The 450,102-nt window shown below is 72.4% G+C and carries 412 protein-coding genes, 2 tRNA genes, 3 rRNA genes, 2 pseudogenes and 1 riboswitch (1 of these 420 running past the window's edge); of the genes and pseudogenes, 219 read left to right on the forward strand and 200 right to left on the reverse strand.

Going from position 1 to position 450,102, the window contains the following annotated elements; translation table 11 throughout:
- The first annotated feature begins 23 nt into the window (after positions 1-23).
- Positions 24-2,549: an ATP-dependent Clp protease ATP-binding subunit gene (locus tag AS857_RS25910; protein WP_058045641.1), complete on the forward strand. Its 2,526-nt coding sequence runs from the start codon at positions 24-26 to the stop codon at positions 2,547-2,549.
- A 75-nt stretch (positions 2,550-2,624) separates the two neighbouring features.
- On the opposite strand, the gene AS857_RS25915 is transcribed toward AS857_RS25910, so the two are convergent.
- Positions 2,625-4,892, reverse strand: a complete 2,268-nt coding sequence (locus AS857_RS25915; RefSeq protein WP_144440895.1) for a serine protease — start codon at positions 4,890-4,892, stop codon at positions 2,625-2,627.
- A 2-nt stretch (positions 4,893-4,894) separates the two neighbouring features.
- A complete protein-coding gene (locus AS857_RS25920) occupies positions 4,895-5,233 on the reverse strand; it encodes a trypco2 family protein (RefSeq protein WP_058045643.1) in 339 nt (112 codons plus the stop codon).
- A gap of 350 nt (positions 5,234-5,583) precedes the next feature.
- Here AS857_RS25920 and AS857_RS25925 point away from each other — a divergent pair, with 350 nt between their 5' ends.
- Together AS857_RS25925 and AS857_RS25930 are read left to right on the forward strand one after the other, a co-directional pair.
- Positions 5,584-6,318 carry a M23 family metallopeptidase gene (locus tag AS857_RS25925; protein ID WP_058045644.1) on the forward strand — a complete coding sequence of 245 codons (735 nt, stop codon included), beginning with the start codon at positions 5,584-5,586 and terminating at the stop codon, positions 6,316-6,318.
- Between the two features lie 111 nt (positions 6,319-6,429).
- Entirely contained in the window at positions 6,430-6,891 is a 462-nt protein-coding gene (locus AS857_RS25930; RefSeq protein WP_058045645.1) for a VOC family protein, read from the forward strand.
- A gap of 61 nt (positions 6,892-6,952) precedes the next feature.
- Here AS857_RS25930 and cseC read toward each other — a convergent pair whose 3' ends face one another.
- From cseC to AS857_RS25955, 5 genes are all read right to left on the reverse strand, one after another.
- Positions 6,953-8,254, reverse strand: a complete 1,302-nt coding sequence (gene cseC, locus AS857_RS25935; protein WP_058045646.1) for a two-component system sensor histidine kinase CseC — start codon at positions 8,252-8,254, stop codon at positions 6,953-6,955.
- Positions 8,255-8,392: 138 nt separating this feature from the next.
- Complete coding sequence (gene cseB / locus AS857_RS25940; RefSeq protein WP_058045647.1) at positions 8,393-9,100, reverse strand: two-component system response regulator CseB; 708 nt, start codon at positions 9,098-9,100, stop codon at positions 8,393-8,395.
- Between the two features lie 7 nt (positions 9,101-9,107).
- On the reverse strand, positions 9,108-9,776 hold the full coding sequence (locus tag AS857_RS25945) for an LppP/LprE family lipoprotein (protein WP_245700515.1): 669 nt from the start codon (positions 9,774-9,776) through the stop codon (positions 9,108-9,110).
- Positions 9,764-10,312 (reverse strand): SigE family RNA polymerase sigma factor, encoded by a 549-nt coding sequence (locus AS857_RS25950; RefSeq protein ID WP_058045648.1) that lies wholly within the window; start codon positions 10,310-10,312, stop codon positions 9,764-9,766. Before AS857_RS25950 ends, AS857_RS25945 begins: the two co-directional genes overlap by 13 nt.
- A 210-nt stretch (positions 10,313-10,522) precedes the next feature.
- Positions 10,523-11,449, reverse strand: a complete 927-nt coding sequence (locus tag AS857_RS25955) for an HhH-GPD family protein (protein ID WP_079110625.1) — start codon at positions 11,447-11,449, stop codon at positions 10,523-10,525.
- A gap of 121 nt (positions 11,450-11,570) precedes the next feature.
- Here AS857_RS25955 and AS857_RS25960 point away from each other — a divergent pair, with 121 nt between their 5' ends.
- Genes AS857_RS25960 through AS857_RS25970 form a run of 3 tightly spaced genes read left to right on the forward strand, consistent with a single transcriptional unit; the run spans position 11,571 to position 14,446 of the window.
- A complete protein-coding gene (locus AS857_RS25960) occupies positions 11,571-13,205 on the forward strand; it encodes a sensor histidine kinase (protein WP_063804360.1) in 1,635 nt (544 codons plus the stop codon).
- A gap of 35 nt (positions 13,206-13,240) precedes the next feature.
- A complete protein-coding gene (locus AS857_RS25965) occupies positions 13,241-13,873 on the forward strand; it encodes a response regulator (RefSeq protein ID WP_058047058.1) in 633 nt (210 codons plus the stop codon).
- Between the two features lie 48 nt (positions 13,874-13,921).
- Positions 13,922-14,446: a pyridoxamine 5'-phosphate oxidase family protein gene (locus AS857_RS25970; protein ID WP_058045649.1), complete on the forward strand. Its 525-nt coding sequence runs from the start codon at positions 13,922-13,924 to the stop codon at positions 14,444-14,446.
- 78 nt (positions 14,447-14,524) lie between these two features.
- Here the strand turns inward: AS857_RS25970 and AS857_RS25975 are convergent, their stop codons facing one another.
- Entirely contained in the window at positions 14,525-15,115 is a 591-nt protein-coding gene (locus tag AS857_RS25975) for a phosphatase PAP2 family protein (protein ID WP_058045650.1), read from the reverse strand.
- Positions 15,116-15,299: 184 nt separating this feature from the next.
- Here AS857_RS25975 and AS857_RS25980 point away from each other — a divergent pair, with 184 nt between their 5' ends.
- Complete coding sequence (locus tag AS857_RS25980; protein ID WP_058045651.1) at positions 15,300-16,124, forward strand: hypothetical protein; 825 nt, start codon at positions 15,300-15,302, stop codon at positions 16,122-16,124.
- 129 nt (positions 16,125-16,253) lie between these two features.
- On the opposite strand, the gene disA is transcribed toward AS857_RS25980, so the two are convergent.
- Positions 16,254-17,378 carry a DNA integrity scanning diadenylate cyclase DisA gene (gene disA / locus AS857_RS25985; protein ID WP_058045652.1) on the reverse strand — a complete coding sequence of 375 codons (1,125 nt, stop codon included), beginning with the start codon at positions 17,376-17,378 and terminating at the stop codon, positions 16,254-16,256.
- Between the two features lie 120 nt (positions 17,379-17,498).
- A complete protein-coding gene (gene radA, locus AS857_RS25990) occupies positions 17,499-18,956 on the reverse strand; it encodes a DNA repair protein RadA (protein WP_058045653.1) in 1,458 nt (485 codons plus the stop codon).
- A 243-nt stretch (positions 18,957-19,199) separates the two neighbouring features.
- On the opposite strand from radA, the gene AS857_RS25995 reads away from it, so the two are divergent.
- Entirely contained in the window at positions 19,200-20,954 is a 1,755-nt protein-coding gene (locus AS857_RS25995) for a BACON domain-containing protein (protein WP_144440896.1), read from the forward strand.
- Positions 20,955-21,186: 232 nt separating this feature from the next.
- On the opposite strand, the gene AS857_RS26000 is transcribed toward AS857_RS25995, so the two are convergent.
- The gene (locus tag AS857_RS26000) at positions 21,187-22,068 is read right to left on the reverse strand and encodes a DUF3109 family protein (protein ID WP_058045655.1); all 882 of its coding nucleotides are present in this window, start codon (positions 22,066-22,068) and stop codon (positions 21,187-21,189) included.
- Between the two features lie 45 nt (positions 22,069-22,113).
- Between AS857_RS26000 and AS857_RS26005 the strand changes: the two genes are divergently transcribed.
- From AS857_RS26005 to ilvD, 4 genes are all read left to right on the forward strand, one after another.
- Positions 22,114-23,055 carry a Ppx/GppA family phosphatase gene (locus AS857_RS26005; RefSeq protein WP_058045656.1) on the forward strand — a complete coding sequence of 314 codons (942 nt, stop codon included), beginning with the start codon at positions 22,114-22,116 and terminating at the stop codon, positions 23,053-23,055.
- A gap of 122 nt (positions 23,056-23,177) precedes the next feature.
- Positions 23,178-24,002 carry a sugar phosphate isomerase/epimerase family protein gene (locus AS857_RS26010; protein WP_079110629.1) on the forward strand — a complete coding sequence of 275 codons (825 nt, stop codon included), beginning with the start codon at positions 23,178-23,180 and terminating at the stop codon, positions 24,000-24,002.
- Positions 23,999-24,670 carry a TetR/AcrR family transcriptional regulator gene (locus tag AS857_RS26015; protein ID WP_058045658.1) on the forward strand — a complete coding sequence of 224 codons (672 nt, stop codon included), beginning with the start codon at positions 23,999-24,001 and terminating at the stop codon, positions 24,668-24,670. The genes AS857_RS26010 and AS857_RS26015 overlap by 4 nt, the downstream gene beginning before the upstream one ends.
- 279 nt (positions 24,671-24,949) lie before the next feature.
- On the forward strand, positions 24,950-26,803 hold the full coding sequence (ilvD, locus tag AS857_RS26020) for a dihydroxy-acid dehydratase (RefSeq protein ID WP_058045659.1): 1,854 nt from the start codon (positions 24,950-24,952) through the stop codon (positions 26,801-26,803).
- A gap of 428 nt (positions 26,804-27,231) precedes the next feature.
- Here ilvD and AS857_RS26025 read toward each other — a convergent pair whose 3' ends face one another.
- The gene (locus AS857_RS26025; RefSeq protein WP_058045660.1) at positions 27,232-29,475 is read right to left on the reverse strand and encodes a protein kinase domain-containing protein; all 2,244 of its coding nucleotides are present in this window, start codon (positions 29,473-29,475) and stop codon (positions 27,232-27,234) included.
- 197 nt (positions 29,476-29,672) lie between these two features.
- Between AS857_RS26025 and AS857_RS26030 the strand changes: the two genes are divergently transcribed.
- From AS857_RS26030 to rrf, 5 genes are all read left to right on the forward strand, one after another.
- On the forward strand, positions 29,673-30,023 hold the full coding sequence (locus AS857_RS26030; protein ID WP_058045661.1) for a hypothetical protein: 351 nt from the start codon (positions 29,673-29,675) through the stop codon (positions 30,021-30,023).
- A gap of 54 nt (positions 30,024-30,077) precedes the next feature.
- A complete protein-coding gene (locus AS857_RS26035) occupies positions 30,078-30,548 on the forward strand; it encodes a hypothetical protein (RefSeq protein WP_058045662.1) in 471 nt (156 codons plus the stop codon).
- Positions 30,549-31,144: 596 nt separating this feature from the next.
- Positions 31,145-32,668: ribosomal RNA gene (locus AS857_RS26045) — 16S ribosomal RNA — on the forward strand.
- Positions 32,669-32,944: 276 nt separating this feature from the next.
- Positions 32,945-36,067: ribosomal RNA gene (locus AS857_RS26050) — 23S ribosomal RNA — on the forward strand.
- Positions 36,068-36,141: 74 nt separating this feature from the next.
- Positions 36,142-36,258 (forward strand): 5S ribosomal RNA (rrf, locus tag AS857_RS26055).
- Together the 16S, 23S and 5S rRNA genes form the textbook arrangement of a ribosomal RNA operon.
- 74 nt (positions 36,259-36,332) lie before the next feature.
- On the opposite strand, the gene AS857_RS26060 is transcribed toward rrf, so the two are convergent.
- Positions 36,333-37,361: a hydroxyacid dehydrogenase gene (locus AS857_RS26060; RefSeq protein ID WP_245700516.1), complete on the reverse strand. Its 1,029-nt coding sequence runs from the start codon at positions 37,359-37,361 to the stop codon at positions 36,333-36,335.
- Between the two features lie 75 nt (positions 37,362-37,436).
- On the opposite strand from AS857_RS26060, the gene AS857_RS26065 reads away from it, so the two are divergent.
- From AS857_RS26065 to AS857_RS26080, 4 genes are all read left to right on the forward strand, one after another.
- The gene (locus AS857_RS26065) at positions 37,437-38,000 is read left to right on the forward strand and encodes a GNAT family N-acetyltransferase (protein WP_058045664.1); all 564 of its coding nucleotides are present in this window, start codon (positions 37,437-37,439) and stop codon (positions 37,998-38,000) included.
- Positions 38,000-39,313, forward strand: coding sequence for a sensor histidine kinase (locus tag AS857_RS26070; RefSeq protein ID WP_079110630.1), 1,314 nt, complete (start codon positions 38,000-38,002; stop codon positions 39,311-39,313). Before AS857_RS26065 ends, AS857_RS26070 begins: the two co-directional genes overlap by 1 nt.
- Positions 39,310-39,963 carry a response regulator gene (locus AS857_RS26075; protein WP_058045665.1) on the forward strand — a complete coding sequence of 218 codons (654 nt, stop codon included), beginning with the start codon at positions 39,310-39,312 and terminating at the stop codon, positions 39,961-39,963. The genes AS857_RS26070 and AS857_RS26075 overlap by 4 nt, the downstream gene beginning before the upstream one ends.
- Before the next feature lie 247 nt (positions 39,964-40,210).
- Positions 40,211-41,440, forward strand: a complete 1,230-nt coding sequence (locus AS857_RS26080; protein WP_063804361.1) for a serine hydrolase domain-containing protein — start codon at positions 40,211-40,213, stop codon at positions 41,438-41,440.
- Between the two features lie 72 nt (positions 41,441-41,512).
- Here AS857_RS26080 and AS857_RS26085 read toward each other — a convergent pair whose 3' ends face one another.
- The 7 genes from AS857_RS26085 to AS857_RS26115 form a co-directional block, all read right to left on the reverse strand.
- Positions 41,513-42,904, reverse strand: a complete 1,392-nt coding sequence (locus tag AS857_RS26085) for an amidohydrolase family protein (RefSeq protein ID WP_058045666.1) — start codon at positions 42,902-42,904, stop codon at positions 41,513-41,515.
- Between the two features lie 15 nt (positions 42,905-42,919).
- The gene (locus AS857_RS26090; RefSeq protein ID WP_079110631.1) at positions 42,920-44,506 is read right to left on the reverse strand and encodes a type VI secretion protein; all 1,587 of its coding nucleotides are present in this window, start codon (positions 44,504-44,506) and stop codon (positions 42,920-42,922) included.
- A 46-nt stretch (positions 44,507-44,552) separates the two neighbouring features.
- On the reverse strand, positions 44,553-45,971 hold the full coding sequence (locus AS857_RS26095) for an ATP-binding protein (protein ID WP_058045667.1): 1,419 nt from the start codon (positions 45,969-45,971) through the stop codon (positions 44,553-44,555).
- A gap of 10 nt (positions 45,972-45,981) precedes the next feature.
- Positions 45,982-47,535: an SCO6880 family protein gene (locus AS857_RS26100; protein WP_058047063.1), complete on the reverse strand. Its 1,554-nt coding sequence runs from the start codon at positions 47,533-47,535 to the stop codon at positions 45,982-45,984.
- 2 nt (positions 47,536-47,537) lie between these two features.
- Positions 47,538-48,884: a hypothetical protein gene (locus tag AS857_RS26105; RefSeq protein WP_058045668.1), complete on the reverse strand. Its 1,347-nt coding sequence runs from the start codon at positions 48,882-48,884 to the stop codon at positions 47,538-47,540.
- Entirely contained in the window at positions 48,874-49,719 is an 846-nt protein-coding gene (locus AS857_RS26110; RefSeq protein ID WP_058045669.1) for a DUF8175 domain-containg protein, read from the reverse strand. Before AS857_RS26110 ends, AS857_RS26105 begins: the two co-directional genes overlap by 11 nt.
- 246 nt (positions 49,720-49,965) lie before the next feature.
- Positions 49,966-50,274, reverse strand: a complete 309-nt coding sequence (locus AS857_RS26115; RefSeq protein WP_030367101.1) for a hypothetical protein — start codon at positions 50,272-50,274, stop codon at positions 49,966-49,968.
- A 375-nt stretch (positions 50,275-50,649) separates the two neighbouring features.
- Between AS857_RS26115 and AS857_RS26120 the strand changes: the two genes are divergently transcribed.
- Complete coding sequence (locus AS857_RS26120; RefSeq protein ID WP_079110632.1) at positions 50,650-52,134, forward strand: serine/threonine-protein kinase; 1,485 nt, start codon at positions 50,650-50,652, stop codon at positions 52,132-52,134.
- A 43-nt stretch (positions 52,135-52,177) separates the two neighbouring features.
- Here AS857_RS26120 and AS857_RS26125 read toward each other — a convergent pair whose 3' ends face one another.
- Entirely contained in the window at positions 52,178-52,387 is a 210-nt protein-coding gene (locus tag AS857_RS26125; RefSeq protein ID WP_058045670.1) for a DUF397 domain-containing protein, read from the reverse strand.
- Between the two features lie 142 nt (positions 52,388-52,529).
- Here AS857_RS26125 and AS857_RS26130 point away from each other — a divergent pair, with 142 nt between their 5' ends.
- On the forward strand, positions 52,530-53,540 hold the full coding sequence (locus AS857_RS26130) for a C40 family peptidase (RefSeq protein ID WP_058045671.1): 1,011 nt from the start codon (positions 52,530-52,532) through the stop codon (positions 53,538-53,540).
- 204 nt (positions 53,541-53,744) lie between these two features.
- The gene (locus tag AS857_RS26135) at positions 53,745-54,485 is read left to right on the forward strand and encodes a phosphatase PAP2 family protein (RefSeq protein WP_058045672.1); all 741 of its coding nucleotides are present in this window, start codon (positions 53,745-53,747) and stop codon (positions 54,483-54,485) included.
- 104 nt (positions 54,486-54,589) lie between these two features.
- On the opposite strand, the gene AS857_RS26140 is transcribed toward AS857_RS26135, so the two are convergent.
- Both AS857_RS26140 and AS857_RS40485 read right to left on the reverse strand, forming a co-directional pair.
- Positions 54,590-56,254, reverse strand: a complete 1,665-nt coding sequence (locus AS857_RS26140) for an FAD-binding oxidoreductase (RefSeq protein ID WP_079110633.1) — start codon at positions 56,252-56,254, stop codon at positions 54,590-54,592.
- A gap of 121 nt (positions 56,255-56,375) precedes the next feature.
- Positions 56,376-56,549 carry a hypothetical protein gene (locus tag AS857_RS40485; protein WP_173864776.1) on the reverse strand — a complete coding sequence of 58 codons (174 nt, stop codon included), beginning with the start codon at positions 56,547-56,549 and terminating at the stop codon, positions 56,376-56,378.
- Between the two features lie 93 nt (positions 56,550-56,642).
- Here AS857_RS40485 and AS857_RS26145 point away from each other — a divergent pair, with 93 nt between their 5' ends.
- A complete protein-coding gene (locus tag AS857_RS26145) occupies positions 56,643-57,599 on the forward strand; it encodes an SCO4651 family lipoprotein (RefSeq protein WP_058045673.1) in 957 nt (318 codons plus the stop codon).
- A gap of 135 nt (positions 57,600-57,734) precedes the next feature.
- Positions 57,735-57,908 carry a hypothetical protein gene (locus tag AS857_RS40490; RefSeq protein ID WP_168092826.1) on the forward strand — a complete coding sequence of 58 codons (174 nt, stop codon included), beginning with the start codon at positions 57,735-57,737 and terminating at the stop codon, positions 57,906-57,908.
- 74 nt (positions 57,909-57,982) lie between these two features.
- Here the strand turns inward: AS857_RS40490 and AS857_RS26150 are convergent, their stop codons facing one another.
- Positions 57,983-58,372, reverse strand: a complete 390-nt coding sequence (locus AS857_RS26150; protein WP_058045674.1) for a metal-sensitive transcriptional regulator — start codon at positions 58,370-58,372, stop codon at positions 57,983-57,985.
- Between the two features lie 240 nt (positions 58,373-58,612).
- Between AS857_RS26150 and AS857_RS26155 the strand changes: the two genes are divergently transcribed.
- Both AS857_RS26155 and AS857_RS26160 read left to right on the forward strand, forming a co-directional pair.
- The gene (locus tag AS857_RS26155) at positions 58,613-59,233 is read left to right on the forward strand and encodes a DUF47 domain-containing protein (RefSeq protein WP_058045675.1); all 621 of its coding nucleotides are present in this window, start codon (positions 58,613-58,615) and stop codon (positions 59,231-59,233) included.
- Between the two features lie 6 nt (positions 59,234-59,239).
- On the forward strand, positions 59,240-60,238 hold the full coding sequence (locus AS857_RS26160; protein WP_058045676.1) for an inorganic phosphate transporter: 999 nt from the start codon (positions 59,240-59,242) through the stop codon (positions 60,236-60,238).
- Between the two features lie 158 nt (positions 60,239-60,396).
- Here the strand turns inward: AS857_RS26160 and pstB are convergent, their stop codons facing one another.
- The 4 genes from pstB to pstS form a co-directional block, all read right to left on the reverse strand.
- Positions 60,397-61,176: a phosphate ABC transporter ATP-binding protein PstB gene (gene pstB, locus AS857_RS26165; RefSeq protein WP_058045677.1), complete on the reverse strand. Its 780-nt coding sequence runs from the start codon at positions 61,174-61,176 to the stop codon at positions 60,397-60,399.
- A 30-nt stretch (positions 61,177-61,206) separates the two neighbouring features.
- A complete protein-coding gene (gene pstA / locus AS857_RS26170; RefSeq protein WP_058045678.1) occupies positions 61,207-62,292 on the reverse strand; it encodes a phosphate ABC transporter permease PstA in 1,086 nt (361 codons plus the stop codon).
- Entirely contained in the window at positions 62,289-63,269 is a 981-nt protein-coding gene (gene pstC / locus AS857_RS26175; protein WP_058045679.1) for a phosphate ABC transporter permease subunit PstC, read from the reverse strand. The genes pstA and pstC overlap by 4 nt, the downstream gene beginning before the upstream one ends.
- Before the next feature lie 108 nt (positions 63,270-63,377).
- Positions 63,378-64,508, reverse strand: a complete 1,131-nt coding sequence (pstS, locus tag AS857_RS26180) for a phosphate ABC transporter substrate-binding protein PstS (RefSeq protein WP_058045680.1) — start codon at positions 64,506-64,508, stop codon at positions 63,378-63,380.
- Positions 64,509-64,917: 409 nt separating this feature from the next.
- On the opposite strand from pstS, the gene AS857_RS26185 reads away from it, so the two are divergent.
- Complete coding sequence (locus AS857_RS26185; protein WP_058045681.1) at positions 64,918-65,991, forward strand: C40 family peptidase; 1,074 nt, start codon at positions 64,918-64,920, stop codon at positions 65,989-65,991.
- Positions 65,992-66,274: 283 nt separating this feature from the next.
- Positions 66,275-67,582 carry a PP2C family protein-serine/threonine phosphatase gene (locus AS857_RS26190; protein WP_079110634.1) on the forward strand — a complete coding sequence of 436 codons (1,308 nt, stop codon included), beginning with the start codon at positions 66,275-66,277 and terminating at the stop codon, positions 67,580-67,582.
- 10 nt (positions 67,583-67,592) lie between these two features.
- Here the strand turns inward: AS857_RS26190 and AS857_RS26195 are convergent, their stop codons facing one another.
- The 4 genes from AS857_RS26195 to AS857_RS26210 form a co-directional block, all read right to left on the reverse strand.
- Positions 67,593-67,940 carry a DUF2516 family protein gene (locus AS857_RS26195; RefSeq protein ID WP_058047065.1) on the reverse strand — a complete coding sequence of 116 codons (348 nt, stop codon included), beginning with the start codon at positions 67,938-67,940 and terminating at the stop codon, positions 67,593-67,595.
- A gap of 113 nt (positions 67,941-68,053) precedes the next feature.
- The gene (locus tag AS857_RS26200) at positions 68,054-68,668 is read right to left on the reverse strand and encodes a hypothetical protein (protein WP_058045682.1); all 615 of its coding nucleotides are present in this window, start codon (positions 68,666-68,668) and stop codon (positions 68,054-68,056) included.
- 17 nt (positions 68,669-68,685) lie between these two features.
- A complete protein-coding gene (locus AS857_RS26205) occupies positions 68,686-69,063 on the reverse strand; it encodes a helix-turn-helix domain-containing protein (protein WP_058045683.1) in 378 nt (125 codons plus the stop codon).
- A 95-nt stretch (positions 69,064-69,158) separates the two neighbouring features.
- Positions 69,159-70,043: a sigma-70 family RNA polymerase sigma factor gene (locus tag AS857_RS26210; RefSeq protein ID WP_058045684.1), complete on the reverse strand. Its 885-nt coding sequence runs from the start codon at positions 70,041-70,043 to the stop codon at positions 69,159-69,161.
- 102 nt (positions 70,044-70,145) lie between these two features.
- Between AS857_RS26210 and AS857_RS26215 the strand changes: the two genes are divergently transcribed.
- Positions 70,146-70,928 (forward strand): SDR family oxidoreductase, encoded by a 783-nt coding sequence (locus tag AS857_RS26215; RefSeq protein WP_058045685.1) that lies wholly within the window; start codon positions 70,146-70,148, stop codon positions 70,926-70,928.
- A 52-nt stretch (positions 70,929-70,980) separates the two neighbouring features.
- On the opposite strand, the gene AS857_RS26220 is transcribed toward AS857_RS26215, so the two are convergent.
- The 4 genes from AS857_RS26220 to AS857_RS26235 all read right to left on the reverse strand — a co-directional run bounded on the left by AS857_RS26220 (position 70,981) and on the right by AS857_RS26235 (position 74,453).
- Positions 70,981-71,283 (reverse strand): winged helix-turn-helix transcriptional regulator, encoded by a 303-nt coding sequence (locus AS857_RS26220; protein ID WP_058047066.1) that lies wholly within the window; start codon positions 71,281-71,283, stop codon positions 70,981-70,983.
- Positions 71,284-71,590: 307 nt separating this feature from the next.
- The gene (locus AS857_RS26225) at positions 71,591-72,184 is read right to left on the reverse strand and encodes an NADPH-dependent FMN reductase (protein WP_058045686.1); all 594 of its coding nucleotides are present in this window, start codon (positions 72,182-72,184) and stop codon (positions 71,591-71,593) included.
- Positions 72,185-72,446: 262 nt separating this feature from the next.
- A complete protein-coding gene (locus tag AS857_RS26230) occupies positions 72,447-73,688 on the reverse strand; it encodes a GNAT family N-acetyltransferase (RefSeq protein WP_058045687.1) in 1,242 nt (413 codons plus the stop codon).
- A gap of 174 nt (positions 73,689-73,862) precedes the next feature.
- Entirely contained in the window at positions 73,863-74,453 is a 591-nt protein-coding gene (locus AS857_RS26235) for an RsiG family protein (protein WP_058045688.1), read from the reverse strand.
- A gap of 152 nt (positions 74,454-74,605) precedes the next feature.
- On the opposite strand from AS857_RS26235, the gene dtd reads away from it, so the two are divergent.
- A complete protein-coding gene (dtd, locus tag AS857_RS26240; RefSeq protein ID WP_058045689.1) occupies positions 74,606-75,031 on the forward strand; it encodes a D-aminoacyl-tRNA deacylase in 426 nt (141 codons plus the stop codon).
- A gap of 113 nt (positions 75,032-75,144) precedes the next feature.
- Here dtd and ygfZ read toward each other — a convergent pair whose 3' ends face one another.
- The 6 genes from ygfZ to AS857_RS26270 all read right to left on the reverse strand — a co-directional run bounded on the left by ygfZ (position 75,145) and on the right by AS857_RS26270 (position 80,414).
- Positions 75,145-76,128 carry a CAF17-like 4Fe-4S cluster assembly/insertion protein YgfZ gene (ygfZ, locus tag AS857_RS26245; RefSeq protein WP_058045690.1) on the reverse strand — a complete coding sequence of 328 codons (984 nt, stop codon included), beginning with the start codon at positions 76,126-76,128 and terminating at the stop codon, positions 75,145-75,147.
- A gap of 10 nt (positions 76,129-76,138) precedes the next feature.
- Positions 76,139-76,588, reverse strand: coding sequence for a Fur family transcriptional regulator (locus AS857_RS26250; RefSeq protein WP_058045691.1), 450 nt, complete (start codon positions 76,586-76,588; stop codon positions 76,139-76,141).
- A 42-nt stretch (positions 76,589-76,630) separates the two neighbouring features.
- The gene (locus AS857_RS26255) at positions 76,631-77,653 is read right to left on the reverse strand and encodes an ABC transporter substrate-binding protein (protein ID WP_058045692.1); all 1,023 of its coding nucleotides are present in this window, start codon (positions 77,651-77,653) and stop codon (positions 76,631-76,633) included.
- A 13-nt stretch (positions 77,654-77,666) separates the two neighbouring features.
- A complete protein-coding gene (locus AS857_RS26260) occupies positions 77,667-78,440 on the reverse strand; it encodes an ABC transporter ATP-binding protein (RefSeq protein WP_107105661.1) in 774 nt (257 codons plus the stop codon).
- Positions 78,440-79,468: a FecCD family ABC transporter permease gene (locus tag AS857_RS26265; protein WP_058047068.1), complete on the reverse strand. Its 1,029-nt coding sequence runs from the start codon at positions 79,466-79,468 to the stop codon at positions 78,440-78,442. The genes AS857_RS26260 and AS857_RS26265 overlap by 1 nt, the downstream gene beginning before the upstream one ends.
- A 349-nt stretch (positions 79,469-79,817) precedes the next feature.
- On the reverse strand, positions 79,818-80,414 hold the full coding sequence (locus tag AS857_RS26270) for a heme-binding beta-barrel domain-containing protein (protein WP_058045693.1): 597 nt from the start codon (positions 80,412-80,414) through the stop codon (positions 79,818-79,820).
- Positions 80,415-80,703: 289 nt separating this feature from the next.
- Between AS857_RS26270 and AS857_RS26275 the strand changes: the two genes are divergently transcribed.
- Positions 80,704-81,069, forward strand: coding sequence for a DsrE family protein (locus AS857_RS26275; RefSeq protein WP_058045694.1), 366 nt, complete (start codon positions 80,704-80,706; stop codon positions 81,067-81,069).
- Positions 81,070-81,092: 23 nt separating this feature from the next.
- Here the strand turns inward: AS857_RS26275 and AS857_RS26280 are convergent, their stop codons facing one another.
- The 6 genes from AS857_RS26280 to AS857_RS26305 form a co-directional block, all read right to left on the reverse strand.
- Positions 81,093-81,350 carry a DUF3099 domain-containing protein gene (locus AS857_RS26280; protein ID WP_058045695.1) on the reverse strand — a complete coding sequence of 86 codons (258 nt, stop codon included), beginning with the start codon at positions 81,348-81,350 and terminating at the stop codon, positions 81,093-81,095.
- A 125-nt stretch (positions 81,351-81,475) separates the two neighbouring features.
- A complete protein-coding gene (locus AS857_RS26285; protein ID WP_058045696.1) occupies positions 81,476-81,763 on the reverse strand; it encodes a DUF1416 domain-containing protein in 288 nt (95 codons plus the stop codon).
- Positions 81,764-81,807: 44 nt separating this feature from the next.
- Positions 81,808-82,650, reverse strand: coding sequence for a sulfurtransferase (locus AS857_RS26290; RefSeq protein WP_058045697.1), 843 nt, complete (start codon positions 82,648-82,650; stop codon positions 81,808-81,810).
- Between the two features lie 425 nt (positions 82,651-83,075).
- Positions 83,076-83,789 carry an LmeA family phospholipid-binding protein gene (locus tag AS857_RS26295; protein WP_058045698.1) on the reverse strand — a complete coding sequence of 238 codons (714 nt, stop codon included), beginning with the start codon at positions 83,787-83,789 and terminating at the stop codon, positions 83,076-83,078.
- Positions 83,790-83,887: 98 nt separating this feature from the next.
- A complete protein-coding gene (locus AS857_RS26300) occupies positions 83,888-85,225 on the reverse strand; it encodes a hypothetical protein (RefSeq protein WP_058045699.1) in 1,338 nt (445 codons plus the stop codon).
- 10 nt (positions 85,226-85,235) lie between these two features.
- A complete protein-coding gene (locus AS857_RS26305; RefSeq protein ID WP_058047069.1) occupies positions 85,236-85,481 on the reverse strand; it encodes a MoaD/ThiS family protein in 246 nt (81 codons plus the stop codon).
- A 184-nt stretch (positions 85,482-85,665) separates the two neighbouring features.
- On the opposite strand from AS857_RS26305, the gene AS857_RS26310 reads away from it, so the two are divergent.
- Together AS857_RS26310 and AS857_RS26315 are read left to right on the forward strand one after the other, a co-directional pair.
- Positions 85,666-87,399, forward strand: a complete 1,734-nt coding sequence (locus AS857_RS26310; RefSeq protein WP_058045700.1) for an ABC transporter ATP-binding protein — start codon at positions 85,666-85,668, stop codon at positions 87,397-87,399.
- 209 nt (positions 87,400-87,608) lie between these two features.
- A complete protein-coding gene (locus AS857_RS26315) occupies positions 87,609-89,510 on the forward strand; it encodes an ABC transporter ATP-binding protein (RefSeq protein ID WP_058047070.1) in 1,902 nt (633 codons plus the stop codon).
- Between the two features lie 234 nt (positions 89,511-89,744).
- Here AS857_RS26315 and AS857_RS26320 read toward each other — a convergent pair whose 3' ends face one another.
- Positions 89,745-90,608: an alpha/beta hydrolase family protein gene (locus AS857_RS26320; RefSeq protein ID WP_079110637.1), complete on the reverse strand. Its 864-nt coding sequence runs from the start codon at positions 90,606-90,608 to the stop codon at positions 89,745-89,747.
- Between the two features lie 241 nt (positions 90,609-90,849).
- Between AS857_RS26320 and AS857_RS26325 the strand changes: the two genes are divergently transcribed.
- Together AS857_RS26325 and AS857_RS26330 are read left to right on the forward strand one after the other, a co-directional pair.
- Complete coding sequence (locus tag AS857_RS26325) at positions 90,850-91,626, forward strand: response regulator transcription factor (protein ID WP_058045702.1); 777 nt, start codon at positions 90,850-90,852, stop codon at positions 91,624-91,626.
- A 24-nt stretch (positions 91,627-91,650) separates the two neighbouring features.
- Positions 91,651-92,676: a LacI family DNA-binding transcriptional regulator gene (locus AS857_RS26330; protein WP_058045703.1), complete on the forward strand. Its 1,026-nt coding sequence runs from the start codon at positions 91,651-91,653 to the stop codon at positions 92,674-92,676.
- Positions 92,677-92,707: 31 nt separating this feature from the next.
- Here AS857_RS26330 and AS857_RS26335 read toward each other — a convergent pair whose 3' ends face one another.
- Positions 92,708-92,932, reverse strand: coding sequence for a response regulator transcription factor (locus tag AS857_RS26335; RefSeq protein WP_058045704.1), 225 nt, complete (start codon positions 92,930-92,932; stop codon positions 92,708-92,710).
- Between the two features lie 63 nt (positions 92,933-92,995).
- A complete protein-coding gene (locus AS857_RS26340; protein ID WP_144440897.1) occupies positions 92,996-93,217 on the reverse strand; it encodes a hypothetical protein in 222 nt (73 codons plus the stop codon).
- A gap of 147 nt (positions 93,218-93,364) precedes the next feature.
- Here AS857_RS26340 and AS857_RS26345 point away from each other — a divergent pair, with 147 nt between their 5' ends.
- The 8 genes from AS857_RS26345 to AS857_RS26380 all read left to right on the forward strand — a co-directional run bounded on the left by AS857_RS26345 (position 93,365) and on the right by AS857_RS26380 (position 100,719).
- Positions 93,365-94,414 carry a helix-turn-helix domain-containing protein gene (locus tag AS857_RS26345; protein ID WP_058045706.1) on the forward strand — a complete coding sequence of 350 codons (1,050 nt, stop codon included), beginning with the start codon at positions 93,365-93,367 and terminating at the stop codon, positions 94,412-94,414.
- A gap of 79 nt (positions 94,415-94,493) precedes the next feature.
- On the forward strand, positions 94,494-94,982 hold the full coding sequence (locus AS857_RS26350; protein ID WP_058045707.1) for a hypothetical protein: 489 nt from the start codon (positions 94,494-94,496) through the stop codon (positions 94,980-94,982).
- Between the two features lie 199 nt (positions 94,983-95,181).
- On the forward strand, positions 95,182-95,382 hold the full coding sequence (locus AS857_RS40110; protein ID WP_058045708.1) for a hypothetical protein: 201 nt from the start codon (positions 95,182-95,184) through the stop codon (positions 95,380-95,382).
- Positions 95,383-95,505: 123 nt separating this feature from the next.
- Positions 95,506-96,375: a JmjC domain-containing protein gene (locus AS857_RS26360; RefSeq protein ID WP_058045709.1), complete on the forward strand. Its 870-nt coding sequence runs from the start codon at positions 95,506-95,508 to the stop codon at positions 96,373-96,375.
- Positions 96,376-96,407: 32 nt separating this feature from the next.
- Positions 96,408-97,295 carry a JmjC domain-containing protein gene (locus tag AS857_RS26365; RefSeq protein WP_058045710.1) on the forward strand — a complete coding sequence of 296 codons (888 nt, stop codon included), beginning with the start codon at positions 96,408-96,410 and terminating at the stop codon, positions 97,293-97,295.
- A 150-nt stretch (positions 97,296-97,445) separates the two neighbouring features.
- Positions 97,446-98,546: a S1C family serine protease gene (locus tag AS857_RS26370; RefSeq protein ID WP_058045711.1), complete on the forward strand. Its 1,101-nt coding sequence runs from the start codon at positions 97,446-97,448 to the stop codon at positions 98,544-98,546.
- A gap of 59 nt (positions 98,547-98,605) precedes the next feature.
- A complete protein-coding gene (locus AS857_RS26375) occupies positions 98,606-99,331 on the forward strand; it encodes a response regulator transcription factor (protein ID WP_058045712.1) in 726 nt (241 codons plus the stop codon).
- Positions 99,328-100,719 (forward strand): sensor histidine kinase, encoded by a 1,392-nt coding sequence (locus AS857_RS26380; RefSeq protein WP_058045713.1) that lies wholly within the window; start codon positions 99,328-99,330, stop codon positions 100,717-100,719. The genes AS857_RS26375 and AS857_RS26380 overlap by 4 nt, the downstream gene beginning before the upstream one ends.
- Positions 100,720-100,870: 151 nt before the next feature.
- Here AS857_RS26380 and AS857_RS26385 read toward each other — a convergent pair whose 3' ends face one another.
- Positions 100,871-101,341, reverse strand: a complete 471-nt coding sequence (locus AS857_RS26385) for a hypothetical protein (RefSeq protein ID WP_058045714.1) — start codon at positions 101,339-101,341, stop codon at positions 100,871-100,873.
- A 136-nt stretch (positions 101,342-101,477) separates the two neighbouring features.
- Here AS857_RS26385 and AS857_RS26390 point away from each other — a divergent pair, with 136 nt between their 5' ends.
- Positions 101,478-102,338, forward strand: a complete 861-nt coding sequence (locus AS857_RS26390; RefSeq protein ID WP_058045715.1) for a helix-turn-helix domain-containing protein — start codon at positions 101,478-101,480, stop codon at positions 102,336-102,338.
- Positions 102,339-102,423: 85 nt separating this feature from the next.
- A complete protein-coding gene (locus AS857_RS26395; RefSeq protein WP_058045716.1) occupies positions 102,424-102,831 on the forward strand; it encodes a YidB family protein in 408 nt (135 codons plus the stop codon).
- A 59-nt stretch (positions 102,832-102,890) separates the two neighbouring features.
- Here the strand turns inward: AS857_RS26395 and AS857_RS26400 are convergent, their stop codons facing one another.
- Positions 102,891-104,696 carry a bifunctional metallophosphatase/5'-nucleotidase gene (locus tag AS857_RS26400; protein ID WP_058045717.1) on the reverse strand — a complete coding sequence of 602 codons (1,806 nt, stop codon included), beginning with the start codon at positions 104,694-104,696 and terminating at the stop codon, positions 102,891-102,893.
- 132 nt (positions 104,697-104,828) lie between these two features.
- Here AS857_RS26400 and mshD point away from each other — a divergent pair, with 132 nt between their 5' ends.
- Entirely contained in the window at positions 104,829-105,752 is a 924-nt protein-coding gene (gene mshD / locus AS857_RS26405; RefSeq protein WP_058045718.1) for a mycothiol synthase, read from the forward strand.
- Here mshD and AS857_RS26410 read toward each other — a convergent pair.
- A complete protein-coding gene (locus AS857_RS26410; RefSeq protein WP_144440898.1) occupies positions 105,749-106,114 on the reverse strand; it encodes a hypothetical protein in 366 nt (121 codons plus the stop codon). The genes mshD and AS857_RS26410 overlap by 4 nt on opposite strands.
- A 137-nt stretch (positions 106,115-106,251) precedes the next feature.
- Here AS857_RS26410 and AS857_RS40115 point away from each other — a divergent pair, with 137 nt between their 5' ends.
- Entirely contained in the window at positions 106,252-106,413 is a 162-nt protein-coding gene (locus AS857_RS40115) for a hypothetical protein (protein WP_160330276.1), read from the forward strand.
- A gap of 376 nt (positions 106,414-106,789) precedes the next feature.
- Positions 106,790-107,344, forward strand: coding sequence for a flavoprotein (locus tag AS857_RS26425; protein ID WP_058045722.1), 555 nt, complete (start codon positions 106,790-106,792; stop codon positions 107,342-107,344).
- 1,269 nt (positions 107,345-108,613) lie between these two features.
- Here the strand turns inward: AS857_RS26425 and AS857_RS26435 are convergent.
- The 3 genes from AS857_RS26435 to AS857_RS26445 form a co-directional block, all read right to left on the reverse strand.
- On the reverse strand, positions 108,614-110,797 hold the full coding sequence (locus AS857_RS26435; protein ID WP_079110639.1) for an MMPL family transporter: 2,184 nt from the start codon (positions 110,795-110,797) through the stop codon (positions 108,614-108,616).
- Between the two features lie 113 nt (positions 110,798-110,910).
- A complete protein-coding gene (locus AS857_RS26440) occupies positions 110,911-111,534 on the reverse strand; it encodes a TetR/AcrR family transcriptional regulator (protein WP_058045724.1) in 624 nt (207 codons plus the stop codon).
- A 233-nt stretch (positions 111,535-111,767) separates the two neighbouring features.
- Positions 111,768-112,862, reverse strand: a complete 1,095-nt coding sequence (locus AS857_RS26445) for a Rieske 2Fe-2S domain-containing protein (RefSeq protein WP_063804362.1) — start codon at positions 112,860-112,862, stop codon at positions 111,768-111,770.
- Between the two features lie 164 nt (positions 112,863-113,026).
- On the opposite strand from AS857_RS26445, the gene AS857_RS26450 reads away from it, so the two are divergent.
- The 4 genes from AS857_RS26450 (at position 113,027) to AS857_RS26465 (ending at position 118,381) form a co-directional block, all read left to right on the forward strand.
- A complete protein-coding gene (locus tag AS857_RS26450; protein ID WP_058045725.1) occupies positions 113,027-113,464 on the forward strand; it encodes a GntR family transcriptional regulator in 438 nt (145 codons plus the stop codon).
- Positions 113,461-114,450, forward strand: a complete 990-nt coding sequence (locus AS857_RS26455; protein WP_245700519.1) for an ABC transporter ATP-binding protein — start codon at positions 113,461-113,463, stop codon at positions 114,448-114,450. Before AS857_RS26450 ends, AS857_RS26455 begins: the two co-directional genes overlap by 4 nt.
- Positions 114,451-114,864: 414 nt before the next feature.
- Positions 114,865-117,216 (forward strand): RNA degradosome polyphosphate kinase, encoded by a 2,352-nt coding sequence (locus tag AS857_RS26460; protein ID WP_245700521.1) that lies wholly within the window; start codon positions 114,865-114,867, stop codon positions 117,214-117,216.
- A 103-nt stretch (positions 117,217-117,319) separates the two neighbouring features.
- On the forward strand, positions 117,320-118,381 hold the full coding sequence (locus AS857_RS26465) for a CHAD domain-containing protein (RefSeq protein WP_058047074.1): 1,062 nt from the start codon (positions 117,320-117,322) through the stop codon (positions 118,379-118,381).
- A gap of 47 nt (positions 118,382-118,428) precedes the next feature.
- Here AS857_RS26465 and AS857_RS26470 read toward each other — a convergent pair whose 3' ends face one another.
- From AS857_RS26470 to AS857_RS26480, 3 genes are all read right to left on the reverse strand, one after another.
- On the reverse strand, positions 118,429-118,746 hold the full coding sequence (locus tag AS857_RS26470) for a peptidoglycan-binding domain-containing protein (protein ID WP_058045726.1): 318 nt from the start codon (positions 118,744-118,746) through the stop codon (positions 118,429-118,431).
- 92 nt (positions 118,747-118,838) lie between these two features.
- The gene (locus AS857_RS26475) at positions 118,839-119,270 is read right to left on the reverse strand and encodes an NUDIX hydrolase (RefSeq protein WP_058045727.1); all 432 of its coding nucleotides are present in this window, start codon (positions 119,268-119,270) and stop codon (positions 118,839-118,841) included.
- Between the two features lie 46 nt (positions 119,271-119,316).
- Positions 119,317-120,126: a class I SAM-dependent methyltransferase gene (locus AS857_RS26480; protein ID WP_058045728.1), complete on the reverse strand. Its 810-nt coding sequence runs from the start codon at positions 120,124-120,126 to the stop codon at positions 119,317-119,319.
- Between the two features lie 173 nt (positions 120,127-120,299).
- Here AS857_RS26480 and mshA point away from each other — a divergent pair, with 173 nt between their 5' ends.
- Positions 120,300-121,661 (forward strand): D-inositol-3-phosphate glycosyltransferase, encoded by a 1,362-nt coding sequence (gene mshA, locus AS857_RS26485; protein ID WP_058045729.1) that lies wholly within the window; start codon positions 120,300-120,302, stop codon positions 121,659-121,661.
- Complete coding sequence (locus tag AS857_RS26490; protein WP_058045730.1) at positions 121,654-122,181, forward strand: type III secretion system chaperone family protein; 528 nt, start codon at positions 121,654-121,656, stop codon at positions 122,179-122,181. The genes mshA and AS857_RS26490 overlap by 8 nt, the downstream gene beginning before the upstream one ends.
- A gap of 37 nt (positions 122,182-122,218) precedes the next feature.
- Here the strand turns inward: AS857_RS26490 and AS857_RS26495 are convergent, their stop codons facing one another.
- On the reverse strand, positions 122,219-123,517 hold the full coding sequence (locus AS857_RS26495; protein WP_058045731.1) for an MDR family MFS transporter: 1,299 nt from the start codon (positions 123,515-123,517) through the stop codon (positions 122,219-122,221).
- A 154-nt stretch (positions 123,518-123,671) separates the two neighbouring features.
- Between AS857_RS26495 and AS857_RS26500 the strand changes: the two genes are divergently transcribed.
- Positions 123,672-124,433 (forward strand): phosphoglyceromutase, encoded by a 762-nt coding sequence (locus tag AS857_RS26500; RefSeq protein WP_058047075.1) that lies wholly within the window; start codon positions 123,672-123,674, stop codon positions 124,431-124,433.
- 174 nt (positions 124,434-124,607) lie between these two features.
- Here AS857_RS26500 and AS857_RS26505 read toward each other — a convergent pair whose 3' ends face one another.
- Entirely contained in the window at positions 124,608-125,228 is a 621-nt protein-coding gene (locus AS857_RS26505; RefSeq protein ID WP_058045732.1) for a hypothetical protein, read from the reverse strand.
- Between the two features lie 178 nt (positions 125,229-125,406).
- Here AS857_RS26505 and AS857_RS26510 point away from each other — a divergent pair, with 178 nt between their 5' ends.
- Entirely contained in the window at positions 125,407-126,240 is an 834-nt protein-coding gene (locus AS857_RS26510; RefSeq protein ID WP_079110642.1) for a class F sortase, read from the forward strand.
- 371 nt (positions 126,241-126,611) lie between these two features.
- Here AS857_RS26510 and phoU read toward each other — a convergent pair whose 3' ends face one another.
- The gene (gene phoU, locus AS857_RS26515) at positions 126,612-127,301 is read right to left on the reverse strand and encodes a phosphate signaling complex protein PhoU (protein WP_058045733.1); all 690 of its coding nucleotides are present in this window, start codon (positions 127,299-127,301) and stop codon (positions 126,612-126,614) included.
- Positions 127,302-127,503: 202 nt separating this feature from the next.
- Between phoU and phoR the strand changes: the two genes are divergently transcribed.
- Together phoR and phoP are read left to right on the forward strand one after the other, a co-directional pair.
- A complete protein-coding gene (gene phoR, locus AS857_RS26520) occupies positions 127,504-128,724 on the forward strand; it encodes a two-component system sensor histidine kinase PhoR (protein ID WP_058045734.1) in 1,221 nt (406 codons plus the stop codon).
- Between the two features lie 55 nt (positions 128,725-128,779).
- Positions 128,780-129,451 carry a two-component system response regulator PhoP gene (phoP, locus tag AS857_RS26525; protein WP_465269372.1) on the forward strand — a complete coding sequence of 224 codons (672 nt, stop codon included), beginning with the start codon at positions 128,780-128,782 and terminating at the stop codon, positions 129,449-129,451.
- Positions 129,452-129,568: 117 nt separating this feature from the next.
- Here the strand turns inward: phoP and AS857_RS26530 are convergent, their stop codons facing one another.
- Positions 129,569-130,273, reverse strand: a complete 705-nt coding sequence (locus tag AS857_RS26530; protein ID WP_058045735.1) for a copper chaperone PCu(A)C — start codon at positions 130,271-130,273, stop codon at positions 129,569-129,571.
- A gap of 553 nt (positions 130,274-130,826) precedes the next feature.
- On the opposite strand from AS857_RS26530, the gene AS857_RS26535 reads away from it, so the two are divergent.
- The 3 genes from AS857_RS26535 (at position 130,827) to ispF (ending at position 132,877) form a co-directional block, all read left to right on the forward strand.
- A complete protein-coding gene (locus AS857_RS26535) occupies positions 130,827-131,309 on the forward strand; it encodes a CarD family transcriptional regulator (protein ID WP_003953493.1) in 483 nt (160 codons plus the stop codon).
- Between the two features lie 304 nt (positions 131,310-131,613).
- On the forward strand, positions 131,614-132,387 hold the full coding sequence (gene ispD / locus AS857_RS26540; protein ID WP_058045736.1) for a 2-C-methyl-D-erythritol 4-phosphate cytidylyltransferase: 774 nt from the start codon (positions 131,614-131,616) through the stop codon (positions 132,385-132,387).
- Entirely contained in the window at positions 132,377-132,877 is a 501-nt protein-coding gene (ispF, locus tag AS857_RS26545) for a 2-C-methyl-D-erythritol 2,4-cyclodiphosphate synthase (protein ID WP_058045737.1), read from the forward strand. The genes ispD and ispF overlap by 11 nt, the downstream gene beginning before the upstream one ends.
- Positions 132,878-132,901: 24 nt before the next feature.
- Here ispF and AS857_RS26550 read toward each other — a convergent pair whose 3' ends face one another.
- From AS857_RS26550 to AS857_RS26560, 3 genes are all read right to left on the reverse strand, one after another.
- Positions 132,902-133,309, reverse strand: a complete 408-nt coding sequence (locus AS857_RS26550) for a PPOX class F420-dependent oxidoreductase (protein WP_058045738.1) — start codon at positions 133,307-133,309, stop codon at positions 132,902-132,904.
- 227 nt (positions 133,310-133,536) lie between these two features.
- Positions 133,537-134,856, reverse strand: coding sequence for an acyltransferase family protein (locus tag AS857_RS26555; RefSeq protein WP_058045739.1), 1,320 nt, complete (start codon positions 134,854-134,856; stop codon positions 133,537-133,539).
- Positions 134,857-135,112: 256 nt separating this feature from the next.
- Positions 135,113-136,243, reverse strand: coding sequence for an acyltransferase family protein (locus AS857_RS26560; protein ID WP_063804364.1), 1,131 nt, complete (start codon positions 136,241-136,243; stop codon positions 135,113-135,115).
- 178 nt (positions 136,244-136,421) lie between these two features.
- Here AS857_RS26560 and cysS point away from each other — a divergent pair, with 178 nt between their 5' ends.
- From cysS to AS857_RS26575, 3 genes are all read left to right on the forward strand, one after another.
- The gene (gene cysS, locus AS857_RS26565) at positions 136,422-137,819 is read left to right on the forward strand and encodes a cysteine--tRNA ligase (protein ID WP_058045740.1); all 1,398 of its coding nucleotides are present in this window, start codon (positions 136,422-136,424) and stop codon (positions 137,817-137,819) included.
- 127 nt (positions 137,820-137,946) lie between these two features.
- Positions 137,947-138,900, forward strand: a complete 954-nt coding sequence (gene rlmB / locus AS857_RS26570) for a 23S rRNA (guanosine(2251)-2'-O)-methyltransferase RlmB (protein WP_058045741.1) — start codon at positions 137,947-137,949, stop codon at positions 138,898-138,900.
- Positions 138,901-139,040: 140 nt separating this feature from the next.
- Positions 139,041-140,681, forward strand: a complete 1,641-nt coding sequence (locus tag AS857_RS26575) for a DoxX family protein (protein WP_058045742.1) — start codon at positions 139,041-139,043, stop codon at positions 140,679-140,681.
- 89 nt (positions 140,682-140,770) lie between these two features.
- On the opposite strand, the gene AS857_RS26580 is transcribed toward AS857_RS26575, so the two are convergent.
- From AS857_RS26580 to AS857_RS26590, 3 genes are all read right to left on the reverse strand, one after another.
- The gene (locus AS857_RS26580) at positions 140,771-141,499 is read right to left on the reverse strand and encodes a nucleotidyltransferase family protein (RefSeq protein ID WP_058045743.1); all 729 of its coding nucleotides are present in this window, start codon (positions 141,497-141,499) and stop codon (positions 140,771-140,773) included.
- Positions 141,500-141,568: 69 nt separating this feature from the next.
- Positions 141,569-141,976 carry a hypothetical protein gene (locus AS857_RS26585; protein ID WP_058045744.1) on the reverse strand — a complete coding sequence of 136 codons (408 nt, stop codon included), beginning with the start codon at positions 141,974-141,976 and terminating at the stop codon, positions 141,569-141,571.
- Positions 141,977-142,216: 240 nt separating this feature from the next.
- Entirely contained in the window at positions 142,217-143,350 is a 1,134-nt protein-coding gene (locus AS857_RS26590) for an ABC transporter ATP-binding protein (RefSeq protein WP_058045745.1), read from the reverse strand.
- A gap of 182 nt (positions 143,351-143,532) precedes the next feature.
- Between AS857_RS26590 and AS857_RS26595 the strand changes: the two genes are divergently transcribed.
- Positions 143,533-143,605: transfer RNA gene (locus tag AS857_RS26595), tRNA-Thr, on the forward strand.
- Positions 143,606-143,678: 73 nt separating this feature from the next.
- Here the strand turns inward: AS857_RS26595 and AS857_RS26600 are convergent.
- Positions 143,679-145,850, reverse strand: a complete 2,172-nt coding sequence (locus AS857_RS26600) for an MMPL family transporter (protein ID WP_058045746.1) — start codon at positions 145,848-145,850, stop codon at positions 143,679-143,681.
- A 216-nt stretch (positions 145,851-146,066) separates the two neighbouring features.
- Here AS857_RS26600 and AS857_RS26605 point away from each other — a divergent pair, with 216 nt between their 5' ends.
- Positions 146,067-147,212, forward strand: coding sequence for an aminopeptidase P family protein (locus tag AS857_RS26605; RefSeq protein WP_058045747.1), 1,146 nt, complete (start codon positions 146,067-146,069; stop codon positions 147,210-147,212).
- Positions 147,213-147,277: 65 nt separating this feature from the next.
- Here AS857_RS26605 and AS857_RS26610 read toward each other — a convergent pair whose 3' ends face one another.
- Positions 147,278-148,936, reverse strand: coding sequence for an MFS transporter (locus tag AS857_RS26610; RefSeq protein ID WP_079110643.1), 1,659 nt, complete (start codon positions 148,934-148,936; stop codon positions 147,278-147,280).
- Positions 148,937-149,107: 171 nt separating this feature from the next.
- Positions 149,108-150,115 carry a zinc-binding dehydrogenase gene (locus tag AS857_RS26615; RefSeq protein ID WP_058045748.1) on the reverse strand — a complete coding sequence of 336 codons (1,008 nt, stop codon included), beginning with the start codon at positions 150,113-150,115 and terminating at the stop codon, positions 149,108-149,110.
- 121 nt (positions 150,116-150,236) lie between these two features.
- On the opposite strand from AS857_RS26615, the gene AS857_RS26620 reads away from it, so the two are divergent.
- Positions 150,237-150,944 carry a pentapeptide repeat-containing protein gene (locus AS857_RS26620; RefSeq protein WP_058045749.1) on the forward strand — a complete coding sequence of 236 codons (708 nt, stop codon included), beginning with the start codon at positions 150,237-150,239 and terminating at the stop codon, positions 150,942-150,944.
- 96 nt (positions 150,945-151,040) lie between these two features.
- Here the strand turns inward: AS857_RS26620 and AS857_RS26625 are convergent, their stop codons facing one another.
- The 4 genes from AS857_RS26625 to AS857_RS26640 form a co-directional block, all read right to left on the reverse strand.
- Positions 151,041-151,538 carry a hypothetical protein gene (locus AS857_RS26625; protein ID WP_058045750.1) on the reverse strand — a complete coding sequence of 166 codons (498 nt, stop codon included), beginning with the start codon at positions 151,536-151,538 and terminating at the stop codon, positions 151,041-151,043.
- A 102-nt stretch (positions 151,539-151,640) separates the two neighbouring features.
- The gene (locus AS857_RS26630; protein ID WP_058045751.1) at positions 151,641-153,263 is read right to left on the reverse strand and encodes a M4 family metallopeptidase; all 1,623 of its coding nucleotides are present in this window, start codon (positions 153,261-153,263) and stop codon (positions 151,641-151,643) included.
- A gap of 379 nt (positions 153,264-153,642) precedes the next feature.
- Complete coding sequence (locus AS857_RS26635) at positions 153,643-154,341, reverse strand: response regulator (RefSeq protein WP_058045752.1); 699 nt, start codon at positions 154,339-154,341, stop codon at positions 153,643-153,645.
- Entirely contained in the window at positions 154,338-155,492 is a 1,155-nt protein-coding gene (locus AS857_RS26640) for a sensor histidine kinase (RefSeq protein WP_058047076.1), read from the reverse strand. Before AS857_RS26640 ends, AS857_RS26635 begins: the two co-directional genes overlap by 4 nt.
- Before the next feature lie 216 nt (positions 155,493-155,708).
- On the opposite strand from AS857_RS26640, the gene AS857_RS26645 reads away from it, so the two are divergent.
- Both AS857_RS26645 and AS857_RS26650 read left to right on the forward strand, forming a co-directional pair.
- The gene (locus tag AS857_RS26645) at positions 155,709-156,266 is read left to right on the forward strand and encodes a GlcG/HbpS family heme-binding protein (RefSeq protein ID WP_058045753.1); all 558 of its coding nucleotides are present in this window, start codon (positions 155,709-155,711) and stop codon (positions 156,264-156,266) included.
- Between the two features lie 78 nt (positions 156,267-156,344).
- Positions 156,345-156,905: a GNAT family N-acetyltransferase gene (locus AS857_RS26650; protein WP_058045754.1), complete on the forward strand. Its 561-nt coding sequence runs from the start codon at positions 156,345-156,347 to the stop codon at positions 156,903-156,905.
- A 15-nt stretch (positions 156,906-156,920) separates the two neighbouring features.
- On the opposite strand, the gene AS857_RS26655 is transcribed toward AS857_RS26650, so the two are convergent.
- The 3 genes from AS857_RS26655 to AS857_RS26665 form a co-directional block, all read right to left on the reverse strand.
- Entirely contained in the window at positions 156,921-157,124 is a 204-nt protein-coding gene (locus AS857_RS26655; RefSeq protein WP_058045755.1) for an antitoxin, read from the reverse strand.
- Positions 157,125-157,400: 276 nt separating this feature from the next.
- On the reverse strand, positions 157,401-157,601 hold the full coding sequence (locus tag AS857_RS26660; protein WP_058045756.1) for a hypothetical protein: 201 nt from the start codon (positions 157,599-157,601) through the stop codon (positions 157,401-157,403).
- 332 nt (positions 157,602-157,933) lie between these two features.
- Positions 157,934-158,509, reverse strand: coding sequence for a TerD family protein (locus AS857_RS26665; RefSeq protein WP_058045757.1), 576 nt, complete (start codon positions 158,507-158,509; stop codon positions 157,934-157,936).
- Between the two features lie 197 nt (positions 158,510-158,706).
- Between AS857_RS26665 and arfB the strand changes: the two genes are divergently transcribed.
- Positions 158,707-159,144, forward strand: a complete 438-nt coding sequence (gene arfB, locus AS857_RS26670; protein WP_058045758.1) for an alternative ribosome rescue aminoacyl-tRNA hydrolase ArfB — start codon at positions 158,707-158,709, stop codon at positions 159,142-159,144.
- A 38-nt stretch (positions 159,145-159,182) separates the two neighbouring features.
- Here the strand turns inward: arfB and AS857_RS26675 are convergent, their stop codons facing one another.
- A complete protein-coding gene (locus AS857_RS26675) occupies positions 159,183-159,734 on the reverse strand; it encodes a flavin reductase family protein (RefSeq protein WP_245700524.1) in 552 nt (183 codons plus the stop codon).
- A gap of 340 nt (positions 159,735-160,074) precedes the next feature.
- Here AS857_RS26675 and cdgB point away from each other — a divergent pair, with 340 nt between their 5' ends.
- Both cdgB and AS857_RS26685 read left to right on the forward strand, forming a co-directional pair.
- Entirely contained in the window at positions 160,075-161,880 is a 1,806-nt protein-coding gene (cdgB, locus tag AS857_RS26680) for a diguanylate cyclase CdgB (RefSeq protein ID WP_058045760.1), read from the forward strand.
- 128 nt (positions 161,881-162,008) lie between these two features.
- Positions 162,009-162,962, forward strand: coding sequence for a carbohydrate-binding protein (locus AS857_RS26685; protein ID WP_058045761.1), 954 nt, complete (start codon positions 162,009-162,011; stop codon positions 162,960-162,962).
- Positions 162,963-162,964: 2 nt separating this feature from the next.
- Here AS857_RS26685 and AS857_RS26690 read toward each other — a convergent pair whose 3' ends face one another.
- The 5 genes from AS857_RS26690 to AS857_RS26710 all read right to left on the reverse strand — a co-directional run bounded on the left by AS857_RS26690 (position 162,965) and on the right by AS857_RS26710 (position 168,162).
- On the reverse strand, positions 162,965-163,792 hold the full coding sequence (locus AS857_RS26690; protein WP_058045762.1) for a class II fructose-bisphosphate aldolase: 828 nt from the start codon (positions 163,790-163,792) through the stop codon (positions 162,965-162,967).
- 42 nt (positions 163,793-163,834) lie between these two features.
- Positions 163,835-164,767 (reverse strand): 1-phosphofructokinase family hexose kinase, encoded by a 933-nt coding sequence (locus AS857_RS26695; protein ID WP_058045763.1) that lies wholly within the window; start codon positions 164,765-164,767, stop codon positions 163,835-163,837.
- Between the two features lie 148 nt (positions 164,768-164,915).
- Positions 164,916-166,061 (reverse strand): N-acetylglucosamine-6-phosphate deacetylase, encoded by a 1,146-nt coding sequence (nagA, locus tag AS857_RS26700; RefSeq protein WP_058045764.1) that lies wholly within the window; start codon positions 166,059-166,061, stop codon positions 164,916-164,918.
- Positions 166,061-167,008 carry an ROK family protein gene (locus AS857_RS26705; RefSeq protein ID WP_058045765.1) on the reverse strand — a complete coding sequence of 316 codons (948 nt, stop codon included), beginning with the start codon at positions 167,006-167,008 and terminating at the stop codon, positions 166,061-166,063. Before AS857_RS26705 ends, nagA begins: the two co-directional genes overlap by 1 nt.
- A 197-nt stretch (positions 167,009-167,205) precedes the next feature.
- Entirely contained in the window at positions 167,206-168,162 is a 957-nt protein-coding gene (locus tag AS857_RS26710; RefSeq protein WP_058045766.1) for an SIS domain-containing protein, read from the reverse strand.
- 186 nt (positions 168,163-168,348) lie between these two features.
- Between AS857_RS26710 and AS857_RS26715 the strand changes: the two genes are divergently transcribed.
- From AS857_RS26715 to otsB, 3 genes are all read left to right on the forward strand, one after another.
- The gene (locus AS857_RS26715) at positions 168,349-169,632 is read left to right on the forward strand and encodes an extracellular solute-binding protein (protein WP_058045767.1); all 1,284 of its coding nucleotides are present in this window, start codon (positions 168,349-168,351) and stop codon (positions 169,630-169,632) included.
- 100 nt (positions 169,633-169,732) lie between these two features.
- A complete protein-coding gene (locus tag AS857_RS26720; protein WP_245700666.1) occupies positions 169,733-169,930 on the forward strand; it encodes a DUF3263 domain-containing protein in 198 nt (65 codons plus the stop codon).
- A gap of 31 nt (positions 169,931-169,961) precedes the next feature.
- Positions 169,962-170,813, forward strand: coding sequence for a trehalose-phosphatase (gene otsB / locus AS857_RS26725; protein ID WP_058045769.1), 852 nt, complete (start codon positions 169,962-169,964; stop codon positions 170,811-170,813).
- Between the two features lie 24 nt (positions 170,814-170,837).
- Here otsB and AS857_RS41640 read toward each other — a convergent pair whose 3' ends face one another.
- The 3 genes from AS857_RS41640 to AS857_RS26740 form a co-directional block, all read right to left on the reverse strand.
- On the reverse strand, positions 170,838-171,758 hold the full coding sequence (locus AS857_RS41640; protein WP_058045770.1) for a hypothetical protein: 921 nt from the start codon (positions 171,756-171,758) through the stop codon (positions 170,838-170,840).
- Between the two features lie 96 nt (positions 171,759-171,854).
- Positions 171,855-173,336 (reverse strand): alpha,alpha-trehalose-phosphate synthase (UDP-forming), encoded by a 1,482-nt coding sequence (locus AS857_RS26735; protein ID WP_058045771.1) that lies wholly within the window; start codon positions 173,334-173,336, stop codon positions 171,855-171,857.
- A 41-nt stretch (positions 173,337-173,377) separates the two neighbouring features.
- Complete coding sequence (locus AS857_RS26740; protein WP_058045772.1) at positions 173,378-174,325, reverse strand: glucosyl-3-phosphoglycerate synthase; 948 nt, start codon at positions 174,323-174,325, stop codon at positions 173,378-173,380.
- A gap of 176 nt (positions 174,326-174,501) precedes the next feature.
- Positions 174,502-174,645, forward strand: a riboswitch (SAM riboswitch).
- A gap of 17 nt (positions 174,646-174,662) precedes the next feature.
- On the opposite strand from AS857_RS26740, the gene thrC reads away from it, so the two are divergent.
- The 4 genes from thrC (at position 174,663) to groL (ending at position 178,923) form a co-directional block, all read left to right on the forward strand.
- A complete protein-coding gene (thrC, locus tag AS857_RS26750; protein WP_058045774.1) occupies positions 174,663-175,946 on the forward strand; it encodes a threonine synthase in 1,284 nt (427 codons plus the stop codon).
- A gap of 103 nt (positions 175,947-176,049) precedes the next feature.
- Positions 176,050-176,325, forward strand: coding sequence for a ubiquitin-like small modifier protein 1 (locus AS857_RS26755; protein ID WP_058045775.1), 276 nt, complete (start codon positions 176,050-176,052; stop codon positions 176,323-176,325).
- 423 nt (positions 176,326-176,748) lie between these two features.
- Entirely contained in the window at positions 176,749-176,955 is a 207-nt protein-coding gene (locus AS857_RS26760) for a cold-shock protein (RefSeq protein ID WP_030367227.1), read from the forward strand.
- A gap of 345 nt (positions 176,956-177,300) precedes the next feature.
- Positions 177,301-178,923, forward strand: a complete 1,623-nt coding sequence (gene groL / locus AS857_RS26765; protein ID WP_058045776.1) for a chaperonin GroEL — start codon at positions 177,301-177,303, stop codon at positions 178,921-178,923.
- Between the two features lie 90 nt (positions 178,924-179,013).
- On the opposite strand, the gene AS857_RS26770 is transcribed toward groL, so the two are convergent.
- The 3 genes from AS857_RS26770 to AS857_RS26780 are packed head-to-tail and all read right to left on the reverse strand — an operon-like array spanning position 179,014 to position 182,769.
- On the reverse strand, positions 179,014-180,567 hold the full coding sequence (locus AS857_RS26770) for a PTS transporter subunit EIIC (protein ID WP_079110646.1): 1,554 nt from the start codon (positions 180,565-180,567) through the stop codon (positions 179,014-179,016).
- A gap of 7 nt (positions 180,568-180,574) precedes the next feature.
- On the reverse strand, positions 180,575-181,756 hold the full coding sequence (gene murQ / locus AS857_RS26775) for an N-acetylmuramic acid 6-phosphate etherase (RefSeq protein ID WP_245700526.1): 1,182 nt from the start codon (positions 181,754-181,756) through the stop codon (positions 180,575-180,577).
- 44 nt (positions 181,757-181,800) lie between these two features.
- Positions 181,801-182,769 (reverse strand): MurR/RpiR family transcriptional regulator, encoded by a 969-nt coding sequence (locus AS857_RS26780; protein WP_079110648.1) that lies wholly within the window; start codon positions 182,767-182,769, stop codon positions 181,801-181,803.
- Positions 182,770-182,823: 54 nt separating this feature from the next.
- Between AS857_RS26780 and AS857_RS26785 the strand changes: the two genes are divergently transcribed.
- Together AS857_RS26785 and AS857_RS26790 are read left to right on the forward strand one after the other, a co-directional pair.
- Positions 182,824-183,192, forward strand: coding sequence for a hypothetical protein (locus AS857_RS26785; RefSeq protein ID WP_058045777.1), 369 nt, complete (start codon positions 182,824-182,826; stop codon positions 183,190-183,192).
- Between the two features lie 10 nt (positions 183,193-183,202).
- Positions 183,203-183,469, forward strand: a complete 267-nt coding sequence (locus AS857_RS26790; protein WP_058045778.1) for a DUF4031 domain-containing protein — start codon at positions 183,203-183,205, stop codon at positions 183,467-183,469.
- A 77-nt stretch (positions 183,470-183,546) separates the two neighbouring features.
- On the opposite strand, the gene AS857_RS26795 is transcribed toward AS857_RS26790, so the two are convergent.
- Positions 183,547-184,209 carry an HD domain-containing protein gene (locus AS857_RS26795; RefSeq protein WP_058045779.1) on the reverse strand — a complete coding sequence of 221 codons (663 nt, stop codon included), beginning with the start codon at positions 184,207-184,209 and terminating at the stop codon, positions 183,547-183,549.
- 59 nt (positions 184,210-184,268) lie between these two features.
- Here AS857_RS26795 and AS857_RS26800 point away from each other — a divergent pair, with 59 nt between their 5' ends.
- Entirely contained in the window at positions 184,269-184,967 is a 699-nt protein-coding gene (locus tag AS857_RS26800; protein WP_058045780.1) for a copper homeostasis protein CutC, read from the forward strand.
- Positions 184,968-185,000: 33 nt separating this feature from the next.
- On the opposite strand, the gene AS857_RS26805 is transcribed toward AS857_RS26800, so the two are convergent.
- A complete protein-coding gene (locus tag AS857_RS26805) occupies positions 185,001-186,236 on the reverse strand; it encodes an MFS transporter (RefSeq protein WP_063804365.1) in 1,236 nt (411 codons plus the stop codon).
- 100 nt (positions 186,237-186,336) lie between these two features.
- Between AS857_RS26805 and AS857_RS26810 the strand changes: the two genes are divergently transcribed.
- Positions 186,337-186,666 carry an ArsR/SmtB family transcription factor gene (locus tag AS857_RS26810; RefSeq protein WP_058045781.1) on the forward strand — a complete coding sequence of 110 codons (330 nt, stop codon included), beginning with the start codon at positions 186,337-186,339 and terminating at the stop codon, positions 186,664-186,666.
- A 33-nt stretch (positions 186,667-186,699) separates the two neighbouring features.
- On the opposite strand, the gene AS857_RS26815 is transcribed toward AS857_RS26810, so the two are convergent.
- Positions 186,700-188,763 carry a HelD family protein gene (locus AS857_RS26815; RefSeq protein ID WP_245700528.1) on the reverse strand — a complete coding sequence of 688 codons (2,064 nt, stop codon included), beginning with the start codon at positions 188,761-188,763 and terminating at the stop codon, positions 186,700-186,702.
- A gap of 319 nt (positions 188,764-189,082) precedes the next feature.
- Here AS857_RS26815 and AS857_RS40495 point away from each other — a divergent pair, with 319 nt between their 5' ends.
- Positions 189,083-189,223: a hypothetical protein gene (locus AS857_RS40495; RefSeq protein ID WP_173864806.1), complete on the forward strand. Its 141-nt coding sequence runs from the start codon at positions 189,083-189,085 to the stop codon at positions 189,221-189,223.
- Positions 189,224-189,271: 48 nt separating this feature from the next.
- Here AS857_RS40495 and AS857_RS26820 read toward each other — a convergent pair whose 3' ends face one another.
- The 11 genes from AS857_RS26820 to AS857_RS26865 all read right to left on the reverse strand — a co-directional run bounded on the left by AS857_RS26820 (position 189,272) and on the right by AS857_RS26865 (position 200,073).
- The gene (locus AS857_RS26820; RefSeq protein ID WP_058045783.1) at positions 189,272-190,918 is read right to left on the reverse strand and encodes a DNA repair helicase XPB; all 1,647 of its coding nucleotides are present in this window, start codon (positions 190,916-190,918) and stop codon (positions 189,272-189,274) included.
- 189 nt (positions 190,919-191,107) lie between these two features.
- Positions 191,108-193,657, reverse strand: a complete 2,550-nt coding sequence (locus tag AS857_RS26825) for a helicase-associated domain-containing protein (RefSeq protein ID WP_058045784.1) — start codon at positions 193,655-193,657, stop codon at positions 191,108-191,110.
- Positions 193,658-194,192: 535 nt separating this feature from the next.
- On the reverse strand, positions 194,193-194,876 hold the full coding sequence (locus tag AS857_RS26830; RefSeq protein ID WP_058045785.1) for a pentapeptide repeat-containing protein: 684 nt from the start codon (positions 194,874-194,876) through the stop codon (positions 194,193-194,195).
- 64 nt (positions 194,877-194,940) lie between these two features.
- On the reverse strand, positions 194,941-195,120 hold the full coding sequence (gene amcA, locus AS857_RS42450; protein WP_079110650.1) for a multiple cyclophane-containing RiPP AmcA: 180 nt from the start codon (positions 195,118-195,120) through the stop codon (positions 194,941-194,943).
- Positions 195,098-196,237: a cyclophane-forming radical SAM peptide maturase AmcB gene (gene amcB / locus AS857_RS26835; protein ID WP_338058280.1), complete on the reverse strand. Its 1,140-nt coding sequence runs from the start codon at positions 196,235-196,237 to the stop codon at positions 195,098-195,100. The genes amcA and amcB overlap by 23 nt, the downstream gene beginning before the upstream one ends.
- An 83-nt stretch (positions 196,238-196,320) precedes the next feature.
- Positions 196,321-197,172 carry a helix-turn-helix domain-containing protein gene (locus AS857_RS26840; protein WP_058045786.1) on the reverse strand — a complete coding sequence of 284 codons (852 nt, stop codon included), beginning with the start codon at positions 197,170-197,172 and terminating at the stop codon, positions 196,321-196,323.
- A 22-nt stretch (positions 197,173-197,194) separates the two neighbouring features.
- Entirely contained in the window at positions 197,195-197,710 is a 516-nt protein-coding gene (locus tag AS857_RS26845; RefSeq protein ID WP_338058281.1) for a DUF6879 family protein, read from the reverse strand.
- On the reverse strand, positions 197,697-197,924 hold the full coding sequence (locus AS857_RS26850; RefSeq protein ID WP_058045788.1) for a hypothetical protein: 228 nt from the start codon (positions 197,922-197,924) through the stop codon (positions 197,697-197,699). The genes AS857_RS26845 and AS857_RS26850 overlap by 14 nt, the downstream gene beginning before the upstream one ends.
- A 190-nt stretch (positions 197,925-198,114) precedes the next feature.
- The gene (locus AS857_RS26855; protein WP_058045789.1) at positions 198,115-198,930 is read right to left on the reverse strand and encodes a class I SAM-dependent methyltransferase; all 816 of its coding nucleotides are present in this window, start codon (positions 198,928-198,930) and stop codon (positions 198,115-198,117) included.
- A gap of 41 nt (positions 198,931-198,971) precedes the next feature.
- Entirely contained in the window at positions 198,972-199,151 is a 180-nt protein-coding gene (locus AS857_RS26860) for a DUF397 domain-containing protein (RefSeq protein WP_058045790.1), read from the reverse strand.
- Complete coding sequence (locus tag AS857_RS26865) at positions 199,144-200,073, reverse strand: helix-turn-helix domain-containing protein (protein ID WP_338058282.1); 930 nt, start codon at positions 200,071-200,073, stop codon at positions 199,144-199,146. Before AS857_RS26865 ends, AS857_RS26860 begins: the two co-directional genes overlap by 8 nt.
- Before the next feature lie 224 nt (positions 200,074-200,297).
- Between AS857_RS26865 and AS857_RS26870 the strand changes: the two genes are divergently transcribed.
- Together AS857_RS26870 and AS857_RS26875 are read left to right on the forward strand one after the other, a co-directional pair.
- Entirely contained in the window at positions 200,298-200,690 is a 393-nt protein-coding gene (locus AS857_RS26870; protein WP_058045791.1) for a DUF6415 family natural product biosynthesis protein, read from the forward strand.
- A 274-nt stretch (positions 200,691-200,964) separates the two neighbouring features.
- Complete coding sequence (locus AS857_RS26875; RefSeq protein WP_058045792.1) at positions 200,965-201,234, forward strand: hypothetical protein; 270 nt, start codon at positions 200,965-200,967, stop codon at positions 201,232-201,234.
- Between the two features lie 70 nt (positions 201,235-201,304).
- Here AS857_RS26875 and AS857_RS26880 read toward each other — a convergent pair whose 3' ends face one another.
- Both AS857_RS26880 and AS857_RS26885 read right to left on the reverse strand, forming a co-directional pair.
- On the reverse strand, positions 201,305-204,601 hold the full coding sequence (locus AS857_RS26880; RefSeq protein ID WP_058045793.1) for a sacsin N-terminal ATP-binding-like domain-containing protein: 3,297 nt from the start codon (positions 204,599-204,601) through the stop codon (positions 201,305-201,307).
- A gap of 348 nt (positions 204,602-204,949) precedes the next feature.
- Complete coding sequence (locus AS857_RS26885; protein ID WP_058045794.1) at positions 204,950-205,840, reverse strand: DUF3027 domain-containing protein; 891 nt, start codon at positions 205,838-205,840, stop codon at positions 204,950-204,952.
- Positions 205,841-206,190: 350 nt separating this feature from the next.
- Here AS857_RS26885 and AS857_RS26890 point away from each other — a divergent pair, with 350 nt between their 5' ends.
- Genes AS857_RS26890 through AS857_RS26905 form a run of 4 tightly spaced genes read left to right on the forward strand, consistent with a single transcriptional unit; the run spans position 206,191 to position 209,867 of the window.
- The gene (locus AS857_RS26890) at positions 206,191-207,663 is read left to right on the forward strand and encodes an MFS transporter (protein WP_058047082.1); all 1,473 of its coding nucleotides are present in this window, start codon (positions 206,191-206,193) and stop codon (positions 207,661-207,663) included.
- A gap of 26 nt (positions 207,664-207,689) precedes the next feature.
- Positions 207,690-208,157, forward strand: a complete 468-nt coding sequence (locus tag AS857_RS26895; RefSeq protein ID WP_058045795.1) for a hypothetical protein — start codon at positions 207,690-207,692, stop codon at positions 208,155-208,157.
- 19 nt (positions 208,158-208,176) lie between these two features.
- Positions 208,177-208,989 carry a futalosine hydrolase gene (locus AS857_RS26900; protein ID WP_058045796.1) on the forward strand — a complete coding sequence of 271 codons (813 nt, stop codon included), beginning with the start codon at positions 208,177-208,179 and terminating at the stop codon, positions 208,987-208,989.
- 26 nt (positions 208,990-209,015) lie between these two features.
- On the forward strand, positions 209,016-209,867 hold the full coding sequence (locus AS857_RS26905; protein ID WP_058047083.1) for a 1,4-dihydroxy-6-naphtoate synthase: 852 nt from the start codon (positions 209,016-209,018) through the stop codon (positions 209,865-209,867).
- Positions 209,868-210,002: 135 nt separating this feature from the next.
- Here the strand turns inward: AS857_RS26905 and AS857_RS41980 are convergent, their stop codons facing one another.
- Complete coding sequence (locus AS857_RS41980; protein ID WP_058045797.1) at positions 210,003-210,386, reverse strand: cold-shock protein; 384 nt, start codon at positions 210,384-210,386, stop codon at positions 210,003-210,005.
- Between the two features lie 212 nt (positions 210,387-210,598).
- Between AS857_RS41980 and AS857_RS26915 the strand changes: the two genes are divergently transcribed.
- Positions 210,599-210,859: a hypothetical protein gene (locus tag AS857_RS26915; RefSeq protein ID WP_058045798.1), complete on the forward strand. Its 261-nt coding sequence runs from the start codon at positions 210,599-210,601 to the stop codon at positions 210,857-210,859.
- Here the strand turns inward: AS857_RS26915 and AS857_RS26920 are convergent.
- On the reverse strand, positions 210,814-211,473 hold the full coding sequence (locus AS857_RS26920; protein ID WP_058045799.1) for an HAD family hydrolase: 660 nt from the start codon (positions 211,471-211,473) through the stop codon (positions 210,814-210,816). The two genes, AS857_RS26915 and AS857_RS26920, sit on opposite strands and share 46 nt — an antisense overlap.
- Before the next feature lie 139 nt (positions 211,474-211,612).
- On the opposite strand from AS857_RS26920, the gene AS857_RS26925 reads away from it, so the two are divergent.
- The 4 genes from AS857_RS26925 (at position 211,613) to AS857_RS26940 (ending at position 215,726) form a co-directional block, all read left to right on the forward strand.
- Positions 211,613-212,647: a FecCD family ABC transporter permease gene (locus AS857_RS26925; protein ID WP_058045800.1), complete on the forward strand. Its 1,035-nt coding sequence runs from the start codon at positions 211,613-211,615 to the stop codon at positions 212,645-212,647.
- On the forward strand, positions 212,644-213,738 hold the full coding sequence (locus tag AS857_RS26930; RefSeq protein WP_058045801.1) for a FecCD family ABC transporter permease: 1,095 nt from the start codon (positions 212,644-212,646) through the stop codon (positions 213,736-213,738). Before AS857_RS26925 ends, AS857_RS26930 begins: the two co-directional genes overlap by 4 nt.
- Before the next feature lie 80 nt (positions 213,739-213,818).
- Positions 213,819-214,694: an ABC transporter ATP-binding protein gene (locus AS857_RS26935; RefSeq protein WP_058047084.1), complete on the forward strand. Its 876-nt coding sequence runs from the start codon at positions 213,819-213,821 to the stop codon at positions 214,692-214,694.
- 51 nt (positions 214,695-214,745) lie between these two features.
- Complete coding sequence (locus AS857_RS26940) at positions 214,746-215,726, forward strand: ABC transporter substrate-binding protein (RefSeq protein WP_058045802.1); 981 nt, start codon at positions 214,746-214,748, stop codon at positions 215,724-215,726.
- Between the two features lie 36 nt (positions 215,727-215,762).
- On the opposite strand, the gene AS857_RS39210 is transcribed toward AS857_RS26940, so the two are convergent.
- From AS857_RS39210 to AS857_RS26965, 5 genes are all read right to left on the reverse strand, one after another.
- The gene (locus tag AS857_RS39210; protein WP_063804368.1) at positions 215,763-216,920 is read right to left on the reverse strand and encodes a hypothetical protein; all 1,158 of its coding nucleotides are present in this window, start codon (positions 216,918-216,920) and stop codon (positions 215,763-215,765) included.
- A 125-nt stretch (positions 216,921-217,045) separates the two neighbouring features.
- The gene (locus AS857_RS26950; protein ID WP_058045804.1) at positions 217,046-217,570 is read right to left on the reverse strand and encodes a YceI family protein; all 525 of its coding nucleotides are present in this window, start codon (positions 217,568-217,570) and stop codon (positions 217,046-217,048) included.
- 101 nt (positions 217,571-217,671) lie between these two features.
- Positions 217,672-218,214 carry a UTRA domain-containing protein gene (locus AS857_RS26955; protein WP_058045805.1) on the reverse strand — a complete coding sequence of 181 codons (543 nt, stop codon included), beginning with the start codon at positions 218,212-218,214 and terminating at the stop codon, positions 217,672-217,674.
- Entirely contained in the window at positions 218,211-218,399 is a 189-nt protein-coding gene (locus AS857_RS26960) for a DUF397 domain-containing protein (protein ID WP_058045806.1), read from the reverse strand. Before AS857_RS26960 ends, AS857_RS26955 begins: the two co-directional genes overlap by 4 nt.
- Complete coding sequence (locus AS857_RS26965; RefSeq protein WP_058045807.1) at positions 218,396-219,268, reverse strand: helix-turn-helix domain-containing protein; 873 nt, start codon at positions 219,266-219,268, stop codon at positions 218,396-218,398. Before AS857_RS26965 ends, AS857_RS26960 begins: the two co-directional genes overlap by 4 nt.
- Before the next feature lie 240 nt (positions 219,269-219,508).
- Between AS857_RS26965 and AS857_RS26970 the strand changes: the two genes are divergently transcribed.
- Together AS857_RS26970 and AS857_RS42455 are read left to right on the forward strand one after the other, a co-directional pair.
- Positions 219,509-219,844 carry a hypothetical protein gene (locus tag AS857_RS26970; protein WP_058045808.1) on the forward strand — a complete coding sequence of 112 codons (336 nt, stop codon included), beginning with the start codon at positions 219,509-219,511 and terminating at the stop codon, positions 219,842-219,844.
- A gap of 8 nt (positions 219,845-219,852) precedes the next feature.
- Positions 219,853-220,095, forward strand: a complete 243-nt coding sequence (locus AS857_RS42455; protein WP_420823992.1) for a DUF6255 family natural product biosynthesis protein — start codon at positions 219,853-219,855, stop codon at positions 220,093-220,095.
- A 575-nt stretch (positions 220,096-220,670) separates the two neighbouring features.
- Here the strand turns inward: AS857_RS42455 and AS857_RS26975 are convergent.
- Complete coding sequence (locus AS857_RS26975) at positions 220,671-221,138, reverse strand: NUDIX hydrolase (RefSeq protein ID WP_058045809.1); 468 nt, start codon at positions 221,136-221,138, stop codon at positions 220,671-220,673.
- A gap of 766 nt (positions 221,139-221,904) precedes the next feature.
- On the opposite strand from AS857_RS26975, the gene AS857_RS26980 reads away from it, so the two are divergent.
- Positions 221,905-223,212, forward strand: coding sequence for a DUF418 domain-containing protein (locus AS857_RS26980; protein ID WP_079110656.1), 1,308 nt, complete (start codon positions 221,905-221,907; stop codon positions 223,210-223,212).
- Between the two features lie 115 nt (positions 223,213-223,327).
- Here AS857_RS26980 and AS857_RS26985 read toward each other — a convergent pair whose 3' ends face one another.
- Together AS857_RS26985 and AS857_RS26990 are read right to left on the reverse strand one after the other, a co-directional pair.
- Positions 223,328-224,449, reverse strand: coding sequence for a DUF5937 family protein (locus tag AS857_RS26985; RefSeq protein WP_420823993.1), 1,122 nt, complete (start codon positions 224,447-224,449; stop codon positions 223,328-223,330).
- Positions 224,450-224,563: 114 nt separating this feature from the next.
- Positions 224,564-226,033, reverse strand: coding sequence for an NCS2 family permease (locus AS857_RS26990; protein WP_058045812.1), 1,470 nt, complete (start codon positions 226,031-226,033; stop codon positions 224,564-224,566).
- Positions 226,034-226,278: 245 nt separating this feature from the next.
- Here AS857_RS26990 and AS857_RS26995 point away from each other — a divergent pair, with 245 nt between their 5' ends.
- Positions 226,279-226,563: a DUF2530 domain-containing protein gene (locus tag AS857_RS26995; RefSeq protein WP_058045813.1), complete on the forward strand. Its 285-nt coding sequence runs from the start codon at positions 226,279-226,281 to the stop codon at positions 226,561-226,563.
- A 121-nt stretch (positions 226,564-226,684) separates the two neighbouring features.
- Positions 226,685-229,129, forward strand: coding sequence for an HAD-IC family P-type ATPase (locus AS857_RS27000; protein ID WP_058045814.1), 2,445 nt, complete (start codon positions 226,685-226,687; stop codon positions 229,127-229,129).
- A 95-nt stretch (positions 229,130-229,224) separates the two neighbouring features.
- Here the strand turns inward: AS857_RS27000 and AS857_RS27005 are convergent, their stop codons facing one another.
- The 3 genes from AS857_RS27005 to AS857_RS27015 all read right to left on the reverse strand — a co-directional run bounded on the left by AS857_RS27005 (position 229,225) and on the right by AS857_RS27015 (position 231,132).
- Positions 229,225-229,416 carry a DUF1059 domain-containing protein gene (locus AS857_RS27005; protein ID WP_058045815.1) on the reverse strand — a complete coding sequence of 64 codons (192 nt, stop codon included), beginning with the start codon at positions 229,414-229,416 and terminating at the stop codon, positions 229,225-229,227.
- Positions 229,417-229,437: 21 nt separating this feature from the next.
- A complete protein-coding gene (locus tag AS857_RS27010; protein WP_338058283.1) occupies positions 229,438-230,274 on the reverse strand; it encodes a VC0807 family protein in 837 nt (278 codons plus the stop codon).
- Positions 230,275-230,400: 126 nt separating this feature from the next.
- A complete protein-coding gene (locus AS857_RS27015; RefSeq protein WP_058045816.1) occupies positions 230,401-231,132 on the reverse strand; it encodes a hypothetical protein in 732 nt (243 codons plus the stop codon).
- Between the two features lie 321 nt (positions 231,133-231,453).
- Between AS857_RS27015 and AS857_RS27020 the strand changes: the two genes are divergently transcribed.
- The 3 genes from AS857_RS27020 (at position 231,454) to thpR (ending at position 234,075) form a co-directional block, all read left to right on the forward strand.
- Positions 231,454-231,891: a MarR family winged helix-turn-helix transcriptional regulator gene (locus tag AS857_RS27020; protein WP_058045817.1), complete on the forward strand. Its 438-nt coding sequence runs from the start codon at positions 231,454-231,456 to the stop codon at positions 231,889-231,891.
- Positions 231,892-231,918: 27 nt separating this feature from the next.
- Positions 231,919-233,316, forward strand: a complete 1,398-nt coding sequence (locus AS857_RS27025) for an MFS transporter (protein WP_058045818.1) — start codon at positions 231,919-231,921, stop codon at positions 233,314-233,316.
- A gap of 195 nt (positions 233,317-233,511) precedes the next feature.
- Positions 233,512-234,075 (forward strand): RNA 2',3'-cyclic phosphodiesterase, encoded by a 564-nt coding sequence (thpR, locus tag AS857_RS27030; RefSeq protein ID WP_058045819.1) that lies wholly within the window; start codon positions 233,512-233,514, stop codon positions 234,073-234,075.
- 377 nt (positions 234,076-234,452) lie between these two features.
- On the opposite strand, the gene AS857_RS27035 is transcribed toward thpR, so the two are convergent.
- The 3 genes from AS857_RS27035 to AS857_RS27045 all read right to left on the reverse strand — a co-directional run bounded on the left by AS857_RS27035 (position 234,453) and on the right by AS857_RS27045 (position 236,842).
- Positions 234,453-235,448 (reverse strand): aldo/keto reductase, encoded by a 996-nt coding sequence (locus AS857_RS27035; RefSeq protein ID WP_058045820.1) that lies wholly within the window; start codon positions 235,446-235,448, stop codon positions 234,453-234,455.
- Positions 235,449-235,606: 158 nt separating this feature from the next.
- Positions 235,607-236,296 carry a GDSL-type esterase/lipase family protein gene (locus AS857_RS27040; RefSeq protein WP_058045821.1) on the reverse strand — a complete coding sequence of 230 codons (690 nt, stop codon included), beginning with the start codon at positions 236,294-236,296 and terminating at the stop codon, positions 235,607-235,609.
- Between the two features lie 234 nt (positions 236,297-236,530).
- A complete protein-coding gene (locus tag AS857_RS27045) occupies positions 236,531-236,842 on the reverse strand; it encodes a hypothetical protein (protein WP_245700532.1) in 312 nt (103 codons plus the stop codon).
- 328 nt (positions 236,843-237,170) lie between these two features.
- On the opposite strand from AS857_RS27045, the gene AS857_RS27050 reads away from it, so the two are divergent.
- Positions 237,171-238,202 (forward strand): hypothetical protein, encoded by a 1,032-nt coding sequence (locus AS857_RS27050; protein ID WP_058045822.1) that lies wholly within the window; start codon positions 237,171-237,173, stop codon positions 238,200-238,202.
- A 70-nt stretch (positions 238,203-238,272) separates the two neighbouring features.
- Here the strand turns inward: AS857_RS27050 and serC are convergent, their stop codons facing one another.
- Entirely contained in the window at positions 238,273-239,391 is a 1,119-nt protein-coding gene (gene serC / locus AS857_RS27055) for a phosphoserine transaminase (protein WP_058045823.1), read from the reverse strand.
- 263 nt (positions 239,392-239,654) lie between these two features.
- On the opposite strand from serC, the gene AS857_RS27060 reads away from it, so the two are divergent.
- The 7 genes from AS857_RS27060 (at position 239,655) to AS857_RS27090 (ending at position 250,868) form a co-directional block, all read left to right on the forward strand.
- Positions 239,655-242,747 (forward strand): FAD-binding and (Fe-S)-binding domain-containing protein, encoded by a 3,093-nt coding sequence (locus AS857_RS27060; protein ID WP_107105733.1) that lies wholly within the window; start codon positions 239,655-239,657, stop codon positions 242,745-242,747.
- Between the two features lie 90 nt (positions 242,748-242,837).
- Positions 242,838-244,544 (forward strand): acyclic terpene utilization AtuA family protein, encoded by a 1,707-nt coding sequence (locus AS857_RS27065; RefSeq protein WP_058045825.1) that lies wholly within the window; start codon positions 242,838-242,840, stop codon positions 244,542-244,544.
- Positions 244,541-246,139 carry an acyl-CoA carboxylase subunit beta gene (locus tag AS857_RS27070; RefSeq protein ID WP_058045826.1) on the forward strand — a complete coding sequence of 533 codons (1,599 nt, stop codon included), beginning with the start codon at positions 244,541-244,543 and terminating at the stop codon, positions 246,137-246,139. Before AS857_RS27065 ends, AS857_RS27070 begins: the two co-directional genes overlap by 4 nt.
- Before the next feature lie 37 nt (positions 246,140-246,176).
- The gene (locus tag AS857_RS27075; RefSeq protein WP_058045827.1) at positions 246,177-248,384 is read left to right on the forward strand and encodes an acetyl/propionyl/methylcrotonyl-CoA carboxylase subunit alpha; all 2,208 of its coding nucleotides are present in this window, start codon (positions 246,177-246,179) and stop codon (positions 248,382-248,384) included.
- A complete protein-coding gene (locus AS857_RS27080; RefSeq protein ID WP_058045828.1) occupies positions 248,381-249,538 on the forward strand; it encodes an acyl-CoA dehydrogenase family protein in 1,158 nt (385 codons plus the stop codon). The genes AS857_RS27075 and AS857_RS27080 overlap by 4 nt, the downstream gene beginning before the upstream one ends.
- 14 nt (positions 249,539-249,552) lie before the next feature.
- Positions 249,553-250,281 carry an enoyl-CoA hydratase family protein gene (locus AS857_RS27085; protein WP_058045829.1) on the forward strand — a complete coding sequence of 243 codons (729 nt, stop codon included), beginning with the start codon at positions 249,553-249,555 and terminating at the stop codon, positions 250,279-250,281.
- Positions 250,269-250,868 (forward strand): TetR/AcrR family transcriptional regulator, encoded by a 600-nt coding sequence (locus AS857_RS27090; protein ID WP_058045830.1) that lies wholly within the window; start codon positions 250,269-250,271, stop codon positions 250,866-250,868. The genes AS857_RS27085 and AS857_RS27090 overlap by 13 nt, the downstream gene beginning before the upstream one ends.
- 131 nt (positions 250,869-250,999) lie before the next feature.
- Here AS857_RS27090 and AS857_RS27095 read toward each other — a convergent pair whose 3' ends face one another.
- On the reverse strand, positions 251,000-252,118 hold the full coding sequence (locus AS857_RS27095; RefSeq protein ID WP_058045831.1) for a citrate synthase 2: 1,119 nt from the start codon (positions 252,116-252,118) through the stop codon (positions 251,000-251,002).
- A 363-nt stretch (positions 252,119-252,481) separates the two neighbouring features.
- Between AS857_RS27095 and pdxH the strand changes: the two genes are divergently transcribed.
- Positions 252,482-253,189: a pyridoxamine 5'-phosphate oxidase gene (gene pdxH, locus AS857_RS27100; RefSeq protein ID WP_058045832.1), complete on the forward strand. Its 708-nt coding sequence runs from the start codon at positions 252,482-252,484 to the stop codon at positions 253,187-253,189.
- Positions 253,190-253,692: 503 nt separating this feature from the next.
- A complete protein-coding gene (locus AS857_RS27105; RefSeq protein ID WP_420823966.1) occupies positions 253,693-255,069 on the forward strand; it encodes a PAS domain-containing protein in 1,377 nt (458 codons plus the stop codon).
- Positions 255,070-255,172: 103 nt separating this feature from the next.
- Here AS857_RS27105 and AS857_RS27110 read toward each other — a convergent pair whose 3' ends face one another.
- Entirely contained in the window at positions 255,173-255,928 is a 756-nt protein-coding gene (locus AS857_RS27110; protein WP_058045833.1) for an SIS domain-containing protein, read from the reverse strand.
- Positions 255,929-256,123: 195 nt separating this feature from the next.
- On the opposite strand from AS857_RS27110, the gene AS857_RS27115 reads away from it, so the two are divergent.
- From AS857_RS27115 to AS857_RS27125, 3 genes are all read left to right on the forward strand, one after another.
- Complete coding sequence (locus AS857_RS27115; protein ID WP_030369085.1) at positions 256,124-256,816, forward strand: iron-dependent transcriptional repressor DtxR; 693 nt, start codon at positions 256,124-256,126, stop codon at positions 256,814-256,816.
- A 528-nt stretch (positions 256,817-257,344) separates the two neighbouring features.
- Positions 257,345-258,214, forward strand: coding sequence for an alpha/beta fold hydrolase (locus AS857_RS27120; RefSeq protein ID WP_058045834.1), 870 nt, complete (start codon positions 257,345-257,347; stop codon positions 258,212-258,214).
- Positions 258,215-258,341: 127 nt separating this feature from the next.
- Complete coding sequence (locus AS857_RS27125) at positions 258,342-259,802, forward strand: FAD-dependent monooxygenase (protein WP_058045835.1); 1,461 nt, start codon at positions 258,342-258,344, stop codon at positions 259,800-259,802.
- Positions 259,803-259,829: 27 nt separating this feature from the next.
- Here the strand turns inward: AS857_RS27125 and AS857_RS27130 are convergent, their stop codons facing one another.
- On the reverse strand, positions 259,830-260,504 hold the full coding sequence (locus AS857_RS27130; RefSeq protein ID WP_063278435.1) for a bifunctional DNA primase/polymerase: 675 nt from the start codon (positions 260,502-260,504) through the stop codon (positions 259,830-259,832).
- Positions 260,505-260,827: 323 nt separating this feature from the next.
- Between AS857_RS27130 and AS857_RS27135 the strand changes: the two genes are divergently transcribed.
- The 4 genes from AS857_RS27135 to purU all read left to right on the forward strand — a co-directional run bounded on the left by AS857_RS27135 (position 260,828) and on the right by purU (position 265,754).
- Positions 260,828-262,219: an NsdA family TPR-like regulatory protein gene (locus tag AS857_RS27135; protein WP_058045836.1), complete on the forward strand. Its 1,392-nt coding sequence runs from the start codon at positions 260,828-260,830 to the stop codon at positions 262,217-262,219.
- A 127-nt stretch (positions 262,220-262,346) separates the two neighbouring features.
- The gene (locus AS857_RS27140; RefSeq protein WP_058045837.1) at positions 262,347-264,140 is read left to right on the forward strand and encodes a hypothetical protein; all 1,794 of its coding nucleotides are present in this window, start codon (positions 262,347-262,349) and stop codon (positions 264,138-264,140) included.
- Between the two features lie 155 nt (positions 264,141-264,295).
- Positions 264,296-264,790 (forward strand): SCO4402 family protein, encoded by a 495-nt coding sequence (locus tag AS857_RS27145; protein WP_058045838.1) that lies wholly within the window; start codon positions 264,296-264,298, stop codon positions 264,788-264,790.
- 70 nt (positions 264,791-264,860) lie between these two features.
- On the forward strand, positions 264,861-265,754 hold the full coding sequence (gene purU / locus AS857_RS27150; RefSeq protein WP_058045839.1) for a formyltetrahydrofolate deformylase: 894 nt from the start codon (positions 264,861-264,863) through the stop codon (positions 265,752-265,754).
- Between the two features lie 156 nt (positions 265,755-265,910).
- On the opposite strand, the gene AS857_RS27155 is transcribed toward purU, so the two are convergent.
- A complete protein-coding gene (locus AS857_RS27155) occupies positions 265,911-267,146 on the reverse strand; it encodes a zf-HC2 domain-containing protein (RefSeq protein ID WP_058045840.1) in 1,236 nt (411 codons plus the stop codon).
- Positions 267,143-267,727, reverse strand: a complete 585-nt coding sequence (locus tag AS857_RS27160; RefSeq protein WP_058045841.1) for a sigma-70 family RNA polymerase sigma factor — start codon at positions 267,725-267,727, stop codon at positions 267,143-267,145. Before AS857_RS27160 ends, AS857_RS27155 begins: the two co-directional genes overlap by 4 nt.
- Before the next feature lie 454 nt (positions 267,728-268,181).
- Here AS857_RS27160 and AS857_RS27165 point away from each other — a divergent pair, with 454 nt between their 5' ends.
- A complete protein-coding gene (locus tag AS857_RS27165; protein WP_058045842.1) occupies positions 268,182-268,577 on the forward strand; it encodes an STAS domain-containing protein in 396 nt (131 codons plus the stop codon).
- A gap of 34 nt (positions 268,578-268,611) precedes the next feature.
- Here the strand turns inward: AS857_RS27165 and AS857_RS27170 are convergent, their stop codons facing one another.
- The 3 genes from AS857_RS27170 to AS857_RS27180 form a co-directional block, all read right to left on the reverse strand.
- Positions 268,612-269,760 (reverse strand): sensor histidine kinase, encoded by a 1,149-nt coding sequence (locus AS857_RS27170; protein ID WP_058045843.1) that lies wholly within the window; start codon positions 269,758-269,760, stop codon positions 268,612-268,614.
- Positions 269,757-270,509: a response regulator gene (locus AS857_RS27175; protein ID WP_058045844.1), complete on the reverse strand. Its 753-nt coding sequence runs from the start codon at positions 270,507-270,509 to the stop codon at positions 269,757-269,759. The genes AS857_RS27170 and AS857_RS27175 overlap by 4 nt, the downstream gene beginning before the upstream one ends.
- A gap of 546 nt (positions 270,510-271,055) precedes the next feature.
- Positions 271,056-272,456, reverse strand: a complete 1,401-nt coding sequence (locus AS857_RS27180; protein ID WP_079110660.1) for a helix-turn-helix domain-containing protein — start codon at positions 272,454-272,456, stop codon at positions 271,056-271,058.
- Between the two features lie 138 nt (positions 272,457-272,594).
- On the opposite strand from AS857_RS27180, the gene AS857_RS42460 reads away from it, so the two are divergent.
- Positions 272,595-272,801 (forward strand): hypothetical protein, encoded by a 207-nt coding sequence (locus tag AS857_RS42460; RefSeq protein ID WP_160330277.1) that lies wholly within the window; start codon positions 272,595-272,597, stop codon positions 272,799-272,801.
- Positions 272,802-273,207: 406 nt separating this feature from the next.
- Positions 273,208-274,506, forward strand: a complete 1,299-nt coding sequence (locus tag AS857_RS27190; protein ID WP_058045846.1) for a M64 family metallopeptidase — start codon at positions 273,208-273,210, stop codon at positions 274,504-274,506.
- A 36-nt stretch (positions 274,507-274,542) separates the two neighbouring features.
- On the opposite strand, the gene AS857_RS27195 is transcribed toward AS857_RS27190, so the two are convergent.
- Positions 274,543-275,310, reverse strand: a complete 768-nt coding sequence (locus AS857_RS27195) for a TetR/AcrR family transcriptional regulator (protein ID WP_058045847.1) — start codon at positions 275,308-275,310, stop codon at positions 274,543-274,545.
- A gap of 104 nt (positions 275,311-275,414) precedes the next feature.
- Between AS857_RS27195 and AS857_RS27200 the strand changes: the two genes are divergently transcribed.
- Together AS857_RS27200 and AS857_RS27205 are read left to right on the forward strand one after the other, a co-directional pair.
- Complete coding sequence (locus AS857_RS27200) at positions 275,415-276,911, forward strand: MFS transporter (RefSeq protein WP_107105666.1); 1,497 nt, start codon at positions 275,415-275,417, stop codon at positions 276,909-276,911.
- Positions 276,912-276,952: 41 nt separating this feature from the next.
- A complete protein-coding gene (locus AS857_RS27205; RefSeq protein WP_058045848.1) occupies positions 276,953-277,366 on the forward strand; it encodes a VOC family protein in 414 nt (137 codons plus the stop codon).
- Between the two features lie 301 nt (positions 277,367-277,667).
- On the opposite strand, the gene AS857_RS27210 is transcribed toward AS857_RS27205, so the two are convergent.
- The 4 genes from AS857_RS27210 to AS857_RS27220 all read right to left on the reverse strand — a co-directional run bounded on the left by AS857_RS27210 (position 277,668) and on the right by AS857_RS27220 (position 280,616).
- On the reverse strand, positions 277,668-278,867 hold the full coding sequence (locus tag AS857_RS27210) for a winged helix DNA-binding domain-containing protein (RefSeq protein WP_058045849.1): 1,200 nt from the start codon (positions 278,865-278,867) through the stop codon (positions 277,668-277,670).
- 128 nt (positions 278,868-278,995) lie between these two features.
- A tRNA-Arg gene (locus AS857_RS27215) sits at positions 278,996-279,068 on the reverse strand.
- A 430-nt stretch (positions 279,069-279,498) separates the two neighbouring features.
- Positions 279,499-279,747 (reverse strand): DUF397 domain-containing protein, encoded by a 249-nt coding sequence (locus AS857_RS38115; RefSeq protein WP_079110661.1) that lies wholly within the window; start codon positions 279,745-279,747, stop codon positions 279,499-279,501.
- Complete coding sequence (locus AS857_RS27220; RefSeq protein WP_058045850.1) at positions 279,744-280,616, reverse strand: helix-turn-helix domain-containing protein; 873 nt, start codon at positions 280,614-280,616, stop codon at positions 279,744-279,746. The genes AS857_RS38115 and AS857_RS27220 overlap by 4 nt, the downstream gene beginning before the upstream one ends.
- Before the next feature lie 155 nt (positions 280,617-280,771).
- Here AS857_RS27220 and AS857_RS27225 point away from each other — a divergent pair, with 155 nt between their 5' ends.
- From AS857_RS27225 to AS857_RS27240, 5 genes are all read left to right on the forward strand, one after another.
- Positions 280,772-281,107 (forward strand): hypothetical protein, encoded by a 336-nt coding sequence (locus AS857_RS27225; protein ID WP_058045851.1) that lies wholly within the window; start codon positions 280,772-280,774, stop codon positions 281,105-281,107.
- Between the two features lie 2 nt (positions 281,108-281,109).
- A complete protein-coding gene (locus tag AS857_RS42465; RefSeq protein ID WP_420823994.1) occupies positions 281,110-281,307 on the forward strand; it encodes a DUF6255 family natural product biosynthesis protein in 198 nt (65 codons plus the stop codon).
- Positions 281,308-281,506: 199 nt separating this feature from the next.
- Entirely contained in the window at positions 281,507-283,039 is a 1,533-nt protein-coding gene (locus tag AS857_RS27230) for a serine/threonine-protein kinase (protein ID WP_058045852.1), read from the forward strand.
- Between the two features lie 69 nt (positions 283,040-283,108).
- Positions 283,109-284,914 carry a serine/threonine-protein kinase gene (locus AS857_RS27235; RefSeq protein ID WP_079110662.1) on the forward strand — a complete coding sequence of 602 codons (1,806 nt, stop codon included), beginning with the start codon at positions 283,109-283,111 and terminating at the stop codon, positions 284,912-284,914.
- Between the two features lie 116 nt (positions 284,915-285,030).
- Entirely contained in the window at positions 285,031-286,689 is a 1,659-nt protein-coding gene (locus tag AS857_RS27240) for a succinic semialdehyde dehydrogenase (RefSeq protein ID WP_058045853.1), read from the forward strand.
- Between the two features lie 23 nt (positions 286,690-286,712).
- On the opposite strand, the gene AS857_RS41985 is transcribed toward AS857_RS27240, so the two are convergent.
- Positions 286,713-286,841 carry a hypothetical protein gene (locus AS857_RS41985; RefSeq protein WP_275477382.1) on the reverse strand — a complete coding sequence of 43 codons (129 nt, stop codon included), beginning with the start codon at positions 286,839-286,841 and terminating at the stop codon, positions 286,713-286,715.
- Here AS857_RS41985 and AS857_RS27245 point away from each other — a divergent pair.
- Complete coding sequence (locus AS857_RS27245; protein WP_079110663.1) at positions 286,840-288,714, forward strand: GMC family oxidoreductase; 1,875 nt, start codon at positions 286,840-286,842, stop codon at positions 288,712-288,714. The genes AS857_RS41985 and AS857_RS27245 overlap by 2 nt on opposite strands.
- A 77-nt stretch (positions 288,715-288,791) precedes the next feature.
- On the opposite strand, the gene AS857_RS27250 is transcribed toward AS857_RS27245, so the two are convergent.
- Positions 288,792-289,451 (reverse strand): LAETG motif-containing sortase-dependent surface protein, encoded by a 660-nt coding sequence (locus AS857_RS27250; protein WP_058045854.1) that lies wholly within the window; start codon positions 289,449-289,451, stop codon positions 288,792-288,794.
- Between the two features lie 19 nt (positions 289,452-289,470).
- On the opposite strand from AS857_RS27250, the gene AS857_RS27255 reads away from it, so the two are divergent.
- Positions 289,471-289,821 carry a hypothetical protein gene (locus tag AS857_RS27255; protein ID WP_144440900.1) on the forward strand — a complete coding sequence of 117 codons (351 nt, stop codon included), beginning with the start codon at positions 289,471-289,473 and terminating at the stop codon, positions 289,819-289,821.
- An 826-nt stretch (positions 289,822-290,647) separates the two neighbouring features.
- Here the strand turns inward: AS857_RS27255 and AS857_RS27260 are convergent.
- Entirely contained in the window at positions 290,648-291,019 is a 372-nt protein-coding gene (locus AS857_RS27260) for a chorismate mutase (protein ID WP_058045855.1), read from the reverse strand.
- Positions 291,020-291,349: 330 nt separating this feature from the next.
- Between AS857_RS27260 and guaA the strand changes: the two genes are divergently transcribed.
- From guaA to AS857_RS38120, 6 genes and pseudogenes are all read left to right on the forward strand, one after another.
- Complete coding sequence (guaA, locus tag AS857_RS27265) at positions 291,350-292,951, forward strand: glutamine-hydrolyzing GMP synthase (RefSeq protein ID WP_058045856.1); 1,602 nt, start codon at positions 291,350-291,352, stop codon at positions 292,949-292,951.
- Positions 292,952-293,069: 118 nt separating this feature from the next.
- Positions 293,070-293,651 (forward strand): Uma2 family endonuclease, encoded by a 582-nt coding sequence (locus AS857_RS27270; protein WP_058045857.1) that lies wholly within the window; start codon positions 293,070-293,072, stop codon positions 293,649-293,651.
- A 128-nt stretch (positions 293,652-293,779) separates the two neighbouring features.
- Positions 293,780-294,691: an alpha/beta fold hydrolase gene (locus AS857_RS27275; RefSeq protein WP_058045858.1), complete on the forward strand. Its 912-nt coding sequence runs from the start codon at positions 293,780-293,782 to the stop codon at positions 294,689-294,691.
- A 70-nt stretch (positions 294,692-294,761) separates the two neighbouring features.
- Positions 294,762-295,556, forward strand: coding sequence for a class II aldolase/adducin family protein (locus AS857_RS27280; RefSeq protein WP_058045859.1), 795 nt, complete (start codon positions 294,762-294,764; stop codon positions 295,554-295,556).
- Between the two features lie 242 nt (positions 295,557-295,798).
- The gene (locus tag AS857_RS27285) at positions 295,799-296,842 is read left to right on the forward strand and encodes a L,D-transpeptidase (RefSeq protein ID WP_058045860.1); all 1,044 of its coding nucleotides are present in this window, start codon (positions 295,799-295,801) and stop codon (positions 296,840-296,842) included.
- Positions 296,843-297,018: 176 nt separating this feature from the next.
- A pseudogene (locus AS857_RS38120) lies at positions 297,019-297,468 on the forward strand (DoxX family protein); the annotation flags it as partial.
- 580 nt (positions 297,469-298,048) lie between these two features.
- Here AS857_RS38120 and AS857_RS27295 read toward each other — a convergent pair.
- The gene (locus tag AS857_RS27295) at positions 298,049-298,261 is read right to left on the reverse strand and encodes a hypothetical protein (RefSeq protein ID WP_058045861.1); all 213 of its coding nucleotides are present in this window, start codon (positions 298,259-298,261) and stop codon (positions 298,049-298,051) included.
- On the reverse strand, positions 298,248-299,552 hold the full coding sequence (locus AS857_RS27300) for a PspC domain-containing protein (RefSeq protein WP_058045862.1): 1,305 nt from the start codon (positions 299,550-299,552) through the stop codon (positions 298,248-298,250). The genes AS857_RS27295 and AS857_RS27300 overlap by 14 nt, the downstream gene beginning before the upstream one ends.
- 237 nt (positions 299,553-299,789) lie before the next feature.
- Between AS857_RS27300 and AS857_RS27305 the strand changes: the two genes are divergently transcribed.
- The 4 genes from AS857_RS27305 (at position 299,790) to AS857_RS27320 (ending at position 304,866) form a co-directional block, all read left to right on the forward strand.
- Entirely contained in the window at positions 299,790-301,502 is a 1,713-nt protein-coding gene (locus AS857_RS27305; protein WP_245700681.1) for a protein kinase domain-containing protein, read from the forward strand.
- Positions 301,503-301,595: 93 nt separating this feature from the next.
- Complete coding sequence (locus tag AS857_RS27310) at positions 301,596-302,876, forward strand: ATP-binding protein (protein ID WP_058045863.1); 1,281 nt, start codon at positions 301,596-301,598, stop codon at positions 302,874-302,876.
- Entirely contained in the window at positions 302,873-303,556 is a 684-nt protein-coding gene (locus tag AS857_RS27315) for a LuxR C-terminal-related transcriptional regulator (RefSeq protein WP_058045864.1), read from the forward strand. The genes AS857_RS27310 and AS857_RS27315 overlap by 4 nt, the downstream gene beginning before the upstream one ends.
- Before the next feature lie 194 nt (positions 303,557-303,750).
- A complete protein-coding gene (locus AS857_RS27320; protein ID WP_058045865.1) occupies positions 303,751-304,866 on the forward strand; it encodes an alpha/beta hydrolase in 1,116 nt (371 codons plus the stop codon).
- A 68-nt stretch (positions 304,867-304,934) separates the two neighbouring features.
- Here AS857_RS27320 and AS857_RS27325 read toward each other — a convergent pair whose 3' ends face one another.
- A complete protein-coding gene (locus tag AS857_RS27325; RefSeq protein ID WP_245700536.1) occupies positions 304,935-305,453 on the reverse strand; it encodes a MarR family winged helix-turn-helix transcriptional regulator in 519 nt (172 codons plus the stop codon).
- Positions 305,454-305,558: 105 nt separating this feature from the next.
- On the opposite strand from AS857_RS27325, the gene AS857_RS27330 reads away from it, so the two are divergent.
- Positions 305,559-306,302 (forward strand): hypothetical protein, encoded by a 744-nt coding sequence (locus AS857_RS27330; protein WP_058045867.1) that lies wholly within the window; start codon positions 305,559-305,561, stop codon positions 306,300-306,302.
- An 80-nt stretch (positions 306,303-306,382) separates the two neighbouring features.
- Entirely contained in the window at positions 306,383-307,627 is a 1,245-nt protein-coding gene (locus AS857_RS27335; protein WP_058045868.1) for an MFS transporter, read from the forward strand.
- A gap of 62 nt (positions 307,628-307,689) precedes the next feature.
- On the opposite strand, the gene AS857_RS27340 is transcribed toward AS857_RS27335, so the two are convergent.
- On the reverse strand, positions 307,690-308,766 hold the full coding sequence (locus AS857_RS27340) for a C40 family peptidase (protein WP_058045869.1): 1,077 nt from the start codon (positions 308,764-308,766) through the stop codon (positions 307,690-307,692).
- Between the two features lie 307 nt (positions 308,767-309,073).
- On the opposite strand from AS857_RS27340, the gene AS857_RS27345 reads away from it, so the two are divergent.
- The gene (locus AS857_RS27345; protein ID WP_058045870.1) at positions 309,074-309,427 is read left to right on the forward strand and encodes a hypothetical protein; all 354 of its coding nucleotides are present in this window, start codon (positions 309,074-309,076) and stop codon (positions 309,425-309,427) included.
- 130 nt (positions 309,428-309,557) lie between these two features.
- Positions 309,558-312,023 carry a DNA helicase PcrA gene (gene pcrA, locus AS857_RS27350; protein WP_058045871.1) on the forward strand — a complete coding sequence of 822 codons (2,466 nt, stop codon included), beginning with the start codon at positions 309,558-309,560 and terminating at the stop codon, positions 312,021-312,023.
- Between the two features lie 112 nt (positions 312,024-312,135).
- Here the strand turns inward: pcrA and AS857_RS27355 are convergent, their stop codons facing one another.
- Positions 312,136-313,788 (reverse strand): M23 family metallopeptidase, encoded by a 1,653-nt coding sequence (locus tag AS857_RS27355; RefSeq protein ID WP_063804413.1) that lies wholly within the window; start codon positions 313,786-313,788, stop codon positions 312,136-312,138.
- A gap of 205 nt (positions 313,789-313,993) precedes the next feature.
- Complete coding sequence (locus AS857_RS27360; RefSeq protein WP_058045873.1) at positions 313,994-314,860, reverse strand: esterase/lipase family protein; 867 nt, start codon at positions 314,858-314,860, stop codon at positions 313,994-313,996.
- Positions 314,861-315,213: 353 nt separating this feature from the next.
- On the opposite strand from AS857_RS27360, the gene AS857_RS27365 reads away from it, so the two are divergent.
- Positions 315,214-315,627, forward strand: a complete 414-nt coding sequence (locus AS857_RS27365; RefSeq protein ID WP_058045874.1) for a coenzyme B12-dependent isobutyryl CoA mutase small subunit — start codon at positions 315,214-315,216, stop codon at positions 315,625-315,627.
- On the opposite strand, the gene AS857_RS27370 is transcribed toward AS857_RS27365, so the two are convergent.
- Together AS857_RS27370 and AS857_RS27375 are read right to left on the reverse strand one after the other, a co-directional pair.
- The gene (locus AS857_RS27370) at positions 315,593-317,245 is read right to left on the reverse strand and encodes a DUF5691 domain-containing protein (protein WP_058045875.1); all 1,653 of its coding nucleotides are present in this window, start codon (positions 317,243-317,245) and stop codon (positions 315,593-315,595) included. The genes AS857_RS27365 and AS857_RS27370 overlap by 35 nt on opposite strands.
- 336 nt (positions 317,246-317,581) lie before the next feature.
- Positions 317,582-318,961 (reverse strand): SWIM zinc finger family protein, encoded by a 1,380-nt coding sequence (locus AS857_RS27375; RefSeq protein ID WP_058045876.1) that lies wholly within the window; start codon positions 318,959-318,961, stop codon positions 317,582-317,584.
- A gap of 127 nt (positions 318,962-319,088) precedes the next feature.
- On the opposite strand from AS857_RS27375, the gene AS857_RS27380 reads away from it, so the two are divergent.
- The 6 genes from AS857_RS27380 (at position 319,089) to AS857_RS40735 (ending at position 328,634) form a co-directional block, all read left to right on the forward strand.
- Complete coding sequence (locus AS857_RS27380) at positions 319,089-320,225, forward strand: ATP-binding protein (RefSeq protein WP_058045877.1); 1,137 nt, start codon at positions 319,089-319,091, stop codon at positions 320,223-320,225.
- The gene (locus AS857_RS27385; RefSeq protein ID WP_058045878.1) at positions 320,222-322,807 is read left to right on the forward strand and encodes a DUF5682 family protein; all 2,586 of its coding nucleotides are present in this window, start codon (positions 320,222-320,224) and stop codon (positions 322,805-322,807) included. The genes AS857_RS27380 and AS857_RS27385 overlap by 4 nt, the downstream gene beginning before the upstream one ends.
- A complete protein-coding gene (locus AS857_RS27390; protein WP_058045879.1) occupies positions 322,804-324,015 on the forward strand; it encodes a VWA domain-containing protein in 1,212 nt (403 codons plus the stop codon). Before AS857_RS27385 ends, AS857_RS27390 begins: the two co-directional genes overlap by 4 nt.
- Positions 324,016-324,298: 283 nt before the next feature.
- Positions 324,299-325,477: an ADP-forming succinate--CoA ligase subunit beta gene (sucC, locus tag AS857_RS27395; protein ID WP_058045880.1), complete on the forward strand. Its 1,179-nt coding sequence runs from the start codon at positions 324,299-324,301 to the stop codon at positions 325,475-325,477.
- A 20-nt stretch (positions 325,478-325,497) separates the two neighbouring features.
- Positions 325,498-326,382, forward strand: a complete 885-nt coding sequence (gene sucD, locus AS857_RS27400) for a succinate--CoA ligase subunit alpha (protein ID WP_058045881.1) — start codon at positions 325,498-325,500, stop codon at positions 326,380-326,382.
- 260 nt (positions 326,383-326,642) lie between these two features.
- Positions 326,643-328,634, forward strand: coding sequence for a cell division protein PerM (locus tag AS857_RS40735; RefSeq protein ID WP_420823995.1), 1,992 nt, complete (start codon positions 326,643-326,645; stop codon positions 328,632-328,634).
- 63 nt (positions 328,635-328,697) lie between these two features.
- Here the strand turns inward: AS857_RS40735 and AS857_RS39230 are convergent, their stop codons facing one another.
- On the reverse strand, positions 328,698-329,438 hold the full coding sequence (locus tag AS857_RS39230) for a hypothetical protein (RefSeq protein WP_338058284.1): 741 nt from the start codon (positions 329,436-329,438) through the stop codon (positions 328,698-328,700).
- A gap of 442 nt (positions 329,439-329,880) precedes the next feature.
- Between AS857_RS39230 and purN the strand changes: the two genes are divergently transcribed.
- Complete coding sequence (gene purN, locus AS857_RS27415) at positions 329,881-330,513, forward strand: phosphoribosylglycinamide formyltransferase (protein WP_058045884.1); 633 nt, start codon at positions 329,881-329,883, stop codon at positions 330,511-330,513.
- Between the two features lie 11 nt (positions 330,514-330,524).
- Positions 330,525-332,072: a bifunctional phosphoribosylaminoimidazolecarboxamide formyltransferase/IMP cyclohydrolase gene (purH, locus tag AS857_RS27420; RefSeq protein ID WP_058047093.1), complete on the forward strand. Its 1,548-nt coding sequence runs from the start codon at positions 330,525-330,527 to the stop codon at positions 332,070-332,072.
- 75 nt (positions 332,073-332,147) lie between these two features.
- On the opposite strand, the gene AS857_RS27425 is transcribed toward purH, so the two are convergent.
- Positions 332,148-332,855 carry a hypothetical protein gene (locus AS857_RS27425; RefSeq protein ID WP_338058285.1) on the reverse strand — a complete coding sequence of 236 codons (708 nt, stop codon included), beginning with the start codon at positions 332,853-332,855 and terminating at the stop codon, positions 332,148-332,150.
- 145 nt (positions 332,856-333,000) lie between these two features.
- On the opposite strand from AS857_RS27425, the gene AS857_RS27430 reads away from it, so the two are divergent.
- From AS857_RS27430 to AS857_RS27490, 13 genes are all read left to right on the forward strand, one after another.
- Positions 333,001-333,870: a bifunctional methylenetetrahydrofolate dehydrogenase/methenyltetrahydrofolate cyclohydrolase gene (locus AS857_RS27430; RefSeq protein ID WP_058045886.1), complete on the forward strand. Its 870-nt coding sequence runs from the start codon at positions 333,001-333,003 to the stop codon at positions 333,868-333,870.
- The gene (locus tag AS857_RS27435) at positions 333,860-334,291 is read left to right on the forward strand and encodes a DUF3017 domain-containing protein (protein WP_058045887.1); all 432 of its coding nucleotides are present in this window, start codon (positions 333,860-333,862) and stop codon (positions 334,289-334,291) included. The genes AS857_RS27430 and AS857_RS27435 overlap by 11 nt, the downstream gene beginning before the upstream one ends.
- 148 nt (positions 334,292-334,439) lie before the next feature.
- Entirely contained in the window at positions 334,440-335,666 is a 1,227-nt protein-coding gene (locus AS857_RS27440) for an NADP-dependent isocitrate dehydrogenase (RefSeq protein WP_058045888.1), read from the forward strand.
- A 389-nt stretch (positions 335,667-336,055) separates the two neighbouring features.
- Positions 336,056-337,240: an XRE family transcriptional regulator gene (locus AS857_RS27445; RefSeq protein ID WP_058045889.1), complete on the forward strand. Its 1,185-nt coding sequence runs from the start codon at positions 336,056-336,058 to the stop codon at positions 337,238-337,240.
- Between the two features lie 168 nt (positions 337,241-337,408).
- Positions 337,409-338,398 carry a malate dehydrogenase gene (locus AS857_RS27450; protein ID WP_058045890.1) on the forward strand — a complete coding sequence of 330 codons (990 nt, stop codon included), beginning with the start codon at positions 337,409-337,411 and terminating at the stop codon, positions 338,396-338,398.
- 283 nt (positions 338,399-338,681) lie between these two features.
- Complete coding sequence (locus AS857_RS27455; RefSeq protein WP_245700538.1) at positions 338,682-340,319, forward strand: hypothetical protein; 1,638 nt, start codon at positions 338,682-338,684, stop codon at positions 340,317-340,319.
- A complete protein-coding gene (locus tag AS857_RS27460; RefSeq protein ID WP_058045891.1) occupies positions 340,316-340,879 on the forward strand; it encodes a hypothetical protein in 564 nt (187 codons plus the stop codon). The genes AS857_RS27455 and AS857_RS27460 overlap by 4 nt, the downstream gene beginning before the upstream one ends.
- Before the next feature lie 13 nt (positions 340,880-340,892).
- Positions 340,893-341,939, forward strand: a complete 1,047-nt coding sequence (locus AS857_RS27465; protein WP_058045892.1) for a hypothetical protein — start codon at positions 340,893-340,895, stop codon at positions 341,937-341,939.
- Between the two features lie 126 nt (positions 341,940-342,065).
- Positions 342,066-343,574, forward strand: a complete 1,509-nt coding sequence (locus tag AS857_RS27470; protein WP_058045893.1) for an aldehyde dehydrogenase family protein — start codon at positions 342,066-342,068, stop codon at positions 343,572-343,574.
- Between the two features lie 51 nt (positions 343,575-343,625).
- A complete protein-coding gene (locus AS857_RS27475) occupies positions 343,626-345,188 on the forward strand; it encodes a GMC family oxidoreductase (protein WP_058045894.1) in 1,563 nt (520 codons plus the stop codon).
- Entirely contained in the window at positions 345,185-346,300 is a 1,116-nt protein-coding gene (locus AS857_RS27480) for a quaternary amine ABC transporter ATP-binding protein (RefSeq protein ID WP_058045895.1), read from the forward strand. Before AS857_RS27475 ends, AS857_RS27480 begins: the two co-directional genes overlap by 4 nt.
- 23 nt (positions 346,301-346,323) lie before the next feature.
- Positions 346,324-348,348 (forward strand): ABC transporter permease, encoded by a 2,025-nt coding sequence (locus tag AS857_RS27485; RefSeq protein WP_058045896.1) that lies wholly within the window; start codon positions 346,324-346,326, stop codon positions 348,346-348,348.
- Positions 348,338-349,339: an ABC transporter substrate-binding protein gene (locus AS857_RS27490; RefSeq protein ID WP_058045897.1), complete on the forward strand. Its 1,002-nt coding sequence runs from the start codon at positions 348,338-348,340 to the stop codon at positions 349,337-349,339. Before AS857_RS27485 ends, AS857_RS27490 begins: the two co-directional genes overlap by 11 nt.
- 102 nt (positions 349,340-349,441) lie before the next feature.
- Here AS857_RS27490 and AS857_RS27495 read toward each other — a convergent pair whose 3' ends face one another.
- A complete protein-coding gene (locus AS857_RS27495; RefSeq protein WP_058045898.1) occupies positions 349,442-349,924 on the reverse strand; it encodes a carboxymuconolactone decarboxylase family protein in 483 nt (160 codons plus the stop codon).
- A gap of 47 nt (positions 349,925-349,971) precedes the next feature.
- On the opposite strand from AS857_RS27495, the gene pdxR reads away from it, so the two are divergent.
- Positions 349,972-351,450: a MocR-like pyridoxine biosynthesis transcription factor PdxR gene (pdxR, locus tag AS857_RS27500; protein ID WP_079110668.1), complete on the forward strand. Its 1,479-nt coding sequence runs from the start codon at positions 349,972-349,974 to the stop codon at positions 351,448-351,450.
- Positions 351,451-351,609: 159 nt separating this feature from the next.
- Here pdxR and AS857_RS27505 read toward each other — a convergent pair whose 3' ends face one another.
- Complete coding sequence (locus AS857_RS27505) at positions 351,610-352,449, reverse strand: hypothetical protein (RefSeq protein ID WP_058045900.1); 840 nt, start codon at positions 352,447-352,449, stop codon at positions 351,610-351,612.
- Between the two features lie 149 nt (positions 352,450-352,598).
- Between AS857_RS27505 and AS857_RS27510 the strand changes: the two genes are divergently transcribed.
- Both AS857_RS27510 and AS857_RS27515 read left to right on the forward strand, forming a co-directional pair.
- Entirely contained in the window at positions 352,599-352,979 is a 381-nt protein-coding gene (locus AS857_RS27510) for a hypothetical protein (RefSeq protein ID WP_245700539.1), read from the forward strand.
- A gap of 4 nt (positions 352,980-352,983) precedes the next feature.
- Positions 352,984-354,171 (forward strand): glutathionylspermidine synthase family protein, encoded by a 1,188-nt coding sequence (locus AS857_RS27515; protein WP_058045901.1) that lies wholly within the window; start codon positions 352,984-352,986, stop codon positions 354,169-354,171.
- 34 nt (positions 354,172-354,205) lie between these two features.
- Here the strand turns inward: AS857_RS27515 and AS857_RS27520 are convergent, their stop codons facing one another.
- From AS857_RS27520 to rocD, 3 genes are all read right to left on the reverse strand, one after another.
- Complete coding sequence (locus AS857_RS27520; RefSeq protein WP_058045902.1) at positions 354,206-354,772, reverse strand: DUF4865 family protein; 567 nt, start codon at positions 354,770-354,772, stop codon at positions 354,206-354,208.
- 106 nt (positions 354,773-354,878) lie between these two features.
- Positions 354,879-355,451: a TetR/AcrR family transcriptional regulator gene (locus AS857_RS27525; RefSeq protein WP_420823967.1), complete on the reverse strand. Its 573-nt coding sequence runs from the start codon at positions 355,449-355,451 to the stop codon at positions 354,879-354,881.
- Between the two features lie 101 nt (positions 355,452-355,552).
- A complete protein-coding gene (rocD, locus tag AS857_RS27530) occupies positions 355,553-356,758 on the reverse strand; it encodes an ornithine--oxo-acid transaminase (protein ID WP_058045904.1) in 1,206 nt (401 codons plus the stop codon).
- Positions 356,759-356,882: 124 nt separating this feature from the next.
- Between rocD and trpS the strand changes: the two genes are divergently transcribed.
- The 3 genes from trpS (at position 356,883) to AS857_RS27545 (ending at position 359,539) form a co-directional block, all read left to right on the forward strand.
- Positions 356,883-357,896 (forward strand): tryptophan--tRNA ligase, encoded by a 1,014-nt coding sequence (trpS, locus tag AS857_RS27535; RefSeq protein ID WP_058045905.1) that lies wholly within the window; start codon positions 356,883-356,885, stop codon positions 357,894-357,896.
- A gap of 133 nt (positions 357,897-358,029) precedes the next feature.
- A complete protein-coding gene (locus AS857_RS27540) occupies positions 358,030-358,617 on the forward strand; it encodes a 2'-5' RNA ligase family protein (protein ID WP_058045906.1) in 588 nt (195 codons plus the stop codon).
- 49 nt (positions 358,618-358,666) lie between these two features.
- Positions 358,667-359,539, forward strand: coding sequence for a YihY/virulence factor BrkB family protein (locus tag AS857_RS27545; protein ID WP_058045907.1), 873 nt, complete (start codon positions 358,667-358,669; stop codon positions 359,537-359,539).
- Positions 359,540-359,586: 47 nt separating this feature from the next.
- Here the strand turns inward: AS857_RS27545 and AS857_RS27550 are convergent, their stop codons facing one another.
- Positions 359,587-361,041, reverse strand: coding sequence for a D-alanyl-D-alanine carboxypeptidase family protein (locus tag AS857_RS27550; RefSeq protein ID WP_476718234.1), 1,455 nt, complete (start codon positions 361,039-361,041; stop codon positions 359,587-359,589).
- Between the two features lie 94 nt (positions 361,042-361,135).
- On the opposite strand from AS857_RS27550, the gene AS857_RS27555 reads away from it, so the two are divergent.
- Entirely contained in the window at positions 361,136-361,348 is a 213-nt protein-coding gene (locus tag AS857_RS27555; protein WP_058047096.1) for an SCO4848 family membrane protein, read from the forward strand.
- Between the two features lie 23 nt (positions 361,349-361,371).
- On the opposite strand, the gene AS857_RS27560 is transcribed toward AS857_RS27555, so the two are convergent.
- Both AS857_RS27560 and AS857_RS27565 read right to left on the reverse strand, forming a co-directional pair.
- Positions 361,372-362,925: an ABC transporter substrate-binding protein gene (locus AS857_RS27560; RefSeq protein WP_058045909.1), complete on the reverse strand. Its 1,554-nt coding sequence runs from the start codon at positions 362,923-362,925 to the stop codon at positions 361,372-361,374.
- Between the two features lie 81 nt (positions 362,926-363,006).
- Positions 363,007-363,786: an alpha/beta fold hydrolase gene (locus tag AS857_RS27565; protein ID WP_058047097.1), complete on the reverse strand. Its 780-nt coding sequence runs from the start codon at positions 363,784-363,786 to the stop codon at positions 363,007-363,009.
- Between the two features lie 62 nt (positions 363,787-363,848).
- Between AS857_RS27565 and AS857_RS27570 the strand changes: the two genes are divergently transcribed.
- Positions 363,849-364,244: a MerR family transcriptional regulator gene (locus tag AS857_RS27570; RefSeq protein WP_058045910.1), complete on the forward strand. Its 396-nt coding sequence runs from the start codon at positions 363,849-363,851 to the stop codon at positions 364,242-364,244.
- 106 nt (positions 364,245-364,350) lie between these two features.
- On the opposite strand, the gene AS857_RS27575 is transcribed toward AS857_RS27570, so the two are convergent.
- The 5 genes from AS857_RS27575 to AS857_RS27595 all read right to left on the reverse strand — a co-directional run bounded on the left by AS857_RS27575 (position 364,351) and on the right by AS857_RS27595 (position 368,592).
- Positions 364,351-365,109 carry a succinate dehydrogenase iron-sulfur subunit gene (locus AS857_RS27575; RefSeq protein ID WP_058045911.1) on the reverse strand — a complete coding sequence of 253 codons (759 nt, stop codon included), beginning with the start codon at positions 365,107-365,109 and terminating at the stop codon, positions 364,351-364,353.
- Positions 365,109-366,863 carry a succinate dehydrogenase flavoprotein subunit gene (gene sdhA, locus AS857_RS27580; protein ID WP_058045912.1) on the reverse strand — a complete coding sequence of 585 codons (1,755 nt, stop codon included), beginning with the start codon at positions 366,861-366,863 and terminating at the stop codon, positions 365,109-365,111. Before sdhA ends, AS857_RS27575 begins: the two co-directional genes overlap by 1 nt.
- 20 nt (positions 366,864-366,883) lie before the next feature.
- Complete coding sequence (locus AS857_RS27585; RefSeq protein ID WP_058045913.1) at positions 366,884-367,360, reverse strand: succinate dehydrogenase hydrophobic membrane anchor subunit; 477 nt, start codon at positions 367,358-367,360, stop codon at positions 366,884-366,886.
- An 8-nt stretch (positions 367,361-367,368) separates the two neighbouring features.
- Complete coding sequence (gene sdhC, locus AS857_RS27590) at positions 367,369-367,749, reverse strand: succinate dehydrogenase, cytochrome b556 subunit (RefSeq protein WP_079110670.1); 381 nt, start codon at positions 367,747-367,749, stop codon at positions 367,369-367,371.
- Positions 367,750-367,980: 231 nt separating this feature from the next.
- A complete protein-coding gene (locus tag AS857_RS27595; RefSeq protein ID WP_245700541.1) occupies positions 367,981-368,592 on the reverse strand; it encodes a 2-oxo-4-hydroxy-4-carboxy-5-ureidoimidazoline decarboxylase in 612 nt (203 codons plus the stop codon).
- Positions 368,593-368,763: 171 nt separating this feature from the next.
- Here AS857_RS27595 and AS857_RS27600 point away from each other — a divergent pair, with 171 nt between their 5' ends.
- From AS857_RS27600 to AS857_RS27640, 9 genes are all read left to right on the forward strand, one after another.
- Positions 368,764-370,401, forward strand: a complete 1,638-nt coding sequence (locus AS857_RS27600) for a beta-N-acetylhexosaminidase (protein WP_058045915.1) — start codon at positions 368,764-368,766, stop codon at positions 370,399-370,401.
- A gap of 261 nt (positions 370,402-370,662) precedes the next feature.
- Complete coding sequence (locus AS857_RS27605) at positions 370,663-372,738, forward strand: glycosyltransferase (protein WP_058047099.1); 2,076 nt, start codon at positions 370,663-370,665, stop codon at positions 372,736-372,738.
- A gap of 321 nt (positions 372,739-373,059) precedes the next feature.
- Entirely contained in the window at positions 373,060-374,019 is a 960-nt protein-coding gene (locus AS857_RS27610) for a DUF4328 domain-containing protein (protein WP_058045916.1), read from the forward strand.
- 34 nt (positions 374,020-374,053) lie between these two features.
- Positions 374,054-374,806 carry an RNA polymerase sigma factor gene (locus AS857_RS27615; protein WP_058047100.1) on the forward strand — a complete coding sequence of 251 codons (753 nt, stop codon included), beginning with the start codon at positions 374,054-374,056 and terminating at the stop codon, positions 374,804-374,806.
- Positions 374,806-376,464: a hypothetical protein gene (locus tag AS857_RS27620; protein WP_058045917.1), complete on the forward strand. Its 1,659-nt coding sequence runs from the start codon at positions 374,806-374,808 to the stop codon at positions 376,462-376,464. Before AS857_RS27615 ends, AS857_RS27620 begins: the two co-directional genes overlap by 1 nt.
- A 205-nt stretch (positions 376,465-376,669) precedes the next feature.
- Entirely contained in the window at positions 376,670-378,406 is a 1,737-nt protein-coding gene (locus tag AS857_RS27625; RefSeq protein WP_079110671.1) for an acyl-CoA mutase large subunit family protein, read from the forward strand.
- Positions 378,407-378,441: 35 nt separating this feature from the next.
- Positions 378,442-378,660 carry a hypothetical protein gene (locus tag AS857_RS27630; protein ID WP_058045918.1) on the forward strand — a complete coding sequence of 73 codons (219 nt, stop codon included), beginning with the start codon at positions 378,442-378,444 and terminating at the stop codon, positions 378,658-378,660.
- A 158-nt stretch (positions 378,661-378,818) separates the two neighbouring features.
- Entirely contained in the window at positions 378,819-380,231 is a 1,413-nt protein-coding gene (locus tag AS857_RS27635) for a sensor histidine kinase (protein ID WP_058045919.1), read from the forward strand.
- On the forward strand, positions 380,195-380,839 hold the full coding sequence (locus AS857_RS27640) for a LuxR C-terminal-related transcriptional regulator (RefSeq protein ID WP_058045920.1): 645 nt from the start codon (positions 380,195-380,197) through the stop codon (positions 380,837-380,839). Before AS857_RS27635 ends, AS857_RS27640 begins: the two co-directional genes overlap by 37 nt.
- On the opposite strand, the gene AS857_RS27645 is transcribed toward AS857_RS27640, so the two are convergent.
- The 6 genes from AS857_RS27645 to AS857_RS27665 form a co-directional block, all read right to left on the reverse strand.
- Positions 380,824-382,338: an alpha/beta hydrolase gene (locus AS857_RS27645; RefSeq protein WP_058045921.1), complete on the reverse strand. Its 1,515-nt coding sequence runs from the start codon at positions 382,336-382,338 to the stop codon at positions 380,824-380,826. The two genes, AS857_RS27640 and AS857_RS27645, sit on opposite strands and share 16 nt — an antisense overlap.
- Positions 382,339-382,433: 95 nt before the next feature.
- Positions 382,434-383,216 carry a DUF1266 domain-containing protein gene (locus AS857_RS27650; protein ID WP_420823968.1) on the reverse strand — a complete coding sequence of 261 codons (783 nt, stop codon included), beginning with the start codon at positions 383,214-383,216 and terminating at the stop codon, positions 382,434-382,436.
- Positions 383,217-383,483: 267 nt separating this feature from the next.
- The gene (locus AS857_RS39680; RefSeq protein ID WP_144440901.1) at positions 383,484-383,759 is read right to left on the reverse strand and encodes an RNA-binding protein; all 276 of its coding nucleotides are present in this window, start codon (positions 383,757-383,759) and stop codon (positions 383,484-383,486) included.
- Positions 383,756-388,474, reverse strand: coding sequence for a putative T7SS-secreted protein (locus AS857_RS27655; protein ID WP_058045922.1), 4,719 nt, complete (start codon positions 388,472-388,474; stop codon positions 383,756-383,758). The genes AS857_RS39680 and AS857_RS27655 overlap by 4 nt, the downstream gene beginning before the upstream one ends.
- The gene (locus AS857_RS27660) at positions 388,474-389,169 is read right to left on the reverse strand and encodes a hypothetical protein (RefSeq protein ID WP_058045923.1); all 696 of its coding nucleotides are present in this window, start codon (positions 389,167-389,169) and stop codon (positions 388,474-388,476) included. Before AS857_RS27660 ends, AS857_RS27655 begins: the two co-directional genes overlap by 1 nt.
- Positions 389,166-389,651, reverse strand: a complete 486-nt coding sequence (locus AS857_RS27665) for an SseB family protein (protein WP_420823969.1) — start codon at positions 389,649-389,651, stop codon at positions 389,166-389,168. The genes AS857_RS27660 and AS857_RS27665 overlap by 4 nt, the downstream gene beginning before the upstream one ends.
- A 47-nt stretch (positions 389,652-389,698) precedes the next feature.
- Between AS857_RS27665 and AS857_RS27670 the strand changes: the two genes are divergently transcribed.
- On the forward strand, positions 389,699-391,162 hold the full coding sequence (locus AS857_RS27670) for an amidase (protein ID WP_058045925.1): 1,464 nt from the start codon (positions 389,699-389,701) through the stop codon (positions 391,160-391,162).
- Here the strand turns inward: AS857_RS27670 and AS857_RS27675 are convergent.
- A complete protein-coding gene (locus AS857_RS27675) occupies positions 391,122-391,598 on the reverse strand; it encodes an ATP-binding protein (protein ID WP_058045926.1) in 477 nt (158 codons plus the stop codon). The two genes, AS857_RS27670 and AS857_RS27675, sit on opposite strands and share 41 nt — an antisense overlap.
- A 237-nt stretch (positions 391,599-391,835) precedes the next feature.
- Between AS857_RS27675 and AS857_RS27680 the strand changes: the two genes are divergently transcribed.
- On the forward strand, positions 391,836-392,684 hold the full coding sequence (locus AS857_RS27680) for a helix-turn-helix domain-containing protein (RefSeq protein ID WP_058045927.1): 849 nt from the start codon (positions 391,836-391,838) through the stop codon (positions 392,682-392,684).
- 16 nt (positions 392,685-392,700) lie between these two features.
- The gene (locus tag AS857_RS27685) at positions 392,701-392,901 is read left to right on the forward strand and encodes a DUF397 domain-containing protein (protein ID WP_058045928.1); all 201 of its coding nucleotides are present in this window, start codon (positions 392,701-392,703) and stop codon (positions 392,899-392,901) included.
- A gap of 363 nt (positions 392,902-393,264) precedes the next feature.
- Here AS857_RS27685 and AS857_RS27690 read toward each other — a convergent pair whose 3' ends face one another.
- Both AS857_RS27690 and AS857_RS27695 read right to left on the reverse strand, forming a co-directional pair.
- Complete coding sequence (locus tag AS857_RS27690) at positions 393,265-393,465, reverse strand: hypothetical protein (RefSeq protein ID WP_058045929.1); 201 nt, start codon at positions 393,463-393,465, stop codon at positions 393,265-393,267.
- An 84-nt stretch (positions 393,466-393,549) separates the two neighbouring features.
- Complete coding sequence (locus tag AS857_RS27695; protein ID WP_058045930.1) at positions 393,550-394,251, reverse strand: FadR/GntR family transcriptional regulator; 702 nt, start codon at positions 394,249-394,251, stop codon at positions 393,550-393,552.
- A 127-nt stretch (positions 394,252-394,378) separates the two neighbouring features.
- On the opposite strand from AS857_RS27695, the gene AS857_RS27700 reads away from it, so the two are divergent.
- From AS857_RS27700 to AS857_RS27710, 3 genes are all read left to right on the forward strand, one after another.
- Complete coding sequence (locus AS857_RS27700) at positions 394,379-394,894, forward strand: gluconokinase (protein WP_058045931.1); 516 nt, start codon at positions 394,379-394,381, stop codon at positions 394,892-394,894.
- Between the two features lie 44 nt (positions 394,895-394,938).
- Positions 394,939-396,336, forward strand: coding sequence for a GntP family permease (locus AS857_RS27705; protein WP_058045932.1), 1,398 nt, complete (start codon positions 394,939-394,941; stop codon positions 396,334-396,336).
- Between the two features lie 109 nt (positions 396,337-396,445).
- Entirely contained in the window at positions 396,446-397,123 is a 678-nt protein-coding gene (locus AS857_RS27710; protein WP_058045933.1) for a hypothetical protein, read from the forward strand.
- 82 nt (positions 397,124-397,205) lie between these two features.
- Here AS857_RS27710 and AS857_RS27715 read toward each other — a convergent pair whose 3' ends face one another.
- A complete protein-coding gene (locus AS857_RS27715; RefSeq protein WP_245700543.1) occupies positions 397,206-398,948 on the reverse strand; it encodes an FAD-dependent monooxygenase in 1,743 nt (580 codons plus the stop codon).
- A 79-nt stretch (positions 398,949-399,027) separates the two neighbouring features.
- On the opposite strand from AS857_RS27715, the gene AS857_RS27720 reads away from it, so the two are divergent.
- Positions 399,028-399,780 carry a TetR/AcrR family transcriptional regulator C-terminal domain-containing protein gene (locus AS857_RS27720; RefSeq protein ID WP_079110674.1) on the forward strand — a complete coding sequence of 251 codons (753 nt, stop codon included), beginning with the start codon at positions 399,028-399,030 and terminating at the stop codon, positions 399,778-399,780.
- On the opposite strand, the gene AS857_RS27725 is transcribed toward AS857_RS27720, so the two are convergent.
- Genes AS857_RS27725 through AS857_RS27735 form a run of 3 tightly spaced genes read right to left on the reverse strand, consistent with a single transcriptional unit; the run spans position 399,727 to position 403,432 of the window.
- A complete protein-coding gene (locus AS857_RS27725) occupies positions 399,727-400,890 on the reverse strand; it encodes an acyltransferase family protein (RefSeq protein WP_079110675.1) in 1,164 nt (387 codons plus the stop codon). The genes AS857_RS27720 and AS857_RS27725 overlap by 54 nt on opposite strands.
- Entirely contained in the window at positions 400,887-402,389 is a 1,503-nt protein-coding gene (locus AS857_RS27730; RefSeq protein WP_058045934.1) for a polysialyltransferase family glycosyltransferase, read from the reverse strand. The genes AS857_RS27725 and AS857_RS27730 overlap by 4 nt, the downstream gene beginning before the upstream one ends.
- On the reverse strand, positions 402,389-403,432 hold the full coding sequence (locus AS857_RS27735; protein WP_079110676.1) for a glycosyltransferase family 2 protein: 1,044 nt from the start codon (positions 403,430-403,432) through the stop codon (positions 402,389-402,391). The genes AS857_RS27730 and AS857_RS27735 overlap by 1 nt, the downstream gene beginning before the upstream one ends.
- 187 nt (positions 403,433-403,619) lie before the next feature.
- Between AS857_RS27735 and AS857_RS27740 the strand changes: the two genes are divergently transcribed.
- The 11 genes from AS857_RS27740 to AS857_RS27790 all read left to right on the forward strand — a co-directional run bounded on the left by AS857_RS27740 (position 403,620) and on the right by AS857_RS27790 (position 417,777).
- Entirely contained in the window at positions 403,620-404,945 is a 1,326-nt protein-coding gene (locus AS857_RS27740) for a DUF6716 putative glycosyltransferase (protein WP_079110677.1), read from the forward strand.
- Between the two features lie 251 nt (positions 404,946-405,196).
- Complete coding sequence (locus tag AS857_RS27745; RefSeq protein ID WP_058045936.1) at positions 405,197-406,459, forward strand: acylneuraminate cytidylyltransferase; 1,263 nt, start codon at positions 405,197-405,199, stop codon at positions 406,457-406,459.
- Between the two features lie 56 nt (positions 406,460-406,515).
- Positions 406,516-407,457: an N-acetylneuraminate synthase family protein gene (locus AS857_RS27750; RefSeq protein WP_058045937.1), complete on the forward strand. Its 942-nt coding sequence runs from the start codon at positions 406,516-406,518 to the stop codon at positions 407,455-407,457.
- Positions 407,458-407,467: 10 nt separating this feature from the next.
- Entirely contained in the window at positions 407,468-408,940 is a 1,473-nt protein-coding gene (locus AS857_RS27755; protein ID WP_245700554.1) for a hypothetical protein, read from the forward strand.
- Positions 408,941-409,053: 113 nt separating this feature from the next.
- Complete coding sequence (locus AS857_RS27760) at positions 409,054-410,289, forward strand: amidohydrolase (RefSeq protein WP_058045938.1); 1,236 nt, start codon at positions 409,054-409,056, stop codon at positions 410,287-410,289.
- A gap of 345 nt (positions 410,290-410,634) precedes the next feature.
- Complete coding sequence (locus AS857_RS27765) at positions 410,635-411,666, forward strand: BMP family lipoprotein (protein WP_058047103.1); 1,032 nt, start codon at positions 410,635-410,637, stop codon at positions 411,664-411,666.
- Between the two features lie 265 nt (positions 411,667-411,931).
- A complete protein-coding gene (locus AS857_RS27770) occupies positions 411,932-413,614 on the forward strand; it encodes an ABC transporter ATP-binding protein (RefSeq protein ID WP_107105737.1) in 1,683 nt (560 codons plus the stop codon).
- Positions 413,611-414,717: an ABC transporter permease gene (locus AS857_RS27775; protein WP_058045940.1), complete on the forward strand. Its 1,107-nt coding sequence runs from the start codon at positions 413,611-413,613 to the stop codon at positions 414,715-414,717. Before AS857_RS27770 ends, AS857_RS27775 begins: the two co-directional genes overlap by 4 nt.
- Complete coding sequence (locus AS857_RS27780) at positions 414,714-416,006, forward strand: ABC transporter permease (protein ID WP_058045941.1); 1,293 nt, start codon at positions 414,714-414,716, stop codon at positions 416,004-416,006. The genes AS857_RS27775 and AS857_RS27780 overlap by 4 nt, the downstream gene beginning before the upstream one ends.
- Positions 416,003-416,398 carry a cytidine deaminase gene (locus AS857_RS27785; protein ID WP_079110679.1) on the forward strand — a complete coding sequence of 132 codons (396 nt, stop codon included), beginning with the start codon at positions 416,003-416,005 and terminating at the stop codon, positions 416,396-416,398. Before AS857_RS27780 ends, AS857_RS27785 begins: the two co-directional genes overlap by 4 nt.
- Before the next feature lie 95 nt (positions 416,399-416,493).
- Positions 416,494-417,777 carry a thymidine phosphorylase gene (locus tag AS857_RS27790; protein WP_058045942.1) on the forward strand — a complete coding sequence of 428 codons (1,284 nt, stop codon included), beginning with the start codon at positions 416,494-416,496 and terminating at the stop codon, positions 417,775-417,777.
- 99 nt (positions 417,778-417,876) lie between these two features.
- Here the strand turns inward: AS857_RS27790 and AS857_RS27795 are convergent, their stop codons facing one another.
- Complete coding sequence (locus tag AS857_RS27795) at positions 417,877-418,410, reverse strand: GNAT family N-acetyltransferase (protein ID WP_058045943.1); 534 nt, start codon at positions 418,408-418,410, stop codon at positions 417,877-417,879.
- 189 nt (positions 418,411-418,599) lie between these two features.
- On the opposite strand from AS857_RS27795, the gene AS857_RS27800 reads away from it, so the two are divergent.
- Entirely contained in the window at positions 418,600-419,199 is a 600-nt protein-coding gene (locus AS857_RS27800) for a Uma2 family endonuclease (RefSeq protein ID WP_058047105.1), read from the forward strand.
- A gap of 72 nt (positions 419,200-419,271) precedes the next feature.
- On the opposite strand, the gene AS857_RS27805 is transcribed toward AS857_RS27800, so the two are convergent.
- Entirely contained in the window at positions 419,272-420,570 is a 1,299-nt protein-coding gene (locus tag AS857_RS27805; protein ID WP_058045944.1) for an MFS transporter, read from the reverse strand.
- A 44-nt stretch (positions 420,571-420,614) separates the two neighbouring features.
- Here AS857_RS27805 and AS857_RS27810 point away from each other — a divergent pair, with 44 nt between their 5' ends.
- Positions 420,615-421,619: a LysR family transcriptional regulator gene (locus AS857_RS27810; RefSeq protein ID WP_420823970.1), complete on the forward strand. Its 1,005-nt coding sequence runs from the start codon at positions 420,615-420,617 to the stop codon at positions 421,617-421,619.
- Positions 421,620-421,625: 6 nt separating this feature from the next.
- Here AS857_RS27810 and AS857_RS27815 read toward each other — a convergent pair whose 3' ends face one another.
- A complete protein-coding gene (locus AS857_RS27815) occupies positions 421,626-422,432 on the reverse strand; it encodes an alpha/beta hydrolase family protein (protein ID WP_420823971.1) in 807 nt (268 codons plus the stop codon).
- A gap of 103 nt (positions 422,433-422,535) precedes the next feature.
- Between AS857_RS27815 and AS857_RS27820 the strand changes: the two genes are divergently transcribed.
- Positions 422,536-423,651: an adenosine deaminase gene (locus tag AS857_RS27820; RefSeq protein ID WP_058045945.1), complete on the forward strand. Its 1,116-nt coding sequence runs from the start codon at positions 422,536-422,538 to the stop codon at positions 423,649-423,651.
- Positions 423,652-423,837: 186 nt separating this feature from the next.
- On the forward strand, positions 423,838-424,245 hold the full coding sequence (locus AS857_RS27825) for a hypothetical protein (protein ID WP_058045946.1): 408 nt from the start codon (positions 423,838-423,840) through the stop codon (positions 424,243-424,245).
- A gap of 136 nt (positions 424,246-424,381) precedes the next feature.
- Here the strand turns inward: AS857_RS27825 and AS857_RS27830 are convergent, their stop codons facing one another.
- The 5 genes from AS857_RS27830 to afsQ1 all read right to left on the reverse strand — a co-directional run bounded on the left by AS857_RS27830 (position 424,382) and on the right by afsQ1 (position 428,194).
- A complete protein-coding gene (locus AS857_RS27830) occupies positions 424,382-424,603 on the reverse strand; it encodes a PspC domain-containing protein (protein ID WP_058045947.1) in 222 nt (73 codons plus the stop codon).
- Positions 424,604-424,720: 117 nt separating this feature from the next.
- Complete coding sequence (locus AS857_RS27835) at positions 424,721-425,275, reverse strand: VanZ family protein (protein ID WP_058047108.1); 555 nt, start codon at positions 425,273-425,275, stop codon at positions 424,721-424,723.
- Between the two features lie 119 nt (positions 425,276-425,394).
- Positions 425,395-425,976, reverse strand: a complete 582-nt coding sequence (locus AS857_RS27840) for a hypothetical protein (RefSeq protein WP_063804372.1) — start codon at positions 425,974-425,976, stop codon at positions 425,395-425,397.
- On the reverse strand, positions 425,973-427,478 hold the full coding sequence (locus AS857_RS27845) for a sensor histidine kinase (protein ID WP_058045948.1): 1,506 nt from the start codon (positions 427,476-427,478) through the stop codon (positions 425,973-425,975). Before AS857_RS27845 ends, AS857_RS27840 begins: the two co-directional genes overlap by 4 nt.
- A 38-nt stretch (positions 427,479-427,516) precedes the next feature.
- The gene (gene afsQ1 / locus AS857_RS27850; protein ID WP_173864811.1) at positions 427,517-428,194 is read right to left on the reverse strand and encodes a two-component system response regulator AfsQ1; all 678 of its coding nucleotides are present in this window, start codon (positions 428,192-428,194) and stop codon (positions 427,517-427,519) included.
- Positions 428,195-428,387: 193 nt separating this feature from the next.
- Between afsQ1 and AS857_RS27855 the strand changes: the two genes are divergently transcribed.
- Positions 428,388-429,140 carry a SigE family RNA polymerase sigma factor gene (locus tag AS857_RS27855; RefSeq protein WP_058045949.1) on the forward strand — a complete coding sequence of 251 codons (753 nt, stop codon included), beginning with the start codon at positions 428,388-428,390 and terminating at the stop codon, positions 429,138-429,140.
- A gap of 183 nt (positions 429,141-429,323) precedes the next feature.
- Here the strand turns inward: AS857_RS27855 and AS857_RS27860 are convergent, their stop codons facing one another.
- Positions 429,324-430,028, reverse strand: coding sequence for an ATP-binding protein (locus AS857_RS27860; protein WP_173864812.1), 705 nt, complete (start codon positions 430,026-430,028; stop codon positions 429,324-429,326).
- Positions 430,029-430,075: 47 nt separating this feature from the next.
- Between AS857_RS27860 and AS857_RS27865 the strand changes: the two genes are divergently transcribed.
- Positions 430,076-430,558 (forward strand): hypothetical protein, encoded by a 483-nt coding sequence (locus AS857_RS27865; protein WP_063804373.1) that lies wholly within the window; start codon positions 430,076-430,078, stop codon positions 430,556-430,558.
- Positions 430,559-430,633: 75 nt separating this feature from the next.
- On the opposite strand, the gene AS857_RS27870 is transcribed toward AS857_RS27865, so the two are convergent.
- The 3 genes from AS857_RS27870 to deoC are packed head-to-tail and all read right to left on the reverse strand — an operon-like array spanning position 430,634 to position 433,930.
- On the reverse strand, positions 430,634-431,518 hold the full coding sequence (locus AS857_RS27870; RefSeq protein ID WP_058045952.1) for an aldehyde dehydrogenase family protein: 885 nt from the start codon (positions 431,516-431,518) through the stop codon (positions 430,634-430,636).
- The gene (locus tag AS857_RS27875) at positions 431,511-432,941 is read right to left on the reverse strand and encodes an aldehyde dehydrogenase family protein (RefSeq protein WP_058045953.1); all 1,431 of its coding nucleotides are present in this window, start codon (positions 432,939-432,941) and stop codon (positions 431,511-431,513) included. Before AS857_RS27875 ends, AS857_RS27870 begins: the two co-directional genes overlap by 8 nt.
- A 5-nt stretch (positions 432,942-432,946) precedes the next feature.
- Positions 432,947-433,930: a deoxyribose-phosphate aldolase gene (gene deoC, locus AS857_RS27880; RefSeq protein WP_058047110.1), complete on the reverse strand. Its 984-nt coding sequence runs from the start codon at positions 433,928-433,930 to the stop codon at positions 432,947-432,949.
- 144 nt (positions 433,931-434,074) lie between these two features.
- Between deoC and AS857_RS27885 the strand changes: the two genes are divergently transcribed.
- Positions 434,075-434,635 carry a PH domain-containing protein gene (locus AS857_RS27885; RefSeq protein ID WP_058045954.1) on the forward strand — a complete coding sequence of 187 codons (561 nt, stop codon included), beginning with the start codon at positions 434,075-434,077 and terminating at the stop codon, positions 434,633-434,635.
- A 62-nt stretch (positions 434,636-434,697) separates the two neighbouring features.
- Here the strand turns inward: AS857_RS27885 and AS857_RS27890 are convergent, their stop codons facing one another.
- On the reverse strand, positions 434,698-436,374 hold the full coding sequence (locus tag AS857_RS27890) for a phospho-sugar mutase (RefSeq protein ID WP_058045955.1): 1,677 nt from the start codon (positions 436,372-436,374) through the stop codon (positions 434,698-434,700).
- Positions 436,375-436,663: 289 nt separating this feature from the next.
- Between AS857_RS27890 and AS857_RS41655 the strand changes: the two are divergent.
- Positions 436,664-436,828, forward strand: a pseudogene (locus AS857_RS41655) (phospho-sugar mutase); the annotation flags it as partial.
- Positions 436,829-436,879: 51 nt separating this feature from the next.
- On the opposite strand, the gene AS857_RS27895 reads toward AS857_RS41655, so the two are convergent.
- Positions 436,880-437,701, reverse strand: a complete 822-nt coding sequence (locus tag AS857_RS27895; protein WP_058045956.1) for a purine-nucleoside phosphorylase — start codon at positions 437,699-437,701, stop codon at positions 436,880-436,882.
- A gap of 115 nt (positions 437,702-437,816) precedes the next feature.
- On the reverse strand, positions 437,817-438,254 hold the full coding sequence (locus AS857_RS27900; RefSeq protein WP_058045957.1) for a gamma-glutamylcyclotransferase family protein: 438 nt from the start codon (positions 438,252-438,254) through the stop codon (positions 437,817-437,819).
- A 165-nt stretch (positions 438,255-438,419) separates the two neighbouring features.
- Between AS857_RS27900 and AS857_RS27905 the strand changes: the two genes are divergently transcribed.
- Together AS857_RS27905 and AS857_RS27910 are read left to right on the forward strand one after the other, a co-directional pair.
- Entirely contained in the window at positions 438,420-439,868 is a 1,449-nt protein-coding gene (locus tag AS857_RS27905; protein WP_058045958.1) for an NAD(P)H-quinone dehydrogenase, read from the forward strand.
- Positions 439,869-439,989: 121 nt separating this feature from the next.
- Positions 439,990-441,066 (forward strand): DeoR/GlpR family DNA-binding transcription regulator, encoded by a 1,077-nt coding sequence (locus tag AS857_RS27910; RefSeq protein ID WP_079110682.1) that lies wholly within the window; start codon positions 439,990-439,992, stop codon positions 441,064-441,066.
- Between the two features lie 255 nt (positions 441,067-441,321).
- Here the strand turns inward: AS857_RS27910 and AS857_RS27915 are convergent, their stop codons facing one another.
- Complete coding sequence (locus AS857_RS27915; protein ID WP_420823972.1) at positions 441,322-441,924, reverse strand: TetR/AcrR family transcriptional regulator; 603 nt, start codon at positions 441,922-441,924, stop codon at positions 441,322-441,324.
- A gap of 121 nt (positions 441,925-442,045) precedes the next feature.
- Between AS857_RS27915 and AS857_RS40125 the strand changes: the two genes are divergently transcribed.
- A complete protein-coding gene (locus tag AS857_RS40125; protein ID WP_160330278.1) occupies positions 442,046-442,324 on the forward strand; it encodes a type II toxin-antitoxin system Phd/YefM family antitoxin in 279 nt (92 codons plus the stop codon).
- A 94-nt stretch (positions 442,325-442,418) separates the two neighbouring features.
- Here the strand turns inward: AS857_RS40125 and AS857_RS27925 are convergent, their stop codons facing one another.
- On the reverse strand, positions 442,419-444,173 hold the full coding sequence (locus AS857_RS27925) for an acetyl/propionyl/methylcrotonyl-CoA carboxylase subunit alpha (protein WP_058045962.1): 1,755 nt from the start codon (positions 444,171-444,173) through the stop codon (positions 442,419-442,421).
- 485 nt (positions 444,174-444,658) lie between these two features.
- Here AS857_RS27925 and AS857_RS27930 point away from each other — a divergent pair, with 485 nt between their 5' ends.
- A complete protein-coding gene (locus tag AS857_RS27930) occupies positions 444,659-445,102 on the forward strand; it encodes a hypothetical protein (protein WP_058047111.1) in 444 nt (147 codons plus the stop codon).
- Between the two features lie 24 nt (positions 445,103-445,126).
- Here the strand turns inward: AS857_RS27930 and AS857_RS27935 are convergent, their stop codons facing one another.
- The 4 genes from AS857_RS27935 to AS857_RS27945 all read right to left on the reverse strand — a co-directional run bounded on the left by AS857_RS27935 (position 445,127) and on the right by AS857_RS27945 (position 447,612).
- Positions 445,127-445,897, reverse strand: a complete 771-nt coding sequence (locus tag AS857_RS27935) for an IclR family transcriptional regulator (protein ID WP_063804374.1) — start codon at positions 445,895-445,897, stop codon at positions 445,127-445,129.
- Positions 445,898-445,970: 73 nt separating this feature from the next.
- A complete protein-coding gene (locus AS857_RS27940) occupies positions 445,971-446,537 on the reverse strand; it encodes a DJ-1/PfpI family protein (RefSeq protein WP_058045963.1) in 567 nt (188 codons plus the stop codon).
- 47 nt (positions 446,538-446,584) lie between these two features.
- The gene (locus AS857_RS38135; RefSeq protein WP_079110684.1) at positions 446,585-446,782 is read right to left on the reverse strand and encodes a DUF397 domain-containing protein; all 198 of its coding nucleotides are present in this window, start codon (positions 446,780-446,782) and stop codon (positions 446,585-446,587) included.
- A complete protein-coding gene (locus AS857_RS27945; protein WP_058045964.1) occupies positions 446,779-447,612 on the reverse strand; it encodes a helix-turn-helix domain-containing protein in 834 nt (277 codons plus the stop codon). Before AS857_RS27945 ends, AS857_RS38135 begins: the two co-directional genes overlap by 4 nt.
- Positions 447,613-447,728: 116 nt before the next feature.
- On the opposite strand from AS857_RS27945, the gene AS857_RS27950 reads away from it, so the two are divergent.
- The gene (locus tag AS857_RS27950; protein WP_058045965.1) at positions 447,729-448,178 is read left to right on the forward strand and encodes a hypothetical protein; all 450 of its coding nucleotides are present in this window, start codon (positions 447,729-447,731) and stop codon (positions 448,176-448,178) included.
- Between the two features lie 16 nt (positions 448,179-448,194).
- Positions 448,195-448,500 carry a hypothetical protein gene (locus AS857_RS27955; protein ID WP_058045966.1) on the forward strand — a complete coding sequence of 102 codons (306 nt, stop codon included), beginning with the start codon at positions 448,195-448,197 and terminating at the stop codon, positions 448,498-448,500.
- On the opposite strand, the gene AS857_RS27960 is transcribed toward AS857_RS27955, so the two are convergent.
- Together AS857_RS27960 and AS857_RS27965 are read right to left on the reverse strand one after the other, a co-directional pair.
- The gene (locus AS857_RS27960; protein ID WP_058045967.1) at positions 448,497-449,114 is read right to left on the reverse strand and encodes a Maf family protein; all 618 of its coding nucleotides are present in this window, start codon (positions 449,112-449,114) and stop codon (positions 448,497-448,499) included. The genes AS857_RS27955 and AS857_RS27960 overlap by 4 nt on opposite strands.
- 31 nt (positions 449,115-449,145) lie before the next feature.
- Positions 449,146-450,102: the 3' portion of a peptidoglycan D,D-transpeptidase FtsI family protein gene (locus AS857_RS27965; protein WP_063278437.1), read on the reverse strand. It continues 507 nt past the right edge of the window; only the last 957 of its 1,464 coding nucleotides appear in the window; its start codon lies off the right edge, out of view — the gene reads right to left on this strand; its stop codon occupies positions 449,146-449,148.

A 450,102-nucleotide genomic window follows, 5' to 3' on the forward strand; every position in this document is an offset into this window, starting at 1 on the left:
ACCGCTCTGAGGAGCGATTAACGATGTTCGAGAGGTTCACCGACCGTGCGCGGCGGGTTGTCGTCCTGGCTCAGGAAGAAGCCCGGATGCTCAACCACAACTACATCGGCACCGAGCACATCCTCCTGGGCCTGATCCACGAGGGTGAGGGTGTCGCCGCTAAGGCCCTGGAGAGCCTCGGGATTTCGCTCGAGGCGGTCCGCCAGCAGGTGGAGGAGATCATCGGCCAGGGCCAGCAGGCCCCGTCCGGGCACATCCCCTTCACCCCCCGTGCGAAGAAGGTGCTGGAGCTCTCGCTCCGCGAGGCCCTTCAGCTCGGCCACAACTACATCGGCACCGAGCACATCCTGCTCGGCCTGATCCGCGAGGGCGAGGGCGTCGCCGCCCAGGTCCTCGTGAAGCTGGGCGCCGATCTCAACCGAGTCCGGCAGCAGGTCATCCAGCTGCTCTCCGGCTACCAGGGCAAGGAAGCCGCCACGGCCGGCGGCCCGGCCGAGGGCACGCCCTCGACCTCGCTCGTCCTGGACCAGTTCGGCCGCAACCTGACGCAGGCCGCCCGCGAATCCAAGCTCGACCCGGTCATCGGGCGCGAGAAGGAGATCGAGCGGGTCATGCAGGTCCTGTCCCGCCGTACGAAGAACAACCCGGTCCTCATCGGCGAGCCCGGCGTCGGCAAGACCGCCGTCGTCGAGGGCCTGGCCCAGGCCATCGTCAAGGGCGAGGTGCCCGAGACCCTCAAGGACAAGCACCTCTACACCCTCGACCTCGGCGCCCTGGTCGCCGGCTCCCGCTACCGCGGTGACTTCGAGGAGCGCCTGAAGAAGGTCCTCAAGGAGATCCGCACCCGCGGCGACATCATCCTGTTCATCGACGAGCTCCACACCCTGGTGGGTGCGGGCGCCGCCGAGGGCGCGATCGACGCCGCCAGCATCCTCAAGCCGATGCTGGCCCGCGGCGAGCTGCAGACCATCGGTGCCACCACGCTCGACGAGTACCGCAAGCACCTGGAGAAGGACGCCGCCCTCGAGCGCCGCTTCCAGCCCATCCAGGTCGCGGAGCCCTCGCTGCCGCACACGATCGAGATCCTCAAGGGTCTGCGCGACCGCTACGAGGCCCACCACCGCGTCTCCATCACGGACGAGGCGCTGGTCCAGGCCGCCACGCTCGCCGACCGCTACATCTCCGACCGCTTCCTGCCGGACAAGGCGATCGACCTGATCGACGAGGCCGGCTCCCGGATGCGCATCCGCCGGATGACCGCGCCGCCGGACCTCCGCGAGTTCGACGAGAAGATCGCCGACGTGCGCCGGGAGAAGGAGTCCGCGATCGACTCGCAGGACTTCGAGAAGGCCGCCTCCCTGCGCGACAAGGAGAAGCAGCTCCTCGCCGCGAAGACCAAGCGGGAGAAGGAGTGGAAGGCCGGCGACATGGACGTCGTCGCCGAGGTCGACGGCGAGCTGATCGCCGAGGTCCTCGCCACGGCCACCGGCATCCCGGTCTTCAAGCTGACGGAGGAGGAGTCCTCCCGCCTGCTGCGCATGGAGGACGAGCTGCACAAGCGCGTCATCGGCCAGAAGGACGCCATCAAGGCGCTCTCCCAGGCCATCCGGCGCACCCGTGCGGGCCTCAAGGACCCCAAGCGTCCGGGCGGATCGTTCATCTTCGCCGGCCCCTCGGGTGTCGGTAAGACCGAGCTGTCCAAGACCCTCGCCGAGTTCCTCTTCGGCGACGAGGACGCCCTGATCTCCCTCGACATGTCGGAGTTCAGCGAGAAGCACACCGTCTCGCGCCTCTTCGGCTCGCCCCCCGGCTACGTGGGCTACGAAGAGGGCGGCCAGCTGACGGAGAAGGTCCGCCGCAAGCCGTTCTCGGTGGTCCTGTTCGACGAGGTCGAGAAGGCCCACCCGGACATCTTCAACTCGCTCCTGCAGATCCTGGAGGACGGTCGCCTGACCGACTCCCAGGGCCGGGTCGTGGACTTCAAGAACACCGTCATCATCATGACGACGAACCTCGGCACCCGGGACATCTCCAAGGGCTTCAACCTGGGCTTCGCCGCCCAGGGCGACGTCAAGACCGGCTACGAGCGCATGAAGGCCAAGGTCAACGAGGAGCTCAAGCAGCACTTCCGGCCCGAGTTCCTCAACCGTGTCGACGACACGGTGGTCTTCCACCAGCTCACCGAGGAAGACATCATCCAGATCGTCGACCTCATGGTCGCCAAGGTGGACGAGCGGCTCAAGGACCGCGACATGGGCATCGAGCTCAGCTCCGAGGCCAAGTCGCTCCTGGCGAAGAAGGGCTACGACCCGATCCTGGGCGCCCGCCCGCTGCGCCGCACGATCCAGCGCGAGATCGAGGACATCCTCTCGGAGAAGATCCTCTTCGGCGAGCTGCGCCCCGGCCACATCGTGGTCGTCGGCACCGAGGGCGAGGGTGAGGAGAAGAAGTTCACCTTCCGCGGCGAGGAGAAGTCGGCCCTGCCGGACACCCCGCCGATCGAGTCGGCTGCGGGCGGGGCGGGTCCGAACCTGTCCAAGGACGCGTAAGCGCTCCTGCCACAGCTCATTCCGCGACAGCGGGGCGGCCCCGGAACCTCACGGTTCCGGGGCCGCCCCGCGTTTTCAGCGCGTTTTCAGTGAAAGGGCTGCCACGACGTCCCGGCCCAGGGCATGCAGCTCCCTCTCGTCGCGGGCCGGAAGGAGCCTCCTCAGGCCTTTCCACACCTGCTCGTACTGCTCGTCCTCGATGTACCGGGCATTCAGCGCGCAATGCGCCGCCAGCGCGCGCAAGGGCCACTCCGTCTCCCGGTCCGGGGCCTTGTCCGCCGTCGCCGTCAGACCCGCGACGAGCCGGTGCTCCTCGCTCCGGCTGCAGTGGCCGACGGCCAGCCGGAGAACGTCCTGCCACTGTTCCTCCGCCGCGTGGAGCAGTAATTCGTCCAGGCAGTCGCTCTCCTGGAGTTCCTTCGCCGCGAGATAGTCCTGGAAGGTGCGGTGGATGAACTGGATCGAATCCGGTGAGCGCTCCTGGAGCAGCCCGCTGCGGTTGAGCAGGTGCGTCAGAACGGCATGGGCCGTGCCCTGCGCCCGTACGCGGCGCAGGCCCCGCAGCGCCGATTCGAGCTGGCGGACGGCCTGGGCGCGCGTGAGCTCGGCGCGGCCGTTCCGCACCAGCCAGACCGCGATGCGCTGCAGCAGCTGACGGCCCTCGTCCGCCGTGAGTTCGATGCCCTCCGGCTGATGAATGCGGCGGTGGATGTCGCGGGTCGCCAGCATCAGGTTCAGCGCGGCGCTGTAGAGGTCCCAGCGGGTCTCCGGGAGGAATCCGTTGCGCTGCCGGTGCAGGGCGCAGATGACGGCGCACAGCAGCGGTGTCCGCGCCAGATCGCGGAGTACGTCGTTGCGCCGGAATTCCCGGTCGAGCTCGCGTTCGAGCGCATCGAGCCGTTTGCGCTGGCGTCTCGCCCAGTGCTCGTCCGCGTATCTGTCGCATTCCAGCCGGGCGGCCCTGTGCCACGCGCCGGTGAACGACTGGATGTCCTCGTCGCCCAGGGGGAGCAGCCGCAGCTCCTCGAAGCCCTCCTGTTCCAGCCAGTCGCTGCCGACGGCCAGGGGGCGCACGGTGACCAGGCAGCGCGTCCGCGGATACATCCGCAGGAGCCCGGCGAGCCACTTGCGGGCCAGCTCGCGGTCCGCCTGCGGGATCTCGTCCATCCCGTCCACCAGCAGCAGCCCGCGGCCCGCGTCCAGGACGCGCCCCGCCCAGCCGTCGGGCGGCCTGTCGACCGGCAGGCGGGCGATCTTGGGGAGCTGGGACGGGGTGGGAGAGGTGATGCCCCGGGCGGCGAGGCTGCGCATGGGGACCACGAAGGGGATCAGCCCGTCGAGCTCGGCCAGCTGCGCGGGCAGGGTGCGGCACACGGCGTGGGAGGCCAGCCACCACACGAGGGTCGTCTTGCCCGCGCCCGCCTCGCCCCGCAGGACGGTCCGCGGGCGCGAGCCGAGGAGGTCCTCGATCCGCCCCCGGGGCTCCGGAGGGCCCGGCCGCGCCGCGGGCGAGCACTGGGCCTCCAGGCTCAGGTAGGCCGTGTCCAGGTCCCAGTCGCCCGAGCTCAGCTCGTCCAGACCGAAGATCTCCAGCCGGCTGTACGCGGCCTTGACCGCCTTCGCGTACGCGGGCTCGTAGGCCAGGTCCTCGGGATAGGCGGAGGAGATCTCCTCGAACTCCGGCGGGTCGGGCCAGTGCTCCAGCAGGGCCTTCCGGAAGCCGGGCTCGTCGATCACGGCGGTCAGCGGCACCGACTCGATGGACGAGTGCTGCCAGCCCAGCGGGTCCCCGCTCGCGATGCCGATCAGCAGCGGGCCCGCGAACACCGGCCCGCCCGACAGGCCGGCCCAGGGCGAGCCGTCCGGGACGGGTGCCGGGGGGTGGTGGTCGGCGTGCAGGACGTACCGGCCGCGCATCCGGCCCGACAGGGGCATGAGGGTGCCGGGGATCTGTGCGGCCTCCAGCTCGCCGGGCCCGTACCGCTGGACCTGCGGAAAGCCCAGGACCTGGCAGCGCGGCATCGGCTGCCAGCCGGCGCACTTGCCCCAGCGCAGCGGCGGCGGGAGCCCGAGGGGCGCCGGGAACCTGAGGGGCAGCACGGGCCTGCGGGCCACGAGGAGCGCCACGTCGCACGCATCCGGGTCGCCCGACCAGACGACGTCACAGGGAACGGGCCCGTCGCCGTCCGGTGCGGCGACCTCGACCGCGTCCCCCGCATCGAACAAATGCGCGCTCGTCAGCACCAGCTCCGGCGTCAGCAGCACCCCGCTGCCCTGCCGCGTGCCCAGCACGGCCACCAGCCGGTCCTCGGCCGACGGGATCGGCGCTCTCGCCCGGCCCACCGCTACTGCCCGGAGGACCCGAACCGCGACACCCCGCCCGGCCGCTCGTTGCCCACGCGCCAGCTGCCGCCCGTGCGGGTGTCCCTCGGCGTCAGGGTGAAGGAGACCTTGTGGGTACGGGTCGAGCCGCGCGACGCCTCCGCGTCCGCGCTGACCACCCAGGCCTTCACCCCGCCCGAGCCCTTGGCGTCCTTGCGGATCTCGACGGTGAACTCCATGGCGATCTCGCCCACGTCGAAGGCCAGGTCCTGGCCCGCGCCCCGGGCCGCCGCCGAGGTCAGCCCCTCCCGCACCGCCTGGACGGCATCCGCCAGCTCCACCTCTTCGAACCCGCTGCTCATCGCTCCACCCCCGGCCCCGGCGGCCGCTGCGCTGCGTGCGCGACCGCTGACCGGGAGCGTACCGCTGCGGCCGGGACTTTGGTCCCGGAACCGGGGAGGCCGAATGTCCTTCGGCGGTGACACCCGCCATAGGGCGTGGGTCACGTACTAAGGGAATTAGCAGTCGGCGCGGCCCTCATTTACCCGGAAAAACAGAGGGAATCGCTGGTCAGGGCGGCATGAATTACCTCCCCGTCGCTACGGCATTCGTTAGTAGAGGCCGTCCTTGGCAGGGCGGCGAATGCGGGTTACCAAGGTATGGCGATCCCGGTCCGCAGCCGGGACCTGTTTATGCCTGGAGGTTTATCCGTATGTCGAAGCGCACCGCTTTCCGTAACCCGAGCAAGACCGTTCTCCGTACCCGCGTCGCCGTCGTGGCAGCCGGCCTGGGAGCCTCGGTCGCGCTGGGTTCCGGGGTCGCGCTCGCAGCCGACACCACCGCCTCGGTGAGCGAGTTCCCCGCGTTCGCGTCCCTCGCGACGCTGGACGACTCGCTGCACAAGCAGGCCGAGACGCAGCTGAAGGTGGCGGAGAAGGAGAAGCAGAACGCCGAGCAGGCCAAGCGGGACGCGGCCGAGCGCGCCGAGGAGGCCCGCAAGCAGGCCGAGGCCTCCCGTAACCGCGCCGACGCCTGGGTCGCGCCCCTGGCCGAGTACCAGGTCGGCCAGCCGTTCGGCAAGGCCGGCAAGATGTGGGCCGCCAAGCACAGCGGCCAGGACCTGGTCGTCGGCAGCGGCACGCCCGTCATGTCCGTCCACGGCGGCACCGTCGTCAAGGCCGGCCCGAACGGCGGCGGCGACGGCCCCGCGTACGGCAACGCCATCGTGATCAAGCACGACGACAACACGTACTCCCAGTACGCCCACCTCTCGCAGGTGAAGGTCTCGGTCGGCCAGAGCGTCAGCACCGGCCAGGTCATCGGCCTGTCGGGCTCCACCGGCAATTCGTCCGGCCCCCACCTGCACTTCGAGATCCGCACCACCCCGAACTACGGCTCCTCCATCGAGCCGGTCGGCTTCCTGAAGGCCCACGGCGGGTCCCTCTGAGCCGTCTGATCCATCGGATCCACCGGGAGCCGGTGCACCGCGACACGCGGTGCACCGGCTCCTGCTTTTACGGTGGTAATGCAGCGCAAAAGCCGGTGATCGGAGCGCGTCATGATCAAGGGAATTGCCATCACCACCGTCTGGGTCCTCGACCAGGACCGGGCGAAGGATTTCTACACGGAGAAGCTCGGTCTAGAGGTCCGGACCGATATGACCATGGGCGGCGAGAAGGGAATGCGCTGGCTCACGGTGGGCGCCAAGGACCAGCCGGACGTCCAGCTGACGCTGATGGTCCCCGGCCCGCCCGGGCTCGACCCGGAGTCGGCGGAGGCCATGAAGAAGCTGGTGTCCAAGGGCGTGCTGGGGGCCGGGGTGCTGAGCACCGACGACATCCACCGCGACTACGAGACGCTCAAGGCCAGGGGCGTGGACTTCCTGCAGGAGCCCCAGGAGCGGCCGTACGGCACGGAGGCGATCCTGCGCGACGACTCCGGCAACTGGTTCTCGCTGACGCAGCGCAACGAGCAGCTGGACCTCGACAAGAACTGGGGCGAGTGCGTCGACCCGATGTGACGCCCGTGACGCCTGTGAGGCCCGTGAGGCCCGTGAGGCCGCGGCGGGAGCGTCGGGCGCGCTAGTCCGGCACCTGGATGATCGGGAACGTCCCCGTGCTCGTCGGCGCCGACTCCGGCAGCCACAGCACCGCGATGGCCCCCGTGCCGCCCTCGACCTCCGGGTCGGCGTTGCGGAAGGTCAGGCGTGCGCCCAGCACCCGGGCCTGCCCGGCGGCGATGGTCAGGCCCAGGCCGTGGCCCTTGCCCGCCCGGTCCTTGCTGCCCGTGCGGAACCGGCTCGGCCCGTCCTGGAGCAGCTCCTCGGGGAAGCCGGGCCCGTGGTCGCGCACGCGCAGGACGCGCCCCTCGACGGTGACGTCGAACGGGGCCTTGCCGTGCTTGGCGGCATTGGCCAGGAGATTGCCGATGATGCGCTCCAGGCGGCGTGGGTCCGTGGAGACGTAGGCGTCCCGGGCGACCCGTACGCGGGCCTCGGGCTCGAACGTGCGGACCCGGCGTTCGACGAACTCGCCCAGCAGGATCTCCTGCATCTCGGCGCGCTCGGCGAAGCCGTCCAGCCGGGCGACCTCCAGGACGTCCTCGACGAGCGTGCGCATGGCCTGGGCGCGGTCGCGGACGAGCTCGGTGGGCCGGCCCGGCGGCAGCAGTTCGGCGGCGGTGAGCAGGCCGGTGACGGGGGTGCGCAGCTCGTGGGCGATGTCGGCGGTGACGCGCCGCTCGGCCTCCAGGCGGCGCTGGAGCGCCTCGGCCATGCCGTCGACGGCGCGGGCCAGGTCGTCGGTCTCGTCGCGGACGCGGCCGCCGATGGCCTCGCGCACCCGCACCTCGGAGTCGCCGTCGGCGAGCTTGCGGGCGGCCGTCGCGGCCTTGCGCAGCCGGCGGGAGAGCTGGTCGCCGATGAGGATGCCGAGCGCGCAGCCGCCGAGGACGACGGAGACCGAGCCGATGATCAGCGCCTTGTCGAGCGCGTCGATGATGGAGAACCGGTCCTTGAACCGGGTGTGGATCGAGAGGATCTTGCCGTTGCGGACCGGCACCGAGGCCCAGACCTCGGGCGAGCCCTTGCCGCCGGAGTCCTGCAGGAACGTGGCGCGCTGGCCGATGGCGGCGGCGTCGCGCAGCGGCTTGGGCAGCGTGGGGTCGTCGAGCTTGGCGTGCAGCATCAGCCGGCCGGTGTTCTCGTAGTACCGCTGGGCGATCTGTACGCGCTCGTCCATGACGTCGCGGCTGTTGTCGAGCATCGACAGGCGGGCGGCGTTGTGCACGACGAGGCTGAGCGCCACCGCGACCAGCGCGCTGACGCCCGCGATGGCGAGGCTGACCTTCCAGCGCAGACCGGAGCGGAGGGCGAGCTTCACCACGAGCCGGTCCCCGCCGGGTCGGTCGAGCCGGTCCCCGCCGGGTCGGTCGGGCCGCTCCCCGCCGGGCCGCTCCCCGCCGGGCGGATCGCCGTCGGGCGGGGCACCACGGGGCGGATCACCATGGGGTGGTCACCCTCGTCACCCTCTGAGCTTGTAGCCGAAGCCGCGGACCGTCTCGATCCGGTCCTGGCCGATCTTGCCGCGCAGCCGCTGCACGTGGACGTCGACGACCCGGGTGTCGCCGCCCCAGCCGTAGTCCCACACCCGCTCCAGCAGCCGGTCGCGGGAGAGCACCGTGCCGGGCGCGGCGGAGAACTCCAGCAGCAGCCGCATCTCGGTCGGGGTCAGCGCGACGGGCACGCCGCCCTTGCGGACCTCCATGCCGTCCGTGTCGACCTCCAGGTCGCCGAAGCGCAGCACGCCGCCCTCCAGCTCCTCGGGGGTGTCGGCCCCGGCGGCGCCGTTCGGCCCGCTGGCGTGCCCGAAGCGGCGCAGCACGGCCCTTATGCGGGCGACGAGCACGGCGCCGTCGAAGGGCTTGGTGACGTAGTCGTCGGCCCCGGCCTCCAGGCCCAGGACGACGTCGATGGAGTCCGCGCGCGCCGACAGCATGATCACGGGGACGGTCGACTCGTCACGGATCCGGCGGCAGAGGCTGACCCCGTCCAGGCCCGGGACCATGACGTCGAGCAGCGCGATGTCGGGCTTGCGGGCGCGGAACTTCTCCAGCCCCAGCAGCCCGTCCGGCACCGCGGTCACCTCGAAGCCGTCGCGCTCCAGTGCCAGCTGGGTCGCCTCACGGATGACGTCGTCGTCCTCCACGAAGAGCACATGCGTATCGGCCACGCTGCCCTCAGCCCTCCGTCCCCACGCTGGGGAGATCGCCCTTGTCGGTGTTGCCGACCTTGCTGTAGTCGGTGTGCGTGCGACCGGTCTCCCGGAACTCCGTACCCGACCAGTGGTACGTCATGACATCTTCGCCCGAGGCGCAGCAGACCGCGTCACCGGGGCCGTAGACCTGCTTGGTGACGCGGAGGTCGCGGCGGTCGATCTCGGAGTAGACGGGCGCCTGCTCGATCATGAACACGTTCTCGTAGGAGCCGTCGCTCTTCGCACGGTACACATACGAGCCCACGCCCACGGAATCGCCGCACGTGAGGATGTTGACGATGATGTCGTCGCGGCTGCCGTCGGTCAGCTTCCCGTAGATCACGTCCAGCGGGTACTGGTTCTTCACGCACGGCTTCAGGTCCTTCTTGACCTGGCTGCCGATCTTCGGATCGTTCTTGATCAGCTTTACGGCGTCGATCTTCTCGTGCGGCCGGTCCGCCGTCGCCGAGGCCGAGGGCATGCGGGTCGGCTTCGCCGCGGACTGCGTCTGCGCGGTGCCTTCCTTGCGGACGCCCTCGCTGCCCGCATCGCATCCGGCAAGCAGAAGACCGGCGGCCGCGGCCAGAGCTGTGACCGTGCCGCCGGTGATCAGAACCGGCCTGGGGGGAGCCGCCTTTTTCAGGCTGCGCACCGTTCCTGCCCCCGCTCGTTGCGCTCGAGGGCGTGGAAGTCCAGGTCGCGGCTCTCCAGCTCCTGGCGCAGCCGGGCCAGGGCCCGGTGCAGCGTGCTCTTGACCGTGCCGGTCGACATGCCGAGCGCCTCCGCGGTCTCCTCGGTGCTCATCTGCTCCCAGTGTCGCAGCACGACGACGCTGCGCTGCTTGGGCGCCAGGACCCCGAGGACGTCCATCAGCAGGGCGCGGTCGGCGTGCTGCTCCGTGCTGTCCTCGACGCTCGCGTCGGGGAGCTGCTCGGTGGGCACCTCGTCGAGCTTGCGGGCGCGCCACCACTCCGTACGAGTGTTGATCATGACACGGCGGAGGTAGGCGTCGGCCAGCGACTTGTCCGCTATGCCTTCCCAGCGGCCGTAGGTGCGCACCAGTGCGGTCTGGAGGAGGTCCTGTGCGTCGATGGGGTCCGGCACGAGACGGCGGGCGCTGCGCAGGAGGGCGTCCTGACGGTTGCGCACGTACTCCTCGAAGTCCAGAACCTTGCCGCTGCTGGCCATCTCGCAGCCTCCATTCCGCTTGCATTCCCCGCGTCACGCTGGTGGTCTCCCAGCACGGGTAGGACGCTACGGAGGAGCTGTTGCGACGTGATGTGCGGCAGCACTGCGGCAGGTGCACAGCTGTCCATAGGTTGTGTAACAGCGGTGCGGGAGCAGGGGCGGTAGGGCGTGAAAAGGGGGCTCTGTCCTGTTCGGGAGCCCCCTTCGCGGTTACGTGAGCGGCAGCCGGTACCTGCCGTCGGCCAGCGGCTCCACCAGGCCGTCCGCCACCAGCCCGTCCAGCGCACGGGCCCGCTGCACCGGCTCGTCCCACACCGCGTCCAGCGCCACCTGCGGTACGGGCTCCAGCGCCTCGCGCAGCACCGCGAGCAGCTTGCCGCGCACCTGCCGGTCCGTCCCCGCATACGTCTGGCCGCGGCGCGGCGGGCCGTCGTGCGCGGGGGATCCCGCGGCGAGCCAGGCGCACCGGCCGGCGATCGGGCAGCGCCCGCAGACCGGCGTGCGCGCCGTGCACACCAGAGCGCCGAGCTCCATGGTCGCGGCGGCCCAGCGGGCGGCCACCGGCTCGCTCTCCGGCAGCAGCGCCCGGGCCAGCTTGCGCTCGGCCGCGGTGGTCGCGTTCGGCGGGTACTGCGCGCCGCTCACGGCGCGCGCGAACACCCTGCGCACGTTGGTGTCGAGGACCGCGTGCCGCTGCCCGTAGGCGAAGGAGGCCACCGCGGCCGCCGTGTACTCGCCGACGCCCGGCAGCGCCAGCAGCCTGGCGTGGTCGCGCGGCACGTCGCCGCCGTGCAGCTCCGTGATCGCCGTAGCGGCGGCGTGCAGCCGCAGCGCCCGCCGCGGATAGCCGAGCCGGCCCCACGCGCGCACCGCCTCCCCGGGCGGCTCCGCCGCCAGGTCCGCCGGGCGCGGCCAGCGCGCGAGCCACTGCTCGTAGACGGGCAGCACCCGGCTGACCGGCGTCTGCTGCAGCATGAACTCGCTGACCATCACGCCCCAGGCGCCGGCTTCGGGGCGCCGCCAGGGCAGATCGCGGGCGTTCGCGGCGAACCAGTCGATGACCGGGCCGTGGAGCTCCACGGGAAGGGGCTCGGAGGAGGACTCGGAACGGGTGGTGGTGCGGTCTGTGACAGTCATGGCGCTTCCGATCCTGGCACGGCCGCGCACGACGGAGAAACGCGCCGGGCCCCGTTCCCCTGACTTTCGTCCGACTTTCGTCAGGGGTGCGCGGACGGGCTCGGCTTGTACCGTCGGACCGGTGAGCCGCCGCACGATCACCGCCCCGTTCAGGGCCCTGCCCGACGCCCTGCTGTGGGCGGTGCTCGCCGTGCCCGGCGCACTCGCGGACCTGACCGGCGTGAACGCGCCCCGGCCCTGGTGGCAGAGCGCGGGCGGCGCGGCCGTCCTCGCCGTCGCCGTGGCCGTCTCCCGGGCCCGTCCGGTGCTCGCCCTGGCCCTCGCCGCCGGACTCGGGCTCGCCACATCCCCCTCCCTCTTCACGCTCTCCTACGGGCCCGCGCTCTCCGTCCTCGCCTACCTGCTGGGCCGCCGCTCGGCCGCCGCCCGCCCCGCGCTGTACGCCTTCCCGGCCGTCGCGGCCGCCGGCACGCTGCTCGTCCTCGCCCGCGACGTCGACCCCGTCGTCGAATGGCTGGTTCTGACCGGCACGTTGCTCTTCGGCGCGGTCTTCCCCTGGCTGGCCGGCCGCTACCGGCGCCAGGCCCGCGAGCTCGTCGCCGCGGGCTGGAGCCGGGCGGCGCAGCTGGAGCGCGAGCAGGAGATCGTCGCGGACCGGGCCCGGCTGCGGGAACGCACCCGCATCGCCCAGGACATGCACGACTCCCTCGGCCACGAACTGAGCCTGATCGCCCTGCGCGCCGGGGCCCTGCAGGTCGCACCCGGCCTCGACGCGGCGCACCGGGCGGCCGCCGCGGAGTTGCGCGGGGCCGCGGCGTCGGCGACGGACCGGCTCCGCGACATCATCGGCGTCCTCCGCGAAGCCGGCCCGGCCGCGCCCGCGCCGCTGACCCCGCCGGACGACTCGCTCCGCGCCCTTGTGGACCGCGCGGCGGCCTCGGGCCTGCCCGTACGCGCCCGGCTGCCGCGTGAGACGGCGCTGCCGCCGCTCGTGGAGCGGGCCGCGTACCGCGTCGTCCAGGAGGCGCTGACGAACGCGGCCAAGCACGCGCCGGGGGCGGAGGTTTCGGTAACCGTGGAGAGTGGGGCGGGCGGGGCGGGGGAGACGTCGGTGACGGTCGTGACCGGCCCGGGCCCCGGCCCCACGGTTGCCTCCCCGGCACCCGGAGGCGGTACGGGCCTGCTGGGCCTGCGGGAGCGGGTGGCGCTCGCGGGAGGCGAGTTCAGGGCGGGACCTTCCGGGGACGACGGGGGGTTCGAGGTGAGCGCGCGGCTGCCGCACGACCCGGGGCTCCGCCCCGCGCCCCGGCCCTCGGCGGCCGGACGGGCCGGGCAACCGGCGGGCCTCGCACAGGCTCACCGCACGGCCCGGCGGCGGTTCGCCGTCCCCTTCGCCGTCGCGGCCGCCGCCGGCGCCGTCTTCGTCTCCGCGGCCTTCGGCTGGTACGCGTACATCAAGGGCCACTCGGTCCTGAAGCCCGCCGACTACGCCGCCTTGCCCGTCGGAGCGCCGTACGCCGACGTCGCCCCGTTCCTGCCGGACCGGCAGGTCGCCGACCCGCCGGCCGACCGGGCCCCGGGCGTCCCGCCCGCCGGCGCCGAGTGCCGCTACTACCGGGCGAGCGGCGAACTCTTCGTCAGCGTCGAACATTTCCGGCTCTGCTTCCGCGACGGGCACCTCGTCGACAAGAGCCGCATCCCGCGCGCCGGGACCTCCGGCGTCGTGCAACAGGAAGAGAAGGAGTGGCTGCGGTGAGCACCGTCAGAGTCCTCGTCGCCGACGACGAGGCGATGATCCGCGCCGGAGTCTGCGCGATTCTGTCCGCCGACCCCGGCATCGAGGTGGTCGCGGAGGCGGCGGACGGCCACGAGGCCGTCGAAGCCGCCCGCGCCCACCGCCCGGACGTGGCGCTCCTCGACATCCGCATGCCCCGCCTGGACGGCCTCGCCGCGTGCGAGGAGATCCGCCGGAGCGCGCCCGGCACGGCCGTCGCGATCCTCACCACCTTCTCCGAGGACGCCTACGTCTCCCGCGCCCTGGGCGGCGGAGCCACCGGCTTCCTCCTCAAGTCCGGCGACCCCTACGAACTGATGGCCGGTGTCCGCGCCGTCGCGGACGGCGGCGCCTACCTCTCCCCGAAGGTCGCCCTGCACGTCATCGCCGAGCTCGGCGGCGAGCGCCTGACGCGCGGGGCCGCCGCCCGCGCCCGGATCGCCGGGCTGACGGCCCGCGAGCGCGAGGTCCTCGCCCTGCTGGGCGAAGGACTCTCGAACGCGGGCATCGGCCGCCGCCTCCACCTGGTGGAGGGCACGGTCAAGGGCTACGTCAGCGCGGTCCTCGACCGGCTGGGGGTCGGCAACCGGGTGCAGGCCGCGATCGTCGCCCACGAGGCGGGGCTGGTCACCGGTTCGGCCGTGGGCTGACCGGCCCCCCGATTGGTCGGCCCCGGCCGGACGCGGTGGAATGAGGTCATGAGCGATACGGAGCAGCGGCCGCCACGCGAGATCCGGGCGGCCCTCGACGCGCACTCGACCCTCACCCTGGCCTACGCGGACGAGGACGGCCCGCAGGCGTGCGCGGTGCTCTACGCCCTCGCCGGGCCCACCGAACCGGCCGGACCGCCCGGCGACGACCCCACCGCACTGCTCTTCGTCACCTCGGCCACCACCCGGCACGGCCGCGCCCTCGTCGCCGCGAGCACGGGCGACCCGGGCGCGGGCGCCCGGGTCGCGTTCACCGCCCAGCGCGACGGCCAGGTGTGGACGGCCCTGACGGGCCTTCAAGGCCGCGGCACCTGCCGCCGCCTGGAGGACGCCGAGCGCGAGGCCGGGTGGCGCGCGTACAGCGAGCGCTTCCCGTACGTCGACCACAACGACCGGCTCCGGCAGGCGATGGAACGCACCGACCTGTGGGAGCTGCGCCCCGACTGGCTGCGCCTGATCGACAACGGCCAGGGCTTCGGCCACAAGACGGAGTGGACGCGCCCCACGGCGTGAGGCCCGCGGCCCTCGTGCCCCGGGGAGCCGTGCCCGGGCACGGCCCCTGCTTCCTGCCCTCTGCTTCCTGCCCCCTGCTTACGCCCGCACCAGCATCCGCAGCCGCCCCCGCCCCGCCCGGTCCACGAGCGAGGTGGCCCACCGCGCGAGCAGCAGCCCGCCCAGGAGCGCCACGGCGGCGCCGAGCAGGAGACCCACGGCCACGTCGTGCGGGTAGTGCACGCCGAGGAAGACCCGCGAGAAGGCGACTAGCAGGGCCATGGGCAGCACGGCCCAGGCGAGCACCCGCCGGGCGAGGACGATCCCGGTGGCCAGCGCGGCCGCGAGCGTCGCGTGGTTGCTGGGGAACGACCAGTCGCCGTGCGGCGGGCAGGGCGCGAGCGAGGCGACCGCGCCCCGGACCGCCCGGCACGGCCGCTCCTCGTCCACCAGGCTCTTGACGATCTCGCTGATCCCGTAGGCGACCGCGGTCGTGACCGGTACGAGCAGCGCGAGCGCGACGCCGCGCGCCCCCGTCCGCCTGTTGCGCCACCAAACGGCGACGGCCACGGCCATCAGCAGCAACAGCCCGGCCTCCGTGCCGATTTCCGCAAGGCTGTGCACCCACTCCGGTGTGGAGCGGGCGAATTCGGTGACGTCGCGATAGAGGTCGTTGTCCACGGTGTCCATGGTTCCGGGAGCCTACGGTCCGTCACTTCGGCGCCACACCGGGCTATCGGCAGGCAGTCCATCCGACTTTCGTCAGGCGGCGGACCGCGAAAACCGCCTGACGGCGGACCGATGATGCGAAAATCCGGCACCCACCCGGCGGGTATGGGCTGGTGCCCCCGCCGATGTCTCGTAGAGTCTTCGCGTGGGATCTCTGCGCAATCCGATCGGGCCGCTTCCCTCCTCCATCTATTGGCGGCGGAGGGCAGTTGCGCTTGGCCTGCTCGGCCTTCTCGTTCTCGTCGGGCTCTGGTTCGTCACCCTGGGGGGTGACGGTGGCTCAGGTGATGACCAGGGCAAGGGCTCGGACGGGAAGAACCCGGCCGACAACACCACCATCACGCCCGGACCGGTGCCCTCCGGCCCGCACTTCAGCCAACGCCCCGGTGGGCGCGGCGAGTCGGGCAGTGGCGGCACGGGCGGCGGCTCCGGTGACGGCCGCTCCGGCGGCGGCGCCTCCGGGACCGGCGGTTCCGGTGCGGGCGGCGGCGGGACGACGGGCACGGGCGGCGGCAGCGGAGCCCTCGGCACCGGCGACGGCAAGGCCGTCCCGGCCGGCTCCTCCCTGCCCGACTGCGGGCCCGGCTCGGTGCGGCTCGCGATCCGCAGCGTGAAGGACTCCTACGGGCCCGGCGAGAAGCCGAAGTTCGAGATCGTCGTGAAGAACTCCGGCGGAAGTGCCTGCAAGGTGAACTTCGGTTCCACCGCCGCCATTCTGAAGATTGCGCATATCGACGGCGACGACCACGTGTGGGCCTCCGACGACTGCCCCCGGGCCGCGGGCGCGGTGCTGGTCGAGCTCCCCGGTTCGGGCGAGACGAAGCGCACGGTGGAATGGGACCGCAAGCGCAGCGCCCCGCGCTGTGCGACGCCTTCCGGCGAGGGGGCGGCGGGCGCCGGTAAGTACCGGGCCGAGGTCAGGATCGCGGGTGTCACCGAAAAGGTGGAATTCACCCTGGAGAAGGCCTGACGAAAAGGGTTGACGACCGGGCGTGCGGCCGCGCCGCCCGGCCGTTCGACCCGGGTGCGGCAGGAGCCGTACGGCCGATCCGTCCTGGACGGGGCGTTCGAGGGCCCGGCCCTCGGGCGCAGGGGCCCCTCAGACGTAGCGTTCGAGGATCGAGGACTCCGCCAGCCGCGACAGCCCCTCGCGGACCGAGCGGGCGCGGGCCTCGCCGACGCCGTCGACCGTCTGCAGGTCGTCCACGCTGGCGGCCAGCAGCTTCTGCAGCCCGCCGAAGTGGTCGACCAGCCGCTCTATGATCGCGCCGGGCAGGCGCGGCACCTTCGCCAGCAGGCGGTAGCCGCGCGGCGAGACCGCCGAGTCCAGCGTCTCCGGGGAGCCGCTGTAGCCCAGGGCGCGCGCCACGATGGGCAGTTCGAGCAGCTCGGGGTGGGTGAGGGCGTCCAGCTCGGACAGGGCCTCGGGGACGGTGCGGGTGCGCTTGGCGGTCGGCTCCGGGACGTAGTCCCGAACTACCAGGTCGCGCTCGGGCTCGACGCCCGCGATCAGCTCGTCCAGCTGGAGGGAGAGCAGGCGGCCGTCGGTGCCGAGCTCCACCACGTACTCCGCGATCTCCGTGGCGATGCGGCGCACCAGCTCCAGGCGCTGGCAGACCGCGGTCACGTCGCGGACGGTGACCAGATCCTCGATCTCCAGGGCGGAGAGGGTGCCGGCGACCTCGTCCAGCCGGAGCTTGTAGCGCTCCAGGGTGGCCAGGGCCTGGTTGGCCCGGGAGAGGATCGCCCCGGACTCCTCCAGCACGCGCCGCTCACCGCCCACGTACAGCGCGATCAGGCGCATCGACTGGCTGACGGAGACCACGGGGAAGCCGCACTGGATGGAGACGCGCTGCGCCGTGCGGTGCCGGGTGCCCGTCTCCTCGGTGGGGATCGACGCGTCCGGCAGGAGCTGCACGCCCGCCCGCACGATCTTGGTGATGTCCTTGTCGAGGATCAGGGCGCCGTCCAGCTTGCAGAGCTCGCGCAGGCGGGTGGCGGTGAACTCCACGTCCAGGACGAAACCGCCCGTGCACATGGACTCCACCGTCTTGTCCATGCCCAGGACGATGAGACCGCCCGTATTGCCGCGGAGGATGCGTTCGAGGCCGTCGCGCAAGGCCGTGCCGGGCGCGACGGCGCTCAGCGAGGCGCGCATCAGACCGTCGGCACCGGAGGAACCCCCGGCCTTGCCGGGGCCCGATGCCCGGTCGTTGGCTGCCACTGCACTCCTCCGGTCGCAAGGTCAACGGTGCCGCAGGCCGCCCTGCTTTCCGTACGTACGGGCGAGACCAGGGCAAAGTCTACTGGCGTATGCGGGCGTCCAGCCTATTCGTCCAGCCTATTAAAGAGGGCCCCCACCCGCTTGGACAGGGCTCTCCCCGGCTCGGTCGTCCGACGCGGCCCTGCGCCGGTTCTCCCGGGGTACCCGCTTGGGCAGCACTCGAAGCGCCTCGCCTATGTCCGCCACCTCCACCACGCGCATGCCGGCGGGCACCTTGCCGGGGTCCCCCGGGACCAGCGCGTGGGTGAAGCCCAGCCGGGCCGCCTCCGCCAGCCGCCGCTGCACTCCGGTGACCCGGCGGACCTCGCCGGCCAGGCCCACCTCGCCGATCGCCACCAGGTTCTTCGGCAGCGGGGTGTCGCTCGCGGCGCTCGCCAGGGCCAGCGCCACGGCCAGGTCCGCGGCCGGCTCGGAGAGCTTCACGCCGCCCACCGTGGCACTGTAGATGTCCCGCTTGCCCAGCGCGCTGATCCGGCCCCGCTGCTCCAGCACCGCCAGCATCATCGACACCCGCGAGGTCTCCAGGCCCGAGGTGGTGCGGCGGGGCGAGGGGATCTGCGAATCGACCGTCAGCGCCTGCACCTCGGCCACCAGCGGGCGGCGGCCCTCCAGCGTCACCGTCAGGCACGTGCCCGGGACGGGCTCGGCGCGGCGGGTGAGGAACAGGCCGCTCGGATCGGCCAGACCGGTGATGCCCTCGTCGTGCAGCTCGAAGCAGCCGACCTCGTCCGTCGCCCCGTAGCGGTTCTTCACGCCGCGCACCAGGCGCAGCCGCGCGTGCCGGTCGCCCTCGAAGCTCAGCACCACGTCGACCAGGTGCTCCAGCAGGCGCGGGCCCGCGATCGCGCCGTCCTTGGTGACGTGACCGACCAGGAGCGTGGCCATGCCCCGCTCCTTGGAGGCCCGGATCAGCGCGCCCGCCACCTCGCGCACCTGCGCCATGCCGCCCGGGGCGCCGTCGATCTCCGGCGAGGCCACCGTCTGCACCGAATCCAGGATCAGCAGGGACGGCTTGACGGAGTCGAGGTGGCCCAGCACGGCGGCCAGATCCGTCTCGGCCGCCAGATAGAGGTGGTCGTCGATCGCACCGATGCGGTCCGCGCGCAGGCGCACCTGGCTCGCGGACTCCTCGCCCGTCACATAGAGCGTGCGGTGCTCCTCGGACGCGGCCTTCGCCGCCACGTCCAGCAGGAGCGTGGACTTGCCGACGCCCGGCTCGCCCGCGATCAGCACCACCGCACCGGGCACGAGCCCGCCGCCCAGGACGCGGTCCAGCTCGTCCACACCCGTGCTGCGCGCCGTGGCCTGGCGGCCGTCGACCTGGCCGATGGGCAGCGCGGCCGAGGAGACGCGGCCGGGCGCGGTCGTCCGCACGGCGGGCGCGCCGTACTCCTCGACCGTGCCCCACGCCTGGCACTCGGGGCACCGGCCGAGCCACTTGACGGTGGTCCAGCCGCACTCGGTGCAGCGGTAGGAGGGCCGGTCCTTGGCGGACGAGCGAGAAGTGCGGGCAGCCATGCGAGCCACCGTAGCGGGGGCCACTGACATTCCGGGGCCCCCGTCCGGCGCAGGACGCGCAGGGCTCCGTCCATTACCAGAACCGCGGAGCCGCCTGTTTCTGCGGTCCGGCGGGGCTTCCCCCGCAAACACAGGGGGGACAGCGCAGCGGTGTCCCTATTTTGTGGGAGAACGTCACCCGAATGGGTTAAACCTGCGTCGGCAGTGGCAGCAACGGCCCGTCACCCGCCTACCGTCGCCGGGATGATGACCAGGAGGCCAGAGCACCGACCGCATGCCACCGGCGCGCACCGCGCACACCGCGGTGCGCCGCGCGATGCCCGCCCGCCTCGGGACAATCAGCACGCGCAGCAGGCGTACGAGGAGCAGCCGGCCGGCGAGGATCGGCCGGGCCGCGAGGCCGCGACGTCCGCCGCGGTGGCCGGGACGGCCCGCATTCCCGTCGTACCGCCCGGCCCGCACGACACCCTCGCCCAGCAGCCGCCCCTCCGGTACGACCCCCACCTCGACGGGCTCTTCACCTACTGCCTGTCGGTGCTGTGCGAGCACGACGCCGCGACCGCCGCCCTGGGCGAAGCCCTCGCCCTCGCCGAGAAGCGGGCCGAGCGCGCCCCCGCCGACGAGGAACTGCGCCGCTCCTGGCTCTACGCACTCGCCCGCTGGGCCTGCCTGCGCCGGCTCGTCGCCCCGGAGGACCCGGACGCCCCGGGCTCCGAGCCGCCCGCCCCGCCGGATTCGTACCGCCGGGCCGAGCTCGCGCTGCTCGCCTGGCCCGAGGCCGCCGGGACCACCGCCGAGCAGCGCGAAGCGCTCGAACTGGCCGTCCGGCACGGCCTGACCGCCCCCGAGGTCGCCGCCGTCCTCGGCCTGGAGACCGACGCCGCGCGCGCCCTGATGTCCTCCGCGGCCTGCGAGGTCGAGCGCACCCGGACGGCCCTGGCCGTCGTGGAATCGGGCCGCTGCCCGGTCGTCGCCCGCTTCACGGGCGACACCCAGGTGCTGCTCGGCGCCGCCCTGCGGCGCGAGCTCGTACGGCACGTCGACGACTGCGCCGACTGCCGCCGCACCGCCGAGCGGTCCACCGCCGGCGAGCCCTGGCCCGGTACGGCCGCCTCCTCGGCCCCCCTGCCCCTCCTCCAGGCGCCCCGGGCCGCCGCGTACGCCGCCATGCTGTCCGCCGTGAGCGCGGGCCGGCAGCGCGGCGCCCAGGCGCCCGCCGCCCCCCGCTTCGACCGGCGCGGCTACCCCGTCGACCCCAAGGACCGCACGGCGCGCCGCAGCCGCCTGCGCAGCCGGGCCGTCACCACGACCGTCGTCGCCACCGTCATCGCCGCGCCCGTGCTCGCCCTGTGGGCCGCGTGGCGCAGCGCGCCGGAGACGGGGGAGACGCGCCCGGACCCCGCGGCCGTCTCCGCGAAGGAGACCGGCGCCGTCGGCGAGCGCCCCTACCGGGGACCGGGGCCCGCCCCGCGCCCCGCCGGCACGGGCACCACGCCCGGGCGTGTGGTCACCGGGGTCTCGGTGGCGGTCATCGGGCCGGACGGCAGACCCGTACCGCCCCCGCGGTCCGGCACCGCCCCGCCCTCCCCCGCGGGCGGTGCCTCCCCGGTCCCCGCGCCGCCCGCCGCCCAGGCGCCCGGCCCCGGCCGGCTGACCGTCGCGGCGCAGCCCAGCGGCACCGCCACGGTCGTCACGCTGACGGCGAGCGGCGGGCAGGCGGTGGTGTGGTCGATGACGGCAGACGCGCCGTGGCTGCGGCTGAGCCGGCCGGGCGGCGTGCTGCAGCCCGGGCAGTCCGTGACCGTGGTGATCGAAGTCGACGGCGAGCGGGAGCCGGTGGGCCCGTGGCGCGCGCGGGTCACCGTCGCACCGGGCGGCACGACGATCACGATCGAGGGCCGGGGCCGCCCGGTGGTCTCGTCCCCTGCGGCGACCCAGCCTCCGGCGACGCCGGCAGGCACGCCCCCCGCGTCGCCAGGGGCGGCGACGCCGCCGTGAGTCCGACGGCCTGGCGCTCGTACGGCACCGCCGGACTGCAACGTCGTGGTTGGGCGCCGTTGCGGCGGGGATGGATTGCCGGACCGGCACGGGCATCCGCCCCGCTCGTATCCAAGGGCGCCCGCACTCTTGAAGCCGCCGCAGCGGTGCGCAACCACGATGCCGCAGCCCGGCGGTGCCGGACCGGCCCGCAGGCCTTCGGGGCGGCGGCCCGCCGCCGGGCGCCCCGGGACTACGGGCGGGCGTCCGCCGGATGCGGAGCCATCGGCAGCAGCGCGGCCAGCCGCTCCTCGCAGAGCTCGACCAGCCGCTCGTAGGCCTCCTTGCCCATCATTTCCGTGAGCTCCGGCCGGTACGTCACGTACACCGGGTCGCCGGCGCCGTGCGCCGACGTCGCCGAGGTGCACCACCAGTGCAGGTCGTGGCCGCCCGGGCCCCAGCCGCGGCGGTCGTACTCCCCGATGGAGATCTGCAGGACGCGCGTGTCGTCCGGCCGGTCGATCCAGTCGTACGTCCGCCGTACCGGCAGCTGCCAGCACACGTCCGGTTTGGTCTCGAGCGGCTCGCGGCCCTCCTTCAGGGCCAGGATGTGCAGCGAGCACCCCGCGCCGCCGGCGAAGCCCGGCCGGTTCTGGAAGATGCACGAGCCCTTCCAGCGGCGCGTCTGGCGGTCGCCGTCCTCGTCGAGCTGGGTCCAGCCGGAGTCCGTGCCCACGTCGTGGAACTGCCAGATCTCGGGCGTGAGCCGCGCCACGTGCCCGGCGACCCGCTGCTCGTCGTCCTCGTCGGAGAAGTGCGCGCCCAGCGTGCAGCAGCCGTCGTCGGCGCGGCCGGCCTGGATGCCCTGGCAGCCGCTGCCGAAGATGCACGTCCAGCGGGAGGTCAGCCACGTCAGGTCGCAGCGGAAGACCTGCTCGTCGTCGGCCGGGTCCGGGAACTCGACCCAGGCGCGGGCGAAGTCGAGCCCGACCTCGTCGGAGACCTCCGGCCGCTCCGCCGGGGCCGCCGCGTTCTTCGAGGTCACCGAGGTGCTGGAGGAGGTGCTGGAGGCCGCGCCGGAGCGGTCGCGCTTTTTGCCCTGCTTGCCCTGCTTGGCCTTCTTCGTCTTTGCCACCCCACAAGCCTATGCGCCCCCGGCCCCCGCAGTAGCGTTCAGGCCATGAGACTCGGTGTCCTCGATGTGGGTTCGAATACGGTCCATCTGCTCGTGGTGGACGCGCACCCGGGCGCGCGCCCGCTGCCCGCCCACTCCCACAAGACCGAGCTGCGCCTCGCCCAGCTCATCGACCAGGACGGGGCGATCAGCGACAAGGGCATAGACCGCCTCGTCGCCGTCGTCCAGGACGCCCTGCAGGCGGCCGAGGACAAGGGCTGCGAGGACGTCCTGCCCTTCGCCACCTCCGCGGTCCGCGAGGCCTCCAACGCCGACACGGTCCTGGCCCGTGTGCAGAAGGAGACCGGCCTCACACTGCCCGTCCTGACCGGCGACGAGGAGGCGCGCCTGACCTTCCTGGCCGCCCGCCGCTGGTTCGGCTGGTCGGCCGGAAAGCTTCTGGTCCTCGACATCGGCGGCGGCTCCCTGGAGATCGCCCTCGGCCTCGACGAGGAACCGGACGCCGCGGCCTCCCTCCCCCTCGGCGCCGGCCGCCTCACCACCGCCTGGCTGCCCGGCGACCCGTCCGACCCCACGGACGTCCGGGCCCTGCGCCGCCACGTCCGGGCCCAGATCGCCCGCATCGTCGGCGACTTCGTGCGCCTCGGCCCGCCCGACCGCGTCGTCGCCACCTCCAAGACCTTCAAACAGCTCGCCCGCATCGCCGGCGCCGCCCGCTCCACCGAGGGCCTCTACGTCCAGCGCGCCCTCAGCCGCCGCGCCCTGGAGGACTGGGTCCCCCGGCTCGCCACCATGACCACCGCCCAGCGCGCCCAGCTGCCCGGCGTGTCGGAGGGCCGGGCGCACCAGCTGCTGGCCGGCGCGCTGGTCGCCGAGGGCGCGATGGACCTGTTCGGGGTGGACGAGCTGGAGATCTGCCCGTGGGCGCTGCGCGAGGGCGTCATCCTGCGCAGGCTGGACCACCTGCCGACGCCGAGGGAGAACTGACCCGCCACGGCTGACCCGCCACGGACCCGCCACGGCTGACCCGCCACTGACCCCGCCACGGCTGACCCGCCACATCGGAGGTACCCGCACGCCGTACGAGAGGCGGTCGTACGCTGTCCCTCGTGACAGAGCCAGTGGTGCGCATCCCGGATGCGAAGGTCGCGCTGTCCACGGCCTCGGTCTATCCCGAGTCGACGGCGACGGCCTTCGAGATCGCCGCACGCCTGGGCTACGACGGTGTCGAGGTCATGGTCTGGACCGACCCGGTCAGCCAGGACATCGAGGCGCTCCGCCGCCTCTCGGACTACCACCAGGTGCCGATCCTGGCCGTGCACGCACCCTGCCTGCTGATCACCCAGCGCGTCTGGTCGACCGACCCGTGGGTCAAGCTCCAGCGCGCCCGGGCGGCCGCCGAGAAGCTCGGCGCGAGCACCGTCGTCGTCCACCCGCCCTTCCGCTGGCAGCGCGGCTACGCCCGCGAGTTCGTCCGCGGCGTCTGGCGGATGGCCGACGAGACCGACGTCCGCTTCGCCGTCGAGAACATGTACCCCTGGCGCTACCGCGACCGCGAGATGCTCGCCTACGCGCCCGACTGGGACGTCACCAAGGACGACTACCGCCACTTCACCGTCGACCTCTCGCACACGTCCACCGCCCGGACGGACGCCATCGCAATGATCGACCGGATGGGCGACAGGCTCGCCCACGTCCACCTCGCCGACGGCAACGGCTCCGCCAAGGACGAGCACCTCGTGCCGGGCCGCGGCAAGCAGCCCTGCGCCGAGCTGCTGGAGCGCCTCGCGACCCGCGGCTTCGACGGCCACGTGGTGATCGAGGTCAACACCCGCCGCGCGATGTCCGCAGCCGAGCGCGAGGCCGACCTAGCCGAGGCCCTCGCCTTCACCCGGCTGCACCTGGCCTCGCCCAGCCGCGTGCCGCGGCCGTGAGCGCGGCAGCGGCGGGCGGTGCCGGTGCCGGAAGCGGTGCCGGTGCCGGCGGTGGTGCCGGAGCCCCCAGGCGGCGCGGCCGGCCCGCCCGGACGGACGCGGGCAGCGGCCCCGGCGCCCGCGAGCGCATCCTCGCCGCCGCCCGCGCCGAATTCGCCGAGCGCGGCTACGACAAGGCGTCCATCCGCGCCATCGCGAGGGGCGCGGACGTCGACCCGGCGCTCGTCCACCACTACTACGGCCCCAAGGAACAGATCTTCGCGGCCGCCATCGCCACCGACTTCGCACCCGCACTCGAAGCGCCGGACGTCGTCCAAGCCGGCGGCCCGGACGACCTGGGGGAGCGGCTCACCCGCTTCATCCTCGGCGTGTGGGAGAACCCGGACACCCGCGAACAGCTGCTCGCGATCGTCCGCTCGGCCGTCGCCAACGAGACCGCCGCGGCCGTCTTCCGCGACCTCGTCACCACCCGGCTGATGGCCCGCATCGCGGGCGAGCTCGACATCCCGGACCCAAAGCTGCGCTCGGAGCTGGCCGCGGCCCACCTCGTCGGCGTCGCCATGCTGCGCTACGTGATCAAGGTCGAGCCGCTGGCGTCGGCGGACCTGGAGCAGGTGATCGGGATGGTGGCGCCGGCGGTGCAGCGACACCTGGCGGGGGACGCGTAACGGCGCCCGGTGGGGCAGGGGCAACGGCGCCCGGCGGCGGACGCGTAACGGCGCCCGATGGGGCAGGGGCACGGCGCCCGGCGGGGGATGCATAAGCGCGCCCGGCCGGGCAGCGGCAACGGCTCCTGCGCCGCGGATGTGCGTCCCGGCCTGCACTGCGGACGCGCGTCTCACATGGCGGAAAAACTGTCCGCCCCCTGGAGGGCGGGCGTAGGCTCGAAGGACGCCGACACGTCGATACGCCGACGCGGCGCCACACACTGCGAGGAGTGGAGCAGGATGCCCGAGCTGAGGTCCCGCACCGTCACCCACGGCCGCAACATGGCGGGCGCCCGCGCCCTCATGCGGGCCTCGGGCGTAGCGAGCGAGGACATCGGCAAGCCGATCATCGCCGTGGCCAACTCCTTCACCGAGTTCGTCCCGGGCCACACCCACCTCGCACCGGTCGGCCGGATCGTCTCCGAGGCGATCAAGGCGGCGGGCGCGGTCCCGCGCGAGTTCAACACCATCGCCGTCGACGACGGCATCGCCATGGGCCACGCCGGCATGCTCTACTCGCTGCCCTCCCGCGACCTCATCGCCGACTCCGTCGAGTACATGGTCGAGGCCCACTGCGCCGACGCCCTGATCTGCATCTCCAACTGCGACAAGATCACCCCCGGCATGCTGATGGCCGCCATGCGCCTCAACATCCCCGTGGTCTTCGTCTCCGGCGGCCCCATGGAGGCCGGCCAGGCCACCCTCGTCGACGGCACGGTCCGCAAGCTCGACCTCATCAACGCCATCGTCGACGCGGTCAACGAGAACGTCTCCGACGAGGACGTGCTGCGCATCGAGGAGAACGCCTGCCCGACCTGCGGCTCCTGTTCCGGCATGTTCACCGCCAACTCCATGAACTGCCTCACCGAGGCCATCGGCCTCTCCCTGCCGGGCAACGGCTCCGTCCTCGCCACGCACACGGCCCGCAAGGCCCTCTACGAGAACGCCGCCCGCACGGTCGTCGAGATCACCAAGCGCTACTACGAGGACGACGACGACTCCGTCCTCCCGCGCAACATCGCCACCCGCGCCGCCTTCGACAACGCCATGGCCCTCGACATCGCCATGGGCGGCTCGACCAACACGATCCTGCACCTGCTCGCCGCCGCCCAGGAGGCCGGGCTGGACTACGACCTCGGCGACATCGACGCCGTCTCGCGCCGCGTCCCCTGCCTCGCCAAGGTCGCCCCCAACGTCGCCCCCGGCGGCACGTACTACATGGAGGACGTGCACCGCGCCGGCGGCATCCCCGCCATCCTCGGCGAGCTCTACCGCGCGGGCCTCCTCAACGAGGACGTGCACACCGTCCACTCGCGCGGCATCAAGGAATGGCTGGAGGCGTGGGACGTGCGCGGCGGCTCGCCCACCCCCGAGGCCGTCGAGCTGTGGCACGCCGCCCCCGGCTGCGTCCGCTCCGCCACCGCCTTCTCCCAGTCCGAGCGCTGGGAGTCCCTCGACGTGGACGCCGCGGGCGGCTGCATCCGCGACGCCGCCCACGCCTACTCCAAGGACGGCGGCCTGGCGGTGCTGAAGGGCAACCTCGCCGTCGACGGCTGCGTGGTGAAGACCGCCGGCGTCGACGAGTCGATCTGGACCTTCGAGGGCCCGGCCGTCGTCTGCGAATCGCAGGAGGAGGCGGTCGACAAGATCCTGACCAAGTCGGTGAAGGAGGGCGACGTCGTCGTCATCCGTTACGAGGGCCCGCGCGGCGGCCCCGGCATGCAGGAGATGCTCTACCCCACGTCCTTCCTCAAGGGCCGCGGCCTCGGCAAGGCCTGCGCGCTCGTCACCGACGGCCGCTTCTCCGGCGGCACGTCGGGCCTGTCGATCGGCCACGCCTCGCCGGAGGCGGCGTCGGGCGGCACGATCGCCCTGGTGCAGGACGGCGACCGCATCCGCATCGACATCCCGAACCGTTCGATCGAACTCCTCGTCGACGAGCCCGAGCTCGCCGCCCGCCGCGAGGCCCTCGGCGGCACGTACGCCCCGAAGAACCGCGAACGCAAGGTCTCGGCGGCGCTGCGGGCGTACGCGGCGATGGCGACGAGCGCGGACCGGGGCGCGGTGCGGGACGTCAGCCTTCTGGAAGGCTGACCGACGGGGCCTTGAGCGGGCGGCCGGACGGCTGGGTGGCCGGGCGGCCTGGCAGCCGGGGCCGGAGGAGTGGTCGGCACCGCCGGACGTGTTGTCGGCGGGTTGCTCGCCGCGGCGGCGGGAGAAAAGCGCGGCAGCTCGTAACCCCGCCGGCGCTGCCGACCGCCGGCTACGGCTACGGCGGCGGCGGTGAACGGCGCTGCCGGACCGGGAGTGCACGGATGCCGGGCACCGGCACCATCCTTCCGCCGCGATGGTGCGCGACCCCGACGGCGGTGACCGGCGGTGCCGAACCGGGCGAGCCCGGGCTGGTCTCGGTCCGGCCGGTAGCCGGCGGCGCTTCGCCGCCGCGTCTGCGCAAGGCGCGAAATGCAGGGTGCCCCCCGCAGGGGTCAACGCAGGGGTCAACGTAGGGGGCAACGCAGGGGTCAACGCCAGCGCGCCGGATCCCGGGCGCTGACCGCGAACACCGTTCCGTCCGGCGCCGCGCCGAAGACCCGGCCGCCCGCCGCGACCGGCGCCGGCAGCAGATCGAGGTAGCCGCGCCCGGCCTTGGTCAGGCGGGGGGACGTCTGCCCGAGCAGCCTCCCCTTGGCCGTGCCGACGGCCAGCAGCCGCCCGTCCGCCGCCGAGAAGTACACCCGGTCACCGTCGGCGGCGACCAGCGCGGACGCATTGGCCACGGACGTGTCCAGCCGCCACAGCTGCCCCCGGCGCTCAGCCGTGCCCACCGCCGTCAGCCCGCCGTCCGTGGACAGCAGGTACACCGCATCACCCCGGGCCGCAGCGACCGCGCTCGCAACGTTGAGCGGCGTGGCGAGCGGCACGCGCATCTCACGTCGCGTGCCCGGCTCGTACCGGACGACGGCCGTCACCCGGTTGTCCTTGTCGGGAGCCGTCAGCAACAGCGCACCGTCCGGCCCGGCCCCCGCCCCCACCGCGGTCAGATCGCCGTCGGCCGTCCGCTCCCACAGCGTCGTCCCCCGCGCCGGGTCGACCGCGAGGATCCGCGTGCGGTGGCGGCCCTGACCGGCCGGCGCCACGGCGTAGACCGGCCCCCGGCCGTAGAACGAGAAGACCGGCTTGGACCGCTCCGGCAGCCCCAGCCCGTGCCGCCAGCGCTCCTTGTTCGTACCGCCGTCGACGGCCGTCACCGTGCCGTCGGCGGCGACCAGCAGCACGGTGTCGCCCGCGTGGTACACCCGGCCGCGGTACGCGGACACGTCCCGCGTCCAGCGCGGCTCGCCATCCGCCGGATCCAGCGCCGACAGCCGCCCGCCGTCCCCCGACAGGACGTGGACGAGACCGCCGGAGACCACGGGGGCGGGGGCGGTAGAAGTAGAAGAGGAGGCGGAGGCCGACCCGGAGGCGGACCCGGAGCCTCCGTCGCGGGCGCTCCTCCGCCAGGCGACCTTGCCGTCGGCGGCGTCGATACGAGCCGCCTGCACGCCTCGCGCGGAGCAGTACAGCGCGTCCCCTCCGTACACACAGGACCCCGCCCGCACCGTGCCGTCCCCCGCCGCGCCCTCCGGCACGGACGTCTCCCAGGGCCGCCAGTCCGCCGAGGCCACGGTGGGCCGCGTCTGCAGCGGCCGGTCCGCGTCGCCGCTGCGGCTCAGCGCCCACGTCGCGCCGGCGACGAGCACGGCGGTCGCGACACCGGCGGCGACGAGCCACGGCAGACGGCGCCGCCGGGGGAGGGGAGAGGCCGGGGCAACTGGCCCGGAGAGGGAAGAGGGAGGAGAAGAGGGAGAGGTCGGGGCGTCCTCACGAGCGTGGGGGACGCGGACATGCGTCGGCACGGACGCGTCCAGCACGGCCGCCTCGACGAGACGACCCCCGTACTGCGGAACCCGCGGCAGCCGAGCCATGATCTCGTCCGGCGTCGGCCGCTGCTCCGGCTCCTTCGCCAGGCAGTCCTGGATCAGCGGTACGAGATCGGCCGGCACGCCCGTCAGGTCCGGCTCGGTGTGCACCACCTGGTACGCGACGATGTACGGGCTCTCCGACTCGAACGGCCCCCGCCCGGTCGCGGCGTGCACGAGCAGCGAGGCCAGCGCGAACACATCCGCCGCCGGCCCCACCTCGCGCGGCCGCTGGAACTGCTCCGGCGCCATGAACGGCGGCGTACCGATCAGCTTCCCGGTCTCGGTCCGCAGCTCACTGTCGTAGGGGCGCGAGATGCCGAAGTCGATGACCTTGGGCCCGTCCTCGGCGAGCAGCACATTGCTCGGCTTGAGGTCCCGGTGCACGACGCCGGCCCGGTGGATGTCCCGCAGCGCCTCCGCCAGCCCGGCCGCCAGACGCCGCACCTCCGCCGGCCCGAGAGGCCCGTTCCGCTTCACGCGCTCGGAGAGGGTGGGGCCGGGGATGTAGAGGGTGGCCATCCAGGGCCGCTCACCGTCGGGGTCGGCATCCACGAGGGGCGCGGTGAACGCACCGCTCACGCGCCGGGCGGCCGCGACCTCCTGCCGGAACCGCGCCCTGAACTCGGGATCCTCCGCGTATTCGGCGTGCACCACCTTGACCGCGAGCCGCATTCCGGAGGACGAGCGGGCCAGATGCACGACCCCCATGCCGCCGGAGCCGAGACGCCCTTCCAACCGGTACCGGCCGGCGAATTCCGGATCCTCCGCTTCCGGGCCCGTCCCGGCACTGCGCAGCGGCGGCATTCCCCCACCCCCGTTGTCTGTCGGCCGCGAAGTGCGCGGCTTCCGGAGCCTAATCGATGACATCCGGCAATCCCGGGAAGCCGTGCCGCGCCTTGCTAGCCTGCACTGCACATGACATTGCATGTCTTTGATCTACACAGCATTGATCAACACGTCATTGATCGACGGTGAACGCTCAAGCGGGGGAGGGGCCGAAAATGGCCACCAGCGAGATCAACGAGATCAACGGGACTGATGGGATCGACGGCGCCGGCAGCGCAATCGAGAACGACGCGCTGTCCGTCCAGTCGGCGGCCGGCACCATCTACTACCCGGTCGCCCCGGGTGAGCAGGTCAACGTACGCCGCGGCCCGAACACCGGCAGCCAGATCGTCCGCGTCCTCCCGGAGGACTCCCGCATCGCGATCCGCTGCCAGACCCGCGGCGAAACGATCACCGGCCCCTACGGCACCACCGACATCTGGGACAGCATCGCCCCCGGCCAGTACGTGTCCGACGCGTACGTGAAGACGGGCAGCGACGGCTTTGTGACCATCCGCTGCTCCTGATGGGGCCTCCGGCGGCTCCTGCCGGCTCCTGGCCCCGGTCGGGATAATCGAGACATGAGCGAAGAGCCGGAAGGACCTCAGCCGGAACCGATCAGGTTCTTCGGCACCACGTGGCTGAATCACGACGGCGGGTACGTCCTGCGCCGCGTCGGCGCGGGCCTCGGCGCACTGGCCGCCGCCGCGGCGGGCGCACTGGTCCTGCGCTTCGGCTACGAAGGCCTGGCCATCGCCCAGGTGGGCGGCCTGGTCAACACGATGGTGGTCGTCGCGTTCGCGGTGTGCAGCGCCCTGTCCTTCCGCCGCACCTGGGAACGCTTCGGCCGCCGCCCCGACCCCGGGGCCGACCCCCACGCCGAGCGGTCGATGCAGAGCCTGATGATGATCGGCTTCGTCGGCGCCCTGCTCGCCTACGCGCTCCGCACCCTCAAGGAAGCACCCGGCGAGCAGCTCCACCGCCGGGAGTACGAGGAGGCCGTCGCGCGGCACGAGCGACGGGGAGAGCGGAAGCGCCGTCGCAAGCGCTAGGGGGGTGGCAACACGGCCCCCAAACCTCGTGTAGTGTTCTCCGAGTTGCCGCGGGGTCCGCAAGGACGGCGGGGCAGCCACTCGAGCCGCACCGGCGGCAATCACCACTGCACGGCCCCTGAACGGGATGGATTTCGGCCTGCCGAAATTCGGACTGTGAAGGCCTCGGACTCCGATTAGGAGTCACCGGGGAAATCCGCTAAAGTAGTGATCACGCCGGAAGGCGCGAAACAAACCCCGCTCCAACAGGGGGCCGGAAACGGAATTCGGACCGACTGCTTCATTGAGAAGCGGAGAGACCGGAAAACGGATCTGGTAAGGTTGGAAACAACGAAGGGAAGCGCCCGGAGGAAAGCCCGAGAGGGTGAGTACAAAGGAAGCGTCCGTTCCTTGAGAACTCAACAGCGTGCCAAAAGTCAACGCCAGACTATAAAATACCCCGTCCTCGGTCATCTCTGACCGGGACGCGGTTCCTTTGAAAGTCCTGCCGGTCCTTCGGGAGCGAGCAGGCAACACAGCGAGGACGCTGTGAACGACCGGGATTATTCCTCCTGGTCGTTCCGCTCTCGTGGTGCTAACCGGATTACCGGTAAACATTCACGGAGAGTTTGATCCTGGCTCAGGACGAACGCTGGCGGCGTGCTTAACACATGCAAGTCGAACGATGAAGCCCTTCGGGGTGGATTAGTGGCGAACGGGTGAGTAACACGTGGGCAATCTGCCCTGCACTCTGGGACAAGCCCTGGAAACGGGGTCTAATACCGGATACGACCTGCCGAGGCATCTCGGTGGGTGGAAAGCTCCGGCGGTGCAGGATGAGCCCGCGGCCTATCAGCTTGTTGGTGGGGTAATGGCCTACCAAGGCGACGACGGGTAGCCGGCCTGAGAGGGCGACCGGCCACACTGGGACTGAGACACGGCCCAGACTCCTACGGGAGGCAGCAGTGGGGAATATTGCACAATGGGCGAAAGCCTGATGCAGCGACGCCGCGTGAGGGATGACGGCCTTCGGGTTGTAAACCTCTTTCAGCAGGGAAGAAGCGAAAGTGACGGTACCTGCAGAAGAAGCGCCGGCTAACTACGTGCCAGCAGCCGCGGTAATACGTAGGGCGCAAGCGTTGTCCGGAATTATTGGGCGTAAAGAGCTCGTAGGCGGCTTGTCACGTCGGATGTGAAAGCCCGGGGCTTAACCCCGGGTCTGCATTCGATACGGGCAGGCTAGAGTTCGGTAGGGGAGATCGGAATTCCTGGTGTAGCGGTGAAATGCGCAGATATCAGGAGGAACACCGGTGGCGAAGGCGGATCTCTGGGCCGATACTGACGCTGAGGAGCGAAAGCGTGGGGAGCGAACAGGATTAGATACCCTGGTAGTCCACGCCGTAAACGTTGGGAACTAGGTGTGGGCGACATTCCACGTCGTCCGTGCCGCAGCTAACGCATTAAGTTCCCCGCCTGGGGAGTACGGCCGCAAGGCTAAAACTCAAAGGAATTGACGGGGGCCCGCACAAGCAGCGGAGCATGTGGCTTAATTCGACGCAACGCGAAGAACCTTACCAAGGCTTGACATACACCGGAAACACCTAGAGATAGGTGCCCCCTTGTGGTCGGTGTACAGGTGGTGCATGGCTGTCGTCAGCTCGTGTCGTGAGATGTTGGGTTAAGTCCCGCAACGAGCGCAACCCTTGTCCTGTGTTGCCAGCATGCCCTTCGGGGTGATGGGGACTCACAGGAGACTGCCGGGGTCAACTCGGAGGAAGGTGGGGACGACGTCAAGTCATCATGCCCCTTATGTCTTGGGCTGCACACGTGCTACAATGGCCGGTACAATGAGCTGCGATACCGCGAGGTGGAGCGAATCTCAAAAAGCCGGTCTCAGTTCGGATTGGGGTCTGCAACTCGACCCCATGAAGTTGGAGTTGCTAGTAATCGCAGATCAGCATTGCTGCGGTGAATACGTTCCCGGGCCTTGTACACACCGCCCGTCACGTCACGAAAGTCGGTAACACCCGAAGCCGGTGGCCCAACCCTTGTGGAGGGAGCCGTCGAAGGTGGGACTGGCGATTGGGACGAAGTCGTAACAAGGTAGCCGTACCGGAAGGTGCGGCTGGATCACCTCCTTTCTAAGGAGCATATGGCCGACTGCGAGCGAATGACTCGCACGGTTGCTCATGGGTGGAACGTTGACTATTCGGCACAGTCGTGAGGGATCACTAGTACTGCTTCGGCGTGGAACGTGAATCCTGAGAGGCTGGGCCGGGCACGCTGTTGGGTATCTGAGGGTACGGACTTCGGTCCGACCTTCGCGATGCCGGCCCCAGTGAACTGCTGCGCTTGCGTGGTGGGTGATGGGTGGCTGGTCGTTGCTTGAGAACTGCACAGTGGACGCGAGCATCTGTGGCCAAGTTTTTAAGGGCGCACGGTGGATGCCTTGGCACCAGGAACCGATGAAGGACGTGGGAGGCCACGATAGGCCCCGGGGAGCTGTCAACCAAGCTTTGATCCGGGGGTGTCCGAATGGGGAAACCCGGCAGTCGTCATGGGCTGTCACCCGCTGCTGAACACATAGGCAGTGTGGAGGGAACGCGGGGAAGTGAAACATCTCAGTACCCGCAGGAAGAGAAAACAACCGTGATTCCGGGAGTAGTGGCGAGCGAAACCGGATGAGGCCAAACCGTATGCGTGTGATACCCGGCAGGGGTTGCGTATACGGGGTTGTGGGATCTCTTTTTCATAGTCTGCCGGCTGTGAGACGAGTCAGAAACCGTTGGTGTAGGCGAAGGACATGCGAAAGGTCCGGCGTAGAGGGTAAGACCCCCGTAGCTGAAACATCAACGGCTCGTTTAAGAGACACCCAAGTAGCACGGGGCCCGAGAAATCCCGTGTGAATCTGGCGGGACCACCCGTTAAGCCTAAATATTCCCTGGTGACCGATAGCGGATAGTACCGTGAGGGAATGGTGAAAAGTACCGCGGGAGCGGAGTGAAATAGTACCTGAAACCGTGTGCCTACAAGCCGTGGGAGCGTCGCGCATCGAGCTTGCTCGGTGCGTCGTGACTGCGTGCCTTTTGAAGAATGAGCCTGCGAGTTTGCGGTGTGTTGCGAGGTTAACCCGTGTGGGGAAGCCGTAGCGAAAGCGAGTCCGAATAGGGCGATTGAGTAGCGCGCCCAAGACCCGAAGCGGAGTGATCTAGCCATGGGCAGGTTGAAGCGGAGGTAAGACTTCGTGGAGGACCGAACCCACCAGGGTTGAAAACCTGGGGGATGACCTGTGGTTAGGGGTGAAAGGCCAATCAAACTCCGTGATAGCTGGTTCTCCCCGAAATGCATTTAGGTGCAGCGTCGTGTGTTTCTTGCCGGAGGTAGAGCACTGGATAGGCGATGGGCCCTACCGGGTTACTGACCTTAGCCAAACTCCGAATGCCGGTAAGTGAGAGCGCGGCAGTGAGACTGTGGGGGATAAGCTCCATGGTCGAGAGGGAAACAGCCCAGAGCATCGACTAAGGCCCCTAAGCGTACGCTAAGTGGGAAAGGATGTGGAGTCGCAGAGACAACCAGGAGGTTGGCTTAGAAGCAGCCACCCTTGAAAGAGTGCGTAATAGCTCACTGGTCAAGTGATTCCGCGCCGACAATGTAGCGGGGCTCAAGCGTACCGCCGAAGTCGTGTCATTTCAGCATGAGGGCCAACGCCCGCTGGGATGGGTAGGGGAGCGTCGTGTGCCGGGTGAAGCAGCCGCGGAAGCGAGTTGTGGACGGTTCACGAGTGAGAATGCAGGCATGAGTAGCGATACACACGTGGGAAACGTGTGCGCCGATTGACTAAGGGTTCCTGGGTCAAGCTGATCTGCCCAGGGTAAGTCGGGACCTAAGGCGAGGCCGACAGGCGTAGTCGATGGACAACCGGTTGATATTCCGGTACCCGCTTTGAAACGCCCAATATCGAATCAGGCGATGCTAAGTCCGTGAAGCCGTTCCGGATCCTTCGGGTGAGGGAAAGTGGTGGAGCCGACGACCCAGACTTGTAGTAGGTAAGCGATGGGGTGACGCAGGAAGGTAGTCCAGCCCGGGCGGTGGTTGTCCCGGGGTAAGGGTGTAGGCCGTGTGGTAGGCAAATCCGTCACACGTTAAGGCTGAGACCTGATGCCGAGCCGATTGTGGTGAAGTGGATGATCCTATGCTGTCGAGAAAAGCCTCTAGCGAGTTTCATGGCGGCCCGTACCCTAAACCGACTCAGGTGGTCAGGTAGAGAATACCGAGGCGTTCGGGTGAACTATGGTTAAGGAACTCGGCAAAATGCCCCCGTAACTTCGGGAGAAGGGGGGCCATTTCCGGTGATGGAATTTACTTCCTGAGCTGGGGGTGGCCGCAGAGACCAGCGAGAAGCGACTGTTTACTAAAAACACAGGTCCGTGCGAAGCCGTAAGGCGATGTATACGGACTGACGCCTGCCCGGTGCTGGAACGTTAAGGGGACCGGTTAGCTCCATTTCGGTGGGGCGAAGCTGAGAACTTAAGCGCCAGTAAACGGCGGTGGTAACTATAACCATCCTAAGGTAGCGAAATTCCTTGTCGGGTAAGTTCCGACCTGCACGAATGGCGTAACGACTTCTCGACTGTCTCAACCATAGGCCCGGTGAAATTGCACTACGAGTAAAGATGCTCGTTTCGCGCAGCAGGACGGAAAGACCCCGGGACCTTTACTATAGCTTGATATTGGTGTTCGGTTCGGCTTGTGTAGGATAGGTGGGAGACTGTGAAGCCGTGGCGCCAGCCATGGTGGAGTCGTCGTTGAAATACCACTCTGGTCGTGCTGGATGTCTAACCTCGGTCCGTGATCCGGATCAGGGACAGTGTCTGGTGGGTAGTTTAACTGGGGCGGTTGCCTCCTAAAGAGTAACGGAGGCGCCCAAAGGTTCCCTCAGCCTGGTTGGCAATCAGGTGTTGAGTGTAAGTGCACAAGGGAGCTTGACTGTGAGACCGACGGGTCGAGCAGGGACGAAAGTCGGGACTAGTGATCCGGCGGTGGCTTGTGGAAGCGCCGTCGCTCAACGGATAAAAGGTACCCCGGGGATAACAGGCTGATCTTCCCCAAGAGTCCATATCGACGGGATGGTTTGGCACCTCGATGTCGGCTCGTCGCATCCTGGGGCTGGAGTCGGTCCCAAGGGTTGGGCTGTTCGCCCATTAAAGCGGTACGCGAGCTGGGTTTAGAACGTCGTGAGACAGTTCGGTCCCTATCCGCTGCGCGCGTAGGAGTCTTGAGAAGGGCTGTCCCTAGTACGAGAGGACCGGGACGGACGAACCTCTGGTGTGCCAGTTGTCCTGCCAAGGGCATGGCTGGTTGGCTACGTTCGGGAGGGATAACCGCTGAAAGCATCTAAGCGGGAAGCCTGCTTCGAGATGAGGACTCCCACCCACTTGATGGGGTAAGGCTCCCAGTAGACGACTGGGTTGATAGGCCAGGTGTGGAAGACCGGTAACGGTTGGAGCTGACTGGTACTAATAGGCCGAGGGCTTGTCCTCAGTTGCTCGCGTCCACTGTGTAGGTTCTGAAGTAACGACCCGTGATTATGCCGGGTTGGTTAACTTCATAGTGTTTCGGTGGTCATAGCGTTAGGGAAACGCCCGGTTACATTTCGAACCCGGAAGCTAAGCCTTTCAGCGCCGATGGTACTGCATGGGGGACCGTGTGGGAGAGTAGGACGCCGCCGAACAAATTTTAGAAAAAGCCCTGGTGGGTTACCACCGGGGCTTTTTCGTATTTCCGGGCAGATTCACCGGATTCGCTTTATGCCAAGCGGTCCAGGCTGTCCCTCTCCACCGCCCCCAGCAGCGGCTCACCCCGCACCCACCGCCCGGCCTCCTCCACCGCATACGTCCCCAGCCGCCTCCCCTCACTTCCCTGAGCGCCGGCGATATGGGGTGTCACCAGCACATTCGGCAGGCGGAACAGCGCGTGCCCCCTTTTCAGCGGCTCCGGGTCCGTGACGTCGAGCCAGGCGTTCAACCGCCCCGACCTGCACTCGCGTTCCAGGCTTTCGGTGTCGACGATCGACCCCCGTGCCGTGTTGATGACCGTGCCGCCGTCCGGGATGAGGGCCAGATGGTCCGCGTCCAGCAAGCGATACGTGTCCGGTGTCCCGGGAGCGTGGACCGTCACGATGCCGGCGGCGCGGCAGAGGTCGGCCAGGCGGTCCATCCGCTCCGCACCCAGCCGTGCGGCTTCCTCGTCCGTCACGTACGGGTCGTAGAGCAGCACCCGGTATCCGGCAGCGGAAGCCCGTAGGCCGGCGATCACCCGTCGGCCGATACGGGAAGCACCGAGGACACCGACGGTCCGGCCGTCGGCGCCCTGCCGGTCTCGGAAGGCCGGCCAGCGGCCGCCGTCGGCGTACGCGGCGGCGGCAGGCAAGGCTCCCTTCGCCGCGAGCCCGATGGCCGCCAGGGTGAAGTCGGCGACCGGCCCCGCATTGGCGTCCGCCGCCGAGGAGACGACGAGCCGCCGTTCCCACACGGCCTCGGTCACCAGTTGCTTGACCGAGCCCGCCGCGTGGATGACGGCCCTCAGCTGCGGTGCCCCGTCGAGGACGGCCTTCGTCAGCGGCGGGCATCCCCACCCCGTGACGAGGATGTCCACGCCGCCCAGGCCGGCCGCGCGCGCGGGGAGCCCAAGCCCACCGCGCACCGGAAGCACCCGGATCTCACGTCCCGTCAATTCACTGAGCCGCTGCCGCAGATCGGGCGGCAGGACGACCGGCAGTTCATCCGCCCCCATGACCACGGCCACGCCGGCCCCACACGCCCGTTCATGCGTCATGCGCACCCCTCTGCCCACCCGTCAGAGAGCGAAAACACATTGCTCGTGCCGTCCGTCCGGGGCGACGATCAAAGGATGGAGCACATCATCAGGCCTGTGCAGGCGGGCGATTGGGAGAAGTCCAAGGAACTGCGGCTGACGGCGCTCTTGGACCCCGTGGCGTCCATCGCTTTCCTCGACACCTACGACAAGGCCGTCGTGCAGCCCGACAGTTATTGGCAGGAGCGGGCGCGGGCGAGCTCCGAGGCGTGCCGCGTCATCACGTTCGTGGCGGAGGCGCCCGACGGCAGCTGGGACGGCACGGTCACCGTCCTCGTCGAGGACCCTGAGGCGGAGGAAGGTGCCGTCTTCGGCGGTGCTCCGTCCGTACCGCAGACGCACATCGTCGGCGTCTTCGTCCGCCCCGAGCGGCGCGGGTCCGGCCTCATCCAGGCCCTCTTCGACGCCGCCGTCGAGTGGTCCTGGGCCCTCTCCGAGCCGCGCGTCGAGCGCATACGTCTCTTCGTCCACGAGGACAACGGCCGTGCCATGGCGGTCTACCGAAAGGCCGGCTTCGAGCCCACCGGCACGACCATCCCCATGCAGGGCGACCCCGATGCCAAGGAGTACGAGCTCGCGCTCGCTCGTCCCGCCGCTTGATGAGTTCCTGCACCGGCCTTCGCTCCCGCCTCCGCACCCGCACCCGCCTCGGCCTCCGCACGCGTATCCGGATCCGTAGCCCCTGGGCCGTGGACGCCCTGATCGCGGCCGTGGTGCAGGCCGCCGTGACCATCCCCTTCGTCGTGCCCCGCTCGGCGGACGTGCCGCCCGCCACCTGGGCGTTCTACGGGATGACCACGCTGTCCGTGTTGCCGCTCCTGTGGCGCAGCCGGGCGCCCCTGACGTGCCTGCTGGCGATCACCGCGGCCGGGATGGCCTATCTGCCCATGGACGGGCCCGGGCAGCCGATGCCGTACAGCCCGCTGGTGGCCATCTTCACGGTGGCCGCGCAGGCGGGGGTGCGGCAGCGGCGGGTGACGGTCGGGATCGGGCTGCCGGTCGTGGCCGTCGCGGTGGCCCTGCGGACCAATACGGCCCGCGAGTACCTCTTCGCCTTCTTCCTCTTCTCCATGGTGTACGCGCTCGGCGTGCTGGCGCGCACCCGGCAGGCGTACACCGAGGCCGTCGAGGCGCGCGCCGCGGAGCTGGAGCGGGCGCGGGTCGTGGAGGCCGAGCGGGCCGCCGAGCGGGAACGGGCGCGGATCGCCCGGGAGATGCACGACATCCTGTCGCACGCCGTCAGCCTGATGGTGGTGCAGGCGGAGGCCGGGCCCCTGGTCGTACGGTCGGATCCCGACCGGGCGGAGGCGGCGTTCGACGCGATCGCCGGGGCCGGGCGGGACGCGATGGTGCAGCTGCGGCGCATGCTCGGCGTGCTGAAGGAGGAGCCGGGGGAGTCGGGGGATCCGGGGGCCCCGAGCGGCGGCCCGAGGGAGCTGGCTCCGCAGCCCACCCTGGACGGTCTCGACTCCCTGGTCGGGGAGGTCCGGCGGGCGGGGCTGTCCGTGGTCCTGCTGACGGAGGGGGAGCCGCAGCCGCTCGCCGCCGATGCGCAGGTCACCGTCTACCGCGTGGTGCAGGAGGCGCTGACGAACGTCCTCAAGCACTCCGACGCGCGCTCGGTGTCCGTACGCCTCGCCTGGAAGCAGGGACAGGCGCAGGGACAGGGACAGGGGCAGGGGCAGCAGGGCGATCGGCATCGGCGGCTGTCCGTCACCGTGACGGACGACGGTACGGGCCTCCTCAAGCCGGGTGGCGCGGGCAGCGGAAGGGGACTGATCGGCATCCGGGAGCGGGCCGCCGCACACGGCGGGACCGCCTCGGCCGGGCCCGGTCCGGACGACCGCGGCTTCCGTGTTTGCCTGGAACTACCGGTCGTGATCTCCTCGCCTGCGGAGGTGGGGGCGGCATGACGATCCGTGTGGTGGTGGCGGACGACCAGGAGCTGGTGCGCAGCGGGTTCGCGATGATCCTGTCCGCCCAGCCGGACATCGAGGTCGTGGCGGAGGCCGGGGACGGTGCCGAGGCCGTGGCCGCCGTGCGGCGGCACGCGCCCGACGTCGTCCTCCTCGACATCCGCATGCCGCGCATGGACGGCATCGAGGCGGCCCGCACGATCTGCGCGGAGACCGGCTGCCGGGCCGTCATGCTCACGACCTTCGACCAGGACGACTACGTCTACGAGGCGTTGCACGCGGGGGCCAGCGGGTTCCTGCTCAAGGACGTGCGGCGTGACGACCTCGTGCATGCCGTGCGGGTCGTGGTCGCCGGCGACTCCTTGCTCGCGCCGTCCGTGGCCCGTCGCCTGGTCGCGGACTTCACGAGCCGCGGGCAGGCCGCCACGGCCGGGCCGGAGCTGGGGGCGCTGACCGCGCGCGAGCGCGAGACGCTGCTCCTCCTCGGGCGCGGGCTGTCGAACGCGGAGATCGCGGCCGAGCTGGTGGTCAGCGAGCACACGGTGAAGACCCACGTCAGCAACGTGCTGTCGAAGCTCGGGCTGCGGGACCGGATCCAGGCGGTGATCTGCGCGTACGAGAGCGGGCTGATCGCTCCCGGCGGCTGACCGCGCGCCGCGCACGGTTCGCTTCCCCCTTCCCCCCTTCCCCCTTTCCCTTTCCCTTTCCCTTTCCCTTCCCTTTTCCCGTCCTCTCCCTCGTGCGCCCTCCCTCGTGCGACGGAGGCGGGCAGCACCGAATACCCCTCGCTCCGGCGATCCGCCGGCTCGCGCCGCTCACGAGGATGGACTCCGTCGTAGAGATCCAGCTGCAGCCCGGCTGCAGCGATGCAGCAGTCCTCAGGGGGAAACCACCGTGCGCCGTACCCGAATCGCCGTCCTCGCCGCGACCGTCGTCGCCCTGGGGGTGACCGCGGCCGGGCCCGCCGCGGCAGTCGTCACCCGTGACGCCCGTGACGCCCGTGGCACCAGTGCCACAGCCGCTCACACAGCCGCCCACACCGCCGCGCTCGCCAAGGCCGCGGCGCTCCGGAAGGCGATCGACGGACTGCCCGCCGCCGACGCAACCGCCGCGCAGGTCCGCTACAAGGGCGAGGACCTGCGCTGGAGCGGGGCGGCGGGCCGGGCCGACCTGTGCACGCACCGGCCGGTCAAGGGCGACGAGCGCTTCCGCGCGGGCAGCATCACCAAGACGTTCACGGCGGCCGTCGCCCTCCAGCTCGTCCACGAGAAGAAGCTGGACCTCGACGGTACGGTGCAGCACTACCTGCCCGGCCTGCTGCCCGCTCACTACCCGGACGTCAAGGTCCGGCAGCTGCTCGACCACACGAGCGGCCTGCCGGGCGGGGACATCCGCGAGGCGCCGAAGAGCCCCGGCTGGGACAAGGGCCGCTACACCACCTGGGACCACCGGGCGCTCGTCCAGGCAGGCTTCGGCAAGCCCATGGAGTTCACCCCCGGCACCCGGCAGCACTACTCCAACATCGGTTACAACGTGCTGGGGCTGCTGGTCGAGAAGGTCACGGGCCGGACGTACGAGCAGGAGCTGCGGGATCGGGTGGTCGACCGCGTCGGGCTCGAGGACACCTACAGCCCCGGGGCGGACCCCCGCATCAAGGGCCGCCACACGCACGGCTACGAGGCGATCAAGGACGCCGGCGGCGGCACCCGGCTCGTCGACACCACCGAGTGGGACCAGTCCGAGACGTGGGCCTCCGGCGACCTCATCACGACGACGGCCGATCTGGAGCGCTTCGCCTCCGCCCTCTTCGCCGGGCGCGTCGTGCCGCAGCAGGAGCTGAAGCTGATGTTCACCGTGCCCGAGGTGCCCACGTACGGGAGCTCGAGGCCGGCCGCGTACTCCAGCGGCCTCACGCGCATCCAGCTCGTCAAGGACGGCCCGGTCTACTGGGGCAAGTCCGGGAGCCGTTACGGGTACCTCAGCGGCTTCGGGGCCACGCAGGACGGGACGCGGTCGCTCGTCTACTCGGTGAACTCCACCGATGCGAAGGGGGACGCCGCGACGGCCCCGGACTCGCGCATCGGCCGGATCATCATGGCGGGCCTCGGCGAGCCCTCGGCCTAGCTTGCGCCCCGGGCTCCGCCCGCTCCCCTCGCATCGCCGCTCCGCACCGGATCCGTATTGCTTGCTTACTGCTCACTCTGTGATCAGCCTGCCTCGTACGACCACCGAGGCGATCCTGCGGACGGCCGTGATGTCGCGCAGCGGGTCCGCGTCCAGGACGACGAGGTCTGCCGCCCGGCCCGGCTCGACCGTGCCGATCCCGTCCGCGAGGCCCAGCGCCCGCGCGGGCCCGGCCGTGGCCGCCCGGAGCGCCTCCGCGGCGCCGAGGCCCGCCCCGGCCAGCTGCTCGATCTCCTCGTGGAGGCCGTCCGCGTGCGCGCTGCCCGCGAGGACCGGCACCCCGCGGCGGTGCAGCTCCGCGACCAGGTGCAGGCGGTGGGCGCGGATCCCCCGGAGGTACGGGGTGTCGGTTTCCCGGTCCTCCAGGGACCGGTGTGCGGCGAGGGACGGGGCGACCCAGGTGGCATTGGCGGCCAGGCGGTCGAAGAGCCGGTCGGCACGGTCGGGGTAGTAGGACCGTACGGCCGTCCACTCCAGGCGCCGGATCTGCCGGAGCCAGTCGCGGTACCGGCCGGGGTGGCCGTCGATGCGCCCGGAGTTCCCGGCGGTCCGGGAGCCGGCGGTCCCGGTGCCGGTGCGTGCGGTGTCGATGCGCGAGGTGTCGATGCGCGCGAGGCCGTGCCGGATCTCCTCGTCCCGCGTGGAGGTGGCCAGCAGGAGCGCGTAGAGGTGCTCGACGATCCGCTGCCCGGCATCGGACGCCTCCGCGAGCGGCACCGCGTCCGGGCAGTGACCTCCGTACGGGATGTGGCGGATGCGGGCCTCTTCGGCCAGGGCGAGATACGCCGCCCGCGACAACCGCGGGTGCACGCCCACGAACGCCGCGCCGCCGGCCGCGGCCCTGCGCACGGCCCGGCGGGCCGCCGCCTCGTCGCGCGCTTCGACGGACCCCGGCCACAGGGCGGGCGAGCCGTCGACGGGCGGGCTGCCGGGCCCCGCGACGGTCGTCACCCCATTCCGTGCGGATTTCAGTGCGGACAGCCGTGCCGCAGCCTCTCCTGACGGGCCGTCCGCTGCGGCGCCACTGCCGGACACGTGCACCGCGATCAGGCCCGGGATGACGTACTTGCCGCGGAGGTCCACCACGCGGGCGTCCGGAGGCTCCGGCACCTCGGCGGTCCGGCCGACCGCCTCGATGCGGCCGTCACGGACGAGGACGGTCATGCCCGGGCGGGGCGGCTGGGCGCCGGGGGCCGCGATCAGCGTCGCGTGGGTGAGGGCGAGGGGCTGTGGCGGGCCGCCGTGCGGTGTTGCCGCGCGGGCTTGCCGGTGCTCCGTGCCGCCGAGGGCGAGTGCACCGCTGAGTGCGGCCGTACCGCCGAATGCGGCCACGCCGCCGAGGAACCGGCGCCTGCCGGGGGCCCACGCCCCTGCGTCCTCCGACGCCTCCGGTCCCTCCCGCATCCGTCCGCCTCCCGGCTAGCCGACGAGGGCGCGGTGCGGCCACCGCGCGCGGGCCTGTTCCTCGGAGCGCATGAGCGCGAACGTCGGCAGACCCTGGGCCGTGCCCTCCGCGACGAGATCCGGGAGGGCGGGCGCGGGCGCGACGGCGGCCACGTCATCCAGCACCAGGGTCAGTGGTGGGTCGAGCCGACCGGCAGATGACCGTCCGGCCATGCCCCGGCCGCGCTCGACCACGCTTGAGACGAGTGCGGTCAGCAGGGGCATCGCACCCGGGCGGGTGCGGGGATCCTCAATCGCCTCACCCACCACGTACAGGGTTCCCCCCTCGGCGACAAATGATTCCCATGCCAGGGAATCGGCCCGATTTGGATTGCATGCATCGCGGACGTGGACGGACGACAGTGCGCCGAGCGCACGCGCGGTCAGTTCCTGTGCGACTTCGCGCCGTTGGGGGTGCCCGGTGAGCGCCGACTCCAGCTCGCCGGCCGCGCCGCCCGCCGCCTTGACGTGCGTCCGCAGGATCCGTACGGGCTCGTGCGCCGCCGTGCCCTGTGCCCAGCGCAGTACCTGGCGGAACGGCCGGCCGTCCACGGCGGCGGCGTGCAGCCAGCAGCGCAGCAGCGTCTCCGCGGTGTCCGCGGTGGCCGAGTCGAGGGCGCTGAGCGGGCGTACGGGCGCGAGCAGGGCGGCCGCGCGGGCGGCGGCCGTATCCCGGGCCGTGCAGCCCGCGACGGGGGACCAGCGGAGACGGTCCGGGGTGTCGAGGAGGTGGCTCGGGTCGAAGACGTGCACGGGGCCGAGCTTGGCGCGGGCGTCCTTCGTGCCGGACCACAGCCCGGGGTCGCTGGTGGTGACCAGGACGGGCCCTGCGGCCTCCAGTACGGCCTGCGCGGCGATGTCGCCGCGGTCGGCGCCGTAGAAGACGCCGGGGGTGAGGGGACCGGAGGCGCGGGGGCCGGCCGCAGGCGCGCCGACCGGGTCCGCGGGGCGGGACGAGCGTGGGGCGGGCACAGTGACGGAAACGGGAACGGGGGAGGGGCCAGGAGCGGGAGAGGGCGCGGGGGAGGGGAGGCCGGAGGCCGCTGCGCGGTCCGCTGCGCGCTCCACTCCGCTGCCCGGTTCGGTGGCGGGAACCGGGGCCGGGCCGGGTGCCGCGGCCGGTGCCGCACCGGGTGCCTGTTCGGACACCGGGTCCGGCGCCTGGGCAGGAACCGAATGCGGCCTCTCCACCAGGGCCAAGGCATCCGCCCTCCGCCGCGCCCGTACCGCCTTCCACCGCGCGACCGTCCCCACGACGAAGACGCCGAGGACGACGAGCACGAGGAGTTCGCCGATCAGGAGGCCCCAGAAGAGGCCGTAGCCGGAGAGGCTGTCCGCCGGGGTGTCCGGCCAGGCGGCCGGGAGGTCGCGCGGCTGTGTCACCAGGTGCCGTAGCGCCAGGGGCGTACGGGTGAGGGTGACCGCCTCCGGCCAGGCGCCGTGGGCGAAGAGGGCGGCCAGGCCCGTCGTCGCCCACACCAGCAGCGTCATGGTCAGCAGCAGCACGATGACCGCCATCAGCAGCCCGTCCGGGATGCCGCGCTCCGGTCGTCCTTCGCCCATGGATCCTCCCCCCGCCCCTGCTCCCGCTTCCGCCCCCGCCGCTGTCTCAGGCCACCGTCGACTCGGACGACGAGCCGTACGGCCCGCCCGCCGACTCAGCCTCCAGGGCCGCTGCCGCGCGCTCGGCGGCCGCGGCCTCCGCCGCGAGCTCGCGCGCGAAGTCGCCGTCCTCGGTCATGGCCCGGTCGGTGTAGACGAGCGGGCGTTCGACGTCGGTGATGAGGTGCTTGACGACCTGGACGTTGCCGTTGACGTCCCAGACGGCGATGCCCGGGGTGAGCGTGGGGATGATCTCGACGGCCCAGCGGGGCAGGCCGAGCACCCGGCCCGTGGCGCGGGCCTCGTCGGCCTTCTGGGCGTAGATGGTGCGCGTGGAGGCCATCTTCAGGATCGCCGCGGCCTCGCGGGCGGCCGCGCCGTCGACGACGTCGGACAAGTGGTGGACCACCGCCACGAACGACAGGCCGAGCCGGCGGCCGAACTTCAGCAGCCGCTGGAAGAGCTGGGCCACGAACGGCGAGTTGATGATGTGCCAGGCCTCCTCGACCAGGAAGATCCGTTTCTTCCGGTCGGGCCTGATCCAGGTGTGCTCCAGCCAGACGCCCACGATCGCCATCAGGATGGGCATGGCGATGGAGTTGCGGTCGATGTGGGAGAGGTCGAAGACGATCAGCGGGGCGTCGAGGTCGATGCCGGCGGTCGTCGGCCCGTCGAACATGCCCCGCAGGTCACCGTCCACCAGCCGGTCCAGCACCAGGGCGACGTCCAGTCCCCAGGCGCGGACGTCGTCTATGTCGACGTTCATCGTCTCCGCGGACTCGGCCTCCGGGTGGCGCAGCTGCTCCACGATGTCGGTCAGCACCGGCTGCCGGTCGAGGATCGTCTCGTTGACGTGGGCGTGGGCGACCTTGAGGGCGAAGCCGGAGCGCTCGTCGAGCCCGCGGCCCATCGCGACCTCGATGATCGTGCGCAGCAGGGCGAGCTGCCCGGTCGTGGTGATCGACGGGTCGAGCGGGTTGAGCCGGATGCCGCCTTCGCGGGCCGCCATCGGGTCCAGCCGGACGGGCGTTATCCCCAGCTCCTGGGCGATCAGGTTCCACTCGCCGACGCCGTCCTCGCCCTGGGCGTCCAGGACGACGACCTGCCGGTCGCGGAACCGCAGCTGGCGCAGGACGTAGGTCTTCTCCAGCGCCGACTTGCCGTTGCCGGACTCGCCGAGGACGAGCCAGTGCGGCGCGGGCAGCTGCTGGCCGTAGAGCTGGAAGGGGTCGTAGATGTAGCCCTTGCCGGAGTAGACCTCGCGCCCGATGACCACGCCGGAGTCGCCGAGGCCCGGGGCGGCGGTCGGCAGGTAGACGGCCTGCGCCTGGCCGGTGGAGGTCCGTACGGGCAGCCGCGTGGTCTCCACCTTCCCGAAGAGGAAGCTGGTGAACGCGTCGGTCAGTGAGGCGAGCGGGTCGAGCACGGCACTGCCCCTATCGTCGGATGCCGGTTGCGAACGGCAGGGTGTTGACGAAGGCCCGGTGGTGCTCGCGGTCGCACCACTCCAGCTTCAGGTAGCTCTTGCCGGCCGAGGCTCTTATGGTCCGCTTGTCGCGCGCGAGCGCCTCCGGCGAGCGCGACGACACCGTGATGTACCCGACGAGGTTGACGCCGGCCGCGCCGCTGGCGAGGTCCTCGCCGCGCTGGTCGACGCGGGAGTGGTGGGCGACGTCGCGCGGGTCGACGACGCGGTTCATCTTGGCGGCGCGGGAGGCGTCGGCGTCGTCGTTGGTCTTCTCCGTCAGCATGCGCTCGATGGCGACGTCGGTCGGCTCCAGATCCATGCAGACCGCGACCGTGCGGATCACGTCCGGGGTGTGGACGAGCAGGGGCGCCAGGAAGTTGACTCCCACCGGCGTCATGGGCCACTCCTTCACCCAAGCGGTGGAATGACACCAGGGTGCGCGCGTTGACGACTCGCGGGTCTTGGCCTGGAGGTAGGTGGGCTCCATGGCGTCCAGCTCGGCGGGCCAGGCGTTGCGCTGGGTCATGGCCTGGATGTGGTCGATGGGGTGGTCCGGGTCGTACATGGAGTGCACCAGGGACGACAGCCGGCTCTGGCCGAGGGGCTGGCGCACCCGGATGTCGGCCTCGGCGAGCCGGGCGCAGATGTCCGTCAGCTCGCGCGCCATGACCACCGCGAGGCCGCCGTCGCGGTCCAGGCGCCGCTTGCCGCCGTCGTGGCGGGAGGCGCGCGCGATGGCATTGGCCTCGGCGGCCAGCTCGCGGGTGTAGTGCATGCAGGCGACGAGGTAGGCGCGGTGCTGCTCGGAGGAGGTCGACACCATCGACTGCAGCTGGTCGTAGGAGTCCTTGAGCCACTTCGGGGAGTTGACGTCGCCGCGGCGCTCTACGTCCTTGGCGTGGGCGTCCGGGTCGGCGGGGAGCGTGCGGGCCAGCATCTGGATGCGCGTCACGTAGCCGTCGCCGTTGGCCACGTGCTTGAGGAGCGTGCCGAACCGGTCGACCAGCGCCTCCTGGTCCTCGGAGTCGCGCAGGCCAACGCCGGGGCCCTCGATCTCGATCGCCGCGGTGACCGTGCGCCGGTCGGCGTGCAGCAGCACCGCGATCTCGTCGGGGCCGAAGGGCGCCGCGAGCCAGTTGATCCGCCCGATGCCCGGGGGCGGGCCGACCTCGATCTCGCGGCCGTCCATGCGCGTGCCCGCCTCGATGGCGGCGGACCGGTAGGCGGTGCCGCGGCGCAGGGTGCGCTTGAACGAGCGGTTGATCTCGAACCATTTGTAGAACGTGCGGCCCTTGTACGGGACGTACACGGCGGCCAGCGCCAGCATCGGGAACCCGGTGAGCGTGACGATCCGCAGCGGCAGGACGGGCACCAGCAGGCCGCACATCATGCCGAGGAACGCCCCGGCGATGATCAGCGCGATCTCCCCGGTCTCCCGGTTCTTGCCGACGACCGCGTTGGGACGCGCGCGGCCGATCAGATACGTACGGCGGGCCGCGACCGGCTGGGACTGGGCCTGGATCGTCAACTCCGCTCACCTCCTGGCGTATTGCTGCGGTTCTGCGCACGCGGCGCGCGGGCGGCGGAATTGCTGCTTCCGTTGCCCCTGTTGTCGCCGGTGCGGGCGGGGGGCCGGGTGCTGTGGGCGGCGACGCCGCCCGCCACGGAGTCGGCCGGCCGGGGCTGGTGGCCGGTGCCGCCGGAGCCGCCCGAGCCGCGGGCGCTGTGGGTCGTGATGCCCTGCTTGACCAGGGCGGCGGGCGAGGAGATCACGGCGGCGGCCCGCCGGGACGCCGCGTCGTTGCTCGCGCTGCGGGTGCTGGCGATCTCGTCGCCGAAGCCGGGCACGAAGCGGTAGATCATCGCACTGGCGAAGATGGCGAGGATGATGATCGCGAGGCCCGAGACCACGGCCGAGAAGGAGTTCGGACCCTTGCCGGACGACAGGGCTCCGGCGAGGCCCAGCACGACCACGATGATCGGCTTCACCAGGATCACCGCGATCATGATGCCCGCCCAGCGGCGGACGTGGCCCCACATGTTCTTGTCGACGAGCCCCGCGTAGACGGCGGTGCCCAGCAGCGCGCCCACGTAGAGCAGGGCGGCGCGGATCACGAGCTCCAGCCAGAGGACGCCTGCGGCGAGCACCGACACCAAGGACACCACGATCAGCATGATCGGGCCGCCGCCGATGCCCTCGCCCTTCTTCAGGGCGTCCGCGAACGTACCGAAGAAGGCGTCGTTGTTCGCGTTCGTGCCGGTGGCGATGACCTCCGTGACGCCGTCGGTGGCGGACACGAGCGTGTAGAGGATGAGCGGGGTGAACGCCGAGGCCAGCACCGTGAGCCAGAGGAAGCCGACGGCCTCCGTGAACGCCTCGGTGAAGGGCACGCCGCGCACGGCACGCTTGGCCACGGCCAGCAGCCAGAGGACGAGCGTGAGCACGGTGGAGGCGGCGAAGACCACGGCGTACTGCCGCAGGAAGGTGGCGTTGGTGAAGTCCACGTTCCCGGTGGCCTCGACGGCGCCGGACAGCTTCCGGATGATCCAGGAGGCGGCGTCGGCGCAGCCCTTCGCGAGGGAGGCGAGGGGGTCGAGGGCGGTTTGGGGGTCGGGGGCGGAGGGGGACGAACTCTTGCCGTCCTTGCCCTGGCAGATGCTCTTGGCCTGGCCCACGATGAGGTCGCAGGGGTCGCTGCCGCCCTGGCTGGGGCTCGACGAGGGGGCCGGGGCCGACGGCGGGGCCGATGGCGGCGTTGACGGCGGAGGCGTGGGGTCTGCAGCGGCCCGCGAGGCCAGCGCGGTCACTGCCAACTGGACGGACACCACTGCCGCCGTCAGGGAGAGGCTGCGGCGACGGCTACCTGGCATAAGTGAACCCTCCGTACCCGTTGACCGCGTTGGTGATCTCGTCGGCGCTCGAAGCGCGGATGTCGCCGCTGACCGGCGCGGGTCCCTGCTTCTGGTCGGACGAGCCGAGCTTCCAGTCGCCGTTCGTCCAGCGGAGCTTCTGGATGATGGTGAACCAGGTCTGGGCGACCGGCTTGGTCGAGCCCTGCCCGGCGAGACCGACCAGGCCCGTGCACCAGACCTCGACGGTGGCCTCGGATTCACTGAAGGCGGTGGTCTTCGTGCCGACGGGGACCGTGCGGGAGACGAACGTCTGGCCCTTCGGGGCGGAGCCGTCCGGGTTGAGGCCGAGGTTCTTGAAGAAGTCGGCGGTGTAGGCCTTGTCCAGCTTGCCCTGGAGGTCACGAGCGGTCTCGGGCGTGTGGATCGCATCCACGATCGCGTGCCGTGACTCCTCCTTGAACATCCCGTCCCCCCCGAGCGCCACCGCGAAGTTCGCCGCAGCCGACTGCGCCCCCTGCTCGGTCCGGGCAAAACCGGAGGCGATGCCTCCGTTCTTGCCCCCCACCGGCTTGACCCCCGACGGAGCCGTCGCCTCCGCGCTGACCTCGTCCCCGCTCTTCTCCGCGTCGTTCGAGTCGGACCCGCCGCCTCTGTTGGCGAAGGCGATGGCCGCGATGAGCAGGACCACGACGCCCACGACCGTGATCATGTTCCGGCTGGAGAACCCCGCGCGGCCGCCACGGCCCCCGCCGCGGCCCCGGCGGGGGCCGTACGGATCGCCCTCGCCCTCCGGCAGCCGGGTGCGGGTCAGGCCGTGGTCCTCGTCGTCGTAACCGTCCTCGCCGAGACTCATAGCGCGCACGTCCCCTCATACGTCGTCGCCGCAGTGGCACCCGCATATGACGGTAGCGGCGGGAGGGGAATCCCGGGGGAGGGGGACGAAGGGGTGTGAGGGGGCATCAGGTGGCAGCCTCGGGTGCGGGGGGAATCGGGGACGAGAGGGTCTGCGCGGGGACGATGCGCGAGGGGGCAGGTGGCAGGGGGCGGACCCCGGCCGGGGCGGGGGTGCCGGGCGCGTGACGCCCGTGCGCCCCCGTGCTCAGACGGCCATGCCGTAGACGATGGTGAAGAGGGTGCCGAGCGAGCCGATGATGAAGACGCCGGTCAGCCCGGCGACGATCAGACCCTTGCCCTGCTCGGCGCTGAAGGTGTCGCGCAGGGCGGTCGCGCCGATCCGCTGCTTCGCCGCGCCCCAGATCGCGATGGCGAGGCACAACAGGATCGCCACGGCCATGATGACCTCGATCATCACGCGAGCCTCGTTGCCCAGGCTACCGAACGGCCCCCAGTTCGGGGCGATTCCGCCAATAATGGTGTTGATGTCGCCCTTGCCGGCCGCCAAAAACATGTGCAACTCACCGCCCCTAATGGGTTGTTGTCATCGCCCTCACCACTGGGCAAAGGTCAGGACCTATCTTCGCCGAAGATCCCGCCCCAGCATGTCGACTTGGCGGCATTTCTTGGCGGAACTCGTACGCATGCTCCCCGTAGGCCCCTGACCTGCGGCGCAAGGCGATGTCAGTGGGTACTCCTAAGGTGACTCTGTGTATCACGGGTGTCGGCGGCGGGCAATCATCGGTGGAGCAGGGGGGCGTGGGGATGTTCGGACGACTGTGTGTTCGGTCGGTACGCTGTCCCGAGCGCCGCCCGGGTGCGGATCGCATCTCGGGGCCGTCGGGCCGGCTCGCGCGCTACGGGGGCATCGAGATCAAGGGTGGTACGGGTGCTGGTTGCCGATCGCTACCGGCTGGAGGAGCTGCTCGGCCGCGGTGGCATGGGCGAAGTCTGGCAGGCTCAGGACGAGGTGCTGGGCCGTCAGGTCGCCGTGAAGCTGCTGCTGGGCGACGACGGCGACGAATCCGCCGCCTCCCGCTTCCGGCTGGAGGCGCAGACCGCCGCGCGCCTGAACCATCCTCAGGTCGTCGCCGTCTACGACTTCGGGTCCTGGGACGGGCGCTTCTATCTCGTGATGGAGCTGGTCAGGGGCCCCAGCCTCGCCCAGGAGCTGTCCTCGCGCGGCCCGCTCGCCCCGCGCCGCGTGGCCCGCATCGCCGCGCAGTCCGCGGCGGGCCTGGCCGCGGCGCACCGCCAGGGCGTCGTCCACCGCGACATCAAGCCCGGCAATCTGATGCTCGACGCCGACGACACCCTGAAGATCGGCGATTTCGGCATCGCCCGCTTCGTGGACGAGACCTCCGCCGCGTTGACGCGGGTCGGCCAGATCGTCGGCACGAGCACCTACCTCGCCCCGGAGCGGGCCCTGGGCAAGGTCGCCGGCCCCGCCTCGGACGTCTACGCCCTGGGCTGTGTGATCTACCAGCTGCTGGCGGGCCAGCCGCCCTTCTGGGCGGACAGCCCCACCGCGCTGCTCTACCTCCACGTGGACACGCCCCCCGTGCCGCCCCGCCAGCACCGGGCGGACCTGCCGCCCGCCTTCGAGGCGTATCTGCTGCGGATGCTCGCCAAGAAGCCGGAGGACCGGCCGTCGGCGCAGGAGGTGGCCGACTGGTTCGCCGGGCCTTCGTGGGAGGAGCCGCCCCGGCCCGTACGGACGCCGATGCCGGCTCCGGTGCCTTCCTCCGTGCCCGCAGCCGGGCCCGGTGCGGTGAGTGTGCCGCCCCCGCCCTCGGTGCAGCCTGCAGTGGGGCGTGGTGCGGCCGTGCCCCCGCCCCATGCCGCCCCGCGCCACGGCGCCCCGTCTCACGGCGCCCCGTCCCACGGCTTCCCGGCACCGGCCCCGGTGCCGGCCCCTGCGCCCGCCGCTCCGGCGCCGGGCCACCGCCGGAGCACCGGCGGAGGCAGGAGGCCCCAGGGCACGGGCCCGGGCACGGGCATACGGGCGTCCCAGGGCATACGCGGCATACGCAGCCCCAAGGTGCTGCTCAGTGCCGTGGCGGGCGTCGTGGCGTTCCTGGTGGCGGCCTTGATCGGCGCGTCCGTGTTCGGCGGCTCGGGTGGCGAGACGGGCTCGCAGCGGCCCGAGGCGCAGCCGTCGGAGTCGGCGGAGCGCGCGCCGGGCGGGCATCCCGAAGCGCCGAAGGTCGTGCCGGCCGAGGCGGTTCCGCCGTCGTCCCGGCCGTCGCCGTCCGGCTCCCGCAAGCCGAAGAAGGACCGCAAGAAGTCCACGGACAGCAGGGACGGCAAGGACGGCAGGGACACCAAGGACTCCGGCAGCCGCAGCCGCGATGCCGACGAGGACGACGACTGAGGGCGGTTGCCCCACAGCCGGCGTCACCCGTCCGTGGCCTGCCTCACTCCCCGGCGACGTCCTCCACGAAGTGGTCGAACTCCCCGGCCCTGACCCCCAGGACGAAGGCGTCCCACTTGGCGGCGGTGGTGGTCACCACGGTCTCGGGTTCGGTGTTCGTCCGCAGGTGGACGTCGCCGTCGTCACCGAAGGCGATCTCCAGGTACTCGGTCTCGTCGCCCTCGGTCACCGGAATCCAGTTGAGCTCCGCCATGGGCCCTCCTCGGCACTCCCGTGTCACTCCCGTCACGCCCTCACGGTAGCGCGTCCCCCGTGACCGGGCCGGATCTGCACGCTCGTTGACGGATCGATAGAAATTGCGGATACGCATCGGGTCGTTGGGGGAGGATTGCGGGGTGCGGAAGCTCTGGGTGGGCATGGGTGTGGGCATCGCGATGTGCCTGTGTTTCATCGGGCTGCTCGTGATCGGCGTGTACACCGCGGCCTCGAATCTGCTCGGAGGCGGCGGCGGAGGCGGCTCCGTGGGCCTGGCCAAGGGCGCCGTGCCGGATCAGTACCAGAGCCTCGTGCAGAAGTGGGGCAACCTCTGCCCCGCGCTCAACCCGGCGATCCTGGCGGCGCAGATCTATTCGGAGAGCGCCTGGAACCCCAAGGCCGTGAGCCCGGCGGATGCCCGCGGGATAGCCCAGTTCATCCCGGGCACCTGGGACGCCCACGCCATCGACGCCAACGGCGACGGCAGGAAGGACATCTGGGATCCGCAGGACGCCATCCCGTCGGCGGCCGTCTACGACTGCGAGCTCTCGAAGTACGTCAAGGACGTCCCCGGCGACCTCGCGGACAACATGCTCGCGTCGTACAACGCCGGTTCGTACGCGGTGATCCAGCACCGCGGGATCCCGCCCTACCGCGAGACGCAGGGGTACGTCCGTTCCATCCGCACGCTGGAGAAGAGCTTCGCCCGGCCCGTCGGCAGGGTCGCGCCCTCGCAGCAGGCCGCCGGAGCGATCTACTACGCGCAGGAGAAGCTCGGCACGCCGTATCTGTGGGGCGGCGACGGCACCACCGAGGACAACGGGCGGTTCGACTGCTCGGGCCTGACCAAGGCGGCGTACGAATCGGTGGGCATCACCCTGCCCCGCGTCGCCAACGACCAGTGGAACGCGGGCCCGCACCCCAAGCGGAATGAGCTACTCCCGGGCGACCTCGTGTTCTTCGCCAACGACTTGAAGGACCCGCGCTCCATCCACCACGTGGGGATCTACGTGGGCGGCGGCCAGATGATCAACGCCCCTTACACGGGGGCCGTGATCCGCTTCGACAAGATCGACATGCCGGACTACATCGGGGCGACCCGGGTCACCCAGGATGGCGCGAAAGCATTGCCCGCGGCCAACGCCGCATGAACGCTCCAGGACGAACTGCGACGATGGGTCACCCTTCCATAACGTCCTGGTGATCATTGGGAGAAGAGTGGAACGCCCGGCCGGAGTGGGGCGTTCCATGGGAGTGGGAAAGCAGCGCCACTGGGCGGGGGCTACAGCGACGCACGGACCACGGGGGTCGGCAGCTGGACGTAGCGACAGGCGACAGATAAGGGGCCACGGCACATGGCTGGACTCGCGATGGGGTACCCCATGACGGAGGCCAGGGGCGGGTCGAACCCCGACACCAGCACGCTGTACGACATCAACGGCCTCGCCAAGGACGCCCCCGGCTGGCTCGACCGCACGATGGAGTTCATCGGCGAGTACGGGATCATCCTGGGCCTCGCCGTCCTCATGCTCTTCGCCTGGTGGAGCCTGCGCCGCCGGCAGGACGCGCCGGCCGCCGTCGCCGCGCTGCTGTGGGCGCCGCTCGCCGCCGGCATCGCCCTCCTCGTCAACATCCCGATCCGCGGCTTCGTGAAGCGGCCCCGGCCCTTCCTGGACCACACGGGCCTGGAAGTGCTGGTCAAGGGCAAGACCGACTACTCCTTCGTCAGCGACCACGCGACGCTGACGATGGCGATCGGCGTGGCCCTCTTCGTCGCCAACCGCAAGTACGGCCTGATCGGAATCGGCCTGGCCTTCCTCGAGGGCTTCTGCCGCGTCTACATGGGCGTGCACTACCCGACGGACGTGATCGGCGGCCTCGCCCTGGGCACGGCCGTCGCGCTCCTCCTGGCGCCGCTGGCGATGATGCTGCTGACCCCGCTCACGCGCGCGGTCGCGCGGACGCGTGCGGCCTGGCTGGTCCGCTCGGACCGCCCGCTCGCGCCGCCCCTCGCGGCGGCGGAGGCCCCGGTCGCCGGAACCGCCGACGCGGAGCGGGGCGTGCCCCGGCACCGGGACAACGACCTCGCGGCGTAGCGCCTCGCCGGCGGGTCACGGGGTTACGCACGCGGTGCGGGGCCCGGCTTCCGCCGGACCGGGCCCCCTCGCGCCGAGGGCGTTCCCGCGCCGTGGGCGCGAGCTCACAGCGCCTGCGGGAAGTCGAACAGCCGGTTCGGGTCGTATTGCCGCTTGAGCTTGGTCAAACGGCCCTCCGCGCCGCCGTAGTACGCCTTGCGCCAGTCCTTCAGGCTCGCGTCCGCGTAGTTCTGGTACGCGGCCCCCGAGGCGTGGCGGCGCATCGCGGCGTGGGTGCCGTCCAGCCATGACGTCTGGGTGCTGCCGGAACCGCCCGCGGCCCAGTGGGCCAGGTACTGGGCGAGGAAGCGCGAGCGGCGGTGGACGAAGGCCGTGGCCAGGGGCTGGACGCGGTTGACCGCGCCGCCCAGGGCCGTCAGCTGGACCGAGACGCCGCCGCTGCCGCCCCCTCGGCCGAAACGTTCCACCTGGCCGGTGAGCGCCTGTATGCCCGCCGCGTTCAGCGAGCGGTCGTAGAAGTCGGAGCGCGCGCCGTAGGTCTCGCGCTGCAGGGTGCCGGCCGTCTCGCGGCCGGGTGTGCGGCCCGGCAGGTGGCACTGCGCCTGGGACTTGTCGGAGCAGCCCGCGTAGGCGCGCACCATGTCGAGGTGGGCGCGGCGGCGCAGCCGGACGCCGTTGGACGTGCCGCCGACCTTGCTCACCAGCAGGTCGAGGGCGTTCTCCAGGTCGCCTTGGGTGCCGAGGGAGTACGCGGACACGGAGATGCGCGGGGCGCCGCCCGCGGCGGCCGACAGGTCGCAGGAGGACCAGATCTCGTCGGGCCGGCTCGGCCCCCACTCCTGCCAGGCGCGGATCACGTCGGCGGCGCGCGACCAGGGCCAGGAGACGTAGCCGGTGACGCCGTCGGCCGCCGTGCGGGTGCGGAAGCGGAGCTCGGTGACCACGCCGAAGTTGCCGTTTCCGGCGCCGCGCAGGGCCCAGAAGAGGTCGGCGTTGCGCTCGGCGCCCACGTCGAGGACCTTGCCGTCGGCGGTGACGAGGGTGGCGCCGGTGAGGCTGTCGCAGGTCAGGCCGTAGGCACGGGAGGTGACGCCGTGTCCGCCGCCGAGGGCGAGGCCGGAGATGCCGACCGTCGGGCAGGAGCCGGAGGGGAGGGTGACGCCGTGCCCGGCCAGCCCGGTCTGGACGTCGATGAGCTTGGCGCCCGCGCCGATCACGGCGGACCGGGAGTCCGGGATGCGGAGGGACTTCAGCCGGGAGACGTCGACGACGAGCCGGTCGGTGCCGCTGGACCAGCCGGCGTAGCTGTGACCGCCGTTGCGTATGGATATGAGGGTGCTGTAGCGGCGGGCGAAGGCGAGGCACTCGCGGACGTCCTGGACGTTCGCCACGTAGGCGATGCCGGCCGGGCGCAGGCTGTCGAAGCGGGTGTTGTAGAGCTGCCGGGCCGCGGCGTAGTCGGCGTCGCCGGGGCGGACGAGGCCGCCGGAGAGGCCCTTGCCGAGGGCGGCCCAGTCGGCGGCGGCCGGGTTGGGGCGCGGCGCTGCGGGGACGGCCCGGCCCGAGGTGACCATGCGGCCGGGGCGCTCCTGGCCGCTGCTGTCGGTGCAGGAGGCCGCCCAGGTGCCGGCCGCGGCCAGCCCGGTGCCGGCGGCGAGCAGCCGCCGCCTGCCCAGGACCCCGCGCGCACCGCCTGCCCGTGCGCCCGTGTCCGCGCTCGCCCCTATGCCGTGTGCGCCCGCACTCGTCCCGTTTTCGTCAACGGCCATGTCCGCCCCCGTCACCCGATGTGCTGCCGTTTTCCCCCGTCGATCAGACAGATGGCACGGGGGTGGCGGTGGTTCCGCCTACCCGGGCGGGGCGGGAGCAGGCGTGGCGCAGGGCGGCCGCTCAGACGGCGCCGGCGGTGGCCTCGTGGCCCGCGGCGTCGTCGCGGGCCAGGGAGCGGGCGCGGCGTGCGGGGCCGCGCCAGCCGCACGTACAGCGGGCGGAGCAGAAGGATCCCTGCTCGCTGGTGCTCGTGAGGTGGGCCGCGGACGGCTCCACGGATGCGCGGTCGGACACGTGACCACGCTACCGGGCCGTGACGGCGGCGCCCACGCCGTCGTTGGCAGTAACGGGTTCCACAGCGGGTCGGTGGCAGGGGGCTGGCAAGGCATGGTGGCGCGGAGAGAGAGAAGCGGCAAAGAGGGACGCGGGAGACAGGGGCGCAGCAGGGGCGCGGCCGTCGGCCGCGCGGTGGCGTCCGGCCTCGCGCTCGGCCTCCTGATGTCCGGCTGCACGCTCCACGGCCCGGCCGCCCGCGAGGCCCCCGAGCTGCACGACAGCCTGAAGAGCCTGAGCGGCCAGGCCCGGCAGGCGGGCGACGGATCCGACCCCGGGCAGGCGCGCGCCGCGGTGCGCGGCGCCGCGCGGACGCTGGCCCGGGCGGGCCGGGCGCTGGTGCGCACCTCCATGGAGACGGTCAGCGGCGGCACACGGCTGACCATCCACGGCTCGGGTGGGTACGACTTCGCGCGGCCCGCCGGGCGGCTGACGGTGCTGGTGCCCGAGGACGCGGCCGGCGCGGCCGAGCACCGTCCGATCACGGAGGTCTTCGCCCCGGGCGAGCTGTTTATGAAGAACCGCGGTGCGGGCGTCCCGGCCGACAAGTGGGTGCGGCTCGCCACCGCCTCGCTCGCCGACGGGAACCTCCTGACCAGCGGCGCCACCGACCCCCTCGCCGCGGCCGAACTGCTGGGCGGCGCCCGCGAGGTGACCTACATGCGGGACGAGCGGGTCGGCGGGGTACTGGTGAGGCACTACTGGGGCACCATCGACCTGGGCCGGGCGGCGCGCTCCGCTCCGGCGCGCGACCGGGGGCCGCTCGCCACGGCGGCCAAAGGTTTCTCCAGCGGCACGGTGGCCTTCGACGCCTATCTGGACGAGCAGGGCAGGCCGCGCCGGCTGCGTCACCGGTTCAGCGTGGAGGGAACGGGTCCGTCGGCGCCTTCGGCCGCCCCCATGACGGTGGTCTCGACGGTCGAACTGTACGACTTCGGCGCCGAAGTGGCCGTTGACCTACCCGAGGCCGCCGATATCTATGCGGGGAAGGTCGGATCGCCGCGGAATTGACGCGGCAGGGCGTAGTTGGCCATGGAAATGGTCCTTCTGTGCCATGCGCGCCGTGTGTACCGATCACTACGCTGGTAAGCCGAGGAAACCTCGAAAGTCCCAGACCCGAGCGAAAGACCCGAGGAGGTGAATCACGTGGTTTCGCGACGCGGTTCGTCGGGCGGGCCGGATCCCGTGGCCCTCATCGAGATCGATCTCTACGGTGATTTGATGATCGCCGCGTCCAGTGCGGATGAGGACCGGCTGAGCGCCGATCGTATCGACGAGGTTTTGCGGGTCGTTCCCGCAGGGGGCAAGCGCGAGGACTGACGGTCCCGGGGCGTCCGGCACCACGGCGCGGTCCTGCGGTGCCCCGCCGGGCTCCGGCGGGGCACCGGAAGCGCTCAGGTCCGCAGCAGGCGCGCGATCGCCGCGCTGGCCTCCGCGACCTTGGCGTCGATCTCGTCCCCGCCCTTGACCGCGGCCTGGGCGACGCAGTGCCGCAGGTGCTCCTGCAGGAGCTGCAGGGCGAAGGACTGCAGTGCCTTCGTCCCGGCCGACACCTGGGTGAGTATGTCGATGCAGTAGACGTCTTCCTCGACCATGCGCTGGAGGCCGCGGATCTGGCCCTCGATCCGGCGCAGGCGCTTGAGGTGCTGGTCCTTCTGATGGCTGTAGCCGTGCGGGCCGGAATGCTCTCCGGCGCCGGCGGGTGCCTCGGCGTGGCAGGCGGCCGCCGTGCCCGTCGCCGCTGCGTCGTCGCCGCCGGCCGGGGGGGCTTCCGTGGTCGTCATGGCGTCCGTCCTCCTGCCGTCCGGCGGGCCCGTGGCCCGGGGATTCGCCCGTGCTGCTGCGTATACCCCACTCGTATACCCCCAGCGGGTATATGGTACAGAATTTTGCCCGCTGCGGCGGTACCTGGCTTCATGAGCACTCTGCCCGATGGGCGACACTGAGGGAATGCCAGTTAGCTGTGGCCGGATGATGCGCCTAGCATCAACGAGACCGAATCCGTTGCACCCCGAGGATCCCACGTGCGCTTTCGTCTGACCCCCAGGGAGACGAGCTTCTACGACATGTTCGCCGCCTCCGCGGACAACATCGTCACGGGCTCCAAGCTCCTGATGGAACTGCTCGGAGCGGATACGTCCGCCCGGGTCGAGATCGCCGAGCGGATGCGCGCAGCGGAGCACGCGGGTGACGATGCGACGCACGCGATCTTCCACCAGCTGAACTCTTCGTTCATCACGCCGTTCGACCGCGAGGACATCTACGCCCTCGCCGGCTCGCTCGACGACATCATGGACTTCATGGAGGAGGCCGTCGACCTGGTCGTCCTGTACCAGGTCGAGGAGCTCCCCAAGGGCGTCGAGCAGCAGATCGAGGTCCTCGCGCGGGCCGCGGAGCTGACCGCCGAGGCCATGCCGAACCTGCGCACCATGACCAATCTCACGGAGTACTGGATCGAGGTGAACCGTCTGGAGAACCAGGCGGACCAGATCCACCGCAAGCTCCTGGCCCAGCTCTTCAACGGCAAGTACGACGCCATCGAGGTGCTGAAGCTCAAGCAGATCGTGGATGTGCTGGAAGAGGCGGCGGACGCGTTCGAGCACGTCGCCAATACGGTCGAGACCATCGCGGTCAAGGAGTCCTGACCCCCGGTGGACACCTTCGCTCTCGTCGTGACCATCGGGGTCGCGCTCGGCTTCACCTATACCAACGGCTTTCACGACTCCGCGAACGCCATCGCGACCTCGGTCTCCACGCGGGCGCTGACCCCGCGCGCGGCCCTCGCGATGGCGGCCGTGATGAACCTCGCCGGTGCCTTCCTGGGCAGCGGGGTGGCCAAGACGGTCAGCGAGGGCCTGATCGAGTCGCCGGTCGGTGACAAGGGGATGGGCATCCTCTTCGCGGCCCTGATCGGCGCGATCGCCTGGAACCTGATCACCTGGTACTTCGGCCTGCCCTCGTCCTCCTCGCACGCCCTCTTCGGCGGCATGGTGGGCGCGGCGCTCGCGGGCGGCACCGGCGTCATCTGGTCGGGCGTCGTCGAGAAGATCGTCATCCCGATGTTCGTCTCGCCCTTCGTCGGCCTGATCCTCGGCTATCTGGTGATGGTCGCGATCATGTGGATGTTCCGCCGGGCCAACCCGCACAAGGCCAAGCGCGGCTTCCGGATCGCGCAGACGGTCTCGGCGGCCGGCATGGCGCTCGGCCACGGTCTGCAGGACGCCCAGAAGACCATGGGCATCGTGATGATGGCGCTGGTCATCGGCGATGTGCAGGCCAAGGGCGACGCCATCCCGGTCTGGGTCAAGCTCTCCTGCGCGATCATGCTCTCGCTCGGCACCTACGCGGGCGGCTGGCGGATCATGCGGACGCTCGGCCGCAAGATCATCGAGCTGGACCCGCCGCAGGGCTTCGCGGCCGAGACCACCGGTGCGTCGGTCATGTTCACGACGGCCTTCATGTTCCACGCGCCGATCTCCACCACGCATGTGATCACCTCGGCGATCATGGGCGTCGGTGCGACCAAGCGGGTGAACGCGGTCCGCTGGGGCGTCGCCAAGAACATCATCCTGGGCTGGTTCATCACGATGCCGGCCGCGGCCGCCGTCGCTGCGCTCAGCTACTGGGTGGTCAACCTGGCCTTCGGTTAACCGGAGGCGCACGAACGCGGACGGGCCCGCCCCCTGGTACGAACAGGGGGCGGGCCCTTCGTCTTGCGGTGGCACCGCCATGCAGCACCGCGAGACGGCCTGCGGCCGGCTGCCCTGCGGGGCGCCGCGCCGTTGTCCTGTGCGGCCTCGGGTGGTTCTTATCCGAACCGGCCCGAGATGTAGTCCTCCGTGGCCTGGACCGACGGGTTGGAGAAGATCCTCGCCGTCTCGTCGATCTCGACCAGCTTGCCCGGCTGGCCGACGCCCGCCAGGTTGAAGAACGCGGTGCGGTCCGAGACGCGCGCGGCCTGCTGCATGTTGTGCGTGACGATCACGATCGTGAAGCGCTCCTTCAGCTCCCCGATCAGATCCTCGATCGCGAGCGTCGAGATCGGGTCGAGCGCCGAGCAGGGCTCGTCCATCAGCAGGACCTGCGGTTCCACCGCGATCGCCCGGGCTATGCACAGCCGCTGCTGCTGACCGCCGGAGAGGCCCGCTCCCGGCTTGTTCAGCCGGTCCTTGACCTCCTTCCAGAGGTTCGCGCCCTGGAGGGACTTCTCGACCACGTCGTCCAGCTCGGACTTGCGGATGCGCCCGCCGTTGAGCCGGATGCCCGCGGCCACGTTCTCGTAGATCGACATGGTCGGGAAGGGGTTCGGCCGCTGGAAGACCATGCCGACCGTGCGGCGCACGGAGACCGGGTCGACGCCGGCGCCGTAGAGGTTCTCGTCGTCCAGCATCACCTTGCCCTCGACGCGGCCGCCGGGGGTGACCTCGTGCATGCGGTTCAGGGTGCGCAGGAAGGTGGACTTGCCGCAGCCGGAGGGGCCGATGAAGGCGGTCACGGAGCGGGGTTCGACGGTCATCGAGATGTCGTCGATGGCCTTGTGGGCGCCGTAGTACGCGGAGAGGCCGCTGACGTCGATTCGCTTGGCCATGGGGATCACTTCTGCTTTCTGCTATCGCTGTCAGCGATGGGTCTTGGGGGCCTTCCAGCGGGCGATGCCGCGGGCCACCAGGTTGAGGATCATGACGAAGGCGATGAGGACGAGAGCCGCCGCCCAGGCGCGGTCGTAGCTGGCGTCGTTGCCGGCCGCCCACTGCTCGTAGATGTAGTACGGCAGGGAGGACTGGGCGCCTTCGAAGGGGTTGTTGTTGATCACCTGGGAGCCGAAGACCAGGAGGACGATCGGGGCGGACTCGCCGGCGATACGGGCGATGGCCAGGGTGACGCCGGTGGCGATGCCGCCGATCGCCGTGGGCAGCACGACCTTGAGGATCGTGCGCCACTTGGGCACGCCCAGGGCCAGCGAGGCCTCGCGCAGCTCGTTGGGGACGAGCTTGAGCATCTCCTCGGTCGAGCGGACCACGACCGGCATCATCAGGATCGCCAGGGCCATCGACCCGGCGAAGCCGGAGTAGCCGAAGTCGAGCATGAGGATCCAGAAGCTCAGGATGAACAGGCCCGCGACGATCGACGGGATGCCCGTCATGACGTCCACGAAGAACGTCACCGCCTTGGCCAGCCGGCCCCGGCCGTACTCGACCAGGTAGATCGCCGTCAGCAGGCCGACGGGGGCCGCGACGGCCGTGGCGATGCCGACCTGCTCCAGGGTGCCGATGATCGCGTGGTAGACGCCGCCGCCGGGCTGGATGGTCAGCACCCCGGCCATGGAGTGGGTGAGGAAGTTCCCGTCGAGGACCTTCGCGCCGCGGGCCACGGTCTCCCAGACCAGCGAGACCAGCGGTACGACGGCGAGCAGGAAGCAGACCCAGACGAGGCTGGTGGCGAGGCGGTCCTTGGCCTGCCGGCGGCCCTCGACGCGGGCCGCGAGCGCGTACATCACGATGACGAAGAGGCCGCCGGCTATCAGGCCCCACTGGATCCGGCTGCTCAGCGCGGCGCCCAGGCCGATGCCGCAGCCCGCGGCGATCGCGCCGGCGGCGACGGCGGCCGGGGTCCAGCGCGGCAGGCGCGGCTGGCGCAGGGTGACGGGGCGCGGCTGCGGGGCGCTGTCGGCGACCAGCGGCTGGTCGATGCTCACGTCGCTCATTCCGAGTACTCCTTGCGACGCGCGATGATCATCCGGGCCGCGCCGTTGACCAGCAGGGTCAGGACGAAGAGGACGAGGCCGGAGGCGATCAGGGCGTCCTTGCCGATCTCACCGGACTCCTTGAAGCTGCTCGCGATGTTCTGCGCGAACGTGCCGCCGCCCGGGTCCAGCAGGCTCGTGCCGATGATGAAGCTGGGGGAGAGGACGGTCGCGACGGCCATCGTCTCGCCGAGGGCGCGGCCGAGGCCGAGCATCGAGGCGCTGATGACGCCGGAGCGGCCGAAGGGGAGGACGGCCATCCGGATGACTTCCCAGCGGGTGGCGCCGAGCGCGAGCGCGGCCTCCTCGTGCATCTTCGGGGCCTGCAGGAAGACCTCGCGGCTGACGCTGGTGACGATCGGCAGGATCATGATCGCCAGCAGGATGCCGATGGTGAACAGGGAGCGGGCGGCGCCGTCGTTGTACTCGAAGATGCCGGTCCAGCCGAGGTAGTCGTTCATCCAGCTGTAGAGGCCGCCCAGGTGCGGCACCAGGAAGAGGGCGCCCCACAGGCCGTAGACGATGGACGGCACGGCGGCGAGCAGGTCGATCACGTACGCGAGCGGGGTGGCGAGCCGGCGCGGGGCGTAGTGCGAGATGAAGAGCGCGACGCCGATGGCGACGGGCACCGCGATGAGCATCGCGATCAGCGAGCTGACGATGGTGCCGAAGGCCAGGACGGCGATGCCGAAGACCGGCGGCGTGGCGTTGGCGTTCCACTCGAAGGTGGTGAAGAAGCTGCCTTCGTTGTGGGAGAGGGCATTGGTGGCCCGGACGGTGAGGAAGACCGCGATGGCGGCCATGATCACCAGAAGCAGGAGGCCGGAGCCGCGGGAGAGGGCGAGGAAGATCCGGTCGCCCGGGCGGGTGGCGGCCGACGACCGCTGCTTGCCGGGAGGAGCCGGCGAGCCGGCCGTGGTGGCTGAGGTTATGTCCATGAGGTTCTCCGGTCTGCGGGCCGCTTCCCGGCGGGGGCGCGGCCCTGGTGCGGCGGTGCACCGGATGGTGTGACCGGGCCCCGGCGGCGGGGCCCGGTCACACGCGGGTCAGGAGAGGCTCGCGACCGTCTCGCGGACCTTCGTGGCGATCTCGGCGGGCAGCGGGGCGTAGCCCATGTCCTTCAGGACCGACTGGCCGTCCGTGCTCGCGATGTAGGTCAGGAAGGACTTGACCGCGGGGAGGGTCTCCGCCTTGTTGCCCTTGTCGCCGACGATCTCGTACGTGACCAGGGTGATCGGGTAGGCGCCCTCGGCCTTGGTGGTGTAGTTGAGCTTGAGGGCGAGGTCCTTGCCGGTGCCCGCGATCTTCGCCTCGGCGATGGCCTTGGAGGCGTTGTCGGAGGTGGCCTCGACGGGGGCGGAGGCGCCGGTGTTGAGCTTCACCGTCTTGATCGAGTTGGCCGTGGCGTAGGACAGCTCGAAGTAGGAGATCGCGCCGTCGGTCTGCTTGACCTGCGAGGAGACGCCCGCGGAGCCGTCGGCCGCCTGGCCGCCCTTGGCCTTCCAGGCCTTGCCGGCCTCGTACGGCCACGACTTGTCGGCGGCGGCCTTGAGGTACTTGGTGAAGTTGTCCGTGGTGCCCGACTCGTCGGAGCGGTGGAACGCCTGGATCTTGAGGTCCGGGAGCTTGGCGTCCGGGTTGAGCTTCTTGATCGCCTCGTCGTTCCACTTCTCGATCTTCGAGTCGAAGATCTTGGCGAGGGTGTCGGCGTCCAGGACCAGGTTGTCCACGCCGGGGACCTTGTAGCCGATGGCGATCGGGCCGCCGAGCAGGGGCAGGTTGATGCCCTGGCCGCCCTTGACGACCTCCTTGGACTTGGTGACCTCCTCCGGCTTGAGCGCCGAGTCGGAGCCCGCGAAGGCGGTCTTGCCCTGCAGGAACTCCTGGATGCCCGCGCCCGAACCGGTGGGCTTGTAGTTGATCTGGATGTCCTTGCAGGCCGCCGTGAAGTTCTTCACCCACAGGTCCATGGCGTTCTTCTGCGCGGACGAGCCCGAGGCCAGGAGCTGGCCCTTGCCCTCGCACTTGATGTCGCCCGCGGCCTTGGTGGAGCCGCCGCCGGTGGAACCACCACCGCTGTTGTCGTCGGAGCCGCACGCCGTGAGGACCAGGGCACCGGAGACGGCGATGGCGCCGAGAGCGACGGCGCGGAGCCGGTTCTTGCGCTGAAGCTTCACTTTCGGGTGTTCCTTCCGGGAGCCGCCGCTGGGGCGGCGTGCGAGAGGTGACCGGTGCGGACGGTTCTGCCCGCACCCTCTATCGGCGAAATTAGGCAGATCAGGTGAAGCGGTCGATGGAGCGGAGTGAACGGAGGGTGAACCTCACCCGTCAGGGTGGTGGCGCCGGAAGGGATCTTGAAACGGGTGGAGGGGAGCTCCGGACGGCGGCGCCCGAGCGCCGTCACGGCCGATTTGGCTGATCTCGCACCGATCCTCCTACCAGTGTGACGCAGATCTCTGTCGGATTGCAGCAGCGCGTGGCAGCATCCCTTCCTCGCGTGACGGTATGTCAGACGTGGGGCGGTAGCCGCGGAGGTGGCCTGTGGGGCGGTACGGCTGGAGTGCGGGCACGGCGAACACTGGGAGCATGGCGGGCGGCAGGGGCGAGGGCTGCGGAGGCAAGCGCGTGATCTCGGTGACCGCATTGATCTGTGTACTGGCCGTGGCCGGGGTGGTGGTCACCATGCCCGGCACGGCCTATGCGGAACCGAAGCCGCCGCGCACCTTGGAGGACGTCCACAAGGAGGTCGAGGGCCTCTACCGCCAGGCGGAGGCCGCCACGGACGCCTACAACGCGGCCGGCGAGGCCCAGCGCCGCCAGGAGAAGTCGATCACGGAGATCGCGAAGTCCGCGGCCGAGGCCCAGGAGCGGATGAACCGCCTCAGGAACCAGGCCGGCTCCCTGGCCCGCGCCCAGTACCGCGACGGTACCCTCCCGCCCCAGGCCCGCCTCCTCCTCTCCGGCTCCCCCGAGAGCTTCTTCGACGGCGTGGCCCTCACGCACAAGGGTCAGGCCGCCACGCGCGGGCTGATCACCCAGGTCGCCGCGGTCCAGAAGACCCTCGACGGCTACGCCAAGGCCGCCGGCGAGCGCTGGAAGACCCTCGACGGCGAGCGCCGCAAGAAGGAGGGCGCGAAGAAGCAGATCGAGGCGAAGCTCGCGGCCGCCAAGGAGCTGGAGTCGAAGCTGGAGGAGAAGGAGAAGGAACGGCTGCGGCAGCTGGAGGAGGAGCGGGCGCGCCAGGCCCAGCAGAAGTGGCTCGCCTCGGACGCGGTCAAGGGCGTCGCCCTCAAGGGCTCGGGCGCGGCGACGGCCGAGGGCAGGCGCGCGGTCGATTTCGCCGCGGCCCAGATCGGCAAGAACTACGTGTGGGGCGCCGAGGGCCCCGACACGTACGACTGCTCCGGGCTGACGCTCAAGGCGTGGGCGGCCGCCGGCCGCGCGATCCCGCGCACCTCGCAGGACCAGTGGCGGCAGCTGCCGAAGATCGGCCTCAAGGACATGCGGCCGGGCGACCTGATCATCTACTTCGCCGACGCGAGCCACGTGGGCGTGTACGTGGGCGACGGCGCGATCGTGCACGCTCCGCGGCCCGGCCGGCAGGTGACGGTCGCGGGGGCGGGGTCGATGCCGGTGCTGGGGGTCGTACGGCCGGGATAGCGCCCGTCCGCGTGTGACGCGCGCCGCACCGGCCGCGTGTGACGCGCGTCGCGCGGAGCGCCCCCCGCCGGGGTGATGTATGTCATCGCGGGTTCCTCCCCGCACGCACCAAAAGCCGCCCTGGCTGGGGCATATGACAGCGGCGAGTGGCTCCGCTCCATTCCGTTGGGCAGTGCCCTGCCGCTATGGTCGCGTTCGGCACCCGCCGGGCGGCGGGGCGCCATGCCTTCAGGGGGGCGGAGGCACCTCCGGCGGTCGCCGGAGGAGGAAGGAAACCGTGACCATGTCCGTACCCGCGCCGAGGGCCCCGGAGCAGGCTGCCGCACCGGCGTCCGACGCCGGGCTGACCCTCCTGGTGATCGAAGGCGACCCCGCCGGGCCGCTGTCGATGCCGGACATCACCGAGATGTCGGGGGCCGAGGGCAAGCCGGTCCGCATCCGCACCGCCCGCAACCTCACCGAGGCCGAGCGACTCCTCACCGACGACGTCCACTGCATCCTCCTCGACCTCGCGGACGCCGGCGCGGCCTCGGGCGCCGCCGGCGGCCCCGACGAGCTGGACACCCTGCGCCGGGTGCTGCAGCTCGCCCCGCACCACGCCGTGCTCGCCCTGACCGCCGAGGCCGACACCGACCGGGCCGCCGAGGCCGTACGCGTCGGCGCCCAGGACTACCTATCCCGCGACGAGCTCGACGGGCGCGTCCTCAGCCGGGCCATCCGCTACGCCGTCGAGCGCAAGCGCGCCGACCTCGCCCAGCGGCAGCTCACCGAGTCCCGGCTGCGCGCCCAGGAGAACGCCCGCCTCGAACGCGGCCTGCTGCCCACCCCGCTGCTCGCCGGCTCCGGCCTGCGCTTCGCCGCCCGCTACCGGCCCGGCCGCAGCCGCGCCCTGCTCGGCGGCGACTTCTACGACATGGTCCGCACGCCCGACGGCACCGTCCACGCGATGATCGGCGACGTCAGCGGCCACGGCCCCGACGAGGCCGCCCTCGGCGTCGAACTGCGCATCGCCTGGCGGGCGCTGACCTTCGCCGGGCTCTGTGGCGACGAGCTCCTCGCCACCCTCCAGGAGGTCCTGGAGCACGAGCGCGCGGACGACGAGACCTTCGCGACGCTGTGCGCCGTCGACATATCGGCGGACGGGCGCCGGGCGGGCCTCAGCCTCGCCGGCCACCCCGCCCCGCTGCTCGTACGCCCCGGCGCGGCCCCGTACCTGCTGCCGCAGGAGGACGGCGGCCCGGCGCTCGGCCTGCTCCGGCGCGCCCGCTGGCCGCGCCGCCAGGTCGAACTCGGCGGCCTGTGGAGCCTGCTGATGTACACCGACGGCCTGATCGAGGGCAGGGTCGGGGCCGGGACGCGGCGCCTGGGCCAGGAGGGCATGGTCGAGCTGATCGGCCGCCGGCTCGCGGAAGGGCTGCGCGGCCAGGAGCTCCTGGACGCGGCGGTCGCCGAGGTGCAGGAACTCAACGGCGGGGAGCTGACCGACGATCTCGCGGTGCTGCTGCTCGACCGGGGCGGCCGGGCTCCTGCGGAGGGCGAGCGGCCCCACTGGCCGGCGGGGCGGGCGGCCGTGCCGCCGGTGCGGGCGTAGGCGCTGTGCGTCAGCGGCGGCCGTTGTACGGCCCGTAGGGGCCGTCCGAGCTGGAGCCGCCGCCGCGGCGGCGCGGGCCGCGGCCGCCCGAGACCTGCTTGAGCGCCGGCCGGACGTCCACGACGTAGACGATCGTGGCGATCAGACCGAGGACCGGCAGGAAGCTCATGATCCCCATGAACAGGTTCACGGCGACGGCGACGCCGAGGATGATCAGCCAGAACGCCTTGGACTGCTTGTCCGCGGCGCGGTAGGCGTCCTCCCGGTGGACGGCGGCGTTGACGAACGCGAACAGGCTGAACACGAGCAGGCCGATCGACACCCAGTACATGACTTCGCCGAAGGCTTGCAGAAGCACGTCGCTCACCTTGCCCGTCTCGTTCGGTCCGTCCTGACCGCCACCGTACCCGGAGAACGGCCCGGGCACGCGAAATGTGCCCGGACCGTACGCGGCCCGCTGCCGTGAGCCGGCTACTCGCCGGTCTTGGCGTCGGCCTTCTTCGCGGCGGCCGTCTTCTTGGCCGGGGCCTTGCGGGCGGCGGCGGGCTTGTCCCCGGCGTCGTCCGGGGCGGCGTCGCCGGAGGCGGCCTCGGCGGGCTTGTCACCGGCCGTCTTGTCCTCGGCGGCCTTCCCGGCCTCCGGACCGGCCGTCTCCGCCTCCGGCTCGATGGCCACGGCGATGTCCTGGAACTCGTCGGCGACGTCGCCGCGCCACTGCTTCACGGCCGTGCGGCCGCGCTCGGCCAGCTTCTCGAACTGCTCGCCGGCCGCCGCCGCGTACCCGACGGCCTGCCCGACGCCCTTGAGCGCCAGGTCCTGCGCGGTCTGCCCCAGGTTCTTCACGTCGCTGTCGAGCGTGCCGACGATCTCGGTGAACTTCGCGGTCAGCGTGGCCTGGGCCTCCTTGGCCTGCCGCGTGACCCGCTCCTGCACCGCCTTGGGGTCGGTCTTCTTCAGCTGCTCGATGCGCTCGGGCGCCTCGGTGATCAGCTGCCCGAGCTTCTCCGCGGTGAGGTCCGCGGCACCCGCTGCGGCGTAGGCCGTGTCGGTCGCCGCGTTGCGGATGTCCTGCGTGGTGATGGCCATGGCGATGGTCTCCCGGATCAGCTGGAAGGTTTGCTGGCGTCGTCCGTCGCGAGCCCGTTCTCCTTGCGGAAGGACTCGTAGATCTGGAGCAGCACCTGCTTCTGCTGCTCGTTGATCGAGGGGTCGGCGAGGATCACACTGCGGACCTCCGCCTCGTCCCGGTCCCGCTCGTCGAGGATCCCGGCCTGTACGTACAAGGTCTCGGCGGAGATCCGCAGCGCCTTGGCGAGCTGCTGCAGGATCTCGGCGCTCGGCTTGCGCAGGCCGCGCTCGATCTGGCTGAGATACGGGTTGGACACTCCGGCGGCATCGGCGAGCTGCCGCAAGGTGAGCTGCGCATTGCGCCGCTGCTCGCGCAGGTACTCGCCGAGATTGCCGACGTTGAGTGATGCCATGCGTCCCAGGCTGCCCCACGCTGCTAACTTTTGCAAGCAAGTGCTTGCAAAAGTTTGAGCGCGGCGGGCGGCGGGGTGCGAGCGGGCCCGGAGGGTCAGCGGTCCAGGGGCGTGAGGTCGAGGCGGCGCAGGCGGCCGGGGTCGGCGAGGACCTCGATGGCGGTGATCCTGCCGTTCGTGACGGTGAAGGCCATGACGGACACCGGGTTGCCGTTCACGACCACCACGACGCCGGCGGCTCCGTTGATCAGGGCGGGCCGCGCGAACGGGGAGAGGCCGCTGAACCTGGCCGCCTGGGAGGCCACGGCCCGGGCGCCGGTGAGGGCGACGCTGAGGCGGGAGCGGGTGTCGCCGCCGTCCGCGCGCAGGACGACGTCGGGGTCGAGCACGGCGACGAGCGCCTCGAAGTCGCCTTCGTGGGCGGCGGCGAAGAAGGCGTCGACGGCTTCGCGCTGGCGCGCGAGGTCGGGCTCGGGCGGCGTGGTCTGATTCTGCACGCGGCGGCGGGCGCGGCTGGCGAGCTGCCGGGTCGCGGCCGTGGTGCGTTCGATCAGCGGGGCGATGTCGTCGAAGGGCACGGCGAACATGTCGTGCAGGACGAACGCGACGCGCTCGGCCGGCGCCAGGGAGGCGAGCACCACCAGCATCGCCAGCCCCACCGAGTCGGCCAGCAGCGCCTTCTGCTCGGGGTCGACGCCGGACGGGTGGCTGATGACGGGGTCGGGCACGTGGATCTCGAGCGGGTCCTCGCGGCGCGCCTCGCGCGAGCGCAGCATGTTCAGGCACACGCGCCCCGCCACCGTGGTCAGCCAGCCGCCGAGGTTCTCGACGCCGGAGGTGTCGGTGCGGCCGTAGCGCAGCCAGGTCTCCTGGACGGCGTCGTCGGCCTCGCTCACGGAGCCGAGCATCCGGTAGGCCACGGCCCGCAGATGGCTCCGGTGCTCCTCGAAACGCTCCGTCAGAAGATCGCTGTCGTCCACGTGTCACATTCCTTCGTCGCGGCGGGTCAAAGCAGCAGAAGGCCACGAAACAGCGAGGCGACCGGAAGATCAACTCCCGGCCCCGACGAACTTGGAGAAGCCATGACCGCGACGCCCACCATCCTGGTCACCGGCGGCACGGGCACCCTCGGGAGCCACGTCGTCCCCCTCCTGCGGGAGGCCGGCTGCACGGTCCGCGTGCTCACCCGCAACGCCCGCCCCGCCGGGGACGGCGTCGAGTACGTGACCGGCGACCTGCTCAAGGGCGAGGGGGTCGAGGAGGCGGTGGCCGGCGCCGGGACCGTCCTGCACCTCGCGGGCGGCCCCAAGGGCGACGACGAGGCCACCCGCAACCTGGTGCGCGCCGCACAGCGCGCCGGGGTGCGGCACCTCGTCTACATCTCGGTCGTCGGGGCGGACCGGATCCCGCTCGGCTACTTCCGCGCCAAGCTGGACGCGGAGCGGGCCGTCGCGGAGTCGGGCCTGCCGTGGACGACGCTGCGGGCCGCCCAGTTCCACGACCTGGCCCTGAAGGTGGTGCAGTCGATGGCGAAGCTGCCGGTCGTACCGGCCCCGGGCGGGCTGCTGTGGCAGCCCGTCGACGCCCGCGAGGTCGCCGCCCGGCTGGTGGAGCTGGCCCTCGGCGAGCCGGCCGGGCGGGTGCCCGACCTGACCGGGCCGAAGCTGTACGGGCTGGCCGAGCTGGCCCAGGGATACCTGAAGGCGCGGGGCAAGAGCCGGCTGACGCTGCCGGTGCGGATGCCCGGAAAGGTCGGCCGCGCCTACCGGGCCGGGGAGAACCTGACGCTCGAAGGGGCCACCGTGGGCGAGCGGACCTGGGAGGACTTCCTGGCGGAGCGGGTGGGCGCGGCGCGCGTGGGCTAGGGCGGCGGCCGGCGGGCCCGGCCGGTGCCCCTGGCGGGAGCCGGGGCCGCGGTCACGCCGCCGGGGTCTCCTGCGCCGCGAGCCGGGCCAGGCGCTCCTTGCCCCAGGCGCCCAGCGGGGCCAGGGCGGCGTTCAGGGCCCGGCCCTGCTCCGTGAGGGAGTACTCGACCTTCGGGGGCACCTCGTCGTAGGCCTCGCGGTGGACGATGCCGTCGGCCTCCAGCTCGCGGAGCTGCTGGGCCAGCACCTTCTCGCTGATGCCGGGCAGCAGCCGCTTGGTCTCGCCGAAGCGGCGTGCGCCCTCGTTCAGCGCCCAGAGGATCAGGACCTTCCACTTGCCGTCGACGACGTCCATGGCGGCGTCGACCCCGCAGTGGTACGGAAGTTGCTTCACGAACCCTCCCCTGTCCGGCTCACGGGTCGCCGACCCGCGTGCGGCCGCCCCTCACCAGCCTAAGCGGAGGGAGGCCCGGCAGGGATCGCCAAATCAACCCCATCCGGGGGTATCTGACGGACACTCCGCCGGAGGAGGGTGATGAGGCGTTGCCCGCTCGGCACGATGTGCCTGCCACCGGCCCCAACGGGGGTAGGGCCGGGGGCAGGAGTTCGTGTGCGCCGCGTGGACGGGTCCGGCCGGGGAGACCGGCGGACCGGGGGTCCGGTCAGGCGCCGTACGGGCGGGCGGCGCGCGCCTCCCGCAGCGACAGGGCCCACCAGGTCAGCTGGTCGATCAGGACCTTGGCCGCGCCGGAGGCCTGCTCGCCGGCCTCCGCGTCCAGGTGGCGGCCGTCGTCGTCGAACTTGCCCCAGGGGTTGTGGAAGCTGACCTGCTCGCGGATGGTGACCGCGTGCAGCTCGGTGAAGACCGGGCGCAGGTGCTCGACCGCACGCAGACCGCCGGAGAGGCCGCCGTACGAGACGAAGCCGACCGGCTTGGCCTGCCACTGGGTGTAGTGCCAGTCGATGAGGTTCTTCAGGGACGCCGGGTAGCTGTGGTTGTACTCGGGCGTCAGGACGACGAACGCGTCGGCCTGCTCCAGGCGCGGCGTCACCTCGGCGAGCGCGGCGGCGTCCTCGGCGGTGGGCTCGGCGCTGAGGCGCATCGGCAGGGGGTGGAGGGCGAGGTCGACCAGGTCGACCTCGATGTCACCGTGCCGGGCGGCCTGCTCGGTGAACCACTTGGCGACGGTGGGGCCGAAGCGCCCGTCGCGGGTGGATCCGACGATGACGGCGAGTCGGTAGCTGCTCTCGGACACGATGGGCCCTTCTGGGAGACGGGGCGGGTGGGTGGCGGCCCGTGAGCCGTTGACCAGAAGTCTGGAATCTCAAGTCCGGTTGAGGTCAAGGGGCGTTGACCGGCCTGGGGGGTTTGCCGGGGAAAGTGGCGAATTTGAATGTCACTTTTCCGCTGCCGGAGAACCGCCCGAGAACCGCCCGAGACCTGCCCCGAGGCCTGCCCGGAGAGCCGCCCTCCCGCCGCCGTCGGATCGCGTCGGATCGCGTCGGATCGTCGCCGGATCAGAACACGTCGGCACACCACGGCCGCCGCCCCGTGCGCAGCAGGGCGTCCGCGCGGCCCAGCGCTCCGGGGGTCTCCTCGTCCACGCGGCCCAGCGCCGCGAGCCGTACGGCCGACTCGTCGCCGAGCAGCAGGCTCCCCAACTCCGCGACGGACAGGGTGAGATCGGCCGGCCGGTTCGTGGGGGCGCAGGAGGCGCCGTCGGGGCCGGCCTCCAGCAGGAAGCGCCCGCCGGCCAGCCCGGACCGGTCGGTGACGTCGAGGACGAGCGATCCGGCGACGGGGTACGTGCGCGCCCGCAGCAACTCCGGTACGTCCAGCGGCCGCACCCACAGGAAGTCGGCGTGCGTGATCACGCGCGCGGCCCGCGGGTCCGGCAGCAGCAGCGGCAGGATGTCGTCCGGCGCGCGGTGGCCGGTGCGGACGCGGGTGATCCAGTCCGCCGACAGCAGGAACAGCCACAGGGCGCGCTCGGCGGCGGGGGTGACCGCGACGAGGTCCAGGACGGTCGCCGTCTGGTGCGGCAGCTTGGCCTCCCACCGGTCGTCGGACGTGAAGGCGAGGAGCCCGTCGACGCTGCCCTCCGCCGACCGGTGGAGCAGGTAGAACGGCTCGGTCCACGGGCCGTCGTCCATGGGGAGCGCGCCGGTGTTCCGCCGCCACCACACGTCCGCACGGTCGACGAGGCCGTGCCGCACGGCCCGTACCCGCTCGTACAGCGCGGGCCCGTGCTCGCGGACCTCGGCGGCGTCCACGTAGTCGACCCGCCCGCCGTCCCCGGGGCCCGAGTGGCGCGGGTCCAGGCCGGTGCGGGCCACGTCCACCTCCCACTCCGTGACCCAGGCGGCGGGCCCGAAGCCGAAGCGGCCGTAGATCGGGTACTCGGCGGCGATCAGCGTCGCCGCGGCGTCGCCGCGCTCCTTGGCCTCCCGCAGGTCGCGGTCCGTCATGCGGCTGAGCAGCCCGCGGCGGCGGTGCGTGGCCGAGACGCTCACGTTGCTGACGGCGTTCGCGGTCACCGAGGCGCCGCCGGGGACGCTGAGCCGCTGCGTGAAGCTGCGGTAGGTGGCCACGCAGCGGCCGTCGTCGAACGCGCCCTGGGCGCGTTCGAGGTCCATGAGCTCGCGGCGGAAGACGAGCTCCGTCTTGCTCACGGAGGGCGGGAGGAGGTAGCCGGTGCGGCGGGCCCGGACCCAGTTCGGAAGGTCGGCGTCGGTGATCGTACGGATGTCGAGGCTCATGGCCGCGACGCTAGGTGCCCGCGCGTGGCGGCCGCACGTGGATTTCTCCGGGCCCGGGCGGGCGCCGGCGGGCCTGCGGAGGCCCGCCGCTCGGTCGGCGCGTCAGGACGTCGGGACGCTGGGACGTCAGGGCGTCAGGGCGTCAGCGCGCCCGTGCGCCGCCGCGTCCGTGCGTCAGGCGAGGAGGTCGTCCACCTGTGCCTCCCCTTCGCGGTACCTGCGGGCGATCTCGGCACTGCAGTCGTCCGCCGTCCGCTGCAGCTGCTGGCGCCGCACCGACACCTGCCGCTCGTACGACGCCAGGCGGCCCATCGCCTCGTGCAGCTCGGCGTCCGTACGGGCGCCCAGGTCCGACAGCTCGACCTCCGACAGCATGTCCTCCGCCAGCCGCCGGTACTCCTCGCTGTGCGGCGTGCCCACCGTCACGTGGCGGGCGGACGAGCGGTGGTCCGAGGGGCCGTCCGCGAGGATCTCCGACAGCCGGTCCACGACCAGGCGGGCCATGACCGGGGCGCCCGGGGAGGAGCGCCGGGCCAGCTCGGCCCGGAGGATGTCGACGCGGCCCTGGACGAGCCGCCGCACGTAGCTGAGGTCCGCCTCGTCCCGCCGGGCGTCCCCGCGGCGGGCGCGCAGCTCCACCAGGCTCAGCTCACCGAGGCTGCGGCCGGGGGCGTCCGCCTGCCGGCCGGAGCGCTGGCTCGGCGGCCGGGGCTGCAGGCTGTCGGCTGCCTTGAGCATGGGGCCGTCCTCAATGGGTGTGGTCATGCGCGTCTTCCGTTCCCCTCGGGCGGTGTGCGACCGCATCACGTTTGCCCGCACAAGGCACCGCCTGCACGCATCGTGCCACTGTGTGAGGTCCGGGCGCAGGGTCTCCGCACCCGAACGGACCTGGATGGACGCAGGGCATCATGGTCCGTATGCGTGCAGTGGTGCAGAGGGTGGACGGAGCGCGGGTCGTCGTGGACGGCGAGACCGTCGGGGAGATCATCGGACAGGGGCTGTGCGTCCTCGTCGGGGTGACGCACGACGACACCCCGCAGAAGGCGGAGCAGCTCGCCCGCAAGCTGTGGTCCGTACGGATCCTCGAGGACGAGAAGTCGTGTTCGGACGTGGGGGCGCCGCTGCTCGTGATCTCCCAGTTCACTCTCTACGGTGACGCCCGGAAGGGGCGGCGGCCCACGTGGAACGCGGCTGCCCCCGGCGGGGTGGCGGAGCCGCTGGTCGACGCCGTCGTTGCGCACCTTCGTGCGCTGGGGGCGCAGGTGGAGACGGGCCGTTTCGGGGCGGACATGAAGGTCTCGCTGACGAACAACGGCCCGTTCACGGTCATCGTGGAGGTGTGACGGCCGGTTCGGCACCGCCTGCCCCCGGCCCCCACGGAGCCGGGCAGCGCCGAAACCGGGGCGCCGCCCCTGCCGGGCTCAGGCCGTAAGCCCGGCGAACCGCGCCGGAGGCGTTACGGCTCGACCACGACCTCCTGCGACGCCGCCGTCTTCTCGCCCACCAGCAGCGGGGCGTCCACCGCGACGTTCCGCTTGACCAGGGCCAGGGCGATCGGGCCCAGCTCGTGGTGGCGTGCCGACGTCGTCACGAAGCCCAGCTGGCGGCCCTCGGGGCCGTCCGAGGCGAGCCGTACGGGGGCCCCGTGCGGGGGCAGGGAGACCTCGCTGCCGTCGAGGTGCAGGAAGACGAGGCGGCGCGGCGGCTTCCCCAGGTTGTGGACGCGCGCCACCGTCTCCTGGCCGCGGTAGCAGCCCTTCTGCAGGTGGACGGCGACGCCGATCAGGCCGAGCTCGTGCGGGATGGTGCGGTGGTCGGTCTCCAGGCCGAGCCGCGGGCGGTGCGCCTCCACGCGGAGCGCCTCGTAGGCGAGGACGCCGGCGGCGGGGCCGTGCGCCGCCGCGAAGGTCTCCAGCGTCGCGCGCGGCAGGAAGAGCTCCCGGCCGTGCGCCGTCTCGCGCGCCTGCACTCCCTCGGGTGCTTCCGCGATCGAACCCGCGGGCAGGTGCACCACGGCGAAGTCGTCCGTACGGTCGGCGACCTCGACCTGGTAGAAGAACTTCATGCTCTCCAGGTACGCGATGAGCGCGTCCTGGGTGCCGGGTTCGACGTGGGCCCAGGTGGTCCCGCCGTCGTCCACGAGGGACAGGGCGTGCTCGATGTGCCCGTTGGCGGAGAGCACGAGCGCCTCGGTGGCCTCGCCGGGCGGGAGCGCGCTGACGTGCTGGGTGAGCAGGAGGTGCAGCCAGCTCAGCCGGTCGGGCCCGGTGACGGTGATGACCCCGCGGTGCGAGAGGTCGACGAATCCGGTCCCGCCGGCGAGCGCGCGCTGTTCGCGGAAGAGGTCGCCGTAGTGCGCGGCGACGCCCTCGTCCGGGGCCTCGGCGGCGACGGCGCCGGGCAGCGACAGCAGCGGGCTTGCTTTCGATTCACGCGGCATGCGGCCAAGCCTACGGCGCGGCCGGAGGCTCCTTCGAGGCGAGCCCGGCGGAGCAGGCCGCGCACCGGCCGAAGATCGCGAAGTGCTTCATGTCCGTCTCGAAGCCGAAGTCCGCGCGCAGCTTCTCCGTGAAGGCGGCGGCCACCGAGAGGTCGGCCTCGATGACCTCCGTGCAGTCCCGGCAGACCAGGTGTATGTGGTGGTGCCGGTCGGCGAGGTGGTAGGTGGGGGCGCCGTGCCCGAGGTGGGCGTGGCTGACCAGGCCCAGCTCCTCCAGCAGCTCCAGGGTCCGGTAGACGGTGGAGATGTTCACGCCGCCCGCGGTGCGCCGGACCTCGGTGAGGATGTCGTCCGGTGTCGCGTGCTCCAGCCGGTCGACCGCCTCCAGGACGAGCTGGCGCTGCGGCGTCAGCCGGTACCCGCGCCTACGGAGGTTGCTCTGCCAGTCGGTGTCCACCACCCTCCCAGTCTAGGCAGCACCGCCCCTTCCGGCCCCCCTTCGTCACGCCTCCCGGACCTCCTTCAGGTAGCGGGCGAGGGCGGCGATGGCCGCCGGGTTGCGGGGGCTCTCGACGAGGTCGACGTAGTCGAGGACGAAAATGCGGTCGTTCTTGACGGCGGAGACGTCCGCGAGCGGCGGGTAGGACTTGAGGAATTCCTTCTTCTGCTCAGCGGTCACGTCGCCGTAGTTGTTGATGACGATCACGTCGGGATTGCGCTCGACGACGGTCTCCCAGCCGACGGTGGGCCAGCTGTCCTTGAGGTCCTTCATCACGTGGTCGCCGCCGGCCTTGGTGATGATGTCGTGCGGGCCGGCGAAGGCGCCGGAGGTGATGGCCTTGTCGCGGCCGTCGTCGTAGAGGAAGACCGTGGGCCGCTTGCCGTCCGCCGGCACGGTCGCCTGGGCGTCGGCGACCTTCTTCTTGAAGTCCGTGACGAGCTTCGCCGCCCGGTCCTCCACCCCGAAGATCTTCCCGAGCGTGGTGAGGTCCGTGTAGAGGGCCTCCAGGGGCGGCATCACGCCGCGCGCCTTGCCCGCGCCGCCGTTGCGGCAGGACTCGGTGAGGACGTACGAGCCGACGCCGAGCTTCTTCAGGGCATCGGGGGTGAAGCCGTTGCCCTCGTTGAAGCCGTAGTTCCAGCCGGCGAAGACCATGTCGGCCTTCGCGTCCAGGACGAGCTCCTTGGTGATCTCCTTCTTGGACAGCCACTTCACCTTCTCGTAGCCGTCCTTCCACGGCACCGACTCGCGGTCGGCGCGGTAGTCCGGGGCCACGTAGCCGGCCATGCGGTCCTCCAGGCCGAGCGCGAACATGATCTCGGCGATGTTGACGTCGTTGGTGACCACGCGCTGCGGCACCTTGTCGTACGTCGTCCTCACCCCGCAGTTCTCGACGGTCACGGGGTGGCGGCCGGAGGCCTTCTGTTCCGTGTCGCCGCCCTCGGTGACCTTCGCCCCGCAGCCGGTGGCCAGGGCGAGGGAGGTGAGGGCGGCGAGGGCGGTACGGGCGGTGCGGGAGGCCATGACAGGGGTGTCCTTACGAAGCGGGCAGGCGGTCGAAGAGCAGGCGCGTCGCGCCGGTCTCGGGGTGCGGCACGCGGTGCGCCCGGACGCCGAAGACGTCGGCGAGCAGCCCGGCGGTCAGCACCTCGTCCGGCGGCCCGGAGGCGACGATGCGGCCGCCCCGGATGACGTAGAGCACGTCGCAGTGCGCGGCGGCGAGGTCGAGGTCGTGCAGGGCGGCCAGGACGGTCGGGCCCGCGTCGCGCACGAGCGCCAGCACCTCCAGCTGCTGGGCGATGTCCAGGTGGTTGGTGGGCTCGTCCAGGACCAGCACCTTCGGCTCCTGGGCCAGGGCGCGGGCGATCAGGACGCGCTGCTTCTCGCCGCCGGACAGCGTCGGGAAGCTCCGCCCGGCGAGGTGGTCCGCGCCCACGCGCTCCAGCGCCGCCGCGCACACCTCGCTGTCGCGTGCCGTGACCCGGCCGGCGGAGCTCTGGTGCGGCAGGCGGCCCATCGCGACGACCTCGGCCACGGTGAAGTCGAACTCGCTCGCCGACTCCTGCGGCAGCGCCGCCAGCCTGCGCGCCCCCTCGCGGGCGCCGAGGGCGTGGAAGTCGTCGCCGTCGAGGCGGACGGTGCCCTTGGCGGGCCGCAGCGCCCGGTAGGCGCAGCGCAGCAGGGTCGACTTGCCGCTGCCGTTCGGGCCCACGAGCCCCACGAACTGCCCGCTCCCGGCGCGCAGCACGACGTCCGACACCAGCCGGGCGCCCGCGACCTCGATCGACAGGTCCTCGATGTCCACCTGCATCAGGCACCCCCGAAGGTGTAGCGGCGGCGCCGCATCAGCAGGACGAAGCAGGGCACGCCGATGAGGGCGGTGAGGACGCCGACGGGCAGCTCCACGGGCGCGAGCAGCAGCCGGGAGGCGATGTCCACCCACACCAGCAGCACGGCGCCCAGCAGCGGGGCGACGGCGAGGACGCGGCGGTGGTCGGCGCCCACGAGCATGCGGGTCACGTGCGGGACCATCAGGCCGACGAAGCCGATCGCGCCGCTGACGGCCACCACGGCGCCGGTGACGGCCGCGGCCAGGACGAACAGCCCGCGCCGCAGCCGCTCGGGGTCCACGCCCAGCGCGGCCGCCGTCTCGTCGCCCATGGCCAGGGCGTTGAGGCTGCGCGCCGTCCACAGCAGGGCGCCGATCCCGGCCAGCACGACGGCCGCCGCGATCGGCACGGACGACCAGGTGGCGCCGCCCAGGCTGCCGAGCAGCCACATCATGGCCGAGCGGGAGGCCTCGCCGCGGTCCGCACTGAAGATCATCAGGGTGGTGACGGCGGAGAACCCGTAGTACATCGCCGAACCGGTGAGGACCAGCCGCAGCGGCGTGAGGCCCTGCGGCGTGCGGGCCGCCAGGTAGACCAGCACCATCGCGGCGAGCGCCGAGGCGAACGCCGCCCCGGACAGCGCCCACACGCCCAGCGCGCCCAGCGCCCCGAAGAGCAGCACGGCGTTGGCGCCGATCGCGGCGCCCGAGGAGATGCCCAGCACGAAGGGGTCGGCGAGGGCGTTGCGGACCATGGCCTGCACGGCCACGCCGACGGCGGACAGGCCCGCGCCGACGACCGCGGCCAGCAGGGCGCGCGGGAAGCGCAGCTCCCACACGATGGTGTACGCCGAGATCTCGCCGGGGGAGATGCTCCCGCCGGTGAGCCCCGCCCGCAGGAAGCGCAGCGTCTCGCCCCAGGTGACGCCCGCGGCGCCGAGGCCGGTGCCGCAGAGCACCGAGAGCAGCAGGGCCGCGGCCAGGCCGGCCAGCAGCGGGGGCAGCGGCAGCCGCCGGGCCGGGGCTGCGGGGCCCGGCGGCGCGCCGGGTGCGGGCCCCGCAGCGGGCTCCTTGGAGCCCTTGGGGCAGACGGCCGGGAGATCTGTTGACACGGGGTGCGTACGCCTTCGCCTCGGGCCGCGTCCCTACGTACGGAGGAGCGGCCCGAGGCGAAGGCGGTCGTGTGCCCGGGTGGTCCCCTCGCAGTCCACGGCGAGTTGTGCGGGGAGCGTGCGCCGCCGTGGGTGATCGGGCTTACGGAAAAGGCCCCGAAGGGCCTTCCGTCCACCGTTGCGGGTCAGCGCCGGAATTCGACCGGACTTCCCCCACGGGGCGCTGTGAAGTTGTGGATCCTGCGGCTCAGCCGGTGTAGGGCGTGCCGTCCGGGTTGTAGAAGGCGACGCCGTCGGGGGCGTCCTCGGGCAGGCTCGCCGCCCACTCCTGGAGGCTCTTCTGGTCGGCGATCTTCTTCAGGTGCGCCGACATGTAGGGGCGCAGCGGCACCTCGGGGGTGGCCTTCTCGCCGACCCACATCAGGTCGCCCTTGACGTAGCCGTACAGGCGCTTGCCGCCGCTGTACGGGCCGGACGCCTCCGTCCGCGCGACCGCGTCGGTGGCCAGGTCGATCTGCGGCTTCTGGTCGGCCAGCTCGCCGTACCAGACCTCGGCGACGCCCTGGTCGCGGACCATGACGATCTCGACCTTGCGGTCCTTGTCGATCCGCCAGAAGCCGGTCTCGCTCTCCAGCGGGCGCACCATCTTGCCCTCGGCGTCGAGCACCCAGCTGTGCGACGTGTACTCCAGGAAGTCACGGCCGTCGTGGCTGAAGACGACCTCCTGCCCGAAGTTGCACTTCTCGGCACCCGGGAAGTCGGCGACGCCCGCACCCTCCCACTTGCCGAGGAGGAAGACGAGGGGCACGAGGTCCGGGTGGAGGTCGGACGGAATCTCGATCATGGGCTCAGACGATCTGTGCGAGAGCGGACAACGGGGCGGGTCAGCGCTGGCCCTGGTACAGCTTCTTCCAGGTCAGGCCGGCGAACGCGAGAACGCCGACGGCGACCAGCACGAGCAGGGTGGTGAAGACTGCCTCAAGCACGAGCGCGCTCCTCGTCGGGAGTGAGGGTGTACGGACCGGTCACGGGTGTACGGACCGGTCACGAGTCTAGTCGGCCCCGGTTCCGGCGGCGCTGTGAGGTGGATCGTGCCCGCCCGGCCTTGCGGCCGCAGGGCTAGAGTGCCTGGCATGGCCAAGAAGCTGGTGATCAAGGTGACGGCGGGCGCGGACGCGCCCGAGCGGTGCTCCCAGGCGTTCACGGTGGCGGCCGTCGCCGTCGCGAGCGGCGTCGAGGTGTCGCTGTGGCTGACCGGTGAGTCGTCGTGGTTCGCCCTGCCGGGGCGCGCGGAGGAGTTCGAGCTGCCGCACGCGGCGCCGCTGCCGGACCTCATCGAGGGCATCCGGCTGGGCGGCGGCATGATCACGGTGTGCACGCAGTGCGCGGCGCGCCGTGACATCGAGGAGAAGGACCTGATCGAGGGCGCGCGCATCGCCGGTGCGCAGGTGTTCGTCCAGGAGGCGATGGCGGACGGCGTGCAGGCGCTCGTCTACTAGGCGCCGGAGGCTGGTGCCGGGGGCTAGTGCCGCTTCTTGCCGTCGAGCTCGTCCCACCACTCGTCCGACTTCGGATCGCCGGAGGGGTCGTCCCACCAGCGGTCGTCGGGCCCGCGGCGGTTGGCGACGATGGCCGCGACGGGCGGGATGACCATCGCGAACAGGCACATGCCCACCGCGGCGGGCACGGACCACAGCCGCACGACGGCCCACGCCAGGACGAACAGTCCGATGCAGGTGCCCATCATGGCGAAGTACAGATGGCGTCGCCGCGCGTACATACCGTCCACGGTACGGCGGTGGGCGCGCGGTGGTAAGCGGACGGCGCGGAGGGCCACACCCCCCAAGGCGTCCAACCCCGGGGTGCGGCCCTCCGGCCGTCGGTGGCGTCCTGCGACGCCCGTCGTCAGACGGCGATCGCGACCTCGGTCAGGCCGCCCTGCTGCGCCACGACCTTGCGGTCGGCCGTCGCGCCGGGCACCAGCGCGCGCAGCGTCCACGTGCCCTCCGCCGCGTAGAAGCGGAACTGCCCGGTCGCGGACGTGGGCACCTCGGCGGTGAACTCTCCGGTCGCGTCCAGCAGGCGCACGTAGCCGGTGACGGGCTGGCCGTCACGGGTCACCGAGCCCTGGATCGTGGTCTCACCGGGCTTGGCGGTCGAGGCGTCGGGGCCGCCGGCCTTTGCTCCACACATAAGCGTTCCTTCGGTTGCCTGTTGCCTGTTGCAGGGGGAGACGGTCAGTTGGCGCCGAGCTCGATCGGCACGCCGACGAGGGAGCCGTACTCGGTCCAGGAGCCGTCGTAGTTCCTGACGTTCTGCTGGCCGAGCAGCTCGTGCAGCACGAACCACGTGTGCGCGGAGCGCTCGCCGATCCGGCAGTAGGCGATGGTGTCCTTCGACAGGTCCACACCCTCGCCCTCGTAGAGCGCCGTCAGCTCCTCGTCGGACTTGAAGGTGCCGTCGTCGTTGGCCGACTTCGACCACGGGATGTTGCGCGCGGTGGGCACGTGGCCGGGGCGCTGCGACTGCTCCTGCGGGAGGTGCGCCGGGGCGAGCAGCTTGCCGCTGAACTCGTCGGGGGAGCGGACGTCGACCAGGTTGAGCGAGCCGATGGCCGCCACGACGTCGTCGCGGAAGGCGCGGATGGAGGCGTCCTGGGGCTTCGCCTCGTACGCGGTGCGGGGGCGCTGCGGGACCTCGGCGACCAGGTCGCGCGAGTCCAGCTCCCACTTCTTGCGGCCGCCGTCGAGGAGCTTCACGTCCTGGTGGCCGTAGAGCTTGAAGTACCAGTAGGCGTACGCGGCGAACCAGTTGTTGTTGCCGCCGTAGAGGACGACGGTGTCGTCGTTGGCGATGCCCTTCGAGGAGAGCAGCTCCTCGAAGCCGGCCTGGTCCACGAAGTCGCGGCGGACCGGGTCCTGCAGGTCGCTCTTCCAGTCGATCCGGACGGCGGTCTTGATGTGGTTCTTGTCGTACGCGGACGTGTCCTCGTCGACCTCCACGATGACGGTCTTCGGGTCGCCTGCGTCGATGCGGGCCTGTACCCAGTCGGCGTCCACCAGGACGTCACTGCGGCTCATGCTGTTCTCCTCCGGGGCAGTTGCGGATGTGCGCAAACGCTTGCTGGCGCGCGGCGAGGGGAGCGCGCGGCGCTGCGCAGCGGGTGGGATGGGAGACGAGACGGGGGAAGGCTTCCCGTAAATGAGGGGAACGTTTCCCGTCAGACATGACGACAGAGCATGGCGGCGACGCGGCACAGGTCGACTGCCCGCCGCTTCGTGAGGTCCGCCTGTCGCTTCATGCCCACGATCGTAGGGACGGTGAGTTGGCGTGTCACCGGTGTGTTGGATAGTGAGACGAGATCTTCCGGATACCGAGATGGGGGAAGCCTGAAGAGACACAGGAGGGGCGGGCGGGTGCAGCCCCCGGCGTCCGCGTCACCAGGACGTCTGCCCTCCGGACACCGAGTCTCGCTGGGTGGACCGGAGGGGTGGGGGCCGTCCGGTCAGCCGGCCAGGTTGACGTTCGAGCCGGTCAGCGTGATGTCCACACCGTCCTGCGTCGCCACGACCTTGTCCAGCTTGATGCCCTTCGGCAGGCCGCTGATGCGCCGGTCGAAGTCCGTCTTCTGACGGATCGCGCGCTCCAGGCCGGGGAAGGCCTTGGCCTCGTCGGGGATCTGGTCCGCCCGCACCCGGACGGTGTCGCCGTTCACGATCGTGACCGTGGAGATGACGCTGCGCTCGATGGGCAGCCCCGCGAGCTGCACCTTGCCGGTGACCTTGACCTGGCTCTTGCCGGCGGCGTCCCGGCCGCCGAAGCCGACCTTCACCGTGGGGTCGTTGGTGGCCTTGCTGAGGTCCTCGTACGACAGGTGCGCCGTGCCCGTCGCCCGGCTCGCGACGGCGGAGGAGAAGCTGCTGTCGATCTTCACGTCCTGCAGCTTGGCGTCGAAGCCCGACACCCGGATCGACTGCCCGCCCGAGCTCGCGGTCGCCCCGTCGAGCTTGACCTCGACCTCCTCCAGGGAGGAGTCGGCGATCTGCGTGAGGAAGGGGAAGCCCTTGATGGAGACCTCGGGGGTGCCGGTCAGCCCCTGACTGCTGCGGATCTTCTCCGCCGCCTGCTCCTCGGCGAAGTAGACGGCGATGCGGTCGGCGCCCACGAAAAGGGCCCCCAATATCACCGCGATGATCAGGGTTATGCGTATCGCGCGCATTCGGTCTCTCCAGCTCCCCCGGTCTCGGTCAGGCTCCTGCACTGCCCTTGCAATGCGAAGGAGCCTAACCGGACCGCTGCGGCGGGAGGGACGGGCGATCAGCCCAGGACGCGGCCGAGCACGTAGACCGCCGGGGCCGCGGCCGCCAGCGGCAGGGCCACGCCCGCCGTCATGTGCACGAACCGCGACGGGTAGTCGTAGCTCGCCACGCGCAGGCCGACCAGGGCGCAGGCGCCCGCGGCGAGGCCCAGCAGGGCGGCGGACGTGCCCAGGTCCGTCAGGCCGCCGGTGGCGACGCCCGAGCCCGCGGCCGCGAGCAGCGCCACGACGGGCGCGGCGAGGGACGGCAGCGGCAGCGCCCGGGCCAGGGCGGCGGCGGCCACGGCCGTGGCGCCGACCACGACGGCGTCCGAGGAGGCCGCCAGGTGACCGGCCGCGAGGACGGTGACGGCCGACGCGGCGGCGGCCGCCGTCAGCCCGTACAGCCGCTCGTCCGGCGAGGCGTGGCTGCGCAGCTGCAGGACGAGGACCAGCAGCATCCACACGCCGAGCGTGCCGATGACGACGGTCGGCGCCTGCACGGAGTCCGTGGCCAGCATCCCGATGTCGGCGGCCACGCCGCCCAGGAACGCCAGCGCGATGCCCTGCCGGGCGGGCCACATGCCGTTCAGGCGGAACCAGCCCGCGGCCGTCACGGCCTGCAGCAGCACCAGCGGCACCGCCAGCGCGAACTGGCCGAGCGGCGCGGTGAGCGCCAGCAGCGCGGCGAGCGCCGTCGTGATCAGGGCGGGCTTGAGGCCCGGCGAGAGGATCTGCGGGCGGCCCTCGGCCTTCGCCTTCTCCGCGGCCGTCATCGGCCGGTCGGCGACCTCGCCCGGCACGGGCTCGCGCACCGGCTCCGGCGCCCGGCCCGGCTCGTGCGGAACGGGCACGGCCCCGGGGACCGGGCCGGGGACGACGCCCGCGGGACGCTCCTCGGGGAGCGCCCGGCGGCCGCCGGCGTACGGCTCGGCGGGCTGCTGGGGGAGCGGGCCGCCGGGCCAGGACGCGTCGTAGGCGTGGTGGTCCTCGGCGGGGGCGGACGGCTGCTGCCACGTGCCCGTGTCCCAGGTGGGCGTCTGCCAGGTCTGGGTGACCGGCTCCTCCTGCTGTGCGGAGTAGCCCTGGCCGCCGTTGGTCGGCCACTGGTACTGCTGCTGCGGTTGCTGCTGCTGGGGCTGCTGCGCGTACGCGTCGTAGGAGTTGTACGTCTCGCCGTACGCTCCCTGCCCCTGCTGGTGGTGCTGCTGTGCCTGCTGCTGCGGCTGCTGCTGGTCGTACGAGCCGTAGGTCCCGCCCTGGTCGTAGGACTGCGCGTCGTAGCGCCGGGTGCGGGCGTCGTTGTACGGGTCGTACGGGTCCTGCGGATCGTACGTATGGTGCGGCTGATTGCTCATGCTGCCGGGGTCACCCTCCTGCGAAGGGCGGGAGCACCTCGACGGTGCCGCCCTCGGCCAGTTGGACCGATGCGTGGTCACGGGTGCCGACCGGGGCGCCGTCCACCAGGAACGAACAGCGCACCAGCACCCGGGCGAACTCGGGGGATCCCGCGTGCCGCCGGCGGGCCGCGTCCAGCGCCTCCGCGAGCGTCCGCGCCGCGTACGGCTCCTCGGCCGTACCGGTGGCGGCCTTCGCCGCGGCCCAGTACCGCATGGTGCCCACCGGTCCCGGCTGCCCCGGCAGGGCCGGTTTCACCGGTCGTGCCGGTTCTGTCGTCGCCACGGCGACCCCTTTCCTTCTTCTGCCGCCTCCCATGATGACGGGTGCCGGACGACGGGCCGCCCGCCGCCGTAAATACGGAGGCCGCACGGCGAGGCGCTCGCATACGCTGCCCAGTGTGCTGGTCCGACTATCACGGGCGTATCTGAGGCCCTACTCCACATCGATCGCGCTGATCGTGCTCCTGCAGCTCGTCCAGACGCTTGCCACGCTCTACCTACCCTCGCTCAACGCCGACATCGTCGACAACGGTGTCGTCAAGGGTGACACCGACTACATCCTCGCCCTCGGCGGCGCGATGCTCGCGGTCACCCTCGTCCAGATCGTCTGCGCGATCGGCGCGGTCTACTACGGGGCCCGCACCGCCATGGCGGTCGGGCGCGACCTGCGCGCGGCCGTCTTCGACCGGGTGCAGTCCTTCTCCGCGCGGGAGATGGGGCACTTCGGCGCGCCCTCCCTGATCACCCGTACCACCAACGACGTCCAGCAGATCCAGCTGCTGGTGCTCATGGCGTTCACGCTGATGGTCTCCGCGCCCATCATGTGCGTGGGCGGCATCCTGATGGCGCTCGAGCAGGACGTGCCGCTGTCCGCCCTGCTGCTCGTCATCGTCCCCGTCCTCGGCGTGATCGTCTCGCTGATCATCTGGCGGATGCGACCGATTTTCCGCGGCGTGCAGGACAAGATCGACACGGTCAACCGGGTGCTGCGCGAGCAGATCACCGGCATCCGCGTCATCCGCGCCTTCGTGCGGGACGCGCACGAGCGGGAACGTTTCGACGGCGCGAACGCCGATCTGATGGACGTCTCCCTCAAGGCCGGCCGGCTGATGTCGCTGATGTTCCCGTCCGTGATGCTGGTCGTGAACCTCTCCTCCATCGCCGTCCTGTGGTTCGGCGGTCACCGCATCGAGAGCGGCGACATGGAGATCGGCGCGCTGACGGCGTTCCTCAGCTATCTCATGCAGATCCTGATGGCCGTCATGATGGCCACCTTCATGTTCATGATGGTGCCGCGCGCGGAGGTCTGCGCCGAGCGTGTCCAGGAGGTCCTGGCCACCGACTCCAGCGTGGTGCCCCCGGCGCGCCCGGTCACCGAGCTGCGCAGCGGCGGCCACCTGGAGCTCGACGGCGTGGAGTTCCGCTACCCCGGCGCGGAGGAGCCCGTCCTGCGGGACGTCTCGCTCGTCGCCCGGCCCGGCGAGATCACGGCCGTCATCGGCTCCACGGGCAGCGGGAAGTCCACGCTGCTCGGCCTGATCCCGCGGCTGTTCGACGCGACCGCCGGCACGGTGCGGGTGGGCGGCGTGGACGTCCGCGAGCTCGACCCCGTCCGCTCCTCCGAGGCCGTCGGCCTCGTCCCGCAGAAGCCGTACCTCTTCACCGGGACCGTCGCCTCCAACCTGCGCTACGGACGGCCGGACGCGACCGACGAGGAGCTGTGGGAGGCGCTGGAGACGGCGCAGGCCCGCGACTTCGTCGAGAGCATGGAGGCCGGCCTGGAGGCGCCGATCGCCCAGGGCGGCACGAACGTCTCCGGCGGGCAGCGCCAGCGCCTGGCCATCGCCCGCGCCCTGGTCCGCAAGCCGGACATCTATCTCTTCGACGACTCCTTCTCCGCCCTCGACTACGCCACCGACGCCCGGCTGCGGGCCGCGCTGGCCCGCGAGACCGGGGACGCGACCGTCGTCATCGTCGCCCAGCGCGTGTCCACGATCCGCGACGCCGACCGCATCGTCGTCCTGGACGAGGGCCGCGTCGTCGGCACCGGCACCCACACCGAGCTGATGGCCGGCAACGAGACCTACCGGGAGATCGTGCTCTCCCAGCTCACCGAGGAGGAGGCGGCGTGACGACCCCGGAGAAACCGGCTTCCCCGGGCGGGGACGAGGCCGCGGGGGCCCGGGCCGCCGAGGCCGGGACCGCCGACGGCAAGCCTGCAGAGGGCAACCCCGCAGAGGGCAACCCCGCAGAGGGCAAGCCTGCAGAGGGCAAGGCCGCCGGGGGACCGGCTGCCCCCGCCGGGCGCGGGCCCGCCCCCGCCACCGGCATTGCCCGCTTCATGGGCGGCCAGCCCACCGAGCGGTCCATGGACTTCGCGGGCTCCAGCAAGCGGCTGCTGGGCACCCTCAGACCCGAGCGGGCCCTGATAACCGTGGCGCTCGTCCTGTGCGTGGCGAGCGTCGCCCTGTCCGTCCTCGGCCCGAAGATCCTCGGCCGGGCCACCGACCTGATCTTCGCGGGCGTCATCGGGAACAAGTTCCCCGACGGCATCAGCAAGGCCGAGGCCGTCGAGCGGATGCGCGAGCAGGGCGACGGCACCGCCGCCGACCTGCTGGGCTCGGTCGACTTCACCCCCGGCCAGGGCATCGACTTCGACGCCGTCGGCAACGTGCTGTTCTGGGTCCTGCTGATCTACGTCGGCGCGTCCCTGTTCGGCCTCGTCCAGGCGCGGATCGCCACGACCGTCGTCCAGCGCGCCGTCTTCCGGCTGCGCCGGCAGGTCGAGGAGAAGCTCGGCCGGCTGCCGCTGAGCTACTTCGACAAGCAGCCGCGCGGCGAGGTGCTCTCCCGCGCCACCAACGACATCGACAACGTCGCGCAGACCCTCCAGCAGACCATGAGCCAGATCGTCACCTCGCTGCTGACGATCACCGGCGTGCTGGCCGTGATGTTCTGGATCTCCTGGCTGCTCGCCCTGGTGGCGCTGATCACCGTCCCGGTGTCCGTCGTCGTCGCCACGAAGATCGGCAAGCGGGCGCAGCCGCAGTTCGTCGCCCAGTGGAAGACGACCGGCAAGCTCAACGCCCACATCGAGGAGATGTACACCGGGCACGCGCTGGTGAAGGTCTTCGGCCGCGAGAAGGAGTCCGCGGAGATCTTCAGCAAGGAGAACGAGGACCTCTTCCAGGCCGGGTTCAAGGCCCAGTTCATCTCGGGCGTCATCCAGCCCGCGATGATGTTCATCGGCAACCTGAACTACGTGCTGGTCGCCGTCGTCGGCGGGCTGCGGGTCGCCTCCGGCGCGCTGTCCATCGGTGACGTACAGGCCTTCGTCCAGTACTCGCGCCAGTTCAGCCAGCCCCTCACCCAGGTGGCCTCCATGGCCAACCTCGTGCAGTCCGGCGTCGCCTCCGCCGAGCGCGTCTTCGAGCTGCTCGACGCCGAGGAGCAGTCCGAGGACGCGGCGGACGCCCCCAAGCCGGGGCGTGTGCGCGGAGAGGTGGCCTTCGAGGAGGTCTCCTTCCGCTACGAGGCCGACAAGCCGCTCATCGACGGCCTGTCGCTGACCGTCCGGCCGGGCGAGACCGTCGCCATCGTCGGCCCGACCGGCGCCGGCAAGACCACGCTGGTCAACCTGCTGATGCGGTTCTACGAGGTGGGCGGCGGCCGCATCACCCTCGACGGCACCGACATCGCCGCCATGTCGCGCGAGGAGCTGCGCTCCCACATCGGCATGGTCCTGCAGGACACCTGGCTCTTCGGCGGCACGATCGCGGAGAACATCGCCTACGGGGCGCCCGCGGGCACCTCCATGGACAAGATCGTCGAGGCGGCGCGGGCCACGCACGTCGACCGCTTCGTGCGCACCCTGCCGGACGGCTACGACACGGTCATCGACGACGAGGGCTCCAACGTCAGCGTCGGCGAGAAGCAGCTCATCACCATCGCCCGGGCGTTCCTGGCCGAGCCGGAGATCCTCGTCCTGGACGAGGCGACGAGCTCCGTCGACACCCGCACGGAGGTGCTCATCCAGCAGGCCATGGGCCGGCTGCGCACGGGCCGCACGAGCTTCGTGATCGCCCACCGCCTGTCCACGATCCGCGACGCGGACGTCATCCTCGTGATGGAGTCCGGCCGGATCGTGGAACAGGGCACGCACGACGGGCTGCTGGCGGCGGGGGGCGCGTACGCGCGCCTGTACGAGGCGCAGTTCGCGGAGCCGGTCGCCGAGCAGGCGTAACGCCGTGCCGGCGCGGGCGCCTGTGCCCGCGCCGGCAGGCGCGTTTCCGCTGCCGCGGCGGCCACCGGCCGGCGGTGCCGGTGGCTGCCGATTCCGCCGGACCCGCGCCGCGGTGGTGGCTCGCCGCGGCGGCGGTCCTGAGAGGCAGGGCCTCTCAGGTCTTTCCCGCCGCAGCGGCGCGCAGCCACGACGTGGCGGACCGGCGGTGCCGGACCGGGCCGCAGCCCGGTCCTGTCACAGCCGGGCAGTCGTCCAGTCCGCGATCCGTGCCAGCAAGGCACCGTCCGCAGCGTTCTCGGCATGGCCGAAGCCCCGTTCGATCCACAGTTCCGTGAACCGTGGATCGCCCGCGCCCGCGAGGGCGTACGGGTGGTCGAGCGGGAAGTACGCGTCCCGGTCGCCGTGGACGATCAGCAGCGGCCGGGGCGCGATCACCGGGACCGCCTCCACCGGGGAGAGCGGGACCGGGTCCCAGTCCTCCGCCTGGACCCGCGTCCCCAGCCCGTAGCGCGCGATCAGCCGCCCCGCGGGCCGTGAGATCGCCCAATGCAGCCGCCGCATGGGTGCGGTACCGCGGTAATACCAACGCGATGGCGCACTTACCGCCACGACCGTGTCGGCGTGTGCGTCCGTGCGCCCCGCGTGCTCCCCGTACTCCACCTGCTGCTCCACGCCGTAGAGCGCGGCGTGCCGCAGCACCACCGAGCCGCCCATCGAGAAGCCCACCGTGGCCACCCGCTCGTGCCCGAGCGAGCGTGCCCAGCGCACCGCCGCGGCCAGGTCGAGCACCTCGCGGTCGCCGACCGAGGAGTGGCCGCCCGAGCCGCCGTGCCCCCGGAAGGAGAACGTGATCACCGCCGCACGCTGGGCGAACACCCGCGCCGCCCGGCGCAGCCCGGGCCGGTCGAGGGCTCCGGTGAAGCCGTGTGCGAGCACCACCGCGGGGGTGTCCTGCGGAGGCGTCCGCGATCCCGTACGGGGCTCGTACGCCGCCTCCACCCGGACACCGTCGGCTGTCAAGAGCGCGATGCGATGACCACTCGAAGTGATCGACGAAACACAAGGTCGTGCAAAATCGTCCGGACCTCCGAAAGTCATGTGGGCTATTCTGCTGGGCAGAGAGGATCCGGGCAGAGTAGCCCCCGGGTCCTTTTGTGCATTCATGTGCTGAGACAAGTGCTGGGACGCACGCAACCGTACGAAGCAGTGCCGCACTCTCCCCCAGAGCCAGGCCCTGGGTGGTACCCCTTCGCAGGGACCGAGGAGGAACCGACGTCATGGGCGAGCGAAGCGCGCGGGTCCGCAAGGACCGTACGACCAGTGAGGCGGGTGGCAGCCGATGAGTTCCCTGCTGCTCCTGACCAATGCCCTCCAGCCCTCGACGGAGGTGCTCCCGGCGCTCGGCCTGCTCCTGCACAGCGTGCGGGTGGCCCCCGCCGAGGGCCCGGCCCTCGTGGACACCCCCGGTGCCGACGTCATACTGATCGACGGCCGGCGTGACCTTCCGCACGTGCGCAGCCTCTGCCAGCTCCTGCGCTCCACCGGGCCGGGCTGCCCGCTGATCCTCGTCGTCACCGAGGGCGGCCTCGCGGCCGTCACCGCCGACTGGGGCGTGGACGACGTCCTGCTCGACACCGCGGGCCCGGCCGAGGTCGAGGCGCGGCTGCGGCTGGCGATGGGCCGCCAGCAGATCTCGACGGACGACAGCCCCATGGAGATCCGCACCGGCGACCTCTCCGTCGACGAGGCCACGTACAGCGCCAAGCTCAAGGGGCGGGTGCTGGACCTCACCTTCAAGGAGTTCGAGCTGCTGAAGTACCTCGCCCAGCACCCGGGCCGGGTCTTCACGCGTGCCCAGCTGCTGCAGGAGGTCTGGGGCTACGACTACTTCGGCGGCACCCGCACGGTCGACGTGCACGTGCGGCGGCTGCGGGCGAAGCTCGGGCCCGAGCACGAGTCGCTGATCGGCACCGTGCGGAATGTCGGATATCGGTTCGTTGTGCCCGAGAAGGTCGACAACCCCGGCGAGGGCAAGCCGAAGGACTCCGCCAAGGCGCAGCGGACGGAGGAGCCGGAGGCCGCGAAGAGCGGGGCCGCTCGCCCGGCCGAGCGGTGAGTGGACCCGCGTAGACTTCCGCGCGTGGCCAAGGTGACGCGGGACGATGTGGCGAGACTGGCGGGGACGTCGACCGCGGTGGTCAGCTATGTCATCAACAACGGACCGAGGCCGGTGGCACCGGCCACGCGCGAGCGCGTGCTGGCCGCGATCAAGGAGCTGGGGTACCGGCCGGACCGGGTCGCCCAGGCGATGGCGTCCCGCCGCACGGACCTCATAGGCCTGATCATCCCGGACGCCCGCCAGCCCTTCTTCGCCGAGATGGCGCACGCGGTCGAACAGGCCGCGGCCGAGCGCGGCAAGATGGTCCTCGTCGGCAACTCCGACTACCTCGACGAGCGCGAGGTGCACTACCTGCGCGCCTTCCTGGGCATGCGGGTCTCCGGCCTGATCCTCATCAGCCAGGGCCCGAGCGAGCACGCGGCCGCGGAGATCGACGCCTGGGACGCCCGGGTGGTCCTGATGCACCGCCGCCCCGACGCCATCGACGACGTGGCCGTCGTCACGGACGACGTCGGCGGCGCCCAGCTGGCCACCCGCCACCTGCTGGAGCACGGCCACCCCTACGTGGCCTGCCTCGGCGGCACGGAGCGCACCCCCACCATCGGCGACCCCGTCACCGACCACGTCGAGGGATGGCGCCGCGCCATGCGGGAGGCCGGGAAGTCCCTGGAGGGCCGGCTCTTCCCGGCCCCGTACAACCGTTACGAGGCCTACAAGGTCGCCCTGGAGCTGCTCTCCGGGCCCGACCGCCCGCCGGCGCTGCTCTGCGCCACGGACGACCAGGCGATCGGCGTCCTGCGGGCGGCGCGGGAGCTGCGCATCGACGTGCCCGGCGAGCTCGCCGTCGCCGGCTTCGACGACGTCAAGGAAGCCGCCCTCACCGACCCGCCGCTGACCACGGTCGCCTCCGACCGCCAGGCCATGGCGCGCGCCGCGGTGGACCTCGTCCTGGACGACTCGCTGCGGGTGGTGGGCACGCGCCGCGAGCGGCTGAAGCAGTTCCCGTCGGCGCTGGTGATCCGGCGCTCCTGCGGCTGCGGCGGCTGACGGTTCGCCGCCGGCGCTCCGGGCGGCACGCTCAGGACTGCGCGAGGTGGCCGGTGAGCCCGTGCCGGACCGCGTAGACCGCGAGCTGGGTGCGGTTCGCGGCACCCGTCTTGGTGCGCAGGCGGCGCAGGTACGTGTCGACCGTGTGCGGGCTCAGGCGCAGCTGGCGGGCGATGGAGGAGATGGTGTCGCCGCTGCTGAGCAGGTGGAGCACCTGCTGTTCGCGGCCGGTGAGGGCGGGTGCTTCGGCGTTCATGCGGCTCTCCCAGCGGGGTGACGGGCGCGGACGGGGGAAACGGGGGAAAGGGGTGCGGCGGGGTCAGTGCTGTCCCGTCGAGCCGCCCCAGGACGTGTCGGTCGGGCCGCCGCAGTGGGTGCAGCGCGGGGTCGTCGGCAGCTTGAGGACCGGAGGGTGCTCGCCCTCCGCGGCGGACACCGCCGCCCGCTCCTCCGCCGGGGCGGGGGCGGCGGCCGCGTCGGGCGCGAGTGCCGCGAAGGCGAGCAGCGAGGTGACGGCGGCAGTCAGCAAGGTGCGCTTCACGGCGATCTCCCAGGGGTGCAAGGGCGGTTGACCCTTGCAGGTCAGTGCGGTTTTCGGTGACAGGAAGAGACTCTCCGGTCCGTATCCTGACGGCAATGGATCACTTACCTCACCAAGTTGCATGGCAACATGAAGCAGGGGGGCGTAATGGGAGAAACCCGACAGGATGAAGCCTGTCGTGCGGAGCCGGACGCCGACGAGGCGGACCTGGCGCTGTACGCCTGGGTGCTGGAGCACCAGCGCGTCGACGTCCCGGCGGCCGCCGCCGGCCTGGGCATGGGCCCGGAGCGGACCGAGGCGGCGCTGACCCGGCTGCGCGCGGCCGGGCTGATACAGCGCACCGCCTGCGACCCGGCGTGGGAGCGCGCCGTGGCACCGGAGGCGGCCGCGGGGCCCCGGATCGCCGAGCTGGAGGCCCGCATCCGCGAGCAGCAGCTCCAGGTCGCCAGGATCCGGGCGGACGCGGAGCGCTTCGCGTCCGCGTACCGGAGCGGTGCGGGGAGCGCCGGCGGCCTGGAGGTGATCCCGACCCTGCCGGAGGTCCGCACGCTCCTCACCCGGATGTCCGGCCACTGCCGCGAAGAGGTGCTGGCCAGCCAGCCCGGCGGCGGCTCCCGGGTGCCGGAGGCGATGGAGGAGGCCCTGCTGCGGGACCGGACGCTGCTCGAACGGGGCGTGCGGCTGCGCACGTTGTACCACCACACGGCGCGGTTCCACGGCCCCAGCCAGGCCTACGTGGCGGCCGCCTCCGCCCTGGGCGGCCAGTACCGCACCAGCCACGAACTCTTCGGCCGCATCATCGTCTTCGACCGGGAGGCCGCGTTCCTGCCGACCGCCGACGGCTCCTGGGGCGCGGTCGTCATCCGCGAGCCCAACACCGTCGCCTACCTGTGCCGGCTGTTCGACCAGACGTGGGAGGCCGCCACCCCGTTCTCCAACGCCGCCGACGACGGGCTCGCCAAGGTCTCCGGCGAACTCGACCGCACCATCCTGCAGCTGCTGGCCGCGGGCCTGAAGGACGAGGCGGTCGCCCGCCGGCTGGGCATGGCGCTGCGCACCACGCGCCGCCACATCGCCGACATCATGGAGCAGCTGTCCGCCGAGAGCCGTTTCCAGGCCGGCGCGGCCGCGGCCCGGCAGGGACTGCTGGAGGACCCGGCCGCGCCGGCGGCCCCGCCCTGTGGCGCAAAGCCGTGACTTTCCCGCCCCTCTGACGCCTCGGCAGTGTTCTCGGCGCCGCCGCGGCACCCGCGTCCGCGGCAGAGGGAGGAACACCATGACGGGCCTGCCCACCCCGGGTGGACCACGCGCCGGGCGCTGCCCGCGGCGATCGGAGGCGGACGCCCGCCTGCTGTCCGAGCTGGTCCTCTTCGTCCGGATCCACCAGGCCGGACGCCCCGGGCTGCTGTGGCCGGAGCACGCCGGGCCGGACGGCTGGGACCGCCCGCCCGGCGACCTGGCCCACGCACTCGCCCAGCGGCTCGGCTGCCCCGTGGCGGCGCTGCCCGCCCCCGCGCGCCCGGCCGCGGAACCGGCTGCCGTGCCCTACGGCCTGCTGGTCCTCCAGCAGGACGGGAGCAGCGGATGGCAGCTCCTGCCCCCGGCCCGGCCCGCCGCGGTCACGGCCGCCTGCGGCGCCGGGCCGGGGCTGCGGCTGCGCGCCGGGGAGGTGCTCTACGTGCCCGGGGGGTACGCGACGCGCTCCCGGCCCTCCCGGGAATCCCGGGACATCCGGCTCGCACTGGGCCCGCACTCCGGACTCTGATGCACCGTCAGCGCGACCCGGAATCCCGGTCCCTGACGCCCGGTCCCTGACGCCCGGTACCGCCGGTCCGGAACCGTGAAGACGTGACTGTCGCGGCGCACCGGTCCGCTCCAGGATTGAGCACAGCGAGGCGGCAACCCCCCCCAGAGCCGCCTCGCACTTCATCCCACCCGGCAACAGCAGCAGAAGGAGCATTCCCATGGACCGCAACACCGCAGCCCTGGCCGACGCCCAGCCGAAGCGCACCACGCTGACCCGCAAGGCGGCGCTCTCCGTCGCCGTCGCGGCCGTCGTCGGCGGCGCGATCTTCGCCCCCAACGCCGTCGCCTCCTCCTCCGCCTCCACCTCCGGCACCCAGGTCGAGGCCTCCTGCGGCGGCTGCCCGCTCGACGTCATCTGAGCCCGACGGACGAGGAACGCCGTACGGGGCCCTCCGGCCGGTCAGGCACACCGGAGGGCCCCGGCGCCCCGCACAGGACCGTACGGAGCGCGCACCCCGCAAGAAGGAGAGAGAGCGCAAGCCATGGACTGGCTGGAACGCTGCGTCGAGGACGTGCCGGCTTTTCTGCACACCCACTGGCGGCAGGGGCCCGCGCTGATGCGCCCGGCCGACCCGCCGACGGAGGTCCTGAGCACCGCCGACCTCGACGGCCTCATCGGCGGAGGGCTGCTGCGCGTCCCGTACGCCGCGCTCTACACCGCCGTGGGACCGGTCCCCGAGGAGCAGTACTGCCCGCCCCGGCTCGTCGCGGGCCGCCGCCTCGACGGCTGCCTCGACCCCGCGCGGGTCCGGTCGCTCCTCGACGACGACCACGCCACCCTCCAGCTGCGCTACGTCCACCAGTGGCACGCCCCGGTGCGCGCCCTCACCGCCGGAATCGGCGCCCGGCTCGGCCGGCTGGCCGAGGCGTTCGTCTTCCGCTCCCACCCCGGGCACCACAGCGCGGTCCACCGGGATGACGGGGACGTCCTCGTGATCCAGCTCAGTGGCACCAAGCGCTGGCAGGTGCACGGCGGCCCCGCCGACGCCCACTGGCAGCCGGTGCCCGAGGCCGACCCCGGCCCGGTGCTGCTCGACGCCGTCGTCGAGCCCGGCCAGGTCCTCTACGTGCCGAACGGCTTCGCCCACACCGCCGAGGCCACCGGCTCCGCACCCTCCGTCCACCTCACCGTCGTTCTCCGCGAGGCCCGCACCGGCCACCTGCGCGCCGAACTCGGCTCACGGCTCGCCGCAGGGCTCGCCCTGCCCGCCCGTCCGCTCGACGACGAACAGCTCACCAGGACCGCGGCCGAGCTCCTCGGCCACTTCCGGGCGCAGCTGGCCGGCACGACGCCGGAATCCCTCGTGGACGCCGCGCGCCTGAGCGCCCACAGCAGCCGGCCCACGGCCTGAACCACCCCCGACCCGACGGAGAGCGACCCGACGTGACCGTGAACTGGCTCGAACGCTGCGTGGCGGACAGCCGGCAGTTCCTCACCACCCACTGGCGCACCGCACCCGCGGTCCTGCGCCCGCACGATCCCCCCGTCGACGTGCTCACCACCGCCGAGCTGGACGGCCTCCTCGACCACGGGCTGCTCAAGGCGCCCTACGTCAACCTCGTCCACGAGCAGGGCCAGCTCCCCGCCCACCGGTTCTGCCTCCCCCGGGTCGTCCTGGGCGAGGTGGTCGAGGACTACGCCGACGCCGCCGCGGTGCGCGCGCTGATCCGCGACGAACGGGCCACCCTCCTCCTGCGCTACGTCGACCAGTGGCACGGCGGCGTGCGCGCCCTGGCCCGGGGCGTCGGGAAGGAGCTCGGCCGCCAGGTGGAGGCGTTCTTCTTCCTCACCCCCGGCGGCACCCAGGGACGGCCCGTGCACCGCGACGACGCCGACGTCCTGGCGATCCAGATCAGCGGCGCCAAGCGCTGGCGGGTGCACGGCGGCCCCGCCGACGGGAACTGGGAGCCCAGCCGCGAGGACGGCGACCCCGGCGAGCTGCTGCTGGACACCGTGCTGCGCCCCGGCGAGGTGCTCTACGTGCCCCGGGGCTTCGCCCACCGCGCGAGCGCCGTCGGCGACAGCCCGTCCGCGCACCTGTCCCTGACCGTCCGCGAAGCGGGCACCGCCCACCTCTACGCCCTCCTCCAGGCGCTCCTCCAGGACGGGCCCGACCTCGGGGACCGCCCCCTCGGCGACGCGGACCTGGCCGGTGCCGCCGACGCCCTGCTGGCCCACTGCCGCCGCACGCTGGAGACGATCACCCCCGAGGAGCTGGTCGAGCAGGCGCGCACGGTGATGCGGTGCTCCCAGTCCGGCGCCCTCCCGTAGCCGGCGCGGGCCGGCGAGCCGTGCCGGGGGCCGTGGCCGTGCCGGGGGCCGTGGCCGTGCCGGGAGCCTTATACGGAACGAACGGACTTCTCGGCCCGTTTTCAGTGCTCCCTCAGACAGTTCTCATCTCCGGGCAGCAGAGTCGTGCCCATGACGGACAGCACCCGCCCCTACGGCGCCCAGGACCCGCAGCACTCCTCGTACCCGGAGCCCCCCGCGTACCCGCCGCAGCAGCCGGTCACCACCGCCGGCGGGGTGACCGTCTGGCCCGGTGACGGCGCGGGCAGCGGCGGCGACGGCGGCCGGCCTCCGTACGCCGGGTTCGCCGAGCCCGTCCCGCAGCCCCCGGCCCCGCGCGGCGGCCACCGCGCCCGCAAGCCCGTGGCGCTGCTCGCCGCCGTGGCCATCGTCGCCGCGGTCGTCGGCGGCGGCTCGGCCGCCCTCGTCGGCGAGCTCACCAGCCGCGCCGACCGCGTCAGCCAGTCCACGCCCGTCCAGAACGCCTCCTCCAGGAGCAACGGCGGAGTGGCCGCCGTGGCCAAGGCCGTGAGCCCGAGCATCGTCGAGATCAAGGCCTCGACCACCAGCGGCCAGTCCACCGGCTCGGGCGTGATCATCACGGGCGACGGCGAGATCGTCACCAACAACCACGTCGTCGCGGGCGCCGACACCGTGCAGGTCGTCCTCAGCGACGGCAGCACCAAGACCGCCAAGGTCGTCGGCACCGACCCCGGCAAGGACCTCGCGCTGATCAAGCTGCAGGGGGCGAGCGGGCTGAAGGCGGCCAAGCTCGGGGACTCCGGCAAGGTCGGGGTCGGCGACGAGGTCGTCGCCATCGGCTCCCCCGAAGGCCTCACCGGCACCGTCACCAGCGGCATAGTCTCCGCCCTCGACCGCGACGTGACGGTCTCCAAGGAGCAGGGCCAGGGCCAGGGGCAGGAGCGGCAGCGCCGCGGCGTCCCGCAGTGGCCCTTCGAGTTCGGCGGCAACCAGTACAACGGCGACACCGGCTCCTCCAAGACCACCTACAAGGCCATCCAGACCGACGCCTCCCTCAACCCCGGCAACTCCGGCGGCGCCCTCATCAACATGAACGGCGAGATCATCGGCATCAACTCGGCCATGTACGCCCCGAGTTCCGCCACCGGGTCCGGCGACTCCGCGGGCAGCGTCGGCCTCGGCTTCGCCATCCCCGTCGACACCGTCAAGGCGGACCTCGCCAAGCTCCGGGCGGGTGGCGGCGACAGCTGAGCGCACGGCCGTGCGAGGCTGAGAAGCGCCCTGACCCCCTGCACCCGTGAGGTAAGCCGATGAGCCCCGCCGACCACGGCGACCAGCCCGCCCGCATCCTGATCGTGGACGACGAGCCCGCCGTACGCGAGGCCCTGCGCCGCAGCCTGGCCTTCGAGGGGTACGCCACCGAGCAGGCCGTCGACGGGCTCGACGCGGTCGCCAAGGTCACCGCCTTCGACCCGGAGCTGATCGTGCTGGACGTCCTCATGCCGCGCATGGACGGCCTCACCGCCGCCCGCCGCCTGCGCGCCTCCGGCGTCACCGTGCCCATCCTCATGCTGACCGCCCGCGACACCGTGGGCGACCGCGTCACCGGCCTCGACGCCGGCGCCGACGACTACCTCGTCAAACCCTTCGAGCTGGACGAGCTGCTGGCCCGCATCCGCGCCCTGCTGCGCCGCAGCGCCTACGCGACGGCCGCCCCCGCCGCCTCCGCCACGCTCTCCTTCGCCGACCTGCGGATGAACCTCGACACCCGCGAGGTCACCCGCGGCGACCGGCCCGTCGAGCTGACCCGTACGGAATTCACGCTGCTGGAGCTCTTCCTCGCCCACCCCCGGCAGGTCCTCACCCGCGAGCAGATCCTCAAGGCCGTCTGGGGCTTCGAGTTCGAGCCGTCGTCCAACTCCCTGGACGTGTACGTGATGTACCTGCGCCGCAAGACCGAGGCCGGCGGCGAGGCGCGCCTCGTGCACACCGTCCGCGGAGTGGGCTACGTCCTCAGGGCGGACGGCGCCGAATGATCGCGAGATTCCAGCGGCTGCCGCTCCGCTCCCGGCTGGCGCTGCTGACCGCGGCCGCCGTGGCCGTGGCCGTGGCCGCCGCGGCCGTCGCGTGCTGGCTGGTCACCCGGCAGGAGCTGGAGCACCAGCGGGACACGACGCTGACGAGCGTCCGCGCCGACGACGCCACGGTCAAGACGCTGCTGCGCAACTGCGGCTCCGTCCCCACCGGCCCGTCCACCCTCTTCCGCCCCTACACCGTGCAGATCATCACCGGCGAGGGCTTCGTCTGCAGCACGATCGGCAAGTCCCCCATCACGGTGGAGCCCGGTGACCTCCTCGTCGCCCAGGGGCGGGAGGGCCGGACCCTGCACGACGCGCAGGCCCAGGACGGCACGGAAATGCGGGTCGCGACCTCGCCCGGGCCCGTGCCCGGCACCGCCGTCTCCATCGCCCAGCCCCTCAGCGAGATCGACCGGCCCCTGAACGCGCTCGCCGCCGTCCTCGCCGTCACCGCCGGCGTGGGCGTCCTCCTTGCCGCCACCGCCGGCGCATGGATCGCCCGGGCCGGACTGCGGCCCGTCGACCGGCTCACCGGCGCCGTCGAGCACATCGCCCGCACCGAGGACCTGGCCGTCCGCATCCCTGTCGAGGGCGAGGACGAGATCGCCCGCCTCTCGCGCTCCTTCAACGCCATGACCGCCGCCCTCGCCTCCTCCCGCGACCGGCAGCAGCAGCTCATCGCCGACGCCGGGCACGAGCTGCGCACCCCCCTCACCTCGCTGCGCACCAACATCGACCTGCTGGTGCGCAGCGAGGAGACCGGCCGCGAGATCCCGCCCGAGGACCGCAAGGAGCTGCTCGCCAGCGTCCGCGCGCAGATGACCGAACTCGCCGCGCTCATCGGCGACCTGCAGGAGCTCTCCCGCCCCGACGCCGACCCCGGCAGCGGCCCCGTCCAGGTGATCGCCCTGCACGAGGCGGCCGGACGAGCGGTGGAACGGGCCCGGCTGCGCGGCTCCGGACTGACCTTCCGGGTGCATCTGGAGAGCTGGTACGTGCGCGCCGAGCCGGCGGCCCTGGAGCGGGCCCTGGTCAACCTGCTCGACAACGCCGTGAAGTTCAGCCCGCCGGGCGGCGCCGTGGAGGTGGCCCTCTCGCCCACCGGCGAGCTCACCGTGCGCGACCACGGCCCGGGCATCGCCCCCGACGAACTCCCGCACGTCTTCGACCGCTTCTGGCGCTCCCCGTCCGCCCGCAGCATGCCGGGCAGCGGCCTGGGCCTGTCCATCGTCGCCCGCACCGTCCAGCAGGCGGGCGGCCAGGTGGCCCTGCGGCCGGCGGAGGGCGGCGGGACGGTCGCCTCGGTGCGGCTGCCGGGCGCGCCGGTGGCGCCGCCGACGCTGTAGGTCCCGCCGCCGTGCGCTGCGGGCCGCCGTGCTCCCCTCCTGGCACGGCTGCCGCTGCACACCCAAACACAGACCGTACGGTCTGTTCAATGGGTGGCGTGGTGATCCGGCCCTCTGTCTTCGAGTCAAAAGGCAGAGGGTTCTCCGGCCTTCAGCTTTGTGGGTGTGTTGCGCAAGGCGCAGACGAACGCGTGATTGCGTGGCCCTGCCCGTCAATACCGGTGCGGTCGCCACCATTTCCGGCGGATCCCGGACGCTCCGCCCCTGCCGGACCGACCGCGCCGTCTAGCGTGACCGGCATGTCATGCGATCCCCGCAACCGGGACGACCACGCGACCGCCGCGGCCTCCCGCCCCCGGCCGTACGACACGGTGATCCCGACCCCCAGCGGCGGCAGGTGGGTGAGCCGGAGCGACGTGGCGGCCCCCGGGCCCCGGTAGCCCGAGGTGAGCAGCTCCTCCACCAACCGCCCTGCCTCGTCGATGAGTTCGTCCAGCCCGTACGCCTCCAGGACGGTGCGGACCGTGGAATGCGCTACGGAGTGCGCTGCGCGGGCGGACCGCGGGTCGTGGGGCAGGTCGAGGGCGTACGACCAAGGGGTCTGCGGCGATACCGTGGCCATGCTGGCTCCTCTGACGAGGCGAGCAGGTGAGTGGCGCTGCTCACCACCGTACGCCGCCCGGCCAAAGGTATTTAGCGGCGTCGGCAGAACTACTTCGGTAAACACCCATGTGGGTGACGTGCGGGAGAGGCGAGAGATGCCGGTGAGGAGCAGCCCGACGGCGCGTCAACTCCGCCTCGGTGCCGAACTGCGCAAGCTGCGCGAGCGCGCAGGACTGACGTCCACCGAGGCCGGGCGCCTCCTGGGCACCAACCAGGCGCAGATCAGCAACATCGAGGCCAGCCGCTACGGAGTGAGCGCCGAGCGCCTGCGCGCCCTGGCACGCAACTACTCGTGCTCCGACGAAGCGCTGGTCGCGGCCCTGATCGAGATGGCCGGCGAGCGCAAGCGCGGCTGGTGGGAGGAGTACCGCGAGATCCTCCCGGCCGGGCTGCTGGACCTGGCCGAACTCGAGCACCACGCGGCGGCCCTGCGCGCGTCGTACGTCGCCCACCTGCCGGGGCTGCTGCAGACGGCCGAGCACTGCCGCGAGATCTTCCGCCAGGTGGTGCCGCCGCTGTCCCCGCCGGAGGTGGAGCACCGGGTCTCGCACCGCATCAAGCGGCAGGCCGTCCTCTACCGGGACGACCCCACCCCGTACACGGCGATCGTCCACGAGGCCGCCCTGCGCATGCGCTTCGGCGGCCCGCCCGTCGCGGGGCCGCAGCTGCGGCACATCCTCGCCATGAGCGAGCGCGAGCACATCAGGGTGCTGGTGATCCCCTTCGACGCCGGGGCGTTCCCCGGCTCGGGGCAGTCCACGCTGTTCGCGGTCGGCCCGGTGCCCCAGCTGGACACCGTGCACGTCGACCGCGAGCACGGCTCGGAACTGGTGGACGCGGCGGCGCAATTGGACCGCTACCGGATGGTGCTCGACCGCATGGAGTCCGTCGCCCTGGACGAGCGGAGGTCCCGGGACCTGATCCTGGACATCGTCCGCGCCCTGGAGGGCAGGTGAACGGGTGAATCTGCAGAGCCCGGCCCCTGGTGCGGGCATCCGGGGGTAAGGCTCTCGTCATGAGGCGATCGAGGAGGCGGCAGCGATGAGCAACGACCTGGGTGCCCTGCTGGGAGGGCTGCTCGGCGGCGGTGCGGGCGGCAAGGGCGGCAACCTGCTGGGCGCGCTCCTCACCTCGCTCGGCGGCGCCGGCACGCACGGCGCGGGCAGCAACCCCCTCGGCGCCCTGCTGGACACGCTCAAGGAGGGCGGCCTGGGGGAGAAGACCGACTCGTGGGTCGGCAAGGGGGCGAACCAGGAGGTCAGCGGCCCCGAGGTGGCCCAGGCCCTGCCGTACCAGGCGCTCGACCACGTGGCGCAGCAGGCGGGCGTCACCCCGGAGGAGGCGGCCGACGAGCTCGCCCGGACCCTGCCGGAGGCGGTCGACAAGCTGACCCCGGCCGGCGAGGTGCCGGAGGGGTCGCTGGAGGACCTGATCCGGCAGCAGTCCTAGGAGACGCGGACGGCCCCGGCACACGCCGGGGCCGTCCTCGGGATCACGGGATCACGGGGTTACTTGACGACCGTGATGCGGTCCGCCGCCGGCGGGGCCAGCGGGGCGCCCTTCGACGAGTGGGCCGTCAGGTACGCGTTGAAGACGTCCAGGTCGGACGCGCCGACGCGCTTGTCGGTGCCCTCCTTGAAGGCGGGGAAGCCGTCGCCGCCGCCCATCAGGAACTCGTTGCCCGCGACGCGGTAGGACTTCGCCGGGTCGACGGCGGTGCCGTTCAGCTTGACCGACGCGGCCGGGACGCGGTCGGCGCCCTTCTTCGTCAGGTCCAGGGTGTAGGTCAGGCCCTTGCTGATCTGCAGGATCTTCGGCTGAGCCTCGTTCGGGCCGCTGACCTGCTGCTGGAGCGCCGCGATGACCTGCGCGCCGGTGAGGGTCTTCGTCTGCATCATGTTCGTGAACGGCTGGACGGTGAACGCCTCGCCGTACGTCACGACGCCGTCGCCCTCGCCGCCCGACGCCTTGAAGGCGAGGTCGGAGCGGATGCCGCCGGGGTTCATGAAGGCGATCTGGGCGCCGCCCTTGTCCGCCGGGGACAGGGCCTCCAGCTGGGCGTCGGCGATGACGTCGCCGAGCGGCTTCTCGTAGGCCTCGGAGCCGCGGCCGTTGATGTCGGCGGTGATGTAGCCGACGGGCTTGTTGGCCACCGGAGCCGCCAGGGTCTTCCAGCGGTCGATGAGCTTGGTCATGTCCGCGGCCTTGGGCTGCTCGCGGTTCACGACGTGGTTCTTCGCGCTCGGGCTCTTGACCGTCGTGCGGACGATGTCCTTGGTCCGGCGGTCGTACGTCAGCGTCGTGTCGGTGAACACGCGGCCGAAGGAGGCGGCCGAGGTCACCGTGCGCGGGGCGCCCGACGGGTCGGGGATCGTGCAGGCGTAGGCCTGGTGGGTGTGGCCCGTGACCAGGGCGTCCACCTTCGGCGTGACCTTCTTCGCGATGTCCACGATCGCGCCGGAGATGCCGGCGCCCGCGCCCGGGGTGTCGCAGTCGTAGTTGTACGCGCCCGAGGCCGGCATGCCGCCCTCGTGGATGAGGGTGACGATCGACTTCACGCCCTGGCGGTCGAGCTCCTTGGCGTACTTGTTGATCGTCTCGACCTCGTCGGCGAACTTCAGGCCCTTGACGCCCTCGGCCGTGACGACGTCCGGGGTGCCCTCCAGGGTGAGGCCGATGATGCCGATCTTCACGCCCTTGTGCTTCCACACCGTGTAGGGCTTGAGGATCTGCTTGCCGGACTTCTCGTCGGTGACGTTGGCCGCCAGGTAGGGGAAGTCGGCGCCCTTGAAGGTCTTGCCCTTCTCGAAGCAGCCCTCCTTCGGGTGGCAGCCGCCCTTCTGCATGCGCAGCAGCTCGGCACGGCCCTCGTCGAACTCGTGGTTGCCGACGGAGGTGGCGTCCAGCTTGATCCTGTTGAGCGCCTCGATGGTCGGCTCGTCGTGGAAGAGGCCGGTCATCAGCGGGCTCGCGCCGACCATGTCGCCGGCCGCCGCGGTGATCGAGTACTCGTGGCCCTTGCGGGCGGAGCGCAGCGAGTTGGCGAGGTACTCGATGCCGCCGGCGGGTATGGCCTTCGTCGTGCCGTCCGGCTGGGCCTCCGTCACGGTGCCCGAGGAGCCCTGCGGCGGCTCCAGGTTGCCGTGGAGGTCGTTGAAGGAGAGCAGCTGTACGTCGACGGTGCGGCCCGTACGGCCGTAGGAGAGGGCGTCGGCCGGGGCGGCCGTGGCCAGGACACCGGCGGTGGCGGCGAGCGCGGCTGCGGTCGCGGTCAGCCGTCTCGCCAGGCGCTTGCGTGGCGGCGTCGCGTGCATGTGTTCCCCTTTATGCATGTTTGCGAGTGAGAGGTGGGTGGAATGGTCTGCGGCAGCCTAGATCAACCCGCGTAGAACGTCAGCAGGGTTGGCTGTGACGATTCGGCGTCACCCGCGTCGTAGGCTCGCACCATGAGCGACGTCACGAACAACGCGAACGGTCAGCGGTCGGTCGAGGTGCTGGAGGAACTCCCGCCCGAGGTGGCGCAGGACGTGCTGCGGCTGGTGACGGAGGCCGCGGCGGTCGACGGGCAGCCGGCCGTCTCCGAACAGGGACGGCTGCAGCTGAAGGGCCGGCGGCCGGGCGTGCGGCACGTGCTGCTCCGCACGGACGACGGGGAGCTCGTGGGCTACGGGCAGCTGGAGGACAGCGACCCCGTCGAGGCGCCCGCCGGCGAGCTCGTGGTCCACCCCTCCTTCCGGGGGCGCGGGCACGGGCGGGCGCTCGGCTCGGCGCTGCTGCACGAGTCCGGCAAGCGGCTGCGGATCTGGGCGCACGGCGGCCACCCGGCGGCGCGGCACCTGGCGCAGGTGCTCGGCCTGAGCCTCTTCCGCGAACTCCGCCAGATGCGGCGCCCCCTGCACGACCTCGGCCTCGCCGAGCCGGTGCTGCCCCCCGGGGTGACCGTCCGGACGTTCCGGCCGGGCCAGGACGACGCGGAGTGGCTCGCGGTGAACGCGGCGGCCTTCGCCCACCACCCCGAGCAGGGCTCGCTCGGCCGGCGCGACCTCGACGACCGCAAGTCCGCGGACTGGTTCGACCCCAAGGGGTTCTTCCTCGCCGAGAAGGACGGCCGCATCGTCGCCTTCCACTGGACGAAGGTCCACGCCGAGGAGGGCCTCGGCGAGGTCTACGTCCTCGGCGTGGCCCCGGGCGCCCAGGGCGGCGGCCTCGGCAAGTCCCTCACCGCCATCGGCCTCCGCCACCTGGCCGCCCAGGGCCTCCCCACGGCCATGCTCTACGTGGACGCCGACAACGCGGCCGCAGTGGCGGTCTACGAGGGCCTCGGCTTCCAGATCCACGAAACGGACTTGATGTACCGGACGGAGAGCTAGGGGGTCCCGGCGGCGCGGGCGGCTTCCAGGGCCTCGCGGAGCTCGGCGGCGCCGTCCTCGCCGAGCGGAAGCAGCCACCACATGGCATGTTCCGCGCCGCCCATCAGGTAGGGGCCGATGTGGCGCCCCCGGGCCCTGAGCCCGGTGACGGCGGCGGTCGCCGGAGTGAAGTCGATCCGCACGAGCCTCCACTCCCGCCCGACCAGCAGGGGAGCCGTCTCACCGGCCGCCCAGAGGGCGAGGGTGGTGGCAGGGTCGTACGACGCACGGGACAGCCACCGGGAGACGGCGGTCATGGGGTCGCCCCCGTTGTGCCGGTGAGAGGCGGACGGGGTGGGCTCTTCGGCGACCGGAGTTCTCATGTCAACAGAACATCGCTTGGCGCGGCCGTGGACCAGGCCGGATCCGCGGACGCCCGGGCGGACATATCGCAGGACATTTCCCAGTGGCGCAGCGGTCAGCGGGCTACCGTGAGCAGCAACGCACCGGGGAGGCGGCCATGGCGGACATGCCGGGGAATCCGTTGTTCGTACGGGCCCGAGTTGCTCAGGGGTTGCACACGCAGGAGGAGTTCGCCGAGGCGTTCGAGGGCATGGCTCGCGAGCTGGGCTTCAAGCTGGCGGTCTCGGTCCGGCGGGCCCGCCGCACGATGGTCCTGTGAAGAGACGCGACTTCGTGACCTGCTCGCTTGCCGCGGTCGGTGCGGTGAGTGTTCCGTCCTCTCCCGACGAGGTCCTCGCCCGGACCAGGGCCGATCCATTGGACCGGTTGCGGACCGTCCTGACAGGCGCCGCGGGCTGCCGGGCAGAGCTCAGCACCACCGAGGCTCTGGCGCGGGCATCTGCTTCGGCAAAGCGGCAGATTCAGCGGTGCCGCTATTCCACCGTGGCCAGGAGCCTGCCGGACCTGCAGGAGGCTCCGGAGGAGGTACGGTCCCGCCCCGTGGTCCGGGGGCTGATCGGAGAATTGCTGATGCGGGATCGAGGTGGCCGGGTGCCCGTGCTGCGGTCCCTGGCGTCGAGGGCGCAGGTGGCGGTATGAGCACGGGCCCATGCCGGGTGCTGTACCTGATCATCTGTGCGGCGGGCCCCGCCGTGGACGCCGTGCGCTTGGTGGTCGCAGCGAAGGCCCGCGGCTGGGACGTGTGCGTGATCGCCACCCCGGCCGCCGCCGACGGTGACTTCGTCGACCGGCCCGCTCTGGAGGCCGCGTCGGGCCGGCCGGTGCGGAGCGCTTGGCGCCGATCCGGAGAGGAGAAGCGCAACCCTCCGGCGGACGCCGTCGTCGTAGCGCCGATGACGATGAACACCGCCAACAAATGGGCTGCCGGTATCGCCGACACGTACGCCCTCGGCTTGGTCGCCGAGGCCGTCGGGCTGGGGTTGCCCGTGGTCGCCCTTCCCTTCTGGTCGACGGCCCTGGATTCCCACCCCGCCACGCGACGTGCCGTGGAAACGCTGCGAGGCACTGGCGTCCGAGCGCTGTACGGAGAAGGGGAATGGACGCCCCACGTACCGGGCACGGGTGATGAACGGCGCCCGTCGTATCCGTGGAACCTCGCACTGGATGCCGTGGAGGGTCTGGTGACCTGACCGCAGTTGCGGGCTGGGGGCAGGGCACGCCGGCCTGGATCGGCGGGATGGCAGCGTAGAGCACGGGAGCAGGCGAGCCAGCCGATAAGTTGCGCGATTCACCCCGTGGGGAAGGGACTTGGATCGCGTGGTGTGCCCGCCTGCGTCATCGGGCTACGGTGCGCGCATCGGGTTGCTTCGTACGGAAACGAGGCGACCCCCGGCGGTGCAGCAACACCGGGCCCGGGGGTCTGCACCCGCAAGGAGAAAGCCCTCCTCAGGAATGCTCAGGCATGCTATCCCTCCTGCGTCCTTCTTCACGCAGGTCTCCAATGAGATTCTTCGCCACCCGCGTCTGTCATCCGACGCCGTCCGTCTGCTGACCTGGCAGCTATCGCTTCCGGACGGTGCGAACGAAGCACTGTCGAAGACGGCGGAGCGGGCAGGGATCAAGAAAGTTGCGTTCATTCGGGCGAAGCGTCAACTCCTTGCCGAGGGCTACCTGCACGAGTGGCGGCGTCAGGGCCGGACCGGACGGTGGGCGACGACCCAGCTGGTCTCCAGCGTGCCTCTGTCCGCGACGGAGGCGATCGCTGTGTGGGACGGCCGTGTGCCGGACGGGCGGCCGACGGACGGGATTCCGGCCGCCGGTGAGCCGACAGGTCGGCCCGTCGGCCGTCTCCCCAAAGACAACAACGGTGAGAACAACCTCCACCCTCCCTCCCCGGCCGCCGAGGCACTGCCTGAGCCACCTGCCTCCCTGGTCGAACGCGGGGCTCAGGCGCTGGCAGTGGTATCCCGTAGTGAGCGGCGGCTGCGTCTGTCGGCGCCGGACGTGGCCAGGCTGGCACCACTGGCTGGGGAGTGGTTCCTGCGGGGCGCGCCGATGGCGGCCTTCCGCGAGGCACTGACCGCCCATCTCCCGGGGGTCGTCCACCACCCGGCGGGCCTGGTCCGGGACCGGTTGCTCCGTAAGATGCCGCTGGTCCCCACCTTCGCAGAGCAGCGAGCGTCGGAGCCCCAAGGCGTGCCCGGCGGTGCGGTGTCCTCCCGTGTGGCCGATATGAGGGAATGCAGGGGGGACCACGTCCAGCCACGGCTGTTCCGGCCGGTGGCGGAGGAGGAGCTGTGCCGGGAATGCTGCCGGGCCGCGGCCGGTGCCCGTGACTCTGTGTCTGTCCCCGGCTCGGTGTCGGCGGCATTCAGGGGAGCGGGCGCGGTCCGGGCAGCCTTGCGAGGCGAGGCGGGGTGACGGTGTTGACCGCCTCGCCCTGGGCGGGGACGTCCGCCTCACGGGGCGGCCGGGAAGTCCTCCTTCTTCGCCAGGGCGCTGGGCCACCAGATGTGGCGGCCCACGTCCAGGTTGAGGGCCGTGACCATGACCGAGCGGACGATGAAGGTGTCCAGGAGGATGCCGAAGGCCACGGCGAAGCCCAGTTCGGCGAATTGGGTCAGGGGGAGGGTGCCCAGGACGGCGAAGGTGCCGGCCAGGACCACGCCTGCGGAGGTGATGACGCCGCCGGTTGCGGCCAGGCCGGTGAGGGTGGCCGGGCGGGTGCCGTGTTTGAGGGCCTCTTCCCGGATGCGGGTCATGAGGAAGATGTTGTAGTCGATGCCGAGCGCGATCAGGAAGACGAACACGTAGAGCGGGAAGGAGTTGTCCTCCGCCCCGAAGCCGAAGACGTGGCGGAAGACCAGGGCGCTGACGCCGATCGTGGTGGCGCAGGAGAGCACGACGGTGGCGATGAGCAGCAGCGATGCCACGACGGCGCGCAGCAGCAGCACCAGGATCACCAGGACGACCAGGAGCACGATGGGGGCGATCAGGGCGCGGTCGTCCTTGGTGGCCTGTTTGACGTCGAGGTTCAGCGCGGTGTTCCCGCCGACCCGGGCCTGTGCCCCGGGGACGGCGTGGAGTTCCGTGCGGGCCCGTTCGACCGTGCGGAACGCGGCCTTGCTGTCGGGCGCGTCGGTGAGGGTGGCGTAGAGCAGGGCGTCGCCGCCCTTGGTCATGGGCGGGCCCACCGACCCGCGGTCGATGCCGGGTACGGACATCAGGGCGGTGCGCACGGCCTCCGCCCGGTCGGCCTTGGCGGTGACGAAGACGGGGCTGCCGAGGCCCGCGTCGAAGTGCCGGTCGATGACCTTCTCCCCGGCGACCGAGTCCTGGTGCGTGGTGAACGCCTGCTGGTCGGTCAGGCCGTGGGAGTTCAGCTGCACCATGCCGGCGGCGGCCGCGGCCAGGATCAGGGCGGTCACGACCCAGGTCGTCCGGGGCCTGCGGGCGATGCGGTTGCCGACGGCGAGCCAGCGGCCGGTGTCGACGGTGTTCCCGGAGCCGTACTCCGGTTTGGCCGGCCAGAAGATCCACCGGCCCACCGCGACCATCAGCGCGGGGAAGAGCGTGAGCATCACCGCGGCGCCGACGACGATGCCGACCGCGAAGACCGGGCCGAGCCCCCGCGTGGAGTTCATGTCGGCCAGCATCAGGCAGATCATGCCGACCGCGACCGTCGCGGCGCTGGCGATGACGGCCGGGCCCGAGCGGCGCAGGGCCTCCTCCATGGCCGCGTGCCGGTCCTCGTGCCGGCGCAGCTCCTCGCGGTAGCGGGCGATGAGCAGCAGCGAATAGTCGGTGGTCGCGCCGAAGACGAGGATGGTCAGGATGCCCGCGCCGTCGGCACTGACCGTCAGCCCCCCGTGCTTGGCGAGGAAGTAGATGACCGCTTCGGCGATCTGGAGCGACACCCCGGCACAGATGATGGGCATCAGCCACAGCACGGGGCTGCGGTACGTGAACAGCAGGATCACGATCACCACGAGCAGCGTGGCGGCCAGGAGCGTGGTGTCGATGCCGCTCACGGCCTTGCTGAGGTCACCGGTGTTGCCCGCGGGGCCCGCGATGTGGACCGCCATGCCCTGGGCGCCGTCCCGTGCGGTCCTGCGCATCTCCTTGACGCGGTCGCCGACCTTGCTGAAGTAGTCGGGCCCCAGGTTCAGCGGCACGGTGGTCTGTGCCGCCTTGCCGTCCTCGGAGATCTCCGGCCCGGTGACCGGGCCCTCCAGGTCCTTGCGCGCCCCGAACGCCTTCGCGTCGGCCGCCGCCTTCCGCTTGTCCGCCTCCGTCAGGCCCGAGGGCCGTTCGTAGACGACCACCGCCGGAACGGTGTACGGGGAGCCGAACTTCGCCTGGGTGTCGAAGACGCGCGTGGACTCGGCGCTGTTCGGCAGGGACGACTTGAGGTCGTTCTTCTCGACGCTCGAGAGCTTGCCGGCGAACCCCGCCGCGACGACGAGCACGATCAGCCAGGCGACGATCACCCCGTACTTGGACCGGCGGCCGGTGATCAGGCCGATCGGTAACCCCCTCCGGAACCTTCGGAACCCTTTGCGGCCGCTGCGGCCGCTGCGGCTGTTACGGCCGGAGTCGGGACCGGTGCGTTCCCCGGACGGGTGGAGGACGTCTTCTGGCATGGTCCTGGTGCCTCTTCCTGTTCCTGGTCGGCTTCGGGACGGCGGCGACCGGAGGGCGACGGGCAGGGACCGTGTGCGCCGCGTGCGGGGGAGGCCACGGCGCACACGGAGACTCAGGTGGTGTCCGAGCCGTCCGGGCCGCCGGCACGCCCGGGTGCGTCGGTGGTGCAGGTGATACCGGTGAGCCGCGCCAGCGGGCCGTCCAGCGGCACCGCGGCGAGGGCGGGCTCGATCAGGCGCTGGAGCAGCAGACCGTCGACGGCCGCACCGAGGACCAGGGCGGTGCCCTCGGGGTCGGCCGTGTTGCCGTGCGCCCGCAGCCATGCGGCGACGGCGGTGCGCCAGCGGCCGGTGAGCTCCGCCAGGCCGTCGCGCATCTTCTTGTTGCGGGTGGCCGCCAGCACCATTTCGCCGGCGAGGACGGCCGTGGACGCGTCGCTGGGGTACCGGGCGAGGGCGGCCAGGGCCTCCGGCGTCCCCGCGGGGCCCTCCGCGGCCTGCTCCAGCAGGGCGATCACCTTGCCGATCTCCCGCCGGGAGGCTTCCAGGGACGCTTCGACCAGCAGGTCGGTGACCGTGTCGAAGTGGTAGTGCACGAGCCCGGGGCGCAGCCCCGCCGCCGCGGCCACCTTCCGCGTGGTCACCGCTCCCCACCCCTCCTCCACGACCAGCCGCGCTGCGGCGCCGAGCAGCCGTGCCCGGGTCTCCTGGCCGCGTTCCGCCGAGGTGGGGGTCATCGTGCCGTCTCTCCGTTCTCCGTCCGTGCGTACGGCTGGGGGCTGATGGGTCGGCCGGTCGACGGGTCGGTCAACTTGGGCGATTGCCTTGGGCGTTCGCCCTATGCGTACCCACGGTAAGGCCGTCGACACCTCGCGCGTCACCGGTAGGCCGCAGTCGCCTGCCGCCCATCCCGGCGCGAAGGTGCGTCACAGAGCGCGCGACACCGCCCACGCGCCCCACGCGCGGGAGTTCACTCGGCAGCCGCGGCCGCCGCCCCGTCGGCGACGAGCTCGGCCGGCGGCCGCTCCCCGGCCGTCGCCGCGGCGGCCTCCTTCATCAGCTGGTCCCGCATCACGACGTACTTGGCGTTCAGCTCGTCGGCCGCGACGAACCGGTTCACGCCGCGGCCGGTGGCGCGCGGCTCGATGCTCTTGACGACGTTCATGTCCTGGACCTCCTGCACGCGCTTCTGCGCGAAGAGGGCCAGCCTCGGGACGATCCGCCGCGCCGCCGGGAAGCGCAGGACGTTCTTCATCCGCTCGTCCTCGTACCAGCGGAACAGCACCTGGGTGTTGCCGTCGTCGATCGGCGTCATCCAGATCGTCACGTCGAAGGGCAGCGCGTGGATGTGGACCATGCCGGGGAAGGTGAACGTCACCCGGAGGAAGCTGCGGTTGGTGGGATCGTCGTGCTGGCACAGCTCGAAGTAGTGCCGCAGGGTCGTCCCGTCGACCTCCAGGCGGCTCTTCTCGACCTTCGTCATGGCGATGTAGCGCCTGCGGCCGTCGAGGCCGAGCTTCTTCAGCGTCCCTCCCCAGCCCATGTAGTCCGCGTAGTTGAACCAGTGGTCCCGGTGCACGACCGGCACGTGGTAGAAGTCGAGGAGGCTCTCGATGTAGCGGGTGTAGTGGACGGGCTGGCTCCAGGTGGAGGTCGCGTACAGCGCGGGCTTGTCGGCCACTTCCGGCGGCACCTGCACCTCCGGTAAGACGTCCAGGTCCTGCCCCCACCACATCCACACCAGCCCGTTCTGCTCGCGCACGGGGTGGGTGCCGATGCGCATCGACCGGGGGAGGCGGGCGCCGGGCCCCAGGCACGGCGCGAGCTCGCACGCGCCGTCGGCGCCGAAGCGGAAGTCGTGGTACGGGCAGCCTATGGAGTCGCCGTACAGCCGTCCGCGGGCGAGGCTGGCGCCCTTGTGGGGGCAGCGCGCGTCCTGCAGCACCACGCGGCCGGCGCGGTTCCGCCAGGCGACCAGCTCCTTCCCCAGGCGGCGGGCGCCGGTCGGCCGGTCGGTCCTCACGTCCTGCGACCGCAGGATCGCGTACCACTGGTTGGGTATCACGTCTCTCCCCCTGGATTTCGCTCTGCCTGGCGCATATGTCAAGGCCACTGTGGCCCGGCTCACTGACAGGCCACTGACCGATGGCTGATGGCGCCGGCCCCCGTTTGACAGGCCGCCGCCCCATCCCGCACCCTTTCACTAGTCAAGTAGTGAAAGGGGCCCGCGTGGTCGAGTTCCGCATCGACCGGCGCAGCGGGGTCGCCACGTACCTGCAGATCGTCCAGCAGGTGAAACAGGCCCTCCGCCTGGGCCTGCTCGCGCCCGGCGACAAGCTGCCCACGGCCAAGGAGGTCGTCGCGGCCACGGCCATCAACCCCAACACCGTCCTCAAGGCCTACCGCGAGCTCGACCGCGAGGGCCTGGTCGAGGCGCGCCCCGGGCTCGGCACGTTCGTGCGGCGCTCGCTGGCCCGCCCGCAGGCCGCCGCCGACTCGCCCCTGCGCGCCGAGCTGACCGGCTGGATGCACCGCGCCCGCGAGGCCGGCCTGGACCGGGAGGACGTGGCGGCGCTGCTCGCCTCCGTCCTGGAGGAGGGGTACGACGGGCCCGGGGGGAGCGCGGGGCACGGCGGCCCGTACGAGACGAACAAGGGGAGCGGATGACGGGGGTGACCGGCATGACCGGGATGACGTTCCAGCCCGAGCGGACCGCCGTGGAGGCGGTGGGCCTCGGGGTGAAGTACCGGCGCCGCCGGGCGCTCGACGACTGCTCCTTCCGCCTCCCCGCGGGCCGGGTCTGCGCGCTCGTGGGGCCCAACGGCGCGGGCAAGTCCACGCTGTTGTCGCTCGCCGCCGGGCTGCGCCGCCCCACCGCGGGGTCCCTCACCGTCTTCGGGGGCCGCCCCGGCTCCGCGGACGTCCGCCCCCGCATCGCCTACCTCTCCCAGGACAAGCCGCTCTTCCCGCAGTTCACGATCGCCGACACCCTCCGCATGGGGCGCGAGCTCAACCCTGGCCGCTGGGACCGGGCGGCGGCCGAGCGTACGGTCGCCGACGGCGGACTGTCGTCCACGGCCCGCGTCGGCGACCTCTCCGGCGGTCAGCGCACCCGCGTCGCCCTGGCCCTCGCCTTCGGCAAGCGGCCCGAACTCCTGCTGCTCGACGAGCCGATGGCCGACCTCGACCCGCTCGCGCGGCACGAGGTGACGACCGCCCTCATGGGCCAGGCCGCCGAGCACGCCACCACCGTCGTGATCGCCTCCCACGTCCTCGCCGAGCTCGACGGGATCTGCGACTACCTGCTGCTGATGGCCGACGGCCGCGTCCGGCTCGCGGGCGAGGTCGAGGACCTGCTCGCCGCGCACGCCGTCCTCGTCGGCCGGCACGAAGGCCCGAACCTGCCGCGGGAGTTCGCCACCCACACCGTCGTGGAGGCCCGCGCCACGGGGCGGCAGCTGACCGCCCTCGTCCGGCCCGACGGCCCCGTCCCCGAGCGGTGGCGGGCCGCCGAACCCTCCCTGGAGGAGCTCCTCCTCGCCCACCTGCGGGCTCCCGGCGCCCCCGCGCTCCTCACCCCCAGCGCGGAGCCGCGCACGCCCCACCGGCCGCGCGCGCAGGGCCCGTCACGCCCGCCGCGGGCGGTCGCGTGAGCCCGGCGGCCGCCACCCGTACCGGCTCCGGCCGCCAAGCCGCCCCGGTCGCCCCGGCAGCCCCGGCTGCGCCTGCCGCCCCGGCAGCCCCGCCCGGGCACTTCGCCCGCCCGGCACGGGACCGGGCAGGCCTCGTGACGGCCGCCGCGGCCGTCCTCGCCGGCGCCTCGTAGGGGTGGATGCGCCGCTCCCGCCCCGACCGCGACGGCGCCCTCCCGATCCGCCGCGGCACAGCGGAGTGGGGCGCCGCTTCCCTGCGCGTCATGTGGGCGTTACCCGTGATTCAACAGCGGTTGCGAGCCTTGCGGAATGCAGCCCGCTGTGCCCCCCGCACCCGCTCGAAGGCTCCGCGCCGCCCCCGCCGCGCCCTCCTTCGACGCGCCCGGCCCGCCCCCGGCGCGGCACCATGGGAACATGACCCAGTCGTCCCGCGCACAGGCCCACGACCAGCCGCACGGCGAGCGCAGCGACCGCTACGGCGAGGGGTACGGCAACCCGCAGCCCTCGGTCGGGTCCATCGCCGCGCACCGGCCCTTCGCGGTGGCCTCCCCTGCCGCCTCGCCCGGCCTGGAGCCCGACCTGGACGCCGACCTCGGCCCGTACGGGCACGGAGGCTACGACCACGACGCGTACGGCCACGGCCCGGCCTACGCACCCGGCCGCGACGGCGAGGACGACGACCCCTACGGCGACGGACCGCTCCCGCAGGGCCGCTTCCTGGACCGCGAGCGCAGCTGGCTGGCCTTCAACGAACGCGTCCTGGAGCTGGCCGAGGACCCGGCGACGCCCCTGCTGGAGCGGGCCAACTTCCTTGCGATCTTCGCGAGCAACCTGGACGAGTTCTTCATGGTCCGCGTGGCCGGCCTCAAGCGCCGCATCGCCACCGGCGTCGCCACCCGCTCCGCCTCCGGCCTGCAGCCCCGCGAGGTGCTGGAGCTGATCTGGACCCGCTCCCGCGAGCTCATGGCCCGGCACGCCGCCTGTTACCAGCAGGACGTCGCCCCCGAGCTCGCCGAGGAGGGCGTCCACCTCATCCGCTGGCACGAGCTGACCGACAAGGAGCAGGGCCGGCTGTTCACCCTCTTCCGGCAGCAGATCTTCCCCGTGCTGACCCCGCTGGCCGTCGATCCCGCGCACCCGTTCCCGTACATCTCGGGGCTCTCCCTCAACCTCGCCGTCGTCGTCCGCAACCCCGTCAGCGGGCACGACCACTTCGCCCGGGTCAAGGTCCCGCCGATCCTCTCCCGCTTCCTGGAGGCCTCCCCGCAGCGCTACGTCCCCCTGGAGGACGTCATCGCCGCGCACCTCGAAGAGCTCTTCCCCGGCATGGAGGTGCTCGCGCACCACATGTTCCGCGTGACGCGCAACGAGGACCTGGAGGTCGAGGAGGACGACGCGGAGAACCTGCTGCAGGCCCTGGAGAAGGAGCTCATGCGCCGCCGCTTCGGCCCGCCCGTGCGGCTGGAGGTCGAGGAGACCATCGACCCGTACGTCCTCGACCTGCTGGTCCGCGAGCTGAAGATCTCCGACGCCGAGGTCTACCCGCTGCCCGGCCCGCTCGACCTCACCGCGCTCTTCCGCATCGCCTCCCTCGACCGGCCCGAGCTCAAGTACCCCAAGTTCGTGGCCGGCACGCACCGTGACCTCGCCGAGGTCGAGTCGGCCTCCGCGCCCGACATCTTCGCCGCCCTGCGCGAGCGCGACGTCCTGCTGCACCACCCGTACGACTCGTTCTCCACCTCCGTGCAGGCCTTCCTGGAGCAGGCGGCGACCGACCCCGACGTCCTCGCCATCAAGCAGACCCTCTACCGGACCTCCGGCGACTCGCCCATCGTCGACGCCCTGATAGACGCGGCCGAGTCGGGCAAGCAGGTGCTCGTCCTCGTCGAGATCAAGGCGCGCTTCGACGAGCAGGCCAACATCAAGTGGGCGCGCAAGCTGGAGGAGGCGGGCTGCCACGTCGTCTACGGGCTGGTGGGCCTCAAGACGCACTGCAAGCTCTCCCTGGTGGTCCGGCAGGAGGGCGACACCCTGCGCCGCTACTCGCACGTCGGCACCGGCAACTACCACCCCAAGACCGCCCGGCTGTACGAGGACCTGGGACTGCTCACCGCCGACCCGCAGGTCGGCGCCGACCTCTCCGACCTCTTCAACCGGCTCTCCGGCTACTCGCGCCGCGAGACCTACCGGCGCCTGCTCGTCGCCCCCAGATCCCTGCGGGACGGGCTCGTCGCCCGGATCGCCAAGGAGGTCGCGCACCACCGCGCCGGGCGGCCCGCCTCCATCCGCATCAAGGTCAACTCGATGGTCGACGAGACGGTCATCGACGCGCTCTACCACGCCGCCCGCGCCGGCGTCCCGGTCGACGTGTGGGTGCGCGGCATCTGCGCGCTGCGGCCCGGCGTCCCCGGGCTCTCCGAGAACATCCGCGTCCGCAGCGTCCTCGGCCGCTTCCTGGAGCACTCGCGGGTGTTCGCCTTCGGCAACGGCGGCGAGCCCGAGGTGTGGCTCGGCAGCGCCGACATGATGCACCGCAACCTCGACCGGCGCATCGAGGCCCTCGTGCGCGTCACCGACCCCGCGCACCGGGCCTCCCTCAGCAGGCTGCTCGAAGCGGGCATGTCCGACTCCACCGCCTCCTGGCACCTCGGCCCGGACGGAGGATGGACGCGGCACGCGACCGACACCGACGGGCAGCCGCTGCGGAACGTCCAGGAGATGCTCATCGACGCCCGGAGGCGCCGGCGTGGCTCAGCGACCGCATGACCCGGCAGGTACGGACACCGCCGCGCTCACGGGCGCGCCCGAGGACTCGTTCACGGACGCGCTTACGGACGTGCTCATGAACACTGCCGGGGGGCAGGACACGATGACGACGAAGTACCCGGCCGTGCGCACCGCCGCCGGCCCCGCCGGGGCGGCCACCGCCGGCGACGTCCTGGCCGGCTACCTGCAGGCCCAGGCCGTCGAGTTCCTGCGCAGCCTGCGGCTGCACGGCGAGAGCGGCGCCGACGCCGACGAGGCGGGGGAGGCGGCGCGCCTGCTGCGCCGGTCCGCCCGGCGCATCGCCGGGGCCCTGTACGTCTACCGCCCGCTGACGGACGCCGACTGGACCGACCAGCTGCGTACGGAGCTCGTATGGCTGTCGGACGTGCTGGGGCGCGAGCACGCCTACGCGGCGCGACTCGCCCGGCTGCGGGGGGCGCTGCACCGGCTCTCCGGCGCGGAGGGCGGCGGGGCCGGCGGCGGCCTGACGGTCGGGGCGGCCCGGGCCGGGGCCCTGCTGGAGCGCCAGCTGACGCTCGCGCGCACGCGCGCCCACTCCGCGGCGCTCCAGGCGCTCGGCACCTCCCGCTTCCACGCCGTCGCGGACGCCGCCGCCCTGCTCGCCTCCGAGGTGCCCCTCGACCCCGGCGCGCGCGGCCTCCCCGCCGGCGAGGTCCTGCCCCACCTCGCCGAACAGGCGCAGCGGCGGCTGGCCGAGGCGGCGGACGCGCTGCCGCTGGCCGTCGCCGGGCACCCGTACAACGCCGAGGCCCTCGCCCACGGCCTCGCCGCCGCCCCGGGCCCCGACGGCCCGCCCGCCGAGGGGCGCCAGGACGCGCCCTGGCACCAGGTGCGGCGGCTCGTACGGCTGCGGCGGTACGCGCAGGAGGTGCTCGACGAACACGGGCAGACCGAGGCCGAGCCGGCCCTGTCCGTACGCCTCCTCGGCGCCGGGCAGGCCCTCGACCGCCACCGCGACGCCGCGGAGGCCGCAGCGGCAGCCGCCACGGCCGCCCGCACCCCCCGCATCGCCCCGGCCACCGCCTACGCCCTCGGCATCCTCCACGCCGACCAGCGCCACGAGGTCGAGGCGGCGCGGTTCGCGTTCGGCCGGATCTGGCAGCGGGTGACGACGGGGACGCCGGGCTCACCGGGCTCGCCCTGACGGAGGGCGGGCCCGGCGGTCGGGTGCTCAGTGCCTGTCGCAGGCGCTCAGCACTTGTCGAAGGTGGCCCGCTCGTACCAGACCGTCTTCACGTCGTTGCCGATGGCCATGGACCACTTGCCGTCCGCCGCCCGCCAGAAGTTGATGGCCCGGCCGTCCTCACCCGGGTACTGGATCCTCCCGTCCCTGCCGGCCGGGCTGAACAAGTACTTGCTGGCCTTGGTGAAGGTGGCAGGGCCGACCATGCCGTCCCCGTCGAGGTTGTGCTGCTTCTGCCACTTGATCGTGGCGGCCCGGGTGGCGGGCCCGAATCTGCAGTCGATCTGGTCCCAGCCGAGGGTCCGGACGATCTGGTTTTCGGACATCCGTGCGCGAAGAACGGCCACCCGGCCGGTCGGGCGAGGTGCTTCCCCCAGGGCTTCCCCCAAGGCTTCCCCGAAGGCTTCCGCCGGGTCCCTCAGCTCACCACGCCCGCCCCCCGGAGAACGGCGCACAGGTCTGTGACCAGCGCTTTGTCCCGGTCGTGCGTCAGCATGTCGCGCGCGTCGCCGGGCGGGAGCCAGGCCAGCCGGCTCACCTCGTGGTTGGGGACGAACGCGCCGCCCACCGCCTGCGCCGCCCAGTAGCGGACCTCCTTCGGGTGCCCCCGCGCGTCGACGTAGTGCGCGGTCGGCAGCGGGGTGCCCAGCCTGCAGGCCATGCCGGTCTCCTCCAGCACCTCGCGGACGGCCGCCTCGCGGGCCCCTTCCCCGGGCTTGCGCTTGCCCTTCGGGTGCGACCAGTCCGCCCACTTCGGCCGGTAGACCAGGGCGAGCTCGATTCCCTCGCCTCCGGAGGAGCGGCGCCACAGGACGCAGCCGGCGGCCAGAACTATCGGCAGCTCTTCCATGCCCCCATGCTGCCGGATCCGCGCCGAGGGCGTCCCGCTCCGGGGCCTACCGGCGCGGAGCCAGGGCCTCCCACCGCAGGGTGACCTCGCCCTGGCGCCACCTCCGCGGGCCGTCCGTCACGGGCCAGTCCGCCCGCAGCGAGGTGACCGTACGGATCCACCGCTGGCGCGCGCTGAGCGACGCGTACGGCGCCGCCGCGGCCCACGCCCGGTCGAAGTCGCGCAGGAACGCGTGCACCGGCTCGCCCGGCACGTTGCGGTGGATGAGCGACTTGGGCAGGCGTTCGGCCAGGTCGGAGGGGGTGTCCAGGGAGCCGAGGCGGGTGGCGAAGGTGACCGTGCGGGGCCCCTCCGGGCCGAGCGCCACCCACACGTGCCGCCGCCCGATCTCGTCGCACGTGCCTTCCACGAGCAGCCCGTCCGGCGCGAGCCGCGCGCACAGCCGGGCCCAGACCGCGGCGACCTCGGCCTCGTCGTACTGGCGCAGCACGTTCGCGGCGCGGATGAGCACCGGCCGCCGCCCGCCGTCCAGCGGCACCTCGAAGCCGCCGTGCCGGAAGGACAGCCCGTCGCCCGCGTACGGCTGGGCCCCGGCGACGCGCGCGGGCTCGATCTCGACCCCCACGACCTCGGCGTCCGCCCGCACGGTGCGCAGCCGCGCGAGGAGCTCCACCGCCGTCCAGGGGGCGGCGCCGTAGCCGAGGTCGACGGCGACGGGGTCGGCGCTGTGGCGCAGCGCGGGCCCGTGGGCGTCGGCGATCCAGCGGTCCATGCGGCGCAGCCGGTTCGGATTGGTCGTACCCCGGGTCACCGCACCGACGGGACGGCTGGGCGGAGGAGGGGTGCGAGCGGCCATGCCTTCGAGCGTAAGCGCTGCTCAGAGCGGTCCGTGCCGCGCCGGGGAAGGACGGGAAGAGGGCTGGGTCACTCTTTGGCAAAGCGGAAATGCGACTCCGTGCCCGCGGCGTTGCACCGTTGACAAGGTGACGCACGCCCCCACCCACCTCACGCTGACGGAGGACACGCACGGTGAGCCAGTACGCATCCAGGCTCGGCGCCCGCCGCGGCCGCGCGCTCGGCACCCTCGCGGGCACCCCCCTCCGGCGCCTCGGCGCCCCCCGCAAGCCCCGCCGCATCGCGATGCTCAGCGTTCACACCTCGCCGCTCCACCAGCCCGGGACCGGCGACGCGGGCGGCATGAACGTCTACATCGTGGAGCTGGCCAAGCGGCTCGCCGCGATCAACATCGAGGTCGAGATCTTCACCCGCGCCACCAACGGCGCCCTGCCGCCCGCCGTCGAGCTGGCCCCCGGCGTGCTGGTCCGCCACATCGACGCGGGCCCGTACGAGGGCCTGGCCAAGGAGGAGCTGCCTGCGCAGCTGTGCGCCTTCACGCACGGCGTGATGCAGGCCTGGGCCGGCCACCGGCCCGGCCACTACGACCTGGTCCACTCCCACTACTGGCTCTCCGGCCACGTCGGCTGGCTCGCCGCCGAGCGCTGGGGCGTCCCCCTCGTCCACGCCATGCACACCATGGCCAAGGTCAAGAACGCGGCGCTGGCCGCCGGCGACACCCCCGAGCCGGAGACGCGCGTCATCGGCGAGACCCAGATCGTGCGCGCCTCCGACCGCCTGATCGCCAACACCGACGGCGAGGCCCGGGAGCTCGTCCACCACTACGACGCCGACCCGGGCAAGGTCGCCGTCGTCCACCCCGGCGTCAACCTCGACCGCTTCACCCCCGGCGACTCCCGCGCCGCGGCCCGGGAGCGGCTCGGCCTGCCGGCCGACGCCCTCGTGCCCCTCTTCGCGGGCCGCATCCAGCCGCTCAAGGCCCCCGACGTCCTGCTGCGCGCGGTCGCGGTGCTCCTCGACGAGCGGCCCGAGCTGCGCACGCGCATCGTGGTGCCGGTCGTCGGCGGCCCCAGCGGCAGCGGCCTCGCCAAGCCCGAGGGGCTGCAGAAGCTCGCCGCGCGGCTCGGCATCGCCGATGTCGTCCGCTTCCGCCCGCCGGTCGGCCAGGAGCAGCTCGCCGACTGGTACCGGGCCGCGTCCGTGCTGGTCATGCCGTCGTACAGCGAGTCCTTCGGCCTGGTCGCCGCCGAGGCCCAGGCCTGCGCCACGCCCGTGATCGCTGCGGCCGTCGGCGGCCTGCCGGTGGCCGTGCGGGACGGCGAGAGCGGTTTCCTCGTCGACGGGCACGACCCGGCCGACTACGCCGCCGCGCTGGGCCGCTTCGCCGACGACCCCTCCCTCGCGGAGCGGATGGGCGACGCGGCGGCCCGCCACGCGCGGCACTTCGGCTGGGGCACGGCCGCGGCCGCCACCGCCGAGGTGTACACCGAAGCGATCACCGAGCGGCGGCGTCGCCTACGCTCGTCGCATGGCTGACGCGAAAACCGTTCTCGAACAGACGTTCACCGAGGCCGGGCTCGAGTGGGAGAGCCCGACCGACGGCACCTACGTGGTGAAGCTGCCGGGCACCCGCAAGCTGTCCACGACCGTGTCCCTGGTCGTCGGCAAGCACTCGCTCTCCGTCAACGCCTTCGTCGTGCGCCGGCCCGACGAGAACCACGAGGCGGTGCACCGCTGGCTGCTGGAGCGCAACACCCGGCTGTACGGACTGGGTTACGCGCTCGACCGGCTGGGCGACGTCTACCTCGTCGGCCGGCTGCCGCTGGCCGCCGTGACCCCGGACGAGGTCGACCGGCTCCTCGGCACGGTCCTGGAGAACGCCGACGGCAGCTTCAACACCCTTCTGGAGATGGGCTTCGCGACCGCCATCCGCAAGGAGTACGCGTGGCGGACGTCGCGCGGGGAGTCCACCCGGAACCTGGAGGCGTTCGCCCGGCTGACGGGCGATCAGCCCGATGGCGACGGCGAGGGCCGGGGCGGACCCGCCGGATCGTGACGGCGCGCCGCCGACCACCCCGCGGTCCGGTGACGACCTACGCCGGCGACCCCGCCGGATCCACGGCCGAAGACCGTGCGCCCGCAGGCTCCTCCGGAGCCGATTCCGCAGCAGCCTCGGTCGCGGGACCCGCCGCCGGAACCCGCCGCATCAGCAGCCAGTAGCCGACGGCCGTCACCGTGCCCACCACTGCGCAGCCCGCCCACAGCGCGTCCGCGCCGAACCGGTCGATGGCCGTACCGCCCGCCACGGGCGCGACCAGTGACGCCGCCGCCCACGACAGGGTGTACATGCCCTGGTAGCGGCCGCGGCCGTGCGTGGGGGAGAGCCGGGCGACCAGGCCCATCTGGATGGGCGAGTTGATGATCTCCGCCAGCGTCCACACGGACACGGTCAGCATGTAGACCGCGAGCGAGCCGGCGAAGGCGGTGAGCCCGAAGCCGTAGCCGCCGAGGAGGGCCGCGAGGACCAGCAGCAGCCGCGGGTCCCGGTGCTCGAGGAAGCGGGTGACGGGGATCTGCACGGCGACGATCAGGACGCCGTTGACGGCGATGGCCGCGCCGTAGTCCTTGGTGGAGAACCCGCCGTCCGCCATCGCCACCGGCAGGGCGACCTGCGACTGCAGGAACACCACGGCGAGGAGGAAGGACAGGCCGACCACGGCCATGAAGCGGCCGTCGCGCAGCACGGTGCCCATGCTGACCGTCGGCTCGTCGCCCTTGGCCGCGGCCGCATCCGTGTCCGGCCGCGACTCGGGCAGCTTCACGAAGACCAGGATCGCGCACGCCAGCGTCATGACCGCCTCGCCCAGGAAGCCGATCAGATAGCTGTACTCGGCGACGAAGCCCGCCGCGACGGAGGAGATCGCGAAGCCCAGGTTGATCGCCCAGTAGTTCAGGGCGAAGGCCCGCACCCGGTCCTCGGGCGCCACGATGTCCGCCATCATCGCCTGCACCGCCGGCCGCGAGGCGTTGCTCGCCATGCCGACCACGAACGCGACGACCGAGATCGCCACGGGGTCGGTCATGAAGCCCAGCACGGCCACGGACACCGCGGTCGAGGCCTGCGCGATCAGCAGCGTGGGCCTGCGCCCCAGCCGGTCCGTCATCACCCCGGCGCCGATCGACGAGATGACGCTGCCCAGGCCGAGCAGCGCGCCGACGAGCCCCGCGAACGAGGCCGAGTGCCCCTGGTCGGCCGTGAGGAACATGGCCAGGAAGATGGAGACGAAGGCCCCCAGGCGGTTGACGAGAGTGGAGGCCCACAGCCACCAGAACGCCCGGGGCAGGCCCGAGACACTCTCCTTCGCGGCTCGTCTGACGCTCGCGACGGACATTCCGGATCCCCCCGATGTGTAAGTGTCGAACTCAGTAGGCGCAACTTACACACAGTGGCGGGCCGCAAGCCATCGGATTGCCGCCCGCCGTCAATCGACGCCCTCCCGGGCAGCGCGCACGGGCAGGTCCGCGCCGTCGATTACGCTCATGGGCATGGCCGACGCACCGTACAAGCTGATCCTCCTCCGCCACGGCGAGAGCGAGTGGAATGCGAAGAACCTGTTCACCGGTTGGGTGGACGTCAACCTGAACGAGAAGGGCGAGAAGGAGGCGGTCCGGGGCGGCGAGCTGCTCAAGGACGCCGGTCTGCTCCCCGATGTGGTCCACACCTCCCTGCAGAAGCGCGCCATCCGCACGGCGCAGCTCGCCCTGGAGTCCGCCGACCGCCACTGGATTCCGGTTCACCGCTCCTGGCGGCTGAACGAGCGCCACTACGGCGCCCTCCAGGGCAAGGACAAGGCCCAGACCCTGGCCGAGTTCGGCGAGGAGCAGTTCATGCTCTGGCGCCGTTCCTACGACACCCCGCCGCCCGCCCTCGAGGACGGCACCGAGTTCTCCCAGAGCGAGGACCCGCGTTACGCCTCCATCCCGCCGGAGCTGCGCCCGCGCACCGAGTGCCTCAAGGACGTCGTCGTCCGCATGCTGCCGTACTGGTACGACGGCATCGTCCCGGACCTGCTGGCCGGCCGTACGGTCCTGGTCGCCGCGCACGGCAACTCGCTCCGCGCGCTGGTCAAGCACCTGGACGGGATCTCCGACGCGGACATCGCGGGCCTGAACATCCCGACCGGCATCCCGCTCGCCTACGAGCTCGACGCCGACTTCCGCCCGGTCACCCCCGGCGGCACCTACCTCGACCCGGAGGCCGCCAAGGCCGCCATCGAGGCCGTGAAGAACCAGGGCAAGAAGAAGTAACAGCAGCGAGCAGCACGGCTGCAGGCCCCCTGCCGGCGCGAAAGCGCTGGTGGGGGGCTTCTTGTTGTGGCGAACGGGTCACGTGGTCACCGAATGGAGCAAGTCGGCCACGGTGCGGATGCGGCCCATGGGTCTTCAGGTGAGCCTCGAAAGCAAGGAGGTAACACCATGCATTCAATCCGCTCCGCCATATGCGGTGCAGCCACCGTCGTCGCCGTCGTCGCGGCCCCCGTCGCCCCCGCCTACGCCTTCGGGGGCAGCATCGCCCCGACCATCGGCGAGGCCGTCCCCAACACGGACGGTCCCGGCCACGGCCGTCACGACAACCGCGAGGACTGCGACGACGACCACGGTCACGGTCGCCACGACGACCACGGTCGCCACGACCATGACGGCTGGGGCCACCACGACGGTCGTCACGACCACGATGGCCGTCACGACCACGACGGGCATCACGACCACGACGGCTGGGGCGACCACGACGGGCGTCACGACCACGACGGTCGCCACGACCACGACGGCCGTCACGACGACCACGGGCGTCACGACCACGACGGGCGTCACGACCACGACGACCACGGTCGCGGTGACCACGGCCGTCACGACGACCACGGCCGGGGTGACCACGGGCGCCACGACCACGACGGGCGTCACGACGACCACGGCCACGGTGACCACGGGCGTCACGACGACCACGGTCGCGGCGACCACGGCCGTCACGACGACCACGGCCGGGGTGACCACGGGCGTCACGACGACCACGGTCGCGGTGACCACGACCACGGTCGCCCGCACCACTCCTCCCACGCGGGTGGCGGCGCCACGGCGCTCGCCTCCTCCGCGGAGACGGGTGCCGACGCCCCGGTCCTCATCCTGGCCGGTACCGCGACCGCAGGTCTCATCGGCGGCATGATCTGGTACCGCCGACGCGCCGCCGGCGCCGTCAAGTAGTGACGGGGAGCGAACGGGCGTCATGTCAGAAGCGCGCGCAGGTGGCCGGAAACGCAACCGCCTGCTGACGAGGGTGGCCTGGGCAGCCTTGCTGCTCGCCCTGTGCCTGGCCGGTGGCGGCGGTGCCGCCGACGAGCCGGAAACCCAGGCGACGGGTCGCGGCGGCGTCGCCGCCAAGAGCCACCCCCGCGCGCACGGTCTGCCCCCGGCACACGAACCGTTGCCGGGGGCGGGCCCCCAGTCCCTGGAGATCAAGATCCTGGGGCTCAAGGCCCCCGTCGAGAGCCACGGCCTCGACAAGCTGGGGGGCGTCGAACTGCCCCCGTACGAGCGGGCCAACGCCGTCTCCTGGTACAAGGACGGCCCCACGCCCGGCAGCCTCGGCCCCTCCGTCATCGTCGGCCACGTCGACACCGAGAAGGCCCCGGCCGTCTTCGCCGGCCTCAGCGTCCTCAAACGCGGCGCGAAGATCCACGTCACCCGTGCGGACGGCATCGTCGCCGAGTTCACCGTCGAGGACATCACCGTCGTCCCCAACGAGCCCTTCGACGTCGACAAGGTCTACGGGCCGCTCGACACCGACCGCGCCGAACTCCGCCTGATCACCTGCGGCGGCGAGTACGACCGCAAGAAGCACCTCTACAGCGCCAACATCGTCGTCACCTCGTACCTGACCGGCGCAGCACCTGCGAAGGGGGCGCCGCAGAAGCCGCAGCAGCAGCCCGAGCAGCCGCAGGCTCCGACCCAGCAGGCGAGCCCGGTGGCGCCGGCCACACCGGCGGCACCGGTGACCCCCACGCCCGCCGGCCCCGGCGGCGACGAGGACGAGAACGACGCGGACCCCGAAGAAGAGTGAGCCGAGCAGCGAGAAGACCCCCGGCCGGAGCACCGGCCGGGGGTCCGTCCCGTGAGTGACGCGCGCGGCGCGGGGCTAACCGCAGCCGCCGCCGCACTGGCACGATCCGCCGCTCTGGCAGCCGCAGGAGCAGCCGGGGCCGCACGTGCAGCCTGCCTGAGTGCGTGCGGGAGGGGTCTGGGTCATATGCGGGTACCTCCTCGAAGGGTGGTTGCCTGCCACCAGTCAAGAGCCGCCCGATGCGCCCGTCAATGCCCATCGCGTACATATGTACGGGCGCATCGAGGGCGCGTAGGAGCATACGGACCAGGCCGCACGCCCTCTTGTACGCGCCCTCGCCCCGTCTCCCGCCCCGTGTCCCGGGCCCCGGCTCAGGCGTTCCCGTCCCCGCCCGTACGGCCCTCGGACTGCGTCAGCTCGTCCGCGTGCTCGCCCGTGACCAGGTAGACCACCCGCTTCGCGACCGAGACCGCGTGGTCCGCGAACCGCTCGTAGTAGCGGCCCAGCAGCGTCACGTCGACGGCCGTCTCGATGCCGTGCTTCCAGCGGTCGTCCATCAGGTGCTGGAAGAGCGCCCGGTGCAGCAGGTCCATCGCGTCGTCGTCCTGCTCCAGCTGGAGCGCCAGGTCGACGTCCTTGGTGATGATCACCTCGCCGGCCTTGGCCATCAGCCGCTGCGCCAGCTGCCCCATCTCCAGGATCGTGGCGTGCAGGTCGCGCGGCACCGCCGTGTCCGGGAAGCGCAGCCGCGCCAGCTTGGCGACGTGCTGGGCGAGGTCGCCCGAGCGCTCCAGGTCGGCGCTCATGCGCAGCGAGGTGACCACGATCCGCAGATCGGTGGCGACCGGCTGCTGGCGCGCGAGCAGCGCGACGGCCCGCTCCTCCAGGTCCCGCTGGAGGTCGTCCACCTTGGCGTCCGCCGCGATCACGGACTCCGCGAGCTTGAGGTCCGCGTCGAGGATCGCCGTGGTGGCGCGCCCGATCGCGGACCCGACGAGCCGGGCCATCTCCACCAGGCCCTCGCCGATCGAATCCAGCTCCTCGTGGTACGCGTCCCGCATTGCCTGACCTTCTCTCTGCCGAGTGAAACAGTGGGCCGCAGCCGTATGGCCGCCCACACTCCCACGTTCTGGCCGGAACGCGACGGCTGCGGCGCCCTGGAGTGAACCGGTACCGACGCCGAGGTGAACTCTCGGCAACGTGTGTTCGAGGCGGCACCCATTTGGCTGTGGATGGGCCGCGGCGGCCGCATAACCTGGAGTCATGAACGTGGACGCGGCCCTCGCCGCAGCGGCAGCGCTCGCCGGACTGTGCACCGGCGTGATCGCCATGCTGGCGTTCCGCTGGAGCGAGCGCGACCAGGCCCGCCCCACCCGCAGCTCCCTGCACACCGACGCCGTGCTCCCGCCCGGCGTCGACACCGTGCTCTCGGTCCTGCGCTCCTCGGCCGTCGTCCTGGACGAGGCCGACGCCGTGGTCAAGGCCAGCTCCGCCGCCTACGCCCTCGGGCTCGTGCGCGGCGGGAAGCTGTCCGTCGAGCCCATGCTGCAGATGGCCCGCGACACCCGCCGCGACGGCGAGATACGCCAGGTCGAGCTCGACCTCCCGCGGCGTGGCACCGGCCGCGGCGAGGCCCTCGCGGTCTCCGCGCGCGTCGCCCCGCTCGGCTCCCGGCTGGTCCTGCTGCTGGTGGAGGACCTCACCGAGGCCCGCCGCATCGAGGCCGTCCGCCGCGACTTCGTCGCCAACGTCAGCCACGAGCTCAAGACGCCGGTCGGCGCCCTGTCCCTGCTCTCCGAGGCCGTCATGGACGCCGCGGAGGACCCCGAGGCCGTCAACCGCTTCGCCGGCCGCATGCAGATCGAGGCCACCCGGCTCACCAACCTCGTCCAGGAGCTCATCGACCTCTCCCGGGTGCAGAACGACGACCCGCTGGAGGACTCCGAGCCCGTGCGCGTCGACGAGCTCGTCGCCGAGGCCATCGACCGCTGCCGCCACCAGGCGGGCACCAAGCAGATCACCATGGCCTCCGGAGGCACCGCCGACCTGCACGTCTGGGGCAACCGCGGCCAGCTCGCCGCAGCCCTAGGCAACCTCGTCGAGAACGCCGTCAACTACAGCCCGGCCCGCACCCGCGTCGGCATCGCCGCCCGGCACATCACGGCGCCCGGGGGCGACCTGATCGAGATCGCCGTCACCGACCAGGGCATCGGGATCTCCGAGAAGGACCGCGAGCGGATCTTCGAGCGCTTCTACCGCGTGGACCCGGCGCGCTCGCGCGCCACCGGCGGGACCGGCCTCGGCCTCGCCATCGTCAAACACGTGGCCGCCTCGCACGGCGGGGAGGTCACGGTCTGGAGCGCCGAGGGCCAGGGCTCCACGTTCACCCTGCGACTTCCCGAGGCGGGCGCGGTCCGTGACCGCGACCGCAACCCCCACCATCCCGTTGTCGAACACCTTCCCGCCCCGGAGGTCCTTCCGTGACCCGAGTGCTCGTGATTGGCTCTGAGACCCGACCGGAGGTCACCCCGTGACTCGAGTGCTCGTCGTAGAGGACGAGGAGTCCTTCAGCGACGCGTTGTCCTACATGCTGCGCAAGGAGGGGTTCGAGGTCGCGGTCGCGGCCACCGGGCCCGACGGGCTGGACGAATTCGAGCGCAACGGCGCCGACCTCGTCCTGCTCGACCTGATGCTGCCCGGCCTGCCCGGCACCGAGGTCTGCCGCCAGCTGCGCGGCCGCTCCAACGTGCCGGTCATCATGGTGACCGCCAAGGACAGCGAGATCGACAAGGTCGTCGGCCTGGAAATAGGAGCCGACGACTACGTCACCAAGCCCTTCTCCTCCCGCGAGCTCGTGGCCCGCATCAGAGCGGTGCTGCGCCGCCGCGGCGAGCCGGAGGAGGTGGCGCCGGCCGCCCTGGAGGCCGGCCCGGTCCGCATGGACGTCGACCGGCACGTCGTCACGGTCTCCGGCGCCAAGGTCGACCTGCCGCTGAAGGAGTTCGACCTCCTGGAGATGCTGCTGCGCAACGCGGGCCGCGTGCTCACCCGCATGCAGCTGATCGACCGGGTCTGGGGCGCGGACTACGTCGGCGACACCAAGACCCTCGACGTCCACGTCAAGCGCCTGCGCGCCAAGATCGAACCGGACCCGGGCGCGCCGCGGTACCTGGTGACGGTGCGGGGCCTGGGCTACAAGTTCGAGCCGTAGGCCCTTCCGGCGGATGAGGACGGCGCGTCGGTGCCGTCCCGGACGTCACCCGTACGAGCGAAGGGCCCGGAAGCGTGATGCTTCCGGGCCCTCGTCGTGTCCGGTGCGGCCGGTGGCTCAGCGTCCGGCGGGCTGCTGGGCGCCCTGGCCCGTGGCCGGGCTCGGCTTCCCGGCGGCCCCGGCCGGAGCGCCGGACGCGGCGCCCGACGGTGCGCCCGACGGGGCCGTGGCGGGCTCGCCCGGCTGGCCGTTCGGCTGGCCGCTCGGCTTGGCGCCGCCCGGCTTCGCGGCCGGGGTCGGCGCGGCCTCGGAGGGGCCCCAGTCCTTGAAGTAGCTCGTGGCCGGGACGACGAAGGCGCCGATGCGCACCTCGCCCGTCTCGCTGAAGTCGAACGCCAGCTTCTGGTCCTCGCCGTCCTTCAGGGCCTCGCGGCCCTCCGGCAGGACGGCCGAGGCGTTGCCCTTGCCGCCGAGGAGCACCGAGCCGCCGGCGGGCACGACGAGGTCGCCGGATCCCTTGGCCGGGCTCAGCTTCACCTTGGCGCCGTTCTTGCCGGCCAGGGTGATCGCGCGGAGGGTCTGGTCCTTGCGGCCGTTGTTGAAGACCTGGCCGGTGATCACGGCGGGGCCCTTGGCGTTCAGGTCGGGCTGCGTGATCACGTTCACGTTCTGCAGCTTGATGTCACCGACCGAGGTGGCGGCGTTGTCCGGCTTCACCTCGAGCGTCTGCGCGCTGTTGCCCGCCGCGCAGGCGGAGAGCGAGGCGATCGAGAGCACGAGGGCGGTAGCGGCGAGAGTGCCGCGTCGAAGGCTGCTGCTCACGGCGGCGGCATCTCCTTGGACGAGGTAGACGAGGTAAAGGGTGTGTCAGCGCGCTTAGGTTACCGACCCCCTCGGACGGCCCCGCACCCGACCCGCCCCCATGGTCAACTTCGCCCCTGTCCGGCCCACGGCCGAATATCGCCGCCGTGCGGCCGTGCGGATGTCCGGCGGGCGCCGGTGTGGATTATCGGTGCGGAATGCGCGGGCGTGCGGAACGCGTTCCTGAATTGATCAAGTTCGCGGTGATCAATTCCCGATTCCGGTCGGTGAAGGCCGGCCCCGCCCCGAACGGAGTAGCGGAAGTCAGCCGAGCGGACCCCGGCAAAACGGGACGTTCGACCGCTCGCGAGCGCCTCTCCACGCGTGTAACGTGCCCGTTTCGCCTTGCCCGGAGAACCGCTCCCACCTGCGAATACCCGCTTCCGGAACCCTGCCGCAGCACGACGCGGTTGCTGTTGTCAAGCCCTGAGATATGCCCTGACCTGCGAAAACGCCATTCAGAACGGGGAGTTCCCGTGTTAGACTGGATAGCCACGGAAGGGGTACCTGTCACATGACGTTCAAGGTTGGCGACACCGTGGTCTATCCCCATCACGGGGCCGCGCTGATCGAGGCCATCGAAACTCGCCAGATCAAAGGCGTGGACAAGACCTACTTGGTGCTGAAGGTCGCCCAGGGTGACCTGACGGTTCGGGTGCCGGCGGACAATGCGGAGTTCGTCGGTGTGCGCGATGTGGTCGGCCAGGATGGGCTGGACCGGGTCTTCGAGGTGCTCCGCGCACCCTATGCGGAAGAGCCGACGAACTGGTCCCGTCGCTACAAGGCAAATCTCGAGAAGCTCGCGTCCGGTGACGTGATCAAGGTCGCCGAGGTCGTGCGCGACCTGTGGCGCCGCGAGCGCGAGCGGGGCCTGTCCGCCGGTGAGAAGCGCATGCTGGCCAAGGCGCGGCAGATCCTGGTGAGCGAGCTCGCCCTCGCTGAGAACACCAACGAGGACAAGGCCGAGGCCCTGCTCGACGAGGTCCTCGCGTCCTGACGCGAATGCCGGACCCTCACACCACAGGTGCCGGACGTAAAGAAGTGCCGCGGTGCCCGCGCGGTGACGCAAGTCACCCGCCGGGCGCTGCGGCATCTCTCGTTCCGGTGACACCGGTGACCGGCGGGACACCGGCGCACGCGCCGTACACGACTCGGTGTGCCGGGCCCGGGCAGCCGGCCCGACCAGCTGTCACGGAAGGGGCTGGTCGGGGCTTGCCCGGCACTCCCCCCGCTCTCCGAGCAGGGGGTACCCCCAGGCCATACCCAATCCGGCCGAGGAAGCAAACCTGAACGTGAACGCAATGTCTGATCGAGCCCCTGCCGTCACTCCTGCGCGCACCGCCGCGGTGATCCCCGCGGCCGGCCGGGGGGTCCGGCTCGGCCCGGGCGCCCCCAAGGCCCTGCGCGCCCTGGGCGGCACCCCGATGCTCGTCCACGCCGTCCGGGCGATGGCCGCCTCCCGCGCCGTCTCCCTTGTCGTCGTGGTCGCCCCGCCGGACGGCGCCGCCGAGGTCCGCGCCCTCCTCGACGACCACCCCCTCACCGGCCACGACCGCGCCGAGGTCCTCGTCGTCCCCGGCGGGGAGACCCGCCAGGAGTCCGTGCGCCTCGGCCTCGCGGCCCTCCCGGCCGACGTCACCACCGTCCTCGTGCACGACGCCGCGCGCCCCCTGGTGCCCGTCGACACGGTCGACGCCGTGATCACCGCCGTGCGCGAGGGCGCCCCCGCCGTCGTCCCGGCCCTCCCGCTCGCCGACACCGTCAAGCAGGTCGAGCCGCGTACCGGCGCCGCCGCGGGCGAGCCCGAGCTCGTCACCGGCACCCCCGAGCGGTCCCTGCTGCGCGCCGTCCAGACCCCCCAGGGCTTCGACCGGCGCACCCTGGACGCCGCGCACGAGAAGTTCGCCGCCCAGGAGGGCGAAGGCGCCACGGACGACGCCGGCATGGTCGAGCGCCTCGGCGCCCCTGTCGTCCTCGTGCCCGGCCACGAGGAGGCCTTCAAGGTGACCCGCCCGCTGGACCTCGTCCTCGCCGAGGCCGTACTCGCCCGCAGGAGGGCCAACGATGGCTTCTGACCGGATCCCCGCCCTGCCCCAGGTGGGCATCGGCACCGACACGCACGCCTTCGAGGAGGGCCGCGAGCTGTGGTGCGGCGGCCTCCTGTGGCCCGGGGAGACCGGCCTCGCCGGCCACTCCGACGCCGACGTCGTCGCCCACGCCGCCTGCAACGCCCTCTTCTCCGCCGCCGGCCTCGGCGACCTCGGCGCGCACTTCGGCACCGGCCGCCCCGAGTGGGCCGGCGCCTCCGGGGTCACGCTGCTGACCGAGGCCGCCCGCATCGTCCGCGAGGCCGGCTTCCTCATCGGCAACGTCGCCGTCCAGGTCGTCGGCGTCCGCCCCCGGATCGGCAAGCGCCGTGAAGAGGCCCAGAAGGTCCTCTCGGAGGCCGTCGGAGCGCCGGTGACGGTTTCCGGGGCCACGACGGACGGTCTGGGCTTCCCGGGCCGCGAGGAGGGCCTCACGGCGGTGGCGACGGCCCTGGTGGTCCGCGCCGACGCGTACTGAGCCCGGACGGACCGTGCCGTGGGGTCAGATCGACCCCACGACCTTCCGCGGCGTGACTCGTACGACGACCCTCTCCGCGTCGTCCTTCGCCGCCGGATTGAAGTCCGCGTAGTCCTTGCCGGTGTACTTCCGCGAGAGCTCGTTGATCAGCTTCTGGCCGCCCTCGGTGGTCAGGCTGGCCGTGCCGCGGACCTCGGCGTAGGTGTACGGCGCGTTGTGCGGGTTGATCATCACCGTGACGCGCGGGTCGCGGCGCATGTTCGTCTCCTTGCGCCGCCCGACCGTCGTGGAGATCAGCAGGTCGTCGCCGTCGCGCGTGAGCCACGTGACCGTGAGCTGGGGGCTGCCGTCGGGCTGGATCGTCGCGACCGTCGCGAAGACGGGGGAGTCGTCGAGGAGCTTCTTCAGGTCGTCGGAGAGCATGGCGGCCACGGCGTGTTCCTTCCCTGAGGGGCGTGCGCGTGCGCGATCGCGCTCACCGTATGCCGCCCGCGCGGGAAACGGGCGCGTACAAGCCGGGACAAGCCGGAACGCGCCCGTAGTGGCCCAGCGACCCGGGCTGCCCGCCCGGGACGACGGGACCCGCCTGCGTCAGGGCCCGTCTCCGTCAGGCACTCGGTCTCCGTCAGGCCCCGTCTCCGTCAGGCACTCGGTCTCCGTCAGACCCCGTCCGGCCGGCCCGCGCCCACGCGGTCGGCCGCCGTCTGCTCGTACGGACCCGTCTCGTACGCCCGCAGCCGCTGCGCCACCGCGCCGGCTCCCTCGCGGACCTCTTCGCGCCCGGCGTGCTGCTCGGGCACGGCCGACGGCGCGGCCGCCTTGGCCGGCGCACCGGCGCCCTTGGCGGCGTGCACCGCTCCCTTCGGGCGGGGCGAGTGCTGCCGCACCTCCTCCATGCTGGAGCGCATCACCTTGCGCAGCCAGGTGCCCAGCGGCTTCTCCACGAACCGGTGCATCAGCCACGCCGCGCCGAGCATCACCAGGACCAGGCCGATGACCAGCAGGTGCCGGGGGACGCGGTCGCGCAGGGCGTAGATCAGCGTCATGCCGATGTACTGGTGGAGCAGGTAAAGCGGGTAGGTGAGGGCGCCCGCCGTGGAGAGCCAGCGCCACTGGATCCGGTTGAACGCGCCGCACGCGATCAGTGCCATCAGCACGAACGCGACGAGGATGATCACCCGGGCGGGCCAGGCGGGGATGTTGTGCGTGGTGTTGTCCGCGACGCGCCGCGCGATCTGGTGCTCGGCGAGGAGCAGCGACAGGGCGACGATGCCCCAGAGCAGCGCGGTGGGGCGGTAGCGGTACATGAGGTAGAAGGCGATGCCCGCGACGAAGTACGGCTGGTAGAGCGGCATCGCCCACTGGTCGAGGAGCTTGACGTCTGCCTGGACCGAGGCCATCGCGACGACCGTCCACACGGCGCAGAAGAGCACGCACTTGCGGTACGTCACGCCCGTGGCCACCACGATCGCGAAGAGTACGTAGAACTTCAGCTCGATGAAGAGCGTCCAGTAGACGCCGTCGACGTCCCAGACTCCGAAGCCCGTCTGGAGCATGGTCAGGTTCGTGAGGACGCCGTCGAAGCCGCCGTTGATCTGCCGCACCTGCGGCCACAGCGAGATGACGGCCGCCGTCAGGAAGATCCCGACCCAGTAGGCGGGGTAGACCCGCGACACCCGGGAGACCACGAAGTCGCCCAGCGAGCGGCCCCACGTGCTCATGCAGATCACGAAGCCGCTGATGAGGAAGAAGATCTCGACGCCGGTCCAGCCGTACTGCGCGAACTTCCACAGGTTGGGGAAGATGTGCTCGGGGTCCTCGCCCCAGCCGCCGCGCAGCGCCACGTAGTGGAAGAAGACGACCATGAGGGCCGCGAGCAGCCGCAGCGCGTCCAGGACGTAGAGCCTGGGCCTGGGAGCGGCGGTCCGCTGTCCGGCTGCCAGGCCGCCATCGAGGTCACCTCGTCTGGCGAAACGCATGTCGTCCTCTCCATCGGCTCAGGTCGGCTCATCCTACGAGGGCCGTCCGCGCGCATGCTGACACAAGGACCCCCCGGCCCGCCGTGACAGTTATCTCCTGTCTCTGCCGTAATTCCAACCCCTGCCTTGGAACGGCTCCGGGGTGATCTTGTGACGATCTTGTGGTGGGCCTGGTGAGGGCCTCGGTGGCGGGCCCGGCGGGGGAACGGGCGCGCGGCTGCCGCCCGCCCCGTGCCCCTGCCCCGTTCCCGGCCCGCTATCCGGCCCGGATCTCCGCCGCCGCCCGCCGCAGCCCGCGCCTCAGCGCCCCCGCCAGCGGCCGCTCCACCAGGCGGTGCACCAGCCACGCGGTCAGCAGCATGCCCGTCACCAGCGCGGTCAGCAGGACGGCCGGGGGCACGTCGCCGGCCGTCCGCCGGATGACCAGCCAGCCCACGCGCTCGTGGATCAGATAGAGGGGATAGGTCAGCGCCCCGGCGGCGGTCAGCCAGGGGTGGCCGAGGCGGTGTGCCCGGCCGAGCGCGACGGCCCCCACGGCGAGGAAGAACAGCGCGAGCAGCACCGCCGTCGGCCAGTGGGGCACGCGGTGGCCCATGTAGCCCTCGGCCCGCGTCTGGGCCGCCACCAGGTCGTGCTGGGCGACGAGGAAGCACGCGGCGACGATCAGCCACAGCACGAGGTTGGGGCGGTAGCGGTGCATGAGGAAGAAGGCGATGCCCGCGATGAAGTACCAGCAGTCCTCCGGCATCAGCACCTGGTCGAGCACGGGCTCGTCCACCGCCGCCGCGACGGCCGCCGCGAAGCCCCACACCACGCAGAAGCCCACCGCCCGCGCGTACGTCAGCCCCTTCCCGGCGACGACCAGCGCGAAGAGCAGGTAGAAGCGCATCTCGACCCACAGCGTCCAGTACACGCCGTCGACGGGATCCACCCCGAGGGGGGAGTGGAGCATGGTCAGGTTGACGGCGATGTCCCGCGCGCGGGGGGTTTCGCCCAGCACCGGCCACAAACGGGCGACGAGTGCGACGGCGAGCACCGAGAACCAGTACGCGGGGAAGAGCCGGGTGACGCGCGAGGCGGCGAAGCGGCCGACCCCCCTGCCCCAGCAGCTCATGCAGATCACGAAGCCGCTGATCAGGAAGAACAGCTGCACGCCCAGCCAGCCGTAGGACGCCGGCAGGTGGGCGGTGGGGAAGACCGCCGCCGGCGGGCCGCCCCAGGCGCCGCTGCCGAACGCCACGTAGTGGTACGCCACCACCATCAGCGCCGCGAGCAGCCGCAGCCCGTCCAGCGCGGCCAGCCGGGCGCGCCCGTCGCTGCCGTCCGGGCTTCCGGGGGTCTCGGGGGGCTCCGCGTGCTCCTGCTGTACCGGCAGAGTGGGGTGCAACGCCCCTCCAGGTGAGGAAGGTGAGGCAGTGCCGGGGAAGCTATCACGCAAATCAGTAGTTTTTCGGCATTAACTTCATAGCGGACAATCTGTGCCGTCCCGCCATGGAACCCCTCGATCTGCCAGTTCACGGGCTCGATTGCCGGGGGCACTGCCGAACGCCCACTACTCTGGTTGCGTGACCATTCGCCTGTACGACACCAGCGCCCGGCAGATCCGCGACTTCTCCCCGCTCACTCCGGGCTGCGTCTCGATCTACCTGTGTGGCGCGACCGTGCAGGCCGCTCCGCACATCGGCCACATCCGCTCGGGCCTGAACTTCGACATCATGCGTCGCTGGTTCGCCTACCGCGGCTACGACGTGACCTTCGTGCGCAACGTCACGGACATCGACGACAAGATCATCACGAAGGCGGCGGACCAGGGCCGCCCCTGGTGGTCCATCGGCTACGAGAACGAGCGCGCCTTCAACAGCGCCTACGACGCCCTCGGCTGCCTGCCGCCGACCGTCGAGCCCCGCGCCACCGGCCACGTCACCGAGATGGTCGAGATGATGCGCGGCCTCATCGAGCGCGGCCACGCCTACGAGGCCGACGGCAACGTCTACTTCGACGTCCGCTCCTTCCCCGGCTACCTCGAGCTCTCCAACCAGGAGCTGGACAACCTCCTCCAGCCCTCCGGCGAGGGCGAGACCGGCAAGCGCGACCCCCGCGACTTCGCCATGTGGAAGGCCGCCAAGCCCGGCGAGCCCTCCTGGGAGACCCCCTGGGGCCGCGGCCGCCCCGGCTGGCACCTGGAGTGCTCGGCCATGGCCCACAAGTACCTCGGCGAGGCCTTCGACGTCCACGGCGGCGGCCTCGACCTGATCTTCCCCCACCACGAGAACGAGATCGCCCAGGCCAAGGCCTTCGGCGACGCCTTCGCCTCGTACTGGGTGCACAACGCCTGGGTCACCATGAGCGGCGAGAAGATGTCGAAGTCCCTCGGCAACTCCGTCCTCGTCTCCGAGATGGTCAAGCACTGGCGCCCCATCGTCCTGCGCTACTACCTCGGCACCCCGCACTACCGCTCGATGATCGAGTACAGCGAGGAGGCCCTGCGCGAGGCCGAGGCCGCGTTCGCGCGGATCGAGGGCTTCATGCAGCGCGTCTGCGAGATGGCCGGCGAGACCGTCGAGCCCGCCGCCGAGGTCCCGCCCGCCTTCGCCGAGGCCATGGACGACGACCTGGGCGTCCCGCAGGCCCTCGCGATCGTGCACACCACCGTCCGCCAGGGAAACTCCGCCCTGACCGCCGACGACAAGGAATCCGCCGTCGCCCGCCTGGCCGAGGTCCGCGCCATGCTCGGCGTCCTCGGCCTCGACCCGCTGGACGAGCAGTGGGCCGGTGCCTCCACCGGCCGCGGCGACGACCTCCACGGCGTCGTGGACTCCCTCGTCCGCCTCGTCCTCGACCAGCGGCAGGCCGCCCGCGCCCGCAAGGACTGGGCCGCCGCCGACGCCATCCGCGACCAGCTCCAGCACGCGGGCCTCGCCATCGAGGACACCCCGTCGGGACCGCGCTGGTCGCTGTCCTGAGGGACACTTTTCGTACGTACGTAGTAGGCAACCGCCGGACGCCGTCCGGCGCAGCCGTCCGAAGCCCGTGAGGCCCGCTAGGGCCGAGCGGCGCGAGGGCGGCAGAGAAAAGAAGTCAGGTGACCCCATGGCCGGCAACAGCCAGCGCAGGAACCGCCGCACGTCCAACAAGAAGGGCGCGACGGTCGGCAGCGGCGGCCAGCGGCGCCGAGGCCTGGAGGGCAAGGGCCCGACGCCGCCCGCGTCCATGCGCAAGGGACACAAGAAGAACCGTGTCGCCAACGCCCAGGCCAAGCAGGCGGCGGCCCGCCGCCCCGCCCCCCGCCGCGGCGGCCCCAAGGGCCCCAACGAGCTCGTCGTCGGCCGCAACTCCGTCGTCGAGGCGCTGCGCGAGGGCGTGCCCGCCAAGACGCTCTACGTCCAGCAGTACCTCGACAACGACGAGCGCGTCCGCGAGGCCCTCCAGCTCGCCACGGACAAGGGTCTCAACCTCATGGAGGCCCCCCGTCCCGAGCTCGACCGGATGACCAACGGCCTCAACCACCAGGGCCTCGTCCTCTCGGTCCCGCCCTACGAGTACGCCCACCCCGAGGACCTCAGCGCCGCCGCCTTCGACGACGGCGAGGACCCGCTGATCGTCGCCCTCGACGGCATCACCGACCCGCGCAACCTCGGCGCCGTCGTCCGCTCCGTCTCCGCCTTCGGCGGCCACGGCGTGGTCGTCCCCGAGCGCCGCGCGGCCGGCATGACCGCCAGCGCCTGGAAGACCTCCGCCGGCACCGCCGCCCGTACGCCCGTCGCCCGCGCCACCAACATGACGCGGATGCTGGAGTCGTACCAGAAGGAAGGTCTGATCGTCGTCGGCCTCGCCGCCGACGGCGACGTCGAGCTGCACGAGCTCGAAGCCCTCGAAGGCCCGGTCGTCATCGTCGTCGGCAGCGAGGGCAAGGGCCTGTCCCGCCTCGTCGGCGAGACCTGCGACTTCCGCGTGCGCATCCCGATGCCGGGCGGCGCCGAGTCGCTCAACGCCGGTGTCGCCGCGGGCGTCGTGCTCTACGAGGCGGCGCGGCGCCGCGCCTGAAAAAACTCTCCTTGAGCGCAGGACGGGCCGGTTCACCGGCCCGTCCTGCGCTTAAGGGCTGGATTGACGGGCTCCGTTGACGCGACCCGGACAGTTCGACTCGGTCAAGGCAGTGTCCTAATCAGAAGTCACTCGGTTAGATGAGTGTGGACACCAGAACACCCCGCACACCCACGGGGGGAAGCTCTTCCGGGTACGACGACCAGCCCGCGCTGAGTACGGTGAAGGTTCCGTCCGACCCGGCGCAGATCGCCGTCAACCACGTGAGTTTCCGCGTGCAGCTCGCCCGGCCCCCGCGCGTCGCCCGCCAGTTCGCAGGCATCGCCGACACGGCGCAGCTGCCCACCGTCAAGAGCGCGCCCAAACGGCGCGCTCCCGTGGTGTGGAGCGGGCGGGCCGCCCCCGGTGACGCGGCGCCCACCGAACTCCTCCAGGCCGTACGGGACTCCGCCGTCTCCGACGCGGGCTCCACCCAGGTGCTGCCCCGCATCCGCGTCGACGACCAGCACCCCTCCGTCGTGGGCCCCCGCAGCCACTCCGAGCGCACCGGCCCCGGCGAGCTCGTCGACGCCGCCGGCCCCGCCGCGCCCGGGACCCAGCTCCTGCACGGCGTCCGCCCCACGGACAGCGCCTACGACGAAGATCAGTACCGCTACCCGCAGTTCGACGGCCCCGACGCCGACTACGACGACGAGGACGCCGACGACGAGAGCGGCGCCGCCAAGCGCCAGAGCGACTCCGTCCGGCACGCCTACTACCCCGGCCGCCGGATGAACCTCGGCGTCGTCCTGCTGCCCCTGCGGATCTTCCTCGGCTTCATCTCCATCTACGCCGGCATGGGCAAGCTCTGCGACCCCGTCTACTTCGACGGCGGCAAGCGCGGCTCCATGGTCGCCTGGCTCACCGCCCTGCACCCCTGGGCCGCCGCCGAGCCCCTGCGCAACCTCGCCCTCGCCCACCCCGTCGGCGCCGGCCTCACCGTCGCCTTCCTCCAGGTCGTCGTCGGTGTCCTCACCATCTTCGGCCTCTGGCAGCGCCTCGCCGCCTCCGTCGGCGTCCTGCTGTCCGCCGTCCTCCTCGTCACCGTCAGCTGGCGCAGCGCCCCCGTCTACGACGCGCCCGACATCATCTACCTCGCCGCCTGGAGCCCCCTCGTGATCGCCGGGGCGCCCTTCTACTCCGTCGACGGGCGCCTCGCGGGCGAGGCCTGGCGCCGCCTCGGCCCCCGCGCCGAGCTGTGGGAGCTCCGGCAGCGCGTCCTGCGCCGCGGCACGATCATGGCCACGGTCCTCATCGGCCTCACCCTGCTGGTCGGCTCCACCCTCGGCGGCGCCGTCCGCTCCTCCCAGACCGTCAAGGTCCCCGGCCCCAGCGACCCGCCCATCAACAACCTCCCCGGCTCGCCGTACCCCCAGAGCCCCGGCACCTCCACCCCCCGTGGCCCCCGGAGCCCCTCCGCCGTCGGCACCCCCAAGCCCACCGCCCCCGGCACCCACGCGGCGACCCCCTCCGCCACGGCCCCGGCCGCGCCCGGCGCCGCCCGCACGCCCACCGGCGCGGCAGCCGGCGGCACCGGACACCCCGGCGCCAGCCAGGGCGTCCGCCCGGCCCCGCAGACCCCGCGGCAGCCGGCCGCGCCCGCGGCGCCCCGCAGCCCCTCCGGCGGCTCCTCGGCCTCCAGCGGCACGAGCAGCACCACGAACAGCACCGGAGGCAGCTCCTCCGGCGGTTCGTCGGGCGGCACCCGCACGGGAGGAGCGCTCGGCGGCCTCCTCGGCTGAGCAGGGCGCTCCACGCAGACGGCCCCCGCACCGGAAGGTGCGGGGGCCGTTCTCGTGCTTGCCGTACGACGGGGCGGGGCCTTCCGGCCCTACGCCCGCCCGGCGAGCTCCTTGGCGGCCTCCGTGAGGTCCTTGGCCGTGTCGATGGCCCGCCAGTACGCCCCGTGCGGCAGCGGGTAGCCCGCGAGCCGCCGCTCGCGCGCCAGCCGGGGGAACGTGGTGCGCTCGTGGTCGCCGTGCTCCGGCAGCATTTCCGTGAAGGCGGCGGAGAACACGTAGACGCCCGCGTTGATCAGGTACGGGGAGGGCGGGGACTCGATGAAGTCCAGCACGTGCCCGAACTCGTCGGTCTCGACGGCCCCCCAGGGGATCCGGGGCCGGGCCAGGGCCAGGGTGGCCGCCGCGTCACGCTCGTGGTGGAAGGCGGCCATCTCGCGCAGCGAGAAGCGGGTCCAGATGTCGCCGTTGGTGGCGTACCAGGGCCGGTCGGGGTGCGGCAGCGAGGCCGCAGCGAACTTCAGGCCGCCGCCCCGGCCGAGCGGCTCCTTCTCGACGACGGTCGTCACCCGCAGCGGCAGGTCGGCCGACACGAGCCACTCCTGCAGGACCTCCGCCAGATGGCCGCACGAGACCACGGCGTCGGTGACGCCCTCGGCGGCCAGCCAGGCCAGCTGATGGCCGATGATCGGGGTCCCGGTGCCGGGAATCTCGACCATCGGCTTGGGTCGGTCGTCGGTGTACGGGCGCAGCCGCGACCCCTGGCCGCCGGCCAGGATCACGGCTTGGGTGGGGTACGGATACGCGTTCGTGCCGGTCATGCACCGCACGATATGCGGTGCCGTCCTCGGACGGACCGGTGGTGGCGGCGCCGTGCCCCCTTACGGCGGTCAGCGGCTCTGGACGCCGGAGGCGTACGACGTGTCGCAGACCGGGCGGGCGTAGCGCTGGGCCTGCCGGGGGCCGTACTTCGCGACCGCCGCGCGCCCGAGGCTCCGCGCGATCTCCACGCAGTGCCGGGCGAGCGAGGGACGGCCGTTGGTGGCCTCCTGGAGGTGGCTGAGGGCGACCCCCGGGTTCTTCTCCTGCAGCTCGGTCAGGAGCTTGTCGTGCAGCACCTCGTGCGGGGCGCGGATCCGGGCTTGGGTGGAGGCGTTGTCGGAGGACGCGGTGAGCACCTGCGAATCGGCAGGCGCGGCCCACGGGACACGGGTCACCGCGAGCGTCCCCGAGAGGACGAGAACGACGGGGAGTACGAAGGCAAGGGTTCTGCCGATGTGGCGGGCGGCCTGGTTCATGCCGCAGATGGTAGCGAGGGGTAATGACGCCGCGACATCTAGTCACCCGGTCGAGGGATGCGTCTGGTGGTGCGGATGGTCGCCTGGTTGACGTACAGGGCTCGAAAAGAGCGATCTGGCAGGTAAAACGGCAACTCGTGTGACTTCGGAGCGAAAAACACCCGCCCCCGGGCCATTTGGACGGCACGGGGGCGGGGGTGCGTGCGGCGCGGACCGCGGCCGCGCTGCGCGATCGGTCGCTCAGTCGCTCAGTCGCTCGCCCGAGGAGGTCGAGAAGACGTGCAGCTCACCCGGGCGCGGGACGACGTGCAGGATCGAACCCTTCTCGGGCACGCGGCGGCCGTTGACGCGCACGACGAGGTCCTTCTGCTCGCCGCCGACCTCGGCCGTGCCGTACACGTATCCGTCGGCGCCGAGCTCCTCCACCACGTTGACGGTGACCGCCAGGCCGGCCGGGGCGTCCTTCGACTCCTTGCCGAGCGACTTCGCCGCCTCGCCGTTCTGTTCGACCACGTCGAAGTGTTCCGGGCGGACACCCACGGTGACGGTCCGGTCACCCTTGCCGGTCCCCGCGAGGGCCTCGCGCGACACCGGGACGACGCTGTTGCCGAACTTCACGCCGCCGTCGGTGACCGGCACCTCGACCAGGTTCATCGCCGGCGAGCCGATGAAGCCCGCGACGAAGAGGTTGGCCGGCCGGTCGTACATGTTCCGCGGCGAGTCGATCTGCTGCAGCAGGCCGTCCTTGAGCACCGCGACGCGGTCGCCCATGGTCATGGCCTCGACCTGGTCGTGGGTGACGTAGACCGTGGTGATGCCGAGGCGGCGCTGCAGCCCCGCGATCTGCGTGCGCGTCTGCACGCGCAGCTTCGCGTCCAGGTTCGACAGCGGCTCGTCCATGAGGAACACCTGGGGCTCGCGCACGATCGCCCGCCCCATCGCGACGCGCTGCCGCTGACCGCCGGAGAGCGCCTTGGGCTTGCGCCCCAGGTACTCGGTGAGGTCCAGGATCTTCGCCGCGTCCTCCACCTTCTGGCGGATCTCCGACTTGGGCACGCCCGCGATCTTCAGCGCGAAGCCCATGTTGTCGGCGACGGTCATGTGGGGGTAGAGCGCGTAGTTCTGGAACACCATGGCGATGTCCCGGTCTTTCGGCGGCAGATGGGTGACGTCCCGGTCGCCGATCCGGATCGCCCCTCCGTTGACGTCCTCGAGCCCCGCGAGCATCCGCAGCGAGGTCGACTTCCCGCACCCGGACGGGCCGACCAGGACGAGGAACTCACCGTCCTCGATGGAGATGTCGAGCTGATCGACGGCGGGCTTGTCGGACCCCGGGTAGATCCGGGTCGCCTTGTCGTACGTGACCGTGGCCATGGTGATGCAGTCCCTTCACCGGCAGGAACGTGCCGGACGATCCGAGTAGAGGGAGTGGTCCAGTCCATTTGGACCGGGTTGCAGGTGACGGTACCCGGGAGGCGGTCGGTTGTCAGCAGCCGGTGGCTGTGAAAATTCGTGGCCTGGGCACGGGTGGAGTTTGGTTAGACTGCAACGCACAGGCCGACTTAGCTCAGCTGGTAGAGCACCGCTCTTGTAAAGCGAAGGTCGTCGGTTCGAACCCGACAGTCGGCTCGGAAACGAAACCGCAGGTCCCCTCCGGGACCTGCGGTTTCGTGCTGTCAGGGGCGGGTGCGGGCCGGGCGCCTCAGCGTCGTGCCTCCTCGCCCGCGTCCAGCCGGCGGCTCTGGTCCGGGTACGGAAGGGCTCCCGTCGCCGGGTCCGGGCGCGGGGCGTCCTGGTGGCCGGGCCACCATGCCTTGTGGCCCAGGAGGGACGTGACGGTCGGGACGAGGAGCATGGCCATCACGAAGGCCGTGAGCAGGATGCCGAAGGCGACCGCGAAGCCCATCTGCTGGAGCATGGAGTTGTCGGCCAGCAGGAGGACGCCGAAGGTGCCGGCGAGGATGATCGCGGCGGAGGCGATGGTGGGTGCCGAGCGGGCGACGGCGGTGTGGATCGCCTCGCGGGCGGGGACGCCGCGCCGGACCTCCTCGCGCAGCCGGGCGACCATGAGGATGTTGTAGTCGGTGCCGATGGCGACGACGAAGAGGTAGACGATGACCGGCAGCATGAACAGCAGGCCGTTCTTGTGCTGGAGGTCCTGGAAGAGCCAGACGGTGGAGCCGAGCGTGGCGCCGAAGCCCAGGGCGACGGAGATCATCAGGTAGATCGGGGCGACGATGCTGCGGAGCAGCAGGCCCAGGATGATCATGATCGCGAGTCCGGCGATGGGGAAGACGAGCTTGTAGTCGTGGCCGACGGCCTTCTCCACGTCGGCGAGGACGGCGGAGGTGCCGCCGACGTAGGCCTTGGTGCCGTCGGGCGCGGCCTTGTGGGCGGTGGTGCGCAGGGTGCCGCCGGCGAGGTCGATGGCCTTGTCCTCGGTGGGGCGGTACTTGAGGACGACGCTGTACTGGGCGACGGTGCCGTCGGGGTTGACGACGGGGTCGGAGACGGCGCCGACGCCGTCGATGCCGGCGAGGTCCTTCTTGTACGTGCCGAGGGCGCCCTTGTCGAGGGTGCCGCTGCGGGACTCGACGTAGACCATGGCGGGGTCGGACTGGCCGGCGGAGAAGCCGCGCTGCAGGTCCTTCATCGACTGGACGGATTCGAGCTTCTGCGGGAGCTGGCTGTCGGTGTCGAACTCGGCCTTGAAGCTGACGGCGCCGACGGCGAGGGCGGCCAGGACCGCGGCGGAGAGCACGGCGATGGCCGCGGGGCGGCGGGCGACGAGCGCGCCGAGGCCGTCGGAGAGGCGGCTGCGGGAGCGCTTCTTCCAGGCCTTGGAGGGCCAGAAGGCCTTGGTGCCGAGGAGGGAGAAGACGGCCGGCACGAGGGTGAGTGCGGCGATGAGGGTGACGCCGACGGCGATGGCGAGCGAGGGGCCCATCGCCCGCATCATGCCCATGGTGGACAGGAGGAGGGCGAGGAAGGCGACGATGACGGCGCCGGCGGCGGAGGCGATGGTTTCGCCGACGCGGGCGACGGCGTTGGTGAGGGCTTCCTTGGGCTGTTGCCCGTCGCGCAGCTCTTCGCGGTAGCGGAAGAGGAGGAAGAGGATGTAGTCGGTGCCGACGCCGAAGAGGACGACGATGAGGATGGCGGAGATGGAGTTGTCCGCCTTGAGTCCGCCGAGTTCGGCGGCGGTGCCGATGAGGCCGAGGGCGACGGCGAAGACGAGGGCGATGATGAGGACGGGCATCAGCGCTATCAGCGGGCTGCGGAAGATGACCAGCAGCAGGATGATGATCAGGAGGAGCGTGGCCGACATGATCATCGCGTCGGTGTCGCCGGAGGACTCCTGGGCGTCCAGGGCGGTGGCCGCCTGGCCGGTGAAGCCGGCCTTCAAGTGGGTGCCGTCCAGCAGGCCCTTGGCGTCCTGACGGAGGTCCTTGACGGCGTTGGGCAGGGTCTGGTCCTGCGCGTTCCTGTTGACGGCGATGACGTTGGCCAGGGCGATCTCACCGTTGGGGGAGACGGCCTGGGGGTTCGTCTCGACGCGGGCGATGCCCTTGCGGTGCTTGTCGTTCAGCCCGCCGGTCACCTTCGCGACGTCGGCGCGGTCGGCGGCGGTGAGCTTCCCGCCGTCGGAACGCTGGAAGACGACGATGGCGGAGGGCTGTTCGGTTTTGGGGAAGGCCTTTTCCTGGAGCTTGCCCGCCTGTACGGATTCGTAATGTGAAGGAAGGAATTCCGTTTCATCGGTCGTGGACTTCAGCCCGGGGGCCAGCAGGCTGAGGGCCACCGCGGCGATGATCCAGCCGGCGATGGTGAGCCAAGGTCGGTGGACGGCGAACCGCCCGACTCGTCGGAACATGGTGCTCCTAGCTAGGCGAGCATGAACTGCAGCAGGAGGCTGCAGGTGTGAACTACAGGCATGAACACGCTAGACATCCCTGAATTTCCTTACAACGGAATCGGGGGGAAATCGGCCCTGGGTCGGGGTATCTCTCATCCGGCCGGATGAGGGGGCATCCCCCGTGAGGTAGAGAATGGCATCGCCGACCGCCTTCGTCCGGATTACTCTGCCCCCATGAGCGATGCTGCCGCCTCCGCCCCCACCCCGCCCGGCGGACCGAAGGGCGGGCCCGCCTACGCCGCCCGCCTGGAGCGCGCCGCCGTGGCGGCCGCAGACTCCGGTCTTGCCGGTCTGATCGTCACACCGGGCCCGGACTTGGACTGGCTGACGGGCTACCGCCCGCCCGTGACCGAGCGGTTGACCGCGCTGCTGATCGCGCCGGGCGCCCGGCCGCGGCTGCTGGTGCCCGCCCTGGAGCGGCCGGACGCCGAACGGGCCCCGGCAGCGCCGTCCTTGTCCGTCACCGGCTGGAGCGACGGCCAGGACCCGTACGCGGCGCTGGCCCCGCTGCTCGACCCCAAGGGCCGCTACGGCGTCTCGGACAACGCGTGGGCGCTGCACGTCCTGGCGCTGCAACGCGCCTGCCCGGGCGTGTCGTACGGGGCGTTCACCGAGGTCATGCCGATGCTGCGGGCGGTGAAGGACGCCTACGAGGTGGAGCGGCTGGCGGCTGCGGGCGCGGCGGCTGATGCGGCGTACGAGCAGGTCGTGGGGCTGAGGTTCGCGGGGCGGCGCGAGTGCGAGGTGGCGGCGGACCTGGCGCGGCTGCTGCGCGAACACGGCCACAGTCAGGTCGATTTCACGATTGTCGGCTCGGGTCCGAACGGTGCGAATCCGCACCACGACGCGGGCGAGCGGGTCATCGAGGACGGCGACATGGTCGTCATGGACTTCGGCGGCCTGAAGGACGGTTACGGCTCGGACACCACGCGCACGGTGCACGTGGGCGAGCCGACGGCCGAGGAACGCAAGGTGCACGACGTGGTGCGCGAGGCGCAGCAGGCGGCGTTCGAGGCGGTGCGCCCGGGCGTGGCGTGCCAGGAGATCGACCGGGTGGCGCGTCAGGTCATCCGTGGCGCGGGCTATGGGGAATACTTCATTCACCGTACGGGTCACGGGATCGGGGTGACGACGCACGAGCCGCCGTACCTGGTGGAGGGCGAACACCTGCCGCTGGTACCGGGGATGTGTTTCTCGATCGAGCCGGGGATTTATCTTCCGGGTCGTTTCGGGGTGCGCATCGAGGACATTGTGGTGTGCACGGACTCGGGCGGGCGGCGGCTGAACAATACCTCGCACGGGATGCGGGTGGTGGCCTGAAAGGCCCTTACACGCACCGCGGTTGTGCCGTGCCTGCGCCGGGCTTGCGTGGGGCCTGCTCCGGCTTACCAGGGGCCGTCTCCGGGTTCGGGTTCACGCATGTGATGGCGTTCCTCGGCTTCGGCGGCCGCCCGGATTTCCGCGGGGGCGGCACCGGTGGTGACGGCGTCCGCTTCGACGCCGCCGAGAGGGCTCGCGTGTTTGGGCGCGCGGGCGGTGACCAGGAACCAGCCGGTGACGCCGGCGAGGAGCATGATGCCCGCGCCCCAGGCGATGGCGATCTGGAACCCGTGGACGATGCCGGTCTTCACGACGCCGGCCCGGACGGCGGGCGTGAGGACTCCGTCCGCGGCCGCCGTCTTCAGGTGCGTGGTGATGTAGCCGGTGCTCGCGGACGTGGCGATGGTGTTGAGGAGGGCGGTGCCGATGGAGCCGCCCACCTGCTGAGCGGTGTTGACCGTGGCTGAGGTGACGCCGGCGTCCTGCGGGGCGACGCCGGCGGTGGCGGTGGCCATGACGGGCATGAAGACCAGGCCCATGCCGAGGCCGACGAGGAGCTCGGCGGGCAGGACGTGGCTGACGAACGCGGGCTCGACGGGCAGGAAGGTCAGCAGGAACAGCCCGCCGGCGGCGAGGAGCGTGCCGGGCACCATCAGGGTGCGCGGGGGCACGTGGGTCATGAGGCGGGCGGAGATCTGGGTGGAGCCGACGACGATGGCCGCGGTCATCGGGAGGAAGGCCAGGCCGGTCTTCACGGGGGAGTAGCCGAGGACGACCTGCAGGTAGTAGGTCATGAACAGGAACATGCCGAACAGGGCGATGACGGCCAGGCCCATCACCAGGAAGGCCCCGGCGCGGTTGCGGTCGCGGACGATGTGCAGCGGGAGCAGGGGGTGCCGGGCGCGGCCCTGCCACCACGTGAAGGCGCCCAGGAGCGCCGCGCCGCCGCACAGCAGCCCGAGGACGAGCGGGTCGTTCCAGCCGCGCGGCTGGGCCTCGCTGCAGCCGTAGACGATGGCGACGAGGCCGCCGCAGCCGAGGACGACCCCGGGGATGTCCAGGCGGGGGCGTTCCCCGCGGCGGTGCCGGTCGTCGTGGAGGAAGACCAGGGCGCCGAGCAGGGCGAGCAGGGCGATCGGCACGTTGACGTAGAGGCACCAGCGCCAGTCGAGGTATTCGGTGATCAGGCCGCCGGCGATGAGGCCGATCGCGGCGCCGCCGCCGGCGATGGCGCCGTAGATGCCGAAGGCCTTCGCGCGTTCCTTGCCGTCGGTGAAGGTGGTGGTGAGCAGGGAGAGCGCGGAGGGGGCCAGGAGCGCGCCGAAGGCGCCCTGGAGGGCGCGGGCGACGAACAGCAGGCCGGAGGTCTGGGCGGCGCCGCCGAGGGCGGACGCGGCGGCGAAGCCGACGAGGCCGGTCATGAAGGTCAGCTTGCGGCCGACGAGGTCGGCGATGCGGCCGCCGAGCAGGAGGAGTCCGCCGAAGGCCAGGGTGTAGGCGGTGATCACCCATTGCCGGTTGCCGTCCGACATGTGGAGGTCGCGCTGTGCGGACGGCAGGGCGATGTTCACGATGGTGGCGTCGAGGACGACCATCAGCTGCGCGACGGCGATGACGACCAGGCCCCACCAGCGGCGGGGGTCGGGTGCGGATGCGGATCCGGGTGCGGTTGCGGCGGTGGCGGGGGTTCCGGGGGGTATGGGGCCCTTGTTCGTGGAACTCATGGGACCTGCTCTCGCGGCCGTGGCGTGCGCGGTGCGCGTGCTGCGCGCGTGGTGCACGTGGTGCGCCTGGCGCGCCTGGCGCGCAGAATCCGCAATCCAGCGTAGGCCTGCCGGGTGACGGGCGCCTGTCGGGACGGGGCCGTCCCCCGGCCCCGTCCCGACCCGCTGTCCCTACGGCACGAGGACGACCTTCCCCACCGTCCGTCGCGTCTCCAGGGCCTCGTGCGCGGCGGCTGCCTCGGCGAGGGGGAAGCGGGTGACGAGTGGGGTGACGCGGCCGGAGGCGGCGTCGGCGAGGGCGGTGGCCTCCAGGCGGCGCAGGCCCTCGGGGCCGCCGATGCGCTCCATCATCGCGGGGCCGAGGACGTTGCGGGAGGTGAGGGAGCGGGCGGCGAGCTCCTCCTCGCTCAGGGTGAAGGAGGGGCCGCTGCCGGTGATGCCGTCCGCGGACCAGCCGAAGACGAAGTGGCTGCCGCCGGGCCCGAGCAGGCCGACGGAGGCGCGGGCGGCCTCGCCGCCGACCCCGTCGAAGACGACGGAGGCCGAGCGCTCGCCCAGTGCCTCGCGGGCGGCGTCGGGCCAGGCGGGGTCGTTGTAGTCGAGGGCGATGTCGGCGCCCAGGGCCCGCACGCGCTCGGTCTTGGCGGGGCCGCCGGCGAGGCCGACGACGGTGGCGCCCGCGTTCTTGGCGTACTGCACGAGCAGGGCGCCGATGCCGCCCGCCGCGCCCGGCACCACGACGACGTCCTTGCCGGTCAGCACGGTGAAGCCGAGGATGGCCAGGGTGGTGCGGCCGGTGCCGATCATGGCGATGGCCTCCGCCTCGCCGAGCCCGTCGGGCAGCTCGTGCACCTTGTCGGCGGCGACGACGGCGAGCTCGGCGTAGCCGCCGGGGACCATGCCCAGGTGGGCGACGACGCGGCGGCCGAGCCAGTGCTCGCCGACGCCCTCGCCGACGGCGTCGACCGTTCCGGCGACCTCGCGCCCGGGGATGGTCGGCAGGTCGGGGGCGGGGTGGACGGGGCTGGTGAGACCGGAGCGCAGGGCGGTGTCGAGGAGGTGCACGCCGGCGGCGGCGACGGCCATCCGCAGCTGCCCGGGGCCGGGGACGGGGTCCTCGGTGCGCTCGTAGGTGAGGTTCTCGGCGGGGCCGAAGTCGTGCAGTCGTACGGCGTGCATGGCGGTCTCCCAGCGGTGTTCTGCGGTGATGCCCTTGAGTCTTCAACCTCAGGCATGGTTGAGGTCAAGGGGGGCGGGACGCGTCGGGGCGTTGTCAGTGGCGTGTGCCACGGTGGTCGGCATGACGACGCACGGCAGGAAGCGGACCGGTACGAAGCAGGCCGGTAAGAAGCGGCCCGCAGTGAGGGTCCCGGAGGTGCGGCTGCCCGGGCTGCGGCCGTACGACGGCGCGGAGCTGGAGCCCGAGGGGGACTACGACGGCCTCGCCTTCACGGACGCCGACTTCGCAGGGCAGTCGGGGACAGGCGCCCGCTTCCTGGACTGCGGCCTGTACGCCTGCGCGCTGGACGAGACGGAGCTGGTCGCCGCGCGCTTCACGGACTGCGTGCTGGACGGGATCCGCGGCGTGGGCACCGACCTGTCGAAGGCGGGCCTGCGGGACGTGGAGGTCCGCGACGCCCGGCTCGGCGGGACCCAGCTGCACGGCGCGGTGCTGGAGCGGGTCGTCGTCCGCGGCGGGAAGATCGACTATCTGAATCTGCGCGGGGCGGCGCTGAAGGACGTCACTTTCGAAGGCGTCGTCCTCTCCGAGGCCGATTTCGGCGGGGCCCGGCTGGAGCGCGTCGACTTCCGCGGCTGCGTGCTGCGCCGTGCCGACTTCACGGGGGCCCGGATGACGGACGTGGACCTGCGGGCGGCGGCGGAGATCGACATCGCCCGCGGCATCGAGCACCTGTCGGGAGCGGTGATCAGCCCGTCCCAACTCCTGGATCTTGCTCCGGCTTTCGCGGCGCAGATGGGCGTACGGGTGGAGGCCGCGGAGGACTGAGGTCGCGGAGGATTACTGAGGCCGCGGAGGATTGAGGCCGGGCGGGGCCGGAGGCCGTACGGGGGCACGGCCCGTACGGGCGTAGGGCCCGTACGGCTACACGCGCGGGAAGCGGCTCTGCAGGTCCCAGATCACCGGGTTGTCGGCGAGGCCCTCGTGCATGTCGGACAGGTCCGCGATCAGGTCGTGCAGGAAGTCGCGGGCCTCGCGGCGCAGGGCGCGGTGGTCGAAGGTGAGCGCGGGCTCGTCGGCCGGCATCCAGTCGGCGGAGACCTCGACCCAGCCGAAGCGCCGCTCGAAGAGCATGCAGTCGCTGGATTCGGTGAAGTCCAGCTCGGCGAACTGCGTGGTCGCCGAGCGCCTGCCCCGCGGGTCGCGGTCGATCTGCTCCATGATGTCGCACAGCGCCCACACGAAGTCGAGCACCGGAACCCATCCCCAGGCTGTGGACAGCTCGCGGTCCTTCTTCACGTCCGCGATGTAGACGTCCCCGCAGAACAGGTCGTGCCGGAGGGCCCGCACGTCCGCGGTGCGGTAGTCCGTCTGCGGAGGGTCGGGGAAGCGGCGCGAGAGCGAGTAGCCGAGGTCGATCACGCTTCGATGGTGTCACGGCGGAGGGCCGGACGCGTAAACGTGTACGAGCCGGAGGCGCCCCGCGTCGGCGGCGGGGCGCTCCCGGCTACGCCGGTGTTGCGGTTACTTCACGTTGATCGCGGTCCAGGCGGCGGCGACCGCCTTGTACTCCGCGCTCGAGGAGCCGTAGAGGTCCGCGGTGGCCTTCAGGGTGCCGGTGCGGGCCGCCTTGTAGTTGGTGGTGGAGGTGAAGTACGTGGTCAGGGCCTTGTACCAGATCTTGGTGGCCTTGTCCCGGCCGATGCCCGCGACCTTGGAGTTGTTGTAGGTCGGGCTGTTGTACGTCACGCCGTTGATCGTCTTCGAGCCGCTGCCCTCGGACAGCAGGTAGAAGAAGTGGTTGGCCGGGCCCGAGGAGTAGTGGACGTCCAGGCGGCCGAGCGAGGAGGACCAGTAGTCCTTGGACGCGCCGTCCTTGCTGGGCTTGTCCATGTAGCGCAGCGGGGAGCCGTCGCCGCGGATGTTGATGGCCTCGCCGATGAGGTAGTCGCCCTTGTCGGTGGCGTTGTTGGCGTAGAACTCGGCGGCGGTGCCGAAGATGTCCGAGGTGGCCTCGTTGAGGCCGCCGGACTCGCCGCTGTAGACCAGGCCGGCCGTGGCGGAGGTGACGCCGTGGCTCATCTCGTGCGCGGCCACGTCGAGCGAGGTCAGCGGGTTCTTGTTGCCCTCACCGTCGCCGTAGGTCATGCAGAAGCACTCGTCGTCCCAGAAGGCGTTGACGTAGTTGTCGCCGTAGTGGACGCGCGAGTAGGCGGCGACGCCGTCGTTCTTGATGCCGCTGCGGCCGAGCACGTTCTTGTAGAAGTCCCAGGTCACGGCCGCGCCGTAGTGCGCGTCGACGCCGGCCTTCTGGTCCCCGGCGCCCCAGCTGTCGGTGGAGTTGGTGAACAGGTCGCCGGTGCCGTCGGTGCCCTGCGCCAGGTTGTAGGTCTTGTGGCCGCCGCGCTCGCCGTCGACGAGCTGGTAGCCGGAGCCGCCCTTGGTGGTGGACAGCGGGACGGTGCCGCTGTAGGTGCTGGTGCCCGAGCCGGTCTCGATGGCCTCGCGCTGGAAGAGCTTCTTGCCGGTGTTGGCGTCGGTGATCACGTGCAGCTTGCTGGGCGTGCCGTCCTTCTGGACGCCGGTGACCACGGTCTCGTAGGCCAGGACGGGCTTGCCCGAGGCCGCCCAGACGACCTTGCGCGGCGCACGCTCGGCACCGGCCTTGTCGGTCTTCTTCTCCTCCGCGGCGGCGCTGAGGGCGCTCTTCTTCGCGGCGGCCGGGGCCTGGGCGGGGGTGGTGCTGGGCACGGATATCTCGGCGTCGGTCGCCTTGTCGACGCTGCGCGAGCCGCTCTTCGCCTCGTGCACGACGAGGTCGCCGCCGAGCACCGGCAGACCCTCGAAGGTGCGCTCGTAGCGGGTGTGGACCGTGCCGTTCGCGTCCTTGATCACGTCACGGACGACGAGCTTCTCCTTGCCGCCGAGGCCGAGCTTCGAGGCGGTGGAGGGGGCCGCGGACTGTGCGTCCTTGATCGCGGCGACCCGCTGCCCTGCGGACACGGCGAGGGGCGAAGCCTCGCTCGCCTTGTCGGCGGTGGCGCTCGCGGAGCCGGTCTGCACGGCCACGACGACCATGGCGGCGGAGGCGACGAGCGCGGCGGCGCGCAGGGTGTTCTTGCGGGAGGTGGAGGTGACGCTTCTCAACTCTGTCTCCTATGTGCGGGCCGTGAAGTCACGTCCCTTTGAGGGGGGTTCAGGCAGCACGGGTTACGGCTGCCCGGTGGTGCAGGAGTGGTGCATGAGTGGATTGAGGAGAGAGTGCCATTCCCTGAGCGACATTGACAGGGGCGCAACAAGGATTTGATCTGTCGTTCTCCGAAACGCGGTTGTTCTGTTCCGCTATGCGGTGAACTGCACAGGGCTGGTCCGGACTTGAAACCGGTCGCATCTCAGTGCGAGGACAGTGATTGCATGCGATCGGATGAGATTGCATGCAATCCGCCGGAGCTGAGGCGGTGGTACCGCTTCCGCTACGAGGCCGGCGCGGCCAGGCTAGGGCCGGCGGCATCAAGTCGGTGTGAAGTCACGGCAAAAGACGCTGTTCTTTCGCCACGGCGACGGCGCCGGACCGGGTGTCCACGCCCAACTTGTCGTAGATCCGCCCCAGATGGGTCTTCACGGTCGCCTCGCTGATGAACAGGGCGCGTGCGATCTCCCGGTTGCCCAGCCCGCGGGCGAGCTGCCCCAGGATGTCCCGCTCGCGGTCGGTCAGCGCCGGCCGCACCGAGCCGCGCATCCGTGCCATGACGCGGCCCGCGACGGGCGGCGACAGCGCCGTACGCCCCTCGGCGGCCGCCCTGATGGCCGAGAACAGCTCCTCCGGGCGCTCGGCCTTCAGCAGGTACCCCGTCGCCCCGGCGTCGATGGCCCGCGTGATGTCGGCGTCCGTGTCGTACGTGGTGAGGACGAGGACGTACGGGCCGCCGCCGGGGCCGGTGCCGGCGCCCGTGCCGCCTCCGGCGTCGGCCACGATGCGTCGCGTGGCCTCGATCCCGTCCATGCCCGGACCCAGCTGAAGGTCCATCAGGACGACGTCGGGCCGCAGCCGGGCGGCCAGCACGACCGCCTCCTCGCCACCGCCCGCCTCGCCGACGACCTCGATGCCGGGCGCGCTGGACAGCAGCGCCAGCAGCCCGGCCCGTACGACGGCGTGGTCGTCGCAGAGCAGGATGCGGATGGGCCGGGCGGGACTGCCGGAGTGAACGGGGCCGGGGTCGGTCACTGGGGCTCCAGGGGAATGCAGGCGGAGACGACGGTGCCCTCGCCGGGCGCCGACTCGATGGTCAGGGAGCCGCCGAGCTGCCGCACCCGGGCCCGCATCGCGGGCAGCCCGTGGCCGCGCCCGCCGGCCGGGCCGGGCGGCGCACCCGGCGCGAACCCCCGCCCGTCGTCCGCGACGTCGAGGACGACCTGGTCGCCGAGGTAGCTCAGGGTGAGCGCGGCCGTGGCGGCACCGGCGTGCTCGCGCACGTTCGCCAGGGCGCCCTGGGCGATGCGGAGCAGCGCGGCCCGCACCCCGTCCGGCAGCGGGACCGGCACGCCGTCGACGTGGAAGAGCACCGGGGCACCGGTCCCCTCCGCCGTGCCGGAGGCGGCCAGCGCCCGCAGCGCGTCCTCCAGCCGCGCGCCGCCGTCGAACTGCGGCGGCGCCAGGTCGTCGACGAACCGCCGGGTTTCGGCCAGGCCGCGGGCCGCGACGTCCGCGGCGGTCCGCACGTGCCGGCGCGCCGCCTCCGGGTCCGACTCCCAGGTGCGGTCCGCGGCCTGCAGCAGCATCCGCTGGCTGGACAGACCCTGGGCCAGGGTGTCGTGGATCTCCATCGACAGCCGCTGCCGCTCGGCGAGGGCGCCCTCGCGCCGCTCGGTGGCGGCCAGTTCGCGGCGCGTGCGGACCAGGTCCTCGATCAGGGCGCGCTGCCGGTCCGTCTGCCGCTGCGTGTGGACGAAGACGGCCGTGGCGACGGCGGCCACGGCGGGCGGGGCGAGCACGAGGGTGGGGTCGAAGCCGTGGGAAAGCCGGAGCTGCGCCACGACGACCAGGCCGGTGAGGAAGGTGACCAGGAGGAGGGCGGCGCGCGTGGGGAGCGTGCGCAGGCCCGTATAGAGCAGGGGGACGGAGCACCACGCGAAGCTCGGCGCGAGGACGACGAGCACGACCCACGTCGCGACGACGGCGGCCAGCCAGAGGAGCTGCCGCGGCGGGCGGGCCGCGGGGGCCGGGCTCAGGGCCTGGGGCAAGGCGTACGGCAGGACGTAGAGCAGGGCGAGCAGCACGCTGAGGGCGACGACCCACGGCGTGCGGGGCTCGCCCGGGTGCCGGATCAGGAAGCGAGCGAAGGAGGCGGAGAGGAGCAGGAAGAAGGCGGCGTGCATGACGAGGGCGAGGCGGCGGGCGCCGGGTTCGTCATCGTCGGTAAAGGTCACCCCCTGTTCCTAACCGGTGCGGAGGGCCGCCGCATCAGCCGATCGGTTGACCCGGCGGACAGCCGGGACGCCGATGCCCGCGGCGCGGACGGCCCGAAGGATGGAGAGCGCCAGGAAAACACTGGCAATCCGCTGGCAAACCACTGGCCTGTTGAGGAGCCGAAAATGAAGTCTGCGCTCGGAAAGCTCTCCGTCCGGAGCCGTGTGCTCGTGGGTGCGGCCGGGGTCGCCGTCGTCGCGGCCGGTACGTTCGGGGCGGTCACGGCGACGGCCTCGCCCGCGGCGGAGCGCCAGGCTCCGGTGTCCGTCGCCGGCAACGGCGTGACCGAGTCGTCGCACCTGTCGGTGGACGCCGCCACGCGCGCCGCCCAGGCCGCGCTGGCCGCCGCGAGGAAGGAGGGCCAGAAGGTGTCCGTCGCGGTCGTCGACCGCAACGGCAACACTCTGGTGACGCTGCGCGGCGACGGCGCGGGCCCGCAGTCCTACGAGTCGGCCGTACGGAAGGGCTTCACGGCCGTCTCCTGGAACGCCCCCACCTCGGAGCTCGTCAAGCGCCTCCAGAGCGCCCCGAACCTCAAGGACATCCCCGGCACCCTGTTCCTGCCGGGCGGCACGCCGGTCCAGGTCAAGGGCGCGCCGGTCGCCGGCATCGGCGTCGCGGGGGCGCCGAGCGGCGACCTCGACGAGAAGTTCGCGAAGGCGGGCGCGGCGGCGCTGGGCTAGCCTGCGGAGCCACGGGCTCGCGAGGGGTGCGGCCGAATGGGGGAGGGGCGCGTGGGGCGCGTGGGAAATATGGGGCGCATGCAGATTGTCACGATGGCGGAGCCGGATCTTCCGCCGGAGCTGCGCGCGCAGATCGAGGCCCTGCAGGAGCAGGCCTGGCCCGGCGGTGGCCCCCACGACCCGGCCCTGCGCCCCGTGGCCGTCCTGCTCCTCGCCCCGGACGGCGGCGTACGGGCCGCGCTGGACATCCTGTCCAAGGAGATCATCCACGAGGGCCGGAGCTACCGGGCCTCGGGCCTGAGCGCGGTCGTCACGGACGCGGCACACCGCGGCAAGGGATACGGGCGGCGGCTGGTGGCCGCCGCCCGTGAGCTGATCGCCGACGGCGGCGCCGTGGACGTGGGACTGTTCACGTGCGACCGCCCCCTGCAGGGGTTCTACGAGAGCGCCGGCTGGACCGCCCTGCCCGGCACCGTCCTGATCGGCGGCACCCCGCAGGACCCGTTCCCCAGCGACCGGCCGGGCTTCGACAAGGTCACCATGGCCGCGTTCTTCACGGCACGGGCGCGGCGTGACGCGGCCGCCTTCGAGCGGTGCCGCATCGGGCTCTACCCGGGGGAGGTCGACCGGCTGTGGTGACTGCTGTGGCGACGGTCAGGGAGTCGGCGGGCGCTCGTCCCCCGGTCGCCGCTCCTGCGTCCCCAGCTGCTCGTTGAGCTTCTGCTGGGCGGTGTCGACCTGGCTCTGGTACTTGTTCTGGGTCTTGGCGTCGAACGCGTCGCCCGCCTTCTCGACACCTTGCCGAGCGGTGTCCTCATGGCCCTTGAGCAGGCCTTTGAGCTTGTCGAGCATGGACATGGCCGTCCTCCTCACGGAACGCTGACGCAACCAGCATCTCCGTAATCCACCGGGCCCGCATCCTCGCCGGGCCCCGGGGCGGGCGGCGTGCAGGGGCCACCGGACGGCGCACGGGTCCGCGGCCCGCCGGGCCGGGTGGAGGGGCCGTGCGCCGCCCGGCGGAGCCGGTCCGGGCTCAGCCGGTGCTCGTGTATCCGCAGCTCCAGCACTTGTACACGCCGTTGCCCATCTGCTGCATCATGTTCTGGCAGTTGGGGCAGGCCAGCGCCAGGTGCTTCAGGGGGCCGTGGCGCCCAGCCCCTTGGGGCACGCGGGGCAGACCCCTCGCACGATCGCCGGCGACGTGGCGTCGCCGGGGTTCTCCGCCACGACGATCACCCGCAGCGGCCGGCCGCACGCCGGGCACAGCTCGGGCTCGCGGTCCCGGTCGCCGATCACTGCGGCAAGAATGCGTTCGAGTGAGTCGCCGTCGTCCATGGTGCGTGTGTCCTGTCTCCACGGGTGCCCCTCCTTGGGTAACTACGTACCCGCCCCGGTGAACCCCAACTCCGCTGCTCAGCCGCTGGTTACGGAGCGTGCGCAACCGGTCGGCTGTGTGGTATGGCGGGCCGCTTCCTCTTGGTTCTACCCAGATCGAGGGGGCTGCCAGCCGTGCGTCCGGCGCGGGGCGCGCCGCGGGCCGGGCGGGGGTGGCGGCTTCCGGGCCACCCCGTATCCCGGGGTGGCCCTCGTGCGCCCGTGACGGCCGTCAGGCAGCCGTCGGAGAGAGATCAGGCAGTCGTCGGACGGCCGCCGAGCGGCCGTCGGTGTCAGACGTTGACGCCGAAGTCCTGCGCGATGCCCTGCAGGCCCGAGGCGTAGCCCTGGCCGACCGCGCGGAACTTCCAGTCCGAGCCGTTGCGGTAGAGCTCGCCGAAGACCATGGCGGTCTCGGTGGCGGCGTCCTCGCTCAGGTCGTAGCGGGCGAGCTCGGCGCCGCCGGCCTGGTTGATGATGCGGATGTAGGCGTTGCGGACCTGGCCGAAGTTCTGGCTGCGGGCCACCGCGTCGTAGATGGAGACCGGGAAGACGATCTTCTCGACGTCGGCCGGGAGGGCGGCCAGGTTGACGTTGATCTGCTCGTCGTCGCCCTCGCCGGCGCCCGTGACGTTGTCGCCGGTGTGGACGATCGACTGGTCCGGGGTGGACTTGTTGTTGAAGAACACGAAGTGGGCGTCGGAGTAGACCTTGCCCGTGGGGTTCACGGCGATCGCGCTCGCGTCGAGGTCGAAGTCCGTGCCGGTGGTGGTGCGGACGTCCCAGCCGAGGCCGACCGTGACGGCCGTCAGGCCCGGGGCCTCCTTGGTGAGGGAGACGTTGCCGCCCTTGGACAGGCTTACAGCCATGGGAATTGTCCCTTTCTGGTCAAGTCTGCGTCGGTTCTGCAGCGCACCGCGGGCCCGCGGGTCACCGTCACCCTTGTTAACGCCCTCGGGGGACCCCAGGGTTCCACACGCTTTTACTTTCTTTGCCAATCCCTGATGCCGGCGCGCGTCGAGGGCGGCGCAAAACGAGGTGACGCCCGCCCGTGCCACGCGGGATCATGGGGGGCATGTCCGGCCCCTACGTCATCCGCGGCTCGGTCTCCCTGCCGGAGGCCGAGCTCCAGTGGCGTTTCTCCCGTTCCTCCGGCCCCGGCGGCCAGCACGTCAACACGAGCGACAGCCAGGTCGAGCTGCGGTTCGACCTCGCCCGCACGGAAGCGCTGCCCGAGGTCTGGAAGGAACGCGCCCTGGCCAAGCTCGCCGCCCGGCTCGTCGGCGGCGTCGTGGTCGTGCGCGCCTCGGAGCACCGCTCGCAGTGGCGCAACCGCGAGACCGCCGCCGTCCGGCTCGCCTCGCTGCTCGCCGAGGCGAGCGCCCCGCCGCCCCGCCCGCGGCGCGCCACGAAGATCCCGCGCGGGATCAACGAGCGGCGGCTGCGGCAGAAGAAGCAGCGCGCCGAGACCAAGCGCGGGCGCACCGGTAAGGACTGGGGCTAGGAGGCCTGCGGGCTGGGCCCATGGGTGCCCGCCCCGCCTCACCCCAGCTGCCGGTACTTCCCCTTGAAGTACATGAGCGGCCCGCTCTCCGTCGTCGGCGCCGTCGCCGTGAGCACCCTGCCGATCACCAGCGTGTGGTCCCCGGCCGTCACCCGCTGTTCCGTCCGGCACTCCAGAGTCGACAGCGCGCCCCGTACGAGCGGCGCGCCGGTCGCCGTCCCGGACGCGTAGGGGATGTCCTCGAAGAGCAGCCGGTCGCTGATCCGTCCCTTCATCGCGAAGCGTCCGGCGATGTGCCGCTGGCTCTCGGAGAGGACGGACACCGCCCACAGCGGCTGCCGCTCCAGGAGGTCGTCCATGCGGGAATCGTTGCGAACGCTCACCATGACGAGAGGCGGTTCGAGCGAGACGGACAGGAAGGCGGTCGCCGTCATTCCGACGTCCTCGCCGCGCGGTCCGTGCTCCGGATCGTGCGCGGTCACCAGCACCACGCCGGCGGCGAGGCGGGCGAGGGCGGCACGGAACTCATCGGCGCTCACCCCTTCAGAATGGGCTATGGCGGTCTCGTAGGGCGGGGTCGTCTGCAACACGCTGTGCACGCTAGCCCGCCCGTAGCGCCCTCGCATCGGGCTGCAGGACCAGGCGGGTCCTAGGTCGGAAGGGTGCCGGAACGGTTCCGAAAGTTGTCCGCATCGGTTCGGGAAGGCGTCCGGATGGGTGTTCACACCGTTCCGGATTTGCGTTCACGAAGCATAAGAGCTTCTAACCCCGCCAGTAGCGGGACCTCATCACGCATTGTGACATGAGTCACAGAGGGCTGTAATTGTTGACCCTGTGTACCGAGTGGTCAGCTCGCTGTGATTCAGTGGCCGTGGTAAACGGACGACAAGAAGCCTGGAGTTGCTGTCGAGGTCTCGGGGGAGAGCGAAGATGGAGACCGAGTCGGAGCCGTATGTCCGCCTGGCCACCTTGCGCGGGCTGCATCAGGTGGTGGCCGATCTGAACACGGCGCGAAGTCTCGCGGACACCTTGCAGACCGTCGCGGACGGCATCGTCACCGGGCTCGGGTACGAGCTCTCGGCCGTCAATCTCGTACGGCCCGACGGTGACCTCGTCGTCGCCGCCGTCGCCGGCAGCGCCGGCGCCGAAGCGCTGCTGGCCGGGCGGGTCGGCTCGCGCGTCTCCTGGGAGCGGCGGCTGGCCATGGCCGACCAGTGGGGCTCGCTGCGCTTCATCCCGTACACCGAGGGCTGGGTCCTCGACAACGACGACGTGCCCCAGTGGCACACCGCCGGCCCGGCGCCCCGCTTCCCGGACGAGTGGCACCCCATGGACCGCCTCTTCGCCCCCATGTACACCGCGGGCGCCGCGGGCGGCGAGCTCCTCGGCGTGATCTCCGTCGACAAGCCGCGCAACGGCCGCCGGCCCGGCGCCTGGGGTCGCGAGGCGCTGCAGATGTACGCCTTCCAGGCCGCCATCGCGATCAGCAACGCCCGGCTGCGGGCCAACATGCAGCGCGCCCTCGTCCGCCTGGAGCGGGAGCAGCAGGCCCTGCGCGCCAGTGAGGAAAGCTTCCGCCAGGCCTTCGAGTACGCGCCCAGCGGCATGGCCATCGCCGAGATGGGCGGCGATCAGCACGGCCGCCTGCACCGCACCAACGACGCCCTGTGCCGCCTCCTCGGCCGCTCCGCGTCCCAGATGCGCCGCTATTCGTTCTCCGACCTCGTCCACCCCGAGGACATCGGCACGCTCCTGCGCACCTCCGCCGAGGGCGGCCGCGCCGAGCTGCGGCTCGCCCGCCGCGACGGCACCTACGTGTGGGTGTCGCTGCGCAACTCCGTCGTGGCCGACGCCGCCGACGGGCCGCGCTTCCTGCTCACCCACGTCGAGGACATCGAGGAGCGCAAGCGGCACGAGCTGCAGCTCGCCCACCGCGCCAGCCACGACTCGCTGACCGGCCTGCCCAACAGTGCCGAGCTGCGGGCCCGGCTCAGCAGCCGGCTGTGCAGCCGCGCGCCCGGCAGCGAGCCCCACGCGGCCGCCGTGGCCGCGCCCTACGGCTGTCTCGACGGCTTCGCCGAGGTGGAGGGCGTGGACGGGGCGGCGGCCGCGGGCGTGGGCGCGGCCGGCCTGGCCGGGATGGCCGCGGGCGGCGTGTACGGGTCCGGGCGGGCCGGGCCGTACGCGCACGGCTTCGGCTCCGAGCTCGGCCCCGAGCACGCGCCGGACTGCGGGCCCGACTACGCCCCCGACGAGATCGGCTGCGGCGACCACGACGGCGCCTACCCCGGGCATGTCCACGCCATAGCCCCGCCCGAGGACGGTGAGGACGACGGGACCAAGGGCCTGGCGGTCCTCTTCTGCGACCTCGACGGCTTCAAGGCGATCAACGACCGCTTCGGGCACCACACGGGAGACGCCGTCCTCATAGAGGTCGCCCGCCGGCTCAGCAACGGCGTGCGCGAAGGCGACACGGTCGCCCGCCTCGGCGGCGACGAATTCGTCGTCCTCGCGGACGGCCTCGCCCAGGCCGACGCGGAGGATCTCGCCGTACGGCTGCGCAGCGCCATCGTCCCGCCGATAAGGGTTGACGGCCGGGCGGTGCGGGTAGGCGCGAGTTTCGGCATCGGCTGGGCAGGCTGCGGAATGTCCGCCGACGAGGTGCTCCACTCCGCCGACCAGCGCATGTACGTCGAAAAACGGTCACGCGCCAAGGCGGGTCGGCGGGCGGGCTGAGGCCACGCACCGCGAGGTGTCGCCGCGTCGCGGTAGGCTGCGCCAACGCGGCACCGCCGCCTACCGTGAAATCGAACGCAAAGATTTGGCCAGTGGGCGATGGGCCCACAGGTTGGGAGTGACAGGGGATGACGGCCGGTAATAACGGCACGGGTACGCCGGAGAACGACGACCCGTTCGCGCACCTGTACCGCTCGGAGGGCGGCGAGGGGCCTCACGACAACGCCCCGGCCGCGCCGCAGCCGGGCGTCCCCCGCACTTCGTACAACCAGGTACGGACGGTCGGTTCACGCCAGTACGGCCCGCGCCAGCCGCAGTCGCAGCCGCAGCCGCCGCACGCTCAGCAGCCGTCGCCGCACTATGCGGCGCCGGAGACCCTGCCGGGCGGCCTCCCGCGGCAGCCGGCGTCCCACGGCGGCCACGGTGGTCACGGCGGCGGCTCCCGGCCGAAGCGGACCGGCCTGCTGGTGGCGGCCATAGCCGTCGTCGCGGTGGTGGCGGGCGGCATCGCGGTGGCGATGCTGAACAACAGCGGCACGAGTGACGACACGAACACTCAGGCGTCCTCCGGGGGCGACCAGAAGCAGTCGCAGGACGAGGACAAGAAGAAGCCGTCCAAGGACCCGGAGAAGAAGAAGGAGCCGGACAACCCGTCGGCGGTCGGGAAGCTCAAGCGGGATGCGTCGAGCCTGAGGCTGGTCGGCAGCGCCGCCACGTCGCATGAGGTGCACGGAGCCAAGGCCGAGAACGGTGCGTACGTAGGCATCAATCAGGTGGGTGCCGGCATCGAGTGGGAGGTGGACGTCCCCAGCGGTGGCGACTACCGGCTGTACGCCACCTACGGAGTGCCCGGCACGGACAACGACCTTTCGGTCGCCACCAATGGCGCCACGGCCTCCTATCCCATAAAGATGAAGAACTTCGGCAATGCCAAGCCCGGTGAGTGGGTGAACTTCTGGGTGAACTCCTGGACCCAGGTCACGCTCAAGCCGGGCAAGAACACCATCAAGATGTCCTGCGAGCAGGGCAACAAGTGCGACGTGCACATCGACCAGGTCTGGCTGCAGCCCGGCGGCGCGTGACCTCACCCGGAGACGGTCCGGAGGAATCCCGCGACCGTCTCCGTCATCGCAGCCCGCGCAGGGGTCAGGTACTTGCGCGGGTCCGTGGTGGAGGGGTGGGCTTCCAGGAAGGCGCGGATCGCGCCTGTGCAGGCCTTGTTCAGGGCCGTGCCCACGTTGATTTTCGTCATTCCGGCGGCGACCGCCCGGCGGAGTTCCGTGTCCGGGACGCCCGACGAGCCGTGGAGGACCAGGGGGACGGGGACGGCGGCCCGTAGGGACGCGATCAGGGCGTGGTCCAGGGTCGCCGTGCGTTCCGTCATTGCGTGGGCGCTGCCCACCGCCACGGCCAGGGCGTCGACGCCTGTATCCGCCACGTAGGCCGCCGCTTCCGCCGGGTCAGTGCGTACGCCCGGGGTGTGCGCGTCGCCCGCCTTTCCGCCTACGCGGCCCAGTTCCGCCTCCACCCAGATGTCGCGTTCGTGGCCCCAACGGGCCGCTTCCGCCGTTGCTTTGACGTTGTCTCCGTAAGGGAGTTTCGAGGCGTCGAACATCACCGAGCTGAAGCCGTGGGCGTGCGCCTGGCGCAGGAGCGCCTCGTTCTCCACGTGGTCCAGGTGGAGGGACAGGCGCGCCGACGAGGCGGTCGCCACCGCCGCCGTCGCGGCGGCGATGGGGCCCAGTCGTCCCCCGTGGAATTTGACGGCGTTCTCCGAGATCTGCAGAACCGCGGGGCGGTTCGCGGCTTCCGCGCCGGCCGCGATGGCTTCGGCGTGTTCGACCGTGATGACGTTGAAAGCGCACAGGGCGCGGCCTGCGGTGATGAGTTCCCTGGTGTGGACGAGTGGCATGGCCGGTGGTCCTTCCGTCGGGGCGCCCCCTCGGGGGCGGGTTCAGGCCGCCGTGACCTTCACGTGCGGCAGCACGTCCTCGTACGTCGCGGGGTCGAATTCGCCTGCCGTGGGGGCCTTTACGGTGGCCGCGGCCAGGGCCACGGCCCGGGTCAGGCGGTCCGGCCAGGGGAGGCCCTCGACGAGCGCCGACAGGAGGCCGGCCGCGGCGGAGTCGCCGGCGCCGGTCGGGTTGCCGGTGAGGCGGTGGGGCGGGGCCGCGTGCCAGCGGCCGTCGGGGGTCACGGCGAGCACGCCCTCCGGGCCGAGCGTCGCGGCGATGGCGTGGGCGCCGCGGCGGCGGGCGTCCAGGGCCGCGCGGAGGGGCTCCGTGGAGCCGGTGAGGGCCGCGAGTTCGGCCGTGTTGGGGGTGACCAGGTCGGGGCGGGCGGCGATGCCGCGGCGCAGCGGTTCGCCGCTGGTGTCCAGCAGGACGGGGACGCGGGCGGCGCGCGCCTGCCGGATGAGATGGGCATACGCCCCGACCGGTACGCCCGGCGGCAGGCTCCCGCACAGGGCGACGGCGCGGGCCTCGCGCAGCAGGCGCGTGTAGGTGTCCGTGAACGCCGCCCACTCCTCGGCGGTGACGTCCGGTCCGGTCTCGTTGAGCTGGGTGGTGTCGCCGGTGGAGGCGTCCACGACGGCGACCGTGCGGCGCGTGGTGCCGAGGATGGGGACGAGGGAGTCGACGAGCTCCGCCCCGCCGCCGGGGGCGCCCTCGGCGAGGTGGCGGCGCAGGGTCTCGCCCGTCGTGCCGCCCGCGAAGCCCGTGACCACCGTGGTGTGGCCGAGGGCGGCGAGGACGCGGGCCACGTTGACGCCCTTGCCGCCGGGCCGTTCGGCGGCGGCCGTGACGTGGTGCGACGCGTGCGGCTGCAGCCGCGGGACGCGATAGGTCAGATCGAGCGCTGCGTTGAGCGTGACCGTGAGGATCACCGGCGTCTCCCTCCCTTGACCAATGAACCGGACCGTCGACCGCGAGCGATCATGCCAAAACAGCGGCGGCAGGCCCAGACCTCGGGACCGCCGCCGCTGTTCCGGCCGGAGTGCGGCCGTGCGTCAAGGGCGGGAGAAATCAGTGCACTTAGGGCCTGACCACCCATTCGCCCTTGCGCATGACGCCCACCAGGTCGTACGAGGCGTCGAAAACGACCAGATCCGCATCCTTGCCGGGCTCCAGGGAGCCGACCCGGTCGGCCACGCCCAGCAGCCGCGCCGGGTTCGCCGAGAGGGCCCGTACCGCCTGGCCCACCGTCAGCTTGTCGATCGTCACCGCGCGCTTGAACGCCGTGTCCAGGGTCAGCGTCGAGCCCGCGATCGAACCCGCCGTCGGGCCGTCGGCGATCCGGGCCACGCCGTCCTTGACCTCGACGCTCATCGGGCCGAGCGGGTACATGCCGTCGCTCATGCCGGCCGCGCCCATCGCGTCGGTGATGAACGCGACCCGGTCCGCGCCGGCGCGGGCGAACGCCAGCTCCAGGACGGCGGGGTGCAGGTGCGTGCCGTCGTTGATCAGCTCGACGGTGACCCGCTCGTCCTCCAGGAGCGCCGCGATCGGGCCGGGGGCGCGGTGCAGAAGGCCCGGCATCGCGTTGAAGAGGTGGGTGGCGACGGTCGCGCCCGCCTCGATGGCCTCCAGGGTCGCCTCGTAGGACGAGTCCGTGTGGCCGACGGCGGCGACGACGCCGTGCTCGGCGAGCAGCCGGACGGAGTCGAGGCCGCCCGCCAGCTCCGGGGCCAGCGTCATCATGCGGGCCGCGCCGCGCGCCGCGTCGACCAGCTTGCGGACGTCCGCCGGCTGCGGGTCGCGCAGCAGCTCCGGCTGGTGGGCGCCGCAGCGGTGCGGGGAGATGAACGGGCCCTCGAAGTGGATGCCCGCCAGGTCGCCCTGCTCGGTCAGCTCGGAGAGGACGGCCGCCTGCCGGGCGAGGTCGTCCAGGTCGCCGGTGACGGTGGAGGCGACCATGGTCGTGGTGCCGTGCGCGCGGTGCGTACGGATCGCGGTCAGGGCCTCCTCGGGGTCGCCCGCCGAGAAGGACGCGCCGCCGCCGCCGTGGACGTGCATGTCCACGAAGCCGGGGACGATCCAGTGGCCCGAGAGGTCGAGCGTGGCCTGCTCGCCGCTCTCGTTCGCGGCGATCCGCCGGCCCTCGACCGTCACCCGCCCGTCCTCGACCACGCCGGTCGGCAGCACCACGCGGGCGCCGGCGAGAACCGTTCGTTCGACCATCAGGCGGAAACCTCCGTGAGGTGGGTGGTGAGCAGGTCCCAGGCGAGCAGGCCCGCGCCCAGGCAGCCGGCGGCGTCGCCGAGGGCCGCCGGGACGATGCGGGGGAGCTGCTGGAAGGTGATGCGCTCCGCGATCGCCGCGCGCAGCGGGGCGAAGAGGGTCTCGCCGGCCTCGGCGAGGCCGCCGCCGACGATCAGCGTGCGCGGGTCCAGCAGGGTGTGGGCGACGACGAGGCCGTCCGCGAGGGCGTCGACGGCCTCCTGCCAGACGGCGCGGGCGCGCGGGTCGCCGGCGTCGACGGCGCGCGCGCAGTCCGCGGCGTCGGCCTCCGGGTCGCCGCTCGCCTCCGCCCAGGCGCGGCTGACCGCGGCGGCGGACGCGAGGGTCTCCAGGCAGCCGCGGCCGCCGCAGCCGCACGGCCGGGCATCCGGGCCGGGGTGTACGCGGACGTGGCCGATCTCGCCCGCGCCGCCGTGGGCGCCGGCCTCGATGCGGCCCTCGACGCCGATGGCGCCGGCGATGCCGGTGCCGAGGGCGACGAACAGGAAGCGGTCCGTGCCCTCGCCCGCGCCGATGCGGCCCTCGGCGAGGCCGCCGGTACGGACGTCGTGGCCGAGGGCCACGGGGGTGCCGCCCAGGCGGCGGCTCAGCAGATCGCGCAGGGGGACGTCGCGCCAGCCGAGGTTGGCGGCGTAGACGGCCGTGCCGGTGCCGGCGTCCACGATGCCGGGCACGGCGATGCCCGCCGCGGCCGCGGGCTCGCCGAAGGCGGCCTCGCCGGTGGCCGCGAGCTCGGCGGCGAAGTCCAGGATGCCGGTTATGACGGCGTCCGGGCCCCGGTCGCGGCCGGTCGGGCGGCGGGCCTCGTGCAGCAGTTCGTGGTCCGGGCCGATCAGGGCGGCCTTGATGGCGGTGCCGCCTACGTCGAGCGCGATGACGTGTCTCACGGGGACAGTGTCGCGTGTCCGCACACGAAAGGTCTAGTCCACTCGCCCGTGGGTGGGTGTTTCCCCGCCTCCGGCGGGGTCCCCGTGCCCGCCCGCCCACCCACGAGGCGGAACGCGATGACGTTCGCGCCGGGCCGCGTGAATCCGCCGCGGCGGCGGGGAGGGCCCGCCCGGCGGTCAGGGCGGGCCAAGGCCGGTCAGTCGTTCAGGATTACGCTTCTTGTCAGGTTTTTCGGGGTGTCCGGGTTCAGGTTGCGGGACTCCGCCACCGCCACCGCCAGGCGTTGGGCGCGGATCAGGTCCGCCATCGGGTCCAGGCGGGTGCCGTCCGCCACGAGGGTGCCGCCCGTGCGGGAGATGTCCGTCTCCAGGCCCGCCGGGGCGGTGCCCAGGAGCCAGGCCACGCGGCCCGGGGCCGTGATCGCCATCGGGCCGTGGCGGTACTCCATCGCCGGGTACGCCTCCGTCCACGCGCCCGCCGCCTCCCGCATCTTCAGTGCCGCCTCCTGCGCGAGGCCGTACGTCCAGCCTGCGCCCAGGAAGGTCCACTGACCGGCGGACAGCACCTCGGGAGGCAGCGGGTCCTTCAGCGCCGTCTCCGCGTCCGTCGCCGCCTCTGCCATCCCCTTCACCCCCGCCGGCAGCGCGCCGCTCGCCTCCAGGCCCGCCCGCAGGTACGCCAGCGCCGTCGTCGCGAAGCGGGTCTGGACCACCGATTCCTCGTCCGCCCAGTCCAGCACCGCGGCCTCGTCGGCCGCGCGCACCACCGGCGACGCCGGGTCGGCGGTCAGGGCGAAGACTTCCCAGCGCTCGCGCACCTCCTCGATCAGGTCGAGCACCTCCGTCGTCGTCCCCGACCGCGTGATCACCACGAGCCGGTCGTACGTGCGCATCACCGGGAACTCCGACGCCGGGAAGGCGTCCGTCTCCCCCTGCCCCGACGCCTCCCGCAGCGCCGCGTACGCCTGGGCCATGAACCACGAGGTGCCGCAGCCGGTCACGGCCACCCGCTCCCCGGGGCGTGGAAGGCCCGTCGCGCGCGCCGAGGCCCCGGCCCCGGCCCCGGCCGCGGCCTCGGTCGCGCGCCGCCAGCAGGCGGGCTGAGTGGTGATCTCCGCAGAGGTGAGAGAGGGGGTGAGAGAGGGCTCGGACATGCGCTTTCTTCTCCTTCCACCGGTGATCTCCGTGCATAGCAGCCCCCGCCCCGCGCGGGAAGGGCGATACCGAAGCGAAACCGGAGTCGGCTGGACCGTATGGTGACCCGCGGGGGAAACTCACGGTTCTCACGGTCTTCAGCGGACGCTCAGGACGATCACAAACCACGAAGGTGGGAAGCAGTAGTGCAGCGGCGGCGGTTCTTGGGTCTGACGGCGGCAGGTGCCGCCACGGCGGCGTTGGCGCCCGCGCTGACAGCGTGCGGGAGCGACAGTGGCTCCGGCAGCAAGACGCTGCGCGTCGTCGCGGCCGACTACGGTGACAGCGAGGCGAACGGCTCCCAGAAGTACTGGGACGCCCTCGCCCGCGCCTTCGAGGCCGAGAACAAGGGCGTCAAGGTCGACGTCTCGGTCCTGAGCTGGACCGAGGTCGACAAGAAGGTCGCCGAGATGGTCGCGGCCGGCAAGGCCCCGGACATCGCGCAGATCGGCGCGTACGCCGACTTCGCCGCCGCCGGCAAGCTCTACAGCGCCGACCAGCTGCTGACCATCCCCACCCAGGCCGACATCATCGCCCCGATCGCCCGCGCGGGCGAGGTGGCCCGCGTGCAGTACGGCCTGCCGTTCGTCTCCAGCACCCGGCTGCTCTTCTACAACAAGACCCTCTTCGCCAAGGCCGGCATAGCCAAGGCCCCCGAGAGCTGGGACGAGCTTCAGGCCGCGGCCAAGAAGCTCCAGGCCGCGGGGGTCAAGGTTCCCTACGGGCTGCCGCTCGGTCCCGAGGAGGCGCCCGCCGAGACCATGATGTGGATGCTCAGCGGCGGCAGCGGCTACACCGACCACAACGGTACGTACACCATCAACTCCGACGAGAACGTCAAGACGTTCGAGTGGCTGCGCGACGAGCTCGTCGGCAAGGGCCTCACCGGCTCCCTCGACCCCTCCCGCACCAACCGCCAGAACGTCTTCGACGCCTTCTGCCGCGGTGAGGTCGGCATGCTCAACGGCCACCCCACGCTGATGAAGCAGGCCGAGGCCAAGGGCATCAAGTACGGGACCGCGCCGCTGCCGGGCAAGTCCGGCAAGGCCAAGGCCACCATGGGCGTCGCCGACTGGATCATGGCGTTCAAGGCGAGCGGCCACCGCGAGGAGATCGGCCGCTTCCTCGACTTCGTCTACACCACCAAGAACGTCCTCGGCTTCACCAACCAGTACGACCTGCTGCCGGTGACCACCAGCGCCTCCGAGAAGATGGCCGGCGACAGCGGCAAGAAGCACCTCAAGCCGTTCCTGGAGCAGCTGGAGAACGCCGAGTTCTACCCCGTCGACAAGACCTCCTGGGCGAAGGTCAGCAAGGCCTTCAAGGAGAAGATCGGCTCGGTGGTCGTCAAGGGCGGCGACCCCGCGAGCGTCCTCGGCGAGATCCAGCGCGAGGCCGACGCCACGGAGCTGGCCGGCAACGGCAAGTAGGCTGGGCGGCGTGAGCGACGAACAGCCCGGCGAGGCCTCCGAGGGGGACCTCCCCGAGCAGGCGCTCCCGGAGCGCGGGCTCTCCGAGCTCGACCTCGCCGTGCTCGCCCTGGAACGCCGGGCCTTCTCCGGGCCCGGCGCCAAGGAGCGCGCCGTGCGGGAGCGGCTCGGCATGACGCCGACCCGCTACTACCAGCTGCTCAACGCCCTCCTGGACGACCCGCGGGCCCTCGCCCACGATCCGGTCACCGTCAACCGGCTGCGGCGCATCCGGGACGCCCGCCGCGAACGCCGGTAGCCGGCGGTGCCCAGCCAGTAGGGTCGGCCCCATGGGCAGCCCCTCCCTCCCCGTCCCCGTCACCCCCGCCGGCTGCGAAGGGCTCGCCGCCCTGCTGGCCGGTCCGCAACGCGCGGTCGTCGCGCTCGACTTCGACGGGACGCTCGCCGAGATCGTCCCCGACCCCGAGCAGGCCCGGGCGCACCCGGGCGCCGTGCCCGCGCTGGCGCGGCTCGCCCCCCGGCTCGGCTCGGTCGCCGTGATCACCGGTCGCCCGGCCGGGGTCGCGGTGCGCTACGGCGGCTTCGCCGGGGCCGCGGGCCTGGAGCGCCTCGTGGTCCTCGGGCAGTACGGCGCCGAGCGCTGGGACGCGGCGACCGGCGCCGTGACCGCCGACGCCCCGCCCCCCGGCGTCGCGGCAGCCCGCGCGGAGCTGCCGGGGATCGTGGCGGGCTCGGGCTTCGGCCGGGGTGCCTGGATCGAGGACAAGGGCCGGGCCCTCGCCGTCCACACCCGGCGCACCGCCCACCCGCAAGCCGCCTTCGACGCCCTGCGCGAGCCCCTGTCCGCCCTCGCCGAGCGGCACGGGCTGATCGTCGAGCCCGGCAGGCTCGTCCTGGAACTGCGGCCGCCGGGCGTCGACAAGGGCGCCGCCCTCGCCTCGTACGTGCGCGAGAGCGGCGCGGGCGCTGTCCTCTACGCCGGTGACGACCTCGGCGACCTGGCCGCCTTCGCGGCCGTGGAGAAGCTGCGCTCCGAGGGCCTCCCGGGCCTGCTGGTGTGCAGCGGAAGCTCCGAGGTCGCCGAGCTCGCGGACCGCGCCGACCTGGTCGTCGACGGCCCGGGCGGAGTCGTGGAGCTGCTCACGGCCCTCGCCGCCCGCCTCGGCCCCGCGGCGGAGTGACCCGCTCGTCCGGCCGTCGTCCGCTCAGCCGTCGTCGTCCGGGAGGCTCGTCGTCCCGCCCTTGGCGGGCTTGCCCGGGACGCCGAGGACGTCGAGCGCCGTCGTCCAGTCGCGTGCGACGGCCTGCTGGGCCTTGACCAGGTCGGCCTTGCCCGAGCAGACGGCGTCCTTGAGCCTGGTCTCCACCACGTCCTTGGGGTTGCCGGCGCCCTTCACCGCCTTGCGGCCGGGGGAGGGCGGCACGACCCACAGGTTGCGCGGGTCGTTGGGGTCGCCCCCGAGCTGCAGGCCGATCAGGTGGGTGTACTCGGCGTCGCCCAGCGGCCCCTTGTAGCCGTACGCGGCGGCGTTGGCGGTCTTCTGGCGGCTGGTGATGTTCGTGGGCGGCCGGATGCCGGCGGTGTAGCCGCTGCGGCAGATCGTCGTCTTGAGCGTGTCCCGGGTGACCTTCGGGTTGGTCGCGCCGGGGGTGCACGCGGGGTCGGGGAGCGGCTCCTTGGCCGGGGTGAAGCGGTAGTGGCAGCTGCCGGCGGCGGGCTGCTGCTGGACGGCGTAGGACGGCTGCGGCCCGGGGCCGACCGGTATGGATCCGCTCGGCGGGGGTGGGGTCGGGGAACCGGCCGGCGCCGAACGGGCCGGTGCCGAGCCGGCCGGTGCCGAGCCTGCGGGTGCCGAGCGGGCGGGCGGCGAACCGGTGCGCGGCGTGCCCGAGGGCGCGCCGCCGGAGGCGGCGGAGGAGGCCGACGGATTGGCCGACGAGTTGGACGACGGGTTGGCCGACGGGTTCGCCGATGGGTCGGACGGCGCCGCGGAGGAGCCCTTCGCCCCCTTGGCCTGCTTGCTGTCGTCGTCGTTCTTGGCGGAGTCCGAGGAGCAGCCGGCGACCGCGGTCAGGGCGGCGGCGCACGCCGTGGCAAGCACGGCCCAACGTGGGACATTTGACATGCGCCATGGCTACCCGTGCCCGGATGCGGGCAGCCCGGGGCGCCGAAGCGCAGGCCGCTCAGACGGGGTCCGGAGGTGTGCGGCCCGCACTCCGGCTCACAGCGCCTGCAGCTGGTCCGTGAACCACCGGGCCGGCGGCAGCGCCGTCGCCGCCGCGGCCAGCCGCTTGGTGCGCTCCGCCCGCTCCCCGGGGTCCATCAGCAGCGCCAGGTGCAGCGCGCGGGCGGTGGCCTCCACGTCGTACGGGTTGACGGTGATCGCCTCGTCGCCCAGCTCGGCCGCCGCCCCGGCCTCGCGCGAGAGCACCAGCGCGCAGCCGTGGTCGGAGACCACCGGCACCTCCTTGGCGACGAGGTTCATCCCGTCCCGGATGGGGTTGACCAGGGCCACGTCCGCGAGCCGGTACGCGGCCAGCGAGCGTGCGAAGTCGTCCTTGACGTGCAGGGCGACCGGCTCCCAGCCCTCCGTGCCGAAGTCGGCGTTGATCCCGCGCGCGACCCGCTCCACCTGGGCGGTGTAGTCGCGGTAGACGGCGAGGTCCTGGCGGGAGGGGTAGGCGAAGGCGACGTGCACGACCTTGCCGCGCCACTGCGGGTGGTCCTCCAGCAGCAGCCGGTACGCGTACAGCCCGCGCACGATGTTCTTGGACAGCTCCGTGCGGTCCACGCGCACGATCGCCCTGCGGCCCGGGCCGATCTGCGCCCTGAGTGCCGCCATGCGCTCCTCGACGTCCGCCCGGTGCGCCCGCTCGCGCAGGAAGTCCCCGTCGGCGCCGAGGCCGTGCACGCCCAGCCGCGTCGTCCGCCCCTCGAAGCGCACCTCGGCGGCGCGCCCCTCGCCGTCCCGCACGACCTCCGCGCCCAGCACGTCCGCGCAGCACGCGGCGAACGCCTCGGCCCAGCGCCGGGTCAGGAAGCCGGCCCGGTCGCCGCCGAGCACGCCCTGCAGCAGCTGCCCGGCCACGTCGTCCGGCAGCATCCGGAAGTAGTCCGGCGGGGCCCAGGGGGTGTGCGAGAAGTGGCCGATGCGCAGGTCTGGGCGGCGCGCCCGGAGCAGGCCCGGCACGAGCGCCAGGTGGTAGTCCTGGACGAGCACCGCGGCGCCCTGCGCGGCCTCCTCGGCGACGGCGTCCGCGAACGCCGCGTTGTACTCCTCGTAGGCCGCCCACTGCGTCCGGAACTCCCGGTCGAAGGAGGGCTCCAGGGGCGTCTGGTAGAGCATGTGGTGCACGAACCACAGCACGGAGTTGGCGATGCCGTTGTACGCGGCGGCGAAGGTGTCCGGCGGGATGTCGAGCATCCGCACGTGGTGGCCGCCGGTGTCGTCCGTGGGGAGTCTTCGGCCGGCGGCGCGGGCCGCCTCGCGGTCGCCCTCGCCCAGGGCCGCGCACACCCACACCGCGGCCCCGCCCTCGGCGTCGCGCTGTATCGAGCTGAGCCCGGAGACCAGCCCGCCGCCGCCGCGCCCGGCCACGAGGGTGCCGTCCTCGCTGCGCCGGTACGAGACCGGGCCGCGGTTGGAGGCGACGACGATCGGCGCGGCGGCGATCGATGCGGTGTGCACGTGCTCAGCGACCATGTGGCCAGCCTTGCCGCGGGAAGAACCGCTCAAACGTACGCTTACGCGGCGTGCCGCTGCGCGTACTCGGGTATTCCGGCCATCGGCGGCCGCTCCTCCGTGTCCACCGCGTACGTCCGCGGAACGAAGCCCTCCGAGGTCCGTTCGAACTGCGTCAGCGCAGGTCGCACCAGGTGCCCCCGGGCCAGCCGGAGCTGCGCGGTGCGGTAGATGGCGGCGGCCATCCGGCCCAGCGCCCGCCCGTCCTGGTGGCGGTGCTTGCGCACGCCCACGTCCACCTGGGCCAGCGCCCCCAGCCCGACCGTGTGCAGCGCGTCCACCAGAAGGCCCAGCTCCACGCCGTAGCCGACGGGGAACGGCAGCTGCTCCAGGAGCGAGCGGCGGGCCGCGTACTCGCCGCCGAGCGGCTGCACGAAACCGGCCAGCTGCGGCCAGTGCAGATTCAGCAGGGGACGGGCCACGAGCTCGGTCACCCGGCCGCCCTGGCCGACGGCCTCGCCCAGCGGGCGGTCGTACATCGCCTTGACGAAGTGCACGCCCGGGTCGGTCAGCAGCGGGCCCACGATCCCCGACACGAAGTCCGCCGAGAACTCGCGCAGGTCGGCGTCCACGAAGCAGACGATGTCGCCGGTCGTCGCCAGCAGGGAGCGCCACAGCACCTCGCCCTTGCCCGGCAGCGCAGGCAGGCTCGGCAGCACCTCGTCCCGGTGCACCACGCGCGCGCCGGCCGCCGCGGCGACCTCCGCCGTACGGTCCGTGGAGCCCGAGTCGATCACCACCAGCTCGTCCACCAGCGGCACCGCGTCCGACATCAGCTCGCGGCGGATCGTCGCCACGATGGTGCCGACCGTCGGCTCCTCGTTCAGCGCCGGCAGGACGACGCTCACCGTGGTGCCGGAGGCCCGTTTGGCGGCCAGAAGCATGTCGAGCGGACGATCAGCAGCGGACCAGGACCGCTCGGCCAGCCAGCGCTCCACCTCTTCCAGCACGTGTACGACTCCCTGTCTCACGGACGTTCTGCGACGCGTTCTGTGACGCATCTCGCGGTGCGGACGCCCCTCTCAACGGGCCGTCCCTTCCGTTACAGTCTTGAACAACGCGGACCGCCGTCCTATGTCGGGGGTCGCCGCGTGCACAAACGCCTGGGCCCTGCCCAGCGCCATACCGCTCATCCAGAGGGGCAGAGGGACACGGCCCGTTGAAGCCCCGGCAACCCTCCAGCCGGTCTCATCGCATATGCGGCGAGGCTCCCGGCGGGGAAGGTGCCAATTCCGTCTCGTGGCGACGTACGCCGCGAGGAAGATGAGGAGAAAGGGCCTCGCCTCCATGGCTGTGCAGTCTGTTGAACCCTCTACCACTTCTGTGGACCTCGGACCCGCCGCGGCACTCTCCTGCCGCGAGTGCGGAGAGCGCTTCGACCTCGGTCCCATCTTCGCCTGCGCCCTGTGCTTCGGTCCCCTCGAAGTCGCCTACGAACTGCCCGCCGACGGCTCGGAGGCCCTGCGCAAGCGGATCGAGGACGGCCCCGCGAACATCTGGCGCTACGCCCCCCTGCTGCCCGTCCCCGCCGACGTCGCGGACAAGCCCAGCCTCAACCCCGGCCTCACCAAGCTCGTCAAGGCCGACAACCTCGCCCGCGAGCTGGGCGTGACGGGCGGCCTGTACGTCAAGGACGACTCCGGCAACCCGACGCACTCCTTCAAGGACCGGGTCGTGGCCATCGCGGTCGAGGCCGCCCGCGCCTTCGGCTTCACCACGCTGTCGTGCTCCTCGACCGGGAACCTGGCGGGTGCGGTCGGGGCCGCGGCCGCCCGGGCCGGGTTCAAGTCGTGCGTCTTCATCCCGCACGACCTGGAGGCCGGGAAGGTCGTCATGGCCGCGGTGTACGGCGGCGACCTCGTCGGCATCGAAGGCACGTACGACGACGTCAACCGCTTCTGCAGCGAACTGATCGGCGACCCGCTGGGGGAGGGCTGGGGCTTCGTCAACGTCAACCTCCGGCCGTACTACGGCGAAGGGTCGAAGACGCTCGCCTACGAGATCTGTGAGCAGCTGGGCTGGCGGCTGCCGGACCAGATCGTCGTGCCGATCGCCTCGGGCTCACAGCTCACGAAGATCGACAAGGGGCTCAAGGAGCTCGTCGCGCTGGGGCTGGTCGAGGACCGCCCGTACAAGATCTTCGGAGCGCAGGCGGAGGGCTGCTCGCCGGTCGCGCGCGCCTTCAAGGACGGGCACGACGTGGTGCGGCCGGTGAAGCCGGACACGATCGCGAAGTCCCTCGCCATCGGCAACCCGGCCGACGGGCCGTACGTGCTGGACATTGCGCGGCGGACGGGTGGGGCGGTCGAGGACGTGAGCGATCCGGAGATCGTCGATGCGATCCGGCTGCTCGCCCGGACGGAGGGGATCTTTGCCGAGACGGCGGGTGGGGTGACGGTGGGGGTGACGCGGAAGCTGATCGAGAGTGGGCTGCTCGACCCCTCCCTCACGACCGTCGTGCTCAATACGGGCGACGGGCTCAAGACGCTCGACGCCGTTGCGGCGGGGCCGACCGTGACGATCCGGCCGTCGTTGGCGGCGTTCCGCGACGCGGGGCTTGCTGCCGTCTGACGCCTGCGGGCCGTTGTGCCCACCCTCCCCCAAACTTCGTCCGGGGGTGCCCCCAGCCCTGCGGAAGGCCTGCCCACAACTTGTTCTCGAAGGAGCTCCTCCCATGAGCGTCACCGTTCGTATCCCCACCATCCTGCGCACCTACACCGGCGGGAAGGCCGAGGTCTCCGCCGAAGGTGCGACCCTCGCCGATGTGCTCCGGTCCCTGGAGGAGAACCACGCCGGCATCGCCGCCCGTGTGCTCGACGACGCCGGCAAGCTGCGCCGGTTCGTCAACGTCTACGTCAACGACGACGACGTCCGCTTCGAGCAGGGGCTGCAGACGCCCACCCCCGACGGCTCCGCCGTCTCCGTCATCCCCGCCGTCGCGGGCGGCTGAGGTTTCACAGGGTTCCTCCGTTATTGCCGCACGACGTCCCCGGAATCGCCCCGTCCGTGAAGCGGACGGGGCGATTCCGCCTGTTGAGCGCGATACAGTTGGGGCGATCCCCGCCCGGCGTCAGTGCCGAACGCATATGAGAACCCGTCAAGTTGTGCGCGAAGTGTGTGCACGAAATGCCGGGTTGGTTGCGTTATACCCGGCCCGACTTGCCCTGAAATACCCGGAGTTCAGTCGATTTCCTCGATCGGCCATGCCCGGAATTCTCGTCCGAGTGACCTGTTGCAGACGGCATCCGTGCAGATACATTCAGCCGCGGTCGACGCGTTCCGGCGCACACCCACTGGGCTGCCAGGGGGTGAGGTCTGACCCGGGTCCGCGAAGTGCGGTCCTGCGCAAGGGCCAGTAATAGGGGAGTTAGGCATGGCTCAGGGCACCGTCAAGTGGTTCAACGCGGAGAAGGGCTACGGCTTCATCGCGGTCGACGGTGGTGCGGATGTATTCGTCCACTACAGCGCGATTCAGATGGACGGTTACCGCACCCTCGAGGAGGGTCAGCGGGTCGAGTTCGAGATCTCGCAGGGCCAGAAGGGGCCGCAGGCGGACATGGTGAAGCTGCAGCAGGTCTGATCGCGGCGCATCGACCACCGGCTCGCTCGGTTTGCAGAGGGGCCCGCACCCGACGGGGTGCGGGCCCCTCGCGCGTGTGCGGGGCGCGTGGGGTGGGTACGGCTGCCTGGGGCCCCTGCTCCCGGCGCCCCGTGGGCGTGACCGTCCCCCGAGGCGCTTGCACTCTCCCTGGTCGAGTGCTAATCATTGGGCTTAGCACTCTCCGAGTGAGAGTGACAGATTTGGACCGTCGGTGAGGTCCGTGGGCCAGGCGGGGCAAGGAACCGCAGGGTACGCAGGCCGTCCGTCGCGGGCGCCAGTGCGGTCCGGAGCAGTCTCCACCCCGTCCTGGGAGGACCACTTCACATGGCCAAGATCATCGCGTTCGACGAGGAGGCACGGCGCGGTCTCGAGCGCGGGATGAACCAGCTCGCCGACGCCGTCAAGGTCACCCTCGGCCCCAAGGGCCGCAACGTCGTCCTCGAGAAGAAGTGGGGCGCCCCCACGATCACCAACGATGGTGTCTCCATCGCCAAGGAGATCGAGCTCGAGGACCCGTACGAGAAGATCGGCGCCGAGCTGGTCAAGGAGGTCGCGAAGAAGACGGACGACGTCGCCGGTGACGGCACGACGACCGCGACCGTCCTGGCCCAGGCCCTGGTCCGCGAGGGCCTGCGCAACGTCGCCGCGGGTGCCAACCCGATGGCGCTGAAGCGCGGTATCGAGAAGGCCGTCGAGGCCGTCTCCGGTGCCCTGCTCGAGCAGGCCAAGGACGTGGAGACCAAGGAGCAGATCGCCTCCACCGCCTCCATCTCCGCCGCCGACACCCAGATCGGCGAGCTCATCGCCGAGGCCATGGACAAGGTCGGCAAGGAAGGCGTCATCACCGTCGAGGAGTCCCAGACCTTCGGTCTGGAGCTGGAGCTCACCGAGGGTATGCGCTTCGACAAGGGCTACATCTCGGCGTACTTCGCCACCGACATGGAGCGTATGGAGGCGTCCCTCGACGACCCGTACATCCTGATCGTCAACTCCAAGATCGGCTCGGTCAAGGACCTGCTGCCGCTCCTGGAGAAGGTCATGCAGTCCGGCAAGCCGCTGCTGATCATCGCCGAGGACGTCGAGGGCGAGGCCCTGTCCACGCTCGTCGTGAACAAGATCCGCGGCACCTTCAAGTCCGTCGCCGTCAAGGCCCCGGGCTTCGGCGACCGCCGCAAGGCCATGCTCGGTGACATCGCCATCCTCACCGGTGGCACCGTCATCTCCGAGGAGGTCGGCCTCAAGCTGGAGAACGCCGGTCTCGACCTGCTCGGCCGCGCCCGCAAGGTCGTCATCACCAAGGACGAGACGACCATCGTCGACGGTGCCGGTGACAGCGACCAGGTCCAGGGCCGCGTCAACCAGATCCGCGCCGAGATCGAGAACAGCGACTCGGACTACGACCGCGAGAAGCTCCAGGAGCGCCTCGCGAAGCTGGCCGGCGGCGTGGCCGTCATCAAGGCCGGTGCCGCGACCGAGGTCGAGCTCAAGGAGCGCAAGCACCGCATCGAGGACGCCGTTCGCAACGCGAAGGCGGCCGTCGAGGAGGGCATCGTCGCCGGTGGTGGCGTGGCCCTGCTGCAGGCCTCCCAGGTGTTCGAGAAGCTGGAGCTCGAGGGCGACGAGGCCACCGGTGCCGCCGCCGTCAAGCTGGCCCTGGAGGCCCCGCTCAAGCAGATCGCGGTCAACGCCGGTCTCGAGGGCGGCGTCGTCGTGGAGAAGGTGCGCAACCTGACCCCGGGCCACGGTCTCAACGCCGCCACGGGCGAGTACGTCGACCTGGTCGCCGAGGGCATCATCGACCCGGCCAAGGTCACCCGCTCCGCCCTGCAGAACGCCGCGTCCATCGCTGCGCTCTTCCTCACCACCGAGGCCGTCATCGCCGACAAGCCGGAGAAGGCCGCCGCGGCCGCTCCGGGCGGCATGCCGGGCGGTGACATGGACTTCTGATCCTGACGGATCACTTGTCCTGAACGCTGTACGCCGAGGGCGGCACTCCCTGCGAAGGGGGTGCCGCCCTCGGGCGTACCGCCTTTGCCCTCAGTCGCCGGACGGGCTTCTTTCCCCACCGGCGTTCAGCTCGCGCAGCGACTCGCGGCTCAGGCCGAACGCGTACGTCGCCACGAACCCCGCCGCGTAGCCCACCAGCAGGCCCGCCCCGTAGACCGCCACCGCCCGGACCGGGCCGTGGCCGCCCTGCAGCAGCGGGAACAGGGCCCAGCCCGACGGGCCGATGGCCGTCGAGCCGACCGTGTCGCCCAGCTGCCCCAGCAGTCCCACGAACGCTCCTCCGAACGCGCCGCCGATGCAGGCGGTGACGAACGGGCGGCCCAGCGGCAGGGAGACGCCGTAGATCAAAGGCTCGCCGATGCCCAGGAGCCCGGCCGGCATTGCGAACCGGATCGTCCGGCGCACCGAGGTGTTGTGCGACAGGCGGACGTAGAGGGCGAGGGCCGCGCCCACCTGGCCGGCGCCCGCCATCGCGAGGATCGGCAGCAGCACCGTGTGGCCCTGCTGCTGGATCAGGGTCGTGTGGATGGGGATGAGGGCCTGGTGCAGGCCCAGCATCACCAGCGGCAGGAACAGCCCGCCGAGGACGAAGCCCGCCGCCGCCCCGCCGTTCGCGAGCAGCCAGTCGGCGAAGTGCCCGATGGCCGTGGCGACCTCGCCCGCCGCGTACATCAGCCCGTACAGCGTGACCAGGCCCGCGACCAGGACCGTCACCGTCGGGGTGACCAGCACGTCCAGGGCCTCGGGGACGCGGCGCCGGCACCACCGTTCGACGTGCGCGGCGAGCAGGGCCGCGGCCAGCGCACCGAGCACCCCGCCCTGGCCGGGTACGAGCTTCTCGCCGAACGCGGTCACCCGGTCCACGCCGGGGAAGACGATGATCGCCGCGACGGCCCCGCCCAGGACGGGGGTGCCGCCGAACTCCTTCGCCGTGTTGTAGCCGACGAAGACCGCGATCAGGGACATGAAGCCCGACGCGCACGCGGTCAGCGCGGGGGCCAGCGCGGGCAGCCAGTGGAGGTTGGCGAGCAGCCCGGCCAGGCCCGCCACGATGCCGCAGCCGATCAGGGCGGGGATCAGCGGGACGAAGATCTGGGCGATCCGGCGCAGGAACTCCTTGGCCGGGGTGGCGTTGCGGGCCTTGCGCTCGGCCCGGAGCGCCGCGCCGCGCTCGGCCAGCGTCTCCGCGGTGACGGCCTCTCCGGTGACGGCCTCTCCGGTGACCGCCTCCCCGGTGACGGTCTCTCCGGTGACCGTTTCTGCGGTGACCGCTGCCGCGGTGGCCGCCTCCACGTGCCGCGCGAGCTCCGGCGCGACCTTGGCCACCGCGCCCGGACCGAGCACGATCTGGAGGGCCGCGCCGTCCTCGACGATGCCCAGCACCCCCGGAAGGGCCCGCAGTTCGCCGCGCCGGACGGCCGACGGGTCCCGGACGGTCACCCGCAGCCGCGTCATGCAGTTCGTGACGGAGGTGAGGTTGCCGACGCCGCCGAGGAGGGGCAGGAGCGCGGCCGCCGTGCCGGCGCCGCGGCCGCGCTCCCCTCTCGGGCCGTCGTCCGGCGCGTCCGGAGGGTCCGGTGCCATGGTGCGGCTACCCATGTGCCGTTTGGAGGGCCGTGCGCAGGTGACCGCCCGACTCGTCCAGGAGGCGCGCGGCCGTGCGCCCGTCGACTCCGCCGAGGACGACGAGGATGGCGTGCTTCACCTCGCCGCCGGTCTCCGTCAGGGCGGCCTCTATCTCCTGCTCGGAGGCGCCCGTGGCCAGGGCGACGATCTGCCGGGAGCGGGCACGCAGCTTGTCGTTGGTGGCCCGCACGTCGACCATCAGGTTCCCGTACGTCTTGCCGAGCCGGATCATGGTGATCGTCGAGAGCATGTTGAGGACGAGCTTCTGGGCGGTGCCGGCCTTCAGCCGGGTCGAGCCGGTGAGCAGCTCGGGGCCGACGACGACCTCGATGGCGTGGTCGGCCGCCCGGCCGAGGGGCGAACCGGCGTTGCAGGACACGCCGATGGTCAGCGCCCCGGCGGCGCGGGCGTGCTCGACGGCCCCGACCGCGTAGGGGGTGCGGCCGGACGCGGAGATGCCGACGACGGTGTCGGCCGGGCCGACACCGAGGGCGGCCAGGTCGCCCGCGGCCAGCTCCAGGCTGTCCTCGGCGCCTTCGACGGCGGTGACGAGCGCCGTCGCGCCGCCCGCGATCACGCCCATGACCTGCGAGGGGTCGGTGTTGAAGGTCGGCGGGCACTCGCTGGCGTCGAGCACGCCGAGGCGGCCGGCGGTGCCCGCGCCCGCGTAGACGAGCCGGCCGCCGCGGGCCATCCGGGCGGCGGTGGCGTCGATGGCGGCGGCGATCTCGGGCAGCCGGGCCGCGACGGCGGCGGGGACGCCGGCGTCCTCGCCGTTCATGATCCTGGCGATGTCGAGGGTGGGCAGCCGGTCGATGTCCGCGAGGTCGGGGCGGAAGGCCTCGGTGGTGAGGGCGGCGAGCTCGCTGCGGAGGGCGCTGCGCGCCCGCGATGCCGGGTCCGGCGAGGCGCCGGACGGTGCGGAGGCGCCCGGCGGGGCGGGGGTGCCGGATGCCGTGGCCGGGCCGGACGGCGTGGCTGGGCCGGATGGCGTGGACGAGCCTGTCCGCGCGGGCGCCTCCGCGCCGGACGTCGCGGGAGCGCCCGGCCCGGCGGCCGTGCCGGACGGCACCGGCGGGTCGGACGGCGCGGGGGAAGCGGCCGCGGCTGCGGCTGATGCGGATGACGAAGCAGAAGAAGAGGCCATGGGCGGACGGCTCTTTCCTTGCGTGCCGGGCGGGCCGGCTTCGGTCAGCGCGGGGAGCGCGGGGCGTGGCGGTGGGCGAGCGCTTCGTACGAGGCGGACAGGGCCGGCGCCGCGGACTCGTACGTCCGCTGGGCGACGCCGATGAACAGGCAGTCCACCACGAGGAGCTGACTGGTGCGGCTCGACATGGCCGCGGGGCGCAGCTCGCTCTCCCGGGCGGAGGAGGTGGTGAGCACGTGGTCCGCGTACTGGGCGATCCCGCTCTCCGGGCGGCCGGTGATCGCGAGCGTCGTCGCGCCGTGCTCGAAGGCGACCCGCAGCGGTTCGATGACGTCGGTGGTGCGGCCGGAGTGGGTGATGGCGACGGCGACGTCGCCCGCGCGCAGCTGGACGGCGTTGGTGACGGCCAGGTGCGGGTCGGCCGGGGCGTGGGCGATCAGGCCGATGCGGAGCAGCTTCTGGACGAGGTCCTGGCCGACGAGGTTGGAGGCGCCGATGCCGTAGACGTCGATGCGCCGGGCGCCGGCGAGCGCCGCCACCGCGGCCTCCAGCTGCGCGGTGTCGAGGGCGGCGGCGGTGTCCGCCAGGCACTGCGCCTCCTCCTGGGCGAGCTTGGCGACGACGGCGGGCAGCGGGTCGTCGACCGCGATGTCGGCGGTGACGGCCGGGGCGCGGCCGGCCGCCTGCTCGGCGGCGAGCGCGGCGAGGGCGAGCCGCAGGTCGCGGTAGCCCGGATAGCCGAGGATGCGGGCGGTGCGCACGACGGTGGCCTCGCTCGTGCCGGTGCGCTCCGCGAGGCCGGTGACGGTGAGGGCGGCGGAGCCCGCGGGGTCGCTCGCCACGGTCTCGGCGACGCGCTGCATCGAGCGGGTCATGGAGGGGGCGAGCGTACGGACCTTGGCGGCGAGGGCACCGGGGGCGGGGGCGCCGCGGGCGGGCGGCGCGGCGGGGGCGTCGGCCGGCGCGGGGACCGCACGGTCGCCGCCGGTAGTTTCTTTCAGTTTGCTGCTCACCTTTTGAAAGGTATTTTCAGGGTGGTGAGCCGTCAACCGCCCCTGTCCGGGACAATGGACCGTATGGAGCTCGAACAAACGCTGCACACGGCGCGCGCCCTGATCCTCGCCGACCTGGTCGCGGGTGATGTGGCGGAGGCCGATGTCGTCTCGCTCGTCGAGGACGCGGTGGCGCAGCGGCGCTGGTGGGTCGAGCAATGGCCGGAGGGTGCCGGGTTCGTGGTCGGGCTGATAGCCCAGGACGTCCAGGACGCCCTGCTGGAGCGGTACGGCCGCTGGCCGCTGTGCCCGGTCTGCACTCGATCCGGTGACCTGCACGCCCTGGAGGTCGAGCCGGAGCTGGGGCCCGACCCGCACTGGGCCTGCACCAAGCAGACGGTCCTGGTCGCACCCGTCGGCTCGCTCGCCGACGCCCTGCGGTGAGGCGCCGCCGATGACGCTCTACATCGACCCGCCCGTCTGGCCCGGGCACGGCCGCATGTGGTCACACCTGATCAGCGATGTGTCGTACGACGAACTGCACGCCTTCGCCGCGCGGCTCGGCGCTCCCGCCCGCGCTTTCGACCGCGATCACTACGACGTGCCGTCGACGTCCTACGGGGACGCCGTGCGGCTGGGCGCGGTGGAGGCGAGCAGCAAGGAGCTGGTGCGGCTGCTGGCGGGCGCGGGGTTGCGGCGGCCGAAGCACGAGCGGCCGTAGCCGGTGCGGTCGTGGTCCGTGCAGTCGTGGTCCGTGCGGGCGTAGCCCGTGTGGCCGCGGGCCGTGCAGGTGCGCGGTCAGTCGGCCAGCAGGCCCAGTTCGGTGCTGAGGTTGTGGCGCGCGACCGCCTCCCAGCGGTCGTAGCCCAGCGGCGTGCGGAAGAGCCGCGGCAGGTCCAGGAGCTGCCGCAGCACGGTGGAGCGCCCCTCGCGGAAGGCCGCGTCCGGCACGAAGCCGTACTCCTCGCGGACGGCGGCGGCGTAGGCCGCGTACTCCTGCGGGGAGCCCGCGAGCACGGCCAGGTCGGCGTCGGAGAGCACTTCGCCGTCCCGGTCGCCGGCCGCCGGGGCGTGGCCGACGGTCAGCCGTACGAGGCGGGCGACCTCGGCCGTACGGGCGGCGCCGATGCCCAGCTCGGGCAGGGCGCGCTCGGCCAGGTGGGCGCTGCGCTCCTCGTTCTCGGAGCGGTCGGGGCGGTAGACCGCGTCGTGGAACCAGGCGGCGAGGCGTACCGCGTCCGGGTCGTCGGCGTGCGCGGCCAGCTCCTCGACCCGGTCCAGGACCGCCACCAGGTGATCGACGGTGTGGTAGCGGCGCTGCGGCTCCGACCAGCGGCGCAGCAGGTCGTCGGCGTACGGGCCGGGGTCCGGGGAGGTCGCGCCGCCGCGGGCGCGGTCCACGGTCTCCTGCCAGCGGATGCGCAGGGCGGGGCCGGACGGGTGCTCGGTCGTAGCTGCCATGGGGCCAATTGTGGGGCACCGCTTTTGGCGCGGGGCCCCCGTATGGCAGGCTGTGCAATATGTCTAGACCAATTCTTGAGGTGATCGCGCTCGGTCCGCGGGACGCGGTGGCGGCGCAGGACGGCGGGGCGGACCGCCTCGAACTGGTCACCGACATGGCCGCGGACGGGCTCACCCCGCCCCTGGAGACCTTCACCGCCGTGCGGGACGCCGTCCGCATCCCCGTGCGCGTCATGCTGCGCGCCGCCGACGGCTTCTCCGCGGGTGACGCGGCGGCCCTGGACGCCCTGTGCGACCGGGCCCGCGCGCTGGTCGCGGAAGGCGCCTCGGAGTTCGTCCTCGGCTTCCTCGCCGACGACGGCCGCGCCGACCTCACGGCCGTCGCCGCGCTCGCCGACGCGATCGGGCCGCGGGCGCGCTGGACGTTCCACCGCGCCATCGACCGGGCGGCCGACCGCGACGCCCTGCGCAAGCAGCTCGCCGACCTGCCCGGCCTGGACACGTACCTGACGGCGGGCTCCGCCGCCGGCGTCGACGACGGCCTCGCCACGCTCGTCGCGGAGGCGGGCCGGGCCGACGAGCCCGGCTACGAGCCGCGGATCATGGTCGGCGGCGGGCTGCAGCTCAAGCACCTGCCGGTGCTGCGCGGGGCCGGGATCTCCGCCTTCCACATCGGCGGCGCCGCTCGGCCGGACGGGTGGGGCGGGCCGGTGGACGCCGGTGCGGTGCGGACGTGGCGGGAGGCGCTGGACGCGTAGGGCGATCCGGGGCTCCGCCCCGGGCCCCGGTCCTCAAACGCCGGACGCGCTTGAATTCTGCTGGGCCCGGTTCTCGGCTGCGGGCCCGGCCGGGGTCCGCGTGCGGCCTGCTCCCGAAGCTGCGGCAGCTGTCGCAGCCGGCCTCGTCGTCGCTGCCGACATCCCCAGCGCCACCAGCGCCAGCGCCGACGCCCCCAGCGGGAACCAGCGCTCTCCCAGGAGTGCCATCGCCAGGCTGCCCGTCCCGCCGCCCGCGGCCATGCCCAGGTACAGCGCGCTGCTGTTGAGGGAGAGCAGCAGCGGTGCGTCGGCGGGGCGCAGGGAGGCCAGGCGGTGGGGCTGGGCCACCGAGACCGACCAGCCTGCGAGCGGCACCACCAGCGCGTAGACGAGCGCGCCCGTCATCGTCCGGCCCAGCCACGGCAGCGCTGCGAAGAACACCGCCGAGACCACGCTGCCGACCAGCAGGACCTTGCGGACGCCCCAGCGGTCCACGACGTGGCCGCCGAGCCAGCTGCCCGCGACCGAGGCGACGCCCGTCACCAGCAGGATGGTGCTCAGCCGGTCCGCGTCGCCGCCCGTCGCCGGGTGGACGGCCGTGCCCAGGTAGATGTAGACGGACTGGAACGCCATGAAGAAGGCGAAGGTCGTCGCCGCGGCGGCCAGGACGCGCCCGTCGCGCAGCGGGGCGAGCCGGTCCCGCAGGCCCACCGTCCGGGCGGGCGCGGGCAGTTCGCGGAGGAAGACGGCCAGGCCCAGCAGGGCCACGGCACCGAGCGCGGTGACGAGCCACATGGTCAGCCGCCAGTCCGCCCGGCCCACGTAGGTGCCGAGCGGCACGCCCAGGGCCGTGGCCACGGTCATCCCGCCGAGCACGGTCGCGATGGCCCGGCCGCGCCGCTCCGGCGGGACGAGGGTGGTGGCGGCCGCGCTGGCGTTCGGGCTGTAGAGGGCGGCTCCGGCGGCGGCCAGGACGCGGGTCGCGAGAAGCGTCGGGTAGTCGGGTGCGAGGGCGCTCAGGGCGTTCGCGGCGGTGAACACGGCGAGTGCCGTGAGCAGCAGGCGGCGGCGCGGCCAGCGGGCGGTCGCGGCGGCGAGGACCGGGGCGAGCAGCGCGTACGCGAGCGCGAAGACCGTCACCACCTGGCCGGCCGCCAGGACGGAGACGCCGAGGTCGTCGGCCACCCGGCCGAGGATGCCGGCCATGACCATGGTGTCGGTGCCCACGGCAAAGGTGCCGAGGGCGAGCAGAAGCAGTCGCAGACGCACAGGATCCCCCTTCGAGACGCACCGTTGGATGCTCGTCAAACAATTGGGGATGGGTGGATAATTGTCAAACAATTGCCGGGGGGCGAGGAGGGAAGAGCACATGCAGGGCGAGTGGCTGCCGCAGCCCGCGGCCGAGGACATCCGGCTGGTGAGAGTGCTGCACGCGCTCGGCGACCCGGTGCGCCTGCAGCTCCTGTCGGTCTACTTGAGGGGCCAGGAGTTCGACTGCGACCTGAGCGGGCTCGGCCTGGACCACCTGCACAAGTCCACGGTGTCGCACCACATGAAGGTCCTGCGCGAGGCGGGGGTGACCTCGACGCGCGTCTCCGGCCGCAACCGGTTCGTGAAGCTGCGGCGGGTGGATCTCGACAAGCGGTTCCCCGGGCTGCTGGACGCCCTGCTCAGGGGGTTGGAGGGGGAGGCCTCGTAGGGCCTCCCGGGCAGGGGTCCTGCGCGGCGGGGGTCACCCCAACTGCTGTGGCAGCGGCTCTGCGTGAAGCACCGTCAGCCCCGACACCGCACGCGTCAGCGCCACGTACAGCCGGCGCAGCCCCGTCCGCTCGTCCGGCTCGCCTGCGACGACCGCCGCCGGCTCGTCCAGGACCACGTAGTCGTACTCCAGGCCCTTCGCCAGCGAGGCCGGCACCAGCGTCAGGCGGGCCTCCGCCGTCGTCTCCTCGCCCGGGGACAGGTGCGGCAGGCCCGCCGCCGCCAGCAGCGCGCCCAGCGCCTCGATCCGCGCGTCCGCCGCGATCAGGCCGATCGACCCCTCCCGCTCCAGCGACTCCCGGCACGCGGCCACGACCGCCGCGTCCAGCTCCCCGCCGGGCACCGCGCGCACCGCGAAGTCGCCCGCCGCCTCACGGACGGACGTGGCCTCGGCCAGGCCGGGGGCGATGGCGGGCAGCAGCCGCGACGCGTAGGCGATCACCTCGCGCGGCACGCGGAAGCCCTGCGTGAGCTCCTCCACCGCGGCCTCCGGCTTGCCGAGGTGCGTGAGCGCCTCCTGCCAACTGGCCGTCGCCCACGGCGTCGTGCCCTGCGCGAGGTCGCCGAGGATCGTCGCGGAACCGGTCGTGCAGCGCCGGCCCACCGCGCGGTACTGCATGGGGGAGAGGTCCTGGGCCTCGTCCAGGACCACGTGGCCCAGCGACGCCGTCCGCGCCACCAGGTCCGCCGCCTCGTCGATCAGCACCGCGTCCGCCGCCGACCACTTCGCCGACTTCACGCCGCGCGCCGGCTTCGCCCACCGGATCTCCGCCTGCTCCTCCGCCGAGAGCACCCCGTCCGCGTGCTCCGCCAGGAACTCCGCGTCGGACAGCAGCCGCAGCACCAGCTTCACCGGATCGACCGCGGGCCACACCGCCTTGACGGCCGCCTTCACGGCGGCGTTGCGTGCGACCGCGTCCTGCACCCGGTCGTCCGGCGCCTCGCCCGCCTGCTCCATGCGCACCAGCACGGCGTGCGCGATCCGCTGCGGCAGGGCCTCGCGGGCGGCGCCGTAGCGGATGTCGCGGTCCAGGAGCTCGCGGACGATCTCCTCGATCTCGTACGCGGGCACCCGCCACCGCCGCGAGCCGCGCACGACGACCACGGACTCCTCCGGCATCGTCACCCCGGAGCGCACGGCGCGCCGCAGCACCTCCGCCATGCGGGCGTCGCCCTTGATGCGGGCGGCCTCCGCGCCGTCCGTGCCGCGCACCTCCACGTGCGCGACGAGGTCGTCGACCGTCGCCTGCGCCACGTTCAACTCGCCCAGCGCGGGCAGAACTTGCTCGATGTAGTGCAGGAACGACCGGTTCGGTCCGATGACCAGCGTGCCCGTGCGGGCGAGGCGCTCGCGGTGCGCGTAGAGCAGATAGGCCACACGGTGCAGGCCGACCGCGGTCTTCCCGGTGCCGGGAGCCCCCTGGACGCACACCGTGCCGCCGATCCCCGCACGGACGATCTCGTCCTGCTCCGGCTGGATCGTGGCCACGATGTCCCGCATGGGGCCCACGCGCGGCCGCTCGATCTCCGCCTGCAGCAGCTTGCTGGCCTGGTCGGCGCCGGACGTGTCGGTGAGGTCCTCGTCCTCGTACGCGGTGAGTTCGCCGCCCGTGTAGCCGAAGCGACGGCGCATCCGCACGTCCATCGGCTCCTTCTTGGACGCCCGGTAGAACGGCTGCGAGACGGGCGCGCGCCAGTCGATCACCATCGGGTCGCCGTCCGCGTCGTGCACGTGGCGGCGGCCGATGTAGAACTGCTCGCCCTCGGCCCCTTCGGCCTGGTCCGCGCCCGGCGCGTGCGTGTAGTCCAAGCGCCCGAAGAACAGCGGGGTGTGCGCGAGATCGGCCAGCGCCGTGATGCGGTCCTCGATCTGCCGCTCCAGGACGGCGGCGTTGACCCAGTTCGCGGTGACGTCCTTGATGTCCAGGGCCTCGACGTCCTCCCGCATCGCGCGCAGGGCGGCGCGGGAGGAGGAGAGGTGGGTGCGCTCCCGCTCCAGGGGGTCGTTCGCGTGGGTGGTCACTTGCGGCGCGGGCACGGCAGAGCCTCCAGACGTACGGGGGACGATCGGAAGCCGCCGGTTTCCGTCCGGTCGGCGGCCGCGCTCCGTGCGGTGGACGCTGCGGGAGGCGGGCGGGAAGGGGAGATTCTAGTCAGCGGGCCGGGGGCGTGCGAGCGATTTTCCCGCGCTCCCCAGGGGCGTTTCAGGGTCGTCCCCGGGGCCGCCCCCAGGGACGTCCTCAGGGTCGGCGTCCACCTCCCGTAGGACGCCATGATCCTCGGGTCGTACGCGCGGGCCTGCGCTTTTACACCGGCAGGCCGATGTCCGGGGCGCGGCGGGGAACCATCATGGAGACATGAACACAGCAACCGTGAACCCGGACTCCGCCGCCGACGCGTCCCCCCTCGCGCACGCCCTCCGTGCGATCAAGGCCTTCGCCGGCGCGGCCGTCAGCGTCGTCGTCCTCGGGCAGTACGCGGACGGCCGCAGGGCCTGACCCCGGCTCTCCTCCGTACGAGGCCGGGGTCGTGCGCGGCCGTACGGCTTACGCCTCCTCGCCCGCGAGCAGCGAGTCCGCGTCCACGATGCGGTACGCGTAACCCTGCTCGGCCAGGAACCGCTGCCGGTGCGCCGCGAAGTCCTGGTCGACGGTGTCCCGGGCGACCACCGAGTAGAAGCGCGCCTCGTGCCCGTCCGCCTTCGGGCGCAGCACCCGGCCGAGGCGCTGTGCCTCCTCCTGCCGGGAGCCGAACGTGCCCGACACCTGGATGGCGACCGTCGCCTCCGGAAGGTCGATGGAGAAGTTCGCGACCTTCGAGACCACGAGCACCGAGATCTCGCCCTGCCGGAAGGCGTCGAAGAGCTTCTCGCGCTGGGCATTGCTGGTCTCGCCCTTGATCACGGGCGCGTCGAGGTGCTCGCCGAGCTCGTCGAGCTGGTCGATGTACTGCCCGATGACCAGCGTCTGCTCGCCCTGGTGCCGGGCCACCAGCGCCTCCGTGACGCGCCGCTTCGTGGCGGTCGTCGCGCAGTAGCGGTACTTCTCCTCCGTCTCGGCCGTCGCGTAGGCGAGCCGCTCGGAGTCCGTGAGGTTGACGCGCACCTCCACGCAGTCGGCCGGCGCGATGTAGCCCTGCGCCTCGATCTCCTTCCACGGCGCGTCGAAGCGCTTCGGGCCGATGAGGGAGAAGACGTCGGACTCGCGCCCGTCCTCGCGCACGAGCGTCGCCGTCAGGCCGAGCCGCCGCCGCGCCTGCAGGTCGGCCGTGAACTTGAAGACCGGCGCCGGCAGCAGGTGCACCTCGTCGTAGACGACCAGGCCCCAGTCGCGGGAGTCGAACAGCTCCAGGTGCGGGTAGATGCCCTTCCGCTTGGTCGTGAGGACCTGGTACGTGGCGATGGTGACCGGCCGGATCTCCTTCTTCGTACCGCTGTACTCGCCGATCTCGTCCTCGGTCAGCGACGTGCGCCTCACCAGCTCGTGCTTCCACTGCCGCGCCGAGACCGTGTTCGTGACGAGGATCAGCGTGGTCGCCTTGGCCTTGGCCATCGCACCGGCGCCCACGAGCGTCTTGCCCGCGCCGCAGGGCAGCACGACCACGCCCGAACCGCCGTGCCAGAACCCCTCGACGGCCTGCTGCTGGTACGGCCGCAGCGCCCAGCCGTCCTCCGCCAGCTCGATCGGGTGCGCCTCGCCGTCCACGTACCCGGCCAGGTCCTCCGCCGGCCAGCCCAGCTTCAGCAGCGTCTGCTTGATCTGCCCGCGCTCGGAGGGGTGCACGGCGACCGTGTCCGGGTCGATCCGGGCGCCGACGAGCGGCTGGATCTTCTTCGAGCGGAGGATCTCCTCCAGGACGGGGCGGTCCGTCGACTCCAGGACCAGCCCGTGCGTGGGGTGCTTGAGCAGCCGCAGCCGTCCGTAGCGGTCCATCGTCTCCGCGATGTCGACGAGGAGGGAGTGCGGGACGGGGTAGCGCGAGTACGTGACGAGGGCGTCGACGACCTGCTCGGCGTCGTGCCCGGCCGCCCGGGCGTTCCACAGGCCCAGCGGGGTGACCCGGTAGGTGTGGATGTGCTCCGGGGCGCGCTCCAGCTCGGCGAAGGGGGCGATGGCGCGACGGCATGCGTCGGCCTGCTCGTGGTCCACCTCCAGGAGCAGCGTCTTGTCGCTCTGGACGATCAAGCAGGACACTCGTACCTCCACAACCGGGCCCGGCCGGCCCACCGCGCCAAACTCCCGAGTCTACTTGCTCGAACGTGGAGCCGGGGTGGAACGCCGGGGTGGAACGGGGCACGACCGTTTGCGCACGGGCCGTCCGGGGGGGCGCGCCGGGCCGCGGGGGCGGGGGTGGCTGGTCGGGCCGGGCCGCGGCGCCGGGGGTCAGGCGTGTTCGTCCGCCAGTTCGGCCACGCCTGTGATCCGGTGCAGGGGGTACGTGCGGACCTCGTCCGCCGTGTGGTCGTAGCCGGTCACGAAGCCGCCCTCGACGCGCACCGGGGCGATGACGCGCTGGCTCGCCGCGCCCTCCGCGTTCACGTAGCCGATCCACACCGCGGCGCCCGTGAGCACCGCGGCCTGCATCGTGGCGAGGGTGTCCGCGGAGGTGGTGCGGGGCAGGCCGCCGTCGGCCGGGGCGGGGGCGGCGACCGGCTTGCGCTCGGCCGTGGAGGCCAGGTCCCCCGCGCGGATCGCCCGCACCGCGGCGCCCAGCAGCGTCTCGTCGGGGACCGGCGGGCCCTCCGGGACGGGGGCCGGGGCGGTGCGCTGCGGAGTGCGGCGGGCGTCGGCGCGGGTGACTACGACGTCGCCCTCGGCCGACTCGGCCGCCGGGGCGTACCCCATGGCCCGCAGGCCCTCCAGGAGGGCGTCCGGCGCGACCTGCGCGGCGAGCACGGTGGGGGCGAGGCGGCGCAGCCGCAGCGGGGCGGAGCGGCGGTCGGCGAGGATCTCGGCGAGCATCGCCTCGTCGTCGCAGCGCAGGTAGGAGGAGGCGGCGCCGACGCGCAGCCGGCCGTGGCGGCGGGCCACGTCGTCGATCAGGTAGGCCAGCGGCTGGGGCACGGGCGTACGGGAGTGCTCCGTGAGGAACGCCTTCAGGTCGGACGCGGTCTGCCCGGCGTCCAGCGCGCGGCGCACGGACGCGGGCGTGAAGCGGTAGACCGTGGCGCCGCCCTTGGACTCGACGTCCGCGAGGACCCCGAGCACCTGGGCGAGCGGCCGCCTCAAGGGGCCCGGGGCGACGGCCGTCAGGTCGGCCTGGAGCAGGATGTGGTCGAGTGGCTCCGGCAGCAGCGGGGCCAGCAGGGCGGCCGCCCGTACGGCGCAGGCGCCCTGCTCGGCGTCGCTGAGCGGGAATGCGGGCTCCGTGCCCTCCGGTCCCGCCGGCCTCTCCGGCCTCTCGGGTCCCTCCGGCTTTTCCGGCCCCAGCAGGGCGCGGCCCGGGGCGGACAGGGCGCCGCGGTTGGTCACGCCCAGCAGCTCGGCCTCGGCCAGCGCCCAGCGGGCCAGGCGGGTGCGCAGGTCCTCCGTGCCGGGCTCGGCAGGCGTCCGCGGGGGGCGCTCCCAGTGCATGCGGTCCAGCAGCGTGTCCGCGGTGACCGAGGCGCCCGGCGGGAGCGTGGCCAGGAGGGCGAGGGCGCGGTGGCGGACCTCGGGCGCGGGCGAGCGGTCCAGCTCCGCGGCGAGGACGTTGAGGGGCCGGCCCTTGGCGTCCCGGCTGCCCACCAGGCCCGGGGTGCGGGTGGCCGCGAGCCAGGCCGTGGCCAGGCGGGCCCAGCGCTGCTCGGCGGGCAGGTGCAGCCAGTCGTCGAAAGCGGGCGTGGGGGCGTAGCGCTCGTCGACCTCGCCGTCGGAGGCGAGCAGCCCCGCCGCGTACGCCAGCTCGATCCAGAAGGCCGCCGCCTCCTCGGTGGTGTCGAGGACGGCCGCGGCGCGCTTGAGGTCGCGCACGCTCAGGCCGCCCGCGCGCAGCACGAGCGGGCCGTCGGACTCCCAGGCGGCAAGCAGGTCCTCCACCGTCCCCAGGGCCGTGAACGCCTGGCCGGCGGCCGCCGCGTCCACCGTGCGGGCGGAGTGCGGAGTGGCGGGCGCCAGCTCGGGTGCCACCGGCTCGGGCGTACGGTGCGCGCGGCCGCCGCGCAGGTGCAGGGCCGCCTCGCGGGGCAGGACCACGTTGCCGGGCGAGGCTGGCAGCAGCAGGCCGCGGTCGAGCAGCCAGCGCAGGTGCGGGGCGGGATCGGCGGTGACCGTGCCGTAGGGCGGGCCCCACACCAACCTGCCCAGGACCGCTGTGGCCTCCGCGGGCGCACCCGCCAGCAGCTCCGCCATCCGGGTGCGGTCCTCGAACACGGTCGTGAGCGCGGCGACCGCCGACACCGGGTCGTGCGTCCCCGGCAGCCCCGCCGCCGCGATGATCTGCTGCAGCCGGCCCGGCGACATGCCCGCCGTGGCCTCCGCCACGGTCGGGCCGAGGCCGGTGGGGGAGGGGTGCGCCGGGCTCGGCGCCAGCAGCTCGCGGACGGTGCGGACCAGACGCAGCCGGTCCTCGCCGCCCCAGACCAGGGCCTGCTCGCGCAAGGTGGCCAGGGCGCGGGGCAGGGCCTCGGCGATGCGCGGGTCGCCGGGGGCGTCCCCGGTCATCAGGGCCGCGAGAGTGCCGTACGGGCACGGGTCCGGGGCGACGGCGAGGGCCTCGGCCGCCTGCAGGGCGAAGCGGTCCAGGCGCTCCAGGGCGCGCACGACGGAGGCGCGGGTGCCCGCGCGGGTCGCCAGCTGGGTCAGATCGCCCGGCACGGGATTGAGGAGATCGGGGCGGGCCCGCAGCAGGCCCGCGAGCGCCCCGTCGGGCCGCGCCCGCAACTCCTCGGCCAGCGTCCGCGGCCCGCCGCGCGCGGCCCCGCCGCTACTGCCTGTCTCCCGCGGTGTGGTCATTCTGTTTACGGTACCGGGTCGAGCGCCGCAGGCCAGGGGGTTGCGGGGCGCTGCGGCGGTGCGGGGGCGGTGCGGGGGCGCCGGTGCGCGGGGCGCCGCCGGTGGGTGGGGGGTGCCGGTGCGCGGGGCGCTGCCAGTGCGTGGGGGTGCCGGTGCGCGGGGCGGCTTCCCTGAGCCGCGTCGTCATCGACCGTTCCCAGCAGACCGAACTCGGCCAGGCGCTCATGGCCGAGCTGCACGTGACCTACAGCGACGACCTCGAAGCCTGACCAAGCCACCGACGCCGGCGGGAACGACGACGGGAGGTGTCGGGGGCGCAGGGGTGGGGGTTCGGGGCGCTGACGTGTATTTGTGGGCCCAATCTCCGGGCACGCACGACATCAGGGGGTCCGGGCCCGTAAATATACGGCCCCGGACCCCCTGATGTCGTGCGTGCCCGGAGATTGGGCCCACAAATACACGTCAGCGCCCCGAACCCCCACCCCTGCGCCCCCGACACCTCCCGTCGTCGTTCCCGCCGGCGTCGGTGGCTTGGTCAGGCTTCGAGGTCGTCGCTGTAGGTCACGTGCAGCTCGGCCATGAGCGCCTGGCCGAGTTCGGTCTGCTGGGAACGGTCGATGACGACGCGGCTCAGGGAAGCCGCCCCGCGCACGGCGGAGAGATCGTTGCCGCGAAGGTCGAGCCGCTGGTACCGGCCGGGGTTGAACTCGGTGTTCCGCAGAGTGCAGTCGCTGAGGACCGCGTCGCTCAGGTCGCAGTCGGTGAATGTGGCTTCGGAGAGTGAGCAACGGGAGAAGACGGTCGGGCCGACGGCGCGGACCTTGGTGAAGGCGGTGAAATCGAGCTTGCAGGATTCGAACAGCACATGGTCGAGGGTGAGGCCGTCGAGGGCCGCGCCCAAGAGCTTGCAATGGCGGAACACGACGCGGGTCAGCTTGCTCTCGGTCCATCGGGCCGAGCCCAGGTCGCAGGCGTCGATCTCGACCGAATGCAGGTTTACCCGTTCCAGCCGCAGGCGTGCCGTGTGCAGGTTTGTGATGCGGCCGGTGATGAGTTGCACGTCGGCGTGGTCGAGGTCGCGCAAGTCCGCGTCGGCGTAGTGGAAGTCCTGGACACTGCCGTGAGCCCTCTCCAGGGATTGAACGCGGTGCAGGTACAGGCCTGGCTCGGCGAGGTCGGGTACGACGATTCGGGCACGGCCGAAGAGGAGGTGGTCCACAGGACTCCGAGGGGTGGACGAGAGGGGTGTGGGCCGCCGAGGAGCGGCCCCACCGCCGGGGAAGCTACTTGGTCTTCTTGTTCCAGTTATCCCAGGTGGTCCGGTTGTCGAACTGTGGTGTGATGTTGTCCCAGGTGGGTCGATTATCGAATCCGCCCCCCGGGGCAGTCGGCGACAAGGCCATCAGTGTTTGCAGGGCGTCCTTCGAGGCACGTACGCGGTCAGTGGCAGTGGGCGTCGGCATAGCGGGTGACTCCTTCGAATAGGGCGATCTTCGAGGCGGTGCAGTAACGGGTGCGGGTGCCGTCCAGTCGGCCGTCGTGCTCGAAGTACCGGTTCGCGGGATGGGCGCCGCCGCAGAAGTCGAAGTACGGGCATGTGGCCTTGCACGCGTCGACGCCGCGCCAGAACTCGGCGAGCCACGACGTGCGTGCGTCAGCCTCGGACAGCAGCGTCTTGAGGTCGGTACGCAGGACGTTGCCGCTGGTGAAATCACCGAGCCGTGGATCGAGGAACCCGGTCAGCTCGGGGGATACGAGGACCACCCCACCGTCGTACGCGATCGTGGGAAGCGGGTCCCACGACCGGCCGCCCCGGGAGATTGCTCCCTGGTCGTTCAGCACGGCCCGGGCGAAGTCCAGGACCCGGCTGATCTCCCGCACTCGGACGGCGGGGTTGGTCTGCCACGCCGCGGTCAGCGCTTCCCAGAACTCGGCCGCCTGCTCCGTCTCATGGTGAGCGGTGTTCACGCCCTCGTGTTCTTCGATGTTGACGCCGAGCGAGCGGCAGCCGAGGCCGGCGAAGAACGTATAGAAGTCCGCTGCCTGTGCAGGGTCGGGATCGGAGACGACAGCGATCACATCGAACGGGATTTCGTGACGCCGAAGCCTTTCGATACCGCGCATGATCACCTGGAATGCCGGATGACCGGCACGGGTGATGCGGTGGGAGTTCATCTCCGCAGGACCGTCGATGCTGACCCCTACGCCGATGTCCTTCTCCAGAAGGAAGGCGCACCAGGCGTCGTCGAGGAGCGCGGCGTTCGTCTGCACGGTGTGCTTCACGCCGCGGAACGGGGCCATCAGGGCCGCCAGGTGCTCCCGGCCGGCGGAGAGCGGTTCGCCTCCGTGCCACACCACCTCGAATGACGAATCTTCCTTCGCCCAGGCGTTGACCGACGTGGCGACCGCTGCGGCCACTGCCAGTGGCATGAGGTGCTTGGCCTTGCGGAAGGGCAGATAGCAGTATGTGCAGTCCAGGGGGCGGCACAGTGTCGTCGGCTGCATGACGACAGCCTCTGGTACCGCGGCAAGGCGCCTCGTCGGTGCTGCCGGAGTGGGAGCGGACACGCGTATCACCACCGATTCGTGGGGCGGTCAGGCTGCAAACAGCATCTGTAGGCGGACCGGCTGTGCTCAAGAAACTTGCACGCGCTTGCAGCGGTTCATTCCAAGGCGTTGATCGCTGCGGCGATCAACGTGCGGGCTTCCTTGCCGTAGCAGGCGATCTGCGCGAGTTCGGAGAACATTTGTGCGTAGATGGCGACTTCGCTCGGTTGCTTCACGGTGACCTGGGCGGTGGCCAGCTCGATGATCACCTGGTCGTCATCGAAGATCCAGAAGCCTTCCAGTGGCCACATCGTGCGGTCGGCCGTCATGGGGACGATTCCGAGACTGACCTGTTGGAGCACGGATACGGTCAGTAGGTGGCCGAGCTGGCTGACCATGACCTCCGCGTCACCGAAGCGGGTTCGCAGTGCCGCTTCTTCCAGCAGGATGCCGAACTGCCGATTGGCCTGGCGCAGGACCCGCTGCCGCCCCATGCGGACAGCGACGGCGGCCTCGGTGTCGTCAGGGATGTCCCAGAAAGCAATGATGCGGCCCATGATCGACCGGGCGTAGGCCGGCGTTTGCAGCAGGCCGGGGATGACGCCCGGCTCGTAGATACGGAAACGTCGGGTGCGCTCGTACAGCGGAACGTGCGCCTCTTGCACAGGGCGCAGCCCTTCACGCTGGAGGCGGCGCCACTCGACGTACATCTCCTCGATGTTGTGGGCGGTGGCGAGGAGATCGGGGTACGTGTCGGTGGCCTGACACAGTTCGGCGTATCGCCACAGATCGTCATCGGACGGTTGCGTGATGCCGTTCTCGATGCGGGAGGCCTTGGACTCACTCCAGCCGGCACGGGCTGCGAAAGCCCGTGCCGTTTTGAAGCCGCCAGCTTTACGGATCTCCCGAAGCCGGCTGCCCAGAGCGACGCGGGCCTCCCGGACAGCGGAAGAGGGCGCTGATCTCACAGGTCTGCTTCGTTGTCGTCGCTCAGGAGGGCCGGTATTCCGCGTGCGGGACCGCCCGCTCCCAGACTGCCTCGAACGCACTCGTGCAAAGGCGGAGGACCCGCTCGTCCCGCGTGGGTTCCAGCCAGTCCGGCGCCGCCTCCCCGTCACCCGTGAAGTGCAGGACCACGACCAGCTGGTTGTCGAATACCCAGAAGTCGTTGCCCGGGAAAGGGATGTCGGTCGCCTGCCTGCGCGGCAGCCAGCGGATGTCCTCGCCCGCTTTCGCGTTGGCCTTCGAGACGTAGTGCTCGAAGCGGATGCAGTCCGACTCCGGTACGGAGAAAACCCGCGCCCGGCGGATGCCGACGCCGCGGCCGGTGGCAGCCCACACCGTCTCCAGCCACTGCTGGAATTCGACGTCGCCACCCACCGGATCGGTCAGGGTCCCGTTCTGCCAGGCGATGAAGGCGGGGTCGGACGGCATGTACGTGTCGCGCATCTCCAGATGCACCGCCGAGTGCTCGGCCGAGGCCAGAAGCTCCTCAATCGTCGGCACCCTTGCCACCCTGCACCTCCAGGAAGAACTGGACCATCCGCCGGGGAATCTCCACGACCGTCTCGTGCCTCGGAAGATCGAGCTGCGCCAGCCGCTCCATGTCGTCGACCTTCCACCCCTGGACAAGGTAGGTGTCCTTCTTCTCGTCCAGGTAAATCGTCGGTGATCCGCCCGACTTGCTCTCTGGATCCTTGCCAAGCCTGCGCAGAGCCATGGTTCCCTCCTAGCTCGGGGGCGATCTCCGGAGACCAGCCTTGCACCTGCCGCAGGAGAGACGCACGGAACTTGCGCCGACTTGCATGTGGACCGGCAGCCTGAGTGGTCACAGCCGGCCGGACCGGACCTCGTGGAGGAATGAGGTCCAGGCCGCTGGCTGCCCATGGAGCGGCACGTCATCCACCTCTTCAGCACCGGCCCGTGGCCAGCAGGTGTGAACTGGCAGCGAGTAGATCCGGGTACGGCTCCGCGGCTCGGGCGGCGGCCAGGGCGGCCCGGAAGAGCGGCGAGTCGAGGGGCAACGGTTGTTGGGTGTGCTGCTCGGCGGCCTTGAGTAGGGACCACGTGGGGCCTTCGACGGCGTAGACACGGATGTCGTGGAGTCCGGCGGCGCGCATTTCCTCCGCCAATTCCGGGGCGGTGTGGAAATAGGCCGCTGTGAAGCCCTTCCTGCCCGGCTCGTGCACGCCCGTGGCGAGGATGTCGGTTACGGCGCCGCGCACGCTCTCGCGGTCCAGCCACGTGGTGGCCGTGTGCTCGAAGAGGGATGCGTACCGGTTGATGGCCGCGGCGGCCACCAGGCCACCGGATGCGGTGACGCGACGTGCCTCGGCCAGCGCCTGGTCGCGGTCGGCGCGGTCGAGCAGGTGGTAGAGCGGGCCGAGGAGGAGCGTGACGTCGTACGACCCGTCGGCGGCGGTGAGGTGGCGCGCGTCGCCGAGTTCGGCCGTGCATCCGGTTCCGGCGGCCTGTGTCACGTGCCTGGCCACCGGGTCCACGAGGTGGACCCGGTAACCGTCCGCGGTGAGCCACCGCGCGTGGGCTCCCGGCCCGCCGCCCACGTCGAGAAGTGCGGCCGGGGCGGGAGGGAGATGGCGCCGGAGCAGCTCTTGTGTGCGGGCCATCTCCAGCATGCCGTCCGCTGTTGCCGTCAGCCGGGTGGCCTCGTCGAAGGTGTCGGTGTAGAAGTCGATGATCTCCGGGGCCACTTGGGGGATCGCCATGGCGGCGATGTTCTACCGTGACCGGTCGACATGTCCAGCGGTCACAGCCGGCCGGACCGGACCTCGTGGAGGAACGAGGTCCAGGCCGATGGGTGTACGTGGAGTGACGGGATGCTCGTGTCCTTGGAGTCGCGGATGCCGATCCCCTCGGTGAGGGCGGCGACCTCGACGCAGTTGTGTTGCGCATTGCTGTAGGAGGACTTCATCCATATGTCATGCATCGCTGACCTCTCCTGATAGTTGTTGCAGAAAACGCACGGTCTTCTCCGGCGACATCGCCGTGGCGCTGAGGGAGCTGAACCTTCGGGAGAAGCGTCCGACCTCTCGTGGCTTGTCCGACATGCACAGGGACCCCCAGGGCACGTCGGCCTGGACCGTCGACGGCAATGCCTCGCCCAGGTCGAGGATGGTGAAGTCCGTGTCGAACCGGTAGCCGACCTCGTGGGTGCGCAGGATCTGCACTGTCACATTTTCCCGCTCCGACAGCGCGGCAATCTCTGCATACTGCTCGCGCATGACCTCGGCGTTTCCGACGATGTGGCGTAGCGCCGCCTCCCCCAGGATCGCCCAGAGGTGCAGGGGATCCTCCTCGCGGGTCAGGAGTTCCTTGCGCATCATGCGCAGGCGAACGCCGTGGTCGACGTACTCGCTCGTGAACTCGTCGTGCAACTTCTCCATCTCGAAAATGGCGGTTGCGTACCTCTTCGTCTGGAGCAGGCCCAGGACCAGGGTCGGGTGCCATGCCTTGATGGCGCGGGCTACGGATTCGACGCCTGCGAACGTCCGCACCGTGGGGTGCACCGTGCTGGCGAAGGACGTCCATTCCTGGCTTGCGGACTCGCGGTGCAGCTGGGTGAGCGCAGCGATGTGGTCCTCGTCTGTGACGTCGTACCGCTTCAGCAGACTGCGCAGGTGACTGGATTGCTTGAGCGGAATGCTCCCCGTCTCGACGCGCTGGAGGTGGGACTCGCTGAAGCCCAGGCCCTTCACCGCCTGTTCGAGTGTCATCCCGGCTTCGCTGCGCATGCGGCGTAGTTCGGTGCCGAGTGCGATACGACGAGCTGTTGGTCCGATCCGTGCTCCCACTCTCATCGCCTTCCGTGGTCGCCTGCGTCCTGGCTGAGTCTGGCACCGCGTGTTCATGCCGCGCTTCTCGCTGCTCCTCTTGTGTGCGCGCCTGTCGCCGTCAGGCATCGCTCAAGTCCCGCCAGCCATGCACGTGTTGCCGTCCTGGCATGTGCCACTTCGGAGGCTAGCGGGATATCTGTGGGATGGCGCTTGAATCCTCAATTCGCCACCCGGCAGGGTGGTTCCCGTACCGAGTCGCAGGTCGGGGCGATGCCCCCGCACCGCTCGAAGGAGCCGTCATGCCTCCCTTCCCCCGTACCGCCCACACCCCCGGCGAGATCACGCTCGCCCCCTCCGAGCCGTCCCCCGTTTCGATCGGTCAGGCCCTCCGTGAGGCCACCGCCATGGAGACGTGGTTGCCTGCCCCGTCGCGGCTGAGCGAGGTCACCGAGCGGCTTCTCGGGTACATCCGGGAGACCGTCCCGGCCGTGGAGGCGGCTGCGGGCCGTCGCCCCGTGGAGTGTCCGGTCCGCCGGTCCGCGTTCGGCGCGGTGGAGGAAGCCCGTCACCGGGCCGGGGGCGGGCCCGGCGACGGGTATGCGTCCGCGATCAGCTTCGCCCGGGGCCTGGGCAAGGCTGCGGGGGACCTGATGCACCAGCAGCGGCGGCTGCAACGGGAAGGCGAGCGGTGAAGGGGGCGGCTGCGCGGCTGTGGGCGTGGTGGGGTCTGTACGGGCAGTTCTCCCGTCCCGTAGGGGCCTTGTGGCCGAGCCGCCGACGGACGTATGCCAAGCGGCGCAACGAGGTGGTGGCCGTCCCCCACACCGGTGGCCCGCCCGCGCTCAAGCAACTGCCGGGCTGCACCTGTGAAGCCTTTGTCGGCGGGGAACAGAGGGCGTAGGCCGGTCGTTCAGGTCTCGCACGGTCCAGGCAGGCATGCCCGTTGCGGACTTTGGAGAGTGCTCGATGCCCAAGTGGTTGGTCATGGAGGAGACGGTCGTGGCCGAGGGAGCGGCTCCGCATCAGCGGATCCTGCGGTCCTTGAGCGGGAACAAGACCCGGGATCAGGCGCTCGTGGAGTTGAGCAGAGTGGCCAAGCGCCACCGGCCCGACTGCCTCAAGAGCACGCCGTGCGTCGTGGGGCAGGACGACGACGGGTCCTTTTGGATTCTGCCGAAGAACGGCAAAGGGCACGCCCGGTGCAACCTCCGGGTCATTGAGCAGACGCACCCGTAAGTGACGGTCGTGAGCGGGATGGGGCGGTCGGTCCCTGTCTTCCTCGGGGCCGCCCCATCCCGCTCGGCCGTCAGTCGAACCAGCGCGCCCGCGCCAGTTCCTCCGTGCGGCTCGGGTCCTCCAGGAGGGCCGCTGCCTCGAAGCGGCGGGACCAGGCTCCTGCCGCCCAGGCCAGGCCCGCCGCCACGCCCTCCAGCGTCGAGGCGTGCAGGATGCCGTCCGCTCCCAGGCGCCAGTCCAGTTCGACGCCGTCGACGACGAGTTCCTCGTGCTCCACGTACGTCTCCGGCGCGCCCGGCAGCAGGACGCGTACGCCTTCCGGGACCTCGCGGAGTTCGCCCTGGCCCGCCGGGGCGGATGCTTCCAGGGTCTCGCTCAGGCGGCGTACCTGGAGCAGGTCGGCCAGGTCCGCCGAGCGTGACGGCGTCACCGGGAGGAGGGCGTGACCCGTGGCCAAGGGGAGGAGGTCCGGGGCGTCGGCCACTACCGCGTCCGCCGCGTCCACCACCCGCACCTCGCCGTCGGTCACGGCCCGCAGCTCGTCCGGCAGCGTGACCTGGTCCGGGTCGAGGCGGGCGAGGAGGCCGTACAGGGCGTGGAGCTGGGGTGCGGTCACCGGGAGGGCCGGGTCGGCCAGGCGGGAGAGGAGTTCCGCCGCGCCGCCCGGTTCGTCCAGCAGCGCGGCCGCGGACGTACGGACGCCGAGGGCGCGCAGCACCTGCTCGTCGGCGAGGCCGGCCGCGTCCACCGCCTCGTACAGGCCGCGCAGGAGCGGGTCGCCGCCCGCGACGCGCAGACCTGCGGGGCGGCGGCCGTCGAGGACGGGGTGGCCGCGCAGCCACCAGGCGGTGTACGGGCGGACGGACTCCGTCGTGCCGTCGGGCAGCAGGATGCGCACGGGCGTGGTGAGGGCGTCGCGCAGCGGCGGCTCGGCGAGCAGGGCCAGGGCTTCCGGCCAGGCGTCGTCGTCGACGAGGTCGAGGTCGCGGACGGCCACGATCTCCGTCGCGACGGGCGGCACGGGCGTGTCGGGCAGCCGGTCGAGGACGTCCTCGCACCACACGTCGACCGCGTCGAGCAGCCCGGCATCGTCGGGCTCGGCGAAGTCGCCGTCGCGCGGTTCGAGTTCGTCGGGGTCGAGGACGACGTCCGTGGCGCGCACGAGCGCGAAGCCGGCCATGACGCCGACGGCGGTGAGCGGCTGCTCGCCCCACCGCTCGGCGAGGGCGGCGTCGCACGCGGCGAGCTCGCCGGGCCGGATCACGCGTTCGAATACGCTTCCGGGCAGGACGAGTTCGCCCGCGGGGGCGAGCTCGCCGTCCTCGTCGGGCAGGGCGAGGGCGCCGAGCCAGGGCTCGTCGCCGGGCGCGAGGTCGGCGTCGCGCACGAGGCCGAGGACGAGCTCGGCGAGGGCGTCCGCGTCGAGCGCGTCCTCGTCCCACACCTCGTCGGCGTCGAGGGAGGCGGCCACCGCGGCCCGCACCTGCGGGGTGGTCAGGACGGCCCGGGGAGAGGACGGGGTGGCGCCGAGCTTCTCCAGGAGCGGGTGCGCGGCGTCGGGGTGGGCGACCTTCAGCCCCAGGCGGGAGAGCCGCTCCGAGTCCGCGCCGTCCGGCGGCGGGAGCAGCACCTGCCGCGGGCCGATGGCCGTACGGCCGTCCGCGAGCGGCACGGGCAGGCCGGTGAGCCGGTCCGGGTCGATGCCGGCGAGGCTGTCGTAGAGCCGCTGCCACCAGGACGGGGCGCGCTCGACGCCGGCGAGCCGGTCGACGACCTCGCCGAGCGGGGCGCGCGCGACGCCGAGGGCGCGCAGCTCGGGGCGGCGCTCCAGGCCGGCGGGCAGCAGGCTCGGGAAGAGCTCGCCGAGGACGGCGACGGTCTCGGCGCCCGCACCCTCGACGACCTCGGCGTCGGCGGGGCGCAGCGCGTACGGCTCGCCGGGGCCGCCGGGCCCGCTCCGCGCGAACGGGTCGTCCCACGTGTCGGCGGCCGGCGGGGCGTCCGGGGCGGCGGCCGGCTCCGGCGTCTGCCGGGCCGCGTCCGGGCCCTCGGTCCACGGGATGCCCTCCACGCCGCCGCCCCGCGGCGCGGCCGTCTCCTGGGCGGGGACCCCGGCCGCGCTCGGCAGGAACGCGACGCCCGGCAGCCGGTCCAGGATCCGCCGGCGCAGCTCCGCGTCCAGCGCGCCCTGCGCCAGCGGGGAGGGCACGAGGTCGAGCGTTCCCGGGCCGACCGGGTGCCAGTCGCGCAGCAGCTGCGCGTACGCCTCGGCCGCGCGCCCGGTGAGGAAGTCCGTGAGGGCGCCGGGCGCGGCGTGGCGGCGCGTGGGCTCCAGCGGGAACGTGGCGACGAGCAGCGCCGGGACGCCCAGCGGCTCGTCCGTCGGCGTCGGCGCGTGCACGACGGGCGCGGTGCCGGGGCGTACGGGCGCGCCGTCCTCGCCCACCGGCACGGCCCACATGACCGACCAGTGCGGGCGCAGGCGCTCCTCCACGGGCCGGTCGGCGAGCAGCGCGGAGTCCAGGGCCCCGGCCGCCCGCTCGACCCGCCAGCGGGCCGTGGTGCCGCGCGCGGAGTCGTCCACGAGGACGTACGGGCCCTCCTGGCGGCGCGTCAGGGTCCGTACGACGCCGTCCGTCTCGACGACGACCTCGGACAGGCCGGGCAGCGTCAGCAGCAGCGCGTCGTCGACGCCGGCCAGCAGACGGGAGGTCAGGTCCTCGGCGGCGCCGTCGCGCAGGGGCAGCACGACCACCGTGTCGTAGCCGGCCGGGGCGGAGCCCTCGGCGGGCAGCGGGAGCCTCAGCAGCGGCACGTGGCCCTCGCGGCGGCGGATCTCCTCCTCCAGGGCGGGGGCCCGGACGGCCTCGCGCGCCGCCAGCGCCCTCGCCTCCGCGAGCGACCAGCGGACGCCGCCGGAGCGGCCGACGACGGCCGGCTCGTCGCTGACGGCCAGGACCGCGGAGAAGCCGACGCCGAACCGGCCGACGCTGCCGTGGCCGCCCGGCCCGGCGCCCTTGTCCGCGTCGCGCTTGGCGGAGGCGCGGAGGGTGGCCAGGGACTCGACGCCCGCGGCGTCCATGGGCGCCCCGGTGTTCGCCGCGGCCAGCACGGCCGGGCGGCTGCCGGCGGCCGCGTGCAGGGTCAGCCGCAGGCGGCCGGGGACGCCCGCGCGGGCCGCGGCGTCGGCGGCGTTCTGGGCGAGCTCGACGACGAGGCGGTCGCGGTAGCCGCCGAGCGCGAGGTCCTCCTCGGCGTTGGCGTCCTCCCGGAAACGGGCCGGCGACGCCGCCCAGGCGTCCAGCACGCCGCGCCGCAGGCGCGCGGTTCCGAACGGATCCGCGCCTTCGGCCGCGCCTCGCACCATTGCCGTGCCGCTCACGTGTCGTCTCCTGCCGCCGGTGGGTGTTCCTACGGCAGAACGTACCGCGCGGGGGTGACAGGCCGGTGTCGCCCTACCCGTGGGCGGCCGTACGACAGGGCGGGGCCGTATCGCGCCCGGGGGGCGCTCGTCCTCAAACTCCCCCAGCTACTGCTGGGAGGTACCCCCGGACGGGCTGGATCGGCGTCGGGCTCGCCCGTCAGGGGCAGCCCCCGTCAGGAGGCCGGAGGCTCCGGCCCGTCCGTTCGCAGGCCGAGTGCGCAGGCCGAGTGCGCAGGCCGAGCGTACGTCAGCCCGTCTGCGGAGGCGCCGGGCGCGAGCCCCCGGGGTGCCTCAGGAGTGCCCGAGCTCCTCGTCCTCCTCGTCGCCGGCCGGCTCGGAACGCAGCGGCAGCGGGTCGACGAGCGTCTCGTCGATCACCGGCGGCGCCGGCCGCGGCGGCTTCGGCATGACCGCGGCCTCGGAGTGCCCGCCGCAGCCGTACGACAGGGACACGAGGTGCCCGTCCGCCGGACCGAACTCGTTGGCGCAGACGCCGAACGCCTGTCCGAGGGAGCCCCCGATCGGCACGAGGAAGCCGCAGCTGACGCACGACGCCGGGGCGGCCTGCGCCATCGGGGTCTTCGCGCCGTGGGTCTCGTCCCAGCGGTCGGCGGCGGTGTGCAGCCCGTAGCGGGACAGGACGCGGGCGCGCCGCATCCCGAGCTCCTCGGCCACGGCCGCGATCGTGCCGCGCGCCGGGACGGCCGGCTGGGCGGCGGGGGAGCCGGGGACGACGTCGGCGTCCTCGGCCTCGGCGAGGCGGTCCATCTCCTCGGAGACGGCGGAGTTCGGCGGCGGGACGTCCTCGCCGCTCCAGCCGGGCACGAGCCGCAGGTCCTCGGCGTCGGTGGGGAGGAGGTCGCCCGGGCCCATGTCGCCGGGGCGCAGGCGCTCGCTCCAGGGGACCCACTCGGGGGCCATGAGGGCGTCGGGCCCGGGCAGCAGGACCGTCTCGTCGAGGGTGACGTTCTTGGCGCGGGAGGCGCGGGCGACGGTGACGGCCCAGCGCCAGCCGCGGTAGGCCGGGTCCAGGCAGAGGAAGGAGTGGGTGACGACGCGGTCCCCGTCGGCTACGGCCTGGACATGCTCGCCGACCGTGCCGGGCAGCGCGGCCTCCTCGGCCGCAGCACGGGCCAGGTCGACCGCCTCGGCGCACAGGCGGTCCGGGGTACGGCTTCGCATCGCAGCACTCACAAGAATCGATTCTCTCTTCCACGCCGTCTCACGAGTGCGCCAGCCGATCGGCCGGGTCGGCGGACGGAGCGGACCTCAGGACCGCGTCGACGTCCGCGCCCGAACGGCCTCGGGCACACCTAGTCACTCCCATTCTGCGGGATCGAGACTCGGAGCGCGGCCAAGAACGACCGCCGGTGGCGCGCTACGCACGCTACCCCGCTCGGCGCCACCGGGGATAGCCGGGCCGCGGCGAGCCCCGCGCTCGCCCGGCCGCGAGGGGGCCGCGCCAGGCCCCGTGCGGCCCGCAGCGGCGGCGAAAGTGCCCTGCCCGGTGCGAGTTGGGGCAGTATGGCGTGGTGGGAGCCATCCGGTCGGTCGAGGGCGGTCCGCTGCGCCGCATGGCCCGGGGCGCCGGCCGCGTGCTGCGCGCCCCGTTCACGGCTGCCGCGCGGGGCGTGCGCAGGGCGACACACGCGCACGGCGCGGGCGAGTCGGGCCTGGGCAAGCTGATCGAGCTGCACGCGGTGAATTCCGCGGGCGACATGCTGATCACCGTCGCACTGGCGTCCACGGTGTTCTTCTCGGTCCCCACGGACCAGGCGCGCGGCCGGGTGGCCCTGTACCTGGCGATCACGATGGCGCCGTTCACCCTCCTGGCCCCGGTGATCGGGCCGCTGCTCGACCGGCTCCCGCACGGCCGCCGGGCGGCCATGGCGGGCGCGATGCTGACGCGGGCGCTGCTCGCGCTGACGATGTCGGGGGCGGTGGCGAGCGGCGGCCTGGAGCTGTATCCGGCGGCGCTCGGCGTCCTGGTGGCGTCGAAGGCGTACGGGGTGGTGCGTTCGGCGGTCGTGCCACGGCTGCTGCCACCGCGGATCTCGCTGGTGAAGGCCAATTCCCGGGTGACCCTCGGCGGGCTGCTGGCCACGGGAGTGGCGGCCCCGCTGGGCGCGGGGCTGCACCGGCTGGGACCGGAATATCCGCTCTACGGGGCCTTCGTCGTGTTCGTCCTCGGCACGGTGCTGTCCTTCTCGCTCCCGCACAAGGTCGACTCGGCGAAGGGCGAGGCGCGAGCCCGGCTGGTCTCCGGGGAGCACCTCCCGCACCGCCCCCGGCGGATGCATATGGCGAAGGGCAACAAAAACGGCAGGAAGGGATGGATCGGCAGGAACAGCAGGAACAGCGGGAATGGCAACAGGAACGGCAACAAGAAGAGCAAGCCTCCCAAGCCGCCCGGCCTCCGCACCGTCGGCAGCTCCGTCCTGCACGCCCTGCAGGCCAACAGCGCCATGCGCATGCTCTCGGGCTTCCTCACCTTCTTCCTGGCCTTCCTGCTGCGCGTCCACCCGATCGGCCACCTGAGCCCGGCCTTCTCGCTCGGCGTCGTCGCCGTCGCCGCGGGCGCCGGGAACGCCCTGGGCACGGCCATAGGGGCGCTGCTGCGCTCACGCGGCCCGGAGAAGACGATCGCGCTGGTGCTGACGGTGTCGCTGGGCACGACCGTGGCCGCGGCCGTGTTCTTCGGGGCCTTCTTCGTGGTGGTCGTGGCGGCCGTCGCCGGCATCTCCCAGGCGCTGGGGAAGCAGTCGCTGGACTCCCTCATCCAGCGCGACGTGCCGGAGGAGGTGCGCACCTCGGCGTTCGCCCGTTCCGAGACGCTGCTGCAGATGTGCTGGGTCGTCGGCGGGGCCGTCGGCATCCTCCTGCCGCTCAACGGCACCCTGGGCATGGCGGTCGCCGCCGGGGTCCTCGCACTGGGCGTCGCGACAGCCGTACGGGGTCTGCTGACCGCGGCACGGCGTGGCTCACCGCACCCCCGCGTGGCCTGACCTGGGCGGCCCGATAGCCTGCCCGCATGACCGCTGCGATTTTCCGGGGCAAGCGCCGCCGCGCCGCTGCCGCTGTCGGCGCCGTGGCCTTCGGGCTCGTCGCCCTTTCCGCCTGCGACAAGCCGACGCCGCTGGCGACGGTGACCGTCGGCTCGACCACCGTGACGACCGAGGCCGCCTGCTTCGAGAAGGGCAAGGAGCTCGACCGCGGCGACCTCGACAAGTGCATGGCCGACAAGTCCATCAAGTCCATCAAGGTCCAGCCGGGCGACAAGGTCCGCGTGGGCGTCGAGCCGGACATGGCCGAGCAGGGCTGGATCGTGGTGGGCAACGGCCAGCAGCAGACCAACCAGCTGAAGCAGACCTACACCTCCCTCGACGGCGAGCAGCTCTTCGTCAACCGGATGGCGCAGCGCCTGGAGAAGTCCGTGGTGCTGTCGGTCATCACCAAGGACGGCGTGTGGAGCGTCAAGCTCGAGCTGGACAAGAGCTGACGGACCGGCGGTCCCGCTGATGCGCGTCCTCGTCGTCACCGCCGTGGACGCCGAGCGCGACGCGGTCGTGCGCGGCGCCTCGGCGGCCGGTCCTGCAGGCACGGGCGAACCGATCGAACCGGTCGATCCGGTCGATCCGGTCGAGTTCGCCGTGCCGGGCTTCGTGCTGCGCCGGCCCGCCCCGGTCCCGGAGCCGCTCGTGATCGACGTGCTGGCCGCCGGCGTGGGCCCGGCCGCCGCGGCGGCCGGAGCGGCCACGGCCCTCACGGCCGCGGCGCTCTCCGGCAGCCCCTACGACCTGGTGGTCTCCGCGGGCATCGGCGGCGGCTTCATGACCCCCGGCCGCAGCGCGGCCGTGGGGTCCGTCGTCGTCTCCGACGCGATCGTGGCGGCGGACCTGGGCGCCGAGACGCCCGCGGGCTTCGTCCCCGTCACGGACCTCGGCTTCGGCACGGTGGAGCACCGGCCGCCCGCGGCGCTGGTGCGCGCCGTGGCCGAGGCTGCCGGTGCGCAGCGCGGCGACGTGCTGACGGTCTCGACGGTGACCGGCACCGCCGAGCGGGCCGCGGCCCTGGTGACCGCGCGGCCCGCCGCGCTCGCCGAGGCCATGGAAGGCTTCGGCGTGGCCGAGGCGGCGGCCGTGCACGGCGTGCCCGCCCTGGAGATCCGGGCCGTCTCCAACCCCGTCGGTCCGCGCGACCGTGCCGCCTGGCGCATCGGCGACGCCCTGGAGGCCCTCTCCGGTGCCTCCGCCGCCCTGCGGGAAGCGCTGCGGGCGGCTCCACCCGAGTCGTGGAGCGCCTCCGAGTCGTGGAGCACCTCCGAGACCTGAAGCACCTCCGAGACCTGGAGCACCTCATGAGCGAGCCCCTGAAGATCGCCTACTCGCCCTGCCCGAACGACACGTTCGTCTTCGACGCCTGGGCGCACGGCCGGGTCCCCGGAGCCCCCGCCCTGGACGTCACGTTCGCCGACATCGACGTCACCAACGGCATGGCCGAGCGCGGCGAGTTCGACGTCCTGAAGGTCTCCTACGCGGTCCTGCCGTGGGTGCTGGACGAGTACGCCCTGCTGCCGGCCGGCGGCGCCCTGGGCCGCGGCTGCGGGCCGCTCGTGCTCACGCGGGAGGCGGGCAGCCCCGTGTCCCTGGCGGGGAAGACGGTGGCGGTGCCGAGCGAGCGCTCGACGGCCTACCTGCTCTTCCGGCTGTGGGCCGCCGCCGAGGTGCCGGGCGGGGTCGGCGAGGTCGTCGTCCTGCCGTTCCACGAGATCATGCCGGCCGTCCGGGACGGCAAGGTGGACGCGGGCCTGGTCATCCACGAGGCGCGGTTCACGTACGGGAACTACGGCCTGCACTGCCTGGCCGACATGGGCGAGCACTGGGAGAACAGCACCGGCCTGCCCATCCCGTTGGGGGCGATCATCGCCAAGCGCTCGCTGGGCGCCGAGCGGTTGCGCGAACTGGCGGAGGCGGCACGGACGTCCGTGCGGATGGCGTGGGACGATCCGGAGGCCTCGCGGCCGTACGTGCTGGAGCACGCGCAGGAGATGGACCCCAAGGTCGCCGACCAGCACATCGGGCTCTACGTCAACGAATTCACGGCCGGGCTCGGGGAGAACGGCTATGCGGCGGTCCGCGGGCTGCTCACCCGGGCCGCGGCCGAGGGGCTCGTACCGCCCCTCGGCCCGGACGCGCTCGCTTTCGTCTGAGCGCGTCCTCTTCGGACTCTGCGTCCTCTTCGGACCCTTCGAACCCTTCGAACTCTGCGTCCTCTTCGGAGTCTGAGTCCTCCGCGGACTCTTCGGTTTCTGCGGGTTCGTCGGACGTCCCGTTCTGCGGGCCCGTCAGACGTCCAGCTGGTCGGCGACCGCGCGCAGCATGCCGGCGATCTTGGCGCCGTGGGCCTTGTCGGGGTAACGGCCGCGCTCGAGCTGCTGGGTGACGTTCTCCAGGAGGGTGGTGAGGTCCTGGACGATCGACGCCAGCTCGTCGGGCTTGCGGCGCTGGGCGGCCGCGACCGAGGGCGTGGGGTCGAGCAGCGTCACCGACAGCGCCTGGTCGCCCCGCTGGCCGGCCACGACACCGAATTCCACCCGCTGTCCGGGCTTGAGGGAATCGACCCCGTCCGGGAGCACCGAGGAGTGCACGAAGACGTCTCCGCCGTCGTCGCGGGAGAGAAAGCCGAAGCCCTTCTCGCTGTTGAACCACTTGACCTTGCCGGTAGGCACGTCTGTCCTCGTCCTCGTATCTCGTCGGAAATGGGGAATTGAAGGGGAGACCGCCGGAAACCGTCGGTCATCGACGGCAATCGGCGGAAAAACAGCTCTTGATAGCACTACAGCGGGTCGCAAGACCCGCTACCCCCCAAGGCTAATGGTCCCGGGCCCGGTGACAAGATGTCCCCGGCCCCACCCCACGCCCAGGCATCTACCCTGGTCGGGTGAGTAGCGAAACGCCCCGGGCCGGGGATCTGCTGGTACGCATCGGCGCCATCGTCTTCCTCGTCGGCGCGGTGGCCACCCTGGCGACGGTCGCCCCCCTGTTCCTGGGCGCCGCCCCGCTGCCTCCCGCAGCGTACTTCGTCTGCATGCTGATGGGGGTGGGATTCCTCATCGCGGGCGCCGGGGTGCTGCGGTCGATCGCCGAGCAGCGGCGTCAGGCGCGGGCGTCCTCCGCCGCGGGCCCGGCCGCGGCCAGGTAGCCGCGCAGCCACCCGGGGAAGTCCGCGAGCCCGGGCAGGACGACGTCCGCGCCGGCCGCCCGCAGCTCCTCGGCCCCGCAGGGCCCGGTCGTCACGGCCACCGACAGCGCACCGGCCGCCCGCGCGCCGCGGACGTCCCCGACGTGGTCGCCGACGTAGACGTCCGCGCCGTGCTCGCGCAGCGCGCCCGCCTTGGCCTCCGCCCACAGCGAGCCGACGAGCACGTCCGGCTCGATGCCCAGGTGGTCGAGGTGGAGACGGGCGTTGCGGGCGTTCTTGGCGGTGACGACGACGGCCCGGCCGCCCAGCCCGCGCACCGCGGCCACGGCCTCGCGGGCGCCCGGCAGGGCGGGCGAGGGCGTGATGCCGTGCTCCGGGTACGCGGCCACGTAGAGGGCGGCGGCCTCGGCGACGCGCTCCTCGGGGAACCAGTGGGCCAGCTCCTGCTCCAGCGGCGGCCCGATCCGGCTGACGACGAGGTCGATGTCGATGGCCGTGCCGGTGGCGGCGACCAGCGAGGCGTACGCGGCCCGGATGCCCGGGCGGGAGTCGACCAGGGTGAGGTCCAGATCGAAGCCGACCGTGAAGCGGGGCGTGCGCGCGGCGGAACTCATGGGCCCCATTGTGCAGGGTGGCCCCGGGCCTCCCGGGGGTGGCCGCCCCCGGCCTTCCCGCCCGGCCCCCTACGTACACTTAGCCTGCCCTAACCGCCTCATTCCGGCCCTCCGGCCGCCCGAACCACCCGTGGAAGCGATGTCAGCCGCCGTCCCGATCAGCAGTCCCGGATCCTCCCTGGTCCGGCGCCGCATCGGCTGGACGGTGGCCGCGGCCGTCGTCCTGCTGGTCGCGGTGCTCCTCAGCCTGGCGGTGGGCGCCCGCCCGGTCGCCCCGGACCGCGTCCTCGACGCCCTGCTCCACGGCGGTGACGGCAGGGACGCCGTCGTCGTCCGCGAGATGCGGCTGCCGCGGACCCTCGTCGGCCTGATGGTCGGCGCCGCCCTCGCCCTCGCGGGCACGGCCCTGCAGGGCATCACCCGCAACCCGATCGCCGACCCCGGCGTCCTCGGCATCAGCCACGGCGCGGCCGTCGGCGTCGTCCTGGCGATCATGCTCGCCGGGGTGGAGAGCCTCACGGGCTACGTGTGGTGGGCGTTCGCGGGCGCGGGCGTCGCCTCCGTCGCCGTCTACGCCATCGCCTCGCGCGGCCGCGGCGGCGCCTCGCCGGTCAAGCTCGCCCTGGCCGGCGCCGCGATCAACGCCCTGCTCGTCTCCATGACCACGGCCGTGCTCACCACACAGGCGTCCGTCCTGGACAAGTTCCGCTTCTGGCAGGTCGGCTCGCTCTCCGCCAGCGACGCCGAGCTGGCGGGCCGGATCTGGCCGTTCCTGCTGGCCGGGGCGGTCCTGGTGCTGTCCGTGGCCCGCGGCCTGGACGCGCTGGCCCTCGGCGAGGACGTCGCGAAGGGCCTCGGGCAGAACGTCGCGGCCGTCCGGATCACCGGCGGGCTGGGCGCCACCGTCCTGACCGGCGCCGGCGTGGCCGCCGCCGGGCCCATCGCCTTCGTCGGCCTCGCCGTGCCGCACATCGCCCGCGCACTCGTCGGCGGCGACCACCGCTGGCTGCTGCCCCTGTCCGCCCTCCTCGGCCCCGCCGTCCTGCTGTCCGCCGACACCGCCGGCCGCGTGTTCTTCCCGCCGGGCGAGGTCCCGGCAGGCGTCATGACGGCCCTGATCGGCGTCCCCTTCCTCATCGCCCTCGTCCGCCGGAAGCGGGTGGCCGCCGCATGAGCACCACTGTCAACGGCCGCACCACCGTTCACGGCCGCGGCGCCCGCCCGGCCGGCTACGCCCTCGTCCGTGTCGGCCGCGGTTCTTTCCTCGTCCACCGGCGGGCCACAGCCGTCGCGACCGGCCTGGCCGTCCTGCTGGCCGCCGCGTGCCTGGCGTACCTGTGCACCGGCAAGTCGTTCACGGCACCCGGCGAGGTGCTGAAGGTCCTCCTCGGCGAACCCTCGCGCGAAGAGCTCGTCGTCGGCACGCTGCGGCTGCCGCGGATGACGGTGGGCGTCCTGGTGGGCCTTGCCTTCGGCGTCTCCGGCGCGCTCATCCAGACCGTCGCCCGCAACCCGCTCGCCAGCCCCGACATCATCGGCGTCACCCAGGGCGCGAGCGCCCTGACCGTCGGCGCCATGACGTTCGGCGTCACCTCGTACGCCGCCCTGCCCTACGTGTCCGTCGCCGGCGGCCTCCTCGCCGCCGTCCTCGTCTACGCCTTCGCGTGGCGCGGCGGCCTGCAAGCCACCCGCTTCGTCCTCATCGGCATCGGCTTCGCCGTCGCCCTGCGCTCCGTCACCCACCTGTTCATGACCAAGGGCGACTACCTCGTCGCCCAGCGGGCGCAGGTGTGGATGACGGGCTCGCTCAACGGCCCCGGCTGGGACGAGGCCGCGCCCCTGGCCCTCGCGCTGCTCGTGCTCGCGCCCTTCGTGTGCTGGGCCGCCCGGGCGCAGCGCACCGTCTCCATGGACGACGACACGGCGACCGCGCTGGGCGTGCGGCTGGACCGGGTGCGCTGCGGGCTCGCGCTCCTCGGCGTCGTCCTCGCGTCCATCGCCACGGGCGCGGCCGGGCCCGTCGACTTCGTGGCGCTGCTCGCCCCGCAGCTGGCCCGCCGCATGACGCGCACCGCGCAGATCCCGCTGCTGTCGTCGGCACTGACGGGCGCGGTCATCGTGGTCGTCGCGGACCTGCTGGGCCGCAAGCTCCTGGAGCCGACGCAACTGCCCGTGGGCGTGCTGACCGCAGCCGTCGGCGCCCCGTACCTGATCTGGCTCATCGTCAAGGGCCACAGCACCCGCCGCACCGGAGGAACAGCGTGACGAAGAGCGTGCCGGAGAACGCGAAGGGCGGCTCGGAGAGCGTGAAGGGTGGCTCGGTGGACGGCCCGGAGGGCGACGTGATGGACGGCCCGGAGAGCATCGTGCAGGACGGCCCGGCGGGTGCGGGCAGCCGCCTCGCCGCCCGCGACCTGACCCTCGCCTACGAGGACCGCACCGTCGTCGACGGCCTCGACCTGGCCGTCCCCGACGGCGAGGTCACCATCGTCATCGGCCCCAACGCGTGCGGGAAGTCCACGCTCCTGCGCGCGCTCGGCCGGCTGCTGAAGCCCGTCCGCGGCACGGTGCTGCTCGACGGCGAGGAGCTCGCCCGGATACCCACCCGGACGATCGCCAAGTCGCTCGGCCTGCTGCCGCAGACGCCCGTCGCACCCGAGGCCATCACCGTCGCGGACCTCGTCGCCCGCGGCCGCCAGCCGCACCAGCGCTGGTGGCAGCAGTGGTCGGAGGCGGACGAGCGGGCCGTCGCGGACGCCATGGCCCGTACGGACACGGCCGCCCTCGCCGAGCGGGCCGTGGACGAGCTCTCGGGCGGCCAGCGGCAGCGCGTGTGGATCGCGATGGCGCTCGCCCAGGAGACCGACCTGCTGCTCCTGGACGAGCCGACGACGTACCTCGACATCGCCCACCAGGTCGAGGTCCTCGACCTCGTACGGCGCCTCAACCGCGAGCGCGGCCGCACGGTCGTCGCCGTGCTGCACGACCTCAACCAGGCGGCGCGCTACGCCGACCACCTGGTGGCGATGAAGGCGGGCCGGATCGTCGCGCAGGGCCGCCCGGCGGAGATCGTCACGGCGGATCTGGTGCGGGAGGTCTTCGGACTGGAGTCGGTGGTGGTTCCGGACCCCGTGACGGGCAGTCCTCTGGTGGTGCCGGGGCGGCCGTGGGAGGCCGCACCGGCCGCCGGTGCACAGGCCGGCAGCAGCACGGCAGTCTGAGCTCCCCGTCCTTCCCGTGGGGGCTCCTCCCCACGAAAGGCAGGCCGGGACATGAACCGGAACCCCCGACGCCGCCCCCGACGCCCCCTCCTTCTTGCTGCGGCCGCCTTCCTGGCGGCCGCAGCGCTCGGGCCCTCCCTGTCCGCCTGCACCTCCGGCTCCGGGGACGGCCCGGGCGGCGGTACGCACCTGGTGCGCACGGCCATGGGCGAGGTGAAGGTCAAGAAGCACCCGCAGCGCGTGGTCGTCCTGGACACCGCCGAACTCGACTCCGCCGTCACCCTCGGCATACGGCCGGTCGGCGCCACCCGCGCCGACACCGCCTCCGGCTTCCCCGAGCACCTGCCCGCGGAGAGCGTCCGCGGCACCGAGGACGTCGGCAGGATCGGCGCCCCGGACCTGGAGGTCGTCGCCGCCCTGAAGCCCGACCTCATCCTCACCAACAAGGACCGCGACGCACAGCGCTACGACGAGCTGTCGAAGATCGCCCCCACGGTGATGACGGCCGCGACGGGCTACCCCTGGAAGGACAACTTCCGCACCCACGCGGAGGCGCTCGGCAAGACGTCCGAGGCCCGCAAGGCCGTCGCGGCGTACGAGGCCCACGCCCGCGAGGTCACCGAGGCGATCGGCGGCACGGAGCGGGCCGCGGCGCTGAAGGTGAACGTCGTGCGGTTCGTGGAGGGCGCCGCCATCCGGATCTACGGCCGGAAGAACTTCATCGGCACCGTGCTGCAGGACGCGGGAGTGGGCCGCCCCGACGTCGTGGACCGGGCCAAGGACGGCTTCTCGTACGACGTGGGCCCCGAACAGATCGACCAGGCCGACGCGGACGCCCTCTTCACCTCCGTCTACGGGGACCCGGACCGCGCCCGGGTGCCGCGGACGACCGGCAGCGCGCTGTGGAAGGGCATGAAGGCCGTACGGGAGGGCCGGACGTTCAAGGTCGACGACCGGCTGTGGATCCAGGGCATCGGCTACACCTCGGCGCACCGGATCCTGGACGAACTACGGGCGCACCTGGCGGACTGACGACGCGGGGTTCGGCCGGGCCTGCCCGGTGCCGGATCAGCCCGGCCGTCGCGAACGCCACACCACGAACATCGCGGAGCCGACGGCCGCGGCCCGCAGCACCCACGGCCAGGTGTCCGACATCGCCGCGCCCAGGCCGCCCTCCGGCACCGGGTCGCCCCAGCGGCCCTCCGTACGCCCCCACAGCCAGACGATCCCGGCGGCCACGACCAGCCCGGGCACGCCCATCACCGCCCACTTGGACTCGCTGTGCGAGAGCTTGCGCGTCAGATAGGCGAGGCCCCAGCCGACCGCCAGGACGATCCAGTTGCCGAGCACGGCGCCCACGACCAGGATCAGGGCGACGAGCAGGAGCAGCGGGGGGACGGGGGCGCCGTCGGCGCGCCGGAACAAGGTCGCGCGCTGTGCGCCGTCCTCCTCCGCGTACTCGTCCACGCCCTCCGAGCCTTCCGTGCCGTGCTCGCCCTGCCGGCCGCCCGGCCCGGGGGCGCCGTCAGAGGGCTCCCGGTCGCCGGGGAGCGGGGGTGGCTTCAGTATGTCGGGGATCTCGATGCCGCCGGTGAACCCGTGGACCGTGCCGCGCGCCGCGCCGTGGGCGCCCTCGACGCCCGCGTACGGGGAGGCGTCGGTGCGCCACCAGTCCGGCATCTCATCGGAGTCGGCGCCCACGGGGGCCGCGGGGCGCTCCGGCGCGGCGTACGGGGGCGGCCCGGCGGGGACGGCCGCGCGGGCGGGCTCGCCCTCGCGGCGCGGCGCCGGGACCTTGCCGCTGCGGTCGCCGCGTCCTCTGGGGCGGGAGCCGGGGCCGGAGCCGGGGCCGGAGCCGGAGCCTGGGCCGGAGCGGGAGCCTGCGGCGGAGTTGGAGCCTGCGCTCGATCCGAAGCCCGCGCCCGACCCGAAGCCCGATCCGGATGCGGATCCGAAGCCCGATCCCGACCCTGATCCCGATCCTGTGCCGGAGTTGGTCGTTCCGGCGTCGGCGACCGCCTCGTCCGGGCTGCCGAGGCCGGTCAGGATGCGCTGCACGGCGGAGGGCGTGTCGGCGCCCTCGGTGGCCCTGCGGCGCTCGATCTCCGTCCGCAGCCGGGAGACCAGGCGCATCCGGTCGGCGGAGGTGAGATCCGCCCGCCGCTGGGCGATGTCGCCGACCCGGCTCAGATAGTCGTACACAAGCTGATCGCTCTCGATCCCCACCGAATCCCCTAAGGCCGCCCAAGACCACCAGCCGCTTTTCCCCCGAAGGTACCGGTTCTCCGGGAGGACGACAGGGGGAACGGAAGGGGCGGCGGGAGCGCGCGGGGGCGTCGGCGCACGGGGTGTCAGCGCACGGCCACCACGTCGAGCGCGATCCGCAGCCGACGGCCCGTCATCCCTTTGGCGTGGGTGACGCCGAATTCGTAGCGGTCGACGACGGCCGTGGCTTGCAGGGCCAAGCGCGAACCGTCCGCCTCGACCTGACTCAGCGTCAGCGCCACCGGCCGGGCGACACCGCGCACCGTCAACTCGCCGTGCACCGTCACCTCCCCGTCCGCGCGGCGCACGTCTCCGCCGTGGAAACGGATCTCGGGATGGAGCGCCGAGTCGAGATAGTCGGCCGAGCGGACGTGCCGGTCGCGCTGGGCGTGCCCGCTGGCGAAGCTGTCGACGGGGATCACGGCCTCGACGGTGGAGGCGGATTCGGGCTCCTCGACGGCGATGCGGCCGTGCGCGACGGAGAGGGTCCCTTTGATGGGGAACAGCCCGAAGAGCGCCCGCATCCGGAACCGGACCCTCGACGCCTCGGGGTCGATGCGGTAGACGCCCGGTAGCGGCCCGTTCTTTTGGTCTGCGCCCTGGATGCCCATGGAGCGGTCCCCTCCCGCCGGTGCCGGTGCAACGGTCCCTAGCCGGTACGGTATCGGGCTTCCAGCCCGCTCGAACGGTAAACCGAAGAGCCCCGGGATCCCTACGACAGGGTGATCTCGTAGCGGAGACGCTGACGGTGGGCGGGCATGATCATGACGTCCGCCTGGACGGGCTCCCCGGCGCCGTCGAGGGTGAGCCGGGTGAGCTGGATGACGGGTTCGTCGGGCGCGGTGTCGAGCGCCTGCCGTTCACTGCCGGTGGGCATCCGCGCGACGACGTCCTCGCGGACGGTCGCCCCCGCGTACCCGAGCCGCGCCAGCAGGGTGACGGCCCCGCCGGGAATCTTCGCGGTGTCGGCGAGCGGGGTGCCCCGGGCGATACGGACGGGGTAGTAGGTGTCGGTGAGCTCGCTGGGCCGCTCGTCCAGCACCATCAGCCGCCGCCGCACGACGACGACCTCACCGGGCCGGACGCCGAGCAGCCCGGCGACGGCGTCCGGGGCGGGCACCTCCCCGGCGTGGACGATCTTCTGCCGCCCGCGACGCCCCTGCGCGGCGGTCTCCGCACTCCAGGCGTCGGAACTGCCGTCGGGCCGAGCGGTGAGGTAGGGCAGGGAACTGCTGACCCAGCGGGTGTCGGTCACGCGGCCCCCAACTCGCGGCTCTGGATCGCTCGTGCGAAGGAACGGTACGGCGCGGCGGCGACGCGGAGGGTTGGCCCGCCGGGCCGTTTGGAGTCGCGTATGAGTACGGGTTCGGAGCCCTCCGCGAGGGCGATCTCTACGCAATCCTCAACGGTGGCGCTGTAGCTGCTCTTCTTGAACCTCATCGTGCCTCCTTGGCAACCCTTGAGATGAAGTCGCGGCTCGTGTCCGCGTCCAGGGCTTGTGCCCACAGGTGATCGAATGCAGCGGTGTACCGCGTGACGAGGGTGTCCTCATCCATGTACACAGAGGTCGCGAGCGGTTCCACTGCAACGACGGGATCGCCCACGTCGAAGTGGAAGACCGTGTAGGCGCCGTTGATTCCAGTGTGCGCCCCTGAGCTGAAGGGGAGAACCTGCAGCTCGACATTCGGCTGCTTCGACACGGCGATGAGGTGCTCCAGCTGCCCTCGGAGAACGTCGCGACTACCCATCTCGCGCCGGAGGCAGGCCTCGTCGAGGACACACCGCAATGAGAGCGGGGGCCTGGTGGTTTGAGCGCCCGGCGCACTCGCCAGGATCTCCTGTCGCTTCATGCGTAGGTCCACGAAATTCCGTACGTCACGTGGCGTGCTCCATGCGCTGCCGCCTTCGATGACGGCCTGGGCGTACGCCGCCGTCTGCAGCAGTCCCGGAATGACGATGGCCGCGTAGGCGTCGGTGCGGGTGGCGATCTCTTCCAGCTCGATGAAGTCGGCAAACGGTGGACGAATCACGTCCTTGTACTGCGCGTAAATGCTCCTCTGGCGGGCACTGTTGGCCAGTCTGGCGATCTCCTTCGTCTCCGCGATGCGCTCTTTGTCCCTGACCCCGTATGCAGCAAAGAGCTTCTCCAGGTCGGGGCGCTGCCTCCCGTTCTCGATCTTGCTCAAGGTCGGCCCGGACATGCCCAGCAGCCTCGCCCCCTCCGCGAGGTTGAGCCCGGCCCTCACCCGCATCGTCTTCAAGATCGCCCCCAGCCTCCGGCGCAGCAGGGTGGGCGTGACATCGGGCATGTGGTCACCTCCGTGGGCGCTGACTCTACCGATATCAACTCCCCTTGATGTGCCTCCTTGTTCACCCCCCTTGTTCACCCCTCTGTTCACCCCATCGTGTCAACTTTCCGGCGAAAGTATCGACCGAAAGTCTCGCCAGGCGCAGCATGAGGCCGTCGTGAGGCAGGCGTGAGGCCGTCGTGGGGCCGTCGTGAGGCAGGCGTGCCAGGCAGGCGTGCCAGGCAGGGGAGGAGTGGGGCGATGACGTACAGGATCGGTGCGTTCGTGGTGGACACGCGGGAGGGGCGGGTCGCGCAGGTGATCGGGGGTGCGGGGAGCCGTGTGACGTTGCGGCGGCCTGGGGGCGGGCTTGAGTGGGAGGCGCCGTTCGCTTCCCTGCGGCTTGCGACGCGGGAGGACCGGGAGGCTGCTGGGTTGTGGCCGGCCGGGTCGCGGCCCATGTACGGGTGCGGGGAGTGTGCGCAACTGGCGGCCGCCTACAAGGAAGCTGCCGCCGGGGACGATCCGGTGGAGACGGGGGACGCGCTGGTGCTGCAGCGCCGTCACTGGCGGACCGTGCATATGGGGGGTGCGTGACCGTGCGGATGACCTGCACGCACCGTGGGGGCTGGTCGGCCCGGACCCGGGGCGAGGCCCGTTGCCGCGACTGCGGAACCGTCCGCTTCACCGAGTACGCGGCCCTCAGGCCGCCGGGCCTCCCGCATGCGGCCACCCCGCCCCGCCGCAGCGCCGTCGCTGCGGATCGCGCCGCCACCCGGCGGGAAGGGTGCGCTCTGCGTGCTTGCGCGCTGGTTGGGGTTGAGTTCCGTGGTTCGGGTGGGGGTTAGAACAGGCTGGCAGCGGGGGGAGGGGGCTTGGGCCCGTGGGATGGCTTGAGGCCGGTGGGGGGCCGGCGCACTCCTGCCGTCACGGATGCGGGCGCGTGAGGAGACCTTGCGCATAGGTCGTGGCTGAGGGGGAGCTGGCTGCTGCCGCGGTGCGGCTGGGGCCGGTGGGGGCGCGCCGCTCAGCGCGCCACCATCGTGGTTGCGCGGGTGGGTTCGGGTTCGGGTTGGTGGGGGCTGGGGGCTGTTTGGGCGCGGAAATCCACCGGCCTGGGAAGTACGGGTGGCGGATAAGTGGCCCGGGATGGCGGCCGAGTGTCTCAACCGCCCCAGCCGTATCTCCCCACCTCACGAGCCTCTGGCTTGGGCCGGTAGCGGCGGCGGAATGCGGCGGGGGAGGGAGGCTGGCCGCCTCAGCAACCGCGGCGGGGTGGCCCCCACCCAGGGCGGCGGCTGGCCGCCTCAGCAGTCCCACCAGGGCCCTCTTGGATCGGGTGGTTCCGCTGGCCCGGGTAGGGGGTGTTGACGGTAGTCACGAACGTCGCCGGGGCAAGCAGGTCGCAGTTCCTGGTGATGACTCAGTGTTGGATCAGGCCGCCGACCGGGACAGGAGCAACGTGGCCGGTTGCCGGAAGGGCCTGTGCCAGGGCGAGGCCGATGTCGACCAGCGATGACCGGCGCAGGCCGGCGACGTCGGAGACCCGAGTCCAGACTGACTCGGCGATTTCGCCGTTCGGCTCAGGCCGGAGCCGGCCGCCAGTGATACGGACCCGGTAGAAGATGCCGACATTCTGGTGCTCGACTCCCGCACGCGCGGCGGCCGCAGGGATCACCCGTGAGTCCACTCCCAGCAGGCGATCCACCACCGCGGCGCAGCCGGTCTCCTCGGCGACCTCCCGGATCACCGCATCGAACGGATCCTCCCCGTGCTCGACCCTGCCGCCCGGAAGAGTCCAGCGACTCCCGCCCTCCGGTGGTACGTAGCGGGCGAGCAGCACCCGCCCGTCCTCGATACACACGGCGTACGCCGCCAACCGGAAGCTCATCCCCGCACCTCCCCGCCGGACCTTACCCAACGTCCAAGCTCCGCGCATCGCTACGCGGAGTGGGTGCTTACAAACACTCTTGGGCTCACAAACCCCCGGCCTGGGCCCGTAGCTTGGCGGATAGGCGCCCCGGGATGGCAGCCGAGCGCCTCAGAACCCCTGCACGGCCTCCTCGCCCCACACACCCGCAAGCCCGGGCCATAGCCTCGTTGCCTCGCAACCTTCCGGGCGTGGGCCGTGGCCCGGCGGATAAGTGGGCCGGGATGGCGGCTGTGCGCCTCAGCAGCCCCACTAGAGTCTCCTCGTCTCACCAGCCCCCGCTCAGGGGCAGTTTGACGCCGGCCACGATGGTGGCGCGCTGAGCGAAGCGCCCACGACGGGCCCAACCACATCGCGCCAGCTGCCAGCTCCCCCGTCAGCCACAACCGGACAGGCCGATCTCCTCACGCGCCCGCATCCGTGACGGCAGGAGTACGGCGGCCAACCCCCACTCAGCGAGCAGTTCACCCACCGAACCCCAGCCCCCATCCCTCCCCTTGCTGCCAGCCTGCCTTGACCCTGACCACCCCCAAAGGGGCAGCCGGCCGCAGAGCGCGCGCCATCGCTCAGGCCGGTGTCCGCCGCCCGCCCGCAGGGCGCCGCTCGCCGCTCCCTGACGAAAGGTGGCGCGCCCTCGCCGGAAGATGGCGCGCGCCTAGACGAAGGTGATGCGCTCCTAGACCAAAGGCGGACGCCTCACCACCTGCTGTTTCCCTAGCGTCGAAGCATGACGGTCGACACCACCGGCGGGGCCGGCAGCACCCCGGTCCCAGCCCCGGTCCCAGCCCCAGCCCCGCGCCGTGGCGGCGTACGCTCCGCCGAGCGGGCCCTCGCGCCCGATCTTGCGCGCGGGACCATGCTGCTGTTCATCGTGTTGTCGAACACCACGTTCCACTTGTGGAAGTCCGAGTACGGGCCCTCGGGGTGGCAGCCCGTGACCGGGGGATGGCTGGACCACGCGGTCCAGTTCGCGATGATCACGGCGCTCGACCTGCGGGTCTATCCGCTCTTCGCCTTCCTCTTCGGCTACGGCATGATGCAGCTCTTCCTGCGCCTGACCGCCGCCGGGGCCGGGGCCGGGGCCGGCGAACGCGACGCGGTCGGGATCCTGCGCAGGCGCAGCCTGCTCCTGATAGTCATCGGGCTCGCCCACTCCTCCCTGCTCATGGCGGGCGACATCGTCGGCTACTACGGGCTGCTGAGCCTCGCCCTCGCCCCGCTCTTCCTCCGGCGGAGCGAGCGCGTCCTGAAGTGGTGGATCGCGATCGCCGCCGCGCAGCTGGTGCTCGTGTCCGCTCAGCCGGTCATATCGGCACTGCTCCGAGGGGAGCTGGGGTCGCTGGGGGACGCGGGTGCGGAACCGGGGGCCGCGGCCTACGGCGCGGGCGAGGAGAGTTGGTTCGCGGCGGCCGGGACCCGGCTGACGACCGGCCTCTTCGTCACCTTCACCGCTGCTCCCTTCTCTCTGATCGGCGGAGGCTACGTCATCTTCCTGCTCGGCTTCTGGGCCGCGCGCCGCCGCATCCTGGAGGAGTCGGGCCGCCACCTGCCGCTGCTGCGCCGCACGGCGGTCCTCGGCATCGCGGTCGGCTGGCTCGGCGCGCTGCCCGCGGCCCTCGCCCATGTCGGGGCACTCAAGGTGCCGGACGATGCGCAGAGCGAGTCCGGGGCGCTGACGGTGCTCCGGGAGATCACGGGGTACGGGGCCGGGCTCGGCTACGTCGCGGTGGTGGCGTTGTTCGTGCACTGGTGGAGCGGGCGGGCGGCACGGGGGAGCGCGAAGGCCGCAGTAGCCGTCACGGCCATAGCCGCCGTGGGCAAGCGGTCCCTGTCCAGCTACCTCGCCCACTCGCTGCTCTTCGCCCCGCTGCTCGCGGCCTGGGGCCTGGGTATAGGCGCCCGCCTGACCAGCGCCACGATGGCCCTGTTCGCGGTGGGGATATGGCTGGTGACGGTGGCCGGGGCGTACGCGCTGGAACGCCGGGGGTGGCGGGGGCCGGTGGAGGTGGTGCTGCGGCGGCTGATGTACCGGTAGCGGTCCAAGCGGTCCAAGCGGCCCACGCATCCGCTCGGTCCGCTGGGTCCACTGGGTCCGCTGGGTCCGCTGGGTCCGCTGGGTCCACTCGGTCCGCCGGATCCGCCGGCAGAACCTAGCGCAACGCGTTCCCCAGCAAGTCCGCACCAAGGCGGCCGACGAGCTCGATGTCGAGCTCGTGGAAGACATACCGCCCTTGCCTGCGGGTGCGGGTGAGACCGGCCTTCTTCAGGACGCCGAGGTGCCGGGACACCTCAGGTGCGGTGAGGCCGTTGGCGTCTGCCAGTTCCGTGGTCGAGTGGGGCCCCCGGGCCAGGGTCCGGCACAGGCGAAGCCGGAGGGGGTGGGCGACGGCCTCCAGGCGTTGTTGGACCACCGCCAGCGAAAGCGCCGGCGGCAGCTCGGGCACGGCGACGGGGTACTGGAGGACCGGCCGGTCGCCGTGGGCGTCCCGGACGACGAGGTGCGGCCATCCGAAGGCCGTGGGGAGGAGGACCAGTCCGGTGGAGGTGGCTTTCACCCGGCCGTCCTGCAGTTTGTCGATCACCAGGTGGTGGCGTTCGGTGTCCAGAGTGATGGCGGGGGAGACCGCAGAGACGGCATGCGCCAGGCCGCGGCGCTTGAGAAGTTCGATCTTGTGGCGGGCGTCGGCGGCCAGTTGGGGGCGGACGTTCTGCCAGACCTCGCCGAAGAAGTGCCGTTCGCAGTCCTCCAGGAGCCGGCGGAGCCAGGCGCGTACCTTCTGGGGGTCCTCCAGCAGCCGGTCGGCGAACGCGGCCTGCCGCAGCCCGCGCGCTGCGGCGAGCTCCCGGGCCCGTCGGCGGTCCTCGGGCCGGCGCAGTGGTGACGGCCTGGGGTGGGCGAACGAGGTGGCGCAGGAGATCTCCACCGCGGCGACGACGAAGGCGTCGTCGTCCAGCCGGTCCCATGCGTCCAGCTCCTCTTCGAGGCGGGATGCTTTGAGGTCGGCCGCTGCGACATCGGTCCCGTTGAGGGCCGCCGCTGCGCTGCCGGGCAGGAACAGGTCCGATCGCGTGGAGCGCCAGAGGATGTCCGCCTCGTGGAGCCGGTCGGCCAGGTCCGGAGGGAGGTGGGCCCTGGTCCGGGAGGCCCAGTCGAGGAGGCCGGGGTGGTGGGACGGCTCGGCCAGGACGTGCAGCACCGCCCCCAGCTCGGCAAGGGGCGACACCGCGAAGGACACGCGGTCCAGCGGTACGTCCGAGACATCGATCACCACGCTCACCGCTTCAGTCTGCCGTTCCCATGTGGGGAGCGGAGAAGGCGGGGAACGCGAAGCCCCCGGTGGCAGCGGCCACCGGGGGCGAAGCGAGGGCGCAAGGCCGCGAGGGCGTTACTTCACGCCCAGCATCTGCTCGATCGGGTCGAGGAAGAAGTACACGAGGAAGCAGAGCCCGACGACGTTGAGCAGCCACGGGATCTCGCGGCCCCGCCGGTCGGCGATCCGCAGCAGGATGAAGGCGAGCACGCCGATCCCGATGCCGTTGGTGATCGAGTACGTGAACGGCATCGCGATGATCGTCAGGAACGCCGGCACCGCGATGGTGAAGTCGCTCCAGTCGATCTCCTTGACGTTGGCCGCCATGATCAGGAAGCCGACGACGAGGAGTGCGGGCGTGGCGGCCTGCGAGGGGACGACCGTGGCGAGCGGGGTGAAGACCAGGGCGAGGAGGAAGAGGCCGCCGGTCATCAGGTTGGCGAGGCCCGTGCGGGCGCCTTCGCCGACGCCCGCCGTGGACTCCACGAAGCAGGTGTTGGCCGAGGCCGAGCCCAGGCCGCCGGCGGCGACGGCGACGCCGTCGACCATCAGGATCTTGCCCATGTTGGGCAGCTGGCCGTTCTCGTCGGTGAGCCCGGCCTCCTCGCCGACGCCGATGATCGTGCCCATCGCGTCGAAGAAGCCCGAGAGCAGCACGGTGAAGACGAACAGGCAGCCGGTCAGCAGCCCGACCTCCTGGAAGCCGCCGAAGAGGCTGATGTCACCGATGAGGCCGAAGTCGGGGGCGCCCACGATCTTGTCCGGCACCTGGGGGACGGACAGGCCCCAGCTCGCGCCGGGGATCTTGGCGATGGAGTTGATCAGGATGGCGACGAGCGTCATCGCGACGATGCCGATGAGGATCGCGCCGCGCGTCTTCCGTACGACGAGGATGAACGTCAGGGCGAGGCCGGCGACGAAGACCAGCACGGGCCAGCCCTGCAGCTGGCCGCCCTGGCCGAGGCCCAGCGGCACGGTGGTGTGGGCGGCGTCCGGGTTGCGGGTGACGAAGCCGGAGTCGACCAGTCCGATCAGCGAGATGAACAGGCCGATGCCGATCGCGATGGCGCGCCGCAGCCCGCCCGGGATGGCGTCCATGACGCGCTGCCGCAGGCCGGAGGCGACGAGCACCATCAGCACCAGGCCCGCCAGGACGACCATGCCCATAGCGTCCGGCCAGCTCATCTTGGGTGCGAGCTGGAGCGAGACGACGGCGTTGATACCGAGGCCGGCGGCGCAGGCGATCGGCACGTTGCCGATGACGCCCATGAGGACGGTGCTGAGCCCGGCCATCAGGGCGGTGGCCGTGACCAGCTGGGCGTTGTCCAGCTGGTGACCGAACTTGTCCTGGCCGGCCCCGAGGATGATCGGGTTCAGGACGACGATGTAGGCCATCGCAAAGAAGGTGGCCAGGCCGCCGCGGAGCTCCCGGGAGACGGAGGAGCCGCGCTCGGTGATCCGGAAGTACCGGTCGAGGGCGCCCTTGGGCTGGGACGGCGGGGGCGACTGCTGGGCGTCGACCGGGGAAGTGGCCGAGGTGGGCATACGGGACCTCAGTCGGATGGGCCTACACGGGGGACGTAGGCGGCGGGGGGACGCGAATAGATCATGAACTGTATGATCAAACAAAACCAGCCAGTCATTTTCCGTTCGATTCAGTATGAATAAACAAGCTCGCGATTGCTATCTCCGCGCGTAGACCCTTGTGCGCCAAGGGGTCCGCGCCGGGGCGCACGTCGTCGGCAGGGCTTGCGCCGGGCCTCCGCCCCCCACGGACTACGCTTGCGCCCATGACGAAGTGGACACCCAGGCACGAAGCGCCGGAGCCCCTGGAGGGCAACGTCGTCGCCACCATCACCGGCGGCACCGTCATCTGGTTCGTCCTCTTCCTCGTCCAGATCCCCTTCTACGGCTGGTTCCGGGACCACGGTCACCTGTGGTGGGTGTGGACGTGCCTGGCCGGCGGCGGTCTCGGCCTGATCGGCGTCTGGTACGTCCGCAAGCGCGACGCGGCGATCCGCCGCGCGGAGGCGGCCGCGCAGCGGGAAACGGCGGGAACGGGCCCTCAGGCCTGACGGGCCTGCCGGCCCCGGGGCCACCACGGCTGGCCGCCCGGAATCCGGGGTGGCCGAAACCGGCCGAAACCCCACCCCTCTCGACAGGTGAAGCGCCCAGCGCCCCCTTACCGTCGGACTCATGAGCGATCCGGCGCAGACCGCGACCGAGGAACACCTGCCGGCGCCGCACCCGGGCCTGAGTGCGCCCGAGGTCGCCGAGCGGGTGGCCCGGGGCGAGGTCAACGACGTACCCGTCCGCTCCTCGCGTTCGACCACGGAGATCGTCCGGGCGAACGTCTTCACCCGGTTCAACGCCATCATCGGCGTCCTCTTCCTGATCATCCTGGTCGTGGGCCCGATCCAGGACGGCCTCTTCGGCTTCGTGATCGTCGCCAACACCGCGATCGGCATCATTCAGGAGCTGCGGGCCAAGAAGACCCTCGACTCGCTCGCCGTCATCGGCGAGGCGAAGCCGACCGTGCGCCGCGACGGCGCGCCCTGTGCGATCCCGACCGGGGAGATCGTCCTCGACGACGTGATCGAGCTCGGGCCCGGCGACAAGTGCGTCGTGGACGGCCGGGTCCTGGAGGCGGACGGGCTGGAGATCGACGAGTCGCTGCTGACCGGTGAGGCCGACCCGGTGCTGAAGCGGACCGGGGACCCCGTCATGTCCGGGTCCTTCGTCGTGGCGGGCGGCGGCGCCTTCACCGCCACCAAGGTCGGGCGCGAGGCGTACGCGGCCCAGCTCGCCGAGGAGGCGTCCCGCTTCACGCTCGTCCACTCCGAGCTGCGCTCCGGCATCAGCCGGATCCTCAAGTACGTGACGTGGATGATGATCCCGACGGCCGCCGGCCTGATCGTCAGCCAGTGGATCGTCCAGGACCACGACTGGAGGGAAGCGGTCCGGCGGATGGTCGCGGGGATCGTGCCCATGGTTCCCGAGGGGCTGGTGCTGCTCACCTCCGTGGCCTTCGCGATCGGCGTGATCCGGCTGGGGCGCAAGCAGTGCCTGGTGCAGGAGCTGCCCGCGATCGAGGGCCTGGCCCGCGTCGACGTCGTCTGCCTGGACAAGACGGGCACGCTCACCGAGGGTGGCATGGACGTCAGCGAGCTGCGCCTGCTGGACGGCGCCGTGGGCGCTGCGGCGGGCGGTGCGGCCGTCGGGCGGACGGGCGGCGCGGCGAGCGAGGCGGAGGAGGCCTACGTGCGCCAGGTGCTCGGCGCCCTCGGCGAGGCCGACCCCCGGCCCAACGCCAGCCTCCAGGCGATCATCGACGCCTATCCGGCACCGGCGCGCTGGCGTTGCACCGAGTCGCTGCCCTTCTCCTCCGCCCGGAAGTACAGCGGCGCCGCGCTGAGCACCCCCGACGGCGAGAGCGGCACGTGGCTGCTCGGCGCCCCCGACGTGCTGCTGGCCCCGGAGGCCCCGGCGCTCGCCCAGGTCGAGGAGCTCAACGCCCGGGGGCTGCGGGTGCTGCTGCTCGCCCGCGCCGCGCGCGAGCTGGACGACCCGCGCGTCACCGACGGTGTCCGGCCCACGGGGCTGGTCGTCCTGGAGCAGCGGCTGCGCCCGGACGCGGGCGACACCCTGCGCTACTTCGCCGAGCAGAACGTCTCCGCCAAGGTCATCTCGGGCGACAACGCGGTCTCCGTCGGCGCGGTCGCCGCCAAGCTGGGCCTGACCGGAGCGAAGGGCCCGGTCGACGCCCGGCGGCTGCCCGCCGGCCGGGAGGAGATGGGCGCCGCCCTGGACGAGAGCGCGGTCTTCGGGCGCGTCACCCCACAGCAGAAGCGGGACATGGTCGGCGCGCTGCAGGCCCGGGGGCACACCGTCGCGATGACGGGCGACGGCGTCAACGACGTCCTCGCGCTGAAGGACGCGGACATCGGCGTCTCGATGGGCTCGGGCTCCGAGGCGACCCGGGCCGTCGCCCAGATCGTGCTGCTGAACAACAGCTTCGCCACGCTGCCGTCGGTGGTGGCGGAGGGACGCCGCGTCATCGGCAACATCACGCGCGTGGCGACGCTGTTCCTGACGAAGACCGTCTACTCGGTGCTGCTGGCGATCCTCGTGGTCTGCTGGCAGGTGCCGTACCCGTTCCTGCCGCGCCACCTGACGCTGCTCTCCACGCTCACCATCGGCGTGCCCGCCTTCTTCCTGGCCCTCGCGCCGAACAAGGAGCGCGCGAAGCCGCACTTCGTACGCCGGGTGATGCGGTACGCCATCCCGGCCGGGATCATCGCGGCGGCCGCGACCTTCGCCGCGTACCTGCTGGCGCGGCACCACTACGCGGGCCCGGGCGCCCTGGACGCGGAGACCAGCGCGGCGACGCTGACGCTCTTCCTGATCTCCCTGTGGGTGCTCGCGATCATCGCGCGCCCGTACACGTGGTGGCGGATCGGCCTCGTCCTGGCCATGGGCGCGGGCTTCCTCGTCGTGCTCGTCACGCCCTGGCTGCAGCACTTCTTCGCGCTGAAGCTCGTGGGGACGACCATGCCCTGGGCCGCCGTCGCCATCGCGGCGACGGCCGCCGGGGCGCTGGAGCTGGCGTGGCGCTGGGTGGACCGGCGCTTCCCCGCGTGAGCAACGAGCATGGGCGGGGAAGCATCTCCTCGGGCCTTCCTCGGGCCTTCCTCAGGCCTTCATCGGGCCTTCCTTGGGCCTTCCCCAGGCCTTCCTCAGGCGCTGGCCTTCTCGTCCTCCAGGATTTCGCGGATCTGCTCGCGGAACGCGGCGCTGTCCTGGTGCTTGTGCACGGAGACGGCGTGCTCGCTCGCGGCGCGGATGACCTCGTCCTCCTCACCGGTGATGGTCAGCGAGCAGTCCGTCTCGCTGGGCAACCGGCTGCAGTCGGCGACTTTCCTGGTCATGACGGCCTCCCGGGTGTTCGTTCACTGGGCCGCACTTCCAGCGTAGGCGGTGGGGGCCGCCGTCCCCACGCCGTCCGCGCGCTCCCGGACCTCCGCGTCGACCATCTTCTCCATCGGGTCGGCGGCCAGCCCGCCGCCGACCAGCATCCCGGCGACGATCGCGACGCCCAGGATCACGTTCCCCAGCCACACCATCGTGTCGACCGGCAGGGTGTACGCGCCCACGACCCTGACGACGCACTCGGCCAGCAGCGCCGTCCCCCACACGAGGGAGAACGTCCGCTCGGTGCGCCGGAACCGCGCGTCGCGGGCCGACAGCCGGTCCCAGGCGGCCAGCCGCACGGGGTCGCCCTTGACCACCCACGGCTTGAGCCCGGTGGTCATCAGCGGCCGCCGCCCGAACGCGGAGACCAGCACGACGAGGCCGACGACGCTGCTCACGGCGCTGTCCTTGGCCAGCATCAGCCGGGCGTCCCCGCTGACCGTGCTGAGCAGCAGCCCCACGATGTTGACGACGAGGATGAGCGCGGCGAGCCCGTTGAGCCGGCGGTCCTTCACCAGGCCCCAGCCCGTCCGCACGGCGGGCAGCGCGCTGCTCCAGCCCAGGGCCGCGACCGTGCTCATGCCGAACCCCTTGCTGAGCGCGTAGTACGCGGCCATCGGCAGGACGGCGTCCACCACCAGCGGCGCGAAGCTCTCCCAGAGCGCCCGCCCCCGCGGGACGGCCGGGCCGCCGCCGCCGACGCCGCCGGCCGGCTGTGCGGCGGCGGTCGTCGGCAGTACGGCGGTCGTTGCCGGCGCGGCGGTTGTCGACGGTACGGAGGTCGTCGACGGTGCGGTGACGGACGTGTTGCTCATGATCGGAGGCCCCCGGGTCTGCGGCGTGTGCCCGTAAGCCGTGCGGCTTCCGGGCGTACACCTACCTTCGCGGCCGGTCCGGCGCCTCCGGCAGTGCCGTTGATCCACGACTGACCATGACTTTTGTCAGCGGCCGGACATGACGGGCAGGAGCCGGAGGTCCTCGCCCGTACGACCGGGGCCCGCGCCGAGGACGTCCGCCACGACCGCGCCCGCCAGCCCCGTCACCTGGGCGACGAACCGCCCCCGCCGCACCCCGAGCCGGCGCAGCGCCGCCCCGTGGTCCACGGCGACGAAGACGGCGGCGGCGCAGAGCAGCGCCCGCCAGCCGGCCATCGCGGGGCGGCGCAGCGGCCGGGGCAGGGTGCCCACCGACTGCCGCAGACGCAGGCAGTGGAAGGGGATGTGGCGCTGTTCGTCGGCCAGGATGCGGGCCGCGACCTCGGACGGCAGCGCCTGCCCGGCGCCGTCGCGGACCGCCCGGTAGTAGGGGACGGCGACGAGTTCGGCGATGGTGAGGACCATCAGTTCCAGGCGCAGTCCGAACAGCCGCCGGACCCGGACGAAGATCGCGTCGCTCCAGTGGCCGTCGAGGAGGGGCGCGCCGTCGGCGGCGAGCAGCCGGGCGAGCAGGCGCGCGTGGTTCTGCTCCTCGGCGACGAAGAGGCGGACGGCGGCGGCGTAGTCGGGATCGCCCGCCCGGTCCGCCTTGCCGATCAGGTTGGCGCCGTCGCCGCTCTCGCCGACCTGGAAGCGCTGGAGGCTGCTGCGGACGGCGCGGGGCAGGCGGACGTCCTGCGTCCAGTCCGGGTCGCCGGTCTGCCGCCGCCGCTCGGCTTCGTCGGTGAAGTGCTGCACCCAGTCGGCGAAGGTGGCCGGATGTGCAACCGCGCCCGGGTCTGCGGTCGTGTTCCTGTCTGCCGCCGTGTCGACGGTCGTGTCTACGGCTGTGTCTGCGGCCGTGTCTGTAGACGTGCGTGTGCTCGTGCGTGCACTCATGGCGTTCCCCCGATGATTCGCCGTGATAGTCCGGTGATCATACGGTTTGCCCCCGCGCATGCAAGGGGGCAGCGGTGCTCGCCACGCTTCCCCACCGTGCTTCCGGTGCCACGGGCGGCGCCTCCGGGCGCCCTGGTAACCCGCTTTATTTAGTCCGGGTAATGAGTTAAGCTAAAGAACATGTCGGACCGGGACCCCCATGTCGATACCGCAGCAGTGAACTCCCTGCGCTCCGGTGTCATGCGCCTGTCGCGTCGGCTCAAGCACCAGCGGGTCGACGAATCGCTCAGCCCCACGGAGATGTCGGTGCTGGGCACCCTCGCCGGATGTGGCAGCGCCACACCGGGCGAGCTCGCCCGCAAGGAGCACGTGCAGCCCCCGTCGATGACCCGCATCGTCGCCCTGCTCGAAGCCAAGGGCCTGGTCCGGCTGGAGCCGCACCCCGAGGACCGCCGCCAGAAGGTGGTCACCCAGACCGAGCGGGCCGAGGCCATGCTCGAAGAGAGCCGCCGCAAGCGGAACGTCTGGCTCACCGAGCTCGTGGGGCGGCTCGACGAGGACGAGTGGGCGACGCTGCGCGCCGCCGCGCCCGTCCTCGAGAAACTCGCGCACCTGTAAGACGCGCCAGGAGGAGGCGAACCCACTTTGAGTACGGGACACGGAGCAGACTCCGCACCCGCACCGAACAGCCACGACGACGCCATACGCAGCGCCGCCCTGAACAAGCCCGGCCGGACGACGAGCCCGGAGCCCAAGGGCGGCACCTTCAGTTCACTCAGAATCCGCAACTACCGCCTCTTCGCCACCGGCCAGGTCGTCTCCAACACCGGCACCTGGATGCAGCGCATCGCCCAGGACTGGCTGGTCCTCAGCCTCACCGGCTCGTCCGCAGCCGTCGGCATCACCACGGCCCTGCAGTTCCTGCCCATGCTGTTCCTCGGGCTCTACGGCGGCGTCATCGCCGACCGCTACCCCAAGCGCACGCTGCTCGTCGCCACCCAGGCGGCCATGGGCGTCACGGGCCTCGCGCTCGCCGTCCTCACCCTCTCCGGGCACGTGCAGGTCTGGCACGTGTACCTGACCGCGTTCGCGCTCGGCCTCGTCACCGTGGTCGACAACCCCGCCCGCCAGGCCTTCGTCGTGGAGATGGTCGGCCCCGCCGACCTGCGCAACGCCGTCAGCCTCAACTCCGCCAACTTCCAGTCCGCGCGGCTGGTGGGCCCCGCCGTCGCCGGTGTGCTGATCACCGCCGTGGGCAGCGGCTGGGCGTTCCTCCTCAACGGCCTGTCCTTCGTCGCGCCCGTCGCCGGACTGCTGCTGATGCGCACCTCCGAGCTCCACAAGGTCGACCGCGCGCCGCGCGGCAAGGGCCAGCTCAGGGAGGGCCTGCGCTACGTGGCCGGGCGGCCGGACCTGATCTGGCCGATCGTCCTCGTCGGCTTCATCGGCACCTTCGGGTTCAACTTCCCGATCTGGCTCACGGCCTTCGTCAACGACGTCTTCCACGGCGGCGCCGGCACCTACGGCCTGCTCAACACCCTGATGGCGGGCGGCTCCCTGGTGGGCGCCCTGCTCGCCGCGCGCCGGGGCAGCTCGCGGCTGCGGCTCCTCGTCGGCGCCGCCCTGCTCTTCGGCCTGCTGGAGATCACGGCAGCGCTCGCGCCCTCGTTCTGGGTCTTCGCGGTGCTCCTCGTGCCGATCGGGATGTTCGGCCTCACGATCAACGTGACGGCCAACTCCAGCGTGCAGCTGGCCACGGATCCCGCGATGCGCGGGCGTGTCATGAGCCTGTTCATGATGGTGTTCATGGGCGGCACGCCCCTCGGCGCCCCGCTGGTCGGCTGGGTGACCGACGCCTACGGAGCCCGCGTCGGCTTCCTCGCCGGCGGCGCGGTCGCCACGCTCGCGGCGACCGGGGTGGGCCTGGCCCTGGCCCGGATCGGCGGCCTGCGCCTGAAGATCGACCTACGGCGAGGCCACCCGCACGTGGCCTTCGTCCCGCGCGAGCCGGCACCGGCGGAGGGGCTGGCGGCAGCGGCGTAGTCGCCGACGGGCGGGACCCGGCCTCGTAGAAGCCCCGCGATAGCACGGTAAGCCCGGACACCCGGGGGCCCTGCCCGTTGCCCCCGGCCCTGCCCGTTGCCCCGGCCCAGGCCGGGGCAACGGGCAGGGCCCGTCCCGTCCGCCGCTCCCGTCCGCCGGATCCGTAAACCCCTGCCCAAAGGGGAGACTGGTTCCATGCGACTCTTCGCCGCTGTTCTGCCGCCGGAGGCGGCCGTCGTCGAGCTGACGGACGCGACCGCGTCCCTGCGCGGGCTGCCCGGTGCGGAGCAGCTGCGCTGGACCGAACCGTCCGGCTGGCACTTCACGCTCGCCTTCCTCGGCGAGGTCGACCCGGAGCTGCTGCCGGAGCTCACCGAGCGGCTGGGGCGCGCCGCCCACCGCCACCCGCCGCACGAACTGCGCTTCGCCGGCGGCGGGCGGTTCGGGGACCGGGTGCTGTGGGTCGGGGCCGACGGCGAGCGGACGATCCTGCGCGACCTGGCGCGCTCGGCCGCGGCCGGGGCGCGCCGGGCGGGCGTCGCCGTCGACACCACGCACGACTTCCGGCCCCACCTCACCCTCGCCCGCGCCGCGGGTCCCGTGAACCTCCGGCCGTACGCCGAGAGCCTCGCCGGCTTCAGCGGCACGCCCTGGACCGTGGCGCGGCTGGAGCTCATGCGGAGCAGGCTTCCGGGCGGCGGCGTTCCCGGGGAGCGTCCCCGTTACGAGACGGTGGCCGCCTGGGATCTGGGCGGGTAGCAGGCGGGTAGCAGGCGGGTGGGCGGGGCCCGAGGGCCGGGCCACTACCCGCCGCCCGTTACGCTCGATGCGTGGACCCGAAGACCAGAAACCGCATCATGACCGCCGCGCTCGCCGCGATGCTCGTCGTCGTCGCCGTGGTGGCGGCGGTGAAGTGACGCCGTAGGCCGGGCGCGGAGGCTTACGGCGAAGCCTTCCGGCGGAGGTCTTCAGGGGGTCGCGCCGGTGGTGGTCGCCGCCCGCGCAGTGTGGGGCTGCGGATGCGTACGGAGGTCTTCTCTCAGGGCCAGGCCGACGCCACGACCGTGCGTCGACTGTGCGTCCGCCCGGCCCCGTGAGTCCAGGACACGTACCGACACCAACGGTCCTGCACGGTCTTACCAGGCGAACGCCTCCGGCGACGGGCCCGGGCCCGGGAAGATCTCGTCCAGCTGGGCGAGCAGCTCACCGGACAGCTCCAGCTCGGCCGCGCGCAGGGCGGACGCGAGCTGGTCGGCCGTGCGCGGGCCGACGATCGGGCCGGTCACGCCCGGCCGGGTGAGCAGCCAGGCGAGGGCCACTTCGCCGGGTGCCAGACCGTGCTTGTCGAGCAGGTTCTCGTAGGCCTGCACCTGCTCGCGGACCTTGGTATTGGCGAGCGCGTCGGCGGAGCGGCCGGACGCGGCGCGGGCGCTGCCGCCCTCCCGCTCCTTGCGGATGACGCCGCCGAGCAGCCCGCCGTGCAGCGGCGACCAGGGGATCACCCCGAGCCCGTACGCCTGCGCGGCCGGGACGACCTCCATCTCGGCGCGCCGCTCGGCGAGGTTGTACAGGCACTGCTCGCTGACCAGCCCGAGCGAGCCGCGGCGCCGCGCGGTCTCGTTGGCCTGGGCGATGTGCCAGCCGGCGTGGTTGGAGGAGCCCGCGTAGACGATCTTGCCCTGCTGGACGAGGACGTCGACCGCCTGCCAGATCTCCTCCCACGGCGTGGCCCGGTCGACGTGGTGGAACTGGTAGAGGTCGATGTGGTCCGTCTGCAGCCTCCGGAGGCTGCCCTCGACGGCGCGGCGGATGTTGACGGCGGACAGGCGGTCGTGGTTCGGCCAGTCGGCGCCGTCCGCGCCCATGTTGCCGAACACCTTGGTGCCGATGACGACCTTCTCGCGGCGGCCGCCGCCCTTGGCGAACCAGGTGCCGATGATCTCCTCGGTGCGGCCCTTGTCGTCGCCCCAGCCGTAGACGTTGGCGGTGTCGAAGAAGTTGACGCCCGCGTCGAGCGCGGCGTCCATGATGGCGTGGCTGTCGGCCTCGTCCGTCTGGGGACCGAAGTTCATCGTCCCGAGGACGAGCCGGCTGACCTTGAGTCCCGTGCGTCCGAGCTGCGTGTACTCCATAGCGGACCAGCCAACGCCCTGGAGTGCACTCCAATCAAGAGGGCGGGCGTCGGACGGCGTGTCCCGTCCGGCGGCGCGCGTCAGGCGGTCGCGTGAGGAGGTCGTGTGAGGAGGGTGCGTGAGGAGGTTGCGTCAGGGCGGTACGGAGGCGCCGGGCGTCAGTCGTGCGCCGGGTGGTACGGCGCGCCCACGCCCCAGGCCTGGTGCATCGCGTCGGCGAAGGCGGCTGCCAGCAGGTGTTCGCCGGCCGCGTTGGGGTGCGTGCCGTCGTAGGTGTCGCGGTCGATGTCCCAGCCCTCCGGGCGGGAGGCGAGGAGCAGCGGCGAGCCCGGCGTGTCGAGTTCGGCGACGGCCTTGCCGAGCAGTTCGTTGAAGCGCTCGCACTCGTCGGCGAACGCCGGGTCGGCCAGGGCGCGGACGTTGCGGATGACGGGCAGCAGCACCGCCCGGATCCGCGGGTTGGCCTCCCGCGCCTCGGCGACGAAGCGGTGCACGTTCTCGGCCGTCTGCCCGGCGTCGGTGTAGAACCCCAGGTCGATGAGGCCGAGCGAGACGAGGAGGGTGTCGGCGCGGCCGGCCCGTACGGCGTCGCCTATGAGCGGGGCCATGTGCAGCCAGCCCTCGCCCCAGCCGGCGAGGTGCGCGCGGGAGCGCTCGGGGAAGCCGGGTGCGCCGTAGGCGTGGGAGACGGGCGCGTCGGCGGCCGGGTCGTACAGCTCGCGGCGCGGGCCGACGATCTTGTACGGGCCGCCGTGGGTCGCGTTGAGGTGCTGCCACATGCGGTAGCGCCATGTGTGGTCACCGGCGCTACCGATGGTCATCGAGTCGCCGACGAACATGATCCGCATGGGTACATCATCGCGGATCGTGGGGCGGCTGGGGTACATGAGGGGCGAGTGAGGGGCGAGCGAGGTCGCCGCGCCGTCCGAGCAGCACTTTTCTCCGGCAAATCAAAGTGAATTATTTTTTGCATAAAACAAAAAGCGGCAGTGCGGGCCGGAGGGCGGGAAGGCGGAATCCGCCCCGCCGAATTCGGGCGGAGCGGAAACCGTCAGGGTGTCACGTCACCGGCTCGCGCCGGGTCAGCGGTCCGTGTGGCCGTAGCTCACGACCCGGCCGTGGCCGGAGCAGTCGCCTCTGAAGATCCAGTAGCCCTTGCCCACCCAGGAACCGTACAGGTACGTGCCGTCGGAACACCGGGTCCACGACTGGGACTGGCCGTAGTCGACGCGACAGTTGGCCGTCCACACGGTCCCGTTGTTCCTGTAGCTGTCGCAGGACGAGACGTGCGGCGCCGGTGCTGCCGAAGCGGCCGAGGCCCCCACCAGGCTGGTGCCGGCTGCCATGATCGAACCCACGGCGGCGTAGGCCAGGCGGCGCTTGATGCGCTTCATTGACTTCCCTCCCTGGAACTGATTGCCGTTCGAACGAGAACCTAACGGGAGATCCAGCGAACGGCAGTGCGGTAATTCGCCAATGAGTTCCTATTGGTTGGTGCTTTTCGGCCGCCGGTCTGGCGAATATTCACCGTATTTGCAGCGGCGTCGGGGACGGGGCGCAGATCAGGGAGGCGCGCGGGAAAGCGGGGGTGTCGCGTTCCGGGCGGGTGGCGCGCGCCGGTCGCACCGGCGCCGCGGCGGGGCCGTTCGGTACCGCGCCCGCCGCGGCCGCGTCGGCGGCGCCCGACCCCGCGGCGCGCGGCCGGATGGCAGGCTTGGGGCCATGCGTCCACGCCCGATCCTCGCCGCCCTCGCCGCCGCCGCGCTCGCCGTGCTGCCCGCCGGCCCGGCCCTGGCCGACGGCGACGACGCCGCGCAGCAGGCCGCCGCCGGCCCCGCCGCCTTCACCATCGAGGACCCGCGGATCAAGGAGTCCAGCGGGCTGGCGGCCAGCCGCACCCACCCCGGCGTGTACTGGACGCACAACGACAGCGACGACGGCCCGTACATCTACGCCGTGGACAGCCGCACCGGTCGCACCGTCGCCACCGTCACCCTCTCCGGGGTCGAGCCCCGCGACGTCGAGGCCATCTCCCTCGGCCCGGACGGCTCCCTCTACGTGGGCGACATCGGGGACAACTTCGGCGGGCGCTGGAAGGAAGTGTGGATCTACCGCTTCGCCGAGCCGAAGACCCTCAAGGACACCACCGTCACCCCCACCCGCTACACCGTCCGCTACGAGGACGGCCCGCGCGACGCCGAGTCGCTGATGGTGCACCCGAAGACCGGGCGCGTGTACCTCGTCAGCAAGAAGCGCTCGGGCCCGGGCGCCCTGTACGCGGCTCCGGAGAAGCTCTCCGCGTCCGGCGTCAACGTCTTCCGGAAGACCGCGGACATCGACACGTGGGCCACGGACGGCGCCTTCTCCCCGGACGGCACCCGGCTTGTCGTCCGCAGCTACTTCGACGCGGTCGAGTACCGCTGGCTCGACGGCCGCCCCGAGGAGATCGGCCGCCCGAGCGTGCCGCTGCAGCGCCAGGGGGAGTCGGTCACCTTCGCCCCGGACGGCCGGACCCTGATGTACGGGACGGAGGGCAAGCGCAGTTCCGTGCAGCCGGTGGCCCTGCAGGGCGACCTCCTGCCGGACGCGGCGGCGAAGCAGCGGGACGACGCGAAGGGCGGCGGCGCCTCCCGAGGCGGCTCGGACGGCGGCGACGGCGACGACCGGACCCGCACCATCGCCCTCGGCGCGGGCACGCTCGCCGTGGCGGCGGTCCTCGTGCTGGGGGTACGGAGGCTGGTGCGGCGGCGGTAGGGCGCGGATCGACTCGGCGCCGCAGACGTACGCGTCGGGGCTGCCCGCACTGAGCGGGCAGCCCTCCTCGTCAGAGGCGTTCGATCACGTAGTCGACGCAGGCCGTCAGGGCCGCCACGTCGGCCGGGTCGATCGCCGGGAACATCGCGACGCGCAGCTGGTTGCGGCCCAGCTTGCGGTACGGCTCGGTGTCCACGATGCCGTTGGCGCGCAGGACCTTGGCGACGGCCGCCGCGTCCACGTTCTCGGAGAAGTCGATCGTGCCGATGACGGCCGACCGCTTGGCCGGGTCGGTCACGAACGGCGTCGCGTGCTCGGAGGCCTCGGCCCAGCCGTACAGGGTGCGGGCGGAGGTCGCGGTGCGGCGCACCGCCCAGTCCAGGCCCCCCTGGCCGTTGATCCACTTCAGCTGCTGGTCGAGCAGGAAGAGCGTGGAGAGGGCGGGGGTGTTGTACGTCTGGTTCTTCAGGGAGTTGTCGATCGCGGTCGGCAGGGAGAAGAACTCGGGGATGTGCCGCCCGGAGGCGTGCACGCGCGCCGCCCGCTCCAGGGCCGCGGGCGAGAAGACGGCGAGCCACAGGCCGCCCTCGGAGGCGAAGGACTTCTGCGGGGCGAAGTAGTAGACGTCGGTCTCGGCGATGTCGACGGGCAGGCCGCCGGCGCCGGACGTGGCGTCCACCAGTACGAGCGCGCCCTCGTCGGCGCCCTCGACGCGCTCGAGGGGCGCGGCGACGCCGGTGGAGGTCTCGTTGTGGGTGAAGGCGTAGGCGTCGACGCCCGCCTCCGCCTTCGGCTCCGGGTGCGTGCCGGGCTCGGAGGAGATGACGGTCGGCTCCTCCAGCCACGGCGCGAGCTTCGCGGCCTTGGCGAACTTGGAGGAGAACTCGCCGAAGGTGAGGTGCTGCGACCGGGTCTCGATGAGGCCGTGCGTCGCGACGTCCCAGAAGGCGGTGGAGCCGCCGTTGCCCAGGACCACTTCGTAGCCCTCGGGCAGGGAGAAGAGTTCGCGCACGCCGTCGCGCACCTGACCGACCAGGTTCTTGACCGGGGCCTGGCGGTGGGACGTGCCGAGCAGAGAGGTTCCGGTGGCAGCCAGCGCGGCGAGCGCTTCCGTACGCACCTTGGACGGGCCCGCGCCGAAGCGACCGTCGGCGGGCTTGATGTCAGCGGGAATCTGGATATCAGCCACGCAGGCAGCCTAGTGCGTGCGGTGTTCCCGATCAGTAAAACGTCCGTTCGGTGAGACGGTGGAACCGGGGGCTCCGGGGCACTATGGGGGGTATGGCTGATCTTGTGGAGAGTGATGCTGACCACGAAGAGCCGAACGAAGAGCCGAACGAAGAGTTGTACGAAGAGGCGGGTGGAGACGCCCATGGCGAGCTGAAGGCCGCCCTCCGCAAGGCCGTGCAGGGCGAGGTCGACTTCGGCGCCGCCGCCCGCGCCCTGATGACGATGGACGCCTCGAACTACCGCCGCGTGCCCGTGGGCGTCGTGGCCCCGCGCGACGCCGGCGACGTCGCGGCCGCCCTCGCCGTCTGCCGCGAGCACGGCGTGCCGGTCGTCGCCCGCGGCGGGGGCACCTCGATCGCCGGGCAGGCGACGGGCACGGGGGTGGTGCTGGACTTCACCCGCCACATGAACGCGATCACGGCGATCGACCCGGAGGCCCGTACGGCCGTCGTCCAGCCGGGCGTCGTCCTCGACGCGCTCCGGGCCGCGGCGGGTGCGCACGGGCTGACGTTCGGCCCCGACCCGTCCACGCACGGCCGGTGCACGCTCGGCGGCATGATCGGCAACAACGCGTGCGGCGCGCACTCCGTGGCCTGGGGGACGACCGCCGACAACGTCCACGAGCTGGACGTGCTGACGTACGGCGGCGAGCGGGCGCGGCTCTCCCGCGGGTACGACGGCCTGCCGCCCCGGCTCGCCGCGGGCCTGCGCGGCCTGGTCGAGGGCGAACTGGCGCTGCTGCGCACCGGGTTCCCCGACCTCCCGCGGCGCATCTCCGGATACGCGCTGGACGCCCTGCTTCCGGAACGGCACGTCGACGTGGCCCGCGCCTTCACCGGCAGCGAGGGCACGCTCGGGGTGCTGACGGAGGCCACCGTACGGCTGGTCGAGGCGCCGCGGGCGCGCGTACTGGCGGTGCTGGGGTACGCCGACGAGAGCGACGCCGCCGACGCCGCCCATCTGCTGCTGCCGCAGCGCCCGTTGACGGTGGAGGGCATGGCCGCCGACCTGGTCGGTCCCGCCGCGGCGGCCGGACTGCCCCGGGGCGCGGCCTGGCTGTTCGTCGAGACCGGCGGGGACACGGCCGCCGAGGCCCGGGCGCGGGCCGAGGAGATCGCCCGGGCGGCCGCCCCGGCCACCATCGGCTGCACGGTCGTCGCGGACGCGGCCGGGCAGCGCGCCCTGTGGCGCATCCGCGACGACGCCGCCGGCACCGCCACCCGCCTGCCCGACGGCACCGAGGCGTGGCCAGGCTGGGAGGACTGCGCGGTCCCGCCCGCCCGGCTCGGCGCCTACCTGCGCGACTTCCGCGCCCTCCTGCGCCGCCACGGGCTGCACGGCGCGCCCTACGGCCACTTCGGCGACGGCTGCATCCACGTGCGCATCGACTTCGACCTGACCCGCCCGGACGGCGTGCGGCGCTTCCGCGACTTCTCCGGCGACGCCGCCGAACTGGTCGTCTCGCACGGCGGCTCCCTGTCCGGCGAGCACGGCGACGGGCAGGCGCGGGCGGAACTCCTGCCGAAGATGTACGGACCCGAGGTCGTCCGCCTCTTCGAACGCTTCAAGGACGTCTGGGACCCGGACGGCGGCCTCAACCCGGGCATCCTCGCCCGCCCCCGCAAGCTGGACGAGAACCTCCGCTTCGATGTGCTCCCGAGGCGGCCGCTGCCGGTCGTCTTCGCCTACCCCGAGGACGGCGAGGGCGGCGGCGACTTCGCGGGGGCCGTGCGGCGGTGCGTCGGCGTCGCCAAGTGCCGGGAGACGGAGGTCGTTCCGGGCGCGACGGGCGTGATGTGCCCCTCCTACCGGGTGACGCGCGAGGAACAGCACTCCACGCGCGGCCGGGCCCGCCTGCTGCACGAGATGCTGGCGGGCGAGGTCGTCACGGACGGCTGGCGCTCGGAGGAGGTCCGCGAGGCGCTCGACCTGTGCCTGGCGTGCAAGGGATGCCGCAGCGACTGCCCGGTGGGCGTCGACATGGCCACGTACAAGGCGGAGTTCCTCCACCACCACTACGCGGGACGGGTGCGGCCTGCTGCGCACTACGCGATGGGCTGGCTGCCGGTGTGGCTCCGGGGGACGGCGACGCTCCGGGCGGCCGGGGCGGTCGGAGTGGTCAACCGGCTGGCCGGCATCGGGCCGCTGGCCGCGGCGGCGAAACGCCTCGGGGGGCTCGCCCGGGAACGGGACCTTCCGCGACTGGCAGAGGAGCCGTTCACGCGGTGGTGGCGGGGGCGGGGGTGCGCCGGGGCTGCGCGGGGTGGCGGGCCGGGTGATGGCCCGGGGGACGGGGTTGCCGTTGAGTGGGCGCCTTCGGCCGGTGAGCTGCCGGCTGCTGGTCCCGGTACGGGCGACGCCCCGGCCGCAGGCACCGCTACCGGCCCCGTCCCCGGCTCCGGTTCTGGCCCCGGTCCTGGTCCCGGTCCCGGTTCTGGTCCCGGCTCCGGTTCTGGTCCCGGCCCTGGCCCCGGTTCCGCTTCCCCCGGCGGCGCCGGTGCGTTCGGCAGCGGCCCTGGCGGCAACCGGCCCGGTTCCGGGGAACGGGTGGGTGGGCGGGAAGAAGGCCGCGCCGCAGGCGCGGACCTCGTGCTCTGGCCCGACACGTTCACCAACTTCCTCTCACCGGAGGTCGGCCGCGCCGCCGTCGCCGTTCTCGAACACGCCGGCCTCCGTGTCGCAGTCCCGCCGAAGGCGCCCTGCTGCGGCCTCACCTGGGTCTCCACCGGGCAACTCCACCGCGCCCGCAAGGAGATGCGCCGCACCCTCGACCTCATGGCGCCCGCCCTCGCCGCCGGCCTGCCCGTCACCGTGCTGGAGCCCAGCTGCGCCGCCTCGCTCCGTACGGATCTTCCCGAGCTGCTTCCCGGTGACCGGCGAGCGCATCAACTGGCGGCGTCTGTCCGTACGTTCGCCCAGACCCTCGACGAGCTCGCCCCGCACTGGCAGCCGCCCCGCCTGGACCGCCCCGTGGCCGGTCAGACCCACTGCCACCAGCACGCGGTCCTCGGCGACGCCGCCGAGCGCCGCCTGCGCGAGCGCGCCGGCCTCGTGGGTGCGCTGAGCGGCGGATGCTGCGGCCTGGCCGGGAACTTCGGGTTCGAAGCGGGCCACTACGAGGTGTCCGTGGCGTGCGCGGAGGAGCAGTTGCTTCCGGCCCTGCGGCAGGCGCCCCGCGGCGCGGAGGTCCTGGCCGACGGGTTCTCCTGCCGTACGCAGATCGCCCAGCTCGCGGGCGGCGAAGGCGCGCCCGCCCGCCACTTGGCCGAGGTGCTCGCCGAGGCCCTCGGCACCACCACACTCCCGCACAACTGACCGAAAAATAAAGGCAAGCACGCTTGATTGTTTTCCCGGGCGCTGTCACGCTCTCTCCGTCCTGACGAACTCCCGAGGGAGCGGCACACGGTGACAGACCCCGAACCCTTACGTCCGCTGCGGATCGGCAACGCCTCCGGTTTCTACGGCGACCGCTTCGGCGCCCTCCGCGAGATGCTGACCGGCGGCCCCCTCGACGTCCTCACCGGCGACTACCTGGCCGAGCTGACCATGCTCATCCTCGGCCGCGACCGCCTCAAGGACCCCGCCCGCGGCTACGCCGCGACCTTCCTCCGCCAGCTCGAGGAGAGCCTCGGCCTCGCCGCCGACCGCGGCGTGAAGATCGTCGCCAATGCGGGCGGGCTCAACCCCGGCGGCCTCGCCCGCGAGATCCGCGCCCTCGCCCGCCGCGTGGGCGCCGACGTCCGCGTCGCCCACGTCGAGGGCGACGACCTGCTGCAGGAGCGGGAGTGGGGCCCGGACGTCCTCACGGCCAACGCCTACCTCGGCGGCGCGGGCATCGCCGCCTGCCTGCGCGCGGGCGCGGACATCGTCGTCACGGGCCGCGTGACCGACGCCGCGCTCGTCACCGGCCCCGCCGCCGCCCACTTCGGCTGGCTCGCCGACGACCTGGACCGGCTGGCCGGCGCGGTCGTCGCCGGGCACGTCCTGGAGTGCGGCACCCAGGCGACGGGCGGCAACTACTCCTTCTTCACCGAGCACGACGTCCGCCGCCCCGGCTTCCCGCTGGCCGAGATCCACGCCGACGGCTCGGCCGTCATCACCAAGCACCCCGGTACGGGCGGCGCCGTCACCGTGGGCACGGTCACGGCCCAGCTCCTGTACGAGACGGGCGGCCCGCGCTACCTGGGCCCCGACGTGACCGCCCGGCTGGACACCGTCCGGCTGGAGCAGGACGGCCCGGACCGCGTACGGATCAGCGGCGTGCGGGGCGAGGCCCCGCCGGCCACGCTCAAGGTGGGGCTCACGCGCGTGGGCGGGTGGCGCAACGAGGTCGTGTTCGTGCTGACGGGCCTCGACGTGGAGGCCAAGGCCGCCCTCGTACGGGCGCAGATGGAGGACGCGCTGGGCAAGCGCCCGCCCGCCGAGGTCCGGTGGACGCTCGCGCGCACGGACCACGCCGACGCGGAGGTGCAGGAGGAGGCGAGCGCCCTGCTGCGGCTCGTCGTGCGCGACCCCGACCCCGAGGCGGTCGGCCGCGCCGTCAGCGGCGCGGCCGTCGAGCTGGCCCTGGCCAGCTGCCCCGGCTTCCACGTCACCGCGCCGCCGGGCCGGGGATCCCCGTACGGAGTGTTCGAGGCCGCGTCGGTGGATGCGTACGCCGTCCGGCACACGGCGGTGCTGCCGGACGGCACGCGGCTGCGGGTGCCCGCGGTACCCGCAGCCGCGGAGGGCGAGCCCCCGCCCGAGCCCCCCGTACTGCCCGAGCCGCTGCCGCGCGGGCCCGTCCGGCGCGCCCCGCTCGGGCTCGTCGCCGGGGCGCGCAGCGGCGACAAGGGCGGCTCGGCCAACGTGGGCGTGTGGGTGCGCACGGACGCGGCGTGGCGCTGGCTGGCCCACGAGCTCACCGGAGCGCGGTTCCGCCGGCTCCTGCCGGAGACCGCCCGGCTCCCCGTCACCCGCCACGTCTATCCGGGCCTGCGCGCCCTCAACTTCACCGTCGGCGGGCTGCTCGGCGCCGGCGTCGCTTCCCAGGCCCGCTTCGATCCGCAGGCCAAGGCCCTGGGCGAGTGGCTGCGCGCCCGGCACATGGACATACCGGAGGTGCTGCTGTGACGGTGCTGGTGTCCGGGCTCGACACGTCGGGCGAGGAGTACGCCGCCCACCGGACGGCGATGCTGGAGCGGCTCGACGCGATCGCGGCGGAGCACGCGCGGGCCCTGGCCGGGGGCGGGGAGAAGTACGTCGCCCGGCACCGGGCGCGGGGCAAGCTCCTCGCGCGCGAGCGGGTGGAGCTGCTGATCGACCCGGACACGCCGTTCCTGGAGCTGTCGCCGCTGGCCGGGTGGGGGAGCGACCACACCGTGGGCGCCTCGCTCGTCACCGGCATCGGGGTGGTCGAGGGCGTCGAGTGCGTCATCACGGCCAACGACCCGACCGTGCGGGGCGGGTCCAGCAACCCCTGGACCCTGAAGAAGGCCTTGCGGGCGAACGAGATCGCGTTCGCCAACCGGCTGCCGGTCGTTTCGCTCGTCGAGTCCGGCGGAGCCGACCTGCCGAGCCAGAAGGAGATCTTCATCCCGGGAGGCGGGCTGTTCCGGGACCTGACGCGGCTGTCCGCCGCCGGGATTCCCACGGTGGCGGTCGTGTTCGGCAATTCGACGGCCGGGGGTGCGTACGTCCCCGGCATGTCCGATCACGTGATCATGGTTGAGGGCCGGTCGAAGGTCTTTCTCGGCGGGCCGCCGCTGGTGAAGATGGCCACGGGGGAGGAGAGCGACGACGAGTCGCTGGGCGGTGCGGAGATGCACGCGCGCGTGTCCGGTCTTGCGGACTACTTCGCCGTTGACGAGCTCGATGCGCTGCGTTCGGCCCGGCGTGTGGTTGCCCGGCTCAACTGGCGCAAGGCACAGGCCGATCCGGGGTATGCCGAGCCGCCTCTTTATAACGAGGAGGAGCTGCTGGGTGTGGTGCCGGGGGATCTGAAGGTGCCGTTCGATCCTCGTGAAGTCGTCGCCCGCGTGGTGGACGGGTCGGACTTCGACGAGTTCAAGGCGCGGTACGGGAGGAGCCTGGTTGCCGGGTGGGCTCGTATTCACGGGTATCCCGTGGGGGTCCTCGCCAATGCGCAGGGTGTTCTGTTCAGCGAGGAGTCGCAAAAGGCCGCGCAGTTCATCCAGTTGGCCAATCAGCGGGACGTGCCGCTGGTCTTCCTGCACAACACGACCGGGTACATGGTCGGGCAGGCCTACGAGCAGGGCGGCATCATCAAGCACGGCGCGATGATGATCAATGCGGTGGCGAACTCCCGGGTTCCGCATCTGTCGGTGCTCATGGGCGCTTCGTACGGGGCCGGGCACTACGGCATGTGCGGGCGGGCCTTCGACCCTCGCTTCCTGTTCGCGTGGCCCAGCGCCAAGGCCGCCGTCATGGGGCCCCAGCAGCTCGCGGGCGTCCTCTCGATCGTCGCCCGCGCATCGGCGGAGGCCAAGGGCCGGGCGTACGACGAGGAGGCCGACGCCGCGCTGCGGGCCATGGTCGAGCAGCAGATCGAGTCGGAGTCGCTCCCGGTCTTCCTCTCCGGGCGGCTCTACGACGACGGCGTCATCGACCCGCGCGACACGCGGACCGTGCTGGGGATGTGCCTGTCCGCGATCCACTCGGCGCCTGTCGAGGGCGTGCGGGGCGGGTTCGGCGTCTTCCGGATGTGAGGGTGACGGTGGGGGTGAGGATGAGGGTGATGATCGAGTGATCGGGTCGCTGCTGGTCGCCAACCGGGGTGAGATCGCCTGCCGGGTCTTCCGCACGTGCCGGGAGCTGGGCATTCGTACCGTCGCCGTGCACTCGGACGCTGACGCCGGTGCGCTGCACGTACGGGAGGCCGATGCGGGGGTGCGGCTGCCCGGGGTTGCCGCCTCGGATACGTACTTGCGGGGGGACGCGGTGGTGCAGGCCGCGCTTGCTGCGGGCGCGGACGCCGTGCATCCGGGGTACGGGTTCCTCTCCGAGAGCGCTGCGTTTGCGCGGGGCGTGGAGGCTGCCGGGCTGGTGTGGGTCGGGCCGCCGCCCCGGGTGATCGAGGCGATGGCCTCGAAGACACGCGCCAAGCGGATCATGGCGGAGGCGGGGGTGCCGGTGCTGACGGCGTCCGCCGGGGCCGGGGAGCCGCCGTTGATCCTCAAGGCCGCGGCAGGCGGGGGCGGGCGGGGCATGCGCATCGTGCGGGACCCCGCCCTGCTGGAGTCCGAGCTCGCCTCCGCGCGGGCGGAGGCCATGGCCGCCTTCGGCGACGACGAAGTCTTCGTCGAACCGTACGTGGAGGGCGGGCGGCACGTGGAGGTGCAGGTCCTGGCCGACGCGCACGGGGGCGTGTGGGTGCTCGGCACGCGCGACTGCTCGCTGCAGCGGCGGCACCAGAAGGTGATCGAGGAGGCGCCGGCGCCGGGGCTCCCGGAAGAGCTGCGGGAGGTGCTCGCAGAGGCTGCGGCGGCCGCGGCGCGGGCCATCGGGTACGTGGGCGCCGGGACGGTGGAGTTCCTGGTGAAGGACGGGCAGGCGTTCTTCCTGGAGATGAACACGCGCCTGCAGGTGGAGCATCCGGTGACGGAGGCGGTGTACGGGCTGGATCTGGTGGCACTGCAGATCCGGGTGGCGGAGGGTTCGCTGCTGGACCCGGAGCCGCCGGTGCCGTCGGGCCACGCGGTGGAGGCGCGGCTGTATGCGGAGGACCCCGGTGCGGGGTGGCGGCCGCAGACGGGGGTGGTCCGGGAGTTGTCGGTGGGTGTGGGTGCGGATGCGGATGCGGGTGCGTCTGGGGTCCGGTGGCGGGGGCTCCGGGGTGGGGGTCCGGGGCCGTATATTTACGGGCCCGTGCCCGGCGGCGCAGCGGAGCCCTCTTCCTCATCGGGCCCGCAAATACACGTCAGCGCCCCGGACCCCCACCCCTGCGCCCCCACCCCCTCCCGCCGCACCCCACCCACGGCCACCTCGTACCAGGGTCAATCCGCCCCACCTCAACGGGTGGGCGGGTGGGACGAAGGCCGCGCCGGAGGCGCGGGATACCTTCGCGTCGACGCGGGCGTCGGGCCCGGTGACACCGTCACGGCCCATTACGACCCGCTGCTCGCGAAGGTGGTCGCCTGGGCTCCCACCCGGCCGGAGGCCATCCGCCTCTTGGCCCATGCTTTGGAGCGCGCCCGCATCCACGGTCCGGTCACCAACCGGGATCTCCTCGTACGGTCGCTCCGCCACGAGGAATTTGTGGCCGGGAGTATGGACACCTCTTTCTACGACCGGCACTTGGCCGAACTGACCGCATCCCGCGGCCAGGGCGCCGCAATCGCAGCCCTCGCCGCGGCCGTAGCGGACGCACAAGGCCGCTCCCGCTTCGGCGGCTGGCGCAACCTTCCCTCCCGGCCGCAGGAGAAGCGCTACCGCTCCGAACCGGACGGCACGGAGCACACCGTGCGCTATCGCCTCACCCGGCACGGCCTGGAGGCCGAAGGCACCACCGGCGTCCGGCTGGTCGAGGCGGACCGCGACCACGTGGTCCTGGAGGTGAACGGCCTCCGCACCCCCTACGCCGTATCCGCGTACGACGACCGCGTCCACGTGGACGCACCGTCGGGCGCCCACACGTTCACCCCCCTGCCCCGCTTCCCCGACCCCCGTGCCGTGCCTGCGGCACCCGGTTCCCTACTGGCGCCCATGCCGGGCACGGTGGTCCGCCTCGCGGACGGGGTCGCCGAGGGGTGCGTGGTCGAGGGGGGCCAGCCCCTGCTCTGGCTGGAGGCCATGAAGATGGAGCACCGCATCGTCGCTCCGTCCGCCGGAACGCTCACCGCCCTGCACGCCGCCCCCGGCCGCCAGGTCGAGGTCGGCGCCCTGCTCGCCGTCGTCACCGCCGCCGCTGTCACCGCCGCCGTCACCGAGGAGCCGAAGGAGCCGTTGTCATGAGCTTCGTAGAGACCCGGGAACACCAGGACCTGCGTGCCGCCGTCACCGCACTCGGCAGCCGCTACGGGCGTGAGTACGTCACCGCGGCGGTCCGCGACGGCAAGCACACCGACGAACTGTGGGAGGAGGCCGGCAAGCTCGGCTACCTGGGCGTCAACCTCCCGGAGGAGTACGGGGGCGGCGGCCGCGGCATGGTCGAGCTCGCCGTCGTCCTGGAGGAGCTCGGCGCCGCGGGCTGCCCGCTGCTGCTCATGGTCGTCTCGCCCGCCATCTGCGGCACGGTGATCGCCCGCTTCGGCACGGAGGAGCAGAAGCGGCGATGGTTGCCCGGGATCGCCGCCGGGACGACGAAGATGGCGTTCGGCATCACCGAGCCCGAGGCCGGATCGAACTCGCACCGCATCACGACGACGGCCCGCCGCGACGGCGGGGACTGGGTCCTCAACGGCCGCAAGGTCTTCATCTCGGGCGTGGACGTCGCCGACGCGACGCTGATCGTGGGCCGTACGGAGGACGGGCGGACGGGGAAGCTCAAGCCGTGCCTGTTCATCGTGGACAGGGACGCCCCTGGGTTCACGAGGACTCCTATACCGATGGAACTCGCCGCCCCGGAGAAGCAGTTCGAGCTCGTCCTCGACGACGTGCGGTTGTCCTCCGATGCCCTGGTCGGCGACGAGGACGCCGGCCTGCTGCAGCTCTTCGCCGGCCTCAACCCCGAGCGCATCATGACCGCCGCCTTCGCCATCGGCATGGGCCGCTACGCCCTGGGCCGGGCCGTCGACTACGCCCGTACGCGGACGGTGTGGCGCGAGCCCATCGGCGCGCACCAGGCCGTTGCGCACCCGCTGGCCCAGTCGCACATCGAGGTCGAGCTCGCCCGGCTGATGATGCTGAAGGCGGCCCATCTCTACGATTCGGGTGACGACATGGGGGCCGGCGAGGCGGCCAACATGGCCAAGTACGCCGCCGCCGAAGCCGCCGTCCGCGCCGTCGACCAGGCCGTGCACACCCTCGGCGGCAACGGCCTCGCCTCCGAGTACGGGCTCGCCCAGCTGCTCACGGCGTCGAGGGTGGCGCGGATCGCCCCGGTCAGCCGGGAGATGATCCTCAACTACGTGTCGCACCACACGCTCGGCCTGCCCAAGTCGTACTGAGAAAGGCGGCTTAGATGAAACTGGTCCACCGCTCCTCGGAGCAAGGCATCACCATGCTGACCCTGGACTCCCCGCACAACCGCAACGCCCTGTCGTCCCGGCTGGTCGCCGAGCTGCTGGAGGGCCTGGCGGAGGCCGCGGAGGACGCCGGTACGCGTGCCGTCCTGCTGACCCATGCCGGCAACACCTTCTGTTCGGGCGCCGATCTGAGAGAGACGGGCACGGACGGGCCGCAGGCCCTCGTACGGCTGATGCGCGCGGTGGTGGAACTGCCGAAGCCGGTGGTGGCCCGGGTGAACGGCCATGTGCGCGCCGGAGGTCTGGGGCTGCTGGGGTCCTGTGACATCTCCGTGGCGGGGGAGGCGTCATCCTTCGCCTTCACCGAGGCCCGGCTGGGGCTCGCCCCCGCCGTCATATCCCTGCCGCTGCTGCCGCGCCTCGACGCGCGGGCGGCGGCCCGCTACTACCTGACCGGCGAGCGGTTCGGGGCGGCGGAAGCCGTACGGATCGGGCTGGTCACCGCGGGGGAGGAGGACCTCGAACCGGTCCTGGACGGGCTGCGGCGCGGCTCGCCCCAGGGCCTCGCCGAGTCCAAGGCCCTGGTCACGGCGGACGTACGGCGGGCCTTCGACCGCGATACGGCCCGGCTGACCGAGCTGTCCGCCCGGCTCTTCGGCTCTGCCGAGGCCCGCGAGGGCATGACCGCCTTCCTCGAGCGCAGGGAGCCGGAATGGGCGCGCTGAGCCTCCCCAAGCAGGACCGCAGCCGCGCCACGCGCCGGCGGCTCCTCGAAGCGGCCATCGCCTGCCTCGCCGAGCACGGCTGGGCCGGCTCGACCGTCTCCGTCGTGGCCGAGCGCGCGGGCGTCTCGCGGGGGGCCGCCCAGCACCACTTCCGCACCCGGGAGGACCTGTTCACGGCGGCGGTGGAGTACGTGGCCGAGCAGCGGTCGGCCGCCGTGCGCGGCCTGCTGCCCCAGGTGCAGCTGATCGTCGGCCCGGCCCGTACGCACCTGGCCGTCGTCCAGCTCGTGGACCTCTGCACGGGCCCGCTGTTCCGCGCCGCCCTGCAACTGTGGGTCGCCGCCGCCAACGACGACGCACTGCGCACCCAAGTCACCGAACTGGAGGCGCGGGTCGGCCGGGAGGTGCACCGGATGGCGCTGGAGCTCCTCGGCGCCGACGAACGCCGCGCGGGCGTGCGGGAGACGGTCCAGGGCTTCCTGGACATGTGCCGGGGCCTGGGCCTCGCGACCCTGCTCACCGACGACAGCGCCAGACGCGACCGCGTGGTCCGGCACTGGACGGGCGTCCTCAGCGACCTGCTGTGAGGCCACCGGCCCGGACGGCGGCGACGGACGAGGACCGGGCGGCCCCGGGTCCCGGGGCCGCCCGGCCGTGCGGGCGGCTGCGCCGACCGGTGGAGTCCGCGCAACCGCCTCCGGCGGTCAGGGGGCGGTGATCAGCCCGCTACCGCCGCCGTGCCCGTGATGTCCGCGAAGCCGTCGACCTCGCGCGGGTCGCGCGGGCCCGGGCCGATGTAGCGGGCGGAGGGGCGGACCAGGCGGCCGGTGCGCTTCTGCTCCAGGATGTGCGCGCTCCAGCCCGCCGTGCGGGCGCAGGTGAACATCGACGTGAACATGTGCGCCGGGACCTCCGCGAAGTCCAGCACGATGGCCGCCCAGAACTCGACGTTCGTGGCGAGGACCCGGTCGGGGCGGCGGTTGTGGAGCTCCTCCAGGGCCGCCTTCTCCAGGGCCTCGGCGACCTCGTAGCGCGGCGCGGCCAGCTCGCGGGCCGTGCGGCGCAGGACGCGGGCGCGCGGGTCCTCCGCGCGGTAGACGCGGTGGCCGAAGCCCATGAGGCGCTCGCCGCGGTCCAGGGCCTGCTTGACGTAGGCCGTGGCGTCGCCCGTGCGCTCGATCTCCTCGATCATGCCGAGGACGCGGGAGGGCGCGCCGCCGTGCAGCGGGCCGGACATGGCGCCGACCGCGCCGGAGAGCGCCGCGGCCACGTCGGCGCCCGTCGAGGCGATGACGCGGGCCGTGAAGGTGGAGGCGTTCATGCCGTGCTCGGCGGCGGACGTCCAGTAGGCGTCGACGGCCTTGACGTGCTTGGGGTCGGGCTCGCCGCGCCAGCGCTTCATGAAGCGCTCGACGACGGTCTCCGCCTTGTCGATCTCGCGCTGCGGGACCATCGGCAGGCCCTGGCCGCGCGCCGACTGGGCGACGTAGGACAGGGCCATGACGGCGGCGCGGGCCAGGTTGTCGCGGGCCGTGGCCTCGTCGATGTCGAGGAGGGGCTTCAGGCCCCACACGGGGGCGAGCATCGCGAGCGCGGACTGGACGTCGACGCGGATGTCCCCCGAGTGGACGGGGATCGGAAACGGCTCGGCGGGCGGCAGGCCGGGGTTGAACGAGCCGTCGACCAGCAGGCCCCAGACGTTGCCGAAGGACACTTGGCCGACCAGGTCCTCGATGTCGACGCCTCGGTAGCGGAGGGAGCCGCCTTCCTTGTCGGGTTCGGCGATCTCCGTCTCGAACGCGACGACTCCTTCGAGTCCGGGTACGAAGTCGGACATCAGGCGGCTCCTCATGATGTGTGCGACAGCTGGGGCGCCGGGCCCGGTCGGGCGCGGCTGCTCGGTGCGACTCGTGGTCCGTCACCGGTCATCCGGGTCATGCCCCGTGCGGAGGGGGTCTTCACCCGGTTCCGCACCCTGACCCCTGACGGGCGGGCTCGTTCCGGATTCCGGCCGGAAACGATAGCCGGTGATGTGCGGGTACCACAGCTTCCCGCCCTGCGATTTTGGGGGGTTCGCCACATGCGGCGAAAGGTGATGTCCGGCACAGTAGGGGTTTTGCCCACGGGAGGGTTACGGAGGGCCGGCCCCGGGCAGGCTCATCTGCTGTCCCTGGGCGTTTCCCGGGCCTTTGCTGACAGGATGGGCCGCGTGACCCACGCCGACGAGTTCCCCGCTCCCGAATTCCACGGCGGTGCGCTGGACGCCGCCGCAATGCGAGAGCAGTACCGCTCCCAGGGACTTCTGGAAGCGGACCTCGCCCCCGATCCGTACGAGCAGTTCGCGATCTGGTTCGCGCAGGTGTTCGCGGCGGGGCTGCGGGAGCCCAACGCCATGGTGGTCTCCACGGTCGGCGCCGGGGGCCGGCCCGGCTCGCGGACCGTGCTGCTCAAGGGCTACGACCAGCGGGGCTTCGTCTTCTACACCAACTACGGCTCGCGCAAGGCCGCGGACCTGGCGGGCAATCCGTACGTCTCGCTGCTCTTCCCCTGGCACCCGATCGGCCGTCAGGTCATCGTCGCCGGCCGGGCCGAGCGCGTGGAGCCGTCGGAGACGGCCGTCTACTTCCACTCGCGGCCGCGCGGCTCGCAGCTGGGCGCGTGGGCGAGTGCGCAGTCGGCGGTCGTCGCGTCGCGGGAGGAGATCGACACCGCGTACGAGCGGCTGCTCGCCCGCTACCCCGAGGGGGAGCCGGTGCCCGTGCCGACGGGCTGGGGCGGATATCGCGTGACCGCGGAGAGCGTGGAGTTCTGGCAGGGGCGCGAGAACCGGCTGCACGACCGGCTGCGGTACGTGCGCGAGGTGCGCGAGGGGGAGGCGGGCTGGCGGGTGGAGCGGCTCGCCCCGTGAGGCGGCAACTTGCTCCGTAAGGCGGCAACTCGCTTCGTAAGGTGGCAACTCGCTCTGTAGGACGGTCACTCGCTCCGTAAGGCGGAACTCGCCCCCCGTAAACGGTCACTCGCCCCGTAAGGCGGGAAAGCAGACGATCCGTGGGCCGGCTACCGCCGCGCTCTGCGGCGCGGCGGTGCCGAGCGGACGACTCGGCGGCCCACGGATCGGGTGACTGCTTGGGATTGGCCGGCGGATCCCCTCAGCTGCAGCTGGGAGGCCCCGGCGTTGCGCTTGGCGCGACGACGGGCGCTAGCCCGCAGTCACCTCACGCGTCCGGAATGAAACCATGTCCCGAACCACCTCCCTTCTCGTGTGCGCACCACCCTAGGAAGCGCGCGGATGAGCGACAACCGAATTTCCGGTGGGCAACGATTTCCCCGAAGACGGTGTGGTGCCCATCACGGTCGAGTTGAATGACCCGTCGTGCAGGACATGCAGACGCGTCCAGCTGGGGGTACCTCGTGACCGCACCACACACGTCCGGCCCGGCCCGCCCGGCCGCCGCGCCCGGTTCGGTGGAAGCCGCCGACAGCGACGACTCCGGCCTCCTCGCGGCGCTGCTCGACGGCATGGACACCGCGCTGTGCGCCTTCGACGCCGAGGGCACGGTCACCCACTGGAACCGCGAGGCCGAACGGATACTGGGCTGGACGGCGGCCGAGGCCGTCGGGCGGCAGGGGCTGGCCGGCTGGGCGGTGCGGCCCGCCGACGCCGCGGAGGTCGCGGCCCGGCTGGACGCGGCCATGGCGGCGCCCGGCCGCCACGTGCACGAGTTCGCGCTGCTCACCAAGGACGGCGGGCGGGTGCTGGTGCGCACCCAGCTGTCGGCCCTGCCCGGCGCGGGCGACCGGCCCGCCGGGGTCTACTGCGCGTTCAGCGAGGTGCACACGCAGATCGACCTGGAGCGCTCCATCGCGCTCAGCGAGGCCCTCTTCGGGGACGCGTCCTGGGGCGTCGTGCTCGTCGACGCCGACCTGCGCCCGGCCCTCGCCAACGCCCACGCCGCGCGCGCCCTGCGCACCGGCCGCACCGCCCTCCTCGGCCGGCCGCTCGGCGAGCTGCTGGACCAGGGGGTGGAGGAGGTCGAAGGCGCCCTCCAGCACGTCCTCGCGGCGGGCGCCCCGCCCGCTCCCACCGACCTTTGGGTGACCCTGCGCGACCAGGGCGGCGCCCCGCCCGAGCGCCGCTGCTGGCGCAGCGGCTTCCTGCGGCTGGCGTCGCCGCTCGCCGAGGAGCCGGTGCCGCTGGGGGTCGCCTGGCTGTTCCTGGACGTCACGGCCGCCCGGCTCACCGAGCAGGACAGCGCCCGGCTGCGCTTCCGCGCCAGCCAGCTGCACCGGGCCGGCCGGGCCGTCGCCGAGTGCGAGGACCCCATGGAAGCGGCCTCCCTCTACATGGACTTCGCCCTCGCGGGCTTCGCCGACCACGCCCTGATCGACCTGCTCCCCGAGCCGTGCCCGGCCCCCGAGCCCCCGGTCCGGCTGGTCAGAGCCACCGCCACGCCGGCCGGCACCCCGGGGCCCTGCCCGGCGATGGGCCGCGGCGGCCTGCCGGTGCCGTATCCGGACGGCCACCCCGCCCTGCAGGCGGTCGAGCGCTGCGGCTCCGTCCGCGCCGCCTCGGACTGCACCGAGACCTGGGCCACCGCGCGCAAGTGGCCCGAGGGCACCGTGCACGCCCTCGCCACGGTGCTGCGCAGCCGCGGGCGGACGCTCGGTGTGGTGACGTTCCTGCGCGGGCCGTCGCGCCGTCCCTTCGACCGCTCGGACGCGACGTACGCGGAGGACATCGCGTGCAGGGTGGCGGCGTCGATCGACTTGGCAGGACCGACGCCTTGATGGCGGGACCGACGCCTTGATGGTGGCCGGGTGCGCCTGGTGGTGCCGGGCGGGTGCGCCTGGTGGTGGCGGGCGGGCGCTCAGTGGTGGTGGGCGGGTGCGCCTAGTGACGGAAGAAGATCCGGTCCCCGTACTCGCGCAGCAGCCGCCCGTTCCACTCGTGCCCGCCGTCCACGTTGCCCGAGCGCAGCATCGGCGGGTCGATGCCGCGGGCGGCCAGCTCACCCGCTGCGGCCGCGACGACCGCCTGCATGAGGGCGCTGGTGACGACCGTCGACGCGGGGGCGAAGGGGGCCGCGATGCCGTCCGCCGTGAGCTCCGCGTCCCCGATGTCGATCTTGCTGTCGATGACGAGGTCGCAGTGGTCCTTCAGGAACGTGCCGGAGGAGTGGCGGGACCTGGTGTGCTCGGCGTAGGCGAGCGAGGTGACGCCGATGACGCGGACGCCGAGCGCGCGGGCGTTCATGGCCATCTCCACGGGCAGGGGGTTCCGCCCGGAGAGGGAGATGACGATCAGGACGTCGCCGGCCTGTACGGGGCTGGTGTCCAGGACCGCGCCCGCCAGGCCGTTGACCCGCTCCAGGGCGCTGCCGAGCGTGGCCGGCATGACGTCGAGGCCGACGACGCCGGGGACGGCGAGGAGGTTGATCAGGGCCAGGCCGCCCGCGCGGTAGACGACGTCCTGGGCGGGGAGCGAGGAGTGGCCGGCGCCGAAGACGAAGATCCGGCCGCCGTCCGCCACGGTGTCGGCGAGCAGGGCCCCGGCGGCCGTGATGTGCCCGGCCTCCTCGTCGCGCACCCGCTGCAGCAGCCCGATCGCGGCGTCGAAGAACTGCCCGGCCAGCTTGTTCTCGCTCATCGCTGCGGGGCTCCTTAGATCGAGATCCGGTGGCGCGTACGGTCTGGCGTACGCTCGTGGCGCGGATCACGTTGCGGTCTGGACCAGGGCCCTGTCAATACGGCGGGCGGGCAGGGGCCGTACGCGGCACCGTTGTCGGCGGTATGCGTCAGAATTGGGTTCAGGGGCCAGCGCACGACTTATCGAGGGGCACGCATGTCCGGACTGATCGACACCACGGAGATGTATCTCCGCACCATTCTCGAGCTGGAGGAGGAGGGTGTGGTCCCCATGCGTGCCCGCATCGCCGAGCGGCTCGACCAGAGCGGGCCGACGGTCAGCCAGACCGTGGCCCGCATGGAGCGCGACGGCCTGGTGTCCGTCGCCGGCGACCGGCACTTGGAGCTCACCGAGGAGGGCCGCCGGCTGGCCACGCGCGTGATGCGCAAGCACCGCCTCGCCGAGTGCCTGCTGGTGGACGTGATCGGCCTGGAGTGGGAGCAGGTCCACGCCGAGGCCTGCCGCTGGGAGCACGTGATGAGCGAGGCGGTGGAGCGCCGCGTGCTGGAGCTGCTGCGCCACCCCACCGAGTCGCCGTACGGCAACCCCATCCCGGGCCTGGAGGAGCTGGGCGAGAAGGCCGAGCCGGACCCGCTGCTCAATGAGGACATGGTCAGCCTGATGGACCTGGACGCCGGGTCCGACGGCAAGACGGTGGTCGTACGCCGGATCGGCGAGCCGATCCAGACGGATGCCCAGCTGATGTATTCGCTGCGGCGCGCGGGCGTTCAGCCCGGTGCGGTGGTCAGCGTGACGGATTCGGCGGGCGGTGTGATCGTCGGCAGCAGCGGCGAGGCCACCGAGCTGGAGCCGGACATCGCGGCGCACGTCTTCGTCGCCAAGCGCTGAGGCCTTCCGGCCCGGATCCCCGTTTCGCCCGGATCCTCGTTTCGCCCGCGCCCCGCTGCACACGGCCGCCTCCGCGGCCCGCAGCGGGGCGTCCTGCTGTGCCGGTTCCCCTTGTGCTGCGCCAACTCCCTTGAATCTGGCTGGAGTCCGCGTAACGGACCCGCGGGCGGCCCGGCCGTGCCACGCTGGCGCTGGCGCGCATATGCGCGGCACGCCGCCGTCCCGGGGAGGGAGAGCGCGATGAGGCCGGTGGGGTGTGACAAGGGCCCCGGCGCCCTTCCGGGCAGCCGGGGCCCTGCCTCCCCATATACCCCCGTGGCGACCCGGAGCCCCGAGCTCTCAGGGTCCGCCCCGCGGACCTTCTTCCCCGAGCGGTCCGCGCCCAGGTCGATTAATCCCCTGGGTGCCGCCGGCCAACCCTTCCCCGAGGTCACTCGAACGAGGGGTGTTGCGCGCGATGAGCATGCATTCGAATGTAAGTTCTATATCGTGAAGCTGCTCGGGGGAGAGTAGGGGGTGCCAGGGCTCATGGTTCGGCGTATCGACGTGAGTGGGAGCGGCGGAGTGCGGCTCGCGGCCTGGGAGTTCGCCGATCCGCCCAAGCATCCCTGCCGGGAGGGGACGGGCGGTCCCGGCGCGGTGCTGCTGCTCCACGGTCTGATGGGCCGCGCCGCACACTGGGCCGAGACCGCCCGCTGGCTCTCCGGCCGCCACCGCGCGGTCGCCCTCGACCAGCGGGGCCACGGCCGCAGCGAGCGCCCCGCCGACGGCCCCTACACCCGCGACGCCTACATCGCCGACGCCCAGGCGGCGATCGAGAGCCTGGACCTGGCGCCCGCCGTCCTGATCGGCCACGCCATGGGCGCCCTGACCGCCTGGCAGCTCGCGGCCCGCCGCCCCGACCTCGTCCGGGCCCTGGTCATCTGCGACATGCGGGCCTCCGCCCTGGGAGCCGCCACGCAGCGGGAGTGGGGCGAGTGGTTCAGGTCCTGGCCGGTCCCCTTCGCCACGCTCGCGGACGTCCGCAAGTGGTTCGCCGAGGGCGACCCCACCCTGGAGCGCCCCCGCCCGCCCCGCGGGGACTACTACGCCGAGATCATGGCCGAGCGCGCCGACGGCTGGCGCCCGGCCTTCTCCCGCCGCCAGATGCTCCAGGCCCGCGAGACCTACGCCCACGACGCCCATTGGGAAGAGCTCGCCCTCGTCCAGTGCCCCACCCTCGTCGTCCGCGGCCCCGACGGCGAACTGGGCCGCGCCGAAGCCCAGGAAATGGTCCGCGTCCTGCCCCGCGGCACCTACGCCGAAATCCAGGACGCGGGCCACCTCGTCCACTACGACCAGCCGGAGGGCTGGCGACAGGCGGTGGAGGGGTTCCTGGAGTCGGTGCTGCGGACGTAGGGGAGATGCGGGCCGCTCCCGGTGGCGGGTGGCTGCACATTAATTCAACAAGCGTTGACATATCTCGGGCGCGGGTGTGCACTGGCATTACGGCCACATGTCCTGACGAGCCACCCGAGGAGCCGTCATGTCCTCCCCGCTCTCCCCCCGGACCGCTTCCACCCCTCCCTCCGCCCCCGCCGACGTCATCGTCGTCGGCGCAGGTCCCACCGGGCTGCTGCTCGCCGGGGATCTGGCCGCCGCCGGTGTGCGGGTGACGGTGGTGGAGAAGAGGGCGCGGGAGTCCAATCTCACGCGGGCGTTCGCCGTTCACGCGCGCACGCTGGAGGCCTTCGACGCGCGGGGGATCGCCGAGCCGCTGCTGGCCACCGGGCCCTTCCTCGACACCCTCCGGATCTTCGGGCGCGGGCGGATCGACCTCTCCCGGCTGCCCAGCCGGTTCCCCGGTGTGCTGATGACGCCGCAGTACGAGACGGAGCGGGTGCTGGAGGAGCGTGCGCTGAAGGCCGGGGCCGTGCTGCGGCGCGGGGCCGAGGTGCTCGGGCTGCGGCAGGACGCCGACGGTGTCGAGGTGGACGTCCGTACCGAGGGCGACGGCGCGGAGAGCGGAGCCTCCGAGACGCTGCGTGCCGCCTACGTCGTCGGGGCCGACGGCGTCCGCAGCGCCGTGCGCAAGGCGCTCGGGATGCCCTTCCCCGGGCGGTCCGTGCTGCGGTCCGTCATGCTCGCCGACGTACGGCTGGAGACCAAGCCCGACGGGCTGCCCGTCTTCAACAGCGGCCGCGACGGCTTCGCCTTCCTCGTGTCCTTCGGCGACGGCTACTACCGGGCCATCGCCTGGCGGCGCGGCTGCGAGCTGCCCTCCAGTGCCCCCGTCGAGCTCGACGAGCTCAAGGCCCTCACCCGCGCCGTCTTCGGCACCGACTTCGGCATGCACGACGCGCGCTGGACCTCGCGCTTCCACAGCGACGAGCGGCAGGTGCCGCGCTACCGCGAGGGCCGTGTCTTCCTCGCCGGCGACGCCGCCCACGTCCACTCGCCCGCCGGCGGGCTCGGCATGAACGCCGGGCTCCAGGACGCCGCCAACCTCGGCTGGAAGCTCGCCGCCGTCCTCAAGGGCACGGCCCCCGACTCCCTGCTCGACAGCTACCACGACGAACGCCACCCCGTCGGCAAGCTGGTGCTGCGCCTGAGCGGCACCCTCGTGCGGTCCGTACTGCTCGCCTCGCCCGTCGCCCGCGGGCTGCGCGACGCCGTCGCCCTGGCCGCGGCAGCCGTGCCCTTCGCCACCGACCGGGGCGCGCTCATGATCTCCGGCATCGGCATCGGCTACCCCGCGCCGCCCGGCTCCCACCCGCTGACCGGGCACCGCGCCCCGGACCTGCCCCTCGCGGAGCACCCGGGCGAGCCCTCCCGCCTGTACGAGGCGCTGCGCGCCGGGACGTACGTCCGCGTCCTGCCGCGCGGCGGGGGCGCACCGCCCCACGACAAGGCGGACGTCACCACGGTCACCCGTGCCGACGCCCGCCCCACGACGCTCCTCGTCCGGCCCGACGGGTACGTGGCCGAGGCCGCCGACCACGGCTGACCCCGCTCGCGCCCGCCGCCGCGTGCCTCACCTGCGGCGGGCGTCCGCCGCATCCCGCCCGCACGCGTACGCCAGGGCGCTCACCAGCTCCTCCGCGTCCGGCAGCCAGCGGTTGGCGGCCGTGGGCTGGCGCGCCCACTGCACCGAACCGCGCGTGCCGATGCGGGTGGGCGGCGCGACCACGTAGTCGCCCTCGCCGCGGGCGATGAGGTCCAGGGACGTGGGGTGCCAGCCCAGCTTCCGGGCGAGGTCCGCGACCTTCAGCGCGCCGCCGGGCAGGACGAAGAACTGCATCCGGCGGAACGGCGTGCACATGACCGGCCCCAGCTGGATGTCCATCCGCTCCATCCGGGCCAGCGCCAGGCAGCCCGCGGTCTCCGGGACGTCCAGCGCGTCGAACGTGCGGCCCGTCGGCAGCAGGACCGAAGCGGCGGGCTGCTTCTGCCACATGCGGCGGACGGCGACCGCGCTGCCGGTGGCCTGGGTCGCCCAGTCCGGGCGGTCCGGGTGCGCACCGGGGGCGGGGCAGCCGGGATCACCGCACGAGCAGTGCTCCCGCCCCTCCTCCACCTGCAGCCACGTGCCGCCGAATACGTCCCAGTGCCGCTCCTCCGCATACCTCACAGCGGCGTCCAGCAGTTGCTCGCTGCGCTGTTGGGGGATGTGCGGGGCTCCTACTGCGATGGTCTCTTCCACGCCCATCACAACTCCCCTCGTCACGAGGGGTTACGGCTCAGGCTCACGCTTGTGGGCGGTGCCAGGACATGCACGTGGGGCGCACGGATGCATGTACGGGGGCGCAGACGCGGGTTGGCCGCCGAGGGTGGGTAGCCACCTCTGCGGCGACAGGGCGAGACCGTCATTGTCTGGCCAATGCCGCCTTTGCTGTCATTACCGTTAAGTCCGCATTCTCCGGACATTCAGGGGGCAAAGATCACAGGGGAAGACGCAGTCAGCTGTCTCAGCTTCTCCGCACGCCGCGGCGGACCGCGCCGCGAACGCTTAGCAGTTTCAGGGGGTACAGCATGGCCGCACGGCCACTCGTGGCGCGGCAGCCGAACGAACGGCTGCAGGCGCTCATTCAGGAAGCCGCCTGTTCCAACGCCGGCCTCGCCCGGCGCGTCAATATGTGCGGCGCCGAGCACGGGCTCGACCTGCGCTACGACAAGACTTCCGTAGCGCGCTGGCTGCGCGGCCAGCAGCCGCGCGGGCGGGCCCCCGCCATCATCGCCGAGGCGCTGGGCCGCAAGCTCGGACGCACCGTCACCATCGACGAGATCGGCATGGCGAACGGCAAGAACCTCGCCTCCGGCGTCGGCCTGCAGTTCTCGCCCACCGTGCTCGGCGCGATCGAGCAGGTGTGTGAGCTGTGGCGGAGCGACGTCGGCCGGCGGGACTTCCTCAGCGGGACGTCCGTCGCCTCCTCCGCGCTCGTCGAGCCGAGCCGCGACTGGCTCATCACCGGCGCCGACCCCCAGGTCGCCCGCAACGCCGGGGCGCGCGTGGGGCCGTCCGACGTCGACGCCGTGCGCGCCACCACGGAAGCCCTGGTCGAACTCGACCACCGGTACGGCAGCGGGCACGTAAGGCCCGTCGTCGTGCACTACCTCAACAGCGTCGTCTCCGGGCTGCTCGCAGGCTCCTACCGCGAGTCCGTGGGGCGCGAACTGTTCGCCGCGGTCGCCCGGTTGACCGAGCTCGCGGGCTACATGGCCGTCGACACCGGCCAGCCGGGCCTCGCCCAGCGGTACTACATCCAGGCGCTGCGCCTCGCCCAGGCTGCGGGGGACCGTGGGTACGGGGGGTACGTCCTGGCCGCCAGCATGAGTCACCTGGCGGCTTCGTTGGGGAACCCAAGGGAGATCGCCCAGTTGGCGAAAGCAGCACAGGAAGGGGCACGGGGGCACGTGACGCCGCGGGCCGAGGCCATGTTCTACGCGGCCGAGGCGCGCGGGCACGCCCTGCTCGGCGACGCACGGTCGTGCCAGGGCGTCGCGGCCAAGGCCATGGCCAAGCTCGAACAGGCCGGGGACCCCTCGCCGGACTCCGGCGACGACCCCTCCTGGATCCGGCACTTCGACCACGCCTACCTGGCCGACGAACTGGCCCACTGCCACCGGGACCTCGGGCAGGCCGAACAGGCCCGGCGGCACGCGGAGGACGCCATCGCCGGGCACGCGGAGGGGCGGGTGCGCAGGCGCGCCATCGGAATGCTGCTGCTGGCCACGGCGCAGGTCCAGCAGCGGGACGTCGACGAGGCGTGTGCCACCGGGGTGCGGGCACTGGACCTGCTGGGCACGCTGAGGTCGAACCGGGGCGCGGAGTACCTGGACGACTTCCAGCAGCGCCTCGCGCCCTACCGGGAGGAGCCGGTGGTACGGGAATTCGGGTCCCGGCTGGAGGTGCAGGCGGCGTAGGGGGATCGCCGGAAGCGTCGCCCCCTGCCCCTTACCGGGCAGGGGGCGGCCGCATGGCCCTGCCGTGCGGCGACCCGGTAGCGTGGCCGCGCTATCGATAAGTTGCCGTACAGCTTGAGGAGTCCCGGTGACGCAGAGCGGACAGGGCAACGCGCCTCAGCCGGCCCCCGGCCGGCCCTGGGGCGAGCCGTGGGGGCCGGACGCGCAGCGCGCCCCCCTGCCGCCCGAGATGCCGCCGGGCACGCCTCCGCGCCCCGGTGACTCCGAGGCCACGCAGTACCTGCCGCCTGTCCTGGGCACCGGGCCCGCCCCCGCCACCCCCGACTCCGCTTCCGAGGCCACCCAGTACTTGCCGCCGGTCGCCTCCGGGCCGCTTCCCGGGGCGCCGCAGCCGCCTGCTCCGTACGCGCAGGGTGGCGCCGGCCAGGGTGGCGCCGCGCAGGGCGGTGCCCAGGCGGGTGCTTCCGGTGGCGCTCCGGGCGGCGCGCCGAGTGCGTCGGCCGTCCCGGGCGGCGGACCCTCCGCGGACCCCGCGACCCAGTACTTGCCGCCGCTTCCCGACTCGGCCGCGGCGGCCACGCAGTACCTGCCGCCGGTCGGAGGAAACGCTTCCTCGGACGGGGCCTCCGCCGCCACCCAGTACCTTCCGCCCGTGCCGGGGGCTGCGCCCTCCGGTGGGGACGCGGCTGCCGCGACGACCCAGTACTTGCCGCCGGTCGGCGGAGGCGCGCCCTCCGGCGGGGATGCGGCCACGCAGTACCTGCCGCCGGTCAGCGGCGGCGCGCTCGCGGGCGGGGACTCCGCCGCGGCGACCCAGTACCTTCCGCCCGTGCCGGGAGCTGCGCCCTCCGGTGGGGACGCGGCTGCGGCAGCGACCCAGTACTTGCCGCCGGTCGGCGGAAACGCGTCCTCCGGCGGCGGCCCCGCCGCGGGCGCCGCGTACCCGCCGCCCGCCCCCGGACCCGCGTCGTCCGCCGGTGAAGCGACTCAGCTGCTTCCCCCGCAGACCGGCAGCCCCTTCCCGCCGCCCGGCGCCCCCGCCCCCCGGCCGCCCCTCGGGGGCATGGCCGCGCAGGGGGAGCGGCCGCCGCCCTCGGAGTTCGACGGGCTGTTCCGTGCCTCCGCAGACGCCGCTGCCAGTACCGCCGCCCGGCAGGCCGGCCGCGAGCCCGCGGCGGCCGCGCACATACCCCCGCCGCGCGGCCCGCACGCGGCTCCCCGGCAGCCCGCCCCGGCCCCCTCCTCTCCGCCCTCCCGGCGGAAGCTGCCCACCGCAGCCATCGTCGGCATCGTCGTCGCCGGCTGTGCCGCCGCCGGGCTCGCCGCCGGTGCGCTGCTCAGCGGCGGGGACGAGAAGAAGAGCGACCCCCCGCAGAACGCCGCGGTCAGCTCCGCGGCGCCCAGCAGCAGCGCGCCGGAGGACGACGGCGGGAAGAAGAAGGAGCCGTCCGCCGACCCCGCGGACCCGGCCGTCGCCCAGGCCAAGGCCCTGGACGCACTGCTGAAGGACAGCAACAACAGCCGCGACGCCGTCATCAAGGCCGTCGACTCCACCCGTAACTGCAAGGACCTGGGCAAGTCCGCCTCCGACCTGCGCGACGCCGCCAAGCAGCGCGACAGCCTGGTGACCCGCCTCCAGAAGACGACGATCGACAAGCTCCCCAACAGCGCGCAGCTCGCGGCGCAGCTGACCAAGGCCTGGAAGTCCTCCGCGTCCGCGGACACCCACTACGCGGCGTGGGCGGACCAGGTGGGCGGCAAGCACGGGTGCGTCAAGGGCCACGCCCGCCCGTCCGGCGAGAGCGCCGCGGGCGACCGCGCCAGCGGTGAGGCGACCGCCGCCAAGAAGGCGGCCGCGGAGCTGTGGAACCCGATCGCCAAGAAGTACGGACTGTCGCAGCACTCCTGGGCGCAGCTGTAGCTGTAGCAGCAGCTGTGGCTGTAGCCGTAGCCGTGGCTGCAGCGGTCGCGGCGCCCGGCGGCGACTGCAGATGATCACGGCGATCGCAGCGGTCGCGGGCGCGGATCCCGGGGGCCGGAGCGGGCCGCCCGGGTGGGAACGTACGATCGATTGCTATGCAGGGTTCGGAGAAGTCTTCCCGCCGCGGCCGCCGCTCGACCACCATGGACGGCATGCCGCTCAATGACATGCCGTGGTGGCGCTGGCGTGCGCATGTGCGCTCGGCGCTGCACATGCTCTCGGACCCCGACTTCCAGCGCGAGCGCTGGCTCGCGGGCGACGCGGGATTCGGGGACGTGACCGACGCCGTCTACCGGCTGGTCGAGGACACCTGGCTGGACAACTGGTCGGCCGAGAAATACATCGGGACGATCTTCCGGGACTCGGGCGAGGCCGCGCTCGTCGACCTGGCCGTGCTGCGGGTCCTGCGGATCATGCACCAGGTCGGGCCCGACGCGCCCGTCTCGGCGTACCTGGAGCACCACGGCTGGCCCGAGGCCGTACAGGCCGCGCGGGAGGCGCACGTACGGCTGGCGCTGAACGACGGGGACGAGCCGGAGGTGCCGCCGCGCCCGCTGGACGTGCTGGACCGGCTCACACAGGCGCGCTGAGCCGCGCCACCGGGCGCCGCGGGGTCCGGGCGGTCCGGCGGGCCCCGCGGGTGTGCGAGGCTATTGGGCTATGAACGCCTCCCAGTCCCCTGCCGCCGAAGGGGCCCCAGCGCAGCCCGAGCAGTACGTCCTCACCCTCTCCTGCCCCGACAAGCAGGGCATCGTCCACGCGGTGTCCAGCTATCTCTTCATGACCGGGTGCAACATCGAGGACAGCCAGCAGTTCGGTGACCGCGACACCGGGCTCTTCTTCATGCGCGTCCACTTCGGCGCGGAGGCGCCCGTCACCCTGGAGAAGCTGCGGGCCAGCTTCGCCGCCATCGGGGACTCGTTCCACATGGACTGGCAGATCCACCGGGCGGACGAGAAGATGCGCATCGTCCTGATGGTGTCCAAGTTCGGCCACTGCCTGAACGACCTGCTCTTCCGCTCCCGGATCGGCGCCCTGCCGGTGGAGATCGCCGCCGTGGTCTCCAACCACACCGACTTCGCCGAGCTCGTCGGCTCCTACGGCGTCCCCTTCCACCACATTCCGGTCACGAAGGACAACAAGCCGGAGGCGGAGGCGAAGCTCCTGGAGCTCGTCCAGGCGGAGAACGTCGAGCTGGTCGTCCTCGCCCGCTACATGCAGGTGCTCTCCGACGACCTCTGCAAGGTCCTCTCCGGCAAGATCATCAACATTCACCACTCCTTCCTGCCGAGCTTCAAGGGCGCGAGGCCGTACCACCAGGCGCACGCGCGCGGCGTGAAGCTGATCGGTGCCACCGCGCACTACGTGACCGCGGACCTCGACGAGGGCCCGATCATCGAGCAGGAGGTCGAGCGCGTCGGCCACGAGGTCACCCCGGATCAGCTCGTCGCCATCGGCCGCGACGTCGAGTGCCAGGCGCTCGCCCGCGCGGTGAAGTGGCACAGCGAGCACCGGGTGCTCCTGAACGGGCGGCGGACGGTCGTCTTCGCGTAGCACCGCAGCACCGCAGCACCGCAGCCCCGTAGCACCCGCAGTCCTCGCAGTCCCCGCAGAACCTGCAGAACGGCCTGTGGCCCGCATCCCCGATGCGGGCCACAGGCCGTTCCGGCGTCTCTGCGTCTCCCGCAGCTCTTACGGCTCCTGCAGCTCCTACATGCGCGACAGCGAAGCCGTCGCGTACAAGGCGTCCAGGATGGCCTCACGATCCCCCGTGTGGCCCGCTGCGGCCTCCTCCGGATGGACGTGGCCCGCCGCCAGGCGGCAGAACTCCAGGGTGTCCAGGGCCACGTGGGCGACCTCGTCCTCCGGGGCGGCCCCGGCCGCGGGGGAGTCGAGGGGGAGGTACCAGTGGCCGCCGCCGCTGCCTTCGACCTCCAGGTGCAGCGTGCGGCCCGGGGCGCCCGCCGCGGTCAGGGCGCGCGGCGGCGGGGCGAGGCCGGCGCGGCGGCGGTCGGCGATGGCCGTAGGGAGCATGCGGGCGGTCAGGTCGACCAGGTCGTGGAGGTGGCCGGGCGAGGGCGGGCGGTAGGGGTAGTCGACGGCTTCGGCGATGTCCTCCGCGTGGATCCAGCACTCGAAGGCCCGGTCGAGGAACGCATCGCGCAGGGGGAGGGCGAACTGTCCGTACGGGACGGGCAGTTCCGCGGCGCCGCCGTCGGCGAACGACGCGCTCCGTATCAGTGCGTGCCCCTGCCGCCGCCACTCCGTGCGCACCGCGCCGGGCGGGCCCTCGGCGGCCTCCGGCTCCCCCTCCGGCGGCTCCGGGAGGCCCAGGGTCGCGGCGACGGACCCGTCGGAGGCCGTGAGGTGGGCGATGACCGCGGCGACCGTCATGTCGCGCTCCACGGCCCGGGAGCCGTCGAACCACTGGAGCCGTACCTGCGCCTGCCACTCCGCCTCGCCGAAGTCGCGCAGGAGGGCGTCGAGCCGGGCGGTCTCCGCGTCGTAGGGGGCGACCCAGGAGGGCAGGGGGACGCGGGCCGGGCGGCGGCCCAGGCAGGAGGCGAGCACGCGGGAGCGCAGCCGCGGGTCGAGGTCCAGATTGTCCTCCGGGTGCAGCAGGGCGACGGCTTCGCGCAGCCGTACGGCCTCGTCCGCGCAGGTGGCGCAGTCGGTCAGGTGCGCCTCGACGGCGGTGGTCTCCTCGGCGGAGCAGGCGGCGAGCGCCCAGGCGCCGAGGAGGGATTTGAGTACCTTGTGCGACATCGGGGCCGTCTCGGGAGCGATCGGAGCCGCCTCGGCAGCAGGGGCGGGGGCGGCTTCCGGCCACCGGGCGGTGTCCTCGGCGGCGGTCCGGGGCAGCGGTATGCGCGGCGGACGGGGCGGACCGGAAGCGCCGTTTCCGTCTTGACGGCCGGGCCCGCCCCGGCCGGGTGCCTCGCTCACAGCGTCCCTCCGCGCGCGGGCGGCGCGACGGCGCGCGGCCCGGGGTGCGCGGTGGAGAGCAGCTGCAGGCCCAGGCGCAGCCGGCGGCGCGCCTCGTCCTCGGTGACGCCGAGGTGGGCGGCGGCCCGGCGGTAGTCGAGACGGCGCAGGTAGGCGAGGTCGAGGGCGGCGCGCAGCGGGGCCGGCATGGAGGTGACGATGTAGTCGGCGCGGGCGGCGGCGGACGCCGCGCGGACCTTCTCCTCGATCTCGTCGGGCGTGGCCGCGCCGTCGCTCTGCGACTGCCGCAGCCGCTCGACGGCCTGACGGTGGGTGAGCCCGGCGATCCAGGAGCGCAGCGAGCCCTCGCGGGGGTCGAACTCGCCGGGGTGCTCCCAGACATGGCCGAAGACCTCGCGCGTGACGCGGTCGGCGCCGGCCTCGTCCCCGAGGACGCGGTGGGCGAGGGTGTGCACGAGGGAGGCGAAGCGGTCGTAGAGCTCGCCGAGGGCGGCGGCCTCGCCGTGCGCGAGCCGCTGCTGCATCTTGCGGTCCCACCGGGGTGGTGCTGCTGCTGTTGCTGCTGATGCGTCGGTCGCCATGTCTGCCCCTCCGTCCGCCCGTCCGCCCGGCCCGGCGTCGCGCTGGTGTGCGTCGCACTCATGACCGCTACCCGCGGCGCTCGACGCTTGTGCTCACGGTCACATACTCCTCGAATGTAGTGGCCGGGTCCGACAGTCAGGCCGTCTTTGCGGGGAACATCGTGAAGATCGCCCCGCCGAACGGCCCCGGATGGTATTGCCCCGGTCACTTTCCGCACATCTGGCCGATCGTTACGGATCGTACGTGCGCGAATGTGCCGATGTGTTATGCGGGTGTGACCGGAACTTTGGGGATTAAGGGTTCGAGCTGGGCATAGGCTCGTTGGGGGCCGGTTCTGTACATCCGGTCCCACCGGCGTTTCACGAGGGAGAGACGGGGGAGACGCCGGGCAGCCACGGCTGCGGAAAGGTCCGTTCCGGGGAACGAGAGACCGAGCGAAGGGGCTTCGAGCGCGTGACGTTGAAGGTGAAGGACGCCGAGCGGGGGGACTGGGCCGTCCTCCGGGTCTCCGGCGAGATGGACCTGGTGACGTCGCCGGTGGTCCGGCAACGCGTGCACGACGCGGTCGCCGACGGACGGCGCAGCCTCGTGCTCGACCTGGCCGAGGTGCGCTTCTGCGACTCCAGCGGCGTCGGCGTGCTGATCGCCGCCCGCCGCCTGATGCGCTCCTGTCAGGGGCGCCTGAGACTCATCCTGCCCCCGCAGGGCGGCGCGGCGGACGGCTCCCACGTCAACAGGGTGCTCGGCGCACTCGGGGTGCGCCGTCTCTTCGAGATCTATCCGGACCTGGCCACGGCCACCCACGAGGGCCGCGACAGCGGCGACCCCCTCCCCGCGCAGTCCGCCTAGCCTCGGCGGCCACTGCCGGCAGGTGGCCGGCCCCCTACCCCTCCCGCGGGAATCCGGCCCGCACGACGAAGCCGCCCTCCCGCGTCGTATGCGCCTCCAGCGTTCCGCCCAGGCTCTGCGCCCGCTCGCGCAGCCCCACCAGGCCGTGCCCGCCGCCGGGCAGCCCGGGCGCCGGTACGGCCGCGTCCGGCGGCCCGTTGCGGATCTCCACCAGCAGCGTCTCCGCAGCGTCCTCCGCCAGCCGGACCCGTACGTGTGCGCCCGGTGCGTGCTTACGGGCGTTGGTCAGCGCTTCCTGCACCGTACGGAACGCCGCCCGTTCGACTGCCTCGGAGCGTGCGGTCCGGGCATCGCACGTGTTCTCGTACGCCACGTCGAGCGCGCTCAGCTCGATCAGCCGTGGCAGGTCCGCGAGGCGCGGCTGCGGGGTGAGTTCTTCGGTGTCGGCTCCGGCGGCGCGCAGGATGCCGACCATGTGCCGCAGCTCCTCGAGCGTGCGCACGGACAGCTCGCGGATCCTGCGGGCCCCCTCGCGCGCCTGGTCGTCCCCCGTGCTGATCTGCACGGCGCCGGCCTGCAGGCTGATCAGGCTGACCTGGTGGGCGACGACGTCGTGCATCTCGCGGGCCAGCCGGGCGCGCTCGGTGGCCAGGACCTGGTCGGCGAGCAGCCGGTCCTCGCGCGCCCGGCTGCGCGTCAGCTCGTCCAGCCGGGAGGCGAGCTCGCGCCGGGTGCGGGTGAGCAGGCCGAGCGCGACGGGCGTGGCGGCGGTGACGCACGCGTCGACGAGCTGCAGGGCGACCTCGCGCCGGTCGTCGAAGGACAGCTCCGAGATCGGGTACGGCAGGAAGTGCGCGACGGCCAGCAGCGCCGCGGCCCCGACGAGCAGCCGCCGGTCCGGGCGCAGCGTCGCCACCGTGTACAGCGCGATCATCGGGGCGAACCAGATGTAGCCGATGTAGATGCCCGGCAGCGTCACCGCGAAGACGGTGAGCGGGAAGCGCCTGCGCCACAGCAGCGCGACCGCGGCCAGCAGCGACACCCCGAGGTCCAGGCCGAGCCCGGGCCCGTTGACCAGCACCGCGTCCAGGGCGGCGATCAGCACGGGCACCACCAGCAGCACGGCGACACGCGCCCGCGAGGGGAGCCGGAAGCCGGGCCGGAGTCCGGCGGGGGCGGTCACGCGCCGCCGCCCGGTGGGCCGGCGCCCTGCACCTGTCCCGCACGGCGCACCTGTCCCGCGCCCTGGGCCCGTCCCGCCTCCTCGCCCTGCGGCCGGTCCTTGCCCTGCGCGGTGACGAGCCCGGCCCGGTCGGCGACGATCGCGGCCTGGACGCGGTTGAGCCCGCCGAGCTTGCCGAGTACGGCACGGACGTGGTCCTTGACCGTGCTGGGCGCGAGCCCCATGCGCTCCGCGATCTGCGGGTTGGCCAGCCCCGCGCCGAGGTGCGCGAGCACCTCCCGCTCGCGCGGGGTGAGCGCCGCCACCGCCTCGGCGGCCGTCGTCTCCGCCTCGGAGGCGAGGTAGCCGCCGATGACCGCGCGGGTCACGCCGGGGTCGAGGACGCTGCCGCCCGCCGCGAGGGTCCGTACGGCCTGGACGAGCTGCTCCGGGTCGGTGTCCTTCAGGAGGAAGCCGGTCGCGCCGCCGCGCAGGGCCGCCGCCAGGTACTCGTTGGCGTCGAAGGTCGTGAGCATGGCGACGGCGGGCGGCTGCGGGGCGTCGCGCAGCGCGCGGAGAACGGTCAGCCCGTCGACGTCCGGCATCCGGATGTCGAGCAGGACGACGTCGGGGGCGCAGGCGCGCACGGTGGCGACGGCCTGGCCGCCGCCGCAGTCGGCGACCACCTCGATGTCGGGGGCCGTGCCCAGGATCATCCTCAGCCCGGACCGGACGAGCTGCTCGTCGTCGACCACCGCAACACGGATCACCTGCCGTTACCTCTTCCACGCCCGCTGCCCGGTGTCATGCCGCTCGCTCCCTGCTCGTCCGCGCTTGTTCCACGACCGGCTAGAGCCGGTTCTCCCTGCTCCGGTTCCGGTCACGCACCCTGTCCGGTTCCCGTCACGCCTCCAGCCTGCCGCACGGTTCCGGCAACCACGGCCGAAAACGGAACGTGGCGCTCCTCTCGATCTTCCGCCCGGTCGTCCCCTGGCCCGTCCCCCGGTCGTCCCCTGGCCCGGCCCCCGGCCGCCCCCGGCCCGGTCCCCGGTCGTCTTCCGATCGTCCCCCCGATGGGCGGAGGGACCCCCTCCGATCGGCGGGGGCGAGTCGGGACCCACGGGGGATTCCGCCCGGGGCGTGCGGGCGGGCAAAGTGCTGTCCGTACTGCAGCATGCCGGGACTGACCTACCGGCGTGAGGTGCCGCAGCACGCGGCCTCGGGTCGCCGCATCCCCCACAGGCGGCGACCCGAGGCCGGGGGAAATCCCCTCTGCACACAGGGGTATGCACAGGGGCCGAAGCCGTGCTGTGCCGTCACATGGGCGGCGCGGCCGGCGCCGGCCCCAGCGTCGTCGTCCCCGGCGCGGCCCGGTGCCCGAGCCCCGTGCGGTACGCGTCCAGCGCCGCCTCGACCCGCCCCGTGCGCCGCAGCAGATCGCCCAGCAGCCGGCACAGATCGGCCAGGTCTCCGGCCGCCCCCGTGCGCTCCAGCAGCGACAGCGCCGCGCAGTAGTGCTCCTCCGCCGACTCCGTCAGCCCGCGCTCCTCGGCGATCAGCCCCAGCAGCCGGTGCGCACCGCCCGCGTGCACCGCGCCGCGCTCGGCGCCCAGCGCCGACGGCGACAGCAGCGGGCTCAGCAGCCGCTCCGCCTCGGCCGCCTTGCCCCGCCGCCGCAGCACGTCGGCCAGCTCCACCTCCACCTGCACGGTGAACAGCGCCGCCCGCTTCGACGCCAGCATGTCGCGCGCCGTCCGCAGCTCGCTCTCGGCGCCCTCCAGGTCGCCGTTCTGCGCGCGGACGTAGCCGCGCATCCAGTGGCAGTGCGCGAGCTCGGTGCGGATGTGCAGCTGCTGGTAGAGCTCCTGGGCCTTGGCGAGCGAGGCGTCGGCCTCCTCGATGCGGCCCTCGGCGATCAGGGTGCGGGCCACGCCCCGGTGCATGCCGGCGACGAGCGCCGGATCGTCCACCTGGGGCGCCAGCGTGAGCGCCAGCTCCGCGGCGTGCGCGGCTCGCGCGTGCGCCCCCATGTCCATGTAGGGGGCGATGGAGGCCGTGTAGAGGAGCAGCAGCGCGTCCGGGTCGTGCAGCCCCGAGGCGTTCAGCTCGTCGAGCGCCGTCTCCAGCAGGTAGCAGGCGTAGCGCAGCTCCCCGGCCAGCAGGTGGGCGGTGGCGCGGCCGCGCAGCGCGGGGACGCGGCGCGGCAGCGGCTCGTCGGCCAGCAGCGCCTCGGCGGCGGCGTAGTGGTCGCGGGCGGCGGAGAGGTCGCCGGTCTCCAGGGCGCAGTCGCCGAGCCCGAGGAGCGCGGTGGCCCGCTCGGGGACGAGCTCCGCGCGCGCCGCCTCCTCGTGCAGCGCCCCGTAGAGCGCGGCGGCGTCCTCGGCGGCGCCGGTGGCCAGGGTGCGGCGGGCGTCGGTGAGGCGCATCCGCAGCCCGGTGGCCAGGTGCGCGGGGCGGCCGGTGGCGAGCTCGTCGACGGTGGTGCCGAGCCGGTCGGCGAGGTGGCGCAGGGCGGTCTCGGAGGGGCGGACGCGGCCGGACTCCAGGGTGGAGATGTAGGCGGCCGTATAGGCGGGCTCGGCCAGCTGGCGCTGGGTGAGGCCCTTGGCCGTGCGCAGCCGCAGCACGCGCCGGCCGATCTCGGCGGGCCCGTCGGCCCGTATGCCGTGGGTGCTGTTCTCGGCCACTGCTGCCCCTCGGTAGGTTACGCCGTGCATTTCGAGTAGGTGCAAGTCACGTACGTGCAAGTCCAAGTACGTGCACTTCGGGTACGCCGTGCATGTCAGGCCAGGGGTCCCGTGCCGCGGCGTGAGGTCGTGAGGTCGTGAGTACGTGAGCTACGTGAGGATGGAACCATGCCGCACGGTCTCGACGGGCAGGATCTCGTAGGGGGCGCACAGAGGCTCGGAGGGGCGCTCGGTGAGGCACCGGCAGGCGCGGCGGTGCCCTCGATGAGCTCGGTGACCGGCCGCCACCGCCGGCCCGGCCTCGTCCTCACCGACCACCACTTCGACGTGCCGCTCGACCACGACGCCCCCTCCGGCGAGCACATACGGATCTGAGCGCGCGAGGCCGTCGCATCGTCCCGCGAGCACGACGACCTGCCCCGGCTCGTCTGCCTCCAGGGCGGCCCCGGCTTCCCCGCCGGACGCCCCGTGGGCCGCGAGAACCGGCTCGACCGCGCCCTGGAGGACTACCGCGCCCTGGAGGGCTACCGCGCCCACTGCCCGCTCTACGCACTGCTCCACGAGGCCATTTATGCCCAGGACGGGCAGGCGACGCACTGGATGGGCGCCGCTCCACGACCCCGAGCGCCTCGCCCGCAACACCGTGCCGGTCGCAGCGGCGGGCGGTGTTTCTTCGGCCGCATCCATTGCCGGGTGCTTCCCGGGCCCCCTACGTTAAGCCGCGCATTAAAGCGACTTGACCCGCTGCTTAACCGGCGGCGGAGCTCGGGAGGAACCCCCCATGAGAAGACGCATATCCCTCGCGGCCGGCGGTCTGGCCCTCGCGGCGGCCCTGGCCGCCACGGCTCCTGCGGTGGCGGCGAGCCCGGACAAGCCGGTCACACCCCAACGCACGCAGGACGTCGAGTACTTCACCGGCCCCGACGGCCACCCCCGCCACACCACCATCCCCGCGTCCCCGCCCCTGCCGCGCCCCCTCGCGCCCTCCGCGAAGGGCGACGGGGACGTCACCCCCGTGGTCAGCAACGGCCCGGTCGGCTCCAAGCTCGACGTCGTCTTCATCGGCGACGGATACACCGCGGACCAGCAGGACGCCTTCCACGCCGCCGTGCGCACCAAGTGGGCCAAGATGTCGGCCGTCGAGCCGTACGCCTCGTACGCGGGCCTGTTCAACGTGTGGGCCGTCGACGCCGTCTCCCGCGACTCCGGCGTCACCAACGACCCGGCCAAGGGCGTCACCAAGGACACCGCCCTGCGGTCGTACTTCTTCTGCGACGACGTGGAGCGGCTGCTGTGCGTCGACACCGCCCGCGTCGAGTCGTACGCGGCGAAGGCGCCGGCCGCCGACCTCGTCGTCGTCCTGTCCAACTCCGCCAAGTACGGCGGCGCGGGCTACAACGACGTGGTCTCCCAGGCCGGTTACGACGGCATCGCCACCGCGTCCTCCGACCACCCCAAGTCCGACCAGGTCGCCGTCCACGAGACCGGGCACTCGCTCGGCAAGCTCGCCGACGAGTACCAGTACGACGAGTACGGCACGTACACCGGCGCCGAGCCGGCCGACACCAACATCAGCACGCTGGACGCCGGGCAGCAGAGCGCGCAGCACAAGAAGTGGTACCGCTGGATCGGGCGGACCTCGCCGGACGGCGGCACCGTCGGCGCGTACGAGGGCGGCGGCTACTACCCCAAGGGCCTCTACCGTCCCACCGAGAACTCGATCATGCGCACGCTGGGCCGGGAGTTCAACCTGCCGGGCCGCGAAGCCATGATCGCGGGCTTCTACCGCCACGCGAGCGTGCTGACCAGCGACAGCGGCCGGTACGGAACGGTCTCGCACCGCGAGCGGGTCGTCGTGCGGCCGGCCGTGCCCACGGCGACCGTGCGCTGGTACGTGGACGGGCTGGAGGCCGTGGCCGCCCGCGGCCGGACCGAGGTCGTCCCGCGGATGCTCGGCGTGCCCGGCGACGGCCGCCCGCACACGCTGACGGCGCGCGCCGTGGACCGCACGGGCGCGGTCCTCGACCCGGAGCTGCGCAAGCGGCTGGCGGGCTCGCTGACGTGGAAGGTGACGCGCTGAGCCGATGGGGCCGGGTGACGCGCCGAGCCGGTACGGCTAGGCGGCGTTCAGGAACTCCGCCTCCGCGTAGGCCAGGGTGAGGCGGTCGCAGCCGTGGGCGAGGGCGGCGCGGGCCGACTCGCGCACGCGCTCGGCCGGCTCGTCCGCCGCCAGCGCCGCGTGCAGCGCGTCGAAGGACAGCTCGCGCACCGCGCCGGTCAGGGACGCGAAGACCTCCAGCTCGGCCCGTACCCCCGGGTCCGCGGCGCGCTCCCCGGCCCGTTCCAGGAGCAGGTCCAGCAGCTGCTCCCGGCGCAGCTGGCCGAACGGGAGGTAACTGCGGCGCAGTGCGGGGCTGTTCAGCAGGATGCGGGAGAAGGTGCGGGCCTGGGGGAGGGAGTCCTCGTCCAGGACCGCTTCGAAGGCGGCGACGCAGGCGCGGTGCACCCCGTCGACGACCTCTATGGCGGTCGCCGCGTCCGCCACGGCCTCGGCGATGCCCGCCTCGAACTCGTCCCGGCGGCCGAAGAAGATGTCCTCCTTCGACGCGTAGTGCGTGAAGACGGTGGCAGGCGCCACGTCCGCCGCGGCCGCGATCCGGGTGAGCGTCACGGCGTCGAAGCCCTCCTCCGCGAAGAGGCGGAAGGCGGCTTCGGCGATGGCGCGGCGGGTGCGCTCGCGCTTGCGGCCGCGCAGCCCGGTGGCGGCGCCGCCCTTGGCCGCGGCGCTGCCTCCGGCGGCGGCTCCGGTGGCTCCGGTGGCGCCTCCGGCGGTGGCGCCGTTCCCGGCCGTGGCGCCGCTCCTGGTCGTGGTGCTGCTGGTCATGTCCCCAGGGTAGCCGTCCGGCAAGTAGAAATAGAGGTGCTACATTTTTGGAGCACCTCTAGTTTCGCTTGCTGCTCCGTCACCCGCCGGAGGACGTGATTGCCATGCGCGCTGCCGACCCCCCGTCACCACGTCCCGCCATACGCAGGGCCGGTCCGGCCGCAGCCGGCCGGCCCCCACGCGCCACCACCGCGATCCTCGTCATCGCCTGCACGGCCCAGTTCATGGTCATCCTCGACGTGTCGATCGTGAACGTGGCCCTCCCGGCGATCCGCACCGAACTCCACCTGGGCACCGCAGGCCAGCAGTGGATCGTCAACGCCTACACCCTCGGCTTCGCCGGCCTGCTGCTCCTGGGCGGCCGCACGGCCGACCTCGTCGGCACCCGGCGCGCCTTCCTCGCCGGCGTCACCGCGTTCACCCTCGCCTCCCTGGTCGGCGGACTCGCCTCCGGCGGCCCCCTGCTCATCGCCGCCCGCGCCGTCCAGGGCGTCGGCGGCGCCGTCCTCGCGCCCGCCACCCTCACCCTGATCATGCGGACGTTCACCGAACCGGCCGCCCGCACGCGGGCCATGGGCGCCTGGAGCGCGGTCATGGCGGCGGGCGGCGCGGTCGGCGGCGTCATCGGCGGCGTGCTCACCGAGTACGCCGGGTGGCGGTGGGTGCTGTTCGTCAACGTCCCCATCGGCGCGGGCCTGCTGGCGGCAGCCGTCGCCTGCGTACCGGCCGCCGCCTCCGCGCCCGCCGGGCCGCGCCGCCTCGACCTGCCCGGCGCCGTGTCCGTCACCGCCGGCCTCACCGCCCTCGTGCACGGCACCATCGCCAGTGAGACGCACGGGTGGGGCGCGCCGCACGTGTGGGGGTCGTTCGCCGCCGGGGTGCTGCTGCTCGCGGCCTTCGTGGCGATCGAGGCCCGCGTCGCCCACCCGCTCGTACCGCTCGCGATCCTGCGCCGCCGCACGCTCGCCACCGCCAACCTCCTCGTCCTCGGCATGGGTGCGGCCGCGTTCGCCATGTGGTTCCTGCTCTCCCTGTACTTCCAGCAGGTGCTCGGGCAGAGCGCCCTCGGCGCGGGCCTGTCCTTCCTGCCCGGATCGCTCGCGATCGTCGTCGGCGCCCAGGTCTCCACCCGCCTCATCGCCCGCACCGGACCGCGCCCGCTGATCGTCACCGGCATGACGATCAGCACGGCGGGGCTGCTGTGGCTGTCGCGCATCGGTGACGGGGGTACGGGAGGCGGAGGCGCGGGAGGCGGCGCAGGCGCGTACGCGAGCGCGGTGCTCGTCCCCTTCTTCCTGGCCACCCTGGGCGCGGGCCTGTCGCTGATGCCCGTCACGGCCGCCGCCACCAGCGGCACGGCCCCCGCCGAGGCGGGCCTGGCCTCCGGGCTCGTCAACTCCTCCCGCCAGATCGGCGGCGCACTCGGCCTGGCCGCACTCGCCACGGTCGCCGCACACACGACGGCGGCACGCGCCTCCGGCAACGCGGCGGGCGACCTGGCCGCCGGCTACGGCAGGGCGCTGCTGATCGCCTCGGCGTTCACGGCATGCGCGGCGCTGGGAGCGCTGGCACTGCCGGGCCGGCCGCGCAAATCCTCGTGAACTCCCCTCCCTCGGCAATCGATCCCACCGGAAGGACCACCATGCCCAACGAACTGAACCACCTCATCGTCCACGTCAAGGACCGCCGGGAGACGGGGGCGTTCCTCTCCTGGCTGATGGACACCGCCGCCCCGCTCGAATGGGGCCGCTTCACCCAGATCACCAGCTCCAACGGCGTCGGCATCGACTTCATCGACGACATGGTGCCCACCGGCGACATCAACCGCAGCCACATCGCCTTCCTCGTCACGGACGAGGAGTTCGACGCGATACTCGGCCGCATCGCCGAGCGCGACGTCCCGTTCTGGGCCGACCCGATGCTGAAGCAGCCGGGCGAGATCAACCACGAGTACGGCGGCCGCGGCGTCTACCTCAAGGACCCGGGCGGCACCTGCGCGATCGAATTCATGACGACGCCGTACGGGGAGGAGCCGTCGCACCGCGCGCGGACGTGACCGAGCCGGGCCGGCCCGCACCGCACCCGGGCCGGCCCCGGTTCGCCCGGCTCACCCGGTTCACCCGGCTTTCCGCAGCCACGAGCCGCCCTGTACAAGGAGCTGGACGATCGGGGGCTTCTCCAGCCGACGCCGGGGGCTGTTCGGGCCGCGCGCCCGGCTCCGCGAGCTGGAACGGATCGTGGACGAGGGAGAAGCCGACCCCACGGACGCGGTCGCCGAGATCCGTACCATCCGCAAGGCGGCCGAGACGGAAGCCGGGCCGGCCCACGTCGACGGGACGACGACCTGGTGACTGGGGCTACCGCCCCACCAGCTCCCGTTCCAAAGGCGTCCGGAAGCGTGGAGTGACCCGTACCGCGCCCAGCCACGCCGACAGGCGGGCCGCCTCCGTGGTGATCGCGGACTCCGCCTCCCGGCCGGCGTCCGTCAGGAGGCGCCAGACGATCTCCCCGTTCGCCCGTTGTGCCCAGCCGCCGACGACGCGGCCGTTCCACCACACCGTCGGGCCGACGTTTCCGGCCCGGTCGAAGAGGGCGGGCACGTGGTCGGGGGAGAGGTACCAGTCGCGGCCGCGCCAGCCCATGGCGGTCGGGTCGAGGCCGGGGAGGAGCGCCGCCCAGGGCCCGGGGGCCTCGTCCGCGGCGGCGAGGTCGCCGGGCAGGACGTGCCCCGTGGCGCTGTCCGCGAGCCCGACGTCCTCGACGCCCACGTCCGCCAGCGCCTTGCGCGTGTCGCCGAGCGTCCAGCCCGTCCACCACTTCAGGTCGGCCTCCGTGGCCGGCCCGTACGCGGCGAGCCAGCGCCGCGCGACCTCGGCCTTGGCCTCCCGTACGCCGATGTCCGGGATCTGCGGCACGAGCGCCCACGGGTAGAGGCTGCTGGTCCACGAGCCGCGAGGGCGGGCGCGCCGCAGGTGCCCGTCCGAGGCGAGCACCCGCAGCACCCGGCTGCCGACGCTCTGCCGGGACTCGTACGGCTTGCCCGGCGACATCAGCAGCGTCTCGCGCAGCGCGGGCACGTCCTTGCCCAGTTCGGCGGTCGTGGCTTCGCCGCGCGCCGCCAGCGCGTCCAGCACCTCCCGTTCGGTGCGGACGAGCCGCTGCTCGTCCCACGGGGCGTGGCCTTCGGAGTTCTCCCGCAGGTGCTTGAGGAGCGTCGCCCGCTCCCGGAGGGCGATCGCGCGGGCGGTGGAGGAGCTGACGTACGGGGCGAGCTCCGTGGTGACGGCGAAGAGCGTGTGCCGCATGGACAGCAGCTTCACGAGGGTCACGTCCTCGTACAGCGCCCGATCCACCTCGGCGGGGGAGGGTTCGGCCAGCCGCGCGCACGCCGATAGGTAGACGGTGGCGGCATCGGTGGCGTGCAGCCCGACCAGGGCATCCGCCACCTCTTCGACGGAGCCGGCCCGCCGGCCGGGGTGGAGGAGGTGGCGCCGGGCGAGGCGGGCACGGCGCTGCTCGTCGGTGACACGGGCGCGGGCGCGGGGGGTGCTGCTCATGGGCGCGAGCGTAGAGGGGAATGAGGACGGATTCCGTCCTCTCGGCATAGCGGAAGCGGCATTCTCGGAGCCCCGGAAATAACGAAGAGAGCCGGATGCGTAGTGCATCCGGCTCTCTTACGGCGATGTGCGCTCGGCAGGATTCGAACCTGCAACCTCTTGATCCGTAGTCAAGTGCTCTATCCGTTAAGCTACGAGCGCTCGGCTTCCGGGCGACAGTGATCGCTCGTCGGCGTTGCGGGAACAATATTACCCGACGCGGAGGAGTGCTTTTCACCGCCGCGGATGCCGCCACGCTCGGTGACGATCTCGCTACGACGTCCGCCGTACCTCGCCTACGACAGCTCATGATGTTGCAGCGACGGCGAGTTGAGCGGTGGCGTAGAACGGCAACTCGGCGCCCGTGGGGCGTCACCGCAGAAAGCCTCTGCACGAACGGGTCGCAGCTGTGATCCGGGAGCTGTGGAGGTGGTGCACCGGGCAATGACCGGTGGAAGCCGCTGGACGATGGCCGCCAGTCCTCCGAGAAGCTGAGGACTGACGACCGGAAACCGTCTGCTTGCGGTTGGCCCTCGTCCACGGTAGCCGCCGTGGCGGGGGCCGCTTGCTATGCCCGAAGGGGGGCGCCCCCTTACGGTATCGGCCGAGCCCGCCGTGCGCGACCCTTTCGGTCGTCGTCGTGCGGCGCGCCGAGGGCGCCGCGCCTCAGGGCGCGGGTGAAGGAACGATACGGCTCAGCGGCGACGCGGAGGGTCGGCCCGTCGGGCCGTTTTGAGTCGCGTATGAGTATGGGGCTGCGTATGGGTGTGCCTCCCGGGAGGGCGATCTCTATACAGGTGTCCCCGGTGTTGGAGCTGTAGCTGCTCTTCTTGAACCTCACCGTGTCTCCTTGGCGACCCGCGCGATGAAGTCGCGTGAGGCGTCGGGCTCCAGCGCGTGGGATCGCAGCCGATCGAATGCGACGGCGTAGCGTGCGACCTGGTCATCTTCCTCAACATAGAGGGAAGTCGAGAGCGGCTCCACTGCTACGACGGGGTCGCCGAACTCGAAATGGAAGACCGTATAGGCGCCGTCGAGGCCGGTGTGGGCGCCCGCCTTGAACGGGATGACCTGCAGTTCGATATTCGTCTCCCGGGAGGCGTCTACCAGGCGCTCCAGCTGTCCTCGAAGAACCGCCGGGCCGCCCACCTCCCGCCTCAGGCATGCCTCGTCGAGTACGCATCGCAGTGCCAATGGACTCCTGGCCGCGGCCCCCGGGCCGGGGACCAGGATTTCCTGGCGCTTCATACGTAGTTCGGTGAATGCCCTGGCCTCACGCGCTGTCTTCCAAGTGATGTCGCCTCCGATGAGCGCATGGGCGTATTCCGGTGTCTGCAGGAGCCCGGGGATGAGGGCTGCTGCGTAGAGGTCGGTGCGGGCTGCCAGCTGCTCCAGCTCGATGAAGTCGGCCAAGCGCGGCCGGATCACATCCCTGTACTGCGCGAAGAGGCTCTGCTGTCGGCTTGTCGAGGCGATCTCTGCGATCTTCCGGGTTTCCGCGACCTGTACGGGGTCGTCGACCCCGTACGCGGCGAGGAAAGCGTCAAGGTCCGGCCGCTGCTTCCCGTTCTCGATCTTGCTGAGCGTTGGAGCCCCGTACAAGCCCAGCAGTTCTGCGGCATCCGTGAGGTTGAGGCCTGCCCTCATCCGCATCGTCTTGAGGATCGCCCCGAGCCGTCGACGCAGCAGGGTGGGCGTTGCGCCGGACATGTGATCACCGCCTCTCGGCGACGACTCTACCGATCTCAACTCCACGGATGTGCGCCATCGTTCACTCACTCGAATGAAGGTTGAAGCGCAAGCTTGCGCACCAATTTGGTGCGTCGCATCGTGTCATCAGTCGACATCGAGGGAGGCGTGAGGCAATGACCTACAGGATCGGCGCGTTCGTGGTGGACACGCGGGAGGGACGGGTCGCGCAGGTGATCGGGGGCGTGGGAAGCCGCGTCACCCTGCGCCGTCCCGGCGGTGGGCTCGAATGGGAGGCGCCGTTCGCTTCCCTGCGGCTTGCCACCCGGGAGGACCGGGAGGCTGCCGGGCTCTGGCCGGCCGGGTCGCGGCCCATGTACGGGTGTGGGGAGTGCGCGCAACTGGCGGCCGCCTACAAGGAAGCCGCCGCCGGGGACGATCCCCTCACGACAGGGGACGCCCTGGTACTGCAGCGCCGTCACTGGCGGACCGTGCACATGGGGGGTGCGTGAGCATGCGGAGAACGTGCACTCACCGCGGCGGCTGGTCGGCCCGGACCCGGGGCGAGGCCCGCTGCCGCGACTGCGGAACCGTCCGCTTCACCGAGTACGCGGCCCTCAGGCCGCCGGGCCTTCCGCATCCCGTGGCTCGGGTGCGGGTTGGTGGGGGCGGCGGCCTTCCGCGCGCGGAAATCCACCGGCCTGGGGCGTAGGGCGGCGGATAAGTGGGCCGGGACGGCAGGCCGAGTGCCTCAGCAGACCCAGTAGGGGACCCCGGTCACAGAAGTCACCACTCACGGACAGTCGGCCGCAGAGCGCGTGCCACCATCGCCCCGGCCCCCCGTCACAGCTGGCCGGAACCGGTCCGTTCCGGTAGCCGTGGGCCGGGGAGGTGTGGGGCAAGATGGGCTTATGGGGACCTTCGCTGCGCACGATGGTCTGATCGCCGGCCGGTACCGCCTGTCCGGGCGGATAGGGCGCGGCGGCATGGGCACCGTATGGCGTGCCACCGATGAGTTGCTGGCACGCCAAGTTGCCGTCAAAGAGCTGCACATGGACGACGCGGGCTCGGGCACCTGCCCTTCCGGGCTCACCGACTGCGACCGCACTCTGCGGGAGGCCCGCGCTTCCGCGCTCATCAGCCACCCGAACGTGGTCGCCCTGCACGACATCGTCGTCCAGGACGGCCGTCCGTGGATCGTGATGGAGCTCGTGGACGGGCGGGCGCTGTCCGAAGTGCTGGCGGCGGAAGGGCCGGTGGGCCCGCGGGAGACGGCGCGGATCGCGATCGCCCTGCTGTCCGCCCTGCGCGCGGCGCACGCCTGCGGCGTCCTGCACCGCGACATCAAGCCACCGAACGTCCTCCTGGAGTCGGCGACGGGCCGCGTCGTCCTGACGGACTTCGGGGTCGCCCAGGTCCGCGGCGCCACGACGATCACCGAGACGGGCGCGTTCGTCGGCTCGCCCGAGTACACCGCGCCGGAGCGGATGTCGGGCGGCCCGGCCGGCCCCGCGTCGGACCTGTGGTCCCTGGGGGTGCTGATGTGCGCGGCCCTCAGCGGTGTGACGCCCTTCCGGCGCGACTCGCTGGGCGGGATCCTGCACGCCGTCGTCCACGACGAGATACGCCCGCCCGCCGCCGCGGCGCCCCTGCTGCCCGTCGTCCGGGGGCTGCTGGAGCGCGACCCGGCGCGGCGGATGGGCACCGACGAAGCGGAGCGGTTGCTGCACGAGTACCTGGCCTCCGGGTGGGTCGACGGCGGCCGGGTCAGGCCCTCGTACGTGCCGCGCAGCCGCACCGTCCTCATGTCCGCCGTCGCCGTCGTCACCCTGGCGGGCACGGGAGCCGGCCTCGCCGTGCTGCTGACCGAGGGCGGCGCGGAGGGCGCCGGTGGCCGTCCCACGCAGGTGTCCAGCGGGACGCTGAGCCGTTCGCCCGGCCCGCCCGTCACGCGCGAACCGCCGGTGAGCGCGCCCGTGCGGCCCCCGGAGGGGTATCACGCCGTGCAGGACCCGGCGGGCTTCGCGCTGGCCGTGCCCGACGGCTTCACCCGCTCCTTCGAACCGCCGCGCGTCTTCTACTACTCGCGCGACCGGCAGTTCCGCCTCGGCATCCTCATCCAGGACCCGCAGGGCGGCGGGCCCGCGGGCACCCTGCGCGCCGCCGCGGCCGCGGCCCCCGACCGCTACCCGGGCTACCGCTCCGCCACCGTCCGCGAGACCACGCACAAGGGATACCCGGCGGCCTCCTGGGAGTTCACGTGGGACGGGCCCGAGGCGGAGGCGGGTGGGGCGGTACGTACGTACGACACCTGCTGGGAGGAGGGAGGGAAGATGTACGAGGTGTGGGTGGCGGGGCCCGCGGGGAAGGCGGCACAGGCGCGGCAGCATGCCCGGGCCGTACTCGACACGTTCGTACGGATCCGGCCCGTATCCAGCCCCTAAAGCCGTATGGGGAGCGGTTTGCGCCTTCGAAGGTGCGCCTGCCCGGCCCCCCTTGGTAATGATGGGGCCATGACGAACGACGGGGGACGGCCGACCGGGCCGACCGGGGCGAGCGAGCCCACCAGCTACGACCTTCAGCCACCCAGAGCGCCGGTCGCGGCGACCAGCGGTATTCCCGAGGCCACCGGGAGCGTTTACACGCCCGGTGCCCCGAACCCGTACGCCGCACCCGCGCCGCCGCCGCACGTCCCACACCCCGCGGCCCATGCCCCTGCTGCCACCGCCGCCCCTGCGGCTACCGCTGCCGTCCCTGTTCCCGGGTCTGTCACCGCTGCCACCGGCTCGGCTCCCGACCCCGGCGCGGGCCGCCGCATCGGCAACCGCTACCGGCTGATCTCCCGCCTCGGCCACGGCGGCATGGGCACCGTCTGGAAGGCGCACGACGAGGTCGTCGACCGCGAGGTCGCCGTGAAGGAGCCGCGCGTTCCGGACCACCTGCCCGCGTCCATGCGGGAGAACGTCCACCAGCGCATGCAGCGCGAGGCCCGCGCCGCGGCCCGCGTCACCCACCCCTCGGTCGTCGCCGTCCACGACGTCGTCGTCGAGGACGGCCGGCCCTGGATCGTCATGGAGCTCGTCCGCGGGCACTCGCTCGGCGACCGGCTGGCGGACGGCACCCTGGACCCGCGCGAGGCCGCCCGCATCGGCCTCGCCGTCCTGGACGCGCTCGGCGCCGCCCACGAGGCCGGCGTGCTGCACCGCGACGTCAAGCCCGACAACGTCCTGCTCGGCCGCGACGACCGCGTCGTCCTCACCGACTTCGGCATCGCCCAGATCGAGGGCGAGCAGGGGCTCACGGAGACGGGCGCCTTCGTCGGCTCGCCCGAGTACGTGGCGCCCGAGCGCGTCCTGGGGCAGCGGCCGGGCCCCGAGTCCGACCTGTGGTCGCTGGGCGTCGTGCTGTACAGCGCGGTGGAGGGCGTCTCGCCCTTCCGGCGCTCCAACACCCAGGCCACCATGCAGGCCATCCTGTCCGCGGAGCCGCAGACGCCGTCGCGCGGCGCGGGCGTGCTGGGCGGGCTCGTCATGGCCCTGCTCCACAAGAATCCGGCGGCCCGTCCCGGCACGGCCGAGGTCAGGCGGGCGCTGGAGACGGTCGCCCGCCCGGCGACGGCCGGGGAGCCCGCCTTCGGCGCGGCCGGCCGCCCGCAGGCCACCGGCAGCAAGTGGGTCCCGCCCGTGCTGCAGGGCAACCGCAAGGCGCAGTGGGGGCTCGGCGTCGGCGTTGTGGCCGTCGCCACGGCCGCGACGCTGCTGATCGTCAACCCCTTCGCCGTCGGCCCGGCCATTCCGCTGCACTGGAAGGTGCGGGACGAGCCGGAGATCGTACGGGCGTCGCTGGCGGTGCCCGAGGACTACGAGAAGTCCGTCGACAGCAACGACAACTGGGTCTACTTCCAGGACCCCAGCGGCGTGTTCGGCATCTCGCTGGACAAGGACACCGCGGAGCAGCGGGCCAAGAACACGGGGAGCAACGAACCGAAGGACATCGGCTCGGCGGAGGTCGAGGCCAAGCGGCTCACCGACCTGCGCACGACGAATCCGAGCACCAAGCTGAACGACGCCAAGACCGACACCGTCAAGGCGTCCCCGTACCCCGGCATGCAGACGGCCGAGATCGTCACCGTGTACCGCAAGTCCGGGAGCAACGAGGGCGACCCCAAGGCGCTGAAGCGGGAGCTGGTCATCGTCAACGAGGCCAAGACCGTGACGTGGGTGCTGGAAGTGCGCATGCCCGAGAAGGGCGAAGGGCGCAAGACCGGCGACAAGCTCTTCGAGAACGTCGTCAAGTACCTGAAGATCCAGGACAAGTGATCCAGGACAAGTGATGCAGGGCAAGTGATCCAGGACAAGTCATAATCCCGGATCAATGACGTGATCGGGTTACCGCCGGGTATTCAAGCGGCGGTGGTCCGTCATACGCTCCCCGTATGACGGACTCGCGGCACAGCGCACCGGAAGTGGCAGCAGTGACGACGGCGGAGGCGGCCCCCGTGCCGGGGCCACCCGCCGGAGGCAACCCCGTCGCCCCGCCCGGCGCCCGCACCGCCGACGACGTCGTCACCCCCGGTGTCGTCGCCCGTCTCACCCGCGGCGTCATCGGCTCCGGCAGCACCGTCAGCCACACGCCCCTCACCGGGCGGAAGCTCGCCGACCTGCCGGAGTCCACCCCGGAGGACGTGGCCACGGCGTTCGCCCGCGCCCGTGAGGCGCAGCTGCACTGGGCCGGCGTCCCCGTGGGCGAGCGCGCCGCCGTCCTGCTGCGCTTCCACGACCTGCTCCTCGACCGGCAGTCCGAGGTCCTCGACCTCATCCAGGTGGAGACCGGCAAGGCCCGTCTCCACGCCCACGAGGAAGTGCAGGCCGTCGCCGTCGCCGCCCGCCACTACGGGCGCAAGGGGCCCGCCTATCTGCGGCCCAAGGCGCACACGGGCGTGGTGCCCCTCCTCACCAAGGTCACCGAGCTGCGCCACCCGCGCGGCGTCGTCGGCCAGATCGCCCCCTGGAACTACCCGTTCGAGCTGTCCGTGGGCGACGCGCTGCCCGCCTTCGTCGCCGGCAACGCGGTCGTGATGAAGCCCGACACCCAGACCGCCCTCACCGCCCTGTGGGCGCGCGAGCTGCTGATCGAGGCCGGGCTGCCCGAGGAGGTCTGGCAGGTCGTCCTCGGCGAGGGCCCGGTCGTCGGCCCGGCCGTCGTCGAACGCGCCGACTACGTCTCCTTCACCGGCTCCACCCGCACCGGCCGCGAGGTCGCCCAGGGCGCCGCGGCCCGCCTGATCGGCTCCTCGCTCGAACTCGGCGGCAAGAACGCCATGCTGGTCCTGCACGACGCCGACGTCGAGAAGGCCGCGGCCGGCGCCGTGCGCGGCTGCTTCTCCTCCGCGGGACAGCTGTGCATCTCCATCGAGCGGCTCTACGTGCACGCGTCCGTCGCCGACGCCTTCCTGGAGCGCTTCACCGCCCGCACGAAGGCCCTGCGGCTCGGCACCGGCCTCGCCTACGGCGCCGACATGGGCTCCCTCGTCTCGCAGCGGCAGCTGGACGCCGTGACCCGGCACGTCGAGGACGCCGTCTCCCGGGGGGCCACGGTCCTCGCGGGCGGGCGGCCCCGCCCCGACGTCGGCCCGCTCTTCCACGAGCCGACCGTCCTGGAGGGCGTCGAGCCGTCCATGGCCGTGTGCGCGGAGGAGACGTTCGGCCCGGTGGTGTCCGTGCACCGCTTCCAGGACGAGGACGAAGCCGTCGCCCTGGCCAACGCCACCCCGTACGGGCTCAACGCCAGCGTCTGGACCGCGGACGGGCGGCGGGGCCGGGCCCTCGCGGCGCGGCTGCGCACCGGCACGGTCAACGTCAACGAGGCCTACGCGGCCGCGTACGGCAGCGCACAGGCCCCCATGGGCGGCATGGGGGACTCCGGGCTGGGCCGCCGGCACGGCTCCGAGGGCATCCTCAAGTACACCGAGGCCCAGACCGTCGCCCACCAGCGCGTCATGCCGCTGGCCCCCGCCTTCGGGCTGGACGACGAGAAGTACGCGGAGTTCATGACGCGGAGCCTGCGGGTGATGAAGACGCTGCGCCTGCGCTGAACCGGTCACCCCGGTCACCCCGGTCACCCCGGCAGCGCGTTGCCGCCGAGTGCACCGAGTACGTCCAGCACCACGAGTACGTCCAGCACACCGAGTACGTCCAGCACCACGAGTTCGTTCAGCACCACGAGTTCGCCCGGTACGGAGGCCATGGTGACAGCGATCGACTACGACTACGACGTGATCGTCGTCGGCTCGGGCTTCGGCGGCGCGGTGTCCGCCCTGCGCCTGAGCGAGAAGGGCTATCGCGTGGGCGTGCTGGAGGCGGGCCGCCGCTTCACGCGCGAGACGCTGCCCAGGAACTCCTGGGACCTGCGCAACTACCTGTGGGCGCCCGCCCTCGGCCTCTACGGCATCCAGCGCATCCACCTGCTCGGCAACGTCATGGTCCTCGCGGGCGCCGGGGTCGGCGGCGGCTCGCTCAACTACGCCAACACCCTCTACGTGCCGCCGAAGGCCTTCTTCCAGGACCGGCAGTGGGCCGGCATCACCGACTGGGAGGAGGAGCTGCAGCCGTACTACGACCAGGCGCGCCGCATGCTCGGCGTCCGCCTCAACCCGACGATGACGCCCTCCGACGTCCACCTGAAGGCGGCGGCCGAGCGCCTGGGCGTGGGGGAGACCTTCCGCATGGCCCCGGTCGGGGTGTTCTTCGGCGACGGCGCGGACGCCGACGGCACGCACCGCGCCCGGCCCGGCGAGGAGACCGCCGACCCCTACTTCGGGGGCGCCGGGCCCGCCCGCCGGGCCTGCACCGAGTGCGGCGAGTGCATGACCGGCTGCCGGCACGGCGCGAAGAACACCCTCAACGAGAACTACCTCCACCTCGCCGAGCGCGCCGGCGCCGTCGTCCACCCCATGACCACGGTCGTCGCCGTGACGGAGCACCGGGAGGGCGGGCACCGCGTCGTGACCGTCCCGACCGACAAGCGGCGGGGGAGCGTCCGCCCGCGGGTGCTGCGCGCGGAACGGGTGGTGATCGCCGCCGGCACGTACGGCACCCAGACCCTGCTGCACACCATGAAGGACAAGGGCCTGCTGCCCCGCATCCCCGACGGGCTGGGCCGCCTGACGCGTACGAACTCCGAGGCCCTGGTCGGCGCGCAGACCGACGCCCGCCGCTACGGGAAGGCGCACGGCGGGGCCCGGCCCGACTTCACACAGGGCGTCGCCATCACCTCGTCCGCCCACCTCGACGAGCACACCCACATCGAGCCCGTGCGCTATGGCAAGGGCTCGAACGCGATGGGCGCGCTGTCCGTCCTCCAGGTGCCGGTGGCCACCCGGGCGCCCCGGGCCGTCGCGTTCGCGGCGCGCTGCGTACGGCACCCGCTGCAGCTGCTGATGTCGCTCTCCAACCGGCGCTGGTCCGAGCGGACGATCATCGGGCTGGTCATGCAGTCGCTCGACAACTCCCTGACCACGCACCGCAGGAGCAGGGGCCCGGGCAAGGGCCTGCTGACCGCCCGGCAGGGGCACGGGGCGCCCAACCCCAAGCAGATCCCCGCCGCGACGATGGCCGCGAGCATCGTCGCCGAGGAGATCAACGGCTTCCCCGGCAGCAACGTGGGCGAGCTGATGGGCACCCCGCTCACCGCGCACTTCCTGGGCGGCTGCCCCATCGGCGCCGACGCCTCGCAGGGCGTCATCGACCCGTACCACCGGTTGTACGGGCACCCCGGCATCACGGTCGTGGACGGCGCGGCCGTCTCCGCCAACCTCGGCGTGAACCCGGCGCTCAGCATCACCGCCCAGGCGGAACGGGCCATGTCCCTCTGGCCCAACAAGGGCGAGCCGGACCCGCGGCCGGAGCAGGGACAGGCGTACGGGCGGATCGAGGCGGTCGCACCGGTCAGGCCCGCCGTACCGGAAGGGGCCTACGGGGAGCTCAAGTTGGAGGCGGTCCGGAGGGGCGGCGGCGAGGCCGGTCCGGGCGACCCCTTCGAGCCGGGGCGCCCGGTGCTGCGGCTGCTCCCGCTGCTCCCGCCGGACGGGCAGGGGCGGGGGTGCGCGTCCGGTCGATGACGGGCGGGAGCGTCCGGTCGCTGTCGCTGTCGCGGGCTGCGCTGCGGCGGTAGGCGGCGGGTGGCAGGCGGCCGGGGCTACCGGGAGCCGCGTCCGCGCCGTGCGACGGCCACCGCCCCGCCTCCCACCACGATCGCCGCACCGGCGACCCCCAGGAGCAGAGGGGTCGAGGACGACGAGCCGGTCGTGGCCAGCTCGCCCGTCGCCGGCAGGTCCGACAGGCCGCCCTTGGGGGCCGGCTTGGCCACCACGGTCGTCACGGCCTTCCCGGGCCTGGTGGTCGTGCCCTTGGAGTCCTCGCCTGTGGTGGGCTTGCTGCCCGCGGCCAGGACGTCGAAGTAGTAGTACGCGCCGGCCGAGTAGCCGCAGGTGCGGTTCCGGTCGGAGAAGAAGCCCGTCTGGAACGCCCCGCCGAAGCCGGCCGGCGCCTTGGCGTCGACCTTCAGGCGCAGCGACGCCTCCGCGAACGCGCGCGGCTTGAGGTTGCGCGTCTCGGCGAAGTAGCCGTAGTCGTCGGGCATGGGCTCCCACCGGCGGGAACCGGAGTTGTACCACTGCACGGTGACGTACTTCGTGGTCTCGTTCTCCAGGTTCTTCCGGTCCCAGGACCACAGCTCCATGGAGGCGGACAGGGACGCGATGACCCTGCCGGACGTGTTGGCCGCCCGGTAGGTGAAGGCGTGCCAGCCGGAACCGGCGACGATCTCCCGCGGCAGGCCGCGGAGTTCGGTCGTCACCCACTTCTCCTCGGTGTGGGTGCGGCAGGCGTCCTCGGCCGGGGAGGCCGGGGCGGAGCTCTTCGATGCGCCGGGCGCGGGCGAGGAGGCGGAGGCGCTGGGGGAGGCACTGGGGGAGCGGCCCGCGGAAGCGGATGCGGACGCGGATGCAGATGCGGACGTGGACGCGGAGGCTGATGCCGAAGCCGATGCGGAAGAGGACGCCGAGGCTGATGCGGATGCCGAGGAAGCCGTCGTCGCCGGCCCGTCCCCCGTCGCGAAGGCGTGGGGAGCCGCGAGGACCGTGGCCGGGCCGATGACGGCCGTGGCGGCGGCGGTTGCCAGCGCGCGGCGAAGCTTCATGGAAATACCCCATCCGGATGCGGAGTGAAAAGGCCGTCGCGGTGGGGGGAGTCGCGGTGTGGCCGTGCTGGTTGGCACGTACATGAGCATCGTAGGGGGAGCTGTCACGGCCCGGTCGCCGAGGGTGGGCGGGTGACCGACATCACAGGCGGTTGTCGGCCGCCCGGCGTCGCGGAAAACGGCGAAGGGCCCCGGGCCGCCACCGCGGGGGCGTGCGGGCGGCCTCGGGGCCCTTGACTGCCGGCACCGAGGTCAGGGCGAGGTCGGTGCCGCGGAGCGGCGCCGGGGGGAGCGCCGCGGGTCATGGGGTGTGGTGTGGGCGTACGGGTGGTGCGGGGCGTACGACCTCACTGGTTCGACCAATGGCGGTTCGGGACCAGGAGGTTGGTGCTCTCTTGGCATCGTGCGGGATGGGCCGGACCCGGCGCAACCGTTTCGACCGGATACGGTCGGTTCCAGGCGTCCCCGGAACCGACCGTCTTTTCGGTGGCAACCGGGCTGCTGTCCCCTGCTGACCGGTCACCGGCACCGGAGTGAGGTCCCACGACGCGCGCACTCGCACGTCTCACACTCCGGTGGATCCGCCCTGTCGGTGCCGGGCGCCCAGGTGAACAGGGGCGGAAGCCACGCGTGGATTTCAGGTGGGCCGCTCCTGGATGGCGCGGGCATCCGGCTCAACGAGGCGGGTCGCCGTGCGGTCACGCGCCGTCCGGGTGATGTGACGGCCCGGCGGTCCGAACCCGCATGCGGCACCTGTACAGATCCCCAGGGGGACGGGATGGGCAGGGGCCGGATGGGGGTCGGACGGGGTCCGGGCAAGGGCCGGAGGGGGTCCGGGCAAGGGCCGGAGAGGGTCAGACGCGGCCCCGGCACAGTTCCAGCAGCGTCATGGCGAGCGCGGTGCCCGGCTTCCCGAGCTGGTCGCTGTAGTGGCCGATGATCTCCATCTCGCGGGAGAGGTTCACCCGGCGACCGCCGGAGGCGATGCGTTCGTGCTGGATCACGGCCGAGACCGCCATCCGTTCCTGGATGAGGCCGATGATCCTGCCGTCGAGATCGTCGATCCGCTGCCGGGCGCCGGTGATCACGCCGGCGGCCTCGTCGGTACGGGCGCCGGTCTCGGCCGCGGGACGGGCCGCGGCGGCGGTGGGACGGGTTGCGGTGGGGGTGGGGCGGGTCGCGGTGGCGGTGGCGGTGGGGGTGGCGGTGGCGGTGGGGGTGCTCATGTCTGATCCTCCAAAAAGGGGCGGCGGCCCCCCGGAGCGACAGGACCCGGGAAAAACGACAGGCGCCCCGGGCCTTGTCGGCCCGGGGCGCCTGTGGAAGTCGCTTGTCAGTTGCTCAAGCAGCACGACCATGGCAGCCGGACGGGCCGGTTGCCATAGGTAAAGACGAAGGTCTGGTGCTTGCGCATGGGGGACAGTATGGCCCGCGGGCGCCGCCGGGGCCAGCGCCGGTCCGGTCGGGTTTCGGATGGTGAGACAAAAGCAAGCACCGGCGCCCCGGTAGAATCGACAAATACAGACCCCCTCCTCCACCGCCGGAAGGCCGCTCCCGTGTCAGCAGCACCCCCCGCCGCCCACGACAACACCGCGGAGCCGGTGCTCGTTGTCGACTTCGGCGCGCAGTACGCCCAGCTCATCGCCCGCCGAGTCCGTGAGGCGCGGGTCTACAGCGAGATCGTGCCCAGCACGATGCCCGTGGCAGAGATGCTCGCCAAGAAGCCGAAGGCGATCATCCTCTCCGGCGGCCCCTCGTCCGTGTACGAGGAAGGCGCCCCCCGCCTCGACGACGCCCTCGGCCTCTTCGAAGCCGGCGTCCCCGTCTTCGGCATGTGCTACGGCTTCCAGCTGATGGCCACCACGCTCGGCGGCACCGTCGACAACACCGGCGCGCGCGAGTACGGCCGCACCCCCCTGCACGTCTCCAAGACCGGCTCGACCCTCTTCGAGGGCACCCCGGCGGAGCAGTCGGTGTGGATGTCGCACGGCGACGCCTGCTCGGCCGCGCCCGAGGGCTTCACCGTCACCGCCTCCACGGACGTCGTGCCGGTCGCCGCCTTCGAGAATGACGAGAAGAAGCTCTACGGCGTCCAGTACCACCCCGAGGTCATGCACTCCACGCACGGCCAGCTGGTCCTGGAGCACTTCCTCTACCGCGGCGCGGGCATCGAGCCGACCTGGACCACGGGCAACGTGATCGAGGAGCAGGTCGCCGCCATCCGCGAGCAGGTCGGCAGCAAGCGCGCCATCTGCGGCCTGTCCGGCGGCGTGGACTCCGCGGTCGCCGCGGCCCTCGTCCAGAAGGCCATCGGCTCTCAGCTGACCTGCGTGTACGTCGACCACGGCCTGATGCGCAAGGGCGAGACCGAGCAGGTCGAGAAGGACTTCGTCGCCGCGACGGGCGTCCAGCTCAAGGTCGTCGACGCGCAGGAGCGCTTCCTGGACGCCCTGGCCGGCGTCTCCGAGCCGGAGGCCAAGCGCAAGATCATCGGCCGTGAGTTCATCCGCGTCTTCGAGCAGGCCCAGGCCGAGATCGTGGCCGAGGCCGGCGCCGGCGGCGAGGACGTCGCCTTCCTGGTCCAGGGCACCCTCTACCCCGACGTGGTCGAGTCCGGCGGCGGCACCGGCACCGCCAACATCAAGTCCCACCACAACGTGGGCGGCCTCCCCGAGGACCTGGAGTTCGAGCTCGTCGAGCCGCTCCGCCAGCTCTTCAAGGACGAGGTCCGCATGGTCGGCCAGGAGCTCGGCCTGCCGGACGAGATCGTCCAGCGCCAGCCCTTCCCGGGCCCCGGCCTCGGCATCCGCATCGTCGGCGAGGTCACCAAGGAGCGCCTCGACCTGCTGCGCGAGGCCGACGCCATCGCCCGCGAGGAGCTCACCGCCGCCGGCCTGGACCGCGAGATCTGGCAGTGCCCGGTCGTGCTCCTGGCCGACGTCCGCTCGGTCGGCGTCCAGGGCGACGGCCGCACGTACGGCCACCCGATCGTCCTGCGCCCCGTCTCGTCCGAGGACGCCATGACGGCCGACTGGACCCGCATGCCGTACGAGGTGCTGGCCCGCATCTCGACCCGCATCACGAACGAGGTCGCCGATGTGAACCGCGTGGTGCTGGACGTGACCAGCAAGCCGCCGGGCACCATCGAGTGGGAGTGATCCTCCCCCTCCCCTGATCGAACGCCGGTGCCGTCGTCCATTCGTTTGGGCGGCGGCATCGGCGTTTGCCGTGGGTACGCTGGCTGTACGGCCGAGAATCCCGTCCATGGGAGGAACCATGACCGCTGAGCCCGCGCACCACTGGCCGGTGCCGCCGCAGGACGGTTACACCGTGGACGACCTGCTGACGCTGCCCGACCTCCCGCCGCACACGGAGTTGATCGACGGGAGCCTGGTTTTCGTGAGTCCGCAGCGCTATTTCCACAGCCTCGTCATTGATCTGCTGGTGAATGACCTGCGCCGCACGGCGCCGCCCGAGGTGAGGGTCGTGCGCGAGATGACCGTAGTGATCGACAGCCGAAACGGCCCGGAGCCGGACGTCTCGATCGTGCGCGCTGCGTCGGTGGGCAGTTGGGAGCAGACCTACTTCCCGGCCGAAGCCGTACTGCTCGCCGTCGAGGTGGTCTCCCCGGACTCCGAGGCCCGCGACCAGATGACCAAGCCGTTCAAGTATGCCCGCGCCGGTATCCCGTACTTCTGGCGAGTCGACATGGCGACCACCGATCACCAGCCGGTCGTCCACGTCTTCAAGCTCGACAACGAGACGCGCGCCTACACGTCGACCGGGACGTACCAGGGCAACCTCAAACTCACCGTTCCTTTCGACATCGACATCGACCTCACCCAGATTCGCCTCTGAGGCGACGGCGGGACGGCGGAGCCCTGGTGTGGCCAGGCTCCGCCAAATTAGTGGCGCGATGACGAGACGAGACGTATCGTTCTTTCTTGAGGCCGCACTCGCCCTCGAACCCCCAGGAAGGGACTCCCATGCCCCGGACCGAAGCCCGAACCCTCACCGTTGAGGTCACCTCCGGCGTCCACCTCTGGACCGACGCGCGCGGCGCGGCCGACGCTCAGCCCCTGCTGCTCATCATGGGCGCGCAAGCCTCCGGCACGGGCTGGCCCGAGGAGTTCGCCGACGCCCTCGCCGCCCGCCACCGGGTGATCCGTTACGACCACCGCGACGCCGGCCGCTCCACCTGGTCCTACGACGAGCAGCCCTACCGCATCACCGACCTCGCGGACGACGCCCTCGCCGTCCTGGACGCCCACGGCGTCGAGCGCGCCCACATCGTCGGCCTGTCGCTCGGCGGCATGCTGGCGCAGCTGCTGCTCGCCGACCACCCGGACCGCATCCTCAGCGCCACCCTCATGGGCACGTGCGCGCTGAGCGAGAGGCCGCTCGTCGAGGCCGACGGTACGGAAACCGCCGTCGCCGACCTGCCCGGTATCGACCCGCGCGTCCTGGAGATGTGGGCGCAGCCCGTGGAGGACCGCGGCCTGGAGGCCGAGCTGGACCGGCGCGTGGAGCACTGGCGGATCCTCAGTGGCGAGGAACTGCCCTTCCACGCCGACGAGATGCGGGAGCGCGAGCGGCAGATCATCGAGCACTCGGGGCGTTACGACGTCTCCACCGCCCACGGCCGCGCCGACCACTCCGGCATGCTCCGTACGGAGGAGCTGGCGCGCAACACCGTCCCCACGCTGGTGACCGACGCCTCCGCCGAGCCCGTCTTCCCGTCGCCCCACCCCCGCCACATCGCCCAAGTGATCGGCAACGCCCGGACGGTGGCCATGCCGGGCATGGGGCACGCGCTGCCGCGCGAGTGCCTGCAGCCGCTGGCCGAGGCGATCCTGGAGCACGCCGCGGCCGCGTCGGCGGCGCCCGCCGCGTCGTAGGCCTGTTCCCGGCGGGTACCCGGCGGTAGCTTCCGTTTCGTAGTCACGGAACGACCGGAGGAGCGCCGCCATGTCGCAGGCAACAGCACCGGAACCGATCCCCGCCGATCAGCTCCACTTCGCCATGCCGCCGAAGCACGACACCGTCGAGGAGGAGCGACGTCACCGCAAGGAGCGGCTCGCGGCGGCGCTGCGGCTCTTCGGGCGCTTCGGGTTCGAGGAGGGGGTCGCGGGGCACATCACCGCGCGCGACCCCGAGTTCACCGATCACTTCTGGGTCAATCCGTTCGGGATGTCGTTCAAGCACGTCACCGTGAGCGATCTGATCCTCGTGAACCACAAGGGGCAGGTCGTCGAGGGCCGGTACCACGTCAACCAGGCGGCGTTCGCGATCCATTCGCAGGTCCACAAGGCCCGGCCCGACGTCGTCGCCGCCGCGCACAGCCACTCCACGTACGGCCGGGCGCTGTCCGCGCTGGGGGAGCTGCTGGAGCCGATCACCCAGGACGTGTGCGCCTTCTACGAGGACCACGCCCTCTTCGACGACTACACGGGCGTCGTGGTGGACGAGGAGGAGGGGCGCCGGATCGCCACGGCGCTCGGGCCGCACAAGGCGGTCGTGCTGCGCAACCACGGGCTGCTGACCGTGGGGGACTCCGTGGACGCGGCCGCGTGGTGGTTCGTCACCATGGAGCGCTCCTGCCAGGTGCAGCTCGCGGCGAAGGCGGCCGGGAAGCCCGTCCTCATCGACCAGGCGAGCGCCCGGCACACGCGCGAGCAGCTCGGCAACGACCTGGCGGCGTGGATCAACTACCAGCCGCTGTACCAGCAGATCACGCGGAGCGAGCCGGAGCTGCTTGGCTGACCGGGCGGGCCGCCTGCCCGGGATCCGGGAGGGCTGCCGCCCGGGTCCCGGGAGGGCCGCCGCCGGGGATCCGGGAGGGGCCCGCGACCCCCTCCTGTCGGCGGGGGTCGCTCGTTCTTCCGGGCGCCGTTTCAGGGCATTCGCCCTGCCTACGATGGTCAGGAGCCGGGGCGTAGCCGCCCCGGCTCCTGCATGCCCGGAGGGCCGTCGCGCCCGGATGATCAGAACCTGGTAGGAGAACCATGCGCCGCCTCTCCCGTTGCGTCGGGCTGTCCGCCGCCCTGGCCCTCGCCGGCCTGGCCGTCACCGGATGCGGCGGCGGTGCCGAGGCCGAGGGGAAGCCGGGCCGGAAGGCCTCCTCGCCGTCCTCGTCTGCGGCGTCGTCGGGCTCGCACTCGCCCTCGGCGGGCCCCGTGACCGAGAAGCCCGCGCCGGCGGCGAAGATGCTGCCCGGTGCCGCGCGGACCGTCCGGCCCGAGATAGCCCCCGCCAACGGCGAGAAGGTCGGCGTCGGCCAGCCCGTCGCCCTGGTCTTCAAGCAGCAGAAGGTCTCCAAGGAGCTGCGCGCGGGCATCGAGGGCCGGCTGAAGGTCTCCACCTCGCCGCAGGTCCCGGGCGCCTGGCACTGGAACGAGACCAAGGGCGACACCCGGGTCCACTTCCGGCCCGAGAAGTTCTGGCCCGCCGGGACCAAGGTCACCCTGGACGCCCGGCTGGCGGGCGTGCAGCTCGCCGAAGGCACGGCCGCCGCCGGCGACCGCACGGTCTCCTTCACCGTCGGCGACTCGATGGTCAGCACCGTCGACCTCAAGGCCCGCAAGCTGACCGTCGTCCGCAACGGCAAGACGCTGCGCACGATCCCGGTCAGCGGCGGCGACGAGAGCAAGGGCTTCGGGACGCGCGGGGGCATCAAGACGATCCTCGCCAAGGAGGGCCGGGTCGTCATGGACTCGCTCTCCATCGGCATCCCGCGCAACCACCCCGACGGCTTCTTCGGGTCGTACGACTACAGCATGCGCGAGACGATCAGCGGCGAGTACGTGCACGCGGCCCCCGACAACGCCGAGTCGTTCGGCAAGGAGAACGTCAGCCACGGCTGCATCGGCATGTCGACGGAAGACGCCAAGTGGCTGTACGGGCTGAGCCTGAAGGGCGACGTCGTCCAGGTCACCGGCAGCACCAAGCCGAAGCCGATGGACCGCTTCGGCAACGGCTACGGCGACTGGAACATCAGCTGGCAGGAGTGGCTGGAGGGCAGCGCCCTCGGCGTCCGCACCGGGGCCTGACCAGTGCGCCGAGGCCGCGCTGGCCTGATCCCACGGCTCACTCTCAGGCCTCCGGCCTCGGAGGCCGTCCCCGGTACCCAGGTTTATCCACAGGGCTGAACGCGTTTCGCCTCCCGTCCGTATGGTTCGGATGACGACCAGGACGGACAGGACGGAACGGAGAGGCGGCGGACGCCATGGGCTTCATCGGGCGCGGAAAGCAGGGGGAGAGCGCGCAGTACGCACTGCTGCCGCTGCGCATCTTCCTCGGCATCACCTTCATCTACGCAGGCCTCGACAAGATCACGGACTCCGGCTTCCTGGCGGACAGCGGGCCCGGCTCGATCGGCGAGCTGATGCGTACGGTCCGCGGCTCGTCCGCCGTCCCGGGCCTGGTCGACCTGGCCCTGAAGAACCCCGAGGGCTTCGGCTATGCGATGGGCCTCGGCGAGTTCGCGGTGGGCGTCGGGACGCTCTTCGGCATATTCGCCCGCGTCGCCGCGGCCGGCGGCGCGCTCATATCGCTCAGCCTCTGGCTGACGGTCAGCTGGCAGACGACGCCGTACTTCTACGGCAACGACCTGATCTACCTGATGGCGTGGCTGCCGCTGGTGGTGGCGGGGGCGCCGGTGTGGTCGGTGGACGCGGGGCCGCTCCGGGCATCCCGCAAGCCGATACGGAAGCCGTCGCGCAAGCCACGGGCCAAGGCGTCCGCGAAGTCTCCCGCGAAGTCGCCCTCGAGGTCGTCCGGAAAGCCGTCCGGAAGGCCTGCTGCCAAGTCGCCGGGGAAGCCGTCCGCGAAGCCTGCTGCCAAGTCCATAGCCAAGCCGGCAGCCAAGTCTGCAGGTAAGCCGTCAGGCAAGGCGCCGGGCGGGTCCGGGAAGCGGTAGGCGGCAGGCGGCAGGCGGCAGAGGCAGGCCGGCCGAAGGTGGCCGTGGCCGTGGGCGTGGGCGTACGGGCGGGAAGCCGCTGCCGTGCGGCCTGCACCCGCCAGGGGTGGGCCCAGTGCCCGCGCGGGCGACGGCAGTCCGCAGGCCGGCCCTGGGCGTACGGGCGGGAAGCCGCTGCCGTGCGGCCCGCGCCCGCCAGGGGTGGGCCCGGTGCCCGCGCGAGCGACGGCAGCCCGCAGGCCGGCCCTGGTCGTACGGGGCGGGGAGTCGCCGCGTGGCGGCCGCGCCCGCCAGGGCGGTCCGCGCCCGCCAGGGCGGTCCGTGCCCGCGCGCAGGGCTACCGGTCCCGGCCCGCGCCCTTCCTCCGGCGGACGGCGAAGGCCACGGACGACACCACGCCCGCCAGGCAGAAGCCCGCTCCCAGCACCGGCAGCAGCACGTACGAAGGGAAGTGCAGATCCCCGCGGGCCGCCCCCAGATACGCGACGGCGCACCCCAGCAGGACGAGCCCGACGACCAGCTTGCCCGGCTCGAAGTCATGACGACGCACGGTCCACCTCCACCTGACCGATACCGACCTTGAGCAGGACCTCCAGCGTTCCGCGGGACGGCTTCCCGGACGGGGGCTCCAGCGTCATCCGCTTCGTCTGCCCCGGCCGGACGTCGACGTCGTCGCGCGCCTCGCCGGGCAGGCGGATGTCGCCCACGCCCACGTCCAGGGTGATCCGCGCCGTGACGTCCTCCGGGAGGACCAGCTTGAGCTGGCCCGCGCCCACTTCCGCGCGGGTGGCGACCGTGCCGGCCCGCGGCCAGGACAGGCCGGTGAGGTCGAGCACGCCCACGCCGCTGCCCACCCGGTAGTCGCCGCGCACCGCGGAGACGGCGTCGGGGCGCCAGGTGGTGCGCGTCCAGTCGGTGGAGACCGACTTGGGCAGGGCGGCCGCGCCCGCCAGCAGTGCGCCCGTGAGGACGGCGGCGACGACCGTGCCTCCGCCGGTGCGCCCGTAGCGGGAGCTGACGGCGATGCCGAGGCCGAAGACGGCCAGCGCACAGGCCAGGCCGGTCTCCAGGCAGGTGCCGAGCGGATGGTGGCGCCAGGTGAGGCCGGCGCCGAGGCAGAAGGCGGCGACGGCCGTAAGGAACGTCCAGCCGCCGAGCGGCGTCCCGGCGCGGGCCGGGCGGAGCCGGGCGGGGGGACGCTCCCGCCCGTCCTGCGGTTCGTCGTCCGGACCCCACAGATAGCCGGTCTCGGCGCCCAGCGGGCCCGTCGTGCCGTCCTTGATGATCGGGTCGCGCCACCAGGAGGGGCCGCCCGGGGCGGGCGGGGCCTTGGTCTCGGGCGGGGGCGCCGACGTCTTCTGCGCCTTCTGGGCCGCGGCGACGGCCGCCTCGGCCTCGGGCTCGTGCCGGTGGTACGACCAGTAGGCCGCCCCGGCCATCACTATGGTCAGCATCAGCGCGAACGACATCACCGCGCTGTTGTTGAGCATCGACAGGAACAGGCCGCAGCCCACCAGCGCGCACAGCACCGCCGTCAGCGCCGGACCCTCGACCCGGCCCGAGAGCATCCTCCGGGCCTCGTTCTCCTCCTCCCCCTCCAGGGGGATCAGCAGCCACGCGAAGCCGTAGACGATCAGACCCAGGCCGCCGGCCACCGACAGCACACCGAGCACCACCCGGAAGATCACGGGATCCACGTCGAAGAAGCGGCCGAGGCCGCCGCACACTCCGGACACCACTTTGTGCTCCCGGCTGCGCCGCAGCGGCGGCCGGGCGTCCTGCGGATCACCGTGAACCGGACCCGCCTGATGCGCGTCCTGGGTGTTGGGTGTGTCGGTCATATGGACATGGTGTCAACCGGAACGCGCTTGTGGCACACCCGGCAACCCTGGCCGTTCCCTGAGATCGCCCCTGAGAAGGTGCCGTATATCGTGTCGCGACACAGCACAGCAGGGGAACCGGAGGGCTTCGGGGTGGATGGGGCAGTGTCCGGACAGGCGGTGTCCGGGCCGGGGCCGGACACCGGTCGGCTGGTCGCAGGGCGGTACCGCCTCGTCGACCGGATAGGCCGCGGCGGGATGGGCACGGTCTGGCGCGCCCAGGACGAGCTGCTGGACCGTCAGGTCGCGCTCAAGCAGATCCACGTCTCGCCGTACCTGGACGACGACGAGCTCGCCACGCTCTACGAGCGCACCCGCCGCGAGGCCCGCAGCGCCGCCCGGATCAACCACCCCAATGTGGTCGTCGTCCACGACGTCGTCGACGACCGGGGCCTGCCCTGCATCGTCATGGAGTACGTGCCCTCCAGAACGCTCGGCGACGTCCTCAAGCACGGGACCGTCACCCCGGACGAGGCCGCCCGCATCGGGCGCGGCATGATCGCCGCCCTGCGCGCGGCCCACGCGGCCGGCGTGCTGCACCGCGACGTGAAGCCCGGCAACGTCCTGCTCGGCCACGACGGCCGTGTCGTCCTCACCGACTTCGGCATCGCCCAGTCCACCGGCACTTCCACCCTCACCAAGACCGGCGAGATGGTCGGCTCGATCGACTACATCGCGCCCGAGCGCGTCAAGGGCGCCAAGCCCGGCCCCGCGTCCGACCTGTGGGCCCTCGGCGCGACGCTGTACCAGGCGCTGGAGGGCCGCCCGCCGTTCCGCAAGGACACGGCCGTCGAGACGGCCTACGCGATCGCCATGGACCCCCTGGAGCCGCCGCGCCGCGCGGGCGCGCTCACCCGCCTCATCGAGACCCTGCTCGCGAAGGACCCGGCCGTACGGCCCCCGGCCGACCTGGCCGAGCAGATCCTGCGCGAGCCCGCCGCCGAGTCGGAGACCGCCTACATGCCCGCGGCGGAGCAGCGCCGCACCCCCGCGCCCGGCCCCTGGGACGACGCCGCGGACCGCGGCACCACGGCGGCCGGGCGGACCGCGGCGACGGCGCCGACCGTGCCGGCCCCGTCGGCGGCACCGGCCGCTCCGGCGGAGACCGCGGCCCCCGCGCCTGCGGCTGCCCCTGCAGCCGCCGATGTCACGGCCACGGCAACAGCAGCGGCCGTGACACCTGCCGCGTCCAGCCCGGCCCCGGCCCCGGACTCGGACACGAAGGCCGGGGGCAGCGCCCGCGCCGGTCGCCCTGCGCGCACCGGCCGCAGCCACCGCCCCGTCCTGTGGAGCGCCCTGGCACTCGTCACCGTCGCCGGCATCGCGGCCGGCGCGTACTTCATGACCGGCGGCGACCAGGAGGACGACGACCCCGCCCCCCGTGCCGCGTCCGGCCAGGAAGCCTCTGCGAGCCCGAGCGAGAGGAAGAGCGCGGCCCCGTCGCCGGTGCCGGACCCGCCGCGCGGCTACCACCTGGTGACGGAGAAGGCGGCCGGCGTCTCCTTCCCCGTACCGGACGGCTGGAAGCGCGGGAAGCTCAAGGAGAGCGACGAGATCCTCTACACCGACCCGAGCGGGCTGGTGGGCCTGCGGGTCTCCGTCCTCGACCTCGCGAGCAGCGACCCCCTCCAGCGCTGGAAGGACGACGAGACGAAGTCCGTCAAGGAGGGCAAGCTGCCCGGCTACCACCAGCTGCGCATGCAGGGCACGGAGTACCGCGGGCAGCCCGCGGCGATCTGGGAGTTCACGTGGCAGGGCCGGGCGCGCGAGTACCGGGCCGCCGACCTCGGGTTCGGCCGCCCGGGCGAGAAGGAGTACGCGATCTACCTCTCGGCGCCCAAGGCCGACTGGCACAGGCACAGCCAGGTCTTCGACGTGGTGCGCGAAGGATTCCGGCCCGCCGCCCAGTAGGCCCGTCGCCGGCCGGCGCCCCGGCACCAGTAGGGGTCCCGTCAGGGGCGAACCCTGATGCCCCGGCCCCCGCGGACATGTGACGATCAGTACATGACCGCCCCCGCCCGCCCGCAGCACCCCGACGGCCCACCCCTGCGCAAGCTCTACCGCAGCGCCGAGGGCCGCATGCTCGGCGGTGTCGCGCGCGGGCTCGCCGGGCACCTGGGCCTGCCGGTCTCCTGGGTGCGTCTGGTCTTCGTCGCGCTGCTGATGGCCCAGGGCATGGGCGCCGTGCTGTACGCGGTGTTCTGGTTCGTGGTGCCGCTCGGCGTGGGCGGCGTCGGGGCCCCGCGCCCGGCCCCCGCCGAGACGGGCTCCGACGGCCGCCGGCGCCTCTTCGCCCGCAAGCCGGACCGCGGGCAGGTCGTCGCCCTCGTCGCCCTGGTCATCGGCGCCGCGATCTTCGTGGACAACCTCCACCTCGGCCGCGCCAACGCCTACATCTGGCCGCTGCTGCTCGTCGGCGCGGGCGTCGCCCTCGTCTGGCGCCAGGCCGACAACGCCCGCCGGGCCCACTGGATGGAGGTCGGTCGCAGCAAGCGGGTCCTGCCGCTCGCGCGCGGCGCGGCCGGCGTGGCCCTCGCCGCCGCCGGCGTCACGGGCATCGTCGTCCTCCAGGGCTCGGCCGAGCACCTGGGCACCGTCCTGCAGGCGTCGCTGGCGGTCCTGGTCGGCATAGCGCTGCTGGCCGGTCCCTCCCTCGTGCGCATGACCCAGGACCTCTCCGCCGAGCGCACGATGCGCATCCGGGCCCAGGAGCGCGCCGAGGTCGCGGCCCACGTCCACGACTCCGTCCTGCACACCCTCACCCTGATCCAGCGCAACGCCGAGGACGCCCGCGAGGTCGCCCGCCTGGCCCGGGCCCAGGAGCGCGAGCTGCGCGCCTGGCTCTACCGGCCCGAGGGCCGCGGGAAGGACGAGGCCGAGCAGCCCGACACCCTCGCCGAGGCCGTCAAGGCCACCGCGGCCGAGGTCGAGGACCACCACGGCGTGCCCATCGAGGTGGTCGTCGTCGGCGACTGCCCGCTGGACGAGGGCCTGGCCGCCCAGATGCAAGCCGCCCGTGAGGCCATGGTCAACGCCGCCAAGTACGGTGGCGAAGGCGGCGCCGTCCAGGTGTACGCAGAGGTCGAGGGGCGTACGGTCTTCCTCTCCGTGCGCGACCGCGGCCCCGGCTTCGACCTGGACGCGGTGCCGGACGACCGCATGGGCGTCCGCGAATCCATCATCGGCCGGATGCAGCGCAACGGCGGCACGGCGAGACTGCGGTCCGTGCCCGGTGGGGGAACCGAAGTGGAGCTGGAAATGGAGAGGGCGGAGAACGCGTCATGACGACCGAAGAGACGGTGCAGCGCCACGCACGGGTCGTGCTGGTGGACGACCACCGGATGTTCCGTACGGGCGTGCAGGCCGAGATCGGGGCCACCGACCGGACGGGTGTCGAGGTCGTCGGCGAGGCCGCCGACGTCGACCAGGCGGTCACCGTCATCACCGCCACCCGCCCCGAGGTCGTCCTGCTCGACGTCCACCTCCCCGGCGGCGGTGGGGTCGAGGTGCTGCGCCGCTGCGCGCCCCTGATGGTCGACGCCGAGCGCCCGGTCCGCTTCCTGGCCCTGTCCGTCTCCGACGCCGCGGAGGACGTCATCGGCGTCATCCGCGGCGGCGCCCGCGGCTACGTCACCAAGACCATCACCGGCGCGGATCTGGTCGACGCCGTCTTCCGGGTCAAGGACGGCGACGCCGTCTTCTCCCCGCGGCTGGCCGGCTTCGTCCTCGACGCGTTCGCCTCCACCGACGCCCCGCCCGTGGACGAGGACCTCGACCGGCTCACCCAGCGCGAGCGCGAGGTGCTGCGCCTGATCGCCCGCGGCTACGCCTACAAGGAGATCGCCAAGCAGCTGTTCATCTCGGTGAAGACGGTCGAGTCGCACGTTTCGGCGGTGCTGCGCAAGCTCCAGCTCTCCAACCGCCACGAGCTGACCCGGTGGGCGACGGCCCGGCGCCTGGTCTGACCCTGCCGCCGGATCCCCGTCGGGGATCCCGTCGGGGATCGCCGCCCTTCCGGCCCGATTTCGGATAAGCCCGGCTCCTGCCGGGGGAGGGGCGGAACCCCGGCGGCCCGCTCGCACTCTTGAACGGACGAGAGGCTCTCACTCACGCAGGGCCCCGGCCCCGCGCGGGGCCCGAGATCCGAAACGAGAGCCCGATGAGCCTGACGGGGACCCCCTTCCTCCTCACCACGGTCGCGCTGGTCGTGGTGGCCCTCGTGCTGCCGCTCGCGCTGTGGGGCAGGATCGGCGGCCCCAAGCTCGTACGGCACGCGGCGCGGCTGCTCATGCTGCTGTTCGCCCAGGTCACCGCGATAGCCATGGTCTTCGTGATGGTCAACAACGCCAACGGGCTCTTCGACAACTGGGACGACCTCCTCGGCACCGGCGACCACGTCCGGACCGCGGCCGACCTCGGCCCGGACGGCACCGGCGGCAAGAACCTCGATGCGGCGCCCAGGAACCCGCAGAAGTTCAAGCCCGCGTCCGACAAGCGGATGGGCCCGGGCGTGCAGGAGACCCAGTTCAAGGGCCACATATCGGGGGTGGAGGGCGAGGTCTACGTCTGGCTGCCGCCGCAGTACGACGACCCCGCGTACAAGGACAGGAAGTTCCCGGTGGTCGAGGTGCTCCCCGGCTTCCCCGGCTCGGCGAAGGCCTGGTTCGGCACGCTGGAGGTCAACAGCCAGCTCAAGCCGATGATGGAGAAGGGCGAGGTCGAGCCCTTCATCATCGTGGCCCCGCGCACCACGCTCCTCGGTGACGTGGACACCGGCTGCGCCAACATCACCGGCAAGGTCAACGCCGACACCTGGCTCAGCGTCGACGTCCGCAAGATGGTCACGGACACCTTCCGCGCGCAGGAGAAGCCCGAGGGCTGGGCCGTCGCGGGCTACTCGGCGGGTGCGCACTGCGCCGCCAAGCTGGCCGTCGCCCACCCCGACCGCTACCGCGCCGGCGTCAGCCTCTCCGGCTACAACGACCCCGCTGGCGAGCCCTCCTCGCTGACGGCGAAGACGCCAGGGCTGCGCGACGAGAACAACGTCCTGAAGATGCTCCAGCGGGCCAAGACCCCGCCGCACGTGGCGCTGTTCGTCTCCGGCGCGGAGGGCGACGGCTACCAGGGCGGCCTGGCGCTCAAGCAGGCGGCCAAGCCGCCGACGACGGTGCACGTGACGAAGGTCCCCGCGGGTGCGGGCGGCCACGGCACGGCCGTGTGGAAGCGGCAGGTCCCCGACGTCTTCCGCTGGCTCTCGCAGCAGATCAAGCCGTAGTCCGGACCCGGGCGACCTGCAGGGGTCCGGCCGAGGCCGTCCTCTGTGCCTCCTCTGTGCCTCCTCGATCAGGTGAGCGTGGTGTCGCCCCGGGCCTCGAAGATCTTGCGCAGCCCCGAGGCGATCCGATCGCACTCCTCGGGGGTCAGGACGGACAGGATCTCCTCGTAGTCCCGCAGGTGGGCGACCATGGCCTCGTCGATCAGTGCCTTGCCGCGCTCGGTGAGGCGGATCCGTACCGATCGCCGGTCGGCGCGGTCGCGGATCCGCTCGACCAGACCCTTGTCCTCCAAGCGGTCCAGGCGGTTCGTTACGGCGCCCGGGGACACCATGGCCGCTTTCGCGAAGGCGCCGGCGCTGAGCGTGTAGGGCGGGCCCGAGCGGCACAGCGTGGACAGCACGTCGAACTCGCCCACGTTCACGCCGAATTCGTCACTGATCCTCTTGAAGTGCTGGTCGTACACGCGCTGCATGCGCTGCACGCGCCCCAGCACCTCCACGGACTGCAGGCTGCCCGCCAGCTCGGGCCGTTCCTTGCGCCACTGCTCGATGACCAGGTCCACCGCATCGGTCACGTCATCACCCACCCTCTCCTCGATTGATTCAACCCTAAAAGACTTGACGTTGAACAAGCAAGCATGCTGTTATTTCAACGTCAAAAGATCTGGCGTTGAAGGACCTCAGGAGCAGCAATGACGACCGCAGACCACGGAACCCTGAAGCTCTCGTACTCCGACGGCCGCCCGGCCACCACCGGCGTCGAGGCGGTCAACCGCGTCCTGCGCACGGTGGGCGTGCGGGTCGGCCGGGTTCCCGTTCCCGAGGAGGCCCACCCGCTTCTGGAGGCGTCCGAGGACCGGGCGCTCTCGGAAGAGGAAGGCGCGGAACTGCTCGCGCTGTTCAGCATGCACCGGGGGCAGCTGGTGGAGCAGATCGAGCTGGCCGGCCGCTGCCCGGAGGCGCACCGGGGCGGATACCTGAACACCTCCGAGGCCGGCGTTCCCCCGTACCCGAAGGTGTACGACATGAAGACGATGGACGCCGACGCCCGGCACGCCGTGCAGGCGCGCTTCGGCAGGCTCCACGTGAACAGCTCCGACCACGGCGTCGGCGTCGACGAAGTGATGACGGTCGTCTCCGGTGGCCCGTGGACGTGGTTCTACCTGCTGCCCGACGGCGTGGTCGCGAAGCTGTCGGTGGGCGCGGTCGAAACCGGCGATCCGGCCTGGCGCCTGAGCTACCCCGGCCTGGGCCCCCACGGCGCCTACCTCGACGCCGAGCACGGCCTGATCGTGGCCCACGTCCACGGCCCCGAGGAGTTCGTCATGCGCTACGAGGAACCGAGCGTGGACGGCGCACAGGCGCTGGGCACGAATCCGTGGATCGACTTCAGCGGCGACGCCCCGCGGCTGCTCGGCGAAGTGACCGCGCACTGACCGGCGCCCACGGCGAACGCCTCGTGCCCGCCCTCTGATCCGCCCCTCACCCGCAGACACACGAACCGGCAGGAAGAGACATGCCCACCACCACCGGGGCGGCCGCCACGCGCACGCCCTCCCTCTCCGCCTCGCCCTCCCCCTCCGCCGCCGAATCCGTGCGTCGCGTCCCCATCCTGTGGCTGGCGCTGCTCGCCACACCGGTCGCCGCCGCCAACAACGCGACCGTCCTGATCCTCGACGACATGGGCCGCGCACTCGGTATCAGCACCGCCGGCGCATCATGGCTGGTCACCGTCTTCGCGCTGGCACTGGCGATCGCGACACCGCTGATCGCGACGCTGGTGCGCCGGCGCGGCACGCGCACCGCGCTGTGGCTGAGCGCCGCCTTCGTCGCCGTCGGGACCGCGGTGGTGGCCACCTCACCGTGGCTGCCGCTCACCCTCGCCGGGCGGGCCGGTCAGGCGGCGGGCGGAGCGGGCATGGTGGCCATCGCCATGAACCTGGCCGGCACCGCCCGCCGCATGGGCGTGATCAGTGCCGGGTCCGGGATCCTCGGCGCAGTGGGTCCGCTGCTCGGCGAGCGCCTCACCGACGGCCTCTCCTGGCGGGCCGCCCTGGCCGTCGTACTGGTCACCCTCCTGGCCGTCCCGGCGGTCAGCCGCCACACCACCCGGGTTCCGGCCGCCGAGGGCCGCTTCGACGCCCGGGGCGCGGTACTGCTGGCGGTCCTGTCCAGCAGCCTCGTCCTGCTGCCGTCGAACCCGCTGCCCGCCCTCGCCGCGGCAGTCGTCACCGGCGTCCTGCTGTCCCTGCACATACGCCGCCGCCCGGACGGCTACGTCCCGGCAGCCGCCCTGCGCTCCCGGCTCTTCCGCAGTTCGGTCCTGATGGCCCTCGCCCTGTCCGCGTCGTACTTCACGCTGCTGTTCGCGATCCCGCGGCTGGTCGCCGACCGGGCCGGCTGGTCGACCGGCTCGGTGGCCACCGGCCAGATGGCCGCCATGATCACCGGATCTCTGCTCACCCTCGTCTTCGCGGCCGTCGCCGCGCGCCTGGGGCGGACCAGGGTGCGAGCGATCCTGCTCGTGGTGGGGGCGCTCGCCGCAACGGCAGCGGTCTTCGCCCACAACGCGATCATCCTGTTCGCGGCCATCGGCTTCGCCGTCTTCAGCGCCACCGGCGTCAACGCCACCCAGTCCATGATCGCGGCCTCCGCCGTCCCCGATTTCCAGCGCCCCACCGGTATCGGCCTGTTCCAGCTCGCCTACCTCATGGGCGGAGCCCTCGGCCCGGCGCTCGCCACCATGCTGGTCCTCGGCTAGCACCGGCGTGGAGGCGGGCGTGTGCGCCCGGGGTTCAGCGGTGCGCGGCGACGCAGGCCTGCTCACACCGGCCGCGACGCCCCCGCGAAGGGCATCTGGTCGACCGGGGCGATCCGGACCGGCGCACCCGGGTGCGGAGCGTGGATCATTTGCCCGCCGCCGATGTAGAGCCCGACGTGGCTGATGCCCGAGTAGAAGAACACCAGGTCGCCGGGGGCGAGGGCGCTCCGGGAGATCCGCCGGCCCGCGTTGATCTGGGTGTACGTGGTGCGCGGCAGCGAGACGCCCGCCGCCTGCCAGGCGGCCTTGGTGAGTCCCGAGCAGTCGAAGGCGGCGGGGCCGGTCGCCCCCCACACGTAGGGCTTGCCGAGCGCGGAGTACGCGAAGGCGACGGCCCGGGCGGCCCGCTCCGTGGGGGCCTGCACGCCGCCGTGCGGTACGGCCGCGCGGTCGGCCGCGGCCGTCGCGGCGCCCGCCGCCCCGGCGGCGTCCCCGCGCTCGACGGCGGCGCGCTCCTCGTCCGGCAGCTCCGCCAGCACCCTCCTGGCCTCCGCGAGCTTGCCCTCGACGGTCCGCTTGTGGCGGGCGAGGCCGGCCTGCTCGTGCTTGAGCTCCGCGAGGCGGGCGTCGGCGGCCCTGCGGACCTGCCGGATCTCCCGCACCTCGCGCTCGTAACGGCTGACGGCCACCGCCTGGCGGCTGCCCGCCTGGTGGGCCAGGGAGGCCCGCTCCAGGTACTGGCCGGGGGAGGAGGAGAGCATCAGCTGCACGCCCGGGGGCATCCCGCCCTCGCGGTACTGGGCGGTGGCGTAGGAGCCCAGGGCGTTGCGGGCCGCGTTGAGCCGCTCGGTCCTGCGGGCGGCCCGGTCCTGCAGCTCTTCGAGGGCGGCCTCCGCGCGGTCGGCCTTCTCCTTGGCGCCGTTGTACCGCTCGGTGGCCTCCTCGGCCTCCCGGTAGTACCGGTCGACCTGGGATCTGAGCTGGGCCGTGGAGGGCGGGGGAGCGGCCTGCGCGGTGCCGTCGAGGAGCGTGGCGGTGGCGGCGCCCGCGAGGGCGAGACCGGCCGCGGTCCGTACGGTGCTGCTGGTGAGCGGGTGCTGCCTGGGCTTGCGGTGCGCTGCTGCCACGCCGGCCGTCACTTCCTTCCAGACCTGCTGTTCCTGCCCTGCCCGCCGGGCCCTGTGGCCGCGCCGGACGGTGACCGGCGGCGGTCCGTCGCGAGGGGGGAGCGCGCGGACCGCCGCCGTCTGGGCCAGGACGCTATTCCGCAGGGTCACGCTCCAGAACACAGATGACCGGTAGTGGATGAAATCGATCAGCGCGCTTTGGCGGGTGATCATGTCGACCCCGCCCCCGCGGATGGATATATGCCGCCCGTGACCGAAGTGGCGATTGCGCCCCACCTGCCTGCCCGTGGGTGATATGGCCCCCGCTAGGGTCGGCCTCATGGACGTACTCATTCACGCCGTCGTCGGCCTGCACATCGTCGGCATCGGCGCGCTGCTCGGCGGCTTCATGACCCAGATGAAGGCCATGGGCAGGGGCGAGGCGCGGATGGTGCCCGCCATGCTGCACGGCGCACTGACCATGCTGGTCACGGGCGTGGCGCTGGTGGGCCTCAACCAGGCGCAGGACCACACCCTGAACATGGTCAAGATCGGCACGAAGCTCGCGCTGCTCGTCGTGATCCTCGGCCTGGTCTACGTCAAGCGCGACGACGAGAAGGTCCCGGCCCCGGTGTTCGGCGCGGTGGGCGCGCTGACCCTGGTGAACATCTTCATCGCGGTGATGTGGGTCTGACCTCCGCCGTGATGCGGTGGTGCGGCCGGTGCTGCGGTGCGGCGCCGGCCGCGCCCGCGCTGTGGGGGTGACCACTGTCGCCGGGAATCGGGGCCCGGCTGTCAGTGGGGCGGCCTAGACTCGGGAGGCGATGAGCAGCCTCTTTGACGACAGCTTCCTGGCGGACCTCGGCCCCGCGGACGAGGAGCACCCCCCTCCCCCGGAGGACGCGGCCCCGGAGCCGGTGCCGGACGATCTCTTCCAGGGCGCCTTCGACGTGCCCGTCCCCCGCGAGGCCTACTACCGCGACGGCGCCCACCGGCCCGCCGTGGACCCGGCCGCGCTGCTCGAGGGGATGAACGAGCAGCAGCGCGCCGCAGTGGTGCACAAGGGCTCCCCCCTGCTCATCGTCGCCGGCGCCGGCTCGGGCAAGACGCGCGTGCTCACCCACCGCATCGCCCACCTGCTGGGCGCCCGGCACGTGCACCCCGGCCAGATCCTCGCGATCACCTTCACCAACAAGGCCGCGGGCGAGATGAAGGAGCGCGTCGAGCAGCTCGTCGGCCCCCGGGCCAACGCCATGTGGGTGATGACGTTCCACAGCGCGTGCGTGCGGATCCTGCGCCGGGAGAGCAAGAAGCTCGGCTTCACGTCCTCCTTCTCGATCTACGACGCGGCCGACTCCAAGCGGCTCATGGCGCTCGTCTGCCGGGACCTCGACCTCGACCCGAAGAAGTTCCCGCCGAAGTCCTTCAGCGCGAAGATCTCGAACCTGAAGAACGAGCTCATCGACGAGGAGGCCTTCGCGGCGCAGGCCGCGGACGGCTTCGAGAAGACGCTCGCCGAGGCGTACGTGATGTACCAGTCGCGGCTGCGCGAGGCCAACGCCCTCGACTTCGACGACATCATCATGACCACGGTGCACCTGCTCCAGGCCTTCCCCGACGTGGCCGAGCACTACCGCCGCCGCTTCCGGCACGTCCTGGTCGACGAGTACCAGGACACCAACCACGCGCAGTACACCCTCGTGCGCGAGCTCGTCGGCACCGCGGAGTCGTCGCCGGAGGAGGGCCCGGCCGAGCTGTGCGTCGTCGGTGACGCCGACCAGTCGATCTACGCCTTCCGCGGCGCCACGATCCGCAACATCCTCCAGTTCGAGGAGGACTACTCCGACGCCACGACGATCCTGCTGGAGCAGAACTACCGCTCCACGCAGACGATCCTCAACGCCGCCAACGCGGTCATCGAGCGCAACGAGAGCCGCCGCCCGAAGAACCTGTGGACCGAGGCCGGCGCCGGCCCGTCCATCACCGGCTACGTCGCCGACACCGAGCACGACGAGGCCCAGTTCGTCGCCGACGAGATCGACCGCCTCACGGACGCGGGCGACGCCAAGGCCGGGGACGTCGCGGTCTTCTACCGGACCAACGCCCAGTCCCGTGTCTTCGAAGAGATCTTCATCCGCGTCGGCCTGCCCTACAAGGTCGTCGGCGGCGTGCGCTTCTACGAGCGCAAGGAGGTCCGCGACGTCCTGGCCTACCTGCGCGTCCTCGCCAACCCCGAGGACACCGTCCCGCTGCGGCGCATCCTCAACGTGCCCAAGCGCGGCATCGGCGAGCGCGCCGAGGCCATGATCGACGCCCTGTCGCTGCGCGAGAAGATCAGCTTCTCGCAGGCGCTGCGCCGCGTCGACGAGGCCTACGGCATGGCCGCCCGCTCGGCGAACGCGGTCAAGCGCTTCAACGTCCTCATGGAGGAGCTGCGCACGATCGCCGAGTCGGGCGCCGGCCCCGCCACCGTCCTGGAAGCGGTGCTGGAGCGCACGGGCTATCTCGCCGAGCTCCAGGCCTCCACCGACCCTCAGGACGAGACCCGCGTGGAGAACCTGCAGGAGCTCGCGGCCGTGGCCCTGGAGTTCGAGCAGGAGCGCGAGGAGGGGGAGCCCGGCACGCTGGCCGAGTTCCTGGAGAAGGTGGCCCTCGTCGCCGACTCCGACCAGATCCCCGACGAGGACGCGGAAGGCACCGGCGTCATCACGCTGATGACCCTGCACACCGCGAAGGGCCTGGAGTTCCCCGTCGTCTTCCTCACCGGCATGGAGGACGGCGTCTTCCCGCACATGCGCGCCCTCGGCCAGGCCAAGGAGCTGGAGGAGGAGCGCCGCCTCGCCTACGTGGGCATCACCCGCGCCCGGGAGCGGCTGTTCCTGACGCGCGCGAGCATGCGCAGCGCGTGGGGCCAGCCCTCGTACAACCCGCCGTCGCGGTTCCTCGAGGAGATCCCCGACCAGTACGTGCAGTGGCGGCGCACCGGGCCCGCGAAGCCGTCGGCGTCGATGAGCTCGATCGGCTCGGGCGGCGGTGCGGGCTCCGGCATCACGTCGGGGTTCACGTCCTCGCGTGCCAAGGCAGGGCCGAGCGGTTTTGCGACGCGGCGTGCCAAGGACCGACCGGTGGTGGCGCTCGCCGTCGGCGACCGGGTCACGCACGACTCGTTCGGGCTGGGCACCGTCGTCGGGGTCAAGGGCAGCGGTGACAACGCCGAGGCCACGGTCGACTTCGGCGAGGAGAAGCCGAAGCGCCTGCTCCTGCGGTACGCACCGGTCGAGAAGCTCTAGCCGTTCCACTGGATCCGCACGGGGGATGAGCCCCGGTCCGGCGGGATGGGCACCCGCCGTGGCCGGCGCTTCGTCCGTCGCCGACCGCTAGGTCGGGTCGTAGCGCCGACTGCTAGGTCGGGTCGTAGCCGTGCGCGCGCAGCCACGGCAGCGGGTCGACGGCGGAGCCGCCCGGCCGGACCTCGAAGTGCAGGTGCGGTCCGGTGGAGTTGCCGGAGTTGCCGGAGTAGGCGATGACGTCGCCGGCCTTGACCTGGCCGGAGCGGAGCTTGGTGCTGCTGAGGTGGCAGTACCAGGTCTCGACGCCGTCGGGCGACGTCACTATGGCCATGTTCCCGTAGGCCACGTTGTACTGCGTGCGGACCGTGCCGTCCGTGGCGGCCATGACCGGTGTGCCGTAGCTGACCGGGAAGTCGATGCCCGTGTGCACGGACATCCAGTTGACGCCCGCCTGGCCGTACATCGCGCTGAGGCCGTGCTGCGCGACGGGCAGGGAGAACTTCGGGCGCTCGGCCTCCTTGCGGGCCGCTTCCTCCGCTTTACGTTTCTTCTCCGCTTCCTGGCGCGCCTTGAGGTCGATGCGCTCCTGGGTGCGGTTGGCGCGGTTCGCGAAGTCGTCGGCGCCGTGGCTGAGGCTCGCGAGCTGGGTGTCCAGCTTGCTGTTGGCGACGGAGGGAACGGGCGCGCTGTCGGGGGCGGACGCCGCCTGGATCTCCTTCTTGTCGTCGCCCTGCCCGCCGGAGACGGTCGCGGCGGCGATCCCGGCGACCCCTATGACGGCGACCGACGGCACGGCGACGGTCAGCAGGGCCTTGCGGCGCGGCCGGTAACCGGTGCGGGCGGGCGCGCTCTTGCGGCGGCTGCTGCGGGTGGGGGTGTCGCGGGGGGCGTCGTCCGGGGCGGCCTCGTCGCGGGCCGGGGGGACGAACAGCATGGCCTGCGTCTCGGCGTTCGCGACGACACCGGCGGGGGAGGCCTCCGCCTTGCCGGCCGCCTGTCCGTCCGTTTCGTCCATCGCGGGCGCGGAGTCCATGGACGCCATGCCGGAAAGGTCGGTCATGCCGGAGAGGTCGGTCATGAGGGTCGGGGCGTGCTCCGGCTCGCCCTGCGTGCCGTCCACGGAGGCGAAGGCACCGGCATCCCAGATCTGGGTCTGGCCTGCGCCCGCCTCCCACTGGCCGGCCCCGGTCTCCCACTGGCCCGAGGTGTCCCACTGCCCGGACGTGTCCCTCCCCCGAACTTCGTCCGGGAGGTGCCCCCAGCCCGAGGCGTCCGCCGCCTGGCCGGAGCCGTCCCAGGAGGTGAACTGCCCGGTTCCCGTGGTGTCCCAGCCCTGTGCCGCGGGCTGGTCGGGGGCGGGTGCCTGGGCCTGGCCGGGGAAGCCGGTCTGGCCGGTCAGCTCCCAGTGGCCGGAGGTGTCGTAGGTGCCGTTCGCCCCCCAGGCGCTCGGCGTCATGGCGCTCGTGTCCCACTGCCCGGTGGCGGGGGCCGTGAGGCCGGCGGAGGTGTCCCACTGCCCGGTGGCGTCGGCCTGCCCGGCGTCGTAGGCGCTGAAGTCCCAGATCTGGGTCTGGCCGGTGACTCCGCCCCACTGACTGGTGCTGGCCCACTGGCCCGTGGTCTCCCACTGACCGCTGTCGTAGCCGTCGTACCCGGTGTAGTTGTGCGGTGCGCTCTGCTGACCGTACGACGCGTACTGCCCGTAGGAGCCATCCTGAGCGGGGTCGGACGGGCCGGGGCCCGCCGCCGGGTGACGGTCGTTCACCACCACTTCTCTTTCGCCGAGGGAGGAGAATTAGCGGCGACTGTACCCGGCGGTATGGGACGGCGACAATCTTCGTCACGTTTCGGGCGGCCGGGGCCCGGGCATTTAGCCGCCTTTTGGCTGACTGAACCCCGGAAAACCGATTTGACGTTCGATCCGCGTTCGGTTTCGGGGCCCCCGGGAGCGCCCCTGGAGCACCGGTGAATCAGGCGACGGAAGCCGCCCCCGACGCATCGTCCTGCGCCTCTTCCGTGGTCAGGGCCTGCCGTATGCCGGCGGCCACCTCCCAGTGCACCGGCAGGGCGAGGTGCCCCACGCCCGTCACCCGGACATTGCGTGCGCTCAGATCCGGGTGGTCGATGCGGGCGCATTCCACGGGCATCATCAATTGGTCCAGGTCACTCCAGAAACCGATGAATTGCGTCGCGCAATCCGGTGCGGGGCCCGCGAGTTCGGCGACGACGTCCGATCCCGGGCGCATCTGGCGCACCAGGGGATGCGCGGGCAGCAGCGACGCCGCGCGGGTGCCGGCGTGCGGCGTGCCGAGCGTGACCAGGGTCCTGACGCGGACGTCGCCGCCCATCCGCTGGACGTAGTAGCGCGCGATCAGGCCGCCGAGGCTGTGCCCCACCACGTCGATCCGCTGCTGCCCCGTGCGGGCGCAGATGTCCTCGATGTGGCGGCCCAGCAGGCGGGCGGCCGTGCGGATGTCGCAGGTCAGGGGGGAGTAGTTGAGCGATTCGACCTGCTGCCAGCCGTGCCGGCGCAGGGACCTGCGCAGCAGGACGAAGACCGAACGGTTGTCGATGAAGCCGTGGAGGAGCAGAACAGGCAGATGACCTTCTTGTCCTGTTTCGACTGATTCATGCAGTCCGGGCGTGTCGGGCGTGTCGCCGGCGGCCGGAAGCGCGGGCAGCGCCCGCCGGGGCGGCGGGCGCTCCTGGACGACACCGGTCGGGTACAGCAGCAGATGGCCGGTGAGAATCGCCAGCTCCAGCACCGTGGACCGGACGAGCGCGGTCGACGGGCGCAGCAAGGCGGCAAGGATGGTGATGAAGGGCAGGGTCCTCATGGCCGACCTCCCGAACGGCACCCGGGAAGCGCGGCTGTCGTCCCCCGTGTGCGCCCACGGGCAGCTGCGCACGACCGGCCGCACCGCTGTGCCGTGCGGCTGTCGGCACAGTGGTGCGGCGGCCTCGCCGCGGCTCCCCTCGCGACCGCCCGAAGACTCGCCACCCCGGCGACGCGGGTGGCTGGGCGACCCGTAAGACGCGGAAGCGCGCGGACGGTGCGTAGCGACGTGTTGTCCCACGTGTGATTTCCCCCTCGCTCCGCACCGCGAAACGGCCGCGTGCGGGATGCTGGAGATAACGTTCGTTCACATCCCTGGGCGCCGGTTACCGGCAGTCGTACATGGAGGCAGTGATGGGAGTGACCGGTCCGATCCGCGTGGTGGTGGCCAAGCCCGGGCTCGACGGCCATGACCGCGGCGCGAAGGTCATCGCACGGGCGCTGCGCGACGCCGGCATGGAGGTCATCTACACGGGCCTCCACCAGACGCCCGAGCAGATCGTGGACACCGCCATCCAGGAGGACGCCGACGCGATCGGCCTGTCCATCCTCTCCGGCGCCCACAACACCCTGTTCGCCAAGGTCCTGGAGCTGCTGCGCGAGCGCGACGCGGAGGACATCAAGGTCTTCGGCGGCGGGATCATCCCCGAGGCGGACATCGCACCGCTGAAGGAGCAGGGCGTCGCCGCGATCTTCACCCCGGGGGCCACCACGGCCTCCATCGTGGAGTGGGTCAACGCGAACGTCCGTCAGCCGACGGAGGCCTGACGGAGCCGGCGGGCAGCCCCGCCAGCTCCGCCCGCATCGTGGCCCGCAGCCGCAGCGTGCCCACGAGGCGCTGGAGCGCCTCCGCCCAGTACGCGGTGGCCCCGGCACGCCCGGGGGTGTCCGCGGCGGGGTCCTCCGGCAGCAGGGTCAGTGCCTCCAGCCGGTCCGCCTGCGCCGGGTCCAGGCAGCGCTCGGCCAGGCCCATCACCCCGCTGAAACTCCACGGATAGCCGCCCGCGTCGCGGGCGGCGTCCAAGGCGTCCACGATCGCCCGGCCCAGCGGCTCCGCCCACGGCACCGCGCACACCCCGAGCAGCCGGAACGCGTCCGACAGCCCGTGCGCCGAGACGAACTCCGCCACCCACGCCGCCCGCTCGTCCCGCGGCAGCGCCGACAGCAGCTTCGCCGGATCCCTCCACGAGGTGCCCTCGGCCGCGGGCGGGGCCGACGCGGGGCCCAGCAGCGCCCGCGCCCACTCCGCGTCCCGCTGCCGGACCGCGGCCCGGCACCAGGCGGCGTGCAGCTCGGGCTGCCAGCCGTCCGCGACCGGCAGCGCCACGATCTCCGCCGGGCTCCGCCCGCCGAACCGCCCGGACCAGGCTGCCGGCGGGGTCGCCTCCACGATCTGGGCCAGCCACCACGAGCGCTCGCCGCGCCCGGACGGCGGCTTCACCACGACGCCGTCGCGCTGCATGCCCTTGTCGCACTCGTGCGGCGCCTCCACCGCGATCCGCGGGCCCTCTCCCTCTCCCGTGCGGTCCAGGGAGACGCAACTGCGGGCCCGCTCGGCCATGCGGGCCGCGAGTGCCGAGCCGGGCAGTGCCGACAGCAGCTCCGCCGCAGTGGCCCGGACGTTGCGGCTCCGGTCGGACAGGGCGCGCTCCAGGAACGGCTCGTCCTGCGCGGACAGCCCCTCGCGCAGCGCGTCGAGGAACATCAGGCGGTCCTCCGCCCGCTCCGTCGCCCACGAGCCGGCGAGCAGTTCGCGGGCGGCCGCGGGGTCCCGCTGCCGTACGGAGGCGAGGAGCGCGGCCCGCTCGGCGAACAGCCCCTCCTCCCAGACCCCGGTGTCCGTGCCTGTGCCTGTGCCCGTGCCCGCGGCCGGGCCCGTGTCCGCGGCGGGGCCGGGCCGCAACGCGTACTTCCACTGCGGGTTGAGCGCCGCCAGCCAGCGGGCCCGGGGCCCGCCGAACGCGAGCGCCTCCTGCCGCAGATCGCTACGGGACCTGGCCGCCTCCAGGAGGGCGGGCAGAAGTGCGGGAGGCGCCTGATAGCCGTGCCCGTTGGCGGCGGCCAGCCACTGGGGCAACAGCTCCGTCAGATCCGGGGAGGCGCCCCGTCGCCCGCCACCGCCGCTGCCGCTGCGGTCCGCGAGCAACAGGGCGAGCCGCCGCCGGGCCGCCGGAGGCAACGGAGGCCGGGCGTCCGCCGGCGCCGGCGCGGGCCGGGCGAGCGCCGCGGCGGGCACCGCCCCGGCGCGCCGCCGCACGGTGTCCACCGCGGCGGCGTCCAGCAGCGCCACGGCCGCGTCCTGCCCGCCCCGCACCTCCACAGGCGGCACACGCCGCCCGGTCCCGAGCAGAGCGGAGGTGACGAGCTCGTCCCAAGTACGGTTCATGCGCTGCCTTTCCTGACGGATACGGCGGTACGGGCTGCCTGGGGCGGGCCCGGCACCGCCGGTGGGGTTGTGGGTGGTTGCTCGCCGTTGCGGCGGGGGTTGGGTGCCGGGCGAGGCTTGGCCGGTCGGCCGGGTGGCCGGTGGTTGCGGGTTGGGGGCCGGCCGCTTGTTTCCGCCGCGATGGTGATCAGCCGCAGCGGCGGTGTCCGGCGGTGCCGGGCTGCCTGGGGTGGGCTCGGCACCGCCGGTGGGGTTGTGGGGTGGTTGCTCGCCGTTGCGGCGGGGTTGGGTGCCGGAGTGAGGTTGGGGGTGCGGTTCGGCATCCGGTGGTGGCTGTCAGAGAGGGACCGGCTCCGGGGTCCACGTCGTCAGAGGGGTTGCGCCCCTGTGGCCGTACTCGGCGAAGATCTTGATCGGGGCGCCGCCCGATATCGATGCCAGCTGCCACAGGGCCGTGCTGTCGCGGTGCCGGGGATCGACGGGCAGGGCGGCCGAACCGCCCTCGCCGTCGGCCAGTTGCCAGTGGCCGTCCGGGCCCGGAACCGGGACCACGCCGTCGAGGACGACCGGCCACGTCTCCAGCCAGGGGTCGTCGCGCAGGGCCTCCCCGTACGCGGAGAGGGCCGCTTCCACGCCGCCCCCCGCCGGCGGTCCCGCACTCTCCGCGGGCGGGGCGTGGCGCGTGCCGAGCACGGCGCGGAGCGGGTGCGCCGCCGGGTAGTAGACGAGGTCCGCGTCCAGGGTCAGGCCCACGGGCAGTGACAGCTCCGGCGCCCGGCCGGCCGCTCCGTAGGAGAGGAGCAGGGCCATCCGGCCCGAGTCCCGGCCGTGGAGCCAGATCCGGCGGGTGACCAGGCGCCCGTCATCGCCGTCCCGCTGCGCAAGGACCAGCCAGTGGTCGCGCACCGGCGTGCCGGACGCGAGCAGCGCCGCGGCGTCCGTGGTCAGGCCGACCCGCGACCGGACCGTCGCGGCCAGGGGCTCCGGCAGCTCCTGCAGGCGCAGCCACCCCTGGTTGAGGGTGTGCAGCAGGGCGCACTCCTCCAGCAGCCGGCCCGCCCAGTCGGCGCCCGAACCCGGCAGGGACGCCAACTCCCGCACTCGCGAGGCGAGACCGGGCGCCTGGGCGTCGACCATGCGGGCCGCCGTCTCCTCCCACTGCCCGTACCCCGCGCCCTCCGCGGCCGCCAGCCCCCCGCGCAGCAGATCGGCGAGCCGCTGCTCCAACTCCGTGACACCCGCGCCGATCCGCTCCGCCCGGCGCTCCCCGCGCCGCCGCGCGGCCTCCTCGTCCGCGGGCGTCGCGGGCCCCGCCGCGGCCGGGCCCGCGACGGCCTTCTCGGCCCGCTTCCGGCGCCGCTCCAGCCACTGCTCCGCCCAGCCGGGCGGAGCCTCCTGCGCGGCCGGCACCGCGGCCTCGCCGGAAGCCCACAACAGCAGCAGCCCCAGCGCGTGCTTGCACGGGAACTTGCGGCTCGGACAGGAGCAGTTGAAGCCCGGCCCGCCCTCCCCGGACAGGTCCACCACCGTGCGGTACGGCTTGCTGCCGCTGCCGGAGCACTCACCCCAGACCGCGCCCCCGCCCTCCTCCGGGCGCGCCCCCGCGCCCGACCACGGACCGGGCGCCGCGAGCTTGCTTCCTGCTTTGCGTGATGCGGCGTCAGGCGCCAGCGAGAGCACCGTCTCCGCCGTCCATCGATCCCCCTGCGGATTCATGCCCCAAACGCTAGGGCCACCCACTGACAATGGCCCTGACCTGCGGATTCGACACGTCCCGGCCCATTGTCAGTGGGGTGGTGCAGGGTGGTTCGCACATCCCGGATCCGCACACCTAGGGGGACTTGTGACCGTGCCCGGAACCGAAGGCGAAGCCGAGAACGAGACCGAGACCGAGACCGAATCCCAGGCCCTGCGCCCGCACGCGGAGCACGCCTTCGCCGAGGAGCTCAAGGCCCTCGCCGCCGCCGACGACCGGCCCCGCCCCGAGCGCTGGAAGCTCTCGCCGTGGGCCGTCGCCACCTACCTGCTCGGCGGCACCCTGCCCGACGGCACCGTGATCACGCCCAAGTACGTGGGCCCGCGCCGCGTTGTCGAGGTGGCCGTCACCACGCTCGCCACCGACCGCGCCCTGCTCCTGCTCGGCGTCCCCGGCACCGCCAAGACCTGGGTCTCCGAGCACCTGGCCGCCGCCGTCAGCGGCGACTCCACGCTGCTCGTCCAGGGCACGGCGGGCACCCCGGAGGAGGCCATCCGCTACGGGTGGGACTACGCCCGGCTCCTCGCCCACGGCCCCAGCCGCGAGGCGCTCGTGCCCGGCCCCGTCATGCGGGCCATGGCCCAGGGCATGACCGCCCGCGTCGAGGAGCTCACCCGCATCCCCGCCGACGTCCAGGACACCCTGATCACGATCCTCTCCGAAAAGACCCTTCCCGTCCCCGAGTTGGGCGAGGAGGTGCAGGCCGTCCGCGGCTTCAACCTGATCGCCACCGCCAACGACCGCGACCGCGGCGTCAACGACCTCTCCAGCGCCCTGCGCCGCCGCTTCAACACCGTCGTGCTGCCCCTGCCCGCCACGCCCGAGGACGAGGTCGACATCGTCTCCCGGCGCGTCGACCAGATCGGCCGCTCCCTCGACCTGCCGTCCGTGCCCGACGGCACCGACGAGATCCGGCGCGTCGTCACGGTCTTCCGCGAGCTGCGCGACGGCGTCACCACCGACGGCCGCACCAAGGTCAAGTCCCCTTCGGGAACGCTCTCCACGGCCGAGGCGATCTCCGTCGTCACCGGCGGCCTCGCCCTCGCCGCCCACTTCGGCGACGGCGTGCTGCGCGCGGGCGACGTGGCCGCCGGCATCCTCGGCGCGGTCGTCCGCGACCCGGCCGCCGACCGCCTCGTCTGGCAGGAGTACCTGGAGACGGTCGTCCGCGAACGCGACGGCTGGAAGGACTTCTACCGCGCCTGCCGTGAGGTCTCGGCGTGAGCGGCACCGGAACCGGCACCGGCACCGGCCCCTTTCTGCTGGGCATCCGCCACCACGGGCCCGGCTCCGCGCGGGCGGTACGGGCGGCCCTGGAGCAGTGCCGGCCCGCGGCCGTCCTCGTCGAGGGGCCGCCCGAGGCCGACGGGATCGTTTCCCTCGCGGCCGACGAGGGCATGCGGCCGCCCGTCGCCCTGCTGGCCCACGCGGTGGACGACCCGGGCCGCGCCGCGTTCTGGCCGCTCGCCGAGTTCTCCCCGGAGTGGGTGGCGATCCGCTGGGCCCTGGCGCACGGGGTGCCCGTGCGGTTCATCGACCTGCCGGCGGCGCATTCGCTCGCGCTGGGCGAGGAGAACGGGCCCGGGCCCGAGGGCCCGCAGCCCGGCGCCCCCGCTTCCGGCGGCGCCGTGCAAAGCAACCATGCCGTGCAAAGCAACCATGCCGAGCGAAGCAGCCGTGCCGCGCGAACCGGCCGTGCCGCCGCCCCCGAAGCGCACCCCGCGCCCGGCGGGCCCGTAGAAGAGAAGCCCCCCGCCCTGCACGCCGCCCCCCGTCTCGACCCCCTCGCCGTGCTCGCCGCCGCCGCGGGCTACGACGACCCCGAAGTGTGGTGGGAGGACGCCGTCGAACACCGCCGCGGCCGGGACGGCGCCGACGCCCTCGCCCCCTTCGCCGCGCTCGCCGACGCCATGGCCGAACTGCGGTCCGCGTTCGGCGACGGCAACGGCGGCACCGGCGGCAACGACGGTGATGACGATAGCGACGGCGACGGATCCGGCGGCGCGCGGGACCTCGTCCGCGAAGCGCACATGCGGCTCAGGATCCGCGACGCCCGGCGGGAGTTCGGCGACGGGATCGCCGTCGTCTGCGGCGCCTGGCACGTGCCGGCCCTCGCCGAGCGGCGGACCGTCACCGCCGACCGGCAGGCCCTCAAGGGCCTGCCGAAGGTCAAGGCCGCGATCGGCTGGGTCCCCTGGACCCACCGGCGCCTCTCCCGTCACAGCGGCTACGGCGCCGGCATCGACTCGCCCGGCTGGTACGGCCACCTCTTCCACGCCGCGGACCGCCCGCTCGAACGCTGGATGACGAAGGCCGCCCGGCTGCTGCGGGACGAGGACTTCCCCGTCTCCTCCGCCCACGTCATCGAGGCCGTCCGCCTCGCCCGCTCCCTCGCCGCCCTGCGCGGCCGCCCGCTCGCCGGCCTCACCGAGACCACCGACGCCGTCAGGGCCGTGATGTGCGACGGCTCCGACGTGCCCCTCGCGCTCGTACGGGACCGGCTCGTCATCGGGGACGTCCTCGGCGAGGTGCCCGACACGGCCCCCGCCACGCCCCTGCAGCGCGACCTCTCCCGCCTCCAGCGCAGCCTGCGCCTCAAGCCCGAAGCGGACGCCCGCGAGGTGGAGTTCGACCTGCGCAAGGACACCGACGCCGCGCGCAGCCGGCTGCTGCACCGCCTGCGGCTCCTCGGCGTCGGCTGGGGCGAGCCGGTCCGCTCCCGCACGGGGACCGGCACCTTCCGCGAGACCTGGCGGCTGATCTGGGAGCCCGAGCTGGCCGTACGGGTCGCCGAGGCCTCGGCCTGGGGCACCACCGTGCTCGCGGCGGCCACCGCGAAGGCCGAGGCCCGGGCCGTCGGCTCCGCCGCCCTCGCCGACGTCACGGCCCTCGCCGAGCACTGCCTGCTGGCGGAGCTTCCCGACGCCCTCCCGGTCGTGATGCGCGTCCTGGCCGACCGCGCCGCCCTCGACGCGGACGTCGCCCACCTGGCCGAGGCCCTGCCGGCCCTCGTCCGCTCCGTGCGCTACGGCGACGTCCGCCGCACCGGCACCGCTGCGCTCGCCGAAGTGGCCGAGGGCCTGGCCGAGCGCGTGTTCGTAGGCCTGCCCGCCGCGTGCGCCGGCCTGGACGCGGACGCCGCGGCGGCCATGCGGGGCCTGGTCGACGGGGTCCACCGGGCGGTGGGGCTGCTGGCCTCGGAGCCGGGGCCCGGCGCGGAGGCCGGAGCCGCCCCGGAGGCCGGAACGACCGCACGTTCCCGGGGCGGTGCCGCGCCCGCCCTCCGGGACCGCTGGGCCGCCGTGCTCCGCGTGCTCGCCGAGCGGGAGGGGCTGCCCGGCGGGATCCGCGGGCGGGCCGTACGACTGCTGCTCGACGACGGGCTGCTGCCCGACGGGCGCGCCGCCCGGCTCATGGGACTCGCCCTCTCCGCCGGTGCGGAGCCGGCCGGGGCCGCCGCCTGGATCGAAGGCTTCCTCGGCAGCGGCGGGGCCGGCGGCACGCTCCTCGTCCACGACGAGCGCCTGCTCGCCCTCGTCGACGACTGGCTCACCGCCGTGCCGGGGGACTCCTTCACCGACGTCCTGCCGCTGCTGCGCCGCACCTTCTCCGCGTTCGATCCGGGAACGCGCCGCGTGCTGGGCGAGCAGATCCGCCGGGGCGGCCCGGGAGGAGCGGGAGCGGTACACGGCGGCCGGGCGGGGCACGGGACCGGGGCACGTCTCGACGAGGAGCGGGCGGCGGCGGTGCTGCCGACGATGCGCCTGCTGCTGGGCATGGCACACACAGGGGGAGCACGACGATGACCACGGACGCGAACACGACCACTCGTACGGGCACCGGCACGACCGCCGCCGCCCCGGCCGACGAGCGCCTGCGCCGCTGGCGCCTCGTCCTGGGCGGCGACGGCTCCGCGGACGGCACCGGCCGCGCCCTCTCCGGCACCGACGCCGCCATGGACCGCACCCTCGAAGCGCTCTACGGCGGCTCCGGCGTCCCGGGCGCGCAGGGCGCCGGTTCCCGCGAGGCCGGCCTCGGCGGCTCCGCGCCGCGCGTCGCCCGCTGGCTGGGGGACATCCGCACGTACTTCCCGGCGTCCGTCGTTCAGGTGATGCAGCGCGACGCCGTCGACCGGCTCGGCCTGTCCTCTCTGCTCCTGGAGCCGGAGATGCTCGAGGCGGTCGAGGCCGACGTCCATCTCGTCGGCACGCTGCTCTCCCTCCACAAGGCGATGCCCGAGACCACGAAGGAGACCGCCCGCGCCGTCGTCCGCAAGGTCGTCGAGGACCTGGAGCGGCGCCTGGCCGGCCGCACCCGCGCGACCCTCACCGGAGCCCTCGACCGCTCCGCCCGCATCAACCGCCCCCGCCACCGCGACATCGACTGGGACCGCACCATCCGGGCGAACCTCAAGAACTACCTGCCCGAGTACCGCACGGTCGTCCCCGAGCGGCTGGTCGGCTACGGCCGGGCCGCACGGGCGGTGAAGAAGGACGTCATCCTCTGCATCGACCAGTCCGGCTCCATGGCGGCGTCCGTCGTCTACGCCTCCGTCTTCGGCGCCGTCCTGGCCTCGATGCGCACCCTCGACACCCGCCTCGTCGTCTTCGACACCTCCGTCGTCGACCTCACCGACCAGCTGACCGACCCGGTCGACGTGCTCTTCGGCACCCAGCTCGGCGGCGGCACCGACATCAACCGCGCGCTCGCCTACTGCCAGTCACGGATCACCCGCCCGGCGGAAACCGTCGTCGTCCTCATCAGTGATCTCTACGAGGGCGGGATCCGCGAGGGAATGCTCAAACGGGTGGCGGCCATGAAGGCCTCCGGCGTGCAGTTCGTGACGCTGCTCGCGCTCTCCGACGAGGGGGCCCCGGCCTACGACCGCGAGCACGCCGCGGCCCTGGCCGCCCTCGGCGCACCGGCCTTCGCCTGCACTCCGGACCTCTTCCCGGAGGTGATGGCCGCCGCCCTGGAGAAGCGCCCGCTGCCCGTGCCCGACACGGCCGCCTGACGGGCCGCCGAGCCCGTCCCGCAGGCCGGACGCGTACGGATTCCGTTGCGATCTGTGAGCGTAATCACGGCCGTAGTGTGACCTCTGATTTAGGGCCTCCCCGCCAGCGGGGATAACCTGCGAGACGGACATGCCGCGTCAACGGTGAACGTGTGCCGCCCTCGCCCGTGCTATCCCGGGGCGCAACCCCCGGACCCCCGCGGAGATCGCGCTCTCACGCCGCCCAGCGGCACGCCCGCGCAGACAACGAACCGCGATATCCATGGAAAAGGGACGGACGCGCGTGGACCTGTTCGAGTACCAGGCGAGGGACCTCTTCGCCAAGCACGGTGTACCGGTGCTGGCCGGTGAAGTCATTGACACGCCTGAGGCGGCCCGCGAGGCGACCGAGCGGCTGGGCGGCAAGTCGGTCGTCAAGGCCCAGGTCAAGGTCGGCGGCCGTGGCAAGGCCGGTGGCGTGAAGCTCGCCGCCACCCCGGACGAGGCCGTCGCCCGCGCGACGGACATCCTCGGCATGGACATCAAGGGCCACACGGTCCACAAGGTGATGATCGCCGAGACGGCTCCCGAGATCCTCGAGGAGTACTACGTCTCGTACCTCCTCGACCGCACCAACCGCACCTTCCTGGCCATGGCCTCGGTCGCGGGCGGCATGGACATCGAGGAGGTCGCCGCGACGACCCCCGAGAAGCTCGCCAAGGTGCCGGTCGACGCCAACGACGGCGTCACCATCGAGAAGGCCCGCGAGATCGTCGCCCAGGCGAAGTTCCCGGAAGCGGTCGCCGAGAAGGTCGCCGAGGTCATGGTGACCCTGTGGAAGACCTTCGTCGCCGAGGACGCGCTCCTCGTCGAGGTCAACCCGCTCGCCAAGGTCGCCAACGGTGACGTCATCGCCCTCGACGGCAAGGTCTCGCTCGACGAGAACGCCGACTTCCGCCAGCCGGAGCACGAGGCGCTCGAGGACAAGGCCGCGGCCAACCCCCTTGAGGCGGCCGCCAAGGCCAAGGGCCTGAACTACGTCAAGCTCGAGGGCCAGGTCGGCATCATCGGCAACGGCGCGGGTCTCGTCATGAGCACCCTCGACGTCGTCGCCTACGCCGGCGAGAACCACGGCGGCGTCAAGCCCGCCAACTTCCTCGACATCGGTGGCGGCGCCTCGGCCGAGGTCATGGCCAACGGTCTCGAGATCATCCTCGGCGACCCGGACGTCAAGTCCGTCTTCGTCAACGTCTTCGGTGGCATCACCGCGTGCGACGAGGTCGCCAAGGGCATCGTCCAGGCCCTGGAGCTCCTCAAGAGCAAGGGCGAGGACGTCAGCAAGCCGCTGGTCGTGCGCCTCGACGGCAACAACGCGGAGCTGGGTCGCAAGATCCTGTCCGACGCCAACCACCCGCTCGTGCAGCGCGTGGACACCATGGACGGCGCGGCCGACAAGGCCGCCGAGCTGGCTGCGGCTAAGTAAGGGACGAGGACTCCACAACCATGGCTATCTTCCTCACCAAGGACAGCAAGGTCATCGTCCAGGGGATGACCGGCGCCACGGGCATGAAGCACACCAAGCTCATGCTGGCCGACGGCACCAACATCGTGGGTGGCGTGAACCCGCGCAAGGCCGGCACGAGCGTCGACTTCGACGGCACCTCCGTGCCCGTCTTCGGCTCGGTCGCCGAGGCGATGGAGAAGACCGGTGCCGACGTCACCGTCGTCTTCGTGCCGCCGGCCTTCGCCAAGGCCGCCGTCGTCGAGGCGATCGACGCCGAGATCCCGCTGGCCGTCGTGATCACCGAGGGCATCGCCGTCCACGACTCCGCCGCCTTCTGGGCGTACGCGGGCTCGAAGGGCAACAAGACCCGCATCATCGGCCCGAACTGCCCCGGTCTCATCACCCCGGGCCAGTCCAACGCCGGCATCATCCCGGGCGACATCACCAAGCCCGGCCGCATCGGTCTCGTGTCCAAGTCCGGCACGCTGACCTACCAGATGATGTACGAGCTCCGTGACATCGGCTTCTCCTCGGCCGTCGGCATCGGTGGCGACCCGGTCATCGGCACCACGCACATCGACGCGCTCGCCGCGTTCGAGGCCGACCCGGAGACCGAGCTGATCGTGATGATCGGCGAGATCGGCGGCGACGCCGAGGAGCGTGCCGCGGACTTCATCAAGGCCAACGTCACCAAGCCGGTCGTCGGCTACGTGGCGGGCTTCACCGCGCCCGAGGGCAAGACCATGGGCCACGCCGGCGCCATCGTCTCCGGTTCGTCCGGCACCGCCCAGGCGAAGAAGGAGGCCCTCGAGGCCGCCGGTGTGAAGGTCGGCAAGACCCCGTCCGAGACGGCCCGCCTCGCGCGCGCCGCGCTGGGCGCCTGAGCCTGACGGTTCCCGCGCGCGGGCCCGCACCCCTTGAGGGGGGTGCGGGCCCGCGCCCGTTTCCGGGGTCCACGTAAGGGTAATTGCGCGTCAAATAGGTTTATCCGGGTATCAAAAGCGACACGACGGTCATTTACCCGCTACCCGAACGAAAGGCGTGTTCTTGGCAGCATGACCATGTGACCCACGATGCCGAGCACAGCCCGCCGCCGCCCGCGCCCGGCCGGCCCGCCGCGAGCGCGCCGCCCCCCGCGGGCACGGTGTTCGTCGGCGGGGCGATCGCCGCGGGGCTGGGGCTCGGGGCGCTGGCCGTGGTCGTCCTGCTGCTGTGGATCACCTCGCCGTACCCGGACGGCGGCGCGGGCGAGGCCCTGCGCTCCGCCGCCGGCCTGTGGCTGCTCGCCCACGGCGCGGACCTCGTCCGCACGGACACCCTCACCGGGGCGCCCGCCCCGATCGGCCTCACGCCGATGCTGCTGGCCGTGCTGCCCTGCTGGCTGCTCTACCGGGCCGCGCGGCACGCCCTGGAACCGGCGGTCGAGCCGCCCGACGACCACGACGGCTTCCCGTACCCGGAAGCCGTCCCCTTCGAGGAGCTCACGCCCGAGGAGATCCTCGCAGCGGCCCAGCCCCCGGCCCCGGCCCCGGCGGAGGCCGCGCCCCGTCCCGCCCCGGGCAGGACCGCCGCGGCCCTCCTCGGCGGCTATCTGCTCGTCGCCGTCGGCGCCGTCCTCTACGCCGCCTCGGGCCCGGTACGGGCCGAGCCGCTGAGCGCCCTGCTCCACGTGCCGGTCGTCGCGGGGGCGTCCGTCGCGGCCGGGATGTGGGCTGCGGGCCGCCCGCACGACACGCCGTCGCCGGTTCTGCGCCGAGCGCTCGCGGCGGTCCCCGCGCGGCTGCGGCGCCGCTTCACCCGGGCCCGGTCGGCCGCGGCCCTGCGCGCCGGGACCGCCGGCACCGTCGTCCTGCTCGGCGGGGGCGCCGTCCTCCTCGCGGCCTCCCTCGCCGTCCACGCGGGCGCCGTACGCGAGTCCCTCCTGCAGATCACCGCGGCCTGGTCGGGCCGCGTCGCGGTGCTGCTGCTGTGCCTCGCCCTGCTGCCCAACGCCGTCGTCTGGGCCGCGGCCTACGGGCTCGGGCCGGGCTTCGCCGTGGGCACGGCCGGCGTCGTCGCGCCCCTCGGCATCACCGCGTACCCGCTGCTGCCGTCCTTCCCGCTCTTCGCGATCCTCCCCGCCCCGGGCCCCGCCGAGCCGCTGCCCCTGGCGGCCTCGGCGGCCGTGAGCCTCGCGGCCGGGGCCACCGTCGCCTACGCCGCCGTGCCGCGCCGCAGCGCGGACCTGGCCCGGGCGGGGCTCGGCGAGACCGTCGCCGTCGCCGCCCTCGGCTCCGTGTTCTGCGCGCTCGTCGTCACCCTGCTGACCTACGCGGCGGGCGGCACCCTGGGCGCATCCGTCCTCGCCACCTTCGGGCCCTCGTGGCGGCTGGTGGGCGCGGCCGCGCTCGTCTGGACGACCGCCGTGAGCGTCCCCGGGGCGATCGTTCTGCGCTGGCTGCGGCGGCGCATCGCCCTGGGCGCCGGAGCCGGCGCCGGTGCCGTCGCCGGTGGACTGTCGGCGGAGGCCCTTGCGGGCGCCGTCGCCCCGGCCCGCGGCGCGGGAGCCGTCGTCCTGGCCGGGACACCGTCCCTGCGGCTGTCCGCGGGCACCCACCGCCGGGTCCCGCCGACGCGGGCGGACCGGCCCCGCAAGGCGCGCCGGGCGCGCGCCCGCTGGTGGACCGGCGGCCGGGCCGCCCGCGCGGTGGGCTCCTGGCTGGGCTTCGGGGCGGGTACGGACCGCGCGGCGAGCGGGCTGCGCGCCGACACGGCGACCCTCTCCTTCACCCGGCCCGGGGCGACGGGGCCCGCGTGGTCGGCCGAGCCGGGGGCCACCCCCGTGGAGGCGCTGCCCGTACGGGGTGCTCCGGCGGGCTCCGCTGCGGTCGGGCTCGCTGCGCCGGCCATGTCGTCCGGGCCGTCCGTGCCGTCCGGAGCCGAGGAGCGGGCCGCGCGGCGCGGGTGGTTCGGGCGCCGGAAGACGAAGGGGAGCAGGCGGCGGGGGAGAGGGGCGCCGCGGGTGCCGGCGTTCGATGCGGCGGCCTGGCACGACACGGGGGCGCGGCAGGTGCGGTGGGCTGCGCTGCGGGATTCCGGGGGCGGGCTGATGCCGGCGTTCGAGCCGCACGATGCGGCGCCGCAGGACCGGGGCTGACGCCGCGGGGCGCTGCCCCGGACCCCGGTCCTCAATCTCCGGACGGGCTGATTTGTTCCTGCGTCAGTCCCGCGTCCCCAGCAGCGGCCGCAGCTGCTTCGGGAGGTGCTTCTCGCACGCCTGCTCCGAGCTCTGGGTCAGGGCGTCGTCCACGCACGTGTAGTAGTCGCTGTAGACGATCTGGAAGACGAACGTCGCCGCCACGATGGCCAGCGCCAGCCCGCCCGTCACCAGGCCGCTGACCGCCGCCGTCGTCTGCGGCCGGAAGGCGCCGGGCGCCGGGGCGGGGGCCGCCGGGGTGTCCGGGTCCTGTCGCTGCGGCCGGGCCTTGGCGCGCAGGGCGCTGACGCCCCAGTAGAGGGAGAGGGCGCCGAGCAGCAGGGCGACGTAGGGGATGCTGAACAGGGCGAAGAAGAAGCCCCACATGCCCGCGAGCAGGGCGTAGCGGGCGCGCCGCTGGGCGGGGTCCGTGGGGTCCCAGCGCAGGCCGCCGTTCCCGCCCGGGCCGCCGGGGCCGCCTGCGGGGCCGCCCGGGCCGCCGCCGAAGCCGCCGTCGTGGCGGCCGGGCTGCCTGCTGCTCCACTGGCTGCCCCAGGCGGGGGGCTGCTGCCGCCCGTCGCCGGAGTCGTTCCCGTCCTGCGAGCCGTCCTCCTGGCCGCCGTCCCGGCCGTTCCCGTGGCCCTGCGGTCCCTGCGGGTGCTGCCGCGGCTGCCAGGGCCGGTCGGGCTGTCCCTCCGGCGGCGGCGCGAAGGGGTTGTCCCGCTGCTCGTCGGGGGAGGGCGGCGTGGGGCGGTCGTGCGACATGCGGGCGTTCCTCATCGCACCGCCGCCGGGGGTTTCGGTGGGCAGCGCGAGGCGGTGAGCCGCGTGACGGCGTCGGTCCGGCATGTGGAGTGTGTCTTCCCCTTGTGTCGTCGTCCGGCACGCCCAGGATGTGCGCCGTCCAGGATGTGTGCCCGAACGCCCGGGACGTACGGCACATCCCCGGCGTCCGTGCCTACCGCACTCCGAACGTACGGCGTCGCGCCCGGATTCCGTGCACGTGGCCCGCGCTTTTCCGTGCGCTGCTTCCAGACGCTACCTTCCGCGCGCGCCCCCGTCCCGCGGGGGCCGTTCGGTGTGCCGGTATCGTTGCTGGCGGTCGGCGGGTTCGTAGAGTCCCCCGTATTCGGCGACGCCCTCGTCTCGTACGACCATACAAACCGTACGGCCATCACACCGCTCGCCCGCGAGAAAGGGCCCCACCGTGGCCTCCCCGCCTCCCGCGCCCCCCGCCCGCCTCGTCGTCCTGGTCTCCGGCTCCGGCACCAATCTGCAGGCCCTGCTCGATGCGATCGCCGCCGACCCGGAGGGCTACGGCGCCCGGATCGTGGCCGTGGGCGCCGACCGGGACGGCATCGCCGGCCTGGAGCGGGCCGAGCGCGCCGGGATCCCCACGTTCGTCTGCCGCGTCAAGGACCACCCGACGCGCGACGCCTGGGACCGTGCGCTGACGGAGGCCACCGCGGCCCACGAGCCGGACCTGGTGGTCTCGGCCGGTTTCATGAAGATCGTGGGCAAGGAGTTCCTGGCCCGCTTCGGGGGCCGCGTGATCAATACGCACCCCGCCCTGCTGCCCAGCTTCCCCGGCGCCCACGGCGCGCGCGACGCGCTCGCGTACGGCGTCAAGGTGACCGGGTGCACCGTGCACTTCGTCGACGACGGCGTCGACACCGGTCCGATCATCGCCCAGGGCGTGGTCGGGGTCCGGGACGAGGACGACGAATCCGCGCTGCACGAGCGGATCAAGGAAGTCGAGCGCGAGCTGCTCGTCGAGGTCGTGGGGCGCCTGGCCCGCAACGGCTACCGCATAGAGGGACGAAAGGTGAAATTCCTGTGACCGCCGAAGGTATGAAGCGGCCCATCCGCCGCGCGCTGGTCAGCGTCTACGACAAGGCCGGGCTGGAGGAGCTCACGCGCGGTCTGCACGAGGCGGGCGTCGAGCTCGTCTCGACCGGCTCGACGGCCGGCCGGATCGCCGCCGCCGGCGTCCCGGTCACCCGGGTCGAGGAGCTCACCGGATTCCCCGAGTGCCTGGACGGCCGCGTCAAGACGCTCCACCCGCGCGTCCACGCCGGCATCCTGGCCGACCAGCGCCTGGACTCCCACCGCGAGCAGCTGGCCGAGCTGGGCGTCGAGCCGTTCGAGCTGGTGATCGTCAACCTCTACCCGTTCCGGGAGACCGTCGCCTCCGGCGCCTCGCCCGACGAGTGCGTGGAGCAGATCGACATCGGCGGCCCCTCGATGGTCCGCGCCGCCGCCAAGAACCACCCCTCGGTGGCCGTCGTGGTCAACCCCGGCCGCTACCAGGACGTCCTCAAGGCCGTCGCCGACGGCGGCTTCGACCTCGCGCAGCGCAAGCGCCTGGCCGCCGAGGCGTTCCAGCACACCGCCGCCTACGACGTGGCCGTCGCCAACTGGTTCGCCGAGGGCTACGGCGCCGACGACGGCGAGTGGCCGGACTTCATCGGCGCCTCCTACGAGCGCAAGCAGGTCCTGCGCTACGGCGAGAACCCGCACCAGCCCGCCGCCCTCTACACGGACGGCACGGGCAAGGGCCTCGCCTACGCCGAGCAGCTGCACGGCAAGGAGATGTCCTACAACAACTACGTCGACACCGAGGCGGCCCGCCGGGCGGCGTACGACCACACCGACCCCTGCGTCGCGATCATCAAGCACGCCAACCCGTGCGGCATCGCCGTCGGTTCGGACGTCGCCGAGGCCCACCGCAAGGCCCACGAGTGCGACCCGCTGTCGGCGTTCGGCGGCGTGATCGCCGTCAACAGCCCCGTGTCGGTCGCCATGGCCGAGCAGGTCGCCGAGATCTTCACCGAGGTCATCGTCGCCCCGGCCTACGAGGACGGCGCCGTCGAGGTGCTCGCCCGCAAGAAGAACATCCGCGTGCTGCGCTGCGCCGACGCCCCCGCGGCGCACGGCGAGACCCGTCCCGTCGAGGGCGGCGTCCTGGTCCAGGTCAAGGACCGGCTGCAGGCCGGGGGCGACGACCCGGCCAACTGGACGCTCGCCACGGGCGAGGCGCTCTCCGCCGCCGAGCTCGCCGAGCTGGCCTTCGCCTGGCGCGCCTGCCGCGCGGTCAAGTCCAACGCGATCCTGCTGGCCAAGGACGGCGCGACCGTCGGCGTCGGCATGGGCCAGGTCAACCGCGTCGACTCCGCGAAGCTGGCGGTGCAGCGGGCGGGCGAGGAGCGGGTGCGCGGCTCGTACGCCGCCTCCGACGCCTTCTTCCCCTTCCCGGACGGGCTGGAGGTGCTGACGGCCGCGGGCGTCAAGGCCGTGGTGCAGCCGGGCGGTTCGGTCCGCGACGAGCAGGTCGTGGAGGCCGCGAAGGCGGCGGGCGTGACGATGTACTTCACCGGTACGCGCCACTTCTTCCACTAGGCCGCGGAACGGGCGGAGGCCCGTACCCCGATGCGATCGGGTGTACGGGCCTCCGCGTCCGTCACGTGCGTGCGCTCAGAAGCGCGGGCGGCGGAACCAGTCCTGCGAAGCCTGCTTGGCCGCGAAGACGATCACCAGGATCGACAGGATCAGGCCGATGAGGCCGACGCCGTAGAAGACGATGCACACCAGGCCGCTGATGATGCCGAACGCCGCATAGACGATCGAGCCGACGCGGACGCCATTGCCGCCCTTGGCGTAGCGCACCGCGAGAATGATGCCGATGATCGCAAAGATCACGGCCAGCGCGGCGAGGAACGCGAACACGCCCTTTCCGGCGTCGAAGACCGTGTCGGCATCCACGGTGTCGCCCTGCGCGGTGGTGACCGTGCCACCTCCGTGGGTCTTCTTCGCGTCACCGATCGCCGCGATCGCGGCGGCGCACAGGCCCGCCACGATCACGTGCACCGCGGCGATCGCGTACAGCATGACGCGGGCCGCCTTGGTGATGCCCGGCATCACCTGCGGCCCCTGCGGGGCACCGGCGTAGCCGCCCTGCGCCTGCGGGTACGCGGCGTACGGCTGGCCGGGCTGGCCGCCCTGGGGCTGCTGCGGATATCCGTAACCGGGCGCCTGCTGGGGCGCACCGTACGGGTTGTTCTGATCGCCGAAGCTCATGCTGGGGATTTCCTCCGTCGGTGTCGTGCGGGGACGGCGCGGGCATTCGGAGGAGAGTTGTGTCAGCGGCTCGCCCCCGATTTGCACGCGCGGCACGCGGATCATCGTTATCGGGCCTCTGACTTTTGTCCAGCTGATACCCGTATCCGAGGGGCCGCGGGGGCTGCAGGGAATAACCGAAGCGAATTCGTCACCTGCGGCGGGCCGCCCTGATTGGAACCATGGCCGCCCCATCCGCGAGGATGGGGTCATGACCGCCCAGATTCTCGATGGCAAGGCCACCGCAGCAGCGATCAAGTCCGAACTCACCGTGCGCGTGGAGGCGCTGAAGGCCAAGGGCGTGCAGCCCGGTCTCGGCACCGTCCTCGTCGGCGACGACCCCGGCAGCAAGTGGTACGTCGCCGGCAAGCACCGCGACTGCGCCGAGGTCGGCATCGCCTCGATCCAGCGCGAACTCCCCGCCACGGCCACCCAGGAGGAGATCGAGGCGGTCGTCCGCGAGCTCAACGACAACCCCGACTGCACCGGTTACATCGTCCAACTCCCCCTCCCCAAGGGCATCGACACCAACCGCGTCCTGGAGCTGATGGACCCGGCCAAGGACGCCGACGGCCTGCACCCGATGAGCCTCGGCCGCCTGGTGCTGAACGAGACCGGCCCGCTGCCCTGCACCCCCAACGGCATCATCGAGCTGCTGCGCCGCCACGACGTCGAGCTCAACGGCAAGCACGTCGTGGTGGTGGGCCGCGGCATCACCGTCGGCCGCTCGATCGGCCTGCTGCTGACCCGCAGGACCGAGAACTCCACGGTCACCCTCTGTCACACCGGCACCCGTGACCTGTCGGCGCACCTGCGCGACGCCGACATCATCGTCGCCGCGGCGGGCGTGGGCCACCTGATCAAGCCGGAGGACGTCAAGCCCGGCGCGGCCGTGCTGGACGTCGGCGTCAGCCGCGACGGCGAGGGCAAGATCATGGGCGATGTCGACCCGGCGGTCGCCAAGGTCGCCGGCTGGGTCTCGCCGAACCCCGGCGGCGTCGGCCCGATGACCCGGGCCCTGCTGCTGGTGAACGTGGTGGAGGCCGCCGAGCGCGCCACCGGAAGCGGCAATGCGGCCTGAGGAGGAGCCGGGCAGCGGACCGGGCAAGGAGCCGGGCGCCGGCAAGGGCCGCCGCTTCCAGCTCACGCGGGACACCGCCCGCCCCGAGGGCGGCGGACGCGCCGCCCCGGGTGACGCCCCGGCGCCGGCGCGCCAGTGGCCGCTGCTGGCGGTCATGGGCGTGACGGGGCTCGGGCTGCTGATCGTCGCCTTCGACGCGTTCCGGGTCGGGACGCTGCTGATCGGGCTGGCGATGGCCGGCGGCGCGGTGCTGCGCTGGGCCCTGCCGTCCGTGGGCATGCTGGCCGTGCGCTCGCGGTTCACGGACATGATCACGTACGGCGGGCTGGGCGGGGCGATCCTGCTGCTGTCCCTGATGGCGCAGCCGCACCCGTGGCTGAAGGTGCCGTTCCTGGAGGACATCCTCCACTTCACGGTCTAGATCCGGCTCCGCGGTCCGGATCCGACTCCACGGCCCGAACTCGACCGGCTTTGCCCGATTTCGAGTAGTTTGATGACGAGGTGATCCCTTTCCTGCCCCGCAGGGCGGGAAGGGGCCGGTGCTGCCCGCGAGAGGGACGTTCCCCGTCATGGCCAAGATCAAGGTAGTCGGCCCGGTCGTCGAGCTCGACGGCGACGAGATGACCCGGATCATCTGGCGGTTCATCAAGGACCGGCTGATCCTGCCCCACCTCGACCTCGAGCTGAAGTACTTCGACCTGGGCATCGAGAACCGCGACGCCACCGGCGACCAGGTGACCGCCGACGCCGCGCGCGCCATCCGGCAGTACGGCGCCGGCGTGAAGTGCGCGACGATCACGCCGGACGAGGCGCGGGTCGAGGAGTTCGGCCTCAAGGCGATGTACCCCTCGCCCAACGGCACCATCCGCAACATCCTCGGCGGGGTGATCTTCCGCGAGCCGATCATCATGGCGAACGTGCCGAAGCACGTCCCCGGCTGGACGAAGCCCATCGTCATCGGCCGTCACGCCTTCGGCGACCAGTACTGCGCGACCGACCTGAAGATCCCCGGCGCGGGCACCCTGACCCTGGCCTACACCCCGAAGGACGGCTCCGAGCCGCTGGAGCTGGAGGTCTACGACTTCCCCGGCCCCGGCGTCGCCCTCGCCATGTACAACCTGGACGCGTCGATCCGCGACTTCGCGCGCGCCTCCTTCCGCTACGGCCTGGACCGTGGCTACCCGGTCTACCTCTCCACCAAGAACACGATCCTGAAGAAGTACGACGGCCGGTTCAAGGACCTCTTCCAGGAGGTCTTCGACAGCGAGTTCAAGCCGGACTTCGACCGGGCCGGGCTGACGTACGAGCACCGCCTCATCGACGACATGGTGGCGACCGCGCTGAAGTCCTCCGGCGGCTACGTCTGGGCCTGCAAGAACTACGACGGCGACGTCCAGTCCGACACCGTCGCCCAGGGCTTCGGCTCGCTCGGCCTGATGACCTCGGTCCTCATGTCGCCCGACGGCCGCACGCTGGAGGCCGAGGCCGCGCACGGCACCGTCACCCGCCACTACCGCCGCCACCAGCAGGGCAAGGAGACGTCGACCAACCCGATCGCCTCGGTCTTCGCCTGGACCCGGGCCCTGGCCCACCGGGGCAGGCTGGACGGCACGCCCGAGGTCGTCGGCTTCGCGGAGACGCTGGAGCGGGTGTGCGTCGAGACCGTCGAGGGCGGGCGGATGACCAAGGACCTGGCGCTGCTGATCGGCCCCGAGGCCCCCTGGCTGACCACCGAGGAGTTCCTCGCGGCCGTGGAGGCGAACCTGCGCGGGAAGCTCGTGCCGGCAGCCGTGTGAACGGCGTGCCGGCAGTCGCGTGAGCGGCCGCGGTGGCCGGTCCTCCACCCCCGTGGGGGGACCGGCCACCGCCCCGCAGACGAGTTTCATGATCGTGAGTTCGGGCTTCAAGATCTTCAAGCCTGCTGTGGCCGGGGGGTGACGGTTCTGCGACGAGTTCGCCGTCGCGTATCAGTTGTGCAGCAGATGTGACAAGGGCGCGTGGCGGGACTCCTGATTAACCCAAATGCCACGATGCGCCCCGCCTGTGGGAACTGCCATGCTGGATTGCGGCATCCCCCTGGGTAGCCAGCACCGAGGCTGCGGAAGGGGCGCCGCGGCACGCACGGCACGGAAATGGGTCACGGCACGGGAAGAGCACCGCAGACATCGGGGGACAGGGGAGTGCAATGCCTCGTTGGAGGGCGCTACCGGAGGAACTCGACCCGGAAGTGCGCGAATTCACCGAACAGCTGCGCAGACTCGTGGAGCGCAGCGGGCTGAGCATCGGCGCCGTCGCGGACCGCACGGGTTACAGCAAGACGTCGTGGGAGCGCTATCTCGGCGGGCGGCTGCTGCCGCCGCTGGGGGCCGCCGAGGCGCTGGCCGAGGCGACCGGGACCGACGTGGTCCACCTGAGCACGATGTGGGAGCTCGCGGAGCGGGCGTGGAGCCGCAGCGAGCTGCGGCACGACTCCACGGTGGAGTCGGCCCGGATCGCCCGGGCGCGGGCCGCGCTGGGGGAGTTCGGCCCGCCGCAGGCCGCCCCGGAAGCCGCCTCGCAGGCCCCGCAGGCCTCGCAGTCCGCGCAGGCTGCCCCGCAGTCCGTCCGGGCCGGCGGCCGTCCGGGGGCGGTGATCTCGGAGCCGCTCTGCCACGAGACGGCGCGCCGGGCGGCAGCCGCGGAGGAGAGCCCGGCCACGGGCCCCGCCGGATCCCCGGGCCCCGCCGGACCCCCGGCTTCCGGCGGATCCCCGGGCCCCGCCGGGTCGGCCCCGCGCCCGCCCGTCCCAGGCTCGCCCCGCCCGCCCGACTACCGCGCGAAGGCCATCCCGGCCGACGGCCCGGCGCCCCGCCGGCGCGCGGCCCTCTTCGTCACGGGCGTGGTGGGCGCCCTCCTCGTCGTCGCGGCGGTCGTCCTGCTGCTGGGCGTCGGCGAGGGCACGGGCGGGGGCCCCGGCAGCGCGCCGCCGCTCGCCTCGCCCTCCGTCGTCCTGCCCGCCGGCGTCAAGTGCACGGGCGCCGAGTGCAGTGGCAAAGACCCCGAGGCCATGGGCTGCGGCGGCGGCCGGGCGACGACCGCCGGATCCGCGACCGTCGGCACGTCCTACGTCGAGGTCCGTTACAGCCAGGTGTGCGGCGCGGCGTGGGCGCGGATAACGCAGGCGGCCCCGGGCGACGCCGTCCGGATAGACGCGGCCGCGGACGGCGGCGTGCCCGCCCGTTCGGAGTCCGGCCGGGTGGTGCGCGACGCCGACGGCTACACCCCGATGGTCGCCGTGTCCGGACCGGGGAAGGCCAAGGCCTGCGCGGCGCTGACCTCGGGGCCCGAGGGGTGCACGGTGGCGCGCGCCGCCTCCGCCCCGGCCGGGTGAGCGCCGGGATGCCGCGGCGCCGGGCGCGGCACGGTGAGGCGTCCCACACGGGGGCGGGGGTTCGGAGCGGGCCGGGTCGGATAGCCTGACGCCGGATCTCTTGATACCGAGAGAGATCCTCACTCATGGGCAGGGACACCCAACCCCAGTTCGCAGCAGGAGATCGCCATGACCCGCACTCCCGTCAATGTCACCGTCACCGGTGCAGCCGGCCAGATCGGCTACGCGCTGCTCTTCCGCATCGCCTCCGGTCAGCTCCTCGGCGCCGACGTGCCGGTCAAGCTGCGCCTGCTGGAGATCCCGCAGGGCCTGAAGGCCGCCGAGGGCACCGCCATGGAGCTCGACGACTGCGCCTTCCCGCTGCTCCGCGGCATCGACATCACCGACGACCCGAACGTCGGCTTCGCGGGTGCGAACGTCGCGCTGCTGGTCGGCGCCCGCCCGCGCACCAAGGGCATGGAGCGCGGTGACCTGCTGGAGGCCAACGGCGGCATCTTCAAGCCGCAGGGCAAGGCCATCAACGACCACGCCGCGGACGACATCAAGGTCCTCGTCGTGGGCAACCCGGCCAACACCAACGCCCTCATCGCCCAGGCCGCCGCGCCGGACGTCCCGGCCGAGCGCTTCACCGCGATGACCCGCCTGGACCACAACCGCGCCCTGACGCAGCTGGCCCAGAAGACCGGCTCGTCCGTCGCCGACATCAAGCGCCTGACGATCTGGGGCAACCACTCGGCCACCCAGTACCCGGACGTCTTCCACGCGGAGATCGCCGGCAAGAACGCCGCCGAGACCGTCAACGACGAGGCCTGGCTCGCGGACACCTTCATCCCGACCGTCGCCAAGCGCGGCGCGGCCATCATCGAGGCCCGCGGCGCGTCCTCGGCCGCCTCGGCCGCCAACGCCGCCATCGACCACGTCCACACCTGGGTCAACGGCACCGCCGAGGGCGACTGGGCCTCCATGGGCATCCCGTCGGACGGCTCCTACGGCGTCCCCGAGGGCCTCATCTCCTCCTTCCCGGTCACCTGCAAGGACGGCAAGTACGAGATCGTCCAGGGCCTGGAGATCAACGACTTCTCCCGCGCCCGCATCGACGCCTCGGTCAAGGAGCTGTCGGAGGAGCGCGACGCGGTCCGCGCCCTCGGCCTCATCTGATCCACGGACTCCGGATCCCCGGATCTCCGGATTCTTCGACGGGAGTGCCCCGGCGGCCTTTTGCCGCCGGGGCACTCCCGTTTTTCCGTACGGACGTGCGGTCGTGCACCCGTACGGGGTCGGTTTTCCGTCCGTTATCCGAGTGCAAGTGGGGTCCGCGGGAAGCGGATTGGCTTATTGTGAGTTCTCCGAAAATCCGTCAACTCCTGCATATTCGCAGGTGAGTTCGACGATCGGAGAGCCAATGTCCTTATCCGCCGGATCCGCAAGAACCGATCAGGCCATGTCGTCCGGGTCCGCGAGAACGGCCGGTACCGGCAGGCCCGACGTGCGGCCCGACTCGCGGAGTGAAGCCACCCGCCTGCTCTGTGCGGGGGCGTACCTCGATCTCGACTTCCGCCGGCGCGTCGTCGAAGAGCTGGTGGAGCACGAGGAGCGGCCGATCGCGCCGTCGCTCGGCGTCGACGTCGTGCCGGTGCTCACCCACGCGCTGCGGGCGCGTGCGCAGGACGTGCTCACGGCGGTGCTGCTGGCCTGCTTGTGGGCCGCGTTCTTCGCCGTCGGGTTCGCGACCGACGCGGGCACCGACCCGGAGACGGAGATCCCCTGGGCCGTCCTCTACGCCGCGGTCTGCGTGGTGCAGTGGATCGGGCAGGCGGCCGCCGGGCGCGGGAGCGCCGTCTACGCGGTCGACAACAAGACCCTGCGGGAAGCCGTCAAGGGGCGGACGTCGCTGCGCGCCCTGCGGGCGGTCGGGCCGCCCATCCTGCAACTCGCCTACTGGATCGTCGCCCTGGTCGCCCTGTTCGAGGGCGCGGGCAACTGGGCGGCCCTGCTCTTCCCGCTGCTCCTCGTGCTGCCCGTGTGGATGCACCGCTCGCGCGTCGCCTCCGTCATGCGCCTGGAGCTCGGCCGGGAGGCCTTCGCCCACCACCCCCGCGCGGTGCCGCGCTCGCGCCACCACCGCCGCATCGCGGGGACGATCGACCGCGAGCAGTACGCGGGGCTGACCATCTACGACCCCTCCCGCCCGTTCCTCGGCATGGGCCGCCCGCACGAGCCGTGGTCGCTCGTCCTGGAGCTCAAGCCCCGGGACGGCGGCAAGGGCGGTGCGCGGCCGCCGTTCACCGCCCGCGCCGTCGTGGACCTGATCCGGCCGCGCCTGGAGGCGCTGCGCGACTCCGCCGCCGCGACCAGCCGCGACCGGCTCAAGGACCTGGAGATCGAGGAATTCGTCTACCTGCCCGTGGGCCCGCCCCGGCCCGAGGTCCGCTACGACGCGCCCGTCGTCCGGCAGCACCTGCGGGACGCCGTGGACGAGGGCGGCGAGGCCCGCCGCTACTTCCTGCGGGTCCGCGTCGGCGCCTGGGACGAGCAGGTCGTCGTCTCCGTGCTGGTCAGGGTGCACACCCAGGGCGGCATGCTGGTGCTGGAGGTCGTGCCGCACGTGCTCAAGCCGGTCAAGCCGGAGTTCCGCGCGGTCGACGTGATCGCCGCCCGCGGCGAGGACGACATCCTGCGCGACGGCGTCCGCGCCCTGCTGACCGCGCCCGCCGCCGGGTTCGCGTCCGCCGTCTCGGCGGTGCGCACGGCCGTCGCCGGTTTCCGCACGTGGCTGGCCGACCCGCGCCGCGCGGTCCCGGACGGCCCCGCGGGCTCGGTGCGGGAGATCGCCGGGGTGAACTCCGTCTCGCTGTTCCAGGAGATGGACATCAGCCGCTACGTGAAGACGGTCCAGGACCGGATCGCGAGCGGCGTGCGGGACGCGCTGCGCTCCCAGGGCTATGAGACCGACCAGTTCGAGCAGCAGATCGTGCAGGTCAGCGAGGGAGGCGTCTTCATCGGCTCGATGAGCGGCGGCGCCGTGGCCGCGGGCAGCGGCGCCCAGGCGAAGAACACCACGAAGGACGGGGGATCATGACGGATCGCAAGCAGGACGGCGACAGCGGTGTCGGCGGCGGTGCCGGCGGCGGCGGCATCGCCATCGGCCGGATGACGGGCGGTGCGGTCGCCGCCGGGGACCGCGCGCAGGCCGAGAACCACGCGGAACGGGCCGGGAGCCACGCCGAGCGGGCCGGCCGGGACGCTCACCCCGGCACTGCCTTAGCCCCCGTCCCTGCGGAGGCGCCCGGCCATGGGGGCGTCGCGGTCGGCGAGCTCTCGGGAGGCGCGGTAGCCGCCGGCCGGCAGGCCCGGGCCGTCGACTCCTCCCGGGAGGTCCTGGCCGTGCCGCCCGAGCTGCTGGAGGCCGTCGCGGAGCTGCGCCGCCAACTGCCCCTGCTCGTACGGGCCGAGGGCGACGGCGTCGACGCGGTCGGGGACGAGCTCGCCGGCCTGGAGGACGAGGCCCGCCGCACCGGCTGCACGCAACGCGGCCGCCTGGTGCGGCTGCGGGCCCTGCTGAGCAGTGGAGCCACGGCCGCCGGCGGCCTGGCCTCGGCGGCCACGGTCGCCGAGGCGGCCGGCCGGCTGCTGGCGTGAGGGGGCGGGGCACATGAGCCGCTGGGACGCGGATCTCCAGCAGTGGGTGGAGGACGACCCGCCCGGACGGCGACCGCACGCAGCACCGGGGGACGCCGCGGACGAGCACGACCGCCTCCACGACCGCCTCCACGACCCCGACGAGCCCGAGGTCCACCTGCTCCCCGGGCCGCCGGACGGCCTGCCCGAGGGGCCGTCGCACGCGGCGATCCTGGCCGGTGCGCTGGCCGGGGTGGTCCTCGTGGGCGGCCTGGGCGTCGGCGCCTGGGCCCTGATGCGGGACGACGGCGGCGATCCGGGCGCGGGCGGCTCCGGCGGCGCGTCGCCCAGCGCGAGCGCGAGCGTCCTGCCGAGCCCGGGCCCGTCGTACGGCAGCATCTCCGGCACCACGGGGAGCATGGGCACCACGGGCGGCACGGGGACGACAGGAGGGACGACCAGCGGGACCACCGGGGGGTTCACGGGCGGTTTCACCGCCGGTGCCACGGGTTACGGCACGGGCGGCTACAGCCCGGGCACTCCGAGTGCCCCGCCCAGCGCCTTCTCCGGAACCGGACCGGGGTCCGGTCAGGGCTCCACCCAGGACGCCCCGGCCGGCTTCCACCGCACGGAGGACGTGTCCGGCTTCCGCGCGGACGTCCCGCAGGGGTGGGAGCGCACCACGGAGGGCGCCAGCGTCTTCTTCAAGCGGGCGGACGGCAACAGCCTGATCCAGGTGTTCACCCTGGCGGGCCCCGAGCCGACGCCCTACGCGGCGCTGGAGGAGACCGAGCGGGCCGTGTCCAAAAACAAGGGGTACCGCAAGCTGGGCCTGACCACGGTGGGCAGCCCCTCGTACGACGCGGCGGAGCTGGAGTACACCTACGTCAGGCCCGACGGCACCGTGCGCCGCATCGTCGACCGGGCGTTCACCGGGCCCGACCGGCGGCAGTACGCGCTGCTGGTCGCGGGGCCCGCCGACGAGTGGTCCGGGCACCAGGAGATCTACCGGGTGCTGCTGGGGTCGTTCTGCCCTTCCGGGTACTGCGCGAGCAGCGGTGGCGGCAGCGACGCTCAGTGACCCGCGTCACTCTTTGTGAAGAAAGAGGCATAGCTTTTCGCCTTTTGGTTAGGCGCGTCCCGTTGCCGCCCGAGCGTCCTGCCCGGCGGCAGCGGGACAGACCAGGAACCGGAAGGCAGAGAAGACATGTCGTCAGTCGAGACCATCCACGTCGACGGGGTGTGGCGCGCCGCCGCGTCCGGTGCCCAGCGGGAGGTGCTCGACCCCGCGGACGCCAAGACCCTCGCCGTGGTCTCCGAGGGCGGCGCCGACGACACGGACGCCGCCGTCGCCGCGGCCCGCCGCGCCTTCGACGGCGGGCAGGGCGTCTGGCCGCGGACGCCCGTGGCCGAGCGGGCGGCGCTGCTGCGCCGCGTCGCGGACCTCCTCCAGCGCGACCGCGAGGAGATCGCGCTGACCGAGAGCCGGGACACCGGCAAGACCCTCGAAGAGGGCCGCACCGACGTCGACTGCGTGACCGACGCCTTCCGCTACTTCGCCGACCTCGTCGTGAACGAGGGCGGCGGGCGCGTCGTCGACGCGGGCTCGGACACCGTGCACAGCGTCGTCGTCCACGAGCCGGTCGGCGTCTGCGCGCTGATCACCCCCTGGAACTACCCCCTGCTGCAGGCCAGCTGGAAGATCGCCCCCGCGCTGGCGGCGGGCGACACCTTCGTCATCAAGCCCAGCGAGGTCACCCCGCTGTCCACCGTGCTGCTGATGAAGCTGCTGGTGGAGGCGGGCCTCCCGGACGGCGTCGGCAACCTCGTCACCGGCGCTGGCGACCCCGTGGGCGCCCGCCTGTCCGAGCACCCCGACGTCGACCTCGTCTCCTTCACCGGCGGCCTCTCCTCCGGCACCAAGGTGATGCAGGCCGCGGCGCCCACCGTGAAGAAGGTCGCCCTCGAACTCGGCGGCAAGAACCCCAACGTGGTCTTCGCCGACGCCTGCGCGACCGACGAGGACTTCGACACCGCCGTCGACCAGGCCCTCAACGCCGCGTTCATCCACAGCGGCCAGGTCTGCTCGGCCGGCTCCCGCCTCATCATCGAGGAGTCCGTCCGCGACCGCTTCGTCGCCGAACTCGCCCGCCGCGCCGCGAAGATCCGCCTCGGCCGCGGCACCGAGGACGGCGTCGAGTGCGGCCCGCTGGTCTCCGCGCAGCAGCTCGACAAGACCGAGGCCTACGTCGCCTCCGCCCTCGCCGAGGGTGCAACCCTGCGCTGCGGCGGCTCCCAGCCGGAGCCGGACGAGGTGCGCCCCGAAGGCGGCTACTTCTTCTCGCCGACCGTCCTCGACCACTGCCACCGTGCGATGAAGGTCGTCCGCGAGGAGACCTTCGGCCCGATCCTCACCGTCGAGGTCTTCCGCACCGAGGACGAGGCCGTGGCCCTGGCCAACGACACCGAGTACGGCCTCGCCGGCGCCGTGTGGACGAAGGACGCGGGCCGCGCGCGCCGCGTCGCCGGCCGGCTGCGCCACGGCACCGTCTGGATCAACGACTTCCACCCCTACCTGCCGCAGGCGGAATGGGGCGGCTTCGGCAAGTCCGGCATCGGCCGCGAGCTCGGCCCCGCGGGCCTGGCCGAATACCGCGAGGCCAAGCACATCTACCAGAACCTCGCGCCCGAGCCGGTGCGCTGGTTCGCCGGCTGAGCCAGCCTCATTCCGTAAGCGAAGAACCTTCCTGCCCCGAGGAGTACCCCCATGCCCCCCGTAGCCCAGAAGATCACGGCCGACTATGTCGTCGTCGGCGGCGGCACCGCCGGCTCGGTCATCGCCTCCCGCCTCGCGGAGGACCCCGGGACCTCCGTCGTCGTCATCGAAGGCGGCCCGTCCGACATCGACCGCGAGGACGTGCTGACGCTGCGCAAGTGGCTCGGCCTGCTCGGCGGCGAGCTGGACTACGAGTACACCACCACGGAACAGCCCCGCGGCAACTCGCACATCCTGCACAGCCGGGCCAAGGTGCTGGGCGGCTGCTCCTCCCACAACACCCTCATCTCCTTCAAGCCCCTGCCCTCCGACTGGGACGAGTGGGAGGCCGCGGGCGCCGCCGGCTGGGGCGCGAAGGACATGGACCCCTACTTCGGCAAGCTCCGCAACAACATCGTGCGGGTCGCCAAGAAGGACCAGAACGCCATCGCCTCCGACTGGATCGAGGCCGTCAAGAGCGCGCTCGGCGTCCCCGAGGTCACCGGCTTCAACGACAAGCCCTTCGACGAGGGCGTCGGCTTCTTCGACCTCGCGTACCACCCGGAGAACAACAAGCGCTCCTCCGCCTCCGTCGCCTACCTCCACCCCCACATGGAGGCCGGCGACCGGCCCAACCTCCACCTGATGCTGGAGACCTGGGCGCACAAGCTGGAGCTGGAGGGCACCCGCGCCAAGGGCGTGCACGTCCGCACCAAGGCCGGCGAGGAGATCTACGTCGAGGCCGGCCGCGAGGTGCTGGTGTGCGCCGGCGCCGTCGACACGCCCCGGCTGCTGATGCACTCCGGCATCGGCCCGAAGAAGGACCTCGAAGCGCTCGGCATACCCTGCGTGCTCGACCTGCCGGGCGTCGGCGAGAACCTCATCGACCACCCCGAGTCGGTCATCGTCTGGGAGACCGAAGGCCCCATCCCGGGCAACTCCGCGATGGACTCCGACGCGGGCCTGTTCGTCAAGCGGGACCCGGAGCACCAGGGCCCGGACCTGATGTTCCACTTCTACCAGATCCCCTTCACGGACAACCCCGAGCGCCTGGGCTACGAACGCCCCGAGCACGGCGTGTCCATGACCCCCAACATCCCCAAGTCCCGCGCCCGCGGCCGCCTCTACCTCACCTCCGCGGACCCCGAGGTCAAGCCCGCCCTCGACTTCCGCTACTTCGAGGACGAGGACGACTACGACGGCCGCACCCTCGTCGACGGCATCAAGCTCGCCCGCAAGGTCGCCGAGGCCGAGCCGTTCAGGAAGTGGCTCAAGCGCGAGGTCTTCCCCGGGCCCGAGGTCACCGACGACGCCGAGATCAGCGAGCTCGTGCGCAAGGCCGCGCACACCGTCTACCACCCCGCCGGCACCTGCCGGATGGGCGACGCGGGCGACGCCCTCGCCGTGGTCGACCCCCAGCTGCGGATCCGCGGCCTGGAGAACATCCGCATCGCGGACGCGTCCGTCTTCCCGACGATGCCCGCCGTGAACCCGATGATCGGAGTCCTGATGGTGGGAGAGAAGTGCGCGGAGATGCTTGTAGCAGGCCCCGGCACCGGGGGTGACTCCCGATGAACGGCACCGGCGCCGGCACCGGCGCACCCACCGACCGCACGCCCGGGAGCACGCCGCAGACCGCGGGCGACGCACCGGCCGTCTTCTCCGTCCGCAACCTGTGGAAGGTCTTCGGGCCGAAGGCCGACCGCGTCCCCGGCAGCGACCTCGCCGCCCTCTCCGCCGAGGAACTGCGCGAGCAGGCCGGCTGCACCGTGGCCGTCCGCGACGTCTCCTTCGACGTCCGCCAGGGCGAGGTCTTCGTCGTCATGGGCCTCTCCGGCTCCGGCAAGTCCACGCTCGTCCGCTGCCTGACCCGGCTCATCGAGCCGACCTCCGGCACCATCGCCATCGACGGCGAGGACGTGTGCGGCATGGACAAGGGCGCCCTGCGCGAGCTGCGCCGCCACCGCGCGGCCATGGTCTTCCAGCACTTCGGCCTGCTCCCGCACCGCTCCGTCCTCGACAACGTCGCCTACGGGCTGGAGATCCAGGGCATCGCCAAGGCCGAACGCCGCGCCAAGGCCGCCGAGATGGTGGAGAAGGTCGGCCTCGCGGGCATGGAGGCCCGCCGCCCCGGCCAGCTCTCCGGCGGCCAGCAGCAGCGCGTGGGCCTCGCCCGCGCCCTCGCCGCCGACCCCGAAGTCCTCCTGTTCGACGAGCCGTTCAGCGCCCTCGACCCGCTCATCCGCCGCGACATGCAGGAAGAGGTCGTCCGCCTGCACCGCGACGAGGGCCGCACCATGGTCTTCATCACCCACGACCTGTCCGAGGCGCTGCGCCTCGGCGACCGGATCGCCCTGATGCGCGACGGCCGCGTCGTGCAGTGCGGCACGCCGGAGGAGATCGTGGGCTCCCCCGCGGACGACTACGTCCGCGACTTCGTGCGGGACGTCCCGCGCGAACAGGTCCTGACCGTCCGGCGCGCCATGCGGCCCGCCGCCGCGGGCGAGTCGGAGTCGGGCGAGTCCCTCGCCCCCACGACGACCGTCGCGGAAGCGATCGAGACGGTCGCGCGCACGGGCAACCCGGCCCGCGTCGTCGACGGCGGCCGCTGCGTCGGCGTCGTCGACCACCGGAGCCTGCTCGGCGTGGTCGCGGGCCTGGACGCCGGCGAAAGGACGGCCGCGTGACCGTACACACAGCTCCCCCTCAGATGAAGACGGCGCCGCCCGGCCGCGACGCCACCGGGCCGAACCCCGGGGCGCTCGCGCTGCGCACCCTGTGGGCCCGCCCCGCGGCCCGCAAGCTGCTCGTCCTCGCCGCCGCCGCGGCCGTCCTCGTGCCCGTGGCGGCAGCGGTCCACGGCAGCGGCACCTGGCCGTCCGCGCTCACCGTCGACCTGACCGGGCCCCTGACCGGGGCCAGTGACTGGATCATCGACAACCGCGACGGCCACTGGGCCTTCCTCTACTTCTTCGGGCACATCAGCGGCGCGATCATCGGCGCCGTGCACGCCGTCTACACCGTCCTCCTGGCCCTCGGCTGGGCCGGAGTGACGGCAGCGGCGGCGCTGATCGCCTGGCGCGTCGCGGGCGCACGGGTCGCCGTGACCGCCCTCGCCTCGTTCGCCGCCTGCGGCCTGCTCGGCATGTGGGTGCCCACGATGCGCACGCTCGCGCTGATGATCGTCGCGGTGGCGGTGTCCGTCGTCGTGGGCGCGCTGATGGGCCTCGCAGCGGGCCTGTCGGACCGTACGTTCCGCGCGCTGCGGCCCGTCCTCGACACCATGCAGGCGCTGCCCGCCTTCGCGTACCTGCTGCCCGTCGTCCTCGTCTTCGGCATCGGCGTGGCGCCCGCCGTCCTGGCGACCGTCGTCTACGCGGCGCCGCCCATGGCCCGCCTCACCGCGCTCGGCCTGCGCTCCACCGACCAGGGCGTCCTGGAGGCGGTGGAGTCGCTCGGCGCGACCGGACGGCAGCGGCTGCTGACCGCACGCCTGCCGCTCGCCCGCCGCGAGCTGCTCCTGGGCGTCAACCAGACCATCATGATGGCCCTGTCCATGGCCGTCATCGCCTCCGTGATCGGCGCGGACGGCCTGGGAGACCGCGTCTACCAGGCCCTGTCGACGGTGGACGTCGGCAGCGCCCTGGCCGCGGGCATCCCGATCGTCCTCCTGGCGATCGTCCTGGACCGCACGACGGCGGGCGCGGCCGCCCCCCGGCCCACCCGCCGCTCCCGCTTCCCCAGGTTGTGGGCAGGCGTTCCGCAGGGCGGAACGGGTGGGCACAACCCGACGACGGGCCGCACCCGAACGGCAGCCACGTGGGCGCTGGGCATAGCGCTGACCGTGGCCCTAGGCCGACTCGGCGGCACGGCGTGGCCCGACGGCTGGACCGTCGCCATCGCCGGCCCCGTCAACGAGGCCAAGGACTGGATGGTCGACCACCTCTACACCGGCCTCCCCGGCATCGGCGGCACCGCCGACCTCGCCGCCCACTACACCGCCTGGGTCCTCGACCCCCTGCGCGACGGCCTCCTGGCCCTCCCCTGGTGGGGCGCCCTGCTCATCGTGGCGGCCCTCGCCTGGCTCATCGGCACGTGGCGGACCGCGCTGACGGCAGTCCTGTCGCTGGCCGCGATCGGCGTGCTGGGCCGCTGGGAGCTGTCGATGGACACGCTCTCGCAGGTGGTCGCCGCCGTGGCCGTCACGCTCGTCCTCGGCTTCACGATCGCCGTGCCCGCCGCGCGCAGCCCGCGCGTGGAGCGGCTGCTGCGGCCGGTCCTGGACGTCTTCCAGACGATGCCGCAGTTCGTGTACCTGATCCCCGTCGTGGCGCTGTTCGGCATCGGCCGGGCCCCGGCCGCCGCGGCCGCGGTCGTCTACGCGCTGCCCGCCGTCGTCCGCATCGCGAGCGAGGGCCTGCGCCGGGTGAACCCCGGTGCGATGGAGTCGGCCCGCTCGCTGGGCGCGACCGGCGGTCAGCAGCTGCGCCAGGTGCAGTTCCCGCTGGCCCGCCCGCAGCTGCTGCTCGCGGTCAACCAGGCCGTGGTGCTGGTGCTGTCGGTCGTCATCATCGGCGGTCTCGTCGGCGGCGGCGCGCTCGGCTACGAGGTCGTCTTCGGCCTGGCCCAGGGCGACCTGGCCACGGGCCTCACCGCGGGTGTGGCCATCGCGTGCCTGGGGCTGATGCTCGACCGGGTCACGCAGCCGACGAAGGGAGCGCGTGATGGCGCATAAGACGCAGAGAACGCGTGGCACGCGCAGGACGGTGGTGGCCGCAGCCGCCCTGGCCCTCCTGGCCACCGCCACGGCCACCGGCTGCGGCGCGGCCGACATGACCAAGCAGGCGTCCCCGTACGCCGCTGCGGCGGGGACGAAGACCGTCACCCTGTCCGTGCAGTCCTGGGTGGGCGCGCGGGCCAACACGGCCGTCGCCAAGTACCTGCTGGAGCACGAGCTGGGCTACCGCGTCGACACCGTGCAGGTGGACGAGGTGCCCGCCTGGGACGCCCTCAGCCAGGGCCGCGTCGACGCGATCATGGAGGACTGGGGCCACCCGGAGCAGGAGAAGCGGTACGTCGAGGACAAGAAGACGATCGCCTCCGGCGGCGACCTCGGCGTCACCGGCCACATCGGCTGGTGGGTGCCGAAGTACTTCGCCGACGCGCACCCCGACGTCCTCGACTGGCGGAACCTCAACAAGTACGCGTCGCAGCTGCGCTCGCCCGAGAGCGGCGGCAAGGGCCAGCTCCTGGACGGCTCGCCGTCGTACGTCACCAACGACAAGGCGCTCGTGAAGAACCTCGGCCTGGACTACAAGGTCGTCTTCGCGGGCTCCGAGGCGGCGCAGATCACCCAGCTCCAGCAGTCCGCCAAGGAGAAGAAGCCCTTCCTCACCTACTGGTACGAGCCCCAGTGGCTCTTCAACGAGGTGCCGATGGTGGAGGTGAAGCTGCCCGCGTACACCCAGGAGTGCGCGGACAAGGGCGCGAAGGATCCGGCGACGGTGAACTGCGCCTACCCCACCACGCCGCTGAAGAAGTTCCTCAATGCGGACTTCACCCGCAAGGGTGGCAAGGCGGCCCGCTTCCTGAAGAACTTCCAGTGGTCGAAGGACGACCAGAACGCCGTCTCGCAGATGATCGCCGAGGACAAGCTCAGCGCGGACGAGGCCGCGAAGCGGTGGGTGGAGAAGAACCCGGACGTCTGGAAGAAGTGGCTGCCGTGAGCGCGTAGCGCGTAGCACGCAGCACGTACGCCAAGGAGCAGGAAGCAGCCGAGCGGCGCCGTACCCCCCGGGGACGGCGCCGCTCCCGCGTGCAAGGGGGGATCAGGCGGAGTACGCGCCCGGCGCCAGGCCCGTGGTCACGCCGATCCGGTTCCACGCGTTGATGGTGGTGATCAGCGCGATCAGGTGGGCGAGCTCCTCCTGGGGGAAGTGCTTCGCCGCCCGCTCGTAGACCTCGTCGGACACGCCGGAGGGCAGCAGGGTGACCGCCTCGGTCAGGGCGAGTGCCGCCTGCTCCTTCTCGGTGTAGAAGCCGGCCGCCTCCTGCCACGCGCTGAGGAGGTGGATGCGCTCCTCGGTCTCGCCCAGGCGGCGGGCGTCCTTGGTGTGCATGTCCAGGCAGAAGGCGCAGCGGTTGAGCTGCGAGGCACGGATCTTGACCAGCTCGATGAGGGAGGTCTCCAGGCCCTTCCGGGCGGCCCGCTCCAGGCTCAGCATCGCCTTCTGGACCTCGGGGGCGACCTCGTGGAGCAGCATGCGGGGGGCGTGGTGGTGGGTGGTGGTCTGTGCGGTCGCGTTCGTCATGGATACGACACTAGGCCGGGGGCAGCCCACGGGTATGGTCCATTCCCATGGAGAAAACATGGGCCACTTCGGGGGGCGCGCCGGAGGGTGTCCCGGGGGCTGCGGAGGCGTTCCCGGGGGACGGCGCCGGCGCGGGCGTGGATTTCCACCTGGACCTGAGCGGGCCGGGCGGGGTGCGCGCCTCCCTCATCCGGGCCCTGCGCGACGCCGTCCGCAGCGGCCGGCTCGCGCCCGGCAGCCGGCTGCCCTCCTCCCGTACGCTCGCGGCCGACCTCGGCCTGGCCCGGAACACGGTGGCCGACGCGTACGGGGAGCTGGTCGCCGAAGGATGGTTGACGGCCCGTCAGGGGTCGGGCACGCGGGTGGCCCGGCGGGCTGCCGCGCGGGCGCCCGAGCGCCGGACGCCGCCCGTGCGGACGCCGCCGCGGCCCGTCTACAACCTGCGCCCCGGCACCGCCGACGTCTCCGCCTTCCCGCGCGCCGCATGGCTCGCCGCGGCCCGCCGGGCCGTGGCGGCGGCCCCCAACGACGCGTTCGGACACGTCGACGAGCGGGGCCGGACCGAGCTGCGGACCGCCCTCGCGGGCTACCTGGCGCGGGCCCGCGGCGTGCACGCGGATCCGGAGCGGATCGTGGTGTGCTCGGGGTTCACGCAGGGGCTGGGGCTGGTGAGCCGGGTGCTGCGGGAGCGCGGGACGCGGGAGATGGGGGTGGAGGAGTACGGGCTGTGGTTCCACCGGGAGGCGCTGGAGCGGGCCGGGCTGCGGTGCCTGCCGATGCCGCTGGACGGGCAGGGCGCCGACGTCGGCGTGCTGGAGGGCGGCAAGGCGGCCGCCCGGTCGGTGCTCATCACCCCCGCGCACCAGTTCCCCACCGGCGTGCCCCTGCACCCCGACCGGCGCGCCGCGGTCGTCGACTGGGCGGCCCGTACCGGCGGGACGATCCTGGAGGACGACTACGACGGCGAGTTCCGCTACGACCGGCAGCCGGTGGGCTGCCTGCAGGGCCTCAGCCCGGAGCGCATCGTCTACTTCGGCACCGCGAGCAAGGCGCTCGCGCCGGGGCTGCGGCTCGCGTGGATGGTCCTGCCGGAGCACCTCGCCGGCGAGGTGCTGGCCCACAAGCGGGCGGGGGAGTGGAGCTCGGGCGCCCTGGAGCAGCTGACGCTCGCGGAGTTCATCACATCCGGGGCGTACGACCGTCACGTCCGCGCGATGCGGCTGCGGTACCGGCGGCGGCGCGACCGGCTCGTGGAGGTCCTCGCCGAGCGCGCCCCGCACATCAAGGTCACCGGCATCGCGGCGGGCCTGCACGCCGTCCTCGAACTGCCGCCGGGCACGGAGCACCCCACCCTGCAGGCCGCGGCGTGGGAGGGCCTGGCCCTGGAGGGCCTCTCCCGCCTGCGCTGCACCCCGGCCCCGGACGCCGCCCCCAGCGGCCTCATCGTCGGCTACGGCACCCCGCCGGACCACGCGTTCCCGGGCGCGCTGGAAGCGCTGCTGAGGGTCCTGCCGCCGGCGGAGTGAGGCGGTCGGGCGGCGGCGTGGCGGGACCCCTGTCGGCCGGGGGCGGCGCACCGGGCCGGCTGCGGTCGGCCGGGCTGCCGGTGCCGCCGCGAAGGGTGCTCGTGCCCCGGCAGCGGCGGCTTCACGGCCCGGCTTGAGGGCACCCCGCCGACGCCGCCTTCAGGCGGCCTCCGCGGTCCCCTCGGCGCCGCCCTCGCCGAAGCGGGCCAGGGCCAGGGCGCCCGCGACCGCCAGGACGAAGCCCGCGGCGGCGAGCGGCGTCAGGCCCGGGCGGGTGCGGTCGCCGAGCCAGACGACGCCGACCAGCGCCGGGCCCAGGGTCTCGCCGATGACCATGCCGGCCGTGGCCACCGTCACCGAGCCGCGCTGCAGCGCCGACGTCAGCAGCAGGAACGCGGCGGCCCCGCCGAGCAGCAGCGCGTACGCCGCCGGATTGCGGAGCAGCGCCCCGGGGGAGAGGTCGTCGATCAGCCGGACGGCCACCTCCACCACGCCGAAGCCCAGGCCCGCGCCCAGCCCGAGGGCCGCCGCACGGGCCCGGCCGGGCAGCCGGCCGGCCGCGGCACCCAGCGCCAGGACCCCGGCCGCGGCGGCGAGCGAGCCGGCGCGCAGGGCCGTGGAGCCCGTGCCGTCCCCCTCCGCGCCCGACGCCGGCCCGAGCATCGCGAGACCCCCGCAGACCACGGACACCGCGCCCCACTCGACCCCGCTGAGCCTCACCCGCAGCACGCGCGACGCCACGATCGCCGTCACCGCCAGGCTCGCGGCCAGGGCGGCGCCCACGGCGTAGATCGGCAGGGACCGCAGCGCGACGAGCTCCAGCGCGAAGCCCGCCGCGTCCAGCGCGAGCCCGGCCAGATAGCGCCACTGCCGCAGCACCCGCAGCAGCAGGACGGGGTCCACCCCCGAGCCGCTGCCCGGCGCGGCCGCCCGTGCGGCGACGGCCTGCAGAACGGACGCGGTGCCGAAACACACCGCCGAACCCAGCGCGCAGAGCATCCCGAGAAGCACCGTCCGACTGTAGGCCGCCCCACCGTCCGCCGGGCGGAAGCGCCCCTTAGGGTGAGTGGCCTCATCGCACGTGAGTGCGGGAGTGAAAACTGCTGGCGACACAGCAGACGAACCACCAGAAACACCAGAAGCAGAACATGACGGGGGTCATCTGCATGACGGAAAAGACGGGCAGGACACGGCGCAGGCTGCGCTCGTCCACGGTCGTCCTCGGCGGGATGGGCGCGCTCGCCGCGGCCCTGACCTCCTGCGGATCCGAGCCGGACAAGCGCTGCGTCGACCCGAACAGCTACGACGTCGGGCGCGGCGGCTACCGGGTCGTCGACTCCAAGGCGTGCAAGAGCAAGGGCGGCGGCAGCGGGAACGGCGGCGGCAGCGGCGGCAGCAGTTCGGCGGGCCGCTGGTACTACGGCTCGGACAAGTCCGGCGGTTACGCCGAGAGCGGCACCTTCAGCAAGAGCCAGGCCGCCGACCGGGGCGGCTTCGGCTGCTCGAACTCCGGCTCCGGCGGCGGCTGACCCGATGCGCCGCCACCGCACCGAGCCCCGCCCCGGCTGGCAGGCCACCGTCGAGGAGCAGGGCGTGATCTACCCCCTGACCCGCCTCCCCGACGGCTCCCTGCGCCCGTACTGGGACGAGAGCGCGTACTACTCCTTCACGCTCGCCGAGGTCGAGGAGCTGGAGGAGACGGTCGCGGAGCTGCAGGAGATGTGCACGGCCGCGGCCGCGCACATCGTCGAGCACGACCGCTTCGCCGACCTCGGCCTCACCGACCCGGCGCTGACCGCCCTGATCGCCGAGTCCTGGCGCCGCCGTGACGAACTCCCCTCCGTCTACGGCCGCTTCGACCTGCGCCACGACGGCGGCGGCCCGGCCAAGCTGCTGGAGTACAACGCCGACACGCCCACCTCCCTGGTGGAGGCGGCGAGCGCCCAGTGGTTCTGGATGGAGGACCGCTTCCCCGGCCTCGACCAGTGGAACTCCCTGCACGAGCGCCTCGTCGACGCCTGGAAGCGGCAGGCGCCGCTGCTGCCGCCCGGCACGCCCCTGTACTTCGCGCACTCGGCCGGCGACGAGCTCGGCGAGGACCTGATGACGGTCGCCTACCTGCGCGAGACCGCCGAGCAGGCCGGCCTGGACACCCGGGCGATCTCCATGGAGAACATCGGCTGGGACCCCCTCTCCGGCCGCTTCGTCGACGAGCGGTACGCCTTCATCCGCGCCTGCTTCAAGCTCTACCCGTGGGAGTGGCTGACGACCGACCGCTTCGGCCCCAACGCCCTGGACACCCTCGACAACGGCGGCGGTACGGGATCCACGCTGTGGATCGAGCCGGCGTGGAAGATGCTGCTGTCCAACAAGGCGCTCCTGGCGATCCTGTGGGAGCTCCACCCGGGCCACCCCAACCTGCTCCCCGCCTACCTCGACGGCCCGCGCGAGCTCGCCCGCAGCGGCGGCTGGGTCGCCAAGCCGCTGCTGGGCCGGGAAGGCGCCGGCATCACCGTCCACGAGGCGGGCACGGATCCGGTGCTGCGGGACGAGCCGTGCTGCTACCAGCAGTTGTGCCCGCTCCCGGACTTCGACGGCAACCGCACGGTCCTCGGCGCGTGGGTGGTCGACGGCGAGCCGGCCGGGCTGGGCATCAGGGAGTCGGCGGGGCTCATCACCGACGAGTACGCGCGGTTCCTCCCGCACGTGATCGACGGCTGAACCGCCCGGCGGGCGGCGTCGGCGGCCCGGGCGGTCAGAGCTCCGGCGCGGACAGGTGCAGCACCTCGTACCGTTCGGTGACGTCCTCGTCGTCCGGGACGGCCTCCTGCCACAGCACGAAGCGCAGCAGCTGCCAGTGGTGCGGGTCGACCGCGAGTGCGGCCGTGTGCACGCCGTCGTGCCCGGCCGCCAGTTCGCGCAGCGCCGCGGTCTCCGCCGCCACCGCTTCGGCCGGCCCCTCGGCGGGCAGCTGCGTCAGCCGCCGGGACGCCGCCCGCGGCACCGCACCCCGCGCGGGCCCGGCCTCACGGACGACCCCGGCCCAGTGCCGCACGACGGGCCGCCCGAAGTCCCGGACGACGCCCTCGAACCCGCCCCCGCCGACGAGGAAGTGGCTCATCGCCGCGGTGTCGTTCCACAGGTAGAACGGTGCGTACTGGTTGACGGGCGACCCGTCCACGCCGCGCTCGCGGATGACGTAGGCCTTCAGGGCCAGGCCGGCGCGGTCGTCGAGGGCGTGGCCGCGCGTGGCGACGCGGTCGCGGATGATCCCCATGTCGTAGTCGGCGGGGAGGGTGATCTCGTACTGCTTCGCATACACGGTGCGTTGTGCCTTTCGCGTGCTCAGGCTACGGGTCCGGACGGGTAGCAGGCGGCGGGCGGGGCGCGGTGGATCAGCATGGGGTGCGCTCCGGGGGAGTGGCGGATCAGGCGGACTGCGCGGCGAGGAGCCCGAGCACCCCGTCGACGGCCTCCTCGAACGGCGCCGGCGAACCGGCGGCGCGGGCCAGGACGTAGCCGCCCTGGAGGACGGCGACGACGGTCGCGGCGGTGACCGCCGGGTCGAGGCCGGCGGACAGCTCGCCGCGCGCGACGCCCTCGGCGAGCACCTCGGCGAGCCGCCCCCGCAGCCACACGAACGTCTCGTCCACCGGTGCCCGCAGCGCGGCGTCGGCCATCACGTCCGGATCCTGCGTCAGCCGCCCGACCGGGCACCCCTTGAGCACGTCGCGCTCGCGCCGCAGATAGGCGGTGATCCGCTCCACGGCGGTGCCCGGCCCGCCGAGCTGCTGCTCGGCCTTGCCGCGCATCTCCTGCGCCGTCCGCCGGATCGCGGCCAGTGCGAGGTCGGGCTTGCCGCTGAAGTGGTGGTACATGCTGCCCTGCCCGGCCCCGGCGCGCTGCTGGATGGCCTTGGGGCTGGTGCCGACGTAGCCGCGCTCCCACAGCAGCTCGCGGGTGCTCTCGATGAGGCGTTCCGAGGTGTCCGAGGTGCTCATGGAAAGAGTGTACATACTAGTAGGTACAGAAGATCGACTCCTGGATGCGAAAGAGGGGCCGGCGCGCACGCCGGCCCCTCTTCCACCTCGCGACCGCTCCGTCAGGAGCCCAGCACCGCCCGCAGCTGGTCCAGGCCCCAGTCCAGGTCCTCCTTGCTGATCACCAGCGGCGGGGCGATCCGGATCGTGGACCCGTGGGTGTCCTTCACCAGCACGCGCCGCTCCATCAGCCGCTCCGAGATCTGCCGGCCCGTGCCGTGCGACGGGGCGATGTCGATGCCCGCCCACAGGCCGCGCCCGCGCACCGCCTCCACGGCGCCGCCGCCCACCAGCAGGCCCAGCTCCTGGTGGAGGTGCTCGCCGAGCTCCGTGGCCCGCTGCTGGAACTCGCCGGACTTCAGCATCGCGATGACCTCCAGCGCCACCGCGCACGCCAGCGGGTTCCCGCCGAAGGTCGAGCCGTGCTCGCCGGGCCGGTACACGCCGAGGACCTCCCGGGAGGCCACCACGGCGGACACCGGCACCACGCCGCCGCCCAGCGCCTTGCCCAGTACGTACATGTCGGGGACGACGTCCTCGTGGTCGCACGCGAACGTTCTGCCGGTGCGGCCCAGCCCGGACTGGATCTCGTCCGCGATGAACAGCACCCCGCGCTCGGCGGTCAGCCGCCGCACGCCCGGCAGGTATCCGGCGGGCGGCACGAGCACCCCCGCCTCGCCCTGGATCGGCTCCAGCAGCACGGCGACCGTGTTGTCGTCCACGGCCTCCTCCAGCGCGGCCAGGTCGCCGTAGGGGACGATCTCGAAGCCCGGCGTGTACGGGCCGTAGTCCGCGCGGGCCTCCTCGTCCGTCGAGAAGCTGATGATCGTGGTCGTGCGGCCGTGGAAGTTGCCGCCCGCCACGACGATCTTCGCCCGGCCGTCCGGCACGCCCTTGACCTTGTACCCCCACTTGCGGGCGGTCTTCACGGCCGTCTCGACCGCCTCCGCGCCCGTGTTCATGGGCAGCACCATGTCCTTGCCGCACAGCGCGGCGAGCTCGGTGCAGAATTCGGCGAAGCGGTCGTGGTGGAAGGCGCGCGAGGTCAGCGTCACCCGATCGAGCTGCGCCTTCGCGGCGTTGATCAGACGCCGGTTGCCGTGGCCGAAGTTGAGCGCGGAGTACCCGGCGAGCATGTCGAGATAGCGCCGTCCCTCGACGTCCGTCATCCAGGCGCCCTCCGCGTACGCGACGACGACCGGCAACGGATGGTAGTTGTGCGCGCTGTGGGCCTCGGCGGCGGCGATGCTGCGTTCCGTGGAAGTCACCGTGTGCTCCGTTCGTGTACGGGCATGCGTGTGCGGGCATTGCTGTGCCCCCTGTTCCACCTTTCTACTACTCGCGGCCCCACCGTCGGACGGAGTCGGGCACCGCACCTGAGAGAATGTGCGCATGGCCCTCGATCGACCGCGCGCTCTCTCCGGTATCCAGCCCACCGCAGGCTCGTTCCACCTGGGGAACTACCTCGGTGCCGTCCGCCAGTACGTGGCCCTGCAGGAGACCCACGACGCCTTCTACATGGTGGTCGACCTGCACGCGATCACCGTGCCGCAGGACCCGAAGGAGCTGCGGGCCAACACCCGCCTCGCCGCGGCCCAGCTGCTCGCCGCCGGCCTCGACCCGGAGCGCTGCACTCTCTTCGTGCAGAGCCACGTCCCCGAGCACGCCCAGCTCGGCTGGGTGATGAACTGCCTCACCGGCTTCGGCGAGGCCTCCCGGATGACGCAGTTCAAGGACAAGTCCGCCAAGCAGGGCGCCGGGGCCACCACGGTCGGCCTGTTCACCTACCCGATCCTCCAGGTCGCCGACATCCTCCTCTACCAGGCGGACGCCGTCCCGGTGGGCGAGGACCAGCGCCAGCACATCGAGCTCACGCGCGACCTGGCCGAGCGCTTCAACGGCCGCTTCGGCGACACCTTCACCCTCCCGGCCGCGCACATCGTCCGCGAGACGGCGAAGATCTACGACCTGCAGGACCCGTCGGCGAAGATGAGCAAGTCGACGGCGAACCCCAAGGGCCTGATCAACCTCCTCGACGAGCCCAAGGTCTCCGCCAAGAAGATCAAGAGCGCGGTCACCGACACCGACACCGTGATCCGCTTCGACCCGGAGAACAAGCCCGGCGTCAGCAATCTGCTCACCATCTACGCCACGCTCACCGGTACGGGAATGGCGGATCTGGAGCAGAAGTACGAGGGCAAGGGCTACGGTGCGCTCAAGACCGACCTCGCCGAGGTCATGGTGGACTGGGTGACGCCCTTCCGCGCCCGCACGCAGGAATATCTCGACGACCCGGAGACGCTGGACTCTGTCCTGGCGAAGGGCGCCGAGAAGGCCCGCGCGGTCGCGGCGGAGACGCTCGCCCAGGCGTACGACAAGGTGGGCTTCCTGCCCGCCAAGCACTGAGGGCGGCCGGGCCACCGGAAGCGCTCCGGGCCCCTGGTCCCGGCCCGTACGGGACCAGGAGCTCTGGCACGGGGTGTGGCACAGCCGTCACACTGGCCACGGGGACATACAGGCGCACAGGAGGGAGAACGCAATGGGGACCGTAACGCTCGGCGTTTCGATCGCGGTCCCGGAGCCGTACGGCAGCTTCCTCCAGAAGCGCCGCGAGGGCTTCGGGGACCCGCACGCGCACGGCATCCCCACCCACGTCACCCTGCTGCCGCCCACCGAGGTCGACACCTCGTCCCTGCCCGCGATCGAGGCGCACCTCGCCCGGGTCGCCGCCGAGGGCCGGCCGTTCCCCATGCGCCTGTCCGGCACCGGCACCTTCCGCCCCCTCTCGCCCGTCGTCTACGTCAACGTGGTCGAGGGCTCCTCCTCCTGCGCCTGGCTGCAGAAGCGCATCCGGGACGCCTCCGGGCCCGTCGCCCGCGAGCTGCAGTTCCCGTACCACCCGCACGTCACCATCGCCCACGGCATCGCCGAGGAGGCCATGGACCGGGCCTACGCGGAGCTCGCCGGCTTCCGGGCCGCCTGGACGATCGACGCCTTCGCCCTCTACGAGCAGGGCGAGGACGGCGTGTGGCGCCTGGAGCGCGAGTATCCGTTCGGGGAGGGGGAGGGGACGGCGCCGGCCGTCCCCCAGCAGTCCGGCGCACGACCCCCCGCGCCTTCGCGTTAGCGCAGCTCGGCCCGGGCGTAACCCCACTCCCGGGTGGTAGACGTACGCCATGGAATGGCTGACGCGGCTCCCCGGCATCGGGCCCCTGATCACCCGCCTCATGCGGACCCACGCGTGGCGCTCGTACGAGACCCTGGACCGGGTGAAGTGGACCAGGCTCGCCGCCGCGATCACCTTCACCAGCTTCGTGGCCCTCTTCCCCCTGCTCACCGTGGGGGCCGCCGTCGGCGCGGCCCTGCTCAGCGAGGAGCAGATGCGGGACCTGGAGCGACGGCTCGCCGAGCAGGTGCCCGGCATCTCCGGCCAGCTCGACCTCAGCAGCCTCGTCGACAACGCCGGCACGGTCGGGATCGTGGCCGGAGCGCTGCTCCTGTTCACCGGCATCGGCTGGATCGGCTCGCTGCGGGAGTCCCTGCGCGCTGTGTGGGAGAAGGAGGAGAGCCCCGGCAACCCCGTCCTGCTCCGGCTCAAGGACGGGGGGCTGCTCCTGGGCCTCGGCGGCGTCGCGCTCCTCTCGCTGGGCTGCTCGGTCTTCGCGCAGGCGGCCGTGGACTGGGTGGCCGCCAGGACCGGGCTGGACGGCGTCGGCGGGCTGCTGACCGCGGCCGGCTTCTGCATCGCCGTCCTCGCCGACTTCCTGCTGATGCTCTACGTGCTCTCCCGGCTGCCCGGCGTCCTGCCCCCGCGCCGCCGCCTCGTCGTCGGCGCGCTCCTCGGGGCCGTGGGCCTGGAGCTGCTGAAACTGCTGCTCGGCGGCTATCTGCGGGGCGTGGCGGCGAAGAGCATGTACGGGGCCTTCGGCACGCCCGTCGCCCTGCTGCTGTGGATCAACTTCATGGCGAAGCTGGTGCTGTTCTGCGCGGCGTGGACGGCCACGCCGCCGGAGGACGGGCCGTCACGGGAGAAGGACCTCATGGAGTGAGGCCGGCCCGGCGGAAGACGGAACCACCGGGACCGGCGACGTACCGCCTACCCCTTCGGCCGCGGCCAGCGGCGGTGCACCACGAACGCTCCGGCGGCCAGCGCCACGAGCGCCCCGCCCGTGATCCCCACGGCCGTCCACATCCCGCCGGAACCCGCGCTCGCCACCGACGCCTGCGTGCTGCTCCCGCCGGCCTTGCCGGCGCCGTCCTTGCCGCCCGCGGCGCCTCCCTTCGGGGGAACCAGCATGCCGACCGGCTTGACGTGCCCGGCGGCCTCGAAGCCCCAGTCCAGGAGCCGCGCGGTCTCCTTGTAGACCTCGTACTGCTCCTGGATCTCCGGGTTCATCACCGTCACCAGCAGCTTGCGCCCGTCGTGCTGGGCGACGCCCGTGAAGGTGTTGCCCGCGTTGGTGGTCGAGCCGTTCTTCACCCCGGCCATGCCCTTGTACGGCATGCCGTTCGGCATGCCCTCGCCCGTCAGCAGCCGGTTCGTGTTGACGATGCCGAAGCTCTCGCGCGGCTTGCCCGGCTTCTCCTCGCCGGGGAACTGCGCCGACACCGTCGAGCAGTACTCCCGGAAGTCCGCCTTCTGCAGCCCCGAACGGGCGAACAGCGTCAGGTCGTACGCGCTGGAGACCTGCTCGTCCGCGTCGTAGCCGTCGGGGGTGACGACGTGGGTGTCCAGCGCCTGCAGATCCTCGGCGTGCGCCTGCATGTCCTTCACGGTCTTCGGGATCCCTCCGTTCATGGACGCGAGGACGCGCACCGCATCGTTGCCCGAGCGCAGGAACACGCCCAGCCACAGGTCGTGGACGCTGTACGAGGACCCCTCCTTCACCCCCACGGCGCTGCTGCCGGCGCCCATGCCCTCCAGGTCGGAGGGCATGACCCGGTGCGTCTTCGTCCGGGGGAGCTTCGGCAGCACCGTGTCGGCGAAGAGCATCTTCAGCGTCGAGGCGGGCGGCAGCTGCCAGTGCGCGTTGTTCGCGGCGAGGATCTCGCCCGACTCCGCGTCCGCCACGAGCCAGGAGCGCCCGCTGAGGTCCTTGGGCAGCTGCGGCGCGCCCGGGCCGAGCTGCACCTGCGGGCCCGGCAGGCCCAGCATCTCGCCGCCCACGGTGGACATCCGGGCGGGCGGCCTCCGGGGCGCGCCCCGGCCGATGCCCTTGCCGTCGTCCTCCACTGCCGTGGCGCCCCCGGTGGCCCGGACGCCCGAGGGGCTGGGGCTCACGCTCGGGCGGCTCGGGGTCGGGGAGGGCGTGGGATCGGCAAGGGCGGGGGCGGCGGTCGTCAACGGGACGATCAGAGAGGCGGCGGCCGCGAGCGCGGCCCCGTGACGTCGTCGCGTCGCGGCGGCCCGCTTGGGGCGTGATGTCGTCGTCGGCACGTTCGTGAAACTACCCCGCCACCTGGGGGTTCCAGTCGCCGCCTCACTGGCTCGGATGACGCCCGGGGACCCGATAGGACTAGTGCGCTGACCCGAACGCATACTGAAACCCATGCCGAGCACTTCGTCCGACGCCGCCCCCGCCGCGTCCGGGGCCTCCGCCGCCCCTGCCGCCCCCGCCGTCCTCACCCGTCCCGTCTCCTGGTTCCTGCTCGCCTTCGGCGCGTGGAGCTGGGTCATCTGGATCACCTTCGCGAAGAATCTGTGGAAGGACGGCAGCGGTCTCGCCTTTGACGACGCGGGTGACCCGACCGCGTACTTCTGGGTGCATCTCGCGCTCGCGGTCACCTCGTTTCTTCTGGGGACGGCCGTGGGGCTGATCGGGTTGCGCGGCGTCAGGGCGCTGCGGCGCAGGTCATAGGAGCCCGCCGGGCACCGGGGCGATCAGAGCCGCCCCAGCTCCCACAGGCGCCACTGCCCGGTCCCGTCGGAGAGGTACTGCGTCCCCGAGACGGACGCGCTGCTCAGCACGTAGTCCTTCTTCTGCCACAGGGGCAGCACGGGGACGTCCTGGGCGATGATCTCCTGGATGGCCCGGAAGTCCTTCGAGACGCCGCTGCGCCGGGAGCTGTCCTGCGTGGCGCCGATGAGCTGCTCCACCTTCGGATTGGCGTAGCCCGTGCGGAAGGAGGAGGACCGGCCCACGAGGGGGGTGGTGAAGTTGTCCGGGTCGGGGAAGTCGGCCAGCCAGCCGACGCAGTACGCGTCGTAGTCGCCCCGCGCGTAGCCCTGCCGGAACTCCGTCCACTCCACGTGCCGCGTGGTCACCTCGAACAGCCCGGTGCTCTCCAGCTGCCGCTCGAGCAGCGCCGCCTCCTCGTCCGTGGCGGCGCCCTGCGAGTACGCGAGCGTGAAGCGGACGGGGGTGGTGATGCCGGCGCGGCTCAGGGCGGAGCGTGCGGACTCGGGGTCCGGCCGGGGGTTGAGGTCGAAGAACGACGTGGTGTGGCCGCCGAGGCCCTGGGGGATGAGGGAGTACAGCGGTTCGACGGTGCGGCGGTGCACGTCGCGCGCGAGGGCCTCGCGGTCGACGACGGCGGCGATGGCCCGGCGGACCGGCAGCGCCTTCAGCGGCGAGCCCTCGCGCAGGTTGAAGAACATGGAGCGGGTCTCGGAGCCGGCGCTCTCCATCAGCTTCACCCCGGTGTCGGACAGGGAGTGCGCGGCGATGTCGGATGGCGGCATCAGCCGCCCGGCGACGTCGAGGGAGCGCTGCTTCCACGCCTTGCTCATCGTGGCCGCGTCCCGGAAGTAGTGCACCGTCACGTCGCCGCCCCGGTGCTTCACGGCGCCCTGGTAGTTCTTGTTGGGCCGCAGCTCGGCCACGGAGCGCGGGCGGTAGCCCTTGAGGGCGTACGGGCCGGAGCCGTCGGCCTCGGTGCCGGTGCGCAGCCTGTCGGCCGGGTAGCGCGAGCTGTCGACTATGGCGCCGGCGCCGGTGGCTATCTTGAACGGGAACGTGGCGTCCGGGACCCGCAGCCGGAAGGTGACGGTCCGTCCGGTGGTGCCGACGGACTCCAGGGTGTCCAGCAGCGACTGCGGGCCCTGGGGCGACTTGATCCGCAGGATCCGGTCGAAGGAGAACTTCACGTCCTCGGCGGTCAGTTCGCGCCCGTTGCCGAACTTCAGGCCCTCGCGGAGCTCGCACCGGTACGTGCGTAAGTCCTTCCCCTGGAAGCCGCACCGGTCGGCCGCGTCCGGCACGGGGGAGCCCGTGCCGGGGGCGTAGGTCAGCAATGACTGATAGACGTTGCTGAACAGCGCCCAGGAGCCCGCGTCGTAGGCGCCGGCGGGGTCGAGGGAGGTGACGGTGTCCGTGGTGCCGACGGTGATCGGCCCCTGGTCCTCGTCCCCCGGCGAGACCAGCGTGCACCCTCCCGCCCCGCCCGCCAACAGCACCGCAGCCACCACGGCCGCCCCCGCCCGAAGCCCACGCATCCCCGCGCCCCCTCCGCCCAGTGATGCGCCTCACTCAAACACAGGAACGGCCGTGCGTCCGGAAAATCGGCCAAGTGATCGTCAGAGTTCCTTCCGGGCCAGGAAGTCGACGATCAGCTTCTCCCACTCGCGCGGCTTCTCGGCCATCGGGATGTGGCCCGTTTCGATCTCCGCGTACTCCGCACCGGGGATCCCGTCCGCCAGGAGACGGGAGTTGGCGGGGGAGACGAGGGTGTCCTGCAGGGTGGCTATCACCAGGGTCGGGACGGAGATTCCGGCCAGGTGGGGCCGGGTGTCGGCGGTCGCCACCACGGCGGCCTGCTCGGCGGCCCCGGCCGGGACGCCCGCGGCGATCAGGTCCAGGAAGGCCGGCACGTGCTCGGCGGGCACGGCGTTGTAGAAGTCCTCGCCGAAGCCGGACAGGACGATGAACCGGGCGAAGGCCTCGACGTCGCCGTTCGCGAGGAAGTGCTGCCAGAGGTCCAGCGAGGCCAGCGTGCGGTTGTCCGGCCGGGCCAGACCGGCCGTCAGGACCAGCCCGCGCACCCGGTCCGGGTACCGGGCCGCCGTCCGGACGGACACCAGGGTGCCCAGCGAGTAGCCGAGGAGGGTGAACGTGTCGAGGCCCGCCGCGTCGGCGGCGGCCACGATCCCGTCCACGAGGCCGTCCAGGGTCAGTCGCTCCGCGCGGGGCGTCGCACCGGAGCCGGGGTAGTCGGGGGCCACCACGGTGTGGTGCTCGGCGAGGGCCGGAATGATCGGTGCGTAGTTCCCCTCGATGCTGCCGCCCGCGCCGTGCGCGAGGAGGAGGCCGGGGCCGGAGCCGGTGACGGTGGTGGCGAATGCGGGAATCTGTGTCATGGGCAAGAGGTTGCCGTATGACATCAGTGTCAAGGTCAAGTCCTGATGGGGGAGAACTGCACATGCGCATCGGAGAGCTGTCACGCCGTACCGGAGTGAGCCCCCGGCTCCTGCGCTACTACGAGGAGCAGGGCCTGCTCGGCTCCGAGCGGGACGCCAACGGCTACCGCAGATACCGGCAGGACGCCGCCGAGCGCGTCGGCCGCATCCGCGAGCTCCTCGACGCCGGCATGACGACGGAGACCATCCGCACGCTCCTGCCCTGCGCCCAGGGCGGCCCCGGCCTGCTCGCCTGCACGCACTCCGTCCGGGCCGTCGACGACCAGCTCGCCCGGGTGGAGGAGCAGATGGCCGGGCTCCGGCGCCGCAAGGAGGCGCTGCTCGGCGTGGCCGAGGCGATGGACACCCGGCGGCGCGAGGACGAGGCGCTCGCCCTGCAGGCCCTGCGCTCGGCCTGAGCCCGGGCACGTTCCGCGCGGCCGGCGGCACGGCAAAGGCCGGGGCCCCGCTCCTCCCCGAAGGGGGAAGCGGGGCCCCGGCCTTTGCGCGGAAGCGGACCGCAGGTCAGAAGCGGCGCGTGATGAGCGCCCGCTTCACCTCCTGGATCGCCTTGGTGACCTCGATGCCACGCGGGCAGGCGTCCGTGCAGTTGAACGTGGTGCGGCAACGCCACACGCCGTCCTTGTCGTTCAGGATCTCCAGGCGCTGCTCACCGGCCTCGTCGCGCGAGTCGAAGATGAAGCGGTGCGCGTTGACGATCGCCGCCGGGCCGAAGTACTGGCCGTCGTTCCAGAACACCGGGCACGAGGACGTGCACGCGGCGCACAGGATGCACTTGGTGGTGTCGTCGAAGCGCTCGCGGTCCTCGGCGGACTGCAGGCGCTCGCGCGTCGGCTCGTTGCCCTTGGTGATCAGGAAGGGCATCACGTCGCGGTAGGCCTGGAAGAACGGCTCCATGTCGACCACGAGGTCCTTCAGGACCGTGAGGCCCTTGATGGGCTCGACCGTGATCGGCTTCGACGGGTTGATGTCCTTGATCAGCGTCTTGCACGCGAGGCGGTTCTTGCCGTTGATGCGCATCGCGTCGGAGCCGCAGATGCCGTGCGCGCAGGAGCGACGGAACGTCAGCGTACCGTCGACGTCCCACTTGATCTTGTGGAGACCGTCGAGGACCCGCTCCTTGGGGTCGATGTCGACCTCGAAGTCCTGCCAGGTGACCTCGTCCGAGACCTCCGGGTTGAACCGGCGGATGCGGAAGGTGACCTTGATGTAGGGAGAGGCCGCGGAGTCGGCCTCGACCTTGTCGAGAGTCGCGGTGCTCATCAGTACTTACGCTCCATCGGCTGGTAGCGGGTCTGGACGACCGGCTTGTAGTCGAGGCGGATCGAGTCCTTGCCCTCCGCGTCGACCTCGCGGTACGCCATGGTGTGGCGCATGAAGTTGACGTCGTCGCGGTTGGGGTAGTCCTCGCGGTAGTGACCACCGCGGGACTCCTTGCGCGCGAGCGCGGACACGGCCATCACCTCGGCCAGGTCGAGCAGGTTGCCCAGCTCGATGGCCTCCAGCAGGTCGGTGTTGAAGCGCTTGCCCTTGTCCTGGACGGACACGTTCCTGTAGCGCTCGCGCAGCTCGGCGATCTTCTCGACGGCCGTCTTGATGGTCTGCTCGGTGCGGAAGACCATGACGTTGGCGTCCATGGTCTCCTGCAGCTCCTTGCGGAGCTCGGCGACCCGCTCCTTGCCCGTGGAGTTGCGCAGCCGCTCGACCTGCTCGGCGACGAGCTGCGCCGGGTTCTCCGGCAGCTCGACGTAGTCGGCCTTGGCGGAGTACTCGGCGGCGGCGATGCCGGCGCGCTTGCCGAAGACGTTGATGTCGAGCAGCGAGTTGGTGCCCAGGCGGTTGGCGCCGTGCACGGACACGCAGGCGACCTCGCCGGCGGCGTAGAGGCCGGGGACGACGGTGTCGTTGTCGGCCAGCACCTCGCCCTCGACGTTGGTCGGGATGCCGCCCATGGCGTAGTGCGCGGTGGGCTGGATCGGGATCGGGTCCGTGTAGGGCTCGATGCCGAGGTAGGTGCGCGCGAACTCGGTGATGTCCGGGAGCTTGGCGTCCAGCTGCTCCGGCGGCAGGTGGGTGAGGTCGAGGTAGACGTGGTCGCCCTCGGGACCGCAGCCGCGGCCCTCGCGGATCTCCGTGTAGATGGAGCGCGAGACGACGTCACGGGACGCGAGGTCCTTCATGACCGGCGCGTACTTCTCCATGAAGCGCTCGCCGTCCTTGTTGCGGAGGATGCCGCCTTCACCGCGGGCGCCCTCCGTCAGCAGGATGCCCATGCGCCAGATGCCCGTCGGGTGGAACTGGAAGAACTCCATGTCCTCCAGCGGCAGGCCGCGGCGGTAGCAGGCCGCCTGGCCGTCGCCCGTGAGCGTGTGGGCGTTCGACGTCACCTTGAAGAACTTGCCGGTGCCGCCGGAGGCGTAGATGACCGCCTTCGCCTGGAAGATGTGGATCTCGCCGGTGGCCAGCTCGTAGGCGACCACGCCGGCCGACTTCTTGACGCCGTCGACCTCGGTGATCAGCTGGTCCAGGACGTAGAACTCGTTGAAGAACTCCACGCCCTCCTTGACGCAGTTCTGGTACAGCGTCTGGAGGATCATGTGGCCGGTGCGGTCCGCGGCGTAGCAGGACCGGCGGACCGGGGCCTCGCCGTGGTTGCGGCTGTGACCGCCGAAGCGGCGCTGGTCGATGGTGCCGTCCGGGGTGCGGTTGAACGGCAGGCCCATCTTCTCGAGGTCGAGGACCGCGTCGATGGCCTCCTTCGCCAGGATCTCGGCGGCGTCCTGGTCGACCAGGTAGTCACCGCCCTTGATCGTGTCGAAGGTGTGCCACTCCCAGTTGTCCTCCTCGACGTTCGCGAGGGCGGCGGCCATGCCGCCCTGGGCGGCGCCGGTGTGGGAGCGGGTGGGGTAGAGCTTGGTGAGCACCGCGGTGCGGCTGCGCTTCGTCGACTCGATGGCCGCGCGCATGCCGGCGCCACCGGCGCCGACGATGACGGTGTCGTACTTGTGGATCTTCATGGTGTCGTCAGCCCCGGGCTCTAGCGGATGTTCGGGTCGAAGGTGAAGATCACCAGCGTGCCCAGCAGGACGGTGAACACCGTGGCCGCGTACAGCAGGTTCTTCAGCCAGAAACGGGTCGTCGCGCGCTCCGCGTAGTCGTTGATGACCGTGCGGAGGCCGTTGGCGCCGTGGAGCATCGCGAGCCAGAGCATGACCAGGTCCCAGGCCTGCCAGAACGGCGAGGCCCAGCGGCCGGCCACGAAGGCGAAGCCGATCTTGCTGACGCCGCCGTCGAGGACGAGCTGGATCAGCAGGTGGCCGAGGACCAGGACGACCAGGACGATGCCGGACAGCCGCATGAACAGCCAGCCGTACAGCTCGAAGTTGGTGCGGGTCGTCTTCGGGGTCTTCTTGGTGCGCTTGCGGGGCGCTTCGATGACCGGGGCCGGGTTGTCGACGTCGTAGAGGGAGACGTCGGCCGCGGCGGCGGTGGCGGGGGTGGTTTCAGCAGACATTTCGCGACTCAGCTCCCGAACAGCGTGCGCAGCGTGTGCTGGAGCACGGGGTAGAAGGCGCCTGCCATGAGCACAGCCCAGATGATGACGACCCACCACAGCATCTGCTTCTGCTTCCGCGGTCCCTTGGACCAGAAGTCCACGGCGATGATGCGGAGGCCGTTGAGCGCGTGGAAGAGGATGGCGGCGACGAGGCCGTACTCCATCACATTCACGAGGGGCGTCTTGTACGTCGCGACGACCTCGTCGTACGCCTCGGGGGAGACGCGGACGAGAGCGGTGTCCAGGACGTGCACGAACAGGAAGAAGAAAATGAGGACGCCGGTGACTCGATGAGCCACCCAGGACCACATGCCTTCCCGGCCGCGGTACAGCGTTCCAGCCGGCACGGAAAACCCTCCGGGAGCGGGGATCAGGGCCTGCCGGCTTCTCTGTCGGTCGGGCCCGGCCGGGTACGGTCCACCGGCCCTGGCCATCGTAGCGACGCCTTGTCGGTTCGGCGTCCCGGGGTCCGCAGGTGTGATCAAACAGGCATGTGCGCGCCCGTCAAGGGCCGGACGGGGTGACTCCTGGGGGAATTCCGCACCCGGTCTGGCCTGGGATGTCCGGCCGAATGGGTGTTATGTCCCGCACGGCCGGGCGGTACGCGGCCGCATGGGCGGGGTGTCCGGCGCCAGCCGGGTGAGCCGGCCGCGGGCGAGGCGGGCGAGCTCCGCGGCGGTGACGGCGGCCTCCTGGGCAGGGGTGGAGGCGAGCCGGGCGCGCAGGGCGGCCAGGGCGCGGTCCAGGGCGTCGTCCGGACGGCTGCCGTCCAGGCAGAGCACGAAGACATGGCCGAATCTGGCCTCGTAGGCGGCCTGGGCCTGGCGCAGCGCGCCGCGGATCGCCTCGGTGGCGCCGGGGCCCGTGAGGAGGTGCTGGGGGACGGTCTCGTCGGCGAGCGCCTCGGCCAGATCGGCGGGGGCCAGGCCGCGGGCGGCGTGCTCCGCGGTGTTCAGCAGGGTGCGCAGGTCGGGGTAGGGGCGCAGGTCGGCGAGGTGGCGGGCCCAGCGGCGGCTGCCGCAGCAGGCGAGGAGGGCGGCCTCGGCCGCGCCGGGCGTGGCGGAGTTGAGCCGGTCGAGGCCGTGGCGGTCGAGGTCGTACAGCGTGATCTCCGAACCTCCGGCAGCTGGACCCGGCGGCACCGGGCGGGTGAGCGGGTGAGCGGGTGAGGAGTCAAACCGGGCCGCCACCGTAACGATGCTTCTCGGCCACCGTCCGGCGTATGGATGAATTTCATTCGGACGGGGGCGGATTCCGGTGCGCGGTGGACATGGGCGCAACGCCTCGTGGGGAAGGAGGACTACCTTCGCCCCATTCAGGCCGAAAGAGCCGTGAAGACTCCGGAAGAGGAGGCTTGCTCCATGGGACTGCGCCTCAGGATGACCAGAGCGTCGGCCGTCCGGGGGACCGTCTGCGCCGGCGTCCTCCTCGCCACCATGACCCTGATGGGCTGCCCCCGCGAAACCGGCACCCGGCCGGGCGGGGACGACTCGCGCTCCCCCGGGGCCTCCGCCACGACCTCCGCCGCCCTGACCAGCTCACCCGCCCGCCGGTCCCCCGCGCAGGCCCCCGTCCCCGCCGGCATCCCCCGGGCCATCCCCGCCGTCCGCTCGGCCGAGGGCGCCGCCGGCCCCGGCTGGCGGCCCACCGAAGGCGCCCGCGTGATCGCCTCCGGCCCGCTCGCCGACGAGGGCCGCCGCCTGGCCGGCGAGCTCAGGCTCGGCTACGCGGCCGGCCCCGCCCGCCCCGGCGACGCCGAACTCGTCCTGCGTCCCGGCACGGGACAGGGGCCGCTCGCGGCCGAGGCCTACGAGCTGACCGCCCGCGACGGCAAGGTGCTCGTCGCCTCGGCGGGCGAAGCCGGGGTGTTCTACGGCACGCGCACCCTCCTGCAGGCCGTGCGCTCCGGCGGCGGGCTCCCCGAAGGCGTCGTGCGCGACGCCCCCGACCGCGCCCAGCGCGGCCTCCACCTCGACATCGCCCGCAAGCACTTCACCGCCGAGTGGATCGAGGCCCGGCTGCGCGAGCTGTCCGCCCTCAAGCTCAACCAGCTCGCCCTGCACTTCTCCGACGACCAGGGCTTCCGCATCGAGAGCGACTCCCACCCCGAGATCGTCTCCCCGCAGCGGCTGACCAAGGCCGAGGTCCGCCGGATCGTGGCCCTCGCCGAGTCCCTGCACATCACCGTCATCCCCGAGATCGACTCGCCCGGCCACCTCGGCGCCGTCATCGCCGCCCACCCCACGCTGCAGCTGCGCGACGCCGCCGGCAGGACCGCCCGCGGCGCGGTCGACATCGCCAACCCCGACGCGGCCCGCATCGTCGACGACCTGCTGCGCGAGTACGCCCCGCTCTTCCCCGGCCCGTACTTCCACCTCGGCGCCGACGAGTACCGCGCGCTGATGGCGAAGAACCCCGAGGCCTCCTACCCGCGCCTGGCCGCCCGCGCCCGCGAGAAGTACGGGCCGCGCGCCCGCGTCCAGGACCTGGCCACCGGCTGGCTCAACGACCGGGCCGCCCTCGTGCGCACCCTCGGCAAGAAGGCCAAGGCGTGGAACGACGGCTTCTTCCGCGGCGGCGTCGTGACCGCGAACAAGGACATCGAGGTCGAGTACTGGACCGGCAAGGAGATCGGCGCCCGGCCGCCGCAGGAGTACCTGAACGAGGGGCGCAGGCTCGTCAACCTCAACGACGAGTACCTCTACTACGTCCTCGGCCAGCCCAACCAGTTCGTCTACCCCACGGGGCAGCGGATCTACGAGCAGTGGTCGCCGCCCGTGCTGCGCGGCACGGCGCCCGTACCGGGACAGGCCGGCCCCGACCGGGTGCTGGGCGGGCGGCTCGCCGTCTGGTGCGACCGGCCCGAGGCGCAGAACGCCCAGCAGGTCGCCGACGGCATCCGGCTGCCGCTGGCCGCGGTCGCCCAGCGGCTGTGGGACGCCCGCCGGCCGACGATGCCGTGGCAGGACTTCACGGCGCTGGACGCGCGGGTCCGCTGAGCGGGTTCGCTGAGCGGATTGGCTGAGCGGATTCGCTGAACGGGTTCGTCAGCGGGGTTGGTCAGCGGGTTCGTCATGGGGCCGCCTCGGGAAACGCCCGCCGTGACGGAGGGAAACCGCGACGCCGAGGGCCCGGCGGAATACGAGGTCACCGGCGCAGCGCGGGCCGGGCGGTGGGCGGGGCGCAGCCCGGTACGTGCGGCCCGGCCGTCCGAGGGCCTAACCTCCGGGAGGAAGCACGCGCATCTGAACGAGGGCCCGATGAAGATCGAATTCCTGCTGCACAACGCGTACGGCATCGGCGGCACCATCCGCTCGACCGTCAACCTCGCCGCCGCCCTCGCGGACCGGCACGAGGTCCGGATCATCAGCGTCAACCGGCCCGTGGACGTCCCCGAGCTGGACATCGACCCGCGCGTACGCCTCACGCCCCTGGTCGACCTGCGCGAGGGCACCGACGGCGACGAGTACGAGGCCCCGCTCAACCAGCAGGCCAGCGAGATCTTCCGGGACGAGCGCATCGACAACGGCCGGATGGCCGCGACGGCCCTCACCGACGAGCGCCTGCGTGAGCACCTCGCCGGCACCGACGCCGACGTCGTCATCGCCACCCGCCCCAAGCTCATCGGCTACCTCGCGAAGTACGGCTCCGACCGCTACCTGCGCCTGGGCCAGGAGCACCTCACGCACGAGGCCCACGTCCCCGAGCTGCACGCCGTGATGGACCCGGCGATCGCCGCCCTGGACGCCTTCGCCACCGTCTCCGAGGCCGACGCCGGGCACTACCGCGAGGCCCTCCCCGGCGCCCATGCGCGCATCCTCTCCATCCCCAACGCCGTCCCCGCCCCCGTCGCGGAGCCCTCCGACGGCACCTCCCGGCTGATCGTCTCCGCCGGCCGCCTCGTCGCCGTCAAGCGCTACGACCGGCTCGTCGCCGCCTTCGCCAAGGTCGCCGCCCAGCGCCCCGAGTGGCACCTGCGCATCTACGGCCGCGGCCCCGCCAAGGCCAAGCTGCGCAAGCAGGTCGAGGAGCTCGGCCTCTACGAGCGCGTCACCCTCATGGGCGCCCGCTCGCCCATCGAGACCGAGTGGTCCAAGGGTGCCGTCGCCGCCGTCGCCTCCGACGCCGAGTCCTTCGGCATGACGATCGTCGAGGCCATGCACGCGGGCCTGCCGGTCGTCGCCACCGACTGCCCCTACGGCCCGCGCGAGATCCTCACCGACGGCACCGACGGCATGCTCGTCCCGCTCGACGACGCTGACGCCGTCGACGCCTATGCCGACGCCCTGCTGAAGATCACCGGGGACGCCGCGCTGCGCGCCCGCCTCGGCGCGGCCGCCCGCGAGACCGCCGGCCGCTACGAGCCCTCGCGCATCGCCGCCCGCTACGAGGAGCTGTTCGAGGAGCTGCGCCCCGGTTCCACCACGGCCCCCGAGAAGAAGAAGGGCCTGTTCGGCGGCCTGTTCGGCGGCGGCCGCAAGAAGCAGGCGGCCGTGGCCGCCCCCGCCCCCGGCGAGAGCGCCCACCCCGAGGCCCGCTGCACCGTCGCCGCCGACGGCTCCCTCGTCGTCCGCCTGCGCGCCGACCAGCTCACCGCCGCGGACACGCACCTGCTGCTGCGCCACCGCGGCACCAAGGGCAAGGAGTCCGTGCGCGTGCCGCTCCCCGCCCGCCGCGAGCCCGGCACCTGGGTCGAGGCCCGCCTCGACCGCACCGCGCACACCCTGCCCGAGGGCCGCTGGGACACCTACACCGAGCGCTCCGGCGACAAGTCGCGCCGCCGCCTGACCGCCGCGCTGGTCGAGCAGAAGGCCCTGCTCGGGCTGGAGCTCGCGCAGGGCGCCGCCGGTGTCGCCGCCGCCGTGCCCTACGAGACGAGCGACGGCTTCCTCGCGGTGCGCACCTGGCTGCGCCCGCAGCACGCGGAGGCCACCGAGGTGCAGGTCGGCGCGGACGGCATCCGCGTCGCCGTCCGCGCCCACGGCACCTCCCTCGGGGAGGGCGCCGAGCTCGTCGCGCGGCTGCGCCACGGCGACGGCTCCGCGGCCGACGTGCGGGTGCCGCTGGAGAGCGGCTCGGGGACCCTGCCCTACGAGCCGATGCAGCAGCGGCAGAAGCCGGACGAGGAGCAGGACCTGTGGGACCTGTGGGTGCGGCCGCAGGCGGGGGCGGCGCTGGTGCGCGTCGGCCGGATCGCCGGCGACTTCGCCGACCGCAAGGGCATCGACACCTTCCCGGGCGCCGTGCGCGGCGAGGTGCGGCTGCGGCCGTACTTCACGGTGACCAACGACCTGACGGTCACGGTGAAGGACGTGGCGCAGGAGGACGCGGCGTAGGCGCCTTCCCCGAGGCGGGGGCGGCGGGGCGGGCCCGGTACGGAGGACGGCCGGGGCCGCCACCCCCCACAGGAGAGGCCCCGACCGCCGTCCGGCGTGGACCCTGGTGGGGCCCACACCTCCTACAGCGCCGCAGGCCGTCAATCCGTCACACTGTCATACCGGAGTGCCGGGGACCCTTTCTGGACGAAGCCGGGTTGCTGCCCGTAACGTGCGGGTCCGCGCCGCTCAGCGCGCGCCTCTCGCTTGTCGTCCCAGTGGCCGGTCCGGGCAAAACCGGATGAACGGGAAAATCGGTCACGTTCCAGGGGGTTCTCACCTATGTATCCGTGCGGTCACTGCCGCGCCGCCGCCGTCGGCCCGGACGGCCGCTGCGCCGCCTGCGGTGCCTACCAGCAGCAGGCCGCCATGGCGCCCGCGCCCGGCCCCGGGTACCCGTACGCCCCCGCGATGCCGCAGGCCCCGATGCCCGTCGGCGGCGTCGACCTGCGCCGCGGCATGCGGATCGCGCTGATGGCCTCGCTCGGGGCGAGCGTGGCGGCGCTGCTGTTCGTCTTCTGGACCGACACCCAGACGCGCATGGCGCTGCAGGACATGCTCGACAACGGCGTGAGCTCCACCACGCAGGAGGACCTCGAGGACACGGACGCCGTGGCCATGGTCTCCGCGCTGCTGTACCTCCTGACTCTGGCCGCGGCCGCCACGTTCTGGGCCATCTGGTTCCGGCGGGCCCGCATCAACGCCGAGTACTTCGCGCCCGGCAGCCAGCGCCTCGGCATCGGCTGGGCCGCGGGCTCGTGGTTCACGCCGGTGGTCAACCTCTGGTTCCCCAAGCAGATCGTCAACGACATCTACAAGGCCAGCGCCCCGCAGGGCGTCTCCAAGGGCCTGCTGAACTCCTGGTGGACCCTCTGGATCGCCTCCGGCGTCTGCAACCTCATCTCGACGATGCTGAGCCTCGGCGCCTCCGCGCGGATCGCCGCCAAGGGCTACGACGGCTCCACCTGGCGGGAGGACGTCGAGGCGCTCAAGAACTCGGCCAACGTCTCCGGCCTCGCCACGATGCTGATGATCGCCGCCGGTGTCCTCGCCATCCTCGTCGTCCGCCAGCTCGCCCGCCTGCAGGAGCAGCGCGCCATGCCGGGCGCCGGCGGGGGCGTCCCCGCCGGTGTGCCGTACGGCGCGCCCGGGTATGTCCCCGGGCAGCAGCCCGGCGGCCCCGCGGCCGGCTGGTCCAACCCGCCGCAGAATCCTTACGGCAGCGGGCCGGCGGGCTACTGAGCCACGGAATCTCCGAGTGGTGCAGGATGAGGGCGTGCAGGGGGACGACGCCGAGCTGACGGCCGCGGTGAACGCGGCCCAGGGTGGGGACGAGACGGCATTCCGTACGGTCTACCGCTCCGTCCACCCCCGCCTGCTCGGGTACGTGCGAACGCTCGTCGGCGAGGCAGACGCCGAGGACGTGGCCTCCGAGGCGTGGCTGCAGATCGCCCGCGACCTCGAACGGTTCGCCGGCGACGCGGACCGCTTCCGCGGCTGGGCCGCCCGGATCGCCCGCAACCGCGCCCTCGACCACATACGGATGCGCGGCCGGCGCCCGGCCATCGGCGGCGACGAGAGCGAGCTCGCGGGCCGCGCCGCCGACGCCGACACCGCCGTCGAGGCCCTGGAGGCCGTCGGCACCGGCAACACCCTCGCCCTCATAGCCCGGCTCCCGCAGGACCAGGCGGAGGCCGTCGTGCTGCGCGTGGTCGTCGGCCTCGACGCGAAGAGCGCCGCCGGGGTGCTCGGCAAGCGCCCGGGAGCGGTGCGCACCGCCGCGCACCGCGGGCTGCGCCGGCTGGCCGAAATGGTGACGCCGGGAGCCGACGGGGTCGACGCGATCGACGGGACGGCCGGAATGACCGGGATGACCGGGACCGTGGGGGACAGCGGAACGGCGCCGGCGGGGCGGCCGGTCACCGACACCGTCCCCCAGCAGCGGCGGGCACAGCCCGGGTCACACCCCGGAGCGAATGCTTCTGCCGGTGTGACGCAAATGCGTGCGCGGACGCAGAAGGACATGTGATGGCGGACGACCACCGGTACGACTGGCTGGAAGACTGGCTGGACGAGGACGCCGTGGAGCGCTTGCTGAGCGGGACGGCGCCCGTCGCCCCGGCCGGCGCCTCCGCCGACCCCGCGAACGGGTCCGCTTCGCCGACTCCCGGGAACGACGCCGTACGGGCCGGGGCAACCGCGACCGCCGAGCCCACGCCGGCCGGCCGAACGACCACCGACGACCCGAACGCCGACACTCCCGCTTCCGCGTCGGGAGGCTCCGGCGCCTCCGGTACCTCCGACGCCTCCGGCACGCCTGGCGCTTCGGGCGTACCGGCGTCTGCCGCCGCCGACGGCGCTCCCAGCGCTCCCGGCGCCTCCGCCGTTCCTGCAGGCGCAGCCGTACCCGGGGGCTCGACCGACTCCGTATCCGGAACGCGGCCGGACGGCGACACCGCGCCCGGCGGTCCGGCCGACTCCGGACCCGGCGCCCGGCCGGACGGCCGTCCCGTACGCGGTGGCCAGGGCGACTCCGTAACGGGAACTCAGCCGGACTGCGGCGCCGCATCCGGTGGCTCGGCCGACTCCGCATCGGGGACCCGGCCGGACGGCCGTCCCGTACCCGGCGGCCCGGCCGACTCCGTAGCGAGCCCCCGGTCGGACGGCCACCCCGTATCCGGGACCCGGCCGGACGGCCACCCCGTGCCGCCCGAGGCCGAGCGGCTCGTTGCCGTGTTGCGGTCGCTCGTGCCGGCGCCCGCTCCCGCCGGGCAGCCGCTGCCGGGGGAGGAGGCGGCGCTGGCGGCGTTCCGTGAGGCGAGGGCCGCGGCGGCTGCGCCCGCCTTCGCTGCCGTGCCAGAGCCCGCCGTGCGGCTCGGTGTGCCCGCGAGCCGTCCCGCGGCGGGGCGTGCTCTGCTCGCCCGCTGGCGGCCCGTCAAGGCCGCGCTGGCCATGGCCCTGGCCGGCTGTGCGATCGGCGGCGTCGCGGTGGCGGCCGGCGCGGGCGTGCTGCCCGGGCCCTTCGGAGGCTCGGGCGGGCATCCCGCGGCCGCGCCGAGTGTGTCCGCCTTCGGCGACGAGCACGCCGGGAGCGCGTCCCCCGACGGCAGCAGGTCGCCCGGCGGCAAGCCGTCCCGTGGTCCGGACGGCAGCCCGAGCGCCGGCGGCAGCCCGGACGGCTCCGGTTCGCCCACCCCCGGCTCCGGCCGGAGCAGCGCACCCGCCGACCGGGACAGACCCGGCGACTCCGCGTCCCCGTCGCAGCGCCCCGACCGGGGCGACGACAAGGACAAGGGCGACGACGCCCGCGGCGACGGCACGAAGGCCGGCCCCCTGGCCACCCGCCTGTGCCGCGATTACCTCGCGGCCCAGCAGCGCCGCGACAGCGTCGACGAGGACTCCGTCCGGACGCTGGAGCGCGCCGCCGGCCTCGGCGACAACGCCGACCTGCGCAAGTTCTGCGAGAACGTGGTCAAGGCGGCCGACGGCGGCGACCCCGCCCGCTCCGGCACGATCTCCGGCTCCGGCGGCGGGCGGGACTCGGGCAGGACCGGCGGCACGGGTGACGACGGCGGCGGCTGGGACAGTCCGGGGCGTCTCTCCCGCCTTGTGCCGCCCGTCCACAGCGATCCCCGTTTCACCGTTCCGGCCCCCGGTGTGACGTTTTCCGACCCCACGGCGCTGTAGGTAGTGAGCCGACTGGTCATCGGCTGCGCACGAGCCGGAGTTCCCCCCATACCGTCGGCTCATGCGCATCGGCGCGGGCGGGGCTCTTCCCCCGGCTCTGCCCGCGCCCCCCTCTTTCTCACCCGTGTCGGGGCTGCCCCGTGCGCCCCGGTCGGCGCATCCTGTCTGCAGGATGTGCCGAGCAGCAGCGGGAGGCGGGACGCCCATGGCGCGCGAACCGGACAGCGGCAGCCCTCACGGCGATAGGCCCCACAGCGACAGGCCCCACGGCGACAGGCCCCACAGCGACGGGTCCGGCGCCGGCAGGCCCGAGCCCGGCAGGCCCGGCGGCGGGGGAGCGGGGCGGCAAGGCGCGGCGCGTCCGCCCCGGCTCAGCGAGTCCGGGCAGGCCTTCGAGCCCGTCTACGGCCCCGAGGCCCTCGACGGCTGGGATCCCGCGGAGCGGCTCGGCGCGCCCGGCGCGTACCCCTTCACGCGGGGCGTGTACCCCACGATGTACACCGGCCGGCCCTGGACGATGCGCCAGTACGCGGGCTTCGGCACCGCCGCCGAGTCCAACGCCCGCTACCGGCAGCTCATCGCCCACGGCACCACGGGCCTGTCCGTCGCCTTCGACCTGCCCACGCAGATGGGCCACGACTCCGACGCGGAGCTGGCCGGCGGCGAGGTCGGCAAGGTGGGCGTCGCCGTGGACTCCGTCGAGGACATGCGGGTGCTCTTCGGCGGCATCCCGCTCGGCGAGGTCTCCACCTCGATGACCATCAACGCCCCCGCCGCGCTGCTGCTGCTGATGTACCAGCTCGTCGGCGAGGAACAGGGCGTCCCGGCGGACCGGCTCACGGGGACCGTCCAGAACGACGTCCTCAAGGAGTACATCGCGCGCGGCACGTACATCTTCCCGCCGAAGCCGTCGCTGCGGCTGGTCGCCGACACCTTCGCGTACTGCGGCGCCGAGCTCCCCAAGTGGAACATGATCTCGATCTCCGGCTACCACATGGCCGAGGCCGGCGCCTCGCCCGCGCAGGAGATCGCCTTCACCCTCGCCAACGGCATCGAGTACGTGCGCACGGCCGTCGCCGCGGGGATGGACGTCGACCGCTTCGCGCCGCGGCTGAGCTTCTTCTTCGTCTCGCGCACGACGCTGCTGGAGGAGGTCGCCAAGTTCCGGGCGGCCAGGCGGATCTGGGCGCGCGTGATGAAGGAGACGTTCGGCGCCCGCGACCCCAAGTCGCAGATGCTGCGCTTCCACACCCAGACGGCGGGCGTCCAGCTCACGGCGCAGCAGCCGGAGGTGAACCTGGTGCGCGTCGCCGTCCAGGGCCTCGCCGCCGTCCTCGGCGGCACCCAGTCCCTGCACACCAACTCCTTCGACGAGGCCATCGCCCTGCCGACGGACAAGGCCGCCCGGCTGGCGCTGCGCACGCAGCAGGTGCTCGCCTACGAGACGGACGTGACGGCGACGGTGGACCCGTTCGCCGGCTCGTACGCCGTCGAGTCCCTCACGGACGCGGTCGAGGAGGCCGCCGTGGACCTCATGGGCCGGGTGGAGGACCGCGGCGGGGCGGTCGCCGCCATCGAACAGGGCTTCCAGAAGGCCGAGATCGAGCGCAACGCGTACCGCATCGCGCAGGAGACCGACAGCGGCGAGCGGGTCGTCGTCGGCGTCAACCGCTACCGGCTCGACGAGGAGGAACCGTACGAGCCGCTGCGCGTCGACCCGGCCATCGAGGCCCGGCAGCGGGAGCGCCTCGCGCGGCTGCGGGAGGAGCGCGACGGCCGGGCGGTGGAGACGGCGCTGGCCGCCCTGCGCAAGGCCGCCGCCGGGACGGACAACGTCCTGTACCCGCTGAAGGACGCCCTGCGGGCGCGGGCGACGGTCGGGGAGGTGTGCAACGCGCTGCGCGAGGTGTGGGGGACGCACGTCCCGGCGGACGTCTTCTGACCGACCACTGTGCTCCGTAAGAGACACTGGAGGGTATGTCCGCCCCCCGCCGCGCCTGCCCCGTATGCACCCGCGAGATCGCCGTCGTCGGCGGCCGCTACGCCCGTCACGACCCGCCGGGCCGCCGCCCCGCCTTCTCGTACGAGCTGATCTCCTGCCCGGGCTCGCGCCGCTCGGCCCCGCTGCTGGCGACGGAGCCGCGCCTGTTCGACCCGGAGGAGCCCCCGACGGACGGACAGCAGCAGCTGTTCTGACCGGCAGCTGTTCCGACTGGCAGCTGTTCCGACCGGCAGCTGTTCTGACCGGCCTCCGGCTCGGCAGCTTCCGAACAGGGGAGTTTTTCCCACCGACGGCCCCCTGTGCGACCCCGCAGAATGACGGGACGGGACAGGGCAGGACGTACGGCAACGGCATGGGGGAAGCGCGCATGGGGCGGGACGAGGCACAGCGGAAAGAAGGACGCGGAGGGCCGGCCGCCGCCGGACTGCAGGCGCTGCGCCGCTCCCTGGTGCTCGGCGGACTGTCGGTCAGGGAGACCCTGGCGGGCCTGATGTTCGGCTTCGCGGTCCTGATGCTCGGCTCCGGCCTGGGCTTCCTGCTGCTGCCGCGCGCCGCGCGCGACGTCCGCCGGCTTGCCGACCGGCAGCGGGAGCTGGCCGCCCGGTGGTCGGGGGTCGACGTCCCCGACCCGTACGCGTACGATCCGCCGCTCCCCGAAGCCCCGCAGGGCGTGAAGGAACGCGCCCGGCTGGTCCTCAAGGACGGCCGGACCTGGCGGTACTGGCGCTGGGTCACCGTCGACCCCGTCGTGGGCGGCGCGCTGGCCGTCGCGCCGCTCGCCCTGATCCTGAGCGGGCTCTGGGGCGTCTTCCTCGGCTTCGAGGGGGAGTGGCTGGCGGAGCTGTGGGGCGGGGTGTGGTTCGGGTTCCTGCCGATCGAGGGCCCGGTCACGGCGGCGCTCGCCGGGGTGCTCGGCGTCTGCGAGCTGGGGCTCGCGCTCTGGGTCGCGCCCCGGACGGTACGCGCCCACGCGCGGTGGACCCGCAGGATCCTCGCCCCGAGCGAGGCGGAGCGGATGGCCCGGATGAACCACCGCATCGAACACCTCGCCACGACGCGTACGCACGCCGTCGACGTCCGGATGGCCGAGATCCAGCGCATCGAGCGCGACCTGCACGACGGCGCCCAGGCGCGGCTCGTGGCCATGGGGATGACCCTGGACGCGGCCGCCCACCTGCTGGAGAAGAACCCCGAGGCGGTCAGGGGCCTGCTGGACGAGGCGCGCAAGTCGTCCGCCAAGGCGCTGGAGGAGCTGCGCGACCTCGTCCGCGGCATCCACCCGCCGGTCCTCGCCGACCGCGGCCTGCCCGATGCCGTACGGGCCCTGGCTCTCGTCAGCCCGCTGACCACCGAGGTCTCCTTCGAGGTCCCAGGCCGCCCCGAGCCGCCCGTCGAGTCCGCCCTGTACTTCGCGGTCTCGGAGGCCCTGACCAACGCCGCCAAGCACGCGGGCGCCGACCGGGCGTGGATCGACGCCCGTTACGAGGCTGGGGCTGGGGCTGGGGCTGGGGCTGGGGCGGGCGCCGGAGCCGGGACCGGAACCGGGGTCGGAAACGGGGCCGGAGCCGGCATGCTGCGGATCACCGTCACCGACGACGGGCGCGGCGGCGCCGACGTGGCGCGGGGCACCGGGCTGCGCGGCATCGAACGGCGGCTGGCCACCTTCGACGGCGTGCTGGCCGTCAGCAGCCCCGCGGGCGGCCCGACGATGGTGATGATGGAGGTTCCGTGCGGGTTGTCCTCGCCGAAGACCACTTCCTGCTGAGGGACGGCCTGATCCGGCTGCTGGAGGCCTTCGGCCACGAGGTGGTCGCCGCGGTCGACAACGGCCCCGGCCTGCTCGCCGCGCTCACCGACCACCGCCCCGGCCTCGCCCTCGTCGACGTCCGCCTCCCCCCGGGCTTCGCCGACGACGGCCTGCGCGCGGCCCTCACCGCCCGGCAGGCCCTGCCCGGCCTGCCGGTGCTGCTCCTCTCCCAGTACGTCGAGCCGTTCTACGCCCGCGAACTCCTCGCCGACGGCGCGGGGGCCGTCGGCTACCTCCTGAAGGACCGGGTCTCCAACGGCGCCGAGTTCATGGCGACGCTGGAGTGCGTGGCGGAGGGCGGCACCGTCATGGACCCCGAGGTCGTCTCCAAGCTCCTGGGGAGCAAGGACCGCGACCGCGGCGTGGCCGCTCTCACGCCCCGCGAGCGCGAGGTCCTGTCCTGCCTGGCCCAGGGCCGCTCGAACGCGGGCATCGCCGAGGCCCTGTTCATCACGGAGAAGGCGGTGGCCAAGCACATCGGTAACATCTTCACCAAGCTGGACCTGCACGCGTGCGATACGGACAACAGGCGGGTGCTGGCGGTGCTGGCCTACTTGGAGCGCTGACCCTCTGCCACGCAGAGGACGTCCCCGGCGGGCCGCTGCCCGGTGACGAGGAACCGGCTGACGGCACGGTCGCTGCACGCATTGCCGGTGTCGAGCCACACGCCGTGCCCGCCTGCATCGACCGAGACGAGGCGGGCGCGGTCGCCGAGGGCCGCGCGCATCTTCAGGGCCCCGTGGTACGGGGTCGCCGGGTCGCGCAGGTTCTGGACCATGAGGATGTTGGACGGGCCCCGGGACGTGATGCGGGTGGGCTTCTCCGCGGGCTCGTCCTTCCAGAACGCGCACGGCGTGATGCTCGCGGGCATGCCGGCCGTGAGCGGGTACCGGGCACGGTCGGCGGCCACGGCCCGCTCGTACGAGGAGACGTCGCGCGGCCAGCCCGCGTCGTTGCAGACGGTGCCGGCGAACACGGCGGCGTCGCGCTGCGGGAGCGGTTCGGGGAGCGGGTCGGGGACGGTGAGCGGGCCGTCGCCGCCGCTGCGGGCGGCCTGGACGAGCGCGGCGAGATCGGGGAAGCGCGCCCGGTCGTACAGGCTCATCTGCAGGACTTGGCGCAGCAGGTTGCCGGTCAGGAGATGGCTGGATCCCTTGAACGCGCGGGGCTTGCGATCGAGTTCGGCGGCAAGGTTCAGGAACATCGGCCGGACGTCCTCGGGACGCTCGGCGAGCCGGTCCTTGCCGCGGGCGGGGTCGGCGGCCCAGCGGGCGAAGTCGGGGAAGCTGTCCTCCGCGCCCGGCGCCATGTTGGCCAGCCAGGTGCGCCCGAGGCGGGAGGGGTCGGGGTCGAGGTTGCTGTCGAGCACCCAGCGGTCCGTGCGCTCGGGGAACATCTGCGCGTAGACGGCCCCTACGTAGGTGCCGTAGGACACGCCGACGGCGGACAGCTTCCTCTCACCCAGCGCCTTGCGGAAGCTGTCGATGTCCCGGGCCTCGTTGCGCGTCGACAGGCTGCGCAGCACGTCGCCGCCGTTGCGGGCACAAGCCTCGGCGATCCGGCGGGCCCGGGCCACGCCCTCCGAGATGTCCCCGTCCGGCCGCGGCCAGGCCCGGAACTCCACCAGCTGCCGGTCGTTCTCGGCGACCCCGCAGTCGACCGCAGTGCTGCCCCCCACGCCGCGCGGATCAATCGCCACGACGTCATAGGCCCCCTGGGTGGCCCGGCGCACCTTCTCCCCCTCCCGCGCCACAGCCTCCACCCCCGAGCCCCCCGGGCCACCCGCTATGAGCAACAACGCGCCGCGCCGCGCCTCGGGCCGGTCCGAGCGGAGCCGGGTGACCGCAATATCGACGGTGGGCCCGGAGGGCTTCCGGTAGTCGAGCGGGACGGGGAGGGTGGCGCACTCGGATCCGGGGGCGCTTTTCCCAGCGGCACAGGGGTGCCAGTCGAGGGCGCCGGGGCGCGGGGCGGTGGCGGCGGCCTGGGCGGGGACGGTGAGAGCGGTGGCGCAGGCGGCGGCGGAGAGCGTCAGGAGAATGCCGGTACGGCTACGGGATCTCATGCGGCCAAGGGTGTCTGACGGAACGCCAACTGACTATGGGGCCAACTGGCCACGCGGGGTGTGGATAGCCCCACGCCGACGGCGGCTCGCCGTCCTCACTTCCAAGGGATGTTGAGCCAGGGACTGGCCGGGTCGGTGGTGAGGATGCGGTGCGCGTCGAGCATCTCCTCGTACCACCGTCCGAACTCCTCCTCGTCGAAGTGCAGGCAGCAGCCGAGAACGTATCCGGCGGAGAAGTCCTCCCAGGACCGGTAGGCGGCTTGGGCGGCGCGGCCCGCGCGGAGCACCGCCTGTTCGGCTTCCTGCACGGTGCAGAAGCGCGCTCCGAGCCCCCAGCGGGCCATTCCCGAGGCGCGCCCGTGGTCCCAGGCCTCCGTGGTCCGGATGAAGGATCCCTCGGGCAGCAGGCCGTCCGCACGGAAGCGGGCCTCGTAGCGGGCGATGCGCCCGATCATCCGCCGCACGCCCGCCACCTGGGACTCGGCTTCGGCCGCCGAGACGGGTTCTCCCCGGGTCACCCCCTCGGGGGTGATCCGCGCCTCTCCCGCCTCGGCCATGCTGCGCCGCAGCACGCGCTCGGCACTTTCGCGCCAGTGCTCGATGGAGACGGCGCCTGCGAAGTCCCGGGCGAGTACGTGCCGGATCTGCAGGACGAACTGCCACACGCCGCTGACCATGTCCGCGTTGAGCAGCCGCTCCTGGGCGCGGTGCCAGCCCTCCCGGCTGGTGACTCCCCAGTACTTCTCAAGCCGGTGCCGTTCATGGTGATAGCCCGTGCCGTGATAGGCCATGGAGTTCCACAGCTCGCCGTTCTTCACGAACAGCAGCGCTGCGCAGGCCAGTCCGTGAGCGACCGGCCCGTGCAGGGGACCACCCACGTGAAGGGCGCGCAGCTTGCCGTGCGAGTGGGAGTGGCCGCAGGCACTGTGGGAGTCGCGGGCACACTGAGGGGGCGCTGCAGCTCGGGCGTGGCTCGCTATCCACCTCTCTGTCACCTTCGACAATCAGCCCCAACGCCTTCAGTCATACTCCACGATCAGGCATCAGTCGACCTCGCGTTCCAACTTTCCCTCCGAAGGCGTGAGCGGCCCGCCAATCACGTCTACTTCCACTCGGCGCCGAGGTCGGTCTTCCCGGCGTGCTTCTCAATTGCTCGCATCGACCCTGAGTTTAATCTGTCGATTATGTTCCACGTGATCTGCGATAGTTGCTTCAAAGGTAATCCCGATGGCTGGCCATTGTGTAGGATTTACGGGAATTCCGTGAGGCTTATAGGCGATCGCATCCACGACGGCCGTTGCCGGGCAGCCGGGAATCGTCACGAAGAACCCAAACGGCCTGACGACGTCGACTGTTGCCTGGACGCTCAAGCCGACGGGGAACTTCTCCTTGGCTGTGAGCCAAGCGAGGTCATCGATCATTGATGCCACTCTCTCGGGTACTGATTGAGCTTTTCTACGTGAGTGTTAGGTATGGGAACTTCAGTGAGAGGCCCCCCTTCGTAAGGGTACTCGAATTGCTGAAAGTGTTTGGCGTACTCCTCGGCAGGTATCCTGACTTCCATCACACCTTCGCCGTAGTGCTTGGCGTAAATCTCCGCCAGCTCCCGCTGCCTTGCGAAGTACGCCTTGCCGTCCATGTACGGATCGTGTGGACCTCCAGGGAAATCCTTTTCCAGATACCCGTTTTCGTTGTGATATTCCCCGGTTCCCTTGCTCGGGGCCTTGTAGAGGCTGATTTCGTATGGGGTGAGCCCCAGTGGATCCATCCACGTGTAGGGGTTGTGGACGTACGTCGCCGGATTCGGGGCAGGGGCCAGGCCCAGAGGGTCCGGGGTGGTGTAGCGGGCCGTTTCCGGGTCGTAGTGGCGGTGGTAGTTGTAGTGGAGGCCCGTTTCCGGGTCGAAGTATTGGCCCGGGAAGCGGAGTGGGGTGTACGTCGTGCTGTCGCGTGACCATGCCGTCGTGCCCCAGAGGGTCGAGCGGGTGCGCCAGGCCGTTCGGCCGGTCTCGTCGACCAGCTCCGTCGGCGTGCCCACCAGGTCGGTGACGATCGCGAAGAAGCGCCGGTCCACCTCCCTTTGGGGCGCGTCCGCCGCCGATATGCGTTCCGTCTGGGCTATCGGGTGGAGGCCGTTGTGGTCCCAGGTGAGGGTTATGGGGTTCGGCAGGGACGGTGACCACGACGTCTGTTCCGTCAGCGTCGCGCCGTCCCACGTGAAGTCCACACGTTCCGCCACCTCGCCCGTCGCCGTCAGGCGTTCCTTGGATATGCGGCGGCCCAGCGGGTCGTACGCGTAGCGCCATTGCGTGCCGTCCGGGGTGGTCACCCCGGTCAGGCGGTCCTCCGCGTCCCACTCGTAGCGCCATGTGTCCGGTTTGCGCGAGAGGCGGGTCTTCCGGCGGAGGATTACGCGGCCTTGCTCGTCGTGTTCGTAGCGGATTCCGCCCGCGTGGGATATTCGCGTGCCCGTGTACGTGCGGACGCCTTGCGCCTCGGCGCCCGGGTGGGCCGCCGGCCATGTCGCCTCCGTCTGGTTTCCGGCTTCGTCGTAGACGTAGCGTTCGGTCCAGTTCGGGGCGTGGACGGCCGTGACGCGCCCCGCCGTGTCCAGGTCGAAGGTGCGGGAGCCGGTGGTGGTGTCCGTGATGCCGGTGAGGTGGCCGTCGCGGCGGTAGGTGTAGGCGCGGTGCTGGAGCAACTCGCCCGCGCCTTCCAGCCCCTGTGACACCAGGCGCCCTACCGCGTCCCACGCCGACGACAGCGTCACACCCTCCCCGAAGTGCCGGGCCACCTCCCTCCCCGCCGCGTCGTGCTCGACGTCGATCACGCGTCCCGAGGCCGTCAGCGAGGTGCGCCGCCCGGCCGCGTCGTACGTCCACGTGCTCACCGCCCCGCCCGGCGTCACCCGGCGCGTGCGTCGCCCGAGTGCGTCGTACGCGAAGGTCAGCGTCCGGCCGTTCGTCGTCTCGGACTTGACGCGGCCGAGGCGATCCCGGCTGTAGACGAGCGTCGCGTCGGGACCCACGGCTTCCACCAGGCGGCCCGCCGCGTCATGGACGTACGTCGTCTCCGTGCCCGACGTGCCCGACGCGCCCGCCGCGTCCTTCCGCACCACCCGCCCCAGCACGTCGTGCTCGTACGTGATCGTCTCGCCCATCCCGTTCGTACGGGACACGAGCCGCCCCGCCGGGTCGTGCGCGTACGTCAGCGTGCGGCCGTCGAAGTCCGTCTCGGCGGCCGGGCGGCCCGCCGGGTCGTAGGTGTAGTCCCAGGTCAGGCCCTGCGGGTTGGTGACGCGGGTGAGCTGGAGGCGGGTGTTGTGCGTGAACTCGTGCCGTACGCCGTCCGGCCCGGTGCGGGCCGTCATGACGTCGAAGGGGCCGTACTCGTAGCGCGTCACGCCACCCAGCGCGTCCGTGTACGTCGTGCAGTTGCCCTCGCCGTCGTACGTCCAGCGCTCCTCGGCGCCGTCCGCGGAGATGCGGCGGGCCAGCCGGCCCTCGACCGTCCAGGTGAGGCGGGTCGTGGAGCCGAGCGGGTCGATGACGGTCGTCACGCGGCCGAAGGAGTCCCGGCGGTAGCTGGTGACGGCCCCCAGGGGGTCGGTGATCTCGACGGGCAGCCCGGCCCTGTTGCAGGTGAGCCGGGTGGTGTTGCCCAGGGCGTCCGTCACCGAGGTGAGGTGGCCGACGCCGTCGTAGGCGTACGTCGTCCGCGCGCCCGCCGGGTCCGTCGTCGACGTGCGGTTGCCCGCCGCGTCGTACGTGTGGCGCCGGACCGCCCCGTCCGGGCCGGTCGTCGTCTCGGGCAGGCCGAGTGCGGTGTACGTGGCCGAGACCCGCCGCCCGTCCGGGCGGAACACCGACACCGGGCGCCCGTCCTCGTCGTAGCGGAACTCCGTCCTGTGGCCCAGGGGGTCCGTGCGCGAGAGGAGACGGTCGTGACGGTCCCACGTGGAGAGCGTCGTGGCGCCCGTGGGATCGGTGACGGCGACGACCTGCGAGCGCCGGTTGATCGTGTAGGCAGTCGTATGACCGAGCGCGTCGGTCACTTTGGTGATGCGCAGGCCGCTGTCAGGGTCCGGGAGCCCGTACTCGAGGATGCACCGCATGTGCCCCTCTGTCCCCGACTCGTGGACGCAACGGTTCTCGTCGTCGTACGTGTACGTGTAGTGCGTACCGTTCCGGTCGGTCCACGACGTCACCCGGCCGCGCTCGTCGTAGGCGAAGTGCAGTGGCTCTCCGGACGAGTTGACGACCTCGGTGAGGTTGCCGTCCGTGTACCCGTAGCGGATCAGTTCCGTCTCGGCCAAGTGCAGTGCGGTGATGCGGCCCGAGTCCGCGTCCGTGGTGATGCGGATGCGGTAGCCCGATTCGTGGACCACCGCGATCGGAGTGCCGTCAGCCTCGTACTCGAAGGCGATCCAATGGCCGTTGCGGTCGGTCAGCTGGTGCAGAAGGGCCAGGCCCTCCCTTTGGAGGCCGTAGGGAGAGAAGTGCCTGGTGTGACCCGTCTCCGGGTTCGTCACGCTGTACGTGCCGTCGGGCTCGATCGCCAGCGGCCACCTCGGCCCCTTCGCCGGATACGTGGAGACGCCCGGAACCGGATGCGGGTACTCCAGCAACCGCGCATGTTCGTCGACGAAGATCACGCCCTCGTCGTCGATCTCCAGCCGCTGGTCCACGGTGCTCGCCCACGACGGGCCGAACCACCGGCCGCAGTCGTAGCCGGACTTCACATGCCGGGAAATGAGCAGAGGAAGCGCGCCGGGGAGCGTGACGTCCGTCTGGGGCAGGAACATGCGGCCCGTCGCGATGTCCACCGGGTCCGTCTTGCCGGTCTCGACCTGCTGAGGGTCCTTGTTCGGCTCCTGCCGGTTCTCTCTCGCTGCCTGCCGCGCCGCACTCTCCGCCCCCTCCTCCCCGGCATCCCGCACCCCTGCCTTCGCCCCGGCCCGTGCCCCCGCTCGCGCCCCGGCCTCCGCGCCCTGCCGGGCCGCGCCCGCGCCCACGCGCGTGCCGCCCCCGGCGACGCCGCCGCTGGTAAGGCCGAGGAGGAAGTTGCCGGTGAGGCGGCCGGCCGCCTCGGAGGGGTCGGAGCCCCAGCCGGGGCCCAGCAGCGTCCCCGGAATGCGCTCGGGGTGGGACGCGAGGGAGACGAGACCCGCGGCGGTGTTGTTGATGCCGGTGACGTACTCCGCGGGGTGCGTGACGTTGTACGGGTCGAGCGGATCGAGGCTGCGGGTGAACTTCACCAGATCCGTACCGGCCCGGAAGACGCCGCCGCCGAAGTGGAGCAGCTCGACGTTCGAGGCCGCCGCGAAGTCCTGGATGTCGCCCTTCATGCGGTTGTGGAAGGCCGGTTCCTTCGGGGCGAGTTCGACGGCCTTGTCGATCCGGGACTTCGCCTCGCCCGCCGCCGTGTTCCGCTGCTTGCGGGCCTCGGCGAGGATGCGGTGCGCCTCCTTGATGTCGGCGGCGCCGGGATCCTCGAAGGTGCCGGGCCGCGCGCCCGGGTCCTCGCCCGCCTTCAGCTTCGCGTTGTACGTGTCGACCTTGTCGTTGTAGGCCTTGGTGGCCTTCTCCGTCGCCTTCGTGCCCTGCTTGTAGAGGCGGATGGCCTCCATCGCCTGCTTCTGGGCCCAGCGGACGGTGTGCGCGTACGCAGTGAGGGCGCCCGCGGCGCTCTCGCAGGCGTCGGCGGCATGCGCCCACTTCTTCGGCTCGGGAGCGAAGTGGGTGTCGAACCCCTTCGCGCCCTCGCCCTTCCACTCCCCGGAGCGGACCCGCTGGAGGCCGGAGTGCGTGGTGTCGAAGGCCTTGTGGAAGGCCTTCAGGTGCTTGGCGGCGGCCTCGATGCCCCAGGGTTCGCCGTGGACCAGGGCCAGCGGGTTCTCGGTCTGACCGAGCTGCTGTTCCTTGATCTCGGCGCCGAGCTCCGAGGCCGTGCGGTCGCCCAGGTACTTGACGGCGAGCGCCTCGTCGTGGGCGCCGATCCTGTCCAGCCCCTTGGCGGCCTTGTCCGCGCCCCACTCGACGGCCTCACCCGCCTTCCTCTCTACCTTGTCCAGACCTTTTTCGGCGGCTTCGCCGACCTTGTCGAGGCCCTTGACCAGGGGATCGAAGACACCCATCAGTCGCGGCCCTCCGGCTCGGCGGCGTGCTCTCCGGCCCGCTCGCCGGCACGATTTCCGCCATGCCCTCCGTCGAGCTTGTCGGCGAGCTTGTTCGCCGCCTCCGTGCCCTGGCGGCCGAGCGGGCCCTTGCCGTAGCCGTTGGCGGCGCCGGTGGAGGCGTCGCGGGCGGTGGCGGCCCAGACCTGGCGGATGTTCTCGTCCGCCTTGCGGAACGATTCTGCGCTGTAGTCGGGGTGGCTGAAGTCGTTCACGGGGTTGTCGGCGAGGATCTCGGACATCGACTTCTTCTCGACGTCCTCCTCCAGGAGGTGCGGGTTGCCCATCACGGCGTTCACGCCGACCTTGAACGTGTCCCGGATGTACGCGTCCTGCTCGTGGTAGTAGCCCGCGGCGAGCCCCACGCGCTGCGCGAACTGGCTGCCGTCGTGGACCAGGGCGCGGACTCCCCAGTCCCACCGGGAACAGAAGGTCTTGAACGCCGCAGCCAGTCCCTCGTGTCCCAGCTCGACGCCGCTGAGGGCGAGTTCGTCGAAGCCGCGGCCGACCGCCGCGTCGCCGGGCGAGCCGATGGACTTCAGTTCGCCGATGGCGCCGTTGATGCCCTTGGCGATGTTGCCGAGCGCGGCGGAGTCGGCCGCGAGGCCGTCGCCGGGGCCGCTGCCGGTGCCGGTGCCGGTGCCGGTGCCGGTCATGCGGTGCCCTCCGCGTCCAGGGCGCCGGTGTGGCCGTCGACGCCGGCGTTGACGGCGTACGCATCCGGAACGATCCCGGCCACCGGCGGGAACAGCATGGGCTGCTCACTGCCGACGTCGAGAGCGACACCGGCCGGTACGCCCACGGCCGGCACGACCACGTCCAGCAGCCGCGCGCCCAGCACCGTTCGGTACGCCCAGTCGGCCGTCCCGTCCGTGCCCTGGGCGAGCGCGAACCGCGCGAGCGCCGCCTCGTCCGTGAACGCGCAGAGCCAGCGGATCCCGCCGTACTCGGCGGTCCACAAACCGTCCTGACCGTCCGACGGCACCAGTACCGCCGTTCTGCGGAACCGGCCGACCAACGCAGCCGGCCGACCATCCTCCGCATGCAGTGCGCGTATTTCGTCCGTCAACGCCGTCGATGACGCCACTCTCGCCTCCCCAAGCCAGAGGAAGGGTACAAAATGAGGCCAGAGGTGCACTCACGGTATTCGGAACGAAGAGTTCCGAACCACGGGGGAGGAACCCGATGGCAGACACCACGGGCTTAACGGATCTGACGGACAGTGGGCTGGTCGCACAGGTACGGGCACTGGCCGCGGGTGACGTCACGTCACGCGCACTCGTAGAACGCTCGCTGGCCCGCATCGCGGAGACACAGCCGCTGCTCAACGCGTTCCGCCGCATACGGGCCGAGGCCGCGCTCGCCGAGGCGGACGCGGCCGACCGGCGGCTGACGGCGGGCGAGGCCGGGGAGCGGCCTCCGCTGCTCGGGGTCCCCGTGGCGGTGAAGGACGACGTCGACGTCGCGGGCGAGCCCACCGCCTTCGGCTGCGCGGGCGATTTCCCGCCGAAATCGGCGGACAGCGAGGCCGTACGGCGGCTTCGGGCCGCGGGCGCGATCGTCGTCGGCAAGACGAACACGCCGGAGCTCGGGCAGTGGCCCGTCACGGAGGGCCCGGCGTTCGGGGTGACGCGCAACCCGTGGAGTACTGAGCACACGCCCGGCGGCTCCTCGGGCGGTGCGGCGGCCGCCGTCGCCGCGGGGCTCGTACCGGCCGCGCTCGGGTCGGACGGCGCCGGATCGATCCGGATCCCCGCCGCCTGGACGCACCTGGTCGGCATCAAACCGCAGCGGGGCCGCGTCTCGACCTGGCCCGAGCCGGAGGCCTTCCGCGGCATCACCTGCCACGGCCCGCTCGCCCGTACGGTCGCCGACGCGGCCCTGCTGCTGCAGGCGGCGAGCGGCAGTCACGACGGGGACCTGCACCGCCCGCCGCCCGTGGACGCGGTGGCGGCCGCCGGGCGCGACCCGGGCCGGCTGCGGATCGCCCTCTCCCTGCGCCCCGCCTTCGCCGCCGCCCGTCAGCGGCTCGACCCCGAGGCCGCCGCGGCCACCGTCCGCATCGCGGAACGGCTGGCCTCCCTCGGGCACGAGGTGATCGAGGAGGAACCGCGCTACGGACTGATCGGGCTCACGTTCGTACCGCGCTCGATGTCCGGCGTACGGGAGTGGGCCGGGCGCGTCCCCGACCCGGCCCTGCTGGACGCCCGCACGAAGGTCAACGCGCGCGGCGGCCTGATCCTCGGCGGCGGGGTACTGCGCGTGGCCCGCGCCGCGGAGGAGCCGCTGCGGCGGCGCGTGGGAGAGATCTTCGACCGCTTCGATGTGGTCCTGACCCCGACCACGGCCGTGCCGCCGCTACGGAACGGGGAACTCTCGGACCTCTCCAGCAGCCGCACCGACGCGACCATGATCGCAGCCTGCCCGTACTCGTGGCCCTGGAACGTCCTCGGCTGGCCGGGCATGAGCGTCCCCGCCGGCTTCACCGAACAGGACCGCCTGCCCCTGGGCGCCCAGCTCCTGGGCCCGGCCCACAGCGAACCGCGCCTCATTTCCCTCGCCGCCCAATTGGAGGCGGAGGAACGCTGGTTCGACCAGTGGCCCGAGCTCACGCATGCGAGCGGGACGACGGCGACGGCCTGCGCGTGATCGAACACCAGACGGCCTTGGAGGGGCGGCACGTGAAGCCGTGAGGCGAGGCGAAGTGCCCCCAGTTGTCGGCGAGCGAGCGGAGGAGTGTCAGGCCGCGGCCGTTGTCGTCGTAAGGGTGGGAGGCCGAGCGCGGGGCGGGCGGGAGATCACCGCTGTCCCACGCGGTCAGCGTGAGGACCTCCCACTGCGACCAGGAGACGCGGAGCTCGGCGGCGTCGGTGGTGTGCACGATGGCGTTGGTGAGCAGCTCACACGCCAACAGTTCGGCCCGGCCTGTCAGTTCACCCAGGCCGTGGGCCGCCAGGACGGCGCGGGTGGCGCCGCGCGCAATGGGCACGGCGCGGGCGTCGTTCGGGACGCGCAGACGGTATTCGAACGGCTCGATCTCATCGGGAGCGGAGAGAACTGGCTTCGGGACAGGCAGGAGCAGCATGTCGCCTCCGGCGGGGTGGGGTGAAGTGGCCTGACGCCCGGTGTCATTGCCGCGGGTGCCACTGCGTGGGGGCAGGGCGGGGCGGTGCGCTTCCGGGACGGGGAGCTCACGGTGTGAGCTGCGCGACACTCAACGTAGGTGCCAATTTTGGGACTGCGCAACCGATCCCGTGAAGTTCGCCCCATCGGGGCCCGCTGTGACACATTGGCGCCGCAAGCGCGCGAGAAAGAGGGCGACATGGCGAGGCGGACCATCGTCACGGCCAGGCAGGAGCGTCTGGGCGCCGAGCTGCGGAGGCTGCGCGAGCGGTCGGGCGTCTCGGCGCGTGACGCCGCTGCGGCCGTGGGCCGGGACCAGGCGTGGCTGTCCCACATCGAGGCGGGCAACGCCGCGGTGGGCGCCGAGCGGACGCGCGCCCTTGCGGAGCGCTACGGCGTACAGGATCCCGCCTTGGTCGACGCCCTCGCGGAGCGGGCTGCCGAGCGTTCGCGCGGGTGGTGGGAGAAGTACCGGGGGCGCATTGGGCAAGGTGCTCTGGACCTGGCAGAACTGGAGTGGCATGCGAGTTCCCTGAGGAGCTTGCAAATCGTCAACGTGCCCGGTCTATTGCAGACCGAGGCCTACATGCGTTCCCTGTTTGCCTATGTGGTTGATGAACTTAGGTCGTATGACTTCGAAATGGTGGTTACGTTTCGCATGCAGCGCCGTGAGGTGCTTGGACGGGACAACCCTCCGACCTTCACCTCACTCGTGCACGAGGCTGCGCTGCGTATGAGGGTGGGTGATCGTAAGGTCGCGCGCGATCAACTCGAATCCCTGCTGGCCGCATCTGAACGTCCGGGCATCACGATCCAGGTAGTGCCGTTCGAGGCTGAGGGGTTCGCGGGTATGGGGTACTCGATGCTCTACGCGGCTGATCGTCATGGCTTCGATACGGTCCAGGTGGATCAAGCGCATGACAGCAGCTTCTTTCATGCTGACGAGCAACTCGCCAAATATCGCAACCGTTGGAGCAAGGTGGAGCGTGCGGCGTTGGGCCCGCGGGCGACTCGCGACTTCATCCATCGGATCGCACGTGAGCTGTGAAGAACTGAGGGTGCGCATGTCCAGCTGGCAGAAGTCCACGTTCTCGGGAACCGGCGACAACAACGACTGCGTGGAGGTCGCCGCAGTAGGCGCCACGCTCGCCCTCCGCGAGAGCGACACCCCCGCCGCCGTGCTGCGGACCACCCCGCCCGCCCTCGGCGCACTGATACGCGCCCTCAAGGGGGAGGCCATGGCGCCTCCGCATCCGGTACCGTGAAGACGAAGGGCCCCCGCCAAGGGCCGGGAAACCACAAGGCGGGAGCCTGGAGCCGAAAGCAAGGGCTTTGGCCTGAGCCTCGTATGTGGGGGCTCAGGTCAGCCCTTGAACCACCTCCCCAGCTTCCACGCGGCGCGGACCAGAAGGTCCTCGACGCGCTTGCGGATCGGCGGCTTCGGCTTTCTGCGACGCCCCATGGACGGCTCGTCTCAGTTGACGGCAGCGCATCAACATCCGTTAGTACACCGGTCGATGCGGCGCACATGAGGGCGCGCTCTTCCGCCGGGCCCCGCCCGGCATCGGTAGGAAACCGCGCCCCGATGTAGCGCACAAGCAGTGGTCACCCCCGCCGGAGGCGAGGCGCTACCGTCCGCCCCGTGTCATCAGCAGCAGCGCTCCGATGGCGATGATCGGGGTGATCACGATGAGGGCGAGGCCCATCGGGTTGCGGTGGTTGTAGACCCAGCGGGTGCCGTAGCGCTGGCGCATGAAGAGGGGCTGGTCGTCGCCGGTGGGGGCGCGGTCGCGGTCGTGGTCGCCGGCGTGGTCGTTCTCGGGGCGCATAGGGTCAGGCTACGGACGGCCGTTCGATGTGGCGATCATTTTGTCGCACCCCTGTTGCTTTGTGGCGCGGCTGGTACATCCGGGCTATGGGGCGAGGATGTCCAGTTCCGCCATCGCGCCCGCAGTGATCTCGCGGGTCAGGGCCTCCGCGCGGACGGCGTCCCGTTCCCGTACGGCTTCGGCTACGCGTACGTGGAGGGTGACGGCGGCCGGGTCGGGGTCGGTGAACATGACCTGGTGCTCCGTGCGGCCGGTGAGGACCTCGGCGACGACGTCGCCCAGGCGGGCGAACATCTCGTTGCCGGAGGCGCGCAGGATCACCCGGTGGAAGGCCACGTCGTGGACCAGATAGGCGGACAGTTGCTGGCCGCGGGACGTGGCGACCATGCCGAGGGCGTGGCGGGTCAGCTCCTCGCACTGCTCCGCTGTCGCGAGGCGGGCCGCGAGGCCCGCCGCCACCGGCTCGACGGCCGAGCGCAGGACGGTGAGGGAGCGGAGCTGGCGCGGGCGGTCGGCGCCGGCCAGGCGCCAGCGGATGACCTGCGGGTCGTAGACGTTCCACTCCTCGGTGGGGCGGACGGTCACGCCGACCCGGCGCCGGGAGACGACCAGGTGCATGGACTCCAGGACGCGTATCGCCTCGCGGATCACCGTGCGCGAGACCTCGAAGCGCTGTTCCAGCTCGTCGGTGCGCAGGACGCTGCCCGGCGGGTACGCGCCCGCCGTGATCGCGGGCCCGAGGGACTCCAGCACGCGTCCGTGCAGCCCCTGCCCCTGGTTTTCCATGGGGCAAGCCTACGGTCCCCGGCTGCGACAAATTAAGTATGACGTTTGAGTCACAGAGTCTTGAATATGTCGTACGTAATGGGTTTCAGTGTCCGCACCCCCCGTCAACGGAGACAGCGAGGCCCCGATGAGCAGCCGTCCGGCATACCCCCACGTCGTCGTCGTGATGGGCGTCGCCGGTACCGGCAAGACCACCGTCGGCCCGCTCGTCGCGGAGGCCCTCGGCGCCCCCTACGCCGAAGGCGACGACTTCCACCCGGCCGCCAACATCGCCAAGATGTCCGCCGGGACCCCCCTCGACGACGCCGACCGGGCCCCCTGGCTCGACGCCATCGGAGCGTGGGCCGCGGGCCGGGCCGGCCGCGGCGGGGTCGTCAGCTGCTCCGCGCTCAAGCGCGCGTACCGGGACCGGCTGCGCGCGGCCGCCCCCGGTCTCGTCTTCCTCCACCTCACCGGCGATCACGACCTGATCGCCGGCCGCATGGCCGCCCGCAAGGGCCACTTCATGACCACCCGGCTGCTGGACTCCCAGTTCGCCACCCTCGAACCGCTCGGCGCGGACGAGGCGGGCGTCGACGTGGACGTCGAGCCCGGGCCGGAGGTCATCGCCGAGCGGGCCGTTCAGGCCCTGCAGCGGCTCTGATCACTTCCTCCTCCTTCCTCCCTCCCCCCCTCCAAGGAAGCCCCGTGAGCACTCTCAGCGTCGAGATGCTGGCCGCGGCCCCCGCCGAACCCATCACTTCGGCGGGTCACGCACAGCTGGGGATCGCCGTCCTCGTCGGCATCGCCGTCATCGTCCTCCTCATCACCCGCCTCAAGCTGCACGCCTTTCTCTCCCTGACCATCGGTTCGCTGGTGCTCGGAGCCGTGGCGGGCGCGCCCCTGGACAAGGCCATCGCGAGCTTCACCACCGGGCTCGGGGCGACCGTCGCCGGCGTCGGCGTCCTCATCGCGCTCGGCGCGATCCTGGGCAAGCTCCTGGCCGACTCCGGCGGCGCCGACCAGATCGTCGACACGATCCTGGCGAAGGCGGGGCCGCGCTCGATGCCCTGGGCGATCGTGCTGATCGCGGGCGTCATCGGCCTGCCGCTCTTCTTCGAGGTCGGGATCGTCCTGCTGATCCCGGTGGTGCTGCTCGTCGCCAAGCGCGGCAACCACTCCCTGATGCGGATCGGCATCCCCGCGCTCGCCGGACTGTCCGTCATGCACGGCCTGGTGCCCCCGCACCCCGGCCCGCTGGCCGCCATCGACGCCATCGGCGCGAACCTCGGCGTCACCCTCGCCCTGGGCGTGCTCATCGCCGTGCCCACCGCCGTGATCGCCGGACCGCTGTTCTCCCGGCTGGCGGCCCGCTGGGTGGACGTCATGCCGCCCGAGAAGCTGATACCGCAGCGGCCCTCGGCCGAACTGGAGCGGCGCCCCAGCTTCGCCGTCACCGTCGCCACGGTCATGCTGCCGGTCGTCCTCATGCTCGCCAAGGCCCTCGTCGACATCGTCGTGGACGACCCCAAGGACCACGTCCAGCGCGTCACCGACGTCATCGGCTCGCCGCTGATCGCCCTGCTCGCCGCCGTCCTCGTCGGGCTCTTCACGCTCGGCCGGGCCGCCGGCTTCGGCCGCGACCGGCTCGCCACGACCGTGGAGAAGTCCCTCGTCCCCATCGCCGGCATCCTGCTGATCGTCGGCGCCGGCGGCGGCTTCAAGCAGACCCTGATCGACGTGGGCGTCGGCCGGATGATCCTGGACTTCTCCAAGGACTGGTCGGTCTCGGCCCTGCTGCTGGCCTGGCTGATCGCCGTCGCCATCCGGCTCGCGACGGGCTCGGCGACGGTCGCCACCATCTCGGCCGCGGGCCTGGTCGCCCCGCTGGCCGCCGACATGAGCACGACGCACGCCGCGCTGCTCGTCCTGGCCGTAGGCGGCGGCTCGCTGTTCTTCAGCCACGTCAATGACGCCGGGTTCTGGATGGTGAAGGAATACTTCGGCATGGACGTCGGTCAGACGATCAAGACGTGGTCGCTGATGGAGACCGTGATCTCCGTCGTCTCCCTCGTGTTCGTGCTGCTGCTGTCGCTGGTCCTCTGACGCGCCGGGGGCCCCGGCCCCCGGTCCGTTGCTCCTCTCGGCCGTGGTTGCCCCGCCCGCTCTGCGTTGCTGCCGCTCCGATCGACATATCGGACCTTAGGCTTCGCACATGCGCATCGGAAGACCTGTCGCCGTGCTGCTCGGCGCCTCCCTGCTGGCAGCCGGCTGCACGAGCAGCCCCTCCCCGAAACACGCGGATGCGAAGAGCACCCCGAACGGCGGTGCCACCGCCCCCGCGTCCCCCGACGCGGCGGCGGGGCCGCTCGGCGCCTCCGACCTCCAGGGCCGCTGGTGGACCTGGGCGGCCTCCAGCCCCAGCGGCTCCAACCCGGTCGAGGACCGGGACGGCAGCCTGTGCGACCGGGGCCAGAAGGACGGCGTCTGGTTCCTGGCCGGCACCTTCGGCGAACGCGCCAAGCGCACGTGCGCCGTCCCGGCCGGGCGGCGGGTGGCGTTCCCGCTGGTGAACCTGATGAGCGATCAGGCCGGCTGCTCCGAGTTCATGGCCCCCGCCAAGGGCACCGCGACTCTCGACGGCAAGCCCCTGCGGGCCGAGCGCTACGACGCCACACCCGTACGGGTCACCGCCGAGGAGGGCAACCCCCTCACCGACGGCGGCGGCAGCTTCCGCACCCACGCCTGCGGGCTGTGGGTGCAGATGGAGCCGATGCGCCCCGGCAACCACACCCTGCAGATCCGGGGATCCTCCGGGCGCTTCGCCATCTCGGTCGACTACACGCTCAAGGTGCCGGCGGCCGGGTCGGCCACGGACCACGACGTCGCGTGACCGGCTGACCGCCTGACCGCGTAGCCGCCTGACCGCCTGAGCCCGTACGTCGCAGGTCCGGCCCGTACCGCCGCCCTGCCGCTCAGGGGCGTATCTGTATCTCCGGTACCGCCCCTGTCCCCGAAACCTCCGCCAGATACGCCGGTACGTCCGCCGCGTCGTCCGTGGCCAGCCCGACATAGCCGTCCGGGCGGACCAGGAACAACCCCGTGCCGTACGCCGCCTTGGCGTGCCCGCCCGCATCGATCAGATCCGGCGCGGCACCACCGATCCGGTACGTACGGACCCACTCCACGTCCGCCACCGCGGCCGCCGCCGGCTCGCCCTCCGCATCCGACCCGGTGAGGTCCAACAGGGTGAAATGCGGGCCCCGGAAGGCGTCGAAGAGGCTGAAGGGCGCGCCCGAGGCGTCGGTGCAGGGCGCGTCGGGCGCCCGGTCACCCGCCCGCAGGACGTCCGCCGCGCCGTCCGCCGAGCCGCCCTCCGGGCCGCCCTTCGAGTCGTCCTTCGAAGCGCGCTCCTCCGCCGCCTCCGGCAGGCCCCGGCGCAGCTCGCGCGCCAGAGGGCCCGTCCGGTAGTGGAGGGTGAGCTGGTGGGTCTCCTTGCCGCGCCGCGACAGGCCCCGCTCGACGCCGAGGGTGCGGTCCTGCGCCTGCATGCGCGTGCTCAGGGCCAGCACATCGGCGGCCACCTGCATCCGCTCGGCGTCGTAGGTGTCGAGCAGGGCGTCCGGCGCGCCGTGCCGCAGGACGGCGCCCAGCTTCCAGCCGAGGTTGTAGGCGTCCTGCACGCTGGTGTTGAGGCCCTGCCCGCCGGCGGGGGAGTGGATGTGCGCGGCGTCCCCGGCGAGGAAGACCCGGCCGGTGCGGAAGCGCTCGGCCATACCGGCCTTCGGCCGGAAGGACGAGGCCCAGACGGTCTCCTCCGGCACGAGGCCCGTGATGCCCGTGCGTTCGGTGATGAGCCGGGCCAGTGCCTCCGGAGTGGCGTCGCGCTCCGGAGCCGGCTCGTAGGCGGTGTCGGCCCAGAAGGCCATGATCTGGATGGTGTCCTCCGAGGCCTCCAGCGGGCGCAGGCCGATGAGCCCGCCGGGCGCCGTGGGCCACATGTGCCAGTGGTCGCGGTCGATCCCCGCCTGCTCGAAGCCGGTCATCCTCACGTCGGCGATCAGTGCCGCGCGGGCGTCGACGGCCTCGACCTCGAAGGGCACGCCGAGCGCCTTCCGCACGGTGCTGCGCCCGCCGTCCGCCGCGACGAGATAGGCCGCCCGCACCGTCTCCACCGTGCCGTCGGCATGCCGCAGCTCGGCCGTGACACCGGCGCCGTCCTCGCCCTCGTCCTGGGTGAATCCCGCCAGCTCGGTATTGAAGTCCACCCGGCCGCCGAGCTCTTCGAGGCGCGCGTACAGCACCTCCACCGTGCGCCACTGGGGGCACATCAGCACATGGGGATAGGGCACGCCGGGGGAGGGATCGCCGGGCTCGACGAGTTCCCACTCGCGCACGCGCTCGGTGCCCTCCCACGTCTGCATGGGCGGGACGGGGCCGCCGGAGGCCAGCAGGGCCGCCACGGTGCCCAGATCGTCCATCAACTCCAGGCTGCGGGGCTGTATGCCCGTGCCGCGCGAGCCGGGGAATCCGCGCCCGTCCCGCTCGACGAGCCGGTGTCGGATGCCGCGCCGCGTCAGGTCGATGGCGAGGACGAGGCCGGTGGGCCCGGCTCCGGCGATGAGTACTTCGGTCTCGGTGGATGCGTCGGTCGAGGCATCCGTGGATACGTCCGTGGATACGTCGGTCGATGCGTCCGTGGATGCAGGCGTGGACATGGCCATGCGATCCGCCCCCCTTAACGTCGTTAAGTGCGTTGCCCTCCCAGGGTGAACTGAACGTTGTTAAGCTGTCAAGGTGGCAACTCGCATCGACCGTGCCCAAGTGGCCGAAACCGCCCTCCGTTTGCTCAACGAGGTGGGCCTCGAAGGCCTGACCCTGCGCAGGATCGCCCAGGAGCTGGGCGTCCAGGCCCCGGCGCTCTACTGGCACTTCAAGAACAAGCAGGAGCTGCTCGACGAGGTGGCCACCGAGATGTTCCGGCGGATGTCCGGACCCCTCGCCGCCGTCGACACCGGCACGTGGCAGGAGTTCCTGGCCGGCGCGGCCCGCGTGATCCGCGACTTCCTGCTCGGCTACCGCGACGGCGCCAAGGTCTTCAGCGGCACGCGCTTCACCGACCTCGGCTACGCGAGCCCGGTGGAGGGGATGATGCGGGTGATCGTGGACGCGGGCTTCCCCCCGAAGGCCGCCGCCCGCGCCTGGTTCACCATCAACACGTACACGATGGGGTACGTGATCGAGGAGCAGTCCGTCTATCCCGTCCCCGGCGGCAAGCGCGACCCCGCGTACGAACTGTCGGAGCGCGCCCGGAGGCTGGAGGGCTACCCCCTGGCCATAGAAGCCGGAGTGGTGTTCTTCGAGGACCTCGACGCCGGATTCGAGGACGGCCTGCATGCCGTCGTCGCCGGCATCGAGGCGACGCTGCTGCCGCCGTCAGCCAGGAAGACCACCGGGCCGTCAGCCGATTCGCCCAAGGGGTTGCCCACCGGTCCGTCAGCCGGTTCGCCCGGCGGACCCTCCACCGGATCGCCCGCCGGGGTCGAGTGACCTGCGCAGTACGGGCGTGAGCCGCTGCTCCACGCAACGGTGCAGCAGCCAGGCCAGGCCCAGCATCAGGGCGACGGTCAGGCCGAGCGTCGCGTACGAGGGGATGCCGAGGCCCCGGTGCAGGGCGCCGATCACCACCCACCCCAGGTGCTCGTGCACGAGGTAGAACGGGTACGTCAGCGCGCCCGCGACCGTCAGCCAGCGCCAGTTCGCCCAGCGGAACCTGCCCAGGGCGACGGCCGCCACCGCCGCGTAACCCAGCGCCAGGACGGCCACGATCACGTACGGGGAGCGGTACGAGAAGTATTGCGGGTTCGGCGGGTGCCACAGCCCCGCCACCGCGTAGTGCTGCCCGACCAGGAAGCTCACGGCCACGATCCCCCAGTGCAGGAGGTCGTGCCCGAAGCGGTGGATCAGATACAGGCCGATGCCGCCGATGAAGTACGACGAGTACTCCGGCATCACGACGACCCGCAGGAACTCCACGTGCGAGGCCGTCGTCACCACGGTCGCCAGCGTCCACACCGCGCAGAACAACACCACCCGGTGCCGCGTCGCCCCCGGCAGCACCACGAACAGCGCGAAGAGCGCGTAGAACCGCAGCTCCGCCCAGAGCGTCCAGCACACGCCCAGCACGCGCTGCGCGCCCACCGGCTGCTGCAGCATCGTCAGATTCACGAGCGCGTCGCTGAACGAGACCGTCTTGTACGCGACCCACGGCAGCGCGAACGCGACGGTCACCAGCAGGATCGCCGCCCAGTAGGCGGGGTAGAGGCGGGCCGCGCGGGAGGCGAAGAACGAGCGCAGGGGACGTCCCCAGCCGCTCATGCAGATCACGAAGCCGCTGATGACGAAGAAGATCTCGACACCGAGGCAGCCGTAGGCGAACGCGCCCGACAGGGTGGGGAATTCGTGCCGCGGCGAGGCGCCCCACGCGCGGCTCACGTCGCCGTCTCGACCGCCGTAGTGGTACAGGGCCACCATCAGGGCGGCGATGATGCGGAGGGCATCCAGGGCGCGGAGGCGGCTGCCGCCGTGGGTGGCCTCCAAGGGCGCCGGTTGCCCCTCGGAGGTCTCTCGGCGCTGCCGGGGGAGTGCCGGGGCCGTCATGTCGTCACCCTCGTCTTGGCCGGCGCCTTCGCCTTGGACAGCCGCCGCTGCAGAGCCCGTGCCCTCCGGGCCACCTTTCGTACGGTCGGGTTGCGCGGCAGGAACCCCAGCTGCGACGGGACCGCGCCCGGCAGTGCCAGGACGGTGAGGCGGCGGCGCTTGAAGTAGCGGCGGGTGTGGGGGGTGAGGTGCGTGGTGAGGTAGCGCTCCGCGGCGGGGCGGAGGTTCGGGTAGATCTGGGGCTGCATCGCGAAGCCGACCGCGGCCAGGAGGCCGTTGAGGTCGCCCGGGCCGCCGTTTTCGGGTGCGCGCCCGTGGGTGGCGTTGTGCCCACCCTCCCCCAAGCTCTCGGCTCCGCTCGAGCAGGGGGGACCCCCATCGCCCTGCGGAACGCCTGCCCACAACGCGGGTTGAGGGGAGTCTGCCCGCAACGGCGTTTCAAGCGCAGGCAGCGTGGCGTCCACCAGCGTCACCGGCACCCTATTGCTGTTCTGGTACGGGCTCAGGCGTTCCAGGAGGAGGTCCGTGCCCGTGTGTGCTGCCGGGAGGCCGTAGAAGGTCGTCGCCGTCAGCAGGGCCGTCGAGAAGCAGCCGGTCACCAGGGCCGGGCGCAGTCGCTGGTAGGCGACCTCGGCCAGGACGGGCGTGTCGAGGACGGTCAGGGTGACGCCGAGCCGGCCGGCCTCCTCCTCCAGCATCTGCGACCAGCGGGCCGGTGCCGCCGGGTGGGGCTTGAAGACGAGCTCGCGGTGGCCACGCCCGGCCGCGCCGCGCAGCATCCGCACGTGCAGCTGTTCCTCTTCCTCGGGGGTGAGGATGTCGAGCGCCGACAGGTACTGCCCGAGCAGCAGCGCGGCGCCTTCGGGGGCGTCGAGGGCGGGTGCGGCGTCGGCGAGTTCGGCCAGCACCTTGGTGAAGACCTCCGTGGGGACGATCTCCGGCGCGACGCCGAACTCCGAGAGCAGCAGCGGCCGCAGCCCGGGCACGAGGTCGAGGTGGAGCAGCCGCCCCACGCGGGTGCCGATCAGCGGGTCGAGCTTGTTGCGGGTGGGGCCGTAGCTCATGAGCCCGTCGGCGTAGACGTCGAGGGGGGCGTCGGGGAAGCACTGCACGATCGCGAGCGCGGGGCTGACCTGGAGGGACTCGACGGCGAGGGAGACGTCGTCGTCGCCCAGGTCCCACAGCAGCCGCAGGTGCCGTTCCCACAGGGGCGCGTCGTCCGGGCGGGGCGACCAGCCGGACGGGTGGAAGGGGCGGATCGCGTCGTTCCAGGACAGGACGCCGTCGAAGCGGCTGCGCAGCCGCTCGAAGCCGGGGGCTTCGTCCAGGGCCGGAGTGGTCTCCGGGACGGCCGCGGTGTTGGCGACGAGCAGCAGCCGGCGGTCGGCGGGGGTGAAGCACCCGGCGTCCAGGGCGGCGGCGAGCGTCGCGGCTCCGTAGAGCGTCGACGCGAGGAAGATCTGTGTGCGGTGGTGCGCGGGGGGCGGGAGGGCGGGCATCAGGCGGCCGCTCCGGCAGTACCCGAGGTCCCGGCTCCGGCTCCGGTCCCGGTCCCGGTCCCGGCTCCGGCTCCGGTCCCGGCCCCGCCCGGCCGGCGCCTCAGCCTCCGCAAGCGGATCGCACGGTCGTAGTCCATGGAATTCACGGCGTCCTTGACGAGTTCCGGTGGCAGTCGGCGCAGTGCGGCCGCGCTCTTCGTACGCAATGCACGGGCCACCTGCGGCTCAAAACGTTCGATATTCGTCAGATGATGGGCAATGATTGCGCAATACGTTCGAACGGCTTTCGGGAGGAATTCCTCCGCGTCCCGGTCCCGGGCCGTCTCCTCGATGACCTGATCGAATGCGCGCAGGAAATCGAGCTGGCGTACGTCGCCGATCTGGGTGAGCGAGGTCGCGACCCCGCGCCGGTAGAAGACGCCCAGCAGACCGGCCACGGCGAACGTGCGCGCCTCGCGGTGCAGGCGCCAGATCCAGGGCCGGTCCTCCGCGGTCCGCAGGCCGTCCGTGAAGTGCAGCAGCCCGGCGTCCAGCAGCCGCCGGTGGTAGATGCCGGCCCAGGCGTACGGATAGTCGACGGACGTCGAGCGGTCGGCCGGCAGGATCGCGCCGCGGGGGTCGAGCACCACCCCGCGGCGGCCGTGCGGCACGCGCTGCACGGTGCGGGTGCGGCCCGTGCACTGCACGTGGTCGGTGCGGACGAAGTCGACGTCCAGTTCCTCGATGAACCCGACGAGCCGTGCGTAGTAGCCGGGCGCGAGCCAGTCGTCGCCGTCGAGGAAGGTCAGGTACTCGCCGCGCGCAGCGTCCAGCCCGGTGTTGCGGGCGGTGGCGAGGCCGCCGTTGCGCTCGTGGCGCACGACCACGGCGCCCGGCAGCTCGTGCCCGGCGCGCTCCAGGAGTGCCGGCGTGCCGTCGGTCGAACGGTCGTCCACGAGAATGAATTCGAAATCCTCACGGGCATTCGCACGCAGACTTCTCAGCACATCGGGCGCAAAGGTCTGAACATTGAAGAACGGGACGATGACGGAGAGCTTGACCACCCCGGCGACATTAGGCGGCCCCCCGGCATTCGTCTTGTCCACGGGCGGGCGCGGAGGTGAACGAAGCGCGGCGGAATGATGAACCCGCCCCGTCCCCGGGCCGATTCGCCGATCGTCGGTGTGCTGTTTACCGGCTGTTGCCCTCGCGTTGGGCAACGAAACGGAATGGATTTCTATCGTCGGCGACGTGCCATCACGTACCGAACCTCCGCTGCGGATCGCCGTGCTCGCCGACTCCGACACCCGGTGGAAATGGGGGGCGCTCACCGCGCACCGCCTCGCCCCGGGCGCACGGCTCGACGGGCGCCTCCTGAGAGGCCGCGCGACCCCCACGGCCCGCCAGCTCACCGAGGTGGGCGTGACCGCGGCGGAGATCGCCGAGGTCACCGGGACGGAGTTCGTCCGCTCGGCCGGCCGCGACCGCTGCGACGTCGTGGTGCTCGCCTGCGTCGGCGGCGCCGTCCAGGCCATGGTGCACGGCCTCGCCGCGGCCTGGGAGGGGGAACCCCGCAGGCCCGTCGTGGTGACCGGCTACGTGGGCGTCGTCTACGAGAAGCTCGCCGACGGGCTGCTGCTGCGCCACGGCGCCGACCTCGTCCTCGCCAACTCCCCGCACGACGCCGCCCGTTTCCGCGAGGTCTACGAGGGGGTGGGGGCGGACGCGTCGTGCGTGACCGAATGGGCGCTGCCGTTCCTCGGCGACCGGAACGGCCCTGTCCGCGATCAAGTGCGTCCGTTCACGGTCGTGTTCGCCGCCCAGCCCTCCGTACCGGAGAGCCGCGCCGACCGCGCCTATCTGCTGCGGCGCGCCGTCGCGCACGCCCGGGCGCACCCGGAGCGCGAGGTGTTCATCAAACTCCGCAGCAAGCCCGGAGAGCACACCACTCACATCGAGGAACTCCCGTACCAGAAGCTCGCCCTGCGCCTGCCCGGCGGGCTCCCGTCCAACTGCCGCCTCGTCTACGGGCACATGGGCGAGGTCCTCGACCGCACGGACCTCCTCGTCACCGTGAGTTCCACCGCGGCCCTGGAGTCCCTCCACCGCGGGATCCCCACCGCCGTCCTCACCGACCTCGGCATCCGCGAGTCCCTCGGCAACCACCACTTCCTCGGCTCGGGCTGCCTCGCCTCCTGGGACCGGCTCGACGCAGGCCACCTGCCCGAGGCCGACCCGGAGTGGGCCGCCCGCCAGGGCGTGCCCTCCGACGGCTCCGGGGAGGCCGTCTTCGCCGCCGCCCGGCAGCGCGTCGCGGACCTCGCGGCCCGGCCGGGCCTCCCGCCCCTAGCCCCCTACTACACCGCAGCCACCGCACCCGGGTACCTCCCCGCCGTCCTCGCCCGCCACGGCCTCGACCACCGGGGCCGGCCCCTTCCCGGCCGGGCGGGAACACCCCGCGAGGAGAGCGCCCTGCGCCGCGCGGGCCGCGCCGCCTTGCGCGACGCGGCCCGCGGCGCCTACCGCCACGGCGTCCAGCGGGTGGCTCCGCTGATCCGCCGGGCGGGGGAGCTGTGACCACCGGAGGCCGGCGCGGGGGCGGTGCGCCGAGCGGGTCTCCGCGGGGCGGCCCTCCGCGCGGTTGCCCTCCGCGGTCCCGCCCTTCGCAGGGCCGCCCTCCGTCCGTCGCCGACGGGCCCCGCCGTGCCGGCCGCTCGCCGTTGCGACGGAGCGAAGCGCCCGGCGCTGGCGGACCGTCGCCGCCGGAGCGGCACCATCCCGCCGCCGCTCCGGACACCCCGAACCCCCGGATATGCAAGGAGCCCGTCATGCAAGCCGCCCCGGCTGACCCGGCCGCCCCGGCTGACCCGGCCGTCCTGGCCGTCATCCCCGCCCGCGGCGGGTCGAAGGGCGTCCCCGCGAAGAACCTCGCCGCGATCGGCGGCGTGCCCCTCGTGGCCCGCGCCGTCCGCGCGTGCCGCGCCTCCCGCCTCGTCACCGACGTCGTCGTCTCCACCGACGACCCCGGCATCGCGGCCACCGCGCGCGGCGCCGGAGCCGTCGTCGTCCAGCGCCCCGCCGCCCTCGCCGGGGACACCGCCACCAGTGAGGCCGCCGTCCTGCACGCGATGGACGCGTACGAGGCGCTGCACGGCACCGGCGTCGGCACGGTCCTGCTCGTGCAGTGCACGAGCCCCTTCCTGACCAGCGGGGACGTCGACGGCGTGGCCGCGGCGGTCGTCGAAGGGGGCGCGGACAGCGCGCTGACGGTGGCGCCGTTCCACGGCTTCGTGTGGCGCGAGGACGGCGGCGCCGCCGCCCCCGCCCCCGCCTCTCCCAGCGGTCCGCCCCCCTCCGGCGGCCGCGGCGTCAACCACGACAAGGCCCACCGCCCCCGCCGTCAGGACCGCCCCCAGGACCTCCTGGAGACCGGCGCCGCCTACGCCATGCGCGCCGACGGCTTCCGGGCCGCCCGGCACCGGTTCTTCGGCCGCACCGAGCTCGTCCGCTCCGAGGCCGCCCGCGTCCTGGAAGTCGACGATCCGCACGACCTCGCCCGCGCCCGCGCCCTCGCGCCCCTCCTCGACGGCCCCGACCCCGCCGCCCGCCCCACGCGCGCCGACGTCGACGCCGTCGTCATGGACTTCGACGGCACCCAGACCGACGACCGCGTCCTCATCGACGCCGACGGCCGCGAACTCGTCGCCGTCCACCGTGGCGACGGCCTCGGCATCGCCGCCCTGCGCCGCGCCGGGCTCGCCCTGCTCATCCTCTCCACCGAGGCCAACGCCGTCGTCGCCGCCCGCGGACGCAAGCTGCGCGTGCCCGTCCTGCACGGCGTCGACCGCAAGGACCGGGCGCTCAAGCAGTGGTGCGAGGAGCAGGGCATCGCCCCCGACCGCGTGCTCTACGTCGGCAACGACGTCAACGACCTCTCCTGCCTCGGGCTCGTCGGCTGGCCGGTCGCGGTCGCGGACGCCCACGACACCGTGCGCGGCGCGGCCCGGTCCGTCACCGCCGCGCGCGGCGGCAGCGGCGCCCTGCGCGAGATCGCCACCTGGCTGCTGGGCCCCGGCCTGGACATGCCCTGAGCCCGTCAGGGCGCACGACCTCCCCCCCGTCCCCGTACCGCGAAGGAACCGCCCGCATGAACTCCGTGCTCACCGCCCCGTACGCCCCCGTCCGGACCCTCGGCGCCAAGTCGGCCGGACCCGGCCACCCCGTCTACGTCACCGGCGAGATTGGCATCAACCACAACGGCGACCTGGCCAACGCCTTCGCCCTCATCGACGCCGCCGCCGACGCGGGCTGCGACGCCGTCAAGTTCCAGAAGCGCACCCCCGAGATCTGCACCCCGCGCGACCAGTGGGACATCGAGCGGGACACGCCCTGGGGCCGGATGCGCTACATCGACTACCGCCACCGGGTGGAGTTCGGCGAGGACGAGTACCGCGCCATCGACGCCCACTGCCGCGAGCGCGGCATCGACTGGTTCGCCTCGCCCTGGGACACCGAGGCCGTCGCCTTCCTGGAGAAGTTCGACGTCCCCGCCCACAAGGTGGCCTCCGCCTCCCTCACCGACGACGAGCTCCTGCGCGCCCTGCGCGCCACCGGCCGCACGGTGATCCTCTCCACCGGCATGTCCACCCCGAAGCAGATCCGGCACGCCGTCGAGGTGCTCGGCAGCGAGAACATCCTGCTCTGCCACGCCACCTCCACCTACCCGGCCAAGGCCGCCGAGCTCAACCTCCGGGTGATCCACACCCTCCGCGCCGAGTACCCCAACGTGCCGATCGGCTACTCCGGCCACGAGACGGGCCTGCAGACCACCCTCGCCGCCGTCGCCCTCGGCGCCGCCTTCGTCGAGCGCCACATCACCCTCGACCGCGCCATGTGGGGCTCGGACCAGGCCGCCTCCGTCGAGCCCGGCGGCCTGGCGCGGCTTGTGCGCGACATTCGCGTCGTCGAGGAGTCCCTCGGCGACGGCGTGAAGCGCGTCTACGACAGCGAGCTCGGCCCGATGCGCAAGCTGCGCCGGGTCGCGGGCGTCGTCGCCGAGGGCGGCGACCGCGAGCCGGCCACGGTCTGACGGGCCCCAGGTGACCCCGAGCCCCGCCCCCGAGGGCGGCCCCTCACCGGAACCGGCCCCAGGCCCGCTCCCGGGCCTGCCCGCGGCCCCGGGCCCGCTCCCGGCGCCCTCAGGCCCGCCCCCGGCCCCCCAGCCCGGTCACCCGCCGGAGCCGGTCCGCGAGTCGGTCCGCGAGTCGGTCCATGAGCCGGCCCGCGAGCCGGCCCGTGAGCCGCTCCGCGAGTCGGTCCGTAACCCGGCCCCCGCCCCGGCCCGCGAACCGGCCCACGACCCGCTCCGCGCCCCCGCCCGCACCCTCGCCTTCGTCGAGAGTCCCGTTCAGCTCCTCAACGTCCTCGAATGGGCGTACGCGACGGGGGCGGACGGGATGGACGGAAGGCGGGGCCGGGCGTCCCGTGCGGACGGACGGACCGGGCCCGGCCTGTCCGGTCAGCCCCTGGCGTGCGGCGTCCCCCGGCAGCCCGGGCCGCGCGATCAGGGCGCCGCTGCCGGGCCGGGGGCGTCACCCGTCCGGCCCGAACCCAGCGGGCTCCTGGTCGTCGTCCTCGCGCCCCACGACCCGATGTCGCGCGGCCAGCTGCGCCGGATGGCCGAGCTGGCCCGCGACCAGGGGCACGAGGTGCGCTGGGAGGAGGCGCGGGGCGGGCCTACGGCGCCGGTGGCCACGGTCGGCGGCCTCGCGGGCGCGCTGCGCCGGGCGCACCGGATCGTGATCGGCGACCCGTTCTCGCGCTACGTCCAGCTGCTGCTGACGATCACCCGCGCCCGGGAGCTGGTGGTGGTGGACGACGGCACGGCCACCATGGAGTTCGTCGCCCAACTCGGCCGGGGCGAAAGCCTTGTACGGTGGCACCGGCGCGGCAGTAGAGGGGCGCGCGATCTGATCTTCGCGCCGGTCTCTGCTTCAGCGCGCCGGATGCTGACGCCCAACGATCGCCGGAGCGTAGAGGTGTTCACCTCGATGCCGGTCGAACCGCCACCCGGCGTAGACGTCCGGGCCAACGACTTCGCCTGGACGCGCGCCGCCTTCGGCCCGCCCCGGCTCACCGGCGGCACGGACCTCGTGGGCACTTCCCTGGTGGAGACCGGGGTCGTGGACCCGGAACGCTACCTCGGGGCCGTGGCCTCCCTCGCCCGCGCCCACGGCGCCACCCGCTACTTCGCCCACCGCCGCGAGAGCGCGGAGAAGCTGCGCCGGATAGCGGACGCGGTGGGGCTGGAAGTCGTGCGCCCCGAGCTCCCGCTGGAGATCGTCGCCCGCCGGGGCCCGGTCGGCCGCACGGTCCTGAGCTTCCCCTCGACCGTCGTGCACACGCTGCCGCTGGCCCTCGCGGGCACCGGGATCACGGTCGCGGTCTGCGACATCGACCCCGTTTGGCTCACCGAGCACGCCTCTCCGCGGGCGGAGGGATTCCTGGCCGAGGTGACGGACACGGCCCGGGATGTGCGGCGACTTCCGGCCAGCCCGCTGACCGCTCCCTGAGCCGTAAAGACTGGTCATACCCCTCAGGTGAGCCATCCATGCGGCTGAACTTTTCTTGATCGGGGGGCAGTTGCCCGGGTAGGGGCTCTACTCTTCCCTGCGTGAACCATCTGATGCCTTGCGACGCCGGGACTGCCACTTCTCAGGGGACGGGCGAGGGGGTGCTCGCCGGTACGCTCCCCCCGGGGCTGCGCGACGAACTCATCGCGTTCCGGCGGGATTTGCACATGCACCCCGAGCTGGGCAACCGCGAGTTCCGGACCACCGCGGCCGTCAAGGCGAGACTGCAGCGGGCGGGCCTCTCCCCGCGGACGCTGTCCACGGGCACGGGGCTGTTCTGCGACGTCGGGCGGGAGCCGGGCGTGCCCGCCCAGCCCATGCTGGCGCTCCGCGCCGATCTGGACGCGCTGCCCATCCCGGACACCAAGACGGTCCCGTACCGCTCGACGGTCCCCAGGATGGCGCACGCCTGCGGCCACGACGTGCACACCACCGCGGTCCTCGGCGCCGGCCTGGTCCTCGCCGACCTCGCCGAGCAGGGCCTGCTGCCCAACCCCGTCCGGCTGATCTTCCAGCCCGCCGAGGAGGTGCTGCCCGGCGGCGCCCTCGACGCCATCGAGTGCGGGGCCCTGGACGGCGTCGGCAAGATCATCGCGGTGCACTGCGACCCCAAGGTCGAGGTCGGCCGCATCGGCCTGCGGGTCGGCCCCATCACCTCCGCGTGCGACCGGCTGGAGGTCACGCTGGCCGGCCCCGGCGGCCACACCGCCCGCCCGCACTTCACCACCGACCTGGTGACCGCCGCCGCCCGGATCGCGATCGACGTGCCCGCGGTGCTGGCCCGCCGGGTGGACGCCCGCTCGGGCCTCTCCCTCACCTGGGGCCGGATGGAGACGGGGCACGCCCCCAATGTGATCCCGCAGCACGCCGAGCTCTCCGGCACCGTCCGCTGCCTGGACCTGCACGCCTGGCGGGACGCCCCGGACCTGGTGCACGCGGCGATCGACGAGGTCGCGGCGCTCCACCGGGCCAAGTCGGAGATCAATTACGTCCGCGGGGTGCCGCCGGTGGTCAACGACGCCGAGGTCGCGGGCCTGCTGCGGCGCGCCATGGCCGCCCGCCGCGGGCCCGCCTCCGTCGAGGACACCGAGCAGAGCCTCGGCGGCGAGGACTTCTCCTGGTATCTGGAGCACGTGCCCGGCGCGATGGCCCGGCTGGGTGTCCGCCCGGTGGGCGACACGACCCGACGTGACCTGCATTGCGGCGATTTCGACGTGGATGAGGGTTCCATCACCGCCGGCGTGGAACTCTTCACGGCCGCGGCATTGCTGGACGGACAGCGGGTTTAGCTGTAGTAAGCACCGGCTTTTGGGTGCGTATTGATTGCACATAGGCGTGCACATTGGGCGTGTTGATGCCGGGTTCGGGTCCGGATCGAGAGTTCCAGGTCACGTTGTACGTAAAACCTGGGTGGTTCGGGGTCAGATCACGTTGTACGTAAAACCCATCAGGGGTGCGGACGGCCGATCCCAGGCCTGACTGGGCTGGATGCATGTAACCCTGACGCAATCGGGTCAATAGTGGTTCGCGACGATCCGATAACGGCTTTGATGTACCCCTTTTCAGTCCATCTACGCGCGTTACGATTCCGGCGTCCAGCGCCAATGGAGGCGCTTCGAGTGAAGGGGCCCCTCGTGCGCCGGGTATCCACAATCACTGCCGCGGGTATCACCACCGCAGCTCTCGCGTTCACCCTCACCGCCTGTGGTGAGTCCTCCACCGAATCCGGTGGCGGCAGCAACGGCAAGGGCGTCGGTCTCGCCTTCGACGTCGGCGGCCGTGACGACCACTCCTTCAACGAGTCCGCTGCTCGTGGCCTGGACAAGGCCGAGAAGGAACTGGGCGTCAAGGGCAAGATGATGACCGCCAAGAACGGCGAGACCGAGGCCGAGCGCGAGCAGCGCCTCAGCTCCCTCGCCGACGCGGGTTACAACCCGGTCATCGGCGTGGGCTTCAACTATGCGAAGTCGATCGAGAAGGTCTCCAAGGAGTTCCCGAAGACCAGCTTCGCGATCGTCGACTCGGTCGTCGACAGCCCCAACGTCGACAGCATCACCTTCGGTGAGCACGAGGGCTCCTACCTCGCGGGCGTCGCCGCCGCCCTGAAGTCCAAGACCGGCAAGGTCGGCTTCATCGGTGGTGTGAACAACGAGCTGATCAAGAAGTTCGAGGCGGGCTTCGTGCAGGGCGCGAAGGACACCAACCCGAAGATCGAGGTTTCTCCCGAGTACCTCGGTAACACCGACAAGGGCTTCAACGACCCGGCGGCCGCCAAGGACAAGGCCAAGGGCATGCTCGACCGCGACATTGACGTGATCTACACGGCGGCCGGCCTCTCCGGCAACGGCTCCGCCGAGGCCGTCGCGGGCAAGAAGGACGCCTGGGCCATCGGTGTCGACTCCGACCAGTACCAGCAGCCGGGTCTGGCCAAGTACAAGGACCACATCCTCACCTCGGTCGTGAAGAACGTGGACGTCGCGGTCTTCGACATGATCAAGAGCGTCAAGGACGGCAAGCCGCTCACCGGCCCCCACCAGTACCTGCTGAAGGACGGCGGCGTCTCGCTGTCCACCTCGGGCGGCTTCATCGACGACATCAAGGCCAAGGTCGAGGAAGCGAAGAAGAACATCGTGGACGGCAAGGTCAAGGTCAAGTCCACCCCGTGACCTCGTGCCGGTTCCGACCGGCACCCACCGGCCGGTCCTCGTGACCGGCCGGACCGCAAGGCCTCGGGCCCGGCGGAGAGAGGACCTCTCCACCGGGCCCGTACACACGCCCCCGGCCCCCGGCTGGGGGCGCTGCGGCCAACGCTACGCGCGTAGCATCCCGTTGACGCGTGTAGCGTCGCCCCCGCCCCAAGGAGCTCGACCCGGTCCCCGCCCGGGCGGTTCCTCTTCTTCCTCCCGCTCCCTTCCCCGAGGAGAGTGCGCCATCAAAGCGTCCACCAGTACCGAAGCCGCAGGTACGCAGGCCCCCGCAGTAGAACTCGAGGGCATCACCAAGCGGTTCCCCGGTGTCGTGGCCAACCACGACATCCGCCTCACGGTCCGCCGCGGCACCGTCCACGCCCTCTGCGGCGAGAACGGCGCAGGCAAGTCGACCCTGATGAAGATCCTCTACGGCATGCAGAAGCCGGACGAGGGCACCATCAAGCTGGGCGGCGAGCAGGTCACCCTGCACAGCCCGAGCGACGCCATCGCGCGCGGCATCGGCATGGTGCACCAGCACTTCATGCTCGCCGACAACCTCACCGTCCTGGAGAACGTCGTCCTGGGCGCCGAGAAGCTGCACGGCATCGGCGGCAAGGCCCGCGCGAAGATCAAGGAGATCTCCGACGCGTACGGCCTGGGCGTGCGCCCCGACGTCCTCGTGGAGGACCTCGGCGTCGCCGACCGCCAGCGCGTGGAGATCCTCAAGGTCCTCTACCGCGGCGCCCGCACGCTGATCCTCGACGAGCCGACCGCGGTGCTGGTCCCGCAGGAGGTCGACGCGCTCTTCGACAACCTGCGCGAGCTCAAGTCCGAGGGCCTCACGGTCATCTTCATCTCGCACAAGCTCGGCGAGGTGCTCTCCGTCGCGGACGACATCACCGTCATCCGCCGCGGCACCACCGTCGGCACCGCGGTCCCCAGCGAGACCACCCCCAAGCAGCTCGCCGAGCTGATGGTCGGCAGCGAGCTGCCCTCGCCGGAGACCCGCGAGTCGACGGTCACCGACGTCGAGATGCTGAAGGTGGACGGTCTGCACCTGTCGGCGACCGACCCCGACGGCGTGGTCCGCGCGGTCCTCGACGGCATCTCCCTGACCATCCACAAGGGCGAGGTCCTGGGCATCGCCGGCGTGGAGGGCAACGGCCAGGCCGAGCTCGTCGAGGCCATCATGGGCATGCGGGACCCGGACGGGGGCACCATCACCCTCGACGGCGCCGACATCAGCCACGTGCCGACGCGCAAGCGGCGCGAGGGCGGCATCGGCTACGTCCCCGAGGACCGTCACCGTCACGGCCTGCTGCTGGAGGCTCCCCTCTGGGAGAACCGCATCCTCGGCCACGTCACCGAGAAGCCCAACAGCAAGCGCGGCGTCCTCGACAACAAGGCCGCCCGCACCGACACCGAGCGCATCGTGCGCGAGTACGACGTGCGCACACCCGGCATCGAGGTCACCGCGGCCTCCCTGTCCGGCGGCAACCAGCAGAAGCTGATCGTCGGCCGCGAGATGAGCCACGCGCCCAAGCTGCTCATCGCCGCGCACCCCACGCGGGGCGTGGACGTCGGTGCGCAGGCGCAGATCTGGGACCAGATCCGCGAGGCGCGCCACGAGGGCCTGGCGGTGCTGCTGATCTCCGCCGACCTGGACGAGCTGATCGGGCTCTCCGACACCCTGCGGGTGATGTTCCGCGGCCGCCTGGTCGCCGACGCCGACCCCGCCACGATCACCCCGGAGGAGTTGGGCTCGGCCATGACCGGCGCCGCAACCGGCCACCTCGAGCACACCGAGGACGGCGAGGAGACCGCCACCGGCGGAGAGAAGACCGCTGCCGAGGGCGACACGAGCGCCGCCGGCGACGAAGAGAACGCCACCGACGAGGCCGCGGGGGAGGGTGACCAGAAGTGAAGAAGCTCGACAAGAACAAGCTGATCCTGGGCTTCGCCGCCCCGGTCCTGGCCGTCGTGGCCGCCCTGGTGCTCACCTCGATCATCATCGCCGCCACCGGCAAGGACCCGTTCCACGCCTTCGAGGTGATGGTCGACTACGGCTCGAAGAGCGACAGCCAGGTCTGGATCATCAACAAGGCCACCCCGTACTACCTGTCCGCGCTGGCCGTCGCCATCGGCTTCCGGATGAACCTGTTCAACATCGGCGTCGACGGCCAGTACCGCATCGCGGCCTTCTTCGCCGCCGTCGTCGGTGGCGCGCTCACGCTGCCCGGCATCATCCAGATCCCGGTCATCATCATCGTCGCGATGCTGGTGGGCGCCATGTGGGCGGGCATCGCCGGTCTGCTGAAGACCACCCGGGGCGTCAGCGAGGTGATCAGCACGATCATGCTGAACGCCATCGGCGCCTCGGTCATCGCCTACTTCCTGCAGGACGGCCGTCTCGCGGAGAAGGAGGGCAACCTGGTCCACACGCCCTACCTGCCCGACGCGGCGCACTTCTTCGAGATCCCGACCCAGCCCAAGCCGATCTACGGCTTCGTGGTCGTCGCGGCGCTGGCCGGCCTCGCCTACTGGTTCGTGCTCGGCCGCACCCGCTTCGGCTTCGACCTGCGCACCGTGGGCCAGTCCGAGTCCGCCGCCCACGCCTCCGGCGTCAGCGTCAAGCGCATGGTGATCACTGCCATGCTGCTCTCGGGCGCCATGGCCGGCCTCGTCGGCATGCCGACCCTGCTCGGCGTCTCGTACAACTACGGCACCGACTTCCCCACCGGCATCGGCTTCACCGGTATCGCCATCGCCCTCCTGGGCCGCAACCACCCCATCGGCATGGTGGCCGGCGCCCTCCTGTGGGGCTTCCTGGACCGCACCAGCACCCAGCTGGAGTTCGAGGGCTACGCCCAGGAGATCGTCGGTGTGATGCAGGGCGTCATCGTCCTGTGCGTCGTCATCGCCTATGAGCTCGTGCGCCGGTACGGCCTCAAGATGCAGCAGCGCAAGGTCGGCGAGGAGCTCGCCGCCCAGGCCCGTAAGAGCGACAAGGCGGAGGTTTCCGCGTGAGCACCACCTTCACCGCCGCCCTCGCCGGGCGACTGAGCAGCAAGAACAAGGACGGCAAGGAGCGGCGCAAGCTCTCCTACCCCGTCGTCCTCCTGATCATCGCGGGCGCCCTGCTCCTGCTGTCCGCCCTGCGGATGATCACGGACGCCAACGACCTGACCTCCTCGGGCCAGTACAGCTCCGCGCTGGCCGCCGCCGTGCCGATCGGCCTCGCCGGCCTCGGCGGGCTGTGGGCCGAGCGCGCGGGCGTCGTCAACATCGGCCTCGAAGGCATGATGATGCTCGGCACCTTCTGCGCGGGCTGGATCGGCTGGCAGCACGGCCCGTGGGCCGCGGCGCTCGCCGGCATCGTCGGCGGTGCGCTCGGCGGCCTCGTGCACGCCGTCGCCACCGTCACGTTCGGCGTCGACCAGATCATCTCCGGTGTGGCCATGAACATCCTGGCCCTCGGCGTCACGCAGTACCTCGCCAAGCTGTGGTTCGGCGCGGAGGGCAGCGAGGCCCAGCAGGCGGGTGGCAACGACAAGCAGTCGCCCGTCATGGAGAACATGCCGAACTTCTCGATCCCCGGCCTGTCGGACTGGCTGAACGACATCGAGAAGCACCACTGGTTCCTGGTCTCCGACGCTGCCGGCATCCTCGACGGCCTCGTCACCGACGTGTCCTGGCTGACGATCGTCGCCGGACTGCTCTTCGTCCTCACCTTCTTCGTGCTGTGGCGCTCCGCCTTCGGCCTGCGCCTGCGCTCGTGCGGTGAGAGCCCGGTGGCCGCCGAGTCCCTCGGCGTCAACGTCTACAAGTACAAGTACGCGGCCGTGGTCGTCTCCGGCGCCCTCGCGGGCCTCGGCGGCGCGTTCCTCGCCATCGGCACGCACATGTACTCCGACGGCCAGACCGCCGGCCGCGGCTACATCGGTCTCGCGACCATGATCTCCGGCAACTGGCGGCCGGGCGGCGTGGCCATGAGCGCCGGCCTGTTCGGCTTCATGGACAGCCTCCAGCTGCGCGCCGGCGGCCCGACCGTCCACGCGCTGCTGCTGCTCCTGGCCGTGCTCCTGGTCGGCGTCGCCGCATGGCGCCTGAAGGTCGGCAAGACGCGTGCCGCGATCATCGCCGGTGTGATCGGCGCCCTGCTGGTCGTCTGGTACGCCACGACCGACACCGTGCCGCTGGAGCTCGTCGTCGCGACTCCCTACGTGGCCACGCTGCTCGTCCTGTCGGTGTCCTCGCAACGCCTGCGAATGCCCAAGGCGAACGGCAAGCCCTACCGGAAGGGCCAAGGAAAGTGACCTCTTCCCCCAACTGGGAGGAGCTGCGCGGGCAGGCCCGGGACGCGATGTCCCGGGCCTACGCCCCGTACTCCGGCTTTCCCGTCGGCGCGGCGGCCCTCGTGGACGACGGCCGCACCGTGACCGGCTGCAACGTGGAGAACGCGGCCTACGGCGTCGCCCTGTGCGCCGAGTGCGGGCTGGTCTCCGAGCTGGTCGCCACGGGCGGCGGCCGGCTCGTGGCCTTCACCTGCTGCGACCGGCACGGCAACGTCCTCATGCCCTGCGGGCGCTGCCGCCAGCTCCTGTGGGAGCACGGCGGCCCCGAGCTGGCCGTGGACACGACGACCGGCATCCGCCCCCTGGCGGAGCTCCTGCCGGATGCGTTTGGGCCCGCTGACCTGAATCGTTAAAGATGTCCCTAAGCGCCGGAGGGGTTGCTGATGCAACCCCTCCGGGTCACTTTCCGGCCCCGGAAAGACCTGAGGACTACGAACTTAAGGAAAATGTGCTGATGGACGCCATTTCCGTGATCCGCGCCAAGCGCGACCGCGGTCGACTGACCGACGAGCAGATCGACTGGATCATCGACGCGTACACGCGCGGCGAGGTCGCCGACGAGCAGATGTCCGCGCTCGCGATGGCCATCCTGCTCAACGGCATGGACCGTGCCGAGATCGCCCGCTGGACCGCCGCGATGATCAAGTCCGGCGAGCGCATGGACTTCTCCTCGCTGTCCGTGCCGACCTCGGACAAGCACTCCACGGGTGGCGTCGGTGACAAGATCACCCTGCCGCTGGCCCCCCTCGTCGCGGCCTGCGGCGCGGCCGTCCCGCAGCTGTCCGGACGCGGCCTCGGCCACACCGGCGGCACGCTCGACAAGCTGGAGTCCATCCCCGGCTGGCGCGCCCTGCTCTCGAACGACGAGATGATGGACGTCCTGCGCAACGTCGGCTCCGTCATCTGCGCCGCCGGCGACGGCCTGGCCCCGGCCGACAAGAAGCTCTACGCCCTGCGCGACGTCACCGGCACGGTCGAGGCGATCCCGCTGATCGCGTCCTCCATCATGTCCAAGAAGATCGCCGAGGGTACGGGCTCGCTCGTCCTCGACGTGAAGGTCGGCTCCGGCGCCTTCATGAAGAACATCGAGGACGCCCGCGAGCTGGCCTCCACGATGGTCGGCCTCGGCACCGACCACGGCGTCAAGACGGTCGCGCTGCTCACCGACATGTCCACCCCGCTCGGCCTCACCGCGGGCAACGCCCTCGAGGTCCGCGAGTCGGTCGAGGTCCTCGCCGGCGGCGGCCCGGCGGACGTCGTCGAGCTCACGCTGGCCCTGGCCCGCGAGATGCTCACGGCGGCCGGCCTGCCCGACGCGGACCCGGAGAAGGCCCTGCGCGACGGCACCGCCATGGACCACTGGCGCCGCATGATCCAGGCCCAGGGCGGCGACCCGGACGCGGCGCTTCCGGTGGCCCGCGAGCAGCACGTCGTGAAGGCGACCGCCTCCGGCGTCCTCACCAAGCTGGACGCCTACGCCGTCGGCGTCTCCGCCTGGCGCCTCGGCGCGGGCCGCGCCCGCAAGGAGGACCCGGTCCAGTTCGGCGCGGGCATCGAGATGCACGCCAAGCCGGGCGAGCAGGTCACCGAGGGCCAGCCCCTGATGACCCTGCACACGGACACGCCGGAGAAGTTCGACTACGCGCTCTCCGCTCTGGAAGGCGGCGTCGAGATCGCCCCGGAGGGCACGTCGTTCACGGCCAACCCGATCGTGCTGGACCGCATCGCCTGATGCGGGCGGGGCTCCCGGTGAGCCTCGCGTGACGACGAACGGGCCCGGCGGAGGAATCCGCCGGGCCCGTTCCGCCGTCCGGGGGAGCTACGACCGGACTCAGGCCGCGAACTCGGTGAGGTCGATGCCGTGCACGACCAGAGGGAAGCCGTGCACGGGGTGCGTCGTCTCGCGCTCCTGCTCCATGCCGAGCTTGTCGGCGATGTTCGCCGAGGCCGTGTCCCCCAGCCGGCTGATGCTGATGACGCGGTCGAGCCCCCGGTCCTGGAGCGCGAACTCCAGCGTCGCCTGCGCGGCCTCGGAGGCGTAGCCCTGCCCCCAGAACTGGGCGCCGAGCCGCCAGCCGATCGCCACGTCGGGAAGCACCTCCGGCAGGAACTCCGGCACGTACAGGCCCGTGAAGCCGATCAGCTCGCCCGAGCCCAGCAGCTCCACGGCGAAGAGACCGAAGCCCTCCTCGTCCCACTCCTCCTCCCACCGCTTGATCTCCTCGGCGGTGGCGTCCGGACCGAGCGTCGAGCCGTCGTCCACCAGACGCATCACGCGCGGGTCCGCGTTGATGTCCGCCATGGAGGTGAGGTCGTCGTCGCGCCAGCGCCGGAGGAGGAGGCGAGGGGTGTGGATCTCGGTCATACGGTCCATCCTGCGCGACGGCGGCACCCCTGCGGAAATCGGCGACCGCCGACGGCCCGTGCCGGCCGAGGCCGTGCGCGACGTCCCATCGCACGGCTTCCGGCTCGTACGGGTGAACGGGACCGGTGGTCCGTCGTCCGCCCTGTTCGGCATGCTGGGATGCGGGACATACCGATCGAGGGGATCGCCATGAGCGCACTCACTGTCGACCACGGCCCGGACAACGGCCGTGGCTGGGATGAGCTCGTCCGTGCCTGGGAGGAGCTGGACCCTCCTGAGGGCTGGAAGGCGGAGATCATTGAGGGGCTCATCACCTTGTCACCCGCGCCTGCCAACAAGCACAACATCATCGCTGGGAAGCTCCAGCGCTCCCTGTACACCGTGATCTCGGAAGACTGGGGCGTCTACCAGACCCTGGCAGTGTCCGTGCCTTCGCGCAGTGGTCTGTTCATCCCGGACCTGGTGGTCGCGCCGGAAGCCGCGCTGATTGAACTGGCGGAGTCCGAGTACTGCATTCCCGCTGCCGCCGCGTCGCTCGTCGTGGAGATCACCTCGAAGTCGAGCCTCCGCCACGACCGGGTCAGCAAGCCCGCTGCGTACGCGCACGCCGGAGCGCCGCTCTACCTCCTCGTCGACGGATGGGCGCAGGGCGGGCCGACGATCACTCTCTACGGGGAGCCCAAGGGGGACGTCTACAGGACCCTCCAGGCGGGGAAGTTCGGCGACGGCATCCGGCTGCCCGAACCCTTCGACCTCGTGATCGACACCGGGGTCTTCCCGGCTCCTTGACGGGGACGACGAAGGGGCCGCCCCACCAGGACAGGTGGTGGGGCGGCCCCTTCGGTTCCCGGTCCGGTCCGGTTACGCCCGGACGGCCGTCCGGCGGCGCTCCACGAGCGCCCTGCGCGTCGCGTACAGCGTGATCGACGCCGCGCCCACCATCGCCAGCAGGCCCAGGACCACCGTGCCGTCCCAGCCCGCCGCGCCGAAGGCCATCGCGCCGAGCGTGCCGCCGACCGACGAGCCCAGGTAGTAGGCCGTCTGATAGAGCGCCGACGCCTGGGCGCGGCCCGTCTTCGCGGCGCGGCTCACCGAGGACGACGCCACCGCGTGGCCCGCGAAGAAGCCCGCCGTGATGAGGACCAGGCCCGCCAGGACCGCGAGCAGCGACGACGTCAGCGACAGCAGCAGGCCCAGCGTCGTCGTGCCGACCGCCAGGTAGAGCGCCCCGCGGCGGCCCAGCCGGCCGACCAGCTTCCCGGCCGCGGCCGAGGACGCCGTACCCACCAGGTAGATCAGGAAGATGGAGCCCACGACGCCCTGGGGGAGGGAGAACGGCGCCTCCGCCAGGCGGTAGCCGATCACCGTGTAGACCGCGCCGAAGACCGTCATGAAGAGCGCGCCGATCGCGTAGAGGCGGCGCAGCAGCGGGTCGGAGAGGTGGCCGCCCACCGTCCGGGCCAGGCTGCGCGGCGACACGGCCGCCGGCCGGAAGTGACGCGCCCGCGGGATCATCACCCGGAAGGTCAGCGCGCAGACCACCGCGAGGGCGCCCACCGCGGCCAGGCCCGCCCGCCAGCCCCACGCCTGGGCCACCCAGCCCGCGAGGATACGGCCCGTCATACCGCCGATGCTGTTGCCCGCCACGAACAGTCCGATCGCGCCGACCAGCGCCTTCGGCCGGACCTCCTCCGCGAGGTAGGCCATCGCCGACGCCGGCACCCCGGCCAGCGCCGCACCCTGCACCGCACGCAGCGCGACCAGCCAGCCCAGGCTCGGCGCGAGCGGCACCAGCAGGGCCACGCACGCGGCGACGCACAGCGAGACGGTCATCATCGTGCGGCGGCCGAAGCGCTCGGAGAGCGCGCTGAGCGGGACGACCGCGAGGGCGAGGCCGCCCGTCGCGGCGGAGACCGTCCAGCTGGCCTGATCCGCCGTCACCCCGAGGCCGGCGGAGATGGCCGGCAGCAGTGCCTGCGTGGAGTAGAGGAGGGCGAACGTGGCGACACCCGCGGCGAAGAGGGCGAAGCTCATCCGGCGGTAGCCGGGGCCGCCCGGATCCAGCCGGGTGTCATCGGAGTGAGAGGAGTGAAGGGACGACAGAACAGAGGCACCCGAGCGCACGATGACGCTGGATGCCCCGGTATCGGCAGGAGGCATGTCAAAACCGTAGGCACCCTGGGCTGATGCGTCCAATGCACAGAATGGCGATAATCGATCCTGTGTTGCATGAGTACAGGTCGCGGCGGTCCTTGTCACCGGGCGGCAACGAAAAAGACATCCCCGTAACAGCCGATGTCGAGGCCGGTTCCTGGGCGGTCACCCTCACGCCGCGGCTCGCGCAGTTCGTGGCCGTCGCCCGCCACGAGCACGTCACGCGCGCCGCGCAGCAGCTCGGCGTGCCGCAGTCCACGCTCAGCCGCTCGGTCGCCCGCCTCGAAGACGACCTGGGCGTCGCCCTGTTCGCCCGTCACGGGCGCACGGTCTCCCTGACCGCGGCCGGCCGCACCTTCCTCGCCACCGTCGAGCGCGCCCTGTCCGAGGTCGACCGCGCCGCGGAGTCCGTACGGGCGGACGCCGACCCCGCCGCCGGCAAGGTCGCCTTCGGCTTCCTGCACACCCTCGGCTCCGAGACCGTACCCGAGCTCATCCGCGCCTTCCGGGCCGACCACCCGCGCGTCCGGTTCCAGCTCGTGCAGAACTACGGCGAGTCCATGCTGGAACGCCTGCGCGACGGCGAGCTCGACCTGTGCCTCACCTCGCCCGTGCCCGACGCGCCGGACCTCGTCTCCCGCCGTCTGGACGAGCAGAAGCTGCGCCTCGTCGTCCCCGACGACCACCCCCTCGCCTCCCGCAAGCGCATCCGCCTCGCCGAGGCCGCCTCCGAGCTCTTCGTCACCCTCGAACCCGGGTACGGGCTGCGGCGCATCACCGACGCGGTGTGCGCGGAGGCCGGGTTCACCCCGAAGATCGCCTTCGAGGGCGAGGAGGCGGAGACGCTGCGCGGCCTCGTCGCGGCGGGCCTGGGCGTGGCCCTGCTGCCCCCGCCCGCCGTCCCGCGGCCCGGCGTCGCCGAACTCACGGTCACCGCGCCGCGCGCCTTCCGCGAGATCGGGGTGGCCTGGCTGGACGGCCACCCCGACACGCCGCCGGTGGCGGCCTTCAAGCGGTTCCTGCTCTCGCGCAGGGGGCAACTGCTGCCCCGCTGAAGCCCCTCAGTACCCCAGGCTCGCCCCGAAGCCGGAGGCCAGCGGCATCCGCAGGCCCAGCGGCGGCGGAGCCGCCAGGGCGTCCGCCACCGGGCGGGCGAAGTGGTGGCCGAAGAGCGTGCCCCGGACGAAGTCGACCACGAGCGCCTGGACTTCCGCCCGGTGCTGCCGCAGCCCGTGCCCGTCCGAGTGGACCTCGAACCGGCACACGTCGCGGTTGGCCTTCTTCGCCCGCTGGGCGAGCCGGAAGGACAGGTCGGGGTCCGTGACCTCGTCGTTCGTGCCGTGCACGATCAGCACCCGCCGCCCCACGAGCTGCCGCACCGGATCCGGTTCGAGCAGCTCCCGGGGCTCCGGCAGCCACGGCGCGACCGCCAGCACCGCGGCCACCGCCGGGTGCCCCGCGGCCTGCAGCGCGGCCCGGCCGCCCATGTCGGTGCCGATGAGGCAGACGGGCACGTCGCCGTAGCGCCGCACCACCTCGTCCGCCGCCCAGCCGGCATCCCGCACCGGGTCGGCCGCCGAACCGTTCCACCCGCGCCGCCGGTAGTGGACGACGTGCGTGACCAGACCGTCCTCGGTGCACGCCCTGGCCAGCCGGCGGGCCAGCGGCCGCTGCGCAGCGAGGGTCAGCGCGGAGGGCCTGCCGGTGCCCTCGGCGCGGCCGCCGGGGAGCAGCAGGGCCACGCCGTGCACCGTGCGCCCGGCGCCGAGCGGCTTCCCCAGCCGCGCCGTATCCCCGCTCTTCCGCGGCGCGTTCGGCCGTCCGTGCGTTCCTTCCGGGTCCCGTTGAGGCAACGCTTGCTGAGCCATGCCAGAAACGATGGCAGAAGGACCGGTGGTGTCCACCCCGCCGACGGGTCACCGTTCCGTATCGTTCGCCGACATCTACGCGCGTAGGGGCTAGAGTGCCGAAATGACGACCGAGACCATCTCCCAACCGAACCCCGAACAGATCCGTCGCGCCCCCAAGGTCCTGCTGCACGACCACCTGGACGGCGGACTGCGCCCGGGCACGATCGTGGACCTGGCCCGCGAGACGGGCTACACCGGTCTTCCGGAGACCGACGCGGACAAGCTGGGCGTCTGGTTCCGCGAGGCGGCCGACTCCGGCTCGCTGGAGCGCTACCTGGAGACCTTCGCGCACACCTGCGCCGTGATGCAGACCCGCGACGCGCTCGTCCGGGTCGCCGCGGAGTGCGCCGAGGACCTGGCCGAGGACGGCGTCGTCTATGCCGAGGTGCGCTACGCGCCGGAGCAGCACCTGGAGGCCGGCCTCACCCTCGAAGAGGTCGTGGAGGCCGTCAACGAGGGCTTCCGCGAGGGCGAGCGCCGCGCGAAGGCCAACGGCCACCGCATCCGCGTGGGGGCGCTGCTGACCGCCATGCGGCACGCCGCCCGCGCCCTGGAGATCGCCGAACTCGCCAACCGCTACCGCGACTCCGGCGTCGTCGGCTTCGACATCGCGGGCGCCGAGGCGGGCTTCCCTCCCACCCGTCACCTGGATGCGTTCGAGTACCTCAAGCGCGAGAACAACCACTTCACCATTCACGCGGGCGAGGCGTTCGGCCTGCCGTCGATCTGGCAGGCGCTCCAGTGGTGCGGCGCGGACCGGCTCGGCCACGGCGTCCGCATCATCGACGACATCGAGATCGGCGAGGACGGGAAGGCCAGGCTGGGCCGCCTCGCCTCCTACGTCCGGGACAAGCGCATTCCGCTGGAGATGTGCCCCACCTCGAATCTGCAGACCGGTGCGGCCAGCTCGTACGAAGAGCACCCGGTCGGACTGCTCCGTAAACTGCATTTCCGGGCGACCATCAACACCGATAATCGCCTGATGAGCGGCACCAGCATGAGCCGTGAATTCGAGCACCTGGTGAAGGCCTTCGGCTACACGCTGGACGACATCCAGTGGTTCACCGTCAACGCGATGAAGTCCGCATTCATCCCATTCGACGAACGTCTGGCCATGATCAACGACGTGATCAAGCCGGGTTACGCCGAGCTCAAGTCGGAATGGCTCTTCCAGTAGGACTGGGCGGGCCCTTTCTGACCAGCGAAGTCTTCACCGGCCGCAACGGACGGTGAATTTGCGGGGAATACCGTGCGACGGCCGGGACTTTCGAGTCCCGGCCGTGTCACTGATTGCGGCGGCCGGGAAGTCGTGGCTAGGTTTCAGTGCCGCTCAAGAATCCCCCGTCGCGAGGACAGAATTCAGATGAAGCTCGGAACCTTCAGGACTCTCGGTGCCGCCGCCCTCGGAGTCGCCTTCGCCGCCGCCGCGGCGGGGAGCGCGCAGGCGGCCGGCGGCGCCGGTGCCGTCGAATCGCTCACGACCACCGCCCGCACCACGACGGCGGGGCTGCCCATCCAGCAGGTCGCCCAGGTCGCCCCCGCGGGCGGACCGGTCGTCTCCGCGGCGGACCGCGCCATCCAGAGCGGCATGCTGCAGGCCCCGGCCCAGGCCGTGGACAAGGCCGTGGCGCCGCAGCTGGCGACGCAGGCGCTCGCCCCGAAGAGCGCGACCAAGGCCGTCCCGGCCGACAACAAGGGCAACGGCGGCCTGCTGGCGCCCCTGTCCGGGCTGCCGCTCGGCAGCCTGCCGGTGTCGGGCATCGGCGGCTGATCCTCGCGGGCCCGTCCCGCTCGCTCGAGCCGTACGACGGCGGGCCGTCTCCCGGATCCGATGTCCGGGAGACGGCCCGCCGTTTTTCGTACCGAAGGCTTTTCAGGCTTTTATCAGGAACCCCACCCGGGATCCTTTACCAGGAATGCGCCGCCCCGCCGTGGCCCTGGTGCGACTTCTCCGAGGGCAGCAGGATCCACAGGGCGATGTAGAGCAGGAACTGCGGGCCGGGCAGCAGGCACGAGAGCAGGAAGATCACCCGCATCGTCGTGCGGGACATTCCGTAGCGCTCGGCCAGACCGGCGCACACCCCGGCGATCATCCTGTGGTTGCGGGGACGGACCAGCTTGGCGGACATGGCGGCGACTCCTCGTCTCACGGGGGACCGATACGGCGCGGGAACGTTTTTCCCGTCTCTCCCGTCGGCTTCCCGATGACTCCACGTTATGTCCGCGGGCCCGGCCGGAACGTCGGCCTAAGGGGCGATCCCGACCCTGGGGATCGTCGGGGTGACACCCTGAGGGGTCTCCTCACGGCGTATGGGTTCCGGTCGGGGGCCCTCACCCCTGCGACGGAGACGGGCCCTGACCGCCGGGACGACGGCCAGGTGCAGGGCCGCCACCCCCGTCACGTTCAGCAGGAGCGCGTCCACGTCCAGCACCTGGCCCACGACGCCGCTCTGCACCACCTGCAGCGCCAGCGAGACCATCGCGGCGGTGAAGACGGTGCGGGTCAGCGAGCCCAGCGACGACGCGGCCACCCGGCCCCTGGCCCAGGGCAGCAGCACCCCCAGCGGGGCCAGCGGCAGCACCCCGGCCCCTATGGCCCGCGTGGCCTCCCACGGCCCGAGGGCGAGGTCGGCGCGGATCGTGGCCAGCGGTTCCAGGTGGGAGGCGGACACCCAGGGCACCGTCAGCGGGCGCAGGGCGAGCCAGACCACCGCCAGCAGATGGGCGACGAGCAACACGCAGCCGGCGACGCGGTAGCGGTATCGGAGGGCGGGCGTGCCGCCGTAACCATGACCCTGCACGCCCCACATGACGCGGTGCGCCGGTCGCACGGTTCCGGCCGACGGCGACGGGGAGTGGCGACGGAGCGCGGACACGGAGCGTCACCGGTCGATGCGGAGCCCACGGGACCGCCGCGGCCCTAGGAAACAGGGGTTCCCGTGATGTCCGCGCTGTCCGGGTGCACCCTGAGCTCGTCGGTGCACGTGTAGCTCTTGGGCGGCTCCCCGGAGGGCCCGCCCAGGATCACCGACCGCTTGCCGTCGGCCGCGGCCGTCCCGGCGTACGTGCACACGAGCTGGGCGAGGCCGACCTGCGGCAGCTCGCCCGGCTCCCGGCTCAGCCGCAGCGTCCCGGCCGGGTCGCCGGGGCGCTGCCCGGCGACGGTCAGCCGCTGCGGCACGGCCGTGGACATCCCCGCCTCGGCCTCCTCGTTCGCGGGCGCCTCGCGCAGCTCCTCCAGCAGCACCCGGGCGACGGCCACGCTGTCCTCGGAGGTCTCGGCGACCGCGCGCGTGACGGGCACCAGCTGCGAGGTGCACTCCAGCTGGACGGTCACGGTCGCGGCGCCCGAGGGGATGGCGTGCTCGGGCCGCACGACGCACGACGCGCGGGAGGGCGCGCCGCCCGCGTCCACCGGCACGGCGGTGCCGCGGATGCCGCACGCCGTGGCCGAGCCCAGCAGGGCCACGGTCAGGACGGTGCTGCGCAGGGTTCTTCTCACCGGCCGCCCTCCCCGTTCCCGCCGTCCCGGTCCCCGGCCGGCTGCTCCTCCAGGCCCGAGACGTCCCGCGGCAGGGTCAGGGTGAAGACCGCGCCGCCCTCGGGGGAGTTGGCCGCGGTGATCTCGCCGCCGTGGATGTGGGCGTTCTCCAGGGCGATGGACAGGCCGAGGCCGCTGCCCTCCGACCGCGGACGGGACGCGCTCGCCTTGTAGAAGCGGTCGAAGACGTGCGGCAGCACCTCCTCGGGGATGCCGGGGCCGTGGTCGCGCACGTCGATGCGCAGCGCGTCGTCCTCGGTGCGGACCGAGACGCGCACCGGCGAGCCGCCGTGCTTGAGGGCGTTGCCGATGAGGTTGGCCAGGATGACGTCCAGGCGGCGCGGGTCGAGCCGGGCCACGATGCCGCGCTCGGCGTCCAGCTCGACGGCGTCCAGCCAGGCGCGGGCGTCGATGCAGGCGGTGACCTGGTCGGCGACGTCCACGTCGTCCAGCACGAGCCGGGCCGTGCCCGCGTCGAAGCGGGTGACCTCCATCAGATTCTCCACCAGGTCGTTCAGCCTGCGGGTCTCGCTCACCACGAGCTGCACCGCCGGGGCGATCATCGGATCGAGGTTGTCCGCCTCGTCCTCCAGCACCTCGGTCACGGCCGTGATGGCCGTGAGCGGGGTCCGCAGCTCGTGCGACATGTCGGCGACGAAGCGGCGGCTCGCCGCCTCCCGGGCGCTGAGCTCCTCGACGCGCTTCTCCAGCGACTCCGCGGTCTTGTTGAAGGTGCGCGACAGGTCGGCCAGCTCGTCCGTGCCCGACACGTGCAGCCGGGTGTCGAGCTTGCCCTCGCCGAGCCGGCGGGCCGCGTCGCCGAGCCGCTGCACGGGCCGCAGCACGGTCGAGGCGGCGGCCTGCGCGAGCAGCGCGGAGCCGATCAGCGCCAGGGCCGTGGCGATGCCCAGCGACCAGGCCAGCGAGTTGAGGTCGGCGCGCTCGTTCTCCAGGGACTTCAGCAGGTAGCCCGTCGGGCCGCCGCCGATCACCTTCGCGCCGCCCACCAGGTACGGCTTGCCGTCCAGCGTGATGCGCTGCCAGTACAGGTGGTACGCGTAGCGGTTGGAGTCGTCGACGCGCCGCTCGCGGTTGACGGCCGCCTGCAGCGACTTCGGCACGACCTTGAGCGAGAACAGATCGCGGTCGGAGGGCGCGGCGCAGGCCCGGCCGCCCTCGCCGGTGTCGATCAGCAGCACCTCGTACTTCTGCGACGTGGCCGCCATCCGCTCGGCCGCCGCCTGCAGCTCCTGGCAGGTCGGCCCGAGCGGCAGCGTGCCGGTGTTGTCCTGCAGGGACTTGCGGAAGTCGTCGAGGGCCGCGTCCTGGGTGCGGGTGAGCACCGCGTCGCGGTTGAGCCAGTAGGCGATGGCGGACGCGGAGACGGCTGCGGCCAGGGCCACCAGGGCGAAGACGAGCATCAGCCGCAGCCGCAGGCTTATCCGGCGCAGACTCAGCTTCATCACGTTACGGGCGGCCGTCCAGCGTCGTACGCGTCCGGTCACTGCGGAGCGTCCAGGCGGTAGCCGACGCCGCGCACGGTGCGGATCAGGGTCGGGGACGACGGCACGTCCTCGACCTTGGCCCGCAGCCGCTGCACACAGGCGTCGACCAGCCGGGAGTCGCCGAGGTAGTCGTGTTCCCAGACCAGCCGCAGCAGCTGCTGCCGGGAGAGGGCCTGGCCGGGCCGGCGGCTGAGCTCCAGCAGCAGCCGCAGCTCGGTCGGCGTGAGCTGGAGCTCCTCGCCGTTCTTGGTGACCGTCATCGCGGAGCGGTCGATGACCAGCGAGCCGAACGCGGCCGAGTCGTTGGTCTCGCGCTCGCCGCGGCGCAGCACCGCACGGATCCGGGCGTCGAGCACCCGGCCCTGCACGGGCTTGACCACGTAGTCGTCGGCACCGGACTCCAGACCCACCACGACGTCGATGTCGTCGCTGCGCGCGGTGAGCAGGATGATCGGCAGCTGGTCGGTGCGGCGGATCCGCCGGCACACCTCGAAACCGTCGATACCGGGCAGCATCACGTCCAGCACGATCAGATCCGGCCGTTGCTCGCGCAGCAGTTTCAGGCCGTCCTCGCCCGTCGCCGCGGTCACCACACGGTGGCCCTGACGGGACAGGGAGAACTCGAGAGCGGTGCGGATGGCGTCGTCGTCCTCGATCAGCAACAGGGAAGGCACGGTGGTCATTCTGGCCTACGCGGGGCAGGTGGTTCGACCGCCGCCCTCCGCGCCCGCCCCCGCCGCCTGTTGCAGGGCTGTGACAGTCGGCGGACAACGCGATGAAACTGGCCCGGCAGGCTTTTGGTCATCGGGCAGCGGAGCCCGGTACGGAAATCGGACCGAGGCTGGCTCCACCGACGGGGGGCGCGAGATGAACACACTGCACAGCACCACTACCAGCGCAGTCATTCGCACGCGCCTGCACGACGCCGGACGGGGCCCGGAGAAGTCCGGTGCCGTGGGCGGGCGGGGGTGCGCCCGCGGCACCGGACGTGTGCGGCCGCCCTACATGGTGGCGATCGACGCGGTCACGTACGGGGAGCCCAAGGGAGCTGCGGGGGCGGCTCCGGGGGCATCGGGGGAGAGCAAGGGGGCGTCCAGGGCCGAGGCGGAGTTCACCGCCTACGTCCAGGAGCGCCGGGCCTCCCTGTACGCGACCGCGTACCACCTGACCGGCGACCGGCACGAGGCGGAGGACCTGCTGCAGAGCGCGCTGTTCTCCACCTACCGGGCCTGGGACCGGATCACCGACAAGGCGGCCGTCGGCGGCTACCTGCGCCGCACCATGACGAACCTGCACATCAGCGCCTGGCGCCGGCGCAAGCTCAACGAGTACCCGACCGAGGAACTGCCGGAGATGCCCGGCGAGGGCGACGCGATGCGCGGCACCGAGCTGCGCGCCGTCCTCTGGCAGGCCCTCGCCCGGCTGCCCGAGCTGCAGCGCACGATGCTCGTCCTGCGCTACTACGAGGGCCGCACGGACCCGGAGATCGCGGAGATCCTGGACATCAGCGTGGGCACGGTCAAGAGCAGCATCTGGCGCTCGCTGCGCCGCCTGCGCGACGACGAGGTCATCGGCTCCGGCCGGAACCAGCTGGAGTCCTTCGGAGAGCTCGTCGCCTGAGGGCGGGGCGGAGCGGGGACGCAGCACCGCACGGACGACAAGGGGCCCTGAACGGGGGGCGCTCGGGGGAGCGCGGACAGGGCCGTGGGGGAGCGGAAGCGGGTCGGACAGCCGGGGGGCCTGTCCCGACCCGCTTCTGTGCGTCCGGGGCCACTGCGTGCCCCGGAGTGCACCTGCGCGCCGCTAGATCTTGATGGTCTCGCGGTGACCCGCTGCCGCCGCCGCGATCCGGCCCATCGCCGTCTCCCCGCCGCACGCGTACGCGCCCAGCGCCGTCTGACGGGCCACGATGCCGCGCTCGGAGCGCATCAGCCGCAGGCCGCGGCGGACCAGGTACGGCACCGGCTTGCGGGCCTCGCGCAGGTCGCGCACCAGGCGGCGGCGGAAGGTGGTGGAGGGGCGGCCGCGCAGGCACAGGGCGTCCGCCAGCACGCCCAGGTCACGGCAGCGGTCGATGATGTCGGCCGCGAAGATGCCCTCGGCTATGAACAGCGGGGTGCGCCCGATGTCCAGAACGCTCGCCCCGGTGATCGAACTGGTGGAGATGTCGTAGAGCGGCACGTCCGCCCTCGACGTCCGGCACAGGCTGTCGATCGCGGCGACGGCGGCGTCCGCGTCCCACGAGAGCGGGGAGTCCCAGTCGGTGCCCGAGCCGTCCGCGAGCAGCGGCAGCGTCGGGTCCGTGCCCGCCTTGTAGAAGTCGTCCAGGTTGAGGACGGGCAGCCCGGTGCGGGCCGCGAGGGACGACTTACCGGAACCGGAGGGGCCGGTCAGCAGGATGACGCGCGCGGGGGTCAAGTGGGGAGTCACGGGACACCAGTGTGAGGCATTGGGCCGGATGGGGGATCCCCATGGGTTGCATGGTGCGCGCAGTGTCACCACTCGCATACTGTGCGTTGTCGTTCGCCCGCACTACACGACCCCGGCAGGTGGCCATGGCTTCGCACGCACGACACGCACGCTCCGCCAGCAAGGAGTCGAGGGCGCTCCGGCGCCGGATGCTCCTGCGCGTAGGGCTGACCGTATCGGCGGGTGCGGCCTTCGCGGCGGGCGGTGCGGCCTCCGCGAGCGCCGACGCCGGCATGGACGGCGGCAAGGGCGCCGGCATGGCCCGCGCCCAGTTCGGCGAGACCAACATCCCCGCCGCCATCGAAGGGGCCAACACGGGCCTGGAGGCGGGCGCGGAGGGGATCTTCGACACGGTCAAGACCCTGCGGACCAACCCGTTCGCCGGCACGCCCGTCGACCCGTTCGACAACACGGTGGGCACGAAGGTCGGGAACATGCAGCCGGTCACCACCAAGCCGGCGACGCAGCCGATCTCCAAGGGCGGCAGTCTGACGGACCTGCCGGTGGCGGGGAACCTGACGTCGCTGCTGCCGACCGGACGGCCGGCGGCGGCTCCCAAGACGCACTGAGCGCGGACGCGCCGGAGGCCGGAGCGGGTGGTGACCCGCTCCGGCCTCCGGCATGTCGGCCCGGGGTGCTCCGGCTCAGTACGACGAGCCGCCCGCGCCCAGCGAACCCGTCGGGTGCCAGACCGTCCGCGTCTCCAGGAAGGCCGTCATCCGGTCCGTGCCCGGAGTCACGGCCCAGTCCACAGCCTGTGGACGCAGCACGCGCTTCAGGTTGTCCGCCGCGGCGATCTCCAGCTCCTTGGCGAGGCCGGCGTCCGCCCCCGCGAGGTCGATCGCGTTGACGTCCTGGTGCGCGGCCAGCGACGGCGCGATCTCGGCCGTACGGCCCGACAGGACGTTCACGACGCCGCCCGGGACGTCGGACGTGGCCAGCACCTCGCCGAGCGACAGGGCGGGCAGCGGGGCCTTCTCCGAGGCCACCACGACCACCGTGTTGCCCGTGGCGATCGCCGGGGCGATCACCGACACCAGGCCGAGGAACGACGACTCCTGCGGCGCGAGCACGGCGACGACGCCGGTCGGCTCGGTGGAGGAGACGTTGAAGAACGGGCCCGCGACCGGGTTCGTCGCACCGGTGATCTGGCCGATCTTGTCGGTCCAGCCCGCGTACCACACCCAGCGGTCGATGGCGGCGTCCACCTGGGCCGCGGCCTTCGCCTTGGACAGGCCCTCGGCCTCGGCGACCTCCGCCGCGAACTGGTCGCGGCGGCCCTCCAGCATCTCGGCGACGCGGTAGAGGACCTGGCCGCGGTTGTACGCGGTCGCGCCGGACCAGCCGCCGACGGCCTTGCGGGCCGCGACGACCGCGTCACGGGCGTCCTTGCGCGAGGACAGCGGGGCGTTGGCCAGCCAGTTGCCCTTGGAGTCGGTCACCTCGTACACCCGCCCGCTCTCGGACCGGGGGAACTTGCCCCCGACGAACAGCTTGTAGGTCTTGAAGACAGTCAAGCGCTCAGACATCGAGGTACGCCTCCAGGCCGTGGCGGCCGCCCTCGCGGCCGAATCCCGACTCCTTGAAGCCGCCGAACGGCGACGTCGGGTCGAACTTGTTGAACGTGTTGGCCCAGATGACACCCGCGCGCAGCTTGCCCGCGACGGCCAGCATGCGCGAGCCCTTCTCCGTCCAGATGCCGGCGGAGAGGCCGTACTGCGAGTTGTTCGCCTTGGCGACCGCCTCGCCCGGGGTGCGGAACGTCAGCACCGACAGGACCGGGCCGAAGATCTCCTCGCGGGCGATCCGGTGGGCCTGGGTGACGCCCGTGAACAGCGTCGGGCGGAACCAGAAGCCGTTCTCCGGCAGCTCGCACGCCGGGGCCCAGCGCTCGGCGCCCTCGGTCTCGCCGCTGTCGGCCAGCTCGGTGATCCGGGCCAGCTGCTCGGCGGAGTTGATCGCACCGATGTCGGTGTTCTTGTCCAGCGGGTCGCCGAGGCGCAGCGTGGACAGACGGCGCTTGAGGGAGTCCAGCAGCTCGTCGTGGATCGACTCCTGGACCAGCAGGCGCGAGCCCGCGCAGCAGACCTGGCCCTGGTTGAAGAAGATGCCGTTGACGATGCCCTCGACGGCCTGGTCGATGGGCGCGTCGTCGAAGACGATGTTGGCGCCCTTGCCGCCCAGCTCCAGCGTGAGCTTCTTGTCCGTGCCCGCGACCGTGCGGGCGATGGCCTTGCCGACCGCCGTGGAGCCGGTGAACGCGACCTTGTTCACGCCCTCGTGCGCGACGAGCGCGGCGCCCGTGGTGCCGTCACCGGTGACGATGTTGACGACGCCCTTGGGCAGGCCCGCCTGGCGGCAGATGTCCGCGAAGAACAGCGCCGACAGCGGGGTGGTCTCGGCCGGCTTCAGGACGACCGTGTTGCCCGTGGCGAGCGCCGGGGCGATCTTCCACGCCAGCATCAGCAGCGGGAAGTTCCACGGGATGACCTGGCCCGCGACGCCCAGCGGGCGGGGGTTGGCGCCGTAGCCCGCGTGGTCGAGCTTGTCGGCCCAGCCGGCGTAGTAGAAGAAGTGCGCGGCGACCAGCGGGAGGTCCGCGTCGCGGGTCTCCTTGATCGGCTTGCCGTTGTCCAGGGTCTCCAGGACGGCCAGCTCGCGGCTGCGCTCCTGGATGATCCGGGCGATGCGGAACAGGTACTTGGCGCGCTCGGCGCCGGGCAGTGCCGACCACTTCTCGAAGGCCTTGCGGGCGGCCTTCACCGCGCGGTCCACGTCCTCCGCGGAGCCCTGGGCGACCTCGGAGAGCACCTCCTCGGTGGAGGGGCTGATCGTCTTGAAGACCTTGCCGCCGGACGCCTCGGTGAACTCGCCGTCGATGAACAGGCCGTAGGACGGGGCGATGTCGACGACCGCGCGCGACTCGGGTGCGGGAGCGTATTCAAATGCCATGTCGGTCAGTCCACCGTCACGTAGTCGGGACCGGAGTAACGCCCGGTGCTCAGCTTCTGCCGCTGCATCAGCAGGTCGTTGAGGAGGCTGGAGGCACCGAAGCGGAACCAGGTGTTGTCCAGCCACTCCTCGCCCACGGTCTCGTTGACCAGGACCAGGAACTTGATCGCGTCCTTGGTGGTGCGGATGCCGCCGGCCGGCTTCACGCCGACCTGGACGCCGGTCAGCGCGCGGAAGTCCCGCACGGCCTCCAGCATCAGCAGGGTGTTCGCCGGGGTGGCGTTGACCGCGACCTTGCCGGTCGAGGTCTTGATGAAGTCGGCGCCCGCGAGCATGCCGATCCAGGACGCGCGGCGGATGTTGTCGTACGTCGACAGCTCGCCCGTCTCGAAGATCACCTTGAGGCGGGCCCTGTCGCCGCACTCGGCCTTGACGGCGCGGATCTCTTCCAGGACGTCCATGTAGCGGCCGGCGAGGAAGGCGCCACGGTCGATGACCATGTCGATCTCGTCGGCACCGGCCTCGATCGCATCGCGGGTGTCCGCGAGCTTGACCGGCAGCGCGGCGCGGCCGGCCGGGAACGCGGTGGCGACGGAGGCGACCTTCACGTCCGTGCCGGCGAGGACGGCCTTGGCCGTCGCCACCATGTCGGGATAGACGCAGACGGCGGCGGTGCGCGGCGTCGTGCGGTCGGTGGGGTCGGGGTTGACGGCCTTGGCGGCCAGGGCCCGGACCTTGCCCGGGGTGTCGGCACCCTCGAGCGTCGTGAGGTCGATCATCGAGATCGCCAGGTCGATGGCGTAGGCCTTCGACGAGGTCTTGATCGAGCGGGTGCCGAGCGAGGCGGCGCGGGCCTCCAGCCCGACCGCGTCGACCCCCGGGAGTCCGTGCAGGAAGCGGCGCAGCGCACTGTCGGAGGCGGTGGCGTCCGCCAGCTCCTTCAGCCGCCCCGCGGCGTCGTTGCCGTGTGCGGGAACTGTGGTGGGCATGGTCACCAGATGAGCATATCTACGCGCGTAGCGCGTGTACACCCCCGCTGGTGCGGGGCGGTTTTCGGCTCGGTCTCCGGCCGCCCCCGCGGGAGCGGCCCGGTCTCCGGCGGCCCCGTGGGAGGCGTCAGGCACAATCTGCCCATGACGAGCCCTAGCCCCGAACAGGAATACGCCGACAGGCGCTACCGCTCGCCCGCCGGCATCGCCGGCGGCGTGCTGATGCTCGCCCTCGCCGGCTGGCTGGGCGGCGACGCCGCCGTCCGCGGAGAGGGCAGTACGCCCTGGCTCGCGCTGGCGGGGCTGTTGTGCGTCGTGCCGCTGATCATCGCCTTCACGCTGCGTCCGGCCGTCTTCGCCGGGGCCTCGCGGCTGCTGGTGCGGAATCCGTTCCGGACGATCACGCTGCCGTGGGGTGCGGTGGACGCGGTGCGCGCCGGTTACTCCAGTGAGGTGCTGGCCGGGGGCTCCACCTACCAGCTGTGGGCCGTGCCCGTGTCGCTGAGGAAGCGCAAGCGTGCGGCCCGGGGCGGGGCGGAGGCGGCTCCCGCCGACCAGACGGTCGCGGAGCTGCAGGAGCTCGCCGAGCGGAACGCTTCGCGTGAGGACGCGCGGGGGGACGTCGTCGTGCGGTGGGCGTACGAGGTGCTGGCGCCGGCGGTCGTGGGGTTGGTGCTGTTCGTGGTGTTGCTGGTGGTCGGCTGACGGCCGTTCCGCTAAGGAAAAGGGGGCCCGGGGCATCGCCCCGGGCCCCCTTTTCTACGGGCTCAGATGCCCGCGGCCTTCGACAGGTCGGCCTTGATCTCGGTCAGGACAGCCGTCGCCTTGGCGCGGGCGCCTGCGAGGGCGGCCGCGTCCGCGACCGGGATCACGACCTCCAGATAGCACTTGATCTTCGGCTCCGTGCCGCTCGGCCGGACGATCACCCGGGCGGCGGAGACGGCCCCCGACTCGTCACCGGCGAGGTGGTAGCGCAGGCCGTCCGTCGGGGGCAGGGACTCCGTGCCCTTCGCCAGGTCCTCGGCGGACGTCACGTGCAGACCGGCGAGCACCGCCGGCGGCTGCTCGCGCAGGCGGCGCATCGCGTCCGCGATCAGCGACAGGTCCTGGACGCGCACCGACAGCTGGTCCGTGGCGTGCAGGCCGTGCTCGACCGCCAGGTCGTCCAGGAGGTCGGTGAGGGTCCGGCCGGACTCCTTGAGCTCCGCGGCCAGCTCGGCGACCAGCAGGGCCGCCGTGATGCCGTCCTTGTCGCGGACGCCCTCGGGGTCCACGCAGTAGCCGAGCGCCTCCTCGTAGGCGTAGCGCAGGCCGTCGACGCGGGCCAGCCACTTGAAGCCCGTCAGCGTCTCCGTGTACGGCGTGCCGGTGCTCGCGGCGGCGATGCGGGACAGGAGGGAGGACGAGACGATCGTCGTCGTGAACGTGCCGCGCGCGTTCTTGTGCACCAGGTGCGTGGCGAGCAGCGCGCCCACCTCGTCGCCGCGCAGCATGCGCCAGCCCTCGACGCTGTCCGCGTCGGGCACGGCGACGGCGCAGCGGTCCGCGTCCGGGTCGTTGGCGATGATGATGTCCGGCTGGGCCTCGCGGGCCGTGGCGAACGCCAGGTCCATGGCGCCCGGCTCCTCCGGGTTGGGGAACACCACGGTCGGGAAGTCCGGGTCCGGCTCGGCCTGGGCGGCGACGACCGTCGGGGCGGGGAAGCCGGCGCGCTCGAAGGCGGCCGTCAGGACGTCGCGGCCGACGCCGTGCATGGGCGTGTAGACGACGCGCACGTCGCGGGCGGAGCCGCCGGTCAGGACGGCGTCCGTGCGCTCCAGGTAGGCGCCGACGATGTTCTCGTAGCGCAGGGTCTCCCAGCCGGCGGAGGGGCGGGGGACGTCGTCCAGGCTCCGGACGGCGGCGATCTCCGCGGCGATCCCGGCGTCGGCGGGCGGCACGATCTGGGAGCCGTCGCCCAGGTAGACCTTGTAGCCGTTGTCGCGCGGCGGGTTGTGGCTGGCCGTGACCTCGATGCCGGCGACGGCGCCGAGGTGGCGGATCGCGAAGGCGAGGACCGGGGTGGGGAGCGGCTTGGGCAGGAGGGCGGCCTTCAGGCCGGCGCCCACCATCACGGCCGCCGTGTCGAGGGCGAAGTCAGCGCTCTTGTAGCGCGCGTCGTAGCCGATGACGACCGTGCCGCCGGTCTGGCCCTGCTTCTTGAGGTACGCGGCCAGGCCGGCGGCGGCGCGGATGACGACGGAGCGGTTCATGCGCATGGGGCCGGCGCCGAGCTCACCGCGGAGGCCGGCGGTGCCGAACTGGAGGGTGCCGGCGAAGCGGGCGGCGATCTCGGCGGTGTCCCCGGCGTCGATGAGCCGGGCGAGCTCCTCGCGGGTGTCGGGGTCGGGGTCCTCGGCGAGCCAGGACTTGGCCTGGGCGATGAGGGCGTCGTCTCGCTCCACGGTGTCTCCTACGGAGGGTTCGGGGATATATATGGGGTCTGGGTGGTTCGGCCGGTTGTTCACGGGCCGGTCGTCCGTGGGTCGGGGGCGGGGTGGGCCGGGGCTGGCAAGGGGCGTAAAGCGTGATTTGTGGGCCGTCCTTCCGGGCACCCAAAGCTCAGGCCAGAGGGCCCGTAAATCATGCAGCCCCGGAAGCCCCCGCCCCCCACCCACGGACGACCGGCCCGTGAACAACCGGCCGAACCACCCAGACCCCATATATATCCCCGAACCCTCCGTAGGAGACACCGTGGAGCGAGACGACGCCCTCATCGCCCAGGCCAAGTCCTGGCTCGCCGAGGACCCCGACCCCGACACCCGCGAGGAGCTCGCCCGGCTCATCGACGCCGGGGACACCGCCGAGATCGCCGCCCGCTTCGCCGGCACCCTCCAGTTCGGCCCCGCCGGCCCCCGCGCGCCTCCGGCGCCGCACCCGGGTGTGGGGAACGGCGCCGTACCGGCTGGGTCAGAGCTTCGGGAGGACCTGGGCCAGGAGCTGGCCCATGCGGGACGCGGAGTCGCGCCCGGCCTGGAGGACCTCTTCGTGGTTGAGGGGCTCGCCCGTCATGCCCGCGGCGAGGTTCGTCACGAGGGAGATGCCGAGGACCTCGGCACCGGCCTCGCGGGCCGCGATGGCCTCGAGCGTGGTGGACATGCCGACGAGGTCGCCGCCGAGGGTGCGGACCATGCGGATCTCGGCCGGCGTCTCGTAGTGCGGGCCGGGGAGCTGGACGTAGACGCCCTCCTCGAGGGTCTCGTCCACCTCCTTGCACAGCGCGCGCAGGCGGCGGGAGTACAGGTCGGTGAGGTCGACGAAGTTGGCGCCGACGATCGGCGAGGTCGCCGTCATGTTGATGTGGTCGCTGATCAGCACGGGCTGGCCGGGGCGCATGCCGTCGCGGAGGCCGCCGCAGCCGTTGGTGAGGACGACGGTCTTGCAGCCGGCGGCCACGGAGGTGCGCACGCCGTGGACGACGGCGGCGACGCCGCGGCCCTCGTAGTAGTGCGTGCGGCCGAGGAAGACCAGGGCGCGCTTGTCGTTGATCTTGTACGAGCGGACCGTGCCGGCGTGGCCCGCCACGGCGGCCGCGGTGAAGCCGGGGAGCTCGGTGACCGGGAACTCGGCCTCGGGAGCGCCGAGCGCCTCGGTCGCGGGGAGCCAGCCGCTGCCCATGACCAGGGCGACGTCGTGGGTCTCGGCGCCGGTCAGCTCGCGCAGACGGGCGGCGGCGGCGTCCGCCGCGGCGTACGGGTCGGCCTGGATGTCGGGAGTAACTGATGCGTTCACGCGGACGAGGGTAGCCTCTTATCGCCTACGCGCGTAGATGTCACTGCTCACGGTGTTCCGATTGTTGCTTTGTGGGTTGTGACGAGATGCAATCGTCACTCCCCGGCGCGTCGCGTCAGCAGGGACGCTTGCGGAGCTCCATGACGTAGTCGTGGGGCGCGCCCGCGGATTCCGCCGCGTCGGCGATCTCGCCCAGGTAGCGGGCGGAGGGCAGGCCGCCCTCGTAACCGTTCAGGACGTAGATCCACGCGGGCTCCTCGCCGTCCAGGGTGTGCACGCGGACGCGCATCCGGCGGTAGATGTCGAGGCCGACGCCCTCCCAACGGTCCATCGAGTCCTCGTCCATCGGGGCGATGTCGTAGAGGGCGACGAAGACCTGGGAGCGGGGTGCCTCGACGACGGTCGCGAGCGCGCCCTCCCAGCCCAGCTGCTCGCCGCCGAAGGTCAGCCGCCAGTCGGAGAGCCAGCCCGTGCCGCGCAGCGGCGAGTGGGGTGCGCGGCGGGACATCAGCCGCGCGTCGAGGTTGCCGGCGTACGCGGCGTAGAGCGACATGGTTTCGAGGGTACGGGAGTGAGGCGCGACGGCATTTGGGATGGCAGTCTCGAAGGGAGGTTCGTCCGGAACCTCCTGCCGGTTCTCGCACGGATTGCCGTATGCATGCGGGTACGGATCCGCTGGGGAGGCCCCGGGAGAAGTCCCTTCGACGGGTACGGGACAATGGAGTACGTGACTCGGATCGTGATCATCGGTGGCGGACCCGGCGGCTATGAGGCGGCGCTCGTCGCCGCGCAGCTCGGTGCGGAGGTGACCGTCGTCGATTGCGACGGTCTGGGCGGGGCGTCGGTGCTCACCGACTGTGTCCCCTCGAAGACGCTCATTGCGACGGCCGAGGTGATGACGACCTTCGACTCCTCGTACGAGGAGCTCGGGATCATCGTCGCCGACGACACGCCGCACATCGAGCAGGCGGCCCGGGTCGTCGGAGTGGACCTGGGCAAGGTCAACCGCCGGGTGAAGCGGCTGGCGCTCGCGCAGTCGCACGACATCACGGCGTCCGTCACCCGGGCGGGTGCACGCGTGCTGCGCGGCCGGGGCCGGCTGGAGCCGAACCAGGCGCCGGACGGCTCGCGCCGAGTGATCGTGACGGCCGCGGACGGGACCGAGGAGACGCTCGTCGCGGATGCGGTGCTGGTCGCCACGGGTGCGCACCCGCGCGAGATCCCCGATGCGCAGCCGGACGGCGAGCGCATCCTGAACTGGACCCAGGTGTACGACCTGGACGAGCTCCCCGAGGAGCTCATCGTGGTGGGCTCGGGTGTGACCGGTGCCGAGTTCGCCGGTGCGTACCAGGCGCTGGGGTCCAAGGTGACGCTGGTGTCGTCGCGGGACCGCGTGCTGCCGGGTGAGGACCCGGATGCGGCCGCCGTTCTGGAGGACGTCTTCCGGCGCCGCGGCATGAACGTCATGGCACGGTCGCGGGCGCAGTCCGCCAAGCGCGTCGGCGACCGGGTCGAGGTCACGCTGGCGGACGGCCGCGTCATCACCGGTACGCACTGCCTGATGGCGGTCGGCTCCATTCCGAACACGGCCGGGATAGGGCTGGAGGAGGCCGGGGTCCGGCTCAAGGAGTCCGGGCACATCCACACCGACCGGGTCTCGCGCACCAGCGCGCCGGGCGTCTACGCCGCCGGTGACTGCACGGGCGTGCTCGCGCTCGCTTCGGTCGCGGCGATGCAGGGACGCATCGCCATGTACCACTTCCTGGGTGACGCGGTCGCGCCGCTCAACCTGAAGTCGGTCTCGGCGAACGTCTTCACGGACCCCGAGATCGCGACCGTCGGCTACACGCAGGCCGACGTCGACAGCGGGAAGATCGACGCCCGTATGGTCAAGCTGCCGCTGCTGCGGAACCCGCGGGCGAAGATGCAGGGCATCCGGGACGGCTTCGTGAAGCTGTTCTGCCGGCCCGGCACGGGCATCGTGGTGGGCGGCGTCGTGGTCGCCCCGCGGGCGAGCGAGCTCATCCACCCGATCTCCCTCGCGGTCGACAACAGCCTGACGGTCGAGCAGATCGCCAACGCGTTCACCGTCTACCCGTCGCTGTCCGGTTCGCTGGCGGAGGTCGCCCGGCAGCTCCACTCGCGCAAGACGCAGCGCGAGGCTTAGGGGTCGGATTGTTGCGCTGAGTGGTCAGGGAGGCTTTGGCCTTGGGCCCGGGCCTCCTATACCACTTTGAGCGTTCCGCAGCGGACAACTTCCGTTAATTGCTGCAACCTGCTGAAAACGGATGGTCGTTGGCGTTACTGTCGGTTTCGTGTTCGCTGCAGAACGTCGTCAATTGATCCTCGAAATGGTGCGGGCCAACGGGGCGGTTTCGCTCCGTGAGCTCGCCCGCGTCGTCCAGACCTCCGAAGTGACCGTACGGCGGGACGTGCGCGCACTGGAGGCAGAAGGACTGCTCGACCGCCGGCACGGCGGTGCGGTGCTGCCGGGAGGCTTCACCAGAGAGTCCGGCTTCCCGCAGAAATCCCATCTAGCGACCGCCGAGAAGACGGCCATCGCCGATCTCGCGGCGAGCTTCGTCGAGGAAGGCGAAGCCGTCGTCGTCGGCGCCGGTACGACCACGCAGGAGCTGGCCCGCCGGCTCGCGCGCGTACCGGGACTGACCGTCGTCACCAACTCCCTGCTCGTCGCCCAGGCCCTCGCCCACGCCAACCGGGTCGAGGTCGTCATGACGGGCGGCACGCTCAGAGGATCCAACTACGCACTGGTGGGCAGCGGTGCGGAGCAGTCCCTGCACGGGCTGCGCGTGACACGGGCGTTCCTGTCGGGAAGCGGGCTGACCGCCGAGCGGGGCCTGTCCACGTCCAACATGCTCTCCGCGAGCGTGGACCGGGCGCTGGTGCAGGCGGCGGCGGAGGTGGTCGTCCTCGCGGATCACACGAAGCTCGGTACGGACACGATGTTCCAGACCGTGCCCACGGACGTGATCACGCGGCTCGTGACGGACGAGCCGCCGTCGCACGACGACCGCGCGGCGACGGAGCTGCAGGCCCTCGCCGACCAGGGCGTCCACATCTCGGTCGCCGGGCCCGGCGCGGGGTCGGGCCAGGGGCCGGGCCCCGGCCCCACGGGAGCGGTGTCGGGCGGCGGCGAGCAGGTGCCGCCGCAGCAGCGCCGCCGCGACGTCCCGCCCCTGCCGGGCCAGCGCCGCACCCACGGAGGCCACCACCTGCCCCCCGGCCCACCGGGCCCCTCCGGGGGCGGCGCGTCGTCCCCGCAGCTCCGCAGCGCCGGTTCGCTGGGCGCTGAGCCTCCGACGGGGACGGCGAGGGTGGCGGACCTGGCGCCGCGGCGGCGATGAGCGCTTCCGCGCGGGGTACTGCCACGACGGCGCGGTCGGTGGCACCGGGCGGGCCGCCGCGGCGGGGCCGTTGAGCTGGGGCTGCCCCCGTTTTCCGCCGCAGCGGTGAGCAACCACGACGGTGTGGTCCGGCGGTGCCGGGCGGGCCTTGGGCCGGCTGGGCACCGCCGGTCTGCGCCATGGGGGCGGGGCGCCGTTGCGGCGGGAGGTTGGTGGCGGGGCCGATTGTTGTCCGGCCGTGTGCCCGGCCGGGGGTCAGCCCTCTTCCGGGCAGGGCTTCGTGGCCAAGCCTTGCAGCGTCAGTGTCAGGAGACGGTCCGGGAGTTGGGGGTCGTCCGGGGACTGTTCCGCGGCGAGCGAGATCGCGTTCGTCAGCTGCATGACGTCGGCGATGTCGACACCGGCGTGGACCGCCCCGGCCGCCTGCGCCCGCGCGAGCAGCACGCTCCCCGCCTCCCGCAGGGGAAGGCTGCAGCGCGACATCGCGGACGCCTCGTCCGCCTGGGCCGCCAGCAGGGCCCGCGAGAGCCCCCGGTAGGTGCTGGCGTGCGCCACGCAGGCCCGTAGCCAGTCCACCAGGGCCCGGCACGGCTCGGGGGCGGCGAGGAGTTCGCGGGAGCGGGCGAGGAGCCCGTCGACCTCGCCCTGGAAGACGGCGCTCATCAGCGCCGTGCGGTTGGGGAAGTGGCGGTAGAGCGTGCCGATGCCGACCCCGGCCCGGCGGGCGATGTCCTCCAGGGAGGCTTCCGTGCCGTGCTCGGTGAACGCGGTCCGGGCCTCCGTGAGCAGCCGCTCGTAGTTGCGCCGGGCGTCCGCCCGCATGGGGCGCGGTGACGCTTGTGTGCTCTCCGTGGCCATGGCTGCCGAGTCCTCCCTCTGTCTCCCCGTCTGCCAAGGATGCCATCGGCCCTCCCGGGCGGGGCACGTCATCCGGACGAGGGATTGTTGTACACACCTGCTGGTGCGTACCGTTTTCTGTATGGACACCTACTCCCTCGTCGAGGCCCGCAACCAGCTCGGGCAGCTCGTGGGCCGTGTGCGCCACGGGCATGAGCACATCATCATCACCGAGTACGGGAAGCCGGCGGCTGCGGTGGTCCCGATAGAGGTGCTGGATGAGCTCCAGCGGCTCCGGGACGAGGCGGATCTGGCGCTGGCGCAGTCCGTCCGGGAAGCCCCCGACGCTCGGTGGATTCCACAGGATGAGGTCTTGGCCGTTCTGGAAGCGGATGAGGCTGCGGATCGGAAGGCTTGCTGAGTGTCCTGGACTGTGGTGTGGCGTTGAATGCCTGCGGGCCCCTGCCGAGTCAATCGGCAGGGGCCCGCAGGCATTACTTGACGGCGGTGTCGCGTCAGTCCTTGATCTCGCAGATGACGGCGCCGGAGGAGACGGAGGCGCCGACCTCGGCGGTGATGCCCTTGACCGTGCCCGCGCGGTGCGCGTTCAGGGGCTGCTCCATCTTCATCGCTTCGAGGACGACGATCAGTTCGCCCTCGGCGACCTCCTGGCCCTCCTCGACCGCGACCTTGACGATCGTGCCCTGCATCGGCGACGTCAGCGCGTCACCGGACGCGGCCGAGCCGGCCTTCTTCGCCGCGCGGCGCTTCGGCTTGGCGCCGCCCGCAGCAGCGGTGCGCGCCAGCGTCATGCCCAGCGAGGACGGCAGGGAGACTTCCAGGCGCTTGCCGCCGACCTCGACGACGACGGTCTCGCGGCCGGCTTCCTCGCCCTCTTCCTCGGCCGCCGCTCCGGCGAACGGCTCGATGGTGTTGACGAACTCCGTCTCGATCCACCGCGTGTGCACCCGGAACGGGTCGGCGGTGAAGGCGGGGTCGGTCACCACGGCCTGGTGGAAGGGAATGGCCGTGGCCATGCCCTCGACCTTGAACTCGTTCAGCGCCCGCGCCGCCCGCTGCAGCGCCTGCTCACGCGTCGCACCGGTGACGATCAGCTTCGCCAGCAGCGAGTCCCACGCCGGGCCGATCACACTGCCCGACTCCACACCCGCATCCAGGCGCACACCCGGACCGGTCGGCGCATCGAAGCGGGTCACCGTGCCCGGAGCGGGCAGGAAGTTGCGGCCCGGGTCCTCACCGTTGATGCGGAACTCGAACGAGTGACCACGCAGCGGCGGGTCGTCGTAGCCGAGCTCCTCGCCGTCGGCGATGCGGAACATCTCGCGGACCAGGTCGATGCCGGTGACCTCTTCGGTGACCGGGTGCTCGACCTGCAGACGGGTGTTGACCTCCAGGAAGGAGATCGTGCCGTCCTGGCCGACGAGGAACTCGCACGTGCCCGCGCCCTCGTAACCGGCCTCGCGCAGGATCGCCTTCGAGGCACGGTAGAGCTCGGCGTTCTGCTCCGCCGACAGGAACGGCGCCGGAGCCTCCTCCACCAGCTTCTGGTGGCGGCGCTGCAGCGAGCAGTCACGCGTGGAGACGACCACCACGTTGCCGTGCTTGTCGGCCAGGCACTGCGTCTCGACGTGACGGGGCCGGTCCAGGTAGCGCTCGACGAAGCACTCCCCCCGCCCGAACGCCGCGACCGCCTCGCGGACGGCGGAGTCGTAGAGCTCGGGGACCTCCTCCAGCGTGCGGGCGACCTTCAGACCACGCCCGCCACCACCGAAAGCGGCCTTGATCGCGATCGGCAGGCCGTGTTCCTGCGCGAACGCCACGACCTCCTCCGCCCCCGCAACCGGGTCGGCGGTACCGGCCACCAGCGGCGCACCCGCACGCTGGGCGATGTGACGGGCCGCCACCTTGTCACCCAGATCCCGGATCGCCTGCGGCGGCGGACCGATCCACGTCAGACCCGCATCCAGCACGGCCTGCGCGAACTCGGCGTTCTCGGAAAGGAAGCCGTACCCGGGGTGAACGGCATCCGCCCCCGACTCGGCCGCCGCGGCAAGCACCTTGGCCACATCGAGGTAGCTCGTCGCCGGGGTGTCACCGCCCAGCGCATACGCCTCATCAGCAGCGCGGACATGCAGCGCGTCCCGGTCCGGATCCGCGTAGACCGCCACACTGGCAATCCCGGCATCCCGGCACGCGCGAGCTACGCGGACAGCGATTTCGCCACGGTTGGCGATGAGCACCTTGCGCACGATGGCTCCCTCCTTGAAACAAGGTGAGTTTAGGTACTGGCGACACTCTGTGCCGAGCCGACTCCCGAGGTGAGCTTGCCCACACGGAGCGTGAACCGGAGGCCGTGTGCGCGCCAAAGTCCCCAGTTCTCCCACGGTACGCCGGGTGCGAGGGTCTCTGCCGACCTTTGCATGTGGCGCAGCTCTCGACCCGTGCCGCCGGGAAGGAAAGAGCTTTCTTTGTCGAGTCCCTACGAAGGGGTGGCCCAAAGTTTGCGTGTGCGGGAACCGGCCCGGGGGCCGTTCGGCCGGGCGCGGGCCCCGAGGGGGTGCGGGTACGGATCCGGGCGCGACCTCGTACTGACTCCGTACCGACCCCTTGCTCATGGTTCTACCCGTGAGTAGCGTCCTTTCAGACGTGGGTACCCGCGGTAACTTGCGGCAATTGCCCACGGCAATCGCCCACGGAGGGGCGGGCGAGGGCGAAGAGGGGTGGTGAGGCGGTGGTGACGACCCGGTTCCCGTTCCGCAGACCTGTCGCCGGCCTCGCCGCGCTCGCCCTCGCCGTGGAGGGCCTGGGCATCGCCCTGATCAACTGGATCCTCGGCGTCGTCGTCCGCCGCCAGCACATGTCCCTGGCGGGCAGCGACCCCGGCCTCATGGCCCTCGCCGCCTGGATCGCCGGCGCCCTCTTCGCCCTCTACCTGCTCCTGTGCGCCGTCGTCGCCCTCCGCGTCGCCCTCCGCGACCGCCCGCCCCGGGCAGCGGGAAGGATTCTGCTGATCACCTGCGGCGTCGTGCACGGCCTGCTGGGCGCCTTCTGCGTCGGCCTCGTCGGCTGGGCCGCGTTCGCGGTCGTCATGGCCGTCCTCGCCCTGATCGTCTGGACGCTGATGGTGTACGACCCCGAGCGCTGGGCTCAGCCGACGGAAGCCGTCGTCCCGCACTGACGCGCGGCCAACGGAGCGCCGGGCTCAGCCCGCGACCCCGCGCTGACGCGCGGCCAACTTCGCCGCCTCCGCCGCGACGTGGCGCAGCGTGTCCGTCAGCTGGCGCCTGCGGCGGTGGAAGTCGTCCAGCGGCACGGCGGCGGATACGGCGGCGGTACCGGCGCGGGCGGCGCCCTGCACTCCGGTTAGCGCCGGTACGGGTACCGCCACGCAGGCCACTCCCGGCGCGCACTCCTCGACCTCCACGGCGACCCCCTCCCGCCGCACGCGCCGCAGCTCCGCGTCCAGCCGGTCCGGCGACGTGATCGTCCGCGGCGTGATCGCCCGCATCCCCGTACCCGTGAGGTAGCGCATGCGGGCGGCCCGGGGCAGCGCCGAGAGCAGCACCTTGCCGTGGGCGGTCGCGTGCCCGTCGAGATCCCGGCCCACGCTGAAGCCGCCCGTCGACGGGTCGGCGGCGTTCCCGGCGAGCACGGCGATGTCCCCGTCGCGGTACGTGCTGAAGTACGTGTCCGCGCCCGCTTCCCGCCGGGCTGTGAGCAGGAGTGCATGCACGGCGTCGTCCAGCTGCATCTGGCGCTGGAACGCCTGGTGCAGGACGGGCACGCGGTACCCGAGGGTGTACCCGCCCGCGGTACGGACCAGATGCCCGCGGGCGGTGAGCGTGCCGAGGATCTCGTACACGGTGGAGAGCCCGCAGTGGAGGTTCCTGGCCAGCGCCTTCGCCGTGACCGGGCCGGGGGATGTGGCGACGGCGTCCAGTACGTCGAGGGCGCGGTCCACGGACTGGGACATGGGAGGTTCGGATTCCTTCGAGGCTGGGCGGGTTGTCGGCGGACCTCCCAGCCTCGCACAGGAGCCGTCGGCGTCAGCTCTTGACCGGCGCCTTCTCGCGGAGCAGCTCCACGAACGCCCTCATCCACGCGGGCTGGTCGTTCCACGCCCGCGCGGACACCATGTTCCCGTCGACGACGGCCTCCGCGTCCACGAACGTCCCGCCCGCGAGCTGCACGTCCGGGCGGCACGCCGGCCACGCGGCCGTACGGCGGCCCTTGAGGACGCCCAGCGGCGTCAGCGCGATCACGGCGTGGCAGATGTGCGCGATGGGCTTGTTCTGCGCGAAGAACGATTTGATGATCCGCTGGAAGTCGGGATCCAGCCGCAGGAACTCCGGCGCGCGGCCGCCGGGTATGACGACCGCGGCGTAGTCCGACGGGTTCACGTTCGCCAGCGCGACGTCCGCGGGCCAGCTGTGGCCCAGCTTCTCCGTGTACGTGTCGAAGCTCGCGACGAAGTCGTGCACGACGAACTGGAGCTGCTTCACGGTGGGAGCGGCGATGTCCACCTCGTAGCCCTCCTCCAGCAGGCGCTGGTAGGGGTAGAGGACCTCCAGGTCCTCGGCGGCGTCACCGGTGGTGATCAGGATCCTCGGCATGCGGCAGGCTCCTCGGGGGTAGGAGGCGTAGCCGGATGGCTTCCGGCCTACACCGGAATATGCGCTTTGACATGTCCGAGGAAACTTGACCAGGTGGTGTTGTTGACGGTGACGGCACCTCCCGTGGGGTTCTTGGAGTCCCGTATGTGCACCGGGGCGCGGTCCGGACGTCTGCCCACTTCGACGCAGTCGCCGCCACCGCCGTCGCTGTAGCTGGACTTGCGCCACTGCATGGTGTTGCTCATTGCTCCCCTGCCAACTGTTCGATGAAGTTCAGCGATTCGCGCGGGCTCAGAGATTGCGCGCGGATCTTCGCGTAGCGATGTGCCCGCTCAGTCACCTCAGCCGGGTTGCTGATCAACTTGCTGAGGCCTTGGCCGTCCACGAAGACCACCGTGCGGTGATCCGGTGTCTCCAGCAGTTTCATCGAGCCGCGATCACCCGCGTAGTCCCCGGTCAGGGCGGCGTCCAGGGGTAGCACCTGGATCGTGACATTCCGGCACCTCGCGTACGTGGCGAGGAGCAGCAGCTGATCACGCATGATGTCCCTGCTTCCGAACGGCCTGCGTAGCACTGACTCTTCGAGGATCAACTCCAGGAGGGCCGTCGGCTCGCGGTTGAACAGAGCCTTGCGCGCCATCCTCACTCCTACCAACTCCTCCACCCTGGCCTCCGGTAGTGGTGGGTAGCTGCCGCCGATGATTGCGCGCGCGTAGTCCTCTGTTTGGTACAGGCCGTCGACAACGAAGGTCATGTACGAGCTGACCGAGAGCGCCTTCCGCTCCAGGGCCGCGTAGTCCCGGAAGTCTGTGGGGTACTTGTCCAGCATCAGGTACTTCTTGGCCGCCGTGAAGATGCCGATTCCGCCCCCAATTGCCTTCTCCATGGCATCCAGCATCTGGTCGTTGGCGGGCTGTGCACCCGTTTCCAGCGCGCTGACTGCGGAGCCCGTATATCCGATCTGCTCGCCGACTTGTTCCTGGGTCAGGCCCGCGTGAAGTCGCATCAACCTTGCGACTTCCGACACTAGTTGCATGCCGGCTCCCGCCCTGCTCTTGTTCTCCGAGCGCGCCATTGCTCCCCCTCAACTGGACTCAACCGGACTCAAGGAGCGTTCGATCAAACTGCACCGTTACGGGTGGTCGACGCTCTGTGATGGAAAACCTAGCGAGACCCAGTGACACTCGTCACATGAACCAGCAAGGTCGCGTGACCGAAATCGGATGGCTCCCCGTCGCCGGTCACCAACTCCGCAAGGCAGGCGTCCACTTCGACGCCGTCCGCGTCAACGGCAACGACGGCCGCCGTCTGGCCAATGCCATGGCCATGCTCACCCGCGGCCGGCCCGGTCCGATCATCGCGGAAGCGAACGACCGCAGGGCGATGTACTTCCTCGTCGAATCCGGAAGTACCGCCCGCCGCGCCTGGCCGAAAGGCGTCGAGCGCCTCACCGGGGAAGCCGGCGCAGCCGACTACGTGCCCATTCCCGCGCTCTACGGGGCCACATGGCCCCTCTCGTGGTTCTGCGTTCCCACGCCCGACGGGCGGCTCGTGCACACGCTTCTTCTGCTGAGTACGGCCCGTGCATTTCTGGGGTGCGCCCCCCGACTGGCGGAAGGAATGGTGACCGAGGCGCCATGACTTCGTTGGGGCGGTCATGATGAAGCGCATCGTTGCCGCCGCCGCTCTCACCGGCGCCGCTTTCGCCCTGACCGCCACCGCAGCCACGGCCGCTCCCATGCCGCAACCGCCCACCTCGAACGCGGGGGACGTCGTGGCTCCGCCGGCGCCCGCTCCCGGGCCGCCCGGGGAGGAACCGGCGACCAGCATCTACCCCGGGGCCACGAATCAGCTCGGCAAGCTCGATCAGCTCAACCAGCTGAACCAGCTGGGTCAGGCCGGTCAGGCCCTCGACCCGGTCCTCGGGCTCCTCGCGCCGGTCACCGGGCTGCTGCCGCTCTAGGCGTCCGCCCACAGCTCCGTGATCGACATCCCCAGCTCGGCGAGGAGCTTGCGGAGCAGGGGGAGGGAGAGGCCGATGACGTTGCCGTGGTCGCCGTCGATGCCCTCGATGAAGGGGGCGGAGCGGCCGTCGAGGGTGAAGGCGCCCGCGACGTACAGCGGCTCGCGGGTCGCGACGTAAGCCGCGATCTCGGCGTCGGAGGGCTCGCCGAAGCGCACGGTCGTGGAAGCGGTCGCCGACACCCGGCGGCCCGTGGCCGTGTCGACGATGCAGTGGCCGGTCCGGAGGATCCCGGACCGGCCGCGCATCGACTTCCAGCGGGCGGTGGCGTCCTCGGCGTCCTCCGGCTTGCCCAGGGCCTGCCCGTCCAGTTCCAGGACGGAGTCGCAGCCGACGACCAGCGCCCCGGCCGCTTCCGGCCGGGCGGCGACCGCGTCGGCCTTGGCCTCGGCCAGGAGGCGTGCCAGCTCGGCGGGGGTCGGGGCGGTCAGCGCGTCCTCGTCGACGCCGCTGACGATCACCTCGGGCCGCAGCCCGGCGGCCTTGAGCAGGCCGAGGCGGGCGGGGGACTGGGAGGCGAGGACGAGGCGGCGCTGAGGGGTCATGCCCGCCATCGTAGACAACCGCGGCCCCCGTCCCCGGGCGCTACTTCTTGATCACTGCCTGCATGACCTTCTTGGCGATCGGGCCCGCGAGGCCGCCGCCGGAGATCTCGTCGCGGTCGATGCCGGAGCCCTCGGGGTCGATGAAGACGGCGACGGCCACGGGGGAGCCGTCGGCCTGCTTGGCGTAGGAGACGAACCAGGCGTACGGGAGCTTCTCGTTGTTGACGCCGTGCTGGGCGGTGCCGGTCTTGGCGCCGACGGTGACGCCGTCGATCAGGGCCTTCTTGCCGGTGCCGTTCTGGGCGGTGTTCTCCATCATCTGCTGGACCTTCTTCGCCGTGTCGGCGGAAACGGCCTGCGACATGACCTCGGGCTTGTGCTTCTCCAGCGTGTTCAGGCCGGGGTCGCGCAGCTCCTCGACGAGGTACGGCTTCATGAGCTTGCCGTCGTTGGCGAGGGCGGCGGTCATCATCGCGATCTGCAGCGGGGTGCTGTCGAGGCTGCCCTGGCCCATGCCGGTGAGGGCGGTCTGCGGGCGGTCGAGGTTCTTGGGGTAGATGCTCTCGACGGTGCCGTTGGGGATGAAGATGTCCTTGTTGTTGAAGCCGAACTTCTCGGCGGTCTCCCGCATCTTGTCCTTGCCCAGCTTGTCGGCCAGGTCGAGGAAGACGTTGTTGCAGGACCACTGGAGGCCGGCCTTGAGGGAGCCGTTGACGCACTCCTCGGTCTGGACGTCGTTACGGACCGTGGTCGTGCTGAGGGGGAGCTTGTACGGGACCGGGGCGCTGCCCTTGGCGTTGATGTCGCTGACGATGCCGTGTTCGAGGGCGGCCGCGGCGGTGAGGATCTTGAAGGTGGAGCCCGGGGGGTAGCGCTCCTTGATCGCCCGGTTGACCAGCGGCTTGTCCTTGTCGGCCTCCAGCTTCTTGTACGCCTCCTGGTCCTTCAGCGTGTTCCCCGCGAAGACCGAGGGGTCGTAGGAGGGGGTGGAGGCCAG

Origin of the sequence: Streptomyces roseifaciens, assembly GCF_001445655.1 — a bacterium.
Lineage (GTDB): Bacteria > Actinomycetota > Actinomycetes > Streptomycetales > Streptomycetaceae > Streptomyces > Streptomyces aureoversilis.

Coding starts and splice junctions, on each gene's coding strand:
- AS857_RS27435 (WP_058045887.1), top strand. CDS start 333,860: ATGCGGCCTGAGGAGGAGCCGGGCAGCGGACCGGGCAAGGAGCCGGGC.
- AS857_RS26220 (WP_058047066.1), bottom strand. CDS start 71,283: ATGGACGTCGTCGACGGCAAGTGGAAGGTCCTGATCCTCTGGGCGCTG.
- AS857_RS27605 (WP_058047099.1), top strand. CDS start 370,663: ATGAAGATCGAATTCCTGCTGCACAACGCGTACGGCATCGGCGGCACC.
- AS857_RS27900 (WP_058045957.1), bottom strand. CDS start 438,254: ATGTCGCTCTACGCCGCGTACGCCGGCAACCTCGACGCGCGGCTGATG.
- AS857_RS27240 (WP_058045853.1), top strand. CDS start 285,031: ATGACGGACTCGCGGCACAGCGCACCGGAAGTGGCAGCAGTGACGACG.
- AS857_RS27575 (WP_058045911.1), bottom strand. CDS start 365,109: ATGAGCACCGCGACTCTCGACAAGGTCGAGGCCGACTCCGCGGCCTCT.
- AS857_RS27230 (WP_058045852.1), top strand. CDS start 281,507: ATGGGGACCTTCGCTGCGCACGATGGTCTGATCGCCGGCCGGTACCGC.
- AS857_RS26925 (WP_058045800.1), top strand. CDS start 211,613: ATGTCAGCCGCCGTCCCGATCAGCAGTCCCGGATCCTCCCTGGTCCGG.
- AS857_RS27190 (WP_058045846.1), top strand. CDS start 273,208: ATGAGAAGACGCATATCCCTCGCGGCCGGCGGTCTGGCCCTCGCGGCG.
- AS857_RS27300 (WP_058045862.1), bottom strand. CDS start 299,552: ATGACCGACACACCCAACACCCAGGACGCGCATCAGGCGGGTCCGGTT.
- AS857_RS26935 (WP_058047084.1), top strand. CDS start 213,819: ATGGACGGCCCGGAGAGCATCGTGCAGGACGGCCCGGCGGGTGCGGGC.
- AS857_RS27285 (WP_058045860.1), top strand. CDS start 295,799: ATGCGCCGCCTCTCCCGTTGCGTCGGGCTGTCCGCCGCCCTGGCCCTC.
- AS857_RS27430 (WP_058045886.1), top strand. CDS start 333,001: ATGACCGCCCAGATTCTCGATGGCAAGGCCACCGCAGCAGCGATCAAG.
- AS857_RS26145 (WP_058045673.1), top strand. CDS start 56,643: ATGGTGGCGCGGAGAGAGAGAAGCGGCAAAGAGGGACGCGGGAGACAG.
- AS857_RS27130 (WP_063278435.1), bottom strand. CDS start 260,504: ATGGGCGTGGAAGAGACCATCGCAGTAGGAGCCCCGCACATCCCCCAA.
- AS857_RS26770 (WP_079110646.1), bottom strand. CDS start 180,567: ATGGCACCGGACCCTCCGGACGCGCCGGACGACGGCCCGAGAGGGGAG.
- pstA (WP_058045678.1), bottom strand. CDS start 62,292: ATGAGCGACGTGAGCATCGACCAGCCGCTGGTCGCCGACAGCGCCCCG.
- AS857_RS27205 (WP_058045848.1), top strand. CDS start 276,953: ATGCCCAACGAACTGAACCACCTCATCGTCCACGTCAAGGACCGCCGG.
- AS857_RS27200 (WP_107105666.1), top strand. CDS start 275,415: ATGCGCGCTGCCGACCCCCCGTCACCACGTCCCGCCATACGCAGGGCC.
- AS857_RS26105 (WP_058045668.1), bottom strand. CDS start 48,884: ATGCCAGGTAGCCGTCGCCGCAGCCTCTCCCTGACGGCGGCAGTGGTG.
- AS857_RS26650 (WP_058045754.1), top strand. CDS start 156,345: ATGCAGATTGTCACGATGGCGGAGCCGGATCTTCCGCCGGAGCTGCGC.
- AS857_RS27560 (WP_058045909.1), bottom strand. CDS start 362,925: ATGCGTGGGCTTCGGGCGGGGGCGGCCGTGGTGGCTGCGGTGCTGTTG.
- AS857_RS41985 (WP_275477382.1), bottom strand. CDS start 286,841: ATGGCCTCCGTACCGGGCGAACTCGTGGTGCTGAACGAACTCGTGGTG.
- AS857_RS27600 (WP_058045915.1), top strand. CDS start 368,764: ATGGGACTGCGCCTCAGGATGACCAGAGCGTCGGCCGTCCGGGGGACC.
- AS857_RS27795 (WP_058045943.1), bottom strand. CDS start 418,410: ATGACCGAGATCCACACCCCTCGCCTCCTCCTCCGGCGCTGGCGCGAC.
- AS857_RS26470 (WP_058045726.1), bottom strand. CDS start 118,746: ATGTCCGAAAACCAGATCGTCCGGACCCTCGGCTGGGACCAGATCGAC.
- AS857_RS27110 (WP_058045833.1), bottom strand. CDS start 255,928: ATGAGCGAGAACAAGCTGGCCGGGCAGTTCTTCGACGCCGCGATCGGG.
- AS857_RS27545 (WP_058045907.1), top strand. CDS start 358,667: ATGGAATGGCTGACGCGGCTCCCCGGCATCGGGCCCCTGATCACCCGC.
- AS857_RS27010 (WP_338058283.1), bottom strand. CDS start 230,274: ATGAGCAACACGTCCGTCACCGCACCGTCGACGACCTCCGTACCGTCG.
- AS857_RS27160 (WP_058045841.1), bottom strand. CDS start 267,727: ATGGCGACCGACGCATCAGCAGCAACAGCAGCAGCACCACCCCGGTGG.
- AS857_RS27680 (WP_058045927.1), top strand. CDS start 391,836: ATGGCGAGGCGGACCATCGTCACGGCCAGGCAGGAGCGTCTGGGCGCC.
- trpS (WP_058045905.1), top strand. CDS start 356,883: ATGGCCCTCGATCGACCGCGCGCTCTCTCCGGTATCCAGCCCACCGCA.
- AS857_RS27675 (WP_058045926.1), bottom strand. CDS start 391,598: ATGCTGCTCCTGCCTGTCCCGAAGCCAGTTCTCTCCGCTCCCGATGAG.
- AS857_RS27610 (WP_058045916.1), top strand. CDS start 373,060: ATGTATCCGTGCGGTCACTGCCGCGCCGCCGCCGTCGGCCCGGACGGC.
- AS857_RS27365 (WP_058045874.1), top strand. CDS start 315,214: ATGGGAGTGACCGGTCCGATCCGCGTGGTGGTGGCCAAGCCCGGGCTC.
- AS857_RS26390 (WP_058045715.1), top strand. CDS start 101,478: ATGCCGGTGAGGAGCAGCCCGACGGCGCGTCAACTCCGCCTCGGTGCC.
- AS857_RS27685 (WP_058045928.1), top strand. CDS start 392,701: ATGTCCAGCTGGCAGAAGTCCACGTTCTCGGGAACCGGCGACAACAAC.
- AS857_RS26790 (WP_058045778.1), top strand. CDS start 183,203: ATGACGCTCTACATCGACCCGCCCGTCTGGCCCGGGCACGGCCGCATG.
- ygfZ (WP_058045690.1), bottom strand. CDS start 76,128: ATGCCGCGTGAATCGAAAGCAAGCCCGCTGCTGTCGCTGCCCGGCGCC.
- AS857_RS26315 (WP_058047070.1), top strand. CDS start 87,609: ATGGGCGGCCAGCCCACCGAGCGGTCCATGGACTTCGCGGGCTCCAGC.
- AS857_RS27315 (WP_058045864.1), top strand. CDS start 302,873: ATGACGACCGAAGAGACGGTGCAGCGCCACGCACGGGTCGTGCTGGTG.
- AS857_RS26025 (WP_058045660.1), bottom strand. CDS start 29,475: ATGCCGCCGCTGCGCAGTGCCGGGACGGGCCCGGAAGCGGAGGATCCG.
- AS857_RS27335 (WP_058045868.1), top strand. CDS start 306,383: ATGCCCACCACCACCGGGGCGGCCGCCACGCGCACGCCCTCCCTCTCC.
- AS857_RS26440 (WP_058045724.1), bottom strand. CDS start 111,534: ATGACCCCCACCTCGGCGGAACGCGGCCAGGAGACCCGGGCACGGCTG.
- AS857_RS25950 (WP_058045648.1), bottom strand. CDS start 10,312: ATGGCCAGCAGCGGCAAGGTTCTGGACTTCGAGGAGTACGTGCGCAAC.
- AS857_RS27115 (WP_030369085.1), top strand. CDS start 256,124: ATGTCCGGACTGATCGACACCACGGAGATGTATCTCCGCACCATTCTC.
- AS857_RS26905 (WP_058047083.1), top strand. CDS start 209,016: ATGAGCGAGCCCCTGAAGATCGCCTACTCGCCCTGCCCGAACGACACG.
- AS857_RS27945 (WP_058045964.1), bottom strand. CDS start 447,612: ATGGCGCGCTCGGAGAACAAGAGCAGGGCGGGAGCCGGCATGCAACTA.
- AS857_RS27710 (WP_058045933.1), top strand. CDS start 396,446: ATGCGCATCGGAAGACCTGTCGCCGTGCTGCTCGGCGCCTCCCTGCTG.
- AS857_RS27620 (WP_058045917.1), top strand. CDS start 374,806: ATGGCGGACGACCACCGGTACGACTGGCTGGAAGACTGGCTGGACGAG.
- AS857_RS25955 (WP_079110625.1), bottom strand. CDS start 11,449: ATGACTGTCACAGACCGCACCACCACCCGTTCCGAGTCCTCCTCCGAG.
- AS857_RS27000 (WP_058045814.1), top strand. CDS start 226,685: ATGAGCGATCCGGCGCAGACCGCGACCGAGGAACACCTGCCGGCGCCG.
- AS857_RS26685 (WP_058045761.1), top strand. CDS start 162,009: ATGACGGCCGGTAATAACGGCACGGGTACGCCGGAGAACGACGACCCG.
- AS857_RS27645 (WP_058045921.1), bottom strand. CDS start 382,338: ATGAGATCCCGTAGCCGTACCGGCATTCTCCTGACGCTCTCCGCCGCC.
- AS857_RS27270 (WP_058045857.1), top strand. CDS start 293,070: ATGACCGCTGAGCCCGCGCACCACTGGCCGGTGCCGCCGCAGGACGGT.
- AS857_RS25975 (WP_058045650.1), bottom strand. CDS start 15,115: ATGGACACCGTGGACAACGACCTCTATCGCGACGTCACCGAATTCGCC.
- AS857_RS27935 (WP_063804374.1), bottom strand. CDS start 445,897: ATGTCCCAGTCCGTGGACCGCGCCCTCGACGTACTGGACGCCGTCGCC.
- AS857_RS27060 (WP_107105733.1), top strand. CDS start 239,655: ATGGACGCCTCGAACTACCGCCGCGTGCCCGTGGGCGTCGTGGCCCCG.
- AS857_RS26585 (WP_058045744.1), bottom strand. CDS start 141,976: ATGAACCAGGCCGCCCGCCACATCGGCAGAACCCTTGCCTTCGTACTC.
- AS857_RS27695 (WP_058045930.1), bottom strand. CDS start 394,251: ATGGAAAACCAGGGGCAGGGGCTGCACGGACGCGTGCTGGAGTCCCTC.
- AS857_RS27745 (WP_058045936.1), top strand. CDS start 405,197: ATGCAAGCCGCCCCGGCTGACCCGGCCGCCCCGGCTGACCCGGCCGTC.
- AS857_RS26275 (WP_058045694.1), top strand. CDS start 80,704: ATGGCCAAGAAGCTGGTGATCAAGGTGACGGCGGGCGCGGACGCGCCC.
- AS857_RS26755 (WP_058045775.1), top strand. CDS start 176,050: ATGAGCGTCACCGTTCGTATCCCCACCATCCTGCGCACCTACACCGGC.
- AS857_RS26590 (WP_058045745.1), bottom strand. CDS start 143,350: ATGGCCACGGTCACGTACGACAAGGCGACCCGGATCTACCCGGGGTCC.
- AS857_RS38135 (WP_079110684.1), bottom strand. CDS start 446,782: ATGAGCAACACCATGCAGTGGCGCAAGTCCAGCTACAGCGACGGCGGT.
- AS857_RS26335 (WP_058045704.1), bottom strand. CDS start 92,932: ATGAACGCCGAAGCACCCGCCCTCACCGGCCGCGAACAGCAGGTGCTC.
- AS857_RS27630 (WP_058045918.1), top strand. CDS start 378,442: ATGTCCGCCCCCCGCCGCGCCTGCCCCGTATGCACCCGCGAGATCGCC.
- pstC (WP_058045679.1), bottom strand. CDS start 63,269: ATGGACATAACCTCAGCCACCACGGCCGGCTCGCCGGCTCCTCCCGGC.
- AS857_RS27505 (WP_058045900.1), bottom strand. CDS start 352,449: ATGCTCTGCGCGCTGGGTTCGGCGGTGTGTTTCGGCACCGCGTCCGTT.
- AS857_RS40125 (WP_160330278.1), top strand. CDS start 442,046: ATGGACACCTACTCCCTCGTCGAGGCCCGCAACCAGCTCGGGCAGCTC.
- purH (WP_058047093.1), top strand. CDS start 330,525: ATGAAGCGGCCCATCCGCCGCGCGCTGGTCAGCGTCTACGACAAGGCC.
- AS857_RS27195 (WP_058045847.1), bottom strand. CDS start 275,310: ATGACCAGCAGCACCACGACCAGGAGCGGCGCCACGGCCGGGAACGGC.
- AS857_RS26280 (WP_058045695.1), bottom strand. CDS start 81,350: ATGTACGCGCGGCGACGCCATCTGTACTTCGCCATGATGGGCACCTGC.
- AS857_RS42465 (WP_420823994.1), top strand. CDS start 281,110: ATGCGGAGAACGTGCACTCACCGCGGCGGCTGGTCGGCCCGGACCCGG.
- AS857_RS26690 (WP_058045762.1), bottom strand. CDS start 163,792: ATGCCACTCGTCCACACCAGGGAACTCATCACCGCAGGCCGCGCCCTG.
- AS857_RS26970 (WP_058045808.1), top strand. CDS start 219,509: ATGACGTACAGGATCGGTGCGTTCGTGGTGGACACGCGGGAGGGGCGG.
- AS857_RS26190 (WP_079110634.1), top strand. CDS start 66,275: ATGTCCGTACCCGCGCCGAGGGCCCCGGAGCAGGCTGCCGCACCGGCG.
- AS857_RS25930 (WP_058045645.1), top strand. CDS start 6,430: ATGATCAAGGGAATTGCCATCACCACCGTCTGGGTCCTCGACCAGGAC.
- AS857_RS26325 (WP_058045702.1), top strand. CDS start 90,850: ATGAGTTCCCTGCTGCTCCTGACCAATGCCCTCCAGCCCTCGACGGAG.
- AS857_RS26060 (WP_245700516.1), bottom strand. CDS start 37,361: ATGACGCATGAACGGGCGTGTGGGGCCGGCGTGGCCGTGGTCATGGGG.
- AS857_RS26620 (WP_058045749.1), top strand. CDS start 150,237: ATGACGACGCACGGCAGGAAGCGGACCGGTACGAAGCAGGCCGGTAAG.
- AS857_RS27320 (WP_058045865.1), top strand. CDS start 303,751: ATGAGCCTGACGGGGACCCCCTTCCTCCTCACCACGGTCGCGCTGGTC.
- AS857_RS27045 (WP_245700532.1), bottom strand. CDS start 236,842: ATGAAGCGCATCAAGCGCCGCCTGGCCTACGCCGCCGTGGGTTCGATC.
- AS857_RS26825 (WP_058045784.1), bottom strand. CDS start 193,657: ATGACCACACCGCGGGAGACAGGCAGTAGCGGCGGGGCCGCGCGCGGC.
- AS857_RS25920 (WP_058045643.1), bottom strand. CDS start 5,233: ATGAGCAGCGGGTTCGAAGAGGTGGAGCTGGCGGATGCCGTCCAGGCG.
- AS857_RS27625 (WP_079110671.1), top strand. CDS start 376,670: ATGGCGCGCGAACCGGACAGCGGCAGCCCTCACGGCGATAGGCCCCAC.
- AS857_RS26370 (WP_058045711.1), top strand. CDS start 97,446: ATGACGGACAGCACCCGCCCCTACGGCGCCCAGGACCCGCAGCACTCC.
- AS857_RS26995 (WP_058045813.1), top strand. CDS start 226,279: ATGACGAAGTGGACACCCAGGCACGAAGCGCCGGAGCCCCTGGAGGGC.
- AS857_RS27655 (WP_058045922.1), bottom strand. CDS start 388,474: ATGGGTGTCTTCGATCCCCTGGTCAAGGGCCTCGACAAGGTCGGCGAA.
- arfB (WP_058045758.1), top strand. CDS start 158,707: ATGGGGGGCATGTCCGGCCCCTACGTCATCCGCGGCTCGGTCTCCCTG.
- AS857_RS26400 (WP_058045717.1), bottom strand. CDS start 104,696: ATGCACGCGACGCCGCCACGCAAGCGCCTGGCGAGACGGCTGACCGCG.
- AS857_RS26140 (WP_079110633.1), bottom strand. CDS start 56,254: ATGGCCGTTGACGAAAACGGGACGAGTGCGGGCGCACACGGCATAGGG.
- AS857_RS27035 (WP_058045820.1), bottom strand. CDS start 235,448: ATGGAGTACACGCAGCTCGGACGCACGGGACTCAAGGTCAGCCGGCTC.
- mshD (WP_058045718.1), top strand. CDS start 104,829: ATGAGCGACGTCACGAACAACGCGAACGGTCAGCGGTCGGTCGAGGTG.
- AS857_RS27180 (WP_079110660.1), bottom strand. CDS start 272,456: ATGCACGGCGTAACCTACCGAGGGGCAGCAGTGGCCGAGAACAGCACC.
- AS857_RS27020 (WP_058045817.1), top strand. CDS start 231,454: ATGTCGGACCGGGACCCCCATGTCGATACCGCAGCAGTGAACTCCCTG.
- AS857_RS26035 (WP_058045662.1), top strand. CDS start 30,078: ATGAGCGAAGAGCCGGAAGGACCTCAGCCGGAACCGATCAGGTTCTTC.
- AS857_RS27225 (WP_058045851.1), top strand. CDS start 280,772: ATGACCTACAGGATCGGCGCGTTCGTGGTGGACACGCGGGAGGGACGG.
- AS857_RS26665 (WP_058045757.1), bottom strand. CDS start 158,509: ATGGCTGTAAGCCTGTCCAAGGGCGGCAACGTCTCCCTCACCAAGGAG.
- AS857_RS26135 (WP_058045672.1), top strand. CDS start 53,745: ATGGCTGGACTCGCGATGGGGTACCCCATGACGGAGGCCAGGGGCGGG.
- AS857_RS26600 (WP_058045746.1), bottom strand. CDS start 145,850: ATGTTCCGACGAGTCGGGCGGTTCGCCGTCCACCGACCTTGGCTCACC.
- AS857_RS26735 (WP_058045771.1), bottom strand. CDS start 173,336: ATGGTCGCTGAGCACGTGCACACCGCATCGATCGCCGCCGCGCCGATC.
- AS857_RS27810 (WP_420823970.1), top strand. CDS start 420,615: ATGGCGATAATCGATCCTGTGTTGCATGAGTACAGGTCGCGGCGGTCC.
- AS857_RS26965 (WP_058045807.1), bottom strand. CDS start 219,268: ATGCCCGATGTCACGCCCACCCTGCTGCGCCGGAGGCTGGGGGCGATC.
- AS857_RS40110 (WP_058045708.1), top strand. CDS start 95,182: ATGGACCGCAACACCGCAGCCCTGGCCGACGCCCAGCCGAAGCGCACC.
- AS857_RS26760 (WP_030367227.1), top strand. CDS start 176,749: ATGGCTCAGGGCACCGTCAAGTGGTTCAACGCGGAGAAGGGCTACGGC.
- AS857_RS27095 (WP_058045831.1), bottom strand. CDS start 252,118: ATGTCCGACTTCGTACCCGGACTCGAAGGAGTCGTCGCGTTCGAGACG.
- ispF (WP_058045737.1), top strand. CDS start 132,377: ATGGCTTCTGACCGGATCCCCGCCCTGCCCCAGGTGGGCATCGGCACC.
- AS857_RS26200 (WP_058045682.1), bottom strand. CDS start 68,668: ATGGCCATCACCACGCAGGACATCCGCAACGCGGCGACCGACACGGCC.
- AS857_RS26085 (WP_058045666.1), bottom strand. CDS start 42,904: ATGCGGGAGGGACCGGAGGCGTCGGAGGACGCAGGGGCGTGGGCCCCC.
- otsB (WP_058045769.1), top strand. CDS start 169,962: ATGGGCAGCCCCTCCCTCCCCGTCCCCGTCACCCCCGCCGGCTGCGAA.
- AS857_RS27440 (WP_058045888.1), top strand. CDS start 334,440: ATGGCCAAGATCAAGGTAGTCGGCCCGGTCGTCGAGCTCGACGGCGAC.
- AS857_RS27470 (WP_058045893.1), top strand. CDS start 342,066: ATGTCGTCAGTCGAGACCATCCACGTCGACGGGGTGTGGCGCGCCGCC.
- AS857_RS27565 (WP_058047097.1), bottom strand. CDS start 363,786: ATGACACAGATTCCCGCATTCGCCACCACCGTCACCGGCTCCGGCCCC.
- AS857_RS26640 (WP_058047076.1), bottom strand. CDS start 155,492: ATGCACGCCGCCTTCTTCCTGCTCCTCTCCGCCTCCTTCGCTCGCTTC.
- AS857_RS26475 (WP_058045727.1), bottom strand. CDS start 119,270: ATGGAAGAGCTGCCGATAGTTCTGGCCGCCGGCTGCGTCCTGTGGCGC.
- thrC (WP_058045774.1), top strand. CDS start 174,663: ATGGCTGTGCAGTCTGTTGAACCCTCTACCACTTCTGTGGACCTCGGA.
- dtd (WP_058045689.1), top strand. CDS start 74,606: ATGCGTGCAGTGGTGCAGAGGGTGGACGGAGCGCGGGTCGTCGTGGAC.
- AS857_RS26575 (WP_058045742.1), top strand. CDS start 139,041: ATGAGTGTGGACACCAGAACACCCCGCACACCCACGGGGGGAAGCTCT.
- rlmB (WP_058045741.1), top strand. CDS start 137,947: ATGGCCGGCAACAGCCAGCGCAGGAACCGCCGCACGTCCAACAAGAAG.
- AS857_RS26030 (WP_058045661.1), top strand. CDS start 29,673: ATGGCCACCAGCGAGATCAACGAGATCAACGGGACTGATGGGATCGAC.
- AS857_RS26605 (WP_058045747.1), top strand. CDS start 146,067: ATGAGCGATGCTGCCGCCTCCGCCCCCACCCCGCCCGGCGGACCGAAG.
- AS857_RS26235 (WP_058045688.1), bottom strand. CDS start 74,453: ATGACCACACCCATTGAGGACGGCCCCATGCTCAAGGCAGCCGACAGC.
- nagA (WP_058045764.1), bottom strand. CDS start 166,061: ATGGTCGAACGAACGGTTCTCGCCGGCGCCCGCGTGGTGCTGCCGACC.
- AS857_RS42455 (WP_420823992.1), top strand. CDS start 219,853: ATGACCTGCACGCACCGTGGGGGCTGGTCGGCCCGGACCCGGGGCGAG.
- AS857_RS26850 (WP_058045788.1), bottom strand. CDS start 197,924: ATGGCTCTGCGCAGGCTTGGCAAGGATCCAGAGAGCAAGTCGGGCGGA.
- AS857_RS26860 (WP_058045790.1), bottom strand. CDS start 199,151: ATGCATGACATATGGATGAAGTCCTCCTACAGCAATGCGCAACACAAC.
- phoU (WP_058045733.1), bottom strand. CDS start 127,301: ATGCGGGACGCGTACCACGAGGAGCTGGATTCGATCGGCGAGGGCCTG.
- AS857_RS27730 (WP_058045934.1), bottom strand. CDS start 402,389: ATGCCCGCCCTCCCGCCCCCCGCGCACCACCGCACACAGATCTTCCTC.
- AS857_RS27090 (WP_058045830.1), top strand. CDS start 250,269: ATGGGCGCGCTGAGCCTCCCCAAGCAGGACCGCAGCCGCGCCACGCGC.
- cdgB (WP_058045760.1), top strand. CDS start 160,075: ATGGAGACCGAGTCGGAGCCGTATGTCCGCCTGGCCACCTTGCGCGGG.
- pstB (WP_058045677.1), bottom strand. CDS start 61,176: ATGGCCAAGCGAATCGACGTCAGCGGCCTCTCCGCGTACTACGGCGCC.
- AS857_RS26480 (WP_058045728.1), bottom strand. CDS start 120,126: ATGGCCGCTCGCACCCCTCCTCCGCCCAGCCGTCCCGTCGGTGCGGTG.
- murQ (WP_245700526.1), bottom strand. CDS start 181,756: ATGGCCTCTTCTTCTGCTTCGTCATCCGCATCAGCCGCAGCCGCGGCC.
- AS857_RS26260 (WP_107105661.1), bottom strand. CDS start 78,440: ATGCAGGTGGACATCGAGGACCTGTCGATCGAGGTCGCGGGCGCCCGG.
- AS857_RS25910 (WP_058045641.1), top strand. CDS start 24: ATGTTCGAGAGGTTCACCGACCGTGCGCGGCGGGTTGTCGTCCTGGCT.
- AS857_RS27910 (WP_079110682.1), top strand. CDS start 439,990: ATGGTCGTTGGCGTTACTGTCGGTTTCGTGTTCGCTGCAGAACGTCGT.
- AS857_RS27460 (WP_058045891.1), top strand. CDS start 340,316: ATGACGGATCGCAAGCAGGACGGCGACAGCGGTGTCGGCGGCGGTGCC.
- AS857_RS27345 (WP_058045870.1), top strand. CDS start 309,074: ATGGACGTACTCATTCACGCCGTCGTCGGCCTGCACATCGTCGGCATC.
- AS857_RS26885 (WP_058045794.1), bottom strand. CDS start 205,840: ATGCGAAGCCGTACCCCGGACCGCCTGTGCGCCGAGGCGGTCGACCTG.
- AS857_RS26205 (WP_058045683.1), bottom strand. CDS start 69,063: ATGGCATCACTCAACGTCGGCAATCTCGGCGAGTACCTGCGCGAGCAG.
- AS857_RS26435 (WP_079110639.1), bottom strand. CDS start 110,797: ATGCCAGAAGACGTCCTCCACCCGTCCGGGGAACGCACCGGTCCCGAC.
- AS857_RS27485 (WP_058045896.1), top strand. CDS start 346,324: ATGAAGACGGCGCCGCCCGGCCGCGACGCCACCGGGCCGAACCCCGGG.
- AS857_RS27905 (WP_058045958.1), top strand. CDS start 438,420: ATGGAGTACGTGACTCGGATCGTGATCATCGGTGGCGGACCCGGCGGC.
- AS857_RS26290 (WP_058045697.1), bottom strand. CDS start 82,650: ATGAGCCGCAGTGACGTCCTGGTGGACGCCGACTGGGTACAGGCCCGC.
- AS857_RS26345 (WP_058045706.1), top strand. CDS start 93,365: ATGGGAGAAACCCGACAGGATGAAGCCTGTCGTGCGGAGCCGGACGCC.
- AS857_RS26580 (WP_058045743.1), bottom strand. CDS start 141,499: ATGACCGGCACGAACGCGTATCCGTACCCCACCCAAGCCGTGATCCTG.
- AS857_RS26320 (WP_079110637.1), bottom strand. CDS start 90,608: ATGACTTTCGGAGGTCCGGACGATTTTGCACGACCTTGTGTTTCGTCG.
- thpR (WP_058045819.1), top strand. CDS start 233,512: ATGCGACTCTTCGCCGCTGTTCTGCCGCCGGAGGCGGCCGTCGTCGAG.
- AS857_RS39230 (WP_338058284.1), bottom strand. CDS start 329,438: ATGTCGCACGACCGCCCCACGCCGCCCTCCCCCGACGAGCAGCGGGAC.
- pdxH (WP_058045832.1), top strand. CDS start 252,482: ATGGGCCGCGTGACCCACGCCGACGAGTTCCCCGCTCCCGAATTCCAC.
- AS857_RS26285 (WP_058045696.1), bottom strand. CDS start 81,763: ATGTGTGGAGCAAAGGCCGGCGGCCCCGACGCCTCGACCGCCAAGCCC.
- AS857_RS27425 (WP_338058285.1), bottom strand. CDS start 332,855: ATGATCCGCGTGCCGCGCGTGCAAATCGGGGGCGAGCCGCTGACACAA.
- AS857_RS26350 (WP_058045707.1), top strand. CDS start 94,494: ATGACGGGCCTGCCCACCCCGGGTGGACCACGCGCCGGGCGCTGCCCG.
- AS857_RS26090 (WP_079110631.1), bottom strand. CDS start 44,506: ATGGGCGAAGGACGACCGGAGCGCGGCATCCCGGACGGGCTGCTGATG.
- AS857_RS26900 (WP_058045796.1), top strand. CDS start 208,177: ATGCGCGTCCTCGTCGTCACCGCCGTGGACGCCGAGCGCGACGCGGTC.
- AS857_RS27525 (WP_420823967.1), bottom strand. CDS start 355,451: ATGAGCACCTCGGACACCTCGGAACGCCTCATCGAGAGCACCCGCGAG.
- AS857_RS25970 (WP_058045649.1), top strand. CDS start 13,922: ATGAGCGATACGGAGCAGCGGCCGCCACGCGAGATCCGGGCGGCCCTC.
- AS857_RS27635 (WP_058045919.1), top strand. CDS start 378,819: ATGGGGGAAGCGCGCATGGGGCGGGACGAGGCACAGCGGAAAGAAGGA.
- pdxR (WP_079110668.1), top strand. CDS start 349,972: ATGGAGAAAACATGGGCCACTTCGGGGGGCGCGCCGGAGGGTGTCCCG.
- AS857_RS27210 (WP_058045849.1), bottom strand. CDS start 278,867: ATGAGCAGCACCCCCCGCGCCCGCGCCCGTGTCACCGACGAGCAGCGC.
- AS857_RS26465 (WP_058047074.1), top strand. CDS start 117,320: ATGACGACGAAGTACCCGGCCGTGCGCACCGCCGCCGGCCCCGCCGGG.
- AS857_RS26920 (WP_058045799.1), bottom strand. CDS start 211,473: ATGAGTTCCGCCGCGCGCACGCCCCGCTTCACGGTCGGCTTCGATCTG.
- AS857_RS27040 (WP_058045821.1), bottom strand. CDS start 236,296: ATGCGGATCATGTTCGTCGGCGACTCGATGACCATCGGTAGCGCCGGT.
- AS857_RS26510 (WP_079110642.1), top strand. CDS start 125,407: ATGTCAGAAGCGCGCGCAGGTGGCCGGAAACGCAACCGCCTGCTGACG.
- AS857_RS26950 (WP_058045804.1), bottom strand. CDS start 217,570: ATGGGCATCCAGGGCGCAGACCAAAAGAACGGGCCGCTACCGGGCGTC.
- AS857_RS26865 (WP_338058282.1), bottom strand. CDS start 200,073: ATGAACACGCGGTGCCAGACTCAGCCAGGACGCAGGCGACCACGGAAG.
- AS857_RS26535 (WP_003953493.1), top strand. CDS start 130,827: ATGACGTTCAAGGTTGGCGACACCGTGGTCTATCCCCATCACGGGGCC.
- AS857_RS27860 (WP_173864812.1), bottom strand. CDS start 430,028: ATGCGAGTGGTGACACTGCGCGCACCATGCAACCCATGGGGATCCCCC.
- AS857_RS26800 (WP_058045780.1), top strand. CDS start 184,269: ATGTCTAGACCAATTCTTGAGGTGATCGCGCTCGGTCCGCGGGACGCG.
- AS857_RS26555 (WP_058045739.1), bottom strand. CDS start 134,856: ATGCGTTTCGCCAGACGAGGTGACCTCGATGGCGGCCTGGCAGCCGGA.
- purU (WP_058045839.1), top strand. CDS start 264,861: ATGAACGCCTCCCAGTCCCCTGCCGCCGAAGGGGCCCCAGCGCAGCCC.
- AS857_RS27360 (WP_058045873.1), bottom strand. CDS start 314,860: ATGAGGACCCTGCCCTTCATCACCATCCTTGCCGCCTTGCTGCGCCCG.
- AS857_RS25925 (WP_058045644.1), top strand. CDS start 5,584: ATGTCGAAGCGCACCGCTTTCCGTAACCCGAGCAAGACCGTTCTCCGT.
- AS857_RS26300 (WP_058045699.1), bottom strand. CDS start 85,225: ATGAGCAATCAGCCGCACCATACGTACGATCCGCAGGACCCGTACGAC.
- AS857_RS26855 (WP_058045789.1), bottom strand. CDS start 198,930: ATGGCGATCCCCCAAGTGGCCCCGGAGATCATCGACTTCTACACCGAC.
- AS857_RS27085 (WP_058045829.1), top strand. CDS start 249,553: ATGAAACTGGTCCACCGCTCCTCGGAGCAAGGCATCACCATGCTGACC.
- AS857_RS26710 (WP_058045766.1), bottom strand. CDS start 168,162: ATGTCCGAGCCCTCTCTCACCCCCTCTCTCACCTCTGCGGAGATCACC.
- pcrA (WP_058045871.1), top strand. CDS start 309,558: ATGAGCAGCCTCTTTGACGACAGCTTCCTGGCGGACCTCGGCCCCGCG.
- AS857_RS27660 (WP_058045923.1), bottom strand. CDS start 389,169: ATGACCGGCACCGGCACCGGCACCGGCACCGGCAGCGGCCCCGGCGAC.
- AS857_RS27480 (WP_058045895.1), top strand. CDS start 345,185: ATGAACGGCACCGGCGCCGGCACCGGCGCACCCACCGACCGCACGCCC.
- AS857_RS26305 (WP_058047069.1), bottom strand. CDS start 85,481: ATGCGGTACTGGGCCGCGGCGAAGGCCGCCACCGGTACGGCCGAGGAG.
- AS857_RS27455 (WP_245700538.1), top strand. CDS start 338,682: ATGTCGTCCGGGTCCGCGAGAACGGCCGGTACCGGCAGGCCCGACGTG.
- AS857_RS27805 (WP_058045944.1), bottom strand. CDS start 420,570: ATGCCTCCTGCCGATACCGGGGCATCCAGCGTCATCGTGCGCTCGGGT.
- AS857_RS26500 (WP_058047075.1), top strand. CDS start 123,672: ATGGCCGACGCACCGTACAAGCTGATCCTCCTCCGCCACGGCGAGAGC.
- AS857_RS27135 (WP_058045836.1), top strand. CDS start 260,828: ATGGCCGCACGGCCACTCGTGGCGCGGCAGCCGAACGAACGGCTGCAG.
- AS857_RS40495 (WP_173864806.1), top strand. CDS start 189,083: ATGAACACAGCAACCGTGAACCCGGACTCCGCCGCCGACGCGTCCCCC.
- AS857_RS27080 (WP_058045828.1), top strand. CDS start 248,381: ATGAGCTTCGTAGAGACCCGGGAACACCAGGACCTGCGTGCCGCCGTC.
- AS857_RS27445 (WP_058045889.1), top strand. CDS start 336,056: ATGCCTCGTTGGAGGGCGCTACCGGAGGAACTCGACCCGGAAGTGCGC.
- AS857_RS27700 (WP_058045931.1), top strand. CDS start 394,379: ATGAGCAGCCGTCCGGCATACCCCCACGTCGTCGTCGTGATGGGCGTC.
- AS857_RS27855 (WP_058045949.1), top strand. CDS start 428,388: ATGAACACACTGCACAGCACCACTACCAGCGCAGTCATTCGCACGCGC.
- AS857_RS27145 (WP_058045838.1), top strand. CDS start 264,296: ATGCAGGGTTCGGAGAAGTCTTCCCGCCGCGGCCGCCGCTCGACCACC.
- AS857_RS27570 (WP_058045910.1), top strand. CDS start 363,849: ATGCGCATCGGAGAGCTGTCACGCCGTACCGGAGTGAGCCCCCGGCTC.
- AS857_RS26075 (WP_058045665.1), top strand. CDS start 39,310: ATGACGATCCGTGTGGTGGTGGCGGACGACCAGGAGCTGGTGCGCAGC.
- AS857_RS27120 (WP_058045834.1), top strand. CDS start 257,345: ATGGTTCGGCGTATCGACGTGAGTGGGAGCGGCGGAGTGCGGCTCGCG.
- AS857_RS26230 (WP_058045687.1), bottom strand. CDS start 73,688: ATGAGCCTCGACATCCGTACGATCACCGACGCCGACCTTCCGAACTGG.
- AS857_RS27005 (WP_058045815.1), bottom strand. CDS start 229,416: ATGACCAGGAAAGTCGCCGACTGCAGCCGGTTGCCCAGCGAGACGGAC.
- AS857_RS27760 (WP_058045938.1), top strand. CDS start 409,054: ATGCCTTGCGACGCCGGGACTGCCACTTCTCAGGGGACGGGCGAGGGG.
- AS857_RS27885 (WP_058045954.1), top strand. CDS start 434,075: ATGACGAGCCCTAGCCCCGAACAGGAATACGCCGACAGGCGCTACCGC.
- AS857_RS26125 (WP_058045670.1), bottom strand. CDS start 52,387: ATGGCGGAGCTCAACTGGATTCCGGTGACCGAGGGCGACGAGACCGAG.
- AS857_RS26810 (WP_058045781.1), top strand. CDS start 186,337: ATGCAGGGCGAGTGGCTGCCGCAGCCCGCGGCCGAGGACATCCGGCTG.
- AS857_RS39680 (WP_144440901.1), bottom strand. CDS start 383,759: ATGATCGATGACCTCGCTTGGCTCACAGCCAAGGAGAAGTTCCCCGTC.
- AS857_RS27235 (WP_079110662.1), top strand. CDS start 283,109: ATGACGAACGACGGGGGACGGCCGACCGGGCCGACCGGGGCGAGCGAG.
- AS857_RS26645 (WP_058045753.1), top strand. CDS start 155,709: ATGAAGTCTGCGCTCGGAAAGCTCTCCGTCCGGAGCCGTGTGCTCGTG.
- AS857_RS27955 (WP_058045966.1), top strand. CDS start 448,195: ATGATGAAGCGCATCGTTGCCGCCGCCGCTCTCACCGGCGCCGCTTTC.
- AS857_RS27510 (WP_245700539.1), top strand. CDS start 352,599: ATGACGGGGGTCATCTGCATGACGGAAAAGACGGGCAGGACACGGCGC.
- AS857_RS27495 (WP_058045898.1), bottom strand. CDS start 349,924: ATGACGAACGCGACCGCACAGACCACCACCCACCACCACGCCCCCCGC.
- AS857_RS26360 (WP_058045709.1), top strand. CDS start 95,506: ATGGACTGGCTGGAACGCTGCGTCGAGGACGTGCCGGCTTTTCTGCAC.
- AS857_RS26875 (WP_058045792.1), top strand. CDS start 200,965: ATGCCCAAGTGGTTGGTCATGGAGGAGACGGTCGTGGCCGAGGGAGCG.
- AS857_RS27330 (WP_058045867.1), top strand. CDS start 305,559: ATGACGACCGCAGACCACGGAACCCTGAAGCTCTCGTACTCCGACGGC.
- AS857_RS26610 (WP_079110643.1), bottom strand. CDS start 148,936: ATGAGTTCCACGAACAAGGGCCCCATACCCCCCGGAACCCCCGCCACC.
- AS857_RS26975 (WP_058045809.1), bottom strand. CDS start 221,138: ATGAGCTTCCGGTTGGCGGCGTACGCCGTGTGTATCGAGGACGGGCGG.
- AS857_RS26930 (WP_058045801.1), top strand. CDS start 212,644: ATGAGCACCACTGTCAACGGCCGCACCACCGTTCACGGCCGCGGCGCC.
- AS857_RS26785 (WP_058045777.1), top strand. CDS start 182,824: ATGGACCGTATGGAGCTCGAACAAACGCTGCACACGGCGCGCGCCCTG.
- AS857_RS26490 (WP_058045730.1), top strand. CDS start 121,654: ATGGCTGACGCGAAAACCGTTCTCGAACAGACGTTCACCGAGGCCGGG.
- AS857_RS27540 (WP_058045906.1), top strand. CDS start 358,030: ATGGGGACCGTAACGCTCGGCGTTTCGATCGCGGTCCCGGAGCCGTAC.
- AS857_RS27050 (WP_058045822.1), top strand. CDS start 237,171: ATGCGTCCACGCCCGATCCTCGCCGCCCTCGCCGCCGCCGCGCTCGCC.
- AS857_RS27260 (WP_058045855.1), bottom strand. CDS start 291,019: ATGAGCACCCCCACCGCCACCGCCACCCCCACCGCCACCGCCACCGCG.
- AS857_RS26895 (WP_058045795.1), top strand. CDS start 207,690: ATGACCGCTGCGATTTTCCGGGGCAAGCGCCGCCGCGCCGCTGCCGCT.
- AS857_RS27370 (WP_058045875.1), bottom strand. CDS start 317,245: ATGAACCGTACTTGGGACGAGCTCGTCACCTCCGCTCTGCTCGGGACC.
- AS857_RS26615 (WP_058045748.1), bottom strand. CDS start 150,115: ATGCACGCCGTACGACTGCACGACTTCGGCCCCGCCGAGAACCTCACC.
- AS857_RS26960 (WP_058045806.1), bottom strand. CDS start 218,399: ATGAGGTTCAAGAAGAGCAGCTACAGCGCCACCGTTGAGGATTGCGTA.
- AS857_RS27550 (WP_476718234.1), bottom strand. CDS start 361,041: ATGGGTTTCAGTATGCGTTCGGGTCAGCGCACTAGTCCTATCGGGTCC.
- AS857_RS27725 (WP_079110675.1), bottom strand. CDS start 400,890: ATGACGGCCCCGGCACTCCCCCGGCAGCGCCGAGAGACCTCCGAGGGG.
- AS857_RS26115 (WP_030367101.1), bottom strand. CDS start 50,274: ATGTTTTTGGCGGCCGGCAAGGGCGACATCAACACCATTATTGGCGGA.
- AS857_RS27670 (WP_058045925.1), top strand. CDS start 389,699: ATGGCAGACACCACGGGCTTAACGGATCTGACGGACAGTGGGCTGGTC.
- AS857_RS27960 (WP_058045967.1), bottom strand. CDS start 449,114: ATGGCGGGCATGACCCCTCAGCGCCGCCTCGTCCTCGCCTCCCAGTCC.
- AS857_RS27800 (WP_058047105.1), top strand. CDS start 418,600: ATGAGCGCACTCACTGTCGACCACGGCCCGGACAACGGCCGTGGCTGG.
- AS857_RS26255 (WP_058045692.1), bottom strand. CDS start 77,653: ATGGCCTCCCGCACCGCCCGTACCGCCCTCGCCGCCCTCACCTCCCTC.
- AS857_RS27280 (WP_058045859.1), top strand. CDS start 294,762: ATGTCGCAGGCAACAGCACCGGAACCGATCCCCGCCGATCAGCTCCAC.
- AS857_RS27125 (WP_058045835.1), top strand. CDS start 258,342: ATGTCCTCCCCGCTCTCCCCCCGGACCGCTTCCACCCCTCCCTCCGCC.
- AS857_RS26425 (WP_058045722.1), top strand. CDS start 106,790: ATGAGCACGGGCCCATGCCGGGTGCTGTACCTGATCATCTGTGCGGCG.
- AS857_RS26110 (WP_058045669.1), bottom strand. CDS start 49,719: ATGAGTCTCGGCGAGGACGGTTACGACGACGAGGACCACGGCCTGACC.
- AS857_RS41640 (WP_058045770.1), bottom strand. CDS start 171,758: ATGTCAAATGTCCCACGTTGGGCCGTGCTTGCCACGGCGTGCGCCGCC.
- AS857_RS26065 (WP_058045664.1), top strand. CDS start 37,437: ATGGAGCACATCATCAGGCCTGTGCAGGCGGGCGATTGGGAGAAGTCC.
- deoC (WP_058047110.1), bottom strand. CDS start 433,930: ATGCCCACCACAGTTCCCGCACACGGCAACGACGCCGCGGGGCGGCTG.
- ispD (WP_058045736.1), top strand. CDS start 131,614: ATGTCTGATCGAGCCCCTGCCGTCACTCCTGCGCGCACCGCCGCGGTG.
- AS857_RS26385 (WP_058045714.1), bottom strand. CDS start 101,341: ATGGCCACGGTATCGCCGCAGACCCCTTGGTCGTACGCCCTCGACCTG.
- AS857_RS27515 (WP_058045901.1), top strand. CDS start 352,984: ATGCGCCGCCACCGCACCGAGCCCCGCCCCGGCTGGCAGGCCACCGTC.
- AS857_RS27915 (WP_420823972.1), bottom strand. CDS start 441,924: ATGGCCACGGAGAGCACACAAGCGTCACCGCGCCCCATGCGGGCGGAC.
- AS857_RS26880 (WP_058045793.1), bottom strand. CDS start 204,601: ATGGTGCGAGGCGCGGCCGAAGGCGCGGATCCGTTCGGAACCGCGCGC.
- AS857_RS42460 (WP_160330277.1), top strand. CDS start 272,595: ATGCCGCACGGTCTCGACGGGCAGGATCTCGTAGGGGGCGCACAGAGG.
- AS857_RS27950 (WP_058045965.1), top strand. CDS start 447,729: ATGAACCAGCAAGGTCGCGTGACCGAAATCGGATGGCTCCCCGTCGCC.
- AS857_RS27310 (WP_058045863.1), top strand. CDS start 301,596: ATGACCGCCCCCGCCCGCCCGCAGCACCCCGACGGCCCACCCCTGCGC.
- AS857_RS27490 (WP_058045897.1), top strand. CDS start 348,338: ATGGCGCATAAGACGCAGAGAACGCGTGGCACGCGCAGGACGGTGGTG.
- AS857_RS27870 (WP_058045952.1), bottom strand. CDS start 431,518: ATGTCTGAGCGCTTGACTGTCTTCAAGACCTACAAGCTGTTCGTCGGG.
- AS857_RS27750 (WP_058045937.1), top strand. CDS start 406,516: ATGAACTCCGTGCTCACCGCCCCGTACGCCCCCGTCCGGACCCTCGGC.
- AS857_RS27275 (WP_058045858.1), top strand. CDS start 293,780: ATGCCCCGGACCGAAGCCCGAACCCTCACCGTTGAGGTCACCTCCGGC.
- AS857_RS26375 (WP_058045712.1), top strand. CDS start 98,606: ATGAGCCCCGCCGACCACGGCGACCAGCCCGCCCGCATCCTGATCGTG.
- AS857_RS27715 (WP_245700543.1), bottom strand. CDS start 398,948: ATGTCCACGCCTGCATCCACGGACGCATCGACCGACGTATCCACGGAC.
- AS857_RS27875 (WP_058045953.1), bottom strand. CDS start 432,941: ATGGCATTTGAATACGCTCCCGCACCCGAGTCGCGCGCGGTCGTCGAC.
- AS857_RS27815 (WP_420823971.1), bottom strand. CDS start 422,432: ATGGCTCAGCAAGCGTTGCCTCAACGGGACCCGGAAGGAACGCACGGA.
- AS857_RS26495 (WP_058045731.1), bottom strand. CDS start 123,517: ATGTCCGTCGCGAGCGTCAGACGAGCCGCGAAGGAGAGTGTCTCGGGC.
- radA (WP_058045653.1), bottom strand. CDS start 18,956: ATGGCTGCCCGCACTTCTCGCTCGTCCGCCAAGGACCGGCCCTCCTAC.
- AS857_RS40115 (WP_160330276.1), top strand. CDS start 106,252: ATGGCGGACATGCCGGGGAATCCGTTGTTCGTACGGGCCCGAGTTGCT.
- sdhA (WP_058045912.1), bottom strand. CDS start 366,863: ATGAAGATCCACAAGTACGACACCGTCATCGTCGGCGCCGGTGGCGCC.
- AS857_RS25995 (WP_144440896.1), top strand. CDS start 19,200: ATGATGACCAGGAGGCCAGAGCACCGACCGCATGCCACCGGCGCGCAC.
- AS857_RS27865 (WP_063804373.1), top strand. CDS start 430,076: ATGGCTTCGCACGCACGACACGCACGCTCCGCCAGCAAGGAGTCGAGG.
- AS857_RS26410 (WP_144440898.1), bottom strand. CDS start 106,114: ATGAGAACTCCGGTCGCCGAAGAGCCCACCCCGTCCGCCTCTCACCGG.
- AS857_RS27585 (WP_058045913.1), bottom strand. CDS start 367,360: ATGTCTGCTGAAACCACCCCCGCCACCGCCGCCGCGGCCGACGTCTCC.
- AS857_RS26990 (WP_058045812.1), bottom strand. CDS start 226,033: ATGCCCACCTCGGCCACTTCCCCGGTCGACGCCCAGCAGTCGCCCCCG.
- AS857_RS27245 (WP_079110663.1), top strand. CDS start 286,840: ATGGTGACAGCGATCGACTACGACTACGACGTGATCGTCGTCGGCTCG.
- AS857_RS27465 (WP_058045892.1), top strand. CDS start 340,893: ATGAGCCGCTGGGACGCGGATCTCCAGCAGTGGGTGGAGGACGACCCG.
- AS857_RS26940 (WP_058045802.1), top strand. CDS start 214,746: ATGAACCGGAACCCCCGACGCCGCCCCCGACGCCCCCTCCTTCTTGCT.
- AS857_RS26870 (WP_058045791.1), top strand. CDS start 200,298: ATGCCTCCCTTCCCCCGTACCGCCCACACCCCCGGCGAGATCACGCTC.
- phoR (WP_058045734.1), top strand. CDS start 127,504: ATGAACGTGGACGCGGCCCTCGCCGCAGCGGCAGCGCTCGCCGGACTG.
- groL (WP_058045776.1), top strand. CDS start 177,301: ATGGCCAAGATCATCGCGTTCGACGAGGAGGCACGGCGCGGTCTCGAG.
- amcA (WP_079110650.1), bottom strand. CDS start 195,120: ATGCCGACGCCCACTGCCACTGACCGCGTACGTGCCTCGAAGGACGCC.
- AS857_RS27940 (WP_058045963.1), bottom strand. CDS start 446,537: ATGCCGAGGATCCTGATCACCACCGGTGACGCCGCCGAGGACCTGGAG.
- AS857_RS25965 (WP_058047058.1), top strand. CDS start 13,241: ATGATCCGCGCCGGAGTCTGCGCGATTCTGTCCGCCGACCCCGGCATC.
- AS857_RS26980 (WP_079110656.1), top strand. CDS start 221,905: ATGACGGTCGACACCACCGGCGGGGCCGGCAGCACCCCGGTCCCAGCC.
- AS857_RS27475 (WP_058045894.1), top strand. CDS start 343,626: ATGCCCCCCGTAGCCCAGAAGATCACGGCCGACTATGTCGTCGTCGGC.
- AS857_RS27845 (WP_058045948.1), bottom strand. CDS start 427,478: ATGAAGCTGAGTCTGCGCCGGATAAGCCTGCGGCTGCGGCTGATGCTC.
- AS857_RS26655 (WP_058045755.1), bottom strand. CDS start 157,124: ATGTCCATGCTCGACAAGCTCAAAGGCCTGCTCAAGGGCCATGAGGAC.
- AS857_RS26395 (WP_058045716.1), top strand. CDS start 102,424: ATGAGCAACGACCTGGGTGCCCTGCTGGGAGGGCTGCTCGGCGGCGGT.
- AS857_RS26270 (WP_058045693.1), bottom strand. CDS start 80,414: ATGATCGAGATTCCGTCCGACCTCCACCCGGACCTCGTGCCCCTCGTC.
- AS857_RS27690 (WP_058045929.1), bottom strand. CDS start 393,465: ATGCGCCCCGAGAACGACCACGCCGGCGACCACGACCGCGACCGCGCC.
- sucD (WP_058045881.1), top strand. CDS start 325,498: ATGGCTATCTTCCTCACCAAGGACAGCAAGGTCATCGTCCAGGGGATG.
- AS857_RS26460 (WP_245700521.1), top strand. CDS start 114,865: ATGACCCAGTCGTCCCGCGCACAGGCCCACGACCAGCCGCACGGCGAG.
- AS857_RS26380 (WP_058045713.1), top strand. CDS start 99,328: ATGATCGCGAGATTCCAGCGGCTGCCGCTCCGCTCCCGGCTGGCGCTG.
- AS857_RS26150 (WP_058045674.1), bottom strand. CDS start 58,372: ATGACGACCACGGAAGCCCCCCCGGCCGGCGGCGACGACGCAGCGGCG.
- AS857_RS26295 (WP_058045698.1), bottom strand. CDS start 83,789: ATGCGCGCGATACGCATAACCCTGATCATCGCGGTGATATTGGGGGCC.
- AS857_RS27820 (WP_058045945.1), top strand. CDS start 422,536: ATGACGACCGAGACCATCTCCCAACCGAACCCCGAACAGATCCGTCGC.
- ilvD (WP_058045659.1), top strand. CDS start 24,950: ATGCCCGAGCTGAGGTCCCGCACCGTCACCCACGGCCGCAACATGGCG.
- AS857_RS26005 (WP_058045656.1), top strand. CDS start 22,114: ATGAGACTCGGTGTCCTCGATGTGGGTTCGAATACGGTCCATCTGCTC.
- AS857_RS27375 (WP_058045876.1), bottom strand. CDS start 318,961: ATGAATCCGCAGGGGGATCGATGGACGGCGGAGACGGTGCTCTCGCTG.
- AS857_RS26070 (WP_079110630.1), top strand. CDS start 38,000: ATGAGTTCCTGCACCGGCCTTCGCTCCCGCCTCCGCACCCGCACCCGC.
- AS857_RS27305 (WP_245700681.1), top strand. CDS start 299,790: ATGGGCACGGTCTGGCGCGCCCAGGACGAGCTGCTGGACCGTCAGGTC.
- AS857_RS27450 (WP_058045890.1), top strand. CDS start 337,409: ATGACCCGCACTCCCGTCAATGTCACCGTCACCGGTGCAGCCGGCCAG.
- AS857_RS26455 (WP_245700519.1), top strand. CDS start 113,461: ATGACGGGGGTGACCGGCATGACCGGGATGACGTTCCAGCCCGAGCGG.
- AS857_RS27825 (WP_058045946.1), top strand. CDS start 423,838: ATGAAGCTCGGAACCTTCAGGACTCTCGGTGCCGCCGCCCTCGGAGTC.
- AS857_RS27390 (WP_058045879.1), top strand. CDS start 322,804: ATGACCACGGACGCGAACACGACCACTCGTACGGGCACCGGCACGACC.
- AS857_RS26660 (WP_058045756.1), bottom strand. CDS start 157,601: ATGGACGACGGCGACTCACTCGAACGCATTCTTGCCGCAGTGATCGGC.
- AS857_RS27220 (WP_058045850.1), bottom strand. CDS start 280,616: ATGTCCGGCGCAACGCCCACCCTGCTGCGTCGACGGCTCGGGGCGATC.
- AS857_RS27830 (WP_058045947.1), bottom strand. CDS start 424,603: ATGTCCGCCAAGCTGGTCCGTCCCCGCAACCACAGGATGATCGCCGGG.
- AS857_RS26215 (WP_058045685.1), top strand. CDS start 70,146: ATGACCGCGACGCCCACCATCCTGGTCACCGGCGGCACGGGCACCCTC.
- AS857_RS26185 (WP_058045681.1), top strand. CDS start 64,918: ATGGCGGGCGGCAGGGGCGAGGGCTGCGGAGGCAAGCGCGTGATCTCG.
- AS857_RS26795 (WP_058045779.1), bottom strand. CDS start 184,209: ATGGCAGCTACGACCGAGCACCCGTCCGGCCCCGCCCTGCGCATCCGC.